At 72.4% G+C, this 456,169-nt stretch carries 406 protein-coding genes, 4 tRNA genes, 3 rRNA genes, 1 other RNA gene, 1 pseudogene and 1 riboswitch (2 of these 416 running past the window's edge); of the genes and pseudogenes, 280 read left to right on the top strand and 135 right to left on the bottom strand.

Annotated elements, in window-relative coordinates:
- Positions 1–1,317: the 3' portion of an MFS transporter gene (locus OG871_RS16875; RefSeq protein WP_371497613.1), read on the top strand. Its footprint begins 156 nt before the window's first position; the window shows 1,317 of its 1,473 coding nt (coding positions 157–1,473); its start codon lies off the left edge, out of view; the stop codon is at positions 1,315–1,317.
- 70 nt (positions 1,318–1,387) lie between these two features.
- Here OG871_RS16875 and OG871_RS16870 read toward each other — a convergent pair whose 3' ends face one another.
- The gene (locus OG871_RS16870) at positions 1,388–2,029 is read right to left on the bottom strand and encodes a MerR family transcriptional regulator (RefSeq protein WP_371497612.1); all 642 of its coding nucleotides are present in this window, start codon (positions 2,027–2,029) and stop codon (positions 1,388–1,390) included.
- 136 nt (positions 2,030–2,165) lie between these two features.
- Here OG871_RS16870 and OG871_RS16865 point away from each other — a divergent pair, with 136 nt between their 5' ends.
- Positions 2,166–3,206, top strand: coding sequence for a UDP-N-acetylmuramate dehydrogenase (locus OG871_RS16865; protein ID WP_371497611.1), 1,041 nt, complete (start codon positions 2,166–2,168; stop codon positions 3,204–3,206).
- Positions 3,207–3,224: 18 nt separating this feature from the next.
- Here OG871_RS16865 and OG871_RS16860 read toward each other — a convergent pair whose 3' ends face one another.
- Positions 3,225–4,244, bottom strand: a complete 1,020-nt coding sequence (locus tag OG871_RS16860; RefSeq protein ID WP_371497610.1) for an adenosine deaminase — start codon at positions 4,242–4,244, stop codon at positions 3,225–3,227.
- Positions 4,245–4,336: 92 nt separating this feature from the next.
- On the bottom strand, positions 4,337–5,572 hold the full coding sequence (locus tag OG871_RS16855) for a pyridoxal phosphate-dependent aminotransferase (protein ID WP_371497609.1): 1,236 nt from the start codon (positions 5,570–5,572) through the stop codon (positions 4,337–4,339).
- Positions 5,573–5,816: 244 nt separating this feature from the next.
- Between OG871_RS16855 and OG871_RS16850 the strand changes: the two genes are divergently transcribed.
- The 16 genes from OG871_RS16850 (at position 5,817) to OG871_RS16775 (ending at position 25,304) form a co-directional block, all read left to right on the top strand.
- Positions 5,817–5,889 (top strand) — tRNA-Trp (locus tag OG871_RS16850).
- A 148-nt stretch (positions 5,890–6,037) separates the two neighbouring features.
- The gene (gene secE / locus OG871_RS16845; protein ID WP_371497607.1) at positions 6,038–6,397 is read left to right on the top strand and encodes a preprotein translocase subunit SecE; all 360 of its coding nucleotides are present in this window, start codon (positions 6,038–6,040) and stop codon (positions 6,395–6,397) included.
- A gap of 212 nt (positions 6,398–6,609) precedes the next feature.
- A complete protein-coding gene (gene nusG, locus OG871_RS16840) occupies positions 6,610–7,506 on the top strand; it encodes a transcription termination/antitermination protein NusG (protein ID WP_371497606.1) in 897 nt (298 codons plus the stop codon).
- A gap of 162 nt (positions 7,507–7,668) precedes the next feature.
- Positions 7,669–8,103, top strand: coding sequence for a 50S ribosomal protein L11 (gene rplK, locus OG871_RS16835; protein WP_350638176.1), 435 nt, complete (start codon positions 7,669–7,671; stop codon positions 8,101–8,103).
- Between the two features lie 110 nt (positions 8,104–8,213).
- The gene (gene rplA / locus OG871_RS16830) at positions 8,214–8,936 is read left to right on the top strand and encodes a 50S ribosomal protein L1 (protein ID WP_371497605.1); all 723 of its coding nucleotides are present in this window, start codon (positions 8,214–8,216) and stop codon (positions 8,934–8,936) included.
- A 162-nt stretch (positions 8,937–9,098) separates the two neighbouring features.
- Entirely contained in the window at positions 9,099–9,959 is an 861-nt protein-coding gene (locus OG871_RS16825; protein WP_371497604.1) for a hypothetical protein, read from the top strand.
- A gap of 76 nt (positions 9,960–10,035) precedes the next feature.
- Positions 10,036–10,914: a hypothetical protein gene (locus OG871_RS16820; RefSeq protein ID WP_371497603.1), complete on the top strand. Its 879-nt coding sequence runs from the start codon at positions 10,036–10,038 to the stop codon at positions 10,912–10,914.
- A 63-nt stretch (positions 10,915–10,977) separates the two neighbouring features.
- A complete protein-coding gene (locus OG871_RS16815; RefSeq protein WP_371497602.1) occupies positions 10,978–11,916 on the top strand; it encodes a hypothetical protein in 939 nt (312 codons plus the stop codon).
- A 52-nt stretch (positions 11,917–11,968) separates the two neighbouring features.
- Positions 11,969–12,805, top strand: a complete 837-nt coding sequence (locus OG871_RS16810) for a hypothetical protein (protein ID WP_371497601.1) — start codon at positions 11,969–11,971, stop codon at positions 12,803–12,805.
- Positions 12,806–13,181: 376 nt separating this feature from the next.
- Positions 13,182–13,745, top strand: coding sequence for a 50S ribosomal protein L10 (gene rplJ / locus OG871_RS16805; RefSeq protein ID WP_350638180.1), 564 nt, complete (start codon positions 13,182–13,184; stop codon positions 13,743–13,745).
- A gap of 90 nt (positions 13,746–13,835) precedes the next feature.
- The gene (gene rplL, locus OG871_RS16800) at positions 13,836–14,219 is read left to right on the top strand and encodes a 50S ribosomal protein L7/L12 (RefSeq protein ID WP_371497600.1); all 384 of its coding nucleotides are present in this window, start codon (positions 13,836–13,838) and stop codon (positions 14,217–14,219) included.
- A gap of 757 nt (positions 14,220–14,976) precedes the next feature.
- Positions 14,977–18,453 (top strand): DNA-directed RNA polymerase subunit beta, encoded by a 3,477-nt coding sequence (rpoB, locus tag OG871_RS16795; RefSeq protein WP_371497599.1) that lies wholly within the window; start codon positions 14,977–14,979, stop codon positions 18,451–18,453.
- A gap of 103 nt (positions 18,454–18,556) precedes the next feature.
- A complete protein-coding gene (locus OG871_RS16790; protein WP_371497598.1) occupies positions 18,557–22,450 on the top strand; it encodes a DNA-directed RNA polymerase subunit beta' in 3,894 nt (1,297 codons plus the stop codon).
- A 196-nt stretch (positions 22,451–22,646) separates the two neighbouring features.
- Complete coding sequence (locus tag OG871_RS16785; protein WP_371497597.1) at positions 22,647–23,324, top strand: DUF4097 family beta strand repeat-containing protein; 678 nt, start codon at positions 22,647–22,649, stop codon at positions 23,322–23,324.
- 64 nt (positions 23,325–23,388) lie between these two features.
- Positions 23,389–24,612, top strand: coding sequence for a sensor histidine kinase (locus OG871_RS16780; RefSeq protein ID WP_371497596.1), 1,224 nt, complete (start codon positions 23,389–23,391; stop codon positions 24,610–24,612).
- Positions 24,613–24,620: 8 nt separating this feature from the next.
- Positions 24,621–25,304, top strand: a complete 684-nt coding sequence (locus OG871_RS16775; RefSeq protein WP_371497595.1) for a response regulator — start codon at positions 24,621–24,623, stop codon at positions 25,302–25,304.
- Positions 25,305–25,423: 119 nt separating this feature from the next.
- On the opposite strand, the gene OG871_RS16770 is transcribed toward OG871_RS16775, so the two are convergent.
- The 3 genes from OG871_RS16770 to OG871_RS16760 all read right to left on the bottom strand — a co-directional run bounded on the left by OG871_RS16770 (position 25,424) and on the right by OG871_RS16760 (position 30,811).
- Positions 25,424–27,244 (bottom strand): hypothetical protein, encoded by a 1,821-nt coding sequence (locus OG871_RS16770; RefSeq protein ID WP_371497593.1) that lies wholly within the window; start codon positions 27,242–27,244, stop codon positions 25,424–25,426.
- Entirely contained in the window at positions 27,241–28,305 is a 1,065-nt protein-coding gene (locus OG871_RS16765) for an ATP-binding protein (RefSeq protein WP_371497592.1), read from the bottom strand. Before OG871_RS16765 ends, OG871_RS16770 begins: the two co-directional genes overlap by 4 nt.
- Positions 28,306–28,420: 115 nt before the next feature.
- Entirely contained in the window at positions 28,421–30,811 is a 2,391-nt protein-coding gene (locus OG871_RS16760) for a helicase-associated domain-containing protein (RefSeq protein ID WP_371497591.1), read from the bottom strand.
- Between the two features lie 97 nt (positions 30,812–30,908).
- On the opposite strand from OG871_RS16760, the gene OG871_RS16755 reads away from it, so the two are divergent.
- Entirely contained in the window at positions 30,909–31,646 is a 738-nt protein-coding gene (locus tag OG871_RS16755) for an NAD-dependent deacetylase (RefSeq protein ID WP_371497590.1), read from the top strand.
- A 42-nt stretch (positions 31,647–31,688) separates the two neighbouring features.
- Here OG871_RS16755 and OG871_RS16750 read toward each other — a convergent pair whose 3' ends face one another.
- On the bottom strand, positions 31,689–32,810 hold the full coding sequence (locus tag OG871_RS16750; protein WP_371497589.1) for a hypothetical protein: 1,122 nt from the start codon (positions 32,808–32,810) through the stop codon (positions 31,689–31,691).
- 112 nt (positions 32,811–32,922) lie between these two features.
- Here OG871_RS16750 and OG871_RS16745 point away from each other — a divergent pair, with 112 nt between their 5' ends.
- A complete protein-coding gene (locus OG871_RS16745) occupies positions 32,923–34,134 on the top strand; it encodes a cytochrome P450 (RefSeq protein ID WP_371497588.1) in 1,212 nt (403 codons plus the stop codon).
- 9 nt (positions 34,135–34,143) lie between these two features.
- Positions 34,144–35,142 carry an ADP-ribosylglycohydrolase family protein gene (locus OG871_RS16740; RefSeq protein ID WP_371497587.1) on the top strand — a complete coding sequence of 333 codons (999 nt, stop codon included), beginning with the start codon at positions 34,144–34,146 and terminating at the stop codon, positions 35,140–35,142.
- Here the strand turns inward: OG871_RS16740 and OG871_RS16735 are convergent.
- The 7 genes from OG871_RS16735 to OG871_RS16705 form a co-directional block, all read right to left on the bottom strand.
- The gene (locus OG871_RS16735) at positions 35,113–35,646 is read right to left on the bottom strand and encodes a YcxB family protein (RefSeq protein WP_371497586.1); all 534 of its coding nucleotides are present in this window, start codon (positions 35,644–35,646) and stop codon (positions 35,113–35,115) included. The genes OG871_RS16740 and OG871_RS16735 overlap by 30 nt on opposite strands.
- 32 nt (positions 35,647–35,678) lie before the next feature.
- The gene (locus tag OG871_RS16730) at positions 35,679–36,101 is read right to left on the bottom strand and encodes a DUF1801 domain-containing protein (RefSeq protein WP_371497585.1); all 423 of its coding nucleotides are present in this window, start codon (positions 36,099–36,101) and stop codon (positions 35,679–35,681) included.
- A gap of 24 nt (positions 36,102–36,125) precedes the next feature.
- Complete coding sequence (locus OG871_RS16725; protein WP_371497584.1) at positions 36,126–36,845, bottom strand: VWA domain-containing protein; 720 nt, start codon at positions 36,843–36,845, stop codon at positions 36,126–36,128.
- The gene (locus tag OG871_RS16720; protein WP_371497582.1) at positions 36,836–37,861 is read right to left on the bottom strand and encodes an ADP-ribosylglycohydrolase family protein; all 1,026 of its coding nucleotides are present in this window, start codon (positions 37,859–37,861) and stop codon (positions 36,836–36,838) included. The genes OG871_RS16725 and OG871_RS16720 overlap by 10 nt, the downstream gene beginning before the upstream one ends.
- 56 nt (positions 37,862–37,917) lie before the next feature.
- Positions 37,918–39,204 (bottom strand): DUF2786 domain-containing protein, encoded by a 1,287-nt coding sequence (locus tag OG871_RS16715; protein WP_371497581.1) that lies wholly within the window; start codon positions 39,202–39,204, stop codon positions 37,918–37,920.
- Between the two features lie 214 nt (positions 39,205–39,418).
- Positions 39,419–41,026 (bottom strand): transporter, encoded by a 1,608-nt coding sequence (locus tag OG871_RS16710; protein ID WP_371497580.1) that lies wholly within the window; start codon positions 41,024–41,026, stop codon positions 39,419–39,421.
- Positions 41,023–41,802, bottom strand: a complete 780-nt coding sequence (locus OG871_RS16705) for an ABC transporter ATP-binding protein (protein WP_371497579.1) — start codon at positions 41,800–41,802, stop codon at positions 41,023–41,025. Before OG871_RS16705 ends, OG871_RS16710 begins: the two co-directional genes overlap by 4 nt.
- A 235-nt stretch (positions 41,803–42,037) precedes the next feature.
- Between OG871_RS16705 and OG871_RS16700 the strand changes: the two genes are divergently transcribed.
- The 6 genes from OG871_RS16700 (at position 42,038) to OG871_RS16675 (ending at position 49,789) form a co-directional block, all read left to right on the top strand.
- On the top strand, positions 42,038–42,679 hold the full coding sequence (locus tag OG871_RS16700) for a DUF1707 and DUF4190 domain-containing protein (protein ID WP_371497578.1): 642 nt from the start codon (positions 42,038–42,040) through the stop codon (positions 42,677–42,679).
- Positions 42,680–43,069: 390 nt separating this feature from the next.
- The gene (gene rpsL, locus OG871_RS16695; RefSeq protein ID WP_014144289.1) at positions 43,070–43,441 is read left to right on the top strand and encodes a 30S ribosomal protein S12; all 372 of its coding nucleotides are present in this window, start codon (positions 43,070–43,072) and stop codon (positions 43,439–43,441) included.
- A 2-nt stretch (positions 43,442–43,443) separates the two neighbouring features.
- On the top strand, positions 43,444–43,914 hold the full coding sequence (rpsG, locus tag OG871_RS16690) for a 30S ribosomal protein S7 (protein WP_033822197.1): 471 nt from the start codon (positions 43,444–43,446) through the stop codon (positions 43,912–43,914).
- A gap of 39 nt (positions 43,915–43,953) precedes the next feature.
- The gene (gene fusA / locus OG871_RS16685; RefSeq protein WP_371497577.1) at positions 43,954–46,059 is read left to right on the top strand and encodes an elongation factor G; all 2,106 of its coding nucleotides are present in this window, start codon (positions 43,954–43,956) and stop codon (positions 46,057–46,059) included.
- A 231-nt stretch (positions 46,060–46,290) separates the two neighbouring features.
- Complete coding sequence (gene tuf / locus OG871_RS16680; RefSeq protein ID WP_371497576.1) at positions 46,291–47,484, top strand: elongation factor Tu; 1,194 nt, start codon at positions 46,291–46,293, stop codon at positions 47,482–47,484.
- Between the two features lie 373 nt (positions 47,485–47,857).
- On the top strand, positions 47,858–49,789 hold the full coding sequence (locus tag OG871_RS16675) for a hypothetical protein (RefSeq protein ID WP_371497575.1): 1,932 nt from the start codon (positions 47,858–47,860) through the stop codon (positions 49,787–49,789).
- Positions 49,790–49,867: 78 nt separating this feature from the next.
- Here the strand turns inward: OG871_RS16675 and OG871_RS16670 are convergent, their stop codons facing one another.
- The 5 genes from OG871_RS16670 to rfbA form a co-directional block, all read right to left on the bottom strand.
- Positions 49,868–51,145, bottom strand: coding sequence for an acyltransferase family protein (locus OG871_RS16670; protein WP_371497574.1), 1,278 nt, complete (start codon positions 51,143–51,145; stop codon positions 49,868–49,870).
- A 104-nt stretch (positions 51,146–51,249) separates the two neighbouring features.
- Positions 51,250–52,209, bottom strand: coding sequence for an NAD-dependent epimerase/dehydratase family protein (locus OG871_RS16665; protein WP_371497573.1), 960 nt, complete (start codon positions 52,207–52,209; stop codon positions 51,250–51,252).
- A 28-nt stretch (positions 52,210–52,237) separates the two neighbouring features.
- Entirely contained in the window at positions 52,238–53,140 is a 903-nt protein-coding gene (locus OG871_RS16660) for a glycosyltransferase family 2 protein (protein WP_371497572.1), read from the bottom strand.
- Positions 53,141–53,299: 159 nt separating this feature from the next.
- The gene (locus OG871_RS16655; RefSeq protein ID WP_371497571.1) at positions 53,300–53,899 is read right to left on the bottom strand and encodes a dTDP-4-dehydrorhamnose 3,5-epimerase family protein; all 600 of its coding nucleotides are present in this window, start codon (positions 53,897–53,899) and stop codon (positions 53,300–53,302) included.
- Positions 53,896–54,771 (bottom strand): glucose-1-phosphate thymidylyltransferase RfbA, encoded by an 876-nt coding sequence (gene rfbA, locus OG871_RS16650; protein WP_371497570.1) that lies wholly within the window; start codon positions 54,769–54,771, stop codon positions 53,896–53,898. The genes OG871_RS16655 and rfbA overlap by 4 nt, the downstream gene beginning before the upstream one ends.
- Positions 54,772–54,853: 82 nt before the next feature.
- On the opposite strand from rfbA, the gene rfbB reads away from it, so the two are divergent.
- The 37 genes from rfbB (at position 54,854) to truA (ending at position 78,722) form a co-directional block, all read left to right on the top strand.
- Positions 54,854–55,831: a dTDP-glucose 4,6-dehydratase gene (rfbB, locus tag OG871_RS16645; protein ID WP_371497569.1), complete on the top strand. Its 978-nt coding sequence runs from the start codon at positions 54,854–54,856 to the stop codon at positions 55,829–55,831.
- A gap of 16 nt (positions 55,832–55,847) precedes the next feature.
- Positions 55,848–57,176: a hypothetical protein gene (locus OG871_RS16640; protein ID WP_371497568.1), complete on the top strand. Its 1,329-nt coding sequence runs from the start codon at positions 55,848–55,850 to the stop codon at positions 57,174–57,176.
- A gap of 98 nt (positions 57,177–57,274) precedes the next feature.
- Complete coding sequence (locus tag OG871_RS16635) at positions 57,275–57,676, top strand: DUF2304 family protein (RefSeq protein WP_371497567.1); 402 nt, start codon at positions 57,275–57,277, stop codon at positions 57,674–57,676.
- Positions 57,673–58,449 (top strand): glycosyltransferase family 2 protein, encoded by a 777-nt coding sequence (locus OG871_RS16630; protein WP_371497566.1) that lies wholly within the window; start codon positions 57,673–57,675, stop codon positions 58,447–58,449. The genes OG871_RS16635 and OG871_RS16630 overlap by 4 nt, the downstream gene beginning before the upstream one ends.
- Positions 58,450–58,542: 93 nt before the next feature.
- Positions 58,543–60,330 (top strand): hypothetical protein, encoded by a 1,788-nt coding sequence (locus tag OG871_RS16625; protein ID WP_371497564.1) that lies wholly within the window; start codon positions 58,543–58,545, stop codon positions 60,328–60,330.
- A 491-nt stretch (positions 60,331–60,821) separates the two neighbouring features.
- Positions 60,822–61,130 (top strand): 30S ribosomal protein S10, encoded by a 309-nt coding sequence (gene rpsJ, locus OG871_RS16620; RefSeq protein WP_012785157.1) that lies wholly within the window; start codon positions 60,822–60,824, stop codon positions 61,128–61,130.
- A gap of 14 nt (positions 61,131–61,144) precedes the next feature.
- A complete protein-coding gene (gene rplC, locus OG871_RS16615) occupies positions 61,145–61,792 on the top strand; it encodes a 50S ribosomal protein L3 (protein WP_033824234.1) in 648 nt (215 codons plus the stop codon).
- A 4-nt stretch (positions 61,793–61,796) separates the two neighbouring features.
- The gene (rplD, locus tag OG871_RS16610) at positions 61,797–62,474 is read left to right on the top strand and encodes a 50S ribosomal protein L4 (RefSeq protein WP_371497563.1); all 678 of its coding nucleotides are present in this window, start codon (positions 61,797–61,799) and stop codon (positions 62,472–62,474) included.
- Positions 62,474–62,797: a 50S ribosomal protein L23 gene (gene rplW / locus OG871_RS16605; RefSeq protein WP_033824232.1), complete on the top strand. Its 324-nt coding sequence runs from the start codon at positions 62,474–62,476 to the stop codon at positions 62,795–62,797. The genes rplD and rplW overlap by 1 nt, the downstream gene beginning before the upstream one ends.
- Before the next feature lie 35 nt (positions 62,798–62,832).
- Complete coding sequence (rplB, locus tag OG871_RS16600) at positions 62,833–63,669, top strand: 50S ribosomal protein L2 (protein WP_350638220.1); 837 nt, start codon at positions 62,833–62,835, stop codon at positions 63,667–63,669.
- Between the two features lie 11 nt (positions 63,670–63,680).
- A complete protein-coding gene (gene rpsS / locus OG871_RS16595; RefSeq protein ID WP_033824230.1) occupies positions 63,681–63,962 on the top strand; it encodes a 30S ribosomal protein S19 in 282 nt (93 codons plus the stop codon).
- An 85-nt stretch (positions 63,963–64,047) separates the two neighbouring features.
- Positions 64,048–64,395, top strand: coding sequence for a 50S ribosomal protein L22 (gene rplV / locus OG871_RS16590; protein ID WP_033824229.1), 348 nt, complete (start codon positions 64,048–64,050; stop codon positions 64,393–64,395).
- Positions 64,395–65,219 carry a 30S ribosomal protein S3 gene (gene rpsC / locus OG871_RS16585; protein WP_033824228.1) on the top strand — a complete coding sequence of 275 codons (825 nt, stop codon included), beginning with the start codon at positions 64,395–64,397 and terminating at the stop codon, positions 65,217–65,219. Before rplV ends, rpsC begins: the two co-directional genes overlap by 1 nt.
- 4 nt (positions 65,220–65,223) lie before the next feature.
- Positions 65,224–65,643, top strand: coding sequence for a 50S ribosomal protein L16 (gene rplP / locus OG871_RS16580; protein ID WP_033824227.1), 420 nt, complete (start codon positions 65,224–65,226; stop codon positions 65,641–65,643).
- On the top strand, positions 65,643–65,867 hold the full coding sequence (gene rpmC / locus OG871_RS16575; protein WP_030055825.1) for a 50S ribosomal protein L29: 225 nt from the start codon (positions 65,643–65,645) through the stop codon (positions 65,865–65,867). The genes rplP and rpmC overlap by 1 nt, the downstream gene beginning before the upstream one ends.
- Positions 65,867–66,139 carry a 30S ribosomal protein S17 gene (gene rpsQ, locus OG871_RS16570; RefSeq protein ID WP_033824226.1) on the top strand — a complete coding sequence of 91 codons (273 nt, stop codon included), beginning with the start codon at positions 65,867–65,869 and terminating at the stop codon, positions 66,137–66,139. The genes rpmC and rpsQ overlap by 1 nt, the downstream gene beginning before the upstream one ends.
- A 99-nt stretch (positions 66,140–66,238) precedes the next feature.
- The gene (gene rplN / locus OG871_RS16565) at positions 66,239–66,610 is read left to right on the top strand and encodes a 50S ribosomal protein L14 (protein WP_030263487.1); all 372 of its coding nucleotides are present in this window, start codon (positions 66,239–66,241) and stop codon (positions 66,608–66,610) included.
- Between the two features lie 15 nt (positions 66,611–66,625).
- On the top strand, positions 66,626–66,937 hold the full coding sequence (rplX, locus tag OG871_RS16560) for a 50S ribosomal protein L24 (RefSeq protein WP_371503333.1): 312 nt from the start codon (positions 66,626–66,628) through the stop codon (positions 66,935–66,937).
- On the top strand, positions 66,937–67,506 hold the full coding sequence (gene rplE / locus OG871_RS16555; protein ID WP_371497561.1) for a 50S ribosomal protein L5: 570 nt from the start codon (positions 66,937–66,939) through the stop codon (positions 67,504–67,506). Before rplX ends, rplE begins: the two co-directional genes overlap by 1 nt.
- A 2-nt stretch (positions 67,507–67,508) precedes the next feature.
- A complete protein-coding gene (locus OG871_RS16550; RefSeq protein WP_030263476.1) occupies positions 67,509–67,694 on the top strand; it encodes a type Z 30S ribosomal protein S14 in 186 nt (61 codons plus the stop codon).
- Positions 67,695–67,959: 265 nt separating this feature from the next.
- Entirely contained in the window at positions 67,960–68,367 is a 408-nt protein-coding gene (rpsH, locus tag OG871_RS16545) for a 30S ribosomal protein S8 (protein WP_371497560.1), read from the top strand.
- Positions 68,368–68,389: 22 nt separating this feature from the next.
- Complete coding sequence (rplF, locus tag OG871_RS16540) at positions 68,390–68,929, top strand: 50S ribosomal protein L6 (RefSeq protein WP_371497559.1); 540 nt, start codon at positions 68,390–68,392, stop codon at positions 68,927–68,929.
- Positions 68,930–68,932: 3 nt separating this feature from the next.
- Positions 68,933–69,316 (top strand): 50S ribosomal protein L18, encoded by a 384-nt coding sequence (gene rplR, locus OG871_RS16535; protein ID WP_350638229.1) that lies wholly within the window; start codon positions 68,933–68,935, stop codon positions 69,314–69,316.
- A gap of 48 nt (positions 69,317–69,364) precedes the next feature.
- Entirely contained in the window at positions 69,365–69,988 is a 624-nt protein-coding gene (gene rpsE / locus OG871_RS16530) for a 30S ribosomal protein S5 (RefSeq protein WP_033824222.1), read from the top strand.
- On the top strand, positions 69,988–70,170 hold the full coding sequence (gene rpmD, locus OG871_RS16525; RefSeq protein ID WP_073924296.1) for a 50S ribosomal protein L30: 183 nt from the start codon (positions 69,988–69,990) through the stop codon (positions 70,168–70,170). The genes rpsE and rpmD overlap by 1 nt, the downstream gene beginning before the upstream one ends.
- Before the next feature lies 1 nt (position 70,171).
- Entirely contained in the window at positions 70,172–70,624 is a 453-nt protein-coding gene (gene rplO, locus OG871_RS16520) for a 50S ribosomal protein L15 (protein ID WP_371497558.1), read from the top strand.
- A gap of 281 nt (positions 70,625–70,905) precedes the next feature.
- Complete coding sequence (gene secY, locus OG871_RS16515) at positions 70,906–72,213, top strand: preprotein translocase subunit SecY (RefSeq protein WP_371497557.1); 1,308 nt, start codon at positions 70,906–70,908, stop codon at positions 72,211–72,213.
- The gene (locus OG871_RS16510; protein WP_371497556.1) at positions 72,213–72,872 is read left to right on the top strand and encodes an adenylate kinase; all 660 of its coding nucleotides are present in this window, start codon (positions 72,213–72,215) and stop codon (positions 72,870–72,872) included. Before secY ends, OG871_RS16510 begins: the two co-directional genes overlap by 1 nt.
- Before the next feature lie 138 nt (positions 72,873–73,010).
- A complete protein-coding gene (gene map / locus OG871_RS16505) occupies positions 73,011–73,847 on the top strand; it encodes a type I methionyl aminopeptidase (RefSeq protein ID WP_371497555.1) in 837 nt (278 codons plus the stop codon).
- A 121-nt stretch (positions 73,848–73,968) separates the two neighbouring features.
- Positions 73,969–74,394 (top strand): large conductance mechanosensitive channel protein MscL, encoded by a 426-nt coding sequence (mscL, locus tag OG871_RS16500; protein ID WP_371497554.1) that lies wholly within the window; start codon positions 73,969–73,971, stop codon positions 74,392–74,394.
- Between the two features lie 177 nt (positions 74,395–74,571).
- A complete protein-coding gene (gene infA / locus OG871_RS16495) occupies positions 74,572–74,793 on the top strand; it encodes a translation initiation factor IF-1 (protein ID WP_003956442.1) in 222 nt (73 codons plus the stop codon).
- A gap of 35 nt (positions 74,794–74,828) precedes the next feature.
- Entirely contained in the window at positions 74,829–74,942 is a 114-nt protein-coding gene (rpmJ, locus tag OG871_RS16490; protein WP_003956441.1) for a 50S ribosomal protein L36, read from the top strand.
- Between the two features lie 179 nt (positions 74,943–75,121).
- Positions 75,122–75,502: a 30S ribosomal protein S13 gene (gene rpsM, locus OG871_RS16485; RefSeq protein ID WP_073924290.1), complete on the top strand. Its 381-nt coding sequence runs from the start codon at positions 75,122–75,124 to the stop codon at positions 75,500–75,502.
- Between the two features lie 73 nt (positions 75,503–75,575).
- Positions 75,576–75,983 (top strand): 30S ribosomal protein S11, encoded by a 408-nt coding sequence (gene rpsK, locus OG871_RS16480; protein WP_014136257.1) that lies wholly within the window; start codon positions 75,576–75,578, stop codon positions 75,981–75,983.
- 128 nt (positions 75,984–76,111) lie between these two features.
- Positions 76,112–77,134: a DNA-directed RNA polymerase subunit alpha gene (locus OG871_RS16475; protein ID WP_363635520.1), complete on the top strand. Its 1,023-nt coding sequence runs from the start codon at positions 76,112–76,114 to the stop codon at positions 77,132–77,134.
- Between the two features lie 130 nt (positions 77,135–77,264).
- Positions 77,265–77,738 (top strand): 50S ribosomal protein L17, encoded by a 474-nt coding sequence (gene rplQ / locus OG871_RS16470; protein ID WP_371497553.1) that lies wholly within the window; start codon positions 77,265–77,267, stop codon positions 77,736–77,738.
- Between the two features lie 81 nt (positions 77,739–77,819).
- Positions 77,820–78,722, top strand: a complete 903-nt coding sequence (gene truA, locus OG871_RS16465; protein WP_371497552.1) for a tRNA pseudouridine(38-40) synthase TruA — start codon at positions 77,820–77,822, stop codon at positions 78,720–78,722.
- 22 nt (positions 78,723–78,744) lie between these two features.
- Here the strand turns inward: truA and OG871_RS16460 are convergent, their stop codons facing one another.
- Entirely contained in the window at positions 78,745–79,569 is an 825-nt protein-coding gene (locus OG871_RS16460; protein ID WP_371497551.1) for a hypothetical protein, read from the bottom strand.
- Positions 79,570–79,676: 107 nt separating this feature from the next.
- Here OG871_RS16460 and OG871_RS16455 point away from each other — a divergent pair, with 107 nt between their 5' ends.
- The 4 genes from OG871_RS16455 (at position 79,677) to glmM (ending at position 84,096) form a co-directional block, all read left to right on the top strand.
- Complete coding sequence (locus OG871_RS16455; protein ID WP_371497550.1) at positions 79,677–81,341, top strand: ABC-F family ATP-binding cassette domain-containing protein; 1,665 nt, start codon at positions 79,677–79,679, stop codon at positions 81,339–81,341.
- Positions 81,342–81,567: 226 nt separating this feature from the next.
- Positions 81,568–82,011: a 50S ribosomal protein L13 gene (gene rplM / locus OG871_RS16450; RefSeq protein ID WP_033824211.1), complete on the top strand. Its 444-nt coding sequence runs from the start codon at positions 81,568–81,570 to the stop codon at positions 82,009–82,011.
- Between the two features lie 48 nt (positions 82,012–82,059).
- Positions 82,060–82,563 carry a 30S ribosomal protein S9 gene (rpsI, locus tag OG871_RS16445; RefSeq protein ID WP_035981606.1) on the top strand — a complete coding sequence of 168 codons (504 nt, stop codon included), beginning with the start codon at positions 82,060–82,062 and terminating at the stop codon, positions 82,561–82,563.
- Between the two features lie 165 nt (positions 82,564–82,728).
- On the top strand, positions 82,729–84,096 hold the full coding sequence (gene glmM, locus OG871_RS16440; protein ID WP_371497549.1) for a phosphoglucosamine mutase: 1,368 nt from the start codon (positions 82,729–82,731) through the stop codon (positions 84,094–84,096).
- Between the two features lie 81 nt (positions 84,097–84,177).
- On the opposite strand, the gene coaA is transcribed toward glmM, so the two are convergent.
- Positions 84,178–85,170, bottom strand: coding sequence for a type I pantothenate kinase (gene coaA / locus OG871_RS16435; RefSeq protein ID WP_371497548.1), 993 nt, complete (start codon positions 85,168–85,170; stop codon positions 84,178–84,180).
- 100 nt (positions 85,171–85,270) lie between these two features.
- Between coaA and glmS the strand changes: the two genes are divergently transcribed.
- Positions 85,271–87,127, top strand: coding sequence for a glutamine--fructose-6-phosphate transaminase (isomerizing) (gene glmS, locus OG871_RS16430; RefSeq protein WP_371497547.1), 1,857 nt, complete (start codon positions 85,271–85,273; stop codon positions 87,125–87,127).
- A gap of 71 nt (positions 87,128–87,198) precedes the next feature.
- On the opposite strand, the gene OG871_RS16425 is transcribed toward glmS, so the two are convergent.
- Positions 87,199–92,061: a LamG-like jellyroll fold domain-containing protein gene (locus OG871_RS16425; RefSeq protein WP_371497546.1), complete on the bottom strand. Its 4,863-nt coding sequence runs from the start codon at positions 92,059–92,061 to the stop codon at positions 87,199–87,201.
- 362 nt (positions 92,062–92,423) lie between these two features.
- Here OG871_RS16425 and OG871_RS16420 point away from each other — a divergent pair, with 362 nt between their 5' ends.
- Positions 92,424–99,614, top strand: a complete 7,191-nt coding sequence (locus OG871_RS16420) for a putative adhesin (RefSeq protein WP_371497545.1) — start codon at positions 92,424–92,426, stop codon at positions 99,612–99,614.
- Between the two features lie 265 nt (positions 99,615–99,879).
- On the top strand, positions 99,880–100,302 hold the full coding sequence (locus tag OG871_RS16415; protein ID WP_371497544.1) for a hypothetical protein: 423 nt from the start codon (positions 99,880–99,882) through the stop codon (positions 100,300–100,302).
- A gap of 112 nt (positions 100,303–100,414) precedes the next feature.
- Here OG871_RS16415 and OG871_RS16410 read toward each other — a convergent pair whose 3' ends face one another.
- Positions 100,415–100,963 carry a Uma2 family endonuclease gene (locus OG871_RS16410; RefSeq protein ID WP_371503332.1) on the bottom strand — a complete coding sequence of 183 codons (549 nt, stop codon included), beginning with the start codon at positions 100,961–100,963 and terminating at the stop codon, positions 100,415–100,417.
- 149 nt (positions 100,964–101,112) lie between these two features.
- On the opposite strand from OG871_RS16410, the gene OG871_RS16405 reads away from it, so the two are divergent.
- From OG871_RS16405 to OG871_RS16380, 6 genes are all read left to right on the top strand, one after another.
- Entirely contained in the window at positions 101,113–101,481 is a 369-nt protein-coding gene (locus OG871_RS16405) for a holo-ACP synthase (RefSeq protein WP_371497543.1), read from the top strand.
- 21 nt (positions 101,482–101,502) lie between these two features.
- A complete protein-coding gene (locus OG871_RS16400; RefSeq protein ID WP_371497542.1) occupies positions 101,503–102,957 on the top strand; it encodes an NAD(P)H-hydrate dehydratase in 1,455 nt (484 codons plus the stop codon).
- Between the two features lie 111 nt (positions 102,958–103,068).
- Positions 103,069–104,253, top strand: a complete 1,185-nt coding sequence (gene alr / locus OG871_RS16395; protein WP_371497541.1) for an alanine racemase — start codon at positions 103,069–103,071, stop codon at positions 104,251–104,253.
- On the top strand, positions 104,250–105,605 hold the full coding sequence (locus tag OG871_RS16390) for an alpha/beta fold hydrolase (protein WP_371497540.1): 1,356 nt from the start codon (positions 104,250–104,252) through the stop codon (positions 105,603–105,605). Before alr ends, OG871_RS16390 begins: the two co-directional genes overlap by 4 nt.
- 93 nt (positions 105,606–105,698) lie before the next feature.
- Entirely contained in the window at positions 105,699–106,199 is a 501-nt protein-coding gene (gene tsaE, locus OG871_RS16385) for a tRNA (adenosine(37)-N6)-threonylcarbamoyltransferase complex ATPase subunit type 1 TsaE (RefSeq protein ID WP_371497539.1), read from the top strand.
- Positions 106,200–106,304: 105 nt separating this feature from the next.
- On the top strand, positions 106,305–106,493 hold the full coding sequence (locus OG871_RS16380; protein ID WP_371497538.1) for a hypothetical protein: 189 nt from the start codon (positions 106,305–106,307) through the stop codon (positions 106,491–106,493).
- A 31-nt stretch (positions 106,494–106,524) separates the two neighbouring features.
- On the opposite strand, the gene OG871_RS16375 is transcribed toward OG871_RS16380, so the two are convergent.
- Entirely contained in the window at positions 106,525–107,160 is a 636-nt protein-coding gene (locus tag OG871_RS16375) for a hypothetical protein (RefSeq protein WP_371497537.1), read from the bottom strand.
- A 150-nt stretch (positions 107,161–107,310) separates the two neighbouring features.
- On the opposite strand from OG871_RS16375, the gene tsaB reads away from it, so the two are divergent.
- The 5 genes from tsaB to OG871_RS16350 are packed head-to-tail and all read left to right on the top strand — an operon-like array spanning position 107,311 to position 110,717.
- Positions 107,311–107,964 carry a tRNA (adenosine(37)-N6)-threonylcarbamoyltransferase complex dimerization subunit type 1 TsaB gene (gene tsaB, locus OG871_RS16370; RefSeq protein WP_371497536.1) on the top strand — a complete coding sequence of 218 codons (654 nt, stop codon included), beginning with the start codon at positions 107,311–107,313 and terminating at the stop codon, positions 107,962–107,964.
- A 23-nt stretch (positions 107,965–107,987) separates the two neighbouring features.
- Positions 107,988–108,482, top strand: a complete 495-nt coding sequence (gene rimI, locus OG871_RS16365) for a ribosomal protein S18-alanine N-acetyltransferase (protein ID WP_371503331.1) — start codon at positions 107,988–107,990, stop codon at positions 108,480–108,482.
- Complete coding sequence (gene tsaD, locus OG871_RS16360; protein WP_371497535.1) at positions 108,475–109,557, top strand: tRNA (adenosine(37)-N6)-threonylcarbamoyltransferase complex transferase subunit TsaD; 1,083 nt, start codon at positions 108,475–108,477, stop codon at positions 109,555–109,557. The genes rimI and tsaD overlap by 8 nt, the downstream gene beginning before the upstream one ends.
- A complete protein-coding gene (locus tag OG871_RS16355) occupies positions 109,554–109,814 on the top strand; it encodes a hypothetical protein (RefSeq protein WP_371497534.1) in 261 nt (86 codons plus the stop codon). Before tsaD ends, OG871_RS16355 begins: the two co-directional genes overlap by 4 nt.
- Positions 109,815–109,850: 36 nt before the next feature.
- Positions 109,851–110,717, top strand: coding sequence for a polysaccharide deacetylase family protein (locus tag OG871_RS16350; RefSeq protein ID WP_371497533.1), 867 nt, complete (start codon positions 109,851–109,853; stop codon positions 110,715–110,717).
- Here the strand turns inward: OG871_RS16350 and OG871_RS16345 are convergent.
- Positions 110,699–111,904, bottom strand: coding sequence for a methyltransferase domain-containing protein (locus tag OG871_RS16345; protein ID WP_371497532.1), 1,206 nt, complete (start codon positions 111,902–111,904; stop codon positions 110,699–110,701). The two genes, OG871_RS16350 and OG871_RS16345, sit on opposite strands and share 19 nt — an antisense overlap.
- A 17-nt stretch (positions 111,905–111,921) precedes the next feature.
- Positions 111,922–112,317 (bottom strand): hypothetical protein, encoded by a 396-nt coding sequence (locus OG871_RS16340; RefSeq protein WP_371497531.1) that lies wholly within the window; start codon positions 112,315–112,317, stop codon positions 111,922–111,924.
- A 248-nt stretch (positions 112,318–112,565) separates the two neighbouring features.
- Between OG871_RS16340 and groES the strand changes: the two genes are divergently transcribed.
- The 3 genes from groES (at position 112,566) to OG871_RS16325 (ending at position 115,759) form a co-directional block, all read left to right on the top strand.
- Entirely contained in the window at positions 112,566–112,871 is a 306-nt protein-coding gene (gene groES, locus OG871_RS16335) for a co-chaperone GroES (protein ID WP_014136232.1), read from the top strand.
- Between the two features lie 100 nt (positions 112,872–112,971).
- Positions 112,972–114,603 carry a chaperonin GroEL gene (gene groL, locus OG871_RS16330; protein ID WP_371497530.1) on the top strand — a complete coding sequence of 544 codons (1,632 nt, stop codon included), beginning with the start codon at positions 112,972–112,974 and terminating at the stop codon, positions 114,601–114,603.
- A 160-nt stretch (positions 114,604–114,763) separates the two neighbouring features.
- Positions 114,764–115,759: a LysR family transcriptional regulator gene (locus OG871_RS16325; protein WP_371497529.1), complete on the top strand. Its 996-nt coding sequence runs from the start codon at positions 114,764–114,766 to the stop codon at positions 115,757–115,759.
- Between the two features lie 88 nt (positions 115,760–115,847).
- Here OG871_RS16325 and OG871_RS16320 read toward each other — a convergent pair whose 3' ends face one another.
- Positions 115,848–116,174 carry a WhiB family transcriptional regulator gene (locus OG871_RS16320; RefSeq protein WP_033817678.1) on the bottom strand — a complete coding sequence of 109 codons (327 nt, stop codon included), beginning with the start codon at positions 116,172–116,174 and terminating at the stop codon, positions 115,848–115,850.
- Positions 116,175–116,700: 526 nt separating this feature from the next.
- On the opposite strand from OG871_RS16320, the gene OG871_RS16315 reads away from it, so the two are divergent.
- The 5 genes from OG871_RS16315 to OG871_RS16295 all read left to right on the top strand — a co-directional run bounded on the left by OG871_RS16315 (position 116,701) and on the right by OG871_RS16295 (position 123,871).
- Positions 116,701–117,312, top strand: coding sequence for a response regulator transcription factor (locus tag OG871_RS16315; protein ID WP_014136228.1), 612 nt, complete (start codon positions 116,701–116,703; stop codon positions 117,310–117,312).
- 252 nt (positions 117,313–117,564) lie between these two features.
- Positions 117,565–118,275 carry an RNA polymerase sigma factor ShbA gene (gene shbA, locus OG871_RS16310; RefSeq protein ID WP_371497528.1) on the top strand — a complete coding sequence of 237 codons (711 nt, stop codon included), beginning with the start codon at positions 117,565–117,567 and terminating at the stop codon, positions 118,273–118,275.
- 281 nt (positions 118,276–118,556) lie between these two features.
- Positions 118,557–120,059, top strand: a complete 1,503-nt coding sequence (gene guaB / locus OG871_RS16305; protein WP_371497527.1) for an IMP dehydrogenase — start codon at positions 118,557–118,559, stop codon at positions 120,057–120,059.
- Positions 120,060–120,279: 220 nt separating this feature from the next.
- A complete protein-coding gene (locus OG871_RS16300; protein ID WP_371497525.1) occupies positions 120,280–121,407 on the top strand; it encodes a GuaB3 family IMP dehydrogenase-related protein in 1,128 nt (375 codons plus the stop codon).
- 361 nt (positions 121,408–121,768) lie between these two features.
- Positions 121,769–123,871 carry a serine/threonine-protein kinase gene (locus tag OG871_RS16295; RefSeq protein ID WP_371497524.1) on the top strand — a complete coding sequence of 701 codons (2,103 nt, stop codon included), beginning with the start codon at positions 121,769–121,771 and terminating at the stop codon, positions 123,869–123,871.
- 18 nt (positions 123,872–123,889) lie between these two features.
- Here OG871_RS16295 and OG871_RS16290 read toward each other — a convergent pair whose 3' ends face one another.
- Positions 123,890–124,408: an SHOCT domain-containing protein gene (locus OG871_RS16290; RefSeq protein WP_371497523.1), complete on the bottom strand. Its 519-nt coding sequence runs from the start codon at positions 124,406–124,408 to the stop codon at positions 123,890–123,892.
- 75 nt (positions 124,409–124,483) lie between these two features.
- On the opposite strand from OG871_RS16290, the gene OG871_RS16285 reads away from it, so the two are divergent.
- From OG871_RS16285 to OG871_RS16255, 7 genes are all read left to right on the top strand, one after another.
- Positions 124,484–125,596: a protein kinase gene (locus tag OG871_RS16285; RefSeq protein ID WP_371497522.1), complete on the top strand. Its 1,113-nt coding sequence runs from the start codon at positions 124,484–124,486 to the stop codon at positions 125,594–125,596.
- Positions 125,597–125,755: 159 nt separating this feature from the next.
- Complete coding sequence (locus OG871_RS16280; RefSeq protein WP_371497521.1) at positions 125,756–127,375, top strand: serine/threonine-protein kinase; 1,620 nt, start codon at positions 125,756–125,758, stop codon at positions 127,373–127,375.
- Positions 127,376–127,472: 97 nt separating this feature from the next.
- Positions 127,473–129,107 (top strand): succinic semialdehyde dehydrogenase, encoded by a 1,635-nt coding sequence (locus OG871_RS16275; protein WP_371497520.1) that lies wholly within the window; start codon positions 127,473–127,475, stop codon positions 129,105–129,107.
- A gap of 49 nt (positions 129,108–129,156) precedes the next feature.
- A complete protein-coding gene (locus tag OG871_RS16270; protein ID WP_371497519.1) occupies positions 129,157–130,959 on the top strand; it encodes a GMC family oxidoreductase N-terminal domain-containing protein in 1,803 nt (600 codons plus the stop codon).
- A 169-nt stretch (positions 130,960–131,128) separates the two neighbouring features.
- Positions 131,129–132,718, top strand: coding sequence for a hypothetical protein (locus tag OG871_RS16265; protein WP_371497518.1), 1,590 nt, complete (start codon positions 131,129–131,131; stop codon positions 132,716–132,718).
- 941 nt (positions 132,719–133,659) lie between these two features.
- Positions 133,660–135,255, top strand: coding sequence for a glutamine-hydrolyzing GMP synthase (guaA, locus tag OG871_RS16260; RefSeq protein ID WP_371497517.1), 1,596 nt, complete (start codon positions 133,660–133,662; stop codon positions 135,253–135,255).
- 207 nt (positions 135,256–135,462) lie between these two features.
- Positions 135,463–136,422 carry a Rieske 2Fe-2S domain-containing protein gene (locus OG871_RS16255; RefSeq protein ID WP_371497516.1) on the top strand — a complete coding sequence of 320 codons (960 nt, stop codon included), beginning with the start codon at positions 135,463–135,465 and terminating at the stop codon, positions 136,420–136,422.
- Between the two features lie 9 nt (positions 136,423–136,431).
- Here OG871_RS16255 and OG871_RS16250 read toward each other — a convergent pair whose 3' ends face one another.
- Both OG871_RS16250 and OG871_RS16245 read right to left on the bottom strand, forming a co-directional pair.
- Positions 136,432–136,668 carry a hypothetical protein gene (locus tag OG871_RS16250; RefSeq protein WP_371497515.1) on the bottom strand — a complete coding sequence of 79 codons (237 nt, stop codon included), beginning with the start codon at positions 136,666–136,668 and terminating at the stop codon, positions 136,432–136,434.
- The gene (locus tag OG871_RS16245) at positions 136,665–138,122 is read right to left on the bottom strand and encodes a PspC domain-containing protein (protein WP_371497514.1); all 1,458 of its coding nucleotides are present in this window, start codon (positions 138,120–138,122) and stop codon (positions 136,665–136,667) included. The genes OG871_RS16250 and OG871_RS16245 overlap by 4 nt, the downstream gene beginning before the upstream one ends.
- Before the next feature lie 135 nt (positions 138,123–138,257).
- On the opposite strand from OG871_RS16245, the gene OG871_RS16240 reads away from it, so the two are divergent.
- From OG871_RS16240 to pcrA, 3 genes are all read left to right on the top strand, one after another.
- A complete protein-coding gene (locus OG871_RS16240) occupies positions 138,258–139,724 on the top strand; it encodes a PspC domain-containing protein (RefSeq protein WP_371497513.1) in 1,467 nt (488 codons plus the stop codon).
- Positions 139,717–140,403, top strand: coding sequence for a LuxR C-terminal-related transcriptional regulator (locus tag OG871_RS16235; RefSeq protein ID WP_371497512.1), 687 nt, complete (start codon positions 139,717–139,719; stop codon positions 140,401–140,403). The genes OG871_RS16240 and OG871_RS16235 overlap by 8 nt, the downstream gene beginning before the upstream one ends.
- 129 nt (positions 140,404–140,532) lie before the next feature.
- Entirely contained in the window at positions 140,533–143,142 is a 2,610-nt protein-coding gene (pcrA, locus tag OG871_RS16230; protein ID WP_371497510.1) for a DNA helicase PcrA, read from the top strand.
- Positions 143,143–143,192: 50 nt separating this feature from the next.
- Here the strand turns inward: pcrA and OG871_RS16225 are convergent, their stop codons facing one another.
- The 4 genes from OG871_RS16225 to OG871_RS16210 form a co-directional block, all read right to left on the bottom strand.
- The gene (locus OG871_RS16225) at positions 143,193–144,029 is read right to left on the bottom strand and encodes a hypothetical protein (protein ID WP_371497509.1); all 837 of its coding nucleotides are present in this window, start codon (positions 144,027–144,029) and stop codon (positions 143,193–143,195) included.
- Positions 144,026–144,580 carry a SigE family RNA polymerase sigma factor gene (locus tag OG871_RS16220; RefSeq protein ID WP_371497508.1) on the bottom strand — a complete coding sequence of 185 codons (555 nt, stop codon included), beginning with the start codon at positions 144,578–144,580 and terminating at the stop codon, positions 144,026–144,028. Before OG871_RS16220 ends, OG871_RS16225 begins: the two co-directional genes overlap by 4 nt.
- Positions 144,581–144,703: 123 nt before the next feature.
- Positions 144,704–145,414, bottom strand: coding sequence for a M23 family metallopeptidase (locus OG871_RS16215; RefSeq protein ID WP_371497507.1), 711 nt, complete (start codon positions 145,412–145,414; stop codon positions 144,704–144,706).
- Between the two features lie 77 nt (positions 145,415–145,491).
- Positions 145,492–146,397 (bottom strand): esterase/lipase family protein, encoded by a 906-nt coding sequence (locus OG871_RS16210; protein WP_371497506.1) that lies wholly within the window; start codon positions 146,395–146,397, stop codon positions 145,492–145,494.
- 220 nt (positions 146,398–146,617) lie between these two features.
- On the opposite strand from OG871_RS16210, the gene OG871_RS16205 reads away from it, so the two are divergent.
- Positions 146,618–147,025: a cobalamin B12-binding domain-containing protein gene (locus OG871_RS16205; protein WP_371503330.1), complete on the top strand. Its 408-nt coding sequence runs from the start codon at positions 146,618–146,620 to the stop codon at positions 147,023–147,025.
- Positions 147,026–147,032: 7 nt separating this feature from the next.
- On the opposite strand, the gene OG871_RS16200 is transcribed toward OG871_RS16205, so the two are convergent.
- Positions 147,033–148,607, bottom strand: a complete 1,575-nt coding sequence (locus OG871_RS16200) for a DUF5691 domain-containing protein (RefSeq protein ID WP_371497505.1) — start codon at positions 148,605–148,607, stop codon at positions 147,033–147,035.
- Positions 148,608–148,701: 94 nt separating this feature from the next.
- Positions 148,702–150,018, bottom strand: coding sequence for an SWIM zinc finger domain-containing protein (locus OG871_RS16195; protein WP_371497504.1), 1,317 nt, complete (start codon positions 150,016–150,018; stop codon positions 148,702–148,704).
- A 225-nt stretch (positions 150,019–150,243) separates the two neighbouring features.
- On the opposite strand from OG871_RS16195, the gene OG871_RS16190 reads away from it, so the two are divergent.
- The 5 genes from OG871_RS16190 to sucD all read left to right on the top strand — a co-directional run bounded on the left by OG871_RS16190 (position 150,244) and on the right by sucD (position 157,391).
- Positions 150,244–151,368: an AAA family ATPase gene (locus OG871_RS16190; RefSeq protein ID WP_371497503.1), complete on the top strand. Its 1,125-nt coding sequence runs from the start codon at positions 150,244–150,246 to the stop codon at positions 151,366–151,368.
- Between the two features lie 29 nt (positions 151,369–151,397).
- Positions 151,398–153,710, top strand: coding sequence for a DUF5682 family protein (locus OG871_RS16185; RefSeq protein ID WP_371497502.1), 2,313 nt, complete (start codon positions 151,398–151,400; stop codon positions 153,708–153,710).
- Between the two features lie 88 nt (positions 153,711–153,798).
- On the top strand, positions 153,799–154,995 hold the full coding sequence (locus tag OG871_RS16180; protein ID WP_371497500.1) for a VWA domain-containing protein: 1,197 nt from the start codon (positions 153,799–153,801) through the stop codon (positions 154,993–154,995).
- A 325-nt stretch (positions 154,996–155,320) separates the two neighbouring features.
- The gene (gene sucC / locus OG871_RS16175; protein WP_371497499.1) at positions 155,321–156,493 is read left to right on the top strand and encodes an ADP-forming succinate--CoA ligase subunit beta; all 1,173 of its coding nucleotides are present in this window, start codon (positions 155,321–155,323) and stop codon (positions 156,491–156,493) included.
- A gap of 16 nt (positions 156,494–156,509) precedes the next feature.
- Positions 156,510–157,391, top strand: coding sequence for a succinate--CoA ligase subunit alpha (gene sucD, locus OG871_RS16170; RefSeq protein ID WP_371497498.1), 882 nt, complete (start codon positions 156,510–156,512; stop codon positions 157,389–157,391).
- 104 nt (positions 157,392–157,495) lie between these two features.
- Here the strand turns inward: sucD and OG871_RS16165 are convergent, their stop codons facing one another.
- Complete coding sequence (locus tag OG871_RS16165; protein WP_371497497.1) at positions 157,496–158,941, bottom strand: LuxR C-terminal-related transcriptional regulator; 1,446 nt, start codon at positions 158,939–158,941, stop codon at positions 157,496–157,498.
- Positions 158,942–159,058: 117 nt separating this feature from the next.
- Here OG871_RS16165 and OG871_RS16160 point away from each other — a divergent pair, with 117 nt between their 5' ends.
- The gene (locus OG871_RS16160; RefSeq protein ID WP_371497496.1) at positions 159,059–160,444 is read left to right on the top strand and encodes a DUF6350 family protein; all 1,386 of its coding nucleotides are present in this window, start codon (positions 159,059–159,061) and stop codon (positions 160,442–160,444) included.
- 109 nt (positions 160,445–160,553) lie between these two features.
- Here the strand turns inward: OG871_RS16160 and OG871_RS16155 are convergent, their stop codons facing one another.
- Positions 160,554–161,171 (bottom strand): hypothetical protein, encoded by a 618-nt coding sequence (locus tag OG871_RS16155; protein WP_371497495.1) that lies wholly within the window; start codon positions 161,169–161,171, stop codon positions 160,554–160,556.
- Positions 161,172–161,545: 374 nt separating this feature from the next.
- Between OG871_RS16155 and purN the strand changes: the two genes are divergently transcribed.
- The gene (gene purN, locus OG871_RS16150) at positions 161,546–162,205 is read left to right on the top strand and encodes a phosphoribosylglycinamide formyltransferase (protein ID WP_371497494.1); all 660 of its coding nucleotides are present in this window, start codon (positions 161,546–161,548) and stop codon (positions 162,203–162,205) included.
- On the top strand, positions 162,202–163,779 hold the full coding sequence (gene purH, locus OG871_RS16145) for a bifunctional phosphoribosylaminoimidazolecarboxamide formyltransferase/IMP cyclohydrolase (protein WP_371497493.1): 1,578 nt from the start codon (positions 162,202–162,204) through the stop codon (positions 163,777–163,779). The genes purN and purH overlap by 4 nt, the downstream gene beginning before the upstream one ends.
- 64 nt (positions 163,780–163,843) lie before the next feature.
- Here purH and OG871_RS16140 read toward each other — a convergent pair whose 3' ends face one another.
- From OG871_RS16140 to OG871_RS16130, 3 genes are all read right to left on the bottom strand, one after another.
- On the bottom strand, positions 163,844–164,500 hold the full coding sequence (locus OG871_RS16140; protein ID WP_371497492.1) for an RDD family protein: 657 nt from the start codon (positions 164,498–164,500) through the stop codon (positions 163,844–163,846).
- Between the two features lie 141 nt (positions 164,501–164,641).
- Positions 164,642–165,064 (bottom strand): DUF2752 domain-containing protein, encoded by a 423-nt coding sequence (locus OG871_RS16135; RefSeq protein WP_371497491.1) that lies wholly within the window; start codon positions 165,062–165,064, stop codon positions 164,642–164,644.
- The gene (locus OG871_RS16130; protein ID WP_371497490.1) at positions 165,064–165,489 is read right to left on the bottom strand and encodes a DUF4190 domain-containing protein; all 426 of its coding nucleotides are present in this window, start codon (positions 165,487–165,489) and stop codon (positions 165,064–165,066) included. Before OG871_RS16130 ends, OG871_RS16135 begins: the two co-directional genes overlap by 1 nt.
- Before the next feature lie 234 nt (positions 165,490–165,723).
- Here OG871_RS16130 and OG871_RS16125 point away from each other — a divergent pair, with 234 nt between their 5' ends.
- The 4 genes from OG871_RS16125 to OG871_RS16110 all read left to right on the top strand — a co-directional run bounded on the left by OG871_RS16125 (position 165,724) and on the right by OG871_RS16110 (position 170,656).
- Positions 165,724–166,581 carry a bifunctional methylenetetrahydrofolate dehydrogenase/methenyltetrahydrofolate cyclohydrolase gene (locus tag OG871_RS16125; RefSeq protein ID WP_371497489.1) on the top strand — a complete coding sequence of 286 codons (858 nt, stop codon included), beginning with the start codon at positions 165,724–165,726 and terminating at the stop codon, positions 166,579–166,581.
- 48 nt (positions 166,582–166,629) lie between these two features.
- On the top strand, positions 166,630–167,004 hold the full coding sequence (locus tag OG871_RS16120) for a DUF3017 domain-containing protein (protein WP_371497488.1): 375 nt from the start codon (positions 166,630–166,632) through the stop codon (positions 167,002–167,004).
- A 204-nt stretch (positions 167,005–167,208) separates the two neighbouring features.
- Positions 167,209–169,443, top strand: coding sequence for a hypothetical protein (locus OG871_RS16115; RefSeq protein ID WP_371497487.1), 2,235 nt, complete (start codon positions 167,209–167,211; stop codon positions 169,441–169,443).
- Between the two features lie 220 nt (positions 169,444–169,663).
- On the top strand, positions 169,664–170,656 hold the full coding sequence (locus OG871_RS16110) for a malate dehydrogenase (protein ID WP_371497486.1): 993 nt from the start codon (positions 169,664–169,666) through the stop codon (positions 170,654–170,656).
- 57 nt (positions 170,657–170,713) lie between these two features.
- Here OG871_RS16110 and OG871_RS16105 read toward each other — a convergent pair whose 3' ends face one another.
- Positions 170,714–172,102, bottom strand: coding sequence for a glycosyltransferase family 39 protein (locus tag OG871_RS16105; protein ID WP_371497485.1), 1,389 nt, complete (start codon positions 172,100–172,102; stop codon positions 170,714–170,716).
- A gap of 276 nt (positions 172,103–172,378) precedes the next feature.
- On the opposite strand from OG871_RS16105, the gene OG871_RS16100 reads away from it, so the two are divergent.
- Genes OG871_RS16100 through OG871_RS16090 form a run of 3 tightly spaced genes read left to right on the top strand, consistent with a single transcriptional unit; the run spans position 172,379 to position 175,317 of the window.
- The gene (locus OG871_RS16100; RefSeq protein WP_371497484.1) at positions 172,379–173,692 is read left to right on the top strand and encodes a hemolysin family protein; all 1,314 of its coding nucleotides are present in this window, start codon (positions 172,379–172,381) and stop codon (positions 173,690–173,692) included.
- Positions 173,693–173,722: 30 nt separating this feature from the next.
- A complete protein-coding gene (trpS, locus tag OG871_RS16095) occupies positions 173,723–174,760 on the top strand; it encodes a tryptophan--tRNA ligase (protein WP_371497482.1) in 1,038 nt (345 codons plus the stop codon).
- A 5-nt stretch (positions 174,761–174,765) separates the two neighbouring features.
- A complete protein-coding gene (locus OG871_RS16090; protein WP_371497481.1) occupies positions 174,766–175,317 on the top strand; it encodes a 2'-5' RNA ligase family protein in 552 nt (183 codons plus the stop codon).
- A gap of 78 nt (positions 175,318–175,395) precedes the next feature.
- On the opposite strand, the gene OG871_RS16085 is transcribed toward OG871_RS16090, so the two are convergent.
- Positions 175,396–178,947: a CDP-glycerol glycerophosphotransferase family protein gene (locus OG871_RS16085; protein WP_371497480.1), complete on the bottom strand. Its 3,552-nt coding sequence runs from the start codon at positions 178,945–178,947 to the stop codon at positions 175,396–175,398.
- A gap of 223 nt (positions 178,948–179,170) precedes the next feature.
- On the opposite strand from OG871_RS16085, the gene OG871_RS16080 reads away from it, so the two are divergent.
- The 3 genes from OG871_RS16080 to OG871_RS16070 all read left to right on the top strand — a co-directional run bounded on the left by OG871_RS16080 (position 179,171) and on the right by OG871_RS16070 (position 182,273).
- Positions 179,171–180,178 carry a glycosyltransferase family 2 protein gene (locus OG871_RS16080; protein WP_371497478.1) on the top strand — a complete coding sequence of 336 codons (1,008 nt, stop codon included), beginning with the start codon at positions 179,171–179,173 and terminating at the stop codon, positions 180,176–180,178.
- 105 nt (positions 180,179–180,283) lie between these two features.
- Positions 180,284–181,261: a YihY/virulence factor BrkB family protein gene (locus OG871_RS16075; RefSeq protein WP_371497477.1), complete on the top strand. Its 978-nt coding sequence runs from the start codon at positions 180,284–180,286 to the stop codon at positions 181,259–181,261.
- A 118-nt stretch (positions 181,262–181,379) separates the two neighbouring features.
- Positions 181,380–182,273: a class I SAM-dependent methyltransferase gene (locus tag OG871_RS16070; protein WP_371497476.1), complete on the top strand. Its 894-nt coding sequence runs from the start codon at positions 181,380–181,382 to the stop codon at positions 182,271–182,273.
- A gap of 18 nt (positions 182,274–182,291) precedes the next feature.
- Here OG871_RS16070 and OG871_RS16065 read toward each other — a convergent pair whose 3' ends face one another.
- Complete coding sequence (locus OG871_RS16065) at positions 182,292–183,575, bottom strand: D-alanyl-D-alanine carboxypeptidase family protein (protein ID WP_371497475.1); 1,284 nt, start codon at positions 183,573–183,575, stop codon at positions 182,292–182,294.
- Positions 183,576–183,712: 137 nt separating this feature from the next.
- Here OG871_RS16065 and OG871_RS16060 point away from each other — a divergent pair, with 137 nt between their 5' ends.
- Both OG871_RS16060 and OG871_RS16055 read left to right on the top strand, forming a co-directional pair.
- The gene (locus OG871_RS16060; protein ID WP_371497474.1) at positions 183,713–183,973 is read left to right on the top strand and encodes an SCO4848 family membrane protein; all 261 of its coding nucleotides are present in this window, start codon (positions 183,713–183,715) and stop codon (positions 183,971–183,973) included.
- An 80-nt stretch (positions 183,974–184,053) separates the two neighbouring features.
- Positions 184,054–185,571 (top strand): hypothetical protein, encoded by a 1,518-nt coding sequence (locus OG871_RS16055; protein ID WP_371497473.1) that lies wholly within the window; start codon positions 184,054–184,056, stop codon positions 185,569–185,571.
- Positions 185,572–185,637: 66 nt separating this feature from the next.
- Here OG871_RS16055 and OG871_RS16050 read toward each other — a convergent pair whose 3' ends face one another.
- From OG871_RS16050 to sdhC, 4 genes are read right to left on the bottom strand one after another with little or no spacing between them, the layout of a single operon-like run.
- A complete protein-coding gene (locus OG871_RS16050) occupies positions 185,638–186,411 on the bottom strand; it encodes a succinate dehydrogenase iron-sulfur subunit (RefSeq protein WP_371497472.1) in 774 nt (257 codons plus the stop codon).
- Positions 186,411–188,153 (bottom strand): succinate dehydrogenase flavoprotein subunit, encoded by a 1,743-nt coding sequence (gene sdhA, locus OG871_RS16045; RefSeq protein WP_371497471.1) that lies wholly within the window; start codon positions 188,151–188,153, stop codon positions 186,411–186,413. Before sdhA ends, OG871_RS16050 begins: the two co-directional genes overlap by 1 nt.
- A 57-nt stretch (positions 188,154–188,210) precedes the next feature.
- A complete protein-coding gene (gene sdhD, locus OG871_RS16040) occupies positions 188,211–188,702 on the bottom strand; it encodes a succinate dehydrogenase, hydrophobic membrane anchor protein (protein WP_371497470.1) in 492 nt (163 codons plus the stop codon).
- A 6-nt stretch (positions 188,703–188,708) separates the two neighbouring features.
- Positions 188,709–189,089, bottom strand: a complete 381-nt coding sequence (gene sdhC / locus OG871_RS16035) for a succinate dehydrogenase, cytochrome b556 subunit (RefSeq protein WP_371497469.1) — start codon at positions 189,087–189,089, stop codon at positions 188,709–188,711.
- A 246-nt stretch (positions 189,090–189,335) separates the two neighbouring features.
- Between sdhC and OG871_RS16030 the strand changes: the two genes are divergently transcribed.
- Positions 189,336–190,052: a hypothetical protein gene (locus OG871_RS16030; protein WP_371497468.1), complete on the top strand. Its 717-nt coding sequence runs from the start codon at positions 189,336–189,338 to the stop codon at positions 190,050–190,052.
- 51 nt (positions 190,053–190,103) lie between these two features.
- Here the strand turns inward: OG871_RS16030 and OG871_RS16025 are convergent, their stop codons facing one another.
- From OG871_RS16025 to OG871_RS16015, 3 genes are all read right to left on the bottom strand, one after another.
- Positions 190,104–190,637, bottom strand: a complete 534-nt coding sequence (locus OG871_RS16025) for a 2-oxo-4-hydroxy-4-carboxy-5-ureidoimidazoline decarboxylase (RefSeq protein WP_371503329.1) — start codon at positions 190,635–190,637, stop codon at positions 190,104–190,106.
- Between the two features lie 351 nt (positions 190,638–190,988).
- The gene (locus tag OG871_RS16020; protein ID WP_371497466.1) at positions 190,989–191,747 is read right to left on the bottom strand and encodes an SDR family oxidoreductase; all 759 of its coding nucleotides are present in this window, start codon (positions 191,745–191,747) and stop codon (positions 190,989–190,991) included.
- Positions 191,748–191,868: 121 nt separating this feature from the next.
- Positions 191,869–193,947, bottom strand: coding sequence for a protease pro-enzyme activation domain-containing protein (locus OG871_RS16015; RefSeq protein ID WP_371497465.1), 2,079 nt, complete (start codon positions 193,945–193,947; stop codon positions 191,869–191,871).
- Positions 193,948–194,430: 483 nt separating this feature from the next.
- Here OG871_RS16015 and OG871_RS16010 point away from each other — a divergent pair, with 483 nt between their 5' ends.
- The 7 genes from OG871_RS16010 to OG871_RS15980 all read left to right on the top strand — a co-directional run bounded on the left by OG871_RS16010 (position 194,431) and on the right by OG871_RS15980 (position 203,180).
- Positions 194,431–195,699 (top strand): amidohydrolase, encoded by a 1,269-nt coding sequence (locus OG871_RS16010; protein ID WP_371497464.1) that lies wholly within the window; start codon positions 194,431–194,433, stop codon positions 195,697–195,699.
- Positions 195,700–195,990: 291 nt separating this feature from the next.
- Positions 195,991–197,055, top strand: coding sequence for a BMP family protein (locus OG871_RS16005; protein WP_371497463.1), 1,065 nt, complete (start codon positions 195,991–195,993; stop codon positions 197,053–197,055).
- Between the two features lie 341 nt (positions 197,056–197,396).
- Positions 197,397–198,965 carry an ABC transporter ATP-binding protein gene (locus OG871_RS16000; protein ID WP_371503328.1) on the top strand — a complete coding sequence of 523 codons (1,569 nt, stop codon included), beginning with the start codon at positions 197,397–197,399 and terminating at the stop codon, positions 198,963–198,965.
- Between the two features lie 5 nt (positions 198,966–198,970).
- Positions 198,971–200,122 (top strand): ABC transporter permease, encoded by a 1,152-nt coding sequence (locus tag OG871_RS15995; protein ID WP_371497462.1) that lies wholly within the window; start codon positions 198,971–198,973, stop codon positions 200,120–200,122.
- On the top strand, positions 200,119–201,387 hold the full coding sequence (locus OG871_RS15990; protein ID WP_371497461.1) for an ABC transporter permease: 1,269 nt from the start codon (positions 200,119–200,121) through the stop codon (positions 201,385–201,387). Before OG871_RS15995 ends, OG871_RS15990 begins: the two co-directional genes overlap by 4 nt.
- Positions 201,384–201,779, top strand: coding sequence for a cytidine deaminase (locus OG871_RS15985; RefSeq protein ID WP_371497459.1), 396 nt, complete (start codon positions 201,384–201,386; stop codon positions 201,777–201,779). The genes OG871_RS15990 and OG871_RS15985 overlap by 4 nt, the downstream gene beginning before the upstream one ends.
- A gap of 123 nt (positions 201,780–201,902) precedes the next feature.
- Positions 201,903–203,180, top strand: coding sequence for a thymidine phosphorylase (locus OG871_RS15980; protein WP_371497458.1), 1,278 nt, complete (start codon positions 201,903–201,905; stop codon positions 203,178–203,180).
- On the opposite strand, the gene OG871_RS15975 is transcribed toward OG871_RS15980, so the two are convergent.
- Positions 203,087–203,449, bottom strand: coding sequence for a DUF397 domain-containing protein (locus OG871_RS15975; RefSeq protein ID WP_371497457.1), 363 nt, complete (start codon positions 203,447–203,449; stop codon positions 203,087–203,089). The two genes, OG871_RS15980 and OG871_RS15975, sit on opposite strands and share 94 nt — an antisense overlap.
- A complete protein-coding gene (locus tag OG871_RS15970) occupies positions 203,446–204,276 on the bottom strand; it encodes a helix-turn-helix domain-containing protein (protein ID WP_371497456.1) in 831 nt (276 codons plus the stop codon). The genes OG871_RS15975 and OG871_RS15970 overlap by 4 nt, the downstream gene beginning before the upstream one ends.
- A 115-nt stretch (positions 204,277–204,391) precedes the next feature.
- Here OG871_RS15970 and OG871_RS15965 point away from each other — a divergent pair, with 115 nt between their 5' ends.
- Together OG871_RS15965 and OG871_RS15960 are read left to right on the top strand one after the other, a co-directional pair.
- A complete protein-coding gene (locus tag OG871_RS15965; protein WP_371497455.1) occupies positions 204,392–204,568 on the top strand; it encodes a hypothetical protein in 177 nt (58 codons plus the stop codon).
- A complete protein-coding gene (locus OG871_RS15960; RefSeq protein ID WP_371497454.1) occupies positions 204,565–204,798 on the top strand; it encodes a hypothetical protein in 234 nt (77 codons plus the stop codon). Before OG871_RS15965 ends, OG871_RS15960 begins: the two co-directional genes overlap by 4 nt.
- On the opposite strand, the gene OG871_RS15955 is transcribed toward OG871_RS15960, so the two are convergent.
- From OG871_RS15955 to OG871_RS15945, 3 genes are all read right to left on the bottom strand, one after another.
- On the bottom strand, positions 204,789–205,343 hold the full coding sequence (locus OG871_RS15955) for a Uma2 family endonuclease (RefSeq protein WP_371497453.1): 555 nt from the start codon (positions 205,341–205,343) through the stop codon (positions 204,789–204,791). The two genes, OG871_RS15960 and OG871_RS15955, sit on opposite strands and share 10 nt — an antisense overlap.
- A 214-nt stretch (positions 205,344–205,557) precedes the next feature.
- Complete coding sequence (locus OG871_RS15950) at positions 205,558–205,848, bottom strand: hypothetical protein (RefSeq protein ID WP_371497452.1); 291 nt, start codon at positions 205,846–205,848, stop codon at positions 205,558–205,560.
- Complete coding sequence (locus OG871_RS15945; protein WP_371497450.1) at positions 205,835–207,184, bottom strand: MFS transporter; 1,350 nt, start codon at positions 207,182–207,184, stop codon at positions 205,835–205,837. Before OG871_RS15945 ends, OG871_RS15950 begins: the two co-directional genes overlap by 14 nt.
- A 63-nt stretch (positions 207,185–207,247) precedes the next feature.
- Here OG871_RS15945 and OG871_RS15940 point away from each other — a divergent pair, with 63 nt between their 5' ends.
- The 3 genes from OG871_RS15940 (at position 207,248) to OG871_RS15930 (ending at position 210,040) form a co-directional block, all read left to right on the top strand.
- Positions 207,248–208,204, top strand: a complete 957-nt coding sequence (locus OG871_RS15940; RefSeq protein WP_371497449.1) for a LysR family transcriptional regulator — start codon at positions 207,248–207,250, stop codon at positions 208,202–208,204.
- A 73-nt stretch (positions 208,205–208,277) separates the two neighbouring features.
- Positions 208,278–209,426: an adenosine deaminase gene (locus OG871_RS15935; RefSeq protein WP_371497448.1), complete on the top strand. Its 1,149-nt coding sequence runs from the start codon at positions 208,278–208,280 to the stop codon at positions 209,424–209,426.
- A 194-nt stretch (positions 209,427–209,620) separates the two neighbouring features.
- Entirely contained in the window at positions 209,621–210,040 is a 420-nt protein-coding gene (locus OG871_RS15930; protein WP_371497446.1) for a hypothetical protein, read from the top strand.
- 74 nt (positions 210,041–210,114) lie between these two features.
- Here OG871_RS15930 and OG871_RS15925 read toward each other — a convergent pair whose 3' ends face one another.
- A complete protein-coding gene (locus tag OG871_RS15925) occupies positions 210,115–210,300 on the bottom strand; it encodes a PspC domain-containing protein (RefSeq protein ID WP_371497444.1) in 186 nt (61 codons plus the stop codon).
- Positions 210,301–210,634: 334 nt separating this feature from the next.
- On the opposite strand from OG871_RS15925, the gene OG871_RS15920 reads away from it, so the two are divergent.
- Both OG871_RS15920 and OG871_RS15915 read left to right on the top strand, forming a co-directional pair.
- Positions 210,635–210,892 carry a hypothetical protein gene (locus OG871_RS15920; protein ID WP_371497443.1) on the top strand — a complete coding sequence of 86 codons (258 nt, stop codon included), beginning with the start codon at positions 210,635–210,637 and terminating at the stop codon, positions 210,890–210,892.
- A 178-nt stretch (positions 210,893–211,070) separates the two neighbouring features.
- Complete coding sequence (locus OG871_RS15915) at positions 211,071–211,847, top strand: hypothetical protein (RefSeq protein ID WP_371497442.1); 777 nt, start codon at positions 211,071–211,073, stop codon at positions 211,845–211,847.
- On the opposite strand, the gene OG871_RS15910 is transcribed toward OG871_RS15915, so the two are convergent.
- From OG871_RS15910 to OG871_RS15895, 4 genes are all read right to left on the bottom strand, one after another.
- The gene (locus tag OG871_RS15910; RefSeq protein WP_371497441.1) at positions 211,816–212,493 is read right to left on the bottom strand and encodes a VanZ family protein; all 678 of its coding nucleotides are present in this window, start codon (positions 212,491–212,493) and stop codon (positions 211,816–211,818) included. The two genes, OG871_RS15915 and OG871_RS15910, sit on opposite strands and share 32 nt — an antisense overlap.
- 37 nt (positions 212,494–212,530) lie before the next feature.
- The gene (locus tag OG871_RS15905) at positions 212,531–212,833 is read right to left on the bottom strand and encodes a hypothetical protein (protein WP_371497440.1); all 303 of its coding nucleotides are present in this window, start codon (positions 212,831–212,833) and stop codon (positions 212,531–212,533) included.
- The gene (locus OG871_RS15900) at positions 212,830–214,284 is read right to left on the bottom strand and encodes an ATP-binding protein (protein WP_371503327.1); all 1,455 of its coding nucleotides are present in this window, start codon (positions 214,282–214,284) and stop codon (positions 212,830–212,832) included. The genes OG871_RS15905 and OG871_RS15900 overlap by 4 nt, the downstream gene beginning before the upstream one ends.
- 97 nt (positions 214,285–214,381) lie before the next feature.
- Complete coding sequence (locus OG871_RS15895) at positions 214,382–215,059, bottom strand: response regulator (RefSeq protein WP_371497439.1); 678 nt, start codon at positions 215,057–215,059, stop codon at positions 214,382–214,384.
- 273 nt (positions 215,060–215,332) lie between these two features.
- On the opposite strand from OG871_RS15895, the gene OG871_RS15890 reads away from it, so the two are divergent.
- Together OG871_RS15890 and OG871_RS15885 are read left to right on the top strand one after the other, a co-directional pair.
- Positions 215,333–216,247, top strand: a complete 915-nt coding sequence (locus tag OG871_RS15890) for a SigE family RNA polymerase sigma factor (RefSeq protein WP_371497437.1) — start codon at positions 215,333–215,335, stop codon at positions 216,245–216,247.
- 640 nt (positions 216,248–216,887) lie between these two features.
- Positions 216,888–216,992 (top strand): alpha/beta fold hydrolase, encoded by a 105-nt coding sequence (locus OG871_RS15885; RefSeq protein ID WP_371497435.1) that lies wholly within the window; start codon positions 216,888–216,890, stop codon positions 216,990–216,992.
- Between the two features lie 48 nt (positions 216,993–217,040).
- Here the strand turns inward: OG871_RS15885 and OG871_RS15880 are convergent, their stop codons facing one another.
- From OG871_RS15880 to deoC, 5 genes are all read right to left on the bottom strand, one after another.
- Entirely contained in the window at positions 217,041–217,682 is a 642-nt protein-coding gene (locus tag OG871_RS15880) for an ATP-binding protein (RefSeq protein ID WP_371497433.1), read from the bottom strand.
- 58 nt (positions 217,683–217,740) lie between these two features.
- Positions 217,741–218,133, bottom strand: coding sequence for a hypothetical protein (locus tag OG871_RS15875; protein ID WP_371497432.1), 393 nt, complete (start codon positions 218,131–218,133; stop codon positions 217,741–217,743).
- Positions 218,134–218,394: 261 nt separating this feature from the next.
- The gene (locus tag OG871_RS15870) at positions 218,395–219,297 is read right to left on the bottom strand and encodes an aldehyde dehydrogenase family protein (protein WP_371497431.1); all 903 of its coding nucleotides are present in this window, start codon (positions 219,295–219,297) and stop codon (positions 218,395–218,397) included.
- The gene (locus tag OG871_RS15865) at positions 219,290–220,783 is read right to left on the bottom strand and encodes an aldehyde dehydrogenase family protein (RefSeq protein ID WP_371497430.1); all 1,494 of its coding nucleotides are present in this window, start codon (positions 220,781–220,783) and stop codon (positions 219,290–219,292) included. The genes OG871_RS15870 and OG871_RS15865 overlap by 8 nt, the downstream gene beginning before the upstream one ends.
- Positions 220,784–220,788: 5 nt before the next feature.
- A complete protein-coding gene (gene deoC, locus OG871_RS15860; RefSeq protein WP_371497429.1) occupies positions 220,789–221,805 on the bottom strand; it encodes a deoxyribose-phosphate aldolase in 1,017 nt (338 codons plus the stop codon).
- Between the two features lie 400 nt (positions 221,806–222,205).
- Here deoC and OG871_RS15855 point away from each other — a divergent pair.
- From OG871_RS15855 to OG871_RS15835, 5 genes are all read left to right on the top strand, one after another.
- Positions 222,206–222,300: transfer RNA gene (locus tag OG871_RS15855), tRNA-Arg, on the top strand.
- Positions 222,301–222,377: 77 nt separating this feature from the next.
- Positions 222,378–222,995, top strand: a complete 618-nt coding sequence (locus OG871_RS15850) for a TetR family transcriptional regulator (RefSeq protein WP_371497428.1) — start codon at positions 222,378–222,380, stop codon at positions 222,993–222,995.
- Between the two features lie 49 nt (positions 222,996–223,044).
- Positions 223,045–223,818, top strand: coding sequence for an ABC transporter ATP-binding protein (locus OG871_RS15845; RefSeq protein WP_371497427.1), 774 nt, complete (start codon positions 223,045–223,047; stop codon positions 223,816–223,818).
- Complete coding sequence (locus OG871_RS15840; protein ID WP_371497426.1) at positions 223,815–224,552, top strand: ABC transporter permease; 738 nt, start codon at positions 223,815–223,817, stop codon at positions 224,550–224,552. Before OG871_RS15845 ends, OG871_RS15840 begins: the two co-directional genes overlap by 4 nt.
- A 97-nt stretch (positions 224,553–224,649) precedes the next feature.
- Positions 224,650–225,354 carry a PH domain-containing protein gene (locus OG871_RS15835; RefSeq protein WP_371497425.1) on the top strand — a complete coding sequence of 235 codons (705 nt, stop codon included), beginning with the start codon at positions 224,650–224,652 and terminating at the stop codon, positions 225,352–225,354.
- A 254-nt stretch (positions 225,355–225,608) separates the two neighbouring features.
- On the opposite strand, the gene OG871_RS15830 is transcribed toward OG871_RS15835, so the two are convergent.
- From OG871_RS15830 to OG871_RS15820, 3 genes are all read right to left on the bottom strand, one after another.
- Entirely contained in the window at positions 225,609–227,303 is a 1,695-nt protein-coding gene (locus OG871_RS15830; protein WP_371497424.1) for a phospho-sugar mutase, read from the bottom strand.
- 131 nt (positions 227,304–227,434) lie between these two features.
- Positions 227,435–228,274 carry a purine-nucleoside phosphorylase gene (locus OG871_RS15825; protein ID WP_371497423.1) on the bottom strand — a complete coding sequence of 280 codons (840 nt, stop codon included), beginning with the start codon at positions 228,272–228,274 and terminating at the stop codon, positions 227,435–227,437.
- A gap of 410 nt (positions 228,275–228,684) precedes the next feature.
- The gene (locus OG871_RS15820; RefSeq protein ID WP_371497422.1) at positions 228,685–229,122 is read right to left on the bottom strand and encodes a gamma-glutamylcyclotransferase; all 438 of its coding nucleotides are present in this window, start codon (positions 229,120–229,122) and stop codon (positions 228,685–228,687) included.
- Positions 229,123–229,243: 121 nt separating this feature from the next.
- Here OG871_RS15820 and OG871_RS15815 point away from each other — a divergent pair, with 121 nt between their 5' ends.
- Both OG871_RS15815 and OG871_RS15810 read left to right on the top strand, forming a co-directional pair.
- A complete protein-coding gene (locus OG871_RS15815) occupies positions 229,244–230,698 on the top strand; it encodes an NAD(P)H-quinone dehydrogenase (RefSeq protein ID WP_371497421.1) in 1,455 nt (484 codons plus the stop codon).
- 234 nt (positions 230,699–230,932) lie between these two features.
- Positions 230,933–231,874 (top strand): DeoR/GlpR family DNA-binding transcription regulator, encoded by a 942-nt coding sequence (locus OG871_RS15810; RefSeq protein WP_371503326.1) that lies wholly within the window; start codon positions 230,933–230,935, stop codon positions 231,872–231,874.
- A 57-nt stretch (positions 231,875–231,931) separates the two neighbouring features.
- On the opposite strand, the gene OG871_RS15805 is transcribed toward OG871_RS15810, so the two are convergent.
- From OG871_RS15805 to OG871_RS15795, 3 genes are all read right to left on the bottom strand, one after another.
- The gene (locus tag OG871_RS15805) at positions 231,932–233,374 is read right to left on the bottom strand and encodes an amino acid permease (protein ID WP_371497420.1); all 1,443 of its coding nucleotides are present in this window, start codon (positions 233,372–233,374) and stop codon (positions 231,932–231,934) included.
- Positions 233,375–233,716: 342 nt separating this feature from the next.
- Positions 233,717–235,489, bottom strand: coding sequence for a biotin carboxylase N-terminal domain-containing protein (locus OG871_RS15800; RefSeq protein ID WP_371497418.1), 1,773 nt, complete (start codon positions 235,487–235,489; stop codon positions 233,717–233,719).
- A 228-nt stretch (positions 235,490–235,717) separates the two neighbouring features.
- On the bottom strand, positions 235,718–236,470 hold the full coding sequence (locus OG871_RS15795; RefSeq protein WP_371497417.1) for a hypothetical protein: 753 nt from the start codon (positions 236,468–236,470) through the stop codon (positions 235,718–235,720).
- A 248-nt stretch (positions 236,471–236,718) separates the two neighbouring features.
- Between OG871_RS15795 and OG871_RS15790 the strand changes: the two genes are divergently transcribed.
- Positions 236,719–237,480: an alpha/beta hydrolase family protein gene (locus OG871_RS15790; RefSeq protein WP_371497416.1), complete on the top strand. Its 762-nt coding sequence runs from the start codon at positions 236,719–236,721 to the stop codon at positions 237,478–237,480.
- A 43-nt stretch (positions 237,481–237,523) separates the two neighbouring features.
- On the opposite strand, the gene OG871_RS15785 is transcribed toward OG871_RS15790, so the two are convergent.
- Complete coding sequence (locus OG871_RS15785; RefSeq protein ID WP_371497415.1) at positions 237,524–238,123, bottom strand: nucleoside triphosphate pyrophosphatase; 600 nt, start codon at positions 238,121–238,123, stop codon at positions 237,524–237,526.
- Between the two features lie 44 nt (positions 238,124–238,167).
- Complete coding sequence (gene mmpB, locus OG871_RS15780) at positions 238,168–238,293, bottom strand: morphogenic membrane protein MmpB (RefSeq protein WP_371497414.1); 126 nt, start codon at positions 238,291–238,293, stop codon at positions 238,168–238,170.
- A 232-nt stretch (positions 238,294–238,525) separates the two neighbouring features.
- Between mmpB and OG871_RS15775 the strand changes: the two genes are divergently transcribed.
- On the top strand, positions 238,526–238,996 hold the full coding sequence (locus tag OG871_RS15775; RefSeq protein WP_371497413.1) for a DoxX family protein: 471 nt from the start codon (positions 238,526–238,528) through the stop codon (positions 238,994–238,996).
- A gap of 68 nt (positions 238,997–239,064) precedes the next feature.
- Here OG871_RS15775 and OG871_RS15770 read toward each other — a convergent pair whose 3' ends face one another.
- Positions 239,065–239,283 (bottom strand): acyl-CoA carboxylase epsilon subunit, encoded by a 219-nt coding sequence (locus tag OG871_RS15770; RefSeq protein WP_371497411.1) that lies wholly within the window; start codon positions 239,281–239,283, stop codon positions 239,065–239,067.
- A gap of 24 nt (positions 239,284–239,307) precedes the next feature.
- On the bottom strand, positions 239,308–240,888 hold the full coding sequence (locus tag OG871_RS15765; RefSeq protein ID WP_371497409.1) for an acyl-CoA carboxylase subunit beta: 1,581 nt from the start codon (positions 240,886–240,888) through the stop codon (positions 239,308–239,310).
- Between the two features lie 298 nt (positions 240,889–241,186).
- Between OG871_RS15765 and OG871_RS15760 the strand changes: the two genes are divergently transcribed.
- The 6 genes from OG871_RS15760 to OG871_RS15735 all read left to right on the top strand — a co-directional run bounded on the left by OG871_RS15760 (position 241,187) and on the right by OG871_RS15735 (position 246,819).
- Positions 241,187–242,080 carry a biotin--[acetyl-CoA-carboxylase] ligase gene (locus OG871_RS15760; RefSeq protein WP_371497408.1) on the top strand — a complete coding sequence of 298 codons (894 nt, stop codon included), beginning with the start codon at positions 241,187–241,189 and terminating at the stop codon, positions 242,078–242,080.
- A 163-nt stretch (positions 242,081–242,243) separates the two neighbouring features.
- Entirely contained in the window at positions 242,244–243,359 is a 1,116-nt protein-coding gene (locus OG871_RS15755; RefSeq protein WP_371497407.1) for an adenylate/guanylate cyclase domain-containing protein, read from the top strand.
- Positions 243,360–243,487: 128 nt separating this feature from the next.
- Entirely contained in the window at positions 243,488–245,311 is a 1,824-nt protein-coding gene (locus OG871_RS15750; protein ID WP_371497406.1) for a GGDEF domain-containing protein, read from the top strand.
- A 98-nt stretch (positions 245,312–245,409) separates the two neighbouring features.
- The gene (locus OG871_RS15745) at positions 245,410–245,913 is read left to right on the top strand and encodes a MarR family winged helix-turn-helix transcriptional regulator (RefSeq protein ID WP_371497405.1); all 504 of its coding nucleotides are present in this window, start codon (positions 245,410–245,412) and stop codon (positions 245,911–245,913) included.
- A 2-nt stretch (positions 245,914–245,915) separates the two neighbouring features.
- Positions 245,916–246,356: a hypothetical protein gene (locus OG871_RS15740; protein ID WP_371497404.1), complete on the top strand. Its 441-nt coding sequence runs from the start codon at positions 245,916–245,918 to the stop codon at positions 246,354–246,356.
- A gap of 127 nt (positions 246,357–246,483) precedes the next feature.
- Positions 246,484–246,819 carry a hypothetical protein gene (locus OG871_RS15735; RefSeq protein WP_371497403.1) on the top strand — a complete coding sequence of 112 codons (336 nt, stop codon included), beginning with the start codon at positions 246,484–246,486 and terminating at the stop codon, positions 246,817–246,819.
- A gap of 92 nt (positions 246,820–246,911) precedes the next feature.
- Here the strand turns inward: OG871_RS15735 and fdhD are convergent, their stop codons facing one another.
- Entirely contained in the window at positions 246,912–247,727 is an 816-nt protein-coding gene (gene fdhD, locus OG871_RS15730; protein WP_371497402.1) for a formate dehydrogenase accessory sulfurtransferase FdhD, read from the bottom strand.
- Between the two features lie 141 nt (positions 247,728–247,868).
- Between fdhD and hutH the strand changes: the two genes are divergently transcribed.
- On the top strand, positions 247,869–249,443 hold the full coding sequence (hutH, locus tag OG871_RS15725) for a histidine ammonia-lyase (protein WP_371497401.1): 1,575 nt from the start codon (positions 247,869–247,871) through the stop codon (positions 249,441–249,443).
- 28 nt (positions 249,444–249,471) lie between these two features.
- On the opposite strand, the gene OG871_RS15720 is transcribed toward hutH, so the two are convergent.
- Positions 249,472–249,867 carry a hypothetical protein gene (locus tag OG871_RS15720; RefSeq protein WP_371497400.1) on the bottom strand — a complete coding sequence of 132 codons (396 nt, stop codon included), beginning with the start codon at positions 249,865–249,867 and terminating at the stop codon, positions 249,472–249,474.
- A 207-nt stretch (positions 249,868–250,074) separates the two neighbouring features.
- Here OG871_RS15720 and OG871_RS15715 point away from each other — a divergent pair, with 207 nt between their 5' ends.
- The 6 genes from OG871_RS15715 to hutI all read left to right on the top strand — a co-directional run bounded on the left by OG871_RS15715 (position 250,075) and on the right by hutI (position 257,249).
- Positions 250,075–250,944 carry a MurR/RpiR family transcriptional regulator gene (locus tag OG871_RS15715; protein WP_371497399.1) on the top strand — a complete coding sequence of 290 codons (870 nt, stop codon included), beginning with the start codon at positions 250,075–250,077 and terminating at the stop codon, positions 250,942–250,944.
- Between the two features lie 173 nt (positions 250,945–251,117).
- The gene (locus OG871_RS15710; protein ID WP_371497398.1) at positions 251,118–251,465 is read left to right on the top strand and encodes a hypothetical protein; all 348 of its coding nucleotides are present in this window, start codon (positions 251,118–251,120) and stop codon (positions 251,463–251,465) included.
- A 319-nt stretch (positions 251,466–251,784) separates the two neighbouring features.
- A complete protein-coding gene (hutU, locus tag OG871_RS15705) occupies positions 251,785–253,458 on the top strand; it encodes a urocanate hydratase (protein WP_371497397.1) in 1,674 nt (557 codons plus the stop codon).
- Positions 253,459–253,478: 20 nt separating this feature from the next.
- A complete protein-coding gene (locus tag OG871_RS15700; protein ID WP_371503325.1) occupies positions 253,479–254,669 on the top strand; it encodes an allantoate amidohydrolase in 1,191 nt (396 codons plus the stop codon).
- Complete coding sequence (locus OG871_RS15695; RefSeq protein ID WP_371497396.1) at positions 254,654–256,009, top strand: formimidoylglutamate deiminase; 1,356 nt, start codon at positions 254,654–254,656, stop codon at positions 256,007–256,009. Before OG871_RS15700 ends, OG871_RS15695 begins: the two co-directional genes overlap by 16 nt.
- A 73-nt stretch (positions 256,010–256,082) precedes the next feature.
- Entirely contained in the window at positions 256,083–257,249 is a 1,167-nt protein-coding gene (hutI, locus tag OG871_RS15690) for an imidazolonepropionase (protein WP_371497395.1), read from the top strand.
- Between the two features lie 67 nt (positions 257,250–257,316).
- Here the strand turns inward: hutI and OG871_RS15685 are convergent, their stop codons facing one another.
- Positions 257,317–258,822 carry a peptide MFS transporter gene (locus OG871_RS15685; RefSeq protein WP_371497394.1) on the bottom strand — a complete coding sequence of 502 codons (1,506 nt, stop codon included), beginning with the start codon at positions 258,820–258,822 and terminating at the stop codon, positions 257,317–257,319.
- 397 nt (positions 258,823–259,219) lie between these two features.
- Between OG871_RS15685 and OG871_RS15680 the strand changes: the two genes are divergently transcribed.
- The gene (locus OG871_RS15680) at positions 259,220–259,894 is read left to right on the top strand and encodes a response regulator transcription factor (RefSeq protein WP_033818466.1); all 675 of its coding nucleotides are present in this window, start codon (positions 259,220–259,222) and stop codon (positions 259,892–259,894) included.
- Positions 259,895–259,909: 15 nt separating this feature from the next.
- Positions 259,910–261,154, top strand: coding sequence for an ATP-binding protein (locus OG871_RS15675; RefSeq protein ID WP_371497393.1), 1,245 nt, complete (start codon positions 259,910–259,912; stop codon positions 261,152–261,154).
- Between the two features lie 146 nt (positions 261,155–261,300).
- On the opposite strand, the gene OG871_RS15670 is transcribed toward OG871_RS15675, so the two are convergent.
- Positions 261,301–261,834 (bottom strand): GtrA family protein, encoded by a 534-nt coding sequence (locus OG871_RS15670; protein WP_371497392.1) that lies wholly within the window; start codon positions 261,832–261,834, stop codon positions 261,301–261,303.
- A gap of 237 nt (positions 261,835–262,071) precedes the next feature.
- Here OG871_RS15670 and OG871_RS15665 point away from each other — a divergent pair, with 237 nt between their 5' ends.
- From OG871_RS15665 to OG871_RS15650, 4 genes are read left to right on the top strand one after another with little or no spacing between them, the layout of a single operon-like run.
- Entirely contained in the window at positions 262,072–263,211 is a 1,140-nt protein-coding gene (locus OG871_RS15665; RefSeq protein WP_371497391.1) for a 5-(carboxyamino)imidazole ribonucleotide synthase, read from the top strand.
- Positions 263,208–263,741: a 5-(carboxyamino)imidazole ribonucleotide mutase gene (purE, locus tag OG871_RS15660; RefSeq protein ID WP_371497390.1), complete on the top strand. Its 534-nt coding sequence runs from the start codon at positions 263,208–263,210 to the stop codon at positions 263,739–263,741. The genes OG871_RS15665 and purE overlap by 4 nt, the downstream gene beginning before the upstream one ends.
- A 35-nt stretch (positions 263,742–263,776) precedes the next feature.
- Entirely contained in the window at positions 263,777–264,976 is a 1,200-nt protein-coding gene (locus tag OG871_RS15655; protein ID WP_371497389.1) for a dipeptidase, read from the top strand.
- Positions 264,977–265,010: 34 nt separating this feature from the next.
- Complete coding sequence (locus OG871_RS15650) at positions 265,011–265,865, top strand: MerR family transcriptional regulator (protein ID WP_371497388.1); 855 nt, start codon at positions 265,011–265,013, stop codon at positions 265,863–265,865.
- Here the strand turns inward: OG871_RS15650 and OG871_RS15645 are convergent.
- Both OG871_RS15645 and OG871_RS15640 read right to left on the bottom strand, forming a co-directional pair.
- Entirely contained in the window at positions 265,862–266,269 is a 408-nt protein-coding gene (locus OG871_RS15645) for a CoA-binding protein (RefSeq protein WP_371497387.1), read from the bottom strand. The genes OG871_RS15650 and OG871_RS15645 overlap by 4 nt on opposite strands.
- Before the next feature lie 94 nt (positions 266,270–266,363).
- Positions 266,364–267,707 carry a UDP-glucose/GDP-mannose dehydrogenase family protein gene (locus tag OG871_RS15640; protein ID WP_371497386.1) on the bottom strand — a complete coding sequence of 448 codons (1,344 nt, stop codon included), beginning with the start codon at positions 267,705–267,707 and terminating at the stop codon, positions 266,364–266,366.
- Between the two features lie 214 nt (positions 267,708–267,921).
- On the opposite strand from OG871_RS15640, the gene OG871_RS15635 reads away from it, so the two are divergent.
- Entirely contained in the window at positions 267,922–269,079 is a 1,158-nt protein-coding gene (locus OG871_RS15635) for an LCP family protein (RefSeq protein ID WP_371497385.1), read from the top strand.
- A gap of 109 nt (positions 269,080–269,188) precedes the next feature.
- On the top strand, positions 269,189–270,346 hold the full coding sequence (locus OG871_RS15630) for an acyl-CoA dehydrogenase family protein (protein ID WP_371497384.1): 1,158 nt from the start codon (positions 269,189–269,191) through the stop codon (positions 270,344–270,346).
- 94 nt (positions 270,347–270,440) lie between these two features.
- Here the strand turns inward: OG871_RS15630 and OG871_RS15625 are convergent, their stop codons facing one another.
- Together OG871_RS15625 and OG871_RS15620 are read right to left on the bottom strand one after the other, a co-directional pair.
- Positions 270,441–270,932, bottom strand: coding sequence for a hypothetical protein (locus tag OG871_RS15625; protein ID WP_371497383.1), 492 nt, complete (start codon positions 270,930–270,932; stop codon positions 270,441–270,443).
- Positions 270,933–271,011: 79 nt separating this feature from the next.
- A complete protein-coding gene (locus OG871_RS15620; RefSeq protein WP_371497382.1) occupies positions 271,012–272,427 on the bottom strand; it encodes an LCP family protein in 1,416 nt (471 codons plus the stop codon).
- 152 nt (positions 272,428–272,579) lie between these two features.
- On the opposite strand from OG871_RS15620, the gene OG871_RS15615 reads away from it, so the two are divergent.
- From OG871_RS15615 to OG871_RS15600, 4 genes are all read left to right on the top strand, one after another.
- Entirely contained in the window at positions 272,580–272,666 is an 87-nt protein-coding gene (locus OG871_RS15615) for a putative leader peptide (protein WP_371503324.1), read from the top strand.
- A gap of 220 nt (positions 272,667–272,886) precedes the next feature.
- Positions 272,887–273,441 (top strand): NADPH-dependent FMN reductase, encoded by a 555-nt coding sequence (gene ssuE / locus OG871_RS15610; protein WP_371497381.1) that lies wholly within the window; start codon positions 272,887–272,889, stop codon positions 273,439–273,441.
- A gap of 330 nt (positions 273,442–273,771) precedes the next feature.
- Positions 273,772–274,560, top strand: coding sequence for an ABC transporter ATP-binding protein (locus tag OG871_RS15605; protein ID WP_371497380.1), 789 nt, complete (start codon positions 273,772–273,774; stop codon positions 274,558–274,560).
- 69 nt (positions 274,561–274,629) lie between these two features.
- Positions 274,630–277,146 carry an ABC transporter permease gene (locus OG871_RS15600; protein ID WP_371497378.1) on the top strand — a complete coding sequence of 839 codons (2,517 nt, stop codon included), beginning with the start codon at positions 274,630–274,632 and terminating at the stop codon, positions 277,144–277,146.
- 63 nt (positions 277,147–277,209) lie between these two features.
- Here the strand turns inward: OG871_RS15600 and OG871_RS15595 are convergent, their stop codons facing one another.
- Complete coding sequence (locus tag OG871_RS15595; protein WP_371497377.1) at positions 277,210–278,676, bottom strand: LCP family protein; 1,467 nt, start codon at positions 278,674–278,676, stop codon at positions 277,210–277,212.
- 141 nt (positions 278,677–278,817) lie between these two features.
- On the opposite strand from OG871_RS15595, the gene OG871_RS15590 reads away from it, so the two are divergent.
- On the top strand, positions 278,818–279,858 hold the full coding sequence (locus OG871_RS15590) for a glycosyltransferase family 2 protein (RefSeq protein ID WP_371497376.1): 1,041 nt from the start codon (positions 278,818–278,820) through the stop codon (positions 279,856–279,858).
- 65 nt (positions 279,859–279,923) lie between these two features.
- Positions 279,924–280,547: a DapH/DapD/GlmU-related protein gene (locus OG871_RS15585; protein ID WP_371497374.1), complete on the top strand. Its 624-nt coding sequence runs from the start codon at positions 279,924–279,926 to the stop codon at positions 280,545–280,547.
- Positions 280,548–280,554: 7 nt separating this feature from the next.
- Here the strand turns inward: OG871_RS15585 and OG871_RS15580 are convergent, their stop codons facing one another.
- From OG871_RS15580 to OG871_RS15565, 4 genes are all read right to left on the bottom strand, one after another.
- On the bottom strand, positions 280,555–282,141 hold the full coding sequence (locus OG871_RS15580) for an LCP family protein (RefSeq protein WP_371497373.1): 1,587 nt from the start codon (positions 282,139–282,141) through the stop codon (positions 280,555–280,557).
- Positions 282,142–282,232: 91 nt separating this feature from the next.
- The gene (locus OG871_RS15575; RefSeq protein ID WP_371497372.1) at positions 282,233–283,951 is read right to left on the bottom strand and encodes an LCP family protein; all 1,719 of its coding nucleotides are present in this window, start codon (positions 283,949–283,951) and stop codon (positions 282,233–282,235) included.
- 130 nt (positions 283,952–284,081) lie between these two features.
- Positions 284,082–285,380: an LCP family protein gene (locus OG871_RS15570; RefSeq protein WP_371497371.1), complete on the bottom strand. Its 1,299-nt coding sequence runs from the start codon at positions 285,378–285,380 to the stop codon at positions 284,082–284,084.
- A gap of 34 nt (positions 285,381–285,414) precedes the next feature.
- Positions 285,415–286,206, bottom strand: coding sequence for a TIGR03089 family protein (locus tag OG871_RS15565; protein WP_371497370.1), 792 nt, complete (start codon positions 286,204–286,206; stop codon positions 285,415–285,417).
- Positions 286,207–286,307: 101 nt separating this feature from the next.
- On the opposite strand from OG871_RS15565, the gene OG871_RS15560 reads away from it, so the two are divergent.
- Together OG871_RS15560 and OG871_RS15555 are read left to right on the top strand one after the other, a co-directional pair.
- Positions 286,308–287,459 (top strand): peptidoglycan recognition protein, encoded by a 1,152-nt coding sequence (locus OG871_RS15560; RefSeq protein WP_371497369.1) that lies wholly within the window; start codon positions 286,308–286,310, stop codon positions 287,457–287,459.
- Between the two features lie 67 nt (positions 287,460–287,526).
- Complete coding sequence (locus OG871_RS15555; RefSeq protein WP_371497368.1) at positions 287,527–288,435, top strand: DNA-3-methyladenine glycosylase; 909 nt, start codon at positions 287,527–287,529, stop codon at positions 288,433–288,435.
- 30 nt (positions 288,436–288,465) lie between these two features.
- On the opposite strand, the gene OG871_RS15550 is transcribed toward OG871_RS15555, so the two are convergent.
- The 3 genes from OG871_RS15550 to OG871_RS15540 are packed head-to-tail and all read right to left on the bottom strand — an operon-like array spanning position 288,466 to position 291,382.
- Positions 288,466–289,755, bottom strand: coding sequence for a coenzyme F420-0:L-glutamate ligase (locus OG871_RS15550; protein ID WP_371497367.1), 1,290 nt, complete (start codon positions 289,753–289,755; stop codon positions 288,466–288,468).
- Positions 289,752–290,711 (bottom strand): 2-phospho-L-lactate transferase, encoded by a 960-nt coding sequence (gene cofD, locus OG871_RS15545; protein ID WP_371497366.1) that lies wholly within the window; start codon positions 290,709–290,711, stop codon positions 289,752–289,754. The genes OG871_RS15550 and cofD overlap by 4 nt, the downstream gene beginning before the upstream one ends.
- 35 nt (positions 290,712–290,746) lie before the next feature.
- On the bottom strand, positions 290,747–291,382 hold the full coding sequence (locus tag OG871_RS15540; RefSeq protein WP_371497365.1) for a cysteine dioxygenase family protein: 636 nt from the start codon (positions 291,380–291,382) through the stop codon (positions 290,747–290,749).
- Between the two features lie 670 nt (positions 291,383–292,052).
- Here OG871_RS15540 and OG871_RS15535 point away from each other — a divergent pair.
- The 3 genes from OG871_RS15535 to OG871_RS15525 all read left to right on the top strand — a co-directional run bounded on the left by OG871_RS15535 (position 292,053) and on the right by OG871_RS15525 (position 298,106).
- Positions 292,053–292,325 (top strand): WhiB family transcriptional regulator, encoded by a 273-nt coding sequence (locus OG871_RS15535; protein ID WP_145790473.1) that lies wholly within the window; start codon positions 292,053–292,055, stop codon positions 292,323–292,325.
- A gap of 276 nt (positions 292,326–292,601) precedes the next feature.
- Entirely contained in the window at positions 292,602–296,471 is a 3,870-nt protein-coding gene (locus OG871_RS15530) for a glycosyltransferase (RefSeq protein WP_371497364.1), read from the top strand.
- Positions 296,472–296,477: 6 nt separating this feature from the next.
- On the top strand, positions 296,478–298,106 hold the full coding sequence (locus tag OG871_RS15525) for a DUF5719 family protein (protein ID WP_371497363.1): 1,629 nt from the start codon (positions 296,478–296,480) through the stop codon (positions 298,104–298,106).
- 79 nt (positions 298,107–298,185) lie between these two features.
- Here OG871_RS15525 and OG871_RS15520 read toward each other — a convergent pair whose 3' ends face one another.
- A complete protein-coding gene (locus OG871_RS15520; RefSeq protein WP_371497362.1) occupies positions 298,186–298,644 on the bottom strand; it encodes a metallopeptidase family protein in 459 nt (152 codons plus the stop codon).
- A gap of 131 nt (positions 298,645–298,775) precedes the next feature.
- Between OG871_RS15520 and OG871_RS15515 the strand changes: the two genes are divergently transcribed.
- From OG871_RS15515 to OG871_RS15500, 4 genes are all read left to right on the top strand, one after another.
- Positions 298,776–299,159 (top strand): DUF3499 domain-containing protein, encoded by a 384-nt coding sequence (locus OG871_RS15515; protein WP_371497361.1) that lies wholly within the window; start codon positions 298,776–298,778, stop codon positions 299,157–299,159.
- A 91-nt stretch (positions 299,160–299,250) separates the two neighbouring features.
- Positions 299,251–300,636, top strand: coding sequence for a phosphomannomutase/phosphoglucomutase (locus OG871_RS15510; protein WP_371497360.1), 1,386 nt, complete (start codon positions 299,251–299,253; stop codon positions 300,634–300,636).
- A 120-nt stretch (positions 300,637–300,756) separates the two neighbouring features.
- Positions 300,757–300,939, top strand: coding sequence for a Trm112 family protein (locus OG871_RS15505; protein ID WP_371497359.1), 183 nt, complete (start codon positions 300,757–300,759; stop codon positions 300,937–300,939).
- 34 nt (positions 300,940–300,973) lie between these two features.
- Positions 300,974–302,140, top strand: coding sequence for an SIS domain-containing protein (locus OG871_RS15500; RefSeq protein WP_371497358.1), 1,167 nt, complete (start codon positions 300,974–300,976; stop codon positions 302,138–302,140).
- A gap of 18 nt (positions 302,141–302,158) precedes the next feature.
- Here the strand turns inward: OG871_RS15500 and OG871_RS15495 are convergent, their stop codons facing one another.
- Entirely contained in the window at positions 302,159–303,619 is a 1,461-nt protein-coding gene (locus OG871_RS15495; protein WP_371503323.1) for an ATP-binding protein, read from the bottom strand.
- Positions 303,620–303,624: 5 nt separating this feature from the next.
- Positions 303,625–305,301 (bottom strand): FAD-dependent oxidoreductase, encoded by a 1,677-nt coding sequence (locus tag OG871_RS15490; protein ID WP_371497357.1) that lies wholly within the window; start codon positions 305,299–305,301, stop codon positions 303,625–303,627.
- A 212-nt stretch (positions 305,302–305,513) separates the two neighbouring features.
- On the opposite strand from OG871_RS15490, the gene OG871_RS15485 reads away from it, so the two are divergent.
- Positions 305,514–306,488 (top strand): cation diffusion facilitator family transporter, encoded by a 975-nt coding sequence (locus tag OG871_RS15485; RefSeq protein WP_371497356.1) that lies wholly within the window; start codon positions 305,514–305,516, stop codon positions 306,486–306,488.
- A 240-nt stretch (positions 306,489–306,728) separates the two neighbouring features.
- Entirely contained in the window at positions 306,729–308,177 is a 1,449-nt protein-coding gene (gene ahcY / locus OG871_RS15480; RefSeq protein WP_371497355.1) for an adenosylhomocysteinase, read from the top strand.
- 74 nt (positions 308,178–308,251) lie between these two features.
- On the opposite strand, the gene OG871_RS15475 is transcribed toward ahcY, so the two are convergent.
- Both OG871_RS15475 and OG871_RS15470 read right to left on the bottom strand, forming a co-directional pair.
- Positions 308,252–309,367 carry a hypothetical protein gene (locus tag OG871_RS15475; protein ID WP_371497354.1) on the bottom strand — a complete coding sequence of 372 codons (1,116 nt, stop codon included), beginning with the start codon at positions 309,365–309,367 and terminating at the stop codon, positions 308,252–308,254.
- Complete coding sequence (locus OG871_RS15470; RefSeq protein ID WP_371497353.1) at positions 309,364–309,888, bottom strand: SigE family RNA polymerase sigma factor; 525 nt, start codon at positions 309,886–309,888, stop codon at positions 309,364–309,366. Before OG871_RS15470 ends, OG871_RS15475 begins: the two co-directional genes overlap by 4 nt.
- A gap of 133 nt (positions 309,889–310,021) precedes the next feature.
- Between OG871_RS15470 and OG871_RS15465 the strand changes: the two genes are divergently transcribed.
- Positions 310,022–310,657 carry a hypothetical protein gene (locus tag OG871_RS15465; protein WP_371497352.1) on the top strand — a complete coding sequence of 212 codons (636 nt, stop codon included), beginning with the start codon at positions 310,022–310,024 and terminating at the stop codon, positions 310,655–310,657.
- 7 nt (positions 310,658–310,664) lie between these two features.
- Here the strand turns inward: OG871_RS15465 and OG871_RS15460 are convergent, their stop codons facing one another.
- Positions 310,665–311,591, bottom strand: a complete 927-nt coding sequence (locus tag OG871_RS15460; protein WP_371497350.1) for an RDD family protein — start codon at positions 311,589–311,591, stop codon at positions 310,665–310,667.
- Between the two features lie 273 nt (positions 311,592–311,864).
- Between OG871_RS15460 and OG871_RS15455 the strand changes: the two genes are divergently transcribed.
- The 4 genes from OG871_RS15455 to rrf all read left to right on the top strand — a co-directional run bounded on the left by OG871_RS15455 (position 311,865) and on the right by rrf (position 318,547).
- Complete coding sequence (locus OG871_RS15455) at positions 311,865–312,869, top strand: stage II sporulation protein M (RefSeq protein ID WP_371497349.1); 1,005 nt, start codon at positions 311,865–311,867, stop codon at positions 312,867–312,869.
- Between the two features lie 547 nt (positions 312,870–313,416).
- Positions 313,417–314,939 (top strand): 16S ribosomal RNA (locus tag OG871_RS15450).
- A 281-nt stretch (positions 314,940–315,220) separates the two neighbouring features.
- Positions 315,221–318,342: ribosomal RNA gene (locus tag OG871_RS15445) — 23S ribosomal RNA — on the top strand.
- A gap of 88 nt (positions 318,343–318,430) precedes the next feature.
- Positions 318,431–318,547: ribosomal RNA gene (gene rrf / locus OG871_RS15440) — 5S ribosomal RNA — on the top strand.
- The 16S, 23S and 5S rRNA genes sit together here, the layout of an rRNA operon.
- Before the next feature lie 752 nt (positions 318,548–319,299).
- On the opposite strand, the gene OG871_RS15435 is transcribed toward rrf, so the two are convergent.
- From OG871_RS15435 to OG871_RS15415, 5 genes are read right to left on the bottom strand one after another with little or no spacing between them, the layout of a single operon-like run.
- The gene (locus OG871_RS15435; RefSeq protein WP_371497348.1) at positions 319,300–320,610 is read right to left on the bottom strand and encodes a DUF58 domain-containing protein; all 1,311 of its coding nucleotides are present in this window, start codon (positions 320,608–320,610) and stop codon (positions 319,300–319,302) included.
- A gap of 39 nt (positions 320,611–320,649) precedes the next feature.
- Positions 320,650–321,642 (bottom strand): AAA family ATPase, encoded by a 993-nt coding sequence (locus tag OG871_RS15430; RefSeq protein WP_371503322.1) that lies wholly within the window; start codon positions 321,640–321,642, stop codon positions 320,650–320,652.
- A 41-nt stretch (positions 321,643–321,683) separates the two neighbouring features.
- Complete coding sequence (locus tag OG871_RS15425) at positions 321,684–322,952, bottom strand: DUF4350 domain-containing protein (RefSeq protein ID WP_371497347.1); 1,269 nt, start codon at positions 322,950–322,952, stop codon at positions 321,684–321,686.
- Positions 322,949–323,617 carry a DUF4129 domain-containing protein gene (locus OG871_RS15420; RefSeq protein ID WP_371497346.1) on the bottom strand — a complete coding sequence of 223 codons (669 nt, stop codon included), beginning with the start codon at positions 323,615–323,617 and terminating at the stop codon, positions 322,949–322,951. The genes OG871_RS15425 and OG871_RS15420 overlap by 4 nt, the downstream gene beginning before the upstream one ends.
- Positions 323,618–323,622: 5 nt before the next feature.
- Positions 323,623–324,906 carry a hypothetical protein gene (locus OG871_RS15415; protein ID WP_371497345.1) on the bottom strand — a complete coding sequence of 428 codons (1,284 nt, stop codon included), beginning with the start codon at positions 324,904–324,906 and terminating at the stop codon, positions 323,623–323,625.
- Positions 324,907–325,168: 262 nt separating this feature from the next.
- Here OG871_RS15415 and mtrA point away from each other — a divergent pair, with 262 nt between their 5' ends.
- From mtrA to OG871_RS15400, 3 genes are all read left to right on the top strand, one after another.
- Positions 325,169–325,846: an MtrAB system response regulator MtrA gene (gene mtrA / locus OG871_RS15410; RefSeq protein ID WP_030459579.1), complete on the top strand. Its 678-nt coding sequence runs from the start codon at positions 325,169–325,171 to the stop codon at positions 325,844–325,846.
- A gap of 62 nt (positions 325,847–325,908) precedes the next feature.
- Entirely contained in the window at positions 325,909–327,996 is a 2,088-nt protein-coding gene (mtrB, locus tag OG871_RS15405) for an MtrAB system histidine kinase MtrB (protein WP_371497344.1), read from the top strand.
- Positions 327,968–329,848: an LpqB family beta-propeller domain-containing protein gene (locus OG871_RS15400; RefSeq protein ID WP_371497343.1), complete on the top strand. Its 1,881-nt coding sequence runs from the start codon at positions 327,968–327,970 to the stop codon at positions 329,846–329,848. The genes mtrB and OG871_RS15400 overlap by 29 nt, the downstream gene beginning before the upstream one ends.
- On the opposite strand, the gene OG871_RS15395 is transcribed toward OG871_RS15400, so the two are convergent.
- Positions 329,836–330,639, bottom strand: a complete 804-nt coding sequence (locus tag OG871_RS15395; RefSeq protein WP_371497342.1) for a ComF family protein — start codon at positions 330,637–330,639, stop codon at positions 329,836–329,838. The genes OG871_RS15400 and OG871_RS15395 overlap by 13 nt on opposite strands.
- 364 nt (positions 330,640–331,003) lie before the next feature.
- Between OG871_RS15395 and hpf the strand changes: the two genes are divergently transcribed.
- Together hpf and OG871_RS15385 are read left to right on the top strand one after the other, a co-directional pair.
- Positions 331,004–331,696, top strand: a complete 693-nt coding sequence (hpf, locus tag OG871_RS15390) for a ribosome hibernation-promoting factor, HPF/YfiA family (protein WP_371497341.1) — start codon at positions 331,004–331,006, stop codon at positions 331,694–331,696.
- 205 nt (positions 331,697–331,901) lie between these two features.
- On the top strand, positions 331,902–332,654 hold the full coding sequence (locus OG871_RS15385) for a response regulator (protein WP_371497340.1): 753 nt from the start codon (positions 331,902–331,904) through the stop codon (positions 332,652–332,654).
- A 13-nt stretch (positions 332,655–332,667) separates the two neighbouring features.
- Here the strand turns inward: OG871_RS15385 and OG871_RS15380 are convergent, their stop codons facing one another.
- Entirely contained in the window at positions 332,668–333,822 is a 1,155-nt protein-coding gene (locus OG871_RS15380) for a winged helix-turn-helix domain-containing protein (RefSeq protein WP_371497339.1), read from the bottom strand.
- A gap of 282 nt (positions 333,823–334,104) precedes the next feature.
- Here OG871_RS15380 and secA point away from each other — a divergent pair, with 282 nt between their 5' ends.
- A complete protein-coding gene (gene secA, locus OG871_RS15375) occupies positions 334,105–336,855 on the top strand; it encodes a preprotein translocase subunit SecA (protein WP_371497338.1) in 2,751 nt (916 codons plus the stop codon).
- Between the two features lie 116 nt (positions 336,856–336,971).
- Here secA and OG871_RS15370 read toward each other — a convergent pair whose 3' ends face one another.
- A complete protein-coding gene (locus OG871_RS15370) occupies positions 336,972–337,565 on the bottom strand; it encodes an Rv3235 family protein (protein WP_371497337.1) in 594 nt (197 codons plus the stop codon).
- A 300-nt stretch (positions 337,566–337,865) separates the two neighbouring features.
- Between OG871_RS15370 and OG871_RS15365 the strand changes: the two genes are divergently transcribed.
- The 7 genes from OG871_RS15365 to OG871_RS15335 all read left to right on the top strand — a co-directional run bounded on the left by OG871_RS15365 (position 337,866) and on the right by OG871_RS15335 (position 349,130).
- Positions 337,866–338,966, top strand: a complete 1,101-nt coding sequence (locus tag OG871_RS15365) for a patatin-like phospholipase family protein (RefSeq protein ID WP_371497336.1) — start codon at positions 337,866–337,868, stop codon at positions 338,964–338,966.
- Positions 338,967–339,072: 106 nt separating this feature from the next.
- Entirely contained in the window at positions 339,073–339,582 is a 510-nt protein-coding gene (locus tag OG871_RS15360) for a hypothetical protein (RefSeq protein ID WP_371497335.1), read from the top strand.
- A gap of 50 nt (positions 339,583–339,632) precedes the next feature.
- A complete protein-coding gene (locus tag OG871_RS15355; protein ID WP_371497334.1) occupies positions 339,633–340,289 on the top strand; it encodes an HAD family hydrolase in 657 nt (218 codons plus the stop codon).
- A gap of 136 nt (positions 340,290–340,425) precedes the next feature.
- A complete protein-coding gene (pruA, locus tag OG871_RS15350; protein WP_371503321.1) occupies positions 340,426–342,051 on the top strand; it encodes an L-glutamate gamma-semialdehyde dehydrogenase in 1,626 nt (541 codons plus the stop codon).
- A gap of 456 nt (positions 342,052–342,507) precedes the next feature.
- Entirely contained in the window at positions 342,508–347,448 is a 4,941-nt protein-coding gene (locus OG871_RS15345; RefSeq protein WP_371497332.1) for an NAD-glutamate dehydrogenase, read from the top strand.
- A 105-nt stretch (positions 347,449–347,553) separates the two neighbouring features.
- Positions 347,554–348,183, top strand: coding sequence for an RNA polymerase sigma factor (locus tag OG871_RS15340; protein ID WP_371497331.1), 630 nt, complete (start codon positions 347,554–347,556; stop codon positions 348,181–348,183).
- Positions 348,180–349,130, top strand: coding sequence for a CU044_5270 family protein (locus OG871_RS15335; RefSeq protein WP_371497330.1), 951 nt, complete (start codon positions 348,180–348,182; stop codon positions 349,128–349,130). Before OG871_RS15340 ends, OG871_RS15335 begins: the two co-directional genes overlap by 4 nt.
- Positions 349,131–349,181: 51 nt before the next feature.
- Here the strand turns inward: OG871_RS15335 and OG871_RS15330 are convergent, their stop codons facing one another.
- A complete protein-coding gene (locus tag OG871_RS15330) occupies positions 349,182–351,947 on the bottom strand; it encodes an FtsK/SpoIIIE domain-containing protein (RefSeq protein ID WP_371497329.1) in 2,766 nt (921 codons plus the stop codon).
- Between the two features lie 343 nt (positions 351,948–352,290).
- Here OG871_RS15330 and OG871_RS15325 point away from each other — a divergent pair.
- The 3 genes and pseudogenes from OG871_RS15325 to prfB all read left to right on the top strand — a co-directional run bounded on the left by OG871_RS15325 (position 352,291) and on the right by prfB (position 356,674).
- Positions 352,291–354,086 (top strand): annotated as a pseudogene (locus OG871_RS15325) (protein kinase).
- Between the two features lie 153 nt (positions 354,087–354,239).
- Positions 354,240–355,526: a protein kinase gene (locus tag OG871_RS15320; RefSeq protein WP_371497328.1), complete on the top strand. Its 1,287-nt coding sequence runs from the start codon at positions 354,240–354,242 to the stop codon at positions 355,524–355,526.
- A 35-nt stretch (positions 355,527–355,561) separates the two neighbouring features.
- The gene (prfB, locus tag OG871_RS15315; RefSeq protein WP_371497327.1) at positions 355,562–356,674 is read left to right on the top strand and encodes a peptide chain release factor 2; all 1,113 of its coding nucleotides are present in this window, start codon (positions 355,562–355,564) and stop codon (positions 356,672–356,674) included.
- 171 nt (positions 356,675–356,845) lie between these two features.
- Here the strand turns inward: prfB and OG871_RS15310 are convergent, their stop codons facing one another.
- Complete coding sequence (locus OG871_RS15310; protein ID WP_371497326.1) at positions 356,846–357,040, bottom strand: hypothetical protein; 195 nt, start codon at positions 357,038–357,040, stop codon at positions 356,846–356,848.
- 384 nt (positions 357,041–357,424) lie between these two features.
- On the opposite strand from OG871_RS15310, the gene ftsE reads away from it, so the two are divergent.
- The 10 genes from ftsE (at position 357,425) to OG871_RS15260 (ending at position 369,365) form a co-directional block, all read left to right on the top strand.
- Complete coding sequence (gene ftsE / locus OG871_RS15305; protein WP_100889970.1) at positions 357,425–358,114, top strand: cell division ATP-binding protein FtsE; 690 nt, start codon at positions 357,425–357,427, stop codon at positions 358,112–358,114.
- 71 nt (positions 358,115–358,185) lie between these two features.
- Complete coding sequence (ftsX, locus tag OG871_RS15300; protein WP_371497324.1) at positions 358,186–359,094, top strand: permease-like cell division protein FtsX; 909 nt, start codon at positions 358,186–358,188, stop codon at positions 359,092–359,094.
- A gap of 120 nt (positions 359,095–359,214) precedes the next feature.
- On the top strand, positions 359,215–360,306 hold the full coding sequence (locus OG871_RS15295; protein WP_371497323.1) for a S41 family peptidase: 1,092 nt from the start codon (positions 359,215–359,217) through the stop codon (positions 360,304–360,306).
- A gap of 45 nt (positions 360,307–360,351) precedes the next feature.
- Positions 360,352–360,828 (top strand): SsrA-binding protein SmpB, encoded by a 477-nt coding sequence (gene smpB / locus OG871_RS15290; protein WP_371497322.1) that lies wholly within the window; start codon positions 360,352–360,354, stop codon positions 360,826–360,828.
- 89 nt (positions 360,829–360,917) lie between these two features.
- Positions 360,918–361,296, top strand: a transfer-messenger RNA (tmRNA) gene (ssrA, locus tag OG871_RS15285).
- Between the two features lie 185 nt (positions 361,297–361,481).
- The gene (locus OG871_RS15280; protein WP_371497321.1) at positions 361,482–362,855 is read left to right on the top strand and encodes a nitrate/nitrite transporter; all 1,374 of its coding nucleotides are present in this window, start codon (positions 361,482–361,484) and stop codon (positions 362,853–362,855) included.
- A gap of 198 nt (positions 362,856–363,053) precedes the next feature.
- The gene (locus tag OG871_RS15275) at positions 363,054–364,232 is read left to right on the top strand and encodes a uroporphyrinogen-III synthase (protein WP_371497319.1); all 1,179 of its coding nucleotides are present in this window, start codon (positions 363,054–363,056) and stop codon (positions 364,230–364,232) included.
- Between the two features lie 180 nt (positions 364,233–364,412).
- Positions 364,413–366,734, top strand: a complete 2,322-nt coding sequence (locus OG871_RS15270; RefSeq protein WP_371497318.1) for a UvrD-helicase domain-containing protein — start codon at positions 364,413–364,415, stop codon at positions 366,732–366,734.
- A gap of 394 nt (positions 366,735–367,128) precedes the next feature.
- Entirely contained in the window at positions 367,129–368,604 is a 1,476-nt protein-coding gene (locus OG871_RS15265; RefSeq protein WP_371497317.1) for an NAD-dependent malic enzyme, read from the top strand.
- 479 nt (positions 368,605–369,083) lie between these two features.
- Positions 369,084–369,365, top strand: a complete 282-nt coding sequence (locus OG871_RS15260) for an HU family DNA-binding protein (RefSeq protein WP_033823863.1) — start codon at positions 369,084–369,086, stop codon at positions 369,363–369,365.
- A 141-nt stretch (positions 369,366–369,506) separates the two neighbouring features.
- Here the strand turns inward: OG871_RS15260 and murA are convergent, their stop codons facing one another.
- Positions 369,507–370,850, bottom strand: a complete 1,344-nt coding sequence (gene murA, locus OG871_RS15255; protein ID WP_371497316.1) for a UDP-N-acetylglucosamine 1-carboxyvinyltransferase — start codon at positions 370,848–370,850, stop codon at positions 369,507–369,509.
- A 256-nt stretch (positions 370,851–371,106) separates the two neighbouring features.
- Between murA and OG871_RS15250 the strand changes: the two genes are divergently transcribed.
- From OG871_RS15250 to OG871_RS15205, 10 genes are all read left to right on the top strand, one after another.
- Positions 371,107–371,685, top strand: a complete 579-nt coding sequence (locus tag OG871_RS15250; RefSeq protein ID WP_371497315.1) for a YqgE/AlgH family protein — start codon at positions 371,107–371,109, stop codon at positions 371,683–371,685.
- Between the two features lie 69 nt (positions 371,686–371,754).
- The gene (locus OG871_RS15245) at positions 371,755–372,033 is read left to right on the top strand and encodes a DUF3039 domain-containing protein (RefSeq protein WP_371497313.1); all 279 of its coding nucleotides are present in this window, start codon (positions 371,755–371,757) and stop codon (positions 372,031–372,033) included.
- A gap of 51 nt (positions 372,034–372,084) precedes the next feature.
- Complete coding sequence (locus OG871_RS15240; protein WP_371497312.1) at positions 372,085–373,731, top strand: beta-N-acetylhexosaminidase; 1,647 nt, start codon at positions 372,085–372,087, stop codon at positions 373,729–373,731.
- Positions 373,732–374,221: 490 nt separating this feature from the next.
- The gene (locus OG871_RS15235) at positions 374,222–375,088 is read left to right on the top strand and encodes a xanthine dehydrogenase family protein subunit M (RefSeq protein WP_371503320.1); all 867 of its coding nucleotides are present in this window, start codon (positions 374,222–374,224) and stop codon (positions 375,086–375,088) included.
- Positions 375,085–376,281 (top strand): (2Fe-2S)-binding protein, encoded by a 1,197-nt coding sequence (locus OG871_RS15230; RefSeq protein ID WP_371497311.1) that lies wholly within the window; start codon positions 375,085–375,087, stop codon positions 376,279–376,281. The genes OG871_RS15235 and OG871_RS15230 overlap by 4 nt, the downstream gene beginning before the upstream one ends.
- The gene (locus OG871_RS15225) at positions 376,278–378,614 is read left to right on the top strand and encodes a xanthine dehydrogenase family protein molybdopterin-binding subunit (RefSeq protein ID WP_371497310.1); all 2,337 of its coding nucleotides are present in this window, start codon (positions 376,278–376,280) and stop codon (positions 378,612–378,614) included. The genes OG871_RS15230 and OG871_RS15225 overlap by 4 nt, the downstream gene beginning before the upstream one ends.
- 79 nt (positions 378,615–378,693) lie before the next feature.
- Positions 378,694–379,908, top strand: a complete 1,215-nt coding sequence (locus OG871_RS15220) for a S8 family serine peptidase (protein WP_371497309.1) — start codon at positions 378,694–378,696, stop codon at positions 379,906–379,908.
- A gap of 142 nt (positions 379,909–380,050) precedes the next feature.
- A complete protein-coding gene (locus OG871_RS15215) occupies positions 380,051–381,415 on the top strand; it encodes a S8 family serine peptidase (RefSeq protein WP_371497308.1) in 1,365 nt (454 codons plus the stop codon).
- Positions 381,416–381,531: 116 nt separating this feature from the next.
- Complete coding sequence (locus OG871_RS15210; RefSeq protein ID WP_371497307.1) at positions 381,532–381,861, top strand: hypothetical protein; 330 nt, start codon at positions 381,532–381,534, stop codon at positions 381,859–381,861.
- Position 381,862: 1 nt separating this feature from the next.
- Positions 381,863–383,356 (top strand): WXG100 family type VII secretion target, encoded by a 1,494-nt coding sequence (locus OG871_RS15205; protein WP_371497306.1) that lies wholly within the window; start codon positions 381,863–381,865, stop codon positions 383,354–383,356.
- A 148-nt stretch (positions 383,357–383,504) separates the two neighbouring features.
- Here the strand turns inward: OG871_RS15205 and OG871_RS15200 are convergent.
- Positions 383,505–383,579, bottom strand: a tRNA-Cys gene (locus OG871_RS15200).
- Positions 383,580–383,847: 268 nt separating this feature from the next.
- Positions 383,848–383,912: riboswitch (guanidine-III (ykkC-III) riboswitch) on the top strand.
- A gap of 54 nt (positions 383,913–383,966) precedes the next feature.
- Here OG871_RS15200 and OG871_RS15195 point away from each other — a divergent pair.
- Complete coding sequence (locus tag OG871_RS15195) at positions 383,967–384,281, top strand: multidrug efflux SMR transporter (RefSeq protein WP_371503319.1); 315 nt, start codon at positions 383,967–383,969, stop codon at positions 384,279–384,281.
- A gap of 89 nt (positions 384,282–384,370) precedes the next feature.
- Positions 384,371–385,840: an MFS transporter gene (locus OG871_RS15190; protein ID WP_371497305.1), complete on the top strand. Its 1,470-nt coding sequence runs from the start codon at positions 384,371–384,373 to the stop codon at positions 385,838–385,840.
- On the opposite strand, the gene OG871_RS15185 is transcribed toward OG871_RS15190, so the two are convergent.
- Complete coding sequence (locus tag OG871_RS15185) at positions 385,811–387,103, bottom strand: hypothetical protein (protein ID WP_371497304.1); 1,293 nt, start codon at positions 387,101–387,103, stop codon at positions 385,811–385,813. The two genes, OG871_RS15190 and OG871_RS15185, sit on opposite strands and share 30 nt — an antisense overlap.
- A gap of 287 nt (positions 387,104–387,390) precedes the next feature.
- On the opposite strand from OG871_RS15185, the gene OG871_RS15180 reads away from it, so the two are divergent.
- From OG871_RS15180 to OG871_RS15165, 4 genes are all read left to right on the top strand, one after another.
- Positions 387,391–389,925: a phosphatidylglycerol lysyltransferase domain-containing protein gene (locus OG871_RS15180; protein WP_371497303.1), complete on the top strand. Its 2,535-nt coding sequence runs from the start codon at positions 387,391–387,393 to the stop codon at positions 389,923–389,925.
- A gap of 105 nt (positions 389,926–390,030) precedes the next feature.
- Positions 390,031–390,663 carry a class F sortase gene (locus tag OG871_RS15175; protein WP_371497302.1) on the top strand — a complete coding sequence of 211 codons (633 nt, stop codon included), beginning with the start codon at positions 390,031–390,033 and terminating at the stop codon, positions 390,661–390,663.
- A 25-nt stretch (positions 390,664–390,688) separates the two neighbouring features.
- Positions 390,689–391,996 (top strand): alpha/beta hydrolase, encoded by a 1,308-nt coding sequence (locus OG871_RS15170; RefSeq protein WP_371497301.1) that lies wholly within the window; start codon positions 390,689–390,691, stop codon positions 391,994–391,996.
- A complete protein-coding gene (locus tag OG871_RS15165) occupies positions 391,993–394,512 on the top strand; it encodes a bifunctional lysylphosphatidylglycerol flippase/synthetase MprF (RefSeq protein WP_371497300.1) in 2,520 nt (839 codons plus the stop codon). Before OG871_RS15170 ends, OG871_RS15165 begins: the two co-directional genes overlap by 4 nt.
- Before the next feature lie 36 nt (positions 394,513–394,548).
- On the opposite strand, the gene OG871_RS15160 is transcribed toward OG871_RS15165, so the two are convergent.
- Positions 394,549–395,028, bottom strand: coding sequence for an SsgA family sporulation/cell division regulator (locus OG871_RS15160; protein WP_371497299.1), 480 nt, complete (start codon positions 395,026–395,028; stop codon positions 394,549–394,551).
- Positions 395,029–395,288: 260 nt separating this feature from the next.
- On the opposite strand from OG871_RS15160, the gene OG871_RS15155 reads away from it, so the two are divergent.
- From OG871_RS15155 to OG871_RS15135, 5 genes are all read left to right on the top strand, one after another.
- Positions 395,289–395,423: a hypothetical protein gene (locus OG871_RS15155; RefSeq protein WP_371497298.1), complete on the top strand. Its 135-nt coding sequence runs from the start codon at positions 395,289–395,291 to the stop codon at positions 395,421–395,423.
- Positions 395,420–395,812: a type II toxin-antitoxin system death-on-curing family toxin gene (locus OG871_RS15150; RefSeq protein ID WP_371497297.1), complete on the top strand. Its 393-nt coding sequence runs from the start codon at positions 395,420–395,422 to the stop codon at positions 395,810–395,812. Before OG871_RS15155 ends, OG871_RS15150 begins: the two co-directional genes overlap by 4 nt.
- Before the next feature lie 123 nt (positions 395,813–395,935).
- On the top strand, positions 395,936–397,765 hold the full coding sequence (locus tag OG871_RS15145) for a DEAD/DEAH box helicase (RefSeq protein WP_371503318.1): 1,830 nt from the start codon (positions 395,936–395,938) through the stop codon (positions 397,763–397,765).
- Between the two features lie 479 nt (positions 397,766–398,244).
- Positions 398,245–398,895: an IclR family transcriptional regulator gene (locus OG871_RS15140; RefSeq protein ID WP_371497296.1), complete on the top strand. Its 651-nt coding sequence runs from the start codon at positions 398,245–398,247 to the stop codon at positions 398,893–398,895.
- A 70-nt stretch (positions 398,896–398,965) separates the two neighbouring features.
- Complete coding sequence (locus OG871_RS15135) at positions 398,966–399,757, top strand: S16 family serine protease (protein WP_371503317.1); 792 nt, start codon at positions 398,966–398,968, stop codon at positions 399,755–399,757.
- 25 nt (positions 399,758–399,782) lie between these two features.
- Here the strand turns inward: OG871_RS15135 and OG871_RS15130 are convergent, their stop codons facing one another.
- Entirely contained in the window at positions 399,783–400,265 is a 483-nt protein-coding gene (locus OG871_RS15130) for an Lrp/AsnC family transcriptional regulator (RefSeq protein WP_371497295.1), read from the bottom strand.
- A gap of 177 nt (positions 400,266–400,442) precedes the next feature.
- Between OG871_RS15130 and OG871_RS15125 the strand changes: the two genes are divergently transcribed.
- On the top strand, positions 400,443–400,994 hold the full coding sequence (locus tag OG871_RS15125) for a VOC family protein (RefSeq protein ID WP_371497293.1): 552 nt from the start codon (positions 400,443–400,445) through the stop codon (positions 400,992–400,994).
- 11 nt (positions 400,995–401,005) lie between these two features.
- On the opposite strand, the gene OG871_RS15120 is transcribed toward OG871_RS15125, so the two are convergent.
- Positions 401,006–401,539, bottom strand: a complete 534-nt coding sequence (locus OG871_RS15120) for a hypothetical protein (RefSeq protein WP_371497292.1) — start codon at positions 401,537–401,539, stop codon at positions 401,006–401,008.
- Positions 401,540–401,684: 145 nt separating this feature from the next.
- Here OG871_RS15120 and OG871_RS15115 point away from each other — a divergent pair, with 145 nt between their 5' ends.
- From OG871_RS15115 to OG871_RS15100, 4 genes are all read left to right on the top strand, one after another.
- A complete protein-coding gene (locus tag OG871_RS15115; protein WP_371497291.1) occupies positions 401,685–402,389 on the top strand; it encodes a response regulator transcription factor in 705 nt (234 codons plus the stop codon).
- Between the two features lie 17 nt (positions 402,390–402,406).
- Positions 402,407–403,789 (top strand): sensor histidine kinase, encoded by a 1,383-nt coding sequence (locus OG871_RS15110; RefSeq protein ID WP_371503316.1) that lies wholly within the window; start codon positions 402,407–402,409, stop codon positions 403,787–403,789.
- Between the two features lie 198 nt (positions 403,790–403,987).
- The gene (locus OG871_RS15105; RefSeq protein ID WP_371497290.1) at positions 403,988–405,535 is read left to right on the top strand and encodes a cellulose binding domain-containing protein; all 1,548 of its coding nucleotides are present in this window, start codon (positions 403,988–403,990) and stop codon (positions 405,533–405,535) included.
- A 170-nt stretch (positions 405,536–405,705) separates the two neighbouring features.
- Positions 405,706–407,109: a glycosyltransferase 87 family protein gene (locus OG871_RS15100; protein WP_371497289.1), complete on the top strand. Its 1,404-nt coding sequence runs from the start codon at positions 405,706–405,708 to the stop codon at positions 407,107–407,109.
- Between the two features lie 58 nt (positions 407,110–407,167).
- Here the strand turns inward: OG871_RS15100 and OG871_RS15095 are convergent, their stop codons facing one another.
- The gene (locus tag OG871_RS15095) at positions 407,168–407,584 is read right to left on the bottom strand and encodes an SsgA family sporulation/cell division regulator (RefSeq protein ID WP_371497288.1); all 417 of its coding nucleotides are present in this window, start codon (positions 407,582–407,584) and stop codon (positions 407,168–407,170) included.
- Between the two features lie 213 nt (positions 407,585–407,797).
- Here OG871_RS15095 and OG871_RS15090 point away from each other — a divergent pair, with 213 nt between their 5' ends.
- Complete coding sequence (locus OG871_RS15090) at positions 407,798–409,273, top strand: RDD family protein (RefSeq protein ID WP_371497287.1); 1,476 nt, start codon at positions 407,798–407,800, stop codon at positions 409,271–409,273.
- 90 nt (positions 409,274–409,363) lie between these two features.
- Entirely contained in the window at positions 409,364–410,077 is a 714-nt protein-coding gene (locus OG871_RS15085) for an RDD family protein (protein WP_371497286.1), read from the top strand.
- A 27-nt stretch (positions 410,078–410,104) separates the two neighbouring features.
- Here the strand turns inward: OG871_RS15085 and OG871_RS15080 are convergent, their stop codons facing one another.
- A complete protein-coding gene (locus tag OG871_RS15080; RefSeq protein ID WP_371497285.1) occupies positions 410,105–410,356 on the bottom strand; it encodes a hypothetical protein in 252 nt (83 codons plus the stop codon).
- A 243-nt stretch (positions 410,357–410,599) separates the two neighbouring features.
- Between OG871_RS15080 and OG871_RS15075 the strand changes: the two genes are divergently transcribed.
- From OG871_RS15075 to OG871_RS15055, 5 genes are all read left to right on the top strand, one after another.
- Complete coding sequence (locus tag OG871_RS15075; RefSeq protein WP_371497284.1) at positions 410,600–411,316, top strand: endonuclease V; 717 nt, start codon at positions 410,600–410,602, stop codon at positions 411,314–411,316.
- Positions 411,317–411,490: 174 nt separating this feature from the next.
- Positions 411,491–411,997: a hypothetical protein gene (locus OG871_RS15070; RefSeq protein ID WP_371497283.1), complete on the top strand. Its 507-nt coding sequence runs from the start codon at positions 411,491–411,493 to the stop codon at positions 411,995–411,997.
- A 69-nt stretch (positions 411,998–412,066) separates the two neighbouring features.
- Positions 412,067–413,485, top strand: a complete 1,419-nt coding sequence (locus OG871_RS15065; RefSeq protein ID WP_371497282.1) for a hypothetical protein — start codon at positions 412,067–412,069, stop codon at positions 413,483–413,485.
- An 88-nt stretch (positions 413,486–413,573) separates the two neighbouring features.
- Positions 413,574–414,971, top strand: a complete 1,398-nt coding sequence (mycP, locus tag OG871_RS15060) for a type VII secretion-associated serine protease mycosin (RefSeq protein ID WP_371497281.1) — start codon at positions 413,574–413,576, stop codon at positions 414,969–414,971.
- Between the two features lie 91 nt (positions 414,972–415,062).
- Positions 415,063–415,254, top strand: a complete 192-nt coding sequence (locus tag OG871_RS15055) for a hypothetical protein (RefSeq protein WP_371497280.1) — start codon at positions 415,063–415,065, stop codon at positions 415,252–415,254.
- Between the two features lie 64 nt (positions 415,255–415,318).
- On the opposite strand, the gene OG871_RS15050 is transcribed toward OG871_RS15055, so the two are convergent.
- Both OG871_RS15050 and OG871_RS15045 read right to left on the bottom strand, forming a co-directional pair.
- Complete coding sequence (locus tag OG871_RS15050; RefSeq protein WP_371497279.1) at positions 415,319–416,272, bottom strand: transglycosylase SLT domain-containing protein; 954 nt, start codon at positions 416,270–416,272, stop codon at positions 415,319–415,321.
- A gap of 96 nt (positions 416,273–416,368) precedes the next feature.
- Positions 416,369–416,890, bottom strand: coding sequence for a GNAT family N-acetyltransferase (locus OG871_RS15045; protein WP_371497278.1), 522 nt, complete (start codon positions 416,888–416,890; stop codon positions 416,369–416,371).
- 129 nt (positions 416,891–417,019) lie between these two features.
- Between OG871_RS15045 and OG871_RS15040 the strand changes: the two genes are divergently transcribed.
- Positions 417,020–417,550, top strand: a complete 531-nt coding sequence (locus OG871_RS15040; protein WP_371497277.1) for a DinB family protein — start codon at positions 417,020–417,022, stop codon at positions 417,548–417,550.
- Positions 417,551–417,562: 12 nt separating this feature from the next.
- On the opposite strand, the gene OG871_RS15035 is transcribed toward OG871_RS15040, so the two are convergent.
- Together OG871_RS15035 and OG871_RS15030 are read right to left on the bottom strand one after the other, a co-directional pair.
- Positions 417,563–418,696, bottom strand: coding sequence for a DUF2332 domain-containing protein (locus OG871_RS15035; RefSeq protein WP_371497276.1), 1,134 nt, complete (start codon positions 418,694–418,696; stop codon positions 417,563–417,565).
- A gap of 108 nt (positions 418,697–418,804) precedes the next feature.
- Complete coding sequence (locus OG871_RS15030; protein WP_371497275.1) at positions 418,805–419,257, bottom strand: hypothetical protein; 453 nt, start codon at positions 419,255–419,257, stop codon at positions 418,805–418,807.
- A 236-nt stretch (positions 419,258–419,493) separates the two neighbouring features.
- Between OG871_RS15030 and OG871_RS15025 the strand changes: the two genes are divergently transcribed.
- Together OG871_RS15025 and OG871_RS15020 are read left to right on the top strand one after the other, a co-directional pair.
- On the top strand, positions 419,494–420,150 hold the full coding sequence (locus OG871_RS15025; protein WP_371497274.1) for a hypothetical protein: 657 nt from the start codon (positions 419,494–419,496) through the stop codon (positions 420,148–420,150).
- A 15-nt stretch (positions 420,151–420,165) separates the two neighbouring features.
- Entirely contained in the window at positions 420,166–420,432 is a 267-nt protein-coding gene (locus OG871_RS15020; protein WP_371497273.1) for a hypothetical protein, read from the top strand.
- On the opposite strand, the gene OG871_RS15015 is transcribed toward OG871_RS15020, so the two are convergent.
- Positions 420,407–420,931: a hypothetical protein gene (locus tag OG871_RS15015; protein WP_371497272.1), complete on the bottom strand. Its 525-nt coding sequence runs from the start codon at positions 420,929–420,931 to the stop codon at positions 420,407–420,409. The genes OG871_RS15020 and OG871_RS15015 overlap by 26 nt on opposite strands.
- A 313-nt stretch (positions 420,932–421,244) precedes the next feature.
- Here OG871_RS15015 and OG871_RS15010 point away from each other — a divergent pair, with 313 nt between their 5' ends.
- Positions 421,245–422,273: a hypothetical protein gene (locus OG871_RS15010; RefSeq protein ID WP_371497271.1), complete on the top strand. Its 1,029-nt coding sequence runs from the start codon at positions 421,245–421,247 to the stop codon at positions 422,271–422,273.
- Between the two features lie 18 nt (positions 422,274–422,291).
- Here the strand turns inward: OG871_RS15010 and OG871_RS15005 are convergent, their stop codons facing one another.
- Both OG871_RS15005 and OG871_RS15000 read right to left on the bottom strand, forming a co-directional pair.
- Complete coding sequence (locus tag OG871_RS15005) at positions 422,292–422,882, bottom strand: isochorismatase family protein (RefSeq protein ID WP_371497270.1); 591 nt, start codon at positions 422,880–422,882, stop codon at positions 422,292–422,294.
- A 103-nt stretch (positions 422,883–422,985) separates the two neighbouring features.
- Positions 422,986–424,326, bottom strand: a complete 1,341-nt coding sequence (locus OG871_RS15000) for a nicotinate phosphoribosyltransferase (protein ID WP_371497269.1) — start codon at positions 424,324–424,326, stop codon at positions 422,986–422,988.
- A gap of 134 nt (positions 424,327–424,460) precedes the next feature.
- Here OG871_RS15000 and clpS point away from each other — a divergent pair, with 134 nt between their 5' ends.
- From clpS to OG871_RS14955, 9 genes are all read left to right on the top strand, one after another.
- Positions 424,461–424,754 carry an ATP-dependent Clp protease adapter ClpS gene (gene clpS / locus OG871_RS14995; RefSeq protein WP_371497268.1) on the top strand — a complete coding sequence of 98 codons (294 nt, stop codon included), beginning with the start codon at positions 424,461–424,463 and terminating at the stop codon, positions 424,752–424,754.
- A 52-nt stretch (positions 424,755–424,806) separates the two neighbouring features.
- Complete coding sequence (locus OG871_RS14990; RefSeq protein ID WP_371497267.1) at positions 424,807–425,382, top strand: DUF2017 domain-containing protein; 576 nt, start codon at positions 424,807–424,809, stop codon at positions 425,380–425,382.
- 206 nt (positions 425,383–425,588) lie between these two features.
- Positions 425,589–425,837, top strand: a complete 249-nt coding sequence (locus OG871_RS14985; RefSeq protein WP_371497266.1) for a hypothetical protein — start codon at positions 425,589–425,591, stop codon at positions 425,835–425,837.
- Between the two features lie 150 nt (positions 425,838–425,987).
- The gene (locus OG871_RS14980; protein ID WP_371497265.1) at positions 425,988–426,419 is read left to right on the top strand and encodes a Mov34/MPN/PAD-1 family protein; all 432 of its coding nucleotides are present in this window, start codon (positions 425,988–425,990) and stop codon (positions 426,417–426,419) included.
- A 162-nt stretch (positions 426,420–426,581) separates the two neighbouring features.
- Entirely contained in the window at positions 426,582–426,698 is a 117-nt protein-coding gene (locus OG871_RS14975) for a putative leader peptide (protein ID WP_354640698.1), read from the top strand.
- Between the two features lie 90 nt (positions 426,699–426,788).
- Positions 426,789–427,067, top strand: a complete 279-nt coding sequence (locus OG871_RS14970) for a MoaD/ThiS family protein (RefSeq protein ID WP_371497263.1) — start codon at positions 426,789–426,791, stop codon at positions 427,065–427,067.
- 11 nt (positions 427,068–427,078) lie between these two features.
- On the top strand, positions 427,079–428,047 hold the full coding sequence (locus tag OG871_RS14965; RefSeq protein WP_371497262.1) for a PLP-dependent cysteine synthase family protein: 969 nt from the start codon (positions 427,079–427,081) through the stop codon (positions 428,045–428,047).
- A gap of 226 nt (positions 428,048–428,273) precedes the next feature.
- Positions 428,274–428,468: a MerR family transcriptional regulator gene (locus OG871_RS14960; protein ID WP_371497261.1), complete on the top strand. Its 195-nt coding sequence runs from the start codon at positions 428,274–428,276 to the stop codon at positions 428,466–428,468.
- A gap of 176 nt (positions 428,469–428,644) precedes the next feature.
- On the top strand, positions 428,645–429,391 hold the full coding sequence (locus OG871_RS14955) for an MBL fold metallo-hydrolase (protein ID WP_371503315.1): 747 nt from the start codon (positions 428,645–428,647) through the stop codon (positions 429,389–429,391).
- Between the two features lie 80 nt (positions 429,392–429,471).
- Here the strand turns inward: OG871_RS14955 and OG871_RS14950 are convergent, their stop codons facing one another.
- The 5 genes from OG871_RS14950 to OG871_RS14930 form a co-directional block, all read right to left on the bottom strand.
- The gene (locus OG871_RS14950; RefSeq protein WP_371497260.1) at positions 429,472–429,738 is read right to left on the bottom strand and encodes a hypothetical protein; all 267 of its coding nucleotides are present in this window, start codon (positions 429,736–429,738) and stop codon (positions 429,472–429,474) included.
- A gap of 41 nt (positions 429,739–429,779) precedes the next feature.
- Complete coding sequence (locus OG871_RS14945) at positions 429,780–431,141, bottom strand: S8 family serine peptidase (protein WP_371497259.1); 1,362 nt, start codon at positions 431,139–431,141, stop codon at positions 429,780–429,782.
- Positions 431,142–431,484: 343 nt separating this feature from the next.
- The gene (locus OG871_RS14940; protein ID WP_371497258.1) at positions 431,485–431,790 is read right to left on the bottom strand and encodes a cupin domain-containing protein; all 306 of its coding nucleotides are present in this window, start codon (positions 431,788–431,790) and stop codon (positions 431,485–431,487) included.
- 160 nt (positions 431,791–431,950) lie between these two features.
- The gene (locus OG871_RS14935; protein ID WP_371497257.1) at positions 431,951–433,210 is read right to left on the bottom strand and encodes a PTS transporter subunit EIIC; all 1,260 of its coding nucleotides are present in this window, start codon (positions 433,208–433,210) and stop codon (positions 431,951–431,953) included.
- A gap of 296 nt (positions 433,211–433,506) precedes the next feature.
- Positions 433,507–434,796, bottom strand: coding sequence for a PTS transporter subunit EIIC (locus OG871_RS14930; RefSeq protein WP_371497256.1), 1,290 nt, complete (start codon positions 434,794–434,796; stop codon positions 433,507–433,509).
- 376 nt (positions 434,797–435,172) lie between these two features.
- On the opposite strand from OG871_RS14930, the gene OG871_RS14925 reads away from it, so the two are divergent.
- From OG871_RS14925 to rdgB, 4 genes are all read left to right on the top strand, one after another.
- Complete coding sequence (locus OG871_RS14925; protein WP_018517946.1) at positions 435,173–435,406, top strand: glucose PTS transporter subunit EIIB; 234 nt, start codon at positions 435,173–435,175, stop codon at positions 435,404–435,406.
- 90 nt (positions 435,407–435,496) lie between these two features.
- Positions 435,497–436,222 carry a ribonuclease PH gene (rph, locus tag OG871_RS14920; protein ID WP_371497255.1) on the top strand — a complete coding sequence of 242 codons (726 nt, stop codon included), beginning with the start codon at positions 435,497–435,499 and terminating at the stop codon, positions 436,220–436,222.
- Positions 436,223–436,414: 192 nt separating this feature from the next.
- On the top strand, positions 436,415–436,810 hold the full coding sequence (locus OG871_RS14915; protein WP_371497254.1) for a hypothetical protein: 396 nt from the start codon (positions 436,415–436,417) through the stop codon (positions 436,808–436,810).
- Between the two features lie 28 nt (positions 436,811–436,838).
- A complete protein-coding gene (gene rdgB, locus OG871_RS14910; protein ID WP_371497252.1) occupies positions 436,839–437,447 on the top strand; it encodes an RdgB/HAM1 family non-canonical purine NTP pyrophosphatase in 609 nt (202 codons plus the stop codon).
- A 71-nt stretch (positions 437,448–437,518) separates the two neighbouring features.
- On the opposite strand, the gene OG871_RS14905 is transcribed toward rdgB, so the two are convergent.
- Positions 437,519–437,596: transfer RNA gene (locus OG871_RS14905), tRNA-Leu, on the bottom strand.
- A 532-nt stretch (positions 437,597–438,128) separates the two neighbouring features.
- Between OG871_RS14905 and OG871_RS14900 the strand changes: the two genes are divergently transcribed.
- Positions 438,129–440,513: a chitinase C-terminal domain-containing protein gene (locus OG871_RS14900; protein WP_371503314.1), complete on the top strand. Its 2,385-nt coding sequence runs from the start codon at positions 438,129–438,131 to the stop codon at positions 440,511–440,513.
- Positions 440,514–440,695: 182 nt separating this feature from the next.
- Positions 440,696–441,298: a DUF4291 domain-containing protein gene (locus OG871_RS14895; protein ID WP_371497251.1), complete on the top strand. Its 603-nt coding sequence runs from the start codon at positions 440,696–440,698 to the stop codon at positions 441,296–441,298.
- A 25-nt stretch (positions 441,299–441,323) separates the two neighbouring features.
- On the opposite strand, the gene OG871_RS14890 is transcribed toward OG871_RS14895, so the two are convergent.
- On the bottom strand, positions 441,324–442,040 hold the full coding sequence (locus OG871_RS14890) for a hypothetical protein (protein ID WP_371497250.1): 717 nt from the start codon (positions 442,038–442,040) through the stop codon (positions 441,324–441,326).
- Positions 442,041–442,223: 183 nt separating this feature from the next.
- Positions 442,224–442,700, bottom strand: coding sequence for a thioredoxin-dependent thiol peroxidase (bcp, locus tag OG871_RS14885; RefSeq protein ID WP_371497249.1), 477 nt, complete (start codon positions 442,698–442,700; stop codon positions 442,224–442,226).
- A gap of 138 nt (positions 442,701–442,838) precedes the next feature.
- Here bcp and OG871_RS14880 point away from each other — a divergent pair, with 138 nt between their 5' ends.
- From OG871_RS14880 to OG871_RS14835, 10 genes are all read left to right on the top strand, one after another.
- Positions 442,839–443,189: a DUF3618 domain-containing protein gene (locus OG871_RS14880; protein WP_371497248.1), complete on the top strand. Its 351-nt coding sequence runs from the start codon at positions 442,839–442,841 to the stop codon at positions 443,187–443,189.
- Positions 443,190–443,368: 179 nt separating this feature from the next.
- Entirely contained in the window at positions 443,369–443,671 is a 303-nt protein-coding gene (locus OG871_RS14875) for a co-chaperone GroES (protein ID WP_371503313.1), read from the top strand.
- Positions 443,672–444,073: 402 nt separating this feature from the next.
- Positions 444,074–444,769 carry a DUF1062 domain-containing protein gene (locus OG871_RS14870; protein ID WP_371497247.1) on the top strand — a complete coding sequence of 232 codons (696 nt, stop codon included), beginning with the start codon at positions 444,074–444,076 and terminating at the stop codon, positions 444,767–444,769.
- A 395-nt stretch (positions 444,770–445,164) separates the two neighbouring features.
- Entirely contained in the window at positions 445,165–446,007 is an 843-nt protein-coding gene (locus OG871_RS14865) for an ABC transporter permease (RefSeq protein WP_371497246.1), read from the top strand.
- Positions 446,000–446,827: an ABC transporter permease gene (locus OG871_RS14860; protein WP_371497245.1), complete on the top strand. Its 828-nt coding sequence runs from the start codon at positions 446,000–446,002 to the stop codon at positions 446,825–446,827. Before OG871_RS14865 ends, OG871_RS14860 begins: the two co-directional genes overlap by 8 nt.
- A 23-nt stretch (positions 446,828–446,850) precedes the next feature.
- Entirely contained in the window at positions 446,851–447,810 is a 960-nt protein-coding gene (locus OG871_RS14855; protein WP_371497244.1) for an ATP-binding cassette domain-containing protein, read from the top strand.
- Positions 447,811–447,929: 119 nt separating this feature from the next.
- A complete protein-coding gene (locus tag OG871_RS14850; RefSeq protein WP_371497243.1) occupies positions 447,930–449,162 on the top strand; it encodes a glycosyltransferase family 2 protein in 1,233 nt (410 codons plus the stop codon).
- A gap of 2 nt (positions 449,163–449,164) precedes the next feature.
- On the top strand, positions 449,165–450,460 hold the full coding sequence (locus OG871_RS14845; protein WP_371497242.1) for a nucleotide sugar dehydrogenase: 1,296 nt from the start codon (positions 449,165–449,167) through the stop codon (positions 450,458–450,460).
- Between the two features lie 36 nt (positions 450,461–450,496).
- Entirely contained in the window at positions 450,497–451,810 is a 1,314-nt protein-coding gene (locus OG871_RS14840) for a DUF445 domain-containing protein (RefSeq protein WP_371497241.1), read from the top strand.
- 48 nt (positions 451,811–451,858) lie between these two features.
- The gene (locus OG871_RS14835; RefSeq protein ID WP_371503312.1) at positions 451,859–452,914 is read left to right on the top strand and encodes an adenosine deaminase; all 1,056 of its coding nucleotides are present in this window, start codon (positions 451,859–451,861) and stop codon (positions 452,912–452,914) included.
- A 66-nt stretch (positions 452,915–452,980) separates the two neighbouring features.
- Here the strand turns inward: OG871_RS14835 and OG871_RS14830 are convergent, their stop codons facing one another.
- Positions 452,981–453,676, bottom strand: coding sequence for a YidC/Oxa1 family membrane protein insertase (locus OG871_RS14830; protein WP_371497240.1), 696 nt, complete (start codon positions 453,674–453,676; stop codon positions 452,981–452,983).
- Positions 453,677–453,770: 94 nt separating this feature from the next.
- Positions 453,771–454,064, bottom strand: a complete 294-nt coding sequence (locus OG871_RS14825; protein ID WP_371497238.1) for a DUF6412 domain-containing protein — start codon at positions 454,062–454,064, stop codon at positions 453,771–453,773.
- Between the two features lie 121 nt (positions 454,065–454,185).
- On the opposite strand from OG871_RS14825, the gene OG871_RS14820 reads away from it, so the two are divergent.
- Positions 454,186–454,461: a type II toxin-antitoxin system Phd/YefM family antitoxin gene (locus tag OG871_RS14820; RefSeq protein ID WP_371497237.1), complete on the top strand. Its 276-nt coding sequence runs from the start codon at positions 454,186–454,188 to the stop codon at positions 454,459–454,461.
- The gene (locus OG871_RS14815; RefSeq protein WP_371497235.1) at positions 454,433–454,858 is read left to right on the top strand and encodes a type II toxin-antitoxin system VapC family toxin; all 426 of its coding nucleotides are present in this window, start codon (positions 454,433–454,435) and stop codon (positions 454,856–454,858) included. Before OG871_RS14820 ends, OG871_RS14815 begins: the two co-directional genes overlap by 29 nt.
- A gap of 9 nt (positions 454,859–454,867) precedes the next feature.
- Here OG871_RS14815 and OG871_RS14810 read toward each other — a convergent pair whose 3' ends face one another.
- Both OG871_RS14810 and OG871_RS14805 read right to left on the bottom strand, forming a co-directional pair.
- Positions 454,868–455,938, bottom strand: coding sequence for a Gfo/Idh/MocA family oxidoreductase (locus OG871_RS14810; RefSeq protein ID WP_371497234.1), 1,071 nt, complete (start codon positions 455,936–455,938; stop codon positions 454,868–454,870).
- A 36-nt stretch (positions 455,939–455,974) separates the two neighbouring features.
- On the bottom strand, positions 455,975–456,169 hold the 3' end of the coding sequence (locus OG871_RS14805) for a lytic polysaccharide monooxygenase (protein WP_371497233.1). Its footprint extends 765 nt past the window's final position; the window shows 195 of its 960 coding nt (coding positions 766–960); its start codon lies off the right edge, out of view; the stop codon is at positions 455,975–455,977.

Below are 456,169 nucleotides of genomic sequence, written 5' to 3'. Positions count from 1 at the left end.
GTCGACCTCAAGGCCGACACCAAGGACCTTCAGTGGTTCGTCAACGCCTACGTGCTGAGCTTCTCCTGCCTGCTGCTGATCGGCGCCGCCCTCGGTGACCGGTTCGGCCGCCGGAAGGTCTTCGCCATCGGCATCGCGATCTTCACCCTCTCCTCGATCGCCTGTGGCCTGGCCGGCACCAGCGGTGAGCTGATCACCGCCCGTACGGTCCAGGGCTTCGGCGCCGCCGCCGTCATGCCGCTCTCGCTGACCCTGCTCTCGCAGGCCGTCCCCGAGAAGATGCGCAGCCTGGCGCTCGGCCTGTGGGGCGCGGTCAGCGGCCTGGCGATCGCACTCGGCCCGGTGGTCGGCGGCGCGGTCGTGGACGGCCTGGCCTGGGAGTGGATCTTCTGGATCAACGTGCCGGTCGGCGTGGTCGCGATCCCGCTGGTCTTCAAGGTGCTCCGGGAGAGCAAGGGCGAGAAGGCCGGGCTCGACCTGATCGGCATGCTGCTGGCCGCGGCCGGTCTGCTCGCCGTGGTCTGGGGCATCGTCAACGGCAGCACCGACGGCTGGACCTCGACCAGGATCGTCGCCGCCTTCGTGGCCGGCGGTGTCCTGCTGGTCGCGTTCGTGCTCTGGGAGCGCCGCCAGACGCACCCGCTGCTCCCGCTCTCCTTCTACCGGATCCGGGCCTTCACGCTGACCAACATCGTCTCGGCGACGATGTACTTCGGCGTCTTCGGCTCGATCTTCTTCCTCTCCCAGTACCTCCAGATCGCCCCGTACCGGACTCCGCTGCACGCCGGTGTGCTCACCCTCGCCTGGACGCTGATGCCGATGTTCATCGCCCCGGTCGCGGGGGCGCTCACCGACCGGGTGGGCGGCGGGCGGCTGATGGCCCTCGGGCTCTTCCTGCAGGCCGGCGGCCTGGCCTGGATCAACCTGGCGGCCACCGCCGACACCCCGTACTCGCACCTGGTCGGCGCGATGCTGGTGGCTGGCGCGGGTATGGGCTTCGCCATCGCGCCCACCGCCGCCGTGGTGCTCGGCGCGGTCGGCCCGGAGCACCGCGGCAAGGCCTCCGGCGCCAACACCACCGTCCGGGAGATCGGCGGCGCCTTCGGCATCGCGGTGCTGAGCAGCGTCTTCCTGGCGCACGGCAGTGAGGCGAGCCCGGCCGAGTTCGTGGACGGCCTGCACCCGGCGGTCTGGGTGGGTGTCGCCGTGGTCCTCTTCGGCGGGGTCTGCGCGCTGTTCATCCCGCGCCCGCCGCGGCCGGCCGAGCAGTCGGAGCCCCGTCGGCCGGCCGACGAGCCGGCCCCGGCCGGCGTCTGACCGGGTCCGGCCGGAGTCCGGCCCAGCCCGAGCGGCCCGCGACCCTCCACCGGGAGGGCCGCGGGCCGCTTCAGCGCGGGACGGGGGCCGTCTCGAAGGCCCGGTGCGAGGCGTCGGCCTGGGCGAGCCGGCGCATCGCGCCGATCAGGGCGTCGCCGAGGACGGTGCCCAGCACCGCCCCTTCGACCTTGCTGTCGACACCCTCGCGGTGCCCGATCGCGGCCAGCTCGGCCGCCGCCAGCCGCTCGGCGACGCTCGCGTAGTCGTCCAGGATGCCCAGCAGGTCGTCCTGCCCCAGGTCGCGGAAGGTCATCACCAGCTGGGCGAGCGCCTGCCGGGCCGGGTTGGTCTCCTTCACCGCCCAGCCGCGCCGAGCCACCAGGTCCGCCACCACCTGCTCGGCGAGGGCCCAGGCGACCGGGTCGGTGACGGTGACCTGCGGGGTGACGGCGGCCTGGGCGATGCCGAGCACCTCGTGCAGGCTGCTGTCGGGTGCGTCGATCGCGCCGAGCACCTCCCGGGTCGCCGCCACCGAGAGCTTGCCGACCTCGACCATCGCGCGGACCAGCTTCAGCCGGTGGACGTGCCGCTCGCCGTACTGGGCCTGGTTCGGCCCGGTGCGCTCCCCGCCCGGGATCAGACCCTCCCGCACGTAGTACTTGATGGTCGGCACCGGCACCCCGGCCCGCCTGCTCAACTCCCCGATGCGCATCGCGTCCCCGCTCCCGAAGCCGTAGGGCCCGTGCGAGGGCGGCGAGCCCGGCCGGACCAATATGGATAGCTTATCTCTCCAAATTGTTCCGGGCGCCGGAACGGACCGGCCTTCCGGCCCGTATACCGTGGTGGGCGTGCAGGTACTCGAAAACGCGCCGCTCGCCCCGCTGACCACCCTCCGGCTCGGTGGCCCCGCCCGCCGGCTGGTCACCGCCCGGACCGACGACGAGGTGATCGCCGCCGTCCGCGCCGCCGACGCCGCGGGCGAGCCGCTGCTGGTGCTCGGCGGCGGCTCCAACCTGGTGATCGGGGACGCCGGCTTCGACGGCACCGTGCTGCGGATCGCCACCGAGGGCTTCGACCTCGACGGCACCCGGCTGGAGCTGGCCGCCGGCGAGGTCTGGGCCGACGCGGTCGCCCGGACGGTCGACCACGGCCTGGCCGGCATCGAGTTCCTGGCCGGTATCCCCGGCTCCGCGGGCGCCACCCCGGTGCAGAACGTCGGCGCGTACGGCCAGGAGGTGGCCGACACCGTCACCGAGGTCGTCGCCTACGACCGCGCGGCCGCCGAGCGGGTCACCCTCACCGCCGCCGAGTGCGAGTTCTCCTACCGGCACAGCCGCTTCAAGGCCGACCCCGAGCGGTACGTCGTGCTCCGGGTGGTGTTCGCCCTGGACGACGCGGCCGGTCTGTCCGCCCCGGTCAGGTACGCCGAGGTGGCCAGGACCCTCGGTGCCGAGGCCGGGCAGCGGGTCGACCTGCGGACCGCCCACGACACCGTGCTGAAGCTGCGCGCGGGCAAGGGCATGGTGCTCGACGCGACGGACCACGACACCTGGTCGGCGGGCTCCTTCTTCACCAACCCGATCCTGACGGCCGACCAGTACGCCGCCTTCACGGCCAGGCTCGGCGACTGCACCGCCCCCGCGTTCCCGGCACCCGACGGCTGCACCAAGACCTCCGCGGCCTGGCTGATCGACCACGCCGGCTTCCGCAAGGGCCACGGCGCCGGCCCGGCCACCCTCTCCACCAAGCACACCCTGGCCCTCACCAACCGGGGCACCGCCACCACCGAGGACCTGCTCGCGCTGGCCCGCGAGGTCCGCGACGGCGTCCGGGCCGCCTTCGGCGTCGAGCTGGTCAACGAGCCCGTCATGGTCGGCGTCGAGCTGTAGCCGCGGCGGCGGGGGCCGCTACTCGGTCAGCCAGACGTCGATGTCCGCGAGCAGTTCCTTCTGCACGGCCTCCGGCGCCCGCGAGCCCCGGACCGACTGCCGGGCCAGCTCGGCCAGCTCGGCGTCACCGAAGCCGTGCACCTCGCGGACCAGCCGGTACTGCTCGGCCAGCCGGGAGCCGAACAGCAGCGGGTCGTCCGCGCCGAGCGCCATCGGCACCCCGGCGTCGAACAGCGTCCGCATCGGCACCAGCTCGGCCCGCTCGTAGACCCCGAGCGAGACGTTGGAGGACGGGCAGACCTCGCAGGTGATCTGCCGGTCCGCCAGCCGCTGCATCAGCCGGGGGTCCTCCGCCGCCCGGACGCCGTGGCCGATCCGGCCGGCCCCGAGGTCGTCCAGGCAGTCCCGGACGGACTCCGGCCCCGCCAGTTCGCCGCCGTGCGGGGCGGCCAGCAGCCCGCCGTCCCGGGCGATCCGGAAGGCCCGGTCGAAGTCCCGGGCCATGCCGCGCCGCTCGTCGTTGGACAGTCCGAACCCCACCACCCCGTGGTCGGCGTACCGGACGGCGAGCCGGGCCAGTGTCCGGGCGTCCATCGGGGACTTCATCCGGTTGGCCGCGACCAGCACCCGGATCCCCACCCCCGTGCTCTCGGAGGCCTCCCGGACGGCGTCCAGGATCAGTTCCAGCGCCGGGGTGAGCCCACCCAGCCGGGGCGCGTACGAGGTCGGGTCGACCTGGATCTCCAGCCAGCGCGAGCCGTCCCGCCGCTCGTCCTCGGCGGTCTCCTGCACCAGCCGCCGGATGTCCTGCTCGTCCCGCAGCACCGAGCGTGCGGTGTCGTAGAGCCGCTGGAACCGGAACCAGCCGCGCTCGTCGGTGGCCCGCAGCTGCGGCGGCTCGGCGGAGCTGAGCGCCTCGGGCAGCCGGACCCCGTGCTTGTCGGCCAGCTCCAGCAGCGTGGCGGGCCGCATCGAACCGGTGAAATGCAGGTGCAGATGGGCCTTCGGGAGGCCTCGGACATCACGCTGGCGATCCATTTACCGATCCTGCCGTATCCCGGCCCCAAACGGGAACCGCCCCCTGTACATCCCCCGAAGGGGTGACAGAGGGCGGTCCGGGAGAACGGCGGTCAGTCGCGCGCCTCGGCCAGCAGCTTCTGCACCCGGCCGATGCCCTCGACCAGGTCGGTGTCGCCCAGCGCGTACGAGAGCCGCAGGTAGCCCGGGGTGCCGAAGGCCTCGCCGGGGACGACCGCGACCTCGGCCTCGTCCAGGATCAGCGTGGCCAGCTCTGCGGAGGTGGCCGGGCGGCGGCCGCGGATCTCCTTGCCCAGCAGCGGCTTCACCGACGGGTAGACGTAGAACGCGCCCTCGGGCTCGGGGCAGAGCACGCCCTCGATCTCGTTCAGCATCCGCACGATGGTGCGGCGGCGGCGGTCGAACGCGGCCTTCATCTCGTCGACGGCCGACAGGTCGCCGGAGACGGCGGCCAGCGCGGCGACCTGGGCCACGTTGGAGACGTTCGAGGTGGCGTGCGACTGCAGGTTGGTGGCGGCGCTCACCACGTCCTTGGGGCCGATCAGCCAGCCCACCCGCCAGCCGGTCATCGCGTAGGTCTTGGCCACGCCGTTGACCACGATGCACTTGTCGGCCAGCTCGGGCAGCAGCGCCGGCAGCGAGGTGAAGGTGGCGTCGCCGTAGACCAGGTGCTCGTAGATCTCGTCGGTGAGCACCCACAGGCCGTGCTCCAGCGCCCAGCGGCCGATCGCCTCGGCCTCCGCCTCGGTGTACACCGCGCCGGTCGGGTTGGACGGCGAGACGAACAGGACGACCTTGGTCTTCTCGGTGCGGGCCGCCTCCAGCTGCTCGACCGAGACCTTGTAGCCGGTGGTCTCGTCGGCCACGACCTCGACCGGGACACCGCCGCCCAGCTTCACGGCCTCCGGGTAGGTGGTCCAGTACGGCGCCGGGATGATGACCTCGTCGCCCGGGTCGAGGATCGCGGCGAAGGCCTCGTAGATCGCCTGCTTGCCGCCGTTGGTGACGAGCACCTGGGAGGCGTCCACCCGGTAGCCGGAGTCGCGCAGCGTCTTGGCGGCGATCGCGGCCTTCAGCTCGGGCAGCCCGCCGGCCGGCGTGTAGCGGTGGTTCTTCGGGTCGCGGCAGGCCTCGACGGCGGCGTCGACGATGTAGCCCGGGGTCGGGAAGTCCGGCTCACCGGCACCGAAGCCGATCACGGGACGGCCGGCCGCCTTGAGGGCCTTGGCCTTGGCGTCCACGGCGAGGGTGGCGGACTCGGCGATGGCGCCGACCCGGGCGGAGACCCGGCGGTCGGCAGGACGGTTGGCGGGGGTGGAAGCGCTCATGTCTGCATCGTCCCAGAGTCGGCGCCCCGCGGGCACGACGGTTTCAGTATGCGTACCGGACCGTCCACGATGTGTCCCGCCGGTACGGGGGGTGGGGCTGCGGTGAATGAGGTTCGACCAAACGCTCAAGAACACGTACACTCACTGCTCGATGGCTCCCGAGGTGCGGATCCGCCGCCGCGTACACCACGCAGCGGCTCGGATGCGGTAGGTTTGGGCGCAGTCCGGTGCCGCGAGGCGCCGAAGGGCACTAGCTCAATTGGTAGAGCACCGGTCTCCAAAACCGGCGGTTGGGGGTTCGAGTCCCTCGTGCCCTGCAGCTTGATCCGTAACGAGCCCGTTCGCTCCACAGAGCGAGCGGGCTTGATGCGGAGAGGGCCCCACCAAGCACTGCTTTCGCCGGATCGCTCGTGCGGCACTCGCACGCAGTCGCGCTCGGCAGGACCCGGATTCAGGTGAGGACGAGTGACGGAGACCACGGGCTCCACCGCAACGCCTGAGAGCGGCAACCCCGAGGGTGCCGACGGCGCGGCCGAGACCACGCCTGCCGACGGGCTTTCCCGGCGCGAGCGCCGGCGGGCCAACAGGGCCGCAGGCGGTGACGGCGCCAAGAAGCCCGGAAAGCGGGCCAAGAAGGGCCTCTTCGCCCGGGCGGCGATCTTCTACCGCCAGATCATCGCCGAGCTGCGCAAGGTCGTCTGGCCGTCGCGCAACGAGCTGATCCAGTACACCACCGTCGTGGTGACCTTCGTCATCGTGATGATGATGGTGGTCTACGGCGTGGACTACGGCTTCTCCAAGCTCAGCTTGTGGATCTTCGGCTGACCAGCTCGGCAGCCAGCAACACCCGACCCGGGTCGGCACCCTTCCGCACGGACGGGGGCGGCCCGGGTCGAGCTGTCTGCGCCGACCGGACGAGCCCGCTACCGTTGACTCGGTACTGTTGAGGTATCCGAGACTTTCCCGCCCGTACCCCTCAGGGCAGTCGGGTGGCCCGGAGCCGTTCCATCTCCACAACCAGGAAAGAAGCAGCGACCGTGTCTGAGTCCCCCCTGTACGACGCCGACGAGACCGTCCGCGAGGCGGATGTCGCGGCCGAGCTCGACGCGGCCGAGGCTGCTGACGCCGAGGCGGCCGAGGACATCCTGGACGCCGCCGACGCCGACGAGGACGAGGTCGAGGCTGCCGACGAGGCCGAGGCGGGCGTGCCGGCCGAGGAGGCCGCACTGCACGAGGTGGCCGAGGACGCCGCCGAGGCGCCCGTCGCCGACGAGGCCGACGAGGCCGTCGAGACCGACGAAGCCGTCGCCGAGGAGGCCGAGGGCGAGAGCGACCCGGTCGCCGAGTTCCGCGAGAAGCTCCGCCTCGCGCCGGGCGAGTGGTACGTCATCCACACCTACGCCGGCTACGAGAACCGCGTGAAGCAGAACCTCGAGCAGCGCTCGGTCTCGCTGAACGTCGAGGACCGCATCTTCGAGTCGGCCGTGCCGCAGGAAGAGGTCGTCCAGATCAAGAACGGCGACCGCAAGACCATCCGGCAGAACAAGCTCCCCGGCTACGTCCTGGTCCGGATGGAGCTGGACGCCGAGTCCTGGAACGTGGTCCGCAACACCCCGGGTGTCACCGGCTTCGTCGGCAACGCCTACGACCCGTACCCGCTGACCCTGGACGAGGTCGTCAAGATGCTCGCCCCGGACGTCGAGCGCCAGGCGGCCAAGGACGCGGGCAAGGCCTCGCCGGTCCGCCCGGTCGAGGTCCAGGTGCTCGACTTCGAGGTCGGCGACTCGGTCACCGTCACCGACGGTCCGTTCGCCACCCTGCAGGCGACCATCAACGAGATCAACCCGGACTCGAAGAAGGTCAAGGGCCTGGTCGAGATCTTCGGCCGGGAGACCCCGGTCGAGCTGTCCTTCGACCAGATCCAGAAGAACTAGTACCGGTCTTCGGGTCGAGGGCGGAGCGGCTGCTCCGCCCTCAACCCGTTTTGGTCCAGCGGCGCATCCGCGTTAGCCTGGTCCGATGTGTGTCCGCCCGGCCGGGTGTCGCGCCTGCCGCGGACGCACCAGCAATCACCTCTCGGAAGGACCCGGAGAGAAATGCCTCCCAAGAAGAAGAAGATCACGGGGCTCATCAAGCTCCAGATCAACGCCGGTGCCGCGAACCCGGCCCCGCCGGTCGGCCCCGCGCTGGGCCAGCACGGCGTCAACATCATGGAGTTCTGCAAGGCCTACAACGCTGCGACCGAGTCGCAGCGCGGCATGATCGTGCCGGTGGAGATCACGGTCTACGACGACCGCTCCTTCACCTTCATCACGAAGACGCCGCCGGCCGCGCGCCTCATCCTGAAGGCCGCGGGCGTGGACAAGGGTTCGGCCGAGCCGCACAAGACCAAGGTCGCCAAGCTCACCAGCGCCCAGGTCCGCGAGATCGCCACGGTCAAGCTCCCCGACCTGAACGCCAACGACCTGGACGCCGCGGCGAAGATCATCGCCGGCACCGCCCGGTCGATGGGCATCACCGTCGAGGGCTGATCAGCCCCTCAGTCCACCGTGGTAGGGCCCGCGCGGCCCGAATACACCACGACTCCTCCGCCCTCCTTGCCCGCCAACGGCCGGGAGGGGCCCAATCTTCAGGAGAAGCAGTGAAGCGCAGCAAGGCTCTCAAGGCCGCGGACGCCAAGGTCGACCGCAGCCGGCTCTACGCTCCCCTCGAGGCCATCCGCCTCGCGAAGGAGACCTCCACCACCAAGTTCGACGGCACCGTCGAGGTCGCCATGCGTCTGGGCGTCGACCCGCGCAAGGCCGACCAGATGGTCCGCAGCACCGTGATCCTCCCGCACGGCACCGGTAAGACCGCCCGGGTCCTGGTCTTCGCGACCGGCGACCGTGCCGAGGCCGCGCGTGCTGCGGGCGCCGACATCGTGGGCTCCGACGAGCTCATCGACGAGGTCGCCAAGGGTCGTCTGGACTTCGACGCCGTCGTCGCCACCCCGGACCTCATGGGCAAGGTCGGCCGCCTCGGCCGCGTGCTCGGTCCCCGTGGCCTGATGCCGAACCCGAAGACCGGCACCGTCACCCCCGATGTCACCAAGGCTGTCAACGACATCAAGGGCGGCAAGATCGAGTTCCGCGTCGACAAGCACTCGAACCTGCACTTCATCATCGGTAAGGTCTCCTTCACCGACGAGCAGCTGGTCGAGAACTACGGCGCCGCGCTCGAGGAGGTCCTCCGGGCCAAGCCGGCCGCCGCCAAGGGCCGCTACATCAAGAAGACCGCGGTCTCCACCACGGTGGGCCCCGGCATCCAGGTGGACCCGAACCGCACCCGCAACCTCCTGGTCGAGGAGGACCCGGCCGCTGTCTGAGCCCCCGTGCTCTGACCGGCCGCGTCCTGGGCGCGACTGATTTCCGCTTCGACGGGCCCGCATCCCCTTGCAGAGGGGGTGCGGGCCCGTCGGCGTACCCGGGCGGTTAGGCTCTGCGGACCCCCATCCCACCCGCCAGCCCACCCCCAGCGGAGTGCACTCGTGCGTATCGACAGGATCGCCGCCGTGGCCGGAGCAGCGCTGCTGCTCGGCTGCTCGGCAGGCTGCAGCGGCGGCGCCGCCGCGGACCCCGCCCCCACCGCGTCGCCCTCGGGGCAGTCCGCGACGGCGAGTGCCCGGCCCAGCACGCCCAAGGGGGTGGTGGAGGCGGCCGCCGACGCGCTGGACGCGGCCGGCAGCGCCCGCCTGCGGGTGGAGGAGGACAACCACCAGTACGGCCGCAGCACCGTGGAGGGCCTGGTCTCCTGGAAGTCCGGGGACGCCGACCTGGCGATCACCGAGAGCCGTGGCAAGGGCCGGCTCCGGCTGATCGGCGGGGTGCACTACGCCTCGTACCCGTGGCTGGCGACCGAGCTCAAGGGCCGGCACTGGGCGCAGGCCCCGCGGGAGGTGGCCGAGCAGCTGGACTCCGGCGGCACCCCGGCCGGGGTCTCGAAGAGCTTCACCGGGATCTGGCTGACCGGGATCACCGCCGGGCCGGCCGCGCCGCTGCGGCTGATGGCGGCGGCGGGGCAGCTCACCGAGGTCGGCGGGGAGGACCTGGGCGGGGTGCCGGTGACGCACTACCGCGGCAGCGCGCCGGTGGCCGCGTACCACGCCGCCGACGAGGGGCTCTCGGAGTCGGAGCGGGCGGCCACCCTGGCCTACTACCAGCGCCAGGGGGTGGTGTCGGTCGAGCACGACTACTGGCTGGACCAGAACGGCCGGCTGCTGAAGGCCCAGGAGAGCACCAAGGGAACGGGTGGTTCGGACACCATCGTCGAGGTGGTCACGGACCCCGGGACGCAGGTGGCGGTCACGGCTCCGGAACCGGCCGACACCCTGGTGCTGAACGGTTCATAACCCGTTGCAGGTCTGTCGCAGGGATCGACTAGAGTCCGGCACGCAAATGTATGAGAGAAACATAAGAGGGGGATCTGTGCGTACCCTGCGCATCGCTTCTGCGGTGGTCGTGTCCACCGTGCTCGTCGGCGCCCTGTCGGCCTGCAACAGCAAGTCCGGTGGCGACTCCGCCGGTGCGGCCTCGGGCGCCGCCTCGACCGCGGCCTCGGCGCCGGCGGCCAAGAAGGACCTGGACCCGAAGGAGGCCCTGACGGCCTCCGCCGCGGTGATGGAGAAGGCGGGCAACGCCAAGCTGACCATCACCGGCGACGACGGCGGCACCGGTGTCTTCTCGTGGAAGGCGCCGCAGGCGCTCGAGCTCTCGGTCAAGGACGAGGGCAAGGACATGAAGATGCTCTTCGTCAACGACGTGATGTACGTCGCTGCCGATGCGGAGATGGCCGCGATGTTCTCCGGCAAGAAGTGGATGAAGCTGGACCCGAAGGCCGGTGCCGTCCCCGGTGCGGAGGACCTGAACGCCTTCAGCAGCATGCTCCAGCTGCTCAACCCGGCTGTCGAGCTCGCCGCGAACGCCCAGGCGGGCAAGCTCAGCAAGGTCGGCCCGGAGAAGGTCGACGGCGCCGACACGGTGCACTACAAGAGCACCATCGCCGCGAAGGACCTGGTCGGCGCGATGGCCGGGCTGAGCCCCGAGCTCAAGGCGAGCATCCTCAAGGAGATCTCGAAGGACAGCGCCGAGTCCACCATGGACTTCTGGATCAACGAGAAGGGCGAGCTCGTCCAGATGGGCGGCACCGACCTGAACCCGGGCAAGGGTGCGGCCGCGGCCGCCTCCACCGCCGGCACCACCACCTTCAAGTACACCGAGCTGGGCAAGGCCACCGCCCCGACCGCCCCGCCGGCGGCCGAGGTGGCCGACATGTCCGAGCTGCTGAAGAGCCTCGGCACCAGCTGAGGTCCTAGCGATCCCCGGGCGCGGCCCTGCCGCGCCCGGGTCCGTCCCAGGGGGAGATGGCTCATGTTGAAGACCGGACGTACGTATCTCGCCGCCACCGCCGTCGTGCTGGCGCTCGCCGCCACCGGCTGCGGTACGAAGAACGGCACCGGCACGGGTGACCCGACCGCCGTGCCCACCGGCGCCACGAGCGCCGCGCCCACCGCGCAGGCCGTCGAGGTGGCGCCCGCCGCACTGCTCAAGCTGGTGGGGGAGAAGACCAGCGCGGCCAAGTCCGCGAAGGTGGAGGGCGTCACCGAGCTCCCCACCGGCAAGACCGCCATGCGCGGCTCGATCTCCTGGGACAACGGTCTCCAGGGCGAGCTGACCGGCAACGCCGGCGGCCCGATGGCCGACGCCCTCGCCAAGGCGGGCGGCGACGGCACCTTCACCGCCCGGTACCTCAGCGACGCGATGTACATCAACATGGGTGACGGGATGGCCTCCCAGCTGGGCGGCGCGCACTGGATCCGGTACGGCTACGCGGACCTCGCGAAGCTCATGGGCCCGGCGGGCGACAGCCTCAAGCAGCAGCTGCAGAACGCCGACCCGGTCAACTCGGTCCGCGCGCTGATCGCCTCCGGCCAGGTGACCAAGGCGGGCACCGAGGACGTGAACGGCACGAAGGCCACCCGCTACACCGGTGACCTCTCGGCCGCGGAGATCACGCAGGCCGCCGCCACGGGCCTGACCCAGGAGCAGATCGACGGACTGCAGAAGCAGTTCAAGGCCGCCGGAATCTCCACCGAGCACATCGAGGTCTGGGTCAGCTCGGACAACCTGCTGGTGAAGAAGGTCGAGCAGATCCAGACCACGGCCGGCACGGTCACCTCGACCGCGCAGTACTCCGACTACGGCACCTCGGCCGCGGTCAAGGCCCCGGGCCGGACGGACACCGTGGACTTCGCCGAGCTGATGAAGGGCGCGCAGGGCGCGGCCGGCGGATCCGCCCCGACCTCCTGAACCGAGGCGTGACAAGGTGGGGGAGCGAGCAACCGAAGCAGGGAGGGTCCGCATGCCGGTCCGGCACAAGGCCGCCGCCGCGGCGCTGGCCGTCCTGCTGGCCGGCGCCGCCGGGTGCAGCGGTGCGGCGAAGGCCGGTACCGGCCCGGCCACCGGCAGCCCGGCCGCCAGCTCGGCGCTCGCCACCCCCACCGACCACTCGCCGCACGGCATGCTCCTGACCGCCCAGCTGGCCATGCGCGACGCCCGGCGGGCGAAGTTCCGGCTGCCGCAGGAGGGTGCCACCGGGATGATCTTCTGGGCGCCCAAGACCGGCCTGCGGCTGGACCGCCCGGGCAGCGCCGAGCAGCTGATCGTCCTGGACACCACCGCCTACCTGGGCGGCGACCCGGACACCGCGGCCCGGCTGGGCGGCCGGCACTGGGAGAAGTACGGCGGGGCGTCCGCCGGCGGGTCCGGCGGCACCAAGGAGATCCCGTACTCCGGGCTGATCGACCAGCTCAACCCGATGGTGGCGCTGACCGCCGCGTGCGCGGCCGACCGGCCCGAGCTGGTCGGCGAGGAGCAGCTCCAGGACTCCACCGTCACCCACTACCGGGTGAGCACCACGGTCGAGGCCTACACCGCCGCGCAGACCCAGCTGCCCCCGGAGCGCCGGCGGGCGCTGCGCGAGGCGCTCGGGTCCGACAGCGGGCGGGTGCTCACCCTGGACCTCTGGCTCAACGACAAGGACCAGCTGGTCCAGCTCCGCCGGACCGGCCAGGCGCCGGGCCCGGCGGCGACCGTCGGGTACGGCGAGATCGCCGGCCCGCTCTCGCTCCAGGCCCCCGCCGAGGCCGACATCGTGGACCGGGGCGGTGCCGCCCTGCCGCCGGTGCCGGGCCTGTAGCCGCCCGAGGGGCCTGCGAGTCGCAGGCGGGCGGACCGGATTTGCCCGGTTCGGCAGGCGTCGAGTACGGTAGGGCTTGCCAAAGACCGCTGGTTGTTGTTCCGCGCCTTCACGGGTGTGGGCGACCGAAGGATCTGCGCTTCTGCGCAGACGGCCCGCGCAGGAGTGTTTGGAGCTTTGACTTCCGGTCCGTACGGTTCGCCGTGCGACTGTCGAGGTCGTCATGAGCCCCGTGCGACTGCGCACTGGGGCTCGATTTGTTTTTGCGGAGCATTCCGCAGGGTCTCTTCCTTCCGGCCGGTGTGTCCCAGGTGTTCGATGGTCGACTCCTCAAAGGTCGGCCCGACTTCGACATCACGGAAGGAGGCGTAAGCCTATGGCAAGGCCTGACAAGGCTGCTGACGTCGCCGAGATCACGGACAAGTTCCGTGCCTCGAACGCGGCCGTGCTGACCGAGTACCGCGGTCTGACGGTGAAGCAGATGAAGAATCTGCGTCGCTCGCTGGGGGACAACGCCCAGTACGCCGTGGTGAAGAACACGCTGACCAAGATCGCGGCGAACGAGGCCGGGATCTCTGCGCTGGACGACCTGTTCGCCGGTCCGACGGCTGTCGCCTTCGTCACCGGTGACCCGGTGGAGTCGGCGAAGGCTCTGCGTGACTTCGCCAAGGACAACCCCGCTCTCATCATCAAGGGCGGTGTCCTTGACGGTAAGGCGCTGTCCGCCGATGAGATCAAGAAGCTCGCGGACCTCGAGTCCCGCGAGGTGCTGCTCGCCAAGCTGGCCGGCGGCCTGAAGGCGTCCATGGCCAAGGCCGCGGCGACCTTCCAGGCTCCGCTGGTCGAGTTCGCTCGCACCGCCGAGGCGCTGCGCGCGAAGGTCGAGCAGGGCGGTGCCGGTACGCCGGCTCCCGCCGCCGAGGACGAGGCCGCGGAGTAGTTCCGCAGGCTCACGCCTCGCTGCGGGCCCGTACGCCCGCCATCCCGTACATCCGGCACCAACCTGCCGATTAAGTGGAAGGACGCCACCATGGCGAAGCTGTCCCAGGACGAGCTGCTCGCGCAGTTCGAGACCCTGACCCTGATCGAGCTCTCGGAGTTCGTCAAGGCGTTCGAGGAGAAGTTCGACGTCAAGGCTGCCGCCCCGGTCGCCGTTGCCGCCGCCGGTGGCGCCGTTGCCGCCCCCGAGGCCATCGAGGAGCAGGACGAGTTCGACGTCATCCTCGAGTCCGCCGGTGACAAGAAGATCCAGGTCATCAAGGAGGTGCGCGCCCTGACCTCCCTCGGCCTGAAGGAGGCCAAGGACCTCGTTGACGGCACCCCGAAGCCGGTCCTGGAGAAGGTTGCCAAGGACGCTGCCGAGAAGGCGAAGGCCCAGCTCGAGGCCGCTGGCGCCAAGGTCACCGTCAAGTGACTTCTCGCCCTCTCTGAGAGGGCGCGGGAGGCCGGGCCGATCACCCCTGTGGGTGGTCGGCCCGGCCTCTTTTCGTAGGCGGCGCACGGGGCGCGTGATCTTGCGTCGCCGGTCCGGCCCAGCGCGGGCTGGGCCGCTGTCGGTGCGCCCCGGTAAGGTGATCGCAGTCGTGGCCACCGGTCCCGGCCTCGGGCGTTGTGTAACGCGCGGGGGGCCGTGAGCGATGGTCCGTGCGAGGTCCGCACTGTGGTGGGGGCCTTGACGAACGGCACCCGGCGCGCGATTCTCGAGGCGCGCGCTGAGCGTGAAAGTCGGTTCCGCCGTCAGCCGGAGAGCCCCGGGTGGTTATACAAGGGCCCCGCTGGGAACTGACTACATGTGAGGTGCGACGGCCCGGGAGTCCCGGGTCGTCCGGCTGTACGAGAGCAGGGGCAACCCCTGCGGCGGTGCCCCTTGACAGGGGCGGCCGGCGCTCGGGTCGCGACCGGAGGGAGCGTCCGATTCGGTCTCCGAATCAGGGCTTGTCAGCAGTGTGCCTTTTGGCTACACTGTCCCTTTGCGCTGCCTGTTAGCTGCTCCGTGACTCGTCGCCCGGAGTCGGCGTTGCCCTGAAGGGGCCTGGCACCGCCTCCGTACAGCGGTTCTGACCTGGGGATTCACCCCCGGCGGAGTCGGCGGCCGGAGGTGGATCCTGGCTCGTCTAAGGTCCGGCCGGTATGCGCGTAGTGAGCTCCGAGCCCTCGGAAGGACCCCCCTCTTGGCCGCGCCGCGCAACGCCTCGAACAATTCCGCCGCATCCACCGCCCCGCTCCGCGTCTCGTTCGCGAAGATCAAGGAGCCTCTTGAGGTTCCGAACCTCCTGGCCCTGCAGACCGAGAGCTTTGACTGGCTGCTCGGTAATGCGGCCTGGAAGTCCCGGGTCGAGGCGGCTCTGGACAGTGGTCAGGACGTCCCGACCAAGTCCGGTCTGGAGGAGATCTTCGAGGAGATCTCCCCGATCGAGGACTTTTCCGGTTCGATGTCGCTGACCTTCCGCGACCACCGTTTCGAGCCGCCGAAGAACTCCATCGACGAGTGCAAGGACCGCGACTTCACCTTCGCGGCCCCGCTCTTCGTCACCGCCGAGTTCACCAACAACGAGACCGGTGAGATCAAGTCCCAGACGGTCTTCATGGGCGACTTCCCGCTCATGACCAACAAGGGCACGTTCATCATCAACGGCACCGAGCGTGTCGTCGTGTCCCAGCTGGTGCGCTCTCCCGGCGTCTACTTCGACTCCAGCCTGGACAAGGTGTCCGACAAGGACATCTTCTCCTGCAAGGTCATCCCCTCGCGTGGTGCCTGGCTGGAGATGGAGATCGACAAGCGCGACATGGTCGGTGTCCGCATCGACCGCAAGCGCAAGCAGTCGGTCACCGTTCTGCTCAAGGCCCTCGGCTGGACCAACGAGATGATTCTCGAGGAGTTCGGCGAGTACGAGTCGATGCGCGCCACCCTGGAGAAGGACCACACCCAGGGCCAGGACGACGCGCTGCTGGACATCTACCGCAAGCTGCGTCCGGGCGAGCCGCCCACGCGTGAGGCCGCCCAGACCCTTCTGGAGAACCTCTACTTCAACCCCAAGCGCTACGACCTCGCGAAGGTCGGCCGCTACAAGGTCAACCGCAAGCTCGGCAACGCGGAGTCGCTCGACTCCGGCGTGCTCACCGAGCCCGACATCATCGGTGCGATCAAGTACCTGGTGAAGCTGCACGCGGGTGAGGTCGAGTGGCGTGACGAGGACGGTCGCGACATCGTCATCGAGGTCGATGACATCGACCACTTCGGCAACCGTCGTCTGCGCAACGTCGGCGAGCTGATCCAGAACCAGGTCCGCACGGGTCTCGCCCGTATGGAGCGCGTCGTGCGCGAGCGCATGACGACCCAGGACGTCGAGGCGATCACGCCGCAGACCCTGATCAACATCCGGCCGGTCGTCGCCTCCATCAAGGAGTTCTTCGGCACCAGCCAGCTGTCCCAGTTCATGGACCAGACGAACCCGCTGTCGGGCCTGACCCACAAGCGCCGTCTGTCCGCCCTCGGCCCCGGTGGTCTGTCCCGCGAGCGGGCCGGCTTCGAGGTCCGAGACGTGCACCCGTCGCACTACGGCCGCATGTGTCCGATCGAGACCCCCGAAGGCCCGAACATCGGTCTGATCGGCTCGCTCGCCTCCTACGGCCGGGTCAACGCGTTCGGCTTCATCGAGACCCCGTACCGCAAGGTCATCGACGGTGTCGTGACCGAGCAGGTCGACTACCTCACCGCCGACGAGGAGGACCGCTTCGTCATCGCGCAGGCCAACGCCCCGCTGACGGACGACCTCCACTTCGCCGAGCCCCGCGTACTCGTCCGCCGCCGTGGCGGCGAGATCGACTACATCCCGGGCACCGAGATCGACTACATGGACGTCTCGCCGCGCCAGATGGTGTCGGTCGCGACCGCCATGATCCCGTTCCTCGAGCACGACGACGCCAACCGCGCGCTCATGGGCTCGAACATGATGCGTCAGGCGGTGCCGCTGCTGAAGAGCGAGGCCCCGCTGGTCGGTACCGGCATGGAGTACCGCTGCGCGGTCGACGCCGCCGACGTGATCACCGCCGAGAAGTCGGGCGTGGTCCAGGAGGTCTCGGCCGACTACGTCACCGTGGCCAACGACGACGGCACCTACACCACGTACCGGGCCGCCAAGTTCACCCGCTCCAACCAGGGCACCGCCTTCAACCAGAAGGTGCTCGTGGACGAGGGCTCCCGGGTCGAGGTCAACCAGGTGCTGGCCGACGGCCCCTGCACCGACGAGGGCGAGATGGCCCTCGGCAAGAACCTGCTCGTGGCGTTCATGTCCTGGGAGGGTCACAACTACGAGGACGCGATCATCCTGTCGCAGCGCCTCGTGCAGGACGACGTCCTCTCCTCGATCCACATCGAGGAGCACGAGGTCGACGCCCGTGACACCAAGCTGGGCCCCGAGGAGATCACCCGGGACATCCCGAACGTCTCCGAGGAGGTCCTCGCCGACCTCGACGAGCGCGGCATCATCCGCATCGGCGCCGATGTCGTCACCGGCGACATCCTGGTCGGCAAGGTCACGCCCAAGGGTGAGACCGAGCTGACCCCGGAGGAGCGCCTGCTGCGCGCGATCTTCGGTGAGAAGGCCCGTGAGGTCCGCGACACCTCGCTCAAGGTGCCGCACGGTGAGTCCGGCAAGGTCATCGGCGTCCGCGTCTTCGACCGCGAAGAGGGCGACGAGCTGCCCCCGGGCGTCAACCAGCTGGTCCGCGTCTACGTGGCCCAGAAGCGCAAGATCACCAACGGTGACAAGCTCGCCGGCCGTCACGGCAACAAGGGCGTCATCTCCAAGATCCTGCCGGTCGAGGACATGCCGTTCCTGGAGGACGGCACCCCGGTCGACATCATCCTGAACCCGCTGGGTGTCCCGTCCCGAATGAACCCGGGACAGGTCCTGGAGATCCACCTCGGCTGGCTCGCCAAGCAGGGCTGGGACGTCTCCGGCCTCGCGGAGGAGTGGGCCCAGCGTCTCCAGGCGATCGGCGCCGACCAGGTCCAGGGCGGCACCAACCTCGCCACCCCGGTCTTCGACGGTGCCCGCGAGGACGAGATCACCGGCATGCTGGACCACACCACGCTCACCCGCGACGGTGACCGCCTGGTGAACTCCACCGGCAAGGCCCGGCTCTTCGACGGCCGCTCCGGCGAGCCGTTCCCGATGCCGGTCTCGGTCGGCTACATGTACATCCTCAAGCTGCACCACCTGGTCGACGACAAGCTGCACGCCCGTTCGACCGGTCCGTACTCGATGATCACCCAGCAGCCGCTCGGTGGTAAGGCGCAGTTCGGTGGTCAGCGATTCGGTGAGATGGAGGTGTGGGCCCTCGAGGCGTACGGCGCCGCCTACGCCCTGCAGGAGCTGCTCACCATCAAGTCCGACGACGTCCTCGGCCGCGTGAAGGTCTACGAGGCCATCGTCAAGGGCGAGAACATCCCCGAGCCCGGCATTCCCGAGTCCTTCAAGGTCCTCATCAAGGAAATGCAGTCGCTCTGCCTCAACGTGGAGGTGCTGTCCTCGGACGGCCAGTCCATCGAGATGCGGGACTCCGACGAGGACGTGTTCCGCGCGGCCGAGGAGCTCGGCATTGACCTGTCCCGGCGCGAGCCGAGCAGCGTCGAAGAGGTCTGACGGAGGCCGGGCCGGCTGCCCCTCCTAGGCAGCCGGCCCGCCCCCAGGCCCCCCTCAGACCACAGATAAGACTCTCGAATTACGAAAGAGGGCTTGACGACCAGTGCTTGACGTCAACTTCTTCGACGAGCTCCGCATCGGCCTGGCCACCGCCGACGACATCCGCCAGTGGTCCCACGGCGAGGTCAAGAAGCCGGAGACCATCAACTACCGCACGCTGAAGCCGGAAAAGGATGGCCTTTTCTGCGAGAAGATCTTCGGTCCCACCCGGGACTGGGAGTGCTACTGCGGCAAGTACAAGCGTGTCCGCTTCAAGGGCATCATCTGCGAGCGCTGCGGCGTCGAGGTCACTCGCGCCAAGGTGCGCCGTGAGCGGATGGGCCACATCGAGCTGGCCGCCCCGGTCACCCACATCTGGTACTTCAAGGGTGTCCCGTCCCGCCTGGGCTACCTGCTGGACCTGGCGCCGAAGGACCTCGAGAAGGTCATCTACTTCGCCGCCTACATGATCACCTGGGTGGACGACGAGCGCCGCCAGCGTGACCTGCCGTCCCTCGAGGCGCACATCTCGGTCGAGCGTCAGCAGATCGAGAACCGCCGCGACGCCGACCTGGAAGGCCGGGCCAAGAAGGCCGAGACCGACCTGGCCGAGCTCGAGGCCGAGGGCGCCAAGGCCGACGTCCGCCGCAAGGTGCGCGAGGGCGCCGAGCGCGAGATGAAGCAGCTGCGCGACCGCGCCCAGCGTGAGCTGGACCGCCTCGATGAGGTGTGGGCCCGCTTCAAGAACCTCAAGGTCCAGGACCTCGAGGGCGACGAGCTGCTCTACCGCGAGCTGCGCGACCGCTTCGGCACCTACTTCTCCGGCTCGATGGGCGCCGCGGCGCTCAAGGACCGCCTGGAGAGCTTCGACCTCGCCGAGGAGGCCGAGCGCCTCCGCGAGATCATCCGCACCGGCAAGGGCCAGAAGAAGACCCGTGCGCTCAAGCGCCTCAAGGTCGTCTCCGCGTTCCTGCAGACCAGCAACAAGCCCAAGGGCATGGTGCTCGACTGCGTCCCGGTCATCCCGCCGGACCTGCGTCCGATGGTGCAGCTGGACGGTGGCCGCTTCGCGACCTCCGACCTGAACGACCTGTACCGCCGCGTGATCAACCGCAACAACCGCCTGAAGCGGCTTCTCGACCTCGGCGCGCCCGAGATCATCGTGAACAACGAGAAGCGCATGCTGCAGGAGGCCGTCGACGCGCTCTTCGACAACGGCCGTCGTGGTCGCCCGGTCACGGGCCCCGGCAACCGTCCGCTGAAGTCGCTGTCCGACATGCTCAAGGGCAAGCAGGGTCGTTTCCGTCAGAACCTGCTCGGCAAGCGCGTCGACTACTCGGCCCGTTCGGTCATCGTCGTCGGCCCGCAGCTCAAGCTGCACCAGTGCGGTCTGCCGAAGGCCATGGCGCTGGAGCTCTTCAAGCCGTTCGTGATGAAGCGCCTGGTCGACCTGAACCACGCGCAGAACATCAAGTCGGCCAAGCGCATGGTCGAGCGCGCCCGCCCGGTCGTGTGGGACGTCCTCGAAGAGGTCATCGCCGAGCACCCGGTGCTGCTGAACCGTGCGCCCACCCTGCACCGCCTCGGCATCCAGGCCTTCGAGCCCCAGCTGGTCGAGGGCAAGGCCATCCAGATCCACCCGCTCGTCTGCACCGCGTTCAACGCGGACTTCGACGGTGACCAGATGGCCGTCCACCTGCCGCTCTCCGCGGAGGCGCAGGCCGAGGCCCGCATCCTGATGCTGTCCTCGAACAACATCCTGAAGCCGGCCGACGGTCGCCCCGTCACCATGCCGACCCAGGACATGGTGCTCGGTCTGTTCTTCCTCACCTCGGACCGCGAGGAGGTGAAGGGCGGTGGCCGCTCCTTCTCCTCCACCGCCGAGGCGATCATGGCCTTCGACGCCCGGGAGCTGGACGTCCAGGCCCCGATCGAGCTGCGCCTGCCCGCCGGCACCGTGCCGCCGCGCGGCTGGACCGTGCCGGTGGACGAGGACGGCCAGCCGACCTGGTTCGAGGGCGAGTCGTTCCGGCTCAGCACCACCCTCGGCCGGGCGCTCTTCAACGAGCTGCTGCCGGAGAACTACCCGTTCGTCGACTACGAGGTGGGCAAGAAGCAGCTCTCCGCGATCGTCAACGACCTGGCCGAGCGCTACCCCAAGGTCGTCGTCGCCGCGACGCTGGACAACCTGAAGGCGGCCGGCTTCCACTGGTCGACCCGCTCGGGTGTCACCGTCTCGATCTCGGACGTCATCGTCCCGCCGAGCAAGCCCCAGATCCTCGAGGGCTACGAGGCGCAGGCCGAGAAGGTCCAGAAGCAGTACGAGCGCGGTCTGATCACCAACGACGAGCGCAAGAGCGAGCTCATCGGCATCTGGACCCGCGCGACCAACGAGGTCGCCGAGGCCATGTCCGCGAACTTCCCGAAGACCAACCCCATCTTCATGATGGTGGACTCGGGTGCCCGTGGAAACATGATGCAGATGCGTCAGATCGCCGGTATGCGTGGTCTGGTGTCGAACGCCAAGAACGAGACCATCCCGCGTCCCATCAAGGCCTCGTTCCGTGAGGGCCTGTCCGTGCTGGAGTACTTCATCTCCACCCACGGTGCCCGTAAGGGTCTGGCCGACACCGCCCTGCGTACCGCCGACTCCGGCTACCTCACCCGTCGTCTGGTCGACGTCTCCCAGGACGTCATCATTCGCGAGGAGGACTGCGGCACCGAGCGCGGCCTCAAGCTGCCGATCGGTTCCGTGGGTGCGGACGGCGTCCTGCGCAAGGCCGACGACGTCGAGACCAGCGTCTACGCCCGCATGCTCGCCGAGGACATCACGGTGGACGGCAAGCTCCTTGCCACCGCCAACACCGACCTCGGTGACGTGCTGATCGACGAGCTGATCCGGCACAACATCGCCGAGGTCAAGACCCGCTCGATCCTCACCTGTGAGTCCGCCGTCGGCACCTGTGCCATGTGCTACGGCCGCTCGCTGGCCACCGGCAAGCTGGTCGACATCGGTGAGGCGGTCGGCATCATCGCCGCCCAGTCCATCGGTGAGCCCGGTACCCAGCTGACCATGCGTACCTTCCACACCGGTGGTGTGGCGGGTGACGACATCACCCAGGGTCTGCCGCGTGTCGTCGAGCTCTTCGAGGCGCGTACCCCGAAGGGTGTCGCCCCGGTCTCCGAGGCCGACGGCCGGGTCCGCATCGAGGACACCGAGAAGACCCGCAAGATCGTCGTCACCCCCGACGACGGCACCGACGAGATCGCCTACCCGATCTCGAAGCGCATCAAGCTGCTGGTCAGCGAGGGCGAGGCGGTCTCCGTCGGCCAGAAGCTGACGGCCGGCACGATGAACCCGCACGACGTCCTGCGCATCATGGGCCAGCGTGCCGTCCAGATCCACCTGGTGGCCGAGGTCCAGAAGGTCTACAACTCGCAGGGTGTGTCGATCCACGACAAGCACATCGAGATCATCATCCGGCAGATGCTCCGCCGCGTGACGATCATCGAGTCGGGCGACGCCGAGCTGCTCCCGGGCGAGCTCGTCGAGCGCGGGCGCTTCGAGACCGAGAACCGTCGCGTGGTCTCCGAGGGCGGTCACCCCGCCTCCGGCCGTCCGCAGCTGATGGGTATCACCAAGGCCTCGCTGGCCACCGAGTCCTGGCTGTCGGCCGCCTCCTTCCAGGAGACGACCCGGGTGCTCACCGACGCGGCGATCCACGCCAAGTCGGACCCGCTGCTGGGCCTCAAGGAGAACGTCATCCTCGGCAAGCTCATCCCGGCCGGTACGGGTCTGCCCCGCTACCGCAACATCCGGGTCGAGCCGACCGAGGAGGCCAAGGCCGCGATGTACTCGGCCGTCGGCTACGACGACTACGACCTGTCGCCCTTCGGCGCCGGCTCCGGCCAGGCCGTCCCGCTGGACGACTACGACTACGGCCCGTACACCGGCTGAGGTCGAGGTTCCTGAACGCCGCAGGGCGGTCACCCCACTCGGGGTGGCCGCCCTGCGGCGTTTGGTCGATCCCCGACCCATCCCTGCGGGGGAGGCCGGAAGATCGCCCGGGCGGGCGATCCGGTCCGAGGGGCCCGGCGGGCAGGCTGGGGGCGTCGGGTCGGGGTGGCCGAGCCGGGGAGCGGGGGAGTTCGTGATGAGGCGTGCGCTGGCGTACGGGGTCGTGACGGCCGTGGTGGTCGGGGGGATGTCCGGGTGCTTCCTGTCGGACGAGGAGCGCCGGGACGTCGAGTACCCGGTGGAGGGGCAGGTCCGGCTGCTGGTGATCGAGGGATCCACCGGGGACATCAAGGTGACCGGAGGCGGCGACGCGGTACGGGTGACCGAGCAGCAGATGTACACCAAGCGAGCCCCGGAGACGATGCACGCGCTGGCCGACGGCACCCTGACGCTGCGATACCGCTGCCCGGACGGGAAGTGCGGGGTCGGCTACGAGGTGCAGGTGCCGGCCGGGACGGAGGTCCGGGTGCGCAGCTCGACCGGCGGGGTCCGGCTGGCGGGGCTGACCGCCGGGGTGGACGCCGAGTCCGGGACGGGGTCGATCAGCGCCGAGCGGCTCGGCTCCGCCACCGCCCGGCTGGTCACCGAGACGGGTGACGTGGGCGCGACGTTCACCACCTCGCCGAGCAACGTCCAGGCGCGCACGGACACCGGCAGCGTCAGCGTGCACGTCCCCCGGGGCGAGGAGTACGCGGTGACCGCCGCCACCGACACCGGATCGGTGAGCGTCTCGCTGCCCCGCCGGGACAGCGCGTCCCGCAGCATCGCCGCGAAGACCGGGACCGGTGACGTCACGCTCGTCGCCGATGCCTGAGCCCCACCCGGTACGGCATGATCACTCCTGGGCGGGTGACGCGGGGGACGCGGGAGGGACCGAGATGGGCGGGGACATCTGGGAGCGGGCGGCACGGCTGAACACGCGGGCCGCCGCGGCCGCCGGACGGCTCGGGGCCGGCGTCGGGGGCGCCCGCCCGTACGTGCTGGACACCGCGCTCGCCGCGGTGTCGGCGGCGCTCTCGGTCTGGGGTGTGGTCTTCGACCTCCTGAGCTGGCCGTGGTGGGTGTACCTGCTGGTGCTGGCGGCCACCGTGCCGCTGCCCTGGCGGCGGCGCGCGCCGTTCACGGTCTGGCTGCTGGTCGGGGCGCTGTCGCTGGTGCAGACGGTCGTGGCGCACTCGGTCGCGCCGCAGATCCCGCTCCACGAGGTGCTGGTGACGTACACCGTCGCCGACCGCGGCCGTGACTGGCAGCGCTGGCTGATTCTGGCGATCCTGGTGCCGGCCAACATCCTCGGCACCCACTCGCCGAACGGCATGCTGTTCAGCCTGCTGATGTCCGTCGGCTCGTTCATCATCGGCTCGCTGGTGCGCGAGCTGCGCAGGAGGGCCCGGGTGGCCGCGGAGCGGGCCCACCAGACCGGCATGCGGGCGGCCGCCGACGCGGCCCGCGCCGTCGCGGAGGAGCGCTCCCGGATCGCCCGCGAGATGCACGACATCCTGGCGCACGCCGTCTCGCTCATGGTGATCCAGGCCGAGGCGGGCCCGCTGGTGGTGCGCAGCGACCCGGACCGGGCGATCCGCACCTTCGACACCATCGCGGACTCCGGCCGGGACGCCATGGTGCAGCTGCGCCGGGTGCTCGGCGTCCTCAAGGAGGAGGGCGCGGGCCGGGAGCTGGCCCCGCAGCCGACCCTCGCCGAGCTGCCGGCCCTCGCCGAGCGGGTCCGCGCGTCGGGCCTGCGGGTCGAGCTGGCCGCGGTCCCCGGGGCCGGCGGCCGCGCCGTGCCGGCGGACGTGCAGGCGGCCGCGTACCGGATCGTGCAGGAGGCGCTGACCAACGTGGTGAAACACTCGGCGGGCGGCGCGGCCGTGGTCCGGGTCGACCGGGCGGGGGCGGTGCTGGAGGTGGTGGTGTCGGACGACGGCCGGGGGGTGCCGGTGGCCGCCGGCGCGGTGGTGAGCGGCTGGTCGGGCGGGCGCGGTCTGGTGGGCATCCGGGAACGGGCCGCGGCCTGCGGCGGCCGGGCCGAGGCCGGGCCGGGGCCGGACGGCCGGGGGTTCGTGGTGCGTGCCCGGTTCCCGCTGGGCGCGGAGCAGCTGTGAGGGAGAGCATGGGTTCGATACGGGTGGTGGTGGCGGACGACCAGGAGCTGGTGCGCGCCGGGTTCGGGATGATCCTGGACGCGCAGCCGGACATCGAGGTGGTCGGTGAGGCGGCCGACGGCGCGGAGGCGGTCGAGGCCGTCCGCGAGCACCGCCCCGACGTCCTGCTGCTGGACGTGCGGATGCCGGTGATGGACGGGCTGGAGGCGGCCCGGCGGGTCTGCGCCGAGTTCCCGGACTGCAAGGTGATCATGCTGACCACCTTCGACATCGACGACTACGTCTACGACGCGCTGTACGCGGGGGCGAGCGGCTTCCTGCTCAAGGACGTCCGCCGGGACGACCTGGCGCACGGCGTACGGATGGTCGCCTCCGGTGAGGCGCTGCTGGCGCCGTCCGTGACCAGACGGTTGATCGGCGAGTTCGCCGCCCGCCGGCCGGGCGCCCAGGGCGGCGGCCCGCCGCGACCGCAGTCCAGGCTGCTGGAACAGCTGACGGCGCGCGAGCAGGAGACGCTTCGGCTGCTGGCGCGGGGGATGTCCAACGCCGAGATCGCCGCCGAGCTGGTGGTCAGCGAACACACCGTCAAGACGCATGTCAGCAACGTGCTGAGCAAGCTGCGGCTGCGCGACCGGGTGCACGCGGTGGTCTTCGCGTACGAGTCCGGCGCGGTGGTGGCGGGGGACGGCTGACGGGCGACGGCTGGACGGGGTGCTCCGAGAGCGGCGCCGCAGGCCGGGTGGTGCGCTGCGACGCTGCTGCGGCAACACGGCAGGGGCGCGGTGGGGGTGCGTTCGGTGCGCCGGGGGTGTCAGCGGACGCGGAAGACCGGGCCGCGAGGGGTGAAGGGGAGTCCGGCGCCCTGGGGGACGAGGTAGGCGTGTTCGCGCCGTACCCGCAGGACGTCGCACTCGCCGTCGGTGATCACCAGTACCGGGGCGCCCGGCGGGAAGTCCGCGGCGCGCTCCAGCAGGTCGATGCCGGGCTGCAGGACGGTGCCGCCCCGGCCGCGGACCCGGACCCGCCCCGCGATGTCCTCGGGCGGCAGGTAGCCGGCGTCGTACGGCGCGGCGTCGCAGAACACCACCCGGGCGGCCGGGACTTCGCGGGCGGCGGCGTAGGAGGCGATCGCACCCAGCGCCTTGCCGAGCAGCCGCCGGTCCATCGAGCCGGAGGTGTCCAGGACGACGCCGAAGGTGCAGCGGGCCACCTCCTCGGGCGGGAAGTACCGTCCGGCGCGCGGGATGTCCGGGGTGGAGGCCTGGCGGCGGGAGGGGCGGGCGTAGCTGCGCTGCGCGACCGGGGACGGGACGAACTCGTCGAACCAGCGGGCCAGTTGCGCGTCCCAGGGCAGGGGCGGGTGGGCGAGTGCGCGGATCTCCTCGACCAGCCCGGCCGGGAGGTGGCCGCGTTCGCGCTCGTGCAGGTCGAAGCCCTGTTGCAGGCCGCGGCGGTAGAAGTCGTCCAGGTCGACGTAGTCGCGCGGGGGGCCGAGTGGTTCGCCGAGCACGTCCGGCTGTCCCTTGCCGGCGAGGGTGGCCAGGCGTCGGATGCGGCGCTGGTCGCGGACGATCCGGTCGTAGACCTCCTCGGCCGAGAGCCCCTTCAGCTCGGGGTCGTGCAGCAGGCCGTCGGGCATCTCGCCGACGCCCATCTCCAGCAGCCAGCCGTTGATCACGTAGTCGGCGGCGACGTTGAACAGGTACGGGTCGCGGGCCCCGCAGCGGTCGCCGTGCCGCAGCGCGGCGTGCAGCATCTCGTGGGCCAGGATGAACCGCCACTCCTGGTCGCTGTAGTGGCGCAGCGGGTTGAGGTAGATCTCGCCGGCCGCGGCGCTGACGGCGGCGATCGCGATGCCGCGGGCACGGGCGAGTTCGGCGTCGGCGACCAGGGTGATGCCGGCGGCCAGGCCGCCGAGCAGCGGGTACGAGGAGATGAACCAGTTGAGTGCCTTGGTCCACGGGCGTTCGGGGGTGCGTTCGCCGGTCAGTTCGTCGCGGCGGCCGCCGGCCACGTCCATCGCGGCGGACATGGTGCGGGTGAGCGCGGCGGCGAAGGCCACGGTCCAGTCCTCGGGCCTGCCGTGGTGCTCGGACCAGGGCAGGAGCAGTTGGTCGGGACCGGTGCCGCCGACGTCCGGGAGCGCCGGCAGGCCGTCGCGGCGCCAGCGGGCGGCGAGTACCTCCTCGTCCCCGGCCGGGAGGACGGGCAGGTCGAACGGGGGACGGCCGGCGGTGAAGGTGGCCTGGAAGCGGATGACCACCGCGCAGCGGGCGGCCAGTTCGTGGTCGTCGGGTGCGGTGCGGCGGCCCTCGGCGGCCGGTACGTGGCCGAAGCCCAGGTGGAGCAGGCAGTGCGCGAGTACCCAGGCCCACTCGGCGGGCTCGGCGCGGCGACGCGGGTCGGCGTGGACGGTGCCGTTGGAGTCGGCGACCGCCCAGCCGTTGGTGGGGCACAGCTCACAGTCGGGTGACCGGCAGATCCGGGCGCCCACCGAGGCGAGCGCGTGGTTGGTGTGCAGCAGGCGGACGCCTGCGGCGAAGGCCTCGGCGTTCGGGTCGGGGACCGGCTCCTTGGCGCCCTTGCCTGACGTGGCTGACGTGCCGGACCTGGTGGTCCGCGCGGGCGTCACCGGCGGGCCTCGACCAGGCGGGGCATGTCCCGGGCGGCCTCGATCAGGAACCAGGCGGGCAGCACGGGGTTGCCGTCCGGCCCGTCCGCGATCACGGTCTGGGCCACCTCGACCGAGATCTCGGCCAGCTGGACCAGCAGGGACTTGGCCCGGTAGGCGGTCTGCCGCAGCGCGTTGGAGACGTGCTCCTTGCGTGCGGGCAGCTCCTTGACCAGGCGGGTGCGGAAGGAGTCGGCCAGGTAGTAGAGCAGGTCGCGGTCCTCGGGCCGGTGCGGCCAGCGGGCGTCGCCCTTGAGGATCGCGTCCAGGCCGTAGGAGTTGCGGACGATCTTGGCGTAGCCGCAGAAGCTCACCGCGTGCTGCGGCGTGAGCAGTCCGTGCGCGAGCACCTTGAGGGTCGGCTCCTCCAGGGTCGGGCCGAAGGAGTGCAGCGCGTCGGAGAGCATGTGCCAGGCGCGCGGGGTGGAGAACGGCTCCTCGGTCTTCGGCGGCGCGGACCACAGGTGGTCGGGGCGGTCGGTCAGGTAGTCCGTCACCCAGGGATGGATGCCGTTGCCGGCGGCCCAGCCGAGCCAGTCGGTGGCGCTGGCCCGCAGGTGCACGTGGACCAGCCGGTTGACCAGGGCGGACGCCATCGGACGGGCCAGCGCGCCGTCGGTGGCCCGGTTGCCGGCACCGATCACGATCGAGCCGGGCGGCAGCTCGTAGGAGCCGATCCGGCGGTCCAGGATGAGCGAGTAGAAGGCCTTCTGGACGTCCGGGGTGGCGGCGTTGAGCTCGTCCAGGAACAGGCAGTACGGCTCCTCGCGGGCGATCGACTCCGGCGGGCAGAACCGCGACCGGCCGTCCGCCGTGATCTGCGGGACGCCGACCAGGTCCTCCGGCGCCAGCTGGGTACCGATCAGACTCACACACTCCAACCCCAGCGAGTCCGCGAACTCCCGTACCAGCGAGGACTTGCCGATCCCGGGCGCGCCCCACAGGAACACCGGCCGGACGGTGGCCAGGCCGAGCAGCAGCTCGGGGACCTCGGACGGTGAGACGGCGACGGCACCCTGCACGGGACTCCTTCGGTACGTGGATTCCCGTGCAGTCTGGGCCCGCCGGGCCCGGGCCGCACCCGGTTTTCGCGCAGCCCGGCAGCCCGGCAGCCCGGCAGCCCGGCGGCGCCGCCGCTCAGCCCAGCAGCGCGGCCGCGAGCGCGGCCGCCGATCCCGGCCCGCGGCCGTGGTGCTGGCGTGCGGCGGCGAGTTCGGGCATCTCGACGGCAGCGCGCTCCTCGGGGGCCCGCTCGATCACGGTGGTGCCGGTCTCCGCCTCCAGGACCGGGGCGTAGCCCGCCAGGCGCAGTGCGGCCAGGGTGTCGGTGGGGGAGGCGGTGCTGATCAGGACGGTGGGGGCGATCCGGCGCAGGCCGAGCCTGGTGAGCGCGCGGGCCTTGGAGAGCTCCAGGACGAGGGCCTCGTCGTCGGAGCGCAGGCAGCAGGACGAGCGCACCACCCGGACCCGGCCGTGGGTGCGGGCGGTGTCCTTGACCAGGTACTCCAGGGTCTGTGGCAGCGGGAGCGCGCCCTCGGAGACCTCGGTGAGGCGGGCCAGCAGGTCGTCGGCGTCCGCGCCCGCGTCCAGCGCACGCCGGACCGAGGCCGGGCCGATCCGCCAGACCACGGCGTGGCCGTCGGACTCGCGATCGGCCACCGAGCCCAGCAGGTCGGCCAGGTCGGGTGCCGGGGCGCCGGCCACCACGACGGTGAGGTCGGCCTGGAACCGGGCCGTGGTGAGCGGCGTCGGCACCAGTTCGGCGAGTGCGGTCCGCAGTTCCTCGACGGCCCGGGCCAGTTCCGGGTGTCCGGTTAGGGACGGTCCCGCGCCGGGGACGGCGGGGAACCAGCGGTCCGCGCCGGCGCGCAGCAGCGCCAGCACGGCGTGCCCGACGGGGGTGAGCGCGCCGTGGGCGACCACTCCGAGCAGTTCGGCCTCGGTCAGGGTGGCCCGGGCCAGGACGGACTGTTCGTCCGCGTCGCCGACGGCCACGGGCAGGTGCCAACGGGCGGCGTCGGTCAGCTCGCCGAGGGCCCCGGCGTCCAGCCCGGCCACGGCACCCAGGCCCTGCCCCGCGGGCAGCAGGGCCAGCGCCTCCAGCAGGGCGTGGCGCAGCGGTACGGCGTCCGGATCCTGCGGGGTGACCAGGGCGACCGGGGTGTCGCCCTCGTCCGGCCAGTGGCTGAACACCTCGGGGGTGACGGCCCAGGTGGCGATCAGCGGTACCAGGCGGTCGGCGGGCGGGGCCGCCAGCCAGCCGTCGTACCGGTCGGTGGGCAGCATCCGGGCCGGCGGCGGCGGGGCCGGCTTGCGGCCGCGGGTCGGCGGCGGGGTGTCGCGGTGCGGTGAGATCAGGCCCGCGTTGGCGGTGAGGTCGAGCCAGAACCGGGTGTGCTGCTCGCTCGCGCCGACGGCCTTGGCGAGCCGGCGGGTGTCCCGGACGGCGATGCCGCCGGTCCGGCGGACGGCGAGCGGAGCCGCGGCGGTCGCCCTGAGCAGCAGCTCCACCTGTGAGACGGCCGCGGTGACGGCGGCCTGCGCCTCGCCCGCGGACCGCTGCGGCAGCGGCCGGGCGCCGTGGACGGCGGGCGGTTCGGGGGTGAAGGGCAGGGCCTCGTCGGGGTCGCGCAGGGCCGTGCCGACCTCGTACGGCAGCTCGACGAGGTCGACCCCGACCGGGACCAGCAGGCCGCGCGCGGCCAGCCAGTCCGTCCCCGGGTCACCCGAACCGCCCGGGCGGAAGTGGAACCTGCTCGCCGCACCGTAGTAGCCGCCGGCGTCCGGGACGAAGCAGCGGGTGTGCAGCAGCGGGCCCTCGGAGAGGAGGGAGGCGAGCAGTCGTACGGCCTCGACGGGGGCGCCCGCGGCCAGCCGGCACACGGCCGCGGTGTCCTGCAGCCAGTCGACGATCTGCCGCTGCGCCGCGTCCCGGTTCTGGGCCGGGGTCAGGCCGAGGGTGTCCTCGATCAGGCGGATCTCGGCGGCCTTGTAGGCCTCGGAGAGCAGGACGGCGGCCGGGCGGCCCAGCCCGCGCAGCTCGGCGGAGCGCTGGTGCAGGACGGCCGGCACGGTGAGCCGGGGGCCGTGCGGCGGCAGGAGCAGGGCGCGTTCGGCCAGGCCGTCCAGGAACGGTGCGGCGCGCTCGCCCAGCTCGTCGAGCAACAGGGCCCGCGGGACGGTGCGTTCGGCCGGGTCGGGCGGCCGGACGGCGAACCCGCCGGGCCGGTAGGACGGCCGGCCGCCGGTGAAGCCCGCCGGGCCGGCGCCGGCCGCCGCGACCGGCAGCGGGCCGTGCAGGCGCTCGGCGAGCGCCGAGACCGCGGTCAGGACCTGGAGTTCGGCCAGGTTGAGCGCGTTCATCCCGATCAGGGTGGAGGTCGCGGTCAGCAGGTGGTCCGCGAGCTGAAGCGGGTCGTCCAGGCCGGGGCCTGCCGAGTACGGCAGCAGCCGCTGCTCCAGCAGTTCGGTCAGCTGGGCGGGGGTGCGGGTGGTCAGCCAGGTCTGGAGGGCTTCGGCGCTGGTCACCCGGCCACGGTAACGGAACGCGGGCGCCCGGCGGAGGCGTTCGGGGTGCACGCAAACCGTTCGCGTGACGGCCGCCGGGCCCGTAGCGTCGCGGGGTGTGAACGCGAAGCGCCCCCTGATCGCCGTCCTGACCGGCGCGGGCATCTCCACCGACTCCGGCATCCCCGACTACCGTGGCCCGAACGGCCTTTGGCAGCGCGACCCGAAGGCCCAGGAGCTGGTCACCATCGGCCCGTACCTCGCCGACCCGGACGTGCGCCGCCGCTCCTGGCTGATGCGCGCCGAGGCGGGCGCGCTCGCGGCCGAGCCGAACCCGGGCCACCGGGCCCTGGTCGAGCTGGAGCGCAGCGGGCTGCCGGTGCGGGTGCTCACCCAGAACGTCGACGGGCTGCACCGGCGCTCCGGTCTGCCTGCCCGCAAGGTGCTCGAACTGCACGGCACCGCGCACCAGGTGCAGTGCGTCCGCTGCCGGGTGCGCAGCGCGATGGCGGACGCGCTGGCGCGGGTCGCGGCCGGCGAGCCGGACCCGGCCTGTACGGCCTGCGGGGGCGTGCTCAAGCCCTGCACCGTGATGTTCGGCGAGACACTCGACCCGGTGGTGCTCGACCAGGCGGACGCCATCGCCAAGGCCTGTGACCTGTTCGTCGCCGTCGGCACCACCCTGCAGGTCCATCCGGTGGCCGCGCTGCCGCAGATCGCGCTGGAGCACGGGGCCCGGCTGGTCATCGTGAACGGCGAGCCCACCCCGTACGACCCGGTGGCCGACGAGGTGATCCGGGAGCCGATCTCCACCGCGCTGCCGGAGCTGGTGCGCCGGCTGGTCGCGGGGGAGTGACTGCGGGGCGACAGCGGGGGACGACTGCGGGGGCGACTGCGCCTACTGCCAGGCGACCAGGTGCGGGAGGCCCGCGCTCTGCTCCTCGGCCGTCGAGGTGGCGACCGGGCCCAGCCGCACCGGCTGCGCGCCGGGGGTCAGGTCGATCCGGTAGAGGAAGGTCGTCCCGCCGTAGCCGTCCAGGTAGGCCAGCGACCTGCCGTCCGGGGAGAGCACCGCGCCGTCGACGAACCGCCGCTCCGGTGGCAGCAGCGAGGTGAAGCCCTCCAGCCGGCTGTGGTCGGCCGCGAAGGTCAGCAGCAGCAGTTGCTCGTTGTTCACGCACAGCAGCGTCCGCGGGTCGGTCCACAGCCGCGGGGCGCAGCCGGGCACCGTCTCGCTGCCGGGCAGCGTGGTGCGGCCGTTGCCGGACGGGCCCAGCGCCGCGGGCTCGACGTACTGCGGGTCGTAGCTCGCCGCGGGGTCGGTCCGGCGCCAGAGGCCGCTGCCGGCCGCGACCTCGCCGCCGGGGGCCGCCGCCACCTGGTCGGCCTTGGTGTCCACCGGCCGGGTCAGCCACGGCCTGCCGTCGACCAGGGCGAAGTCCTGGCCGGGTGCGGTGCCGTGGTCCTGCGGCCCGGCGCCGGCGGCGGCCAGGTCGCGGCTGACCACCTTGTGGTCGGCGCCCTCGTACCAGAGGACGGAGGTGCCTGCCTGGAAGGCAGGCCCGCGGCCCTCGGCCGGCTCGGCCACGGCGGCCCTGCCGCCCGGCAGGGTGAACGCGGTCGCCACCGGGGCGGACCCGTTCGGGCCCGGTACCGTCCCGGCGACCAGCCCGAACCCGGGGTCGAACAGCTGCCGGTCCGCGGCGGCCGTCGACCGCCGGGGCTGCCCGCACAGCGGCTCGACCGCCGCGCCGTCCGGGAGCGCCGCTGACCGCTCGGCGAGCCGGGTGCCGTCCGCCGAGGAGTGGGCGACCACGGTGACCACGTGGACCTTGGTGTCCGGCGCGGTGGTGGACTGCGCCGCGAACCGGTCGCACCAGGCGACCACGATGCTGTCGCGGCCCGCGAGCGGGGCGCCGGCGGCGACGGGCTCCGCGGCCTTCGGCCCGCCGCTCCCGCAGGCCGAGACCGCGAGGACGGCGGCGGCCAGGACGAGATGGGTTCTGGTGGTCTTGCGCATGTCGAACTCCCCCGGGGATCTTGCCGATCGGCACCGAGAAGTTAGCAGTCTGATGATCACTTCGGAAGTCGCGGTCATTACGATGACAGCCCCCGACGAGCAGGAGTGATCAATGACGATCGGCACCTTCGACCCGTGGTCGGCCGCGTTCGTGGCGCACCCCTACGACGCGTACGCGCAGCTGCGCGAGCACGCCCCCGTCAGCCACTACGGGCCCACCGACCAGTGGCTGGTCTCCCGCCACGCCGACGTCAGCGCGCTGCTGCGGGACCGGCGGCTCGGCCGCACCTACACCCACCGCTACACCCACGAGGAGTTCGGCCGCCCGGCCCCCGACCCCGCGCACGAGCCGTTCCACACCCTCAACGACCACGGCCTGCTCGACCTCGAGGCCCCCGACCACACCCGGATCCGGCGGCTGGTCTCCAAGGCGTTCACCCCGCGGATGGTGGAGTCGCTGCGTCCCACCGTGGCCCGGCTCGCCGACGAACTGGTCACCGGCCTGATCGAGGACGGCGGCGGCGACCTGATCGCCGCCGTCGCCGAGCCGCTGCCGGTCGCGGTGATCGCCGAGATGCTGGGCGTCCCGGAGTCCGACCGGCACCTGCTGCGGCCCTGGTCCGCCGACATCACCGGGATGTTCGAACTCAACCCCGCACCCGAGACCGCCGAGCGGGCCGTACGCGCGAGCATCGAGTTCTCGGACTACCTGCGCGCCCTGATCCGCGAACGCCGCGCCACTCCCGGCCCGGACCTGATCAGCGCACTCATCCAGGCCCAGGAGGGCTCCGACGCACTCAGCGAGCAGGAGATGGTCTCCACCTGCGTCCTGCTGCTCAACGCCGGCCACGAGGCGACCGTCAACACCACCGGCAACGGCTGGTGGGCGCTGTTCCGCAACCCCGGTGAACTCGCCAGGCTGCGCGGGTCGGTGGACGAACTGCTGCCCACCGCCGTCGAGGAACTGATGCGCTGGGACACCCCGCTGCAGATGTTCGAACGGTGGGTCCTGGAGGACATCGAGGTCGCCGGCACGACGATCCCGCGCGGCTCCGAGGTGGCGCTCCTCTTCGGCTCCGCCAACCGCGACCCGGCCCGCTTCACCGACCCCGACCGTCTGGACCTCGGCCGCGCCGACAACCCGCACGTCACCTTCGGTGCCGGAATTCACTTCTGTCTCGGTGCCCCGCTCGCCAGACTGGAGCTCAACGAGTCGTACGGGGCACTGCTGCGCCGGGCGCCGGGCCTGCGGCTGGTCCGCGAGCCCGAGTGGCGGCCGGGGTACGTGATCCGGGGGCTGTCGGAGCTGCTGGTCGAGATCTGAGGAGATGTGATGGGGCGGGCGACGGGCACCCTGCTGGGCCTGGCGATCGGGGACGCGCTGGGGCATCCGACCGAGTTCCGGAGCTACGACGAGATCGCCGCGTCCTGCCCGGACTGGCGGCTGCTCCCGTTGCCGAAGAAGGCCCGGGTCACCGACGACACCCAGATGACGCTGGCCCTCGCGCGGGGTCTGCGCACCGCCGCGGCGCGCGGCCCGCTGACCCCGCTGCGGGTCGAGCGCCCGGTCCGCGAGGAGTTCGTCGACTGGTGGCGCTCCCCGGAGAACAACCGCGCCCCCGGGATGACCTGCCTGCGCGCCTGCCTGCGGCTCAGCCGGCCCGAGCGCCGCTGGCAGGAGGCGAGCGACCTCGGCTCCAAGGGCTGCGGCGCCAACATGCGGGTCGCCCCGGTCGGTCTGCTGCCGGGCCTCACCGACCGTCAGTTCTCCGGCGTGGCCCGGCTCCAGTCCGCGCTGACGCACGGCCACCCGACCGCGCTCGCCGCGAGCGAGCTCACCGCGCTCACCGTACGGCTGCTGGTCGCCGGCGCCGAGCCGGGCGAGCTGCCCGGCCTGCTGCGGTCGCACGCGCGGGCCAGCCGCACCCGCTACGACGAGTTCTGGCTGGGTGACCTGGCCGCGCACGCGCACGACCACTCGCCCGAGGAGTTCACGGCCCGCGGCTGGGACGAGTGCCTGGTCGAGCTCGACCGGCTGGACGCCGCGCTCGCCCGGCCCTCGCTGGACGCCGACCCGTGCGAGATCACCGGCGCGGGCTGGGTCGCCGAGGAGGCCTTCGGTACGGCGCTGCTGTGCTTCCTGCTGCTGCCGCAGGACCCGGTGGCGGCGGTGCGCCGCGCGGCGTACTCCTCCGGCGACTCCGACTCGCTGGCCTGCCTGGCCGGCGCCTTCGCGGGCGCCCGGCACGGCGAGGCGGCCTGGCCGGCCGAGTGGGTGGAGCGGATCGAGTACCGGGACGAGCTACTGGATCTTGGTGCGCACTGGGACTGACGCCCGGGAGGGCGCGACCCGGGGCGGAGGCGGCGGCGTGGTGCCGTTGAGGTCCGCGACGAAGGCGGCGAGCTCGGTGGTCTGCGCGGCGTCGAGGCCGCGCTTCGGCACCGCGGTGAAGGCGAACGGGGTGGTGTAGAGCAGGAGGAACTCCGGGGTGTCCACCACCCTGTGGTACTGCCGCCAGGCGATCTCGGTGTGCAGGCCGGGCCGGCGGATCCGGACGCTCTCCTCGGTGAGGTCCACCTCCACGGCGCCGGTGATCTTCGCCAGGGCCCTCCGGGTGCCCCGGCGGGTCCCCGCGGTCAGCTGGTACAGCAGGAACGCGCCACCGGTCACCGCCGCGACCGCGAAGGTGAGGTTGTCGAGCGCGAACAGCAGCGCGCCGTCGGCGGTCAGCACGACGGCGCACACCCACAGGAGCCGTCGGCGGCGGCGCAGGCCGAGCCGCGACGCGCGGTGCAGCTCCTCGAAGGAGACGCGGTACGACGTAGTGATGTTCAAGGCTTCCCCCGGGTCCGTGCCGAGGCAGGACTCTAGGGGGTGATCGTCCTGCCGTTCAAGCGTTCGAAGGCGCCGGTGACCAGCTCGCGCAGCGCGTCCTGGTCGACCGCCGCCAGCCGCTTGACGTACAGACAGCCCTTGCCGGTGGTCACCGGGCCGAGCCGGGCGAGCAGCTCCGCGTGCGACTCGAAGCCCTCGGCGATGTACAGCGTCAGCGCCTGCTTGCGCGGTGAGAGGCCGACCGGCGGCCAGTCGCCCTCGCGCCCGCTCACGGACCGGTAGTGGTACGTGCCGAAGCCCACGATCGAGGCGCCCCACATCACCGGCGGTGCCCCGGTCGCCTCGGCGATCAGCGCGCAGAGCGCCTGGGCGTCCGCCCGGCGGCGGTCGTCCGCGACCGCGGCGAGGAACTCGGCGGCGCTCGCCCCGGTCGGCTGGGTCTTCGGTTCGGCCATCCGTCCAGGCTAGGCCGTGATGTGTCAGGCCGTCAGGATCCCGGCCTCGCGCGCCGCGTCGAGCCACCGCGGGAAGCCGTCCAGCAGCCGGTCGTACAGCTCGCCGTCGGCGAGCAGGCGCGGGTCGCGGCCGGCCGGGAAGAACCCGGCGTTGTCGACCGGCCGCCGCTTCGGTACGGGGAGCTCGTCCATCCGGCGCAGGAACGCGAACTCCTGGTCGTCCGGGTCGCCGAAGCCGACGAACTGCCAGTACAGCGGCAGCTCCGCGGCCAGGCAGAGCATCTCCCGCGCCGCGCCGCGCGAGGTCGGCCCGCCGTCCGTCTGGAAGACCACCAGGCCGGGACCGACCGCCCCCGACCGCTGGTGGTGCGCGATGACGGCCTTCATCGCCAGGTGGTAGTTGGTCCGGCCCAGGTGCCCGTACGCCTCGTGCAGCTCGGCGATCCGCCCCCGGTGGTCGGTCAGGGAGAGCTCCGCGACGCCGTCCACCCCGGTGGAGAAGAACACCACCGGCACCACGCAGTCGTCGTCCAGCCGGGCGGAGAGCGCCAGCACCTGTTCGGCGAAGTGCTGCACGGTGCCGTCGCGGTAGAACGGCCGCATCGAGCCGGAGCGGTCCAGCACCAGGTAGACGGCGGCCCGGGTGCCGTCCAGCCCGGCCTTGTCCAGGCTGACCCGCGCCGACTTGTACAGGCTGACCAGGCCGGGCGCGGCCGCCGACACCTTCTCCAGGCTCAGGCCCACGCGGGATACCGCCCGCCGAGGGTCGCCGGGTCGGCGCCCGCCGCCACCGCCGCCAGGTCGTCCGCGACCTGCAGGACCGTCTCCCGGCCCTCCACCGCACCGGTCCACTCGGCGGGCAGCGCCGCCGCGCCGTACACCGCGCCGACCAGGTTGCCGCAGACCGAACCGGTGGAGTCGCTGTCGCCGGAGTGGTTCACCGACAGCAGCAGCGCCGCACGGGCGTCGGCGCCGGCCAGCGCCGCGTACACCGCGATCGCCAGGCACTCCTCGACGATCCAGCCCAGCCCGACCCGTTCCACCGCCTCGGCCGAGGCCGCGCCCTCGTCCGCGATCCGTACCGCCCGCTCCAGCGCCGCGACCGTCTCCTCGCCGCGCCGGTACCCGGCGGTCTGCTCGACGGTCTGCGCGACGGCCGCGCGCAGCTCCGTGCCGGCCGCGATCCGGTCCAGCAGCGCGGCGAAGGCGCCCGCCGCGAGGTAGCCGGTCGGGTGGCCGTGGGTCAGCTGGGCACACTCGGCGGCCAGCTCGAAGGCGCGCCGCGGGCCGAGCCGCAGCAGTCCGAACGGCGCCGAGCGCATCACCGTGCCGCAGCCCTTGGAGTGCGGGTTGATCGGGCCCTCCTGCCCGAGCGGCGCGGCCGGCTCGTACCGCGGCCAGCCGGTCAGGCCGCTCAGGCAGGCGTTCCCCGGGGCCCGCGAGGCGTACAGGAACGGCAGGCCCAGCAGCCAGCCGTCCGGCGCCCGCTCCGGACCGGCCAGCCGCTGGGTCAGCAGCCAGCGCTGGTAGGCCTGCTTCAGCGCGGCCGGCGTGCCGCCGCGCAGCAGGCCCTCGGCGGTGAAGAGCGTCATCTGGGTGTCGTCGGTGACCTCGGACCCGTTCGGACCGGTCACCCCCGAAGGACCGAACCGCTCCCTGATCACGTCCAGCCGCTGGAACTCCACCGGCCAGCCGAGCGCGTCACCGACCGCGCCGCCCAGCAGTGACCCGCGCACCCGCTCCGCGTGACCCGTCGTCATGCCCCACCCCTCTGTTCCCGGCACGTCCCGGCAGGTTCCGGCACGTCCGTGCGCTCCTAGCGCGTGATCGAACCGGCCCGCCCGTGCAGCGCCGCCCGGTCCGCGGCGGCCCGGCCGGCCGCCCAGCCCTCACCGTCACTCACCCGCACCCGCTGCGAGGTGAGTTTCGGGAACATCTTCCCCACCGTGTCGTCGACGGCCTCCGCGCGGGCCGCCAGCGCGGGCAGCAGCCGCTCGTCCGGTACCAGCTGCTCCGAGCTGCCGTCCTCCCGCAGATGCCGTCCGGCGGCCGCCTCCTCGACGGTCCGCTCGGTGGCGGCCGTCAGCCGCTCCCGGATCCGCGCCGCGTACGCCACCAGGAAGGACTGCCGGAACGCCTTGGTGCGCGGCGCGCCGTCCTGGTGCTTGCGGCTGCCGGCCCGGTGCATGGTCGCCGTGGCCTGCACCAGCAGCGAGGTGTAGAGCAGCTCCACCGCGTCCAGGTCGGCGTCGAAGCCGATGATCGTGCAGAAGCCGAACTCCTTGGCCCACACCACCCGCGCCCGGTTGGCGGCCGCGACCGCGTCCAGCAGCATCGCCTTCGGGCTCTCGTACGGGTTGTCCACGCCGATCCGCAGCGCCGCCGGGGCGTCCTTGTGCGGCGCGCCCGCCGCCAGCAGCGCCTCGTCGATCGAGTGCTGCGCCATCAGCTGCTGGGCCTTGGCGGTCAGCGCCTCGGCCTCCTCCGGGTACTCCGTCGACTCGGCCTTCGCCAGCAGCGCCCGGATCCGCCCGAGCATCCGCGGCTCGCCCGCCACCGGGCCGCTCGCCCGCACCGGGGACTGCCCCGGCACCGGGCCGACCGGCGCGATCGGCGGCAGGTGGGCCCAGGCCCGCAGCAGCTCCAGCGCCACCGTCGCCAGCGCGAACCGGTCCTGCCGGTGCAGCTCGGCGAACGCGCCCAGGTACTCCTCGTCGCCCGGCCACCACACCTCGACGGCCAGTTCGCGCAGCTGCTCCTGCCAGCGCCGGTCCAGCGTCGCCGACGGATGCCGCCGGCCCTCGGCGGCGATCAGGTCCACCGCCAGCGCCAGGTGCACCGGGCCGAGTGCCCGCCGCACCACCCGGACCAGGTCGGCCGGCCGCCAGCCGCCCCGCCAGCAGCGCCCGACGGCCTGCTCGGCGTGGCCCAGCAGGGCCCGGCTGACCTGCGGCCACTGCTCGATGGAGGCCGCCAGCAGGGAGGCCCCGCCGTCCAGCGCGTGGTCCAGCCGGTCGGCCGGCGCCGCCACCACCTGCTGCACCGCCTGCGCGAGCAGTCCGTCGACGGCCGTTCCCTGGTCGTCCCTGCTGCGCTTGCCCACGGTGATTCGCCTCTGCTCGCCTCGGCACCCGGACCCGGGCACCCCAGCCATGATGCCGCAGCGCGCCGCCGAACCCTCAGCCGCTCGGACCGGCGGTCAGCTCCGCAGCGTCCGCCGGCCCAGCACGATCTCCGAGCTGATCGAGCCGCCCGGGGAACCCGGCCGCAGCAGGACGTTGGCGGCGCCGGACGCCCCCGGCCGGATCTCTCCGGGTTCAACGCTCGATCGTGGTCGCCAGGATCTCCGGCAGCCGCTCCAGCAGCCGGCCGGCGGCGAACCGCAGCCCGAGCGCCGCCACCAGCGCCCCGTACAGCGGCCCGGCCGCCAGCACCGTCCAGGCCGGGCCGTCGACGGCGAGCAGCCACAGCAGCAGCGCGCCGACCGGCAGCGTCAGCACCGTGCCCCCGAGCATCGAACCGAAGCTGTTCATCAGCACCAGCCCGGTCTGGCCCGGCGCGGCCGTGCGCATCGGACTCCCGTCGGCCGGCATCGCGTACGGAGCCAGCACGCTCAGCAGCCCGCCCAGCCCGATCCCCGCCCCCAGCGCGGCCAGGGTCAGCCCCAGCGCCGGCGCCAGCGCCCCCCACTGCCCGGTGGCGGCGGCCAGCCCGAACCCCAGCACCAGCAGCACCGGCACCGCGTACGCGAGCACCGCGTACGCCCGGCCGCGCAGCTCGTCCCGGGCCTGCGCCCGGGTGCCCAGGGTGGCCGCGACCATCCAGAACGCGGAGCCGTCCATCCCGAACAGGTTCAGCATCTGCAGGCCCAGCACCAGCCCGCCGGCCGCCACCACGTACACCGAGGCCCAGCCCTGGATCACCGACAGCGCGCCGAACACCAGCGTCATCCCGATGCTGGTGAAGACCGCCGCCTTCGCCCGTGGCTCCCGCCAGGCGTACCGCAGGTGCCGCTGCATCACCGCGCCCACCCGACCGTCCGGCAGCAGTCCCCACGCCCGCGACCCGCGCACCCCGCGGGTGCGCACCAGTGTCGAGGCGTCCGCCGTCACCATCAGGTGCCGCAGACTGACGTGCCACCAGCGCAGCAGCAGGGCCAGCAGACCGGCCGTCAGCGCCAGCTGCGCCACCGCGACGGCGTACGAGCCGGTGCCCGTGCTGCGTACCGCGTCCACCGCTCCGATCGGCGGGACCCAGCGCAGTGCCGCGGCCCACGGCTCGATCGGGGCGAGGTCGAGCGTGGCGCCGGGCCGGCCGAAGGCACTCTGGAAGGCCAGGTTGCCTACCTGGATCAGCACCGCGAACAGCAGCCCGCCGAAGATCGCGAAGTCCTTGCCGCGCCGGCTGGACAGCATCCGGGCGTTCCCGGCGGCGACCGCCCGGGACAGCACCACCAGCGTGACCACCGCCAGCGGCACGCCCACCACCGCGAACGGCGCGGAGCCGGCGCCGCCGGCCGCCGCGACCGCCGCACCGGTGAGCAGCAGCAGCGACAGCACCGGGCCGGGCCCGACCAGGGCCGCCAGCACCGAGCCGCGCAGCAGCGGCCCGGGCCGCAGCGGCAGCATGGTCAGCCGGGTCGGGTCGGCGCTCTCGTCCCCGCTGAACAGGAAGAGCGGCAGGGCCGCCCAGCCGAGGGTCAGCGCGGCGGCCAGCAGGACGGCGGCGTCCGCCGCCCCGGCGTGCCCGTGCAGGAAGGCCACGGCGGTCGCGGCCGCCGCGGTGAACAGCAGGCCCAGGACGGAGCCGATCAGATAGACCGCCCGCCGGCCGGGGCTGCGCCGCAGGCCGTTGGCGAGCAGACGCAGTTTCAGCGAGACCAGGGTGCGGACCACCGACCGGTCCGCGGGGAGGGACGTGGTCACCGGGCACCGCCGAGCCAGTCGAGGGAGCGGCCGTCGTCCTCGCGGACCCCGATCAGTTCCAGGAAGGCGGCGTGCAGCGAGCGTCCGCCGCGCACGGTGTCCAGCGGCCCCTGGGCGATCACCTGCCCGGCGCTGATCACCGCCACCCAGTCGCAGAGCTGCTCGACCAGCTCCATCACATGGCTGGAGAAGACCACGGTGGAGCCGGAGGCCGCGTACCGGCCGAGCACGCCGCGGATGGTCTGCGCGGAGACCGGGTCGACGCCCTCGAAGGGCTCGTCGAGGAAGAGCACGTCCGGGTTGTGCAGCAGGGCGGCGGCCAGTCCGATCTTCTTGCGCATGCCGGTGGAGTAGTCGGCGACCAGCTTGTCGCCGGCCTCCAGCAGGTCGAGGACGGCCAGCAGTTCCTCGGCCCGGCGGTCCACCTCGGCGCCGGGCAGGCCGCGCAGCCGCCCGTTGTACTGCAGCAGTTCACGGCCGCTCAGCCGTTCGAACATCCGCAGCCCCTCGGGCAGGATCCCGATCCGCGCCTTCGCCGCCACCGGGTCCTGCCAGACGTCCACGCCGTGGATGAGCACGCTGCCCCGGTCGGGCCGCAGCAGCCCGGTGGCCATCGACAGGGTGGTCGTCTTGCCGGCCCCGTTCGGTCCGACCAGGCCGACGAAGGAGCCGGCCGGCAGGTCGAGGGTGAGACCGGCCACCGCGGTCTGCGGGCCGAACCGCTTCCACAGGTCGTGGAGGACGACGGCGGCGGGTGGCGGGGCGGACGCCTGCATGGTGGGGTCTCCTCCTGCGCTGGGCCCGTGCGGGACGGGCGGATCCGGTGGCCTCAGCCTCTCACCGAGCGTCAGCGGGCGGCAGTCCCCCGGCATCCGGCACCGACCGGACCCGAATGGCCGATTGCGCGGCGAACTAGTTGGGCCACCCGTTCGTCCTGCATCCTGAGGGAGCGCGATTGCCGCGCGACGGGAGGGGCGTCACGACGCGCCCGGGCTTCGGGAGGTGGCCGGTATGACCGGACAGCCGTGGGGGCAGCAGCCGAAGCAGGGCCGGCCCCAGTCCTACGGGCAGCCGCTGCCCGCGCCCGGGTACGGGCCGCCGCAGTATCCGGCGCCCTACCAGCCGGTCGCGAGCCCCGCGCCGTCGCAGGCGTCGGTGCAGGCGTCGATGCAGGCCGCGATGCGGGCCTCGCACGCGGACCGCGAGCGCACGGTCGACGTCCTCAAGGCCGCCTACGCGGAGGGCCGGCTCTCCGCCGAGGAGTACTCGCAGCGCTTCGACGCGGTGCACCAGGCGCAGACGTACGGGCAGCTCAGCCATCTGGTGGCGGATCTGCCCGCCGGGCCGATGCCGGGGCCGTTCGTGGCCGCACCGGTCGTCCAGCTGGTGCCGCAGACCTTCCTGCCGCCGCCCGTGATGATGCCCAGGCGGACCAACGGGCTGGCGGTCGCCTCGCTGGTGCTCGGGCTCGCCTGCCTGGTCACGGCCGGCCTGAGCGGCATCCCGGCGGTGGTCACCGGTCACATCGCGAAGAACCAGCTGCGCACCTCCGGCGAGGAGGGCGACGGCATGGCGACGGCCGGCCTGGTGATCGGCTGGCTCTGCACGGGTGGCTGGGCGCTCATCTTCCTGCTCGCGCTGCTGTCGGTCTGAGGCCCGGGGGCCGTTTCGGCGGGCCCGTCCGGCGTGGCTCGGCGTGCGGCCCGCACCGTTCTGTGGTAGGCCTGGCAAAGGCGTCCTCGGTCGCCCCGCTGAAGGCTCCCACCTGCGGTGACGCATTTGTTTTGACCCTCGCCGATGCGCTAGGTAGGCTCTGACCTTGTGCCTGGGGTGTCCCCGGGTCCTTGTGCGTGCCAGCACACCGGCTGCTGCAGCGGAGTGGTTCATCCCGCTTCGCCCGCGCCGTCGCTGCACATCAGCTCATGGGATTCCGCGATTCTTCCCCCGAAGAGGCCCAACACACCCGACCGCGTGGGTCGGTGAGTGGAGGGAACACCGCAGGTTAGTTACACCCAGCCTTGGCACACAGAAAACGGAGAAACGGTGCCTACGATCCAGCAGCTGGTCCGAAAGGGCCGGCAGGACAAGGTCGAGAAGAACAAGACTCCCGCGCTGAAGGGTTCCCCGCAGCGCCGTGGGGTCTGCACGCGTGTGTACACGACCACCCCGAAGAAGCCGAACTCGGCGCTTCGCAAGGTCGCCCGTGTGCGCCTCACCAGCGGGATCGAGGTCACCGCTTACATCCCGGGCGAGGGCCACAACCTGCAGGAGCACTCCATCGTGCTGGTGCGCGGTGGTCGTGTGAAGGACCTTCCTGGTGTCCGCTACAAGATCATCCGCGGTTCGCTTGACACCCAGGGTGTCAAGAACCGCAAGCAGGCTCGCAGCCGCTACGGCGCCAAGAAGGAGAAGTAAGAATGCCTCGTAAGGGCCCCGCCCCGAAGCGCCCGGTCATCATCGACCCGGTTTACGGCTCCCCGCTGGTGACCTCGCTGGTCAACAAGATCCTGCTGCACGGCAAGCGCTCCACCGCCGAGCGGATCGTCTACGGCGCCCTCGAGGGCGTCCGTGAGAAGACCGGCGCCGACCCGGTGATCGCGCTCAAGCGCGCGCTGGAGAACGTCAAGCCGACCCTCGAGGTCAAGTCCCGCCGTGTTGGTGGCGCCACCTACCAGGTGCCGGTCGAGGTCCGTCCGGGCCGCGCCAACACCCTGGCACTGCGCTGGCTGGTCGGTTACTCCCGCGCCCGTCGCGAGAAGACCATGACCGAGCGTCTGCTCAACGAGATCCTCGACGCCAGCAACGGCCTGGGCGCTTCCGTGAAGCGTCGCGAGGACACCCACAAGATGGCCGAGTCCAACAAGGCCTTCGCGCACTACCGCTGGTAGTCCCAACCCCGTCACTAGACAGAGAGAGAACGAGCCACCATGGCTGCAACCTCCCTTGACCTCGCCAAGGTCCGCAACATCGGGATCATGGCGCACATCGACGCGGGCAAGACCACCACGACCGAGCGGATCCTGTTCTACACCGGTGTCTCGTACAAGATCGGTGAGGTCCACGATGGCGCTGCCACCATGGACTGGATGGAGCAGGAGCAGGAGCGCGGCATCACGATCACGTCGGCCGCGACGACCTGTCACTGGACGCTCGACGACGTTGACAACACGATCAACATCATCGACACCCCGGGCCACGTCGACTTCACCGTCGAGGTGGAGCGTTCGCTGCGCGTGCTCGACGGTGGCGTGACCGTGTTCGACGGTGTCGCCGGTGTCGAGCCCCAGTCCGAGACCGTGTGGCGTCAGGCCGACCGCTACGGCGTCCCGCGCATCTGCTTCATCAACAAGCTGGACCGCACGGGCGCGGACTTCTACTTCTGCGTCCAGACCATCGTGGACCGCCTCGGCGCCACCCCGCTGGTCATGCAGCTCCCGATCGGTGCCGAGGCCGACTTCGTCGGCGTCGTCGACCTGGTCAAGATGAAGGCGCTGGTCTGGTCCCCCGAGGCCACCAAGGGCGAGATGTACGACACCGTCGACATCCCGGCCGAGCTCGCCGACAAGGCCGCCGAGTACCGCGAGGCGCTGCTGGACACCGTGTCGAACGTCAGCGACGAGGTGATGGAGCTCGCCCTGGAGGGCGAGGACATCCCCGAGGAGCTGCTGATCGCCGCGATCCGCAAGGGCACCCTGGACTCGTCCTTCACGCCGATCTTCTGCGGCTCCGCGTTCAAGAACAAGGGCGTTCAGCCCCTGCTCGACGCGGTCGTGAAGTACCTGCCGTCGCCGCTCGACATCGAGGGCATCGAGGGTACGAAGCCGGGCAACGACGAGGAGAAGATCGTCCGTCAGGCTTCTGACGACGAGCCCCTCGCCGCTCTGGCGTTCAAGATCATGTCCGACCCGCACCTGGGCAAGCTCACCTTCGTCCGGGTCTACTCCGGGCGCCTTGAGGCCGGCACCGCCGTCCTCAACTCGGTGAAGGGCCGCAAGGAGCGCATCGGCAAGATCTACCGCATGCACGCGAACAAGCGTGAGGAGATCGACTCGGTGGGCGCCGGCGACATCGTCGCCGTCATGGGTCTCAAGCAGACCACCACCGGCGAGACCCTGAGCGACGAGAAGCAGCCGGTCATCCTGGAGTCCATGGACTTCCCGGCCCCGGTCATCCGCGTCGCGATCGAGCCGAAGTCGAAGGGTGACCAGGAGCGTCTGGGCACCGCGATCCAGCGGCTGGCCGAGGAGGACCCGTCCTTCCAGGTCAACACCGACGAGGAGACCGGCCAGACCATCATCGCGGGTATGGGCGAGCTGCACCTCGAGGTGCTGGTCGACCGTATGAAGCGTGAGTTCAAGGTCGAGGCCAACGTCGGCAAGCCGCAGGTCGCGTACCGCGAGACGATCCGCAAGGCCGTCGAGCGCATCGACTACACGCACAAGAAGCAGACCGGTGGTTCCGGCCAGTTCGCGAAGATCCAGATCGCGATCGAGCCGCTCGAGTCCGGCGAGGGCTACGAGTTCGTGAACAAGGTCACCGGTGGCCGCGTGCCGAAGGAGTACATCCCTTCGGTCGACGCCGGCTGCCAGGAGGCCATGGAGTTCGGTGTTCTCGCGGGTTACGCCCTGCAGGGTGTCCGCGTGACGCTGCTCGACGGTGCCTCGCACGACGTCGACTCCTCCGAGCTCGCGTTCAAGATCGCCGGCTCGATGGCCTTCAAGGAGGGCGCTCGCAAGGCGTCCCCCGCTCTGCTCGAGCCGATGATGGCCGTCGAGGTCACCACGCCCGAGGACTACATGGGCGATGTGATCGGCGACATCAACTCCCGCCGTGGCCAGATCCGGGCCATGGAGGAGCGTCACGGTGCTCGCGTCGTCAAGGCGCTTGTGCCGCTCTCCGAGATGTTCGGCTACGTCGGTGACCTGCGCAGCAAGACCTCTGGTCGCGCAAGCTACTCGATGCAGTTCGACTCGTACGCCGAGGTTCCGCGGAACGTGGCGGACGACATCATCGCCAAGGCCAAGGGCGAGTAAGGACCGGCTCACGCCGGTTCCCTGCCCGGGCCGGAGCCTCCCGCAATCGGGACGTTTCGGGACCCCTTAGGCTATTAGGAGGTGAACCGGGGGGATCTACCCAGATCCCCCCGGGGCCCTCCGCCCCCACCCGCGGGACGGCATGGGGCGCAACCCAGCGCCCCGTACCCAACCCGATCAAAGACCAACTGACGTCGTACGGCGTACAGAACTGTCCTCAGGAGGACTGCAGTGGCGAAGGCGAAGTTCGAGCGGACGAAGCCCCACGTCAACATCGGCACCATCGGTCACATCGACCACGGTAAGACGACCCTTACCGCGGCCATCACCAAGGTGCTGCACGACGCGTACCCGGAGATCAACCCCTTCACGCCGTTCGACCAGATCGACAAGGCCCCGGAGGAGCGTCAGCGCGGTATCACCATCTCGATCGCGCACGTCGAGTACCAGACCGAGGCGCGTCACTACGCCCACGTCGACTGCCCGGGTCACGCTGACTACATCAAGAACATGATCACCGGTGCCGCCCAGATGGACGGCGCCATCCTGGTGGTCGCCGCCACCGACGGCCCGATGCCGCAGACCAAGGAGCACGTGCTCCTGGCCCGCCAGGTCGGCGTTCCGTACATCGTTGTCGCGCTGAACAAGTCCGACATGGTGGACGACGAGGAGATCCTGGAGCTCGTCGAGCTCGAGGTCCGTGAGCTCCTCTCCGAGTACGAGTTCCCGGGCGACGACCTGCCGGTCGTCCGCGTCTCGGCGCTGAAGGCGCTCGAGGGCGACGCCGAGTGGGGCCAGAAGCTCCTCGGCCTGATGGAGGCCGTGGACGAGGCCATCCCGACCCCGGCTCGCGAGGTCGACCTCCCGTTCCTGATGCCGATCGAGGACGTCTTCACGATCACCGGTCGTGGCACCGTCGTCACCGGCCGCATCGAGCGTGGTGTCCTCAAGGTCAACGAGACTGTCGACATCATCGGCATCAAGGAGACCAAGACCACCACCACGGTCACCGGCATCGAGATGTTCCGCAAGCTGCTCGACGAGGGCCAGGCGGGCGAGAACGTCGGTCTGCTCCTCCGTGGCATCAAGCGCGAGGACGTCGAGCGCGGCCAGGTCATCATCAAGCCGGGTTCGGTCACGCCGCACACCGACTTCGAGGCCCAGGCCTACATCCTGTCGAAGGACGAGGGTGGCCGTCACACCCCGTTCTTCAACAACTACCGCCCGCAGTTCTACTTCCGTACCACGGACGTGACCGGCGTCGTGACCCTCCCCGAGGGCACCGAGATGGTCATGCCGGGCGACAACACCGGCATGACGGTCGCGCTGATCCAGCCGATCGCCATGGAGGAGGGCCTCAAGTTCGCCATCCGTGAGGGTGGCCGGACCGTCGGCGCCGGCCAGGTCACCAAGATCATCAAGTAATTGATGCTCTGACCTGCCTGTGACGAACAGGTGATCCGAGGGCCTCGCAGTGCCGTATGGCGCTGCGGGGCCCTCGGCTTTCACGGCCGTTCGCGGGCGGTCCACCGAGGACCCCTGCCGACACGGCGGCCAGGGGTGCTGGACTACCATGACCGGCGACAGCGAGGGTGTTTCTTGGTCCCCTCTTTGTCCGGGGCGGGGCGGTAGCGCCGGATGTGATCATTGCACGGGGGGTTCTCTCCTCCGAGTGTCGGTATGTTGAGGAGACGGTGGGAATATGACGGCCCAGCTACCGGGGACGGCGGCACGTCCAAGTGCCCCCCCGCTGATCAGGCCGGCGGAGGATTCGCCGAAGCGAGGGCGCCGGTGGGGGATGCTGGCGGGAGCCCTGGCGGCCTCCTGGATTCTTCCGGCCGCGCTCGACGCCCTGAAGCTGGACATCGTCCTGATCCCGGTGTTCGTCCTGGCCATCGCGTCGGTGCTGCGGGTGGGCGGGGGCCTCCTGGACCGCCTCGTCGTCGCGACGCTGGTCCTCTGCGGCGCGGTGCTCGGACTCGGCCTGGTGCTGTCCGTCGGATCCTGGGCCCTGATACCGGTCCCGACCGCCGGCCTCATCCTGTCCGCGGTGTCGGTCTCGGCCTGGGTGACCGGCCGGACGCCACGACTGCCGCTGCGGCTCCGCTCCTCGGACCTGGTGATCCTCGGTACCGGCGCAGTGGTCTGGCACTACATCCACCGGCCGGTGGCCGGGCGCTCCACCACCGAGCAGCTGCCCTACATCCTCTCGGTCGAGGACCGCTTCATCCACTTCTCGATCTTCGACGCGGTGCACAAGCTCGGCGCGTTCCCGTTCATGGACCAGGAGGCGGGCAAGCTCCTGGTGAAGACGCCGACCGAGGCCGTGTACCCGCAGGGCTCGCACTTCCTGCTGGCCTGGTTCGACACCTTCGTCCGCTCGACCGCGGACCTGGGCGACCCGGTGGGCGCCTACACCCGCTACTACACCTACGTGCTCGTCGCCTTCGCGGCGCTGTGCGCCCTGATCGTGTGGGCCGCCCGCTGGGTCGGCGGACCGCGGCTGACCGGCTGGCGCACCGCCGCGGTCTGCACCGTGGTCGCCGCCGTCGTCATCGCCAGCCCGCTGGCCGGCATGGTCCGGGTCGGCTTCGACTCGCAGATCATCGGCCTGGTCTTCATGACCGTCTCCATCGCGCTGATCGTCCGTCCCGCGATGGGCTGGGGCAGCTACGCCCTGGTGTCGGCGGCCGCTCTGATCACGGTCGGCTACGCGTACAACATCCTGGCCGCGTTCCCGGCCATGGCGCTGGTGGTCGCGGCGATCGTCTACCGCAAGCGCCAGCGCCGCCACCGCTGGCGGCTGTACGCCGTGCAGGCCGCTGGCGCCGCGATCGCGCTGGTGCCGAGCGTGCTGTCGCTGACCGCCAAGTTCGACGTCGCGGCGCAGACCCAGGCACCGGGGATGTACCTCTCGTTCGACCGCTCGCTGCTGGTCGGCCTGGTGCTGCTGGTGGTCGTGGTGTGCCTGCTCCCCGGCAACCAGAGGTCGGGGGTCTCCCGGACCCTGCTCCTCACGATCGGAAGCGCGACGCTGGTCACGGCCGCGTTCGGGGTGTGGCAGCTGAGCACCATCGACGCGCTGTCGTATTACTTTGAGAAGCTCGCGATCGGCGTTCTGGTGATCAGCCTGATCGGACTCGGCGCGGCCGGCGCTCTGCTGCGGCCGTTCCGCCCGTGGGCGAGGGCACTCAGCCGACCGTGGTGGACCGAGGGCGTGGCCGCGGTGGCCGTGTCGGCCACGGCGCTGAGCCTGTTCGGCGGTTTCCAGTGGGGCGTGCCGTCGGTGGACCGGGCGCCGACCAGCTTCCAGCACAGTGAGCTGGTGCTCTGGAGCAAGATCAAGCCCGGCGATCTGGGCCCCCCGGCCCGGACGATGATCCATCGCGACCTCAAGCGGGTGGATCCGAACGTGCCGGTGATCGCGCTGTACTCCAGCAACGGCTACATGAACTGGCGGGTGAGCTTCTTCGCCACCACGCTGATGGGTGACAGCGGCGTCGCCGCGGCCTACGACGAGCTGCTGGTCGTCTGGCTCGGCGGCGACCAGGTCGGCGAGGAGCAGTACCGGAGCTCGTTCGCCCCGCTGACCCGGGTCATCGGCCGGATCCCCGGCCCGAAGGTGACCCTGCTGGTCGGCGACCCGACGATCGCCGAGCGCCTGCGCCGGGAGCTGCCCCGGGCCACCGGCAAGCAGATCACCATCCTGGACGCTCCGCTCGCGGGCTGAGACCACGGGGAAGGGCCGTGGGTCCGGGCAGCTGCCCGGACCCACGGCCCTTCCCCGTTCTCGGTGTACTCCCCGCCGTCAGGCTCTGACGCGGGTGGCCGCGGACCCCGACTGCCGGGGGTCGGCGCCGGCCGTGGCGCTCTGCTCGGCCGCCGAACCCCCGCCGCCGCCGGAACCGCCGCGGCGGGCCTTGAACCGGGTGATCGGGCCCGGCGTCCAGTCCTTCAGACGCATCGCCGGGGCCTCGATGGCGTACCAGGAGAAGGCGGCCAGCACCACGGTGCAGGCCAGGGCGCAGGCGAGGAAGCCGAGCTTGCCGTACTTCACGAAGCCGAGCATCGCCAGCGCCTGCTCCACGGTGAAACCGTAGATGTAGATGCCGTAGGAGAAGTCGCGCTTGCGCCCGATCGCCTGGAACGGCCGGGGCAGCCTGATGGCCAGCCAGAACAGCAGGTACGCGAAGGCCGGGTAGCCGATCACGAACAGGCCGCCCCAGCGCATGGTCACCGCGAGGGTGAGCAGCGCGACGAGGGCGAGGCCGTCGTGGACCGGGATGCGCTCCCGGTACAGCTGCACGGTGGCGCCGAGCAGGAACGCGAAGCCCAGGTGGATCAGGAAGTGCGTGGACATGCCCCCGAGGAACGGGAAGTCCACGTAGGTGTTCATGTCGCCGGGGATGCCGCGCCAACCGGTCGCGTTGATCCAGTCGTTGAGGATCAGGATCCACAGCGCCGCCACGGCCAGCGGGACGAACCGGCGGGCGCGCAGCAGCACGCCGCCGGCCGCGAGCAGGCCGACCACGACGTAGCAGAGCAGCTCGTACTTCAGGGACCACAGGGCGCCGTTGACGCTCTGGTCGAAGTTGGTCCCGCGCTTGACGCCCTCCGCGATCGTCCCGGAGACGTCCCAGCCACCGCTCAGCGAGGTGTTCCAGGTCCCGACCAGGTAGGCGCGCGGGCCGTTGGGGTGGTCCCAGAAACCGGCCGTCGTGCCGTGCTGCCAGTGGTAGAGCAGCGGCATGATCACGAGCACCGAGATCAGCAGTGAGCCCCACAGCCCGGGCATGATGCGCAGCGCGCGGTGCCAGCCGAAGCGGCCGATGGTGGTCCGGCGCCCGCTGCCGGTGATCATGAACCCGGACAGCACGAAGAAGCCCACGACGGCCATCTTGCCGAGATCGGTCTGCTGGCCGCTGCGCAGCCAGAGCGGGTCGAGGTGGCCGTACCCCAGGGGGTACACGTGTGAGACCACCACGGAGGTGGCCAGCAGCAGCCGCAGCAGCCCGAAGCTGTTCGCACGGCCCGAGAAGAGCTCTGCCAGCGTGCCTCGGGAGTGGAGCAGACCGGTCGGTCTCATGGATTCCTCAAGTCTCGGTCGGGACGGGCCGACGGCCGGATGACGCTTCGATGGAGGCCGGGGCGGCGGGCCGCCCCGGAGGTGGGGCCGCCCGCCGTGCGGTGCTACTGCGCGACCGCCGAGCCGACCTGTGCCTGCCAGAGTGCCGCAACCGCCTGTCGCAGCGTACGGCGGGGGGCCCAGCCGAGCTGCTCGGCGGCCAGCGCGATGTCGAGCTGCTGCCAGTCGGTCTCCGGGCCGGTGCCCTCGGGCGCCGGTACCTCGGTGATCTCGGCGGGTACGCCGCTCTCCTCGATCAGCAGCTCGACCAGCAGCCGGGCCGCGCTGGCCGAGCCGGTGCCGACGTTGATCACGGCGGCGGCGGTCGGCGTGGCGACCGCGGCCAGCACGGCGTCCACGGTGTCGGTGAGGTCGACGAAGTCGCGCTGCGCGGTGAGCGGGGCGAGCGACAGCTGGGCGCTCTCGCCCGCCAGCCGGGCCGCGTCCAGCTTGGCGGCCATCACACCGAGCAGGCTGTGCCCGGGCTGCCCGGCGCCGACCACGTTGCCGAGCCGCAGCACCACACCGTCGACCCGGCCGGCGGCGACCGCGCGGACCACGGACTCGGTGGCGGCGAGCTTGAGCTTGCCGTACTCCATGACTGGGGCCGGCGCGTCGTCCTCGCGCTGGCTCACGCCGATCGGCGCCATGCCGTACTCGTGCACGGTGCCGAGGTGGACCAGCCGGGCCGGGGCGGTCATCGCGGCGACGGCCTCGACCAGCCGGTCCACCAGCACGACGTTGGCCTCGTACATCTGCTCGTCGTTCAGGCCCCACATGCCGCCGGCCGCGTTGACCACGGCGTCGATCCGCTCGCGGTCCAGCAGCGCGGCGAGCTCGGCCGGGGCCGTCGAGCTCAGGTCCACCCGGGCGAACCGGCCCGGGACGGGGACGGCGGGTTCCTTGCGGGCCAGCGAGAGGACCTCGTGGCCCTGCTCCACCAGGCGGTCGGCGAGCACCCGTCCGATGAAGCCGGTACCACCCAGGACGGCGACGCGGGCCGGTGCCGCGTGAGGTGCGGACATTGCGGGGTTGCTCCTAGAACGGGAGGGCTCAGCGGGGCTGGGCGGCGGTGGAGGTGGCGTTGCGGACCAGGGCCTTGGCCCCGGTCCACTGCTTCGCGCGGAGCGCGCCGGGCACCAGGGTGAGGGCGTGGATCCGGGCCGCGAGATGCAGCCGGGAGGCCTTCGCCGCCCGGTGCCAGCCCTGCTGGTCCAGCCGGTCCGCCACGTCCAGGAAGTAGCGGCGGGCCTCGGCGAACCGGGCGCCGGAGAAGGCCGAGGTGGCGGAGACGCTGACGTTGTGCCGGCGGTACTGGAAGCAGCGGGTGTCGTCGATCACGACCTGCTCGCCGGCCTGCAGCAGGTCGATCACCAGGGCCAGGTCCTGGATGATCTCCACGTCGTCGCGGAAGCCCATGGCGCGGACGGCCTCGGTGCGCCAGCACAGCGAGGGGAAGTACAGCCAGTTGCCCTTGAGCAGGCTGGTCGCCAGCTCCTCGCCGCCCATCACCGTCCGGCCGCGCAGCCGGGGCGCGTACAGCCGCCGCTTGGCCTCGTCCGCCAGGGTGGTGCTGGGCTTGCCGGTGCTGTCGATCACCTCGACGCCGGGCTGGACGATCGCGGTGCCGGGGTGGTCGGCCAGGCAGGCCCGGACCGTGGCGACGTAGTTGGGCAGCATGATGTCGTCGGTGCCCATGAAGACCATGTGCTCGTACTCGGCGAGCCCCAGGCACTTGCGGTAGTTGCCGGTGACGCCGAGGTTCTGCTCGTTGCGGAAGTACCGGACGCGGGGGTCGCCCAGCTCCGCGAACCACTCCGGGACACCGGGCTCCTTGCCGTCGTCCACGACGGTCAGGCGCCAGTCCTCGTCGGTCTGCGCGAGCACGCTGCGGACCGCCGCCTTCATCAGCGCGACGTCGCCGTAGTACGGGAGCAGCACATCCAGTGTGGTCATGGTCTCAGGCACATCCGCTGGTAGAGGGGCAGCCGCAGGAGGTCCTCCGGCGGGGTCATCATACTGACCGGCGCGTGACCGGCCTCCGCGCGAACGTCCCAAACGGGACACCCCGCGACCGGTGCGGTCGCGGGGTGTCCGCCGGGCGGGGGCGTCGGCTCAGCCGGTCTTCAGGGTGCGGTAGAAGTCCTGGCAGGCCTGGTAGTCCGGGAGCAGACCGGAGGCCAGCGCGTCGGCCAGCGAGGGCGCCGCGTCGTCCCGGGCGGAGAGCTGCGGGGCGTCGACCGGCCAGCTGATGCCCAGGTCCGGGTCGAGCGGGTGCACGGCGTGCTCGCCCGTCGGGTTGTAGGTCTCGGAGCAGACGTAGGAGAGCGTCGCGTCGTCGGTCAGGGCGCAGAAGCCGTGGCCGACACCCTCGGGGATGTACACCGAGCGGCGGTCCTCGTCGTCCAGCCGGACGAACTCCCAGGTGCCGAAGGTGGGGGAGCCGACCCGCAGGTCGACCACCACGTCCAGGACCGCGCCGCGCACGCAGCTGACGTACTTGGCCTGGCCGGGCGGCACGTCGGCGAAGTGGATGCCGCGCACGACGTCCTTGGCGGAGACCGAGAGGTTGCCCTGGGCCATCCGCAGCGGGTGGCCGACCACCTCGGCGAGGTGGTCGAAGCGGTACCACTCCATGAACAGGCCGCGCGGGTCGCCGTGCTGCTGCGGGGTGACCTCGAAGGCGCCGCCGATGGAGAGCTCGCGGAACTTCATCGGGCGTTCTCCTCGTCGAGCAGGGCCAGCAGGTACTCGCCGTACCCGCTCTTGCAGAGCGGCTCGGCGAGCTCGCGCAGCTGGTCCGAGCTGATCAGGCCGGCCCGCCAGGCGGTCTCCTCCAGGCAGCCGATCTTGAAGCCCTGGCGCTCCTCGATGACCCGGACGAACTCCGAGGCCTGGACCATCGACACGAACGTGCCGGTGTCCAGCCAGGCGGTGCCGCGGTCGAGGATGGTCACGTGCAGCTGGCCGGCCTCGAGGTAGGCCTCGTTGACGGCGGTGATCTCCAGCTCGCCGCGGGCGCTGGGCTTCAGGCCGGCGGCGATCTTCACCACCTGGTTGTCGTAGAAGTACAGCCCGGGCACCGCGTAGCGGGACTTCGGGGCGGTCGGCTTCTCCTCGATCGAGAGCACCCGGCCGTCCTCCGCGAACTCCACCACGCCGTACGCCGTCGGGTCCGCCACCGGGTAGGCGAACACCCGGCCGCCGACCGGCTCGGTGTGCTGCGCGAGCCGGGTGCCCAGGCCGCTGCCGTGGAAGATGTTGTCGCCGAGGATCAGCGCGACCGGCTCGTCCCCGATGAAGTCCGCTCCCAGCACGAACGCCTGGGCGATGCCCTCGGGGCGCTCCTGGACGGCGTACTCCAGCTTGAGGCCGAACTGCGAGCCGTCGCCGAGCAGGCGCGTGAACTGCTCCTGGTCCTGCGGGGTGGTGATGATCAGGATCTCGCGGATGCCCGCCATCACCAGGGTCGAGAGCGGGTAGTAGATCATGGGCTTGTCGAAGACCGGGAGCAGCTGCTTCGAGACGGCTCGGGTCAGCGGCCACAGTCGCGAGCCGGTGCCGCCCGCCAGGAGGATTCCACGCATGTCGGCAGCTTATGTGAGGCCGTGGGCCTCCCGCTGACCCGGGGTCGGCCGCGAACGGCCGCCGGGTAGACTGCGCCCTACTATGCGCATCCTCGTGACCGGCGGCGCCGGATTCATCGGTTCAGAATTTGTCCGTCAGCTGCTGGGCGCGGACGAGTCCGCCCAGATCACCGTCTTCGACAAGCTGACCTACTCGGGCGTCGAGGCGAACCTCGCACCGGTCGCCGACCACCCGGGCTACTCCTTCGTCCGCGGCGACATCTGCGACGTCGACGCGGTGGACCAGGCGATGGCCGGCCACGACGTGGTCGTGCACTTCGCCGCCGAGTCCCACGTCGACCGCTCCATCGAGGGCGCGGGCCCGTTCGTCCTGACCAACGTGGTCGGCACCCAGGTGCTGCTGGACGCCGCCCGCAAGCACGGGGTGGGCCGCTTCGTCCACGTCTCCACCGACGAGGTGTACGGCTCGATCTCCGAGGGCTCGTGGACCGAGACCTGGCCGCTCGCGCCCAACTCGCCCTACTCGGCCTCCAAGGCCGGCTCGGACCTGCTGGCGCTGGCCTACCACCGCACCCACGGCATGGACGTCGTGGTCACCCGCTGCTCCAACAACTACGGGCACTACCAGTTCCCGGAGAAGGTCATCCCGCTGTTCACCACCAACCTGCTGGACGGCAGGAAGGTGCCGCTGTACGGCAACGGCGGCAACATCCGTGACTGGCTGCACGTGTCGGACCACTGCCGCGGCATCGAGCTGGCCATGCGCAAGGGCCGGGCCGGCGAGGTCTACAACATCGGCGGTGGCACGGAGATCACCAACAAGGAGCTCACCGGCCTGCTGCTGGACGCGGCCGGGGCGGGCTGGGACATGGTCGAGCCGGTCGCCGACCGCAAGGGCCACGACCTGCGCTACTCGCTGGACATCACCAAGATCGGCGAGGAGCTCGGCTACGCGCCGCAGGTCCGCTTCGAGGACGGCCTCGCGGCGACCATCGCCTGGTACCGCGACAACCGCGACTGGTGGGAGCCGCTCAAGGCCCGCACCGCCCTGCACGGCTGATCCCGGGGACAGGACCGTGGGCAGCCCGATTGCAAAGGTGTTCGGCGCGCTCCCGCCCGGCGTCCGGCTGGTGGCCGGTGGCACCGTGGTGCTGGGAGCGTCCTCCTACATCTATCTCGCCCTGGCGGGCTACAGCCTGACCGCGGCCCAGGTGGCCGGCGTCTCCGTGCTGTGGACCGTGGTGATGTCCGTCGGGTACGGGCTGTTCTCCCCGGTCGAGCTGGAGCTGACCCGGCTGGTGTCCGCCCGGGACGTCGCGGGCCAGGGCCCCCTCCCGGCGGTCCGCCGGGTGCTGCTGCTGGCCGGCGGCGTGCTGGCGGCCGTCCTGGCGGCGGTGGCGTTCGCCGCGCGACCGCTGGCCGACCGGCTGTTCGGCGGTGACATCGCTCTGGTGGCCGGCCTCGGCGGCGCGATGGTCGGACTGGCGGTCAGCTCGGTGGTCCGCGGCGCCCTCGCGGGCCTCGGCAACTTCCGCTCGTACGGCGCCCAGCTGGCGGTGGACGGCGGCCTGCGGATCGGCCTGGCGGCGCTGCTGCCGGTGTTCGGCCTGCACTCGGCGCTGGCCTTCAGCCTGATCCTGGTCGTGGCACCGCTGGCCGCCTCGATGATCGGCCTCCGCTCGGTGCTGGCCGACCGGCGCGGCGGCGGGGCTCCGGTCTGGCCGGGGCTGGTCCGCGGGATCGGCCTGCTGACCGCCTCGACCCTGCTCGCCCAGCTGATGGTCAACGCGGCCGTGGTCAGTGTGAAGCTGCTCTCGCCGGAGGACGTGGTCCTGGTCGGTGCGCTGCTCAACGCGGTGGTGCTGGCCCGGGTGCCGCTGTTCGCCTACGCGGCGATCCAGGCCTCGCTGGTCTCGGCGCTCTCCGGGGCGGCCGCGGCCGGCGACCACCAGGAGTTCCGCAAGGTGCTGTCCCGGACGGCGGCGATCGTGGCGGCGATGTGCACCGTGGCGGGTCTGCCCACCATCGTGCTCGGCCCCTGGCTGATCCAGCTGCTGTTCAACGCCCAGCCGGTCCTGGGGTCGGCCGACTTCCTCTGGCTGGTGCTGGGCACGCTCTTCTTCATGCTCGCGACGGTCTTCGGCCAGGCGCTGATGTCCCTGGGCCGCCACCGTCACCAGCTGTTGTCCTGGGTGGCGGGCACGGTTGTCCTGGTGGTCGTGACCCTGTTGCCGGGCGCCGTCGGAACCCGTGCGGAACTGGGCTACCTGGCTGGTGCTGCGGTGAGCGCGGCTGGCATGCTGTGGTCGCTGTTCCGCTCGTTGCCCCGAGTGCGGCAGGCGGTCGTCGCCGACCATGCCATCGCCGATGGGCAGAACCCCGCCTCCCTGATACCCGGCCCCTGAGACAGTCATGCGCAGTGCGTGTGAGGAATATGCGTTCGACACCTCTATGATGTGTCAGTGATCGCCACGCCCACTGCCGCTGAAAGGCGAAATCCGTCGTGCGACTAACGATCATCACCTCGATCACCGGCGTGCTGGTGGTCGCCTACATCCTCGAACTGCTGCGGCGCCAGCAGCTGCGGGAGAAGTACGCGGCCATCTGGCTCCTGATCGGCCTGGCTGTCGCCCCGCTGGGCTTCTTCCCCACCGTCCTGGACTCCACCGCCCGTCGGCTGGGTATCGCCTCCGGCGTGAGCCTGGTGCTGTTCGCGGGCTTCGTCCTGGTCCTCCTGGTCTGCCTCCACCTCAGCTGGGAAGCGAGCCAGCTGGAGGCCGAGACCCGGAGCCTGTCCGAGGAGGTGGCGCTGCTGAGGTCCCACCTCGTCGAGCACCACGGCTACCCGGTCCGGAAGCAGGACACGACCCCGGCGCTCGCCGACGACTCCGAGGTGCACTCATGATCGACGGACTGCGGGTCCTCATCATCCTGCCCGCCCTGAACGAGGCCGAGGGCCTGCCGGGTGTGCTGAAGGAGATCAAGACCCAGCTGCCCGGCGTCGACACCCTGGTGGTGGACGACGGATCGACCGACGGCACCGCCGCCGTGGCGACGGCCTGCGGCTCCCCGGTCGTCCAGCTGCCGTACAACCTCGGCGTGGGCGGGGCGATGCGCCTCGGCTACCGGTACGCGTACCTGCACGGCTACGACGTCGCCATCCAGGTGGACTCGGACGGCCAGCACGACCCGGTCTACGTGCCGCTGCTGCTGGAGAAGCTCAAGGAGGCCGATCTGGCGATCGGCGCCCGCTTCGACGGCGAGGGCGACTACAAGGTCCGCGGGCCCCGGAAGTGGGCCATGGGGCTGCTGTCCTTCGTCCTCTCGCGGATAACCCGCACCAGGCTCACCGACACCACCTCCGGCTTCCGGGCCTGCAACCGGCAGCTGATCGAGTTCTTCGCCCAGTGGTACCCGGTGGAGTACCTCGGCGACACCATCGAGAGCATGGTCGGCGCGGCCCGCTGCGGCTTCGTGGTCCGCCAGGTCCCGGTGGCCATGCGTGAGCGCACCACCGGAACGCCCAGCGCCTCGCCGTTCAAGGCGACCGTCTATCTCGCGCGCGCGGGCCTCGTCCTGCTGCTCGCGATGATCCGCCGGATGCCCAAGCACCTGAAGGGCATCGCCGCGGCCGACCGCTCGTCGGTGGTCCAGCGCGAGCTCGTCGCCAGGAGCTGAGCGGGCTCCGCAGCCCGGGGCGGTGTCACGCCCCGGGCTGGACCAGGCGGCATCCACGGGGGAGTCGCCCGACCCGCGGCAGGACGCCGCCTCATGAAAGCGATCGATATGACGGACCTGGTCGACGACTCGGTGAGCGGTGCCAGATCGGACCGGAGCACGACGTCCGCCGCCACCGCGGAGCAGGACAGCAGCCGGGCGTCCCGGTTCAAGCCGTGGCAGCTCCGGCTTGCCGAGGGCGCGGTCAGCGTTCTCGTCTCGCTGCTCTTCCTGCGGCTGTGCATGCACATCAGCGTCAACCCGCTGCAGCGGGTCGGGCAGGTCAGCGGGCTGGCCAAGGTGCAGCAGTACGGCGCCATCGTGGGTCTGCCGCTGCTCGCCCTGCTGCTCTACGCCGCCTACCGCGGCAGCCTGCAGCGGTACCAGATCGCCCAGCGGCTGGTCTGCGCGGCCCTGGCGGGCCTCGCGACGGGTGCGGTGGCCGGTGGAATAGCGGTCGCCCTGCACGGCACGCCGTTCGGCCTGGGCGGTCAGGAGGGCGACCCCGGCAACGTCATGGGCATGGCCAATGACATGATCCGCGGCAACGGGCTGCCCGGCGTCTACCCGCCGCTCTTCCCGGCGGCCCTGGCCCTGGTGGCGGACACCTTCCACAACGGCGTCGCCGGCGTCGGCTACGCGATGAAGGACCTCCAGCTGATCTGCACCGCGCTGGCGGGGCCGATGGCCTACCTCGCGTGGCGGCTGCTGCTGCGACCGGTCTGGGCCGTGCTGATCGCGGTCCCGTCCGCGATCGTCTTCATGGACCCGATCCGCCCCTACAGCCACGCCACCATGATCGTGATGGTCCCGATGCTGGCGGGCTGCCTGCGCGAGCTCCGCCGGGCGCACGAGCTGTCCAGGCGCACCACGGTGCTGCGGGCGGCAGGCTTCGGCGCCGCGTTCGGTCTGCTCTTCCTCTGGTACTCGGGCTGGTTCGTCTGGACGGCGCCCGGTGTGCTGGTGCTCGCGCTCTTCCTCGTCCCGTGGCGCCAGGGCGCCGCGCGGCTGCGGCGGGCGCTGCTCTTCCTCGGCGTGACCCTGCTCAGTGCCGCCGTGGTGGGGGCACCGCTGCTCATCCAGATGGTCCGGCTCGGTGCGGCCACCAAGGACCGCTACGCCTACGTGATGACGTACATCGACCCGGCCTACGTGATGGGGTGGATCTCCGACCGCGAGGGCCGCGCCAACTACCACACCTTCCCGGACGCGGGTGAGCTGGCCGGACAGAACGCCTTCACCCTGCTGCTGCTCGGCGCGGTGGCGCTCGGGATCGGCTTCGGCCTGCGCAACGTCGTGGTGCGGACCGCGGCGGCGGGCCTGATCAGCGCCTGGCTGCTGCGGTTCTGGTTCGCCTCGCACATGCAGCACGACCAGGCCGTCCAGCTCTACCCGCGGACCACCTGGATCATCATGTACAGCCTGATGATCCTGGCCGTGCTGGGCCTGATGTTCACCACCCAGCGGGTGGTGGGCTGGCTCCGGGCCGTGGGCGGCGACGCGCCGGCCACCCGGATCACGCCGATCGCGGTCGGACGGCTGGCGGCCGGCGTGCTGTGCGGGCTGGCCCTGTTCGCCACCGTCGGTGCCTCCTGGTCGGCCAACCGCTACATGCCGACCACCGACATCGGCGTCGAGGACATGGGGCTGGACGCGTACCGCGCGCACTTCATCCAGCAGCAGGACGGGAAGTGCCCCAAGTACGCGGGCAGCAAGGGCTGTTCACCGATCAACAAGGAGCTGGCCGAGTACACCTTCGGCCCGGACGACTTCAAGCTGTTCTGCGGCAACGCGGAGCAGCCCGAGTGGCAGGTCCTGTGCGGACGGCAGCGGCCCTGGTAGGGCGGATCCGGCTCGCTCGGGCCCGGCGCGGTGCACACCGCGTCGGGCCCGATTGGCTTTCCGGGTGACGGCTGTGGCAGTATGTCCAAGTTGCTCGGTTGAGTGCCGATGCTGCGCGCCTCCCGTCGGGAGGACCGGAAGCGAGTCCCATGTACTCGTCGTTCCCGTGATGGCCGTTCATGTGTTCACGTGCTTTGTGTGAATGCAGTGGTGTGTAGTCGACACCGCGGCAGCTGCGGGGCGGACGTACGGGAATCTTCCGGGAAGCGTGTGCGGGGCCTCGATCCGGCGCCTGGCGGGTGCAAGACCTGCCGAACCAAGCAGGAATCTGATACCGGAGTGACTCCGGGTCGGATTTTTTGCAAGCGGGAGTGCGACACGCCCGACCGCGTGGGTCGGACGGCAACCACCCGAAGGCGCCACCGGACCAGTCCACCCGGACGAATCCGGCAGCAGTAGCAGCAGACGAGACAAAGGACTACTGAGTAGCCATGGCGGGACAGAAGATCCGCATCCGGCTCAAGGCCTACGACCACGAGGTGATTGACTCCTCGGCGAAGAAGATCGTCGAGACCGTCATTCGCACTGGTGCTCAGGTCGCAGGCCCGGTGCCGCTGCCCACTGAGAAGAACGTGTACTGCGTCATCCGCTCGCCGCACAAGTACAAGGACTCGCGCGAGCACTTCGAGATGCGCACTCACAAGCGTCTGATCGACATCCTCGACCCGACCCCGAAGACCGTTGACTCGCTGATGCGCCTCGACCTTCCGGCCGGCGTCGACATCGAGATCAAGCTCTGAGAGGCGCGACGAAGATGGCAAAGCAGATTAAGGGCATCCTGGGCGAGAAGCTCGGCATGACCCAGGTCTGGGACGAGAACAACCGGATCGTTCCGGTGACCGTCGTCAAGGCCGGGCCCAATGTCGTGACCCAGGTCCACACCGCCGACAGCGCGAGCGGCTACGACGCCGTGCAGATCGGCTTCGGCGAGATCGACCCCCGCAAGGTGAACAAGCCCCTCGCGGGCCACTTCGCCAAGGCCGGTGTCACCCCGCGCCGCCACCTGGTCGAGCTGCGTACCTCGGACGCGTCCGAGTACACCCTCGGCCAGGAGATCACCGCTGAGCTGTTCGAGGCGGGTGTCAAGGTCGACGTGACCGGCACCTCCAAGGGCAAGGGCTTCGCCGGTGTCATGAAGCGTCACAACTTCAAGGGCCTCGGCGCCGGTCACGGCACCCAGCGTAAGCACCGTTCGCCCGGCTCCATCGGTGGCTGTGCCACCCCGGGCCGCGTGTTCAAGGGCATGCGTATGGCGGGTCGGATGGGCCACGAGCGTGTGACCACCCAGAACCTGACCGTGCACGCCGTTGACGCGGAGAAGGGCCTGCTCCTGATCAAGGGCGCAATCCCGGGCCCGAACGGCGGCCTCGTCCTCGTCCGCACCGCGGCGAAGGGGCTGTGAGGATATGAGCACCATTGACATCCTGTCGCCGGCCGGCGACAAGGCCGGCAGCCTCGAGCTGCCCGCCGAGATCTTCGACGCCAAGGTCAGCGTTCCGCTGATGCACCAGGTCGTCGTGGCGCAGCTCGCTGCGGCCCGTCAGGGCACTCACAAGACCAAGACCCGTGGCGAGGTCCGCGGCGGCGGCAGGAAGCCGTACCGCCAGAAGGGCACCGGCCGTGCCCGTCAGGGCTCGACCCGCGCTCCGCAGTTCGCCGGCGGTGGCGTCGTGCACGGTCCCGTGCCGCGTGACTACTCGCAGCGGACCCCGAAGAAGATGATCGCTGCCGCTCTCCGCGGTGCGCTCACCGACCGGGCCCGCCACAACCGCATCCACGTCATCACCGACGTGGTCGCGACCGAGGCGCCGTCGACCAAGGCCGCCAAGGGTCTGTTCGGCAAGATCACCGACCGCAAGAACGTCCTCCTGGTCGTCGAGCGTGCGGACGAGCTGGGCCTCAAGTCCGCTCGTAACCTGCCGAACGTGCACATCCTGGACGCCGGCCAGCTGAACACCTACGACGTGCTCGTCTCCGACGATGTGGTCTTCACCCAGGCTGCCTTCGAGCGTTTCGTGGCCGGTCCGGCCGCGTCCGCCAAGGCTGTTGCCGCTGAGGGCGAGCTCGAAGGGAGCGCCGCCTGATGGCTGCAGAGATCACGAGCAAGACGTACACGGACCCGCGTGACGTCCTGGTGAAGCCGGTCATCTCCGAGAAGAGCTACTCGCTCCTCGACGAGAACAAGTACACGTTCATCGTGTCGCCGGGTGCCAACAAGACCCAGATCAAGCAGGCCGTCGAGGCGGTCTTCTCGGTCAAGGTCGAGGCCGTCAACACGCTCAACCGTCAGGGCAAGCGCAAGCGCTCCAAGACGGGCTTTGGCAAGCGCAAGGACACCAAGCGCGCCATCGTGACGCTGGCCGAGGGCAACCGCATCGACATCTTCGGTGGTCCGGCCTCCGCCTGACGGGGTCGTGATCGTCGATAAGGACGAGGACGAAAATGGGTATCCGCAAGTACAAGCCGACTACGCCGGGCCGTCGTGGCTCCAGCGTGGCCGACTTCGTCGAAATCACGCGGTCCACGCCGGAGAAGTCGCTGGTTCGCCCCCTGCACAGCAAGGGCGGCCGTAACAACGCCGGTCGTATCACCGCTCGCCACCAGGGTGGCGGACACAAGCGCGCCTACCGCGTGATCGACTTCCGTCGTCACGACAAGGACGGCGTGCCGGCCAAGGTCGCTCACATCGAGTACGACCCCAACCGCACCGCGCGCATCGCGCTCCTGCACTACGCGGACGGCGAGAAGCGCTACATCATCGCCCCCCGCGGCGTTGCTCAGGGTGACCGGATCGAGAACGGCGCTGGCGCCGACATCAAGCCGGGCAACAACCTGCCGCTGCGCAACATCCCGGTTGGTACCACCATCCACGCGGTGGAGCTGCGTCCCGGTGGCGGTGCCAAGATGGCCCGCTCCGCCGGTGCCGGCATCCAGCTGCTCGCCCGTGAGGGTCGCATGGCGCACCTGCGCATGCCCTCCGGTGAGATCCGCCTGGTCGACGCCCGCTGCCGCGCCACCATCGGCGAGGTCGGCAACGCCGAGCAGTCGAACATCAACTGGGGCAAGGCCGGCCGTATGCGCTGGAAGGGCGTTCGCCCGACCGTGCGTGGTGTCGCCATGAACCCGATCGACCACCCGCACGGTGGTGGTGAGGGTAAGACCTCCGGTGGTCGTCACCCGGTCTCGCCGTGGGGCAAGCCCGAGGGCCGCACCCGTCGCCCGAACAAGGCGTCGGACAAGCTCATCGTGCGCCGCCGCAAGACCAACAAGAAGCGCTAGGAGCAGGTCAGATGCCGCGCAGTCTCAAGAAGGGCCCCTTCATCGACGGCCACCTTCTCAAGAAGGTGGACGCGCAGAACGAGGCGGGCACCCAGAACGTCATCAAGACCTGGTCCCGTCGTTCCGTGATCTTCCCGGCCATGCTCGGCCACACGATCGCGGTTCACGATGGCCGCAAGCACGTCCCGGTGTTCGTCACCGAGTCGATGGTCGGCCACAAGCTCGGCGAGTTCGCCCCCACGCGCACCTTCAAGGGGCACGTGAAGGAAGACCGCAAGTCGAAGCGTCGCTAAGCGTCACCTCGCAGCTTCGCAGCGGGTGCTCGCGAGCTTGAGCGCCAGCAAGACTCACATGACTTACACCAGCAAGGGGACAACCATGGAAGCCAGGGCCCAGGCGCGGTACATCCGCGTCACGCCCATGAAGGCCCGCCGCGTGGTGGACCTCATCCGTGGCCTGAACGCCACGGAGGCCCAGGCGGTCCTGCGTTTCGCTCCGCAGGCCGCGACCGTGCCGGTCGGCAAGGTGCTCGACAGCGCCATCGCCAACGCCGTGCACAACTACAACCACAACAACGTGGACGACCTCGTGATCTCCGAGGCGTACGTTGACGAGGGCCCGACCCTGAAGCGGTTCCGGCCGCGCGCCCAGGGCCGTGCCTACCGGATCCGCAAGCGGACCAGCCACATCACCGTGGTCGTCAGCAGCAAGGAAGGGACCCGGTAATGGGCCAGAAGGTTAACCCGCACGGGTTCCGCCTCGGCATCAGCACGGACTTCAAGTCCCGCTGGTACGCCGACAAGCTGTACAAGGACTACGTCAAGGAAGACGTTGCCATTCGTCGCATGATGACGAAGGGCATGGAGCGCGCCGGCATCTCGAAGGTTGAGATCGAGCGCACCCGCGACCGCGTCCGCGTCGACATCCACACCGCTCGTCCGGGCATCGTCATCGGTCGCCGCGGCGCGGAGGCCGACAAGATCCGGGGCAACCTGGAGAAGCTGACCGGCAAGCAGGTCCAGCTGAACATCCTCGAGGTCAAGAACCCCGAGCTGGACGCCCAGCTCGTGGCTCAGGGCGTCGCGGAGCAGCTGTCCTCCCGCGTCTCCTTCCGTCGTGCGATGCGCAAGTCGATGCAGAGCACCATGAAGGCCGGCGCCAAGGGCATCAAGGTCCAGTGCTCCGGTCGTCTCGGCGGCGCCGAGATGAGCCGTTCGGAGTTCTACCGCGAGGGTCGTGTGCCGCTGCACACCCTTCGTGCGAACGTCGACTACGGCTTCTTCGAGGCCAAGACGACCTTCGGCCGTATCGGCGTGAAGGTCTGGATCTACAAGGGCGACGTCAAGAACATCGCCGAGGTCCGCGCTGAGAACGCTGCTGCCCGCTCGGGCAACCGCCCGGCCCGCAACGACGCCCGCCCCGCGCGCGGCGAGCGTGGCGGCGCCCGTGGTGGCGAGCGTGGTGGCCGCGGCCGTCGCCCCCAGGGCACCGAGGCCTCGGCCCCGGTGACCGAGGCTCCGGCTGCAGAGAACACCGGAACGGAGGCCTGACCCCATGCTGATCCCTCGTAGGGTCAAGCACCGCAAGCAGCACCACCCGAAGCGCCGCGGTGCGGCCAAGGGTGGCACCGAGCTCGCATTCGGCGAGTACGGCATCCAGGCCGTTACCCCGGCCTACGTGACGAACCGTCAGATCGAGTCCGCTCGTATCGCGATCACCCGTCACATCCGCCGTGGTGGCAAGGTCTGGATCAACATTTACCCGGACCGCCCGCTCACCAAGAAGCCGGCCGAGACCCGCATGGGTTCCGGTAAGGGTTCGCCCGAGTGGTGGATCGCGAACGTGCACCCGGGTCGGGTCATGTTCGAGCTGTCGTACCCCAACGAGAAGGTGGCTCGTGAGGCGCTGACCCGCGCAGCTCACAAGCTCCCGATGAAGTGCCGGATTGTCCGGCGCGAGGCAGGTGAGAGCTGATGTCGGCCGGCACCAAGGCTGCTGAGCTGCGCGAGCTGGACAACGAGGGTCTCGTTGCCAAGCTCCGCGAGGCCAAGGAGGAGCTGTTCAACCTCCGCTTCCAGGCGGCGACCGGGCAGCTCGACAACCACGGACGGCTCAAGCTCGTCCGGAAGGACATCGCGCGGATCTACACCCTGATGCGCGAGCGCGAGCTGGGCATCGAGACGGTGGAGAACGCCTGATGACTGAGAACACCAACGAGACGCGCGGTTTCCGCAAGACCCGTGAGGGTCTCGTCGTCAGCGACAAGATGGACAAGACCGTCGTCGTCGCCGTCGAGGACCGCGTCAAGCACGCTCTGTACGGCAAGGTCATCCGCCGTACGAACAAGCTGAAGGCGCACGACGAGCAGAACGCTTGCGGCATCGGCGACCGGGTCCTCCTGATGGAGACCCGCCCGCTGTCCGCGACGAAGCGCTGGCGCGTCGTCGAGATCCTCGAGAAGGCCAAGTAACGAAGCCGATGTGGTACGGCCGTATGTGCTCGATGCAGCGATGCGATCGAGTGAGCAGCGGCCGGCCCGTCGACTCTCGTTGACGATCAGGAGAAAGCTGTGATCCAGCAGGAGTCGCGACTGCGCGTCGCCGACAACACTGGTGCCAAGGAGATCCTTTGCATCCGTGTTCTCGGTGGCTCCGGTCGCCGCTACGCCGGTATCGGGGACGTCATCGTCGCCACCGTCAAGGACGCGATCCCCGGTGGTTCGGTGAAGAAGGGTGACGTCGTCAAGTGCGTCATCGTTCGCACCGTCAAGGAGCGTCGTCGTCCGGATGGCTCGTACATCCGCTTCGACGAGAACGCTGCGGTTGTTCTCAAGAACACCGATGGTGACCCCCGTGGCACCCGCATCTTCGGCCCGGTGGGCCGCGAGCTGCGTGACAAGAAGTTCATGAAGATCATCTCGCTGGCGCCGGAGGTGCTCTAACCCATGGCGAACAGCATGAAGATCAAGAAGGGTGACCTGGTTCAGGTCATCACCGGCAAGGACCGCGGCAAGCAGGGCAAGGTCATCCAGGCCATCCCCGCCGAGAACAAGGTCCTCGTCGAGGGTGTGAACCGGGTCAAGAAGCACACCAAGCCGGGCCCGGGCACTCAGGGTGGCATTGTCACCGTCGAGGCCCCGGTGCACGTCTCCAACGTCCAGCTGGTCGTTGAGAAGGACGGCAAGAAGGTCGTCACCCGCGTTGGTTACCGCTTCGACGACGAGGGCAACAAGATCCGCGTTGCCAAGCGGACCGGTGAGGACATCTGATGTCTGAGACGACTGTTGAGAAGGTGGCCCCCCGCCTCAAGGAGCGTTACAACTCCGAGATCAAGGGCCAGCTGCGCGAGGAGTTCTCGTACGAGAACGTCATGCTGATCCCCGGCCTGGTCAAGGTCGTGGTCAACATGGGTGTCGGTGAGGCAGCCCGTGACAGCAAGCTGATCGAGGGCGCGATCAAGGACCTGACCGCGATCACCGGCCAGAAGCCGGCCGTGACCAAGGCCCGCAAGTCCATCGCGCAGTTCAAGCTCCGCGAGGGGCAGCCGATCGGCGCCCACGTCACCCTCCGTGGTGACCGCATGTGGGAGTTCGTGGACCGTCTGGTGTCGCTGGCTCTGCCGCGTATCCGTGACTTCCGCGGCCTCTCGCCCAAGCAGTTCGACGGCCGTGGCAACTACACGTTCGGTCTGACCGAGCAGGTTATGTTCCACGAGATCGACCAGGACAAGGTCGACCGTCAGCGCGGTATGGACATCACCGTCGTGACCACCGCTCAGACCGACGATGAAGGCCGGGCGCTGCTTCGCGCTCTGGGCTTCCCGTTCAAGGAGGCGTGAGCATGGCGAAGAAGGCCCTGATCGCAAAGGCCGAGCGCAAGCCGAAGTTTGGCGTTCGGGCTTACACCCGTTGCCAGCGCTGCGGCCGCCCGCACTCGGTGTACCGCAAGTTCGGCCTGTGCCGTGTGTGCCTCCGTGAGATGGCGCACCGCGGCGAGCTGCCGGGCGTGACCAAGAGCTCCTGGTAACCCCGGAGCGCCAGGCACACCAACGCGATGCAGTGGTGCCCGACCCCCGTCTTTTGGGTCTCCGTACGGAATCCCGTAAGGTAGTGGGGTCGGGCCCCCTGCCGCAGCATCTCCTATAGGTGCTCGCGGCTCTCTTCTGAGGGCTCGCACCCAGTCTTACTACGCCGCAGGTCCCCTGCGCTTGTGCCCCTTTCGCACTCTTTAGCGAGTGCGCGGAGGGGGACCTGGCGCGGAGAAACCACGGCGAGAGAGGCCTGAGGCCATCATGACCATGACCGACCCCATCGCAGACATGCTCACGCGTCTGCGTAACGCGAACTCGGCGTACCACGACACCGTGGCGATGCCGGCCAGCAAGATCAAGGCGCATGTCGCCGAGATCCTGCAGCAGGAGGGGTACATCTCCTCCTACAAGGTTGAGGAGCCGGCCGAGGGCGAGGTCGGCAAGAAGCTGACCATCGAGCTCAAGTTCGGTCCCAACCGTGAGCGCTCCATTGCCGGCATCAAGCGCATCAGCAAGCCGGGTCTGCGCGTTTACGCAAAGTCCACCAACCTGCCGAAGGTGCTCGGCGGCCTGGGCGTGGCGATCATCTCCACGTCCTCGGGTCTCCTCACCGACAAGCAGGCCGCCAAGAAGGGCGTAGGCGGAGAAGTTCTCGCCTACGTCTGGTAATTCGGGAAACGGAGGTACAGCAATGTCTCGCATTGGACGGCTGCCCATCCCGGTTCCCGCCGGCGTGGACGTCACCATCGATGGCCGCGAGGTGTCGGTGAAGGGCCCCAAGGGCTCCCTCACCCACGTCGTCGCCGCGCCGATCGAGATCGGCAAGGGCGAGGACGGCACCCTGCTCGTCACCCGCCCGAACGACGAGCGTCAGTCGAAGGCCCTTCACGGCCTGTCGCGGACGCTGGTGGCGAACATGATCACCGGCGTGACCGCGGGCTACCGCAAGTCGCTGGAGATCAGCGGTGTTGGTTACCGAGTCGCAGCGAAGGGCTCCGACATGGAGTTCCAGCTCGGCTACAGCCACCCGATCCTGATCGAGGCCCCGGAGGGCATCTCCTTCGTGGTCGAGTCGCCCACCAAGTTCCACGTGGACGGGATCGACAAGCAGCTCGTGGGTGAGGTTTCGGCCAAGATCCGCAAGCTGCGCAAGCCTGACCCGTACAAGGCCAAGGGCGTCAAGTACGCGGGCGAGGTCATCCGCCGCAAGGTCGGAAAGAGTGGTAAGTAAGCGATGAGCGTCTCTGTCAAGATCGGCAAGGGCAACGCCTACAAGAACGCCGCCCGCAAGCGCCGCGCCATCCGCGTTCGCAAGCGCGTCACCGGCACCGAGCTGCGTCCGCGGCTCGTGGTGACCCGCTCGAACCGTCACATGGTCGCCCAGGTCATCGACGACGCCAAGGGTCACACCCTGGCGTCGGCGTCCACCCTCGATGTTTCCATCCGTGGCAACGAGGGCGACAAGACCGAGCTGGCCAAGAAGGTCGGAGCCCTGGTCGCCGAGCGCGCCAAGGCCGCCGGCATCGAGTCGGTCGTCTTCGACCGCGCGGGCAACCGGTACGCCGGCCGCATCGCCGCCCTGGCGGACGCGGCTCGTGAGGCCGGGCTCGACTTCTAAGCCGCTCGTCGGCTCAGTCGACGGACGTAATCGAGAGAGGTAATTCCAATGGCTGGACCCCAGCGCCGCGGTAGCGGCGCCGGCGGCGGCACCGGCGGTGGCGAGCGGCGTGACCGTAAGCGTGACGACCGGGGCAACGCTCCCGCCGTCGAGAAGACTGCTTACGTTGAGCGCGTCGTAGCGATCAACCGAGTCGCCAAGGTTGTCAAGGGTGGTCGTCGTTTCAGCTTCACCGCGCTGGTCGTGGTGGGCGACGGTGACGGCACCGTGGGTGTCGGATACGGCAAGGCGAAGGAGGTTCCGGCCGCCATCGCCAAGGGCGTTGAGGAGGCCAAGAAGAACTTCTTCAAGGTCCCCCGTATCCAGGGCACCATCCCGCACCCGATCCAGGGCGAGAAGGCCGCTGGCGTCGTGCTCCTGAAGCCGGCTTCCCCCGGTACCGGCGTTATCGCCGGTGGCCCGGTGCGTGCCGTCCTGGAGTGCGCCGGCGTCCACGACATCCTGTCGAAGTCGCTCGGCTCGGACAACGCGATCAACATCGTGCACGCCACGGTGGCTGCTCTGAAGGGCCTCGTGCGCCCCGAGGAGATCGCTGCCCGCCGTGGCCTGCCGCTGGAGGACGTGGCTCCCGCCGCTCTGCTGCGGGCGCGTGCTGCAGGGGTGAGCGCCTGATGGCTCGCCTCAAGATCACGCAGACCAAGTCCTACATCGGTAGCAAGCAGAACCACCGTGACACCCTTCGTTCGCTTGGTCTCAAGCGGATGAACGACGTGGTCGTGAAGGAGGACCGTCCCGAGATCCGCGGGATGGCCCAGACTGTCCGTCACCTCGTCACGGTCGAGGAGGTTGACTGACATGGCGGACTCTCCGCTGAAGGTCCACAACCTGAAGCCTGCCCCGGGTGCCAAGACCGCCAAGATCCGTGTGGGTCGTGGTGAAGGTTCCAAGGGTAAGACCGCAGGTCGTGGTACCAAGGGCACCAAGGCCCGCTACCAGGTTCCGCAGCGCTTCGAGGGTGGCCAGATGCCCCTCCACATGCGCCTGCCGAAGCTGAAGGGCTTCAAGAACCCGGCCCACAAGCAGTTCCAGGTCGTGAACCTGGACAAGCTGGCCGAGCTCTACCCGCAGGGTGGCGAGGTCACCGTGGCCGACCTGATCGAGAAGGGCGCCGTTCGCAAGAACGAGCTCGTCAAGGTCCTCGGCCAGGGCGACATCGCGGTGGCGCTGCAGGTGACGGTCGACGCCGTCTCCGGCTCCGCGGCCGAGAAGATCACCGCCGCCGGCGGCACCGTCACCGAGCTCCTCTGAGCCTGTTGACCCCAGGGCCCCGCACTTCCCGAAAGGGAGGTGCGGGGCCTGCTGCATTTGTGGGCGAATTGTGTGTCAAAACCGGGCAAGCCGTACCCCGTCAGTGGGGGAGGAACGGCTCAAGCTTCTGCCCGATGGCCGCGCACTGTTAGAGTCCGTGGAGTTCCCTTGTACGCTGGCGCCAGGCTTGCCTGTGCCCAGCCCGTACGGGGGCGCGCAATCCACTCCCCATTCAGGACCGACCCTCCCGCCGACGATGTGCGGGAGGCGCAGGAGGCACCGTGCTCAGTGCGTTCGCGCGGGCGTTCCAGACGCCCGACCTGCGCAAGAAGCTGCTGTTCACGCTGGGCATCATGGTGCTGTTCAGGGCGGGCGCGCACATTCCCGTACCGGGCGTCAACTTTGTTGCCGTCAACCAGTGTCTGTCGGACAAGCCAGGTGGCCTGTTCGCCCTGGTGAACCTCTTCAGCGGAAATGCGCTGCTGCAGCTGACGATCTTCGCGCTCGGCATCATGCCGTACATCACGGCCAGCATCATCCTCCAGCTCCTCACCGTGGTCATTCCCCGGCTCGAGGCGCTGAAGAAGGAGGGCCAGGCCGGTACGGCGAAGATCACCCAGTACACCCGCTACCTGACCATCGCGCTCGCCGTGCTCCAGGGCACCGGCATCGTCGCGACGGCCTCCAGCGGCGCCCTGTTCAGCGGTTGCGCCTACGCCGACCAGGTCGTGCCGGACCAGTCCGTCTTCCGGATCGCCACCATGGTCATCACGATGACCGCGGGCACCACGGTGATCATGTGGCTGGGTGAGCTGATCACCGACCGCGGTATCGGCAACGGCATGTCCATCCTGATCTTCACCTCCATCGCGGCCGGCTTCCCCGGCTCGATGTGGCAGATCAAGCAGTCCGGCACCATCGGCGGCGGCTGGGTCGAGTTCTTCAGCGTCATCGCGGTCGGCATCGTCGTGGTCGGCCTGGTCATCTTCGTGGAGCAGGCACAGCGCCGGATTCCGGTGCAGTACGCGAAGCGCATGATCGGGCGGAAGGCGTTCGGCGGCACCTCGACCTACATCCCGCTGAAGGTGAACCAGGCGGGTGTGATCCCGGTCATCTTCGCCTCCTCGCTCCTCTACATTCCGGCCCTGGTGGTTCAGCTCACCAACAGCCAGGCCGGCTGGGCGACCTGGATCCGGACAAACTTCGTCAAGGGCGACCACCCGGTCTACATGATCACGTACTTCGTGCTGATCGTGTTCTTCGCCTTCTTCTACGTGGCCATCTCCTTCAACCCCGAAGAAGTTGCCGACAATATGAAGAAGTATGGTGGGTTCATCCCGGGTATCCGGGCCGGCCGACCGACGGCCGAGTACCTGAACTACGTGCTCACCCGTATCACGTGGCCGGGTTCGCTCTACCTGGGTCTGATCGCGTTGATCCCGATGATCGCCCTGGTCGCCTTCGGACAGCAGACCAACTTCCCGTTCGGCGGCACCAGCGTCCTCATCGTCGTCGGCGTGGGCCTCGAAACTGTCAAGCAGATCGAGAGCCAACTCCAGCAGCGTAACTACGAAGGGTTCCTCCGCTGATGCGAATCGTCCTCGTCGGGCCTCCCGGGGCCGGGAAGGGTACTCAGGCGCATGTCCTGGCCAAGACCCTGTCCATCCCGCACATCTCCACCGGAGACCTGTTCCGCGCCAACATCAGCCAGGGCACCCCGCTGGGGCTCGAGGCCAAGGCGTACATGAACGAGGGTCGTCTGGTGCCGGACGAGGTCACCATCGGGATGGCCAAGGACCGCATGCTCCAGCCGGACGCCGCCAACGGCTTCCTGCTCGACGGCTTCCCGCGGAACATCGGCCAGGCCAAGGCCCTGGACGAGTTCCTGGCCGAGCAGGCCATCTCCCTGGACGGTGTGCTCGACCTGGAGGTCCCCGAGGACGAGGTCGTCAACCGGATCGCCGGCCGCCGGCTCTGCCGCAACGACGGGGGCCACGTGTACCACGTGGTCTACAACCCGTCGAAGGAGGAGGGCCGCTGCGACGAGTGCGGTGGTGAGCTGTACCAGCGTCCGGACGACACCGAGGACAAGGTGCGGACCCGGCTTGAGGTCTACCACACGGAGACCGAGCCGATCATCGACTACTACGCGCAGCAGGGCCTGCTGGTGACCATCCCGGCCCTCGGCAAGGTGGACGAGGTCACCGCGCGGGCGATCGCCGCGCTGGAGAAGAACAAGGACGCCTGAGCGTCCTCGCAGTGCCAGTGAAACGGCCGGGGTGCCCCGCACGGGGCACCCCGGCCGTTTCCGGCGTCGTACGGTGGTAGGCAGCACGGCCGCCCGGCAAGGACCGGGTGCGCGACGAACAGTGGAAGGCGTGACCGGATGGTGGAGATCAAGACCCCCGAGCAGATCGCGAAGATGCGAGTGGCCGGGCTGGTCGTCGCCGAAGCGCTCAAGGCCTGCCGGGAGGCGGTCGCCCCGGGTGTGACCACCCAGGAGCTCAACGACATCGCGGCGAAGGTGATCGCCGACCACGGCGCCACCTCGAACTTCCGCGCGCACCACGGCGGACTGTGGTTCCCCGGGGTGATCTGCGCCTCGGTCAACAACGAGGTGGTGCACGGCATCCCCGGCGAGCGGGTGCTCCGCGAGGGCGACCTGATCTCGATCGACTGCGGTGCGATCGTGGACGGTTGGCACGGCGACGCGGCCATCACCGTCCCGGTCGGCGAGGTGGCCCCCGAGCACGCGCTGCTGAGCCGGGTGACCGAGGGCTCGATGTGGGCCGGCATCGCCCAGATGAAGAAGGGCAACCGGCTGGTCGACGTCTCCCGGGCGATCGAGGGCTACATCCGCCGCCAGCCGCTGCCGCCCAAGGGCAAGTGGGGCATCACCGAGGGGTACGGCGGCCACGGCATCGGCACCGCGATGCACATGGAGCCGCACGTGCTGAACTACGTCGCCGGCCGCGGCAAGGGCCCCAAGCTGATCCCCGGCACGGTGCTGGCGATCGAGCCGATGGTCGGCCTCGGCACCCCGCACACCACCACGCTGGAGGACGACTGGACGGTCGTCACCGACGACGGCACCTGGGCCTCGCACTGGGAGCACTCGGTGGCCGTCACCGAGCAGGGTCCGCTGGTGCTGACCGCCTTCGACGGCGGCCGGGCCGAGCTCGCCAAGCTGGGTATCACCGCAGCTCCGGACCCGTTGGCCTGATCGAAACGGTCTCAGGGCCTGGGGGCTTTCGGCCCCCAGGCCCTTTGTCCTATTTTGATACCGGGGAGAGTTTTCGCTAGGATCCCGCCTTTGACGACCACGACGACACAAGGGGCGAGCAGTGCTCAAGGGCTTCCGGGACTTCATGATGCGCGGCAACGTCATCGACATGGCGGTCGGTGTCGTGATCGGTGCCGCCTTCACCGGCGTGGTGACCGGCTTCGTGTCGGCCTTCCTCACCCCGCTGGTCGGCGTGGTGGTCGGCGCGGCCGGCGACTTCAGCAGCTACAAGTTCACCGTGGCCGGGGTCACCTTCCCGTACGGCCAGTTCCTCAATGTGCTGATCGCGTTCCTGATGACCGCCGCGGTGCTCTACTTCTGCGTGGTGCTGCCGGTCACCAAGGCGACCGCCCGCTACCTGCCGAAGAAGCCGAAGACCCCGAAGCGCCCCTGCCCGGAGTGCCTGACCGAGATCCCGCAGGCGGCCCGCCGTTGCGCGTCCTGCACCGCGGTGGTCGAGCCCGTGTCGGTCGGCGCCACGTACTGAGCGTGACCGGTCGGCATCGTTTTGGCGTCGGGTTGCTGCCTGACGTAGACTGATGCGTCGGCTCACTCGTAGCGTGCTTCGGCACGCCCTCTTCCCGTGAGGGTTGGGGTGGACCCAGGCTCGCACACGAGCGTGCCGCATGCGGTAGCCGGCCCCGGAAGGTGGATCTCGCAGTTCATGGCAAAGAAGCAAGGCGCCATTGAGATCGAGGGCACCGTGATCGAGTCTCTTCCGAACGCCATGTTCAAGGTCGAGCTGCAGAACGGTCACAAGGTCCTCGCGCACATCAGCGGCAAGATGCGGATGCACTACATCCGTATCCTCCCGGACGACCGGGTTGTCGTGGAGCTCAGCCCTTACGACCTGACTCGCGGCCGGATCGTCTACCGGTACAAGTAAGAACCTGTCAGATCTAGACCCGGAGAACCTGAACCATGAAGGTCAAGCCGAGCGTCAAGAAGATCTGCGACAAGTGCAAGGTGATCCGCCGTCACGGCCGGGTCATGGTGATCTGCGACAACCTGCGCCACAAGCAGCGCCAGGGCTGATCTCTCTCCCCGCATTTCTCGTAGTACTTCGCGCGACGCGCACAACGTCATAACGCGGGCTGCCCGATCCGTCCCTCGCGGGACGGACTGCCACCCCCGGTCAGAGGCCGGGGCTCCCTCGCCGAGAGGTGTTGGAGTAGGTACCCCGTAAGACCTCTGAAGAACCACAGGAGCCATGAATGGCACGCCTCGCCGGCGTTGATCTCCCCCGTGAGAAGCGGATCGAGATCGCCCTCACGTACGTCTACGGCATCGGCCGTACCCGCGCCCAGCAGTCGCTGGCCGAGACGGGCGTGAACCCCGACATCCGGGTCCGCGACATTTCCGAGGAAGACCTCGTGAAGCTCGCGCAGTGGATCGACGCCAACTACACGGTCGAGGGTGACCTCCGCCGTTCGGTCGCCGCCGACATCCGCCGCAAGGTCGAGATCGGCTGCTACGAGGGTCTGCGTCACCGCCGCGGCCTGCCCGTCCGCGGTCAGCGCACCCACACCAACGCGCGTACCCGCAAGGGCCCGCGTCGCGCGATTGCCGGTAAGAAGAAGCCGGGCAAGAAGTAGTCCGTCCCGTAACCGGACATCCCTCCGGCCCGCGGGATAGCGGACCGACCACCTCAGTAGGAGATACAGACTTATGCCCCCCAAGGGTCGTCAGGCTGCCGGCGCGAAGAAGATCCGCCGCAAGGAGAAGAAGAACGTCGCTCACGGGCACGCCCACATCAAGAGCACGTTCAACAACACCATCGTTTCGATCACCGACCCCTCGGGCAACGTGATCTCCTGGGCCTCTGCCGGTCACGTCGGCTTCAAGGGCTCGCGCAAGTCCACCCCGTTCGCCGCGCAGATGGCCGCCGAGGCCGCTGCCCGTCGCGCGCAGGAGCACGGCATGCGCAAGGTCGACGTCTTCGTGAAGGGTCCGGGCTCCGGCCGCGAGACCGCGATCCGCTCGCTCCAGGCCACCGGCCTGGAGGTGGGCTCGATCCAGGACGTCACCCCCACCCCGCACAACGGCTGCCGTCCGCCGAAGCGCCGCCGCGTCTGACGCAGCGCCCTTCGGGCACGCAGGTTGCTTTACACCACGTACGGGGTCCTGTTCGCGCAGGACCCCGTACGCTGGTTCTGTTCGGCATCAAATAGTGGGTGCCGAAGACAACTGGAGGATCTGAAAACATGCTGATCGCTCAGCGTCCCTCGCTGACCGAAGAGGTCGTCGACGAATTCCGCTCGCGGTTCGTGATCGAGCCGCTGGAGCCGGGCTTCGGCTACACCCTCGGCAACTCGCTCCGCCGTACGCTCCTCTCCTCGATCCCCGGCGCTGCTGTCACCAGCATCCGGGTCGACGGTGTCCTGCACGAGTTCACCACCGTGCCGGGCGTCAAGGAGGACGTCACCGACCTCATCCTCAACATCAAGCAGCTGGTCGTCTCCTCGGAGCACGACGAGCCGGTCGTGATGTACCTGCGCAAGCAGGGCCCGGGTGTGGTCACCGCCGCCGACATCGCGCCCCCGGCCGGTGTCGAGGTGCACAACCCCGAGCTGGTCCTCGCCACGCTGAACGGCAAGGGCAAGCTGGAGATGGAGCTGACCGTCGAGCGCGGTCGCGGCTACGTCTCCGCCGTGCAGAACAAGGCTTCCGGCCAGGAGATCGGCCGTATCCCGGTCGACTCGATCTACAGCCCCGTGCTGAAGGTCACCTACAAGGTCGAGGCCACCCGTGTCGAGCAGCGGACCGACTTCGACAAGCTGATCGTCGACGTCGAGACCAAGCCCGCCATGCGCCCGCGTGACGCCATGGCGTCGGCCGGTAAGACCCTCGTCGAGCTGTTCGGCCTCGCCCGCGAGCTGAACGTCGACGCCGAGGGCATCGACATGGGCCCGTCCCCGACGGACGCCGCCCTGGCCGCCGACCTGGCGCTGCCGATCGAGGAGCTCGAGCTCACCGTTCGGTCGTACAACTGCCTCAAGCGCGAGGGCATCCACACCGTGGGTGAGCTCGTCGCCCGCTCCGAGGCCGACCTGCTCGACATCCGCAACTTCGGTGCGAAGTCGATCGACGAGGTCAAGGCGAAGCTGGCCGGCATGGGCCTGGCCCTCAAGGACAGCCCGCCCGGATTCGACCCGACCGCCGCCGCCGACGCCTTCGGCGCCGACGACCTGGACGACGCGGGTTACGCGGAGACCGAGCAGTACTAGGAGTTTGGTTCGGGGGCGACTCCCTGCGGGTCGCCCCCGCATCGATGCAAGAAAGTCGTCCGGGCAACAGTGCCCGGCCGCCCGCTGCGGTACCTGGTACGGCCGCAGTCGGAGATTCAAGGAGTCATCCATGCCGCGTCCCACCAAGGGTGCCCGCCTCGGCGGCGGCCCGCACCACGAGCCGCTGCTGCTCGCCGGTCTGTGCCGGGAGCTGTTCCAGTACGGCCGCATCACCACGACCGAGGCCAAGGCCCGTCGGATGCGCCCGCTGGCGGAGAAGCTGATCACCAAGGCGAAGAAGGGCGACATCCACAACCGTCGCCTGGTTCGCAAGACGATCACCGACATCTCGGTGCTGCACACTCTCTTCACCGAGATCGCGCCGCGCTACGAGAACCGCCCGGGTGGTTACACCCGTATCACCAAGATCGGTCCCCGTCGTGGCGACAACGCCCCGATGGCCGTGATCGAGCTGGTCGAGGGCCTGACCGTCGCGCAGACCGCCGTCGGCGAGGCCGAGGGCGCCACCAAGCGTGCCGTCAAGGAGGCCGAGCAGGCCGCCGAGACCAAGGCCGACGAGACCACCGAGGTCGAGTCCGCCTGACACCGTCAGGTGCAGCTCGGGCCCGCTCTCCCAGCGATGGGGGAGCGGGCCCGTTCCTTTATCCCCGGGGAGTTTTCAGCAGTGCTCAAGGATTGCGAGCAGACGCCGCCGCAGCAGGACGGGCCCGCCGACGGGTACGTCCGGATCCGGCTGGACCTGGCCTACCACGGCGCGGAGTTCTCCGGCTGGGCGCGGCAGCCCGGACGGCGCACGGTGCAGGGCGAGATCGAGGACGCCCTGCGGGTCGTCACCCGCAGCTCGGAGACGTACGACCTCACGGTCGCCGGTCGCACCGACGCCGGCGTGCACGCCCGCGGTCAGGTCGCGCACGTCGACCTGCCGCAGGAGCTGTGGGCCGGCCACGGCGAGAAGCTGCTCCGGCGCCTGGCCGGGCGGCTGCCCGCGGACATCCGGATCTTCCGGGTGGGCGAGGCCCCGAGCGGCTTCGACGCCCGTTTCGCCGCCATCTGGCGCCGGTACGCGTACCGGGTCGCCGACCACCCCGGCGGGGTCGACCCGCTGCTGCGCGGGCATGTGCTCTGGCACGACCGGCCGGTGGACATCGACCTGATGAACGAGGCGGCCCGGCTGCTGGTCGGCGAGCACGACTTCGCCGCGTACTGCAAGAAGCGCGAGGGCGCGACCACCATCCGCACCCTGCTGGAACTGCACTGGGAGCGGGTGCCGGTGGACGGGTACGCGACCCAGGAGGGCAGCCTGGCGGTGGCCACCGTCCGGGCCGACGCGTTCTGCCACAACATGGTGCGGGCGCTGGTCGGCGCGATGCTGCTGGTCGGCGACGGGCACCGGCCGGTGGAGTTCCCCGGCCAGGTGCTGGCCGGCCGGGTGCGCAACTCCGCGGTCAACGTGATCCGGCCGTACGGGCTGACGCTGGAGGAGGTCGGCTACCCGGCCGACGACCAGCTCGCCGCGCGCAACCGGGCGGCCCGCCGGATGCGGACCCTGCCGGGCACCGAGGGCTGACGCCGGGGCCGCCCCGCCGGGCTCAGCCCGGCAGGTCGGCCAGACCGGCGCGGCCACGCTCCAGCAGGGTGTCGTAGACCGAGGCGGCGATGTCCTTGACCGCCTGCGGCGCGGCCGTGTCCGCGTCGGCGACCACCTTGCCGGTGGTCGGCCCGGCGACGGTGAAGTACGCGTACCGGCCGAGCGAGTTCCTGGCGGTGGCGCACGTCACGCCCGGGCAGAACGGCGTGGCCTTGTCCTTCACCAGCGGTAGGGCGTTGCCCTTGCCGTCGTTCTTGGCCTTGGCCGCCCGGGAGTCGCTCGCGAAGGTGGCGACGGCGACGGTGACCTGCAGCCCGGCGCCGTTGCCGTAGGTGGCGCGGTAGACGTTGTAGCAGCCGTTGCCGGTCAGCGCCTCGGTCAGGCCGCCCGCGGCGGAGCCCGTGCAGTCCTTGTCGAGGTCGGTGGCGAGCCGGGTGTAGGTGCGGCCCTGGACGGTCAGGGTCGCGGCGGGGAAGAGCGTGCCGACGCTGACGCTCGCCTTGTCCCACTTGGTGGAGCTGATCACCCCGAGCGGGGTGGTCGGCGGGGCGGCGCTCGCCGAGGCGGACGGGGACGCGTCGGCCGTGGCGGCGCCGGTCGGCGACGGGGCAGCGGAGGCCGGGGGCCGGGCGTCCGGGCCGGTGAGGGCGAGGGCCGCGGCCACGCCGCCGGCGGCCAGCGCCGTGCCGAGCACGCCGCCGCCGATCACGAACAGCCGCTTTCGTCGGCGGGCCTCGGCCTCGTTGCGGTCGGCGAGGGCGTACCAGTCGGGCTCCTCCGGAGGGCCCGGCCGTCCGCCGTACCCGCCCTGGGCTGGTGTGTTCATGATCGCGGATCCTATGGCACAGCCCGTTCCCGGGCCGCCGGGGTCACCGGACCGCCACACAAAAAAGCGGTTTGGAGTCCACCGCCGCCCCAGGCACAATCGCGGCCATGGGACACGTCGAGATTTCACACCTGGAGTACTACCTGCCGGACGGGCGGGTGCTGTTCGACGACGCGTCCTTCCGGGTGGGCGAGGGCGCCGCCGTCGCCCTGGTCGGTGCCAACGGCGCCGGCAAGACCACCCTGCTCCGCATGATCGCCGGTGACGTGCAGCCGCACGGCGGCACCGTCACCGTCAGCGGCGGGCTCGGCGTGATGCGCCAGTTCGTCGGCACCACCGGCCGCGAGGACCTGCGGGAGACCCCCGGCGCGCTGCCGCCGGACGCCTCCGTCCGGGACCTGCTGGTCTCCGTCGCGCCGCCGCGGATCGCCGTCGCCGCCAAGGCGGTGGACGCCGCCGAGCTGGCGATGATGGCGCAGGACGACGAGAAGACGCAGATGGCGTACGCGCAGGCGCTCTCCGACTGGGCGGACGTCGGCGGATACGACTACGAGACCGACTGGGACGTCTGCACCACCGCCGCGCTCGGGATGCCGTTCGACCGGGCGCAGTTCCGCGGTCTGAACACGCTGTCCGGCGGTGAGCAGAAGCGGCTGGTGCTGGAGTGCCTGCTGCGCGGCCCGGACGAGGTGCTGCTGCTCGACGAGCCGGACAACTACCTGGACGTGCCCGGCAAGCGCTGGCTGGAGGAGGCCGTCAAGGCCAGCTCCAAGACCGTGCTGTTCATCTCGCACGACCGCGAACTGCTCTCCCGGACCGCCGACAAGATCATCAGCGTCGAGTCGGGCTTCGGCGGGGGCGGCAGCAGCGTCTGGGTGCACGGTGGCGGCTTCGAGTCCTTCCACGAGGCCCGCAAGGAGCGGTTCGCCCGCTTCGAGGAGCTCGGCCGCCGCTGGGACGAGGAGCACGCCAAGCTCAAGAAGCTGGTGGTCAACCTGCGCCAGGCGGCCTCGGTCAGCCACGCCCTGGCCACCCGCTACGCCGCCGCGCAGACCCGGCTGAAGAAGTTCGAGGAGGCCGGCCGCCCGGAGGAGCCGCCGCGCGAGCAGAACATCACCATGCGGCTGAAGGGCGGCCGGACGGGCGTGCGGGCGCTCACCCTGGAGGGCCTGGAGCTCACCGGCCTGATGAAGCCGTTCGACCTGGAGGTCTACTACGGCGAGCGGGTCGCGGTGCTCGGCTCCAACGGCTCCGGCAAGTCGCACTTCCTGCGGCTGCTCGCCGGGGACGAGTCGGTCCGGCACGGCGGCACCTGGCGGCTCGGCGCGCGGGTGGTCCCCGGTCACTTCCGGCAGACCCACGCCCACCCGGAGCTGTTCGGCCGGACGGTGCGCTCGATCGTCGAGGAGGAGCACGCGCTCAGCCGCGGCGCCGCGATGGGCGCGCTGCGCCGGTACGAGCTGGACCGGCAGGAGGAGCAGCGGTTCGAGTCGCTCTCCGGCGGTCAGCAGGCCCGGTTGATGATCCTCAAGCTGGAGCTCTCCGGGGTCACCGCGCTGCTGCTCGACGAGCCGACCGACAACCTGGACCTGGAGAGCGCGGAGGCCCTGCAGGAGGGCCTGGAGGCCTTCGACGGCACGGTGCTGTGCGTCACCCACGACCGCTGGTTCACCCGGAGCTTCGACCGTTTCCTGGTGTTCGGGTCGGACGGGCGGGTGTACGAGGCGCCGGAACCGGTCTGGGACGAGACCCGGGTGGTGCGTGATCGTTGAGCCCGGCGGCTGAGCGTTTTTGACCGGTGCGGTGCGGGCCGGTAGTCTGGGCCCTTGTTGTGCGTATTGGCTCGCTCCATCTCACGTGAGAGGTCGGTACGCCGGAGACACCAGGCCGATGTTCAGCGGCCCTTCTCTGAATTGCGTCCAGAGCGGGCAAGGCTGATCAACTCGTCCAGCGTGCTCCTGTCAAGGACACACTCACTGAAAAGCGAAGGCTACGACCGTGCGTACGTACAGCCCCAAGCCCGGCGACGTCCAGCGTCAGTGGCACGTCATCGACGCGAACGACGTCGTGCTCGGCCGCCTGGCCTCCCAGGCCGCCTCCATCCTGCGGGGCAAGCACAAGGCGATCTACGCGCCGCACGTTGACACCGGTGACTTCGTCATCATCATCAACGCTGACAAGGTGCACCTGTCGGGCAACAAGAAGACCCAGAAGCTGGCGTACCGTCACAGCGGTTTCCCGGGCGGTCTCCGCTCGGTCCGCTACGACGAGCTGCTCGACAAGAACCCCGAGAAGGCCGTCGAGAAGGCCATCAAGGGCATGCTTCCCAAGAACAGCCTGGGCCGCCAGATGCTCTCCAAGCTGAAGGTCTACTCGGGCGACCAGCACCCGCACGCTGCGCAGCAGCCGGTGCCGTTCGAGATCACCCAGGTCGCGCAGTAATTCCGGCCACCAAACCCCATCACTGAAAAGCAGGAGCTGAGGAACACCGTGGCCGAGACTGCCATCGAGAACACCCTCGAGGTCGAGTTCGACGAGAACGTCGACGAGTACACCTCCGAGACCGAGTACAGCACTGAGTCGCTGGCCGGCCGCTTCGGCGAGGCCACCCCGGGCGCCGGCCTCGGCCGCCGCAAGGAGGCGATCGCCCGCGTGCGCATCGTCCCCGGCACCGGCAAGTGGAAGATCAACGGCCGCACCCTGGAGAACTACTTCCCCAACAAGGTGCACCAGCAGACCGTCAACGAGCCGTTCAAGCTCCTTGAGCTCGACGGCCGTTACGACGTCGTGGCCCGCATCGCGGGTGGCGGCGTCTCCGGTCAGGCCTACGCGCTGCGCCTCGGCGTGGCCCGCGCCCTGAACGAGGCCGACGTGGACAACAACCGCGCCGCCCTCAAGAAGGCCGGTTTCCTGATGCGTGACGCGCGTGCCGTCGAGCGCAAGAAGGCCGGTCTCAAGAAGGCCCGCAAGGCGCCGCAGTACAGCAAGCGCTAATTGCGCCCCGGGGGGTGCGTGCCGCCCAGGTGGTGCGCACCCCCGGGTGCACCTCGTACGCCCCGGAGTACCTCAGGTACTCCGGGGCGTCGTGCTCCCCAGGCCTGGTGCGAAGGCGGGAGCGGTCGGATGATTTTGCCAGCAGGGGCGACAAAGGACGGAAGCATGGGACGACTCTTCGGTACGGACGGGGTACGCGGTGTGGCCAACGAGGGCCTGACCGCCGAACTGGCCCTGGGCCTGTCGGTCGCGGCGGCCCATGTGCTCGGTGACGCGGGAGCCTTCGACGGCCACCGTCCGGTCGCCGTGGTCGGCCGCGACCCGCGTGCCTCCGGGGAGTTCCTGGAGGCCGCCGTGATCGCCGGCCTCGCCAGCGCCGGGGTGGACGTGCTCCGGGTCGGTGTCCTGCCCACCCCCGCCGTGGCGTACCTCACCGGCTCGCTCGGCGCGGACTTCGGCGTGATGCTCTCCGCCAGCCACAACGCCATGCCGGACAACGGCATCAAGTTCCTCGCCCGCGGCGGCCACAAGCTGGACGACGCCATCGAGGACGCCATCGAGGAGCACTACCACCGCTACGGCGTCGGCACCGACGAGGACTGGAAGCGCCCGACCGGCGCGGCCGTCGGCCGGGTCCGGCAGTACACCGAGGGCTTCGACCGCTACGTCGCCCACCTGGTCGCCGTCCTGCCGAACCGCCTGGACGGCGTCAAGGTCGTCATCGACGGCGCGCACGGCGCGGCGGCCCGGGTCGCCCCCGAGGCCTTCGCCCGGGCCGGCGCCGAGGTGGTCTACACGCTGGGCGCCGAGCCCAACGGCCTCAACATCAACGACGGTGTCGGCTCCACCCACCTCGACAAGCTCCGCGTCGCCATGCACGAGCACAAGGCCGACCTCGGCATCGCCCTGGACGGCGACGCCGACCGCTGCCTGGCCGCCGACGCGGACGGCAACGAGGTCGACGGCGACCAGATCATCGCGATCCTGGCGGTCGCCATGCGCGAGGCCGGCACCCTGCGCGGCAACACCGCCGTCGCCACCGTGATGTCGAACCTGGGCTTCAAGCTGGCCATGGAGCGCGAGGGCATCGACCTCGTCCAGACCGCCGTCGGCGACCGCTACGTGCTGGAGGAGATGAAGCAGCACGGCTTCGCCCTCGGCGGCGAGCAGTCCGGCCACGTCATCCTGCTGGACCACGCCACCACCGGCGACGGCACCCTCACCGGCCTGATGCTGGGCGCCCGCCTGGCCGCGACCAAGCAGTCGCTGGCCGAGCTGGCCGACGTGATGACCCGGCTGCCGCAGGTCCTGATCAACGTCAAGGGCGTCGACCGGAGCCGGGTGGCGAGCTCGCTGGAGCTGACCGCCGCCGTCTCCGAGGCCGAGGCGGAGCTGGGCGCCACCGGCCGGGTGCTGCTGCGCCCCTCGGGGACCGAGCCGCTGGTGCGGGTGATGGTCGAGGCCGCCGACGAGGTGCAGGCCAAGGCCGTCGCCGGGCGCCTCGCCGAGGCGGTCCGCATCCACCTGGGCTGACACCCGCCCTGAAAACTCGTCAGCGCGCCTCCCCGGGGAGGCGCGCTGACGAGTTCTCAGGCCCGGCCGGGCGGCCTGCCCTCAGAGCTTGCGCAGCAGCGCGCGCCGCACCTTGTGGTCGGCGCCCTTCTGGAGCACCAGGGTGGCGCGGCCGCGGGTGGGCAGCACGTTCTCCAGCAGGTTGGGCTTGTTGATGGTGCGCCAGACCTGGCGGCCGTACTCCATCGCCTCCTCCTCCGGGACTTCGGTGAACCGGCGGAAGTAGGAGTTCGGGTTCTGGAAGGCGGTGTCGCGCAGCTTCTTGAAGCGCGACAGGTACCAGCTCTCGATGTCGTCGGTCCGGGCGTCGACGTAGATCGAGAAGTCGAAGTAGTCGGCGACCGCCAGGCGGGTGCGGCCGTCGGTGCCGGGCAGGGCCGGCTGGAGGACGTTCAGGCCCTCGACGATCAGGATGTCCGGGCGCTCCACGGTGAGGCGACGGTCCGGCACGATGTCGTACACCAGGTGCGAGTACACCGGGGCGGACACCTGCTCCTTGCCGGCCTTCACGTCCGCCACGAAGCGCATCAGCGCCCGGCGGTCGTACGACTCCGGGAAGCCCTTGCGGGCCATCAGGCCGCGGCGGCGCAGCTCGGCGTTGGGCAGCAGGAATCCGTCGGTGGTGACCAGCTCGACCCGCGGGTGCTCGGGCCAGCGCGCCAGCAGCGCCTTGAGCAGGCGGGCGGTGGTGGACTTGCCGACCGCCACCGAGCCGGCCACGCCGATCACGAATGGGGTCCGGACCCGCTCGGTGTCGGCGACGTCCAGGAAGGTGCCGACGGCGCCGCGCAGCTCGTGGGTGGCGTGGATGTAGAGGTTGAGCAGCCGGGACAGCGGCAGGTAGACGTCCCGGACCTCGTCGAGGTCCAGGGCCGTGCCGAGGCCGCGGAGCCGCTCGACCTCCTCGGCGGTCAGCGGCAGCGGGGTCCGTTCGCGCAGGGCGCTCCACTCCGCCCGGTCCAGGTCCACGTACGGGGAGGGCGTGGGGGTGGCGGGAGCGCCCCGGCTACAGAGTTCGGTCAGCACGAGCTCCATTGTGGGCCGTACGGAGCCGGGCCGGTGCTGTGGTGTCGGTCACCCGTCGGGGCACCGGCCGCGGGAGAAGCCGAACGCGCGCCCGCATATGCTGGCGCACATGTGCGGAATTGTTGGATATGTGGGCCCCCAGCAGGCCCTGGACGTAGTGATCGCAGGTCTGCAGCGGCTGGAGTACCGCGGGTACGACTCGGCCGGTGTGGCCGTGCAGACGCAGGGCTCCGACGGGCAGTGGAGCCTCGCCACGGACAAGCGGGCAGGCAAGCTCGTCAATCTTCAGAAGTCGCTGGCCGAGACCCCTCTCGCGGCCGGCACCACGGGCATCGGCCACACCCGCTGGGCCACCCACGGCGGCCCGACGGACGCCAATGCCCACCCCCACCTGGACGACGCCGAGCGGGTGGCGGTCGTCCACAACGGCATCATCGAGAACTTCGCGCAGCTGCGCGCCGCGATCGCCGAGCGCGGCCACACCCTGCGCTCGGAGACCGACACCGAGGTCGTCGCCCACCTGCTCGCCGAGGCTTACGACGGCGACCTGGCGGAGGCCATGCGGGCGGTCTGCCGCCAGCTCGACGGTGCCTTCACGCTGGTCGCGGTGCACGCGGACGCCCCGGACGTGGTGGTCGGCGCCCGCCGCAACTCGCCGCTGGTGGTCGGGCGCGGCGAGGGCGAGAACTTCCTCGCCTCGGACGTGGCCGCGTTCATCGCGCACACCCGCGAGGCGATCGAGCTGGGCCAGGACCAGGTCGTCGAGCTGCGCCACGGCGCGGTGACCGTCACCAACTTCGACGGAACCCCCGCCGAGGTGCGCGAGTACCACGTCGACTGGGACGCCTCCGCCGCCGAGAAGGGCGGCTACGACTACTTCATGCTCAAGGAGATCGCCGAGCAGCCGAAGGCCGTCGCGGACACCCTGCTCGGCCGGATCGGCACCGACGGGCGGCTGACCCTCGACGAGCTGCGCATCCCGGACCAGGTGCTTCGCGAGGTCGACAAGGTCGTCATCGTGGCCTGCGGCACCGCCTTCCACGCGGGCATGATCGCCAAGTACGCGATCGAGCACTGGACCCGGGTCCCCTGCGAGGTCGAGGTCGCCTCGGAGTTCCGCTACCGGGACCCGATCCTGGACAACCGCACGCTGGTCATCGCCATCTCCCAGTCCGGCGAGACCATGGACACCCTGATGGCCCTGCGGCACGCCCGTGAGCAGGGCGCCAAGGTGCTGGCGATCTGCAACACCAACGGCTCGACCATCCCCCGCGAGTCGGACGCGGTGCTGTACACCCACGCCGGGCCGGAGGTCGCGGTCGCCTCGACCAAGGCGTTCCTGACCCAGCTGGTGGCCTGCTACCTGGTGGCGCTGTACCTGGGCCAGGTGCGCGGCACCAAGTGGGGCGACGAGATCCAGGCCGTCATCAAGGAGCTCGGCGACGCGCCGAAGCAGGTCGAGCAGGTCCTGGAGACCATGGAGCCGGTGCGCGAGCTGGCCCGCTCGCTGGCCGACGCCAAGTCGGTGCTGTTCCTCGGCCGCCACGTGGGCTTCCCGGTCGCCCTGGAGGGCGCGCTGAAGCTCAAGGAGCTCGCGTACATGCACGCCGAGGGCTTCGCGGCGGGCGAGCTCAAGCACGGGCCGATCGCGCTGATCGAGGAGGGGCTGCCGGTCGTCGTGGTCGTGCCCTCGCCGCGCGGGCGGTCGATCCTGCACGACAAGATCGTCTCCAACATCCAGGAGATCCGGGCCCGCGGCGCCCGCACCATCGTGATCGCGGAGGAGGGGGACGAGGCGGTCGTCCCGTACGCCGACCACCTGATCCGCATCCCGGTCACCCCGGTGCTGCTCCAGCCGCTGGTGTCGACCGTGCCGCTGCAGGTGTTCGCCTGCGAGCTGGCCACCGCCAAGGGCCACGAGGTGGACCAGCCGCGCAACCTGGCGAAGTCCGTCACCGTCGAGTAGGGCGGAACCGAACGGGGAGGGGCCCGCCGCGAGTGATCGCGGCGGGCCCCTCCGGTGTTGTCCGGCTCAGGTCAGCTGACCTGGACCGGGACGGGCTGGTCGCTGCCGTCGAGCAGGGCGACGGCGGCGGGGCTGAGTGCGGTGGTCCAGGTCTGGACGTCGCTGATCCGGCCGGGGAAGGGGTTGTCGTTCTTGGCGTTGCCGATGGTGAGCTGGCCGGCCGAGGCCCAGGCGGACGGGTTGTCGGACGAGCTCACGAGCTTGCCGTCGACGTAGAGACTCATGGACTTGTCGGCCGCGTTGTAGACGGCGACCAGGTGGGTCCACTTGTTCAGGACGGGCGGGGTGCTCGCGAACGCGGCGGGGTAGCTGCCGGGGCTGGCCGAGTCGATGGCCGGGCTGACGAAGGCCCAGGCGTTGAACGCCTTCGAGTACTGCAGGTAGAAGGCGCTCGTGGTCGCACCGGACTGGCCGACCACGGTGGCGTAGCCGTTGGTGTTGGTCAGGTAGGCCCAGGCCGAGACGGTGTAGCTCCTGGAGGTGTCCACCACCGGGCCGGCCGTGGTGGCCGAGGATCCGCTGGTGCCCGGCAGGCCGAGGACGGTGCCGCGGGCCGGGTCGCTGACGAGGGCGGCCGAACCGTTCAGGGTCAGTGCGTTGGCCGGCCGGACCGAGTCGGCGGTGTTGGCGAGCGTCCAGCGGTCGGTGGGCTGGTTGAGGTAGCCCAGGGACTGCACGGCCGAGAACTGCGCCACGCCGGAGTAGACGGCGCGGACCGCGCCCGGGGCGAGTGCGGTGGTCCAGGTCTGGACGTCGCTGATCCGGCCGGGGAAGGGGTTGCCGTTCTTGGCGTTGCCGATGGTGAGCTGGCCGGCCGAGGCCCAGGCCGACGGGTTGGTGCTGGTGCCGACCAGGTTGCCGTCGACGTACAGGCTCATGGCCTTGGTGGCGGCGTCGTAGCTGCCGACCAGGTGGGTCCACCGGTTGAGGACGGGCGGGGTGCTCGCGAACACGGCGGGGTAGCTGCCGGGGGTGGCCGAGTCGATGGCCGGGCTGACGAAGGCCCAGGCGTTGAAGGCCTTCGAGTACTGCAGGTAGAAGGCGCTCACGTTGGTGCCGGACTGGCCGACCACGTTGGCGTAGCCGTTGGTGTTGGTCAGGTAGGCCCAGGCCGAGACGGTGTAGCTCTTGGAGGTGTCCACCACCGGGTTGGCCGTGGTGGCCGAGGAGTCGGTGGAGCCGGCGAGGCTGAGGACCTTGCCGTGGGCCCGGTCGGTGATGAAGGAGGCCGAGCCGTTGAGGGTCAGCGCGTTGGCGGGGTTGACCGCGTCGGAGGTGTCGGTGAGCTTCCAGCGGTCGGTCGGACCGGCCGGCGGCTTGACGCCCGCCCGGACGCTGATCCGCCCGTTGCCCGCGATGGTGTACAGGTCCGGGTAGCCGTCGCCGTTGACGTCACCGGGGGAGCCGATGCCGGGGTACGCGGCGCTGGAGGCGCCCGGCGCGAGCGCCGCCTGGGTGGCGGGCAGCACGTCGCCCGTGGCGGCGGCCCAGTTCTGCTCCGGGTGGTCGGTGAGGCAGTCCCAGAGGATGAGCTGGGTGCCGGGGGTGTTGAACGCCGCGGGGTCGGCCAGGCAGAGGCCGGACTGGGGGTTCTTCAGGGAGCCGCCCGGGCCCGAGACCCACTGCTGGGCGCCGGTGTTGTTGCAGTCGTACAGCTGGATGAGCGTGCCGTTGACCTTCCCGCTGCCGGCCGCGTCCACGCACTTGCCGAGGACGTGGATCGAGTTGTCCGCGCCCAGGACGAACTTCTGCGGGTTGGTGGTGTTGCAGTTCCAGAGCTGGACCGGGGTGCCGTTGTCGGTCCGGCCGTTGCTGATGTCGGCGCACATGTTCTTGCCCGCGGCGTCCTTGACGCCGGAGACCAGGGCGGAACCGGTGGGGGCGGTGATGCTGGTGGTGGGGGCGCCGTTGACGTCGAAGGTCAGCGGGTAGCTGGTGATCGCGCCGGTGGTGTTCTCGCGGGCCCACAGGGCGGGGACGCCGTCGACGGTGCCGGGGGCGATCAGGGTGGTGTTGGACCAGTCGCCGGTGCCGATCTTCACGCCCTGGGCGAGGTTGCACCCCGCCTGGTAGGTGCCCGGGTAGTACCAGAGTTCCCTGTTGTCGACCGTGATCAGGTCGGGCACGTCGGCCATCTGGGAGAGCTTGCCCGGGGCGAGGATCTGGGTGACCTTGTTCCAGGTGCCGTCGGAGCCCTTGGCGGGGCACGAGGGGGCGTTGTTGACGTTGACGATGTTCTGGGTCAGCGTGAAGTGGCCCGAGGTGCCGCCGGGAGTGGTGGCGTCGTTGGCGTACAGGTACAGGTTGTGGGTGTTCCGGTTGAACGCGAACAGGTCGTCGACCATGGACGCGGTCAGGGTGCCGCGGTGGGCGATCAGGTAGTTGTTCCAGCCGCTGCCGTCGGGGCTCTTGGCCGGGGTGGAGATGGTCTCGGTGCTGTCGGCGGTGCCGCCGCCGGGGATCAGCACCAGGTTGCCGTCGGTGGTGGTGGCGGCCAGGTCGGGCACACCGTCGGCGTTGAGGTCACCGGGGGAGACCTTGGCGTTCGGGTTCCACGGGGCGAAGAAGGAGTACTGGCCCACGGTGCCCTGGGTGTTGCCGGCCTTGTCGACGGCGCGGACGAACAGGGTGTGGGTGCCCCACTGCGAGCTGCTGACGCTGATCGGGATGTCGGCGCTCGCGTTGCCGCCGCCGGCCTGGACGGCGTCGACCTTGGTCGCGCCGCTGCCGGGGAGGTTGGTGTCGAGGGAGTACTCGAAGCGGTCGATGCCGCTGCTGATGCAGGCGTCGCGGTTGCAGCCGCCGGGGGTGGGGTCGTTGGCGGTGACCTTGACCTTGACGCCGGTGTCGCCGGCGTGGCCGGTGGGCGCCTTGTCGCCGCCGAGCGGCGGGAAGGCGGCGTTGTCGGTGAAGGCCGGGACGCTCGGGGCGCTCAGGTCGACCTTGAAGTAGCAGTACGGCGAGGAGGGGCCGGTGAGGGTGCCGTCGGTGGCGACCATGTTCCAGCCGTACTGGTGGCCGTCCTCGGCGGTGAAACCGAGGTTGTCGTAGACCGTGCCGCCGCTGCTCACCCAGGAGGTCCAGGGCCATGACCTGGTGGCGGCGTTGCCGCTGCCGTCGTTGGTCATGTTGTCCCAGACATGGGCCATCGCCCGCAGGTTGACGCCGCTCATCTTGGTGGACAGGCGCGCGTTCAGGGTGATGTTGGAGGCGCCGCCGGTGGTGCCGCTGTTGCCGATCCAGCCCGGGTTGCCGTCGCAGCCGTTGCTGTCGGGGTTGTGCGGCTGCGGGCTGACGCCGATGGTGTCCGGGGCGTTCGGGGCGATGTCGAACACCGTGACCACGTACGGGTTGGTGTTGAACCGCATGAAGTCGTTGTTGCCGGACGACTTGGTCTCGTTGCCGAAGATGCCCACGGTCCAGTTGCTGTTGTGCCCCGGGAGTTTCTGCATCTGACCGGTCACGTCGAAGACGGCCTCGTGGTTGCCGCACTTGTTGGAGATGTTGGAGCTCTTCGGGTACTGGGTGCCGCCGAGCCAGCCGTCACCCGCGACCCAGGGCTGGTTGTGGTTCCAGGTGACGTCGGAGTAGAGCTCGCTGACGGTCGCCAGCGAGACCGGAGCCTGGTGGTTGCAGTCGAAGCTGGCGCCGTAGGTCTCGGTGAGGTGGAACTCCGACCGGGAGACCACCATGTCGGCCGTCAGGTTGCTGGTGTCGATCTGGTAGAAGGACCGGTAGAGGCCCTGGCAGTCGTTCCAGTGCTGGTAGCCGGCGCCCTCGCCGTTGTCCTGGGCGACGTCGTAGGCACCCTGGCCCGGGCAGCCCTCCCTGACGGTGGCGTAGTGGCTGGTGCCGTTGGTGACCGGGCTGACCGAGGGGTCGATGTACAGCGGCCAGACGGTGTCCGGCCCGGTCAGCAGGCCGGCGTCGGGGGTCAGCGTCAGCGCGCCGGGCTCGGCCTTGACGGCGATGGGCTTGACCTTGGAGCCGGTCCCGGGCTCGCGCTCGGTGGAGCGGGTGGGCTGCGCGGGGGCGGCGGGTGCGCCCTCGTCGGCGCCGGCGGTGCCGCGGGCGGCCGACTTGGCCTTCGGGGCCGGTGCGGCGGCGGGGGTCTGGGTGGCGGAGTCCCACATGACGGGGGTGGGGGCGGCGAAGGCGGTGGTGCCGTCGGCGGTCCTCGCGGTGACGGTGCCGTTCTGGTCGGCCGCCAGGGCGAGTCCGTTGCTGGTGGTTGTGGCCAGCTTGAGGGACTGCAGTGCCGGGTTGGCGGCGGCCTTGGCGTCGTGGACGACCAGGACCTCGCGCAGGCCGCCCTGGTCGGTGGCGATGACCTTGAGGTCGACGCCGGGCAGGACGCCGCTGTAGAGCGCGCTGTCACCGGTGACGGTGGGGGCGGGCAGGGTGACCGGGAAGGTCAGGGCGAGCCTGCGGCCCTTGCTGTCGGTGAGGGTGGCGAGGGGGCCGGTGCCGCCGCCGGACAGGGTCAGGTTCGAGGGGGTGGCCTTCGGCGAGAGGGTGCCGTCGCCGTTCTTGGCCAGGGCCGGGTCGACGCCGGTCCAGGTGCCGTTCTTCCGCACCCGGGTGGGCTGGATGTGGGTGGTGAGGCTGAAGGTGCCGTCGGTGTTGGCGACGGTCTGGGAGGTCTCGGTCGTCAGCTCCTCGACCGCGACGGGCTTGCCGTCCTTCTTCGCCCGGTCCGAGGCCGCTTTCAGCGGTGTACTGGGTGCGCTGTCCGCCTTCGCCGGCGGCTGGGCGTCCGCTGCCAGGGCCGGGCCGGCGGCGCCGAGCACGAGACCGGTCAGCGCAGCGGTGAGCGCAAGACGGCGTGCCAGTGGTCGCGTCCCTCTGAGAGGGACGCGGGTGTTTTCCCCCACGACGTGATCCTTCGGTTCTGGTAGATCGGGTAGAGATGTCTGCCTGTCAGGTGGGCGTCGCACCCCGCAACTTGCCTGAGAAGTGCGGGATTTGTGCACGCTCTGTTCACCGCCGGTTCGGCTGCGGAGATAACTGCGGCGACTGGCAGGGAGCGTGAACGATGTGACTGCGGGGGAAGGGTATTGCGGGTCGAACGTGCGTGGCAATACGGTTCCCGCTGGTCAGACGTGCCGTCAGGTGACGCACATTCAGGTCTTGACCGGTCGAAATCGTTCATTGGGGGATGATTCGCATGCGCGCGAGAGTGCGGAAACGTCAGGGTGCCCGGGGGAGGGGATGGGCGAGACGGGGGACGGTCGCGGTGGCGACGGTCGCCGCGTTCTCGCTGGCGGCGCCGATGGCGATCGCCGCGGACGTCATCGTCGGCCCGTACCGCTACACCGGCAAGGTCTGGGCGGCCGATCCGCTCCAGCAGCAGCCCAAGGTGCCGGGCCACCCGGCGGACAGCCCCGGCGCCACGCCGAAGCCGGGGATACCGAAGGGGGCGCGCGAACTGAAGCCGCACACCCCGGTCACGGCGAAGTGGCCCGGCGCGACGACGGCCACCGTCGACCTGGCCGGCAGCTCGGCGGCCAAGAGCCTGAAGGCGGGGGCGTCACCGGTCTCGGTGGCGTCCGTTCCCGTCTCGGAGCTCGGCCTCCGGGCGGGCGGCCTCGTCGCCCCGCTGGCCCCGGTGACGCCGGCCTCGGCGGTCAAGGTGCAGCTCGCCGACTGGCCGCAGGCCAAGGCCGCCGGCGTCGACGGCCTGCTCGTCGGCCTCGCCCGCACCGACGGCAGGGCCGGCGCGGGCAGCGCCGCGGTCTCCCTCGACTACAGCTCCATCGAGCAGGCCTACGGCGGCGGTTGGGCCTCCCGGCTGCGCCTGGTGGCGCTGCCGGGCTGCGCACTGACCACACCTCAACTGGCGTCCTGCCGCAGGCAGACACCGATCGAGTTCACCAACGACCCGCAGGAGCGCAGGCTCTCGGGCACGGTCCCGCTGCCGAACGCCGCGAAGCCGAAGGCGCTGAGCGCCTTCGCCTCGCCGTCGGCAGTGGCCGCCGCCGGCGGCTCCTCCTCGATGGCGGTCGCGGCCGTCGCCGGTTCGGGCGGCTCGCAGGGCGACTACGGGGCGACCTCGCTGTCCGCCTCGGGCTCCTGGACGGCCTCGGCCTCCGGCGCCTTCACGTACTCCTACCCGATCACCGTGCCGCCGTCGCTGGGCGGCGCCGCACCGTCCGTCGGGCTGTCCTACGACTCCCAGTCGGTCGACGGCGAGACCTCGGCCCGCAACTCGCAGTCCTCGTGGATCGGCGACGGCTGGGGCTACAGCCCGGGCTTCGTCGAACGCTCCTACAAGGCCTGCAAGGACCAGGGCATCGAGGATTCCGGCGACGAGTGCTGGGCAGGCTGGAACGCCACGATCTCGCTCGGCTCGCACACCGGTGAGCTGGTGCGGGACTCCGCCGGTGCCTACCACCTCCAGAACGACGACGGCACCAAGGTCGAGCGGCTGACCGGCGCTTCGAACGGGCTGTGGGAGGGCGAGTACTTCAAGGTCACCACGACCGACGGCACCGCCTACTACCTCGGCCTCAACCACGCGCCCGGCACCACCTCGGACGGCGCCACCAACAGCGCCTGGGGCGTGCCGATCTACCACCCCAAGTCGGGCGACCCCTGCTACGACTCCGGCAAGGGCAACGACTCGCAGTGCGACAAGCAGCCCGGGTACCGGTTCAACCTGGACTTCGCGGTCGACCCGCACGGCAACGTCCAGCGCTACGACTACGCCACCGAGTCCAACTACTACAACATGGGCTACGGCCAGGTCGCCAAGGACGACAAGGGCGGCACGCTCACGGCGTACACCCGGGGCGGCCGCCTCACCCAGATCTCGTACGGGTACCAGCTTCCCGACGTGCTGGCGGGCCGTGAACCCGCGGCGAAGGTCGTGTTCAACGCCGCGCAGCGCTGCACCACGTCGGACAGCGTCTGCCAGGAGTCGAACCTCTCCAAGGACACGGCCACCAACTGGCCGGACACCCCGTACGACCTGACCTGCCTCTCCACGGACAAGAACAAGGTCGAGGGCGACGACACCGACGGCGTCTGCCTCACCGGCGGGCCGACGTTCTGGCAGACCACCCGGCTGAAGTCGATCGACACCAAGGTCCGCACCGCCTCCGGGTGGCAGGACGTCGACACCTACGACCTGGGCCAGGTGTTCTCGGACGCGGGCGGCACCTACGACCCGGTCACCGGCAAGACCCAGGACCCGAAGAACGCGGGCGCCCTGCAGTCGGTGATGTGGCTCTCCGAGATCAAGCACACCGGCAAGGACACCTCCGCCGGCGGCACCGGCACCCTGACCCTCGACCCGGTCACCTTCACCGGCCTCGAGATGGACAACCGCGTCGACGGGCTCTCCCCGGCGGCCCCGCCGCTCTACCACCCGCGGATCTCCAGCATCCAGACCGACACCGGTGAGTCGGTGGCCGTCACCTACCGGGCGCCCGAGTGCTCGCGGGTCAACAACACCATGCCGGCCTCGGCGGACTCGAACACCATGGCCTGCTACCCGGTGTTCTGGAACACCCCGGGCGGCAAGGACCCGATCGAGGACTGGTTCCACAAGACCCTGGTCGCCCAGGTCACCGACAGCGACCGGACGAAGGCCGGGTCCCCGGCCAGTGTCACCAACTACACCTACAGCGGTGGCGCGGCCTGGCACCGGGACGACTCCGAGCTGACGGATGACCAGCACCGCACCTGGGGCGCGTTCCGCGGTTACCGGACCGTCACCAGCACCACCGGAGCGGCACCGGACCCGATCACCCAGACGGTGGTCTCGTACCTGCAAGGGATGGACGGCGACTACAAGGCCGACGGCACCCGTCGCAGCGTCAAGCTCGCCAACTCGCTGGGCGAGCAGGCCAGCGACAGTCCCTGGCTGTCCGGCACGCCGCAGGAGACGGCCACTTACACCCAGGCCGGCGGCAGTGTGGTCAAGAAGTCGCTGACCGACGAGCCCTCCACGGAGGTCACCGTCACGGCGGTCCGGTCTGCCTGGACCTCGCAGGACCCGGCTCCGGCCAAGCTGTCCGTCCTGCCGGATCTGACGGCGCGCCGGGTTGTCTCGACCTCTACCCGTGCCATGGGGCTGATGTCGGACAACACCACGTGGCGGACCACCCAGTCGAAGAGCACGTTCGACAGCCTGGGGCGGATCTCCCAGGTCAACGACAAGGGCGATCTCGCTGTACCGTCCCAGGAGACCTGCGTCACGACGACGTACGCGTCGGCGCCGGCCGCCAACCCGATGATGCTGATGAATCCGAAGGAGACGATCGGCGTCGTCGGGCCGTGCGGGACGCCGGTGACGAAGACGACGCTCCTCTCGCAGAAGCGGATGTTCTACGACGGCGACGGCAGCGTCACCACACCGGGAGCGTTCGGCTCTCTGGGGCAGAACGGCACGTCCCTCGGTCTCCTCACCGCCACCCAGTCCGTGAAGTCGTTCGACGCTGCGGGCAAGCCGGAGTTCCAGACGGTGGGTGGCCTGTCGTATGACAAGTACGGGCGGGTCACCAGAAGCGTGGACGGCGTGGGGGCGGTGACGACGACGACCTATGGCCCCGACAGCTCGATCCTCCCGACCTCGCTGTCCACCAGGAGCCCGCTGGGGTGGGAGGCCAGCAGCACCATCTCGCCCGCTCGGAGTGCCGTGACGCACTCGGTGGACGCGAACAACCGGGTCAGCGATGTGAAGTTCGACGCTCTGGGGCGCCGCACCCATGTCTGGAAGCCCGGACGCAGGCAGGCAGACCAGACTCCTGATCTGGTCTTCACCTATGCGGTCCACGGCGCCGGTGACAATCCGGATCCGTCCACTGTCACGACGCAGACGCTGCGGGAGGACGGCTCCTACGCGACCGGTGTGACGATCTACGACGGGCTGCTCCGTCCCCGTCAGACCCAGTCGAGCACTGCGGACAACTCGGCGGGACGGCTTGTGTCGTCCACGTTCTACGATTCGCACGGGTGGGCCGTTTCCACCATTGCTCCCTACGCCGACGTCGCTCACAGCGCCGGCACGACCCTGTGGGCCGAGACGAACAACACAGGACCCTCAGTCACGCGCAGCGTGTTCGACGGCCTGGGGCGTTCGGTCGCCACTCAGCAGGTGTCCTTCGCGAGCACGCTGTGGCAGTCCACGAAGACCTACCAGGGTGTGGACCGCGTCGACAGCACGCTGCCGGAGGGAGGCCCGAGCAGCACGACCTACGTCGACGCGCTGGGCCGCAGCACCTCGACGATTTCCCGGGACACGACCGCTGATCGAAGTCTGACCAGCAACTCGACCATCGCATCGGGCAGTTCTGTCGTTTCCAAGAGCGTCCGACTAGCTATGCAGGCGGACGGCAACCTAGTGCTGACAGCCCTGGCCGAAGGCACCACTCTGTGGTCCTCGGGCACGGCGGGTCACCCCGGTGCGTACGCGGTGATGCAGAGCGACGGCAACTTCGTCGTCTGGGACTCGGCCGGTACCGCCAAGCTCTGGTCGACCAACACGGCGGGGCGTGCGGGCGCCTTCCTCAAGGTGCAGGGCGATGACTCCGTCACCCTGTATGACTCCGCCAACTCCCCGCTGTGGTCGACCGGAACGTCGAACAAGGCCTCGACCGCCGACATCACCACGAGTTACACGTACACGCCGAGCGGTCAGCTCGGCTCGGTCAAGGACACCGTCGGCAACGTCTGGTCCTACACGTACGACCTTCACGGGCAGCCGATCTCCCAGACGGATCCCAATACAGGTACCTCCAGGACGTCCTACGACGAGCTCGGGCGGGTCGCCACGACCACCGACGGTCGGGGACAGGTGCTCTCGTTCACCTACGACTCGCTCGGGCGCAGGACCGGCGAGTACGAGGGCGCCAGTACGTCAGACCCGTCCAAGCTCCTGGCCGAGTGGACCTACGACAGCCTCGGCAAGGGTCTCCCGGTCGCCTCCACTCGCTATGTCGGCGGCCGGAACGGCAGTGCGTACGTCACCAAGGTCACCGGGTACAACGCAGCCGGACAGGCGACCGGGACCAGCGTGGTCATCCCGGCTTCGGAAGGGAAGCTCGCAGGCACCTACGGTGTCACGCCCTCGTACACCACGAACGTCGGCCTGTTGGCCTCCACCACGTACGGAACCGAGGGCGGCCTTCCGGCCGAGACCGTGGGCTACGGCTACAACCTGCAGGGCGGGTTGTACAGCATGGGTACGCCCACGACGCCGTACGTCACCTCGACCAACTACAGCCCGCTCGGCCAGGTTCTGCAGACCACGCTCGGGCCGGCGGCCAAGCAACTGCGCACCGGACAGACCTACGACCAGGCAACGGGTCGGCTGGCCACCAACCGCGTCACCCTGCAGACCAACACCGCCAATCCGATCTCGGACACCGGCTACGGGTACGACAAGTCCGGCAACGTCACCACGGTCTCCGAAACCGTGTCGTCCGGCGGCACCGATCGCGCGACGGACACCCAGTGCTTCACCTACGACGCGCAGGACCGGCTGGTCACCGCGTGGACCGATACCAAGGGCACGACGCCTGCGACGGCGGGTCAACTCGCACGTTGCAGGACGACCACGCCCGGCGCGGCGACGATCGGTGGTTCGGCACCGTACTGGCTCGACTGGCAGTACAACCAACTGGGTGACCGCACACAGCAGGTCCAGCACGATGTGACCGGCAACGCGGCAAAGAACACGACCCAGACCAGCAGCTACCCAGGTGCCGGAACGTTGGCGGCGGCGAAGCCCAACACCGTCAGCTCGGTGAGCACCACCAACCCGACCACGGGCGTCAGCACGCTCGCTCCACTCTACGACGCGGCCGGAAACACCAAGAGCCGCAGCGTCACCGGCAACAAGACGTCCGACCAGAGCATCTCCTACGACAAGGAAGGCCGAACCGAGTCCGTCGTCACCGACGGAAAGCAGGCCAGCTACGTCTATGACGCCAGCGGTGGCCTCCTGATCCAGCGCACCCCGACCACCACCAAGCTCTACCTGTTCTCCGGTGCCGAGCAGCTCACCCTCGACAACACCACCAAGGCCGTCGCCGGCCAGCGCTACTACCGGGCGCCCGACGGGACGGTGATCGTCCGGTCCAGCGGCGGGGCCGTCTGCTACCAGCCGAGGAACGTTCAGGGCACGGCCCAGCTCCAGATCGACGCCAAGACCCTGGCGATCACCAGGCGGGCCTTCGACCCCTTCGGGAATCCCCGTGGCACGGCACCTTCCGGATGGGCCGACAACAACGGCTTCCTGGGCCAGCCCACCGAGGCTCTCAGCGGCCTGGACCTGCTGGGCGCCCGCAACTACGACCCCGTGGTCGGCCGGTTCCTGACCGCCGACCCGGTGTTCCAGATCGGGGACCCGAACCAGATGGGCGGCTACACGTATGCCGCCAACAACCCCACGACCGGCAGCGACGCCAATGGCCTCAACTGGCTGAAGGACTGGGCCAACGACGCGGGCAGCTTCCTCGGTGGCGTCGGTGACTGCATCATCGGCGATCCCTATCAGTGGACCGTCAATGCCGGTTCCGACTTCCTGAACGCCTGCTCCGACGGCTGGAACTACTACTGGGAGGACAAGGACGACTTCGGCCTGATACCGGAGTTCGGGCACACGGGCTACGTCGACGACACACCGTTGGCGGACCTCTTCAACATCGACACCAACTCCGACGCGTACGTCGCCGGTCAGTGGACCGGAACGATCGGGTCGCTCGTCATCGACGGTGTCGGGCTGGTCAAGGGCGCCATAGCCGGCGTCAAGGCCTTCAAGGCCGTGCGGCTGGCCATGAAGGAGGGCGACAGCTTCGTCGGCGCCGTCAGGAGGCTTCTCGGCGACGACCTTCCCACCACGGCACCGGCCGATCCCGCCCCGACGACGCCGAAGACCGATACTCCGAGCACCGCCAAGTCGGGTACCACCAAGGGCGGGGACGAGCCCACCACGCCCGCTGCCAGCAGCGACGCGACGCTCAGCGGAGGGGGCGAGAGCCCGGGCGGCGGGAAGCCGCCGCACAAGAACGCGAACGTCGCCCAGCCGACCGACGGCCTGCGGTCCGACGGGGACACGGTCATCCACGGGCACGGAGGTTACTTCGGACACGGAACGACGCGGGTTCCGGACGGGACCATCGTCTGCATGTACGTCGACGACGGGCGCAAGCTGGACGCCTCGAAGGGGCTGGCCATCGCAGGTCCCGGTGGCCCGAACTACAACCCTCCGCATATCTACGGACCGGGGGACGAGATCCCCAACTACACTCTCAGTCCGCTCGGCTACAGGTCCGACAACGGCCTGCCGCACAGGTACCGGCTGGGCTCGATCATCGTCAATGACGACACATTGCTGAGTGACATCCTGGAGCCCAACATGGGTGTGTGTCACTGGGTCGCGTGCCGCTACCCGGGTTACAAGAACGGCGCAAATGGCTGAGTATCCAGACCTTTCTCCCTTCGTCTACGACGAAGCCCCGTTGGCCATGACGTCCATCGGGTGGCTCGGGGGCGATTCCGAGTTCCCGGGTGGGAGCTCCGTCACCGAGAGGCAGTTCGAGCGGATCCAACAGGAGGCCAAGCGGTCGCGGAGCCTGGCCCTGGGGCTCCACGACTGCGAGCTGTGTCCTGCCGGAGAGCCTGCCAGGGGCACCGGTGAGATCCACATCTTCGGGGTCGAGGGGACGACGTACTGTGCCCCCGCGATGATTGCCCACTACGTCCGGGATCACGGGTACACACCGCCCGCCGAATTCCTCGCCGCCCTGACCCGGACCGGGAGTCTGGACTGGGACGACCGCGCCGAGGTGCTGGTGTCCCTTCTGGTCTCCGACCGGGCGGAACCGGGATGGCGGGATGCAGCCGCGATCGACATCGCGAACTGGCACGACGGACGGGCCCTCGAAGCTCTGCTCGTCGCGGGCCTGGACGATCACATCGTGGACTACTCGGGGCGCTCGATCGGGGTGTCGATCGCCGAGTTCTGGGGTCGGGCGGGTGCGGTCGACGACGACTCGTACCTGGCACTGCTCCCTCAGGTGCAGTGGGGGGTGCTGACCGGGCTCGGAGAGGGTGATCCCGAGCTGGCGGAAGGCCTGTTCGTGCCACCCGAGAAGTTCAACTACTGAACAGGAGATCAACAGGCCGTGCCCGGCAGTTCGCTGCCGGGCACGGCCTGTTGCCGTGCCGGACGTCGGGCCGACTCGTGATCCGGGCGGCCGAGTCGAGTTCTGGGGCCGGCTATCGCAGGGACGTCGTGTCCAGAGCGAACGAGAACGGCTCCGGCAGCTCGAGAGGCTTGCCGAAGGCAGCCTGGGTGTGGACGGTGTAATCCCCGTCCATCGGGTCGGTGAAGAGCGTGGCACGGCCCTCGTCGCGGTCGATCAGCAGATAACAGGGGATGCCTGCGGCCGCGTAGCCGAGGCGTTTGGCCTCGCGGTCCTTGGCGGGGTTGGTGGACGTGACCTCCAGGACGAGGGCCAGCCCGGTGGGGTCCGCCCAGGGCCCCTGATCCCTGAAGTGGCCCACGGGCGCGACCGCGGCGTCCGGGACGAAGCGACCGCGCGGCGTGGTGATGCCCTTCCCTCCGCTGACGTACAGCTCCTGCGCGGCCAGCCGGGCGACGGCTCGGGTGAACCGTGCGATGGCGTCCTCGTGGTCGCCGTCGGGCGGTGGGGTCACGACGATCTCCCCTTCGATCAGCTCGGCCTTGAAGCCCGGCGGGGTGTCCAGCTCCAGGAACGCCCGGAGGAGGTCGTCCCCCGGCAGCGGGTGCTCGACTGCTGGCATGGCGGCCACGGCCCTTCTCCCTCCTGCTGGGGTTCGGCGCGCACCACGGTAGGTGGACGGCCCCGGACAGTCGGGCGGTCGAAGAGGTACTCACCCGAAAGTGTGCCGTAAGGTCCGGGCGACGGGCGGCTGCGACGGAGGAGTTCAGGGTGATCATCGGCGTCGGGATCGACGTGGCGGCCATCGACCGGTTCGAGGCGTTCCTGGAGCGCACGCCCCAGCTGGCGGACCGGCTCTTCACCGAGGCGGAGTTGCTGCTGCCCTCGGGGCAGCGGCGCGGGATCGCCTCGCTCGCGGCGCGGTTCGCCGCGAAGGAGGCGCTGGCCAAGGCGCTCGGCGCGCCGCCCGGCCTGCACTGGACGGACGCCGAGGTGTGCGTCGAGCCCTCGGGGCGGCCGGTGCTGAAAGTGACCGGGACGGTGGCGGCGCGGGCGGCCGAACTGGGCGTCCGGTCGTGGCATGTGTCGCTCAGTCACGACGCGGGCGTAGCGTCGGCGGTGGTGATCGCCGAAGGCTGAGCAGCCCCTGGAGGCCGAAGAATGCGCCACGCACACACCGTCGAGCAGGTCCGTGCCGCGGAGGCCGATCTGATGGCCCGGCTGCCGGAGGGCACGCTGATGCAGCGGGCCGCCGCCGGTCTCGCCACGACCTGCGCGCAGTTGCTGCCGCGGGTGTACGGCAGCCGGGTGCTGGTGCTGGCCGGCAGCGGGGACAACGGCGGCGACGCGCTGTACGCGGGCGCCCGGCTGGCCCGGCGCGGGGCGCGGGTGCGGGCCGTCCTGCTGTCGCCGGAGCGGGTGCACGCGGGCGCGCTGGCCGCGCTGCGGGCCGCCGGCGGGCGGGTGACGGAGGACCGGACCGAGTTCGAGCGGGCCGACCTGGTGCTGGACGGCATCGTCGGGATCGGCGGCCGGGGCGGGCTGCGGCCCGAGGCGCAGCCGTACGCGCAGGCGGAGCGGCGCGGCCCGGTGGTGGCGGTGGACGTGCCGAGCGGGGTGGACGCCGACACCGGGGAGGTCGCCGGGGTCGCGCTGCGGGCGGACGTCACGGTCTGCTTCGGCACCCACAAGCCCGGTCTGCTGATCGACCCCGGCGCCTCGTACGCGGGGGTGGTGCACCTGGTGGACATCGGGCTGGTGCTGCCCGGGGCGCCGGTGACGGCGCTCCAGCACGCGGACCTTGCCGCGCTGCTGCCCCGGCCGACGGCGGAGAGCGACAAGTACCGGCGCGGGGTGCTCGGCATCGCGGCCGGCTCGGCCCGCTACCCCGGGGCGGCGGTGCTGTCGGTGGCGGGTGCGCTGCGCGGCGGGGCCGGCGCCGTGCGGTACGCGGGGACGGCGGCCGAGGAGGTGGTGCGGCGGTTCCCGGAGGCGCTGGTGACGGCGGGCGGCCCGGCCGGGGCCGGGCGGGTGCAGGCCTGGGTCGCCGGGCCGGGCGGCGGGGACGGGGTCGGGCCGGTGCTGACCGAGGTGCTGGCGGCCGACGTCCCGGTGCTGGTGGACGCGGACGGGCTGACCGAGCTCGCCCGGCGCGGCCCGGCCGCGCTGGCCGGGCGGACGGCGCCGGTGCTGCTCACCCCGCACACCGGGGAGGCCGCGCGGCTGCTCGCGGGGGTGGACGGCGGCGCCCTGCCGCCGGCGGCGGAGCTCGCGGCGGCCCGGCTGGCGACCGCCCGGCGGCTGGCGGCGGCCTACGGGGCGACGGTGCTGCTCAAGGGCTCGACCACGGTGGTGGCCGACCGGTCGGGGGCGGCCCGGGTCAATGCGACCGGGACGCCCTGGCTGGGCACGGCCGGCAGCGGGGACGTGCTCTCCGGGCTGGCCGGGTCGCTGCTGGCGGCGGGCCTCGGGGCGTTCGACGCGGCCTCGGCGGCGGCGTACCTGCACGGGCTGGCGGGGCGGCGGGCGGCCCGTGGCGACGCCCCGGTGACGGCGATGGAGGTGGCGGCCTCGCTGCGGTGGGCCTGGCGGGCGGTCCTGGGGCAGCCCGGCTGATCCTCCCGCACGGGAACCCGGGCGCCCGCGCCGCGCGTCCTCGCAGGTCCACGGCCGTGCCCCGCGGGCCGTTCACGGGGCAGCGGCGGCCGTCTGGGAGACTGATACGCGATGACAACTGCGAACACCACCGGTACGGCCGTCCTCGCGCAGGGGGCGCGAGCCGAGGCGACCATCGATCTGGGCGCCCTGCGGGGCAACCTGGACGCGCTGCGCGCCCGTACCGACGGCCCTGCGCTGATGGCCGTGGTCAAGGCGGACGCCTACGGCCACGGTGCGGTGCGGTGTGCCCGGGAGGCGGTCGCGGCCGGCGTCGGCTGGCTCGGGACGGCGATGCCGGAGGAGGCGCTGGCCCTGCGCGCGGCCGGGATCGGCCCGGAGCAGGCCCGCGTCCTGTGCTGGCTGTGGACACCGGGCGGCCCCTGGCAGCAGGCGCTGCGCGCGCAGATCGACGTCTCGGTCAGCGGGCGGTGGGCGCTGGACGAGCTGCTGGCCGCCGTCCGTGCGTGCGGTGTGCCGGGCCGGGTGCATCTGAAGGCCGACACCGGCCTGGGCCGCAACGGCTGCCAGCCGCACGACTGGCCCGACCTGGTGGCCGCCGCGTTGCGGGCGCAGGCCGAGGGCCTGATCGAGGTGGTGGGCCTGTGGTCGCACCTCGCGGCCGCCGACGAGCCCGGCCACCCCTCGATCCAGGCCCAGCTGGACTCCTTCGAGGCCGCGCTGGCCCACGCCGAGCGGGCGGGCGTGCGCCCCGAGGTGCGGCACCTCGCCAACTCGCCGGCCACCCTGCTGCTGCCGCAGTCGCACTACGACCTGGTCCGCACGGGCCTGGCGATGTACGGGCTGTCGCCGGTGCCCGAGGTGGGCAACCCCGCCGACTTCGGGCTGCGTCCGGTGATGTCGCTGACCGCCAGGCTGGCGCTGGTGAAGACCGTCCCCGGCGGGCACGGGGTCAGCTACGGCCACCACTACACGACGCCCGGCCCGACCACCCTGGGCCTGGTGCCGGTCGGCTACGCGGACGGGATCCCGCGCCACGCCAGCGGCACCGGGCCGATGCTGATCGGCGGCAAGTGGCGGACGGTCGCGGGCCGGGTCGCGATGGACCAGTTCGTCGTCGACCTCGGCGGCGACACCCCGCCGGTCGGCGAGGAGGTGCTGCTGTTCGGCACCGGGGAGCACGGTGAGCCGACCGCCGAGGACTGGGGCCGGGCGTGCGGCACCCTCTCGTACGAGATCATCACCCGGATCGGCGCCCGGGTACCGCGCCGCTACGTGGGTAGCACCACGACATGACCGAGTCCGGCGTGAGCAGCAACCCGGTGGCCGCGGTGGCGAAGGCCGCCGGTTCGGCGTCGGCCGGGGTCAGCCGGGCCGGCCTGATCGGCATCTCGCTGGGCGTGGTGGCGGCCGGCGCCGCCGCCGGCGTGGCGATAGAACGGCTGACCGTCGGCCGGTCGATGCGCCGCCGGGCCCGCGAGGAGCTGGACGCCGCGGCGCCGTTCGGCTCGCTGCGCGGACGGCCCCGCACCGTCCCCGCGCCGGACGGCACCGAGCTGTACGTGGAGCTGGACGGCACCGGCTGGCCCGAGCCGGTGCAGGTGCACCCCGAGGAGGGGCATGCGCCGCGCAAGGGCTGGTTCACCCGCCGACGCGGTGAGGTACCGGTGGACCGGACCGGGCTGCCGGGCCTGCTGGCCGGCTCCGGCGCGCTGACCCGGGCCGGCAGCCGCAAGAGTTTCGGGACCGCCCCCGCGCCGGCCGCCCCGCCGCTCACCGTGGTCTTCTGCCACGGCTACTGCCTCAGCCAGGACAGCTGGCACTTCCAGCGGGCGCTGCTCCGCGAGGACATGCGGCTGGTCTTCTGGGACCAGCGCAGCCACGGCCGCTCCGAGCGCTCCCGCTCGTACCTGGCCGGTGAGCCCGCCTCGATCGACCAGCTGGGCGCCGACCTCGGCGCGGTGCTGGACGCGGTCGTGCCGCAGGGCCCGATCGTGCTGGTCGGCCACTCGATGGGCGGGATGACCGTGATGGCCCTCGCCGAGCAGCGCCCGGAGCTGTTCCGGGAGCGCGTCGCCGGAGTGGCCCTGGTCGGCACGCTGGCCGACGACTGGGACTCGGTGACCCTCGGGCTGCCCGCCGTCGGCGCCAGGCTGCTGCGCCGGGTCGCGCCCGGGGTGGTCAGGGCGCTGGGCCGGCAGGTGGAGCTGGTGGAGGCCACCCGGCGCTTCGGTGCCGACGTGACCGGCGTGTTCTACCGCCGGTTCTCGTTCGGCGGCAAGGACGTCGACCCGTCGGTGGCGCGGTTCGCCGAGCAGCTGCTGGACGCCACCCCGATCGACGTGGTCGCCGAGTTCTACCCCGCGTTCTCGGCGCACGACAAGCGGGCCGCGCTCGCCGCGCTGGACGGCGTACCCACCCTCGTCCTGGCCGGGACCAAGGACCTGCTCACCCCGCCCGAGCACAGCGAGGCGATCGCCGCCGCGCTGCCCGGCGCCGACCTGGTGCTCGTCCCGGACGCCGGCCACCTGGTGATGCTGGAGCGCCCCGAGATCGTCGACCGGCAGCTGGCCGCGGTGCTGCGCCGGGCCGTGGACTTCGCGCACGCGGCCCCGCTGCCGCAGGCCGTCCGGGAGCTGCTGGACTGAGCGGTGCGCCGCAGCGGCCCGCGGTGTGGCACCGTAGCGGGAGCCGCCGTCGAGGGACGGCGGCGCACCCGGACGAAGGGCATCGCACGCGCCATGGGCACCCAGACCACCGTCACCGTCGCCACCCCCGAGCGGATGAACCGGCTCGGACGGGAGCTGGCGGGCCTGCTCAGGCCCGGCGACCTGGTCCTGCTCTCCGGTGAGCTGGGCGCCGGCAAGACGACCCTGACCCGCGGCCTCGGCGTGGGCCTGGGCGTGCGGGGGGCGGTCACCTCGCCGACCTTCGTGATCGCCCGGGTGCACCCGTCGCTGGTCGGCGGCCCGGCGCTGGTGCACGTGGACGCGTACCGGCTGGGCGGCGGCCTGGACGAGATGGAGGACCTCGACCTGGACGTCTCGCTGCCGGAGTCGGTGGTGGTGGTCGAGTGGGGCGAGGGCAAGGTCGAGGACCTCTCGGACGACCGGCTGGAGCTGCGGATCGAGCGGGCCATCGGCGGCAGCGCCACCGAGGACGGCGACCCGCGCACCGTCACCCTGACCGGGCTGGGCACGCGCTGGGACGGGGTCGACCTCGCCCGGCTGGGTGAGGAGTGACGACGGTTTCCCGACAGGCTGTCGGGAAGGTGTTGCGGGCGGACGTCCGGGCGTGATGGGATGGATGCGCTGTGGTTAGGTGTGCCTAACTAGGGAGCATCCTCCATGACGAGCACCACCCCCGCCGCGGAGACCGCGCCGCCGGCCGTGTCCATGAGCACCCTGCTGGCCGCCTGCGCCGCCGCCGCCGCGGTCTCCACCCCGCCCGAGCGGCGGCCGGCCGCCGAGCGGGACGCCCGGGACGACCGGGCCGACGAGCCGGCCGACGAGCGGCAGCACTCCCGCGCGGCCTGAGCCGCCGGCCGCCGCCCGGCCGTCCCGGGTGTCAGGGGACCACGACCACCGTGGTGCCCAGCGGCGCGAAGTCCCAGAGCAGCTGACCCTCCTCGCGGCCGGAGCGGATGCCGCCGGTCTTGGCCTTCCCGTTGGGAGCGGCGGACGGTGACGGGGCCGGCGCCCCGTCCGGCGACGGGTCGGGGGACGCGTCGGGCGAGGCCGACGGGGCGGCCGGGGCCGCGGAGGCCCCGTCGACCACGGCGCTGAAGCCGAAGACCGCGCCTTCCTGGGAGAACCGCACCACGTGCTCGATCTTCCGGCCGTCCGTGCCGGTGCCGGCCGCGGTGCGGCTGTACACCGGGTAGCTGCCGACCGCCGGCGACACCGAGCCGGGAACCACCGCGAACGAGGACAGCACCTGCGGCGTCTTGCGCGGGTCGACCAGCCAGACCTGGCGGGCGCCGAGCGAGTACACCACCCGCAGCCCGGTACCGGAGTTGGCGGGCAGCGGGGGAGCGGGGGCGACGGTCGGGTGGGCCGAGGTCAGCGGTGCGACCGGGGGCACGTACCCGGCCGCCACCGCCCGCTCCTGGGCGCCGCTCGCCTGGAAGGCCAGCAGGCCGACCGCGGCCATCGCCCCCAGGGTGAGAGCGGTGACCGCCAATCCAGCACCCAGCTTCGCCACGTCTGCTCCCACCGCTCGCCCGGGACCCGTTCCTGGGGCCCATCGTGCCAGGTCCCCTCGGGCTTTTCGGACCGATCCGATCGCGTGTTCACCGGCTCCGGCGGAGCTCTACCGGACGGCGGGCCCGGCCGACCCTCTAACCTTGGACCCGTGCTGCTGCTTGCGTTCGACACCGCCACCCCCGCCGTCACGGCCGCCGTCCACGACGGCGACACCGTCCTCGCCGAGTCGTACCAGGTGGACGCCCGGCGCCACGGCGAGCTGCTCCTGCCGACCATCGAGGAGGTGCTGCGCAAGGCCGGCGTGGACAAGAGCCGGCTGACCGACCTCGCGGTCGGCGTCGGCCCGGGCCCGTACACCGGCCTGCGGGTCGGCCTGGTCACCGCCGCCGCGCTCGGTCACGCGCTCGGCCTGCCGGTGCACGGCGTCTGCACCCTGGACGCGATCGCCCACCAGGCCCGCACCGAGGGCCTGGCCGGAGCGTTCACGGTGGCGACCGACGCCCGGCGCAAGGAGGTCTACTGGGCCTCGTACGACGCCGAAGGCACCCGGGTGACCGGCCCGTCCGTGGACCGCCCGGCCGAGCTGGCCCCCGAGCCGCAGGCCGTCGGGGCCGGTGCGCTGCTCTATCCGGACGCCTTCCCCGGCGCCCGCGGGCCCGAGCACGTCTCGGCCGGCGCGCTGGCCGACTTCGCCGTCACCGAGCTGGCCGCGGGCCGCGAGCTGCTGCCGAACCTCCCGCTCTACCTGCGCCGCCCGGACGCCCAGGTGCCGGCCGGCTACAAGGCGGTGCTCCCGGCGTGAGCCCCGCTGTCATCCTGCGGCCGATGCGCTGGTGGGACATCGAGCCGGTGATGGCGCTCGAACTGCGGCTGTTCCCCGAGGACGCCTGGTCGCACGCCATGTACTGGTCCGAGCTCGCCGAGGCGCACCCCGGCGGCACCCGGCACTACACCGTCGCCACCAGCGGCGACGGCGCGGTCGTCGGCTACGCCGGGCTGATGGCGATCGGCGCGGAGGGCGACGTGCAGACCATCGCCGTCGCCCCCGGCCACCAGGGCACGGGCCTCGGCGCCGCGCTGCTCACCGACCTGGTCGAGGAGTCCGCCCGGCGCGGCTGCACCGAGCTGCTGCTGGAGGTGCGGGTGGACAACGTGCGCGCCCAGCAGCTGTACGAGCGGTTCGGCTTCCAGCCGGTCGGCGTCCGCCGCGGCTACTACCAGCCCGCCAACGTCGACGCGCTGGTGATGCGCCTCGACCACCCCTCGAACCAACCGACGTACGACTCGACGCACGACTCGAAGGACCCTGACCATGGCTGACGAACCGCTCGTCCTCGGCATCGAGACCTCCTGCGACGAGACCGGCGTCGGCATCGTCCGCGGCACCACCCTGCTCGCCGACGCGGTGGCCTCCAGCGTCAACGACCACGCCCGCTTCGGCGGCGTCGTTCCCGAGATCGCCAGCCGGGCGCACCTGGAGGCGATGGTCCCCACCATCCAGCGGGCCCTGGACACCGCCGGGGTGAAGGCCACCGACCTGGACGGCATCGCCGTCACCGCCGGCCCCGGCCTGGCCGGCGCGCTGCTGGTCGGGGTGAGCGCCGCCAAGGCGTACGCCTGGGCCCTGGACAAGCCGCTGTACGGGGTCAACCACCTCGCCTCGCACATCTGCGTGGACCAGCTGGAGCACGGCCGGCTGCCCGAGCCGACGATGGCCCTGCTGGTCTCCGGCGGCCACTCCTCGCTGCTGCTCAGCTCGGACATCACCACCGACGTCCGGCCGCTCGGCGCGACCATCGACGACGCGGCCGGCGAGGCCTTCGACAAGGTCGCCCGGGTGCTCGGCCTGGGCTTCCCCGGCGGCCCGGTGGTGGACCGCACCGCCCGTGCGGGCGACCCGAAGGCGATCGCCTTCCCCCGGGGCCTGAGCAGCGCCAACGACCCCGCCTACGACTTCTCCTTCTCCGGTCTGAAGACCGCCGTGGCCCGCTGGGTGGAGGCGAGGCGCCGGGCCGGCGAGGAGGTGCCGATCGCCGACGTCGCCGCGTCCTTCCAGGAGGCCGTCACCGACGTGCTCACCCGCAAGGCGGTGCGGGCGTGCCGGGACAACGGTGTCGACCACCTGATGATCGGCGGCGGCGTGGCCGCCAACTCCCGGCTGCGCGAGATGGCCCAGCAGCGCTGCGACAAGGCTGGCATCGTGCTCCGGGTGCCGCGGCCGGGCCTGTGCACCGACAACGGCGCGATGGTGGCGGCGCTCGGCTCCGAGATGGTCTGGCGCGACCGCGCGCCGTCGTCCTTCGACCTGTCGGCGGACTCCTCGCTGCCGGTCACCGAGGTCTCCGTCCCGCACGCCGACCTCCACGCGCACGCCCACCGGGCCCTGCGGCCGTGACCACCGCGCTGATGTGGGAGGCCCGGGCCGCCGAGGGCCGGGCCGCCGAGCTGGAGGCCTGGGTCCGCACCGTGGCGCTGCCGGCGCTGCGCGGTCCGGCCGGGCCGGAACGGGCCGAGCTGTTCACCGCGCCGGGGGAGCGGGTGCTGCTGATCACCTGGTGGAGCGGGGAGCCGCAGCCGGTCGCCGAACCGCCGGCCGCGCTGCTCGGGCGACCCGTCCACCGGTGGTCCTTCACCCGTCAACACGTCGAGTAGCGTGCATTCCTGAGAGTTCGCTGAACGACGGGGGGCATGGTGAGGAAGACGTACGGCCTGGTGGCGCTGGCCATACTGGCGGCCGTGACGGGGTGCGGCGGCGGGGGTGGGCCGGGAGCGTCGGCGCCGTCCTCCGCGGCCGCCTCCGCCCCGGCCGGGACGCCGTCGCCCGCCCCGTCGGGCCAAGCCGCCGCCCCGGGCGTCGCGGGGTGGGCGAAGTGGGGCCTGACCCCGCTGCCGGCCGCGCCCGCCGCGCCGGCCGACAAGCCGATCAAGCTGACGAGGACCGGCCCGGTGCCGGTGTTCAGCGAGGTGCCGACACACGACAAGGTCGTCTTCGTCACCATCGACGACGGGGCGGAGAAGGACCCGAGGTTCGTCGAGATGCTGACCGACCTCAAGGTGCCGGTCTCGATGTTCCTGACCCGCGACATCGTCAAGGACGACTACGGCTACTTCAAGCCGCTCCAGGCCCTCGGCAACCACATCCACAACCACACCGCCGACCACCCGGTGATGAGCAAGCTCTCCCCCGACCGGCAGAAGAGCGAGGTCTGCGACACCCAGGCCGCACTCACCCAGCAGTACGGCACCGCCCCGCTGCTGTTCCGCCCGCCCTACGGCGACGGGGCCAACACGCCCGCGGTCAACTCCGCCGTGCAGCAGTGCGGTCCGCGCGCGATCGTGCTCTGGCGCGAGTCGATGCAGATCCACGACATGCAGTACCAGGCGACCGACAAGAAGCTGAAGCCCGGCGACATCATCCTGGCCCACTTCCGCGGCCCCAAGGACCTCAAGGGCGAGACGATGACCGCCATGTTCGGCGAGCTGCTGAGCCGGATCCAGGAGCAGGGCTTCTCGGTCGCCCGGCTGGAGGACTACATTCAGCCGCCCACCGGCTGACCGAGCATCATCAGCGGGCCGTCGTCCGTCCGGCAGAGGATCACCGTCACCGCGTTCGGCCCGGAGGGCTTGAGCTGGCGCCGCAGCTCCTCCGGGAGCACCGACACCCCGCGCTTCTTGATCACCACGGTGCCGACCCCGCGCTCGCGCAGCAGCGCCTTCAGCGTCTTCAGCTTGTACGGGAGCACGTCGGTCAGCTCGTACGCCTGTGCGTACGGGGTCGGGACCAGCCGGTCGGCGGTCAGGTAGGCGATCATCGGATCGACCGGCCGGCCGCCGATCTGCCGGGCCACGTCCGCGATCAGGTGCGCCCGGATCACCGCGCCGTCCGGCTCGTACAGGTAGCGGCCGACCCGCCCGGTCCCGGCCGCCCCGCCCTCGTCGTCCCCGGCCGCGGCGGGGGCCGCCGGCCGGCCGCCGGCCAGGGTGTGGCCACCCGGCAGCAGGGTGGCCCGGTGCGGCTCGGCGGCGCCGGTGCCGAACCACAGCACCGCCTCCTTCACCTCCCCGTGGTCCGAGACCCACTCCGCCTCGGCCCCCTCCGGCACGAGCTCGTGCGGGATGCCCGGGGCCACCTTGAGCGCCCCGTACGGGGTGCGACGGGCCGCCCCGACCGCCCAGGACAGCGGTGGCGAGTACGCCTCGGGGTCGAAGACCCGCCCGCGCGCGGTGCGCCGGGCCGGGTCGGTGAAGACCGCGTCGAAGCCGGTCACGTCGATCTCCGCGACGTCCGCGCAGCGCACCTCGATCAGCCCGGCCAGGCCCAGCGCCGCCGCGTTCGCCTCGGCCACGGCGCAGGTCAGCGGTGAGCGGTCGACGGCCAGCACCGCGACCCCGGCCCGGGCCAGCGCGATCGCGTCGCCGCCGATCCCGCAGCACAGGTCGGCCAGCCGCTTCACGCCGAGGGCGGCGAACCGTGCGGCCCGCCACTCGGCCACGCTGCGGCGGGTGGCCTGCTCGACGCCGTCCGGGGTGAAGAACATCGCGTCGGCGTCCGGGCCGAACTTCGCCCGGGCCCGCTGGCGCAGCCCGGCCTGCTCGAAGGCCGCCCGGACCAGCTCGGCGGGGTACTCCCGGCGCAGCCGGGTGGCCAGCGCCAGCTCCTGGTCGGGGGTGAACTCGCGCAGTTCGGCGAGCAGGGCCCGGCCCCGGTCGGTCAGCAGGGCTCGGAACGATTCGGTCTCCACGGCCCCATTGTCGGCGATCAGCGGGCCATCAGGGTCACCGCCAGCACCCCGGCCAGCAGGACGAGCTGGACGGCGGCCGCGCCGCGGTGCCGTCGAAGGGCGAGCAGCAGGGCGCTCAGGGCCAGGATCGCGCCGGTGCCCGCGGCCACCAGGGCGGGTGTGTGGCCGGTGTGCGGGCGGTCCGCGAGCGGCGCGCCCGAGGGCGGGTACTCGATCCAGGGGAACGGGTGTCCGGCGCCCGAGAGCAGCAGGAGGAGCACCGCGAGCCCGGCCAGCCAGACGTCCAGGGCGAGCACCAGCAGGCCGAGCGCCAGCCCGCCGTCCGGACCGGCGCAGACCGGGTCGCGCCGGATCGACGCGGTGTCAGGTCCGGTGCCGTGGGGGTGCGGTGGCGTCGGAGGGGAGGCGGACATCTCCGCAGTCTGCCCGCTCCCGGGCCGGTCGTACATGAGTACCGCTACTCAGTCCGATTCGAACGGCAGGCCGCGCCATTGGCACTCTGGTTGACTGAGTGCTAACCGCCGCCTATGGTCATTCCTGGCACTCTCCCCAGGGTGAGTGCTAACGCGATGGAGCATGTCTGACCCCCGCGACGGCAGGCCTGCGGACATCGCCACCTACCTGTTAGACAACCCCGTAATCTCCGAAGGGGAGCTCGGACGTGACCACCAGCAGCAAGGTTGCCATCAAGCCGCTCGAGGACCGCATTGTGGTCCAGCCGCTCGACGCCGAGACCACCACGGCCTCCGGCCTGGTTATCCCGGACACCGCCAAGGAGAAGCCCCAGGAGGGCGTCGTCCTGGCCGTCGGCCCGGGCCGCTTCGAGGACGGTCAGCGCCTTCCGCTCGACGTTGCCGTCGGCGACATCGTTCTCTACTCGAAGTACGGCGGCACCGAGGTGAAGTACCAGGGCGAGGAGTACCTGGTCCTCTCGGCTCGCGACGTTCTCGCCATCATCGAGAAGTAAGACGTTCCAGCCCGCCCCGGATCCGTGTCCTCAAGTGACAGGGGCCCGGGGCGTGGTTGTTGGCTCACGTAAACCAGGCACTTTCTGAGGAATCGGGATCATGGCGAAGACCCTGCAGTTCGACGAGGACGCCCGCCGCTCGCTGGAGCGCGGCGTGAACAAGCTGGCCGACACGGTCAAGGTGACCATCGGCCCCAAGGGCCGCAACGTCGTCATCGACAAGAAGTTCGGCGCCCCCACCATCACCAACGACGGTGTGACCATCGCGCGCGAGGTCGAGCTCGACGACCCGTACGAGAACCTCGGCGCGCAGCTGGTCAAGGAGGTCGCCACCAAGACCAACGACGTCGCGGGTGACGGCACCACCACCGCCACCGTGCTGGCCCAGGCCCTGGTCAACGAGGGCCTGCGCAACGTCGCCGCGGGCGCCGGCCCGGCCGCCCTGAAGAAGGGCATCGACAAGGCCGTCGCCGCCGTCTCCGAGCACCTGCTGTCCATCGCCCGCGAGGTCGAGGGCAAGGACGACATCGCCGCCGTCGCCGGCCTCTCGGCCCAGGACACCCAGGTCGGCGAGCTCATCGCCGAGGCGATCGACAAGGTCGGCAAGGACGGTGTCATCACCGTCGAGGAGTCCAACACCTTCGGTGTCGAGCTCGAGTTCACCGAGGGCATGCAGTTCGACAAGGGCTACCTGTCGCCGTACTTCGTCACCGACGCCGAGCGTCAGGAGGCGATCCTCGAGGACCCGTACATCCTGATCAACCAGGGCAAGATCTCCTCGATCCAGGAGCTGCTCCCGCTGCTCGAGAAGATCCTCCAGGGCGGCACCTCCAAGCCGCTGCTGATCATCGCCGAGGACGTCGACGGCGAGGCGCTGTCCACCCTGGTGGTCAACAAGATCCGTGGCACCTTCAACGCCGTCGCCGTGAAGGCCCCCGGCTTCGGTGACCGCCGCAAGGCGATCCTCGGCGACATCGCCGTCCTCACCGGCGGCACCGTCATCTCCGAGGAGGTCGGCCTCAAGCTCGACCAGGTCGGCCTGGAGGTGCTGGGCACCGCCCGCCGCGTCACCGTCACCAAGGACGAGACCATCCTGGTCGACGGCGCCGGTGACCACGACGCCGTGACCGGCCGGGTCGGCCAGATCAAGGCCGAGATCGCCGCCAGCGACTCCGACTGGGACCGCGAGAAGCTGCAGGAGCGCCTGGCCAAGCTGGCCGGCGGCGTCTGCGTCATCAAGGTCGGCGCCGCCACCGAGGTGGAGCTCAAGGAGCGCAAGCACCGCCTGGAGGACGCCATCTCGGCGACCCGCGCGGCCGTCGAGGAGGGCATCGTCGCCGGCGGTGGCGCCTCCCTGGTGCACGCCGCCAAGGTGCTGGAGGACGGCCTCGGCCTGTCCGGCGACGAGGCGACCGGTGTCGCGGTCGTCCGCAAGGCGCTCGCCGAGCCGCTGCGCTGGATCGCCCAGAACGCCGGCCTGGAGGGCTACGTCATCACCTCCAAGGTCGCCGACCTGGAGGCCGGCTTCGGCTACAACGCCGCCACCGGCGAGTACGGCGACCTGGTGAAGGCCGGCGTCATCGACCCGGTCAAGGTCACCCGCTCGGCCCTGGAGAACGCCGCCTCCATCGCCTCCCTGCTGCTCACCACCGAGACCCTCGTGGTGGAGAAGAAGGAAGAGGAGGAGGCCGGTCACGGTCACTCCCACGGTGGCCACGGCCACGCCCACTGACCTCGGTCGGTAGTCTCGGAGGCCCGGCGGCGCCCTGCGGCGCGGCCGGGCCTCCGGCGTGTCCGCGGAGCAGGGACAGGGCGCCGCGGACACGCCGGGGCCCGGAGCCTTGCTATCAGTAGAATTTTGTGAAGCGCAAAGCCTGCCTTATAACTGAGGCATGATCGAGGCCCGCCACCTCCGTGTCCTGCGCGCCGTCGCCCGGACCGGTTCGTTCTCCGCCGCCGCGCGCGAGCTGGGCTGCACCCAGCCCGCCGTGAGCCAGCAGATGAAGGCGCTGGAGAAGGCGGTGGCCACCCCGCTGGTGGTGCGCTCGGGCCGGGGGATGCAGCTGAGCGAGGCCGGCCGGGTGCTGGTGAAGCACGCCACCGGAATCCTCGCCGGGCTGTCCGCCGCCGAGGACGAGGTCGCGGCGATCGCCGGACTGCGGGCCGGACGGGTGCGGTTGGTGTCGTTCCCCACCGCGAGTTCCACTCTGGTGCCGCCCTCGGTCGCCCAGTTGCGTGCCGCCCATCCGGGGGTCCGCGTGTCGCTGGTGGAGGCCGAGCCGCCGGAGTCCCTGGCGATGCTGCGCGCCGGGGAGTGCGAGGTGGCGCTGGCCTTCCGCTACCCGGACTCGCAGGGCGGCGCGCCGCAGGCGTCCCCGCACGCCACCGCCCGCGAGGCGCGCGCCGAGGCGACCCTGGAGGCCGCGGCCTCCGCGGCGGCGACGGACTGGTCCGACCTGGTGGTCCGCCCGCTGCTGGACGACCCGCTGGTGGGCGTGGTGCCCGCCGCGCATCCGCTGGCCGGGGCGGGGCGCCCGGTGGATCTGGCGGAGCTGTCCGGGGAGCAGTGGATCGCCGGCTGCCCGCAGTGCCGGGGGCACCTGGTGGAGCTGTGCGAGGGGGCCGGCTTCGAGCCGCGGATCGACTTCGCGACCGACGACTACCCCGCGGTGGTCGGCCTGGTCGCGGCCGGTCTCGGGGTGGCGGTCCTGCCGGGGCTGGCGCTGGACTCGGTGCGCCATGCGGGAGTGGCGACGGTGCCGGTGCGGGCCGCCTCCGGCGGTCCGGCGGTGCGGCAGGTGGTGGCGCTGACCCTGCCGGACCTGGCCGAGGTGCCGGCGGTGGCGCTGATGCTGGACCGGCTCATGGGGGTGGCCGCCGCGCGTTGAGTGCGCAGGCGGCCCCGCGGGCGTCGGGGAAACTCCAGCAGGTCCAACGGACTTCAGAAGAAACGTTTCTCTATACAGTGACGCGATGTCAGTGCCGCAGGCCGGCCGGCCTGGTCAGCTGAACCTCGGCCAGGCGGTGCCGTGCGCGGCCGAGCAGCTCTTCGCGCTCGTCCTCGGTCAGACCGCCCCAGACCCCGTACGGCTCGCGCACGGCCAGGGCGTGCGCCGCGCACTGCGCTCGTACCGGGCAGCGCATGCAGACCTCTTTGGCGCTGGCCTCGCGCGAGCTGCGGGCCGCCCCGCGCTCGCCTTCGGGGTGGAAGAAGAGCGAGCTGTCGACGCCGCGGCAGGCGGCGGAGAGCTGCCAGTCCCAGAGGTCTGCGTTGGGGCCGGGGAGGCGGGAGAAATCTGCCATGGCTCATTCCCTTCAAGGACTCGGACCCGTCGGTTCGGCGAGGCGGCGATGGACCAGTACGGACACCTGGAAATATGACTTACGGCTCCTTCTGGAACAAGTCATCCACAGTCCGGCACAACAGTCAATGACCATAGATAAGCTATAAAAACGGGCAAAAGGGGCAGGACGTTTGAGTGGTCGTGATCTGGCAACCGGGTGGCCCCGGGTGCGCCGTCCTCCGCTCCGTGGCGCGCGTGGCGCGCACACCGCGCACGACCAGCACAAAAGTGCGGCGTGTGCACCGCGAGGTGGGTGATCGGTAACGGTCCGGCCACGTACAGTGGTGGAGATGGCCCTGAAGGCCGTAACTCATTCGAGTGACGGTCGTTGGATGTGCGGAGGCGGTTAGCGGGCGCTGGACGTCGGGAACGATCGCGGGGACACCGGCGATCCGTACGAGGTCCGTCGCCAATCGGCCGTGTCGGAGAGTGTTCGTACCAGCCAGGAGGCTCAACGTGACGCGGATCTGCTGCGGAGGACGGTCATGACATCCGTACTCGTCTGCGACGATTCCCCGCTCGCCCGGGAGGCGCTTCGCCGGGCGGTCGCGACCGTGCCCGGTGTCGACCGGGTGACCACTGCGACGAACGGTGAGGAGGTCCTCCGCCGCTGGGTGGCCGACCGTTCCGACCTCGTCCTGATGGACGTCCGGATGCCCGGCCTCGGCGGGGTGGAGACGGTCCGGCGGCTGCTGTCCGCCGACCCGGGCGCACGCATCATCATGCTCACCGTCGCGGAGGACCTGGACGGTGTCGCCCTCGCGGTGGCCGCCGGTGCCCGCGGCTACCTGCACAAGGACGCCTCGCGCGCCGAGCTGCGGGCCACCGTCACCCAGGCGCTCGCCGACCCGACCTGGCGGCTCGCCCCCAGGCGGCTGCGCAGCCCCGACATGGGGGCGGCCCCGACCCTGACGGCACGTGAGATCCAGGTGCTGGAGGGAATGAGCCACGGCCGCAGCAACGCCGAGATCGGCCGCGAGCTGTTCCTCTCCGAGGACACCGTGAAGACGCACGCGCGGCGTCTGTTCAAGAAGCTCGGCGCCTCGGACCGTGCCCACGCGGTGGCGCTCGGTTTCCGCTGGGGCCTGGTCCGCTGAGGCCCGTCCGGTTGGGTATCCGACACGGTAACCGCACGGGCGTGTGACGTTGTCGTCCCGAGGCTGCACCATGGAGATGTGGAGCACCTCGGGGACCAGCGGACAGGTGCTGCGGAGACAGGAGTTGCCGCAGCAGGCGGCAGCCCGTGGGGCGGGAGGCGGCACGTGCGCACAGTGGCGACGCATAACGTTCCGATGCACAAGTCCGGACGCGGTGCCGCGTTTTCCGCTTCGACCAGGCACCATGGACCGATGCGTGACGACGAGGCCACCGCTTCGGGCGAGGCTCAGCCCGAGCCGGCCCAGGCCGACGAGGCCGTCCCAGACGGCCAGGGTCTCGACCCGTCGTACGCGGAAACGGCCGAGGTCAGACCGCCGGTGCTCGGCAGCGGCACCTCCCCGTTGGTCGCCTCGCTGGTCGCGGCGGCCGTCCGTGGCGAGGGTCCGGCGATCGACGCGCTCCTCGCCTACGTCCACCCGCTCGCCCTGCGCTACTGCCGGGGCCGGCTGGTCCGGCTCCCCGGCGGCGCGCGGCACCACGTGGACGACGTGGTGCAGGAGGTGTGCGTGGCGGTGCTCTGCGCACTGCCGCGCTACCGCGACACCGGGCGGCCGTTCGAGGCCTTCGTGTACGGCATCGCCGCGCACAAGATCGCCGATCTGCAGCGGGCGGCGATGCGTGGGCCCGGCTCCACCGTCATCCCGCAGGACGACCTGCCCGAGACCCCGGACGAGTCGCTCGGCCCGGAGGAGCGGGCGCTGCTCAGCAGCGACGCGGCCTGGATCCGCGAACTGCTCTCCAACCTGCCCGCCCGCCAGCGCGAGCTGGTGCTGCTCCGGGTGGCCGCCGGGCTCTCCGCGGAGGAGACCGGGGAGGTGCTGGGTATGTCGCCGGGCGCCGTCCGGGTCGCCCAGCACCGGGCGCTGAGCCGGCTGCGGGCGCTCGCGGAAGAGTCCTCCTGACTTCTGCGTTGTCAAGGGGGCGCGAGTCGATACTCCGCGACACCAGTACCATGGGGTATCGGCACCTGGTCAGGTTGCCAAAGTTCCGTGGGCGCGTGCGGGGTTCCGTTGGAGGTTCCTCCGGTCGCCCGGCGTCTTGGTGGCCAAGCCCTGTGCCGGTGCGCGCGGGTGGGACGAGGCTGTACCGCGGCCGTCCGCCCGGCTGAGAGAGCTACGCGGCCCGGTAAACCCCCGCCGGCCGTGCCAGAGATCGACGGCCAAGCCACGGAAGGTCCCTTCAGATGTCTTACAACGCCGCAGGCGTACCCGAGAAGTTCGCGATGCTCGGGCTCACGTACGACGACGTCCTGCTGCTGCCCGGGGCCTCCGAGGTGCTGCCCAACCAGGTCGACACCTCCTCGCGGGTCTCCCGCAACGTCCGGGTGAACATCCCGCTGCTCTCGGCCGCGATGGACAAGGTCACCGAGTCGCGGATGGCCATCGCGATGGCCCGCCAGGGCGGCGTCGGCGTGCTGCACCGCAACCTCTCGATCGAGGACCAGGTCAACCAGGTCGACCTGGTCAAGCGCTCCGAGTCCGGCATGGTGACCGACCCGATCACGGTCGGCCCGGAGACCACGCTGGCCGAGGCCGACGCGCTGTGCGCGAAGTTCCGGATCAGCGGTGTGCCGATCGCGGACCCGGACGGCAAGCTGCTGGGCATCGTCACCAACCGCGACATGGCCTTCGAGTCGGACCGCCACCGCAAGGTCCGCGAGATCATGACCCCGATGCCGCTGATCACCGGCAAGGTCGGCATCTCCGGCGAGGACGCCATGGCGCTGCTCCGCCGCCACAAGATCGAGAAGCTGCCGCTGGTCGACGACGAGGGCCGGATCAAGGGCCTGATCACGGTCAAGGACTTCGTCAAGGCGGAGAAGTACCCGAACGCGGCCAAGGACGCCGAGGGCCGGCTGCTGGTCGGTGCGGCCGTCGGTGCCAGCGCCGAGGCCTTCGACCGCGCCCAGGCGCTGGTCGGCGCGGGCGTCGACTTCCTGGTCGTGGACACCTCGCACGGCCACAGCCACAACGCTCTGGCCTGGATCGAGAAGATCAAGTCCGCCGTCGCGGTCGACGTGGTCGGCGGCAACGTGGCCACCCGGGACGGCGCCCAGGCGCTGATCGACGCCGGCGTGGACGGCGTCAAGGTCGGCGTCGGCCCCGGCTCCATCTGCACCACCCGCGTGGTCGCCGGGATCGGCGTCCCGCAGGTCACCGCGATCTACGAGGCCGCGCTCGCCTGCCGGGCGGCCGGCGTGCCGGTGATCGGTGACGGCGGCCTCCAGTACTCCGGCGACATCGGCAAGGCGCTCGCCGCCGGTGCCGACACCGTGATGCTGGGCTCGCTGCTGGCGGGCTGCGAGGAGTCCCCGGGCGAGCTGATGTTCATCAACGGCAAGCAGTTCAAGTCCTACCGCGGCATGGGCTCGCTGGGCGCCATGCAGTCGCGCGGCCAGGGGCGCTCGTACTCGAAGGACCGTTACTTCCAGGCCGAGGTGTCCTCGGACGACAAGCTCGTCCCCGAGGGCATCGAGGGCCAGGTGCCCTACCGCGGCCCGCTGTCCGCCGTGCTGCACCAGCTGGTCGGCGGCCTGCGCCAGACCATGGGCTACGTCGGCGCCGCGTCCGTCGCCGAGATGGAGAGCAAGGGCCGGTTCGTCCGGATCACCTCGGCGGGTCTCAAGGAGAGCCACCCGCACGACATCCAGATGACCGTCGAGGCCCCGAACTACACCAGCCGCTGACCCGTACGGCCCAGGGCCCGCCACCGCTCCCGCGGCGGCGGGCCCTTCGCCGTGCGCTCGGCCGGCCGGGGCGGGGCGCAGGTCCGGCAGAAGGACCTCTCGAAGGCCGGCCGGCCGTCCGCCCCTCGGCCGGGTGCCGCGCGGGGGTGGGCCGGTACGGGATACTGGGGGGCGGCCGGGGTGACCCGGCAGGCAGATGCAAGCAGCAGAAGGGCTCGAAGTGACTGAGATCGAGATCGGGCGTGGCAAGCGCGGCCGCCGGGCGTACGCCTTCGACGACATCGCCGTCGTCCCCAGCCGCCGTACTCGTGACCCGAAGGAGGTCTCGATCGCCTGGCAGATCGACGCCTACCGCTTCGAGCTGCCCTTCCTGGCGGCCCCGATGGACAGCGTGGTCTCGCCCGCGCAGGCGATCGCCATCGGCAACCTCGGCGGCCTCGGGGTGCTGAACCTCGAAGGCCTGTGGACCCGGTACGAGGACCCGCAGCCGCTGCTGGACGAGATCGCCACCATCACCGACGAGGCCGCCGCCACCCGGCGCCTCCAGGAGATCTACGCCGCGCCGATCAAGGCCGAGCTGATCGGTCAGCGGATCAAGGAGGTCCGCGACTCCGGTGTCGTGACCGCCGCCGCGCTCTCCCCGCAGCGCACCGCCGAGTTCTCCAAGGCCGTCGTCGACGCGGGCGTGGACGTCTTCGTGATCCGCGGCACCACGGTCTCCGCCGAGCACGTCTCCGGTGCGGCCGAGCCGCTGAACCTCAAGCAGTTCATCTACGAGCTGGACGTCCCGGTGATCGTCGGCGGCTGCGCCACCTACACCGCGGCCCTGCACCTGATGCGCAGCGGCGCGGCCGGCGTCCTGGTCGGCTTCGGCGGCGGCGCCGCCCACACCACCCGCACCGTGCTCGGCATCCAGGTGCCGATGGCGACCGCCGTCGCCGACGTGGCCGCGGCCCGCCGCGACTACATGGACGAGTCCGGCGGCCGGTACGTGCACGTGATCGCGGACGGCGGCGTCGGCTACAGCGGCGACCTGGCCAAGGCCGTCGCCTGCGGCGCGGACGCGGTGATGATCGGTGCCGCGCTGGCCCGGGCCACCGACGCGCCCGGCAAGGGCTTCCACTGGGGCATGGAGGCCGTGCACGAGGAGCTGCCGCGCGGCAAGGTGGTCGACCTCGGCACCGTGGGCACCACCGAGGAGATCCTCACCGGTCCCTCGCACACCCCGGACGGCACCATGAACCTGTTCGGCGCGCTGCGCCGGGCCATGGCCACCACGGGCTACTCGGAGCTCAAGGAGTTCCAGCGCGTCGAGGTCACCGTCAACCCGGCGCTCCACCACCGCTGACGGTACGTCGTCCCGGGCCGGGCCCCCGCCGTGAGGCGGGGGCCCGGCCGCGTTCCACGGGGCGTCAGGTGTGGTCATGGTGCGCTCCTCGGGGAGAGTCTGTGCGCACCGCCGGGCCTTGGTGGCTGTTTCCGGTCACGGGTCGGGTACGGAATGCCCGGTTCCGGTACGGAACTTCGTCGTCAACCCCCGGGGCGGGTGGTCGGGGACCGAAGGAACAGGAGATGATGGAGACTTGGCGTCTTGGAGCCGGGCGCCGGGTGCGCGGGTGATGTCCCCGGGTTGTACCCGCGCCGGCCGATGCGCCGTCACTTCGACCGCCAGCAGCACGCGGGCCAGCAACACTTGGGGGAGCGCACCGATGACTCAGGCGCAGGAGTCCACGGGCCGACTGCTGGCCGGGCGTTACCGGCTCAAGGCCGTGCTCGGCAGCGGCGGCATGGGTACCGTCTGGCGGGCCGAGGACGAGATGCTCGGCCGGATCGTCGCGGTCAAGGAACTGCGCATGCACGGCGGGGTGGACGAGGACGAGAAGCACCGCCTGATCGTCCGCACCCTGCGCGAGGCCAAGGCGACCGCCCGGATCCGGCACACCGCCGCCGTCACCGTCTTCGACGTGGTCGAGGAGGACGAGCGGCCCTGGATCGTGATGGAGCTGGTCGAGTCGCGCTCGCTGGCCGAGGTGATCAAGGACGACGGTCCGGTCACCCCGGTCCGCGCCGCCGAGATCGCGCTCGACCTGCTCGGCGTGCTCGGCGCCGCGCACAGCCACGGGATCCTGCACCGGGACGTCAAGCCGTCCAACGTGCTGATCGGCGAGGACGGCCGGGTGGTGCTCACCGACTTCGGCATCGCCAGCGTCGAGGGCGACACCTCGATCACCTCCACCGGCATGCTGGTCGGCGCCCCCTCGTACATCTCGCCCGAGCGCGCCAAGGGCCACAAGCCCGGCCCGCCGGCCGACCTGTGGTCGCTGGGCGGCACCCTGTACGCGATGGTCGAGGGCAAGCCGCCGTACGACCGGGGGTCGGCGCTGGCCACCCTCACCGCCGTGATGACCGAGGACCTGCCCGCCTCCGAGAAGGCCGGGCCGCTCTGGCCGGTGATCGAGGGGCTGCTGGAGAAGGACCCGGCGCTGCGGCTGGACGCCTCCGAGACCCGGTCGATGCTCAAGCGGATCGTCGCGGCGGGCGTGACCCGGGCCGAGGCCACCACCCAGCAGTCGGTGCCGCTGAAGGCCGGTGGCAAGCCGGCCGCCGAACCGGTCGACAAGCCTGCCGCCGTGGCCGCGGCGCAGGCCAAGGCCCAGCCCAAGACGCAGCCCAGGACGGAGCCCGAGCCCAAGGCCGAGCCGGCGGCGCCGAAGCCCGCGGCGAAGCCGGTGGACCGCAAGCCCGAGCCCCGGCCTGCGTCGGTGGCCAAGCCCAGGACCGAGCCCGCGCCGCCCGCGCCGCCGGTGTCCGCGTCCGCGTCCGGGGACGAGCGCGGCGGAGCGATGGGTCTGCTCGGTACCGTCCGGGTGGGAAGCCGGGCGGCCGCGCCGCCCGCGCCGATCCCCGCGCCGCCGCTGACCGTGCCGACGGCCGCGGCCGCGCCGGCGGCCCCGGCCACCGAGGCGCTGCCCGTCGTCCCCGCGAGGCCACGGGACCGCCGCAGGCTCGGCATGGTGGTCGGCGCGCTGGTGTTCGTGCTGGCGCTGATCGCCGTGGTGGCGCTCGCCATGCGCGGCGGCGGCAAGGGCGCCGAGGGCGCCACCGCGCAGAGCGGCCCCGGCACGGCGGCGGGCGCCGCCCCGGCCGCCTCGGCCGACCCGCAGAGCCCCGCCGCGCAGAGCCCGGCGGCAGCCGGCGGCCAGACCGCGGCCACCCCGTCGCCCGCCACCTCCCCGGCCGGCGGCACGGGGTCGCCCGCCGCCACCCCCGTACCGAACACCGCGGGGACCGGAACGGGTACCGGCACCGGAACCGGCACCGGAACGGGCACCGGCTCCGGCAGCGGTACCGGCGCCGTCCCGCCCGCCCCCGCGGGCTACCACACCTACCGCGACCCGTCCGGCTTCAGCATCAACCTGCCGGACTGGCTGGCCGACCAGGGGCCCGACTACGACGCGACCAGCCGCCAGTTCAAGGGCAACGGCGTCAAGCTGATGGTCGACTGGACCATGCCGGCCCACGGCAGCGCGTACGACGACTGGGTGAGCAGCGAGAAGGACGGCAACGGCGGCAGCAACTACCAGCGGGTGGAGCTGAAGGCGCTCACCTACCGGCAGTGGACCAACGCGGCCGACTGGGAGTGGACCTTCGGCAGTAAGACCCGGATGCACTCGCTGAACCGCGGCTTCGTCACCGGCGAGGGCAAGTACGGCTACGCGCTCTACTGGACGACGCCGGACGCCGACTGGAGCTCGCCCGCCAACGCGGACGCCCGCCGGGTCGGCTTCGAGAGCTTCCAGCCGGCGCCCTGACGGCGCGCGGGCGGCGCCTCAGCCGATCAAGCGCTGCTTGGCCCGGCTGAACTCCTCCGCGGTCAGCGCGCCGCCGGCGTGCAGGGCGGCCAGACGCTCCAACTGGTCGAGCAGGTCGACGGCGGGTGCGGGGGCGGCGGGTTCGGCGGCGGCGCGGCGGGCGTCGGCCGCGGCCCGGCGGAGCTGCTCCGCGAAGACCTCCGCCTTGGCGACCTCCTCGAAGCGGTGGGCGCCGGTGAGGGCCACCACCCGCAGGATCTCGCCGTTGAGACGGGACTTGGTCACCGTCACATCGGTGACCGCGGCCAGCGCAACCGGCAGCGGCGGCTTGCCGTCCTTCAGGAAGAGCAGCCGGTGCGTCGTGAGCACCAGGACGCCCTTGCGGAAGTGGTCGGGGTGGCGCCCCGCCGTGGCCGCGACCGGTTGCTCGCCGGGCTCCACGGCGGCCTCCACGCTGCGCACCGCCGCCGCCCTGGCGTCGTTGCTGCCGTTGCCCAGGATGTCGAAGCCCGCCTCGATCAGATCCGTCCAGTCCATGGATCGACCCTACCCGCGGCGGGCCACGTACTCTGGCCGGTACGAGCAGCCCGAACCCCTGTCAGAGGAACATGCATGCGAGCGGCACCGGGGCAGATGGTGGCCGGGCGGTACCGGGTGACGGACCGTCCGGGGATCGGTGTGGCCGCGCAGGACCTGCGGACCGGGGGCCAGGTGCTGCTGCACGCGCTGGAGCTGCCGGAGCTGCTGATCCCCGGTCAGCCGATGGCCGAGCCGGACCCGGAGTACGGGCCGCGAATAGCGCTTCGGGTGGCACAGGAGGTGGCGGCGGCGCCGCGCCATCCCCGCCTGCTGGTCGGCGTCGACGTGGTGGCCGAACGCGACTCGCTCTGGGTGGCCGAGGAGCGGCTGCCGGGCGCCCGGCTGTCCGAGCTCGCGGTGGAGGGGCCGGTTCCCCCGTACCGGGTGGCGGAGCTCGGGGCGGACCTGGCGGGCGCCCTGCGGGCGCTGCACGAGGCCGGCCTGCCGCACGGCAACGTCACCGCGGAGTCCGTCCTGGTCTGCGAGGACGGCGCCGCGCTGCTCGGCGGGCTGCTGCTCGGGGTGGCCGAGGAGACGCTGTGCTCGGCGCTCGGCGGCCCGGTGCCGCGCCGGGTGTACGAGGCGCGGGCGGTGCTGCTCGGGCCGCGGGCCGAGCGCTGGCCGCCGGACGCGGGCCCGGCGGCGGACTGCTGGGCGCTCGGGGTTCTGCTGTACCGGCTGCTGACCGGGTACGGGCCGTACCCGGAGGACGACCTGCCGACCCTGCTCGCGGCGGTACGGGACGGCCGGACGCACCCGGCGGACGGCTGCGGCCCGCTGCGGCCCCTGGTGGAGCGACTGCTGACGGTCGACCCCGCCGGCCGGCCCGACGCCGTGCAGATCCAGCGGGAGCTGCGCGAGCTGCTGGTCGGGGCGCCGGAGCCGTTCGGCCCGGAGCCGGCCGCGCCGCCGCTGCTCCCGGTCCGCCGCCCGGACGGCCCGGTGGTCCCGTACCGGCGCTCGGCGGCCGGTCGGACGCTGGGCCGGACGGCGGGTCCTGGAGCCGGTGCGGAGCCGTCCGCGGAGTTGACCCACCGTCACCGCGCCTCCCGGGTACCGCCGGCGCTGCTCGGCCCGCTGCTGGTGGGCGGTGTGCTGGTGGCGCTGCTGGCGGCGCTGGCCGCGGTGGTGATGGTGTCCGGCTGAGCGGCCGGTGGCCGCGAATCCGCCGGTCGGCCGGGTCGGGGATTCCGGCCCCGAGACAGTACGCCTAGGCTTGGGCCGGAAGATGTCCGGACGGTGAGTCTGAGGTGCACCGAAACCTCCGTCAGGGTGACGGTGGACTGATGAGGGGGAACGGTCGCCATGGGCGGACAGGATCAGGCGGCAGGGGTGGGGACGGGTCGGCTGCTGGCCGGTCGGTACGCGCTGGGGGAGCGCCTGGGCCGGGGTGGGATGGGCACCGTCTGGCGGGCCCGGGACGAGATGCTGGACCGCGACGTCGCGGTCAAGGAGCTGACCGTCAGCCACCTGTCCGAGGAGGATCTGGAGATCCTGCAGACCCGGATGAAGCGGGAGGCGCGGGCCGCCGCCCGGATCAAGCACCCGGGCGTGATCACCATCCACGACGTGCTGGAGCAGGACGGCCGGCCGTGGATCGTGATGGAGCTGGTCGACGGCCGCTCGCTGGCCGACGTGATCTCGCAGGACGGCAAGCTGCGGCCGCAGGAGGCCGCCGAGGTCGGCCTGCAGGTGCTGGCCGCGTTGCACCGCGGCCACCAGCTCGGGGTGCTGCACCGGGACGTCAAGCCGGCCAACGTGCTGCTGGAGCACACCAGCGGACGGGTCGTGCTGCTGGACTTCGGGATCGCCAAGTTCGAGGGTGCCGGGGCGGTGGAGCTGACCCGCCCGGGCGACCTGGTGGGATCCCCCGACTACCTGGCGCCGGAGCGGGCCCAGGGTGAGCGCCCGGGACCGGCCTCGGACCTGTGGGCGCTGGGCGCGACGCTCTGGGCGGCGGTCGAGGGCACCTCGCCGTTCCGCCGGGACAGCCCGCTGAGCACGCTGACCGCCGTGGTCGAGGAGCCGCTGCCGGAGTCGGCCCGGGCCGGGGCGCTCGGCCCGGTGCTGGCGGCGCTGATGGCCAAGGACCCGGCCCGGCGGCCGGGCGCGGACGAGGCGATGCGGATGCTGCAGGAGGTGGTCGCCGGCCACACCGTGGGCATCACGCCGCGGGTGCCCGAGCAGACCCCCACCGGTCACGTCCCGGTCGTGGACCGGGTCGTACCCGTCGCCGTGCCCGGCTCCGAGGCGCCGACCCCCGTCCAGGCCGCGGCCTCGCCGGTGCCGGCCACCGCGCCCGTCCCGGTCGTGGCGCGCCCCCGGCGCCGGGCCCTGCGGCTGGCCCTGATCGGGCTGGTGGTGGCCGCCCTGGTCGGCGGCGGCGCGTACGTGGCACGGGACCGGCTGGGCGGCGGCACGACGCCCTCCGGCCCCGGCGTGAGACCGACCGGGCTGGCCGCGCCGGACCCGGCGCCGGACGGCTACCAGTGGGTGGACGACCCGGCGGGCTTCCGGTTCCTGCTGCCCACGACCGGTACCTGGGTGCGCAGCACGGAGAACAGCGAGATCTACTACAGCCCCGACAGCAAGGTGCACTACCTGCAGTTCGCGGTGACCGTCGGTCAGGCCCTGAGCCCGGCCGAGCACCTGCAGGAGATGGAGCAGAGCGTCACCAAGAACCGCCAGGGCTACAAGCGGGAGCAGCTGGCGGACATCAAGGTGAACGGCTACCAGGGCGCGGTCTGGGAGTTCAGCTACACCACGGCGGACAACTCGGGCACCCGGCGGCACCTGAAGGAGGCCGAGTTCCGGGACGAGAGCGGGACGTCGTACGACATCCTGGTGGCCGGGCCGGACAAGGACCGTACCGACGCCCAGAAGCGCTTCACCATCGTGCTGAACCACTTCACGGTGCTCCGCTGAAGGTCGAGCGGCCCTTCTGATCATCAAACCTCTGTCGCAGATATTTTCCTGTTACTGGCGGGTACCGAACTGGCCGTCCAGGGCCTAGGCTGCGCTCATGACGGACATCACGGCAGACGGACAGGCCGGCTCCCGCACCGGGGCCGGGCGCAATCCCGCCGCCCCGGGCGGCGCCCGCACAGTCGCCTCGGCGGTCACGCCGGCCGTGGTGGCCCGGCTCGCCAAGGGCATCACCGCGGCCGGGGAGCCGGAGCCGGTGCACACCACCGCGCCGCTCACCGGGGACCGGCTGGCAAGCCTCCCGCAGTCCACCCCGGCCGACGTCGAGGCGGCCTACCGGCTCGCCCGACGGGCGCAGAAGGCCTGGGCCGCGCTGCCGGTCCGCCGCCGCGCCGCCGTCCTGCTGCGCTTCCACGACCTGCTGCTGCGCCGCCAGGACGAGGTCCTCGACCTGATCCAGGCCGAGACCGGCAAGGCCAGGCTGCACGCCTTCGAAGAGGTGATGGCCGCCGCGATGGCGGCCCGCCACTACGGCCGCAAGGCGCCCTCGTACCTGCGCGACCGCCGCCGCGGCGGCGCCCTGCCGGTGCTCACCCGGACGCTGGAGGCCCGTCGGCCCAAGGGCGTGATCGGCCAGATATCGCCGTGGAACTACCCGCTGGAGCTCTCAGTCGGGGATGCCCTGCCCGCCTTCGTGGCCGGCAACGCGGTGGTCAACAAGCCCGACACCCAGACCGCGCTGACCGCGCTGTGGGCCCGCGAGCTGCTGGTCGAGGCCGGGCTGCCGGCCGACTGCTGGCAGATCGTGATCGGCGACGGCCCGGTGATCGGCCCCGCCGTGGTGGAGCACGCCGACTACGTCTCCTTCACCGGCTCCACCCGGACCGGCCGCCAGGTCGCCCAGCAGGCCGCGGGCCGCCTGGTCGGCGCCTCGCTGGAGCTCGGCGGGAAGAACGCCATGCTGGTGCTGGCCGACGCGGACGTCGAGAAGGCCGCCGAGGGCGCCGTCCGGGCCTGCTTCTCCTCGGCCGGACAGCTCTGCATATCGATCGAGCGGCTCTTCGTGCACCGCTCGATCGCGGACCGCTTCCTGGCCCGGTTCGCCGAGCGGACCTCCGCGCTGCGGCTCGGCGGTGCGCTGGCGTACGGGGCGGACATGGGCTCGCTGGTGTCCGACCGGCAGCTGGAGACCGTCACCCGGCACATCGAGGAGGCGGTCAAGGCCGGCGCCACGGTGGTGGCCGGCGGCCGGGCCCGCCCGGACCTCGGCCCGCTCTTCCACGAGCCGACCATCCTGGACGGCGTCACCGAGGCGATGGCCGTCTGCGCCGAGGAGACCTTCGGCCCGGTCGTGTCGATCTACCGCTTCGACACCGAGGACGAGGCCGTCGAGGCCGCCAACGCCACCTCGTACGGGCTCAACTCCAGCGTCTGGACCAAGGACCTGCGGCGCGGCCGGGCGGTCGCCGCCCGGCTGCACACCGGCACCGTCAACGTCAACGAGGCCTACGCCGCGGCGTACGGCTCGGTGGCCTCGCCGATGGGCGGCATGGGGGACTCCGGCCTCGGCCGCCGGCACGGCGCGGAGGGCATCCTGCGCTACACCGAGGCGCAGACCATCGCGACCCAGACGGTGCTGCCGATCGGACCGTCGCTCGGCATGGACGACGCGAGGTTCGCCGCGCTCTTCACCGCCGGCCTGAAGACGATGAAGGCCCTGGGCCTGAAGTAGGCGGCCCGCTCGAAGCACCCCCCCACGATCTTCGAAGGAGCAACGGCAGATGGCGGACACCGACGGTCTCGACTACGACGTGGTCGTGGTGGGCTCGGGCTTCGGCGGCTCGGTCGCCGCACTCCGGCTGACCGAGAAGGGCTACCGGGTCGCCGTCCTGGAGGCCGGCCGCCGGTTCGGCCGCGACGAGCTGCCGAAGAACTCCTGGGACACCAGGAACTACCTCTGGGCCCCCGCCCTCGGCCTGTACGGGATCCAGCGGATCCACCTGCTGGCCAACGTGCTGGTGCTCGGCGGCGCGGGCGTCGGCGGCGGTTCGCTGAACTACGCCAACACCCTGTACGTACCGCCGAAGGCCTTCTTCGAGGACCGGCAGTGGAAGCACATCACCGACTGGCAGCAGGAGCTCACGCCGTACTACGACCAGGCGCAGCGGATGCTCGGGGTGCGCACCAACCCGACCGTGACGCCGTCCGACGTCCACCTGAAGGCCGCCGCCGAGAAGATGGGGGTCGGTGACACCTTCCACCTCGCCCCGGTCGGGGTCTTCTTCGGTGACGGCGAGGACGGCGACGGCTCCGCCAAGACCGCGCCGGGCGGCGAGGTGCCCGACCCGTACTTCGGCGGGGCCGGGCCGAGCCGCCGGGCCTGCACCGAGTGCGGCGAATGCATGACCGGCTGCCGGCACGGCGCCAAGAACACCCTGGTGGAGAACTACCTCCACCTCGCCGAGCGCAACGGTGCCGAGATCCACCCGCTGACCACCGTCGCCCGGATCCGTCCGGTCGGCGAGGGCTTCGCCGTGGACGTGCGCCGCACCGACTCCCGTTCCAAGGACCCGGTCAAGGCCGGCGCCCGGACGATCACCGCCGCCCGGGTGGTGGTCGCGGCCGGCACCTACGGCACCCAGACGCTGCTGCACCGGATGCGGGACGGCGGACACCTGCCCGGGATCTCGCCGCGGCTCGGCGAGCTCACCCGGACCAACTCCGAGGCGCTGGTGGGTGCTTCGACCACGGACCGGCGGTACGGCGAGCGGGTGGACTTCACCAGGGGCGTCGCCATCACCTCCTCGATCCACCCGGACGAGAACACCCACATCGAGCCGGTCCGCTACGGCAAGGGCTCCAACGCGATGGGCGCGCTCAGCATCCAGCAGGTGCCCGGCGCCGGCCGTGGCCCGCGCTGGCTGCGGTACCTCGTCACGGCGGCGCGGCACCCGGTGATCTTCGCCCAGTCGATGAACCAGCACCGCTGGTCGGAGAAGACCATCATCGGCCTGGTGATGCAGTCGCTGGACAACTCGCTGACCGTCTCGCTGAAGAAGTCCGGGCCCGGCAAGGGGAAGCTGACCTCCCGCCAGGGCCACGGCGCGCCCAACCCGACCTGGATCCCGGCCGCCGAGGAGGCCGCCAAGGCCCTGGCCGAGTCGATCAACGGCTACGCCGGCAGCTCCGCCGGCGAGATCTTCGACATCCCGCTGACGGCCCACTTCATCGGCGGCTGCGCGATCGCCGACAGTGCCGAGACCGGCGTGGTCGACCCCTACCACCGACTCTTCGGCCACCCGGGGATCAGCGTGGTGGACGGCTCCACGATCTCCGCCAACCTGGGCGTCAACCCCTCCCTGACCATCACCGCCCAGGCCGAGCGGGCTCTGTCGATGTGGCCCAACAAGGGCGAGCCGGATCAGCGGCCCACCCAGCAGGAGCCCTACCGGCAGGTCCCGGCGGTCGCCCCGCACCACCCCGCCGTCCCCGCCGAGGCCTTCGGCGCGCTGCTGCTGCCGGTTCCCGAGGTACCCGCCCGGCGCGCCGCGCAGGCCGGGCCGACCGCTCAGGAGCAGGCCTGACGGCGCCCGGGAAGCCGGTTGACACCGTTCGACGGCCGGTGGGATAAACGGGCTTCGGGCGAAATACCAGGGGGAACGCGTGGCGATCTGCACGTCCTGTGGAGCGGGGTCCGCGGACGGGGCGCAGCGCTGCGCCGCCTGCGGCCGACCCTTCGGGGAGCCGGCGGCCGTGTCCGTGATCAGCGAGGTGGTCGAGGTCGGCGGCTCCGGTGCGTACGCCGGCCTGGCCGCCGCACCCGAGTTCAACGCCGGACCGGCGCCGACCGGGCCGCCGCCGCTCGGCAGCTGGGGCCGCGGTGTCCCGTACGACCCCTCGGCGGGCCGGCCCGAACTGCTGCGCAGGCTGCTGAGCCCCGACTGGGTGCCCGCCCTGCGGGCGCTGGTGCCGCCCACCGCCGTCCTGCTGCTCGTCCCGCTGCTGCTGGCGGTGCCCGAGGACGTGATCGGCGGCGGGTACCCGTTCAGCAACCGGTTCGGGGCCGCGCTGGCCTTGGCCGTGGCCGCCTTCGGCGCGCCGCTGCACAGCGCGTCGCGGGGGTCCTCCGTGGTCAGCTACGAGACGGACATGCGGCTGCTGCCGCTGACCGTGCTGGTGCTGTGGCTGGCGGCCCTCTGGCTGGGGCTGCGGCCCGCGCTGCGGAGCTGGCGGGCGCGCTCCGGCGGCGAACTGACGGCGCGGCGGGCACTGCTGGAGACGGCCCGGGTGGCGGGCCTGGCCGGCCTGGTGGCCCTGCTGCTCGGCGCTGCGGCCGGCACCACGACCGGTGAGCGGTCCTCCCGCTACCTGGACGACCTCGGCGCGGACGACTCCGGGCGGTTCGGCCTGTCGCTGGGGGCGAGGGAGGCGCTGGACGCCGGCTGGGCCCAGTCGGCGGCCTGGACGGTGCTCCTGGCGGGCCTGGTCGCCTTCCTGGTGTACGGCACGGACGTGCTGCGCCGGGCGGCCTGGGAGCGGCCCGGGGTGCGCGGCTGGCTGGTCGGCGCGCTCGTCTCGGGCCGGGTGGCGGCGGCCTCGGTCGGGGCGGCCTCGCTGGTGGCGACCGTGGTGGTGCTGGCCCAGGACGGCCTGCCGGCGGACCCGCTGTGGCTGCTGCTGATTCCCAACGGCGGGCTGCTGCTGCTCGGCTTCGGCTCCGGGGCGAGCCTGCAGGGTGTGGCGCACTCCTCACACCCCGACGACGGGCTGAGCCAGTTCAAGGCCTCGCTGTTCGACCTGCAGGAGTACAGCGGGCACTGGCGCTGGGCGGTGCTGCTCGCGGTCGGCTCGGCCTGCCTGCTCGGCTGGTCGGCGTACCGGCGCCGGCTCGACACGGTGGACCGGATCAGGCTGGCCGTGGTGCACACCGTGGTGGTCGGTGTGCCGATGCTGGTGGCCGGTCTGGGCACGGACTTCCGGATGAGGCCCGTGGACAGCCTTCTGAGCGGCTCGAGGCTGCCCGCGGACAGGGTGGACCTGCGCTCCGACACGCACACCACGCTCGGTCTGGCCCTGCTCAGCGTGCTGGTGGCCAACCTGCTGTGGACGGCGCTCGGCGCGTTGGCGCTGCCGCCGCTGCTGTCCGCGATCCGCCGTCGGCCCGCGGGCCCGGATGCGCCGGCGCCGCCGCCGTTCCCGCCGCCTCCGCCGGTCGCGCCGGCGGCGTCGGTCGTGGTGGAGGCGCCCACCGCGCCACCTGCCGCACCGCCCGCCGTCCCGGCGCAGTACGTCCCCGAGGTGCTCGACTCGCACGAGGAGTTCAGGCGGCCCGCCGGTTCGTAGCCGGAGCGGAGTCGGGTGCCGGAGCCGGACGAGGCAAAGGGCCCCGCGGGGGAACGGGGCCCTTTGTCGTTCAGCACGCGGCGTCAGGGCGGCACCGGTGCTGGGGTGACGGCGCCGGGGGAAGAGCGCCGTCGGGTCGGGCGGTTCAGGGTGGGCGACGGCACCTGCTCGGGTGGGCAGGTGTGCGACGCACGGATGCGGGGTACGGCCCGTCCTCACGGAGCGTGATCCGCGGGACGGTGTCGTCGCACGCCGGACGACGGCTGCGGACCGCTGGCCCGACACCGTCGGAAACGGTGCTCAGGCCAACCCCCACAACCAGCATCGTGCTGGACGGAGGCCTTACTGTGCAACCGATTCGACACAGTTCGGCACAGTCCAATTTCGTGCGGCTCCGCGCACGGGGGCTGCCGGGGGACGGTTCGGGACGCTCGGCAGGGCGGTTCGTCGACCCCGAGGTCGACTACTCTGCGTAGTAGCTGCAAGCAGGGGCGCACGGGGGAGTGCACCGGGGCGGACCGGTCCGCCGAGAGAGCGGCGGGCGGCGCCGGGCGTCCCCGGGTACCGCTCCGCCGCCCCCTTGCCGGTCAGTCGTGGCCGGTTCGCTGTCCCCTGCTGTCCGGCCACAGCACCGGGGCGCGGTCCCACGGCGGGCCTGGCCCGCCACGCGCGCCGGTGGACTGGGGATGACTTCCACGCGTGGTCCTGCCGACCGCGCGGTCGCCGCCGCACCTGGTGGGTGCGGCGGGGCCGGACGGTCGTCTGGAGCAACGATCCGACGCCGGGCCCGGTCACGGCCCGGGCGGGTGGCAAGCGGGTGAACCGGGAGCCTTCCGCGTGCCCGGTAGACTCGGAGTCATACCCCCGCCCGTCGCCCGTCGCCCCCTGTCAAGGGCGTGTGGCGCGCGACACCTTCTGATACCCATGCCGGAAGGCCGTCCGTGTCCTCTGCTCTTCCCGACCAGTCCGTAGCCGAGAACGACACCGTCCTGGTGGTCGACTTCGGCGCCCAGTACGCCCAGCTCATCGCCCGTCGGGTGCGTGAGGCCCGGGTCTACAGCGAGATCGTGCCGAGCACCATGCCGGTCGCCGAGATGCTCGCCAAGAACCCGAAGGCGATCATCCTCTCCGGTGGCCCCTCGTCGGTCTACGAGGAGGGTGCCCCGCGGCTCGACCGCGCGATCTTCGAGGCCGGGGTCCCGGTCTTCGGTATGTGCTACGGCTTCCAGCTGATGGCGATCACGCTCGGCGGCACCGTCGACAACAGCGGCGCCCGCGAGTACGGCCGCACCCCGCTGCACGTCAGCCGGACGGGCTCGACGCTCTTCGAGGGCACCCCGGCCGAGCAGTCGGTGTGGATGTCGCACGGCGACGCCTGCTCGGCCGCGCCCGAGGGCTTCACCGTGACCGCCTCCACCGACGTGGTGCCGGTCGCCGCCTTCGAGAACGACGAGCGGCGCCTGTACGGCGTGCAGTACCACCCCGAGGTGCTGCACTCCACGCACGGCCAGCAGATCCTGGAGCACTTCCTCTACCGCGGCGCCGGCATCGCACCGAGCTGGACCACCGTGAACGTGGTGGACGAGCAGGTCGCGCTGATCCGCGAGCAGGTCGGCGACAAGCGCGCCATCTGCGGTCTGTCCGGCGGCGTGGACTCCGCGGTCGCGGCGGCCCTGGTGCAGCGTGCCATCGGCGACCGGCTGACCTGCGTGTACGTCGACCACGGCCTGATGCGCAAGGGCGAGACCGAGCAGGTCGAGAAGGACTTCGTGGCCGCGACCGGCGTGAAGCTCAAGGTCGTGGACGCCGAGGAGCGCTTCCTGGACGCGCTGAAGGGCGTCAGCGACCCGGAGGAGAAGCGCAAGATCATCGGCCGGGAGTTCATCCGGGTCTTCGAGCAGGCGCAGGCCGAGATCGTGGCCGAGGCCGGCGCGAGCGGCGAGTCGGTCGACTTCCTGGTCCAGGGCACCCTGTACCCGGACGTGGTGGAGTCCGGCGGCGGTACCGGCACCGCGAACATCAAGTCCCACCACAACGTGGGCGGCCTGCCCGAGGACCTCCAGTTCCAGCTGGTCGAGCCGCTGCGCAAGCTGTTCAAGGACGAGGTCCGGATGGTCGGCCAGGAGCTCGGCCTGCCGGAGGAGATCGTCCAGCGCCAGCCGTTCCCCGGCCCGGGCCTGGGTATCCGGATCGTCGGCGAGGTCACCAAGGACCGGCTCGACCTGCTCCGCGAGGCCGACGCGATCGCCCGCGAGGAGCTGACCGCGGCCGGTCTGGACCGCGAGATCTGGCAGTGCCCGGTCGTCCTGCTCGCGGACGTCCGCAGCGTCGGCGTCCAGGGCGACGGCCGCACCTACGGCCACCCGATCGTGCTGCGCCCGGTCTCCTCCGAGGACGCCATGACCGCGGACTGGTCGCGCCTGCCCTACGAGGTGCTGGCGAAGATCTCGACCCGGATCACCAACGAGGTCAAGGACGTCAACCGGGTGGTCCTGGACTGCACCAGCAAGCCGCCGGGCACCATCGAGTGGGAGTAGTTCCCGCCGAGCTGAACGGCCGCGCCGTCACTTCCGTACCAATGGGAGTGGCGGCGCGGCCGTCTGTTGTGGGGCCTACGGCGGAACACGTACAACAACGGGCAGAATCGGACCGGACCTGTCAGTAGTTGACGGGAGACGAGCGGGAGGAACGGCATGACGGCGGGGCATGGCGGACAGGAGCGGTCGGGCGGCAGATCGGAACGAGTGGCCCGGTGGAAGGAGACCGCGACGCGCTGCGCGATGCTGCCGCTGCGGCTCTTCCTCGGCGTGACCTTCGTCTACGCGGCCTTCGACAAGCTCTCCGACTCGCACTACCTGGCGGGCGCCGGCGACCCGGCCTCCTTCCTGGCCCAGACCCAGGCGGTCAAGGACGGCAGCCCGATCGGCTGGGCCCTCGGCCCGGCCCTGCACTCGCCCACCCTGTTCGCGCTGCTGATCGCCTTCGGCGAGCTGGCCGTCGGCCTCGGCACGCTGTGCGGGCTCTGGGGGCGGCTCGCCGCCGCCGGCGGCGCCGCGATCAGCCTGACGCTCTGGCTGACCGTCAGCTGGAACGTCTCCCCGTACTACCTCGGCAACGACCTCGCCTACCTGATGGCCTGGACCCCGCTGCTGCTGGCCGGCACCCCGCTGCTGTCCGTCGACGGCTACCTGGCCTCGCGCGCCCGGCGCGACCGCGCCCGGGGCCTCGGCGAGGACGCCGTCCGCCGCCGGGCACTGATCGACGGCGGCATCGCGGCCGTCGCCATCGGCGGCGCCGGCCTCCTCTCCGGCTCGCTCACCGCCACCTTCGGCCGCGACCGCAAGGCCGTCCCCTCCGCCACGCCCACCCCCGAGCCGAGCCAGGTCGCCGGGGCCGGGGCCACAGTCGCGGTCTCGGCCGTCCCGGTCGGCGGCTCGGCCCAGGTCAAGGACCCCGCCAGCGGCGACGCGGTCTACATCGTGCAGCCCACCGCCGGGCAGTACTGCGGCCTCTCCTCGGTCTGCACCCACTCCGGCTGCGCGGTCGACGCCCCGAAGAACGGGCAGCTGTACTGCCCCTGCCACGGCTCCCGCTTCAACGCCACCACCGGGGCGGTGGTCAACGGGCCCGCCACCAAGCCGCTGCCCAAGTACACCGTCACCAAGAACGGCGACCAGCTGGAGCTCGGCCCCCTCCAGAGCTGAGCCGGACGCCTACCGCTCGTCCCCGGGCTCGGCGGGTGCCTCGACCGGCACCGGCCGGGCCCGGCGGGACACCGCCGCCACCGCGCCGACCAGGCCCGCCACCCCCAGCACGATGAAGGTCACCGGGATGACGATCCGCCCGTCGACCGAGTCGTTGTCGAGCGAGGCCACCAGGTAGAGCACCGCGATCACGGTGAACATCGCACCCGAGATCAGCGAGAACAGATCGAGCCGGTGCTTCCTCATCCCCGAACCACCTTCATGTCACCCAGACCGACCGTCAGTTTCAGTTCCAGCGTGCCCTTGGACGCCTGACCGCCGACGGGGTGCAGCTCGACCTCCCGGCGGTTGTCCGCCCCCGACAGCCGCTCGCCGTCCGGCAGCCGGACATCGCCGAGCAGACTGTGCACCTGAAGCCGTACGTCGACGTCGGCCGGCACCGTCACCCGCAGGTCGCCCGCGCCGAGCCGCACCGAGGTCGCCACGGTGGCGCCCGCCGGATCGATCGCGCGCAGGTCGAGCGAGGCGTCGCCGGCGGCCAGGTTGTACTCCTTCTGCAGCTCGGCCACCCCGGCCGGCGCCCAGTCGCGGTCCCCGACGGCCGTGCGCACCCGCGCGTCCGCCGAGCCGACCCCGGCCAGGGCCACCGTCAGCAGCAGCGCCGGCACCACCAGGCCCTTGCCCCGGCCGAACTTCGCCGAGACGACCATGGCGAGGCCGATCGCCAGCAGCGCCGAGGCCAACACGGCGGTGATCCTGGCCCCGCCGGTCTCGTTCGCCCCGGTCGCCCACGCCGCGGCGCCCGCCCCGACCGCCGCCACCAGGGCGAGCCCGCCGAGGAAGGACCGCGGCCGGCGGGCCGGCACCGCGGCCCGCACCGGCGCGGGGGGAGCCTGCGGCGCCTTGCGCAGCGGATCGCCCTGCGGCAGGTCCGCCCGCTGCCACCACGGCTGTGCGGCGGCACCCGGCGCCGGGGTGTGTGCGTAGGGATTGCGGTCCGGGTGGCGCGGGTCCCACAGGTAGCCGCTCGGTCCGGGCGGCGGGACGTCGGCGGGCACCGTGCCCGCCTCCCGCGCCCGGGCGTGCTCCTCGTGCACCGCCCTGAGCTGCTCCTGGACCGCCTCCTTGCGCTGCTCCCAGCCGGCCTTCAGGTCCTCGCCGAACTGCTGCTGCCAGCCACGCCAGTCCAGTTGCTCACCCGGCTCCTCCAGCCGGTCGTACGGGCCGCCGCCGCCCCTCGGGCGACCCAGCCCCCTGGCCCGCCGGCGGCGCTCCGGGTCGTAGCGCACCGCGAGGAACACCAGCCCGCCGAGCAGCATCAGCGGGAACAGCTGGTCGCCGTCGCCCATCGAGGAGAAGAACACCCCGGTGCCGATCACCGTCAGCAGCACCGCGCCGATCGACTGCCCGTCGACCCGGCCGGTCAGCACCCGCTGGAGCTCGGTGCGGCCGGGCCGGTCACCCACCGGCTCGCGCGGCACGATCAGCCAGGCCAGCCCGTACAGGAACAGCCCGAGGCCGCCGGTCAGACAGAGCACCGCGATCACCACCCGGAAGACCACCGGGTCGATGTCCAGATGGCGGCCGAGCCCGCCGCACACCCCGGCGACCACGCGGTGCCGCTCGCTGCGGGTCAACGGCGGGCGCTGCGCCCCCTCCGGCGGGGCGTCGGCCACCCCGGTGCTCTGCTCGTCCGTCATGCCACCATCCTGAGGGCTGCGGTGGGTCGCGCCCAACCGGTCCAGGCCCGGGGCCGACCCTGAACTGTCCCTGAGACGGCCCTCAGGGCCCTACCCTGATGCGCCCGGGCCCGCGTGCGTGTGACCATTCGTGGCGTGGCAGCACCCGGCACCGAATCCCAGCCCCCCGCCCCCGACGTCCCGTCGGCCGCGGGCACCGAACCGACCCCCGCCGGCGAGGCCCGGCCGCCCTACCGGCGGCTCTACCGCAGCCCGCACGGCCGGATGCTCGGCGGCGTCGCCCACGGCCTCGCCGTCCACCTCGGCCTGCCGGTCACCTGGGTCCGGGTCGCCTTCATCCTGCTGTTCTTCGCGCAGGGCGTCGGGGTGCTGCTGTACGCCGCCTTCTGGTTCGTGGTGCCGATCGGCATCGGCGAACCGGCCCCCGGCGCCGCGGCCCGCTGGATCTACCAGGACGGCGGCTTCGTCCGGGTCCCCGCGGGCCAGACCGGCGTCGGCGAGCTGAGCAAGGGCCGCCGGGCCGGCCTCGGACGGCTGCGCGACCTGCTCCAGCGCACCTTCCACGGCGAGCCCTCGCCCGCCGGCCCCGGCGAGGTGGGCGTCCCCGGCGCCCAGCCCGAGAAGGCCGGCCGGGGCGGCGTCGGGCAGCTCTTCGCGCTGCTGCTGCTGGTGGTCGGCATCATGGCGCTGCTCAGCGCCCTGCACATCCAGACCGCCAAGCCGTACGTCTGGCCGCTGCTGATCGTCGGCGTCGGCGTCGCCCTCGTCTGGCGGCAGGCCGACGACTCCCGCTGGCAGCGCTGGTTCGGCCTGGAGGAGGCCACCCGGCGGCGCGGCGCCTACACCCGGGTCGTCGGCGGTGTGCTGCTGGTGGTCGCCGGCATCATCGCGTTCCTGGTGCTCCAGGGCAGCGGCTCCACCCTCGGCTCGGTGATCGAGGCCTCGATCGCCGTGCTCGCCGGTGTGCTGGTGCTGGTCGGCCCGTACGCGCTGCGCCTGTGGCAGGACCTCGGCGCCGAGCGCACCGCCCGGATCCGGGCCCAGGAACGGGCCGAGATCGCCGCCCACGTGCACGACTCGGTGCTGCACACCCTGACGCTGATCCAGCGCAACGCCGACGACGCCAAGGAGGTGCTCCGGCTGGCCCGGGCCCAGGAACGCGAACTGCGGCTGTGGCTCTACCGCCCGGAGGCCGCCGCCGAGGCCGCCCCGGACACCCTGGCCGAGCGGATCCGCCAGGTCGTCGCCGAGGTCGAGGACCGGCACGGGGTGCCGGTCGAGCTGGTCTGCGTCGGCGACTGTCCGATGGACGAGAAGATCTCCGCACAGATCCGGGCCGCGAGGGAGGCGATGGTCAACGCGGCCAAGTACGGTGGCGGGGGACCGGTCCAGGTGTACGCAGAGGTGGAGGGGCGGACGGTGTCCGTGTTCGTCCGCGACCACGGCCCCGGCTTCGACCCCGACACGGTGCCCGAGGACCGGATGGGCGTACGGGAGTCGATCATCGGCCGGATGCGGCGCAACGGGGGCACCGCGAGGGTGCGCCCCGCGCCGGACGGCGGTACCGAGGTCGAGCTGGAGATGGAGAGAGCTGATGTCTGAGGCCGTGGCAGCAGGACCGGAGCGCACCGCGCGGGTGGTCCTGGTCGACGACCACCGGATGTTCCGTACCGGGGTCCGGGCCGAGATCGGACGGACCGAGGTCACCGGGATCGACGTGGTCGGCGAGGCCGACGACGTGGAGTCGGCCGTCCAGGTCGTCGCCGAGACCAGGCCCGACGTGGTGCTGCTCGACGTGCACCTGCCGGGCGGCGGCGGCGTCGAGGTGCTCCGCCGTTCCGCCCCGCTGATGTCCGACCCGACCGGGGTGCGCTTCCTGGCCCTGTCCGTCTCCGACGCCGCCGAGGACGTGATCGGCGTGATCCGCGGCGGTGCCCGCGGCTACGTCACCAAGACGATCACCGGGACCGACCTGGTCAACGCGATCTTCCGGATCTCCGACGGCGACGCCGTGTTCTCACCCCGGCTGGCCGGCTTCGTCCTCGACGCCTTCGCCGCCACCGACACCCCGCCGGTCGACGAGGACCTGGACCGGCTCACCCAGCGCGAGCGGGAGGTCCTGCGGCTGATCGCCCGCGGCTACGCGTACAAGGAGATCGCCAAGCAGCTCTTCATCTCGGTGAAGACGGTGGAGAGCCACGTCTCGGCGGTGCTGCGCAAGCTGCAGCTGAGCAACCGGCACGAGCTCACCCGGTGGGCGACGGCGCGCCGGCTGGTCTGAGGGCCGGGCGGCGCGGCCCGGCGCACGCACACCCCAGGGCGCCGCCGTGCGGGCCCCGGGGTGTCGCGGTGTCCGGGCTCCGGCCGAACGGCACGGGCTGTCGGTGCCGGGTCATAGACTCGGAGGGCCATGAGTAGCCTCTTTGACGACCTCCCGCTCCCCGGCTTCGAGGACCCAGCCGTCGGGTCGAGCCGCCCCGCCGCCGACGAGCCCCCGCCGTACGAGGAGCCCCCGTACGAGGAGGCTCCCCATGACTACGCCCCGTACGAGGAGGCGATCCCGGACGGGCTGTTCCGGACCGACCACGCCGCCGACGCCGAGCGCGACGCGTACTACCGCAACGGCGCCGCCCGCACCGTGATCGACCCCGCGCAGCTGCTGGAGGGGATGAACGACCCGCAGCGCGAGGCGGTCCTGCACCACGGATCGCCGCTGCTGATCGTGGCCGGCGCCGGCTCCGGCAAGACCCGGGTGCTGACCCACCGGATCGCCCACCTGCTGGGCGCCCGGGGCGTGCAGCCCGGGGAGATCCTGGCGATCACCTTCACCAACAAGGCCGCCGGCGAGATGCGCGAGCGGGTCGAGCAGCTGGTCGGGCCGCGGGCCCGGGCGATGTGGGTGTCCACCTTCCACAGCGCGTGCGTGCGGATCCTGCGCCGCGAGTCCAAGCTGCTGGGCTTCACCTCCAGCTTCTCGATCTACGACTCGGCCGACTCGCAGCGCCTGATGGGCCTGGTCTGCCGCGATCTCGACCTGGACCCGAAGCAGTTCCCGCCGAAGTCCTTCACCGCGAAGATCAGCAACCTGAAGAACGAGCTGATCGACGAGGAGACCTACGCCGACCAGGCCGCCAACCCGATGGAGAAGAAGCTCGCCGAGGCGTACTTCCTCTACCAGCGGCGGCTGCGCGAGGCCAACGCGCTGGACTTCGACGACATCATCATGACCACGGTCAACCTGCTGCAGGCCTTCCCGGACGTGGCCGAGCACTACCGCCGCCGGTTCCGGCACATCCTGGTCGACGAGTACCAGGACACCAACCACGCCCAGTACACCCTGGTCCGCGAGCTGAGCGGCGGCGCCGCCGCGCACGCGCCGAGGCTCACCGTGGACGGCGACTTCGTCAACCCGGCCGAGGCCCGGCTGGCCCAGATCTCCCCGGCCGAGCTGTGCGTGGTGGGTGACGCGGACCAGTCGATCTACGCCTTCCGCGGCGCGACCATCCGCAACATCCTCCAGTTCGAGGAGGACTACCCGAACGCGACGACGATCCTGCTGGAGCAGAACTACCGCTCCACCCAGACCATCCTCACCGCCGCCAACTCGGTCATCGAGCGCAACACCAACCGCCGCAAGAAGAACCTGTGGACGGCCGGCGACCAGGGCGAGAAGGTGGTCGGCTACGTCGCCGACGACGAGCACGGCGAGGCCCAGTTCATCGCCGACGAGATCGACCGGCTCACCGACCAGGGCGCGGCCCGTCCCGGCGAGGTGGCGATCTTCTACCGGACGAACGCGCAGTCCCGGGTGTTCGAGGAGGTGTTCATCCGGGTCGGCCTGCCGTACAAGGTGGTCGGCGGGGTGCGCTTCTACGAGCGCAAGGAGGTCCGGGACGTCCTGGCCTACCTGCGGGTGCTCTCCAACCCCGAGGACACCGTGCCGCTGCGCCGGATCCTCAACGTCCCCAAGCGCGGCATCGGCGACCGGGCCGAGGCGATGATCGACGCGCTGGCCGCCCGCGAGCGGATCAGCTTCGCCCAGGCGCTGGTGCGGGTCGACGAGGCGTACGGCATGGCCGCACGCTCGGCCAACGCGGTGCGGAAGTTCAACGAGCTGCTGGCCGGCCTGCGTCAGGTGGTCGAGTCGGGCGCGGGCCCGGCCGCCGTGCTGGAGGCGGTGCTGGAGGAGACCGGCTACCTGGCCGAGCTGCAGGCCTCCACCGACCCGCAGGACGAGACCCGGGTGGAGAACCTCCAGGAGCTCGCCGCGGTCGCGCTGGAGTACGAGAAGGACCCCGGCGAGCGTCCGGAGGCGGAGGAGGGCGACGGCACCCCGCCGGTCGGCTCGCTGGCCGACTTCCTGGAGCGGGTCGCGCTGGTCGCCGACTCCGACCAGATCCCGGACGACGAGGAGGGCGGCGGCGTCATCACCATGATGACCCTGCACACCGCCAAGGGCCTGGAGTTCCCGGTGGTCTTCCTGACCGGCATGGAGGACGGGATCTTCCCGCACATGCGGGCGCTCAACCAGGTCAAGGAACTGGAGGAGGAACGCCGGCTCGCCTACGTCGGCCTCACCCGGGCCCGGCAGCGGCTGTACCTGACCCGTTCGGTGCTGCGCAGCGCCTGGGGCCAGCCCTCGTACAACCCGGCCTCGCGGTTCCTGGAGGAGATCCCGGAGCCGCTGGTGGAGTGGAAGCGCACCGGCGCCGCCGCCGTCCCGGCCTCCCGCTCGGCGGGGTCCTCGGGCTCGTACGGCTCCTCCCGGCTGTCCTCCGGCGGCGGCGCCGGGGCGGGGGCCGCGCCGAAGGCGGGCTGGGGCAAGTCGGCCCGCACCATGGCGGACCGCGACGTGCCCTCGCTGGCGGTCGGCGACCGGGTCACCCACGACACCTTCGGCCTGGGCACGGTGGTGGCCACCATGGGGGTCGGCGACAAGGCGCAGGCCACGGTCGACTTCGGCGCGGGCACCGGGCGCAAGCAGCTGCTGCTGCGGTACGCGCCGGTGGAGAAGCTCTGACGGTACGGCAGGAACGGCCCGGGCCCGAGGATGCGGGCCCGGGCCGTCCGTCATGAGGGCGGCGGGACCGGCCGCTCGACCGTCACCGGGGCACCGGCGTCGGTGAAGGTGATGACCAGTCGGCGGGTGACCGGGTCCCGGTCGGCGGTCGCCGGGTCCGGGCCGGTGAGCGTGGTCTGCAGGGTGATGCCGCGGTAGCGGCCGCCGGCGAGCTCGATGCTGCCGGTCACGGTGTTGGGCCGGTTGCCGGTCAGCTCGGCGGGCTCGCCGGTGTAGGGCGAGGTCGTGGACACGTAGGAGAAGGTGTACGCCTCGCCGCCTCCGCCGGCCGGAACGGGGGTGACGGTGCCGCGGGCCCGCAGCCGGGCGAGCAGGTCCCGCGGGTCGTCGGTGAGCAGCTGCCCGACCGGCAGGGTGCCGCGCGGGGCGGAGACCATGCCGCCCGGGCGCCAGCCGCCCCGGTCGACGTACTCCTCGCCGTCGGTGAACCGGAGGGACATCGGGCCGTCCAGCCGGGCCCGGTGGGCGCCGGGGTCGACGGTGCCGGTGTACCGGTCGGCGTGGCCGGCGAGCCGGCGGTTGTCCTGCTCGACGGTGTAGGTCAGCGTCACCCGGTAGCCCTCGCGCGGATGCGGGGCGGGCGGGCCGGTCACGGGCGCGGTGGCCGGGCCGGCCGGGCCGGCGGGCGCCGCGGGCAGGGCCGCGACGCCCGCCGCGACCGCCAGGGTGAGCGCGCCCGTCGCGGTGCCGACCCGCACCGCGGTGCGCAGCCGCCGGGCCCGCCGGCCGCGCCGCAGCAGGTCCGCCACCGGGACGGGCCCGGGGGCCGCCTTGTGGTCCGCCAGGTCCATCAGGGCGCGGGACAGCCCTGCGTCGTCCTCGCTCACAGCGTGGCCTCCTCGTTCTCGCGCGGCGCGGTCTCCTGCGGCGCGGTCTGCCGCAGGGCGGTGTCCCGCAGCTCGGTGCGCAGCCGGGCCATCGCCCTGGCGTTCTGGCTCTTGACGGTGCCGACCGAGCAGCCCAGCGCGGCGGCGGTCTCCTTCTCGGACATGTCCTCGATGTGGCGCAGCACGACCACGGCGCGTTGGCGGGCGGGCAGTGCCCGCAGGGCGCGGCGGAGTTCGTCCCGCCGGTCGGGCGGATCGGCGGACGGGCCTGCGCGCCGGTCGACGGCCTCGGGGGCGTCGTCGGTCAGCAGTTCGCGGCGCCTTCGGCGCCACCAGCTCACGTTGCCGTTGGCCAGCATCCGGCGCAGATAGGCGTGCGGATCGCCGCTGTCCACCCGCTGCCAGCGCACGTAGAGCTTGACCAGGCAGTCCTGGAGCAGCTCCTCGGCACGGTGGCGGTCGCCGGTGAGCAGTGTCGCGGTGCGCAGGTGCCGGTGCCAGGCGGCTTCGACGAAGGCTGCGTACGCGGCGTCCTCGGTTGATTGACTCACGGCCGACAGACGCGCGGGCCCGGGTGAAAGGTTGTCAGCGGGCCCGAACGTCCCGGCGGCCGGTCGGCCGGTCGGCTGGTAGGTAGGTCGGTCGGCTGGTAGGTCGGCCGGTCGGCCGGTCGGTCAGCGCGGGTCGAGGCCGTGGGCGAGCAGCCAGGGCAGCGGGTCGACCGGTGCCCCGCCGTCGGGGCGGACCTCGAAGTGCAGGTGCGGGCCGGTGCTGTTGCCGGTGCTGCCGGAGTACGCGATCACCTCGCCGGCCCGGACCGGTCCCTTGCGGATGCGGTACGAGCGCAGGTGGCCGTACCAGGTGGTGGTGCCGTCCCGGCCGGTGACGGTGGCCAGGTAGCCGTAGGCGCGGCTCCACCGGGTGCTGACGGTGCCGTCGGTGGCGGCCCGGACGGGGGTGCCGGAGGGCACCGGGAAGTCGATGCCGGTGTGCCGGACCGCCCAGTGGGTGCCGGCCTGGCCGAAGCCGGCGCTCAGGCCGGGCTGGGCGACCGGCAGGGCGTAGTGGGAGGGCTCCGGGGGCTCCGGCGGGGCCGGCAGCTCGGGCCTGGTCCCGATCCGGTCGGCCCGCTCGGGCTCCGCCGGGGCGGGCGCGGCGTCGCGCGGGGTGTCGGGCGGGGTGGCCCCGGCGGTGGCCGGAGCGCCGTCGACGGAGCTCGGCGCGGGCAGGCGGGTGCTGTCGTACTCGACGGCCGCGCCGGCGGCGGTGAACACCCCGAGCGTGGCGGCCGAGGGCAGTGCCACCGTGAGGACGGCGGTGCGGGTGCCGCGCCGGGTGGCTTCACGGTGTCGGGCGCGGGTGCCTTGACGGGAGTTGATGGTCACGCTGCCGCCTTGGTGGAAGGAGGAGAAACCAGGCGAGACTGTAGCCCCTTCCCCCGATTCCGGACAAAGTGCGCATCTCAGGAGGCCTGTCGCTCCGTCACTCCCGCGCCGTCCTGGGCTTCCAGCGCCCGTCGAACGGCCTCGACGGCCAGCGGGTGGGCGGGCAGGCCGATATGTCCGGCACCGGGAATCAGCAGATTGTCGGCCCGCAGGTCCGGGTGGTCCAGCCAGGCGCTGCGGCCCGGCAGGACCACCTCGTCCAGCTCGCCGCGCAGCACCGTGAACCGGGCCCGGCAGCGCGGCGCGGGCAGTCGGAGCTCGGTCAGCAGTTCGCTGCCCGGCCGGAGCTGACGGATGATCGGGAACGGAGTGGGCAGCAGGGCGGCGGTGGTCCCCGCGTGCGGCGTGCCGAGCGTGACGACCGTGCGGACCGGGCCGTCGCCGCCGAGGCGCTGTACGTAGTAGCGGCAGATCAGCCCGCCCAGGCTGTGGCCGACCAGGGTGACCGGCCCTCCCGGGTGGGCCTCGGCGGCCCAGGCGACGTGCCGGGCCAGCAGCGCGGCGGCGGCCCGGACGTCCCGGATCAGCGGCGAGTAGTTGAGGGCGTGCAGGTGGGTCCAGCCGTGCCGGTGCAGCTCGCGCCGGAGTGGGCGGAACACCGCGCGGTTGTCCGCCAGACCGTGCAGCAGCAGCACCGGGCCGCGGGCCGGCCGGTCGGCTCCGAGGTCGGGCGGGCAGGGCCGCGGCCGGGGCTCCGGCGGGATGCCGGTCGGGTAGCGGACCAGGTGGTGGGCGAGCGCGGCGGCCTCGGCGCCGGCGCCCCGGACGGTGGCGGCGGCCCGGCGCAGCGGCAGGCCTGCGGTGACGGTCCCGTCGGTGGTCCCGCCGGTGGTCTCTGCGGTGGTCTCGGCGGCGGTCGCGGGAGTGGCGGAGGCGGTGTCGAGGTCGGTCAGGGGGCCTTCGGGCAGCGGGCAACGGTGCATGCGGCTCTCCCCGGGCAGGGTGGCGCGGGGGCCCCCGCGGCGGACGGCGCGGGGGTGACGGGTGTGCGGTGCTGTGATTTTCCCCTCCTCTCGACGGGCGAAACGGACGCCGGGCGTGGTTGGCGCTACCCTCCCCTCAGGTCTGTTAAGAGTGGTTAACACCAAGCCCGTGCCCGACCAGGCCGGCCGGGTGGTGGACGATGAGGTCCAGGAGGCAGTCATGGGCGTGTCAGGCCCGATCCGTGTGGTGGTCGCCAAGCCGGGGCTGGACGGTCACGACCGCGGCGCCAAGGTGATCGCCCGGGCGCTGCGGGACGCCGGCATGGAGGTCATCTACACCGGCCTGCACCAGACTCCGGAGCAGATCGTCGACACCGCGATCCAGGAGGACGCCGACGGCATCGGCCTGTCGATCCTCTCCGGCGCACACATGACCCTCTGCGCCAAGGTGCTGGAGCTGCTGCGCGAGCGCGACGCCGAGGACATCAAGGTGTTCTGCGGCGGGATCGTGCCGCCCGAGGACATCGTCGAGCTCAAGGCACTCGGCGTCGCCGACATCTTCACCCCGGGCACCCCGACCCAGGACGTGGTGTCCTGGGTCGAGGCCAACCTCCGCAGCGCCGGCTGACCTCTCGTCACCCGTCCAGCTCGGCCAGCATCGCGGCGCGGAAGCGCAGCGTCCCGGCCAGCCTGGTGAAGGTCTCCGCCCAGGCGGTATCGGGTGCGGCGTCCGCGGCCAGCGCCTCCACCGCCGGGGCGGCCTCGGGTGCCAGCGCGCGCTCCGTCATGCCCAGCACCCCGCTGTGGCTCCACGGGTACGCGCCGGACCCGGCGGCCCGCTCCAACGCGGCCACCACGGCGGTGGACAGCGGTGGCGTCCACGGTGTGCCGCAGGCGCCGAGCAGTTGGAACGCGTCGCCGAGGCCGTGGGCGCGGACGAACGCGGCCGCCCAGGCGGCCCGCTCGGCGACGGGCAGTACGGAGAGCAGCCGGGCGGGCGAGCCCGCCGTCCGGCCGGGGTGCCCGGGACGCGGCACCGGGCCGAGCAGGGCCCGGGCCCAGTCGGCGTCCTGCTGGCGGACGGCCGCCCTGGCCCAGGCCTCCCGCAGGTCGTCCGTCCAGTCGCTCTCGCCGTCGCCGACCGGCAGCCGCAGCAGTTGCTCGGGGCCGAGCCCGGTGTCGGCGGGCCAGAGCGACAGCGGTGCGGCCGCGACGATCTCGCCGAACCACCACGCACGCTCACCCCGGCCCGTCGGCGACTTGGGCGGTATGCCGTCGCGCTGCATCCCGGCATCGCACTCGACGGGCGGACTGACCGTCAGCCGGCGCCCCTCCAGGCGTACCGCGGTACGGGCGCGCTCCGCCATCCGGGTGGCGAGTGCGGAGCCGGGGAGGGTGGAGAGCAGCTCGGCGGCGGTCGCCCGGACGTTCTTGCTGCGATCGGTCAGCGCCGCCTCCAGGAACGGCTCGTCGGCCGCGCCGAGGCCGTCCTGCAGGGCGTCCAGGAACAGCACCCGGTCCTCGGCGCGCTCGGTCGCCCAGGTCGACCCCAGCAGCTGCAGCGCCTCCTCGGGGCGTTCGCGGCGGAGCCTGGCCAGATACGTCACCCGCTCCGCGAACAGGCCCTCCTGCCAGATCTGCGGACCGGCCGGGCCCGGTACCGACTCGGCGGCCGTCCGGTGGACGAAACGCCAGTCCGGATTGCGCTCCGCCAGCCAGCGGCCCAGCGGCCCGGCCAGCGCCACCACGTCGCCGCGCAGCTCGCTGCGGGCCCGCGCCGCGTCCAGCAGCGCCGGGACGAGCGCGGGCGGCAGCCGGTAGCCGCGCTCCAGGGCCGCGCCGAGCCACTGCGGCAGCAGCTCGGCCAGGTTGGCCGGCGCGGCGCCGGCCGTCCGCCCGCCGACCAGCACCGCCAGGCGGTGGGCCGCCGCCCGGGGCAGCTCGCGGCGGTCGTCCGGGGGCGCGGCCGCCGGCAGCTCGGGGGCCGGCAGCGCCTGCCCGCCCGCCCGGCGGCGGACGGCGGCGAGCGCGGCCAGGTCCAGCAGGGCGACCGCCGGGTCGGTGCGGTCGACGGCGCCGGCCGCCGCCAGCAGCGCGGGCGGCCCGGCCGGATCCGGCAGCGGCCGACGGTCGGTGCCCAGCAGGGCGGCGGTCTCCAGCTCGGCCCAGCCGTCCGCGGCGGGCCCGAGGGTTGCGGTGGGGGTGGTCATGGCCGGCCTCCGGTCGGATCCGAGTACAGGGACGGGGTTTCGGGGCGGTCCACCGGTGGGTCGCTCGCCGACGGGTGGTTCACCGGCGGGCGCCTCACTGGCCCACCCCGACCGGCCGACCGTGCTCCGCCCAGGCCGTCACCGGGGCGAACCCGGCGTGCCCGCACTCGCCGAACAGCGTGACCGGATGCCCGGCCGAGACCGCCGCCAGCCGCCACAGCGCCTGCTCGGGCACCGAGCCGCGGCGCACCGGGACGGCGCTGCGGCCGTCCGTCAGCTGCCAGCCCTCGGGGCCCAGGACGGGCACCACGTCGCTCAGCACCACCGGCCAGGACTCCAGCCACGGGTCCGCCGCCACCGCCGTGCCGTAGGCGGCCATCGCCTCGGCGGGGGAGAACCCGGCGGGCGGCTCCGCGGGCCCGGCCTCGGGCGCGCCGTACCGCGGGCCGAGCACGGCGCGCAGCGGCCGGGCGCCCGGGTGGAAGGCCAGCTCGGCCTCCAGCACCTGCCCGGTGGGGAGGGCGAGTTCGGGGGCCTGGCCCGGCCGGCCGAAGGCCAGCAGCAGGGCGGGGCGGCCGGTCTTGGCGCCGCGCAGCCACAGCCGGCGGGTGGTCAGCCGCTCGTCCGCGGTGTCCCGGCTGCCGAGCACCTGCCACCGGTCCCGGACGGTCGGGCCGGCCAGCAGGTCGGCGGTGTCGGCCGTGAAACCGACCCTGGTGCGGACCGTCGCGGCCAGCTCCTCGGGCAGTTCGTCGACCCGGGCGTAGGCGCCCGCCAGCAGGTGCAGCAGGGCGTAGCCGGCCAGCAGGCCGGACTGCGGCGTATGGGTCAGCTTTCGGACCCGGGTGGCCAGACCGGGAGCCTGGGCGTCCACCATCCGGGCCGCCACCTGCTCCCAGTCGGCCGCCGAGGCGCCGTGGTCGGCCAGGCCGCGGCGGACGCCGTCGGCGAGCCGCAGCCGCAGCTCCCCCGCGCCCGCCGCGACCCGGGCCGAGCGCCGCTCGGCCCGCCGCCGGGCGGCTGCCGGATCGGCCTCCGTCCGGGCCTGCTGCCGGGCGGCCTTCTGCTCGACCGCGGCCTGCCGGCCCGTCATCCACTCGGCCACCCAGTCGGGTTGCCCGGCGTCCTCGGTGGCCTCGACCGTGCCGGCGCTCCAGAGCAGGAGCAGGCCCAGGACGTGCTTGCACGGGAACTTCCGGCTCGGGCAGCTGCACTTGTAGGCGGGCGTGGCCAGCTCCACGGCGGCCCGGTACGGCGTGCTCCCGCTGCCCTTGCACAGCCCCCACAGCACGCCCTGCTCCCAGCCGGTACCGGACCAGGGAGCCGGCCCGGACAGCTTGCCGGCGGCCTTCAGCGAGGCCTGGTCGGGTGCGAGGGAAAGGACGTGTTCGGTGCTCCAGCGTTCCTCCATGCCCACGACGCTAGGCGCCGCCACTGACAACGCCCGGCACCCGCCGACGGTCCGTCAGAGGTCCGCCGCGGTGGTGCGGGCGGCGTTGTCAGTGGGCCGGTGCATGGTTGTTCCCACAGGCCGCGAACGCCTGTACGACCTCCGCGCCGATGGTCCCCACCTACCCCCTGAGCCGCCCGTGCCCTGCCACAGCCGTGCCCGGCGGCCCGCATCCAGGAGCCGATGATGACCACCGAAACCCCTGCCACCGAACCCACCGCCGCCGCGCCGGGCGAGGTCCTCAGGCAGCACGCCGAGGACGCCTTCGGCGCCGAGCTGGCCGCGCTCGCCGCCCGGGACGACCGTCCGCGCCCCGAGCGCTGGCGGCTGTCGCCCTGGGCGGTCGCCACCTACCTGCTCGGCGGCGAGCTCCCCGACGGCACCGTGATCACCCCCAAGTACGTCGGCCCGCGCCGGATCGTCGAGGTCGCCGTCACCACCCTGGCCACCGACCGGGCGCTGCTGCTGCTCGGCGTGCCCGGCACCGCCAAGACCTGGGTCTCCGAGCACCTGGCCGCCGCGATCAGCGGCGACTCCACGCTCCTCGTCCAGGGCACCGCCGGCACACCCGAGGAGGCCGTCCGCTACGGCTGGAACTACGCCCAGCTGCTCGCCCACGGCCCGAGCCGCGACGCCCTGGTGCCGTCCCCGCTGATGCGGGCGATGGCGGACGGCAAGATCGCCCGGGTCGAGGAGCTCACCCGCATCCCCGCCGACGTCCAGGACAGCCTGATCACCATCCTGTCCGAGAAGACCCTGCCGATCCCCGAGCTGGGCGCCGAGACCCAGGCCGTCCGCGGTTTCAACCTGATCGCCACCGCCAACGACCGCGACCGGGGCGTCAACGAGCTGTCCAGCGCCCTGCGCCGGCGCTTCAACACCGTCATCCTGCCGCTGCCCGCCACCCTGGACGAGGAGGTCGACATCGTCACCCGCCGGGTCGGCCAGCTCGGCCGCTCGCTCGACCTGCCGGAGCTGCCCGGGGGCGCCGAGGAGATCCGCCGGGTCGTCACGGTCTTCCGCGAGCTGCGCGCCGGCGTCACCGCCGACGGCCGCACGAAGGTCAAGACCCCGAGCGGCACCCTGTCCACCGCCGAGGCGATCTCGGTGGTCACCAACGGCCTCGCCCTGGCCACCCACTTCGGCGACGGCGTGCTGCGCGCGGGCGACGTGGCCGGCGGCATCCTCGGCGCGGTGGTCCGCGACCCGGTCGCCGACCGGGCCGTGTGGCGCGAGTACGTCGAGGGCGTGGTCCGCGAGCGGGACGGCTGGAAGGACTTCTACCGCGCCGCCCGCGAGCACTCCAACTGACCCCAGCACTCCGGAGGAGGTGGACCGACATGACCAACGGACCGACGCTGCTCGGCATCCGGCACCACGGCCCCGGTTCGGCCCGTGCCGTGGCCGCCGCGCTGGAGCAGCTGCGCCCCGACGCGGTGCTGATCGAGGGCCCGCCGGAGGCCGACGGCCTCACCGCGCTGGCCGCCGAGAAGGACCTCGTACCGCCGGTCGCCCTGCTCGCGCACGTGGTCGACGACCCGGCCCGGGCCGCGTTCTGGCCGTTCGCGGTCTTCTCCCCGGAGTGGGTGGCACTGCGGTACGCGGTCGAGCACCAGGTCCCGGTCCGCTTCATCGACCTGCCGGCCGCCCACAGCCTTGCCGCCGACGCTCCCGTCCCGGGCGGGCCGGGGGGCACGTCCGGGGAGCAGGACGGCCCCGCCACGGACCCGATCGCCGCCCTCGCCGAGGCCGCCGGCCACGACGACCCCGAGCGCTGGTGGGAGGACGTGGTCGAGCACCGCGCCCCCGGCGCCGACGCACTCGCCCCGTTCGAGGCCGTGGCGGAGGCGATGACCGCGCTGCGCGACGGCGTCCCGGCCGGCCGCCGGGACGAGCTGCGGGAGGCGTACATGCGCCAGCAGCTGCGGGCCGCCCGCCGCGCCGGGCACACCCGGGTCGCGGTGGTCTGCGGGGCCTGGCACGTCCCGGCCCTGCGGGACATGCCGACGGCGGCGCACGACAAGGCCCTGCTGGCCGCCCTGCCGAAGAAGGTGAAGGCCGAGATCACCTGGGTGCCCTGGACGCACCGCAGGCTCTCCCAGCACACCGGGTACGGCGCCGGCATCGACTCGCCCGGCTGGTACCACCACCTGTTCGCCACCGAGCGGGACACCGTCGCCCGCTGGATGACCCGGGTCGCCGAGCTGCTGCGGGCCGAGGACCACCCGGTCTCCTCCGCCCACGTCATCGAGGCCGTCCGGTTGGCCGACACGCTCGCCGCGATGCGCGGACGCCCGCTGGCCGGGCTCACCGAGACACTGGACGCCGTCCGGTCCGTCATGTGCGACGGCTCCGACGTCGCCCTCGCCCTGGTGCACGACCGGCTGGTGGTCGGCGACGCCCTCGGCGAGGTGCCGGACGCGGCCCCCGCCGTCCCGCTCCAGCGCGACCTCGCCCGGCTCCAGCGCAGCCTGCGGCTCAAGCCCGAGCCGACCGACCGCGAGCTCGTCCTCGACCTGCGCAGGGAGCTGGACGCCGAGCGCTCGACCCTGCTGCACCGGCTGCGCCTGCTCGGCATCGACTGGGGCACCCCGAGCCGATCGGCCGTCAACTCCACCGGCACCTTCCGGGAGACCTGGCGGCTGCGCTGGGAGCCCGAGTTCGCCGTCCGGGTGGTCGAGGCCGCTCACTGGGGCACCACGGTGGAGGACGCGGCCACCGGCAAGGCCGTCGGCCAGGCCGCCGCGGCCACCGAGCTGGCCGCCCTCACGGCGCTCGCCGAACGCTGCCTGCTCGCCGCGCTCCCCGCCGCGCTGCCCGCCGTGATGCGCCTGCTGGCGGACCGCGCCGCGCTGGACACCGACGTCGCCCACCTCGCGGCCGCGCTGCCGGCGCTGGTGAGGGCGCTGCGCTACGGCGATGTGCGCGGCACCGACAGTGCGGCCCTGGCCAAGGTCGCCCGCGGCCTCGCCGAACGGGTCTGCGTCGGCCTTCCGGCCGCCTGCACCGGCCTGGACGCGGACGGTGCCAACGCAATGCGCTCGCACCTGGACGCGGTGCACGCGGCCGTCGGCCTGCTGGCCGCGGAGGACGACCCGGACGACCCGATCGCCGACCGCTGGGCCGGCGCCCTGCACTCCCTGGCCGCCCGGGAGCCGTCCGCCGGCCCGGCCACGGGTGCCCCGGGCCTGCTGCGCGGGCGCTCGGTACGGCTGCTGCTGGACGACACCCGGCTGGACACCGAGGAGGCCGGCCGCCGGCTCGGCCTGGTGCTCTCGCCGGGCGGCACACCGGCCGACGCGGCCGGCTGGGTCGAGGGGTTCCTGGCCGGCGGCGGTGCGCTGCTGCTGCACGACACCCGGCTGCTGGCCCTGCTCGACGACTGGCTGGCCGGGGTGCGCCCGGAGACCTTCACCGATCTGCTGCCGGTGCTGCGCCGGACGTTCTCCGCCCTGGAGGCGGGCGTCCGGCGCACCGTCGGCGAGCGGGTCGCGGCCGGCCCGCTGGGCCGCCCCGCCGCGCCGGCCACGGCGGCCACCGCCGACCTCGACCAGACCCGGGCCGACGCCGCGCTGCCCACCCTCGCCCTGCTGCTGGGCCTGCCGGCCGCGCCGGTCCGGATCCCGAGGCAGGCCGACCGCCGGGCCGGCTGAACCGCGCCGCCGGGCCGGGTGGTGGAGGGGACCACCCGGCCCGGCGCCCGCACCGACCGCCGACCCGTCAGCACCGAAGGAGTGTCAGATGACCAGCACGCAGCCGAACCCCGTCCAGGCCCCGGCCGACCCCGCCGCCGAGCGGCTGCGCCGGTGGCGGCTCGTCCTCGGCGGGGAGGCCGACGGGACGGGCTGCACCCTCGGCGGGCGGGACGCGGCGATGGACGGCGCCCTGGCCGCGCTCTACCGGGGCACCGAGCCGGGCCAGGGCCAGGGCCAGGGCCGGTCCGGGGGCCGCAGCGCCGGCCTGGGCGGCTCGGCCCCGCAGGTGGCGCGCTGGCTCGGCGACATCCGCGAGTACTTCCCGACCTCGGTGGTCCAGCTGATGCAGCAGGACGCCATCACCCGCCTCGGCCTGGACCGGCTGCTGCTGGAGCCCGAGATGCTGGAGGCGGTCGAACCGGACGTGCACCTGGTCGGCACCCTGCTGTCGCTCAAGCACGCCCTGCCCGAGACCACCCGGGAGACCGCCCGTGCGGTGGTCGGCAAGGTGGTGGCCGAGCTGGAGCGCCGGCTGGCCGACCGCACCCGCTCGACCCTGGGCGGTGCCCTGGACCGCAGTGCCAAGGTCAACCGCCCCCGGCACAGCGACATCGACTGGGGCCGCACGATCCGGGCCAACCTGAAGAACTACCTGCCCGAGCACCGCACGGTCGTCCCCGAGCGGCTGGTCGGCTACGCACGCGCCCAGCGGGCGGTCAAGAAGGACGTGATCCTCTGCATCGACCAGTCCGGTTCGATGGCCGCCTCGGTGGTGCACTCGGCGGTCTTCGGCGCGGTGCTCGCCTCGATGCACAGCCTGGACACCCGGCTGGTGGTCTTCGACACCTCGGTGGTCGACCTGACCGAGCAGCTGACCGACCCGGTGGACGTGCTGTTCGCGACCCAGCTCGGCGGCGGCACCGACATCAACCGCGCGCTGGCCTACTGCCAGTCGAAGATCACCAGGCCGTCCGAGACGATCGTGGTGCTGATCAGTGACCTCTACGAGGGCGGCATCCGCAACGAGATGCTCAAGCGGGTCGCCGCGATGAAGGCCTCGGGCGTCCAGTTCATCGCCCTGCTCGCGCTCTCCGACGAGGGGGCCCCGGCGTACGACCACGCGCACGCCGCCGCGCTCGCCGCGCTCGGGGCCCCGGCCTTCGCCTGCACCCCGGACGCCTTCCCGGACATCATGGCCGCCGCGATCGAGAAGCGGCCGCTCCCGGTGCCGGCCGGCCACTGAGCCGATTCACCCGAAGGTGTGGGCCCCCTCCGGTGCTCACACCCATGGCGCGGCGCCTGTGAAAGCGGTATGGAACAGGCGCGATCCGGCCGGTTGTGACGGTTCTCACCAAACCCGAGCCGGTCCCGGGCGAAACACGCCCGTCGTCCGGGGATAACCTGCCACACGGACGTGACGCGCGTGTTGATTGACGGTGCGCCCGGCGCTGTGTAGGCCGCAAGGCCGCAAATCTGCGTACCTGTGCAGCCCCGACGACCCGCAGCGAAGATCCTGCCGTGGCACGCTCGTAGAGACACAATCCGCGACCACGAACAAGGACAAACACGTGGACCTGTTCGAGTACCAGGCGAGGGACCTCTTCGCCAAGCACGGTGTACCCGTGCTTGACGGCGATGTCATCGAGACCGCCGCAGACGCTGCCGCCATCGCGGAGCGCTTCGGCGGCCGCGCCGTCGTCAAGGCTCAGGTGAAGGTCGGTGGCCGAGGCAAGGCAGGTGGCGTCAAGCTCGCCGCCGACCCGGCCGACGCCGTCGCCAAGGCCGAGGCGATCCTCGGGATGGACATCAAGGGCCACACCGTTCACAAGGTGATGCTGGCCCAGACCGCGGACATCAAGGACGAGTACTACGTCTCGTTCCTGCTGGACCGCACCAACCGCACCTTCCTGGCCATGGCCAGCGTCGAGGGCGGCGTGGAGATCGAGGTCGTCGCCGAGGAGAACCCGGACGCCCTGGCCAAGATCCCGGTCGACGCCAACGAGGGCTGCACCCCGGAGAAGGCCGCCGAGATCGTCGCCGCCGCGAAGTTCCCCGCGGACGTGGCCGACCAGGTCGCCGACGTCCTGCAGCAGCTGTGGAAGGTCTTCATCGCCGAGGACGCGCTCCTCGTCGAGGTCAACCCGCTGATCAAGTCCGGCGACGGCAAGATCATCGCGCTCGACGGCAAGGTCTCGCTGGACGAGAACGCCGAGTTCCGCCAGCCGGGCCACGAGGCGCTCGAGGACAAGGCCGCCGCGAACCCGCTGGAGGCCGCGGCCAAGGCCAAGGGCCTCAACTACGTCAAGCTCGACGGCGAGGTCGGCATCATCGGCAACGGCGCGGGTCTCGTCATGAGCACCCTCGACGTGGTCGCCTACGCCGGTGAGAACCACGGCGGCGTCAAGCCCGCCAACTTCCTCGACATCGGCGGCGGCGCGTCCGCCGAGGTGATGGCGAACGGCCTGGAGATCATCCTGGGCGACACCGACGTCAAGTCGGTCTTCGTCAACGTCTTCGGCGGCATCACCGCGTGCGACGCGGTCGCCAACGGCATCGTGCAGGCGCTGGCCCTCCTCGAGGAGAAGGGCGAGGCCGTCACCAAGCCGCTCGTCGTCCGCCTGGACGGCAACAACGCCGAGCTGGGTCGCAAGATCCTGACCGACGCCAACCACCCGCTGGTGCAGCAGGTGGACACCATGGACGGTGCGGCCGACCGCGCCGCCGAGCTGGCCAACAAGTAAGGGAGAGGACTGAATCATGGCTATCTTCCTTACCAAGGACAGCAAGGTCATCGTCCAGGGCATGACCGGCTCCGAGGGCATGAAGCACACCCGCCGCATGCTCGCCTCCGGCACCCAGATCGTCGGCGGTGTGAACCCGCGCAAGGCCGGCACCACCGTTGACGTCGACGGCACCGAGGTGCCCGTCTTCGGCTCCGTCGCCGAGGCCATCGAGAAGACCGGTGCCGACGTCACCGTCATCTTCGTGCCGCCGAAGTTCACCAAGGACGCCGTCGTCGAGGCGATCGACGCGGAGATCGGCCTCGCGGTCGTCATCACCGAGGGTGTCCCGGTCCACGACTCGGCCGCCTTCTGGGCGTACGCCGGCTCGAAGGGCAGCAAGACCCGGATCATCGGCCCGAACTGCCCCGGCCTGATCTCGCCGGAGCAGTCGAACGCCGGCATCATCCCGGCCGACATCACCAAGTCCGGCCCGATCGGCCTGGTCTCGAAGTCCGGCACGCTGACCTACCAGCTCATGTACGAGCTGCGTGACCTCGGCTTCTCCTCGGCCGTGGGCATCGGCGGCGACCCGGTCATCGGCACCACCCACATCGACGCCCTCGCGGCGTTCGAGGCGGACCCGGAGACCAAGATCATCGTCATGATCGGCGAGATCGGCGGCGACGCCGAGGAGCGTGCGGCGGACTACATCGCCAAGCACGTCACCAAGCCGGTCGTCGGCTACGTCGCGGGCTTCACCGCCCCCGAGGGCAAGACCATGGGCCACGCCGGCGCCATCGTCTCCGGCTCCTCGGGCACCGCGCAGGCGAAGAAGGAGGCCCTGGAGGCCGCCGGTGTCAAGGTCGGCAAGACGCCGTCCGAGACCGCTCGCCTGGCCCGTCAGCTGATCGGCTGACCAGCCCGGTAACCACCCGAGGGCGCCGCGGACGGATCCTCCCGTCCGCGGCGCCCTCGGCGTTTCGGCACGGCCGGCCGGGCGCTGCAGGTCAGCGCTCCAGGTCAGCGCAGCAGGTCGGCCAGCCGCGGCACCCCGGACGGCGTCCCGGCCGGGCACGGCCGCAGCGGCGGGCAGCCCACGCCCACCGGCATCGCCTCGACGACGGCGGCCGTGGTCGCGGAGACCGCCGGCGGCGGCGCGATGGCCGCCTGCACCGACCGCGTCCCGGGCACCTCGCACCACGGGCTGCGGATCCCCGCCTGCGCGCCCGGCAGGACCGGACCGGCGCTGCCGCTGTCCGTCGCGGAGCACATCCGCGGCAGCGGATCCGGCGGGGCCGGGCGGAACACCTCGGACGGTCCGCTCCCGAGCACGGTGGCCGCCATCGTCGCGACGGTCGCCACGCAGAGCAGCGCGGCGCCGGCCGTGAGCGAGCCGGAGCGCAGCCGGCTCTCCACGGCCAGCAGCCCGGGGGACGGCAGCCGCGGCGCCGGGCAGCCGCGCACCGCGGCCTGGTGCAGCAGCTCGCCGACCCGGTCGCCGAACTCGGGTGCGGACGGGTCCGGGCCCACCAGGTCGGGCACCTCCCTGGCCAGCGCCGCCCGCGCGGCCCGCACCCGGCCGGCCGCGGCCGCGGTGCTCGACTCGACCTCGGTGGCCACGACCGGGGTCGGCAGGCCCAGCCCGTCGTGCAGCACCAGCGCCCGCCGGCGCGGGCGGGAGAGCCGCCGGAGCGCCTTCAGCAGGGCCTTGTCCCGCGGGGAGAGCCGGTCCTCCCGCTCGTTGCCGGCGGCGCCGACCCGGATCCGGCGGTGCGGCAGGGTGAACAGGTGCGTCCGCCTGGGCCCGCCCCGGTGCCAGGGGGAGAGCGCGGCGTCGAAGGCCAGTGCCCGGACCCAGCCCTCCGGATCGGGCAGTGCGCCGACCTCGTCCCACCGCCGGGAGGCCGCGCCCAGGGCCAGGTGCGCACTGTGCACGGCCCGGTGCCGACAGGCCGTCAGCAGGAAGGTCTGCTGCACCAGCCGGGTGTGCACGGCTCGGCAGAACTCCGTGAAGCCGGGCAGGTCCCCGGGCTCGGCGGCGTCCGCAGGCTCCCCGGCCTCGGCCGGATCGGCGGGCCGGGCCGCGGTCGGCGGTTGCGGGCGGGCGGGCGGCCCGGGCAGTTCGCGCGGCCCGTGCGCCCCCGCCTCGACCGGGCGGGCGCGGGCGGGCACGGCGCCCGGGTCGCCGAGGAGCGCGGCGGCCTCCGCCGCGGTCCGCACCCCCAGCTTGCGCACCGCCCGGTGCAGCCGGGTGCGCGCTGCCGCGGGGGACAGACCCAGATCCGCGGCGACGCCGGCGAGGTCCTCGCCGGCCGCCAACCGGGTGAGCAGCCGGGCCTCACGGGCGGTCAGCAGCCGCAGCAGCCGTGCGGCGTCCGGGCGGGCGGGCCCCGGGGCCTTCTGGACGGCGGATGCCGCGGCGGCGGGCTTCCCGGCCCGTTTCCCGGTGGTCGAGGGCGCGGTCACCGTGGTCCCTCGCCCCGACTGCTGAGCGAAATTAGGCACATGTACCGATAATCCGGGACACGGCGAAGGTGCGCGCGTTGACGGGGCACAACGGGTGATCTTGGGAGCATGAGGCCCATGACGCAGCTGATGGGCCGTCCGATCCTGGGCCTGCCGAGCGACCTGGGCACCCGCTCGGCCCTCGCCGACGTGCTCATGGGCGTGCGGACGGCGCTGCTCACGCTCGCCCTGGTCGCCGTACCGGTGCTCGGGCTGTGGGTGCTCGCCCCGTACTCGGACGACACCGCCGCCGGCGCCGTCCGACTGGCCGGCTCGCTCTGGCTGCTCGGCCACGCCGCCCCGCTGGTCCGCGGCGACGAGGCGGGCCCGGTGACCGTCACCCCGCTGCTGCTGACCGCGCTCACCCTCGTGGTGGTCCACCGCGCCGGGGCCCGGATCGGGCGGCGCGGACGGCCCAACTGGCGCGCCCCGCTCGCCCTGGCCGCCGGCTACCTGGGAGTGGCCGCCGCGGTGGTCGCCCAGTGCGCGGACCCGGAGGCGGTACTGCGCTCCCGCCCGGTGGCGGATCTGGCGGCCGTCGCCGTGGTGCTGGCCGGCGGGCTCGGTCACGGTCTGTGGACCGGCGCCGGCGGGAGCCTGCCGCCGCTCCCGGCGGCGACCGCCCGCCGCCTGGCCGCCCTCCGGCCGCCGGTGCCCGGCGGCCCGCCCGGTGCGGCGGCCGCGGTGCGGCGGGCTGTGGCCGCCTGGCTGCTGGCCCTGGTGGCCGCGGGCGGGCTGCTGCTGACCGCGGCCGTCGTGCCGGGCGGCGCCGGGCGGTCGGTGCACGTCCTGGGCGGCGGGGCGGCCGGCTTCCTCGGCCTGCTGCTCGCCTGCGCCGCGCTGATGCCCAACGCCGTGCTCTGGGCCGCCTCCTACGCGCTGGGGACGGGCTTCGCAGTCGGGACCGGGACGGCCGTGGCGCCCGCCGGGACCACGGTGGGGCCGCTGCCGGAGTTCCCGCTGCTGGCGCTGGTGCCCGCGTCCGGCGGGGCGGGCTGGGGGCTGCCGGCCCTGGCGCTGCCGGTGCTGGCCGCCGTCTGGCCGGCGCTCCTGCTCGGCAGGTCCGCGGCGGGCGGGCAGCCGGCGCGCGGGCGGGCCGGCGAGGACGGCGGACCCTGGTCCGTCCGGGACACCGTGCTGGCCGCGCTCGCCGCCGCGGTGCTGGGCGGCGGGTCGGCGGCAGCCGCGGCCTGGGTGGCGGGCGGCGGGCTCGCGCCGGGCCGGATGTCCGAACTCGGCCCGGCGGCCTGGCAGGCCGGCCTGGCGTCCGCGGCCTGGCTCGCCGCCACCGCGCTGCCCGGCGCCCTGCTGGTCCGCCGGTGGCACACCCGCAACGGCGTGTCCGGCTGGTGGCCGGCCCTCGACCGCTTCGCCGTCCGCCGTACGGTCCGCCTCCGGGCGGCCCTGCACCGGGTGCTCACCCGGGTCTCCGACCTGCGGCTGCCGTTCTCCGGACATTCCTAGTCAGGTCCGGTCGGGCGCGGGGATCCTCCGGCCCGGGGCCGGGCCCGGGTCAGCGGTCCCGGGTCAGCGGGCCCCGGGGCGGAGGCATTCCGGGGAGTGGGAGTCCGGGTCAGAGGGATTCCGGGTCGACCACCGCGACCAGCAGCCTCGGCACCGGGTTGCTGGTCTTGCAGCTGTGCCGGGCCTCGGCCGTCGGGGCGTCCTTCACGCAGACCACGTAGTCGTTGTAGTACAGCTGGGCGCCGAGCCAGCCGAGGGTGAAGAGCACCACCACGGCGCCGGTGAACAGCCCGCCGATCGCGGCCGGGGTCTGCGGCTGCGCCGCCGGGGCGCCGACGGGCGCGGCCCGGCCGTCGGTGCGGCCGCCGCGCAGGGCGCTGACCGCCCAGTAGACGGCGAGTGCGCCGAGCAGCAGGGCGACGTAGTAGATGCCGACGATCGTGCAGAACAGGCCGCCCATGCCCGCGATGAGCGCGTGCCGGGCCCGGCGCTGCGCGGGGTCGTTCGGGTCGAACTTGGGCGCGGGCTGGGGCGGGTTCCAGCCGCCGCCGCGGTGGCCGGGGCTCCAGGGGTGCGGCGGCGGTACCTGTGGGCGCTCGTCGTCGCCGTCCTCGTGCCCCGAACCGGGCGGGGCAGCCGGGGGGATGCGTGGCTGCCAGGGCTGATCGGGGGCGTCCGCAGGCGGCGGCGCGAACGGGTTGCGCTCGCCGGTGCTGTCTCCGCTCATGGTGTCAGCCATTCCTTCTCGTCGGTGCGGCGGGTGGCCGCCAGCGGCCCGCCCGTCCGGGGGCCTGCCGTTCAATGATCCCGCAGGCCGGCGGCGGCCGTGCGGCACCCCACCCGGTTCGGTCGGTGGCGTCCGGCGGACGGCGGGCGAGATCCCCGTCTCAACTACGCGCGTAGCGTTGCCGGGCGGTTACGGGGGCCCTCTCACCAGCCGTTATCGTGGTGACGGTCAGCAGCTCAGAACGGTTCCCGAGGCCTGCGCGCAGCGCGGTCACCCCGCGAACCCGGCACTCGGCTCGACCTGGCGCCGCCCGTAGTGGCCCCACCGACGGTGGATGTACCAGCGGGCGCCAACGACGTACGGAGAATCGCGCAGTGGCCGCTGCTTCCGCCCAAGTCTTCCCGCCCCGCACGCCGGGCCCGGCCCGGCTGGTGGTCCTGGTCTCCGGCTCCGGCACCAACCTGCAGGCGCTGATCGACGCCGCGGCCGACCCGGCGTACGGGGCCGAGATCCTCGCCGTGGGCGCCGACCGGGACGGCATCGCCGGCCTGGAACGGGCCGGGCGCGCGGGCATCCCGGTCTTCGTCGAGCGGATCAAGGACCACGCCGACCGGGCCGGCTGGGACCGCGCGCTGACCGGCGCCGTCGCCGCCCACGACCCCGACCTCGTGGTCACCGCCGGCTTCATGAAGATCCTCGGCCCGGAGTTCGTCGCGGCCTTCGCCGGACGGATCGTCAACACCCACCCCGCCCTGCTGCCCTCCTTCCCCGGCGCCCACGGCGTCCCGGACGCCCTCGCGTACGGGGTGAAGGTCACCGGCTGCACCGTCCACCTGGTCGACGCGGGGGTGGACACCGGACCGATCATCGCGCAGGGCGTGGTGGAGGTCCTCGACGCCGACCACCAGGACGGCGGCGAAGCGCTGCACGAGCGCATCAAGACTGTCGAGCGCCATCTGCTCGTCGACGTCGTGGGCCGACTGGCCCGCGAAGGTCACCGCATCGAAGACCGAAAGGTATGGATTCCGGCATGAGCGCCGCCTCCAGCACTACTCCCGTCTCCGAGAACGTACGCCCGATCCGGCGTGCCCTGATCAGCGTGTACGACAAGACCGGGTTGGAGGAGCTGGCCCAGGGCCTGCACGCCGCCGGGGTCACCATCGTGTCCACCGGCTCGACGGCCGGCCGGATCGCCGCCGCCGGCGTCCCGGTCACCGAGGTCTCCGAGCTGACCGGCTTCCCGGAGTGCCTGGACGGGCGCGTGAAGACGCTGCACCCCCGCGTGCACGCCGGCGTCCTCGCCGACCTGCGGCTGGAGTCGCACCGTGCGCAGCTGGCCGAGCTCGACATCGAGCCCTTCGACCTGGTCGTGGTGAACCTCTACCCGTTCAAGGCCACCGTCGCCTCCGGCGCCACCCCGGACGAGTGCGTCGAGCAGATCGACATCGGCGGTCCGTCGATGGTCCGCGCGGCCGCCAAGAACCACCCCTCGGTCGCCGTCGTGGTCGACCCGGCCCGCTACGCCGACGTGCTGGACGCGGTCAAGGACGGCGGCTTCGACCTGGCCACCCGCAAGCGCCTGGCCGGTGCCGCCTTCGCGCACACCGCCGCCTACGACGTCGCCGTCGCCTCCTGGTTCGAGGCCGGCTACGCGCCGAGCGACGAGCGCTTCCCCGAGTTCCTCGGCGCCACCTGGGAGCGCCAGAACGTGCTCCGCTACGGCGAGAACCCGCACCAGGGCGCGGCGCTGTACAGCGACGGCACCGGCGGCCTGGCCGGCGCCGAGCAGCTGCACGGCAAGGAGATGTCCTACAACAACTACGTGGACACCGACGCCGCCCGGCGCGCGGCCTACGACCACGCCGAGCCGGCCGTCGCGATCATCAAGCACGCCAACCCGTGCGGCATCGCCACCGGCGCGGACGTCGCCGAGGCGCACCGCAAGGCGCACGCCTGCGACCCGCTGTCCGCCTTCGGCGGTGTGATCGCGGTCAACCGCCCGGTCACCGTCGAGCTGGCCGAGCAGATCGCCGAGATCTTCACCGAGGTCGTCGTCGCCCCGGCGTACGAGGACGGCGCCGTCGAGGTGCTGGCCCGCAAGAAGAACATCCGGGTGCTGAGCGCCCCCGAGGCCCCGACCGGCCGCCTGGAGGTCCGCCCGGTCTCCGGCGGTGTGCTGCTCCAGGAGACCGACCGGATCCACGCCGAGGGCGACGACCCGTCGACCTGGACGCTGGCCACCGGTGACGCGCTGCCCGAGGCGGAGCTGGCCGAGCTGGCCTTCGCCTGGCGGGCCTGCCGGGCCGTCAAGTCCAACGCGATCCTGCTGGCGAAGGACGGCGCCTCGGTCGGCGTCGGCATGGGCCAGGTCAACCGGGTCGACTCGGCGAAGCTCGCGGTCGCCCGGGCCGGCGAGCGCGCGCAGGGCTCCTTCGCCGCGTCCGACGCGTTCTTCCCGTTCCCCGACGGTCTGCAGGTGCTGCTCGACGGCGGCGTCAGGGCCGTGGTGCAGCCGGGCGGGTCGGTCCGTGACGAGGAGGTCGTCGCGGCCGCCGCGGCGGCCGGGGTGACGATGTACCTGACCGGTACCCGGCACTTCTTCCACTGATCACCGGCGCAACGCCGAAGGCCCCGTACTCCGCGAGCGGAGTACGGGGCCTTCGGGCTGTCGGCTAGTTGGCCTTGACGACCACGGTGCCCATGATCTTGTCCGCGAAGGTCTGCTTCTTCGCGTCCCACAGCGGCCACAGGAAGCCGATGCAGCAGACGTTGTCGAGGATGTGCAGCGCCTCACGGCCGAACGCCGCGCCGAAGCTCAGCTTCTGGCCGTCGGACTCGCGCACCATCCGGATGCTGACGGCCTTCTGACCGATCGACTGGCCGCTCGCCTTCATCGCGGCGACACCGGCCCACACCAGCACGTTCACCAGCAGCATGGCGGCGTAGTAGCCGCCGGCGCCGCTGGTCTCGCTGTGCGGGTAGCCGCTCGCCGAGTAGGTGGTGGTGACCGACGGCCTGAGGGCCGCGAACACCACGATCCACGGGATCAGGCCGATCAGCAGGTGGTCGATGAGGTAGGCCACCACGCGGCTGCCCCAGCCCGCGTAGAAGTTCTGCACCATGCCGGCGTTGGGGTAACCGCCACCCGGCTGCTGCGGGTAGCCGTAGGCCTGCTGCGGCGGGATCCCGTAGCCGGGGGCCGGCGGCGGAGCCTGCTGCGGGTAGCCGTAGCCGGGGGCCGGCGGCGGGGCCTGCTGCGGGTAGCCGTAGCCGGGCGGCGGCGGGGGCTGCTGGCCGTACGGGTTGTTCGGGTCGGGCGGGTAGCTCATCTCTGCCTCCGGGCAGGAAGGGGACAGCGGGACGGGACAGGAAGATCCTGTGACGGACAGGCAGTTGAGTTGCCGACCGGGTGGGACATTAGCGGAAGATACTGACAACGTGTGGGTCAACAGGTGTCAGAACTGCGGTCCTCAGGGGCGGGAGATACCCAGCCGGTGCAGTTGCCAGGCCCAGGAGAGCGTGGCGGCGGCGGCGATCAGGGCGTTCCGGCGGCCGTTCGGCAGCTCCCACCACCAGCGGCCGCCGCCGAGCGGGGCGACCAGCAGACCCAGACCCACCAGGACCGTCACCGGGTTCGCCGCCAGCGACGCGACCAGGTCACCGTGGCCGGCCTCGATGAAGACGGTGGTGCTGCCGCAGCCGGGGCAGGGGATCCCGGTGAACCTGCGCAACGGGCAGAGCACACCGGGGTCGTGGGCGTCGTGCAGCTGTGCCACCGCCACGGCGGCGACCAGCGCGCCGGCGCCGCGCGCGACCACGCGCAGCCAGGCTCCCCTGAGAGTTCCGGCGGTGCTCGCCCAGCGGGCGGCCAGGCCGGTTGCGGCGGCGGGCATCACGTCAGGCTTTTGGTGAGGGTGTCGTAGAAGACCAGCCCGGCGATGCCGATCAGGATCGCCAGCGTGCTGAGCGCGATCCCGCCGATCGCCGGGGTGCGGCCGACACCGGTGCGCTGCGCCCGGTTGAGCCCGGCGATCCCGAGGCCGAGGCCGATCGGACCGAGCATCGCCCCGTAGAAGCAGATCACGATGCCGATGAAGCCCAGCGCCAGCGAGGCCGTCGCCAGGCTGTTGGGCTCGGCCACCGGCTGCGGGGCGTAGGGCTGCGGCGGGTACGGCTGCTGCTGCGGGTAGCCGTAGCCGTGCTGCGGGACGGGCTGCTGGTAGGGCGGGGGCGGCGGCGTGCCGTACGGCTGCTGCTGCGGCTGTTGCGGCGGCCCGTAGCCGCCGTAAGGGTCCGGCGCCTGGTACGGATTGCTCACTGTCGTCTTCCCCCGAGATCGTCCCCCGCTCAGGCCCGGACGGCCTGTCACCAGGCCGCGGGCGGCAGAGATTGCCCGGCCTATCGTCTGGTGAAGCACCCCGCGATGTCCAGCCGCCTCCGTCGACCGAACACAACTGTGGCGCAACCGCAACCCGGACCCCACGTTCCGTATCCGGCGGGACGCGGCCTCCCCGCAGTACGGGCACGGGTGCCGATCCAGGAGAATGGGTGCATGACTGCCCAGATTCTCGACGGCAAGGCCACCGCTGCCGCGATCAAGTCCGAACTCGCCGTCCGCGTGGCGGCCCTCAAGGAACGGGGCATCGTCCCCGGCCTCGGCACCGTCCTGGTCGGCGACGACCCGGGCAGCCGCTGGTACGTCAACGGCAAGCACAAGGACTGCGCCGAGGTGGGCATCGCCTCCATCCAGCGCGAACTGCCCGCCACCGCCACCCAGCAGGAGGTGGAGGACGTGGTCCGCGAGCTCAACGCCGACCCGACCTGCACCGGCTACATCGTCCAGCTCCCGCTGCCCAAGGGCCTGGACCCGAACCCGGTCCTGGAGCTGATGGACCCGGACAAGGACGCCGACGGCCTGCACCCCACCTCGCTCGGCCGCCTCGCGCTCGGCATCGACGGCCCGCTGCCCTGCACCCCGTTCGGCATCGTCGAGCTGCTGCGCCGGCACAAGGTCGAGCTCAACGGCGCCGACGTCGTGGTGCTCGGCCGCGGTGTCACGGTCGGCCGCTCGATCGGCCTGCTGCTCACCCGCAAGAGCGAGAACGCCACCGTCACCCTGTGTCACACCGGCACCCGGGACCTCGCCGAGCACCTGCGCCGCGCCGACATCATCGTGGCCGCCGCGGGCGTCGGGCACCTGGTGAAGGCGCAGGACGTGAAGCCGGGCGCGGCCGTGCTGGACGTCGGCGTCAGCCGCGACGGCGAGGGCAAGATCGTGGGCGACGTCGAGCCGGGCGTCGCCGAGGTGGCCGGCTGGATCTCGCCGAACCCGGGCGGCGTCGGCCCGATGACCCGCGCGATGCTGCTCAACAACATCGTCGAGGCGGCCGAGCGCCGCGCCGGCCGCTGATCCGCCATGGCGGGTGAAGGCACGACGCGCCGCTCCCGGCGCCGGCCGGTGAAGACCACCGGGACGCTGCCGCCGGAGGGCTCGGCGGCGGCGCTGGACGGCGGTCACGCCCTGCCGGTCCGGCAGTGGCCGATAACGCTGGTCCTGGCCGTCGCCGTGTTCGGCCTCGCGATCACCTTCGCGGGTGGTTTCAAGGTCGGGCTGCTGACGGTCGGCGCCTCGCTGCTGCTGGGGGCGGTGCTGCGGCTGGTGCTGCCCGAGGTCGGGATGCTCGCGGTCCGCAGCCGCTTCACCGACGTCACGGTGCTGAGCGTGCTCGGCGCGGTGATCGTGCTGCTCACCCTGGTGGCCCAGCCCGACCCGTGGCTCCAGCTCCCGCTGCTCGACAACATCGGCCAGCTGATCGGCCGCCAACGGCACTGACCTGCGCAGACGAGAGCCCCACCCGGCGCACGCCGGGTGGGGCTCCCGCACATGCGCAGGCACCTGCGGACATGCGGTGGGAAAACGGTGTGCATGCGGTGAGAGGCCGTCAGTATGCTGCCGGGGCTCGTGAGGGCTCGGCGGGGGCGCCTTCCTGATGGTTCACGCCTGCTCTCGTTCCGTGGACACCGGAGGGGGAACCGCATGACACCTGTGACCGAAGACCGCAGCAGGCTCGGACGCGCGCTCACCGTGGCGGCCGTGGCCCTGGCCACCGGGGCCGGCTCGCTGGCGGTCGCGCCGGCCGCCGCGGCCGCCGAAGCCGCGCCGACGGCCGCCGCGCCGACCCAGCTCGTCCTGCCGGCCGCCCCGCGCGGCATCCCCGGCCGCGACCAGCTGTACGTGGCCGGGGACACCGGCCTGCTGCACGCCCGTGAGGGCAGCGACCACCTGCTGTGGACCCGCTACGACAACGGGGCCACGACCGACACCGGGCTCCGCCTGCCGGCGCCGCTCGGCTCCAACCTGGAGGACGGCGTGCCGTCCCGGCGGTACGCGGGCCGGCCGGACAACCGGTACGGCTCCTCCTCCGACACCGTCGCGATGCCCGCCCCGCCGGTCGCGGACGGCTCCGTCCGGGTCGAGCTCTACGACCTGGCGTCGCGCAAGCCGGTCTCCGTCGGCGCCGTCGACGTCCCGGCCGGCCAGAACTACTACGCCACCTTCGGACGCACGGTGGTCAGCTACACCGGAAACGACTGGGCGGCCACCGGCTGGTACCTGAACACCCTGCAGGGCACCACCGTGGTCCGGACCCAGGTGTCCGGGATCCCCGCCGGCGCGCCGTCCGCCTGGGTCGACGGGGACCGGAGCGCCGCGATCCTCAGCTACCGGCTCGACGACGGCAACCACTGGCTGCTGCTGGACCTCGCCACCGGCACGACCGCGGCGCTCCCCGACGACAACGAGCGCTACAGCGGAGGCTTCCGGCTCGCCAAGGACGCCGTCCTGCGCCTCGACGGCAACAGCACCGTGGACGTACTGGACCGGACCGCCCCGTGGACGGTCCGCAGCAGCGGCTACGTGAACTCCCTGCCGCCCGGCGGGTACGACGCCGAGTACCGCAGGCTGGGCGACTGGGTGCTCACCACCCTGTCCGCCGTCAACACCTCCGGCGACAACCGGGGCCGGCCGGTCTCCGCGGTGCCGCTGGCCGGCACCGGTAGCCAGCACTCCGTGCTGGACAGCGCCGACACCCAGCTGCTGCCCGCCCCGGACGGCTCGCTCATCGCGGTCGGCAGCGAGCACCCCCCGGCGTACGGGGACCGCGACACCTTCGTCTACCGGATCTCACCGAACGGGGCCGGCGAGCCGACGGTCCGCAGGCTGACCCGGGTCCCGACCGGCCCGGCGACCGTCTTCGGCCTCGCCATGGGCGGCGGCACCCTCTCCGTCGCCTCCGACACGGTCTCCTTCAGCCCCGCCGACTCCACCGGGTCCTACCGCAGCTACCGGATCTCGGACGGCACGCCGCCGGTGAAGCTCTCCGAGACCCTCGACTCCGCCTACCCGGCCGACGACTGCTACAGCGGCCGGGCCGCCTGCACGGCCCTGTGGGCCACCGGTGACGGGCGCTACCTCCCGGACCACCCGTCGGCCAACGGCCGGACGGTGGTGATGAAGGCCGGCAGCCAGGAGTGGGGCGCCACCTTCACCACCGGGCTGGAGTCGCAGGGCTCCGTCGACACCGTGGACGCCGACGGCCGGTACGCGGTCTTCGGCGGCTACCGGCCCGGCTGGACCTACGCCCGCCCGACGGCGGTGGTCGACCTCGACACCGGGACGGCGACGCTCAGCGCGTCGCTGGCCGCCGCCGCCGTCCAGGGCACGACGCTGTGGAGCGCGAAGCAGGACAGCACGACCGTCACCGCCACCGACACGGCCGGGGCGACGGTCCGGGACTCCTTCACCACGCCCTGCGCGCCGACCCTCCTGCAGGCCGTCTCCCGCTGGGTGTACTGGGGCTGCCAGAACTCCTGGGACGGCGCACTCAACGCCAGCGGCGTCTTCGACACGGTCACGCGCAAGACGCTGACGGTCCCGGTGCAGTCGAGCCTGAACACCGGCGGCCCCAACCAGGCCCTGCTGGGTGACGGCTACCTGGTCCGGCAGGACCTGGCCGGCGGCCGGCTGCTGCTGGTGGACTTCCACGACGGCATCGCGGCCTCCGGCGCCGAGAGCGCCGCACAGGTCCGCCGGCTCGCCTCCGGCACCTACTGGAAGACCCCCCACCAGCCGCGCAGGGCCTGGGCGGTGGACCGTACCGGTACCGACGTGGTCTGGGTGGACGCCGACCAGCACCGCATCCACGTGGTGCCCTCCGGCGTCCCGCGGACCGGCGCCGCGGCCGCCGCCGCGCCGGTCGGCCCGACCGGCTGACCCGGTGCCGGGCGGCGCCGGACCGGGGGAAACCGCCCCGGTCCCGGCGGCGCCCGGCACCGTCCGTGCGCGCGTGTGACGCATCAGCCACGCCCGTGCGCGCCCACGGCGGGCCCGTTGCGATAGCCTGAGCCGGTTCTCTCGATGTCGAGAGATCATCCTCGGCTCCAGCGCGCCGACGTGCCTGGGGCACGTCGGCGATTTGCTGGAGTAGGCAGAAATGACTCGCACCCCCGTCAATGTCACCGTCACCGGAGCGGCCGGCCAGATCGGCTACGCGCTGCTCTTCCGCATCGCCTCGGGCCACCTGCTCGGCGCCGACGTGCCGGTGAACCTCCGTCTCCTGGAGATCCCGCAGGGTCTGAAGGCCGCCGAGGGCGTCGCCATGGAGCTGGACGACTGCGCCTTCCCGCTGCTGCGCAACATCACCATCACCGACAGCGCCGCCGAGGCGTTCAACGGCGCCAACGTGGGCCTGCTGGTCGGCGCCCGCCCGCGCACCGCCGGCATGGAGCGCGGTGACCTGCTCTCCGCCAACGGCGGCATCTTCGGCCCGCAGGGCAAGGCCATCAACGACAACGCCGCGGACGACATCAAGGTCCTGGTGGTCGGCAACCCGGCCAACACCAACGCCCTGATCGCCCAGCGCAACGCCCCCGACGTGCCGGCCGAGCGCTTCACCGCGATGACCCGCCTGGACCACAACCGCGCGGTCGCCCAGCTCGCCAAGAAGGCCGGCGTCACCGTCGAGGACGTCAAGAAGGTCACCATCTGGGGCAACCACTCCGCCACCCAGTACCCAGACCTCTTCCAGGCCGAGATCGCCGGCAAGAGCGGCTTCGAGGCCACCGGCTCCGACCTGGCCTGGGTCGAGAACGACTTCATCCCGACCGTCGCCAAGCGCGGTGCGGCGATCATCGAGGTCCGCGGCGCCTCCTCGGCCGCCTCGGCCGCGAACGCCGCCATCGACCACGTGTACACCTGGGTCAACGGCACCCCGGCGGGCGACTGGACCTCGATGGGCATCGTCTCCGACGGCTCGTACGGCGTGCCGCAGGGCCTGATCTCGTCCTTCCCGGTCACCACCAAGGACGGCAAGTTCGAGATCGTCCAGGGTCTGGAGATCTCCGACTTCTCCCGCGCCCGGATCGACGCCTCGGTCCAGGAGCTGGCCGAGGAGCGCGACGCGGTCGCCGAGCTCGGCCTGATCTGAGTCCGCCGACTCTCACGTGAACGGCCGGGCGGCCCTGGGCCGCCCGGCCGTTCGGCGTCAGAGCCGGACGAGCAGAGCCACCGTGATCCCGGAGACCTCGTCGACCCTCACCATCCGGTAGTTCGCCCGCAGCGCCTGCGACGCGGCGGGGTAGACCGAGTCGAACGGGTCGGGGTGGCCGGCGCGCGAGACCAGCCAGATGCGCGGCGCGTCCCGCAGGGCGGCGGCAGGGTCGTCGGTGAGCTTCGACCACAGGTCGTCGCGCTGCTCGCCGGTCTGGCCGAGCAGCACGTCGCGGGGCTTGACGTTGTCCGGGAGGTAGTACTCCACACCGCTGTCCACGCCCCACCACACCTGGAACCAGTCCTGGCCGTAGGCGGCGGCGTCGCCCGGCCGGTAACCCTGGGCGACGATCCGGGCCGCGGCCCGGTAGTCCAGCGGCGCGAACCAGGTCACCGGCTTCGGGTACGTGTACGCCGCGTGCGAGAGGTCCCGGTGGACGGCGATCTGGTCGGGCGCGACGGCGACGGCCAGCACCGCCAGGGCGGCCACGACGAACCTGACCCGCAGCAGGGCTATCCCGACGCCGGCCAGCAGCGCCCACGCGGGCAGCACGAAGAACAGGTACTTCGGCATGAAGTACGAGACGGCGCCGCGCTGGGAGAGCGCCCAGATCGCGAGCACGGGCAGGACGGCCGACGCGGTCGCGACGGCCAGCGCCGCCTTCCGCCGGTCCCGCCAGGCGAAGGCCGCCAGCAGGAACATCGTGACGGCCAGGGCGGTGCTGCAGAACAGCTGCGGCCAGATGGTCACCAGGTCGTGGACGGTCGGGACGGCGACCCAGCTGATCTGCCGCTTCGCCTGCGCGGGAGCCAGCCGCAGCAACGGGTAGAGCGAGGCGAGGCCGAGGCCGACCGCCGCGGCGAAGCCGAGCGGGATCCGCAGGTTGCGCCGCTCGCGCCACCAGGCGACCGCGACCGCGAGCAGATGCGCGGCCAGGAACCCCAGCGAGATCAGGTGGAGGTATCCGGCCACCGCCACCGTGGGCGCGTAGCCGAGCCACCGTACCGCCGTCGGCCGCTCCAGCGCGCGCAGGAGCAGCAGCAGGGCGAGTGACGCGGTCAGCACCACCAGGCCGTACGAGCGGACCTCCTGGGCGTACCGCGCCACCGCCGGTATCAGCGCGAAGACGAGGCCTGCCGTCAGGCCGGCCCGGCGGTCGAACATCCGCTGCCCGCTCAGCGCGACACACGCGGCGGCACCGGCCATCGCCAGCACGCTCGGCAGCCGCAGCGCGGCGGGGGAGTCCCCGGCGAGCGCCGTCCAGTAGTGCATCAGCAGGTAGTAGGCGCCGTGTACGGCGTCCACGTGGTGCAGCATGGCGAGGATCGCGCCGGTCGGCCGTCTGATCACGGTCAGCGTCGCGAGCTCGTCGTGCCAGAGCACCGGGCCGTCGATTCGGTAGAGCCCGACGGCCAGCGTCGCGAGGAAGGGGAAAAGCCAGGTCCCACCGGTCGGCGCACGTCCGGCGACGGCCCGGTGGGCGCGCTGGGCGGCGTTTTGGAAGCGTCCCGGTCCTGCAGGGCGATCGGCTTCGGTGGGAGGAACGGGGACCGCAGCGTCCATCGATGTCCTCGAGCGGTTTGCACGGATCTGTCTCGCGACATTGTGGCGGAGTGAAGCGCTCCGGGCGAAGTGCCGACGGTCCTAGGATGACCTGCTGTGAGTGAAACCCTGCAGGACGCGGCACTCGTCCTGGTCTTCATCATGCTGGGCGGCCTCTTCAACGTCGCCGAGATCTCGCTGATCTCGCTGCGCGAGGGCCAGATCCGGGCCCTGGAGTCGCTCGGCAGCCGACGGGCCGCCCGCGCCGCGCACCTGGCCGCCGACCCGAACCGCTTCCTGGCCGCCGTCCAGGTCGGTGTCACCTGCATGGGCTTTCTGTCCGCCGCCTTCGGGGCGGACACCCTGGCGGGCAAACTGGCCCCGGTCTTCGTGGACCTCGGCCTGTCCGAGGGCCTGGCCGACACCATCGCGCTGGTCGGGCTCACCCTGGTGATCTCGTACGCCTCGCTGGTGCTCGGGGAGCTGACCCCCAAGCGGATCGGTCTGCAGCGGGCCGACTCGATCGCGGTGCTGGCCGCGCCGGTGGTCGACGTGATGTCGGTGGTGCTGCGGCCGGCCATCTGGCTGCTGGGGCACTCCACCAACCTGATGGTCCGGCTGTTCGGCGGGGACCCGTCGGCCGGCCGCGGCTCGATGAGCTCGGAGGAGCTGCGCGGCCTGGTGGCCGCCAACACCGAGCTGGGCAGCGACGAACGGGCGCTGATCGCGGACGTCTTCGCGGCCGGCGAGCGCCAGCTGCGCGAGGTGATGGTGCCGCGCACCGAGGTCACCTTCCTGGACGCCGAGCGGCTGGTCGCCGAGGTCCGCCCGGAGACCGACTCCGCGCCCCACTCCCGCTACCCGGTGGTCGAGGGCTCGTACGACGCCGTGACCGGCTTCGTGCACATCCGCGACCTGTACGGCGCGCCCGGCGAACGGGCCGTACGGGTCCGCGACCTGGCCCGCCCGGTGAAGCTGCTGCCGGCCACCAAGCGGGTGCTGGAGGCGATGAGCGAGATGCGCAGGGAGGGCCACCACCTGGCGATCGTGGTGGACGAGTACGGCGGCACCGCCGGCATCGTCACCCTGGAGGACCTGGTCGAGGAGCTGATCGGCGACATCCGCGACGAGTACGACGCCCAGGACACCACCGCCACCCGGCGGCTCGCGGGCGGCGGCGTGGAGCTGGACGGCCTGCTCAACCTCTCCGACTTCACCGAGGAGACCGGCGTCACCCTGCCGGAGGGCCCGTACGAGACGGTGGCCGGTTTCGTGGTGCGGGAGCTGGGCCGGCTGCCCGAGGCGGGGGACCAGGTGACCATCGAGGGCGGCGCGCTGCTGACGGTGGCCAAGCTGGACGGCCGCCGGATCGAACGCATCAGGGTGAGTGCCGTCACACTGTCGATTCCTCCAGGGGCGGAAGTTTCCTGAGCGGTCGGTGAAGCTGGAACAATGGCGCCCATGGTCAACGCAGCGGTCACCGGTCCGGTGAAGGACCGTCCTCGGGTCCTCTCCGGTATCCAGCCCACCTCCGGCTCCTTCCACCTCGGCAACTACCTCGGCGCGGTGCGCCAGTGGGTGGACCTGCAGGAGGAGAACGACGCCTTCTACATGGTGGTCGACCTGCACGCGATCACCGTCGAGCAGGATCCGACCACCCTCCGGGAGAACACCCGGATCTCGGCGGCGCAGCTGCTCGGCGCGGGTCTGGACCCCGAGCGCTGCACCCTGTTCGTCCAGTCCCACGTGCCCGAGCACGCGCAGCTCGCCTGGGTGATGAACTGCCTCACCGGCTTCGGCGAGGCCGCCCGGATGACGCAGTTCAAGGACAAGTCGGCCAAGCAGGGCAGCGACCGCACCTCGGTCGGCCTGTTCACCTACCCGATCCTGCAGATCGCCGACATCCTGCTCTACCAGGCGGACGCGGTGCCGGTCGGCGAGGACCAGCGCCAGCACCTGGAGCTCACCCGCGACCTCGCGGAGCGCTTCAACAGCCGCTACGCGCCCACCTTCACGCTGCCGAAGCCGTACATCCTCAAGGAGACGGCGAAGATCCTGGACCTGCAGGACCCGACGGCCAAGATGAGCAAGTCGGCCTCCTCCGCCAAGGGCCTGGTCAACCTGCTGGACGAGGCCAAGGTCAGCGCCAAGAAGTTCAAGAGCGCGGTGACCGACACCGGCACGGTGGTCTCCTACGACGAGGAGGACAAGGCCGGCGTCTCCAACCTGCTGCGGATCCACTCCGCGCTCAGCGGGCAGTCCGTCGACCAGCTGGTCGCGCACTTCGAGGGCAGGATGTACGGCGCCCTCAAGACCGAGCTGGCCGAGCTGTTCGCCGAGTGGGTGACGCCCTTCCAGGCCCGTACCCAGGGCTACCTGGACGATCCGGCGGAGCTGGACCGGGTGCTCGGCCTCGGTGCGGAGAAGGCGCGGACGGTGGCGTCCGAGACCCTGGCCACGGTCTACAACCGCATCGGCTTCCTCGCGCCGAAGCGCTGATGCCGATGGACTCCGTTCCCGACGGTGGCGACCTCCCCGAGGCCGTCACCATCGGGGTGTCCATAACCGTTCCGGAGCCGTTCGGCACACGCATCCAGGACGCCAGGGCCGGGCACGGCGATCCGCTGGCCCGTTCCATACCGACCCATGTCACCCTGCTGCCGCCGACCGAGGTGCCGACCACCGCACTACCGGGCATCGAGGCCCACCTGCGGGCGGTCGCGGCCGGCCACCGGCCGTTCCGGATGCTGCTGCGGGGGAGCGGGAGCTTCCGCCCGGTCTCCCCGGTGGTGTTCGTCCGGGTCGAGGAGGGCGCGCAGGAGTGCCGGGCGCTGGAGGCGGACGTCCGCTCCGGCCCGCTGGCCCGGGAGCTGGCCTTCCCGTACCACCCGCACGTCACGGTGGCGCACGGGCTGCCGGAACCGGTGCTGGACGAGGCCTTCGAGCAGGCGCGCGGATTCCGGGCGGCCTTCGAGGTCGCCGGATTCAGCCTCTCCCGCTTCGGGCCGGACGAGGTCTGGCGGCCCTGGCACGGCTACCGCTTCGGGCCGGCCTGAGCATCCGCAGCACCGCTGGAACGGAGATCCCCCCGCAGGCCGTCCGACGGCCTGCGGGGGGATCTCCGTCTCCGGCTGTCAGTGCCCCAGGAGTGCGTCCGCCACCCGCACCGAGGCCTGGCCGTCGTCGAGGTCGCAGTAGGCCTCGCGGAACGCGTCGTACTTGTCCCGGTAGCCGGCCGTCGCCTCGTCCACCCGCCCGAGCGCCGCGACCAGCTCCGCGGAGGTCGCCAGCAGCGGGCCGGGCGCCTGCGCCTCGAAGTCGAAGCTGAAGCCGCGCAGGTTGTCCCGGTAGTGCTCCAGGTCGTACGTGAAGAACAGCATCGGCCGACCGGTGTTCGCGAAGTCGAACATCGCCGAGGAGTAGTCGGTGACCAGGACGTCCGCGATCAGCAGCAGCTCGGCCGTGTCGGGGTAGCTGCCGACGTCCCAGACGTAGCCGTCACCGGCGCCCGGCACCTGGCCGTACGTCGACTCGTGGCCGCGGACCAGCAGCACCTGGTCGTCGGCGAGCGCCTCGCGGGCCGCGGCCAGGTCGAGCCGCAGGTCGAACTGGTAGCCGTCCTGCGGGCGGCGGCGGTCCTCGCGGAAGGTCGGCGCGTACAGCACCACCTTCTTGCCCTCGGGGAGGCCGAGGCGCTCGCGGACCCGCTCGGCGGTCTTCTCCCGGTCCGAGGCGAACAGCAGGTCGTTGCGGGGGTAACCGGTCTCCAGGACCTCGCCCTCGAACCGGAAGGCCCGCTTCAGCACCGGCGTGGACCACCGGTTGGCCGACACCAGCATGCTCCACTGCGGCACCTCGGCCGTCAGGTGCTCCAGGTACTCGGAGTCGGTGAACCAGACCTTCTCGAAGTCGTGCCCGATCCGCTTGAGCGGGGTCCCGTGCCAGGTCTGCAGGACCACCTGGCCGGGCCGCCGGGTGAAGAACGGCGGCAGATGGGTGCTGGTCACCACGTACTTGGCGGTGGCCATCGCCTCGTACCACTCGGCGGACAGCCGACGCAGCGGCTCGGCGCTCTGCGGGGCGTCGGTCTGCAGGTCGTCCGAGGTCCACAGGTGCCGCAGCGGCGCGCCGCGGCGGACCAGCTCCTCGTGCACGGACCGCGGCGAGCCGGCGTACCGGCTGCCCAGCGCCGTGTGGTAGACGACCGTGTCGGTCAGCGGGCGCTGCTGCAGGGAGGCGAACGAGGACCGCAGCTGCCGCTGCCGGAATCCGCTGCGCTCCTCGGGAGCCAGTATGTCGTGCGACTCCAGGGACAGGCCGTCGTACAGCCGGCGCTCCAGGGTGATCTGCTTGCCCCGCGCCTCGACGCTCAGCGGCAGCTCCCCGTGGCAGGACGGGGCGAGCAGCGCGGTGGGCCACAGCTGGTCGGCGGGCGCGCCGAAGGGCCGGAAGAAGACCTCCCAGGTGCCCTTGCGGAGCGGCACCCGGCCCGCGAAGCTCGCGGTCGGCACGGCCGGCAGCGCGGTCCTGAACCGGCCGTCCGCGATCTCGACCGGGTAGCTGTGCTCCTCCTCGCGCCAGCGGTGCCGGACCACCAGCTCGTACCGGTGCGTACCGGGCAGCGGGAAGCTGCCGGCGAGCAGGAAGCCCTCACCGCTGTCGGCCGCGGTGACCTCCTCCACCACCGGCTGCAGGACCTGGTCCGCGAACTGCAGGTAGCCGCTGGGGGAGGGCTTGGAGTACAGGGCCCGGGAGGTGTCGCCGATCGGCAGGTCCAGGTGCTGCGGGTCGGCGCGCTCGTCGACCACCACCGGCAGCGAGCTGCCGTCGGTCAGCAGCAGTGCCACGTCCCAGCGGTCCCGCAGACGCTCGTCGGAGGCCGGGTCGAGCAGGTCCCAGGCCTCGCGCACCTCGGTCAGCGCGTCCACCGGGAAGCTGGAGCTGAACGGCACCTGCCGGCCGGCCGGCACCCCCAGTTCGAGCGGGAAGACCAGCGGACGGTCCGACTCGACGTGCTGCAGCCGCAGCCGCGCACCCGCGAGGTCGGCACCCGAGCCGACCAGACCGGCCAGGGTCACGGTGCCGCGCTCGCCGGTCACCCTGACCACCCGGGCCCGGACCCGCTCGACCCGCAGGTTGACGTAGCCGTCCTTGAGCCACGGGACGATCCGCACGTCCTGCTCGACCCAGTGCACCGGCGGGTACTCGGCGGTGTCGCTCCAGCCGCCGGACACCCGGCCCTTGTACACGCCGCCCTTGCCGACACCGGCCACCAGCAGCCGCCAGGAGCCGTCCTTCCACTGCCCGCGGTGCTTCATCCGGGTCGGGTCGATGGACGCGGTGAAACCGGCCCAGTCGCAGCTGTACAGCGAGTGCGGCGAACTGGCCGTCGCCTCCGGGCTGTACATCGCCCTGGTCGGCACCGCCACCACCCGGCGGCCGGAACTCTCCCGCAGCACCAGGCCCTTGACCATGTCGTGCTTGTTGCTCGCCCCCAGGTGCTCGGGGAAGGCGTGGCCGGTCAGCTGCAGCCGGCCGTCCGTCCACTGCGCGTCGTACAGCCGGCTGCGCATTACCAGCGCGTTGTCCAGCCGCAGCACCTCCGGCGGCACGCTCTTGCGGCCGCCCCGCAGGAACGGGTAGTCGGCGTACGGGCGGAGCAGGCCGCGGGCGGGCGCCGCGCCGTTGCTGTCCTTCTCGAACCGCAGCTGCTCGACCAGCTCGGCCATCCGGTTCTGCACCGTCAGGTAGTACTTCAGCCGCAGCGGGGCCCGCAGCTTGCGGACCTGCTCCGGGCCGATCGCGCGCAGCAGCCGGCTCACCGACTCCTGGTAGGCGTCCCGGTACGCCTGGTCGCCCTCCAGCACGGACCAGAAGAACATCGGGATCTCCTCGACGAGGTTGTTCTCGTCGTAGGAGCGCAGGTAGCGGCGGTACTTCGGGTCCTGCTGCTCCTGCAGCCAGGCCCGGACCAGCTCCATCGACTTGACCCGGTCGACGACGCCCTTGGGGTTGAACTTCATCTGTGTGATCGACATCTCGCCGACCTCGCGCTCCCGCCAGTGGTAGATCGGCTCGGAGAGCACGTCCACGCTCTTGGCGAGGTAGTGGTGCGGCACGCTGACCGGGGCGTCCTCGTACAGGATGCCCTCGGGGTACAGCACGCCGGCCGCGTCGAAGAAGGACCGCCGGTACACCTTGTTCCACGCCGTGCGGTCGGTGACCAGGGTGGGGATGTCGGTGATGTGGGTGGTGAGCCTGGTCTCCTTGAACGGCTTGCGGTGACCACCCGACGGGTAGAAGCCGATCGCCCGGAAACGCAGCACGTTGCCGGTGGCGAAGTCCGAACCGGTCTGCTGCAGCGTGCCGATCATCAGCTCGTACGCGCTGGGTGGGAGGGTGTCGTCGCTGTCCACGAAGGCCAGGAACTCGGTGCCGTCGGCGATGTGCCGGTACCCCGTGTTCCGGGCCGCGCCCAGGCCCTTGTTCTCCTGCCGGACCAGCCGGAAACGGGAGTCCTTGGCCGCGTAGGCAGCGGCGATGGAGGCACTGGAGTCCTTGGAACCGTCGTCGACCATGACGCACTCGAAGTCGTCGAAGGTCTGGGCGGCGATCGAGTCCAGGCACTCTTCCAGATAGCGCTCGACGTTGTAGATCGGGACGACGACGGAGAGGCGGGGTGCCATCGGCTGCGCAGAGCCTTTCATCAGGTGGTGCGACCGCTCTGCCCGATTTCGGGAGAACCGGGCACTTACCGGCAGCGATCCTACCTTCCGGAGGCTACGGGGAATCGTCGCGCCCGGCCGGGACGTGCATCGCCGGTGCCGTCCGGGCTAGGGTGCGGCTGGCCCGCCCCCGGCGCCGACGCCAGTGCCCAGGCTCCGCCGCCGTCCCGGAATGAGTGATCCCATGCCCCGCTTCAGCGTGATCGTCCCGGTCTTCCAGGTGGAGGACTACCTGGAGGAGTGCCTCGACTCGGTGCTGGAGCAGTCCTGCGCGGACTTCGAGCTGATCGCCGTCGACGACCGCTCGCCGGACGGCTGCCCGGCGATGCTGGACCGGGCGGCGGAGCGGGACACCCGGGTCACCGTCCTCCACCTGCCCGAGAACGTCGGCCTCGGCCGGGCCCGGAACGCCGGCCTGGAGATCGCCACCGGCGACTACGTGATCTTCCTGGACAGCGACGACACCCTCACCCCGGGCCTGCTGGCGCACATCGACGACCGGCTCAGGGCCGGCGCCGACCCGGACATCCTGGTCTACGACTACGCCCGCACCTACTGGGACGGCCGCGTCGTCCGCAGCAGCTCCGCCGCCGTCTTCACCCGCCCGGGCGCGGACGTGTTCGCCCTGGACGACCGGCCCGACCTGCTCGACCTGCTCATGGTGGTCTGGAACAAGGCCTACCGCCGCGACTTCGTCGCCAAGCAGGGCCTGACCTTCCCGGCCGGCTACTACGAGGACACCCCCTGGACCTTCCCGGCGCTGCTGGCCGCCGAGCGGATCACCCTGCTCGACGAGGTCGGCCTGCACTACCGCCAGCGCCGTGAGGGCGGCAACATCCTGGCCACCGCCGGCCGCAAGCACTTCGACATCTTCGACCAGTACCGCCTGGTCTTCGGCTTCCTCGACCGCCGCCCCGACCTCAACCACTGGCGGCCGGTGATCTACCGGCGGATGCTCGACCACCTGGTCACCATCGTCAGCAAGCCCGGCCGGATCCGGCCCGGCGACCGGCGCGAGTTCTTCCGCCGCGCCGCCGAGCACTGCGCGCCGCTGCGGCCGGCGGGCTACCGGCCGCCCGCCGGCGCCGAAGGGGTCCGCACCGAGTTGCTCAGCCACGGCCGCTACCTGGCCTTCCAGGGCTTCCGCGGCCTGGCCAGGGCCCGCCGCGTGGTCGCCCGGCGCTCCCGCTGAGCGGGTGACGCCCCGGCCCGGGCCGGGGTGTCACCCGCAGCCCAGGCCCCCGGCCCCGGTAGACAGGACCGTCCGTGACAGTCCTGGCCGGGCGGGGAGCAGACCGTGGAATTCCTGACCAAGCTGCCGGTGATCGGCCCGGTCGCGGCCCGACTGCTGCGCACCCGCGCCTACCGCGTCTTCGCGCACGTCACCGAGCTGAAGGGCAACCGGCTCGCCGGCGCGGTCACCTACTTCGGCTTCCTGGCCCTCTTCCCGCTGCTCACGGTCGCCCTGGCGATCGCCGTGGCGGTGCTCTCCGACTCCCGGGTCCAGGAGCTCCAGGACGACATCGCCAAGCAGGTGCCGGGCCTGTCCGACTCGCTCGACCTGCCCGGACTGGTCGCCAACGCGGCCACCGTCGGACTGATCAGCGGCGTGGTGCTGCTCTACTCGGGCCTCGGCTGGGTCGACACCATGCGCGGCTCGATCCGGGACATCTGGCGACTGGCCGACGAGAAGGGCAATGCCGTCCTCCTCAAGGCCAAGGACTGCCTGGTCCTGCTCGGCCTCGGGGTGGTGTGCCTGTTCTCGCTCGGCGCCTCGGCCGCCGCCACCTCGCTGGCCCGCTGGCTGGCCGACCAGATCGGCCTGGAGGGCACCGCCGGGCGCACCGTCCTCACCGCGGTGGGCCTGCTGATCGCGGTCGGGGCGGACCTGCTGCTCTTCGCGTACCTGCTCTCCCTGTTCCCGCGCATCACGGACCAGGGCCGGAAGGACCTGCTGCAGGGCTCCCTGATCGGCGCGGTCGGCTTCGAACTGCTCAAGCTGCTGCTCTCGTCCTACCTGGGCTCGGTGGCCGGCAAGAGCCTGTACGGCGCTTTCGGTGTGCCGGTCGCGCTGCTGCTGTGGATCAACTTCGTGACCCGGCTGCTGCTGTTCTGCGCGGGCTGGACGGCGCTGGCCGACCCGGAGGCGGCCCGCCGGCGGGCCGAGGAGCAGGCGACCACGGCCCTGGCGGCGGCCCGCCCGAGCACCGGCAGCGGGCCGGACGGCGGGCCGGACGGCGGTGGGGACGACCCGGCCGGAGCCCGGAACCATTGATCCGTACCCACTGCGCCTCGGCGCCCCAGTGGTTATGATCCCGGTCACAGTCGAGCGGCTCTCCCCGCCACATCCCGGTCGAGGGGAGCACACTCCCGTAGCACGCCTGGAGACACCTGTGACCAGTGCCGAGAACACCTTCGCCGCCCCGGTCCCCCGCACCCTGGAGGACGTCCCGGGCTGGTTCTTCAAGACAGACCAGGAAGTCTTCGGCTGGCTGCTCACCCGGCAGGCCGAACGCGGCATCACCGGCGACCTGCTGGAACTCGGGGCATACCTCGGACGCAGTGCCATCACCCTCGGCAGCCACCTGCAGGAGGGGGAGACCTTCACCGTCTGCGACCTCTTCGACTCCGACGCCCCCGACGAGCACAACTCGGCCGAGATGGCCATGTCCTACCGGAAGACCCTGACCCGGCAGGCCTTCGAGGCCAACTACCTGGCCTTCCACGACAGCCTGCCCACCGTCATACAGGCTCCGACCTCCGTCCTGGCGGAGGGCCGGATCCCGGACGGCAGCTGCCGCTTCATCCACATCGACGCCTCCCACCTGTACGAGCACGTCGCCGGGGACGTCCAGGTGGCCCGGGCGGCGCTCGCCAAGGACGGCGTGGTGGTGTTCGACGACTACCGCGCCGAGCACACCCCCGGGGTCTCGGCGGCCGTCTGGGAGGCGGTGTTCGCCTTCGGCCTGCGCCCGCTGCTGCTCACCCCGGAGAAGTTCTACGGCACCTGGGGCGACCCGCAGGACACCGAGCGGGACCTGCTCGACCGGGACTGGCGCGCCGAGGGCTTCCGGATGGACCAGGACATCATCGCGGGCACCCGCATCCACCGGCTCGCCTACGACCAGCCCCCGGCGCCCCCGGCACCGCCCGCGCCCGCCCGTCCGGCCCCGCCCCGGCGCTCGGCCACCCGCCGGCTGGCCCTCGACGTCCTGCCGCCGTTCGCCACCCGGGCCGCCCGGCGCGCGCTGCGCGCCGCCCGCGCCCGTGGGCCCAAGGCCGGCTGACCGGGCCGGGCGCGACGGTCAGCGGCTGCTCACGGCCGTCGCGCCCGCAGGCCAGGTCCGGACCCCGTCGCCGAGCGGCTGCGCGGCCAGCGCGGCCAGCGCCGCGGCCCGCCGCCGCCGGGTGGCCCGGGACCTGAGCGCGGCCACCGCGCCGATCGCCGCACACAGCGCGCCCGCCAGCATGCTGAGCAGCCCGGGCCCGCTGTTCGCCGACCCCGCCGGGGTGGCCTTCGGCGCCTGCTCCGGCTGCGCGACCTGAAGCGGCTGCCGAGCCGTCTCCTCCGCCGGCCCGGCCTGCGCGGGGGCGGTCGGCTCCGGGGAGGGCGCCGGGTCCACCAGCCGGCCGACCGGCGTGACCTTGCCGAGCGCCGCGAAGCCCCAGTCGAGCAGCAACGCCGTCTCGTCGTACACCCGCGAGCTGTTGTTCGGGCGCATCACCGTGACCAGCAGCGTCTTGCCGCCACGCTCCGCGGCGCCGGTGAAGGTCGCGCCGGCGTTGGTGGTGTAGCCGTTCTTGACCCCGATCAGCCCCTCGTAGCGGCCGAGCAGCCGGTCGGTGTTGGCGATCCCGAAGGTGCCGCGCTGCCCGCTCACCTTGTCGAAGGCGCCGGGGAACTGGGCCCACCGGGTGGCGCAGTACGACCGGAAGTCCGGGTTGCGCAGCCCCTCCCGGGCGAACAGCGTCAGGTCGTACGCCGAGGAGACCTGGCCGTCCATGTCGTAGCCCTCGGGGGTGATCACCCGGGTGTCGCGGGCTCCGATCCGGTCGGCCAGCTGCTGCATCTGGGTCACGGTCTGCTGGACCCCGCCGTTCATCATGGCCAGCACGCGGACGGCGTCGGCGCCCGAGCTCAGGAAGACCCCCCGCCACAGGTCGTCGACCCGGTAGTCCAGATCCTCCTTGATGCCCACCAGGCTGCTGCCCACCCCCATCCCCTGGAGTTCCTCCGGGCCGACCCGGTGAACCGCCGTCTTGTCCAGCTTGGGCAGCACCGTGTCGGCGAAGAGCATCTTCAGCGTGCTGGCCGGCGGCAGCTGCTGGTGCGCGTTGTTCGCGGCCAGCACGTCGCCGGTGGCCGCGTCGGCGACCACCCAGGACTGGCCGGTGACGTCGGCCGGCAGCGCGGGGGCGCCGGCGTTCGGCGCGACCTGCACGCCGGCCCGGCCCAGGAGCTCACCGCCGACCGGAGACCGGTCCGGCGGCGGCGCGTCCTGCGGGGCGGCCACGGCGACGGGAGCGAGGCACAGCAGGCCCAGGGCCACGGCTGTGCTGCGGTACGCGATGTGACGGGCGCTCTGCATTGCGTGACCGTACCCACGGGCGGCCGCCGCGGCCCGCCGCGCCGCCACGGTCCTCCGATCGAGTGCCGGTGGCTGATCCGTCCGGACGACTGCGCATACTGGGGAGCCGGACCGACTGCCCCACCCGAAGGACCGTCATGAAGCTCAGCCGCCCCGTCTCCTGGTTCCTCGCCGCCTTCGGCGTCTGGTCCCTGATCATCTGGACCACCTTCATCAAGAACCTCTGGAAGGACTCGGGCGGCCAGGCCTTCCTCGACGGCGACCACTCCCGGCCCACCGCCTTCTTCTGGGTCCACCTGGCCCTCGCGGTGACCTCGCTGGTGCTCGGCGCCGCGGTCGGCACCGTCGGCGTCCGCGGCCTGCGCGCCGCCTCCCGCAGCAGCGCGCCGACCGCCTGAGGCCGGCCCCGGGACTGCTGCTACCCTGCGCGGAACACCCGGGCACCGCCGCCCGGTGCGGCGCAGAAGGGGGCCTCGCGATGACCGGCGACACCGTGCTCGGACGTCCGGCCGGAACCGACCGTCCCGGTCTTCGCGAACGGGCGGTGGCCCAGCACCGCCGGGTCCGCCCGAGCCGGCGGATGCCGCTGGCCGTCGCCGCCGTCTGTCAGGCCGTCTGGCTGGTCTGGTGGCTGGCCGCGTATCCGGCGTTCGTGAGCTACGACTCCGTGATGTACGTCTGGCAGGTCACCGACCCCGGCTACTGGACGGCCGACCACTCCGCCTTCTACGACGCCGTCATCCTGTGGTCGCTCAAGCTGACCGACAGCGTGGCACCGGTGGTCCTGCTGCAGACCGTCGGGATGTCGCTCGGCCTCGGCTACGCGGTCTCCGCGCTGTCCAAGCTGGGGGCCCGCGCCCGCTGGAGCGCGCCGGTGGCGGTGGCGCTGGCGGTCCTGCCCCCGACCGGCACCTTCGTCGTCTTCCTCTGGAAGGACGTCCCGTTCACCGTCTGCGCGGTGTTCCTGTTCGCCGCCGGGCTGCGGCTGCTGGCCCGCAGACTGGACGGCACCCTCGGGCAGGGCGGGCGGGCGCTGCGGTTCGACCTCGCGGTCTTCTTCCTCTCGATGCTCGGCCTCGGGCTGTTCCGGAACAACAGCTACGGCCTGATGCTGGTGGTGGCGGTCCTCCTGCTGGTCCTGATACCCGTGGTCCGCCGCTGGATCGCGCTGCTGACGGCCGTCTCGCTGGCCGTCCCGCTCTTCCTCAACCTGTGGGCGTACTCGGCGGTGTGGGGGATCCACCGGCCGCCGGCGCACATGCTCTACTCCCTCAACTACGCCGACCTCGCGGTGGCCTACCACCGGGACCCGGCCGCCTTCGGCGCCGCCGACAAGGCCCTGCTCGCCGCCGTCGCACCCCTGACCACCTGGGACACCGCGGGCGACCAGTGCTTCTCCTCGGATCCGCTGACCAACTGGGGCGAGGGCTGGGACCGCCGCCAGGCCGCCGTCCACAGCGACGAGCTGGTCTCGCTCTGGGTCAAGGTCGCCGCCCACCACCCCGACTACGTGATCGGCGCGCGGCTGTGCCGCAGCCACATCGCCTGGGCGGTCTGGGCGGGCCCGGCGGCCAGGTCCGGGGAGACCGTCGTCCAGAGTCCCAAGGCCTCGCCGGACCTCTTCGGCTTCACCGCGCCCGGCGGCGACCTGGAGCACAGCCCGTATGCGGACACCCTGCGCCCCCACCCGGCGGCGCAGCCGTTGCTGAAGGCGGCGGTGTGGCTGCACGACGCCTTCCGCGCCCCGCAGCTCGACTGGCTGTTCTGGCGGGGCGCCGTCTGGTGCTACCTCGGGTACGCGGCCCTCGCGGTGTACGCGCGGCGCCGCCGGGCGACGTTGGCGGTGGTCCCGGTGGGCGGAGCCGTGCTGATCGGGCTGCAGCTCAACCTGATGGTCGCCAATGCCGCGCCGCACTTCCGCTACATGGCGGTGGCGCTGTTCGTCGGGCCCCTGCTGCTGCCCCTGCTCGGCGCCCGCAGCCCGGGCGACGACTGACGGTCAAACGGCCGAGGGCCCGTCCGGTTCGACCGGACGGGCCCTCGGCGCGAGCTGCGGGGGCTGCTAGAAGCGACGCGTGACGAGCGCGCGCTTCACCTCCTGGATCGCCTTGGTGACCTCGATGCCACGCGGGCAGGCCTCCGAGCAGTTGAAGGTGGTCCGGCAGCGCCAGACGCCCTCGCGGTCGTTGAGGATCTCCAGGCGCTGCTCGCCGCCCTCGTCGCGCGAGTCGAAGATGAAGCGGTGCGCGTTGACGATCGCGGCCGGGCCGAAGTACTGGCCGTCGTTCCAGAAGACCGGGCAGGACGACGTGCACGCGGCGCACAGGATGCACTTGGTGGTGTCGTCGAAGCGCTCGCGCTCCTCGGCGGACTGCAGGCGCTCGCGGGTCGGCTCGTTCCCCTTGGTGATGAGGAACGGCATGACGTCCTTGTACGCCTGGAAGAACGGGTCCATGTCGACGATCAGGTCCTTGAGGACCGTGAGGCCCTTGATGGCCTCGACCGTGATCGGCTTCTCCGGGTTGACGTCCTTGATCAGGGTCTTGCACGCCAGCCGGTTGCGGCCGTTGATCCGCATGGCGTCCGAGCCGCAGATGCCGTGCGCACAGGAACGGCGGTAGGTCAGGGTGCCGTCCTGCTCCCACTTGACCTTGTTGAGCGCGTCCAGGACGCGCTCCTTCGGGTCCATCTCCAGCTGGTAGTCGACCCACACCGGGTCCGGGTGCTCCTCCGGGTTGAACCGGCGGATCCGGAGGGTCACGGTGATCAGCTGGACACCGCCCGCCTCAGCCGCGTCCAGAGCGGCCGAGTGCTTCTCCACAGTCGGAGTGCTCATCAGTACTTACGCTCCATCGGCTGGTAGCGGGTCGTGACGACCGGCTTGTAGTCGAGGCGGATCGAGGTGCTGCCGTCCTCGGCAACCTCCTGGTACGCCATGGTGTGCTGCATGAACTTCACGTCGTCACGGGTCGGGAAGTCCTCGCGGTAGTGACCGCCGCGGGACTCCTCACGGGCCAGCGCGGAGATGGCCAGCACCTCGGCCAGGTCGAGCAGGTTGCCCAGCTCCACGGCCTCCAGGAGGTCCGTGTTGTAGCGCATGCCCTTGTCCTGGATCGCGACGTTCTTGTAGCGCTCCTTGAGCGCGGCGATGTCCGAGACCGCCTGCTTCAGGGTGTCGCCGGTCCGGTACACCGAGGCGTTGGCGTCCATGGACTCCTGCAGCTCCTTGCGGATCTGCGCGACGGACTCGGTGCCGGTGGACTCGCGGAGGCCGTCGATCATGGCCTCGACCTTCTCGGCCGGGTTCAGCGGCAGCTCGACGTAGTCGGCCTTGTCCGCGTAGGCGGCGGCGGCGAGGCCCGCGCGGCGGCCGAACACGTTGATGTCCAGCAGCGAGTTGGTGCCCAGGCGGTTGGCGCCGTGCACCGACACGCAGGCGACCTCGCCGGCCGCGTACAGGCCGGGGATGATGTCGGTGTTGTTGGCCAGCACCTCACCCTCGACGTTGGTCGGGATGCCGCCCATGGCGTAGTGCGCGGTGGGCTGGATCGGGATCGGGTCCGTGTAGGGCTCGATGCCGAGGTAGGTGCGCGCGAACTCGGTGATGTCCGGCAGCTTGGCGTCCAGCTGCTCCGGCGGCAGGTGCGTCAGGTCCAGGTAGACGTGGTCGCCGTCGGGGCCGCAGCCGCGGCCGGCCCGGATCTCCGAGTAGATCGCGCGGGAGCAGACGTCACGGGACGCGAGGTCCTTCATGACCGGGGCGTAGCGCTCCATGAAGCGCTCGCCGTCCTTGTTGCGCAGGATGCCGCCCTCGCCGCGGGCGCCCTCGGTGAGCAGGATGCCCATCCGCCAGATGCCCGTCGGGTGGAACTGGAAGAACTCCATGTCCTCCAGCGGCAGGCCGCGGCGCAGCGCCACCGCCTGGCCGTCACCGGTCAGGGTGTGGGCGTTCGAGGTGACCTTGAACATCTTGCCGGTGCCGCCGGAGGCGAAGACGACCGCCTTGGCCTGGAAGACGTGGATCTCGCCGGTGGCCAGCTCGTAGGCGACGACGCCCGCGGTCTTGCCGTCGTTGATCAGCAGGTCGAGGACGTAGAACTCGTTGAAGAACTCGACCCCGTGCTTGACGCAGTTCTGGAACAGCGTCTGGAGGATCATGTGACCGGTGCGGTCGGCCGCGTAGCAGGAGCGGCGGACGGGCGCCTCACCGTGGTTGCGGGAGTGGCCGCCGAAGCGCCGCTGGTCGATCCGGCCCTGCTCGGTCCGGGAGAAGGGCAGGCCCATCTTCTCCAGGTCGAGGACGGCGTCGATGGCCTCCTTGCACATGATCTCGGCGGCGTCCTGGTCGACCAGGTAGTCACCACCCTTGACCGTGTCGAAGGTGTGCCACTCCCAGTTGTCCTCCTCGACGTTGGCGAGGGCGGCGCACATGCCGCCCTGGGCCGCGCCGGTGTGGGAGCGGGTCGGGTAGAGCTTGGTCAGCACGGCGGTACGGCTGCGCTGGGTCGACTCGATGGCCGCGCGCATGCCGGCGCCGCCCGCGCCGACGATGACGGTGTCGTACTGGTGAATCTGCATGGGGTCTTAAGCCTCGTCCGGTCTCGATACCGACTAGATGCCGCTAGGAGCCGCGTTCTAGATGTTGGGGTCGAAGGTGAAGATCACCAGGGTGCCGAGCAGGACCGTGAAGACGGTCGTGACACCCAGCAGGGTCTTCAGCCACAGACGAGTGGAGTCCTTCTCCGCGTAGTCGTTGATGACCGTGCGCATGCCGTTGGAGCCGTGCAGCATGGCCAGCCACAGCATCAGCAGGTCCCAGAACTGCCAGAACGGCGAGGCCCACTTGCCGGCCACGAACGCGAAGCTGATCTTCGAGACGCCGCCGTCGAGGACGATGTTGATCAGCAGGTGGCCGAGCACCAGCACGACCAGCACGACACCCGACAGGCGCATGAACAGCCAGGCGAGCATCTCGAAGTTGGTGCGGGTGCGGCGCGGGGTCTTCCTGGTGCGGGCCCGCGGGGGCTCGACCACGAAGGCGTCGGCGGGGTTGCCGGTGCCCAGGCCCTTGCCGGTGTGGGCATGGACGGAGGGGACCACCAGGTCCTCGGTGATGTCGTTCGCCATCGCGGATCAGCCCCCGAACCAGGTACGAAGGGTGTGCTGCAGGATCGGGTAGAAGGCACCCGCCATCAGGACGACCCAGATGCCCACGACGGTCCACAGCATCTGCCGCTGGTACTTCGGGCCCTTGGACCAGAAGTCGACAGCGACGACCCGCAGGCCGTTCAGCGCGTGGAACAGGATGGCGGCGGTGAGGCCGTACTCCATCAGGTTCACGAGCGGCGTCTTGTACGTCGAGATGACGGTGTCGTACGCCTGGGGCGACACCCGCACCAGTGCGGTGTCGAGGACGTGGGCGAACAGGAAGAAGAAGATGAGGACGCCGGTGACTCGATGAGCCACCCAACTCCACATGCCTTCCCGGCCGCGGTACAGCGTTCCAGCCGGCACGGAAAACCCTCCGGAAGCGGATTGGGGGCTCGGCCGGCTTCGGTGTCGGTCAGCCCGGCCGGGTACGGTCCACCGGCCGCCAGCATCCTATCGACGCCGTGTCGGCAACCGCCTCCGGGGGCCTCAGGTGTGATCAAACAGGCACTCACGGGCTAACGAATCGCCGATTTGTCACTCCGGGTGTCCGAATGGCTGCGCTACGGTGCGTCGGTTCGCCGCCGCCCCGCCCCTCCCGGAGGACCAGCCGTGCCCGACCGCATCCCACGCCTGCTCTGCTCCGCCCTGCTGGCGCTCGCCGCCGGCTGCACCACGGTCGGCCCCGCCGCCGACGGGCCGGCCGTCGGGCGGGAGCTGGACGCGGGCGGGCTGCGGGCCGCCGCGCTCGCGGACGCCGACCTCGGCGCGGGGTACACCGTCGTGCTGATGAGCCCGGGCCAGGACACCGCCCCCGACCAGGAGCGGGAGACCGCCGACGTGCCCGCCTGTCAGCCGGTGCTGGACGCCGTGGCGCCCCGGAAGGCGGCCTCGGGGCCGTCCGCGGAGGCGGACCTGAGCGTGACCAGGGCGGGCGATCCGGACGGTGCGGTCTACGCCGGGCTGCTGGCCTTCGGGCCCGGGCGGGCCGAGCGGCTGCAGGACGAGCTGGAGCAGGTGCTGGCGCACTGCTCCGGCTTCACCTCCGCGGCCGGCGGCGGCGCCGCGCCCGGCCGGGCCGTGACCACCCGGCACCGGCTGACCCGGGCCGACACGCCCACCCCGGAGGGAGCCGACGCGGTCACCGCGTTCACCCTGACGAATGAATCGGGGGCGGTCACCCTCTCCCAGCGGGCCCTGCTGGCCCGGGTCGGTACGGCGCTGGCGGTCTTCTCCACGGTCGGCACCGGTCGGGAGCCGGCCGCCGAGCCCGACCCCGAGGTCGTCCGGGCCCAGCTGGCCAAGCTCCGCGCCGCCCAGCGCGGGTGAGCCCGGCGGCCGGCGTCCGGCAGCCGTGGGCCCGGCGGCGGTGGGCGGGGTTCAGCGGGCCGCCGGGGCGGAGTGGGTGGCGACCAGGTGTTCCAGTCGGGTCAGGGCGATCCGGCGCAGTTCGTCGGCGGCGATCAGGCGCTCCTCGTCGGGGTCGTTGGCCAGCCGGGTACGGATCGAGGTGAGCACGGTGTCCAGCATCTCCTCCGGCACCACACCCTCCAGGCAGACCACGAAGACGTGCCCGAATCTGGCCTCGTACGCGGCGTGCGCGGCCCGCAGCGCGGTGTGCGCGGCCTGGCTGCCGGGCGCGCGCATGCCGAGCAGCGGCTGCGGCATCCAGCTCTCGTCCGCCAGCGCCTCGGCCAGGTCGGCCGGGCGAAGGTCGTAGGAGGCCTCGCTGGCTGCGGCGAGCAGGGACTCCAGGTCGGGGTACGGGCGGTGGGCGGTGAGCCGGAGCGCCCAGCGGTGGCTGCCGCAGCAGGCCAGCAGGGCCTCCTCCGCAGCACCGGCGTCGGCCTCGTTGAAGCGGTGAAGCCCGAGCAGGGACGGTGCCGTCCGCGCGTCGAGACGCTGCGGCGGGATGTCGCTGGCCAGCGGGTCCTCCTCGTGAGGGCGGGAAGGGGGTGTCGGGGCCGGGGGCGAGCGGATGGCACGCCCAGGGCACCGGTGAACCGTGATGGCAGTGACGAAAGATAGGTGCTGAGGGTGGTGGGACTGACCGAGGCAGAAGGGGCCGGGCCGACCGGAACAGGGCCGGGCCGGGCAGCGGCACCACGGTAGTTGAGGGCTCATCAGTTGGGCAGAGGGCGCGCAGAATTCACCCGAACGAGCTATCAAGTTGTGACGTTGACACTTGCCTGTCAGCCGACCCGACGACCCGACGGCGCGCGCGCGTGGTCGCGCGCCCGTCGCCGAGCCGTCCGGCCGGTGCGGTCACAGCTCGCGGTGCACCTTGTGGTTGGCCGCCTGGGCGCGCGGACGGACCACCAGCAGGTCGATGTTGACGTGCGCGGGCCTGGTCACCGCCCAGGAGACGGTGTCCGCCACGTCGTCGGAGCTCAGCGGGTCGGCCACGCCCGCGTACACGGCGGCGGCCTTGGCCTCGTCGCCGCGGAACCGGGTCACCGCGAAGCCCTCGGACTTCACCATGCCCGGGGCGATCTCGATCACCCGGATCGGCTCGCCGACCAGTTCCAGCCGCAGCGTCGCGGCGATGGTGTGCGCGGCGTGCTTGGCCGCCACGTAGCCGCCGCCGCCCTCGTACGCGGCCATCGCGGCCGTGGAGCTGAGCACCAGCACGGTGCCGTCCCCGGTGGCGCGCAGCGTGGGCAGCAGCGCCTGGGTCACGTTCAGCACGCCGATCACGTTGACCTCGTACATCGCCCGCCAGTCGGCCGGGTCGCCGGCCTCGACGCTCTCCGCGCCGACCGCCCCGCCGGCGTTGTTCACCAGCACGTGCACCGGGCCGACCTCGGCGGCGAAGGCGTCCACCGCGGCCCGGTCGGTCACGTCCAGCGGGTACGCCCGGACGGCGCCGCCGTCCTCGGCGATCTCCTTGGCCAGCGCCTCGATCCGGTCGGTCCGGCGGGCGGTGACGACCACCTCGAACCCGTCCCGGGCCAGCCGCCGGGCGGTAGCCGCCCCGATCCCGCTGCTGGCACCGGTGATCACGGCCACCTTGCGCTCGGTCATTGCCACTCCTTCGGATGTCCGGATGCCCGGACCCGATCATCTCAAGGCGGTCCACCCGGGCACACGACGGCCCCGGGGGCGGTGGTCCGCCCCCGGGGCCGTCGGTGTGCCGCGGGGTGGGTCAGTGGCGGGGCAGCCGGAAGGAGGAGAAGAAGTCCCGCCCGGGGGTGCCGACGCCGGTCGCGGTGTCGTAGCCGCAGGTGGCCTTGAGACCGTAGTCGGCGGCCAGCTTGTAGAGGCGCACCCGCAGGGTGCCGCCGACCACGCCGAGGTCGACCACGTTGCCGAACTTGGTGTGCACGGCGGAGTCGTTCACGTCGCGGAAGGCGCCGCTGCCGGCCCGGTCGTAGATCGCCGGGTTGGCGAAGCCGATCGCCCGGCCGCCGCGCACCTCGATGGCGTCCGCGATCATGGCCGCGTACTCGGGGGAGGAGACCGAGGTGCCGCCGTAGCCGCCCTCGCTGTAGGTGCCGTCGGCGGTGTAGCCGACCAGGGTGGCGGCCACCAGGTCACCGCTCATCGCGACGTCCGGGGTGGCCCGCAGCGGGGTGGCGGAGGTGGTGCCGTCGGCGGCCGTGCGCGCGATCGAGTCCGGCACCACGCCGTGCTGGTACCAGGGCTGCGGGAAGTCCTTGGAGACGCCGCCGCCACCGCCGAAGTAGAAGAAGCCGGGGTACGGGTCCCAGGACTTCTGGTCGGCCGAGAGCACCGAGCGCTGGTCGCCCATCGACACCTCGTGGCCGTAGTGGCCAGCCTTGTCGCCCAGTTCGAGGGCGGTGCCGCCGACCGAGGTCACCCAGGGCGAGGCGGACGGCCAGTCGGCCTGCGCCTGGCTGGTGTCGGACTGGCAGTTCACACCGGTCGCGGCCGCGCCCGGGGAGCTGTCGCCGCAGTCGCCGCTGGAGAAGGTGAAGCCGATGCCCTGGACGGCGCCGAGCTGGAAGATCTGGTTGTCCGCGGCCACCACCGCGGGGTCGATGTCCCCGCTCTTGCCGTGCATGATCTCGCCCCAGGAGTTGGAGACCACGTCGGCCAGGTGCTCGTCGACCACCTTCGCCATGGCGGCGTTGAGGTCCTCGTCGTAGCAGGAGTTGGCACCGACGTAGACGACCTGGGCGCCGGGCGCGAGGCCGTGCGCCATCTCGACGTCGAGGGCCTGCTCGCCGGACCAGTCACCGCACTCGTCCTGGTGGACGAACTTGTCCGGGGTGACGAACTCGCGGTACTGACCGGGGGTGAACGGCTGGTCGCCGTGCGCGGTGGAGAAGTGGTCGGCGTCCTGCTCCATGGTCGCCAGGCCGTACGCGTCGATGATCGCGATCCGGGCGCCCTTGCCGGTCACCTTCGCGTCGCTCACCCCGTAGGCCTTGCGCAGCTGGCTCGGGGTGTACGAGCAGGGGGCGAACGGTTCGTTCTTCTCGTAGCCCTCGGGCGCGCCCTTGGCGGTCTTCGAGCCGTAGCCGTCCTCGGAGCAGGTCGGCACGGTCGGCAGGGTGGCGGCGGGCTTCGCGGCCGGTGCGGCGAGGCCCGGTGCGGCGAGGCTCTGGGCGGCGGCCTTCGCGTCGGCCCTCGCCTCGGCCTCGCGGACCGAGACGGCGTGCGAGACGTCCTTGTGGGCGGCGCCGCTGATCCCGCCGACCGCGAGCACCGAGCCGGCCACCCCGGCGGGCAGCGTGACCTCGTCCGCCGGGGCCTGCCGGGTGCCGCCGTCCGGCGAGCGGTAGCTGTGGAAGGAGGTGCCCAGCGCCTTGGCCAGCGCCGCGGTGCTCCCGGAGACCTGGAGGTAGTGCGGGGTGCTCTCGCCGACGGTCAGGCCGGCCGAGGTGAGCCAGGCGGTGACGGCCCGGACCTGCTCCGGGGTGGCGCCGAAGCGCTGCGCGGCCTGATCGGCGCTCAGGAACTGCCCGTACCCGGGGGCGGACGGGTCCGAGACGGCACGGGCCAGGGCTTCGAGCCCGCTGGCGTCGCGGCCGGCCAGGTAGATCCGGGCCGTCGCGGGGGCGGAGTCGGCCACCGCGCCCTGGTCGGCCTGGGCGGTGGCCCAGGCGGGGTGCGTCCCGGCGAGCCGGCGGGCGGTGTTCGGCGCGTCGGCCGGGGTGGCGGCGGTGGCCGGGGTGGCCACCGCGAGGGTTCCCAGGATCAGCGCGGCGGCGGGTGCCGCGGCGAGGGTCCGGGAGAGCCGGTTGCGTGCTGCTGGCACGTCGGTCCCCACTTTTCGGATTGATGGTCCGTCGGCCGCCCTTCGTGAGGGCATGACGGACCGGCCCGGCGGCGGATCATCCGTCGCCGGTGCGGCAGTTGACTGTGCGCTAGCTGTCTATTGGCACTGATGTACACAGCTCAAGAGCGCGTCCGAAAGCTTTGCCGGGCTATGACCGCGGGGTGGGGAACCCGTGGGGAAGCCGTTGCCCGGAGCGCGGTGCCCGCAGGCCGCCCGGTCGCCGGGTCGCAGGGTCGCCGAGTCGCCCGGCCGGGTCACCGGGGCCGCTCGGTCGGCCGCCGGACGGACCGCCCGACCGCCGTGTCCGTCCGGCCGGGCGTTCGTTGCACAGGGCGGAGATCATCCGGGGAAGGCGGCTGAAACGAGATGTCATACCCAGTAGTGCGTTCGGTATGCACCCATCCGGGGACGACTTCGGAAGAAGTCGGGCCAAAAACCCTCCACCGGCCTACTCTTGTTGAGGTGAACGATCCTCAGCCCGCCGGTCGGGCCGCCCTCGCCACCGCCGACAACCGTGCTCCGGCCGGTCCGGGCTCGGACCTCCGCGCACGGGTACGGGCCTACGAGGCCGAGCTGATCGCGTTTCGTCGGGACCTGCACCGCCACCCCGAGCTGGGCCGCCAGGAGTTCCGGACCACCAGACTCCTGCGCGAACGGCTGGTGACGGCCGGGCTGCAGCCCCGGGTGCTGCCCGGGGGCACCGGGATGGTGGTGGACATCGTTCCGGCCGGGACACCGTCGGGCGCCCCGTTCCTGGCCTTCCGGGCGGACATCGACGCCCTGCCGATCGATGACGCCAAGATCGACACCCCGTACCGCTCCACCCTTCCGGGCCGGGCCCACGCCTGCGGCCACGACGTGCACACCTCCGTCGTGCTCGGCGCCGGGCTGGTGCTGGCGGACGCGGCCCGGTGGGGGGAGCTGAAGCAGCCGGTCCGGTTGATCTTCCAGCCGGCCGAGGAGGTCATGCCGGGCGGTGCGCTGGACGTGATCAAGGCGGCCGGGATGGCCGGGGTGGGCCGGATCTTCGCCGTGCACTGCGACCCGAAGGTCCAGGTCGGCCGGGTCGGGCTGCGGGTCGGCGCGATCACCTCGGCCTGCGACCGGCTGCTGCTCGGACTGGACGGCCCCGGCGGCCACACGGCGCGGCCGCACCTCACCACCGACCTGGTCACGGCGGTGGCCCGGATGGCCGCGGAGCTGCCCGCCGCGCTGGCCCGCCGGATGGACCCGCGCTGGGGCGTCAGCCTGGTGTTCGGCCGGATCGCCGCCGGCTCCGCGCCCAACGTGATCCCGCAGCACGCCGAGCTGGAGGGCACCGTCCGCTGCCTGGACCTGGCCGGCTGGCGCGAGGCGCCCGAGGTGCTGGACGAGCTGGTCGGCCGGATCGCCGAGACGCACCGGGCCAAGTGGGCGCTGGACTACCACCGGGGCGTGCCGCCGGTGGTCAACGAGCAGGAGTCGATCGCGCAGCTGGAGGCCGCGATGACGGCCCGCTTCGCCGCCGGCGGCGGCCCGGTGGTGGAGGACACCGAGCAGAGCCTCGGCGGCGAGGACTTCTCCTGGTACCTGGAGCACGCCCCGGGCGCGCTGGCCAGGCTCGGGGTGCGCGGGCCGCGGGAGAAGGGTGTGCGGGACCTGCACCAGGGCGACTTCGACGTCGACGAGCGGGCGATCGCGGTCGGCGTGGAGCTGTTCTCGTCGCTCGCGCTGGAGCACGGCCGGATCTGACCTGCGGTATCGGCTGTCCGAGTGAGAGGGGCCCGCGCTCGCGGGCCCCTCTCCTTGTGCGGCGCGGCTTGTGACTGGTGAGGTGGCTTGGGCGTAGGGTGGTTGTCCGGTATCACTCGGTAGTGACATTCGGTTGAGCAACTGTGGCGCTATGTCCGGATTCATCCGGAAGTCGGACCACATTTTGATAACAACCCGAATGCCCTGGCAGGCCGTAACCCAACCGTGTTCTACGCGCGTTACGGTGGCGCTCGACCACGCCAAACGGGTGTGTGAGAAGGAGATACTCCCTTGCGCCGTTCACTCAAGCTCGCCGCGGTGATGCTCTCGGGTTCCCTGGGCATCGCTTCGCTCGCCGCCTGCGGCGCAAAGAGCACCGACAGCACTTCCGCTTCCGCCGGCGCCTCCGGCTCGTCCGGCATCAAGGTCGGCATGGCCTACGACATCGGCGGCCGTGGCGACCAGTCGTTCAACGACTCCGCCGCCCGTGGTCTCGACAAGGCCAAGGCCGACCTCGGCGTCCAGGTCAACGAGGCCGAGGCCAAGACCGGCGAGGCCGAGGCCGACAAGGAGGCTCGCCTCAAGAGCCTGGTGACCGCGGGTTACAACCCGGTCATCGCGGTCGGCTTCGTCTACCAGGACGCGGTCAACAAGGTCGCCAAGGACAACCCGAACGTCAAGTTCGCGATCATCGACTCCGCGTCGGCCGACCAGCCCGCGAACGTCACCTCGCTGACCTTCTCGGAGCAGGAGGGCTCGTACCTCGCCGGTGTCGCCGCCGCTTCGAAGAGCAAGACCCACCACATCGGCTTCATCGGTGGCGTCCAGTCCGAGCTGATCAAGAAGTTCGAGGCCGGTTACACCGCGGGCGCCAAGTTCGTCGACCCGAACATCGTGGTCGAGGTCACCTACCTCACCACCCCGCCGGACTTCAGCGGCTTCAACGACCCGGGCAAGGGCAAGGAAGCCGCCCAGGGCCAGCTCGACAAGGGCGCGGACGTCATCTACGCCGCCGCCGGCTCCTCCGGCTCGGGTGCCATCGAGGCCGTCTCCACCGCCGGCAAGTGGGCCATCGGTGTCGACTCCGACCAGGCCGCCCAGCCCGCGCTGGCGAAGTACAAGGACCACATCCTCACCTCGATGGTGAAGAACGTGGACACCGCCGTGTACGCGTACATCAAGTCGGTCAAGGACGGCAACGCCATCACCGGCGTGAAGAACTTCGACCTGGCTGCCCAGGGTGTCTCGCTGGCCACCACCGGCAACCACATCGACGACATCAAGGCCAAGCTCGCGGACGCCGAGAAGGCGATCACCTCCGGCGCCACCAAGGTTCCGACCGCCCCGCAGAGCTGATCCGGGTTCCGTCCCCCGCCACCGCCTGCCCGGCGGCGGGGTGACGGCCGTCCGAATCCCAGGGGGAGGGGCCCGGCAGGTACGCGCATCGCGTACCCACCGGGCCCCTCCCGTCCCCGCCCCTGATCTCTCCAGATCTCTCCAGCGCAACGAAGCGCCCGACGACCACCCAGGAGATCGCCATCAGCGCTCCCGACCCCACCCCCAGCACGGGCGGCAGCCCCAGCGCGGGGACGGCGACACCTGCCGTCGAACTGCGCGGCATCACCAAGCGCTTCCCCGGTGTCGTGGCCAACCACGACATCGACATCACCGTCCAGCGCGGCACCGTGCACGCGCTGATGGGTGAGAACGGCGCCGGCAAGTCCACCCTGATGAAGATCCTCTACGGCATGCAGAAGCCGGACGAGGGCACCATCCGGATCGACGGCGAGCTCGTCGAGTTCAACACCCCCGGCGACGCGATCGGCCGCGGCATCGGCATGGTGCACCAGCACTTCATGCTGGCCGACTACCTGACGGTCTGGGAGAACGTGGTCCTGGGCGGCGAGAAGCTGCACGGGATAGGAGCCAAGGCCAAGGCGAAGATCAAGGAGATCTCCGACCAGTACGGACTGGGCGTGCGCCCGGACGCGCTGGTCGAGGACCTCGGTGTCGCCGACCGGCAGCGCGTGGAGATCCTCAAGGTCCTCTACCGCGGCGCCCGGATCCTGATCCTGGACGAGCCCACCGCCGTGCTGGTGCCCCAGGAGGTGGAGGCCCTCTTCGCCAACCTGCGGGAGCTGAAGGCCGAGGGCGTCACCGTCATCTTCATCTCGCACAAGCTGCACGAGGTGCTCTCGGTCGCCGACGCGATCAGCGTCATCCGCCGCGGCACCACGGTCGGCGACGCCGACCCGCAGACCGTCACCGCCCGCCAGCTCGCCGAGCTGATGGTCGGCGCCGAGCTGCCCTCCCCGGAGAGCCGCGAGTCCACCGTCACCGACGTCGAGATGCTCCGCGTCGAGGGCCTGCGGATCGCCAAGGCGGACGCCGAGGGCATCGAGCGCGTCGTCCTGGACGACATCTCGCTGCGGATCCGCAAGGGCGAGGTGCTCGGCATCGCCGGCGTCGAGGGCAACGGCCAGGCCGAACTGGTCGAGGCCATCATGGGCATGATCGCTCCGGACGCGGGCACCGTGACCCTGGACGGCACGGACCTGACCCGCCTGCTGACCCGGGCCCGTCGTGAGGCCGGGATCGGCTACATCCCCGAGGACCGCCACAAGCACGGCCTGCTGCTGGAGGCCCCGCTCTGGGAGAACCGGATCCTCGGCCACGTCACCGAGACCCCGAACTCCAAGGGCGTGCTGCTCGACTCGGCCGGCGCCCGCAGGGACACCCAGCGGATCGTCGAGGAGTACGACGTCCGCACCCCCGGCATCGAGGTCACCGCGGCCTCCCTCTCCGGCGGCAACCAGCAGAAGCTGATCGTCGGCCGCGAGATGAGCCACGACCCCAAGCTGCTGATCGCCGCCCACCCCACCCGCGGTGTGGACGTCGGCGCGCAGGCCCAGATCTGGGGCCAGATCCGCGCCGCCCAGCACGAGGGCCTGGCGGTCCTGCTGATCTCCGCCGACCTGGACGAGCTGATCGGCCTCTCCGACAACATCCGGGTGATCTACCGCGGCCGCCTGGTCGCCGACGCCGACCCGGCCACCGTCACCGCCGAGGACCTGGGCACCGCGATGACCGGTGCGGCCAAGGGCCACATCGAGTCGGACGCCGAGGCGCTGGCCGAGGCCCACGCCGTGGCCGCCGCCGGCACCGAGGACGAGACCACCGCGGACGAGGCCGCCGAGGGCGACACCGCCGCGGACACCCCGGCCGAGCCCACCGACACCGCCGACGACCCGCAGGCGGGGGAGTAACCCACATGACCAGTCCCAACCCCGCCAAGCGCAAGCTTGCCCAGCGGTTCGACCTGGAGCGGATCGCGCTCGGTCTGGCCGCGCCGGTGCTCGCCGTGCTGCTCTCCCTGGCGATCTGCTCGGTGCTGCTGCTGAGCTCGGGCCGTGACCCGTTCAAGGCGTTCGACGTGATGCTCACGTACGGAACCGCCTCCGACGGCCAGGTCCAGATCATCAACAAGGGCATCACGTACTACCTGGCCGCCGTCGCCGCCGCCTTCGGCTTCCGGATGAACCTGTTCAACATCGGTGTCGAGGGCCAGTACCGGATCGCCGCGCTGTTCACGGCCTACATCGGCAGCCAGATCGCGCTGCCGGCGTTCATCCAGATCCCGCTGCTGCTGGTCACCGCCATGCTGGCCGGTGGCCTCTGGGCCTCGATCGCCGGTGTGCTGAAGGTCTACCGCGGTGTCAGCGAGGTCATCTCGACCATCATGCTGAACGCGATCTCGCTCGCCGTGGTCGGCCTGCTGCTCGTGCCCGGCATCTTCGCGCCGAAGGTGGCCACCAGCAGCAACAGCATCCAGACCAAGCCGATCTCGGAGTCCAGCCACTTCTTCTCGATCGAGACGGCGGGCGGCACCCTCTGGGGCTTCCTGATCATCGCGGTGATCGTCGGTGTGGGCTTCCAGGTCACCCTGAACCGCACCCGGTTCGGCTTCGACCTGCGGGCGACCGGCCGCTCGGAGAGCGCCGCCAAGGCCTCCGGCGTCAACGTCAAGCGCATGGTGCTCACCAGCATGGCCGTCTCCGGCGCGCTGGCCGGCCTGATCGGCATGCCGACCCTGCTGCAGAGCTCGTTCACCTACGGCACCAGCTTCCAGCAGAATCTCGGCTTCACCGGCATCGCGATCGCCCTGCTCGGTCGCAACAGCCCGATCGGCATCGTCTTCTCGGCGCTGCTCTTCTCCTTCATGGACGTCACCGCCGTGCAGCTCCCGCTGCAGGGTGACTTCCCGCAGGAGATCGTCGCCGTCATGCAGGGAACCATCGTCATCTGCGTCGTCGTCGCCTACGAGCTGGTGCGTCGCTACGGCCTCAAGCGCCAGCAGCAGAAGGTCGGCGCCGAACTCGCCGCGCAGGCCGCTGCGGCCGCCAACAAGGAGGTGGCCGCATGAGCACCGCAACCTCGACCCGGCCGAAGTCGCCGGGCAGCGCGCCTGCCAAGAAGCACAAGATCTCCGTCCCGGTACTGCTGCTGCTGATCGCCGGGGCCCTGGTCCTGGTGTCGGCGGTGGCCGCCGTCACCGGCAACTACGGTCTGACCGCCTCCGGCCAGATCTCCGCTGCCCTCGGCGCGGCCGTCCCGATCGCGATGGCCGGTCTGGGCGGTCTGTGGGCCGAGCGGTCCGGTGTGGTCAACATCGGCCTCGAAGGCATGATGGTCGCCGGCACCTTCTGCGGTGCCTGGGCTGGCTACCTGGTCAACCCCTGGGTGGGCCTGCTGGCCGGTATGGCCGGCGGCGCGCTCGGCGGTCTGCTGCACGCGGTCGTCACGGTGACCTTCGGCGTCGACCACATCGTCTCGGGCGTCGGTATCAACCTGCTGATCCCGGGCATCTGCGCCTACATCAACAAGATCTACTACAAGGACTACGTGGCCTTCGGCGCCGGTGCGAACCAGTCGCCGCCGGCCGAGTCCCTGCCCGCGCTGACCATCCCCGGGCTGTCCGAGTGGCTGGACAAGATCGAGGCGCACCACTGGTTCCTGGTCTCCGACGTCGCCGGCATCCTCGGCGGTCTGGTCACCAACCTGTCGGTGGTCACCATCATCGCCGCGGTCTTCATCGTGGTCAGCTACTTCGTGCTCTGGCGCACGGTCTTCGGCCTGCGGCTGCGCTCCTGCGGTGAGAACCCCACCGCCGCCGAGTCGCTGGGCGTCAACGTCTACAAGTACAAGTACCTCGCGGTCATCGCCTCGGGCGCGTTCGCCGGTCTCGGCGGTGCGTACCTCTCGCTGGTCGCCTCGCACTTCTACAAGGACGGCCAGACCCAGGGCCGAGGCTTCATCGGTCTCGCCGCGATGATCTTCGGCAACTGGATGCCCGGCGGTCTCGCCATGGGCGCCGGCCTGTTCGGCTTCACCGACAGCCTCCAGCTGCGCGACGCCGACAACGTGCACGTCCTGCTGATCACCGTCTCCATCGCGATGCTGCTGCTCGCCCTCTGGCAGCTGTACCGCCGCAAGTACACCCCGGCGATCATCAGCTTCGTCGTGGCCGGCGGCCTGGCGGTCTGGTACGCCACCACCGACTCCGTGCAGCGCCCGCTGATCGTGGCCACGCCGTACGTGATCACCCTGGTGGTCCTCGCGGCAGCCTCGCAGCGCCTGCGGCCGCCGAAGGCCGACGGCCAGATCTACCGCAAGGGCCAGGGCAAGTGACGACCGCACCCGCACCCGACTGGAACGCGCTGCGCGGCGCGGCCCGCGACGCGATGTCGCGCGCCTACGCGCCGTACAGCAAGTTCCCGGTCGGTGCGGCGGCCCTGGTGGACGACGGCCGCACGGTCACCGGCTGCAACGTGGAGAACGCCTCCTACGGGCTCGGCCTGTGCGCCGAGTGCGGGCTGGTCTCCGCACTGCACGCCAGTGGCGGCGGCCGGCTGGTGGCCTTCACCTGCGTCGACGGCGCGGGCGAGCTGCTGATGCCGTGCGGGCGCTGCCGCCAGCTGCTGTACGAGCACGGCGGCCCCGAGATGCTGCTCGACTTCCCCTCCGGGGTGAGGACGATGGCCGAGATCCTGCCCGACGCGTTCGGGCCGGAGCGGCTCTAGCAACCCCTTCAGTTACGCGCGTAGAGTGTCGCGGGAGGGCCCTGACCGGGCCTCTCCCGCGACACTCTTCGCTTTCTCGCTTTCTCCCGCACCTGAGTACGTGCCCCACCTCTTGGAGAACCCATGGACGCCCCCTCCGTCATCAGGACCAAGCGCGACCGCGGCGAGCTGACCGACGCCCAGATCGACTGGGTCATCGACGCCTACACCCGCGGCGAGGTCGCCGACGAGCAGATGTCCGCGCTGGCGATGGCGATCCTGCTGAACGGCATGAACCTCCGCGAGATCAGCCGCTGGACCGACGCGATGATCCGCTCGGGCGTCCGGATGGACTTCTCCGCCCTCGGCGTGCCCACCTCCGACAAGCACTCCACCGGCGGCGTCGGCGACAAGATCACCCTCCCGCTGGCCCCGCTGGTCGCCGCCTGCGGCGCGGCCGTCCCGCAGCTCTCCGGCCGCGGCCTCGGCCACACCGGCGGCACCCTCGACAAGCTGGAGTCCATCCCCGGCTGGCGGGCGCTGCTCTCCAACGACGAGATGATGAACGTGCTGCACGGCGCGGGCGCCGTGATCTGCGCGGCCGGCGACGGCCTCGCCCCCGCCGACAAGAAGCTGTACGCGCTGCGCGACGTCACCGGCACCGTCGAGGCGATCCCGCTGATCGCCAGCTCGATCATGTCCAAGAAGATCGCCGAAGGCACCGGCGCCCTGGTCCTGGACGTCAAGGTCGGCTCCGGCGCCTTCATGAAGAACCTGCCCGACGCCCAGGAGCTGGCCCGCACCATGGTCGGCCTCGGCAAGGCCGCCGGCGTCAACACCGTCGCCCTGCTCACCGACATGTCGACCCCGCTCGGCCTCACCGCCGGCAACGCGCTGGAGGTCCGCGAGTCGGTCGAGGTGCTGGCCGGCGGCGGCCCCGCCGACGTGGTCGAGCTGACCCTCGCGCTGGCCCGCGAGATGCTCGCCGCCGCGGGCGTCCACGGCAAGGACCCGGCCGACGCGCTGCGCGACGGCTCCGCGATGGACCACTGGCGCCGCATGATCAGCGCCCAGGGCGGCGACGTCGACGCCCCCCTCCCGGTCGCCCGCGAGCAGCACGTCGTCACCGCCTCCGCCTCCGGCCTGCTCACCGGCCTGGACGCGTACGCCGTCGGCGTCTGCGCCTGGCGCCTCGGCGCCGGCCGCGCCCGCAAGGAGGACCCGGTGCAGGCCGGCGCCGGTGTCGAGATCCACGCCAAGCCGGGCGAGGCCGTCAAGGCCGGCCAGCCGCTGCTGACCCTGCACACCGACACCCCCGAGCGCTACGACTACGCCATGGAGGCGCTGGCCGGCGGCATCACCATCTCGCCGGAGGGCACCGTCTTCACGCCCAAGCCGATCGTGCTGGACCGCATCGCCTGATGCACCGAGCACACCGTGCCCGGGCCGCCCTCGCCGTGCGGCCCGGGCACGGTGCTGTCCGGGGGCGGGAAGTCGAACTCTCCGGTGGCCGCGGCGGTGACGAAGGCGGACCAGGCGGCGGGGTGGACGGTGAGGTGGGTGTCGGGGGTCTTGGTGTCGCCGATCAGGACGGTGTGGTCGGTGGCGAGGTGGGTGAAGGAGACGCGGACGCAGTCGCCGTTGCCCGCGTTGTCGCCGTAGCTGCTCTTGAACCACTGAGTGCTGCTCATCGCGGAAGGTCCTCCAGTGCGTGCCGGAGCCACGCTGTCGACCCGTCGGGCGACAGGGCCGCCGCCTGGACGAGATCGTAGGTCAGGGCTGATTCGAGGACGGCGTCCGGTGCTTCGAGAAGGTGGCCGGAGATGCTGCCCTCGACGTAGGCGACGCGCGGGGAGTCGAGAAAGTCGAGCAGCGTGATCGAGCCGCCCATCGCACCGTGACCGCCGGCCGAGAACGGCAGGACCTGCACGACGCTGTGCGGCCCTTCGGCCAGGGTGAGGACATGGTCGAGCTGGCGACGCATCACTTCGGGGCCGCCGACCGACCTACGGATGACGCTCTCGTCCAGCACGACCCAGACGAGCGGCGGTGAGTCGTCTTTCAGACGTTCCTGCCACGCGGCTCGCGCGGCCCACACCTGCTCGATCTCGTCCCGGTCGGCTCGTGGCCTGCCGAGGCGGATGGCGGCGCGCCCGTAGTCCGGCGTCTGCCACAGGCCGGGGAATGCCCCGGCCGCGTACTTCCGCATACCGACCGCCAGGGCCTCCAGCTCCATGAACCGCCGCGACCAGTCGGGGAACGCCTCCCGCAGGACCAGCGGGTAGAGCCAGTTGAAGATGCCGTCGGTGGCGAGGAGTTCGTCGAGCTTCCTCGGCAGGTCGGGCGGGATCGCGCGGCTCGCGGTCTCCACGGTGCCGAGATGGGTCTTGCTGTAGGCCACGAGCTTCGAAAGCTCCGCCAGCGAGAGGCCGTTGCGCTTGCGGAGGTCCCTGAGCTGGAAACCGAAGAGATCCCGGACCGACCGCTCGGGGGTCAACTCGCGTTCCTGGGCTGCCATCTGCGTGCCCCCATGTCCTCAGCACCGGTGCGGACGTGCCGCGCCTTCACAGGGTAGCGCCATGGCGTGACCATGGGTGCACGGAAAGTAGTTGACCTTCGTGAAGGAGCAGTTCATGGCGAGTGCGCAGCCCGTTCCCCGGCTCGGTGAGCGGGTGGTCGAGGAGGAGACCGGCAGGGTCGGGGAGTTCCGGGGTGCCGACTACGGCAGATGGTGGCTCCGGCCGCCCGGCGGCGGCATCGAGTGGGACGTGGAGCCCGGTGCCGCGCGGGCGCAGGCGGTGGGGGAGTGAACCCGTTGGCCCGGGCGTACTTCATCGCGGGGATGCTGGCGCTGCTGGCCGACGCGGACGTTCAGTTGCTACGACTGCCCGGCTGCTTCCGGGTGTCGACGGGCCGGCCTCGCGATGCCGAGGTGCAGGCGTCACTGCTTCCCGTCGTCGAGTGGGCGGACCGGCCGGGGTGCTCGTCGGCCGGGATGCTCCGGTGCGAGGTGGCGGCGGTACGCCCCGCTCAGCCGTAGGTTCGCAGCCCGGTGGTGTCGACCCGCCACGGCCCCACGGTGACGGTGTCGCCGAACACGAACTTCTCCCGTGATGCGAAGCCGGGCTGCGAGTGGACGATGCCGGTGCCGTCCCGCGGGTCGACCAGGAGGTAGAGCGGGATACCCATGGCGGCGTAGTCGCGGACCTTGTTCTCGTAGTCGTTCTCGGGGTTCGACCGGGACACGACTTCCATCACCAGGACGACCTCATGGGGCTGCAGAGCCCGACCCGCCGTCTCCATGGCAGCCTCAGGGAACACCATGAGGTCGGGATTGCGGAGCCGCCCCAGCCCGGCATCCTCAAGGTCGGCCCCGCCGTGTGCGATGTGACCGGGGTGCGTCCGGGGGAGCTGCTCATTGAGCTGCCGTGCGATGCGGATGACCGCGAGTTCGTGCTGCTTCACGGGCGACATCATCATGACGATCTCGCCGTCGGCGATCTCTATCTTGCTGATCCCCGGTACCTGGGGGAGCTCATCTGCGATCTCGCGCAACCGGGCGTACGCAGCCGGATCGATGCTCATGCTCGGAGTGTATCCAGGGCAGGCGCGCGCCGGGCCGGGATCGTCAGGCGGGTGGCGTAGAAGAAGCCGGCGGTGATCAGGACCAGGCCGAGCAGGGCGCACAGCAGGGTCGGAGAGTTCCGGGGGGCCGACTACGGCAGATGATGGCTCCGGCCGCCCGGCGGGGGAATGCGAGGTGGCCGTCGCTGCTTCGGGGCGGCCGTAAGTCCGCGTCTCAGGGGCGATTGAAGATGTCGGTGCCGATTCGACGCCACACGATACGCGGCTGACCGGCTTGGACCGGCTCGCCGTAGCTGAAGGTGGCCCGTCCATCGGGTGCCCAACTGAGCTCCCATACGTCCGGGTGGCCCTGCATCTTCTTCACCCGCAGGCCGCGTCGGAAGCCTTGACCGGCCTGCAGGTCCGCTACGAACTGCGCCACCGCGACCAGGAACGCGGCTTTCTGAGCGGCATCGAGATGTTTCCAGTCTCGAAGGAAATGGGCGAGAGACTCATACGTCGGCACGACGCTTGATCTCCTTCACGTCTCTACTCGGCGGAAAGTCTGCCCGGAAGACTTTCCGCCTGGCCCGGATCGCCTGGCGGGTCGCGTAGAGGGTGACGCCGGCCGCCAGGGTCATCGCGGCCAGGCCGACGGCGGCCGCGCCGGACCAGCCGGCCGCGTGGTAGGCGTCGGCGCCGATGGTGCCGCCGAGGCTGTTGCCCAGGTAGTAGGCGATCAGGTAGAGCGCGGACGCCTGGGCGCGGCCGTGGCCGGCGGTGCGGCCGACCGAGGAGGAGGCGGTGGCGTGGCCGATGAAGAAGCCTGCGGTGATCAGGGCCAGGCCGAGCAGCGCGCACAGCAGGGAGCCGCCGAGCGAGAGCAGCAGGCCGGTGGCGGTGGTGCCGATGGCGACGTACAGGGTGCCGCGCCGGCCGAGGCGGCCGGTGAGGCGGCCCGCGTTGGCGGAGGCGACGGTGCCGACCAGGTAGACCACGAAGATCGAGGCGGCGACCGACTGCGGGAGGCCGAACGGCGCCGAGGTGAGCCGGTAGCCGACGGTGTTGTAGACCGCTCCGAAGACGGCCATGAACAGGGCGCCCAGCGCGTACAGCCGCAGCAGCAGCGGGTCGCGCAGGTGGGCGCAGACCGTGCGGCCGAGGGCCCGGGCGTCGACGGGGGTGCGGCGGAACTGGCGGGCGGCGGGGATCAGCAGCCGGAAGGCGAGGGCGGCGAGCAGGGCGACGGCCGCCGACGCGGCCAGGCCCCAGCGCCAGCCCCAGGCGGCCCCGGCCCAGCCGGAGACCAGCCGGCCGCCCATGCCGCCGATCGAGTTGCCCGCCACGTACAGGCCCATCGCAGAGGCCAGTGCGCTCGGGTGGATCTCCTCGGCGAGGTACGCCATCGCGGTGGCCGGGAGCCCGGCGAGGGCCGCGCCCTGGACGGCCCGCAGCACGGTCAGGGTGGTCAGGTCGGGGGCCAGGGGCAGCAGCAGGGCCACGGCGGTGGCGGCGAGCACGGAGGCGGTCATCACCGCGGTGCGCCCGTACCGGTCGGAGAGTGCGCTGGCCGGCAGGAGCGCCACGGCGAGGCCGAGGGTGGCGGCGGAGGCCGTCCAACTCGCCTGGCCGGGAGTCAGGTTGAGGTCGTCCGAGAGGAGCGGCAGCAGGCCCTGGGTGGCGTACAGCAGGACGAAGGTGGCGATCCCGGCGGCGAACAGCGCGAGGTTGGCGCGCCGGAAGGAGCGGTCGCCGGGACGCAGACGGGTGTCGGCGACGGATTCGGCGGAGGCGGCTGGGGACGACTGGGGAAGGGCACCCGGCAGTGTGGCTGCGGATGCCCCGGTACTGGCAGGCGGCATGTCCTGACGGTAGGACCGGCGCGCCTGATGCGTCCAATGCATGAACAAGCCAGAATTCATGCCATGACGCATGAGGACAGCTCACCGCCGGTGCGCCCCGCCGAGCTCGACCCGGATTCGGCGGTGGTCCGACTGGCCCCGCAGCTGGCCCAGTTCGCGGCGGTGGCGAGACTGGAACATGTCACCCGGGCCGCGCAGCTGCTGGACATGCCGCAGCCGACGCTGTCCCGCGCGGTGGCCCGGCTGGAGTCGGAATTGGGGGTGGACCTGCTGGCCCGGCAGGGCCGGGCGGTGCGGTTGACCAGGGCCGGGCGGCTGCTGCTCGGCTCGGTGGAGCGGGCGCTGGCGGAGTTGGAGCGTGGGGCGGAGGCGGCCCGGGCGGAGGACGACCCGACGGCCGGGCGGGTGGCCTTCGGGTTCCTGCACACGATGGGGACGGACGCGGTGCCCGCCCTGCTGCGGGACTTCCGGGCCGGCCACCCGCGGGTGCGGTTCCAGCTGGCGCAGGACTACGTGGCCGCGATGCTGGACCGGATGCGCGAGGGCGAGCTGGACCTCTGCCTGGTCTCGCCGCTGCCCGACTCGCCGGACCTGGTGGCCCGGCCGCTGGACGAGCAGCGGCTGCACCTGGCGGTGCCCGCCGACCACCGGCTGGCCGGGCGGCGGCGGATCCGGCTGGCGGAGGTGGCGCAGGAGCCGTTCGTGGCGGTGGAGGAGGGTTACGGCCTGCGCATGATCACCGACGGCTTCTGTGCGGAGGCCGGTTTCGCTCCGCGGATCGCCTTCGAGGGGGAGGAGGCGGAGACGCTGCGCGGGCTGGTGGCGGCCGGCCTCGGTGTGGCGCTGCTGCCGCCCGCGCTGGTGGCCAGGCCCGGGGTGGTGGAGCTGGAGGTGACCGCGCCGCGGACCCGCCGGGCGATCGGGCTGGCCTGGGTCGCCGGTCGGCCGCTCACCCCGCCGGTGGCGGCGTTCCGCGATTTCGTGCTGTCCCGGAAGGGGCGGCTGCTGGAGCACGATTGAACGGGTGGGGCCAATGGTGGGCGTGCGGCGCGGCGAGGTAGAAATCTACGCGCGTAGGAGCTACCATCTCGCAATGGAGACCCACACCCCTGCCGCCGCGGGCACCACCGGCCCCCGCATTCCCACGCCCGACCAGATCGCCCGCGCCCCGAAGGTGCTCCTGCACGACCACCTGGACGGCGGGCTCCGCCCCGAGACCGTCGTCGAGCTGGCCGCCGCCTGCGGCTATCAGGGCCTGCCGACCACCGACCCGGTCAAGCTCGGTGTCTGGTTCCGTGAGGCCGCCGACTCCGGCTCGCTGGTCCGCTACCTGGAGACCTTCGCCCACACCTGCGCCGTGATGCAGACCCGTGAGGCGCTGATCAAGGTCGCCGCGGACTGCGCCGAGGACCTGGCCGCCGACGGCGTCGTGTACGCCGAGGTCCGCTACGCCCCCGAGCAGCACCTGGAGGCCGGCCTCACCCTCGACCAGGTCGTCGAGGCCGTGAACGAGGGCTTCCGTCTCGGCGAGGCCAACGCCCGCGCGGCCGGCCACCGGATCCGGGTCGGCACCCTGATCACCGCGATGCGGCACGCCGCCCGCTCGCAGGAGATCGCCGAGCTGGCCAACCGCCACCGCGACCAGGGCGTGGTCGGCTTCGACATCGCCGGCGCCGAGGCCGGTCACCCGCCCACCCGCCACCAGGCCGCCTTCGACTACCTCAAGGGCGAGAACAACCACTTCACCATCCACGCCGGCGAGGCGTTCGGCCTGCCGTCGATCTGGGAGGCCCTGCAGTGCTGCGGCGCCGACCGCCTCGGCCACGGCGTGCGGATCGTCGACGACATCACCGTGCACGAGGACGGCCGGGTCGAGCTCGGCCGGCTGGCCGCGTACGTGCGCGACAAGCGCGTCCCGCTGGAGATGTGCCCCACCTCCAACCTGCAGACCGCGGCCGCGGCCTCGTACGCCGAGCACCCGATCGGACTGCTCAGCCGGCTGAAGTTCCGGGTCACCGTCAACACCGACAACCGGCTGATGAGCGGCACCAGCATGAGCCAGGAGTTCGGCCACCTGGTGGAGGCTTTCAACTACACCCTGGGCGACATGGAGTGGTTCACCGTCAACGCGATGAAGTCGGCCTTCCTGCCCTTCGACGAGCGGCTGGCGATGATCAACGACGTGATCAAGCCCGGCTACGCCGAGCTGAAGGCGGAGTGGCTGTTCCAGGCCCGCGCCTGACGGGTGCTCGAACGGGTGCCGACCGCCTCGCCGTCCGGCACCCGTTCGAGCGGTAACCCGGGAGGGTGACCTGTCTTTGGTCTGCGAAGGGCCTTGTCACTACGGTGTGTCAGTCACTTCTGACACGGCGTGATGCCGGCGGCCCCCGGGCCGTCCCGTGCACGCGCCGGCCCGACGAGGACGAGGATCACCACATGAAGCAGGCCACTCTCAAGGCTGCCGGTACGGCTGTGCTCGGCGTCGCGATCGCCGCCGTCGCCGCAGGTACCGCCTCTGCCGCCGGCGCCGGCGGCCTCGGACTCCCGACCACGCTGGCCAACCCCGAGGTCGCGGGTACGGCGGCCACCGCCGCGACCGGTGCCGTCAACAAGGTCCCCGGTGGCGGCGAGGTGACCGAGGCCGTCGGCACCCTGGGGGTGGCGAGCCCGCTGACCCCCGCCCCGGCCGCCGAGGCCCCGGTCGCCGACGGCATGCGCGCCGCGGGTGCGAACCGCGTGGGCGGCCTGGAGTCCGTCCCCGGCGGGCAGGGTCTGTCGAAGACCCCGGTCGGCGGTGTCATCGGCACGATCAGCAGCCTCGGTGGCGCGCCCGGCGCGGTCCCCGGCATCGGCTAGTCCTCGCGTTCGACGGCCGAGGGCCGCTTCCCCGTTTCGCGGGGGAGCGGCCCTCGGCCGTTCGCCGGCCGTGCTCACGCCTCCTGGGGGAGCACCAGCCACAGAGCCAGGTAGATCAGGAACTGCGGGCCGGGCAGCAGGCAGGAGAGCAGGGCGATCGTCCGGACGGTCCACGGGGCGAGGCCGAACCGCTCGGCGATCCCGGCGCAGACGCCGGCGATGACGCGGTTGTGGCGGGGGCGGGCAAGGCGGCGGCTCATCGAGGTCTCCGAGGTGATGTGGCCCGGTGCCGGTCTCTCCGGTGGGCATGACTCCATCCTGCGTCCCCGCAGGCGGTCTCACGTCAGCCCCGGTGGTGATCCCGGCCCCTCAACTCTTCCCGGGTCGCGGGGCCCCGGACTCAGGGGAGTCTCAGGGCCGGTCCCCGACCCCGGGCCGGAACCGCGCGGCGGCCTCCCCCTCCCGGTGCCGTCGGCGGCCGGCGGGAGGAGTGCAGCCCCGTCAGCGGCGCGCCCATTCCGGGAGTCCGCCCTGCGAGGGCATCGCGACCTGCCTGAGGATCAAGTCGACAGGGTCATCAACCTGTCGCGGGAGATGGCGGTCCACCTCGACTCGTTCATGGACGGCTCACTCGTCCGAGTCGGCGGTTCCGGGCTTCGCGAGCGCTACCTTGGCGGCATCAGTGAAAGCCTTCGGGCCTACGGGCCGGGCTATTTCGGCACCAGAAACATCGAGATCGAATATGCCTGCCACGAGGTCGTCCCAGCGGTTCTGGTGGGCTGTCGGGCGTATGTCGGAGGTGCTGACGGCGAATTCGGCGAATGGTGCTGGAAAGTCGAAGTTCTGTTTTGAATCAGCGAAACCCATGGTGAGGTAAAGCGTGAGACCCCTCTCCTGCCCGCGAATGGAGGGGTGAGATGCTTGGGCGCCACCGCGCAGTCCGAGCCGGGGTCGCGCGTGGGGGTGTCGTGCGGCGGCCGGCCGCGCGGGTTGGGTAACCCAATCGGTCTCTGCAAGGAACACACCACACATGCGCAACTCACGGCTGCTTGCCGCCACCCTGCTCTGCTCCCTCGGCCTCGTCGGCGTGACCGCCTGCGGGCCGGCGGAGGAGAAGAAGACGAGCACCGACGCGAAGGCGGTCCCCGCCTCGCCGTCCGCCGCCGGGCTGGAGAGCCTGTCCGCGGCGGAGATCATCAAGAAGACCCAGGAGGCCGGCGCCAAGGCGACCTCGGTCAAGCTGACGTTCGACATCACGTCCGAGGGGCAGAAGATAGCCGGCTCGGTGGCGGAGGACAGCTCCGGCAACTGCGTCGGTCAGGTCAGCCTCGGCGACAAGGGCAGCTTCGACCTGCTGCGGACCTCGGGCTCGGTGTGGCTGAAGCCGGACGCCGCGTTCTGGGAGAAGTCGGTCGCGGCGGGCACCTCGAAGACCCTGGCGGGCAAGTACCTGATGGGCGGCGCGGAGGCGGCCGGGGTCAAGGAGCTGGCGAGCTTCTGTGACATGGGCATCGAGACGCTGAAGTCGATCGGCAAGACCGAGAGCGGCGCCGACGACACCGCGGGCGCGACCAAGGGCGGCACCAAGCAGGTCGGTGCGGACCTCGCCGTGGTCATCAAGGACGGCGACGCGACGACCAAGGCGGAGATGGCGGTGGCCGCGAAGGGCGAGCCGTACCTGCTGCAGTTGGCCACCACCGGTGCGGACACCGGCACCATGACCTTCAGCGACTACGGCAAGCCGGTCACCGTGACGGCGCCGCCGGCCGCGCAGGTCATCGACGCGTCGAAGTACCTGAAGGGCTGAGCCCTCCGAACCCCGCGACCGGGACCGTCCGCTCGTACGCCTGCGCGTACCGGTGGCGGTCCCGTTCCGTTTCCGGCGGGCCCGCCGGGGCCTGCCGCTCCCGCAGCAGCAGCGCCCGCAGGGCCGGCACCACGGCCAGGTGGCAGACGGCCGCGCCAGCCGTCCCGAGCAGGATGTCGTCCACGTTCAGCACGTGTCCCGGGGCCCAACCCTCCATGATCTCCAGGGCGGTGGCCAGCAGCGCCGCGCCGCCGACGGTCCGGAACAGCGAGGGCAGCCACGCGGCCCGCAGCCGTCCGCCGGCCAGCGGCAGCAGGACCCCGAACGGTGCGAGCGGCAGCAGTCCGCCGGCCAGTTGCCGGGCACCGGCCCAGCCGCCGAGCGAGAGCGACTGCTGGACGGTCGCGAACGGGGTGAGGTTGGCCGGGTAGGTCCAGCTGACCGGCAGCGGACGCAGCGTCAGCCAGCCGAGGACGACCAGGTGGACCGCGAGGAGGATCCGCACCACCGTCCGGAGCGGACGCGACACCCCCGGCCGGGCGGCCGGATCGGTGGGCTCGTCCTCGGGTGTTGCGCCGCAGTCCTCGGCGCGGGTGGTGGTGCCATGTCGGTGCACGGTCCCAAGGACGCCGGGTGGGTCGCGCACGGTTCCAGGCGATCCGCGACGGCGCGGGGCGGAGGGTTCAGGGGCAGGGGGAGCCGCTCGCCGTGGGCGTGGGCGACGCCGGTGCGCTGAACAGCCCGGCCGAGGGGGACGCGGAGGCGGAGGCCGTCACGGTGGGCCGGGCGGTCCTGGCCGCGCTCGGCGCGGGCGTCGCCGAGGGCGTCGGCGAGGTGGGCGCGCTGGGCACCTGCGGGACGGCGGGGCAGGCCGTCCGGCTGGCGGGCGCACCCGCGAACACCGGGACGGCGGTCGGCCGGATGCCGCAGCCGGCCAGGGCGAGCAGCAGCAAGAGCGTGGCGGGCAGGGTTCTGCGGGCGTTCACCGGCTCCCCTCCTGGTCGTCCTGGTCGTCCGGGGCGGGCGGCGTCAGGGGCAGGCTGAGGGTGAAGACCGCGCCCGTCTCGCCGTTGGCGGCGGTGATGGTGCCGCCGTGTATCTGGGCGTTGGCCATCGCGATGGACAGCCCCAGCCCGCTCCCCTCCGACCTGGCCCGGCCCTTGTCGGCCTTGTAGAACCGGTCGAACACGTGCGGCAGCACGTCCTCGGGGATGCCGGGCCCGCTGTCGGAGACCTGCACGACGACCTGGCCGTCCCGCTCGCGCACCCGCACCCGCACCGGCGAGCCGCCGTGCTTGAGCGCGTTGCCGATCAGGTTGGCCAGCACCACGTCGAGGCGGCGGGGGTCGACCATGGCCCGGATGCCGCGCGGGGCGTCCACGTCCACGGCGTCGTACCAGGCCCGGCCGTCGATGCAGGACATCAGCAGGTCGGCGATGTCCACCTCGTCGGCGACCAGCTTGGCGGTGCCGGCGTCGAACCGGGTCACCTCCATCAGGTTCTCGACCAGGTCGGAGAGCCGGCGGGTCTCGCTGACCACGAGCCGGACGGCCGGCTCGATCATCGGGTCCAGCGCGTCGGCCTCGTCCTCCAGGATGTCGGTGACGGCGGTCATCGCGGTCAGCGGGGTGCGCAGTTCGTGGGACATGTCGGCGACGAACCGGCGGCTCTGCGCCTCGCGCGCGCTCAACTCCGCGACCTGGTCGGACAGCGACTCGGCGGTCCGGTTGAACGTCCTGGCCAGATCGGCGAGTTCGTCACCGCCCTCGACCTCCAGCCGGGTGTCGAGCTTGCCCTCGCCGAGCCGCCGGGCGGCCTCGCCGAGCCGCTTCACCGGGCGCAGGACGGTCGCCGAGGCGGCCTGGGCGAGCAGCGCCGAGCCGATCAGGGCGAGCAGGGTGGCGATCGCCAGCGACCAGCCGAGGGTGTTGAGATCGGCCCGTTCGGTGTCCAGCGACTTGAACATGTAGGCGGTCAGCGGCGTCTCGACCACCTTGGTCCCGCCGATCAGGTACGGCGCGTCCAGGTTCACCCGCTGCCAGTACAGGTGGTAGCCGCCGGGGCCGCCCTGGCCCGCCTCGCGCGGCACGCCGACGGTGGCCTGCAGGGTCTCGGGCACCCTGGCCAGGGTGAACCGGGCCGGGTCGGAGGAGGCCAGGCAGTCCGGCCGGCTCTCGTCGACCACCAGAACGTCGTAGTTGAGGCCGGAGCCGGCCACCTGGTTGGCCAGGTCGACCAGTTCGGGGCAGCTCGCGTTCAGCGGCAGCGCGGAGACGTTGCGGGTCACCGAGACCCGGAAGTCGTTCAGCGCGGTGTCCTGGGCACGCTTGAGCACCGCGTCGCGGTTCAGCCAGTAGGCGATGCCGGACGCGGAGACCGCGGTGATCAGCGCGACCGCGGCGAACACCGCGATCAGCCGCACCCGCAGCGAACGCAGGCGGCGCCACGGGCCCGAGCGGAAGCGCGCGCGGGGGCGGGGCCGCTGGGTCTGAGGGTCAGTCAACAGTTCTCACAGACGGGTCGGATCGGGCGGGCTACGCCGGCGGGTCGAGCCGGTAGCCCACGCCGCGCACGGTGCGGATCAGCGTCGGAGCCGAAGGCACATCCTCCACCTTCGCCCTCAGCCGCTGCACGCAGGCGTCCACCAACCGGGAATCTCCCAGGTAGTCGTGTTCCCAGACCAGCCGCAGCAGCTGCTGGCGGGAGAGCGCCTGACCGGGCCGGCGGCTCAGTTCGAGCAGCAGCCGCAGCTCGGTCGGGGTGAGCTGGAGGTCCTCCCCGTCCTTGGTGACCGTCATCGCGGAACGGTCGATCACCAGACCGCCGTAGCTGGCGGAGTCGGAGTTCTCCCGCTCGCCGCGGCGCAGCACGGCCCGGATCCGGGCGTCCAGCACCCGGGGCTGGACCGGTTTGACCACGTAGTCGTCGGCGCCCGACTCCAGGCCGACCACCACGTCGATGTCGTCGGAACGGGCGGTGAGCAGGATGATCGGCAGCTGGTCGGTGCGCCGGATCCGGCGGCAGACCTCGAAGCCGTCGATGCCCGGCAGCATCACATCCAGCACGATGAGGTCCGGCCGCTGCTCCTTGAAGAGCTTCAGGCCGTCCTCGCCCGAGGCAGCGGCGGCCACACGGTGGCCCTGGCGGGTGAGGGCGAGTTCGAGGCCGGTCCGGATGGCGTCGTCGTCCTCGATCAGAAGCAGGAAAGGCACGGCCTCATTCTGGCCCACCCGGCCCGGCGAATCACCCACCAGGTACCGGTCGATGCGCGGTGGAACCGGAATCGTTGCTTCGGGCGTCCCCGGCGGTGTGGCGGTGGACCGGACGAAAGTCCCTTTCGCTGTGACAGCCCTGTGACAGTCGGCGGACACCGCGATGACGAGCGGTTGGCAGGATTTTCCTTGTCGCCGAAGAACGCACCAGGTCACCGACCGGGGCGGACGGCGGTGGCAAGGACCCGCACGTACCGACCATGGGGGCGCACGATGACCGCAACGCTGAAGACCCGCACCACCGGGGCCGTCCGCACCGCGCACTCATCCGCCGCGACCACGCGGACCCGGTACGAGGTGAGGACCGACGAGACATCCGGTGCCGTGATCGTACGGGGGTGCGCACACAGCGCCGGAGCCCGCCGCCCGGTGGGCGCGGGCAGGGGGGAGCTGCACGGGATCGGTCGCATGGGGAGTGCGACCGACTCCGGTGCCACCCTGACGCTCCGGGGAATCCTCCCGGTGCGCCCGGGTGGCAGCGGGTCCGCGGTCGGGGGGACCGGCTCGGGGGAGCCGGACGACCGCAGGACCCCTGGCACCACGCTGCTGCATCTGGCGCCGGCGGCTGCGGAGTCCGCCGCGCCGGAGCAGCAGCCGGCCGGAGACCGCACCGCCGAGTTCACCGCCTACGTGCAGGAGCGCCGCGCGTCCCTGTACGCCACGGCCTACCACCTGACCGGCGACCGCTTCGAGGCCGAGGACCTGCTGCAGAGCGCGCTCTTCAGCACCTACCGCGCCTGGGACCGGATCACCGACAAGGCCGCGCTCGGGGGCTACCTCCGGCGCACCATGACCAACCTGCACATCTCCGCCTGGCGCCGCCGCAAGGTCAACGAGTACCCGACCGAGGAGCTGCCGGAGACGGTCGGCGACACCGACGCGATGGGCGGCACCGAGCTGCGCACCGTGCTCTGGCAGGCGCTGGCCAAGCTGCCGGAGAACCAGCGCACGATGCTGGTGCTGCGCTACTACGAGGGCCGGACCGACCCGGAGATCGCCGACATCCTCGGCATCAGCGTCGGCACGGTGAAGAGCAGCATCTGGCGCGCACTGCGCCGGCTGCGCGACGACGACCAGCTCAACCGCAGCGGTGACGCCTGCCTCGCCTTCGGCGAGCTGGTGGCCTGACCGCGGCGACACGAACACCCGTCGGGGGACGGGGCAGGACCGCGGAGCCGCGGTGGCCGACTCGGGGGAGCGGCCGCCGGCGGGGGACCCGCAGGTCCGAACACGGACGGGCCCGGTGCCGGGGAGAGGCACCGGGCCCGTCCGTGCTGATGCCTGACACTGTGTAAGTCGGTTGAGGCGTGCGCCTCCCGACCGCTCGGATGGGCGGCACGCACACCCGTGCCGTACCCACCGACCCGTCGGGAGCACGATCATGTCCAGCAGCACGGCCCACGAGAGCCTGGCCGAGGTCCCCGGCGGGCAGGTCTTCCGCACCACCGCGGGGACCGGCCGCGACCTGGTCCTGCTCAACGCACGGCCGCGCTCGCCCCGCGCGCGGAGGCCGTGGCCCGTGGCGACCCGGCCGCCGCCATCGAGGCCGACCTCGCGGTCTGGGCCTCCCGGACCCCGCCGGCCGGACGCGCATTCCTGGCCGGGATCTGCGCCGACTCCCCCGCCTTCCACCTCGGCCACGAGACGGAGGCGCTGGATCCGGCGCGGCCCGGCATCGAGCACCTGGGGGAGATCGGGGTGCCCACCCTGGTGGTGGTCGGGGGGCACGACACCGGGCTGAGCCACTACCCGCCGGATCGCGCGGGGCGTGCCCGGCGCCGAGATGGTGACGGTGCCGGGGGCCGACCACTTCGTCAACCTGTCGGCCCCGGAGCGTTTCGTGGAGCTCGTCGACCGGGCCATGGGAGGCTGAGCCGCTGCCGCTGCCGCTGCCGCTGCCGCTGTGCCGCCGTCGGGCCGGTCAGGCGACGGCGGCGACCGGCTGCCGCTCGGCGACCGCGCGGACCCGGCGGGAGGCTTCCGGGCCGGCGCACGCGGCCGCCCCGAGCTCGACCTGGCGGGCCACGATGCCGCGCTCGGCCCGCATCAGCCGCCAGCCGCGGCGCAGCAGGTACGGGACGGACTTGCGGCCTTCGCGGACGTCCCGGCGAAACCGCCGCCAGGCGGTGGTCAGGGGGCGGTTGCGCAGGCACAGGGCGTCGCCCAGCAGGCCCTCCGCGGCGCACTGCTCCGCCAGTTCGGCGGCGAAGATGCCCTCGGCGATGAAGGCGGGCGCGCCGCCCAGGTCCAGGGTGCGGCTGCCGGCCCGGCCGTTGGCGGGGATCGAGTAGACCGGAACCTCGGCGCGGCCTGCGGCGACCAGCTGCCGGATCGCCGCCAGGGCCTGCTCGCGGTGCCAGGAGAGCGGGGAGTCCCAGTCCGTCCCGCCGTCCGGGAAGAGCGGCAGGGTGGGGTCGTCCCCGTCCTTGTAGAAGTCGTCGAGCTGGAGCACCGGCAGGCCGCTGCGCTCGGCGAGCGAGGACTTCCCCGATCCGGAGGGGCCCGACAGCAGGATCACGCGGGCGCCGGGCGTCGGCTGGGCATTCAGCAGGGAGTCACTCACGAGACACCAGTCTGACGCATCGGGGCACCCGACCGTAACCCGTCGGCAGCGGCCTCGGTCACACCCGCCGCAGGGCGAGCTCCAGGGTGATCAGGTACCGGCTGTGCACCTGCAGGTACAGCACCGGGCCGTCGTCGGGCTCCCGGTAGCCGAGCGCGGCCCAGTCCTGGTCGTGCCAGGCGTCCGGCTCGGGCGCGTGGTGGCTGCCGCCGACCGGGAACTCCAGGTACGGGAACGCCCGGGAGCCGAATGCGGCGGTCGCCCGGCCGGGGGTGAACAGCAGGCTGCCGCTGACGTACTCGGCGGGCCAGCCGGGCTTCTCGGAGCGGGCCGAGCACGGGATCCGCACCGGCAGGCCGGCGAGCAGCCTGCGGTGGGCCCGGCGGGCCCGGAGCGCGCGTACCGGGCCGTCGCCGCACAGCACGGCCAGCTCGCCCAGAATCTCCCACACCACGGCCTCCCCAAGATCGAATGTACTGGGGAGGACTCGCCGGGCAGGGGGCCGGTTGCCCGACCTTCGGCGCGTGTTCGATCGACGAAAGTGGACCGGGTGGGGCGCGGGCCGGGCCGGTAGAACGGCCGCAGACGTGGACGGACCCGCACTAGGGGGGAGAAGTGCGGGTCCGTCATCGGCACGTCCGGGCCCCCGGGGGGGGGTAGGGGCACTGGGGACGGCCGGTCTGTGGAGTTGTTCTCCGGGGGCTGCGGAGGGTCAGATACCCATCGGGTGCCAGACCGTCTTCGTCTCGAGGAACGAGAGCAGCCGCTCGGTGCCGGGCGCCTGGGTCCAGTCCTGGGTGGACGGGTCGAGCGCCGGGCGGATCACTCGCTTCAGAGTATCCGCGGCACCGGCCTCCAGCGCCGCCGCCGCGCCGGGACCTTCGGCGGCGATCGCGCCGGCCAGGTCCAGCCCGTTGACGTCCTGGTGGGTGGCCAGGGTCGGCGCGATGTCCGCGGTCTTCCCCGAGATGATGTTGACGACGCCACCGGGCAGGTCCGAGGTGGCCAGCACCTCGCCGAGCGAGAGCGCCGGCATCGGGGCGTCCGCGGCGGCCGCGACCACCACGGTGTTGCCCGCGGCGATCGCCGGGGCGATCACCTCGACCAGGCCGAGCAGCGAGTGCCCGTACCCGGTCTGCGGGGCCACGACGCCGATCACGCCGCTCGGCTCCGGGGTGGAGAGGTTGAAGAACGGCCCGGCGACCGGGTTGGCGCCGCCCGCGATCTGGGCGATCTTGTCCGTCCAGCCCGCGTACCAGACCCAGCGGTCGATCGCGGTGTCTACCAGCGCGGCGGCCTTCTTGGCACCGACGCCCTCGGCGGCGGCCACCTCGGCGGCGAACTGCTCGCGGCGGCCCTGGAGCATCTCGGCGACCCGGTACAGCACCTGGCCGCGGTTGTACGCGGTGGCGCCGGACCAGCCCTTGACGGCGGCCCGGGCCGCCAGCACGGCGTCCCGGGTGTCCTTGCGGGTGCCCAGCGGGGCGTTGCCGAGCCACTGGCCCTTGCTGTCGGTCACCTCGTACACCCGCCCGCTCTCGGAGCGCGGGAACTTCCCGCCGACGTACAGCTTGTAGGTCTTGAGGACGTCAAGACGCAGGGAGATGTCAGACATCGAGGTAGGCCTCCAGACCGTGCCGGCCACCCTCGCGGCCGTAGCCCGACTCCTTGTAGCCGCCGAACGGCGAGGTCGGGTCGAACTTGTTGAAGGTGTTGGCCCACACCACGCCGGCCCGCAGGCGGGACGCGGTCCACAGGATCCGCGAGCCCTTCTCGGTCCAGATGCCGGCCGACAGGCCGTACGGGGTGTTGTTGGCCTTCTCGACCGCCTCGGCGGGGGTACGGAAGGTCAGCACCGACAGCACCGGGCCGAAGATCTCCTCGCGGGCGATCCGGTGGGCCTGGGAGACGCCGGTGAACAGGGTCGGGCGGAACCAGAAACCGGTGCCGGGCAGGTCGCAGGAGGGCGACCAGCGCTCGGCGCCCTCGGCCTCGCCGGCGGCGGTCAGCTCGGTGATCCGGGCCAGCTGGGCGGCCGAGTTGATGGCGCCGATGTCGGTGTTCTTGTCCAGCGGGTCGCCGACCCGCAGGGTGTCCATCCGGCGCTTGAGGGCGTCCAGCAGCTCGTCCTGGATCGACTCCTGGACCAGCAGGCGCGAACCCGCGCAGCAGACGTGGCCCTGGTTGAAGAAGATGCCGTTGACGATGCCCTCGACCGCCTGGTCGATCGGCGCGTCGTCGAAGACGATGTTGGCGGCCTTGCCGCCGAGCTCCAGCGACAGCTTCTTGCGGCTGCCCGCCAGCTGCTTGGCGATCGCCCGGCCGACCGGGGTGGAGCCGGTGAAGGCCACCTTGCTGACGTCCGGGTGGGCGGTCAGCGCGGCGCCGGTGCGGCCGTCACCGGTGACGATGTTGACGACGCCCTTGGGCAGACCGGCCTGGCGGCAGATCTCGGCGAAGCGCAGCGCGGTCAGCGGGGTGGTCTCGGCCGGCTTGAGGACGACCGTGTTGCCGGTGGCCAGCGCCGGGGCGATCTTCCACGCCAGCATCAGCAGCGGGAAGTTCCACGGGATGACCTGGCCGGCCACGCCCAGCGGGCGCGGGTTGGCGCCGTAGCCGGCGAAGTCCAGCTTGTCGGCCCAGCCCGCGTAGTAGAAGAAGTGCGCGGCGACCAGCGGCAGGTCGACGTCGCGGGTCTCGCGGATCGGCTTGCCGTTGTCGATCGACTCCAGCACGGCCAGCTCGCGCGAGCGCTCCTGGATGATCCGGGCGATCCGGAACAGGTACTTGGCGCGCTCGCTGCCCGGCAGCGCCGACCAGTCCGTGAACGCCTTGCGGGCGGCGGCGACGGCGCGGTCCACGTCCTCGTCGGTGCCGTGCGCGAACTCGGCCAGCACCTGCTCGGTGGCCGGGTTGACGGTCTTCAGGGCCTCGCTGCCGCTGGAGTCGACGAACTCGCCGCCGATGAAGTGGCCGTAGGAGGTGGCGATGTCGCCGGCGGCGGCCGGGGACTCCGGCGCCGGGGCGTACTCGAACAGGCCGGCCTTGGCGGTGGCGACAGCCTGGGCCTGGGGCTCTTCGGTCTTCTTGTTCTTGGCCATGAGGGTCAGTCCACCGTCACGTAGTCGGGACCGGAGTACCGGCCGGTGGTCAGCTTCTGACGCTGCATCAGCAGGTCGTTGAGCAGGCTGGAGGCGCCGAAGCGGAACCAGTGCGGGGACAGCCAGTCGTCGCCGAGGGTCTCGTTGACCATGACGAGGTACTTCATGGCGTCCTTGGTGGTCTTGATGCCGCCGGCCGGCTTCACGCCGATCTGGACGCCGGTCGCCGCGCGGAAGTCGCGGACCGCCTCCAGCATCAGCAGGGTCACCGGGGGAGTCGCGTTGACGGCGACCTTGCCGGTGGAGGTCTTGATGAAGTCGGCGCCGGCCAGCATCGCGAGCCAGGAGGTGCGGCGCACGTTGTCGTACGTCTGGAGCTCGCCGGTCTCGAAGATCACCTTGAGGTGGGCGGCGGTGCCGTCGGGGCGCCTGCACGCCTCCTTGACGGCGGTGATCTCCTCGAACACCGACAGGTAGCGGCCGGAGAGGAAGGCTCCCCGGTCGATCACCATGTCGATCTCGTCGGCGCCGGCGGCGACCGCGTCGGCGGTGTCGGCCAGCTTCACCGGCAGTGCGGCGCGGCCCGCCGGGAAGGCGGTGGCGACCGAGGCGACCTGGATCGGCGTGCCGGCCAGGGTGGCCTTCGCGGTGGCGACCATGTCCGGGTAGACGCAGATCGCGGCCACCTGCGGGGTGCTCGGATCGGTGGGGTCGGGATTGCGGCCCTTGATGCAGAGTGAGCGCACCTTGCCGACCGTGTCCGCGCCTTCCAGCGTGGTCAGGTCGATCATCGAGATGGCCAGATCGATGGCGCGGGCCTTGGCCGTGGTCTTGATCGAACGGGTGCCGAGGGACGCGGCGCGGGCTTCCAGGCCGACCTGGTCGACGCCGGGCAGGCCGTGCAGGAAGCGGCGGAGCGATGCCTCGGACGCGGCGACGTCTGCGAGACCGCTGCCCGCAGCGCCTGGGGGTACCTCCCGGCCGTCAGGCCGGGGGAGGGCATTGGCTGCAAGAGTGGACATAGTCACCAGACCAGCATATCTACGCGCGTAGTCATGCGCTAGGGGCGGTGCCTTTCGATGCGGGACCGAGATCTGTCCCGAAGACCGAGCGGCGGGCGGCGCGGCGCCGGGAACATCGTGGCTGCGCCGAGCCGCGTCCGGGCACATCGGGGGGTGGGGATCCGTGAAGACCGCAGGGGTGCGGGAGCCGTGGAGAAGGGGCTCGCGCTCGTCCGGCGCCGGGCCGCCGGGTCGCCGGGCCGGGGCCGGTCGTGCTGCTAGGCGTCGCCGTGTACGTCGGCCGGCCGGCCGGCCCGGTCCGCGCACCTCGGGAACGGCGTCAGTGGCCGATCAGCACGCCGTCAGGCCGGGCCGGCAGTGTTGTCCTCGTGAACGGCACGGGAGACCGGGCCGGAAACAGGGAGAGGTGCCCGGAGTGGTTGATCGGGGGCCGGGGCTTCGGTCCCGGTCGGGTGGTTCTGCCCGCCTTCGCAGGTTCGAATCCTGCCCTCTCCGCCCTGCGTGCCGTGGCGACGGCGGCGTCGTGGCGAATGCGACCGGGCGCCGAGGTGCCGTCCGGTGACAATGATCGGGTGACCTCCGCAGAGCAGCCGCAGACCCCCGCGCCCCGCAAGAAGACCGGGCGCCGGCCCGGTGGCGCCGACACCCGCCGGACGGTGCTGGAGGCGGCCCGGGTCGAGTTCGCCGCGCGCGGGTACGAGAAGGCGAGCATGCGGGCGATCGCCCGGGCCGCCGGCGTGGACGCCGCGCTGCTGCACCACTACTTCGGGAGCAAGGACCGGCTCTTCCTGGCCGCGCTGGAGGTGCCGATCGACCCTCGCGTGGTGGTCGGGCAGGTGCTGGCGGGTGACCGGGCCACGGTCGGCGAACGGGTGGCGGGCTTCGTCCTGCAGCTCTGGGAGCAGCCCGAGACCCGGGACCGGATGCTCGCACTGCTGCGGACCGCCGCCACCAACGAGCAGGTGGCCCAGCTGATGCGGGGCTTCATGGCCACCGAGGTGGTCGCCCCGGCCGCCGTCGAACTGGACATCCCGCAGGCGGAGTTGCGGATCGAGCTGATGATGTCCCAGATCGTCGGGCTGGCCATGGCGCGGTATGTGATCGGTGTGGAGCCGCTGGCCTCGGCCGCGCCCGCCGAGCTGGCCCCGCTGCTGGCCCGCACCGTGCAGGGGTACCTCTCCGGCGGCTGAGCGCGCCGCGCCCCTTGACGGCCGCCTTCCGCCACGCAAAACTCATCACATGATGAATTCCATGGCGGCCGCGAGCCCAGCGGACCCCGCCGGCCCCGCGGACCCCGCGATCCGGATCACCGGCCTCACCGTCCGGCGGGGCGGCCGCCCCGTCCTGCACGGCCTCGACGTCGACGTCCCGCGCGGCTCGATCACCGGGCTGCTCGGCCCGAGCGGCTGCGGCAAGACCACCCTGCTGCGCTCGGTCGTCGGCGTGCAGCGCATCAGCGGCGGCGAGGTGCGGGTGCTCGGCGTCCCGGCCGGCAGTGCCGCGCTGCGCCACCGGGTCGGGTACGTCACCCAGGCGCCCTCCGTCTACAGCGACCTCACCGTCGCCGAGAACCTCCGCTACTTCGCCGCCGTGCTCGGCGCCCCCGCCGACGACCCGGCCCGGGTGATCGCACAGGTCGGTCTCGTCGGCCACGAGCACGACCTGGCCGCGCAGCTCTCCGGCGGCCAGAAGGCCCGGATCTCGCTCGCCGCCGCCCTGCTCGGCACCCCGGAACTGCTCATCCTGGACGAGCCCACGGTCGGCCTCGACCCCGTGCTGCGGCAGGACCTCTGGCAGCTCTTCCGTACCCTCGCCGACCTCGGGGCCACCCTGCTGGTCTCCAGCCACGTCATGGACGAGGCAACCCGATGCGACCGCCTGCTGCTGATGCGCGACGGCAGGCTCCTCGCCCACGACACCCCCGCCGAGCTGCTCCGGGCCACCGGCGCGGCCGACATCGACGCCGCCTTCCTCCGACTCGTCCAGGCCGCACCCGTGGAGATCCCCCGATGAACCTCCGGCGCACCCTCGCCACCGCCCGCCGGGTCCTCGGGCAGTTGCGCCACGACCCCCGCACCATCGCGATGCTGCTGGTCGTCCCCTGCGTGCTGCTGACCCTGCTGAAGTACATGTACGAGGGTCAGCCGGGTGCCTTCGACCGGATCGGCCCCGCACTGCTCGGGATCTTCCCGTTGCTGGTGATGTTCCTGGTCACCTCGGTCGCCATGCTCCGCGAGCGCACCACCGGCACGCTGGAACGCCTGCTCACCATGCCGATGGGCAGGCTCGACCTGCTGCTGGGCTACGGCCTGGCGTTCGGCGCCGTCGCCCTCGTCCAGGCCGCGCTGGCCTCCGCGCTCGCCCTCGGCCCGCTCGGGGTGGAGGTGGCCGGCCCGACCTGGCTGATCTTCGCGGTCGCGGTCGGCGACGGGCTGCTCGGGATGGCCCTCGGGCTGCTGGTCTCCGCCTTCGCCGCCACCGAGTTCCAGGCCGTGCAGTTCCTGCCCGCCGTGCTGCTGCCGCAGCTCCTGCTCTGCGGCCTGTTCGCGCCCCGCGACTCGATGGCCACCGCGCTGCGCTGGGCCTCCGACGCGCTGCCGCTCTCGTACGCCGTGGACGCGATGAACCGGCTCACCGGCACCCCCGGGGTCGGCGGTGCCGTGCTGGTGGACCTCGTCGTCATCGCCGGCGCGACCCTGCTCGCCCTCGGGCTCGGCGCGGCCACCCTCAGGCGCCGGACCGCCTGAGGCCGGCCGCGCCCGCCGCGGCACCGCACGGGAATCCGCAGATCCAGGCGGTTGCGACCCTAGGGATTCGAGGCACCCATGGTGCACAATCGCCCCCATGACCGAATCCGACGGCACGCCCCACCCGGGCTCCGCCGCCCCCGAGCCGCAGTACGCCGACCGGACCTACCGCTCCGTTCCCGGCATCATCTCCGGCGTCATGCTGCTCGCCGTGGCCGCCTGGCTGATCGGCGACGCAGTGCTCAACGGCACCGGCAAGACCCCGTGGGTCGCGCTCGCCGCCGCCCCGGTCTTCGCCTTCCCGGTGATCGCGTACACCCTGCGGCCCGTGGTCTACGCGAACGAGCGCCGGCTGCTGGTCCGCAACCCGCTGCGCACCGTCGAGGCGCCCTGGGCGGCCGTCGAGGGGCTGCGCGCCGGCTACTCGGTCGAACTTTTCGCCGGCGGCAAGAAGTACCAGGTCTGGGCCGTGCCGGTGTCGCTGCGCCAGCGCAAGCGGGCCAACCGGCAGGCGGCCCGGGCCGCCGCGGCGGGTGACCCGGTGATCTCCGGTGGCCACCCGCGGACGACCGGCGGCCGCAACACCAATCCGCTGGCCGGCCGGGCCGCCCGGACGGGGGCCGAGTCGGACCCGACCCGCGCCTGGTCGGACCAGGTGGTCGACTCGCTCCAGGAGCTGGCCGAGCGCAACGCGGGCCGCCCGGACGCGGCCGGCCCGGTCGACGTCCGCTGGTGCTGGTGGATCATCGCGCCGACCCTGGCCGGGCTGGTCGCCCTGGTGACGCTGATCGCCGTCGGCTGACCTGCACCGGCCGACCTGCCGCTCGGCCCGTTCCGGTCGCCCGGACAACGCCGTACCGGGGCTCGCCGATCTGCGGCGGTCGACGCTGCGTGGCCATGGCCGGTGGCCGGTGGCCCGTGGCCCATGGTCGGCGGTCGGCGGTCCGTGGTCCGTGGTCCGTGGTCCGGCCGGGTGGCGGGCGCGGGGCGGCCGGGAAAGGCGAGAGGGCGTTCCCCCGGTGGCAGCCGGGAGAACGCCCTCCGGGCGCAGCGGTGTCAGATGCCGGCCGCGGCCGCCAGGTCGCGCTTGACCGCGTCGAGCAGGGCGGCGGCCCGCTCGCGGGTGTCGGCGAGCGCGGCGGCGTCGGCCACCGTCAGGACGACCTCCAGATAGCACTTGATCTTGGGCTCGGTGCCGGAGGGGCGGACCACGATCCGGGCGGAGCGCACGCCCTCGCCCTCCAGGTAGTAGCGCAGGCCGTCGGTGGGCGGCAGATCGGCGGACCCGGCGGACAGGTCGTCGGCGCGGGTGACCCGCAGGCCGGCCAGCACGGTCGGCGGCTGCTCGCGCAGGCGCTGCATCGCGGCGGCGATCAGCGACAGGTCGTCGACGCGGGCGGAGAGCTGGTCGGTGGCGTGCAGGCCGTGCTCCAGCGCCAGGTCGTCCAGCAGGTCGGTGAGGGTGCGACCGCTCTGCTTGAGGGTCGCGGCCAGCTCGGCGACCAGCAGGGCGGCGGTGATGCCGTCCTTGTCGCGGACGCCGCTCGGGTCGACGCAGTAGCCGAGCGCCTCCTCGTAGCCGTAGCGCAGGCCGTCGGCCCGGGCGATCCACTTGAAGCCGGTCAGCGTCTCGGTGTAGTCGAGCCCGGCCGCGGCGGCGATCCGGCCGAGCAGGGTGGAGGAGACGATGGTGGTGGCGAAGGTGCCGGCGGCGTGCTTGGCGACCAGCGCGGAGCCGAGCAGGGCGCCCACGTCGTCGCCGCGGAGCATCCGCCAGCCGCCGTTGCCCTGGTCGGGCACGGCCACCGCGCAGCGGTCCGCGTCGGGGTCGTTGGCGATCACGATGTCGGGGCGGGCCGCGGCGGCGGTGCGGAACGCGAGGTCCATCGCGCCCGGCTCCTCCGGGTTGGGGAAGGCCACGGTGGGGAAGTCCGGGTCCGGCTCGGCCTGTTCGGCGACCACGGTCGGGGCCGGGAAGCCCGCCAGCTTGAACGCGGACACCAGGACGTCCCGGCCGACGCCGTGCAGCGGGGTGTAGACCACGTCCAGGTCGCGCGGGCTGCTCGGGTCGACGGTGGAGACGGCCCGGGCCAGGTACGCCTCGATCACGTCCTCGCCGAGCACCTCCCAGCCGGACTCGGCGCGCGGGACCTCGTCGAGCGAGCCGATGGCGTCGATCTCGGCGGCGATGCCGAGGTCGGCGGGCGGCACGATCTGCGAACCGTCGCCGAGGTAGACCTTGTAGCCGTTGTCCTGCGGCGGGTTGTGGCTCGCGGTGACGGTGACACCGGCGGCGGCGCCCAGGTGCTGGATGGCGAAGGCCAGGACGGGGGTCGGCAGCGCGCGCGGCAGCAGGGCGGCGCGCAGGCCCGCGCCGACCATCACGGCGGCGGTGTCCAGGGCGAAGTCGTACGACTTGTGGCGGGCGTCGTAGCCGATGACCACCAGGTCGCCGAGCTGCTCCTTGCGGACGTAGGCGGCGAGGCCGGCGGCGGCCCGGATCACCACGGCGCGGTTCATCCGCATCGGGCCGGCACCGAGCTCCCCGCGCAGGCCGGCGGTGCCGAACTGCAGGCGGTCGGCGAACCGCTCGCTGAGCTGGGACCACGCGATCCGTTCGCCGGACTCGGCGTCGGGGCCCTCGGCGGCGGCCAGCAGCGCGGAGAGTTCCTCGCGGGTCTGCGGGTCCGGGTCCTCGGCGAGCCAGGCCCGGACTCGGGCCATGAGGTCGGTGGTGGGGGCCTGAGGCATGGGGTGCCAGCTCCTCTGGAGGTTGATGTGAATGGGGGGCCGCCGGGCCGATGACGGATGACAGATATCAAAATCTGTCATCCGTCATCGGCTCGACGGCCCCTGCCTACTGATTCTGCGTCAGCGGACGCTCAGATCCGCTCAAGGACCTTCCCCAGCAGCGCGCCCATCCGCTCGGCCGAGGCCTTGCCGGCCTCCAGGACCTCTGCGTGGTTCAGCGGCTCACCGGTCATGCCCGCGGCCAGGTTGGTGACCAGCGAGATGCCCAGCACCTCGGCGCCGGCCTCGCGGGCGGCGATGGCCTCCAGGGTGGTGGACATGCCGACCAGCTCGCCGCCGATCACCCGGGCCATGTGGACCTCGGCCGGGGTCTCGTAGTGCGGGCCGCGGAACTGCACGTACACGGCCTCGTCCAGGCTCGGGTCGACCTCGCGGCACAGCTCGCGCAGCCGCTTGGAGTAGAGGTCGGTGAGGTCCACGAAGTTGGCGCCGACGATCGGCGAGTCCGCGGTGAGGTTGATGTGGTCGCTGATCAGCACCGGTTGGCCGGGGATCCAGCCCTGGCGGAGACCGCCACAGCCGTTGGTCAGCACCACGGTCTTGCAGCCGGCGGCGGCGGCGGTGCGGACGCCGTGCACCACGGTGGCCACGCCGTAGCCCTCGTAGTAGTGGTTGCGGCCCAGGAAGATCAGGGCGCGCTTCTCGGCCGAGCCCTCGCTGCCCGGGATCCGGACGGACCGGATCTTGCCGGCGTGGCCGGCGACCGAGGGGGCGGGGAAGCCGGGGAGGTCGGTGACCGGGAACTCGGCCACGGTCTCACCCAGTGCGTCGGCGGCCGGCACCCAGCCGGAGCCCATCACCAGGGCGACGTCGTGGCGCTCGGCACCGGTCAGCTCGCGCAGGCGCTCGGCGGCGTCCTGGGCGGCGGCGTAGGGGTCGGCAGAGACGACCGACTGAGGAGATACGTTCACAGCACCGAGAATAGACGCGAATCGCCTACGCGCGTAGACAAACGCGCCAAGGCTTGCCGGATCGTTACCCGGATGACCCAAAACGACAGGTCGGGGCCGGATCGCGCCCCCTCCGGCTGGAGCAACCTCCGACCCGCGCCCCGGTGAGTCCCGCTCGGCGGGCCCGCACCCTCGTACGCGTCACTCGGCGGCGCTCCGCGTGGTGCGCGAGGTCCGGGAGGTCCGGGAGCCGGGTCGGGCACACCGGTGTCGGCGTCCGTGGACGGCGCACCGCGGATCCGGTCGGCGCCCTGGCGGCGTACCGGCCTGCGCCGACCTCGGCGGGCCGCGACCGGGGCCCCGGGCTCCTGGCGTCCCGGCGCCGGCCTGCTGATGCTCCGCTGCCGGCCCGCTGCCGGCTCCTTCCGGGCCTAGCAGGGCCGCCGGCGGAGGTCCGACACGTAGTCGTCCGGCGCTCCGGCGCTCTCCGCGGCGTCCGCGATCAGGCCGAGGTAGCGCGCGGCGGGCAGGCCGCCCTCGTAGTCGTTGAGCACGTACGTCCAGACCGGCACCTCGCCGTCCAGGCTCTGCGCCCGGAGCCGGATCTTGCGGTAGATGCCCAGCTGGACGCCCTCCCAGCGGTCCAGCCCTTCCTCGTCCATCGGCGCCACGTCGTAGAGCGAGACGAAGACCTGGTCCTTCTCGTCCTCGACGACGGTGGCCAGCGAGCCCTCCCAGCCGAGGTGCTCGCCGCCGAAGGTCAGCCGCCAGCCGGTCAGCCAGCCGGTGCCGCGCAGCGGGGAGTGCGGGGCGCGCCGGCTCATCTGCCGGGCGTCGAGGTTCGTGGCGTACGCGGCGTAGAGCGACATGGTCGTCAGCCTACGGGAGATCACCCCTGGGTCACGGCCCGGGAGTGGCCACCGTCACATCCGGCGCGCGCCGGGCGGATTCAACGCCCCCGGCGTGGCGCCGGTTCCGGCATGCGGGAGAATGGGTCACGTGACTCGGATCGTGATCATCGGTGGCGGACCCGGCGGATACGAGGCGGCCCTGGTGGCCGCCCAGCTCGGCGCGGAGGTGACCGTTGTCGACCGCGACGGTCTGGGTGGATCGGCGGTACTCACGGACTGCGTGCCGTCCAAGACCCTGATCGCCACGGCCGAGGTGATGACCACCTTCGACAGCTCCTACGAGGAGCTCGGCATCATCGTCGCCGACGACACCCCGCCGCTGGAGCGCGCGGCCCGGGTGGTCGGCGTGGACCTCGGCAAGGTCAACCGACGGGTGAAGCGGCTGGCTATCGCCCAGTCGCACGACATCACCCAGGCCGTGACCCGGGCCGGTGTCACCGTGCTGCGCGGCCGGGGCCGGCTGGGCGCCGGCGGCCAGGGCGCGGACGGCTCCCGCGAGGTCCTGGTCGACCGCGAGGACGGCAGCACCGAGTCCGTGCGCGCCGACGCCGTGCTGATCGCCACCGGGGTGCGCCCGCGCGAGCTGCCCGAGGCCCAGCCGGACGGCGAGCGGATCCTCAGCTGGACGCAGGTCTACGACCTGGAGGAGCTGCCGCAGGAGCTGATCGTGGTCGGTTCCGGTGTCACGGGCGCCGAGTTCGCCGGTGCCTACCAGGCGCTCGGCTCCCGGGTCACCCTGGTCTCCTCCCGCGACCGGGTGCTGCCCGGCGAGGACCCGGACGCCGCCGAGGTGCTGGAGGAGGTCTTCCGCCGCCGCGGCATGAACGTGATGAGCCGCTCCCGCGCGGAGACCGCCAAGCGCGTCGGCGACCAGGTCGAGGTGACACTGGCGGACGGCCGGGTGATCAACGGTACGCACTGTCTGATGGCGGTCGGCTCGATCCCCAACACCTCCGGCATGGGCCTGGAGGAGGCGGGGGTCAAGCTCAACGACTGGGGCCAGATCAAGGTCGACCGGGTCTCCCGGACGTCCGCGCCGGGTGTGTACGCGGCCGGTGACTGCACCGGTGTCTTCATGCTCGCCTCGGTCGCCGCCATGCAGGGCCGGATCGCGATGTACCACGCGCTCGGCGACGCGGTGCAGCCGCTGAACCTGAAGACGGTGGCCTCCAACGTCTTCACCGACCCGGAGATCGCGACCGTCGGCTACACCGCCGCCGACGTCTCCTGCGGGAAGATGGACGCCGTCGAGGTCAAGCTGCCGCTGCGGGGCAACCCGCGGGCCAAGATGCAGGGCATCCGGGACGGCTTCGTGAAGCTGTTCTGCCGCCCCGGCACCGGCATCGTGGTGGGCGGTGTGGTGGTGTCGCCGCGCGCCAGCGAACTCATTCACTCGATCTCGCTCGCGGTGGACAACAACTTGACGGTCGAACAGGTGGCCAGCGCGTTCACCGTCTACCCGTCGCTCTCCGGATCCACCGCCGAGGCCGCCCGGCAGCTGCACATCCGCAAGCGCGAGGACCCGGACTCCTGACCCGCGCAGTCCAGTTGAGGCGGCCGCCGGTGGTGGCCGCCTCGGCCGTTCCCGGCTGATCCCACCCGCGCGGCGGAGCGCGTGCGCCGGTGGACAGCGGCGCACATTGTACGGTCGTGCGCTGGGCCGACGTGAGCAATTCCCGTTACCAGCTGCAAACGCCTGAAAGCAGACGGTCATTCAGTTACCGTCGGTTCTGTGTTTGCAGCAGAACGTCGCCAGTTGATCCTTGAGATGGTGCGCGCCAACGGAGCGGTCTCGCTCCGCGAACTGGCCCGCGTCGTCCAGACCTCCGAAGTCACCGTCCGCCGGGACGTCCGGGCGCTGGAGGCCGAAGGGCTGCTCGACCGCCGGCACGGCGGCGCGGTGCTCCCCGGCGGCTTCAGCCGGGAGCCCGGCTATCCGCAGAAGACCCATCTCGCCGCCGCCGAGAAGAGCGCCATCGCCGACCTGGCCGCAGGCCTGGTCGAGGAGGGCGACGCGGTGGTGGTCGGCGCGGGCACCACCACGCAGGAACTGGCCCGCCGGCTGGCCCGGGTGCCGGGCCTGACGGTGGTCACCAACTCCCTGCTGGTCGCCCAGGCGCTCGCGCACGCCAACCGGGTGGAGGTGGTGATGACCGGTGGCACCCTGCGGGGCTCCAACTACGCCCTCGTGGGCAGTGGGGCCGAGCAGTCCCTGCACGGGCTGCGGGTCTCCAAGGCCTTCATCTCCGGCAGCGGCCTGACCGCCGAGCGCGGCCTGTCCACCACCAACATGCTCTCCGCCAGCGTGGACCGCGCCCTGGTCCAGGCCGCCGCCGAGGTGATCGTGCTGGCGGACCACACCAAGCTCGGGTCGGACACCATGTTCCAGACGGTGCCGACCGAGGCGATCACGCACCTGGTGACGGACGAGCAGTCCGCCGCCGAGGACGCGACCGCCTGCGAGCTGAGCGCGCTGGCCGACTGCGGGGTGCGGATCTCGGTCGCCCCGACCGGGCTCCCGGCCGAGCCGCCGGTGCACGGCGGTCAGGACCGGCACCAGCAGCTGTCCGGCCCCGCCGTCCCGCGCCGGGTCGCCCCGCCGCCCGGCGGAGCCCCCCTGCCGGGCCAGCGGCGGCCCGGGGCGCACAGCGGCCCGCCGGGCCAGCTGCCCACCCGGCTCGCCGAGTTGGGCGGGCCCAGGGTCCGCTGAGTGCCGCTGCGGACCCTGGGCGCCGGCGCCGGTCCGGTACGGGCGCCGGCCGGTGGCTCAGGAGCCGCTCGCGGCCTCCGCCGCCAGCTCGCGGCCGGCCCGCCGGCGCTGCACGATCGGCGCGGCGGCCAGCACGATCGCCGCCGCGACCAGGGAGAGGTACATCTGCTTGCGGCCGTCCTCGGTGGTGAACATGTACGCCATCACGAAGCCGATCAGGCCGATGGTGGCCCAGGTCAGGTACGGGTAGAGCCACATCCGCACGGTCAGCCGCTCCGGCGACTCACGCTCGATGATCTTCCGCATCCGCAGCTGGGACAGGCAGATCACGACCCAGACGAACAGCGCGACCGCGCCCGAGGAGTTCAGCAGGAACTGGAACACGGTGTTCGGCGAGGTGTAGTTGAAGAACACCGCGACGAAGCCGAAGACCACCGAGGCCAGGATCGCCGTGGTCGGCACGCCGCGGCTGCTGACCTTGGCGAAGGCGGCGGGCGCGTCGCCCCGGCGGCCGAGCGAGAAGGCCATCCGGGAGGCCGTGTACAGGCCGGAGTTGAGGCAGGACAGCACGGCGGTCAGCACGATGACGTCCATCACGCGGCCCGCGCCGGGGATGCCGACGTGCTCCAGTACCGCCACGTACGGGCTGCCCTTGACGGCGGCGGAGTCCCAGGGCAGCAGGGTGACCACGATGGCGATCGAGCCCAGGTAGAAGATCCCGATCCGCCAGATCACGCTGTTGGTGGCCTTGCTGACGGCCTTCTCGGGGTCGGCGGACTCGCCGGCGGCCAGGGTGACGATCTCGCTGCCCATGAAGGCGAAGACCACGGTCAGCATGCCGGTGAAGACCGCGCCCACGCCGTGCGGCAGGAAGCCGCCGTTGTGGCCGACCAGGTTGGTGGTGCCGACCGCGTGCGTGCCGGGCAGCAGGCCGAACACGGCCAGGGTGCCGATCACGATGAAGGCCGCGATGGCCACCACCTTGATGCCGGCGAACCAGAACTCGAACTCGCCGTACGAGGCGACCGAGAAGAGGTTGGTCGCGGTGAGCACGGCCATCACCAGCAGGGCGAAGGCCCACTGCGGTACGCCGGGCATCCAGCCGTTGAGGATCTTGGCGCCGGCGGTGGCCTCCACGGCCAGCACGACGACCCAGAAGAACCAGTACAGCCAGCCGATCGAGAAACCGGCCCAGCGGCCCAGCGCCCGGTCCGCGTACGCGGAGAAGGAGCCGCTCTGCGGGTCCGCGGCGGCCATCTCGCCGAGCATCCGCATCACCATGACGACCAGCACGCCGGCCAGGGCGTAGGAGAGCAGGATGCCCGGGCCGGTCGAGGCGATGCCGGCGCCGGAGCCGACGAACAGGCCGGCGCCGATCACGCCGCCGATGGCGATCATCGACAGGTGGCGGTTCTTGAGTCCGGCCTGGAGGTTGCCGTCGGAGTTGCCGTCGGCGGCCTCGGGGCCGGTCCTGGTGCGCTGGGTGGTGTCCGCGCTCATAGGAGGTAGTGCCTTCCCCGCGTGAGGCCGGACCCTCGGCCACTGCTGCCGGAGGGATGTGGGGACGGAATCACGCGATTCGGGCAAACTAGCGGCTACGTCCGGGTATCGGAATCCCCATCACCGAAAACCGACGAGTACCACGCACTCGTCACACCGTCGAGTCACTGTCGTGACCTCGTCATCGACTGTCAGAAACCGTGCCGAGGGGGCCGGGCGGGAACGGCGGGAACGGGCGGGAACGGGCGGGAACGGCCCGGAAGGTGCGCCGGCCTGGAACGCGAACCGGCCCGCGGGCCCCCGGGAGGGGCGCACGGGCCGGTCCACGGCACTGACCGGAGGTCAGTCCTTGATCTCGCAGAGCGCGGCGCCGCTGCTGACGCTGGCGCCCACCTCGGCCTTGAGGCCGACGACGGTGCCGGCCTTGTGCGCGTTGAGCGGCTGCTCCATCTTCATCGCCTCCAGGACGACGATCAGCTCGCCCTCGGCGACCGTCTGGCCCTCCGTCACGGCGACCTTGACGATGGTGCCCTGCATGGGCGAGGCCAGCGTGTCGCCGCTGACCGCCGAGCCGGCCTTCTTGGCACCGGCGCGGCGCTTGGTCTTGGCCGCGGCACCGCCCGCCGCCGGGGCGGCGGAGACGCCCAGCGAGGAGGGCAGCGAGACCTCGATCCGCTTGCCGCCGACCTCGACCACCACGGTCTCCCGCTGGTCCGCCTCCTCGGCGTCCCCGCCCGCGCCGGTGAAGGCCGGGATGGTGTTGTCGAACTCGGTCTCGATCCAGCGGGTGAAGACCTTGAACGCCTCGTCGCTGCCGTGCACCTCCGGCGCGAACGCCGGGTCGGTGACGACCGCCTGGTGGAACGGGATGGCGGTGGCCATGCCCTCGACCTTGAACTCGGCCAGGGCCCGGGCGGAGCGCTGCAGCGCCTGCTTGCGGGTGGCGCCGGTGACGATCAGCTTGGCCAGCAGGGAGTCCCAGGCCGGGCCGATGACCGAGCCGGTCTCCACGCCCGCGTCCAGCCGCACGCCCGGGCCGGACGGCGGGGCGAACAGCGTCACGGTGCCGGGGGCCGGCAGGAAGTTGCGGCCCGGGTCCTCGCCGTTGATCCGGAACTCGATCGAGTGACCGCGGATCTCCGGGTCGTCGTAGCCGAGCTCCTCGCCGTCCGCGATCCGGAACATCTCGCGGACCAGGTCGATGCCGGTGACCTCCTCGGAGACCGGGTGCTCGACCTGCAGACGGGTGTTGACCTCCAGGAAGGAGATCAGCCCGTCCTGGGAGACCAGGAACTCGCAGGTGCCGGCGCCGACATAGCCCGCCTCGCGCAGGATCGCCTTGGACGCGCGGTACAGCTCGGCGTTCTGCTCGGCGGTGAGGAACGGCGCGGGGGCCTCCTCGACCAGCTTCTGGTGGCGCCGCTGGAGCGAGCAGTCACGGGTCGAGACGACCACCACGTTGCCGTGCTGGTCGGCCAGGCACTGGGTCTCCACGTGCCGCGGGTTGTCCAGGTACTGCTCGACGAAGCACTCGCCGCGGCCGAAGGCGGCGACCGCCTCGCGGACCGCCGACTCGAACAGCTCCGGGATCTCCTCCAGGGTGCGGGCGACCTTGAGGCCGCGGCCGCCACCGCCGAAGGCCGCCTTGATGGCGACCGGCAGGCCGTGCTCCCGGGCGAACGCGACGACCTCGTCGGCGCCGCCGACCGGCTCCGGCGTGCCCGCGACCAGCGGCGCCCCCGCCCGCTGGGCGACGTGCCGGGCGGTGACCTTGTCACCGAGGTCGCGGATGGCCTGCGGCGGCGGGCCGATCCAGGTCAGACCCGCGTCCAGGACGGCCTGGGCGAACTCGGCGTTCTCGGACAGGAAGCCGTAGCCCGGGTGGACGGCGTCCGCGCCCGAGTCTGCGGCGGCCTTGAGGACCTTGGCGATGTCCAGGTAGCTGGTGGCCGGGGTGTCGCCGCCGAGCGCGTAGGCCTCGTCGGCCGCGCGGACGTGCAGCGCGTCCCGGTCCGGCTCGGCGTACACGGCGACGCTGGCGATACCGGAGTCCCGGCAGGCCCGGGCGACCCGGACGGCGATTTCTCCGCGGTTGGCGATGAGCACCTTGCGCACTGTGGCTCCCTTCTTGAACCTCGTTGAGTCTAGGGATTGCATGGTCGTACCGGCGAGTAGCCCCAGGTGGTGAGCTAGCCCACGCGGAGCGTGACGCGATTCCGTGATCATCTGCTCACGGAGCGGGACACCTCGCTGGTGGCGACGTTACGCGGGCCCGTAGAGCGGAGCCCGCGGGCGGCTCGAGCCGCGCGGCGGCAGGTGTGGTCTTGGCCACATGAGGGCGGGTCAGGCGGCCACCGGGGCGGTCCGGGTGGTCGCGGCCGCGGTGACGTCCGCGGCGAGCTCGACCACGTCCGGGCCGTACGCCCGGGCGTTGACCACGCGCAGGACGAGCGCGAACGTGCCGTCCTTGCCGTGGCGGCGGGCCAGGGCGCGGTGGTTGGCCACCAGGTGGCGCACCGCCGCGTGGTTGGAGGTGGCGGTCTGGCCGGCTATCAGGAACACCGGACGGCTGCCGGGCTGCGGGTGCAGCCGTGCCAGCAGGACGTACGTCTGCCCGCCGGGCGACGCGTCCGGGTGCACGTAGGCGAACTCGCGCTCTCCCACCGTGATGGTGGTGTCGCCGAACGGGCCGTCCGGGTTCTGCACCGCGAAGTCGACCCCGGGCAGCCAGGAGGCCAGGTGGGCCGCGGTGCGGGTGTTGCTGGCCGGGCCGCCGAGACAGAACTCCGACTTGCCGCCGAGCCCCTGCCGGACCTGGTCGTGCGCCACGATCTCGGCGTGCGCGCCGCACTCCTTGACCAGCGCGGACAGCTCCATCAGCGCGTACACGTCGTTGCGCGACACGCTCTTGGAGCTGTGCGAGGCGGCGTGGTGGTTGACCACCAGCAGGCACTCGGTGCCGTCGGGCATCCCGAAGAACTCCCGGACCCGGCCGAGCCGGCGCCGGCGCCGCACGCTCTGCGCGAGCCAGCCGAGACCGGCACTGATGGCGCTGGCGACCAGGCCGAGCACCACGTTCAGCACGCTGTCTGTCATCCCTGCGCCTCCTTCCGGTCCACGGCTGCGCCAGCCTAGCGGCGCGGGCGGCCCCGGGTCGGTGGGTCACTGCGACAGATGTACGGGGCCGGTTCTGTCCGTATCCGCAACGGGAAACCGGAGGCATGTGCTCCGGAAGGGCCGTGCCTCAACCGTAATGGTCCAGACCATTGACGCTTCGTCGCCCCGCTCCCTAGCGTGCACGGCACGGCCCGCGGGGGGCCGGACGGCGGATTCACGGGGGAATCATGAAGCGCGTCACCATGTCCGCGGCGGGGCTGGCGGCGGCCGGGCTGCTGCTCGCCGGCTGCGGCGGCCCGGGCGGCTCCGGCGGTCCGGCCGGCCCGGCGGGCGCGCCGTCGGCGAGCGCCTCGGCGGTCACCTACGGGTGCCTGACCAAGGAGCAGGGCGCCAGGGGCGCGGTGAGCATTCCGAGCGACGTCAGCAGCGTGGACGCCTACTACCGGGACTCGGACGCCGGTGGCGCCAGGGTCGCGATCGTCCTCTCGCACCAGAACGGCGGCAGCCTCTGCGACTGGGTGCCCTACCTGGACGGCTTCACCGCGGCGGGCTACGCCGTCCTGCCCTTCACGGCCAACGGGGACGTCGCGACCGGCATCGAGTCCGTCGCCGGCTACCTGAAGTCCAAGGGGATCGCCAGGCTGGTCCTGATCGGCGCGTCCAAGGGCGGCACCGGTTCGCTGGTGGCCGCGGCGCTGCCCTCTCCGCTGCCGGTGGCCGCGGTGGTCTCGCTGAGCGGCCCGGAGTCCTTCGGGGCCGACAACGCGGCCACCGCCGTGAAGCGGTTGAAGGTGCCCGTCCTGTTCGCCGCCGAGGAGCACGACAGCACGTTCCCCGCCGACGCGAGGAGCCTGCACGCGGCGGCGGCCTCGGCCGACAAGCAGCTCAGGATCTACCCCGGCGGGAACCACGGCGCACAGGTGCTCGGCGACGGCGCGCTGCCCGATGTGCAGAGCTTCCTGGCGACCTACGCGCCCCCCGCGGGCTGACCGGGCCGCAGGTCCCGGCGCCGGGTCGGCCCGGGCGGTCCGGTCAGACCCAGAGGTCGGTGATCCGGACGTCCAGCTCCGCGAGCAGCCGCCGCAGCAACGGCAGCGACAGGCCGATCACGTTGCCGGGGTCGCCGTCGATGCCCTCGACGAACGGTGCGGAGCGGCCGTCCAGCGTGAACGCCCCGGCCACGTGCAGCGGTTCGCCGCTGGCGATGTAGGCGGCGATCTCCGCGTCGTCGGGGCTGCCGAAGCGCACGGTGGTCGAGGCGGTGGCCGACGCCTGCCGGCCGGTGGCGGTGTCGATCACGCAGTGTCCGGTCTGCAGTACGCCGGAGCGGCCGCGCATCGACTGCCAGCGCAGCAGCGCCTCCGCGGCGTCGGCGGGCTTGCCGAGGGCCTGTCCGTCCAGTTCCAGCACCGAGTCGCAGCCGATCACCAGCTCACCGCCGGTCAGGCCGCAGGCCACTGCCTTGGCCTTGGCCTCGGCCAGGACCAGGGCGAGTTCGGCCGGAGTCGGTGCACTGAGGGCGTCCTCGTCGACACCGCTCACCACGACCCGCGGGTCGAGGCCCGCCTGGCGCAGCAGCCCGAGGCGGGCGGGGGAGGCGGAAGCGAGTACCAGGGTGCGGCGATCGGTCATGCGGCCAAGCCTAGGGGGTCGGGACACCGCCGGTGGCGGCCCGGCTAGAGCATCAGCAGCAGGGCCGCCAGGACGGTGACGACGGCGAGCAGCAGGCCGGCCCGGTGCAGCATCCGCTGCACTCGGCGGGCTTCGGGCGAGGGCTCGTCGCCGGGATCTGACCAGAGCACATCATCAGCTTGCGCCGCGGGTCGGCCGCCCGCCTGAGTACGGGTACTCAGTTCGGTGGGGCGTTCCGGGCAGGCCGGAGAGTGCGTCGGGGCGGTGTGCCTCACCCGGTGTGCCGCCGGTGTGACGATTTGTCACGGGCGTGTGAATTCCTCGACCGCGGGATTGCGGGCGGCCATTAGCTTAGGCAACCCTAAGTTCACCCCGATTCACCCCCGAGCGAGGAGTCCCCCCATGCCCTTCGTCCCGCGCGAGGCCGTCGAGACCGCCCGACCGCACGTCCTCGGCCTGTTCAGAATCGTGGTCGGCCTGCTCTTCGTCTGCCACGGCGCGGCCAAGCTGTTCGGTGTGCTCGGCGGTGTCGGCGGCGGTGCCACGGTCGGCACCTGGGCCTGGCCCGGCTTCTACGCCGGGCTGATCGAGCTGGGCGCGGGCAGCCTGGTGCTGGTCGGCCTCCGCACCCGGACGGCCGCCCTGCTGTGCTCCGGCTCGATGGCGTTCGCGTACTTCGACGTCCACCAGGAGCGGGCGCTGTGGCCGATCGAGAACGGCGGCGAGACCGCCGCGCTGTACTCGTGGGTCTTCCTGCTGATCGCCTTCGCCGGCCCGGGCAGCTTCGCGCTGGGCTCCGTGCTGGGGCCCGTGCTGAAGCGCCGGGGCGCCCCGGCGACCGCGGCCGAGGAGCCGGCCCCGGCGGCCGTCTGACCCCGGACGGCCGAAGGGCCCCCGGTCGGGGGCCCTTCGGTGCGACCGGTCGGTGCGGGGCCGGCCGGTCAGCGCGCCCAGCCGGAGGTGCGCCAGGCGTGCGCGCCCGGCCGCAGCACGGGGCGCAGGCGCCGGGCGTTGTCGTTCCACGGGGAGGCCGGGCCGCCCGTCGTGCGGGCCGCCTCGGCGGCGGCCTGCGCGGCGGCGGCCCGGGCTGAGACCACCGCCAGGACGGTGGCCAGCTCCTCGGGGGTCGGCTGCCCGTGCAGCACATGGATCGGGGGCATGGGTCCATCCTCTCCCTTCGGGGCCTACAGCGGAATGTTGCCGTGCTTCTTGGGGGGCAGCGTCTCGCGCTTGCCGCGCAGGGCGCGCAGCCCGCGCACGATGTGCCGCCGGGTCTCGCTGGGGGCGATCACCGCGTCCACGTAGCCGCGCTCGGCGGCCAGGTACGGGTTGAGCAGGGTGTCCTCGTACGAGGCGAGCAGCTCGGCCCGCTTGGCCTCGACGTCCTCCGCGGCGGCGATCTCGCGCCGGTGCAGGATGTTGACGGCGCCCTGGGCGCCCATCACGGCGATCTGCGCCGTCGGCCAGGCCAGGTTGAGGTCGGCGCCCAGGTGCTTAGAGCCCATCACGTCGTAGGCGCCGCCGAACGCCTTGCGGGTGATCACGGTGATCAGCGGCACGGTGGCCTCGGCGTAGGCGTAGATCAGCTTGGCGCCGCGCCGGATGATGCCGTCCCACTCCTGGCCGGTGCCGGGCAGGAAGCCGGGCACGTCGACGAAGGTCAGCACCGGGATGTTGAAGGCGTCGCAGGTGCGCACGAAGCGGGCGGCCTTCTCGCTGGCGGCGATGTCCAGGCAGCCGGCCAGGTTCATCGGCTGGTTGCCGACGATGCCGACGGGGTGGCCCTCGACCCGGGCGAAGCCGGTCAGGATGTTGCCCGCGTACAGCCCCTGGACCTCCAGGAACTCGCCGTCGTCGACGATGTGCTCGATCACGGTGTGCATGTCGTACGGCTGGTTGGCCGAGTCGGGCACCAGGGTGTCGAGCGCCAGGTCCTCGTCGCTGAGCGAGAGGTCGGCCTGCTCGGGGACGACCGGCGGGTCGGAGAGGTTGTTGGAGGGCAGGTACGACAGCAGGTTCTTGACGTACTCGATGGCCTCCTTCTCGTCGGCGGCCAGGTAGTGCGCGTTGCCGGACTTGGTGTTGTGGGTGCGGGCGCCGCCCAGCTCCTCCATGCCGACGTCCTCGCCGGTGACCGTCTTGATCACGTCGGGGCCGGTGATGAACATGTGCGAGGTCTGGTCCGCCATCACCACGAAGTCGGTGACGGCGGGGGAGTAGACCGCGCCGCCCGCGCAGGGGCCCATGATCAGCGAGATCTGCGGGATCACCCCGGAGGCGTGCACGTTGCGACGGAAGATCTCGCCGTACAGGCCGAGCGAGACCACGCCCTCCTGGATCCGGGCGCCGCCGGAGTCGTTGATGCCGATCATCGGGCAGCCGGTCTTCAGCGCGAAGTCCATCACCTTGACGATCTTCTCGCCGAAGACCTCGCCCAGCGAGCCGCCGAAGACCGTGAAGTCCTGGGCGAAGACCGCCACCGGGCGGCCGTCCACGGTGCCGTAGCCGGTCACCACGCCGTCGCCGTACGGCCGGTTCTTCTCCTGCCCGAAGTTGGTCGAGCGGTGCCGGGCGAACTCGTCGAACTCCACGAAGGAGTCCTCGTCCAGCAGCTCGACGATCCGCTCACGGGCCGTCAGCTTGCCCTTGGCGTGCTGCTTCTCGACGGCCGCGGCGGAGCCTGAGTGCACCGCCTCGTCCAGCTTGCGCCGCAGGTCCGCCAGCTTTCCGGCGGTGGTGTGCGGGTCGTACGGGGCCTCGGTCATCCGGTGGCTCTCCCTGGTCCATGGGCCGCGGCCTGACGCAGGGGTGGGATTCCGGGCAGGGCGGCGCTGCGAACTACCGTTGAGTAGCGTAGCCAGCGCCGGGCCGTTCCGGTTATGGCAGGCGACACAGTGTGTCCGGTGGCGTTCTGCGCGATGATGGGGCGGCTTACGGCCGGAGGCCGGTCGGTGGACGGCCGGCGACGGCCGCGGACGGGCCGCGGACGGCGGCGGCCCGGTCCGACGCGCGGCCCCCCGCGTCCTCAGCGACCGGCTGACGCTCCGTCGGTACGCTGGCCCGGTGACCGAGCCCACTCCTCCCCGCCGCAGCGGACTGCGTGGCTTCGGCCACGACGGACCCTCCCCCTGGACCGACCTCGACCGCCCCCCGCTGGACGCCGCCGTGCTGCGCCGCGACCTGGTCCTGCCGGGCGGGCTGTGGACCGCCCTCGACGTGGTGACCGACACCGGGTCCACCAACTCCGACCTGGCCGCCCGGGCAAAGGAGGGAGCCCCCGAGGGCACGGTGCTGATCGCCGAGGAGCAGACCGCCGGGCGCGGCCGGCTGGACCGGCAGTGGACGGCGCCGGCCCGCTCCGGCCTGTTCCTGTCCGTCCTGCTCAGGCCCACCGGGGTGCCGGTCGAGCGCTACGGCTGGCTGCCCATCCTCACCGGGGTCGCCGCCGCCTCCGTCCTCGCCCGGGTGGGCGAGGTCGAGACCGGCCTGAAGTGGCCGAACGACCTGCTGGTCACCGTCGACGGCGTCGAGCGCAAGGTCGGCGGCATCCTCACCGAGCTCGCCGACGGCGCGGTGGTGGTCGGCCTCGGCGTCAACGTCTCGCTGCGCGACTCCGAGCTCCCCGTGCCCGCGGCCACCTCGCTGGCGCTGGCCGGCGCCGCCGTCACCGACCGGCAGACCCTGCTGCGGGCCCTGCTGCGCGAACTCGCCGAGCTGTACGGCACCTGGGTGACCGCGGCCGGAGACCCGCACGCCAGCGGCCTGCTGCCCGCCTACACCGCCCGCTGCACCACCCTGGGCCGGCCGGTCCTGGTGCAGCTGCCGGGCGATCGCGAGCTGCACGGCGAGGCCGTGGCCGTGGACGGCGACGGCCGGCTGGTGGTGCGCACCCCCGACGGCGAGCGCCACTCCGTCGCGGCGGGTGACGTGGTGCACGTGCGCCCCGAGCCGTCCTGACCGGCTGACCAGAGGCGATGCGGGCCCCGGCCCGCCTCGCGGCCGGACCGTCGGCACAGCTCAGGAGACATGTCCTGCATTTCCGTGCGAACATTCCACCTGGCAGCGGTGTGAGGCGCGCCACTACCCGCGCGGTGGTCGTGCGCCCTTGGACAGGCAGGACATGAGGCAAGTGCGGCGACCGCACGGGGACGGATCGGTGGCAGACGGAAGCGGCGGCGGTGGCGGCCAGCAGGACGATGACCAGACGGTCGCACTCGACCTGGAGCGGCTGATCCTGGACGCGCCCCGCCGTTACACCCCGTACCAGGCGGCCCGCGCCGCCGATGTGCCGATGGAGCTGGCCACCCGCTTCTGGCGGGCGATGGGCTTTCCGGACATCGGGCAGTCCCGGGCCCTCACCGACAACGACGTGATCGCGCTGCGCCGACTGGCCGGCCTGGTCGAGTCCGGGCTGCTCAGCGAGCCGATGGCGATCCAGGTCGCCCGGTCGACCGGGCAGACCACGGCCCGGCTGGCCGGCTGGCAGATGGACACCTTCCTGGAGAACCTCACCCAGGCCGTCGAGCCCGGGATGACCCGGGCCGACGTCGCGTACCCCCTGGTCGAGCTGCTGCTGCCGGAGCTGGAGCAGTTCCTGGTGTACGTCTGGCGCCGTCAGCTCGCGGCCGTCACCGGCCGGGTGGTGCAGGCCGCCGAGGACACCGAGATCACCAGCGGCCGCCTCGCCGTGGGCTTCGCCGACCTGGTGGGCTTCACCCGCCTCTCGCGCCGGCTGGAGGAGGAGGAGCTGGGCGAGCTGGTGGAGACCTTCGAGAACACCTGCTCCGACCTGATCGCCGGTCAGGGCGGCCGGGTGATCAAGACCCTGGGCGACGAGATCCTCTACGTCTCCGAGGACCCGGCCACCGCCGCCGAGATCGCGCTCAGCCTGGTCGAGACGCTGGCCAAGGAGGACACCATGCCCGCCCTGCGGGTGGGGATGGCCTTCGGCACCGTCACCTCCCGGATGGGGGACGTCTTCGGCACCACCGTCAACCTGGCGAGCCGGCTCACCTCGATCGCGCCCCGGGACGCGGTACTGGTCGACGGCGAGCTGGCCGCCGCACTGGAGCTGCTCGGCGCGGTCTCCACCCCGGCCCCCGACGGCGGCCCGGACGAGGGCCCGCAGGACGACGGGGACCACCGCTTCCACCTGCAGCCGATGTGGCGCCGCCCGGTTCGCGGGCTGGGCCTGGTCGAGCCCTGGCTGCTCTCCCGCCCCGGCCGCCTCGGCTAGCCGGTCCGACCACCCCGGCCCCGTCCGGCCGATCTTGCCGGGTTGACCTTGACAAATCGGGCATAGCGCTCTCAAACCGCCATAGGCTTGGTCCAGGAATGGATCCGCGGCGAGGGATGAGGCGATCCGTGAGTGGCGAGGCGACGATGAGCGACGACGGTTCCGCTGCGGCGTCCACCCCGGATCTCCGGCTCCAGGCGGTGGTCGGACTGGCGCAGGACATGTCCGGTGCGCTCACCCCGCTGGAAGCCGTCCGGGCCGCCGCCGTGCGGGCCACCGACGCGCTCGCCGCCACCATGGCCGCCGTCTCGGTCTGGGACCGCGAGTCCGGCCGGCTGCGGGTGCTGGTCAACCACGGCGACCTGGCGGCCGGGGAGGAGGAACTCCCCGAGGACGAGTCCTACCCGGTGCACGACTTCCCGGAGATCGTCACGTATCTGGAGGAGCAGTGGTCCGGCGGCCGGCTGCCCCGGGCCTGGGTGCAGACCGCCGAGGACCACCCCCCGCACAGCGCGTACGCCCACCCCGGGGCCGGCGCCTTCTGTCAGGAGCGGGCCGCCGGGCTGCGCCGTCGGGGCCGGGCGTGCTGCCTGGTCGCCCCGATCGTGCTGCACGGCCAGGCCTGGGGTGAGCTGTACCTGGCGCGGGCGGTCGGCCTGCCGGTCTTCACCGACGCCGACACCGACTACGCCACCCTGCTGGCCGCCCAGATCTCGGCCGGCCTGGCCCAGACCGAGCGGGTCGCGGACCTGCGCCGACTGGCCTTCACCGACGCGCTCACCGGCCTGGCCAACCGGCGCGCGGTCGATGCCCGGCTGGAGAGCGCGCTGAAGGCCCACATCCGGGACAACACCGTGGTCAGCCTGGTGGTCTGCGACGTCAACGGCCTCAAGCGGGTGAACGACCAGCTCGGGCACGAGATGGGCGACCGGCTGCTGGAACGGTTCGCCCAGCAGCTCTCGCTCTCCGCCGCCCGGCTCCCCGGCAGTCTGGCCGCCCGGCTCGGCGGTGACGAGTTCTGCCTGCTCGCCGAGGGCCAGAAGGCCGACGAGGTGGTGGCCGTCGCCGAGGACCTGTGCACCAAGGCGCTGGAACTGACCGAGGGCGAGGGGGTGGCCTGCGGGGTCGCCTCCACCGGCGACTCGATCGGCCCGGTCAGCACGCCGGACCGGCTGTTCCGGCTCGCCGACGCCGCCCAGTACCGGGCCAAGGCCGCCCGCGCCGCCCACCCGGTGGTGGCCGGCCGCAGCCACGGCCCGGGTCTCGCCCCCGACCCGGTGGTGCTGCTGGCCGACGCCGCCGACCCGCACCACCGCGCCGACGGCCGCAAGGCCGGCCCCGGCGCCGGCCGGATGGGCAACCACGACCGCCGTCGCTTCCGCGGCGCCGCGCACAGCGCCGACCCCGGGCAGCTGCTCGCGGCCGTCCTCGCCGCCCTGGACCAGAGCACCACCCGCCGCAGCAGTCACCCCGCCGACACCCTGGCCCGGCTGACCACCGTCGCCGAGACCTCCGCCCGGCTGCTGAACGCCGTCGGCTGGTGGGTCTCGTACGTCCCGCCGGGCTCCCAGCTGATGCGCACCGCGCAGCACGCCGTGTACCGGATGACCAGCGGGCCCAGCGGCAACAAGGCGCAGACCCAGCGGGCCCAGATCGAGGCCCCGGACGCCGTCTTCGACCTCGGCCACTACCCGACCACCCGGCGCGCGGTGCGCGGTGGCGCGTTCTCGTTGCGGGCCGGAGCGCCCGGTAACGACCCGGCGGAGGAGGCCATGATGGTGGTCAGCGGTTACAAGGGGATGGTCGCGGCCGGCGGTGGCAACCCGGCGGGCGGCTGGCTGGTCGAGCTGTTCGCGGACGAGTCCACCCTGCCGCTCGGCCAGATCGCCGCCGCGCTGCGCGCCCTGGTCGCCGTCGCGCTGTCCGGCCCGGCCTCGCCGCCGCCCGGCTGACTCCCGCCTGCCCGGCTCCCGCCCGTCCGGCTCCCGCCCGTCCGAACTGTCGGGGCAAACAGTAGCCATGTACTTAGTAGCCATGTACTGTATTTGGCATGAGTGAAACCCCCGCCGGTCCGACGCCCGGCTTCCTGGTCTGGCGCCTGTCGACCAAGTGGCGCGTGGCGGTCGACCGGGCCCTCGCACCCCTGGGGCTGACCCACGCGCAGTACTCGCTGCTGGCCTCCCTCCACGGAATGGGGCGCTCCGGCGCCCGCCCCAGCCAGCGCCGGCTGGCCGACCACACCGGCCTCGAACCGCTGTACGTCTCCAAGCTGGCCCGCGCCCTGGAGGCGGCCGGTCTGGTGGAGCGCACCCCGGACCCGGCCGACACCCGCGCCGTCCAGCTGGCGCTGACCGCCGAGGGGCGGGAGGTCACCGGCCGCGCGATCGCGGTCGTCCACCAGCTGCTCGACCGGCTGCTGGCGCCGCTCGGCGGGCGGGACGGCGCGCGCACCCGGGCGCTGGTCGACGAGCTGACGGCCCTGCTCGACGTGCCGCTCGACGCACCACTCGACAGTCCGGCCGGCGTTTCGGCCGACGTCTCGACCGAGGAGTAGCCATGTCCACCGTTCCGACCCTCAACGGCCAGGTCATCGGCCAGGCCCACCACGCCACCCGCGCCCTGCTGGAGACGCGGCTGGCCGACAGCGGCACCACCTTCCACCAGTCGCTGGCGCTCAACGCCACGGCGGACCGCGGCGGCGCCGCCGAACGCGACGCGCTCGTCGCCCGGATGACCTCCACGCTGAAGATCGACGCGGCGGCCGCGCTCGCCGTCCTCGCCGAGCTGACGGCCGCCGGGCTGCTGGCGGAGCTGCCCGGCGACGGCGGCCGGCTCGGGCTCACCGACAGCGGCCGGGCGCGGCAGGACGGCATCAGGGCCGCCGTGGGCGAGCTCACCGCGCGGCTCTACGGCGACCTGCCCGCCGAGGACCTGGCGGCGGCCGCCCGGGTGCTGACCGTCGTCACCGCCCGGGCCGACGCCGAACTCGCCGGGTAGCGCGGCGCCGTTACAGCGTCACAGCTGGGGAACGGGCGGCACCGCACCCCTGTCGCCCGGTGGGCCCGCATGCCACAGTGAGGCGGTCGCAGGGCCATGGGGGCCGGGCGGGAACGAGGTGGGACAGATGAGAACACGTCTGGCGGGGGCACTGCTCGCCCTGGCACTCGCGGCCGGCGGCGCCACGCTGGCGGCCGGTACGGCCTCGGCCGCACCGCGTACGGCCGCCGTCTCGGCCGTTCAGCAGGCACCCGCGGCGGCGGGGAGCACCGGCGCGCAGTCGCAGGCCCAGGCGCCGGTCGCGCAGAAGGCCGCGGCCACGACCGAGCTGGCCAAGAGCAAGAGCAAGAGCAAGAAGAAGTCCAAGGGCGGGCTGATCGGGTTCGTCGTCGTGGCGATCCTGGTGATCCTCGCGGTCGTCCTGGTGGTCTGGCTGGTCCGCCGCAGCAGCCGCCGCTCCTGAGCCGCCGCTCCTGACCGCCGGCCCGGTCCGGCGCGGGCCGGGACGTCTGCGAACCCGCCTCCCGGGGAAGCCGGGCCGGGCCTGACCGGGCTTCAGCCGATCCGGTCGGCACGGGTGTAGACGTTCGCGCCCTGCCCGCGCAGGAAGCCGATCAGGGTCAGGCCGAGCTCCTCGGCCAGGTCCACCGCGAGCGAGGACGGCGCCGAGACGGCGGCCAGCAGCGGGATGCCCGCCAGCGCGGCCTTCTGGGTCAGCTCGAACGAGGCGCGGCCGCTGACCAGCAGCAGATGGCCCGTCAGGGGAAGCCGCCCCTCCCGCAGCGCCCAGCCGATCACCTTGTCGACGGCGTTGTGCCGGCCGACGTCCTCGCGGGCGCAGAGCAGCTCGCCGGCCGCGTCGAACAGCCCGGCCGCGTGCAGGCCGCCGGTGGACTCGAAGGTGCGCTGGGCGGCGCGCAGGGTGTCCGGCAGCCCGTACAGGATCTCCTGGCGCACCGTCAGGGGGTCCTGTTCGACCGGCCAGTGGCTGTGGGTGCGGACGGCCTCCACGGTGTCCCGGCCGCACAGTCCGCAGGCGCTGGTGGTGAGCAGGTTGCGGTGGGCGGACAGCGGGACGGCGGCGCCGCGGACGGTCGCGTCCACCACGTTGTACGTGTTGGCGCCGTCGGCGTCCGTCCCGGCGCAGTAGCGCAGGGCGGCCAGCTGCTCGCCGCGGTGCACCAGGCCCTCGCCGACCAGGAAGCCGGCCACCAGGTCGAAGTCGTGCCCCGGGGTGCGCATCGTCACCGTGAGCGGGTCGCCGCCGAGCCTGATCTCCAACGGCTCCTCGGCCGCCAGGGCATCCGGCCGTACGGACTGCTCCGCACCCCGCAGCCGCACCACTCGCCGCCGCACCGTCGCCCGCGCCATCGCCCGACACCTCCGCTCGTCGTCCCGGCCCCAGCTTGCGCCACGGCCCGCCCGCGCCGGAAATCCGCAGGCCGGATCGAACAGCTGCCGGGTCGCCGGTTGTCATATCCTCATTCACCTGATGTCATTGTGCATATGGATATGCACAGTGCTGTGGCTGCCGATGCGCCCGTGATCCAGGTCGGCAAGGCCGACGTCAGTGCCGAGGACGTGCTCGCCGTCGCGCGCGGCAACGCCCGGGTCGAGATCGGACCCGACGCGCAGGCCGAAATGGCCGCCGCCCGCGCCACGATCGAGGCCCTGGCCGCCGAACCGCGCCCGGTCTACGGCGTGTCGACCGGGTTCGGCGCGCTCGCCGTCCGGCACATCAGCCCCGAACTCCGCGCCCAGCTGCAGCGCTCGCTGGTCCGCTCGCACGCCGCCGGCATGGGCCCGGCGGTCGAGCGCGAGGTGGTCCGCGCGCTGATGTTCCTGCGGATGAAGACCCTGGCCTCCGGCCGTACCGGCGTGCGCCCGCTGGTCGCCGAGACGATGGCCGCCATCCTCAACGCCGGCATCACCCCGGTCGTCCGCGAGTTCGGCTCGCTCGGCTGCTCCGGCGACCTCGCGCCGCTCTCGCACTGCGCGCTGGTGCTGATGGGCGAGGGCGTCGCGTACGGCCCGGACGGCGCCGAGCACCCGGCCGGCGAGCTGCTCGCCGCCGCCGGCATCGAGCCGGTGGAGCTGCTGGAGAAGGAGGGCCTGGCCCTCATCAACGGCACCGACGGCATGCTCGGCATGCTGGTGATGGCCATCGCCGACCTCTCCCGCCTGTTCACCACCGCCGACATCACCGCCGCGATGAGCCTGGAGGCGCTGCTCGGCACCGACCGGGTGCTCGCCCCCGAGCTGCACTCGGCGATCCGCCCGCACCCGGGCCAGGCGCTCAGCGCCGCCAACATGCTCGCCGTGCTCAAGGGCTCCGGCCTCACCGGCCACCACCAGGACGACGCCCCGCGCGTCCAGGACGCCTACTCGATCCGCTGCGCCCCGCAGGTGGCCGGCGCCGGCCGCGACACCCTCGCGCACGCCCAGCTGGTCGCCTCCCGCGAGCTCGCCGCCTCGGTCGACAACCCGGTCGTGCTGCCCGACGGCCGGGTCGAGTCCAACGGCAACTTCCACGGTGCCCCGGTCGCGTACGTGCTGGACTTCCTCGCCATCGCCACCGCCGACCTGGCCTCGGTCTCCGAGCGCCGCACCGACCGGCTGCTCGACAAGGCCCGCTCGCACGGTCTGCCGGCCTTCCTGGCCGACGACCCGGGCGTGGACTCCGGCCTGATGATCGCCCAGTACACCCAGGCCGCCCTGGTCAGCGAGAACAAGCGGCTCGCCGTCCCGGCCTCGGTCGACTCGATCCCGTCCTCCGCGATGCAGGAGGACCACGTGTCGATGGGCTGGTCGGCGGCCCGCAAGCTGCGCCTGGCCGTGGACAACCTCGCCCGGGTGCTGGCCGTCGAGCTGCTGGCCTCGGCCCGCGCGCTGGAGATCCGTGCGGACGGAGGGAGCGGCCCGCTGGCCCCCGCCACCGCCGCCGCGATCGCCGCCGCCCGCGAGGCCGGTGTGCAGGGCCCCGGCCGGGACCGCTTCCTGTCGCCCGACCTGGAGGCCGCGCACGTCCTGGTCGCCTCCGGCGACCTGGTCGCCGCGGTCGAGAAGGTCACCGGCCCGCTGGCCTGATGACCGCCGGGCCCGGAGCGGGTGGCCGTCAGGTCCACTCGCTCCGGGCGCCGCGGGACGGCTCCCGCTCCCGGCGGCGGTCACCCAGGGCCGAGGCGAGGTTGACCCCGACGATCCCGATCCAGCAGACGACCAGGCCGGTGGCCCCGGCGCTCTCGGACGCGATGGCGGTCAGCGGGATGCCCATCACCAGCGAGACGATGCTCAGCCCCATCCGGGAGCCGCGCCCCCGGGCCCCGCTCGGGCCCCCGCCCGAGCGGTCGAGCCGTTCGGCGACCCGCTGTTCGACCCGGGCGTCCAGCCGGGAGTCGATCCGGGCCAGGAAGGAGTCGACGATCTCCGACTCGTACTCCCGGCCCAGCTCCTTGCGGGTCTGCACGGCGGCGTCGAGATCCCGGCGCAGCTCGTCCTGGGAAATGTCCATGGGCTCCATGGTCGAGGCCCGGGTAGCCGCGGGACCACCCGAGGAGCGGGATTTCGGGGGCGGTTCAGGGACAAATCAGGGTCACCCCGAGAACCCGACCGTCCCGAACTCCGAAACGCCATTGCCCACCTGCCGGGACTGCGCCACAGTCGTCCCAGCCGCCGCCGCCAGCGGTGGACGCCAAACCCGAGCTCGGAGGTACCGCTGATGACCGCCCCGGAGGAGAACGGCGCCGTGGGGCCGTCCGCCCGCCTGTTGCAGCTCTTCGAGGGCCACCGGCTGACGCCGACGCAGCGCCGGATCGCCCACTCCCTGGTCCGGCACGCCAACGAGGCGCCGTTCCTGTCGAGCGTCGAGGTCGCCGAGCTGGCCGGCGTCAGCCAGCCCTCCGTCACCCGCTTCGCGGTCGCCCTCGGCTACGACGGCTACCCGGCCCTGCGCAAGCAGCTGCGCGAACTCGGCGCGGGCGAACCCGCCGCCCCCGAGACCCCGGCCGACGCCGTCCGCAACGAGCACCAGCAGGCCGTCCTGGCCGAGATCGAGCACCTGCGGCACCTGGCCGCGCTGCTCGCGGACCCCGAGCCGATCGTCCGCGCGGCCCGCCTGCTGGCGGCCTCCCGGCCGCTGCCGGTGCTCGGCCTGCGGGCGGCCTCCGCGCAGGCCCGCGGCTTCGCCTACTTCGCCGCCAAGGTGCACCCCGACATCCGGCTGCTCGACGAGGGCGGCTCGATGCTCGCGGACCGGATCGAGCAGGCCGCCTTCGCCGGGGCCTCCGCCCTGCTGTGCTTCGCGCTGCCCCGCTACCCGCGCGAGCTGATGGACGCCCTGGTGGTCGCGCGGGACTGCGGGCTGACCGTGCTCACCGTCGCCGACAGTGCCTTCGCGCCGGTCGCCAAGCTCTCCGACCTGCTGCTGCCGGTCGCGGTCGGTACCAACCTGGTCTTCGACACCGCCTGCGGGCCGATGATGCTCGGCCGGGTCCTGCTGCAGACCATGTGCGACGAACTCCCGGGCGCGGAGGCCCGGCTGGAGGCGATCGAGCAGTCCGCGGCGGCGCGCGGGCTGTTCTTGGAGTAGGCACGGCCTGGAGCAGGCGCGGCCGGGAGCGGACACCGCCCGGAGCCGCGGCCGTCCCCGATGGGCACAGCTTGGCGTCGACGGGTTGCCCGGCGCCCTCGAACGGGCATCCCTCCAGCAGGCCCTGGCGCCAGGGCCGGACGGGGGTGTCAGTCATGGGCCCGATCCACCAGATGAGACTGACCGGCCGACTCGCCTCGGGGGCGGACGAGTGGTCCTGCCCGAGCTGCGGCCGCCGCATCTCGCTCAAACAGCCGCCCGAGCCCGACCTGATCGTGCTGGAGGCGGGGGACGAGACCGCGGTGCACGTCGGGGTGATCGACCCCGAGGCCGCGGCCGGCGCCGCCGAGAGGTACGGGCTCGGCCCGATCCGAGAGATCCCCCGCGCGCCCCGTCCGGCCGACCCGCCGGCCCCGCCGGCCCCGCCGGCCCCGGCGGCCCGCGCCGAGGCGGTCGGTGCGGACGACCGCCGCTGGCTGGCCGAGATCGGCATCGACTGGGACGGCGACGCGGCCGCCTGAGCCTTCGGACGCCCCGGGCTGCGGTGTGTCGGCCCGGGCCGCGGGCGTGAGGGCGGTCAGGTGTGCGACCGGACACCCTCCGAGGCCCCGGGCGCGCGTGGTTGCCGCGTCGTCGGCCGGAGGGTGAAACGCCTGGTCGGAGTGGTGTTCCTGGGTGCCGTGAGGATCCGGACGGGCACCGGTGGGACCCCTGCGACGGCGACGGCCGGCGCGACCTCGGTGGTGATCGTTCGCATGCGGGTCTGGTGGGCGGGCCGTTGATTGGATATATTCAGAGCAACACACATTGAATGAATCCATCCGCAGGGAGGCCGGCAGCATGGTGCAGCAGCAGACGGGCAGTGGTCCGCGCGAGGTCCGCGCGGCGCGCGGGACGAACCTGACCACGCAGGGGTGGCAGCAGGAGGCGGCCCTGCGGATGCTCATGAACAACCTCGACCCCGAGGTGGCCGAGCACCCGTCCAAGCTGGTCGTCTACGGCGGCACCGGCAAGGCGGCCCGCGACTGGCGCTCGTACGACGCGATGGTCCGCACCCTGCAGACCCTGAAGCAGGACGAGACCATGCTGGTCCAGTCCGGCCGCCCGGTCGGCGTCATGCAGACCCACGAGTGGGCGCCGCGCGTACTGATCGCCAACTCCAACCTGGTCGGCGACTGGGCCAACTGGGAGGAGTTCCGCCGGCTGGAGAGCCTCGGGCTCACCATGTACGGCCAGATGACCGCCGGTTCCTGGATCTACATCGGCACCCAGGGCATCCTGCAGGGCACCTACGAGACCTTCGGCGCCGTCGCGGCCAAGAAGTTCGACAACACCCTCGAAGGCACCATCACCCTGACCGCCGGCCTCGGCGGCATGGGCGGCGCCCAGCCGCTGGCCGTCACCATGAACGGCGGCGTGGCGATCTGTGTCGACTGCGACCCGTCCCGGATCGCCCGCCGGATCGAGCACCGCTACCTGGACGTCGAGGCCAAGAACCTCGACCACGCGCTGGAGCTCGCCACCGCAGCCCGCGACAAGAAGCAGCCGCTCTCCATCGGCCTGCTCGGCAACGCCGCGGAGATCTTCCCGCAGCTGCTCGCGATGGACGCCCCGATCGACATCGTCACCGACCAGACCAGCGCCCACGACCCGCTGAGCTACCTGCCGATCGGCGTCGACTTCGACGACATGGCCGACTACGCGGCGGCCAAGCCGGCCGAGTTCACGCAGCGCTCGCGCGAGTCGATGGCCAAGCACGTCGAGGCGATGGTCGGCTTCCTGGACAAGGGCGCCGAGGTCTTCGACTACGGGAACTCGATCCGCGGCGAGGCCCAGCTCGCGGGCTACGACCGCGCGTTCGCCTTCCCCGGCTTCGTCCCGGCGTACATCCGCCCGCTGTTCTGCGAGGGCAAGGGCCCGTTCCGCTGGGCCGCCCTGTCCGGCGACCCGCAGGACATCTACAAGACCGACAAGGCCGTGCTCGACCTCTTCCCGGAGAACGAGTCGCTGCACCGCTGGATCAAGATGGCCCAGGAGAAGGTGCACTTCCAGGGCCTCCCGGCGCGGATCTGCTGGCTCGGCTACGGCGAGCGCGACAAGGCCGGCGTGCGCTTCAACGACATGGTCGCGAGCGGTGAGCTCTCCGCCCCGCTGGTGATCGGCCGTGACCACCTGGACTGCGGCTCGGTCGCCTCCCCGTACCGCGAGACCGAGGCCATGCTGGACGGCTCGGACGCGATCGCCGACTGGCCGCTGATCAACGCCATGGTCAACGTCGCCTCCGGCGCGTCCTGGGTCTCCATCCACCACGGCGGCGGCGTCGGCATCGGCCGCTCGATCCACGCCGGCCAGGTCACGGTCGCCGACGGCACCGCGCTCGCGGGCGAGAAGATCCGCCGGGTGCTCACCAACGACCCGGGCATGGGTGTCATCCGGCACGTCGACGCCGGCTACGACCGCGCGGTCGAGGTCGCGGACGAGCGCGGGGTGCGCGTCCCCATGAACGAGCTGTGACCGAGGACTCCTTCCGTCGGATGTGGGCGGAGCTGCTCCCCGTGGGCCGCTCCGCCTCCTCCGGCGGGTACCGCCGCTTCGCCTGGAACACCGCCGACGCCGAGTGCCGGGCCTGGTTCGAGGAGCAGGCCCGCTCGCGCGGCCTGGCCTACGAGCTGGACCGCAACGGCAACCAGTGGGCGTGGCTCGGCGACCCGAACGCCGGCGGCGCGATCGTCACCGGCTCGCACCTGGACTCCGTCCCGGACGGCGGCGCCTTCGACGGCCCGCTCGGCGTGGTCTCCGCCTTCGCCGCCCTGGACGAACTCCGTGCGCGCGGAGCCGAGTTCGACAAGCCGCTGGCCATCGTCAACTTCGGCGACGAGGAGGGCGCCCGGTTCGGTGTCGCCTGCATCGGCTCCCGCCTCACCGCCGGCGTGCTCTCCCGGGAGCAGGCGTACGCGCTGCGCGACGCGGACGGCGTCCGGCTGCCCGACGCGATGGAGCGGGCCGGGTACGACCCCGCCGCGATCGGCTCGGACCACGAGCGGCTCGCCCGGGTCGGCGCCTACGTCGAGCTGCACGTCGAGCAGGGCCGCTACCTGACCGCCGAGCACCCGGTCGGCGTGGCCAGCGCGATCTGGCCGCACGGCCGCTGGCGCTTCGACTTCCACGGCGAGGCCAACCACGCGGGCACCACCCGGATCGAGGACCGCCGGGACCCGATGCTCACCTTCGCGAGCACCGTGCTCTCCGCCCGCGAGAAGGCCGAGCTGGCCGGCGCCCTGGCCACCTTCGGCAAGGTCGCCGTCGAGCCCAACGGCACCAACGCGATCGCCTCGCTGATCCGCGGCTGGCTGGACTCCCGGGCCGCCGACGAGGCGACCCTGACCGCACTGGTCGAGGAGATCCGGCAGGCCGCCGACGCGCGCGGCACGCACGACGGCGTCCGGGTCGAGCTGACCCGGGAGTCGTACACGCCGGTGGTCGACTTCGACGGCCCGCTGCGCGACCGGCTCGCCAAGGGCCTCGGCGGGGTACCCGTCCTGCCGACCGGCGCGGGACACGACGCCGGAATCCTGGCATCGGCGATTCCGACCGCCATGCTGTTCGTACGGAACCCGAGCGGCGTCTCGCACTCCCCGGCCGAGCACGCCGAGGAGCGCGACTGCCTCGCCGGCGTGGCCGCTCTCGCCGACGTACTGGAGGACCTCGCATGTCAGCAGCGGTGACGTACTGGGCGGAGTACGCCTGGCTGCCGCACGCCAACGGACCGGTCGTCGAGCAGCAGGTGCTGATCGCCGTCGGCCCGGGCGGCCGGATCGCCAAGGTCACCCCGGACAGCGGGCCCTGCCCGCCCGGGGCGGTCCGGCTCGGCGGGCTGGTCCTCCCCGGCCAGGCCAACGCCCACTCGCACGCCTTCCACCGCGCGCTGCGCGGCAACGTCCAGGTGGGCTCCGGCACCTTCTGGACCTGGCGGGACACCATGTACCGGTTCGCCGGTGCGCTCGACCCGGACAGCTACCTGGCGCTGGCCACCGCGGTCTACGCCGAGATGGCGCTGGCCGGCATCACCGCCGTCGGCGAGTTCCACTACCTGCACCACGCCCCCGGCGGCGGCCGGTACGACGACCCGAACGCGATGGGTGACGCGCTCATCGAGGCGGCGCTGCGGGCCGGCATCCGGATCACCCTGCTGGACACCTGCTACGTGTCGGCCGGCTTCGGCGCCGAGCCGACCAAGCCGCAGCTGCGGTTCAGCGACGGCGACGCGGACGCCTGGGCGGCCCGCGCCGACGCGCTGAAGGCCACCGAGCACGCCCGGATCGGCGCCGCCGTCCACTCCGTGCGGGCCGTCCCGGCCGAGCAGCTGAGCACCGTCGCGCACTGGGCGGCGATGCGCAAGACGCCGCTGCACGTCCACCTCTCCGAGCAGACCGCCGAGAACGACGCCTGCCTCACCGCGCACGGCGTCACCCCGACCCGGCTGCTCGCCGACCACGGCGTGCTCGGCCCGCGCACCTCCGCCGTGCACGCCACCCATCTGAGCGACGACGACATCCGGCTGCTCGCGGGCTCGTCCACCACCATCTGCATGTGTCCCACCACCGAGCGGGACCTCGCGGACGGCATCGGCCCGGCCCGCCGGCTGGCGAGCGCGGGCTGCCCGATCAGCCTGGGCAGCGACAGCCACGCGGTCATCGACCCGTTCGAGGAGGCCCGCGCCCTGGAGCTGGACGAGCGCCTGCGCACCCGCACCCGCGGGCACTGGACGGCCAACGCGCTGCTCCGGGCGGGCAGCGAGGACGGCCACGCCTCGCTCGGCTGGCCGGAGGCCGGCCGGATCGAGGCCGGCTCCCTCGCGGACCTCACCGCGGTCGCCCTGGACAGCGTCCGGACGGCGGGCCCCAGGCCCGCGCTGGGCGCGGAGACGGCGGTCTTCGCGGCCTCCGCCGCCGACGTGCGGCACGTGGTGGTCGGCGGTCGGCACATCGTCAAGGACGGCGTGCACCAACTGGTCGCCGATGTTCCGGCCGCCCTGCGTGACGCGATCGACGCCCTGCAGTCATAGACTCCCGGGAGCGGGCCCCACCAGGGCTGATCTGGTGGGGCCCGTTCTCGGGTCCCGAAGTGAAAGGGTCCCCTTGAGCCTCCTGATCACCGACGTCGGCACCCTGGTGACGAACGACCCCGCGCTCGGACAGGGCCCGCTGGGCCTGCTCCAGGACGCCGCCGTGGTCGTCGAGGGCAGCCGGGTCGCCTGGGTCGGCCCGGCCGCCGCCGCACCCGCCGCGGACGAGCGGTTCGACGCCAGGCACCGCGCGCTGCTGCCCGGTTTCGTCGACTCCCACGCCCACCTGGTCTTCGCGGGCGACCGCACCGCCGAGTTCAACGCCCGGATGTCCGGGCAGGCCTACAGTGCGGGCGGCATCCGCACCACGGTCGCCGCCACCCGCGCGGCCACCGACGCCGAGCTGGACGCCAACCTGGTCCGCTTCCTGCGCGAGGCACTGCACCAGGGCACCACCACGGTCGAGTGCAAGTCCGGCTACGGCCTGACCGTCGCCGACGAGGCCCGGGCGCTGCGGATCGCCGCCTCGCACACCCCGGAGACCACCTACCTCGGCGCCCACGTGGTCGCGCCCGAGTTCGCCGACGACCCGGCCGGCTACGTCGACCTGGTCACCGGCGAGATGCTGGACGCCTGCGCCCCGCACGCCCGCTGGGTGGACGTCTTCTGCGAGCGGGGTGCCTTCGACGGCGACCAGGCCCGCGCCGTCCTCACCGCCGGCGCCAAGCGCGGACTCATCCCGCGGGTGCACGCCAACCAGCTCTCGTACGGGCCGGGCGTGCAGCTGGCGGTCGAGCTGGGCGCCGCATCGGCCGACCACTGCACCCACCTCACCGACGAGGACGTCGCCGCGCTGGCCGGCTCGGAGACGGTGGCCACCCTGCTGCCCGGCGCGGAGTTCTCCACCCGCGCCGCCTACCCGAACGCGCGCCGTCTGCTCGACGCGGGCGCCACCGTCGCGCTGTCCACCGACTGCAACCCGGGCTCCAGCTTCACCAGCTCGATGGCCTTCTGCATCGCGGTGGCCGTCCGCGAGATGGGGATGACCCCGGACGAGGCCGTGCACGCCGCCACCGCGGGCGGTGCCAAGGCGCTGCGCCGCGGCGACGTCGGCGCGATCACCCCGGGCGCCCGGGCCGACCTGCTGCTGCTGGAGGCGCCGTCGCACGTCCACCTCGCCTACCGGCCGGGTGTGCCGCTCACCGCCGCGGTCTGGCGCGCGGGCGCGCGGGAGTTCTGACCGGCGCACGTCGAAGGGCCGGTACCCGCCTCGGCGGGTACCGGCCCTTCGACGTGCCACGGGTCCGTCAGTGCACGTCGCCCATGAGCCTGACGACCTTCTTGCGGTACAGCGCCAGTGCGACACCGGCGATGATCGCCAGCAGACCCTGGACCGCGAAGTACCAGGTGCTGCCGGTGGCGTCGCCCAGGACCAGCTGGAAGATCGCGGCCACGCAGTCGCCCGCCGTGACGGCGAGGAACCAGACACCCATCATCTGGCTGGCGTACTTCTCCGGCGCCAGCTTGGTGGTCACCGACAGGCCGACCGGGGAGAGCGTGAGCTCACCGACGGTCTGGACGAGGTAGACCATCGCCAGCCAGAGCGGCGTGACCTTGGTGCCGCCGGTCGCCGCCGCCATCGCCAGCATCATCACCAGGAAGGACGCGCCGACCATCAGCAGGCCGATCGCGAACTTCATCGTTGTGCTGGGGTTCTTCCCCCGGCGGGCCAGGGCCACCCACAGCCAGGCGAAGACCGGGGCCAGCGCCATGATGTAGAGCGGGTTGAGCGACTGGAACCAGCTGGACGGGAAGTCGAAGCCGAACAGCGTGGAGGCGGTGCTGTCGTCCGCGAAGACGCTCAGCGTCGAGCCGGACTGGTCGTAGATCATCCAGAACACGGCGGCCGCGACGAAGAACCAGATGTAGCCGCTCATCTTGGACTGCTCGTCCGAGCTGAGGTCCTTGTCCCGCTTCACCTTGCCGAAGACGAAGACCGGGAGCGCGATGCCCGCGATCGACAGCAGCCAGATCACCCAGTCGATGGTGAAGCTGCCGGTCAGCGCCACCACGGCGTAGAACACCACGGCCAGCGCCAGCCAGAGGCCGGCCTTGCGGAACACGTCGCGCTTCTCGGCGGCCGAGATCGGCGAGGACACCACGTCGCTGCGGGCGCTCAGGTGGCGGGTGCCGAGCAGGAACTGGCCGAGGCCCAGGGCCATGCCGACGCCGGCGAGGGCGAAGCCGAGGTGCCAGTCGACGCTCTGGCCCACGGTGCCGATGACCAGCGGCGCGGCGAAGGCACCGAGGTTGATGCCCATGTAGAAGATCGTGAAGCCACCGTCGCGACGCGGGTCGTTCGGCCCGTCGTAGAGGTGGCCGACCATGGTCGAGATGTTGGCCTTCAGCAGGCCGGAACCGATGGCGATGAGGCCCAGGCCGGCGAAGAAGGACACGGTGGCCGGCACGGCCAGCATGAAGTGCCCGGCCATGATGATCGCGCCGCCGACGGCGACGGTCTTGCGGGCGCCGAGGAAGCGGTCGGCGATCCAGCCGCCGGGCAGGGCCAGCAGGTAGACCATGGCGGTGTACACGCTGTAGACCGCGGCGGCGACGGCCACCTTCATACCGAGGCCGCCGTCGGTGGTGGCGGCCGTCATGTAGAGGACCAGCAGGGCGCGCATGCCGTAGTAGCTGAAGCGCTCCCACATCTCGCTCATGAAGAGAGTGGCGAGGCCCCGGGGGTGCCCGAGGAAGGTCTTGCCGCTGGGAGGGGCCGACTGTACGCCGGCATCCAGGGTGGTAGACGCCATGTATAGGGGTTCCTTGCCTGACTTCGTCCGCCAAGGGGGGTGGAGGCGGACGGGGACCAAACCACTGTACGTGGCGGTATTCCATGACATGGCCGGACAAACCTTGCAAACCAGGTAATGCGCAAGCAAAGCGAGGGAGCCCGTGGGGTGCGAATTCAATGGCCCAAGCGCAGAATCTCCTTTGAAGCGAAGGTAGCACGTGGAAATCCTCGACAAAGGGGGGCGCTCGACCGAGCCTTTGAAACCATGGCGGGCCCGGCGTGGTGATCACGCTCTGTGAACTAGTTCACAGCGCCTGCCGACCCCCGGCCACGGTTGCCTCGCGCGCAGGTCATGCGGAGGTCAAGGGCCCGTACGCACCCTGATCAAGGCGCCTGTGGCGGTCTACCATCAGGCCATGACCTGTGTGCTGCTGGCCGAGGACGACCCGGCAATCTCCGAACCGCTGGCCCGCGCCCTGCGCCGGGAGGGCTACGAGGTGCTGGTCCGGGAGGACGGCCCCGCCGCGCTGGGCGCCGGGCTGACCGAGGAGGTCGACCTGATCGTCCTGGACCTCGGGTTGCCCGAGATGGACGGCCTGGAGGTCTGCCGCCGACTGCGTGCCGACGGCAAGAGCTTCCCGGTCCTGGTACTCACCGCGCGCGCCGACGAGGTGGACACCGTGGTCGGCCTCGACGCCGGCGCCGACGACTACGTCACCAAGCCGTTCCGGCTCGCCGAACTGCTCGCCCGGGTCCGCGCCCTGCTGCGCCGCGGCAACGTGGACCAGCTCACCACCGGTGCGCACGGCGTGAAGATCGACATCGAGTCGCACCGGGCCTGGCTCGGCGAGGAGGAGCTCACCCTCTCCGCCAAGGAGTTCGAGCTGCTCCGGGTGCTGGTCCGGGACGCCGGCCGGGTGGTCACCCGTGAGGAGATCATGCGCCAGGTCTGGGACACCACCTGGTGGACCTCGACCAAGACCCTCGACATGCACATCTCCTGGTTGCGCAAGAAGCTCGGCGACGACGCGGCCAACCCGCGCTACATCGCCACCGTCCGCGGCGTGGGCTTCCGCTTCGAGAAGAACTGACAGAGGCCGCCCGGCGTGAAGCGCAGGATGATCAATTCGCTGCTGGGCGTCGTCCTGGTGGTGGTCGCGGTGTTCTGCGTACCGCTGGCACTGATCGAGAAGCAGAGCATCGTCAGCGCGGCCAACGACCGGGTCGACGCGGAGGCCGTCCGGGTGCTCGGGCTGGTCGAGAGCAGACTGGCGGCGGGTGAGCCGGTCACCGGCGAGAAGTTCGCCGCCCAGGTCACCGAGGGCTCCTTCGTCCTCGTCGACATCCCCGGCCAGCCGCTCATCGCGGCCGGACGCCCGGTGAAGGGCCCCACCCTCAGTGCCGCCGAGGTCGGTGCCAGCGGCGAGACCGTCACCGTGATGCAGTCCCGTGAAGAGGTCGACCACGAGATCGGCAACATGCTGCTGCTGCTCGGCGTGGTCGCCCTGCTCGCGGTCCAGGCCGCCGTCGCGCTCGCCGTCTGGCAGGCCAAACGGCTGGCCCGTCCGCTCACCGACCTCGCCGAGACCGCCGAACGGCTCGGCTCCGGCGACCCGCGCCCCCGCGACCGCCGTTACGGCGTCCCCGAACTCGACCGGATTGCCGAGGTGCTCGACGCCAGCGCCGAACGCATCGCCCGCATGCTCACCGCCGAGCGCCGGCTCGCCGCCGACGCCTCGCACCAGCTGCGCACCCCGCTCACCGCGCTGTCCATGCGCCTGGAGGAGATCACCGCCCTCGCCGAGGAACCCGCCACCGTACGGGAGGAGGCGGCCATCGGCCTGCAGCAGGTCGAACGGCTCACCGACGTGGTGCAGCGCCTGCTCACCAACCAGCGCGACCGCAGCAGCCCGACGGCGGTCAGCTTCCCGCTCGACGAGGTCGTCAAGCAGCAGGTGGAGGAGTGGGGGCCGCCCCTGCGGGACAGCGGCCGACGCCTGGTGATCGAGGGCATCCGCGGCGCGCACGTCACCGGCACCCCCGGCACCGTCGCCCAGGTGCTGGCCACCCTGATCGAGAACTCCCTGATGCACGGCGCCGGTACCATCACCCTGCGGGTCCGCCGGTCCGGCAGCTCGATCGTCGCCGAGGTCCAGGACGAGGGCCCGGGCGTCCCGGCCGAACTCGGCAACCGGGTCTTCGAACGGGCGGTCAGCGGCCGCAACTCCACCGGCATCGGCCTCGCCGTCGCCCGCGACCTCGCCGAGGCGGACGGCGGCCGGCTGGAACTGCTGTCCCTCCAGCCGCCGGTGTTCGCGCTGTTCGTAGGGCGGAGCCGTACGACCGGCTAGCGCAGTGTAGGGCGGAGCCGTACGACCGGCTGGCGCAGTGTGGGGCGGAGCCGTGCGACGGACTGGCGCCGTGCGGGGCGGAGCCGTACGACCGACGGGCGGAGCCGAACGGGTGGGTGACGTGCGGGCTCGGGGTTGACCGGCTGTCAGGAGTTCTGCTCGACGTACGCCGGCTGCTCGGCGCTGAGCAGCCGCTCGGCCTCGGTGACCACGGCCGGTTCGGGCTCGGTGAGCTCAGGGAGGGCCTTGAAGACCCAGGTGCGGTACGAGAAGAAGCGGAAGACCGTGCCGGCGCCGAGGCCGACGACCTTCGCGGCGAGCTGCTCCAGGTGCGTGGTGAGGCCGAGGGCGTAGACGGAGAAGCCGAGGATCCCGGTCTCGATCAGCATGCCGGCGCCGCTGAACAGCAGGAAGAGCGTGATCTCGCGCTTGCGCGAGGCCGCGTCGCGGTCGCGGTAGAGCCAGTAGCGGTAGCCGAGGTAGTTGGTCGCGATGGCGACCAGGGTGGCGGCGATGTTGGAGCGCAGCGAGGCCAGGCCGAGGCCGTTGATGCAGATCCAGAAGACGGCGAAGTTGACGGCGACGCCGCTCAGGCCGACGACGCCGAACTTGATCATCTCGCCCGAGATCCCGTGCAGGCGCTGCACCAGGGATGGCTTGGGCGCGGTGGTGATCGTCATACCCGGCTGTCTCCATGTGCTCGCGTGCGAGGGGTGCCGTGCTCACGCCGGTTCGGCGCGAGCGGTCCCCTCGTATACACACATGATCGGATTGTGCTTCTCGGGGTCCGGCCATCCAGGCTACTCGCTCCACACGGGGCCGTCCCCACCCCGGTGGCCCCCGCCCGGCCGACGCCCGGCTGTGCACCCGCCCCGACCGGCCCGGATATCCTGGGCGGCGTGACTCTCGCGGGCAATGTGAATTTTCCAGTGGTCGGCATGATCGGCGGCGGCCAGCTGGCCCGGATGGCGCACCAGGCGGGTATCCCGCTCGGCGTCCGGTTCAAGCTCCTCGCCGACACCCCCCAGGACTCCGCCGCACAGGTGGTCTCCGACGTGGTGCTCGGTGACTACCGCGACCTCGACACGCTGCGCCGGTTCGCGGCGGGCTGCGACGTGATCACCTTCGACCACGAGCACGTGCCCACCGAGCACCTGCGGGCCCTCCAGGCGGACGGCATCGCCGTCCGCCCCGGCCCCGAGGCGCTGGTGAACGCCCAGGACAAGGGCGTGATGCGGGCGAAGCTGGACTCCATCGGGGTGCCCTGCCCGCGCCACCGGCTGGTCGCCGACCCGGCCGACGTCACCGCCTTCGCCCAGGAGGGCGCCGGCTACCCGGTGGTCCTGAAGACCGTCCGCGGCGGCTACGACGGCAAGGGCGTCTGGGTCGTCGACGACGAGTCCGAGGCCGCCGCGCCGTTCCTCGCCGGGGTGCCCGTGCTGGCCGAGGAGAAGGTCGACTTCCTGCGTGAACTGGCCGCCAACGTGGTCCGCTCGCCCAGTGGCCAGGCCGTGGCCTACCCCGTGGTGGAGAGCGTCCAGGAGAACGGCGTCTGCGCCGAGGTCACCGCCCCGGCCCCCGACCTGGACCCGGCCCTGGCCGGCGAGGCCCAGGCCCTGGCCCTGCGGATCGCGGGCGACCTGGACATCACCGGCCACCTCGCGGTCGAGCTCTTCCAGACCCGCGACGGCCGGATCCTGGTCAACGAGCTGGCCATGCGCCCGCACAACTCGGGCCACTGGACCCAGGACGGCGCCGTCACCTCGCAGTTCGAGAACCACCTGCGGGCCGTGCTCGACCTGCCGCTGGGCGACCCGCGCCCGCGCGCCCGGTGGACGGTCATGGTCAACGTCCTCGGCGGGGACTACCCCGACATGTACCGCGCCTTCCTGCACTGCATGGCCCGCGACCCGGGCCTGAAGATCCACATGTACGGGAAGGACGTCAAGCCCGGCCGCAAGGTCGGCCACGTCAACGTCTTCGGGGACGACCTCGACGACATCCGCGAGCGCGCCCGCCATGCGGCCGCCTACCTGCGAGGAACGATCACCGAATGACCAACCCCACTGGTCCCGTCGTCGGCATCGTCATGGGCTCGGACTCCGACTGGCCCGTGATGGAGGCCGCGGCCCAGGCACTCGACGAGTTCGAGGTCCCGTACGAGGTCGATGTGGTCTCGGCGCACCGGATGCCGCGCGAGATGGTGGCCTACGGCGAGCAGGCGCACGGGCGAGGCCTGAAGGCGATCATCGCGGGCGCCGGCGGCGCCGCCCACCTGCCGGGCATGCTGGCCTCCGTCACCCCGCTGCCGGTGATCGGCGTGCCGGTGCCGCTGCGCTACCTGGACGGCATGGACAGCCTGCTGTCGATCGTCCAGATGCCGGCCGGCGTGCCGGTGGCCACCGTCTCGGTCGCCGGCGCGCGCAACGCCGGCCTGCTGGCGGTCCGGATGCTCGCCGCGTTCGACCCCGAACTGGCCGAGAAGATGGTCGAGTTCCAGAGCGAGCTGAACAACCAGGCCACCGAGAAGGGCAAGAAACTGCGCGCCAAGGTCGCCGGCTCCTCGTCCTTCGGCTTCGGCAAGTAGATCTCGCGGCGGATCGCACGCGGTAGAACAGGGGGATGACTCCTGAACTGCTCGATCGCGCCCGTGCCGTCCTCCGCGACACCCCCGTGGTGGACGGCCACAACGACCTCCCCTGGGCGATGCGCGCCCAGGCGGGTTACGACCTGGACGCCGTCGACCTGACGGCCGACCAGACCGGCCGGCTGCACACCGACTTCGCCCGGCTCCGCTCGGGCGGGGTCGGTGCGCAGTTCTGGTCGGTGTTCGTGCGCTCCGACTACGCCGGCGACCAGGCGGTCAGCGCGACCCTCGAACAGATCGACTTCGTCCGGACGATGGTCGGGCGCTACCCGGCGGCCCTTCAACTGGCCCTCACCGCCGACGACATGGAGACCGCCCGGCGCCGGGGCCGGATCGCCTCGCTGATCGGCGCCGAGGGCGGGCACTCCATCAACTGCTCGCTGGGCACCCTGCGGATGATGTACGAGCTGGGCGTGCGGTACATGACGCTCACCCACAACGACAACGTGCCGTGGGCGGACTCCGCCACCGACGTCCCGGCCGCGGGCGGGCTGACCGCCTTCGGCGAGGAGGTCGTCCGGGAGATGAACCGGCTCGGCATGCTGGTCGACCTCTCGCACGTCTCGGCCGACACCATGCGGGCCGCACTCCGGGTCTCCGAGGCGCCGGTGATCTTCTCGCACTCCTCCTCGCGCGCCGTCTGCGACCACCCGCGCAACATCCCGGACGACGTCCTGGCCCAGCTGCCCGCCAACGGCGGCCTGGCGATGGCCACCTTCGTGCCGAAGTTCGTCCTGCCCGCCGCCATCGAGTGGACCGCCGCCGCGGACGACAACATGCGCGCGCACGGCCTGCACCCGCTGGAGACCACGCCGGAGGCGATGGAGGTCCAGCGCGCGTACGAGGCCGCCCACCCGCAGCCGGTCGCCACCGTCGCCGTCGTGGCCGACCACCTGGACCACATGCGGGAGGTGGCCGGGATCGACCACCTCGGGATCGGCGGCGACTTCGACGGCACCGCCTTCCTGCCGGAGGGGCTGGAGGACGTCGCGGGCTACCCCAACCTGATCGCCGAGCTGCTCGGTCGCGGCTGGTCCGAGACCGACCTGTCCAAGCTCACCTGGCACAACGCCGTCCGGGTGCTGCGCCGGGCCGAGGACGTGGCCACCGACCTCCGGGGCACCTCCCGCGGCCCCTCCCGGGCCACCCTCGAACAGCTCGACGGCCGCGGTTGACCTTCCCCCTGGGGCAGACAGGACGGTGGAGGACATGGAGGAGGACGCACTGCTCGGCATCGGCGCCTTCGCGCGCCGGTCCCGGCTGTCGCAGAAGGCCCTGCGGCTGTACGACGGCCAGGGCGTGCTGCGGCCCGACCGGGTGGACCCGGACACCGGCTACCGCTACTACCGCGAGAGCCGGCTGGTCGACGCCCGCCGGATCAGGCTGATGCGCGGGCTGGACATGCCGCTGGCCGTGGTCGCCGAGGTACTGGCCGCACCGGGCGCGGAAGGCGCCCGGCTGGTGGCCGAGTACTGGGCCGCGGTCGAACACCGGATCGCCGCCCAGCGCGAGCTGGCGGCCTACCTCCGCATCCAACTGTCAGGTGGCGAAGGGAGTCTGGACATGTTCGACATTCAGCAGCGCGAGGTGCCGGAGCAGCTGGTGCTCACCGAGCAGCGGCACGCCGGGCCGGAGGACCTGCCGACCTGGATCCCGGCGGCGTGCGACCGCCTGTTCGGGGCCGCCGAGGCCTACGGCGGGGTGTTCGGCGCCCCCTTCGTCGTCTACCACGGCGAGGTCAACGAGGACAGCGACGGGCCGGTGGAGCTCTGCGTCCCGGTCGACCGGGACCGGTCCGCCGAGATCACCCACCCGTGCCGGGTCGAGCCCGCCCACCACGAGGCCTACGCCACCATCACCAAGGCGCAGGTGGTCTATCCGCAGATCCTCGCGGCCTACGACGCCGTCTTCCAGTGGGCCAGGCGGCAGGGCCGCGAGGTGGCCGGTGAGCCCCGCGAGGTCTACTTCGCGGACTGGGCCGGGGCCGGCGGGGGCGACCCGGTCTGCGACATCGCCGTCCCGCTCGCCGTCCCGCCCGCCCCGGAGGCCTCGCGCGGTGCCTAGAGCAGTGGCAGCTCGATCGCCGGGCAGCGGTCCATGACCATGTCCAGCCCGGCGCCGGTGGTGCGCTCGTAGGCGGCCTGGTCGACCACGTCCAGCTGGAACCAGACCGCCTTGGCGCCCGCCGCCACCGCCTGGTCGGCGACCTCGCCGGCCAGGTGACTGTTCACGAACACGTCCACCACGTCGACGTCGAAGGGGATGTCGGCGAGGGTGGCGTACCCCTGCTCGCCCAGCACCGTCTCGGCCTTGGGGTGCACCGGCACCACCCGCTTGCCGGCACGCTGCAGCACCTGCGCCACGCCGTACGCGGCCCGGCGGGTGTTGGTGGACAGGCCGACCACCGCCCAGGTGTCGCCCGCGTCCAGAAGGATCCTGCGAACCGTCTCCCGGTCTCCGTAGCTCATGACGCACTCCAACGGTCTGCGACGGCCGGGCATTCCGCTGCCGGGCGCGCCGTACGGGGACCCGGGCGCCTACCGCGGCGCCGACCCCGGGCGCCTACTCCGCGCCGGGGCGGCCCATCGCCCGGTAGGTCCACCCGGCGGCCCGCCAGCGCGGCACGTCCAGGATGTTGCGGCCGTCCAGTATCCGGCGCTCGGCGACCACCTTGCCGAGCACCTCCGGGTCCAGCTCGCGGAACTCCTGCCACTCGGTCAGGTGCAGCACCACGTGCGCCCCCTCCGCGGCCTCCAGCGGCGTCGCCGCGTACGCCAGGCTGGGGAACATCTTGCGGGCGTTGTCCATCGCCTTCGGGTCGTAGACCGTGACCTGGGCGCCCTGCAACTGGATCTGGCCGGCCACGTTGAGCGCGGGGGAGTCCCGGATGTCGTCCGAGTTCGGCTTGAAGGCCGCGCCCAGGACCGCCACCCGGCGGCCCAGGAAGCCGCCGCCGCACTGCTCGCGGGCCAGCTCCACCATCCGGGAGCGGCGCCGCATGTTGATCGAGTCGACCTCGCGCAGGAAGGTCAGCGCCTGGTCGGCGCCCAGCTCTCCGGCGCGGGCCATGAAGGCCCGGATGTCCTTGGGCAGGCAGCCGCCGCCGAAGCCCAGGCCGGCGTTGAGGAACTTGCCGCCGATCCGCTCGTCGTGCGCCAGCGCCTGGCTGAGCTGGACCACGTCCGCGCCGGCGCTCTCGCAGACCTCGGCCATCGCGTTGATGAAAGAGATCTTGGTGGCCAGGAACGAGTTCGCGGCCGCCTTGACCAGCTCGGCGGTCGGGAAGTCGGTCACCACGAAGGGCACGCCCTCGGCGATCGGCGTCGCGTACACCTCGCGCAGCAGCTGCTCGGCCCGCTCGCTGCGGACCCCGACCACCAGCCGGTCCGGGTGCAGGGTGTCGCCGACGGCGTAGCCCTCGCGCAGGAACTCCGGGTTCCACGCCAGCTCGGCGGCCTCACCGGCCGGGGCCAGCGCGGCCAGCCGCTCGGCCAGCCGGTTGGCGCTGCCGACCGGCACGGTGGACTTGCCGACCACCAGGGTCGGCCGGGTCAGGTACGGGGCGATCGAGTCCAGCGCCGAGTCGACGTACGACATGTCGGCCGCGAACTCGCCCTTCTTCTGCGGGGTGTTGACGCAGATGAAGTGCACGTCGCCGAACTCGGCGACCTCCCGGGGCGAGTCGGTGAACCGCAGGCGTCCGGTCGATCCCTCGTGCCCGGGCACGTGCTTCACCAGCAGCTCGGCCAGCCCGGGTTCGTACATCGGCACCCGGCCGGCCTTGAGGGCCGCCACCTTCTCCGGGTCGATGTCCAGCCCGAGCACCTCGAAGCCCAGCTCGGCCATGCAGGCGGCGTGCGTTGCACCGAGGTAGCCGGTACCGATCACCGTGAGACGGAGGGCCACGTGCTTCCCCTTTGTGGTCGGGACTCTGGCCGTGCCGGGTCGGGTGCCCGGGGCCGCAGGCACCGATGGTATCCGCCGGACGCCGGGCCGTGGGCCGGTCCCCCGAAGCGGTTGCGACAGCGGTGGGTAACGGAGTGAACACCGGTGCGTATCGGTCGCCGTGGGAACTTCCGTTTCAATCCCGCACGTCCGGCCGGAGCGACAGAATGCGCGCATGAACGCGCGGGAGTACGAGGACGGGGCGGGCGGGCGACCCGACTCGCTCAGTCTGTTCGACGAGCGGGACGAGGCCGACGGCCTGCCCGAGGGCGGGACCGAGGAGGCCGCGGCGGGCCGTGGCAGGCGCCGCCGCCGGACCAGGCGGGTGCTGATCTGGACCCTGGCCACCCTGCTGGTGCTGATCGGCGGCGGCATCGGCGGCATCTACTGGACGGCCGAGCACTACGCGTCCTCCGTGGAACGGATCCCCGGCGCCTTCCCGAGCGTCCCGGAGTCCGCCCAGCCCAAGCCCGTGCCGGGCGCTGGCCTGACCTTCCTGCTGGTCGGCCTGGACGCCCGCTCCGACGTGGCCACCACCGGCGGCCAGGCCAAGGCGCCGGCCTGGAAGGAGGGCGCGAGCCGCAGCGACACGATGATGCTGATGCACCTGTCGGCGGACCGCAGGAGCGTCTCGCTGGTCTCGATCGCCCGGGACACCTGGGTGCCGGTGCCCGGCCACGGCATGGCGAAGATCAACGCGGCGTACTCCTGGGGCGGCCCGCCGCTGATGGTCGACACGGTGCAGAAGCTCACCGGCATCCGGATCGACCATGTCGCGGTGATCGACTGGAACGGCTTCAAGAAGCTCACCGACGCCGTCGGCGGCGTCGACATCACCATCCCGCAGACCATCGAGGCCAAGGGCGACGCCCGCGAGTGGCTCAAGGGCACCCACCACATGAGCGGCGACGAGGCCCTGCTGTACGTCCGCGAGCGGCACGGCCTGCCCAACGGCGACCTCGACCGCACCAAGCGCCAGCAGAACTTCCTGCGCGCCCTCATGATCCAGACCATGAACGCCGGCACCCTGGGCAACCCCGGCCGCCTCACCGGTCTGCTCCAGGCCGTCGGCGACGTGGTGAGCGTCGACGACCGGCTCAGCAACACCGACCTCTACGACCTCGGCTGGAGCCTGCGCGGCGTGCGGCCGGACGACGTCCGCTTCATGAACGCGCCCTTCGGCGGCTTCGACAGCATCGGCGGCCAGGACGTCGTCAAGCTCGACACGGCCGCCTCCGCGACCCTCTGGGAGGCCGTCCGCAACGACCGGATGGACGAATACTTCGCGCAGCACCGGACGACCAGCGACACCCTGGGCGAGAGCGTCCGCTGAGCCGTCCGCCGGGCGCCGGCCCGTGTCGTGCATGTCACCTGCCGGTGCGCGGGGGGCGAGCCTAGGATGGCCCTACTGAACGGTAGTTAACGCGCGAAGGGTGTGGCACATGGCGGGCAGCTCGGACTTCGACCTCTTCCGGCTCAGCGAGGAGCACGAGATGCTCCGTGAGGCGGTGCGTTCGCTGGCGGAGGCGAAGATCGCTCCGTTCGCGGCGGAGGTGGACGAGCAGGGGCGGTTCCCGCAGGAGGCGCTGGACGCGTTGCAGGGCAGCGACCTGCATGCGGTGCATGTGCCGGAGGAGTACGGCGGTGCGGGGGCGGACGCGCTGGCGACGGTGCTGGTGATCGAGGAGGTGGCGCGGGTGTGTGCCTCGTCGTCGCTGATTCCGGCGGTCAACAAGCTGGGTTCGCTGCCGGTGCAGCTGTCGGGCTCGGAGGAGCTGAAGGCGAAGTACCTGGGGGCGTTGGCGCGTGGTGAGGGGATGTTCTCGTACTGCCTGTCGGAGCCGGAGGCGGGTTCGGACGCGGCGGGGATGAGGACCCGGGCGGTGCGGGACGGTGACTTCTGGGTGCTGAACGGTGTGAAGCGGTGGATCACCAATGCCGGGGTGTCGGAGTTCTACACGGTGATGGCGGTGACGGATCCGTCGTTGCGGTCGAAGGGGATTTCGGCGTTCGTGGTGGAGAAGGGCGATGCGGGGGTGTCGTTCGGGGCGCCGGAGAAGAAGTTGGGGATCAAGGGGTCGCCGACGCGTGAGGTGTACTTCGACAATGTGCGGATTCCGGCGGACCGGATGATCGGTGCGGAGGGTACGGGTTTCGCGACGGCGATGAAGACGCTGGACCACACCCGGGTGACGATCGCGGCGCAGGCGATCGGTATCGCGCAGGGTGCGTTGGACTACGCGAAGGGGTACGTGAAGGAGCGCAAGCAGTTCGGGAAGGCGATCGCGGAGTTCCAGGGTGTGCAGTTCATGCTGGCGGACATGGCGATGAAGCTGGAGGCGGCGCGGCAGCTGACGTATGCGGCGGCGGCGAAGTCGCAGCGTACGGACGGTGATCTGACGTTCTTCGGGGCGGCGGCGAAGTGTTTCGCGTCGGATGTGGCGATGGAGGTGACCACGGACGCGGTGCAGTTGCTGGGTGGTTACGGCTACACCCGGGACTACCCGGTGGAGCGGATGATGCGGGACGCGAAGATCACCCAGATCTACGAGGGCACCAACCAGGTCCAGCGCATCGTGATGGCCCGCAACCTCCCGTAGGCCCGGCGCAGGTGGAGCAGGGAGCCCCTCGGCCGGCATCGGCCGAGGGGCTCCGGCGCACCCGGAAAGGCCCTTCACGCGTCGGAAGGGCCCTTCAGGAGGTCGCCGATCGGCTGTCCGCGGCGCCCGGGACCCGCGGGGGCCGATCGGCCGACCGCCGGATTCCGAGGCACCGGGCCGGGGCGCCCGCCCAGATCTCGTTCGGGCCGGTGGAGCGGGTGAGGACGGCGTTGGCGCCGACGATCGTCCCGGCGCCGACGGTGAGGACGCCCTCCTTGCAGATGATCTTCGCGCCGGCGCAGACCACCACCCCGTCCTCCAGCACCACCCGCCGCATCGGGCTCTGCTCCTGCGGCACCCACGGGTCGGCCCGGCCGATGGTGACGCCGTTGTAGAGCGTCACGTCGGCGCCCAGCGTGGTGTACGGGTGCAGGACGGTGCCGAAGCCCCGGTGGAAGACGGTCAGTCCGGGACCGATCTCGACGGCGGCCGGGACCTCCATCCCGTACAGCGCGAGCAGTTCCTGGACCGGCCGCCCGAGCAGGCGGTGGCGGCGGCGGGAGATGAGTGCGGTCACCAGCGACATGGGCCACATTGTGATCGCCCCGCCGGGGGCCCGTGGCGCGCGACGCGCCGACGGGCCGTCAACCGCCCGCAGCCGGTGGCTACTTCACGTCGGGCATCGGGCTGTCGTTCTTCATCGCGTCGAAGACCTGCTTGGACTTGGCCGGGTCCCACTTGACCGCGGACTCGCCGGTCGGGGTGCGGAAGTCCGGGTTGCCGATCGGCACCGTGATGCTCTTGCCCTCGCCGCCGGAGACCCCCTTCATCGCCAGGAAGAGCGAGCCGAGGTCGGTCAGCCCGGCGTCCTCGTCCACGATCAGCGTGCCGAGGCCCGAACTGACCATCGGGTAGAAGGTGAACGGGTTGAGCAGGGTGGCGGGGGAGGCCGCCTGCTTGGCCAGCGCGCCGAGGAACTTCTGCTGGTTGCGCATCCGGCCGAGGTCCTGGTCGGCCATCTGGTGCCGCTGCCGGACGAAGGCCAGCGACTGGGAGCCGCTGAGGGTCTGGCAGCCGGCCTTCAGGTTCAGGCCCGAGTCCTTGTCGGAGACGTCCTGCTCGATGCACATGTCCACGCCGCCGACCGAGTCGACGATGCCGACGAACCCGGCGAAGCCGATCTCCGCGTAGTGGTCGATGTGGATGCCGGTGTTGGACTCGACGGTCTGCACCAGCAGCCGGCCGCCGCCCCGGGCGAAGGCCGCGTTGATCTTGGACGTGGCCGCCGGGACGGTCTTGCCGCTGCCGCCGGTGTCCGCGTGCGCCGGGATCTGCACCCAGGAGTCGCGCGGGATGGACATCAGGGTGTTCCCGTTGTCCCCGATGTGCAGGATCATCATCGAGTCGCTGCGCTTGCCCTCGGCGGAGCCGGTGTGCAGCGAGTCCTCGTCCGCATCGGAGAGCCCGGCCCGGCTGTCGGAGCCGACGATCAGCCAGTTGGTGCCCTTGCCCTCGGCGGGCCTGCCGGCGTACCCGGCGAGCACGTTCTCGTGGTTGAGCTGCGAGTCGGCCCAGAAGTACGTGCCGATGCCGGTCACCAGCAGGGTGGTGACGACGGCCAGCGCGGTCACCTTGATCTTCCGGCGGCGCGGCCAGCGCGAGCGGCCCGCGGCCGGCGGCGCCACCGGCGCACCGGGGCCGCCCGGCCCGCCCGGTCCGTTCGGGCCACCAGGGCCGCCGGGACCACCGGGACCACCGGGACCACTCGGCCCGCCGGGAGCCGGCCGGCCGGGGTGCTGGCGCGGCACGGACCTGCCGGGCACCGCCGACGGCGCCGCAGGCGCGGCCGGCGCCGGGACGCCCGCCCCACGGGGGTTGAGCTCGGGCGGCAGCGGAGGCTCCGCGGCCGCGCCGTACCCCTGGCCGGCGGAGCCGCCCGGGCCGCCGTAGCCGTCGTGGCCCTGACCGCCCTGCGGGCCGCCGTACCCCGGGGCCTGGCCCGCCGGACGCCGACCGCCCTGGCCCTGACCGTACGACCCGTATCCGCCGCCGCCCGGGCGGTCCTCCTGCCACGTGTTCATGTGGGGAAGGATGCCCGAAACCCGAGGTCCTCAGTGCTCCGGGGTGGGCTGTGGGGCCGCTTGTAGCAGAGCTGATGCAGGGCCCGGATCGTTCCGGCGGAATGTTCAGCTGATGGAACCAGCCTTGACCGTCCCAAAACGCGCGTGCTTGCATGGCAGGCATGGAACAGCGACGGATCCTCACGCGTCGGCGGCACGTCGACCTGGTGCGTGTGTCCGGTGCGCTGTGTTGTGGCTGAACCCGCGTTGTGGCTGAGTCCGCGCCACCGTTCCCTCCCCGCTCGCTGAGCCCCACCGGCCGGGCCTGCCCGCCCGTCCCCGCCTGCTGAGCCCCGTCCTGCGCCCGCGGCGCCGCCGGCCTTGCGCCCGGCGGTCGCCGGACCCCGTCCGCGCCGGCCGACCCCGCTTCCCGCCACGGTGCCCGCCGACCCGGCACCGCCCTGTCCCGAGGTGAACTCCATGGCCACCGTCCTGTCCGTCTCCGGTTCCCCGTCCGCGACCTCCCGCACCACCCGGCTGCTGCGCCACGTCGACGCCCGGCTCGCCGCGCAGGGACACCGCGTGGTCCCGTTCGAGGTGCGCAGCCTGCCCGCCGACGCCCTGCTGGCCGGTGACGTCTCCCATCCCGAACTGGCCCGCGCGACGGCGCTGTTCGCCGAGGCCGACGCCGTGGTGATCGGCACCCCCGTCTACAAGGCGGCCTACTCCGGCCTGCTGAAGGCCCTGCTGGACGTGCTGCCGCAGTACGCGCTGCGCGGCAAGACCGTGCTGCCGCTGGCCACCGGCGGCTCCACCGCGCACGTGCTCGCGGTGGACTACGCGCTGCGCCCGGTGCTCAGCGCGATGGGCGCCGGGCACATCACCCAGGGCTGGTTCGTGCTGGACCGGCACATCACGGTCCGCGAGGACGGTTCGACCGAGATCGAGCGGGAGACGGACGTGCTGCTCACGCCGGTGGTGCAGGCCTTCGCGGGTGCGCTGGAGCGGCAGGCCGAGCCGGCCCTGGCGGGCTGAGGACGCGGCAGTCGGAGCCGGCCCCGGGGGTCGGTCCGGGCGGGTGGGGCCGAGCGCCGGCCCCCGTGTCCGGACCGACCCTCACCCGGTTCCCCCGGTCCCCTAGGGGGAGAGGGCGCGCACCCCGTACATCTCCCGGTCGACCGGCTTCCTCCCGGCGGAGGAGGTTCCGTCCCCTCGGTTCTCCTAACGTGGTCTTTATCCCCCGCGCCACTCGATGGTGGTGCCGGCCGCAGGCCGAGGACGGGTGCCAGCACCATGTCGGTGCACCGGTCACGGCCGCGAGGCTTGGGGGGCAACGGGTGGAACCAGAACAACGAGGAGACTCCAGTGACGACGGCAGCGAAGGCCGTGCACGGCAATCGGCTTCCCGGCGGGCAGGTGGCCACGGCGGCCAGTGCACGCCAGGTGACCAAGGCGTACGGCGCCGGGGAGACCCGGGTGACGGCGCTCGACGCTGTCGACGTGGACATCGAGCAGGGCCGGTTCACCGCGATCATGGGGCCGTCCGGCTCGGGCAAGTCGACCCTGATGCACTGCCTGGCCGGCCTCGACACCGTGTCCGAGGGCCGGATCTGGATCGGTGAGACGGAGATCACCGGACTGAAGGACAAGCAGCTCACCAGACTCCGCCGGGACAAGATCGGCTTCATCTTCCAGGCCTTCAACCTGCTCCCCACGCTCAACGCGCTGGAGAACATCACGCTGCCGATGGACATCGCCGGCCGCAAGCCCGACGCCGCCTGGCTGGACCAGGTGATCGACACCGTCGGCCTGGCCGGCCGGCTGAAGCACCGTCCGACCCAGCTCTCCGGCGGACAGCAGCAGCGCGTCGCGGTGGCCCGGGCCCTGGCCGCCCGCCCGGAGATCATCTTCGGTGACGAGCCGACCGGAAACCTTGACTCGCGCTCCGGCGCCGAGGTGCTCACCTTCCTGCGCCGCTCGGTCGACGAGCTGGGCCAGACCATCGTCATGGTCACCCACGACCCGGTCGCCGCCGGCTACGCGGACCGGGTGCTCTTCCTCGCCGACGGCGCGCTGGTCGACGAGATGCACGCCCCGACCGCGGACTCCGTCCTTGAACGCATGCGCCGTTTCGACGGCAAGCGCACGAGCTGATTCGAAGGTCGGACTACTCCCATGCTGCTCAAGACCTCACTCCGGAGTTTCTTCGCCCACAAGGGGCGCATGATCCTCTCGCTGATCGCCGTGGTGCTGTCGGTCGCGTTCGTCTCCGGCACCCTGGTGTTCGCCAACACCGCCACCAGCACCTTCGACAAGCTGTTCGCCTCCACCGCCTCGGACCTCTCGGTCCAGCGGCCGACGGACGAGGACGCCGGCGGCCCGCCGAGCGGGGCCAAGGCCCGGACCGTCCCGGTGGCCACGGTGTCGCAGCTGGCCGGCCTGCCCGGCGTGAAGAGCGCCCTCGGCCAGGTCCTCACCCAGACGTCCGCCCTGATCGACCCGGTCGCCAACAAGGAGATCGGGCCCACCCAGGGCGCGCCCACCATCACCGCCAACTGGACCGACTCGCCGCGCAACTCCGTCGACATCACCTCCGGCCACGTCCCCCAGGGCGCGGGCGACCTGGTGCTGGACGCGGACACCGCCAAGAAGGCACACCTCGGGCTGGGCAGCCCGATCCGGATCATCAACGACACCGGCAGCCACGACTTCACGATCACCGGCATCGCCACCTTCCGGACCACCAACCCCGGCGCGGCGCTCGCCTTCCTGGACACCGCCACCGCCCAGAGCACCCTGCTCGGCCAGAGCGCCTACACCTCGGTCGAGCTGTTCGGCGACGGCAGCCGCACCGACGAGCAGCTCAAGTCGGCCGCGCTGGCCGCGCTCGGCAACGACTTCCAGGCCAAGACCGCCGCCGAGCAGAAGGCCGACGGCGCCAAGGGCGTCGGCTCCTTCCTCGACTTCATGAAGTACGTGATGCTCGGCTTCGCCGGTATATCGCTGCTGGTCGGCGGCTTCCTGATCATCAACACCTTCTCCATGCTGGTCGCCCAGCGCACCCGGGAGATCGGCCTGCTGCGCGCCCTCGGCGGCAGCCGCAAGCAGGTCAACCGCTCGGTCCTGATCGAGGCGCTGATCCTCGGCCTGCTCGGCTCCACCCTCGGCCTGGCCGCCGGCCTCGGCCTCGCGGTGCTGCTCATCCAGCTGATGAAGCTGGCCGGGATGAACCTGGACGCCTCCTCGCTGGAGATCACCTGGAGTGTGCCGGTCGCCTCGTACCTGGTCGGCATCCTGATCACCGTGCTGGCGGCCTGGATCCCGGCCCGCCGGGCCAGCCGGATCTCGCCGATGGCCGCGCTGCGCGACCACGGCACCCCGGCGGAGGCCTCGGCCAACCGGATCCGCAGCATCGTCGGCCTGGTCCTCACCGGTCTCGGCGTGGTCGGCCTGGTCGTCGCGGGCCTGGCGGACAAGGCCGCCGACGGCGGGCTGCCGCTGGCCGCCGGGGTCGTGCTCACGCTGGTGGGCTTCGTGGTGCTCGGTCCGCTGCTGTCGACCGGTGTGGTCCGGGTGCTCGGCGCCGCACTGCCGGCCCTGTTCGGCCCGGCCGGCAAGCTGGCCCAGCGCAACGCGATGCGCAACCCGCGCCGCACCGGCGCGACCGCGGCGGCGCTGATGATCGGCCTGGCCGTGGTCACCGGTGCCTCGGTGGTCACCAACTCGATGGTGACCTCGGTCAACGCCCAGATCGACAGGTCGGTCGGCGCGGACTACATCGTCACGGCGCACGGCATCCTCACCCCCGCGATGGCCGACGCGGCCCGCGGCACCTCGGGGCTGAAGGCCCTGGTCGAGGAGCGGGCGCTGCCGGTCACCTTCACCACCCCGGACGGCAAGCACACCGAGACGCAACTGCTCGCCGTCACACCGAACTTCGCCGAGGCCTTCCGGATGCCGGTCGCCTCCGGCCAGGCGGAGAACGTCTTCACCGGCGGGGTCTCGGTCGACGAGAACTTCGCCAAGGACCACAACCTCAAGGCCGGCGACCCGGTGACGGTGGACTACGGCCAGGGCCGTACCCAGAGCCTGCCGGTCGCGGCGGTCACCCAGCTCGGCAACTCCTTCTTCGACAAGCAGTTCTACACCTCCGTCGACACCGTCACCAAGGTGGTGCCCGCCGCCGAACTGCCGTCCGACCAGGTCATGTTCGGCACCGCCGCGGCGGGCGCCGACAAGGCGCAGACCCTCGCCGCCCTGCAGAAGTCCCTGGAGGCCTACCCGCAGGTCAAGGTGCAGGACCAGGCCGGGCTCAAGGATCTGGTGCAGAGCCAGGTCAACCAGCTGCTCTACATGGTGTACGGCCTGCTGGGTCTGGCCATCGCGGTCGCCGTGCTCGGCGTGATCAACACCCTCGCCCTGTCGGTGGTCGAGCGGACCAGGGAGATCGGCCTGCTGCGGGCCATCGGCCTGTCCCGCCGCCAGCTGCGCCGGATGATCCGGCTGGAGTCCGTGGTGATCGCGGTCTTCGGCGCCCTGCTCGGCTGTGGTCTCGGCCTCGGCTGGGGCGTCACCGCCCGCAAGGTGCTGGCGGACCAGGGCCTGGACGTGCTGACCGTTCCGACCGGGACGATCGTCTTCATCCTGGTGGCCTCGGCGGTGATCGGTCTGCTCGCGGCGCTCGTCCCGGCCTTCCGGGCCGGCCGGATGAACGTCCTGGCGGCCATCGCCACCGACTGACCTCCCGCACCACCGAGGGGCCGGGCGCCGAGCCCGGCCCCTCGGCCGTGCCCCGGACGGCACTCAGGGGCAGCTGATCTGCGAGCCGGTCTCGGCGGCCACCGCGGGCTCGGCCGGGGCCGACGACGCAGGGGTGGCCGGCGGCGCCGAGGGCGGCGGGCCGGTCACCGGTACCCCGGCGACCCCGTGGTAGTCGCCGCCGACCACCACCTGGACGGTCGCCCCCAGGTCCGCCACCGGGACGAGTTCGGAGCCCGGCAGCGTCGCCGCCACCGTCCTCGCCGACTCCTCCCAGTGCGGGTCGTAGCGCACCGTCGTCCTGGCCGCGGCTTCGGGCGCGTTCGACGGCGCGCCGGTGGTCACGAAGCCCGCCGCGCGCAGGTCGGTGTCGACCCGGGCGCCGAGGCCCTGGACCCCGGTCCCGTTGAGCACCTGGACGCGGATCAGCTCGGGCGGCACGGTGCCCGCGGGGACGGGGGCGGCGGCGGGTGCACGGCTCGGCTTGGCGGTCAGCGGCCGTCCGTGCCGTACCGCGTCGAACAGCACCTTGGCGGCGGGACGGTCCCAGAGCACGGTCGAGCCCCACCCGGCGACCTGGTGGTCGACCGCGGCCAGCGGCACCGTGGTGAAGTCCGCGTCGGCGGCGGACAGGTCCTTGAGCCGGCCGACCAGCCGGATCAGGTCGTCGCTGCCCAGGTCCTCGTCGGCCTTGACCGACCGCAGGACGGTGTCGGTGACCCGGGCCAGCCTGGCCGGGTCGAGCAGGGTGTCGCCGGTGGTGGCCTGCCGCAGCAGCTGGGCGAGGAACTTCTGCTGGCGGTGCATCCGGCCCAGGTCGGCGCTGCCGTCGACGTAGCGCGCCCGGACGTACTTCAGGGCGCCGGCCCCGTCCAGCCGGCTGTTGCCGGCGGGCAGGTCCAGGCCCGAGTACTCGTCCTTGAGCGGCTTGGCGCTGCACACCTCCACCCCGCCGACCGCGTCCACGGTGGTGACGAAGGTGAGGAAGTCGACCTGGAGGTAGTGGTCGATCCGCAGACCGGTGTTCTGCTCCACGGTCTGCACGGTGAGGGCCGCGCCGCCCATCCCGAAGGCCGCGTTGATCTTCCCCTTGCCGGCCGGCACCTGCTTGCGGGTGGCCAGGTCCTGATGGGCGGGGATGTCCACGTACGAGTCGCGCGGAATGCTGATCACGGTGGCCGAGCCGCCGTTCCCGGCGAGCTGGACGAGCATCATGGTGTCGGTGCAGTGGCAGGACTCGCCGCCCGCGTGCAGCACGTCCTTCAGGGTGGCCGCGGGGATGCCGTCGCGCTCGTCGGTCCCCACCACCAGGAAGGTGGTGGCCCCGTCCTGCGCGGGGCGCTCGTGGTCGCCGCTGAAGGCGTCCACCCTCCCGATCGACGCGCTGACGCCGTGCAGTATCGCCCAGCCCCCGCCGGAGGCCGTCAGGACCGCCAGCGAGACGGCGCCCGCGGCCCACTGGCCCCACCGGCGGCGGGGCGGGCGGCTTCGGCGCACAGGCGAAGAAGGCATCCTCAGGATGGTAGGGGCGGCCCGACGCGCAGCGGCCCAGGGCGCGCCGCGCGTCAGGGCGAAGCCGGATCGTTCCGGCGGGGCGATCCGTGCCAACCCCCATCTGACAAGGGCGGCCCCGCGCCGGTACGGTGGGGCGCGATGAACACCAAGGCTGCTGAGGAGCTGCCGGCGGTCTCCGTGATCATGCCGGTGCTCAACGAGGAACGTCACCTCCGTACCGCCGTCCGCCGGATCCTGGAACAGGACTACGCGGGTGAGCTGGAGGTGGTGATCGCGCTCGGTCCGTCCACCGACCGGACCGACGAGATCGCCGCCGAGCTGGTCGCCGCCGACCCCCGGGTGCGCACCGTGCCGAACCCCACCGGCCGTACACCGGCCGGGCTGAACGCCGCGATCCGCGGCTCCAGCCATCCGGTGGTGGTGCGGGTGGACGGCCACGGGCTGCTCACCCCGGGCTACATCGGCACCGCCGTCCGGCTGCTCGACGAGATGGACGCGGCCAACGTCGGCGGCGTCATGCACGCCGAGGGCGAGACCGAGTGGGAGAAGGCGGTCGCCGCCGCCATGACCTCGAAGATCGGTGTCGGCAACGCGGCCTTCCACACTGGCGGCCTGGCCGGCCCGGCGGAGACCGTCTACCTGGGCGTCTTCCGCCGCGAGGTGCTGGAGAAGGCCGGCGGCTACAACGAGGAGTTCATCCGCGCCCAGGACTGGGAGCTGAACTACCGGATCCGCCAGGACGGCGGCCTGATCTGGTTCAGCCCGCAGCTGCGGGTCACCTACCGGCCGCGCCCGAGCGTGCGGGCGCTGGCCAAGCAGTACAAGGACTACGGCCGCTGGCGCCGGGTGGTGACCCGCTACCACCGCGGTTCGGTCAACCTGCGCTACCTCGCCCCGCCGGCCGCGCTGGCCGCGGTGGTCGCGGGCCTGGCGCTCGGCGCGGCCGTGCACCCCGCCTTCCTGGCCGTTCCGCTCGGCTACCTGAGCGCCATCCTCGGCGGCTCGGCGCTGCAGGCCCGCGGGATGTCCGCCAAGGCCCGGATGCAGCTGCCGGTGGCGCTCGTCACCATGCACATGAGCTGGGGCTTCGGCTTCCTCACCTCGCCGCGTTCGCTGGCCCGCCGGGTGATCGGGAGCACCGCCCCGGCTCCGATGACGCCGGCGGCGGACAACAGCTGAGCCCCGCCCGGCCGACTCACGGATAACGCCCCGGGCCCGGTGCCCGGGGCGCTATCGTCCCCGCCATGGGGATTGCTGAGGGGGCGTCGGCCCGGACGGACGTCCGGATCGAGTCGAGTGCGGACGTGGACGAGCGGGCGGTGATCGGCCCGGGAAGTACGGTCTGGCACCTGGCGCAGGTGCGCGAGGACGCCGAGATCGGGGCCGACTGCATCATCGGCCGGGGTGCCTACGTCGGCCCCGGCGTGCGGATCGGCGACCGGGTCAAGCTGCAGAACCACGCCCTGGTGTACGAGCCCGCGGTGGTCGAGGACGGGGTGTTCATCGGCCCGGCGGCGGTGCTCACCAACGACCTCTACCCGCGCTCGGTGGACGTGGACGGCAAGCTCAAGCGCGGCGACGACTGGCACGCCCGCGGGGTGACGCTCCGCAGCGGCTGCTCGATCGGCGGCCGGGCGGTGCTGGTCGCGGGGGTGACGGTGGGCCGCTGGGCCCTGGTCGCGGCCGGCGCGGTGGTGCACCGGGACGTCCCCGACTTCGCCCTGGTCGCCGGCGTGCCCGCGCGGCGGATCAAGTGGGTCGGCCGGGCCGGCGAACCGCTGGAGGACGCCGGCGGCGGGCGGTGGCGCTGCCCGCGCACCGGCGAGGAGTACGTGGAGAGCGACGGGCTGCTCGCGCAGGCGTCCTGACCGGCGGTCAGTGCGTCCCCGTCCAGCCCTGGACGCACTTGGCCTCGTCACCCTGGTGGACCGTGACGTCGGAGGGCACCGCGCTGGGCACCGGCGCCGCCGGGGTACCGCCGCTGCCGCTGCCGCTGCCGCCCGGCCGGTAGTCCGCGCCGAGCGTGACCACCACGGCCCGGCCGGTGCCGCCCGCCGTCACGGCCTCCGCCGGCAGGCCGAGCGCCGCGGCGACGGCGAGCGCGCCCGCCTTCTGGTCGGCCCGGGGGTAGCGGACGCTGCTCGTCCGCACGTTCTTGCCGGCGCCGGTGCCGGGCGAGGAGTGGTAGCCCAGCGCGCCGAGCCTGCTGCTGGTACCGGCGGCCAGCCCGCTCTGCGGGGTGCCGTTGAGTACCGTCACCGTGACCGAGGCCGGATCCACCGCCGGGGCGGCCGGAACCTCGGGGGACGGCGTGGGGGAGGGCGGGGCGGCGGCCGGGTCCGGGCCGCCGGTGTGGTCCTCGGTGCCGTTCAGCGTCCGGTCGGCGAGGATCAGCTTGAACAGATCGTCGGCGCCGGGCTGGACGAACCTGGCCTTCTGCTGGAGTTCCCGGTCCGGGTCGTCCGGGGTGAAGGCCATCGGCGGCTGGACGAAGCTGACCTCGGCCGGCTTGATGTTGCGCAGGCTGTTGGCCAGGCCGACCAGTTTGGTGGTGCCGGCTATCGGGTCGTCCACGGTGATCGCCCTGGTGGCGGCGTCGATCATCGGGAAGGCCTTGGTCGGGTCCAGCAGGGTGCCCTGGTCGGTGACCTTCTTCAGCAGGGCGGAGAGGAAGGCCCGCTGCATGGCGAACCGGCCCAGCGAGGAGCCGTCCTGGACGGCGTGGCGGGTCCGCACGAACTGCAGGCCCTGCTCGCCGCTGAGCTTGTTGGGGCCGGCCGGCAGGTCGAGCTCCGAGTCCCTGTCCTTGATCGGCTGGCAGAGGTTCACCTCCACGCCGCCGACGGCGTCGGTGATGTCCTTGACGCCCTGGAAGTTGACCAGCAGATAGTGGTCGATCTTCAGCTTGGTGATGGACTGGACGGTGTCCTGGACGCAGCCCGGTCCGCCGCGGCCGAGCGCCTCGTTCAGCGGTCGGTGGGTCTTCGCCGAGTAGGCGGTGCCGTCCGGGGCCTTGCACACGGGCAGGTCGATCAGGGTGTCCCGGGGCAGGTCGAGGGCGACGGCGGCGCGCTTGTCCGGGTAGACGTGCAGCACGATGTTCACGTCGTTGTGGCCGGCGCCGGTGTTCTCCCGGTCGCCGTACCCGCCGCCGAGGCCCTTGCGGCTGTCGGTCCCGATGATCAGGATGTTCATCGCGACCCGGCCCTCGGCGTCGGCCTGGCCGGCCGGCGGCGGCGGGTTGCCCGCACCGAGCGGCGCGTGCTGGATGTTCGAGTCCAGGTGTCTGAGGTAGAGGTAGCCGGCGCCGCAGCTCACCACCACGAAGGCCCCGGTGCTCAGCGCCACCGGTCTGAGCCACCGGCGGAACCCGGTCCGCCGGGCCCGTTTCCGGCGTCGGCCGCCGCTCCCGGCCGCCCGGCGGGCGGCGGCGCGGCCGCCGGGCGTCGTGACCTCGTCCATGCCTGGTCCCCCGTCGTCCGAGCGAGCCCCGGGCGGGGCCCCACTCGTATACACGCGCGAGAGGTGGGGAAGGTGTGCACTCCGGCCGGATTTATTTAGCGCAGACGTTCGTGTCGTCCGCCTGGACCCGCTGAAGATCCTTGGGGGCCTCGGTCGGAACGGCGGCCGCGGCGCCCGCCGTGCCGCCCGTGTAGTCCTGGCCGAGCACCACCACCAGGGCGTCCTTGGCCCCGAGCTTGGCGCTCTGCTGGACGGCGCTCGCCGGCAGACCGAGGGCGGCGGCCAGTGCGGCGGCCTGGTCGGCCTTGCCCGCGGGGAACGAGACCGTGCTGGCGGCCGTCGCCTCGGCGTTGCCGCCGGTCGCGGCCCGGGTGAAGCCCTTGCCCTGGAGGAGGGTCACGGCCTTCGCCGCCTGCTGCGCCTGGCCGGTGCCGTTGCGCACGCTGGCCCGGACCGCGGCCGCGTCGACGGGCGGCCCGCTCGGTGCGGCGGGCGCGGCCGGGGCGGCCGCCTCGCTCGGGGCGGCGGCGGCATCGGCCGCCTGCTGCACCTCGGTCAGCGAGCGGTCGTTGGCGATCATCGAGAACAGCTGGCCGGCCTCGGGCTGCTTGAGGATCAGCCGGCCCTGGTCCTTGGGATCGTCCAGCACCGGCACGGTGGTGAAGGTGATGTTCTTGGTGTCGACCTTGCTCAGCTCCAGCGCCAGGTCCTTCAGCTTGTCCACACTGCCGATGCCGGAGTCGACGGTGAGTGCCTTGGTGGCCGCGTCGGCCAGGCTCCACAGCTTGGTCGGGCTGGTCAGGGTGTCGCTGCTCTTGATCTTCCGGATCATCGAGCTGATGAACTGCTGCTGCAGCGGGATCCGGGTCAGGTCACCGCCGAAGCCCACGGCGTGTCGGGTGCGGACGAACGCGAGGGCGTCCTCGCCCTGCACCACGTGCTTGCCCTTGGTCATCGTCAGGTGCGAGTCGGGGTCGTTGATGTCCTTGGCGGCGCAGACCTCCACCCCGCCGACGGCGGTGGACAGGCTCTTCACCGCGTCGAAGTTGACCATCATGAAGTGGTCGATCCGGATCTTCGCGGTCTGCTCGACCGTCATCCAGGTGCAGCCCGGGTCCCGGCCGTCCTGCCCGAGGCTGGTGTTGAACATCGCCCGGGCGCTGCCCGGGATCTTCTTGGTGCCGGACTTGCACTCCGGGATCGGCAGCATCAGGTCGCGCGGGATGCTCATCACCGTCGCGTTGCTGCGGTCCTTGGCGACATGGAACAGCAGGGTGGTGTCCGCGTGCCCGGCGCTGCCCTCGTCCCCGTAGTCACGGCCCAGGCCCACCCGGCTGTCGGTACCGATGACCAGGATGTTCAGGGCGTCCCCGACGGCCGGCGGCCGCTCGGCCTCGCTGCCCACCTGCACCTCGACGGAGCTGATGTTCCCGTTGAAGTGCTGGTAGGCGTAGTACGCGCCGCCGCAGCCGGCCACCAGGACGAGTGCGGCCACACCGGCGGTCCACTTGAGGGCGCGTCGGCCGCGCGGTTTGGAGCGGCTGCTCCTGCGCCGGGCGGCCCGGCCTCCGCCCTCGGGGCCGGAGCCGGGCGGCGGCCCGGGGACCGGGCGGGTGCGCCGCTCGGCGGTCCGGGCCCTGGCGGCGGCCCGCCCAGGTCCGGCCTGGGCCGGGACGCCGGCCAGCGCAGGGCCGTCCAGGTTCAGGCGGAACTCGCCGGTCTGCGGGTCGAGCACCCACTGATCGGCCGGGTCGACCTCCTGGGGGAACGGGTCCGCGAGGTGGTTCGGATGCCGGTGTCCGCTGTTCACCCCGGACACCCTAGACGAGCAGGAACGCTGGTTTGGTCACGGTGTGACAGCTGCCACACGCCCGTTCCGTGGCGAACCGGGCCAAATCACCTGAGCCTTCTTCACATAACGTTCCCAAGCGCGCGGCGGCTCAGCCCGCCGCGCAGTCGTCCGGCTGGCCGGCGGTCCGGCCCACCAGCGGTGGGGTCGTCCCGGGGGGCCCGGTGGCGGAGGGGGAGGCCGGGGCGGTGCCCGGATCGTCGTCGGCGGTGGGTGCCGGGGTCGGGCGGGGGGTCGGGCCGGAGCCGGACCCGGAGCTGGCGCTCGCGTCCGGTGCGGGGCGTGCGCCGGGGTCGCCGCTCTGCTCGGCGCCCGGGTCGGCGCCCGGGTCGGCGCTCGGCCGGACCGTCACCGCGCGGTCCTCCCGCAGCGCCGCGAACAGCTGGTCGGTCTGCGGCTGGACGAACTCGTCCCGGTTGGCGTTGTAGCGGTACGGCCGCCGCGGAGTGGTGAGGAAGACGATGTCCACGGGGGCCATCGAGCGCAGCCGCTGCGCCAGGTCGTACAGCGCGCCGAGGCGGCTCAGCCCGGGGTCGGCCGTGATCGAGGAGGTCGCCGCGTCCAGCAGCGGCCAGAGCCTGGTCGGGTTGAGCAGGACGCCCTGCGACTGCACCTTGCGGATCAGTGCCGCCAGGAACTGCTGCTGACGGCCCATCCGGTCGGTGTCGCTGCCGTTGCCCAGGCTCTCGCGGACCCGTACCCAGCCCAGCGCCTGCTCCCCGTGCAGCAGCTGCCGCCCGGCGGGCAGGTCCAGATGGGCGTCGCGGTCGTGGACCTCCGCCGGTACGCACACCTCGACTCCGCCGACCGCGTCCACCATCCGCTTGAACCCGGTGAAGTCGACGATCATGTGGTGGTCGATACGGATCCCGCTGAGCCGTTCGACGGTCCGGATGGTGCAGGCCGGGCCGCCGGTGTCGAAGGCCGCGTTGAACTGTGCGAGGCCGCCCCGGGAGCGGGTGCCGTCCGGCAGCTCGCACGGCGGCACGGTCACCATCACGTCCCGCGGGACGGAGACGGCGGTGGCCCGCCGCCCGTCCGCCGCGAGGTGCAGCAGGATCACGGTGTCCGACCGCTGCCCGGCCGTGGACCCGTACGCGCCGTTGGCGCCGCTGCGGTCGTCGCTGCCGATGAGCAGGATGTTCTCGGCGGGTCCCGAGACCCGGGTCGGACGGTCCGACTCCGGCCCGAGCAGGGTGGCCGTGGCGGTATCGGTCTCGATGTTGCCGTTCAGCTTGCGGTACGCGAGCCAGGCCAGCGTGCCGCCGACGAGCAGCAGCAGGGACAGCAGTCCGGCGACCAGGGCCAGCCAGTGACCCCGCAGGAACCGGCGGCGCCCCTCTCCCTCGGGGGTCGGGGGGCGCTCGCCGTCCTCCTGCTCCACTGCCATCGCCGGGATTCGTACCCCGGTGAGGCGGTCCGGATCAGCTCAGCCGCAGAGTCACCCGTTCGGATTCGATCCGCTTCTCCCACTGGTCGGACGTCAGCCGGTCCGAGTTGCGGCACAGCACCACCGAGGCGCCGACCGCCAGCGGTGCCAGCAGGCCCGCCTCCAGGCCGGTCCAGTCGTCGTACGAGAGGGTGCTGAGCACCCGGTCGCCGGGGCCGAGGCCCAGCCGGGCGGCGCCGGCCCGGGCCAGCTCGACGGTCTGCTCGCCGGACAGCTTGAGCGGCAGCCCCTCGGTGCTGGTCTCCAGGGCCGGGGCCTGCGGGTCGACCGGGGAGTAGGGCGCGAAGCGGTCGCCCTGGCCCGGCACCTCGGCGGCGTAGTCGAGGAAGCCGTCCGGGCGCTGCGGGAAGCGGCCGCCGAGCGGGCGCAGCGCGAGGGCCACCCGTTCGCCGGTACAGGCCTCGGCGGCTGCCAGGCCGTCAGGGCCGCTGACCACCAGGTCGGCGTCGGCGGGCTCGCCGCCGGGGATCACGGCGACCCCGACGGACCAGCAGGCCAGCAGCCAGACGGCGGTCTGCCAGTGGGCGGGCAGCAGGAGCGCGGCCCGGTCCTCGGGGCCCGCGTTCAGTTCGTCCTGGAGCAGGTTCGCGGTCTTGGCCACCCAGTTGTCGAAGGTTCTCGCGGACAGCTCGACGCGTTCACCGGTCGAGTCGTCGTAGAAGGTGACCAGGGGGCGGGAGGAGTCGGCATCGGTGGCCCCGGGGCGCAGATAGGCGTTCAGCAGCTCGGCGGGGGTACGGGCGTCGGCAGCGAAAGGCGCAGTCATGGTGCGGTCCAGCCTACGGCCTCGGAGTGGTCCGCCGGGAGGGTGATCACCGGCGTTGCTCGACATGGCGGGATGACTGATTTGCCCTCAATATCCGATTCATGAGGTTTACTCAGTTCGCCGCGCTCGCTGCCGGCTCCTCCGTCCTGTTGCTCCTTCCTTCCGTGGCCGCCGGTGCGGACGCGATCCCGGGGGAGAGCCGGGCGGCGCCGGGCGGGGTGACGGCCCTTCCCCTGACCGAGAGTCGACGCAGCGGCGGCCCCGCGGACGGCGCCGATCGCACCCTCGACTCGCAGTCCACCAAGTCCTTCGCCCTGCTCGGCGTCAGCTGGGACGATCCGACCGCCCAGCTGGACGGCACCGTCCAGGTCCGCACCCGAAGCGCCGCCACCGGGCGGTGGAGCGGTTGGCACGACCTCGACGTCGAGGCCGACGACCGCCCCGACGAGCCGACCGGCCGCGGTTCGACCGCACCCCTGTGGGTCGGCGCCAGCAACGGCGTCTCCGTGCGGGTGCACAGCGCCGGCCGTCCGCTGCCGGCCGGCCTGCGGGCCGAGCTGGTCGACCCGGGCAGTGGCCCCGCCGTGACCGCGGGCAGCGAATCGTCCGCCGCCGCCTCCGAGCGCGTTCTCCCCTCGGTCGACCACCCCGGGCCGCGGCCCGGCATCGTCACCCGTTCGGGCTGGGGTGCGGACGAGTCCGTCCGTGAGCCCGGCTTCGTCTACACCGACCCCGTGAAAGCCGTCTTCGTCCATCACACCGACACCGCGAACAACTACTCCTGCTCCGACAGCGCGGCGATCATCCGCTCCATCTACCTCTACCACGTGCAGTCCAACGGCTGGCGGGACATCGGCTACAACTTCCTGGTCGACCGCTGCGGCACCATCTTCGAGGGCCGGGCCGGCGGGGTGATCGAGCCGGTGCTCGGTGCCCACACGCTGGGCTTCAACACGGCCAGCTCCGGGGTCGCCGCGATCGGCAGCTTCGGTACCGCCAGCGCCCCGCAGGCCCAGCAGGACGGCATCGTCAAGATCGCCGCCTGGAAGCTCGGCCTGACCGACCAGGACGCCGCCGGCTCGACCACCCTGGTCTCCGCCTCCGACGGCAGCAGGTACAAGAAGGGCACGTCGGTCAGCTTCAAGACGATCTCCGGTCACCGGGACGCCTTCGCCACCGAGTGCCCGGGCGGCACCCTGTACAGCCGCCTCGGCGACATCCGCACCAGGGCCGCCAAACTCCAGGGCCGCTGAGCCGGACCGGGCCGCAGGCGTATCGTTCCGGTGGCCCGACTCCGGGCGGCGGAAGAGGTGACGGGCGATGCCGGGCACGGTGCGGCGATGGCGGCCGGGCTTCCCGCTCGACCTGCCCAGGATCCTGTTCCCGCTGCGGCGGGGGCCCGCCGACCCCGCCTACCGGACCACCGGTGACGGCGCGGTCTGGCGGGCCTCCCGCACGCCCGCCGGGCCAGGTACCGTTCGGATCGCGCCGTCCGGCGGCGAGGTGGAGGCGCAGGCCTGGGGCCCCGGCGCCGACTGGCTGCTGGCGCAGCTGCCCGCACTGCTGGGCGCGGCCGACGACCCGTCGGGGCTGGTGCTGCCGCCGGGGCCGCTGCGGGAGGCCCAGCGCACCCATCCGGGGCTGCGGATCGGCCGGACCGGGCTGGTGATGGAGTCGCTGATCCCGGCGGTGCTGGAGCAGAAGGTCACCACCGACGAGGCGTACCGCGCCTGGCGCACCCTGCTGCGCGACTTCGGCACCCCGGCGCCGGGCCCGCTGGAGGGGATGCGGGTCGCGCCGTCCGCCCGCGAGTGGGCGCTGATCCCGAGCTGGGAGTGGCACCGGGCGGGGGTGGACCCGAAGCGTTCCGCCACCGTGGTCCGCGCGGCCCGGTTGGCGGCCCGGCTGGAGGAGGCCTCCGGCTTCGCGGCGGAGGCGGCCTTCGCCCGGTTGACCGCCGTCCCCGGCATCGGGGTCTGGACGGCGGCCGAGACCCTGCAGCGCAGCAACGGTGATCCGGACGCGGTCTCGGTCGGCGACTTCCACCTGCCCAACCTGGTCGGCTGGGCGCTGGCCGGCCGCCCCCGCAGTGACGACGACCGGATGCTCGCCCTGCTGGAGCCCTACCGCCCGCACCGCTACCGGGTCTGCCGGCTGATCATGCTCACCGGCGCCCGGGCCCCCCGCTACGGCCCCCGCCTCACCCCGAACGACCACCGGAGCCGGTGACGGTCCACCGGCGGCTCGGACCGCGGGGGATCAGCGGACCGTGACGAACTCCTCGGCGCCGCGCGGCTGCCGGTGCCGGGGGGCCTCGGCCGGGCGGCCGACGGCGACGGCGCCCATCGGGTCCCAGCCGGCGGGCAGGTCGAGTACCTCGCGCACGGTGTCGCGGCAGAACATGGTGGACGAGACCCAGGCCGAGCCGTACCCCTCGCCGGCCAGGGTGACCAGCAGGTTCTGCACGGCCGCGCCGATCGCCACGGTGAACATCTCCCGCTCGGCGGCGGCCCGGCGCGGGTCCGGGTAGGCGTGCGAGCCGTCCATCACCAGGCAGGGCACCACCAGGTAGGGGGCGTCGCGCAGGACGTTGCCGCGGGCGGTGCGGCGGGCGACCTTCTCCTCGTCCCAGCCGTCGAGCTCGCGCAGGTCGCGCTGCCAGGCGGCGAGCATGGCGTCCAGCAGCGCGGTGCGGACCCCGGCGCTCTCCAGCAGCACGAAGCGCCAGGGCGTGGTGTGGTGCGGCGCGGGCGCGGTGACGGCGGCGGCGACCGCGCGGCGGACGGCGTCCGGGTCGACCGGTTCGGCGGTGAAGGAGCGGATGGTCCGGCGCAGGGTCACGGCCTCGCGGACGGCTTCGGAGGTGCCGAGCCGGAACATGTCCTCGGCGGGGGAGCGGACCATCGCCCGGGCGCCCTCGCCGTCCTCGACGGTGACCAGGTCGGCCAGACCGCGCACCACGGCGACCGGGGTGCCGGTGGCCTTGCCCTTCACCAGGTCGGCGGCGGCGGCGAGTTCGTCGGCGGTGGCGGTGACGGTCATCGCCAGCAGGTTGCCGTGGCTGTCGGTGCGGCCGCGGTGGTCCTCCAGGACGGGCAGGCCGGCCGCGCCGATGGCGACGTCGGTGAGGCCGTTGCGCCAGGGGCGGCCGAAGGTGTCGGTGATCACCACGGCGAGCCGGCGGCCGGTCAGTTGCTGGAGCCGGGTGCGCAGGGCGCGGGCGGAGGCGTCCGGGTCCTCGGGCAGCAGCAGCACCGTGCCCGGGGCGGTGTTGGAGGCGTCGACGCCGGCCGCGGCCATCACCAGCCCGTTGCGGTTCTCGACGATCCGGGTGGGACCGCGCCGGGCGACCACCCGGACGGTCTCGGCGTCGATCGCGGCCTCCCGGTCGTCGGCCCGCAGGATGCGGCCCTCGGCCTTGCTGACGATCTTCGAGGTGACCAGCAGGATGTCGCCGTCCTCGAACTCCCCGGCCTTGGCGATCAGCTCGGCGAGGTCGGCGCCGGTGCCGATCTCGGGCAGCCCGTGGACCGGGTGCAGGACGATCACGCCCGGACCTCCTCGGCCAGCGCCAGCGCGGCCCGGGCCATCTCGGCGGTCGCCGCGACGTCGGTCATCAGCAGCGGGACGGCCCGGCAGGGGATGCCCGCCTCCTCGACCCCGGTGACCGCGGCACGGTCGGCGGTGTCCACCAGCCAGCCGTCCAGCAGGCCCGGGCCGTAGTGCCGGGCGACCGCCTCGGCGGTGGACTCCACGCCGACCGCCGCGAGCACCTTGTCGGCCATGCCCCGCACGGGCGCGCCGCCGATGATCGGGGAGAGCCCGACCACCGGCGCGGCCGCCGCGGCGACGGCCTGCCGGATGCCGGGCACGGCCAGGATGGTGCCGATGCTGACCACCGGGTTGGACGGCGGGAGGAGGATGACGTCCGCCGCGGCGATCGCCTCCAGCACTCCGGGGGCCGGCTTCGCGGTGTCCGCGCCGACCGGCACGATCGCCTCGGCGGCCACGGCGGCGTGCAGCCGGACCCAGTACTCCTGGAAGTGCACGGCCCGGCTGCCGGCCTCGTCGGTGATCCGGACGTGGGTCTCGACCCGGTCGTCGCTCATCGGGATCAGCCGCACGCCCGGCTGCCAGCGGTCGCACAGAGCCTCGGTGACGGCGCTCAGCGGGTAGCCGGCGGCCAGCATCTGGGTGCGGACGATGTGGGTGGCGAAGTCCCGGTCGCCGAGGCCGAACCAGTCGGGGCCGACGCCGTAGGCCTTCAGCTCCTCCTTGACGGACCAGGTCTCGTCGGCCCGTCCCCAGCCCTGTTCCTCGTGGATGCCGCCGCCGAGGGTGTACATCACGGTGTCCAGGTCCGGGCAGACCTTCAGCCCGAACAGATGGATGTCGTCACCGGTGTTGCCGATGACCGTGATCTCGTCCCCCGGGGCGACGGCCTCCTTCAGCCCGCGCAGGAAGCGCGCCCCACCAATTCCGCCTGCCAGTGCCACGATGCGCATGCGCTCATCCTGCCAGGCGGTCCGGTGGCGGCCCGTCAGGCCTGGTGCTGGCGTCGGTCCTCGTGCCGGGCCTGCCGGCCGGGGGCGGCGGTGCCGTACTGGTTCATCTCCACCAGGCCCGGCGTGTAGAGGTGGATGGAGACGGCGGGCTCCAGCGCGCCGTTCACCACCTCGTGCAGGTAGCCGGCGGAGAACACGCGCTGACGGCCGGGGGCGAGCACCCGGGTGCCCTCGCCGGCGTCGGTGAGCGAGCGCTCGACCAGTTCGCCCTCGACCACGGTCATCACGCCCGCGGACTGGCCGTGGTCGTGGAAGCCGCTGCTCTGGCCGGGCAGCCAGCTGAGCAGCCAGACCTCGTAGCCCGGGCCGGTCTCCAGCCGGGCGTACCAGCGGGTGAGGGCGTCGTAGCGGACCAGTGGGGCCCAGCGGTCGCGGTCGGCGGCGATCTCCCGGACCAGCTGCGCGTAGCCCGCCACCGTGGTGGGGTGCTGCGGCAGGTCGGTGCGGGCGAGGTGCGGGAAGGCCAGTGGGTCGCCGGCGATGGAGACGTCGCTCAGGCCGTCGGCCCAGCGGGCGGCGGTGGACCGGGGGGTGGCGGTGGGCCGGGTGGCTGCCGGGCTCAGAAGCTTGGCGCGGTCCCGGTTGCGCTTGCGGATACGGGGCATTCGCACGGTCGATAGTCCTTGGATCGGCTGGTTCGGTGGGTCAGCCGGGTCCGCGGAGCTTACGAGGGGGACTGTCGCGCGGGCGGCCTCTGGCTTACCTGGGCGGCGCGCGGTGGGACGCGAGCGCCTAGATACAGCAGGAACAGAGGCGACAGCAGAGCGAGTTCGCGGCACGACGGATGGCGGCCTGGCGGCGGCTCCGGTGGGCGGCGAACTCTGACATGTGAGCAAGGAGACCGCAAGAGGGGTGACAGTGTCAACCCGAGCTGGCGGACATTCAGGTCACATCTCCACCGAACCACCGGATGGGGTGATAAATCACCCTCTATGTTTCGATGCGAAGATCGCCGGGAAGGCAGCCCGGTGACCAGGCAACCGCGCTCGGGCCGCAGGCGTCTCCTCCTCCGGGAGGGGGCCGGGCCGGTCGGTATTGGCGGTGCGTCGGCCCGCAAGCGGTTCTGGGGCGATATGCCATCCGTCGCTACGAATGTCCGGGTTGTCCAGATATGTACACTATTCGTAACGGCTTGGTTCCGGGGAGTGAATCCTTGGCCCAATACCAGAGCTCGGCTTGACTGGGCCAGAGTGACGCAACTGTAATTTCACTCGTGTCGTTCCGCCGCTCCGGGCAACGGCAACCACGGGGACGCCAAGAGGGGCAGAGGAGGCGCGCCAGATGAGCGAGCTCTTTGAGCTTTTGATCGGTGAGGGCATCGAAGAGGACGAAGAGGAACTCGGCTGGCAGGAGCGCGCGCTGTGCGCCCAGACCGACCCGGAGTCCTTCTTCCCCGAGAAGGGCGGCTCCACCCGCGAGGCCAAGAAGGTCTGCCTCGCCTGCGAGGTGCGGTCCGAGTGCCTGGAATACGCGCTCGCCAATGACGAGCGGTTCGGGATCTGGGGCGGGCTCTCCGAGCGCGAGCGCCGCCGGCTCAAGAAGAGCGCGGTCTGACCCGGGCCGGACCTCCCGGGCGGTGGCCCCCGGCCCCGCACCCGTGGCAGCGCCTCACCCCAGCGGTGGGGCGCTTTCGCATACCCGTACGCCTTTCGCAGCCACATCTTCACCAGGACCGGGAGCACCGCGGCCACCCTGAGCCGTTAGTGTGGTGCGCCATCCGGATGCCCGGCATCCGGCATGCGCTGCGCCACCCGTGCCCGGACCAACGGCCCGCCCGGGTGGCACCGCACACCAACCGCCCTCCCACCGGAACCGGGGCCCGCGCACTCGATGACCGTCTACAGCCACCAGAGCGGCTTCGCCGCCGCCAGGCCGCCCGCGTACCCGCGCCACCTCGTCACCGCCGTGATCGTCTCCCACGACGGTGCCCGCTGGCTCCCGCAGGCGCTGGCCGGGCTGCTCGGCCAGGACCGCCAGGTGCAGCGCATCCTCGCCGTCGACACCGGATCCACCGACACCTCCCCGCAGCTGCTGCAGGACACCCTGGGCGACTGGCTCCCGGAGAGCGGCCCGCTGGTGCTAGGCCGCCGGGCCGGCTTCGGCACCGCCGTCGGCCAGGCGGTCTTCAACAGCCCGCCGCTGCGCGCCGAGGACCTCCCGTACAGCCTCGACCCCTCCGGCTACGACCCGGTCACCGGCGGCTGGGACGACTACGGCGACCCGCTCGGCCACGAGGACGACCTGGGCCGGGGCGGCCCGCGCGAGACCCGGCCGGTCGAGTGGCTGTGGCTGCTGCACGACGACTGCGAGCCGCAGACGGACGCGCTGCGCCGGCTGCTCCAGGTCGCGGACTCCACCCCGACCGCCGCCGTGATCGGCCCCAAGCTGCGCAGCTGGTACGACCGCCGGCAGCTGCTGGAGGTCGGCGTCACGATCGCCCGCTCCGGCCGCCGCTGGACCGGCCTCGACCGCCGCGAGCAGGACCAGGGCCAGCACGACCAGGTCCGCCCGGTGCTCGCCGTCTCCACCGCCGGCATGCTGGTGCGCCGGGACGTCTTCGAGGAGCTCGGCGGCTTCGACAAGGCACTGCCGCTGATGCGCGACGACACCGACTTCTGCTGGCGGGTCAACGCCGCCGGCCACCGGGTCGTGGTCGCCCCCGACGCCGTGCTCCGGCACGCCGAGGCCGCCAGCCGCGAGCGCCGCGCCATCGACTGCGGTCCCGACCACCCGCACCGGGTGGACAAGGCCGGCGCCGTCTACACCCTGCTCGCCAACACCCGCGGCGTGCTGCTTCCGTACCTCCTGCTGCGGCTGGTGCTGGGCACCCTGCTGCGGGTGATCACCAACCTGGTCGGCAAGGACCCCAAGCAGGCCTTCGACGAGATCGCCGGCCTCGGCCACGAACTGATCCGGCTGCCGCGGGTGCTGCTCGCCCGCAAACGCCGCAAGCGCACCCGCGCAGCCGACCCCGGTGACGACCGCTCGCTCTTCCCGGCCCCCGGCGCCACCGCCCGCCTCGCCGTCGAACAGGTCATCAGCTCGCTCGGCATCGGCGGCAGCGAGGACCCGGGCGCGGGCCGGCACGGCTCCGTCGAGTCCGGCCCCGGCGACGACGACGCCGACGACCTGGTGGTCGAGCAGTTCACGCTGGTCAAGAAGCTGGCCAAGCGGCCGGCACCCCTGCTCTTCACCGCGCTGCTGCTGTTCGCGCTGGTCGCCTGCCGCAGCCTGATCGGCTCCGGGCTGCTCCAGGGCGGTGCCCTGCTGCCCGCCTCCGACGGCGCCGCCGGCCTGTGGCGGATGTACGCGGACTCCTGGCACCCCGTCGGCAACGGCTCCACCGCTGCCTCCCCGCCCTACCTGGCCGCGCTCTCCGCCCTCTCCTGGCTGCTGTTCGGCAACGCGAACCTGGCGCTGACCCTGCTGGTCGTGCTCGCCATCCCGCTCGCGGCGGTCAGCGCCTACCTGGTGTCCCGCCCGCTGATCGAGTCCAAGCTGGTCCGCGCCTGGGCCAGCGCCAGCTACGCCCTGCTGCCCGCCGCCACCGGCGCGCTCGCCCAGGGCCGGATCGGCACCGCGGTCCTCGCCGTGCTGCTCCCGCCGCTGGCCCGGGCCGCCGCGATCAGCGCCGGCCTCGGCATCCGCAAGGAGACGGCGGCGAAGGGCGCCCGCCCCGGCTGGCGGTCCACCTGGATGACGGTGCTGATGCTCACCCTGAGCACCGCCTTCGTCCCGCTCGCCTGGGCGATCGCCGTGCCGCTCTGCCTGGCCGCCCTGGCCTTCGCGGTGCTGCGCGGCGGCGCGTACGGCTCCGGCGGTGAGGCGCTGCGCCTGCTCGGCCTGCGGGTCCTGGTGATCCTCGGCGTGCCGGTGCTGGTGCTCGCCCCGTGGTCGCTGCACGTCCTCGCGCACCCCTCCCGGCTGCTGCTGGAGGCGGGGGTGGCCGGCTTCAACGGCCCGTCCGCCTCACCGCTCGGCCTGGTCCTGGTCAACCCCGGCGGGGCCGGCGTCCCGCCGGTGTGGCTCTCGGTCGGCGTGGCGGTCGCGGCCCTCGCCGCACTGCTGCGCGCCGACCGCCGCCGGGCGGTGCTCGCGGCCTGGGCCGCGGCCGGCGCCGGCCTGGTGTTCACCGTCGCGGTGGCCGGCACGGCCGTCACCCCGGCCTCCGGCGGCCCTGCCGCGGCCGCCTGGGCGGGCCCCGCCACCCTGCTCACCGGCGTCGCCCTGCTCGCCGCCGCGGCGATCGGCGCCGACGGCGCCAACGCCCGCGTCTCGGGCATCGCCTTCGGCTGGCGCCAGCCGGTCGCCGCCGTGGTGGTCGCCGTCGCCGCCCTGGCCCCGTTCGGCACCGCCCTCTGGTGGGCCGTGGCCGGCGCCGACGGCCCGCTGACCCGCAGCGCGCTGCCGCAGGTCCCCGCGTTCATCGCGGAGGAGGCCGGCAGCAGCGACCGCGCCCGCACCCTGGTGCTGGCCGGGCCTGCCGACGGGTCCACCGTCTCGTACGCTCTGGTCCGCGGCGCGGGCCTGACCCTCGGTCAGGCCGAGGGCACCGTCGAGGCCGCCGCGGGCGGCGACCTCACCAGGCTGACCAGCCAGCTGCTGGCCGGCTCCGGCGGCGACCAGGCGGCCGCCCTGGCCGGCTACGGCGTCGAGTACATCGAGGTCAAGGACCCGATGATCGCCAAGGTCCGGGACGTGCTGGACACCACCCCCGGCCTGACCCGGCTCAACCAGGGCAACGGCGTCGCGCTCTGGCAGGTCACCGGCGCGCCCGGCGCCCGGGCCGTGATCGTCACCCCGAAGGGCGTCCCGGTGGCGCTGCCCGCCGGCGAGCACGACATCTGGACCGAGCTCCCCGCGGGCCCGGCCGACCGTCAGCTGCGCCTGGCCGAGCAGGCCGACCCCGCGTGGCAGGCCACCCTCGACGGCAAGCCGCTGGAGCCGGTCACCCTGGACGGCTGGGCCCAGGGCTTCAAGCTGCCCGCCGAGGGCGGCCGGCTCGACGTCACCCGCGAGTCGAGCCTGCTGCACACCGGCTGGATCGCGCTGCAGCTGCTGCTCGGCGTCACCGTCCTGGTGCTCGCCCTGCCCGGCCGCCGCAACCACAACGACGACGACCTCCCCGAGGAGGTCGCCGCCGCCCAGGCACTGGCCGCCGCCGTCCAGGCGCAGGCCCCCGCCCCCGGCAGCCGCCGGGCCCGCCGGATGGCCGAACGCGGGGAGGGCGAGGGCGAGGCCGAGACGGGGATCTACGCCACCGTCCCGCAGCAGGCGGGCGGCGAGCCGGAGCCCGTCGAGGCGTTCACGCCCGAGACCGAGCAGTACGCGGACCCGTACCAGGCCGATCCCTACCAGGCCGTGCCGTACCCGTCCGACCCCTACCAGGGCGGCGACCCGTACCGCAACGACCCGTACCAGCCCGCCACGGACCCGTACGGCTACCAGGCCTACCCCGAGCAGCAGCCGGTCGGTGGCCCGTACGCCCAGGGCGGGCAGCCCGGCGCCGACGGCCAGTACCCCGAGGGGCAGTACCCCGACCAGTACGGCCAGTACGGCCAGTACGGCTACGACCAGTACCCGGGCTACCCGGCCGAGCCGGGGCAGCAGCCGCAGCCCGGCTACCCGCAGGCGTACCCCGAGGGCACCGACCCCTACGGCAACGGCGGTCACCCGCACCACCACGGATCGGGGAGCTGACCCGCGATGAAGAAGCCCAGCCTCAAGGCGCCCAAGCTCACGGCCCCGGCGCTCAAGAAGCCCGAGTTCGCCGTCGGCGCGCTGTCCGGCGGCAGCCGCACCGGCCGGTCGCTGCTGGCCGGCGCCGCCGTCCTCGGCGTGGTCCTCGGCATCGCCGAGCTGCGTCCCCCGGTCGCCCCGGCCGCGGCCGGCACGGCGGGCGGCGCCGTCACCGCCCAGGTCGAGCGGACGTCCCTGGTCTGCCCGCAGCCCCTCCACGGCGTGACCGGCACCACCTCGTACACCGCGTACACGCCGCTCGGCGCCTCGGCCACCGGGGGCGGCGGGGCGCTCAACGACGTCACCCCGCAGGCCGCCGGGGCCGCCGCCGCGCCCGCACCGGCGCCCGCCGCCTCGGGCGCCCCGGCCGACGCTCCGGCGACGGGCGCCGAGGCCCGGCTGCCACTGGGCAAGGCCGGCGTCCCCGTCACCGGTCCGGCCCAGAACGGCGACCTCGCCCCCGGCACCGCCGCCGTGGCCGCCGGCGCGCTCGCACCGGGCTTCGCGGTCACCCAGACCACGACCGTCACCGACCCGCAGTCCCTCGGCCTGTCCGGCGTCACCTGCGCGGCCTCCGGCACCAGCTTCTGGTTCTCCGGCGCCAGCACCACGCCCGGCCGGGTCGACTACGTCAGCCTGGTCAACGCGGAGGCCGGCCCGGCCGTGGTCGACCTGCGGCTCTACGGCCCCAAGGGCGTGATCGAGAACGACGCCGCGAACGGCATCGCCATCGCCCCCCACACCTCCGACGCCCTGCGGCTCAGCTCGGTGGCGCCGGGCGTGGACGACCTCGTGGTGCAGGTACGGGTGCGCAGCGGCCGGGTCGGTGCCGGCCTGCACGCCGTCGACAGCGGCAAGGCCGCGGACTGGCTGCAGCCCTCCGTGCCGCCGGCCCCCGAGGCCGTGATCCCCGGGCTGCCCGCCGACGCGTCCGGCGCCCGGCTGGTGGTCGGCGCGCCCGGCGAGGACGACGCCGACCTGAAGGTCCAGATCTCCGGCAAGAACGGCTGGTTCACCCCGGCCGGTCACGAGACCGTGCACGTCAAGGCGGGCATGGTGGAGGCCGTCGACCTGGGCCAGGTCACCCGCGGCGAGGTCGGTGCGATCCGGCTGACCCCGAGCGACCCGGCGCACCCCACCCCGGTGGTCGCCGGGGTCCGGGTCGACCGCGCCAAGAACGGCAAGTCGGATGCCGCCTGGCTGTCCGGAGCGGCCCCGGTCGGCGCCCGGGCGAGCCTCGCGGACAACCGCGGCGGCGGCCAGAGCCAGCTGCTGCTCACCTCGACGGGTGAGCAGGAGGCCAAGGTGCGGGTCACCTCCTCCGCGGGCAGCGGCGGCGGCACCCCGGCGACCAAGGAGCTGTCCGTCCCGGCCGGCGCCACCGTCGCCCTGGACGTCCCCGATCCGGCCGGCCTGAACGGCGTCTTCAGCCTGACCCTGGAGACGCTCTCGGGCGGCCCCGTGGTGGCGGCCCGGATCCTCACGATCCCGGCCAAGGACGTGCCGATGTTCACCATCCAGGAGTTCGCGGACGACCACAGCACGGTGCGGCTGCCGTACACCCAGGGCGACCCGGGCGTGCTGCTGCGCCGCTGACGCGGCCACTCCGAGCCGGCCGACGGCCCGCCGCCCGACCCCGGCGGCGGGCCGTCGGCCGGCTCGTCGGTGCTCGGCGTCAGTCCTCGCCGTACCGCGGGTCGATCGCGTCCGGGGACAGCCCGAGCAGCTCGGCCACCTGCTCGATCAGCACCTCGTGCACCAGCGCGGCCCGGTCCTCGCGCGACTTCGCGCGGATCTCCACCGGCCGGCGGAAGAGCACGATCCGGCTGCGGCGGCCCTTCGCCGCCGGAATCACCCGCCCGAGGGGTACGCCGTCGGGCTCCGGCTCACCCTCGGCGGGTACCGGGACCTCCAGGACGGCGAACTCGACCTCCTCCAGCTGCGGCCAGCGCCGCTCCAGCCGCTCGACCGACTCGCGGACGTAGTCGTCGAAGACCTCGGAACGGGTCAGGGAGATCGGCACCTGCGGCGGCGCCAACGGCCCGCGCAGGCCGCGGCCGTGCCGATCACGGTGCCGCGAGCGGCGCGGCGGTCCGGCCGGGGACGCCGGGGGCTGGGGTGCGGAGCTGTCCATATCAGAGTCGAGCGTAGCCCTTGGCCGCCCGGAAGTGGACCATTCCGACACCCCGTGTGACGACGACACACCGCGTGTACCGGGGGGCGGGTCGTCGCGGCCTGGACGGGAGTGCGGTACCGTCCACCCTCGTGAGCTCTGTACGTCGTTGTTCGCGGACCGCGTGCGGCCGACCGGCCGTCGCGACGCTGACGTACGTCTACGCGGACTCCACCGCCGTGCTGGGGCCGCTCGCCACCTACGCCGAGCCGCACTGCTACGACCTGTGTGCCGAGCACGCCGAGCGGCTCACCGCGCCCCGCGGCTGGGAGGTCGTCCGGCTCGCCGCCGACGTCGGCCCGCTGCGCCGCAGCAGTGACGACCTGGAGGCGCTGGCCAACGCGGTCCGCGAGGCCGCCCGTCCGCAGGAACGTTCCCCGGACCGCACGCCCCGTCAGGGCCGCCCCGGCGCGGGCGACCAGGGGGAGTCTGGGCGCCGCGGCCACCTTCGGGTGCTGCGCTCGCCCGACAACTGACCGCCCTCCGGCACCACTCGGCACGATCGGCCCCTCCCACTGCGGGTACGCTGCCCTTTCGTCCGAGCAGACACACATCAGGAGCAGTCAGGTGCGGGACCTCAAGCAGCTTGTGAAGGCCTACGACGTCCGGGGTGTGGTGCCGGACCAGTGGGACGAGGCCTTGGCCCGCGCGTTCGGCGCGGCGTTCGTCCGGGTGGTGGGTGCGTCGGCGATCGTGGTCGGCCACGACATGCGGCCCTCCTCGCCGGGTCTGACCCGGGCGTTCGCCGAGGGCGCCGCCGCCCACGGCGCGGACGTGGTGGAGATCGGCCTCTGCTCGACCGACCAGCTGTACTACGCCAGCGGCAGCCTCGACCTGCCCGGCGCGATGTTCACGGCCAGCCACAACCCGGCCCAGTACAACGGCATCAAGCTCTGCCGCGCGGGCGCCGCCCCGGTCGGCCAGGACACCGGCCTGGACGAGATCCGCGAGCTGGTCGAGTCCTGGCTGGACGCCGACGGCGCCGTCACCGTCCCGGGCTCCGACGCCACCCCCGGCAAGCTCAGCTCCCAGGACAGCCTGGCCGGGTACTCCGCGCACCTGCGCTCCCTGGTCGACCTGACCGCGATCCGCCCGCTCAAGGTGGTCGTGGACGCGGGCAACGGCATGGGCGGCCACACCGTGCCGACCGTCTTCGCCGGCCTGCCGCTCGACCTGGTGCCGATGTACTTCGAGCTGGACGGCACCTTCCCCAACCACGAGGCCAACCCGCTCGACCCGAAGAACCTGGTCGACCTGCAGGCCGAGGTGGTCAGGGTCGGCGCCGACCTCGGCCTGGCCTTCGACGGTGACGCCGACCGCTGCTTCGTGGTGGACGAGCGCGGCGAGCCCGTCTCGCCGTCCGCGATCACCGCGCTGGTCGCCGCCCGCGAGATCGCCCGCGCCCGCGCGGCCGGCGAGGACCGCCCGACCGTCATCCACAACCTGATCACCTCCTGGACCGTCGCCGAGGTGGTCGAGGAGCTCGGCGCCGAGCCGGTCCGCACCCGGGTCGGCCACTCCTTCATCAAGCAGGAGATGGCCCGCACCGACGCGATCTTCGGCGGTGAGCACTCCGCGCACTACTACTTCCGGGACTTCTGGCGGGCCGACACCGGCATGCTGGCGGCCCTGCACGTGCTCGCCGCCCTCGGCGGCCAGGACGGCACGCTCTCCGAGCTGACCGCCCGCTACGACCGCTACGCAGCCTCCGGTGAGATCAACTCCACCGTCGCCGACCAGCGGGCCCGGACCGAGGCCGTCCGCGCCGTCTGGGGCGACCAGCCGGGTGTCACCGTCGACGAGCTCGACGGCCTCACCGTCGCGGGCGGGGACTGGTGGTTCAACCTGCGCGCCTCCAACACCGAGCCGCTGCTGCGCCTCAACGTCGAGGCCAAGGACCCGGCCCGGATGGCCGAGGTGCGCGACGCCGTCCTGGCCCTGGTCCGGGCCTGACGGACCCGGCGGAAAGATCGCCGAGGCGCTGACTGCGCGGGTGCCCCGGCCGGTAGTGTGGCTATCGGTCGGGGCACCGCCGTACCCGCCCCCCTCCGCACGAACCTGGAGCCCAACGCCATGAGCCTGCCGTCCTCCCTGCTGGAGATCCTGGTCTGCCCGCAGTGCCACGCCCCGCTGACCGAGAGCGGCCAGGGCGAGGAGCACGAGCTGCGGTGCACCGGCGAGAGCTGTGGCCTGGTGTACCCGGTCCGCGACGGCATTCCGGTGCTCCTCCTGGACGAGGCCCGCCGCCCCTCCTGACATTCCGTCCGGTCACCCGCTGGAGGCCAGCCGCATGCTCGACGAATCCCTGCTCGACGACCCGGCCGCCCTGCTGCGTGGCGACCGGCAGCACGCACTCCTCTCGCTGGCCGCGGTCGGCGCCCGGATCCGGATCGCGGCCCGGCTCGCCGATGCGGCCGGCCTGGCGGGCCTGCGCCCCGAGGGGCGGCCCCGGACGGTCGTGGTGGCGGGCAGCGGAAGCGTCCTGACCGCGGGGGCGGTGCTCACCGCCCTGGCGGTGCCCAACTGCCAGGTCCTGCCGCTGCCGCCAGCCGAGTCCCGGCCGGCCGGCCCGGTCTTCACGGCCGGCCTCGGCTGGCAGCTGCCCGGCTGGGTCGGCCCGCTCGACCTGGTGGTACTGGCCTCCTCCCAGGGCATCGAGGGCGGTCTGATCTCGCTGGCCGAGCAGGCGTACACCCGCGGCTGCGCGATCGCGGTGATCTCGCCCGAGAACAGCCCGCTGGCCGAGGCCGCCCTGCAGGTCCGCGGCCTGCCCCTGCCGTACGCGCCGAGCACCGTCGAGGACGGCGGCCAGCCGCGCGCCGACGAGCCGGACCTGCCGACCGAGGACCCGGCCGCGCTCTGGGCCTTCCTGACCCCGCTGCTCGCGCTGGCCGAGCGGACCGGCGTCACCCAGCTCCCGCCGGGCTCGCTGGAGGCCGCCGCCGACCGGCTGGACGAGGTCGCCGTCCGCTGCCGCCCGGACGCCCAGGCGTACACCAACCCCGCGAAGGCGCTGGCCGCCCAGCTCGCCGGCACCGTCCCGCTGGTGTGGGGAGCCGGTCCGGTGACCGGCGCCGCCGCCGAGCGCTTCGCGACGGTGCTCGCGGACCGAGCGGGGCTGCCCGCCCTGCCCGGCCTGCTGCCCCAAATGCTGGTCGCGCACCGCGGGATGTTCGTCGGCCGCCTCGGCGGCGGCTCCGACCGGGAGGACTTCTTCCGCGACCGGGTGGACGAGCCCGAGGCACTCCAGCTCCAGGTGGTGCTGCTGCGGCACACCCCCGGGGTGGAGGAGCTGACCGAGGCCGGCCACAGTGTGACCCGCGCCCGCCGGCTCGCCGACGCCCACGAGGTCCGGCTGACGGAGTTCACGTCCAGCCTGGAGGACCCGCTGCAGGCACTGGCCGAGCTGGTCGGGCTGACCGACTTCGCCGCGGTCTACCTGGGCCTGGCCGGCTAGGCCACGGCCCGGGCCCGGCTACGGCGCGTCCGCCGGGGTCGCGCCGTCGGCCGGCTCGGCGGCGAGCGGGAGCAGCACCCGGAAACGGGTGTCGCCCGGCTCGGAGCGGACCCGGATGTCCCCGTGGTGCTTGTTGACCACGATGCGCCAGGAGATGTCGAGCCCGAGCCCGGTGCCCTCGCCGACCGGCTTGGTGGTGAAGAACGGCTCGAAGATCCGGTTCCGGATCTCGTCCGGCACCCCGGGCCCGGTGTCGCCGAACTCGACCAGCACCTGGTCGTGGTCGCGCGCGGTCCGGACGGTGAGGGTGCCGGATCCGGCCATCGCGGCGAGCGCGTTGTCGATCAGGTTCGTCCAGACCTGGTTGAGCTCCCCGGGGTAGGCGGGGATCTTCGGCAGCGCCAGGTCGTAGTCGCGGACCACCGCCACCCCGGACGGGATCTTGCCGGCGAGCATCAGCAGCGTGCTGTCGAGCAGCTCGTGGACGTCGACCACCCGGTGCGGGGCCCGGTCCAGCTGCGAGTACTGCTTGGCGGCGCCGACCAGCACCGAGATCCTGGTGGTGGAGTCCTCGATCTCGTTCATCAGCAGCTCGGTCTCGACCGTGTAGTGGAGCCACCGCAGGGCGCCCTCCAGCCGGTCGGCGCCGACCGTGGTCTCGACCCGGCCGAGCCAGTCGGTGTCCAGGCCCGCCTGGACGAAGGCCGGGCCGAGCTGCCACCCGTCGGCGATGCCCCGCTCGTCCAGCCAGTCGTCGACGGCGTCCTCGCGGTCGGCGGCCTCCAACGGGCCGAGCGTGACGGACTTCGCCGCGGCGACCTGGTCGACGGCGTCCTCCTGGAGCGTGATCAGGGCTTCCATGCCCTCCTGCGGGTACGCGCCGGTGGCGAGCGCGCCCAGCTTGTGGCGCATCCCGGCGACCCGCTCGCGCAGTGCGGCGGTGGCCCGCAGCGCGGCGGCCGCCGGGTTGTTCAGCTCGTGGGTGAGACCGGCCGACAGCGAGCCGAGCGCCAGCAGCCGCTCCCGGCGGCCGACCGCCTCCTGGGTGACCCGCGCGCCGAGGAAGAGCCCTTCGAGCAGGTGGACCGCCATCGGGAACCACTCGCTCATCAGCCGCGCGAACGACTCGGCCGACAGCACGAAGAACCGCGCCGGCGCCACCGCCCGCAGGGAGCTGGTGTAGAGCTGCGGCACCCGGTCGCCGAGGTACGCCTGGAAGGCCCCCGCGTACACCCCGCGCTGGGAGGTCCGGGTCACCTCGATGTCGTCCACGCCGACCCGTCTCGACAGCACGATCGTGCCGTCGAGCAGGACGTAGAAGCAGGTCGCGGGGTCGCCCTCGGCGTACACCGGGCCCGGCCCGGTCTGCTCCACCCGGCCCTCGCGGCACAGCCAGTCCAGCTGGTCGGCGGTGAGGTGCTCGAACAGGAAGAGGGTGCGGAGCTCCTCGGCGGAGCAGCCGGCCGGCGGCGGGGTCACGGTGGTCACAGCCTCTCCAGGTACCGGTGCACCAGCATCACGGCCATGGCGCCCTCGCCGACCGCCGAGGCGACCCGCTTGGCGGACTCCGACCGGGCGTCGCCCGCCACGAAGACACCGGGGACGCTGGTCTCCAGGTGGTACGGCGCACGGTCCAGCGGCCAGGACCCGGGCGGGCGCCCGCCGGGCGACAGGTCCGGCCCGGCGACCACGAAGCCGCGGCCGTCGCGGATCACCACCCCTTCGAGCCAGTCCGTCAGCGGTGCGGCGCCGATGAACACGAACAGCCACTGCGCGTCGACCTGCTCGGTGCGGCCGGTCGCGGTGTCCCGCAGGGTGATCCGCTCCAGGTGGTCGGCGCCGTGGGCCTCGACGACCTCGGTGGCGGTCCGCACGCTGATCGAGGGCACCTCCGCGATCTGCTGGACGAGGTAGTGCGACATCGACCGGGTCAGCGAGTCCGCGCGCACCAGGACGGTCACCGAGCGGGCGCCCCTGGCCAGGTACACGGCGGCCTGGCCGGCCGAGTTCGCGCCGCCGACGATGTACACGTCGTTGCCCGCGCAGCCGGCCGCCTCGGTGAGCGCGGAGCCGTAGTAGACCCCGCGGCCGGTGAGCGCGGCCACGCCGGGGGCGTCCAGCTGCCGGTAGGAGACGCCGGTCGCCAGGATCACGGTGTGCGCGGCGATCGCGGAGCCGTCCGAGAAGCGCACGGTCCGCGACGCGCCGGTGACCTCCAGCCCGGTGACCTCGCGTGCGGTCAGCATCTCGGCGCCGAACCTGGCGGCCTGGCGCCGGGCGCGTTCCGTCAGCTGCGCGCCGGACACCCCGTCGGGGAAGCCGAGGTAGTTCTCGATCCGCGAGCTCTGGCCGGCCTGGCCGCCGGTCGCGGTGCGCTCGACCAGGACGGTCCGCAGGCCCTCGGAGGCGCCGTAGACGGCCGCCCCGAGGCCGGCCGGGCCGCCGCCGATGACGACGAGGTCGTAGAACTCCGCCGACGGGGTCGTCGCCAGGCCGACCCGGCGCGCGAGCTCCGTCCCGTCCGGCTCGACCAGGCACTCGCCGTCCGGGGTGACCACCAGCGGCAGGCGCAGGCCGTCCTCGCCGGCGGCCGCGAGCAGGCGCTGCCCCTCCGGTTCGTCCGAGGCGTACCAGCGGTAGGGCACCTGGTTGCGGGCCAGGAACTCCCGGACCTCCGAGGAGTGCGCCGACCACCGGTGGCCGACGACCTTGGTCTCCGGCACCGGGCGGTGGTCGGAGGCCAGCCAGGTCTCCAGCAGGTCGTCCACCACCGGGTAGAGCTTCTCCTCCGGCGGGTCCCAGGGTTTCAGCAGGTAGTGGTCGAGATCGACCACGTTGATCGCGTCGATCGCGGCGTCGGTGTCCGCGTAGGCGGTCAGCAGCACCCGCCGCGCCCCCGGGTAGACGTCCATCGCCTGTTCGAGGAACTCGATGCCGTTCATCTGCGGCATCCGGTAGTCGGCGAGGATCACCGCGACCAGGTCACCGCGCAGCTTCATCTCGTGCAGCGCGTCGAGCGCCGACGCCGCGGTCTCCGCACGCACCACCCGGTGCCTGCCGCCGTAGCGGCGCCGCAGGTCGCGGGCGACCGCGCGGGACACCCCGGGGTCGTCGTCGACGGTGAGGATCACCGCCCTCGGTGCCTCGCCGGTCTCAGCCATGGCCGTCCCTGCTCTCGCGTCGTCCGCCCGCTCCGGCCCCCGTACCCGGCCGGCCGGCCCCGCCGCCCCGAACCGATTCTCTGCCCGGGCGACCCGTCGCTGCCTCTCGGAGCGGCGGCCGGACGAAAGCCCGGCGCCGCCACCGGGATAATGTGCGCTCGACAAGCCACGGCCGGACTGCCCCGGCCCCGTCGGAGGGACCCGACCACAGCATGAGTACCGAAGGCGGCACCAAGGCACTGGTCGCGGCGCTGTCCGCGAACCTGGCGATCGCGGCCAGCAAGTTCGTGGCCTTCGCCTTCTCCGGCTCCTCCTCGATGCTCGCGGAGGGCGTCCACTCGGTCGCCGACTCGGGCAACCAGGTGCTGCTCCTGGTCGGCGGCAAGCGGGCGGCCCGCGACGCCGACGCCCAGCACCCGTTCGGCTACGGGCGTGAGCGTTATGTCTACGCCTTCCTGGTGGCCGTGGTCCTGTTCAGCGTCGGTGGTCTGTTCGCCTGCTTCGAGGGCTACGAGAAGATCCACGACCCGCACGAGCTGGACAACTGGTACTGGCCGGTGGGCGTGCTGGTCTTCGCCATCCTGATGGAGGGCTGGTCGTTCCTGACGGCCTACCGGGAGGCGGTCAAGGACAAGGGCACCCACGACTGGACCTCGTACATCCGCCGGGCCAAGGCCCCGGAGCTCCCCGTCGTCCTGCTGGAGGACACCGGCGCGCTGATCGGCCTGGTGCTGGCGCTGCTCGGGGTCGGCATGACGGTGATCACCGGCAACGGGATCTGGGACGGCATCGGCACCCTGGCGATCGGCATCCTGCTGGTGGTCATCGCGGTGGTGCTCGCGGTGGAGACCAAGTCCCTGCTGGTCGGCGAGTCCGCCAACCAGGACGTGGTCGCGCAGATCCGCGACGCCCTGGTCGACCACGACTCGGTCACCGACGTGATCCACATGCGTACCCTGCACGTCGGCCCGGAGGAGCTCCTGGTGGCCGCCAAGATCGGTGTGCACGCCGAGGACACCGCCGCCCGGATCGCCGAGGCCATCGACCTGGCCGAGGCCCGGATCCGGCGGGCCGTCCCGATCGCCCGGGCGATCTACCTGGAGCCCGACATCTACAGCGCCGAGAAGGCCGCCGCGGGCCCCGACCCGGAGGCCACCCCCGGCGGCCCCGGCCCCTCGGCGCACTGATCCGGCCACCGCCGCGACCGTGACCGGAACCGGGTGTGTGCGCCCCGGCGCACCGCCCGGTCGGTGTAGATTCGTCAGCAGAGCCAAACGTCGCTGCTGATGGCGGTCGGGCCGCGCCGTGGCGTGGGTCGAGGGAGAGAGGTCCTCCGACGGATTGTGCCGCAGCAGAGGGCCCTACCCGTGGCCGCTCTGCCGCTCAGCACACCCGTTCCCAGGCCCACCGCAGCGAGGAGCCCCCGCATGTCGTCGAACCCCACCGGTGACTTCAAGGTCGCCGACCTCTCCCTGGCCCCGTTCGGCCGCAAGGAGATCCAGCTCGCCGAGCACGAGATGCCCGGCCTGATGTCGATCCGCAAGGAGTACGCGGCCTCCCAGCCGCTGGCCGGCGCCCGCATCACCGGCTCGCTGCACATGACCGTGCAGACCGCCGTCCTGATCGAGACGCTGACCGCGCTCGGCGCCGAGGTCCGCTGGTGCTCCTGCAACATCTTCTCCACCCAGGACCACGCCGCCGCCGCCATCGCGGTCGGCCCCGAGGGCACCGTCGAGAACCCGGCCGGCGTCCCGGTCTTCGCCTGGAAGGGCGAGACCCTGGAGGAGTACTGGTGGTGCACCGAGCAGGCGCTCACCTGGCCTGACGGCCAGACCCCGAACATGATCCTGGACGACGGCGGTGACGCCACCCTCCTGATCCACAAGGGCGTCGAGTTCGAGAAGGCCGGCGAGGCCCCGGACCCGTCCACCGCGGACAACGAGGAGTACCGCCTCATCCTGGAGGTGCTCAACCGCACCCTGGCGGACTCGCCCGCCAAGTGGACCGAGATCGCCGCGACGATCAAGGGCGTGACGGAGGAGACCACCACCGGTGTCCACCGCCTGTACGAGATGCACCGCGACGGCAAGCTGCTGTTCCCGGCCATCAACGTCAACGACTCGGTCACCAAGTCGAAGTTCGACAACAAGTACGGCTGCCGCCACTCCCTGATCGACGGCATCAACCGTGCCACCGACGTCCTGATCGGCGGCAAGGTCGCCGTCGTCTGCGGCTACGGCGACGTGGGCAAGGGCAGCGCCGAGTCGCTGCGCGGCCAGGGAGCCCGGGTCATCGTCACCGAGATCGACCCGATCTGCGCCCTGCAGGCCGCGATGGACGGCTACCAGGTCACCACCCTGGACGAGGTCGTCGAGATCGCCGACATCTTCATCACGACCACGGGCAACAAGGACATCATCATGGCCTCGCACATGGCCCGGATGAAGCACCAGGCCATCGTCGGCAACATCGGCCACTTCGACAACGAGATCGACATGGCCGGCCTCGCCCAGCTCCCCGGTGTGGTGAAGACCGAGGTCAAGCCGCAGGTCCACGAGTGGCGCAAGGAGGACGGCCGCACCATCATCGTCCTCTCCGAGGGCCGCCTGCTGAACCTCGGCAACGCGACCGGCCACCCGTCGTTCGTGATGTCCAACTCCTTCGCGAACCAGACCATCGCGCAGATCGAGCTGTTCACCAAGACCGAGCAGTACCCGGTCGGCGTGTACGTGCTGCCGAAGCACCTGGACGAGAAGGTCGCCCGGCTCCACCTGGACGCGCTCGGCGTGAAGCTGACGACGCTCTCCCAGGAGCAGGCCGACTACATCGGCGTCCCGCTCGAGGGCCCGTACAAGTCGGACCTGTACCGCTACTGATCCGGTGACGGCCGCGCCCGGTACCCCTCCCCTCGTGGGGGTACCGGGCGCAGCCCGTTTGCGAGGGCGGACGGTCAGCCGAGCACGTCGGTGGTCCACCTGCTCTCGTCCGTGCCGAGCAGGGTGACCCGGTCGAGCCAGCCCTCCATGCCGCCCACCGGATCGAGCATCTCCACCTCCTGCAGCGGGGCCACGCAGATGTTGAGGCCGTTGCCGGTCCGGCAGGCGTGGGGTCCGACTCGCCCGGTCGGAAAGCCGGGCGGCACGCTCGGGGTGGCGGTGGGCCCGTCCGGAGTGATGTCGGTGACGAAGTACCGGCCGGGCCCGACGGAGAAGCCCATCGAGATGGACCACGGGGGTGCCCCCTGCCCGTCCACCCGCCGGTCGAAGCTGATCGACGAGAGCACCCAGCCGGGCGGTGTCGGGGCCACCTTGAACGGAAGCGGCACGGACAGCCTGCCGATGGTCGCGCCTTCGGCGATCCGGAGCATCACCTGCTCCTTGTCGGCGTGCACGTAGCTGCCCCGGAGCTGGGCCCACCGTTCTTCGGCCGTCTTCCAGCGCAGGACACCGGAGACCGCCTCCACCTCGGCGTTGGGCGAGACCACCCAGTACGCCTCCCGGCCCTGGACCGGCGGCGCCGGCTTCCGGGTCTGCGGGGAGCCGACCGGGTTCTCCCCGAGCGGCGGGTTCACCCCTTCCGGGTAGACGGACAGGTCGTAGAAGGCCCGAACTCCCGAACCGCTGCCCAGCGCCGACTCCTCCGCTCTGACCTGTGGGCCCTGCGGGCTGCCGGTCTGGTAGTGGAGTGAGCGGATCGACTCCGGCAGCCAGCCGAACATGGCGTCGACGGTGATCGGATCCCTGGTGCTGAACACCGCGGCGGTCTGGGACGCGACCGGGGCGGCAGGCCCGGACGCGGCTCCCGAACCGGACGGGAACGGGCCCGGCGGCGTCGGACTCACCGACACCTCGGCGGGCCCGACCGCGCTCGGCCCGCCCGGGGTCAGCGAGGCGAGCGCCACAGCGGTCACCACCACCGCCGCGACCGCGCCCACGACCGTGAGGCGACGGCGCCGGAGCATGGACCGCCCGCGCTGCCGGGCCCGGTCCACATCGACCCGGCTGGGCGGTGCGGGAGCCTCCGCGAGTTCGGTGAGCTCGGCGCTCAGCCGACTGATCCCGTTCATGCCCGGTTCCTCTCCGCGGCGGCGCGGGGGGTCAGCGACTGGCGCAGTGCGTCCAGCCCGCGCGAGGTCTGACTCTTCACCGTTCCGGTGGAGCACCCCAGCTCCTCCGCCGCCTGCTCGACCGTCAGGTCGCAGTAGTACCGCAGCACCACCGCCGCCCGCTGCCGTGGCGGCAGCCCGGTCAGCGCGCGCCGGACATCCAGCGACGCGTCCAGATCGGCCGCCGGCAGGACCACCTCCCGGCCGTCCGCGCCGACACTGGTCCGCCGCCACCAGGCCGTGCGCTGTTCGGCCAGGAACGTGTTGACGAGCACCCGGCGGGCATAGCCGTCCCGGTTCTCCACCCGGCCGGCCCGCGACCAGTGCGCGTACAGCTTGGTGATGCTCTCCTGCACCAGGTCATCGGCCCGGTGCCAGTCCGCGCAGAGCAGATAGGCCACCTTGCGCAGCCACCCGCCCCTGGAGGCCACGTACTCGGTGAACTCGGCGTCGCGGTCGCTCCCGCTCCGTCGCGCTGTCAAGGGCCCCCTCCTCCCTCGCCCGGCGGCGCTCGGATACGCCGTCCGCCTCCCTAATGCGGTCCGGGCCCGAGAAGGTTGCACGCGGACGGGCACGGATCCGGCCGGATCGATCGGTCCGCGTAGGCTTCGGGGCATGCCCAACGGCCGCTACTCGCTCCACGACACCCACGACCACGTCCTGCTGGGCGAGGAACGGTTCAGCTGCGCCCCCGGCCCGGCCGGCTGGCGCTACGTCTCCAAGACCTACGGCCCGGACGGCGGCACGATCGGCACCACCGACCTCACCCTCGACTCCCGCAGCCGCCCGCTCCGGCTCGAACTGCGGGCCGGCGGCTGGCAGGTGCGCGGCGGAGCGGTGGACGGTGTCGCCTGGGTCCGTACCGATGCCGCCGACCCGTCCGGCGAACACGCCGCCGAGGGGTACGACCGGGCGCACGCCTTCAGCGGCAGCTCGCCGGCCTTCCTGATCGCCACCGCGGGCCTGCTGCGCCTCCAGCCCGGCGGCAGCGCCAGGATCCGGCTGGTCGCGTTCACCGAGCCCGTGCTCGCACCTCGGACCTTCGACCAGGGCTGGCAGCTGGAGGCCGTCGAGACGCACGACACCGACAGCGGCCCGCTGCGGGTCGAGCGCTACCAGGTCGCCGACCTGGCCACCGGGGAGCAGCAGCTGGTGCACCTGGCCGGTGATGTGGTCCTCTCGGCACCCGGCATCGAGCTGGAGGAGCTGGCGTCCCCGCCCAACCGGTGGCCCGCCGAGTACGGCGGCTGATCGTCCGTCAGGCGGGCGGTGCGAAGCCACCCGCGGCGGGGGCCGGCCCGGGCTCCCGAGGCAGGGGCTGCGGGCCGGGCGCGGGGGTGGGAGTGGGTGCGGGAGCGGTCACCGGCTGGGGCTGCTGGTACTGGGCCGGTTGGTACGGCTGGTGAGGCTGGTACGGCTGGGGGTACGCCGCGGCCCGGGCCCACTCCCGGCGCTGGCGCTCGGTGAGCACCGCACCGAGGTACATGGCCGGCGAGACCCCGTACGGTATTGCGCGGCCGATGTGCGCCGTCAGGTCCGAGGCCAGCCGCTGCGCCATCCCGAAGGCCACCGCGGGGTCGAGCTGCTCGATCCGGCCGAGGTACTGGCGGATCGCCAGCCACAGCGGGTCCGGCACGGCGGAAAGGTCCATCGCCACCAGGTCGGCGCCCATCGCGTGCAGCAGCTGCGGCGGTACCTGCGGCAGCGCGCTGTGGGCACGGGCCGCGGCGGGCACCCGCTCGCGGATCACCAGGGTCCCGGCGAAGATGTCGCCCAGCCGCTTGCCCTCCGAGGAGATCAGCGAGGTGACCACGGCGGGAACGCCGGACAGCCCGAAGTCGACGACCCCGACCAGCCCGCGCACCAGCGCGTGGCGGAACCGCACCGGCCCGCCGTCCGTCCGCACCACGCGCAGCCCCAGGGCCAGCTTGCCGAGCGAGCGCCCCTTGGACAGCGTCTCCACCACGACCGGCAGGACCACCGCGTAGAACACGAATATCGAGAGCATGATCGCCGCGATCGCGGCCTCGTCGGCGTTGCCCGCCACCGCGATCGCGATCATCACGGTGATGATCCACGCGATCACCTGGACCACCGCGTCGATCAGCCGGGCCAGTGCCCGGCTGGGCAGCTTCGCCGACCTCAGCCCGAGGACGACCGCCTCACCTGTCACCAGGTCGCTCACAACACCCACCCGATCCGTTCTCGGCAGCCGGCCGGCCCAGCCCCCTGTGCACCCAGCGGCAAACAGTACGGGCACGCTCTCCGCCCCGGAAGACTGGTCCCGGTCCCGGCGGGCACGCGTGACGCGCAGCCGCGACGATCACCCGCGACGATCACCCCGGGATCGCCCGCCGGCGGTGCGCCCGCCTCTGGCAAGCTAGGCGGACCCGGACCGGGGCGCCCGCCCCACCCGGAACCTCACCCGCCGTCACCCCGCAGCCCTGGAGCGAGCCGCATGGACCTGGACGTCTTCGTCGCCACTCACCAGGCGGAGTGGCAGCGTCTGGAGACCCTGAGCAGGCGGCGGCGCCTCAGCGGCGAGGAGGCCGACGAGCTGATCGGCCTCTACCAGCGGGCCACCAGCCATCTCGCGCAGGTTCAGGCAACCGTCCCGGATCCGATCCTGGAAGGCCGGCTCACCACCCTGGTCGCCCGCGGCCGCGGTGCGGTCACCGGCGCCCGCACCTCCTCCTGGCGCGACATCGGCCGGTTCTTCGCGGTGAGCTTCCCCGCTGCCCTGTACCGGTCGCGGCACTGGTGGATTCCGATCGCGCTGCTCTCGCTCGCGCTGACCGTGGTGATCGCGTGGTGGGTCGGTACCCACCCCGACGTCCGCGAGAGCATCGCCACCCCCGAGGCGTTCCAGGAGCTCACCAAGCCCGGCGGCCAGGCGGAGGCGTACTACTCGGAGCACCCCGCGAGCGCCTTCGCGGCGCAGGTGTGGACCAACAACGCCTGGATCGCCGCCCAGTGCCTGGTCTACGGAGTCCTGCTCGGCATACCGGTCATCCCCGTCCTGGTGAGCAACGTGGTCAACCTGGGCGTGGGCATCGGCATGATGGCCGCGGCCGGCCGCCTCGACCTCTTCCTCGGCCTGCTCGTTCCGCACGGCCTGCTCGAACTCACCGCGATCTTCGTCGCCGCCGGAATGGGCCTGCGACTCGGCTGGACGATCATCAGCCCGGGACCGCGCACCCGGCGCACGGCCATGGCGGAGGAAGGGCGCGCGACGATCGGTATGGCGATCGGCCTGACGGCCGTCCTGCTGGTCTCCGGCATCCTGGAAGCCTTCGTCACCCCGTCCGGCCTACCCACCTGGGCCAGGATCGCCATCGGCGTGACCGCCGAGATCCTCTTCCTCGTCTACGCCCTCGTCCTGGGCCGGCGCACCGCCTCCCGAGGCGAGTTCGGCGATGTGGAGGAGTCCGACCGGGCGGACCTGCAGCCGGTCGCAGCCTGAGCGTCGTAGCTGGTAGGGTCATGATCATCCCTCCAGATCCATTGACGTGGTCCTGGTCGGCTAGTAGGTTTGAACGGTTGGGACTGACTGGACAACGGTCGGTGCCGGGCGTAGTGTCTACGACACCGCCAAGCCTGGGCATCACATCCACTCGGATGTTGGCCGGCAAAGCGAAAAACCCCCTGGGACTGAGCACTCAGAAGCTTTGATAAGCTTCACCGCGAAGTCGAAGGAAATCCCTTCAGCGGGAATTCGGAGAAACGAAAGCCGGTAAAACGGCCGGAAAACATCTGATAAGCTGAGAACACGAACGAAGCGCCCGGAGGGCCCGCTGGAAGGCGGTCCGAAGGAAGTGTCCGTTCCTTGAGAACTCAACAGCGTGCCAAAAGTCAACGCCAGATATGTTGACATCCCCGGCCGGTCCTTCGGATCGGTTGGAGATTCCTTTAGTAACAAAACACTAGCGAGGACGCAGTGCGCGGGGCCGCCCTATTCCGGTGGTTGCCGTGCCGCTCAACGCGAGTGGTTACCGGATGACCGGTAGACATTCACGGAGAGTTTGATCCTGGCTCAGGACGAACGCTGGCGGCGTGCTTAACACATGCAAGTCGAACGGTGAAGCCCTTCGGGGTGGATCAGTGGCGAACGGGTGAGTAACACGTGGGAAATCTGCCCTGCACTCTGGGACAAGCCTTGGAAACGAGGTCTAATACCGGATATGACCTGTCCTCGCATGGGGGTGGGTGTAAAGCTCCGGCGGTGCAGGATGATCCCGCGGCCTATCAGCTTGTTGGTGGGGTAATGGCCTACCAAGGCGACGACGGGTAGCCGGCCTGAGAGGGCGACCGGCCACACTGGGACTGAGACACGGCCCAGACTCCTACGGGAGGCAGCAGTGGGGAATATTGCACAATGGGCGAAAGCCTGATGCAGCGACGCCGCGTGAGGGATGACGGCCTTCGGGTTGTAAACCTCTTTCAGCAGGGAAGAAGCGCAAGTGACGGTACCTGCAGAAGAAGCACCGGCTAACTACGTGCCAGCAGCCGCGGTAATACGTAGGGTGCGAGCGTTGTCCGGAATTATTGGGCGTAAAGAGCTCGTAGGCGGCCTGTCGCGTCGGATGTGAAAGCCCGGGGCTTAACCCCGGGTCTGCATTCGATACGGGCAGGCTAGAGTGTGGTAGGGGAGATCGGAATTCCTGGTGTAGCGGTGAAATGCGCAGATATCAGGAGGAACACCGGTGGCGAAGGCGGATCTCTGGGCCATTACTGACGCTGAGGAGCGAAAGCGTGGGGAGCGAACAGGATTAGATACCCTGGTAGTCCACGCCGTAAACGTTGGGAACTAGGTGTTGGCGACATTCCACGTCGTCGGTGCCGCAGCTAACGCATTAAGTTCCCCGCCTGGGGAGTACGGCCGCAAGGCTAAAACTCAAAGGAATTGACGGGGGCCCGCACAAGCAGCGGAGCATGTGGCTTAATTCGACGCAACGCGAAGAACCTTACCAAGGCTTGACATATACCGGAAAGCTGCAGAGATGTAGCCCCCTTGTGGTCGGTATACAGGTGGTGCATGGTTGTCGTCAGCTCGTGTCGTGAGATGTTGGGTTAAGTCCCGCAACGAGCGCAACCCTTGTTCTGTGTTGCCAGCATGCCTTTCGGGGTGATGGGGACTCACAGGAGACTGCCGGGGTCAACTCGGAGGAAGGTGGGGACGACGTCAAATCATCATGCCCCTTATGTCTTGGGCTGCACACGTGCTACAATGGTCGGTACAAAGGGCTGCGATGCCGCGAGGCGGAGCGAATCCCAAAAAGCCGGCCTCAGTTCGGATTGGGGTCTGCAACTCGACCCCATGAAGTTGGAGTTGCTAGTAATCGCAGATCAGCATGCTGCGGTGAATACGTTCCCGGGCCTTGTACACACCGCCCGTCACGTCACGAAAGTCGGTAACACCCGAAGCCGGTGGCCTAACCCGTAAGGGGAGGAGCCGTCGAAGGTGGGACCAGCGATTGGGACGAAGTCGTAACAAGGTAGCCGTACCGGAAGGTGCGGCTGGATCACCTCCTTTCTAAGGAGCACATAGCAGCTTCGGACGAATGTTCCGGAGTGCTCGCTCATGGGTGGAACGTTGACTATTCGGCACACACGGTTGAAGCCGTCAGTACTGTCCTTCGGGGCGTGGAACGCGAGTGGATGGCGGGTGTGTCGGGCACGTTGTTGGGTCCTGAGGGAACGGCCGGTTGGTCGTTGCTTCAGTGAGCCGGTCCTACTTGATGTCCGCCTGTTGGTGGGTTGATGGTGGGTGTCTGGTCGTTGTTTGAGAACTGCACAGTGGACGCGAGCATCTGTGGCCAAGTTTTTAAGGGCGCACGGTGGATGCCTTGGCACTAGGAACCGATGAAGGACGTGGGAGGCCACGATAGTCCCCGGGGAGCCGTCAACCAGGCTTTGATCCGGGGGTTTCCGAATGGGGAAACCCGGCAGTCGTCATGGGCTGTCACCCATACCTGAACACATAGGGTATGTGGAGGGAACGCGGGGAAGTGAAACATCTCAGTACCCGCAGGAAGAGAAAACAACCGTGATTCCGGGAGTAGTGGCGAGCGAAACCGGATGAGGCTAAACCGGAGTGGTGTGAGACCCGGCAGGGGTTGCCACTTCGGGGTCGTGGGAAAGTTCTTCAGTCGTCTGCCGGCGGCTGGGTGAGTCAGAAACCGTATGGGTAGTCGAAGGACATGCGAAAGGTCCGGCGTAGAGGGTAAGACCCCCGTAGACGAAACTTGTACGGCTCACTTGAGCTTCTCCCAAGTAGCACGGAGCCCGAGAAATTCCGTGTGAATCTGGCGGGACCACCCGCTAAGCCTAAATATTCCCTAGTGACCGATAGCGGATAGTACCGTGAGGGAATGGTGAAAAGTACCGCGGGAGCGGAGTGAAATAGTACCTGAAACCGTGTGCCTACAAGCCGTGGGAGCGTCGGATGCGCAGCTTGCTGTGTGTCTCGTGACTGCGTGCCTTTTGAAGAATGAGCCTGCGAGTTTGCGGTGTGTAGCGAGGTTAACCCGTGTGGGGTAGCCGTAGCGAAAGCGAGTCCGAATAGGGCGGTTGAGTTGCATGCCCAAGACCCGAAGCGGAGTGATCTAGCCATGGGCAGGTTGAAGCGCGGGTAAGACCGTGTGGAGGACCGAACCCACCAGGGTTGAAAACCTGGGGGATGACCTGTGGTTAGGGGTGAAAGGCCAATCAAACTCCGTGATAGCTGGTTCTCCCCGAAATGCATTTAGGTGCAGCGTCGTGTGTTTCTTGCCGGAGGTAGAGCACTGGATAGGCGATGGGCCTCACCGGGTTACTGACCTTAGCCAAACTCCGAATGCCGGTAAGTGAGAGCACGGCAGTGAGACTGTGGGGGATAAGCTCCATGGTCGAGAGGGAAACAGCCCAGAACACCGACTAAGGTCCCTAAGCGTGTGCTAAGTGGGAAAGGATGTGGAGTCGCAGAGACAACCAGGAGGTTGGCTTAGAAGCAGCCACCCTTGAAAGAGTGCGTAATAGCTCACTGGTCAAGTGATTCCGCGCCGACAATGTAGCGGGGCTCAAGTACACCACCGAAGTCGTGTCATTCACATATATAGGCCCAACGGCTGTGTGGATGGGTAGGGGAGCGTCGTGTGCCGGGTGAAGCAGCGGAGGAATCCAGTTGTGGACGGTACACGAGTGAGAATGCAGGCATGAGTAGCGATACAAGAGTGAGAAACTCTTGCGCCGATTGACCAAGGGTTCCTGGGTCAAGCTGATCTGCCCAGGGTAAGTCGGGACCTAAGGCGAGGCCGACAGGCGTAGTCGATGGACAACGGGTTGATATTCCCGTACCCGCTTTGAAGCGCCAACGTCGAACCTCTTGATGCTAAGCCCGTGAAGCCGGCCCGGAGTCTTCGGACAAAGGGACGTGGTGGAGCCGGTGACCCAACAGGGTAGTAGGTGAGCGATGGGGTGACGCAGGAAGGTAGTCCAGCCCGGGCGGTGGTTGTCCCGGGGTAAGGGTGTAGGCCGAGTGATAGGCAAATCCGTCACTCATTAAGGCTGAGACCTGATGCCGAGCCGATTGTGGTGAAGTGGATGATCCTATGCTGTCGAGAAAAGCCTCTAGCGAGTTTCATGGCGGCCCGTACCCCAAACCGACTCAGGTGGTCAGGTAGAGAATACCGAGGCGTTCGGGTGAACTATGGTTAAGGAACTCGGCAAAATGCCCCCGTAACTTCGGGAGAAGGGGGCCATTCCTGGTGACGAGTCTTGCACTCCGGGCTGGGGGTGGCCGCAGAGACCAGCGAGAAGCGACTGTTTACTAAAAACACAGGTCCGTGCGAAGCCGTAAGGCGATGTATACGGACTGACGCCTGCCCGGTGCTGGAACGTTAAGGGGACCGGTTAGTCACATTTCGGTGTGGCGAAGCTGAGAACTTAAGCGCCAGTAAACGGCGGTGGTAACTATAACCATCCTAAGGTAGCGAAATTCCTTGTCGGGTAAGTTCCGACCTGCACGAATGGCGTAACGACTTCTCGACTGTCTCAACCATAGGCCCGGTGAAATTGCATTACGAGTAAAGATGCTCGTTTCGCGCAGCAGGACGGAAAGACCCCGGGACCTTTACTATAGCTTGATATTGGTGTTCGGTTCGGCTTGTGTAGGATAGGTGGGAGACTTTGAAACCCAAACGCCAGTTTGGGTGGAGTCGTCGTTGAAATACCACTCTGGTCGTGCTGGATGTCTAACCTGGGTCCGTGATCCGGATCAGGGACAGTGTCTGGTGGGTAGTTTAACTGGGGCGGTTGCCTCCTAAAGAGTAACGGAGGCGCCCAAAGGTTCCCTCAGCCTGGTTGGCAATCAGGTGTTGAGTGTAAGTGCACAAGGGAGCTTGACTGTGAGACTGACGGGTCGAGCAGGGACGAAAGTCGGGACTAGTGATCCGGCGGTGGCTTGTGGAAGCGCCGTCGCTCAACGGATAAAAGGTACCCCGGGGATAACAGGCTGATCTTCCCCAAGAGTCCATATCGACGGGATGGTTTGGCACCTCGATGTCGGCTCGTCGCATCCTGGGGCTGGAGTAGGTCCCAAGGGTTGGGCTGTTCGCCCATTAAAGCGGTACGCGAGCTGGGTTTAGAACGTCGTGAGACAGTTCGGTCCCTATCCGCTGTGCGCGTAGGAGTGTTGAGAAGGGCTGTCCCTAGTACGAGAGGACCGGGACGGACGAACCTCTGGTGTGCCAGTTGTCCTGCCAAGGGCATGGCTGGTTGGCTACGTTCGGGAGGGATAACCGCTGAAAGCATCTAAGCGGGAAGCCTGCTTCGAGATGAGCACTCCCACCTCCTTGAGAGGGTAAGGCTCCCAGTAGACGACTGGGTTGATAGGCCGGATATGGAAGCCCTGTGAGGGGTGGAGTTGACCGGTACTAATAGGCCGAGGGCTTGTCCTCAGTTGCTCGCGTCCACTGTGTTGTTCTGAAACAACGACCCCAGCCAGGTTTGGTCACATGGCTGGTGCGGTTGACAGTTTCATAGTGTTTCGGTGGTCATAGCGTGAGGGAAACGCCCGGTTACATTCCGAACCCGGAAGCTAAGCCTCAAAGCGCCGATGGTACTGCAGGGGGGACCCTGTGGGAGAGTAGGACGCCGCCGAACAATCTTTCAGAGAAGCCCCTCCCGGGTCACCCGGGAGGGGCTTCTCGCATTTCCGGACCGGACCTGGGAAGCGGGCTGTTGCCGACTGCTGTGGAGGTGCTGGCGCGTTCCGCTGATGCGGAGACGGGTCGATCTGCGGGTCTGGCCGGTCCCGGGTGTTCTGGCGATCTTCCGTCCGATGTCTGAGGAGGCTGCACGGGCAGACGGGCACGGATGTGCTGTGTGGATTCCTGTGCCCGGCCGGCCGTGGGCTGGGCAAGGCCGCGGTCATGACCGGCCGAAGGGGACCGGGGTGATCCGGTGCTCGGGTTCGAGCCTGCGGCCGACCGTGTGGTGGCCTGGGCGGATCCGCGGTGCGGCTGACTGCGGCGGCGGAGGGCCGTGGCAAGGCCCCCCGAGCAGCGGCGAATTCGAGGGGTCGTTGCAACACGTGGTGAGTTGGTCAAGCCGCGAGCAGTGTACGCAGGCGCTCGGCTGGGGTTTCCCAGCCGAGCGTTTTGCGTGGGCGGCTGTGGAGCTGGTCGGCGACGGCGTGCCGCGGGCTCGGTCGGTCCGACGGGAGGTGGCACCACCTCATAGAAGGGTGGGGCCGCCTTGTCCCGGCCCGATGCGGTGCGGCCGTTGCGCCATCTCTTGCCGGTGCGGACGTTGATACCGACTACCGCGCAGGCTTCGGCCAACCCCATTCCTTGAGCCACAAGCCGGAATCCCGGTGCGGGGGCCTTTGGTGTGGAGTCCGGTGCGGGTGGCGGTCAGAGGCGGCCGGCCGCCTTGAGGGCGAGGTAGGTGTCGGCCAGGGCGGGGGGCAGTGCGGCCGGCGGGGCGTCGAGGACGGTGACGCCGAGCCGGGTGAGGCGTTCGGCGGTGCGGCGGCGGTCGGCGCGGGTCTGTTCGGCTGCGGCGGCGCCGTAGACGTCCTGCACGGTGCCTCTGGCGGTGGCCAGTTCGTCCAGCCGGGGATCGGCGACGGAGGCGAGGACGACTTCGTGGCGCTTGGTCAGCAGCGGCAGCACCGGGAGCAGGCCCTCCTCGACGGGACGGGCGTCGAGGCCGGTGAACAGCACGATCAGGGACCGGTGCGGGGCCAGGCGCAGCGAGTTCGACACCAGGGCGCGCATGTCGGTCTCCAGCAGGGCCGGCTCCAGGGTGGCCATGGCGTTGGTGAACGAGGGCAGCACGTCGGACGGGGAGCGGCCGAGGACGCTGCCGCGCTTGCGCAGGTCGTGGGCGAGCAGGTCGACCCGGTCGCCGGCCTTGGTGGCCAGGGCGGTGAGCAGCAGGGCGGCGTCGAGGGCCGCGTCGAGGCGGGGGGCGTCGCCGACCCGGCCGGCGGAGGTGCGACCGGTGTCGAGGACGAGCAGGACGTGCCGGTCGCGTTCGGGGCGCCAGGTGCGGACGGCGACGGTGTTGCGCCGGGCGCTCGCGCGCCAGTCGATCGAGCGGACGTCGTCGCCCGGGAGGTACTCGCGCAGGGAGTCGAACTCGGTGCCCTGACCGCGGATCAGGACGGCGGTTCGGCCGTCGAGTTCGCGCAGGCGGGCGAGGCGGGACGGCAGGTGCTTGCGGCTCGCGAACGGGGGGAGGGCGCGCAGCGTCCACGGGACCTGGTGGGATCCCTGACGGGCCGCCAGGCCGAGCGGTCCGAGGGAACGGACCGTCACCCGGTGGGCGTGGTGGTCGCCGCGCCTGGTCGGGGCCAGCCGGGTGGTGAGGCGGCGCCGCTCGCCGGGCGGCACGGTGAGGCTGTGCCGGGAGCCGGCGACGGCGGTGCCGGGGCGCCAGGCGGACGGCGCCCAGGCGTCGCGTACCAGAGCGCGCAGCGGGCGTCCGGACGGGTTGGTGAGGGTGAGTTCGACGTCGGCGTTCTCGCCGAGCCGGACGGTGGTGTCGCCGCTCCGGTCGAACCGGAGGGTGCGGACCGGAGCGGCGAGGACCAGGTCGACGAGGACCGCGAGGAGCACGGGCAGGGTGACCGCGCCGATGCCGGCCCAGGAGGGCAGGACAAGGCCCACGACGAGCGCGCCGAGCGCGGCCAGCAGGGCGGTTCGGCCGGTCAGGGCCATGGACGGGACTCCTTCGGTGGATCCTGGGTACGGCTGGGGTCAGCGCGGGGCGGGGGTCTGGGCGAGCACGGCCTGGACCACCGAGTCGGCGGTGACGCCCTCCATCTCGGCCTCGGCACGCAGTTGGACGCGGTGCCGCAGGGCGGGCAGTGCCAGGGCCTTGACGTCGTCGGGAGTGACGTAGTCGCGGCCGGCCAGCCAGGCCCAGGCCCGGGAGGCACCGAGCAGGGCGGTGGCGCCACGGGGCGAGACGCCGACGGACAGCGACGGGGACTGCCTGGTGGCGCGGCAGAGGTCGACGATGTAGGCGAGGACCTCGGGGGAGACGGTGAGCTTGGCTATCTCCGCGCGGGCGGCGGCCAGGTCGGCGGGGCCGGCGACCGGGCGGACCCCGGCGGCGGCCAGGTCGCGCGGGTCGAAGCCGTTGGCGTGCCGGGACAGGACCTGGAACTCCTGGTCGCGGGTGGGCAGCGGCAGGATCAGCTTCAGCAGGAAGCGGTCGAGCTGGGCCTCGGGCAGCGGGTAGGTGCCCTCGTACTCGACCGGGTTCTGGGTGGCGGCGACCAGGAAGGGATCGGGGAGCATGCGGGGTTCGCCGTCGACGGTGACCTGGCGCTCCTCCATGGCTTCCAGCAGCGAGGCCTGGGTCTTCGGAGGGGTGCGGTTGATCTCGTCCGCGAGCAGCAGGTTGGTGAAGACCGGGCCGGGCTGGAAGGAGAACTCCGCGGTGCGGGCGTCGTAGACCAGCGAGCCGGTGACGTCGCCCGGCATCAGGTCGGGGGTGAACTGGATCCGCTTGGTCTCCAGGCTCAGCGCGGTGGACAGGGCGCGGACCAGGAGGGTCTTGGCGACGCCGGGGACGCCTTCGAGCAGGACGTGGCCGCCGCAGAGCAGCGCGACCACCAGGCCGGTGACGGCGGCGTCCTGGCCGACGACGGCCTTGCCGATCTCGGTGCGCAGGGCGGTGAGGGCGGCGCGGGGGTCCGCCGGCGGCGCGGCGGGGGTCTCGGGGGAGTCTGCCGGACCGGGGATGTCGGCCTTGCTGAGGGACGTGCTGGCAGCGGGCTGCTCGGTCACGGCTGTCGTACCTGCCTTTCCAGGGCGTCGAGGTCGTCGGTGAGCCGCAGCAGTGCGGCGTCGTCGGTGGGCGGTCCGCCGTACAGCAGTGACTGGACGTCGGCGGCGGGGCGGCCGAGGCGCTCGGCGACGGCCGCGCCGAGGGCCGTGGGGTCGGGGTCGCCGGCGGTCACGGGGACGCCGAGCACGGGGGCGATCCGGTGGACGGCGGCCCGGCGCAGTGCGTCGGCGGCCCGGCCGCGGGCCTTGGCGCGGTGGTAGAGCCGGGCCCGGCCCTCGGTCGTCTCGGTGGCCCGCACCACGATCGGCAGTCGTTCACCGACCACCGGCCCGAGCCGGCGGCCGCGCCAGAAGGCCGCCAGGACGGCCGCGACGATCAGTTGGAGCGCGGCCCAGTTCCAGCCGGCCGGGATGAAGTCCTCGAACTGCTTGCGGTGGACCGAGGGCGGTACGGGGGCGCTGTAGTCGGGCAGGTACCAGGCCAGACGCTGGTGCGCGCCGAGCAGGCCGAGGGCGAGTGCGGCGTTGCCGTTCTCGTCCAGCCGGTCGTTGGTGAGCGCCTGGGCGGTGCCCAGGACGACCGTCTCGCGGTCGCCGCTCCCGGCGTGCCGGACGAGGCTCTGGTGGCCGTGCCGCGGGTAGCAGCCGAGGTCCTCGGAGCCCGCGTCGTACAGCAGGCCGCCCAGCTCGGCGTTGCCCGCGCGGACGGCTTCGGGGAGCCGGCAGCCGGGTGCGGTGCTGATCGTCGCCGCGACGCCGGGGACCCCGTCCGGGTCGGTCACCACGGTGATGCCGGGGGCGAGTGCGTCGAGTGCGTCCTGCCGCGGGGAGATGAGGACCAGCCGGCCGGCGCTGCCGGGGGGGACGGCGCCGAGGCGGGCGAGCTGGGCCCGGCTGAGCAGGTCGGGCCGGGGGAGGACGACGGTGGTGCCGGGCTCGCGCAGTGCGGCGGCGAGGGCGGACTCGCCCTCGACGGTCCGGACGTCCACACCCTCGCGTCCGAGCAGGACGACGGCGGCCCGGGCGCCCTCGGGGTCGGGCGAGCGGGGGTCCAGCGGTGCCCAGGCGCTGTCGTTGCCGAGACCGCCGAGCAGCACGCCGACGGACAGCAGGAAGGCGAGGGCGAGCAGGTACCAGCGGGAGCGCCGCCAGAGCCGGCGGCCGCCGGGGGCCAGGCTGGTCGGCGCGGCGGCCGGGGTCGCCGGGGCCGTTTCGGGCGCGGCGGGTATCGCGGGTGCGGGGGCGGGTGGGGGTGCGGTGGTCATGCGGCGCCTCCGACGGCCGGGGCGAGGGTCGGGCGGGTCGCTTCCAGGGCCCGGTCCAGCTCGGCCAGGGACTGGTAGTCGGCCGCCTCGGCGGTCCGGTCGCCGTACGCGATGTCGTCGAAGCTCCGGGCGGCGGCGGCCAGCGCCGCGGCGTGCGCGGGCATGGCCCGGCCGGCCTCGGCGGCCGCCTCGTCGGCGGTCCGGCCCGGACGGACGTCCAGCAGGGTGCGCTCCTCCAGGGCGCGCACGACGGCGCGCATCTGCTCGCGCACCGCTTCGGACCAGTCACCGGCGTCGGCGTGGGCGCGGGCCGCCGACCGGTGCTGGGCGGCGCTGAGCGGTCCGTCGGCCTCGAAGAGCCGGGCGGTGCCGCGGGCGCGGCGGCGGGGAGCGCCGAGCCGCCACCAGAGCGCGGCCACCGCCACGGCGGCCATCAGCAGCAGCAGGACCACACCGGTGGTGCTGTCGGTGGCGGAGCCCACCCCGGAGAGCAGGTCGTCGAGGCGGTCCGAGAGCCAGGTCTGGATCCGCTCGATCAGGCCGGGGTCGTTTCGGTGGTAGATCGGGTTGAGCAGTTCGTCGCGTGCGGCGTCCCGGGCCTGGTCGCGCGGGACGGTGACGGGTGTGCCGCTCGCGAGCAGCACGCCCTCCCCCCAGTTCGGCATCGGTGTCAGGCTCCCGGTGGGGTGCTCTGGCCGGGAACGGTCGGGCCCGCCCAGCCGGCTGCCGGGGGCGCCGTCGCCTCGGCGGCGCGGGCGAGCTCGATGTCGAGCGCCTCGCGGCGGATCCGGCGGTCGATGTAGAGCAGCACGTTCATGGCGGCGTTGATCGGGATGGTGATGGTGGCGACCACGGTGCCGCCGACCGCCATGACGATCATGGCGGGCAGGGTGAGGTTGCGGGCGCTCTCACCGGAGAACTGGGCGAACGCGTCGGGGCTGCCGAAGGCGGACGCGAGGAAGACGAACGGCAGGACGGCGACGCTGGCGATGAGGCCGACGATGAGGCTGGTCAGCAGGTTGATGCCGAACAGGCGCCACCACGATCCCCTGACCAGCCGACGGGAGCGGCTGAGCGAGGTCAGCACGCCCTGGCGCTCCAGCATCAGGGCGGGGGCGGCCAGGCTGAGCAGGATCCAGAGCCAGATCATCACCAGGACGGCGGCGATCATCATCACCGCGGTCAGGACGCCCAGGCCCTCACTGGGGCCGGAGACGATCAGCACCAGCACGGGCGGTACGGCGGCGACCACCATCACGCCGACGAAGACCAGGAACGTCACGAAGGTGAGGCCGGCGAGCCGGCCGAGCTGGGGGCGGGCCCCCTGCCAGGCCTCGCGCAGCGTCACGGGGGCGCCGAGCACGCCCTTGCTGACCACGATCGTCAGCAGGCCGCCGACGACGATGCCGAGCAGCAGGTCCAGCACGGCCGGTACCAGTGCGGCGGTGATCTCGGGCCCGTCGCTGCCGGACTGCCGGGCCCACCAGTCCAGCGAGGTCTGGACGGTCTGGCTGAACGCGGCGAAGCCGAGTGACAGGGGGAGCGTGGTGCGCCAGTACTTGCGCACGGTGGTGAAGGCGCCGTCCAGGAGCTCGCCGACGCCGAGCGGGCGCAGCGGGATGACGCCGGGCTTCGGGCTCGGCGGCGGGCCCCAGCCCGGGAAGCCCCCGTAAGGCGGCTGGGAGGCGCCCCAGGCGGGACCGGCGCCGTACCCGGGGGCTCCGTAGCCGCCCTGGCCCGGAGCGCCCGGAGCGCCCCACTGGGTGGGCGGCGGGGTGTCGTGGGGGGTGCCCGGTGCGGGAGTCTCCTGTGCGGGGGGCTCCTGCGGGGCGTCGCCCGGCAGGGCGGTGGTCGCCGACGGACCCGGTGCTGCGGCCGGTCGGGCCGCCTGCGGCGGGGCCCCGTCGGCCGGCTCGGTCGAGCCGGGCGAGGTCCAGCCCGGGTTGTCGGTCATCACTGCTCCTTGGAGGGCGTCTGGTCGCTGGGACGGGCAGGAGAACGATCGGCGACCGGCCGGAAACTGTTCCTGCGCCGCCCATCGTGCCATGGTGGGCGTGGTCACCCCAGAGGTATCCCGTTGCTGATCGACAACGGCTCGGTCGACGCCTGTGAGCTGCGAGATTTGAGGTGTTATGCCCGGTCCGCCGATGGGCCGGGGACCATTGACCGGCACGGCTGTGCGTCAGGTCACAATCCGGTAATGAGAAGATGGAGACATGAAGGGACGCGTCCTCGTCGTTGATGACGACACCGCACTTGCCGAGATGCTCGGCATCGTGCTGCGTGGTGAGGGTTTTGAGCCGTTTTTCGTCGCGGATGGGGACAAGGCGCTGGCCGCCTTCCGGGAGACCAAGCCGGATCTCGTCCTCCTCGACCTGATGCTGCCCGGCAGGGACGGCATCGACGTCTGCCGCCAGATCCGGGCGGAGTCGGGCATTCCGATTGTGATGCTCACCGCGAAGACCGACACGGTCGACATCGTGGTGGGCCTGGAGTCCGGGGCCGACGACTACGTCACCAAGCCGTTCAAGCCCAAGGAGCTGGTGGCCCGGGTCCGGGCCCGCCTGCGCCGGGCGGAGGAGCCCACGCCGGAGCAGCTGACCATAGGTGACCTGGTCATCGACGTGGCCGGCCACTCGGTCAAGCGGGAAGGCCGGGGTATCCCGCTCACCCCGCTGGAGTTCGACCTGCTGGTCGCGCTGGCCCGCAAGCCCTGGCAGGTGTTCACCCGCGAGGTGCTGCTGGAGCAGGTCTGGGGCTACCGCCACGCGGCGGACACCCGGCTGGTCAACGTCCATGTGCAGCGCCTCCGGTCCAAGATCGAGAAGGACCCGGAGCGCCCCGAGATCGTGGTGACGGTCCGCGGCGTCGGCTACAAGGCGGGGCCCAGCTGACGATGCGGGACCGGGAGACTGACGAGTCCCCGTCGGGTATGGACCCCGACGGGGATGCTGCTGTGCGCGGCGCCGTGCTGAGCTCGACCACCCAGGGCCACCGCCCGCGGCGTGGCCCGGCGGCGCTGCTCGCGCTGGTGGCCCGTCAGTTCCGTCGCCCGTTCAACCGGCTGATAGCCGTCTACCGGCGGTCGATCCAGGTGCGGGTGGTCGCCACCACGCTGCTGCTGTCGGTCGCCGTGGTGCTGGTGCTCGGCGTGGTCGTGGTGGCCCAGGTCCGCAACGGCCTGCTGGAGACCAAGCGCCACGCCGCGCAGGGCCAGGCCATCGGTGGCTTCCAGATCGAGCAGGACAAGATCAACGAGGCGAAGAAGCTCCAGGCCAAGGCCGGGGCCAACGCCGATCCCGCCCGGGAGGAGATCGGGACCTGGCTGATCAAGCAGGTCACCGACCTCTCCAGCGGTGGTGCCGGCGTCTACTCGGTGATCGCCATCCTGCCCTCGGCCGGGCAGGAGGCGAGCAGCTCCGAGGCGGACTTCCGCGGCGCCTGGTACTCCGGCGACATCCTGCCGATCAGCATCTCCAAGCAGCTGCAGGAGGACGTCGCCCGGCAGCCGGACGTCCCGCACGAGCAGACCACGATCATCCACCGCGGCGACGGGAAGGGGCCCTCCGACGAGAGCGGCCTGGTGATCGGCAAGCAGTTCGTCGGCCCCGACCCGGCCAACACCGAGTACCAGCTGTACTACGTCTTCTCGCTCGACCAGGAGACCAAGACCCTCGGGCTGGTGGTCACCACCCTGGCCACCGCCGGCGTCTTCCTGGTGATGCTGCTCGGCGGCATCGCCTGGCTGGTGGTCCGGCAGGTGGTGACCCCGGTGCGGATGGCGGCCGGGATCTCCGAGCGGCTGGCCGCGGGCCACCTCGAGGAGCGGATGAAGGTCACCGGCACCGACGACATCGCCAGGCTCGGCGACTCGTTCAACCGGATGGCCAACGGACTGCAGGCCCAGATCCGGCAGCTGGAGGAGCTCTCCCGGGTGCAGCGGCGGTTCGTCTCGGACGTCTCGCACGAGCTGCGTACCCCGCTCACCACCGTCCGGATGGCCGCCGACCTCATCTACGACAGCCGGGACGACCTGGACCCGATGGCGGCCCGCTCGGCGGAGCTGCTCCAGGAGCAGCTGGACCGTTTCGAGTCGCTGCTCGCCGACCTGCTGGAGATCAGCCGCTTCGACGCCGGCGCCGCGATCCTGGACGCCGAGCCCGTCGACCTGCGGGACATCGTGACCCGGGTGGTGGAGGCGGCCGACCCGCTGGCACAGGCCAAGGGCAGCGCAGTGATCATCCGCGGCGCCGAGAACCCGGTGGTCACCGAGGTCGACTCGCGGCGGATCGAGCGCATTCTGCGCAACCTGGTGGTCAACGCTCTGGAGCACGGCGAGGGACGTGACGTGGTCATCCGGCTCGGTGCCGGGGACGGCGCGGTCGCGGTCGGCGTCCGCGACTACGGCATCGGCCTCAAGCCGGGCGAGGCGTCCCGGGTCTTCCACCGCTTCTGGCGGGCCGACCCGTCCCGGGTCCGGACCACCGGTGGGACCGGCCTCGGCCTGTCGATCGCGGTCGAGGACGCCCATCTGCACGGCGGCTGGCTCCAGGCCTGGGGCGAGCCCGGCGGCGGTTCGCACTTCCGGCTCACCCTGCCGCGCACCCGCGGCGGAGAGCTGGTCCGGGCGCCGTTCCGGCTGGAGCCCGAGGACTCCCGGCACAACCGCGGCCTGGCCTCCACCGGTGCGCCCTACCGGCGCTCGCAGCGCCCGTCGGGTGCCACCGCGCTGACCTCCTCCGGCGAGCTGGCCGCGCTCCAGTCGGACACCCCGGAGACCCCCGAGGGCGGCCCGAGCGGGTTCGGCAGCGGCCTGGGCGGGGTGCTCAGCATCGGCCCCGGCCTCGGCCGGGCCCCGGTGGCGCCGGTGGCCGACCCGTCGGACGTCCGGTCGGCAGCCGGAGGGTACGGTGCGACGGGCGCCCAGGTGGTGGTCGACCGGCCGGCCGGCCGGCCGGCGGCACAGCAGGCCGCGGGCGCACGGCCCCAGGCCGGCGAGCAGGAGGGGACTGAGGGTGCGAAGGACACGCAGCCGGAGGACTGACCCGCGTCGGGCCGCCGCGCTCGTCTGGGGGACCCTCCTCGCCTTCCTGGCCACCGGCTGCATCGGTATGCCCGAGGGCGGTCCGCCCTCGCGGGTGGAGATACCCCAGGGCGCCGGTGCCGAGAACCTGCAGGTCCGGGTCTACCCGGTGGCGCCGTACAAGGGCGAGGCCCCGGTGGACCTGCTGACCGGCTTCCTGGACGCCGCCAACGCGGACGAGGCCAACTACGGCACCGCGAAGAAGTACCTCACCGCGGCCGCCGGGACCAGGTGGGACCCGGAGGCCGGCGTCTCGGTGCTGGACAACCTCGACAAGGCCGGCTCCCCGCTGCCCGAGGGCTCCACCGCCACCCAGGTCTCGGTCACCGGTGACCTGGTCGGCGGGCTGGACGCCAAGCACTCGTACCGGGCGGCGGCCGACGGGGCGCGATTCCAGGAGAACTTCACCTTCGTCAAGGAGACCGAGGGCGCGAACAAGGGCGAGTGGCGGATCGACAAGCTCCCCGACGGGCTGATCACCAACCAGACGACCTTCAAGAACGGCTACCGGGCCGTCCACCGCTACTTCTTCGGTCTCACCGACCCGTCGGCGGAGCGCGCCCGGACGGCCTCGGTGCTGGTGCCCGACCCGATCTACCTGCGCCGGCGGATCGACCCGCTGACGGCGGCGGCCAAGGCGCTGGCCGCCGGGCCCTCCACCTGGCTCGCGCCAGCCGTCTACTCGGCCTTCGACGGGGTCCGGATCGTGGGCCCGGTGACCGTCAGCGACAGCAAGACCGCCACCGTCAAGGTGGACGTGCCCGACTTCGCCGGCCGCAGCGACCTGTGCCAGCAGATGGCCGGGCAGCTCTACCACACCCTGGCCGACCAGCAGGGGAAGGCGCCGATCCAGCGGCTGGACCTGAGCGGCGTCAAGGGCGGCTGCACCATCGGCGCCGACGCGGCGGCCCGGGTCGCACCCGGCAGCCTGGCCGGCAGCTTCGGCGCGTACCAGTACTACCAGCTGGAGACCGGTCAGATGATGGTGTCGCCCGGCGACGACCAGGGCCACCCGCTGTCCGGTCCGCTGGGCCAGCCGACGCCGGCCGGGCAGTCCGGCGAGCCCAGGCCCGGCACCTTCGCGGTCCGCCGGGACGCGGGCGCGGTGGCGGTGATCGGCGCCGACGGGCGCACCCTCCAGGTGGTCGGTACGGGCGACAACGACAAGATCGGCGCGCCGGTGCTGACCAGCCGGGCGCCGCAGCCCGACCAGGGCCTGACCTCGCCCAGCTGGGACGGCCGGGGGGACCTGTGGCTGGTCGACCGCGACCCCGCGAACCGGCGGGTGGTGATGGTCCGGGGCGCCGCCGCCTACACCGTCGACGTGCACGGGCTGAACGGGCGCACGGTGCAGTCCCTCAAGGTCTCCTCGGACGGCACCCGGGTCGCCCTGGTGCTCAGCAACCCCAAGGACAACGCCCGCACCGTGGAGCTCGGTCTGCTGACCCACCGGGGCACCGCGAGCGCGCCGCTGGCGGAGATCTCCGGCCTGCGGCCGATCGCTCCGCTGCTGACCGAGGTCACCGCGGTGTCCTGGGCGGACACCGACCAGCTGCTGGTGCTCGGCCGGGAGAAGGAGAAGCTGCAGCAGCTGCACTACCTGGGCACCGACGGCTCGCAGAGCAGCGACTCACCGCTGCAGGGCGGTGAGTCGATGACCTCGGTCTCGGCCACCGAGAGCCGGGTGGGTGACACCGTGCCACCGGTGCTGGCCGTCTCGGACCACCACATCTACCGGCTGCAGGGCACCCAGTGGCGTGAGGTGTCCGTCCCCCAGCAGCACCCGGCGCTCTCGTTCTCCTACCCGGGCTGACCCCGGGCTCCCCGCCCGGGCCCACGCTGCTCCGGTCGGCCCTCCTGCGGCCGGGCCCGCCGCGGGCCGGCCCCGGGCGCGGCGGGCCGTCTGGCGACCGCGGCGACGGTGGCGGCCGCGTACGGCGCGAGGCCCGCGGCGGCCAGCGCCCGGGCGGCCTCGGCCAGGCTCGCGCCGGTGGTGACCAGGTCGTCCACCAGGACCAGGCGGTGGCGCTGTCCGGCCCCGCCGAGCCGCGCCGCAGACCGGGCCGGTACCGCCAGGGCGCCGGCGAGATTGCGCCGCCTCCCGTCCGCGTCCAGCCCCGCCTGGTCCGCCACCCGGCGGGTCTGGCGCAGCACCGGGGCGACCCGGGCGTAGCGGCCGGACCGGCGCAGGGCCCGGGCGGCCGACCGGGCCAGCCGGAGCATCGGATCGTGGCCCCGGGCGCGGACCGACCGACGGGTGGAGGGCACCGGGACGAGCAGGACCGGCCCGGTGTCGCCGGCGGCCGACCGGACCGCACCGGCCAGTAGTGCGCCGAGCGGCCCGGCGAGCCGCAGCGCGCCGCGCTCCTTGTGGGCGATCAGCAGGCTCCGGAGCGGCTCCGCGTACGGCCCGGCGGCGTGCAGCGGGGGCAGGCCGGGCGGTGCGGGGCGTGGGCCGGCGGGGCCCGGCCGGGCGGCGGCCAGCAGCCTGCGGCACTCCGGGCAGAGCTGACCGGGCCCGCCCCGGCAGCCGACGCAGACGGCCGGGAGCAGGAGGTCGAGGAGCCCGAGGCGATGGGTGGCCGGAATGGACAGAGCGGTCATATCGGCGCCTCCGAAGGGGTAGCGCAGATGCGATGTGCGCCATACGGTTGACCACCCTGGCGGTGTTGTCCAGGTGTTTACCCGTCTTTCACCCGTAGGAGGGTAAACAGATGGGACAGCCGTACTGCCAGCTCTGCCTCGTTACGTTGTTCGACTGGGGAGGCGAAATCCCCTGGTGAGGTGTCTCATAAGGCCAGAGGGGGTTTCAAGCGCTCCTGGTGGGGAGGAAGTGAGGTGAGGGCCAGTCGCGCTCGCCGTTCCCGGCGACGCCGGGGCCGGTGACTGATTGGCTGGTCCGGCTGGGACTCAGTCCGATCCGGTATGCACTCCGGGTCGGCGACAGCACAAGGGATCGGAGTTCTGCGTGGACATCGTCGTCAAGGGCCGCAAGACCGAGGTGCCGAAGAGGTTCCGCGAGCACGTGGCCGAGAAGCTGGAGAAGGTCCAGAAGTTTGACGGCAAGGTGATCAGCCTCGACGTCGAGGTGTCCAAGGAACACAACCCGCGCCAGGCCGACCGCTCCGAGCGGGTCGAGATCACCCTCCGTACCCGTGGCCCGGTGATCCGGGCCGAGGCCGCCGCGGCCGACCCCTACGCGGCCCTCGACCTGGCCTCGGCGAAGCTGGACGCGCAGCTGCGCAAGTCCGCCGACCGCCGTCGTGTGCACAAGGGCGGCAACGGCCGCACCCCGATCAGCGTCGCGGAGGCGACGGCGGCACTGGCTGCCCTCCCCGAGACGACGCGGCCCGAGACCGGCACCAACGGGGCGGTTCGCAAGACCATGATGGGATCGCTGGAGGTGGAGGGCGACGGCCCCCTCGTCGTCCGGGAGAAGACCCACCCCGCCGGTCCGATGTCGCTGGACCAGGCGCTGTACGAGATGGAGCTCGTCGGCCACGACTTCTACCTGTTCGTGGAGAAGGACAGCGGCCTGCCGAGCGTGGTCTACCGCCGGCACGGCTACCACTACGGCGTGATCCACCTCAAGGAGGACCACAACGCCCAGGGTGAGGCCGGTGGCGCAGGCGGCGCGATCGGTGGACCGGACGAGGACTGACGGGCCGTCGACCGGCCCGGTGGACCCGGGGCCACCACCCTGAGGCACCCGGGACAACTCGCCAGACAGATCTGACCGGTGACCCCGGCGGCCCTAGCCGCCGGGGTCACCCAGCTGGGCCGTGCGACGGCGGAGGGTGATCGATCGGTTCACCGCCGTGGAATGATTGAGCACGACATCGACCGGCGGCCAGGGGGAGGAGCGGATGGGCGAGCCATTCAGCCAGGGTTTGGGAGGCGGCCGGGGGGTCGGACGCGGCGAGGGTGACGAACCCGAGTACGCGCTGCGCCGTACCGAGCCGATCCGGGTCCTGGTGGTGGACGACCACGCACTGTTCCGCCGAGGCCTGGAGATCGTGCTGGCCGAGGAGGAGGACATCACGGTCATCGGTGAGGCCGGCGACGGCGCCGAGGCCGTGCTCAAGGCGGCGGACCTGCTGCCGGACATCATCCTGATGGACGTCAGAATGCCGCGCCGGAGCGGGATCGAGGCCTGCACCGCGATCAAGGACGTGGTCCCCAGCGCCAAGATCATCATGCTGACGATAAGCGACGAGGAGGCCGACCTCTACGAGGCGATCAAGGCGGGTGCCACCGGGTACCTGCTCAAGGAGATCTCCACCGACGAGGTCGCGACCGCGATCCGGGCCGTGGCGGACGGACAGTCCCAGATCAGCCCCTCGATGGCCTCCAAGCTGCTCACCGAGTTCAAGTCGATGATCCAGCGCCGTTCCGACGACCGGGAGCTGGTCCCGGCGCCCCGGCTGACCGACCGGGAGCTGGAGGTGCTCAAGCTGGTGGCCACCGGGATGAACAACCGGGAGATCGCCAAGGAGTTGTTCATCAGCGAGAACACCGTCAAGAACCACGTCCGGAACATCCTGGAGAAGCTGCAGCTGCACTCCAGGATGGAGGCCGTGGTCTACGCGATGCGGGAGAAGATCCTCGAAATAGGCTGATCCCGGCGGCCCTTCAGCCGTCCAGCAGGGCCTGGAGGGCCGGCCTCAGCCGTTCGTCGCCCAGCGCCTCCACGCGGACGCCGTCGCAGCCGACCCACTCGGCGGCCTCGCGCAGCGCGGCGGCCAGCGCGTCGAGGTGCTTCGGCGCGGCCAGCGAGACCTGACGGGCCACCAGGGTCCGTCCCTCGCGCGCCGGATCGACCCGGCCGACCAGCCGGCCCCGGGCCAGCAGCGGCATCGCGAAGTACCCGTGCACCCGCTTGTGCTTGGGGGTGTAGGCCTCCAGACGGTGGGTCATGCCGAAGATCCGCTCGGTGCGGGCGCGGTCCCAGACCAGGGAGTCGAACGGTGACAGCAGGGTGGTGCGGTGCCGGCCGCGCGGGGCGGACTCCAGCGCCGCCGGGTCGGCCCAGGCGGGCGCGGACCAGCCGGCCACCTCGACCGGGACCAGGCCGGACTCGTCCACGGCTCGGTCGAACTGCGCGGCCTTGAGCCGGTGGTAGTCCATCAGATCGGCCCGGGTGGCCACCCCGAGGGCGGCGCCGGCCTGGGCGACCAGCTGTCGCAGGCACTCCGCGTCGCTGGGCTCCCGCCCGTACAGCGCGTCCGGAACGGCCTGCTCGGCCAGCCGGTAGACCCGCTTCCAGCCGCGGCGCTCGGTGCAGACCACGTCGCCGAAGGAGAGCGCGCGCTCGACCGCGATCTTGGTGTCGGACCAGTCCCACCACTCGGCGGTCTTCTTGGCGCCGCCCAGCTCCGTCGAGGTGAGCGGACCCTCGGCACGCAGCTGGTCGAGCACCTGCCGGTACGTGTCGGGGGAGACCTGATGGCCCCAGAGGTTCCCCCGGGCACGGTACGCGCGGCGGCGGAACGCGAACAGCGGCCACTCCTCCACCGGCAGGATGCAGGCCGCGTGCGACCAGTACTCGAACGTGGCCGCCGCGCCCCAGTACGCGCTCTCCACGGCCGGGCGGCCGACCGCGCCCAGCCGCGCGTACGGGACCAGCTCGTGCGAGCGGGCCAGGACCGAGATGGTGTCCAGCTGGACGGCGCCGAGGTGGCGCAGCACACCCCGGACGCCGGCACGGCGGTCCGGGGCGCCCAGCAGTCCCTGGGCGCGGAGGGCGATCAGGCGGGCCTGGTCGGCGGAGAGGCTCATGGCGGTCATGCCGGGCAGGGTAGGGGCAGGCACTGACAGCCGGTGGTGGAGGCAAGAAGGAGGGGAACCCTTCGGCCCCGTCGGCGGTTGAGCAGGGCACGGAGAACGCTGCGGCTGACCGTTTTGCCCCGGCGGTGACGGCAATAGGTGCTTTGCCCTCGTGGGTGACACGTGAATACCGTGCTGACGCACCTCCCGACGGCTTGTCGTCCTCGCATACGATGACCGTACGGTGGGGTAGGTCTCGCCGTGCTGTAGTCCAGAGCCGATCCAGGCAAGGAGCCCGCCCAAGTGTCCGTCTTCGACAAGATCCTGCGCGCCGGCGAGGGTAAGACCCTTCGCAAGCTGCAGCGGATTGCTGCCCAGGTCAATTCGATCGAAGAGGACTTCGTCAACCTCACCGACGACGAACTGCGGGCGCTGACCGACGAGTACAAGACCCGGCTGGCCGACGGCGAGACGCTGGACGACCTCCTCCCCGAGGCATTCGCCACCGTCCGCGAGGCGTCCAAGCGCGTGCTCGGGCAGCGTCACTACGACGTCCAGCTGATGGGTGGCGCGGCCCTGCACTTCGGCCACGTCGCCGAGATGCGCACCGGTGAGGGCAAGACCCTGGTGGGCACGCTGCCGGCGTACCTCAACGCGCTGACCGGCGAGGGTGTGCACCTGATCACGGTCAACGACTACCTCGCCGAGCGTGACTCGGAGTGGATGGGCCGGGTGCACCGCTTCCTCGGCCTCGAGGTCGGCGTGATCCTCGCCAACATGTCGCCGGCCGAGCGCAAGCGCCAGTACGGCATGGACATCACGTACGGCACCAACAACGAGTTCGGTTTCGACTACCTGCGCGACAACATGGCGTGGTCGCAGGACGAACTGGTGCAGCGCGGCCACAATTTCGCGATCGTCGACGAGGTCGACTCGATCCTGATCGACGAGGCCCGTACCCCGCTGATCATCTCCGGTCCGGCCGACCAGGCCACCAAGTGGTACAGCGACTTCGCCAAGCTGGTGCAGCGCCTCAAGCGCGACCGCGACTACGAGGTGGACGAGAAGAAGCGCACCGTCGGCGTGCTGGAGGAGGGTGTCACCCGGGTCGAGGACTACCTGGGCATCGACAACCTCTACGAGTCGGTGAACACCCCGCTGGTCGGGTTCCTGAACAACGCCATCAAGGCCAAGGAGCTCTACAAGAACGACAAGGACTACGTCGTCATGAACGGCGAAGTCATGATCGTTGACGAGCACACCGGCCGCATGCTCGCGGGCCGCCGCTACAACGAGGGCATGCACCAGGCGATCGAGGCCAAGGAGGGGGTGGAGGTCCAGAACGAGAACCAGACGCTGGCCACCATCACCCTGCAGAACTTCTTCCGCCTGTACGACAAGCTGTCGGGCATGACCGGTACCGGCACCACCGAGGCCGCCGAGTTCCACCAGATCTACAAGCTCGGCGTGGTGCCGATCCCGACCAACAAGACCCCGCTGCGGATCGACCAGCCCGACCTGATCTACAAGTCGGAGCCGGCCAAGTTCGCCGCCGTGGTCGAGGACATCGCGGAGCGGCACGAGAAGGGCCAGCCGGTGCTGGTCGGCACCGTGTCGGTCGAGAAGTCCGAGTACCTGTCCCAGGAGCTGCGCAAGCGCGGCGTCCCGCACGAGGTGCTGAACGCCAAGCACCACGAGCGCGAGGCGCAGATCGTCGCGCAGGCCGGCCGCAAGGGCGCGGTCACCGTGGCCACCAACATGGCCGGCCGTGGTACCGACATCAAGCTCGGCGGCAACCCCGAGTACCTGGCCGCCGCGGACCTGGCCCAGCGCGGGCTCAACCCGGAGGACACCCCGGAGGACTACGAGGCCGCGTACCCGAGCGCGCTGGAGAAGGCCAAGGAGGCCGTCAAGGTCGAGGAGGCCGAGGTCCAGGAGGCCGGCGGCCTGTACGTCCTCGGCACCGAGCGCCACGAGTCCCGCCGGATCGACAACCAGCTGCGCGGCCGCTCCGGCCGTCAGGGCGACCCGGGCGAGTCCCGCTTCTACCTGTCGCTCGGCGACGACCTGATGCGGCTGTTCAAGGCCGGCATGGTCGAGCGCGTGCTGTCGATGGCGAACGTCCCCGAGGACGTGCCGATCGAGTCGAAGATGGTCACCCGGGCGATCGCCTCCGCGCAGACCCAGGTCGAGCAGCAGAACTTCGAGATCCGCAAGAACGTCCTCAAGTACGACGAGGTGCTCAACCGCCAGCGCGAGGTCATCTACACCGAGCGCCGGCGCGTCCTGGAGGGCGAGGACCTGCAGGAGCAGATCGGCCACTTCATGGACGACACCGTCGCGGCCTACGTCGCCGCCGCGACCGGCGAGGGCTTCGAGGACGACTGGGACCTCGACAAGCTCTGGACCGCCCTCAAGCAGCTCTACCCGGTCACCCTCGACCTGGAGGAGCTGGAGGAGGAGGCCGGCGGCCCGGCCGCGCTCACCCCGGACTACCTGACCAAGGTGCTCCAGGAGGACGTCCAGTCCCAGTACGGCGCCCGCGAGGACCAGCTCGGCGAGCAGATCATGCGGGAGCTGGAGCGCCGCGTGGTGCTGTCGGTGCTGGACCGCCGCTGGCGCGAGCACCTCTACGAGATGGACTACCTCCAGGAGGGCATCGCGCTGCGGGCCTACGCCCAGCGCGACCCGCTGGTCGAGTACCAGCGCGAGGGCTTCGACCTGTTCTCCGCCATGATGGAGGGCATCAAGGAGGAGTCGATCGGCTACCTGTTCAACCTGGAGGTCCAGGTCGACCAGCAGGTCGAGGAGGTACCGGTCTCCGACTCGGACGTGTCCCTGGAGAAGGAGGTCCGGCCGGAGATCAAGGCCAAGGGCCTGGAGGCGCCGCAGCGCAAGAAGCTGCACTACGTCGCCCCCTCCGACTCGATCGGCGGCGGTGTCGTCGAGGGCGACTTCGACGACCTCGCGCCGGAGGACGGCGACGGGCTGACCCGCGCCGAGCGCCGCAAGGCGGCCAAGTCGGCCAAGGGCGGCCGGCGCCGCAAGGCCTGACCCCACCCCGCAGAGGTGTCACCAGGGCGCCGCTCCCACCGTCGTGGGGGTGGCGCCCTGGCGCTTGTCCGGGCCGCCCGCCGCCCACCGGCCGCCCGCGCCGCTCCGGCCGGCCGTCAGCGGGCCTCCACGGCGGCGCACTGCCACTGCCGGGTCTGGCGGTGCTGCTCCAGCCGGAACGCGACCATGTGGTGACGCGGCCCGAACTCCACCCGTACGCAGACCTCCAGGGCGCCGCTGCCGGGCGCGGAGTCGTACACCCGGCCGAGCCTCGCCTGCGGGGCCCGGCCGCGCGGGCGCAGCGGGCCGCTGCGGACCAGGGCGACGAGCTGCTGGTAGCCCTTGAGCGTGGTGTGCCGCTGCAGCTGGCCGACCGGGCGGATCCCGGTCAGCACCTCGACCAGGCGGTGCGCGAAGCGGCTCGCCAGTTCGCCCTGGCCCGCCCCGCGCGCGGGGGCGCACGCCGTGCGGGGGTGGCGCGGGGCGCGGACTCCCTCCGGTTCGGCGCCCGGTGCGCCCGGTGCGGTCACCGGATGCGGGTGGCGCACGGGACGGCGCGGGCGGTGGCGGCCGGTCGCGTGCACCAGCGGGCGGATGCTGGGCGCGGGCTGCGAACGCTGCACCGCGCGTACGGGCTCGGACTGCGACGCGGTGGCGTCCGGTGTGGTGACGTCCGGTGCGGCGGTGGTGACGGCGGTGGCTTCGAGCACTGCGGACCTCCCGTGGGTGTGGCGGCTGGGACTCTTGGTATCCGGGCCGAGGAGAGCGCGGCAAACCGTGCGCGCCCCGCCTCGGAGGGGTTCGCCGGTGTCACCTATCCGGGTGACGGAAGCGGGCGTCCCGGCCCGGACCGCTCGTCCCGGACGGGTGCCGGTTGACGTCCGGGCCCGGTGGACATGGCCCGAAGGGGGACGGGCGAAGGGTGCGAACGGGGCGTTGCGCCGCCCGACCTACCGACAGGTAGGGCGCAGTATCGGGGGAACGGATTCCGAGGATGCGGAGGGCACGGCGTGACCCAGGTGTCGACGGGAGACGGCCGGCCGGCCCGTGGCGGGCCGGCCGTGGAACGCGCGTCCGGCGTGCGGGCCGGGGCCGGGGACGGGGTGCGGCGCGGACTGGTGCTGGGCGGCGGCGGGATGCTCGGCGCGGCCTGGACGGTCGGAGCGCTGTGCGCGGTCGAGGAGGCCACCGGCTGGCGGCCCGGCAGCGCCGACGTGCTGCTGGGTACCTCGGCCGGTGCCATCCTGGGCGCCCTGCTGGCCGCAGGTGTCGAGCCCGGCCAGCTGCGCGACCACCAGATGGGCCGGCCGATCACCGAGGGCCCGCTGGCCGCCGTCGACTTCGACTACGACACCGCCGTCGGCGGGGCGCTGCCGCCGCGCCCCCGGCCCGGCATCGGCTCGCCGGGGCTGCTGCGGGACGTCGTCCGGCACCCGCGGGACTACCCGTTCCTGACCATGGTCTCGGCCGCCGTACCGACCGGCCGGGGCTCGGTGGCGCCGATTGGGGACCTGGTCCGCGGACTGCTGGGGGAGGGCGGCTGGCCGGCCGGCACCGGCCTGCGGGTGGCGGCGGTGGACTACCGCTCCGGCCGCCGGGTGACCTTCGGCGACCCGGACGCACCGGCGGCGGAGGTGGCCGAGGCGGTGATGGCCTCCTGCGCGATCCCGGGGTGGTTCGCGCCGGTGGAGGTGGCCGGCGGCCGGTACGTGGACGGCGGCTGCTGGTCGGCCACCAACGCCGACCTGATGGCGGGCCGGGGACTGGACGAGGTCTACGTGCTGGCACCGATGGGCGTGCGGCTGCACCCGGCGGGGCGGGCCGAGCCGACCAGGGGCACCGTCGCGGCACTGCGCGAGTGGCGCGAGCGGGACCGGCCCCGGGGCGTGCTGGCCCAGTTGCTCAGCCGCTACCGGCGGGCGGTCACCCGGCAGCTGCTGCGCGAGGTGCGGGAGCTGCGGGCCGTGGGCACCCGGGTACAGCTGCTCGCGCCGACCCAGGCGGACCTGGCGGTGATGGGCCCGAACATGATGGACCCGGCACGGCGCGGCCCGGTGCTGGAGTCGGCGCTGCGCACCAGCCGGGCCGCCCTGGGCGCCGTCGCGGGCTGACGGCTGCGGGCGCGGCCGGGGCCGATCGGCGCCGGGGTGATCACGCGGGCCGTATTCTTGGGGGCGCGGTGAGCAGGCCGCGGACCGATCGAGGAAGGTGCTCCCGATGCGCGTGTACGTGCCCACCACGTTGAAGGGTCTGGCAGCGGCGCATCCGGGGGGCGCGCTGGACGAGGCGGTCGCGTACGCGGTGACTCCCGCGCTGCGCGAGTGGTACGTCAGCGACGATCTGGAGGAGCTGGAGTACGCGGCGCTCAACCGGGCCGCCGAGGCCTCGCTGCGGCTGCTGGCCGAGGACACCGCCGTGCCGCGCCGCCGGGTGGTGGTGGCCGTGGAGGTCGCCGACTCGGCCGTGTCGCCGTACCCGGGGGACGAGTACCAGGACCAGTCCTCGCTGGGCCGGGTGGTGCTGAAGGGCCCGATCCCGCTGGCGAAGGCGGCGGCGGTGCACGCCGACGTGGCCGACGAGGACGTGGCCGTGGACGTGGCGGCCGCCGCGCTGGCGATCGCCGCGGCGGACAAGGGCGACGCGGACGCCCAGTTCACGGTGGGCGGCGCCGAGGACCACGAGCTGCTGTGGTTCGCGACCCAGGAGATCTCCGGCCTGCTGGCCTGAGCGGCTCTCCTGCCCGCCGGGGTGTCGGCGGCGGCCGGTACCGTTCCAGGGTGCGCACTCATATCGTCTGGGACTGGAACGGCACCCTCTTTCACGACATGGAAGCGGTGCTCGGCGCGAGCAACGCGGCCTTCGCGACCCTCGGCGTCGCGCCGCTGACCCTTGAGCGGTACCGGGAGATGTACGAGATCCCGATCCCGCGCTTCTACCGGCGTCTCCTCGGCCGGGACCCGAGCCAGGTCGAGTGGGAGGCGCTGGACGACGTCTTCCACCACCGCTACGCCGAGCTCAGCACCGCCTGCGGGCTGACCGACGGGGTGCCCGCGCTGCTCAGCGACTGGCGGGCGGCGGGCCGCAGCCAGTCGCTGCTGTCGATGTACGAGCACGAGCGCCTGGTGCCGGTGGTGGAGGGGTTCGGCCTGCTCGGCGAGTTCCTGCGGGTGGACGGCCGCACCGGCGCCTCCGGCGGCCGCAAGGCCGGCCACCTGGCCCGGCATCTGGCGGCGCTCGGACCGGAGGTGGCCCCGCAGCACACGGTGCTGATCGGTGACGCGGTGGACGACGCGCAGGCCGCGCTGGAGTGGGGGCTGCACGCGGTGCTGTACAGCGGGGGGTCGCACACCAGGGCGAAGCTGGAGGTGGCCGGGGTCCCGGTGGTGGACAGCCTGGCGGAGGCGGTCGAGCTGGCGGCGGAGCTCGCCGCCTGATCGGCCGGGTCGCGCAGGGGCCTCCGGGCGGATCGCCCGGGTGAGCGTGTCGCCCCGGACGGAAGGGCGGTGGGTGGTCAGTCTGGACGATGCCAGCCATCGCCAGCCGTCCGGATCCCGTGGAGCGACCGTGCCGATCGACGCAGTGACCCAGGTCCCGATCCCCGTCAACGAGCCCGTGCACGGCTACGCACCCGGCAGTCCCGAGCGCGAGCGGCTGGAACGGAAGCTGGACGAGCTGGCCGCCGAGCAGATCCCGCTGCCGATGACCATCGCCGGCGAGCAGCGGTTCGGCGGCGGGGACCGGATCGAGGTCGTCCAGCCGCACCACCGTGCGGCCAAGCTCGGGGTGCTCGGCAACGCCACCCACCAGGACGCCCAGCTGGCCGTGGACGCCGCGCTCGCCGCCGGCGCCCGGTGGCGCTCGCTCTCCTTCGACGACCGGGCCGCCGTCTTCCTGCGCGCCGCGGACCTGCTGGCCGGCCCCTGGCGGGAGACGGTCGCCGCGGCGACCATGCTCGGCCAGTCCAAGACCGTCCAGCAGGCCGAGATCGACGCGCCGTGCGAGCTGGTCGACTTCTGGCGCTTCAACGTGCACTTCGCCCGGCAGCTGCTGGCCGACCAGCCGCAGTCCTCGCCAGGGGTGTGGAACCGCACCGACCACCGGCCGCTGGAGGGCTTCGTCTACGCGATCACCCCGTTCAACTTCACCGCCATCGCGGGCAACCTGCCCACCGCGCCCGCGCTGATGGGCAACACCGTGGTGTGGAAGCCCGCGCCCACCCAGACGCTCTCCGCCCACTACCTGATGCGGCTGCTGGAGGCGGCCGGCCTGCCGCCCGGGGTGATCAACCTGGTGACCGGCGACGGCCACGCGCTGTCCCAGGTCGCCCTGGCCAGTCCGGCGCTGGCGGGCCTGCACTTCACCGGCTCGACGTCGACCTTCCAGTCGCTGTGGAAGACCGTCGGCGCCGCGATCGGCTCCTATCGCAGCTACCCGCGGATCGTCGGCGAGACCGGCGGCAAGGACTTCCTGGTCGCGCACCCCTCGGCCGATCCCGGGATCCTGCGCACGGCCCTGATCCGGGGCGCGTTCGAGTACCAGGGACAGAAGTGCTCGGCGCTCTCCCGGGCGTACCTGCCGCGCAGCCTGTGGCAGCGGATCAAGGACGAGTTCCTGGCCGAGGTCGACGCGCTGACCGTCGGCGACGTCAACGACCTGAGCAACTTCATGGGCGCGTTGATCGACGCCAGGGCGTACGAGAAGAACCGGACCGCGATCGAGCGGGCCCGGCGGGACCCGGGGGTCGAGCTGGTCGCGGGCGGCCAGTACGACGACGCCATCGGCTGGTTCGTCCGGCCGACCGTGCTGCTCTCCGCCGACCAGCGCAACGAGATCTTCCGGACCGAGTACTTCGGCCCGATCCTGTCCGTGCAGCTCTACGAGGACGCCCGGTGGCCGGACGTGCTGGACCGGGTGGACGCCGGGGCGCCGTACGGGCTGACCGGCGCGGTCGTCGCGCAGGACCGCTATGCGATCGCCCAGGCGGTGGAGCGGTTGCGGTTCACCGCGGGCAACTTCTACATCAACGACAAGCCCACCGGCGCGGTGGTCGGCCAGCAGCCGTTCGGCGGCGGCCGGGCCTCCGGCACCAACGACAAGGCGGGCGCGGCGCAGAACCTGCTGCGCTGGACCTCGGCCCGGTCGATCAAGGAGACCTTCGTCCCGCCGACCGACCACCGCTACCCGCACATGGGCTGACGGCCGACCCGACCGCCCCCGCCCCGCCCCGCTCGGCGCCCGGCGGTCCGTCCACGGGCTCGCCTCCGCCACGAATTCCGCACCACTCGGCCACGTCACCTGGAAGAACCGGCGGCGGCCCGTGGAACACCCGACCCGCAGGTGGGGGAGCAATCCGGCAGTCGCTGACAGTCGGATCGCGCCGATTGGACATGGTGTCCAGGAAGGATCGATCTCCCTGCAGGATTGCTCCTCCGTGTCCCCTGACACCTTCGTTTCATCAGGTTAGGCTGGCTGGCGTCGCCGGGTCCTGAACGATGCAGGCCAAACGTGCTTTCGTACCCAGATGAACTCCCTTCCATGCGTGGCATGCGGGGATTTCATCCGGATCGTGCGGGAGGATTGCGGACAGACCCGGCGGTGTACACCCAGCCACCACCGAGTCACGCAACGGCGCGCGACAGGAGCCAAACAGTCATGCAGACCAAGCTGGACGCAGCCAAGGCCGAACTGCTCACCAAGGCAGCAGCAGCCGCTGAGAACAGCCAGGTGGGGGGAGCGGCGCCAGGGGAGGGTCTGAGCAACGGCGCTCTGGCCGCATACCTGCACCACTACTACCTCCACACCGCGCCCGAGGACCTGGTCGACCGCGACCCGGTCGACGTGTACGGCGCGGCGGCCTCCCACTACCGCCTGGGGCTCAAGCGCCCGCAGGGCACCGCGGAGGTCCGGGTCTACACCCCGACCGTCGAGGAGAACGGCTGGTCCTGCGGCCACACCGTGGTCGAGGTGGTCACCGACGACATGTCCTTCCTGGTCGACTCGGTCACCAACGAGCTCACCCGCGAGGACCGCGGCATCCACGTCGTCATCCACCCCCAGCTGGCCGTCCGCCGTGACATCACCGGCAAGCTGCTGGAGATCCTGGACATCGACGCCTGCTCGCGCAGCAAGGCCGCCGGTACCGAGTGGCCCGCCGACGCGGTGGTCGAGTCCTGGATGCACATCGAGATCGACCGCGAGACCGACCGCGACGACCTCCGCGCCATCGAGACCAACCTGCGCCGGATCCTGGGCGACGTCCGCGAGGTCGTCGAGGACTGGACCAAGATGCGCGACTCCGCGCTCCGGCTGGCCGACGAGCTGGCCGAGGAGCCCCCGGCCCACCTGCCCGAGCAGGAGGTCGGCGAGGCCTGGGAGCTGATGCGCTGGCTGGCCGACGACCACTTCACCTTCCTCGGCTACCGCGAGTACGACCTGGCCGAGCACCGCGGCGAGGAGGTCCTGCGGGCCGTCCCCGGCACCGGCCTCGGCGTGCTGCGCTCCGACCCGGTCAGCCACGACACCGACCACCACCCGGTCGCCGAGGCCTTCGGCCGCCTCAGCGCCCCGGTCCGCGCCAAGGCCCACGAGAAGAAGCTGCTGGTCCTCACCAAGGCCAACAGCCGCGCCACCGTGCACCGCCCCGCCTACCTCGACTACGTCGGCGTCAAGAAGTTCGACGCCAACGGTGAGGTCGTCGGCGAGCGCCGCTTCCTCGGCCTGTTCTCCTCCGCCGCGTACACCGAGTCCGTCACCCGGATCCCGGTGGTCCGCCGCAAGGTCCAGGAGGTGCTGTCCGACTCCGGGTTCTCCGGCGACAGCCACGACGGCCGCGACCTGCTGCAGATCATGGAGACCTTCCCCCGGGACGAGATCTTCCAGACCGCCGCCGACGAGCTGCTCTCCATCGCCACCAGCGTGCTCTACCTGCAGGAGCGCCGCCGGCTGCGGCTGTTCCTGCGCCACGACGACTACGGCCGCTACTTCTCCGCCTTCGTCTACCTGCCGCGCGACCGCTACACCACGCGGATCCGGCTGCGCCTGATGGAGATCCTCAAGGAGGAGCTCAACGGCGAGACCATCGACTACACGGTGTACGCCACCGAGTCGGTGCTGACCCGCCTGCACTTCGTGGTCCGGGTCGCCGCCGGCACCGAGCTGCCGCAGCTCGGCGACGCCGAGATCGAGCGGATCGAGGCCAAGCTGGCCGAGGCCGCGCGGTTCTGGATGGACAGCTTCCACGACCAGCTGCACACCGAGCTGGGCGAGGAGCGCGCCGCCGAGCTCGGCCACCGCTACGCCAACGCCTTCCCCGACGGCTACCGCGCCGACTTCACCGCCCGCACCGCCGTCGCCGACCTCAAGCAGATCGAGGCCCTGCACGGCGAGGGCGACTTCCGGCTGAACCTCTACCAGCCGGTCGGCGCGGGCGACGAGGAGCGCCGCTTCAAGATCTACCGGGTCGGCGGCCCGATCTCGCTCACCGAGGTCCTGCCCGTCCTCCAGCGCCTGGGCGTCGAGGTGCTGGACGAGCACCCGTACGCGCTGCGCCGCTCCGACTCCACCACCGCGTGGGTCTACGACTTCGGCCTGAGGCTCCGTGAGGCCACCGAGCTCACCGACGAGGCGCGCGAGCGCTTCCAGGAGGCCTTCTCCGCCACCTGGACGGGCAAGGCCGAGAACGACGGCTTCAACGAGCTGGTCCTGACCGCCGGGCTGACCTGGCGCCAGGCCGTCGTGCTGCGCGCCTACGCCAAGTACCTCCGCCAGGCCGGGAGCACCTTCTCCCAGGACTACATGGAGGACGCGCTCCGCAACAACACCCACACCACCCGGCTGCTGGTCAACCTCTTCGAGGCCCGCCTGAGCCCCAGTCACCGACTGGGTGCCGACGAGCTGACCGACGCCATCGTCGAGGAGCTCAACGGCGCCCTGGACGAGGTCGTGTCGCTGGACGAGGACCGCATCCTGCGTTCCTTCCTGCACCTGATCAACGCCACCCTGCGGACCAACTTCTTCCAGCACGCGGCCGACGGCCAGTGGCACGGCTACGTGTCGATGAAGTTCGACCCCCAGGCCATCCCCGACCTGCCGGCCCCCCGCCCGGCCTTCGAGATCTGGGTCTACTCGCCCCGGGTCGAGGGCGTCCACCTGCGCTTCGGCAAGGTCGCCCGCGGCGGTCTGCGCTGGTCCGACCGGCGCGAGGACTTCCGGACCGAGATCCTCGGCCTGGTCAAGGCCCAGATGGTCAAGAACACCGTGATCGTCCCGGTCGGCGCCAAGGGCGGCTTCGTCGCCAAGCAGCTGCCCGACCCGTCGGCCGACCGCGACGCCTGGCTGGCCGAGGGCATCGCCTCGTACAAGACCTTCATCTCGGCGCTGCTCGACATCACCGACAACCTGAAGGCCGGCGAGGTCGTCCACCCGGCCGACGTGGTCCGCCACGACGAGGACGACACCTACCTGGTGGTCGCCGCCGACAAGGGCACCGCGACCTTCTCGGACATCGCCAACGGCGTCGCCGAGGCCTACGGCTTCTGGCTGGGCGACGCGTTCGCCTCCGGCGGTTCGGCCGGCTACGACCACAAGGGCATGGGCATCACCGCCCGCGGCGCCTGGGAGTCGGTCAAGCGCAACTTCCGCGAGCTGGGCCACGACACCCAGACCGAGGACTTCACCGTCGTCGGCATCGGCGACATGTCCGGTGACGTGTTCGGCAACGGCATGCTGCTCAGCGAGCACATCCGCCTGGTCGCGGCCTTCGACCACCGGCACATCTTCCTCGACCCCAACCCGGACGCCGCCGTCTCCTTCGCCGAGCGCCGCCGGCTGTTCGACCTGCCGCGCAGCTCCTGGGACGACTACGACAAGTCGCTGATCTCGGCCGGCGGCGGCGTCTTCCCGCGCTCCGCCAAGGCCATCCAGCTCTCGCCGCAGGTCCGCGAGGCGCTCGGCCTGGAGGTCGGCAAGCTCACCCCGGCCGAGCTGATGAAGGCCATCCTGCAGGCGCCCGTCGACCTGTTCTGGAACGGCGGTATCGGCACCTACATCAAGGCCTCCACCGAGACCAACGCCGAGGTCGGCGACAAGGCCAACGACGCCATCCGGGTGAGCGGCAACCAGGTCCGGGCCCGGGTGGTCGGCGAGGGCGGCAACCTCGGCTGCACCCAGCTCGGCCGGATCGAGTACGCCGCGGTCGGCGGCCCCGAGTCGACCGGCGGCTGGATCAACACCGACGCGATCGACAACTCCGCCGGTGTGGACACCTCGGACCACGAGGTCAACATCAAGATCCTGCTCAACCAGGTGGTCGCCGACGGCGACATGACGGTCAAGCAGCGCAACTCGCTGCTCGCCGAGATGACCGACGAGGTCGGCCACCTGGTGCTGCGCAACAACTACGCGCAGAACGTCGTGCTGGCCAACGCCGTCGCCCAGGCCGTCTCGATGGTCAACGTGCACGCCCGCATGATCAACCGCCTGGAGTCCGGCGGACAGCTCGACCGGGCACTGGAGTTCCTGCCCGCCGAGAAGCAGATCCGGGACCGCCAGCAGGCCGGCCGCGGACTCTCCCAGCCCGAGCTGTCCGTGCTGCTCGCCTACACGAAGATCACGCTGGCCGACGAGCTGCTCGCCACCGAGCTGCCCGACGACCCGTACTTCCGCACCGTGCTGCACGAGTACTTCCCGAGCGCGCTGCGGGCCCGGTTCGCCGAGGCGATCGACAACCACCCGCTGCGCCGCGAGATCATCACCACCCTGATCGTCAACGACACGATCAACCGCGGTGGCTGCACCTTCGCCTTCCGCCTCCGCGAGGAGACCGGCGCGACGATGGAGGAGGTCGCCCGCACCCACGCGGCGGCCCGCGCGGTCTTCGGCCTGGAGCAGATCTGGGACGAGATCGAGGCCCTGGACAACCAGGTCCCGGCCGAGATGCTGACCAAGATGCGGCTGCACTCCCGCCGCCTGGTCGAGCGCGCCACCCGGTGGATGCTCAACAACCGCCGCCAGCCGTTGGACATCGCCGGCACCATCGAGTTCTTCCACGACCGGGTCAACCAGGTCTGGGACAGCCTGCCCAAGCCGCTGCGCGGCGAGGACGCGACCTGGTTCGAGAAGATCTACCAGGAGCTGTCCGAGGCCGGCGTGCCCGAGTCGCTGGCCACCCGGGTGGCCGGGCTCTCCTCGGCCTTCCCGACCCTGGACATCGTCGGTGTGGCGGACCGCTCGGACGCGGACGTGATGGAGGTGGCCGAGCTCTACTACGACCTGGCCGACCGCCTGCAGATCACCCACCTGCTGGACCGGATCATCGAGCTCCCGCGGACCGACCGCTGGTCCTCGATGGCCCGCGCGGCCATCCGCGAGGACCTGTTCGCCGCGCACGCCGCCCTCAGCGCGGACATCCTGGCCTGCGGACCGGAGGGCTCCTCCCCGGAGGAGCGCTACAGCGCCTGGGCCGAGCTCAACAGCACGCTGATGACGCGGGCCAAGACCACCCTCGACGACATAAGGGGTTCCGACAACTACGAGCTGTCCAGCCTGTCCGTCGCGATGCGGGTGATCCGGACCCTGCTGCGCACCGGCCGCTGAGCCGCCGACCCGGAGGGCGGGACCGTGATCCACGGTCCCGCCCTCCGGGCTTTCCCGTGACGGACGTCACAGGGAACCGTCCGGCGGCTGCGGACAGGGTGGGGTGTGGAACAGTCACCGAGATCCCGGCTGCGCGCCGGGGACCAGAGCGCGTTCGGGGAGCTCTTCGACGAGCACGCGCAGGCCGTCTACGGCTACGCGCTGCGCACCCTCGGCGAGTGGGCCACCGCCGAGGACGTGGTGTCCCTGACCTTCCTCGAGGCCTGGCGGCTGCGCGGCACCCTGCGCGAGGAGGGCGGGTCCGTCCGGCCCTGGCTCTTCGGCATCGCCACCAACGTGCTCCGCAACACCACCCGCGCCGCCCGCAGGCACCGCGCCGCGATGTCCCGGCTGCCCGGGCGGGAGGCCGCCCCCGACTTCGCCGAGGAACTGGTCGCCCGGCTCGACGACGGCGACCGCCTGGCGGCCGTCCAGCGGGCCCTGGGCGGTCTGCGGCGCGGCGAGCGGGAGGTCTTCCGGCTCTGCGTCTGGGGCGGCCTGGACTACGCCGCCGCCGCCGAGGCGCTCGGCGTCCCGGTCGGCACCGTGCGCTCCCGCCTGTCCCGGGCCAGGACGCGGCTGGCGGCCCTGGCCGAACGTGAACTGACCTCTCGTCGGGAACTCCCGACCGCCGTCGGACAGGTGGGGGAGGGCGGCCACCCGGCGGCCCGGTCGATGAAGGAGGGCCTCCGATGAACGACGCACCCGAGATGCTCGCCGCCGACCGTCACCGGTTGTTGAGGGAGCATCTGATGGACGAGATCAGCAGGGACCAGGCGGCCGCGGCGCCGCGCGCGCGGCGGTGGCCGGTCTGGCTCGCGCCGCCGCTGGTCGTCGCGGCGGCGATGGCCGGGGTCCTGGCCACCGCGTCGCACCACGACTCCGCACCGCCCCCGCCCCCGCCCGCGGCCACCTCCAGCGCCCCGGCCACCGCCGCCGAGCTGCTGGAGCGCGCCGCTCGCGAGGCCGCCGCCCGGCCGGCGGTCCCGGCGACCCGGAGCCAGTTCCTCTACACCAGGACGGTCAGCAGCGGCGCCTACCACCCCGAGCCGTACAGCCGGCAGATGTGGAAGGCGCTGGACGGGCGGACCCAGGGGCTGATCATCGATCCGACCTTCGGGACCGCGAAGAACCCCGAGGGTCGGGCCGCCCTTGTCCCCAACGTCCAGGGCGAACCCGCGAGCATCGTCTTCCCGGACCACGACTACCTGGCCGCACTGCCCACCGACCCGGCGCAACTGCTCGCCAGGGTCCGCGCCGAGGGCAGCGGCAAGAGCGGGCAGCCCGACGCGGAGGCCTTCCGCGCGATCGGGGAGCTGATCCACGGCGAGCTGCTCACCCCGGGCGTACGAGCCGCGTTCTACCGGGCCGCGGCCCTGATCCCCGGCGTCACGCTGGTGCCGGACGTGGTCGACGCGACCGGACGGCCGGGGATCGCGGTCGCGCTGGTGAGCCCCGAGGGGACGGGCGACGGCGCCGCCCGGAGCGAGTGGATCTTCGATCCGACCGGCCGGACCTACCTCGGCAGGCGCGAGGTCCAGGTCACGGACGGCCGGGAGGCGAAGGCCGGAACGGTGCTCTTCACGAACGTCACGGTGGAGACCGCCGTGGTGGACCGGGCGGAGCAGCAGCCCGTCCGGTGATCCGGGGGCGGGCGCGACCCTACGGGGGTGGGGCGCGCCCGCCGTCCGCCGTTACGAGGCGGCGGCCCGCTGCAGGGCGCTGGCCAGCAGCGCCAGGTCCGTCGGCCCGTTGCCGAGCTCGCGGACCGGCCGCCGGGTGGGCGGGGCGCCCAGGTGGGCCGGGTCGATCGCCACCACGGTCGGCCGCAGGGTGGCTGTCCGGGGGATCCGGCCGCTCACCCGCGCGGTCTGGAAGGCCGTCACCCCGCCGTCCGGCCGGCGCAGGTAGCCCCGGCCCGGGGTGTCCTCCGGCAGCGCCGCCGCGTCCGGCAGGTGGATCAGCAGGTCGGACTCGGCGGGCTGGTCGGTGCGCAGGGCGATCCGCAGCAGCGCCGCCTCGTCCACCTCCGTCCCCGCCGTCAGCTCGGGTGCGCCGGTGGCCGCCACCAGGTGCACCCCGAGCCGGCCGCCGCGCCGGGCCACCTCCGCCAGCGCCCTGGCCAGCGGGCGGCCGGCGGGGGAGGTCGGGGCAAGCAGCGCCTCGTAGTCGTCGACCACCACGACCAGCCGGGCGGGCGTCGGCTCGGCCTCGGCCGCCGGGGTGCTGCCCGGTGCGCGGCGCGGCTCGATCACCCGTGCGCCGCCGGCCGGGGCCGCGCCGCCGCTGGTGACCAGGGCCGGCGTCCGGGCGAACGGCCGCGCGGCGTGCCAGGCGGCGAAACCCAGCTCGCCGAGCAGCTCCGCGCGGTGCGCCAGCTCGTCCAGCAGGGACTCCGCCGTCAGCAGCGCCCGGCGCGGGTCGGCGGCGGCGTTCACATGGCCGACCACGTGCGGCAGGTCGGTGCAGCCGTCCAGCCCGGAGCCCTCGCCCGAGTCCGCCGGAGCCCGGCCCTCGATGACCGTCAGACGCAGCCGCTCCGGCCGCTCCGCCACGGACAGCGAGGCGATCAGGGCGCGCAGCAGCTCGGTCTTGCCGGCGCCCGGGCCGCCGCCGACCAGCAGGTGCGGCCCGCCGGACGGGGCGGCGGCCAGCTCCGGATCGGCCAGGTCGACGGTGCAGGGCTCGCCGCCGCGCGCGGTACCGAGCAGGGCGCCGGCCGCCCCGGCCGACAGCGGCAGCTCGGACCAGCGGGCGGAGACCTTGGCGGGGGTGACGCTGTCCAGCCCGAGCAGGTCGAGCAGGCGCAGCGAGGCGGGCAGCGGGCCGCGGACGACCGGGGCGGCCTCCCGGAGCGGGGCGAGCACCCTGGCCAGCCGGTCCGCCCAGGCGGCCGAGACGGCGTCCAGGGCGACGTCCTCGACCAGTTCGCGGCCCTCGGCGGCGGGCCGGTCGACGGTGAGCAGGGTGCCGACCTCACCGGTGACCACCGCGGTGGCGCCGATCCCGGCGGGCAGCTGCTCGGCCCGCTCGGCCAGGCAGAGCGGGAAGACGCCGACGGCGGGGCCCTGGCGCAGCAGCAGCTCCAGCGAGGCCCGGCCGGCCGCGGTACCCGGGTCGCCGTCCACCAGGACGACGGTGGCGGGCGGGCCGGCGGTGGCCGCGGCCAGCTCGGCGAGACGGGCCTCGGTCTGCTCGGGGCCGACGCCGACCAGCAGCCGGCAGGCCTGACCGTGGCCCGGCCGCAGGTGCGGCAGCCACTGGGCCCAGGACCACTCGGCGGCGGCCTCCTCGTCGGCGGCGACCAGCACCAGGTTGAGCCCGGTCGGCGGGTGCAGGGCCGCCAGCTGGGCCAGCAGGGCGCGGGCCAGACCGGCCAGCCGGGCCCGGGGGCCGGCGAGCCCGAGGCTGCCGGCGGTCTGCAGGTCGACGGTGACCGGGACGGCGGGCAGCAGTCCGCCGGGGTCGGTGCTGGTGCCCGCGGCCGGGGGCTGGGGGAGGTCGGCGGTGCCGAGCCGGAGGGTGAGTGCGTCGGGGTGGCCGGGGGCGCGCTCCCAGAGCCGGGGGCCGGGGCCCAGGGCGGTGAGCAGCAGGGCGGCCGGGTCGGGCCAGCGCTCGCGCTGGGCGGCGGCCTGCCGGCTGCGGGCGTCGGCTTGCTGCTGGGCGGCGTCGGCCCGGTCGGGTTCGGCGCCGGCGCGGCCCAGCCGGCGGGCGAGCAGGGCGCGGGCCCGCCCGCCCGGGCTCGGGGCCTCGGCGGCGGGCGGTGGGACGGGGGTGCCGGTGCCGGGCCGGACGGGGGACCGGGGCGCCAGCCCGAGGTGGCCCTCGCCGTCCGGTACCAGCGGCCGGGGTGGCTCGGCCTGCTCCGGCCGGCCCGCGCGGGCCAGCTGGACGGTCGACTCGCCGAGCCGGACGAGGCCGCCGTCGGTCAGTTCGGCGGCCTCGCCGCGCAGGAACCGGCCGTCCAGCCGGGTGCCGTTGGTGGAGCCGAGGTCGCGGACGGTGGCGCGGCCGTCGGCGGCCAGGTGCAGGGAGAGGTGCAGCCGGGAGACGTCCGGGTCGTCCAGCGGTACGTCGGCCTCGCTGGAGCGGCCGAGCCGGATCTCCTCGCCGTGCAGCCGGTGCACGCCGCCGGCGTCCGGGCCGCCGACCACGCGCAGCTCGGCGGCGGGGGGCGAGGTGCCGTCCTCGGCGTCCGGGTCGGGCTCGCCCAGCGAGAGCACGGTGCCGTCGACCAGGGGCGGGTGGCCGAGCAGGGCCTGTTCCTCGATCCGGCGTGCGCCGGCGTACAGGTGCACATGGGTCGCGGAGCGCGGCCCTCTGACACCCACCGCGCCCGCCAGGGCGCCCGCCAGGGCACCCAGTGTGGTCCCGGCCGGGGCCGTGACCAGCACATCGGTGGCAGCTCCGGCGCCTGCCGGGCCGCTGCGCGGTCGTAGGACGGTCAGCCGGATCTGCATCTCGCCCGTAGTCCCTTCTGCTCGTGCTGACGCGGTGAGTGGGCGCGGTGGTGGGGCGTGCCGGTCGGATGGACAGTGCATTGGGCCACAAGTGTGGTGCTGTCATCCTGCCACCCGGGACTGAGAGTCCGCGCACGGTACCGGATTTGACGATCTTGCGATGATCGCCATGGTGGGCTCGACGGTGCGTCAGGTCAAACCCGCCCCCGATGGCCGCCCGGCGACTCCGATCAGGACACCCGCCACCCACTCGGAAACCCGCACGGACACCGTTAGAGTTGCCGAAACCAGGGTCAGGCAACCCGTCGCGAGCCCGGGGCGAGTGACGACAACGGGAGCACAGGTGCGGCCAGTCGGCAGCAAGTATCTGCTTGAGGACAGCCTCGGACGCGGGGCCACCGGTACCGTGTGGCGCGGCCGGGTCCGGGAGGACGTCGCCGTCCCCGGGCTGCAGCCGGGCCAGGCCGTCGCGGTCAAGGTGCTCCGCGAGGAGCTGGCCGCCGACCCGGACATCGTGATGCGCTTCCTGCGCGAACGCTCCGCCCTGCTCCGGCTCAGCCACCCCAACATCGTGCAGGTCCGCGACCTCGTCGTCGAGGGCGAGCTGCTGGCGCTGGTGATGGACCTGGTCGACGGCCCCGACCTGTTCCACTACCTGCGCGGCAACGGCCCGCTCAGTCCGATCGCCGGCTCCCTGCTGATGGCGCAGGTCGCCGACGCCCTGGCGGTGAGCCACGCGGACGGCATCGTGCACCGCGACCTCAAGCCCGCCAACGTGCTGCTCGCCACGGTCCGCGTCGACGGTGTCGAGCAGATGCACCCGCTGCTCACCGACTTCGGCATCGCCCGGCTCGCGGACTCCCCGGGCATCACCCGCACCCACGAGTTCGTCGGCACGCCCGCGTACGTCGCCCCGGAGTCCGCCGAGGGCCGGCCGCAGACCTCGGCCGTGGACGTCTACGGCGCCGGCATCATGCTCTACGAGCTGGTCACCGGCCGCCCGCCGTTCCAGGGCGACGGCCCGCTGGCGGTGCTGCAGGCGCACCTCGCCCAGGAGCCCGAGCGGCCGCGCTCGGTGCCCGAGCCGCTCTGGACGGTGATCGAGCGCTGCCTGCGCAAGAGCCCCGCCGAGCGCCCGACCGCCACCTCGCTCGCGCACGCCCTGCGGGTGGTCGCCGCCGGGGTCGGCGTGCACGCCTCGCCGGCCGCCGTGGACGCCGCGCTCGCGGTCGGCGGCCTGCTGGTGACCGACCCGCAGTTCGCGGTGGAGCACGCTCCGGCCGCGCCGCCCGCCCCCGCGCCGTTCGGCTCGTCCGAGCCGACCCAGGTGCTGCCCTCCCGCGGCTTCGACCAGGCCGCCGCCACCCAGGTGATGGGCCAGCCGCCGGCCGCGGCCGCGGACCGCACCCGGGTGATGCCGCCGGTCCCGCAGACCGGCCCGGGTGCGCCCGTCGCCGCCCCCGAGGCCCCGCACCCGTGGCAGACCCAGCTGCGTGCGGCCCGTGACCGCAACCAGCAGACCGAGGTCGGCTACCTCGACCCGGAGGAGCTCGGCCGCCCGCAGGTCGCGCCCCGGCCGTACCAGGCGGGGCCGAACCAGCCCGCGCCCGGCGGGTACGGCGGCCAGGCCCCGCAGCAGCCCCAGGGCCCGCGTCCGGGCCAGTACCAGCAGCCGCAGGGCGGCTACGCGCAGCGCCCGCCGGTGGCCCCGCCGCCGTACCAGGCAGGCCGCCCGCCGCAGCCCCAGCCGTCGCAGCAGCCCCAGGGCTACCAGGGCTACCCGCACCAGGGGCAGCCCCAGGGCTACCCGCCGCCGGCCCCGCCGGCCGCCCCCAGCGCCGCCAGGAGCCGCCGGCCCCCCAGCGCCGCGAGCCGCAGCCGCCGCAGCACCGGGAGCCGCAGCGGCCCCCGCAGCGCGAGCCCGAGCCGCCGCGCGAGCGCGAGCCGCGCCGCCGCAGTCGCAACAAGATGTACATCCCCGGCCTGGGCTGCCTGAAGGGCTGCCTGATGGTGCTGCTGATCCTCGCGCTGGCCGCCGTCGCGCTGTGGAACTTCACGCCGCTGCCGGAGTACTGGCACAACGTCCAGGACTGGTTCGCCAGTGTCCAGGACTGGTTCGGCAGGTTCGGGAAGAACTGACGCCCTGCCGGGGGCGACATTGACGCTATATCGACAATTCACAATAATTCCCGCCCGCCAGTGCGCGGCAGCGGGGCTTCGGCGGCCCCCCGAGGGCTCCGGGGCGCGTAGGTTGTTCGCTGAGCACCGACCTACCGAGCCCACGGAGCAGCATTGGCACGCAAGATCGGCAGCCGGTACACCGTCCACCAGGTGATCGGCCGGGGCTCCGCCGGGACCGTGTGGCTCGGCGAAGGCCCGGACGGACCGGTGGCAGTCAAGCTGCTGCGGGAGGATCTGGCATCCGACCAGGTACTGGTCGGCCGCTTCGTCCAGGAGCGGTCCGCCCTGACCGGCCTCGACCACCCCCGGGTGGTCGGCGTCCACGACATGGTGGTGGACGGCGACGACCTCGCCCTGGTGATGGAGCTGGTCCAGGGCACCGACCTGCGGACCAGACTGGAGCGCGAAGGGGTCCTCACCCCGGCCGCCGCCGCCTCGGTCATCGCCGACGTGGCCGACGGCCTGGCCGCCGCCCACGCGGCCGGCATCGTGCACCGCGACGTCAAGCCGGAGAACGTCCTGCTCGACCTGGCGGCCCCGGCCGGGCCGGGCGGAGCGCCCCGCGCCAAGCTCACCGACTTCGGCATCGCCCGCCTGGTCGACGCCCCGCGCCGGACCAGGGCCACCCGGATCATCGGCACCCCCGACTACCTCGCCCCCGAGATCATCGAGGGCCTGGAGCCCCGGGCCGCGGTCGACATCTACGCCCTGGCCACGGTCTTCTACGAGCTGCTGGCCGGCACCACCCCCTTCGGCGGCGGTCACACCGGCGCGGTACTGCGCCGCCACGTCACCGAGAACGTGCCGCCGGTGCCCGGGATGCCGGACGGCCTGTGGCGGATCATCTCCGAGTGCCTGGCCAAGGCCCCCGCCTCCCGGCTGCGCGCCGCCGAGCTGGCGGCGCGGCTGCGCGAGCAGCTGCCCGCGCTCGCCGGCCTGCCGCCGCTGGCCGTCCCGGCGCAGGGCCGGCCCCCGGCCGAGGAGGTGCCGACCCCGGGCGAGGCCGTGTACGCCGAGGCCGACACCGGCTCCGGCACCCACCGCCGCCGGCGCGGCCCGGCCGTCCCGCTGGTCCCCGCCCCGTCGCCCGACTCCACCCGGGACACCCACACCAGCCTGCGCCGCCCCAGCCCCCAGGAGCTGGCCTCGTACGCGGCCGAGTCCCGCGCGCAGCGCGGCGCCGCCCCGGCGGCCGGCCACCGCAAGGGTCGCCAGGCGCTGCTCCGGCGCCGCCGGATGCTGGCCGTGGTGGTGGCGGTCCTGCTGCTGCTGGCCGGCGCCGCGGCCGCGTACTCGGCCTTCGCCGCCGAGCCCGCGCACCCCCCGGCGCACGCCGCCACAGAGGGCGTACGGACCCCGCCGACGGTGCCTGCCGGGGGTTGGCACCCCCCGGTGTAGTTGAGCGCCCCGCGCCAACCATTACGCTTGAGAGCGTGGCAGCCGTCGATCCTTCCGAAGAGCTCAAGAACCTCGAATCGACCATGGGGTCGATCGAGGCCGTCCTCGACCTGGACAAGATCCGGGCCGACATCGCGACCCTGGAGGAGGAGGCAGCCGCCCCGAACCTGTGGGACGACCTGGCGAACGCCCAGAAGGTGACCAGCCGGCTCTCCTTCCTGCAGGGCGAACTCCGCAAGGTCCAGCACCTGCGCGGCCGGGTCGACGACCTCGCCGTCCTGTTCGAGCTGGCCGCCGACGAGAACGACGCGGACACTCTCGCCGAGGCCCTCACCGAGCTCACCTCGGTGCAGAAGGCCGTCGAGGAGCTGGAGGTGCGCACCCTCCTGTCCGGCGAGTACGACGCCCGTGAGGCCCTGGTCAACATCCGCGCCGAGGCCGGTGGCGTGGACGCCGCCGACTTCGCCGAGCAGCTGATGCGCATGTACCTGCGCTGGGCCGAGCGGCACGGCTACCCGACCGAGGTCTACGACACCTCGTACGCGGAGGAGGCCGGTATCAAGTCCGCGACCTTCACCGTGAAGTCCCCGTACGCCTACGGCACCCTCTCCGTGGAGCAGGGCACCCACCGTCTGGTCCGCATCTCCCCGTTCGACAACCAGGGCCGTCGCCAGACCTCGTTCGCGGGCGTCGAGGTGCTCCCGGTCGTGGAGCAGAGCGACCACGTCGACATCGACGAGTCCGAGCTGCGGATCGACGTCTACCGCGCCTCCGGCCCCGGCGGCCAGGGCGTCAACACCACCGACTCCGCGGTCCGGATCACCCACCTGCCCACCGGCGTGGTGGTCTCCTGCCAGAACGAGCGCTCGCAGATCCAGAACAAGGCCTCCGCGATGAACGTCCTCCAGGCCAAGCTCCTGGAGCGCCGTCGCCAGGAGGAGCGGGCCCTGATGGACTCGCTCAAGGGCGAGGGCAGCTCCTGGGGCAACCAGATGCGCTCGTACGTGCTGCACCCGTACCAGATGGTCAAGGACCTGCGGACGGAGTTCGAGGTCGGCAACCCGCAGTCGGTGCTGGACGGCGACATCGACGGCTTCATCGAGGCCGGCATCCGCTGGCGCAAGCAGCGCGAGACCTCGAACGACTAAGGCGAGGAGGCCGGCCGCGATGATGATCGAGCACAGCATCGAGGCCGGCATCCGCTGGCGCAAGCAGCGTGAGACCTCGAACGACTAACGGGACCTCGAACGACTAGAGGTGCCGAGCAGCCGAAGGGCCCCGGAGCGAGTGCTCCGGGGCCCTTCGGGTTGTCATGGGTGTCAGGCCAGCGCCTGTCGGGCGATGAAGGCCACCGCCAGCAGGGTCACCAGCAGCGCGAGCAGCGCCGCCGGGGACAGCGCGGCGAACGGGCCCTGCTGGTCCTGCAGCCGGGCGCGGTTGGCACGGCACACCGGGCAGCGGCCGTCACTCACGCGGCCGTTGCAGTTGGCGCACACCAGATGGTCGCAAGTCATGCGATCTCCTCCTTGCTGCTACTGCCAACGCACCGGACGGGGCTCTGGTTCCTCTGTTGCCCTGTGCGGGGTAGCGGCCAACCGGACCGCTCCCTCTCCACTGTGCCAGGTTCCCCTGCTTCCGGCCCCTGCTGTCCTGGGTGGGGAGTGCTGTGACATCCCTCGCAGTTTTCCGGTCAAAGGACACCAGAGGTGGACAATTCGCTGCCCTTTCGGGAGTCCGGGCCTGCGGATGTCCGGCCGGGTCGCGTATGGTCCCAAGCCAGTACTGACCGAGGAACGGCGCTGCGGGTCGAGCCTTCGGGCCTGACGTAACGATCGGGTCACGGGGGCCCCGGCCGGGCCGGTTGCCCTTCCACCTAGGATGGCCCCCGTGATGCAGCCGTGATCAGATTCGACAACGTCTCCAAGACCTATCCCAAGCAGAACCGTCCGGCCCTGGACAACGTCTCGCTGGAGATCGAGAAGGGCGAGTTCGTCTTCCTGGTCGGCTCGTCCGGCTCGGGCAAGTCCACCTTCCTGCGCCTGTGCCTGCGCGAGGAGCGGCCCAGCGTCGGCGCGGTGCACGTGCTCGGCAAGGACCTGGGCAAGCTGTCCAACTGGAAGGTGCCGCACATGCGCCGCCAGCTGGGCACCGTCTTCCAGGACTTCCGCCTGCTCCCCAACAAGACGGTGGCGCAGAACGTGGCCTTCGCCCTCGAGGTGATCGGCAAGCCCAAGAGCGCCATCGCCAAGGTGGTGCCCGAGGTGCTCGACCTGGTCGGCCTCGGCGGCAAGGAGGACCGGATGCCCGGCGAGCTCTCCGGTGGTGAGCAGCAGCGCGTGGCGATCGCCCGGGCCTTCGTGAACCGCCCGATGCTGCTGATCGCGGACGAGCCGACCGGAAACCTCGACCCGCAGAACTCGGTCGGCATCATGAAGCTGCTCGACCGGATCAACCGCACCGGCACCACGGTGCTGATGGCCACCCACGACCAGGCCATCGTCGACCAGATGCGCAAGCGCGTGATCGAGCTCGACAAGGGGCTGCTGGTCCGCGACCAGGCCCGCGGCGTCTACGGCTACCAGTCCTGAACCCCGGGACCGGCCCGACGCACACTCCGCCTGATTCGCCATACCTGCATTGACCGTGGATTGAGAGAAGCATGCGCGCCCAGTTCGTCCTGTCGGAGATCGGTGTCGGTCTCCGCCGCAACCTGACGATGACCATCGCCGTCGTCGTCAGTGTCGCGCTCTCGCTCGCCCTCGCCGGTGCCTCGCTCCTGGTCCGTGACCAGGTCAACTCGATGAAGGGCTACTGGTACGACAAGGTCGAGGTCAGCGTCTACTTCTGTACGAAGTCCGACGCCACCTCCTCCGCCCAGTGCTCGGCCGGCGCCGCCACCCAGCAGCAGATCGACGACGTCCAGGCCAGCCTGTCGAAGATGCCGCTGGTGCAGAGCTCGACCTTCGAGAGCTCGCCCGAGGCCTACAAGCGCTGGAAGGAGACCAACCCGGACAACCCGCTGCTCGCCGCCGTGGGGGCGGAGGCGATGCCGCAGTCCTGGCGGATCAAGCTGGTCGACCCGACCAAGTACGACGTGATCCAGAGCGCCTTCGCCGGCAAGCCCGGCGTGAAGTCGGTCGAGGACCAGCGGAAGATCCTGGAGAACCTGTTCGGCCTGCTGAACGGTCTGCAGACCGCCGCGTTCGTGATCATGGTGCTGATGCTCTTCGTCGCCCTGCTGCTGATCGTCAACACCGTCCGGGTGTCGGCGTTCAGCAGGCGGCGCGAGACCGGCATCATGCGCCTGGTGGGTGCCTCGAACTTCTATGTCCAGATGCCGTTCATCGCCGAGGCCGCGTTCGCCGCGCTGCTCGGTGCCGCGATGGCGTCCGGACTGCTGCTCGCCGGCCACTTCTTCGTCCAGCACTGGCTGGCCCAGCGGGTGCTGTTCATCCACTTCATCGGCCTGTCCTCGGTGTTGACGGTGATCCCGCTGCTGGTCGTGGTGGGTATGGGGATGGCCGGCATCGCCGCGTTCTTCACCCTCCGCAAGTACCTCAAGGTCTGACCGGAGGTCAGTTCCACCGCCCGCGGCCCCGGCCGGCCTGTGCGCCGTCCGGGGCTGCTGCGTACCCGACCCGTCGACTTTCGGCCACCCGGGTCCGCCGGGCGGCCTAGACTCCGGTGCATGGCACTGGCACAGCGGGTACGGCAGGGGGCCACGCTCAGCGCGGTCTTCGGTGTGGTCCTGCTGGTCGGGGCCGCTGCCGGGGCCTGGGGCGAGCCGCCGGCGGTGCCGCCGCGCACGGCCCTGTGGACGGGCGCCGAGGACCTCGCGGGAGCCGACCTCTCCCCGCTCCAGGCCGAGCAGCTGGTCGGCGCCAGCGGCGACCGCTGGGCGGCGCATCTCAGCCCGGAGGAGTACGCCGCCTTCACCGGTGGCCGCTATCGCGGTGTGGGCCTGTCGGTCGGCCGCGCCGGGGACGGCGGCACGGCCGTCTCCGAGGTGCTGCCCGGCGGCCCGGCCGCCGCGGCCGGGATCGCGGTGGGCGACCGGCTGCTGCGGATCGACGGCGCCGCGACCGACCAACTGCCCGTCACCGAGGTGGTCGCCCGGCTGCGCGGCCGGCAGGCCGGCTCCACGGTGGCGCTGGCCGTCCAGCGGGCCGACGGCCCGGTCCGGGACCTGGTGCTCGGCCGGATCGAGCTGGCCACCCGCGAGGTGGCCGTCGACCACCCGACCCCCGGTGTGGTCAGAATCGCGGTCCGGGCCTTCACCAGCGGGGTCTCCGGCCAGGTGCGGGAGGCGGCGCGCGGCGCCCACACCGTGGTGCTGGATCTGCGGGGGAACTCCGGCGGCCTGGTCGAGGAGGCGGTGGCCACCGCCTCGCTGTTCCTGGACGGCGGGCCGGTGGTCGCCTACCAGGAGCGGGGCGAGCGGCGCGAGCTCTCCGCGTCGCCGGGCGGTGACACCGCGACCCCCCTGGTGGTGCTGGTCGACGGCGGCACCATGAGCGCCGCCGAGCTGCTGGCCGGCGCCCTGCAGGACCGCTGCCGGGCCGTGCTGGTGGGCTCCCGCACCTTCGGCAAGGGCACCGTGCAGCAGCCCAGCCGGCTCGCGGACGGCTCGGTCCTGGAACTGACCGTCGGCCGCTACACCACCCCGTCCGGCCGCTCGCCCGACGGGGTCGGCCTGGTGCCGGACGTCCAGGCACAGCCGGCCGACGACCCGGGGGAGCTGGCCCTGCGGGTGCTGGCCGGTGTCGGGGCGCGCGGCTAAAGGGGCTGCCGACCGCGCCGTCGGGATGCGAGAATGATCGGCGCTATGGCAAAAGAAAAGGGACACAAGCTGGTCGCGCAGAACAAGAAGGCGCGACACGAGTACACCATCCTCGACACCTTCGAGTGCGGCATGGTGCTGACCGGTACCGAGGTGAAGTCGCTCCGCGAGGGGCGGGCCAACCTGGTGGACGGGTACGCCTACATCCAGGGCGGGGAGGCGTGGGTCGACAACCTCTTCATCCCGGAGTACACCCAGGGCACCTGGACCAACCACTCGGCACGGCGCAAGCGCAAGCTGCTGCTGCACAAGCTGGAGATCCGCAAGATCGAGTCCAAGGTCAAGGAGACCGGTCACACCCTGGTACCGCTCTCGCTCTACTTCAAGGACGGCCGGGCGAAGCTGGAGATCGCCCTGGCGGTCGGCAAGAAGCTGTACGACAAGCGGCAGACCCTGCGTGAGCAGCAGGACCGTCGTGAGTCCGACCGTGCGGTGGCCGCCGCGCGGCGGCGTCAGCGTTAATCTGCTGGACCCTCGCCGGTCACAGCGCGTACTATGGGCCCAGCATCACCGGAGGGTCCGCCCGCCGGAGCTGTTTTTCAAATCAACATGGGGATGATCGGTTTCGACAGTGTAGGTCGAAACAGGAGAAGCGAGCCGAGGAACGCGGCAATGATCTCGTAAACCATCTGTCGCAAACAAATAATCGCCAACTCTAAGCGCGATTCCCAGCAGTTCGCTCTCGCAGCCTAGTCTGCCAGAGTGAATGGGTGTCAGCCCGGGGCGTTCCCGACCCGGATCCTGGCATAATCTAGGGAACTCAACCGTCCACCCGGGCTGCGAGGGTGGATGGGAAATCAAACAGCAGCTGGGCCTGTTGGCGGCTTGTCCGCGTGACTGCCAGGGCCGAGAAAATCACAGCGGACTGCGCTCGGAGAAGTCCTGAATCTGTCGCACTGGACCCGGGTTCGATTCCCGGCATCTCCACCGCCCCATGTGCATGTGAGCCGTCCTCCACTCCGGAGGGCGGCTTTCGTGCTTCCCAGGCTCCTCACACGGGCCCGGATCGCCGGGTGAGTTGACGGTTCCTTGTCCTTCACAGTGCACAACGAGGCCGAAACCATGTCTACCTAGTGTCGATGGCAGGAAGCCACCTGCAGGCGGAGGGACACAGGATGACCACGGAAACGGCACGGCAGGGCAGATCGGGCGGACGCTGGATCCAGCAGTGGGACCCGGAGGACGGCGAATTCTGGGAGCGCACCGGTAAGCGCGTCGCGAACCGGAATCTGATCTTCTCCGTCCTCTCCGAGCACATCGGCTTCTCGATCTGGAGCCTGTGGTCGGTGATGGTGCTGTTCATGGGCAAGGCGTACCACGTCGACCCGGCGGGCAAGTTCTTCCTGGTCGCGATGCCGACACTGGTCGGCGCCTTCGTCCGGATCCCGTACACCGTCGCGGTGGCCCGGTTCGGCGGGCGGAACTGGACGGTGGCCTCGGCCCTCCTGCTGCTGCTGCCCACCCTGGCCGCGGCGTACGTGATGCACCCCGGCACCTCCTACACCACCTTCATGCTGGTGGCCGCGCTCACCGGTCTCGGCGGCGGCAACTTCGCCTCCTCGATGACCAACATCAACGCCTTCTTCCCGATGCGCCGCAAGGGCTGGGCGCTCGGCCTGAACGCCGGCGGCGGCAACATCGGCGTCCCGGTGATCCAGCTGGTCGCGCTGGCCGTCATCACCTGGGCCGGGGCCGGCCACCCCCGGCTGGTCCTGGGCATCTACCTGCCGCTGGTGATCATCGCGGCCACCTGCGCCGCACTGTTCATGGACAACCTGGCGCCGATGAAGAACGACACCGGCGCGCTGGCCGGAGTCCTGCGCGAGAAGCACACCTGGCTGATGTCGGTGCTCTACATCGGCACCTTCGGCTCCTTCATCGGCTTCTCCTTCGCCTTCGGCCTCGTCCTGCAGAACCAGTTCGGCCGCACCCCGCTGCAGGCCGCCCAGCTCACCTTCATCGGCCCGCTGCTCGGCTCGCTGATCCGCCCGCTCGGCGGCCTGCTGGCCGACCGCTGGGGAGGCGCCCGGATCACCTTCTGGAACTTCGTCGCGATGGCCGCCGCCACCGGCCTGGTCACCTACGCCTCGGCGGAGCGCTCGCTGGCGCTCTTCCTGCCCGGCTTCATCGGCCTCTTCGTCTTCGCCGGGATCGGCAACGGCTCCACCTACAAGATGATCCCGGGCATCTTCGAGGCCAAGGCCCAGGACCGGATCGCCGGCGGCGCGACCGCCGAGCAGGCGGCCGCCTGGTCGCGCCGGATGTCCGGCGCCGCGATCGGCGTGATCGGAGCGGTCGGCGCGCTCGGCGGGCTCTTCATCAACCTCGCCTTCCGGCAGTCCTTCCTGACCGCGAAGACCGGCACCCCCGCGTTCGCCTCGTTCCTGGGCGCGTACGCGGTCTGCTTCGCCCTCACCTGGGCGATCTACCTGCGCCGCCCGACCGGCAGCACGGTGACCGCGGGGACCCCGGCCCTGGCCCAGGTCTGACCCCGCCCGCGACGGCGGGCCCGCCCCTGGCCGGCGGGTCCGCCGTGGCGCCGCCCACACCCGTTCCGAGCTGCGAAACAGCGCGGAAATAAGACCGACCCCGGGGCGTGACGGCGGCACGCGACGATGTCCGTCCACCCACCCCACCCTGCGGCCCGCCCACGGGCCGCCGGGCGCACCACCAGAGGACCGTACGCCATGGCCGACCTGACCGACCGTCAGACCGCCGAGCCGGTACCCCCGCTGGCCGGCTTCACCATCGGCATCACCGCGGCCCGCCGCGCCGACGAACTCACCGCCCTGCTCCAGCGCCGCGGCGCCGCCGTCCTGCGCGGTCCGGCCCTGCGGATCGTCCCGCTCTCGGACGACACCGAACTGCTGACCGCCACCCGCACCCTGGTCGACGATCCGCCGGACATCGCGGTCGCCACCACCGGCATCGGCTTCCGCGGCTGGATCGAGGCCGCCGAGGGCTGGGGCCTGGGCGACGAGCTGAGCGACCGGCTCGGCAAGGCCGTCGTGCTGGCCCGCGGCCCCAAGGCCAAGGGCGCGATCCGCGCGGCCGGGCTGCGCGAGGCGTGGTCGCCCGAGTCGGAGTCCTCCGTCGAGGTGCTGGAGTACCTGCTGGAGCAGGGCGTGGACGGCCGCCGGATCGCCGTCCAGCTGCACGGCGCCCCGCTGCGCGGCTTCATCGACTCGCTGACCGCGGCCGGCGCCGAGGTGGTCGAGGTGCCGGTCTACCGCTGGCTGCCGCCGGTCGACCAGGGGCCGCTCGACCGGCTGCTGGACGCCTGCTGCAGCGGCTCCCTGGACGCCGTCACCTTCACCAGCGCCCCCGCCGCGATCAGCCTGCTCAACCGCGCCGCCGAACGCGGCCGCACCGAGGAACTGCTGCACGCCCTGCGCCGCGACGTACTGCCGGTCTGTGTCGGCCCGGTCACCGCGGCGCCGCTGGAGGAGCAGGACGTCCCCACCGTGTGGCCCGAGCGGATGCGGCTCGGCGCCATGGTGCAGACCCTGACCGCCGAGCTGCCCCGCCGTGCCCGCCGCCTCGCCGTCGTCGGGCACCACCTGGAGCTGCGCGGCCAGGCCGCGCTGGTCGACGGTGAGCTACGGCCCGTCCCGCCGGCCGGGATGGCCCTGCTCCGGGCGCTGGCCCGCCGCCCGGGCTGGGTGGTGCCCCGCGCCGAGCTGCTGCGGGCCCTGCCGGGCAGCGGCGGCGACGAGCACGCCGTGGAGAGCGCGATGGCCCGGCTGAGGACGGCCCTCGGCACCCCGCGGCTGATCGCCACCGTCGTCAAACGCGGCTACCGGCTGGCGGTCGACCCGGTCGCCGACCCGGGCGGCAAGTACGGCGACGAGCTGTCGGTCCACTAGGGCAGGCCCCGGTCGGGCCCCGGTCGGGCCCCGGTGCGGGCTCCGGCCGGGCGGGCAGCGGCGCGCGGGCCCGGCCCTGGGTGCCCGGGGCCGGGTGGTGGAGGCGTAGGATCATCCGTCCGCCTTTTTCCTGGAGGGCGGTCACCCTCTCCACCCGCAGGACGTACCTCAGGGGGCTCCTTGGGCGCGCACGGCTCAGCCCAGCACGACACCACCACCACCACCACCACCACCGAACCCGACACGGTCCGCGACCGTGAGATCGCGGAGGAGCAGCGGCACCTCGACACCGTCTACCACCGCCTGGAGGAGAAGCTCGCCGAGGCCGAGTACATCCTCGAGGACGCCGCCAAGCGCGTGCAGGTCGGCACCCCGGGCGCGCTCGCCGAGCGCGACGCGCAGGTCTACCGGGCCGGCGCGCACCTGCACCGGCTCAACAGCGAGTTCGAGGACTTCCTGTTCGGCCGGATCGACCTGCAGCAGGCGGACGCCCCGGAGGAGCACGGCATCCCCTCGCAGACCCCGATGGACCCGGCCGACCCGGCCGTCGCGGAGACCCTGCACATCGGCCGGCTCGGCGTGCTCGACGCCGAGTTCGGCCCGCTGGTGATCGACTGGCGGGCGCCGGCCGCCGCGCCGTTCTACCGGGCCACCCCGCTGGAGCCGGGCCGGGTGGTCCGCCGCCGGGTCATCCGCTCCAAGGGCCGCAAGGTGATCGGGGTCGAGGACGACCTGCTGCGCCCCGACCTGACACCGACCCTGAACGGCAGCGAGCTGGCGGTGGTCGGCGACGGCGCGCTGATGGCCTCGCTCGGTCGGGCCCGCAGCCACTCGATGCGGGACATCGTCTCCTCCATCCAGAAGGAGCAGGACGAGGTCATCCGGGCCCCCGCGGCCGGTGCCACCCTGGTCACCGGCGGCCCCGGCACCGGCAAGACGGCCGTCGCGCTGCACCGGGCCGCGTTCCTGCTCTACCAGGACCGCCGCCGGTACGCCGGGGGCATCCTGGTGGTCAGCCCGACCGCGCTGCTGGTCTCGTACACCGAGGGCGTGCTGCCCTCGCTGGGCGAGGAGGGCCAGGTCGCGATCCGGGCGGTCGGCAGCCTGGTCGACGGGATCGAGGCGGAGCGCTACGACACTCCCGAGGCGGCCCGGGTCAAGGGGTCGTCCAGGATGGTCCAGCTGCTGCGCCGGGCGGCCCGGGCGGCCCTGGAGCTGAACGAGCCGACCGAGCTGCGGGTCTTCGCCCGCGGCCAGGCCCTGCGGCTGGACGCGGGCCGACTGCGGGCCGTGCGCGGCAACGTGCTCGGCAGCGGCGGCACGCCGTTGAACCTGCTGCGCCCGCGGGCCCGCCGGCTGCTGCTCGACGCGCTCTGGTCGGTCGCCGTCCGGCACCTGCCGAAGCCGGTCAGCCACGCCGAGCGCGAGCAGCGCCAGGAGGAGCGGGAGTCCTTCGACGAGTACGTCTCGGACGAGGTGCCGTTCCTGGCCTTCCTGGACGCCTGGTGGCCGGCCGTCACCCCGCGCCGGGTGCTGGCCTCGATGCGGCAGACCCGGCACGTGAACCGGATCGCCCGCCGGGCGGTCACCCCGGAGGAGGCCCGGCTGCTGACGGCCTCCTGGCGTCACCTGGACGACCAGGGCCGTGGCCCGCTGTCGGCGCACGACGTGGCGCTGGTGGATGAGCTCCAGCTGCTGCTCGGCGAGGCGGCCCGTCCTAGGGCCCGCGAGGTCGACGCGGTCGACCTGCTGAGCGGTCTGGACGAGGTCACCACCTATGCCGACCGGGTGTCGCGGCAGCGGGCCGCGGTGCCGGTGGAGCGTCGTGAGTACGCGCACATCATCGTGGACGAGGCCCAGGACCTCACCCCGATGCAGTGGCGGATGATCGGCCGCCGGGCCCGGATGGCGACCTGGACCATCGTCGGCGACCCGGCGCAGAGCTCCTGGCCGCACCCGCAGGAGGCCCAGGCAGCGCTGGACGAGGTGCTGTCCGGTAAGCCGCGCCGTCGGCACACCCTGACGGTGAACTACCGCAACCCGGCCGAGATCGCCGAGGTCGCGGCCAAGGTGCTGGCGCTCGCGGCGCCCGGTACGCCGTCCCCGAGCGCGGTGCGGTCGACCGGGGTCGAGCCGCGGTTCGCCGCGGTCACCGACCCGGCGCCGGAGGCCTTCGCGGCCGCGGCCCGGGCCGAGCTGGTCCGGCTGCTGGACGAGGTGGACGGCACGGTGGCGGTGGTGGTCCCGATGGACCGCCGGGAGGAGGCGGCCGGCTGGGCCGAGGGGCTGGGCGGCCGGGTGGTGGCGCTGGGCAGCCTGGAGGCCAAGGGCCTGGAGTACGACGCGACGGTGGTCGCCGACCCGACCGGCATCGCCGGCGAGTCGGAGGCGGGCCTGCGGGTGCTGTACGTGGCGCTGACCCGCGCCACCCAGCGGCTGACCGTGCTCTCCGGCCCGGACGACCTGCCGGACGCGGCGGGGGTTCCGGCGCTCCTGCACTGAGGCTGCCGGACCCGGGCCGCCGGAGACGACGAAGGCCCCCACCGCGGTGGGGGCCTTCGTCCGACGTTGATGACACCGACCCGCCATGCTCGCCTCGCGGCAAGTGGTCGCTCGAAGCGACGAAGGTTGGGCCCGGGGGCTTGGATCGAGCCGGTGTCCTGACCAATGTAACGCATCGGCTCCTGGAACCAAGGTGCCCGCCGGCAGTTTTTCGGACGTGTGCCCAGGGCGGCGGGAGGCCCTTTTGTGGACTGTGCACAGAGCCGGAACCTTATTTCTGGGTACCCGCTGGTAGGTGCGACGATCGAGGTCTAGCATGCGCAGGGCGCGCCATTCAACAGACTGTTGAAGGCGCAGCCCGACACCCCTGAACACGGACGGAAGAAGGACGTCGATGGCGACGGTGCCAAGTGTCTCGAACTCGATCACGGTCCGGCTGGAGGTTCCGGCCACGGGCAACGCGGTGAGCTCGATCACCACCGCCGTCGAGTCCTCCGGCGGCTCGGTCACCGGCCTCGACGTGACCGCCTCCGGCCTGGAGGCGCTGCGGATCGACGTCACGGTGGCGGCCTCCTCGGTCGCGCACGGCGAGGAGATCGTCGAGAAGCTGCGGGCGATCGACGGGGTGACCATCGGGAAGGTCTCGGACCGCACCTTCCTGATGCACCTCGGCGGCAAGATCGAGATGTCGTCGAAGCTGCCGATCCGCAACCGTGACGACCTGAGCATGATCTACACCCCCGGCGTGGCCCGGGTCTGCATGGCGATCGCCGAGAACCCCGAGGACGCCCGCCGCCTCACCATCAAGCGCAACAGCGTCGCCGTGGTCACCGACGGCTCCGCGGTGCTGGGCCTGGGCAACATCGGTCCCAAGGCCGCGCTGCCGGTGATGGAGGGCAAGGCGGCCCTGTTCAAGCGCTTCGCGGGCATCGACGCGTGGCCGATCTGCCTGGACACCCAGGACGCGGACGAGATCGTGGCCATCGTCAAGGCCATCGCGCCGGGCTTCGCCGGCATCAACCTGGAGGACATCTCGGCGCCGCGCTGCTTCGAGATCGAGGCCCGGCTGCGCGAGGCCCTGGACATCCCGGTCTTCCACGACGACCAGCACGGCACCGCGATCGTGGTGCTGGCGGCGCTGACCAACGCGCTCAAGGTGGTCGGCAAGGAGATCTCCGAGATCCGCGTGGTGATGTCCGGCGCCGGGGCCGCCGGTACCGCCATCCTCAAGCTGCTGCTGGCCGCCGGCGTCGAGCACGCCACCGTGGCCGACGTGCGCGGGGTGGTCCACCAGGGCCGTGACGACCTCAACGACAGCCTGCGCTGGATCGCCGAGCACACCAACCGCTCCGGCCGCACCGGCAGCCTCAAGGAGGCCGTGGCGGGCGCCGACGTGTTCATCGGCGTCTCGGCCCCGAACCTGCTGGACGGCGACGACCTGGCCACCATGGCGGACCGCGCGATCGTCTTCGCGCTGGCCAACCCGGACCCCGAGGTCGACCCGGCCGTCGCCCGGCAGACCGCCGCCGTGGTGGCCACCGGCCGCAGCGACTTCCCGAACCAGATCAACAACGTGCTGGTCTTCCCGGGCGTGTTCCGCGGCCTGCTGGACGCCCAGAGCCACACGGTGAACACCGAGATGATGCTGGCCGCGGCCTTCGCGCTGGCCACCACCGTCGCGGACGACCAGCTGAACCCGAACTACATCATCCCCAGCGTCTTCCACCCGGACGTTGCCAAGACCGTCGCCGCGGCCGTCCGGGACGCCGCGCTGGCCGCCCGGGGCGGCGAGGAGCCGACCCCGTCGAGGCCCACGCCCGGCATCGTCGGCACCCTCGACACGGCCACTTTCCCGACCGTCGGACTCTGACCCGGGCCGGGGCTGCCGATCGGTCAAATGTCCGATTGGTGGCCCTGTCCGCCGCCGCACGCCCCGAGCCCTTGCGACACAAGGGCAGGGGCGTGTTTGGGCTTGTCGGTGCCAGGGCGTACGGTAGCCCTGCATGGGGCGGCGTGTCCGACAAGTACGGAACGTCCCCTCAGGCGTCTCGGCGAGTCGTCCCGACCGCCGCCCGCACCGGGTCACCCGGAGCCGACGGAGCGTCACAACTCCGTGGGGCGGGCGCTGTTCGGGTCAACCCCGCCGGTGCCCGATTGGCTTTCTCAGTGCCGGTCGGGGCAGGATTCGTACCAAGGCGGGCAGTTTGCGGCGCTTTGGGGTGCGAGCCCGGCCCCTGACCACCTTTCGCCTGAATGAGCACAGTGTGCGGACCAACGGCCCTCCGGGTGCCCCAGCCGGGCACCGGTGGGCCCTTGCACGCAGCAGAGCAACAGACCACAGGAGTACACATGAACCGCAGTGAGCTGGTGGCCGCGCTGGCCGAGCGCGCCGAGGTGACCCGCAAGGACGCCGACGCCGTGCTGGCCGCCTTCGCCGAGATCACGGGCGAGGTCGTCGCCAAGGGCGACGAGAAGGTCACCATCCCCGGTTTCCTGACCTTCGAGCGCACCCTCCGCGCTGCCCGCACCGCCCGTAACCCGCAGACCGGCGACCCGATCCAGATCCCGGCCGGTTACAGCGTCAAGGTCAGCGCCGGCTCGAAGCTCAAGGAAGCCGCCAAGGGCAAGTGACGCCAGGCTCCTCGGAGCCGCGCCGAACGCCACAGTGGCCGGTCCCCCTCGGGGACCGGCCACTGTGCTGTTCCAGGGCCCCTTGCGGGGCCTTCCGCCGCCGGGCGCGGGCCCGGCGGCGGACCGACGACGTACGGCCGGTCAGGCCGTGGTCACGAGCTCCTCGCTGGGCAGCTCGACGTGGGCGCCGAGGTCCCGCAGCTTCGACATGAAGTTCTCGTAGCCGCGGTTGATCAGGTCGATCCCGTGCACGGTGGAGGTGCCCTCGGCGGCCAGCGCCGCGATCAGGTACGAGAAACCGCCGCGCAGGTCGGGGATGACCAGCTCGCCGCCGAGCAGCTTGGACGGGCCGGAGACGACCGCCGAGTGCTTGAAGTTGCGGGCGCCGAAGCGGCAGGGGGTGCTGCCCAGGCACTCGCGGTAGAGCTGGATGTGCGCGCCCATCTGGTTCAGCGCGCCGGTGAAGCCGAGCCGCGACTCGTACACCGTCTCGTGGACGATGGACAGGCCGTTGGCCTGGGTCAGCGCGACCACCAGCGGCTGCTGCCAGTCGGTCTGGAAGCCGGGGTGCACGTCGGTCTCCAGGGCGATCGCCTTGAGCTCGCCGCCCGGGTGCCAGAACCGGATGCCCTCGTCGTCGACCTCGAAGGCGCCGCCGACCTTCCGGAAGGTGTTGAGGAAGGTCATCATCTCCAGCTGGCGGGCGCCGCGGACGTAGATGTCGCCCCGGGTCGCCAGCGCGGCGCACGCCCAGGAGGCGGCCTCCAGACGGTCCGGCAGGGCGCGGTGGTTGTAGCCGCCGAGCTCGTCCACACCGGTGATCAGGATGGTGCGGTCGGTGCCCATCGAGATGATCGCGCCCATCTTCTGCAGCACGCAGATCAGGTCGACGATCTCCGGCTCGATGGCCGCGTTGCGCAGCTCGGTGACGCCCTCCGCGAGCACCGCGGTGAGCAGGACCTGCTCGGTCGCGCCGACCGAGGGGAAGGGCAGCTCGATCTTGGTGCCGCGCAGCCGCTGCGGGGCGACCAGGTAGGTGCCCTGCGGGTGCTTCTCGATCGAGGCGCCGAACTGGCGCAGCACCTCGAAGTGGAAGTCGACCGGCCGGCCGCCGATGTCGCAGCCGCCCAGGCCCGGGATGAAGGCGTGGCCGAGGCGGTGCAGCAGCGGGCCGCAGAACAGGATCGGGATGCGGGAGGAGCCGGCGTGCGCGTCGATGTCGGCGACGTTGGCGCTCTCCACGTGCGAGGGGTCGAGGATGAGCTCGCCGTCCTCGTCGCCGGTCCGCACGGTCACCCCGTGCAGCTGGAGCAGGCCGCGCACCACCTTGACGTCACGGATGTCCGGGACGTTGCGCAGCCTGCTGGGGCCCTGGCCGAGCAGCGCGGCGACCATGGCCTTGGGGACCAGGTTCTTCGCACCACGGATCTGGATCTCGCCTTCGAGCGGATTACCGCCGTGGACCAGCAGGACGTCGTCGATCATCGTTCTCGCAATCCGGGTGCCGGGGGGAGGACAGGGCAGAGGCGGCGGTGGACGGACAGCTGTGGGACGGAATCCACCGCGCAAGGCGCACCACCAAACGTAGATGGTAGTAGGCGGTCGATTGGTTCCCGTGTGTCCTATAAGTGATCATGCTCCGCCGGGGTGGTCCGGGCCGTCCGATTGGGCCGTACGAGTGGGGGGTGCGGCTCGCGGAGGTTTCGTGTTGGGCGCCCCTCGCCGCCCCCGCTGCGGGATCATGTTGGGCATGACCCCGGCCCTCTCGCACACCGGCCGACTGCTCGTCGCGACGCCCGTGCTGACCGACCCCAACTTCGCGCGGGCGGTGGTACTGCTGCTCGACCACGACACGCAGGGCGCTCTCGGCGTGGTGCTGAACCGCCCCACGCCGGTCGAGGTGGCCAGCGTGCTCGACGCCTGGGCGGACCTCACCGGGCAGCCGCCGGTGATCTTCCAGGGCGGCCCGGTGGCCCTCGACTCGGCGCTCGCCATCGCGGTGGTCCCGGGTGAGGAGGGTCACGCCGAGCCGCTGGGCTGGCGGCGGGTGCACGGCGCGATCGGGCTGGTCGACCTGGAGGCCCCGCCGGAGGTCCTGGTGGGTGAGCTGGGCGCGCTGCGGGTCTTCGCCGGGTACGCGGGCTGGTCGCCCGGACAGCTGGAGACCGAGATCGCGGAGGGGGCCTGGTACCTGGCCGACTGCGAGCCGGGCGACGTCTCGTGCCCGGACCCGGACCGGCTGTGGCGCTCGGTGCTGCGCCGCCAGCGCGGGCCGCTCGCCATGCTGGCCACCTACCCGGACGATCCGACCCTCAACTGAGACCGGCCGGTCCGGGTCGCCGGGGCGCTACTGGCCCGGTTCCCGGCGGCGACCTTAGACTTGGCACTCATGAGCACTCTTGAGCCCGAGCGCGGCCTCGGCACCGGCACCCTGGTCGAGCCCGTCCCGCAGGTGTCGCACGGCGACGGCGACCACGAGCGCTTCGCGCACTACGTCCAGAAGGACAAGATCATGGAGAGCGCGCTCTCCGGCAGCCCGGTGGTCGCGCTCTGCGGCAAGGTCTGGGTCCCGGGCCGCGACCCCAAGAAGTACCCGGTGTGTCCGATGTGCAAGGAGATCTTCGAGGGTCTCGGCTCGGACAAGGGCGGCGACGACCAGCAGGGCTGAGTCGCGCATTGGTCTATGCCACTTGGGTGGCCGCGGGGCAGGATGAGGCGCATGGACCTCATTCCTGCCCCGACCCGCCTGCACGAGTGGGACCGCCACGAGTGGACGTTCGAGCTCACCGCGACCAGCCGGATCGGCGCCGACCACGGCGCCGAGGGCGTGGCCCGCTGGCTGCGCTCCGAACTCTCGGCGGCCACCGGCTTCACCTTCGACGCCTGCGCGGCGCAGCAGGCCACCCAGTCCGCGAACTCGATCACCCTCTCGTTCGACGAGCGGCTGCGCGCCGAGCGCGGGCGTGAGGCCTACACGATCACCGTCGACGTCTACGGTGCCCGGCTGGCGGGCGGCGGACGCCCGGGGCTGTTCTACGCCGCGCAGACCCTGCGCCAGCTGCTCGGGCCCAGGGCCTTCCGCAGGGCCCCGATCCCGGGCGAGCCGTGGAAGATCCAGAGCGTCACGATCGAGGACGCGCCCCGGTTCGGCTGGCGCGGTGTGCTGCTGGACGTCTCCCGGCACTTCCTGCCCAAGGCGGACGTGCTGCGCTTCGTCGACCAGCTGGCCGCGCACAAGCTCAACGTGCTGCACCTGCACCTGACCGACGACCAGGGCTGGCGGATCGAGATCGAGCGCTACCCGAGGCTCACCGAGGTCGGCGCCTGGCGGGAGCGCTCGATGGTCGGCTTCCGGGCCGGCGAGCGCCGCGACGACCGCCCGCACGGCGGCTACTACACCAAGGACGACCTGCGCGAGATCGTCGCGTACGCGGCCAAGCGGCACATCACCGTCGTCCCCGAGATCGACCTGCCCGGCCACTCGCAGGCCGCCATCGCCGCCTACCCCGAGCTGGGCAACACCGACGTGGTGGACACCGCCGCGCTCGGGGTGTGGACGGACTGGGGGGTGAACCCCAATGTGCTGAACGTCTCCGAACGGACCCTGCGCTTCTTCGAGGGGGTCCTGGAGGAGGTGCTGGAGGTCTTCCCGTCCGAGTTCGTCCACCTCGGCGGTGACGAGTGCCCCAAGGACCAGTGGCGGGCCAGCGCGGCCGCCCAGGCCCGGATCAAGGAGCTCGGGCTCGCCGACGAGGACGGGCTGCAGAGCTGGTTCATCCGGCACTTCGACCGCTGGCTGGCCGAGCGCGGGCGCCGGCTGATCGGCTGGGACGAGATCCTCGAGGGCGGGCTCGCCCCCGGCGCCGCGGTCTCCTCCTGGCGCGGGTACGCGGGCGGGGTCGCCGCGGCCGAGGCCGGGCACGACGTGGTGATGTGCCCCGAGCAGTACGTCTACCTGGACCACCGCCAGGCGGCCGGCGAGGACGAGCCGATCCCGGTCGGCTACGTGCGCTCGCTGGAGGACGTCTACCGGTTCGAGCCGGTGCCGGCCGGGCTCGGGGCCGAGGCGGCTGCCCACGTGCTGGGCGCGCAGGCCAACCTGTGGACCGAGTTCATGGACGACGCCCGGGACGTCGACTACCGGGCCTTCCCCCGGCTGGCGGCCTTCGCCGAGGTCGTCTGGTCGGCGCTGCCGGCCGATCCGGCGGACCGGGACTTCGCGGACTTCGAACGCCGGATGGCCGCCCACTACCCGCGGTTGGACGCGCTCGGGGTGGAGTACCGGCGGCCCGAGGGGCCGCGTCCGTGGCAGCGCAGGCCCGGGGTCCTCGGCCGCCCGGTCGACGGTCGGCCGCCGGCGCTCTGAGCCCCGCCCCCGGCGGACGGACGTGCGGCTGCCGGACCTCCGTGTGACCGGTCGGCGGGAGCTGCCGGCCGGTCACCCCCGGGTCCGGGGAGGGATGGTTGATCGTATCCACACCAAATCGTTGCGAGACCTTGAGGATGGCCCGGCCGGGCGGTGCCGGACGGGGTGGCGGGCCCGATGAACAAGGGCCGGCGGGGGTGGAGCGGGAACTCCGCGGCGATCGTCAGCGTCAAGATCAGGTGAACAGTCGAACGAGTGCGGGCGGGATCGGATCGACTTATGCCCGGACTTGTCCGAGATTTCGGCCGATGCCTCGCGACCCGGGAAATGATCACCAAACTTTGTGTGCCAGAGTTGCCCAACCCGGCCCGATCGCCCGTACCCTACGGGCCAGGTCGCACCGCCCGCAGGCACCCCGGCCGAACACCGGGGGAGCTGGGCAGTTGATGAGCAAGTGGAGCACGGTGGAATCCTGGTGAACCGGACGATCATGCTGCCGGCCTCGGTCGACGAGGCTGTCGAGGCGCTGGCCGCCACCCCGGGCGCGGTGCCGGTGGCCGGTGCCACCGACCTGATGGAGGCCGTCAACGCCGGACGGCTCCGCCCCGCCGCCCTGATCGGCCTCGGCCGGATCACCGAACTGCGCGGCTGGCGCTACGAGGACGGCGGCACCGCCGTACTCGGCGCCGGGCTGACCCACGCCCGGATGGACCGCCCCGACTTCGCCGCGCTCATCCCCGCGCTCGCCGACGCCGCCCGCACCGCGGGCCCCCCGCAGGTCCGCAACGTCGGCACCCTCGGCGGCAACCTGGCCACCGCCGCCGCCACCGGCGACACCCTCCCGGTGCTCGCCGCCCTGGAGGCCACCGCCACCCTCGCCCGGGCCGGCGGCACCCGCGAAGTACCCGTCAGCCACCTGCTCACCGGCCTCGACCCGATCCGCCCGGGCGAACTGCTCACCTGGGTCCGGGTCCCGCTGCTGCACGCCCCGCAGGTCTTCCTCAAGTCCACCGGCCGCAGCGGCCCGGCCCGCGCCACCGCCTCCGTCGCCCTGGTCCTCGACCCCGCCCGCCGCGCGGTCCGCTGCGCCGTCGGCGCCGTCGCCCCGGTACCGCTGCGCCCGCTGGAGGCCGAGGCCTGGGTGGCCGGCTGCATCGACTGGGACGCCCGCAACGAGGAGGGCGCCACCACCATCGACCCCGCCGCCCTGGCGGCCTTCGGCGAGTACGTCGCCGGGGCCTGCATCCCCGACGGCGCCCTGGAGGGCGTGGGCGAGGGGCCGAGCGCCGCCGCCGTCCGGCTGCGGCGTACCGTGGCGGTACTGGCCCGCCGGGCACTTGGAAGGGCGCTGAAGTGACGGACCACCCGACGACCGAGCAGCCGACCGGGCAGCCGACCGTACTCGGCGGCGACGTGCGCCCCTGCGCCTCCTACACACTCCGGGTCAACGGCTTCGAACGGCCCGTCACCGACGCCTGGATCGGCGAGAGCCTGCTCTACGTGCTGCGCGAGCGGCTCGGCCTGGCCGGCGCCAAGGGCGGCTGCGAACAGGGCGAGTGCGGCGCCTGCTCGGTCCAGGTGGACGGCCAGCTGGTGGCCGGCTGCCTGGTACCCGCGGCACTCGCCGCCGACAGCGAGATCGCCACCGTCGAAGGCCTCTCCGAGGCCGGCGGCCCCAGCGACGTCCAGCGGGCGCTGGCCGAGTCCGGTGCCGTCCAGTGCGGCTACTGCACCCCGGGCCTCGCGATGGCCGTGCACGACCTGCTCCAGCGCAACCACCGGCCCAGCGACGTCGAGGCCCGCCAGGCGCTCTGCGGCAACCTCTGCCGCTGCACCGGCTACCGGGGCGTGCTGGCCGCCGTCCAGACCGTCGCCGACCAGCGCGAGGCGGAACTCGAGGCCGAGGCCGAGTCCGCCGCCCAGGCCGGCTCCGAGCCGCAGACCCCGGCCCAGCAGCCGCCGCCGGCCGCCACGCAGTCCGCCGCCGACCTCCCGCTGGCCGGCGAACTCCCGCTGTACGCCGACTCCGAGCTGTGGGTGGAGGCCGAGCAGTTCCAGCCCGACCGGCCCACCGCCGTCGGCACCGGCGTGTACAGCACCACCCACCACAACGGCGGCTACGAGACCGGCGGGCACCCGCAGGCCCCGGACCCGGCCGACTACGAGACCGGCAGCTACCCCGTCGTACCGCCGCAGCCCACCGGGTACGACACCGGCTACCACCCGGCCCCCGGTCACGAGCCCACCCCGGCGCACGGCACCGCGCACGACGGCCCCGGCCACGACACCACCCCCGCCCACGGCACCCCGTACCTGCCCACCCCCCCGCACGGCACCGGGCACCCCGCACCCGGCTACCGGCCCGCCGGCTACCCGGACTACCCGGACTACCCGGCACCCGGCTTCGAGCCCGGCGCGTACGACCCGGGCGCCTTCGAGGCCGGCGGCTACGAGGGCACGGTCTACGAGAACCCGGCCTACGACGGCTCCGGCTACGACGGCACCACCCCCGCCCACGGGATCCTCCTCCCTGAGGACAGGAACGCATGAGCTCGCCCACCGACCTCGCGCCGGCCCCCGCCCCCGCGCCCGCACCCGCCGAGGACGGCCCGGCCCCCGAACCCTTCGGCCTGGGCAGCTCGCCCCTGCGCACCGACGCCCTCCCCAAGGCGCTCGGCATCTACCCGTACGCCGCCGACCTCTGGGCCGAGGGACTGCTCTGGGGGGCCGTGCTGCGCTCCCCGTACCCGCACGCCCGGATCGTCGCCGTCGACACCTCGGCCGCGCTGGCCGTCCCCGGCGTCCACGCCGTGGTCACCGCCGCCGACCTGCCGGCCGGACCCGACGGCAGCGCCGACGGCGCCCCGCACGGCCCGATCGTCGCCGACCGGCCGATCCTCGCCGCCGGCGTCGTCCGCCACCACGGCGAACCGGTCGCCGCAGTCGCCGCCGACCACCCCGACACCGCCCGGCTGGCCGCCTCGCTCGTCCTGGTGGAGTACGAGCCGCTGGAGGCCGTCACCGACCCCGAGGCCGCGTTCAACGCCCCCCCGCTGCACCCCGACGGCAACCTCTTCCGCCACCTGCCGCTGCGCACCGGCGACCCGGAGGCCGTCGGCGAGGTCGTGGTCGAGGGGCTCTACCAGGTCGGCCGTCAGGACCCGGCGCCGATCGGCGCCGAGGCCGGCCTCGCGGTGCCCCGCCCCGACGGCGGTGTCGAACTGCACCTGTCCACCACCGACCCGCACGGCGACCGCGACCGCACCGCCGCCTGCCTCGGCCTCGAACCGGACCGGGTCCGGCTGGTCGTCACCGGCGTGCCCGGCGCCACCGCCGACCGCGAGGACCTCTCCTTCCAGGTCACCCTCGCCCTGCTCGCGCTGCGCACCGGCCGCCCGGTGAAGATGACCCTCACCCGCGAGGAGTCCTTCCAGACCCACACCACCCGCCACCCGGCACTGCTGCGCTACCGCCACCACGCCGACGCCGAGGGCCGGCTGGTCAAGGTCGAGGCGCAGATCCTGCTCGACGGCGGCGCCTACGCCGACGTCTCCTCGGAGGCGCTGGCCGCCGCCACCGCCTTCTCGGTCGGGCCGTACGTCTGCCCCAACGTCTTCGTCGACGCCTGGGCCGTGCGCACCAACAACCCGCCGGCCGGCCGGATGCGCGGCGAGGGCGCCCTGCAGGCCTGCTTCGCCTACGAGTCCCAGCTCGACCAGCTGGCCGCCCGGACCGGCATCGACCCGCTGGAGATCCGCCGCCGCAACGCGATGACCACCGGCGACCCGCTGCCCACCGGACAGTCCGTCACCTGCCCCGCCCCGGTCACCGCCCTGCTGGAGGCCATCGCCGAGCAGCCGCTGCCGGCCCTCCCGGTCGACGACCCGGAGGCCGACTGGCTGCTGCCCGGCGGCCCCGGCGGCGCGGGCGACCCCGGAGCCGTCCGGCGCGGCATCGGCTACGCGGTCGGCCTGGTGCACATGCTCGGCGCCGAGGGCGAGGACGAGGTCTCCACCGCGACCGTCCGGGTCAGCGGCGACCACGCCACGGTGATCTGCGCCGCCGTCGACTCGGGTCAGGGCTTCGCCACCCTCGCCCGGCAGATCGTGCAGTCCGTGCTCGGTGTCAGCGAGGTCTACATCGCGCCCGTCGACAGCGACCAGTCCGGCGCCGGGCCCTCCGCCCGCGGCCGGCACACCTGGGTCTCCGGCGGCGCCGTCGAGCGCGCCGCGCTGATGGTCCGGCACCAGATGCTGCAGCCGATCGCCGCGAACTTCGGCATGTCGGTGGAGCTGCTCACCATCTCCGACGGCAAGATCACCTCCTACGACGGCGTACTCGGCATGCCGGTCGGGGAGGCGCTGGAGGGCCGCGAGCTGTGGGCCACCGCCCAGTGCCGCCCGCACCCGACCGAACCGCTCGACGAGGCCGGCCAGGGCGACGCCTTCGTCTCGATCGCGTTCTGCGCGATGCGCGCCGTGGTCGACGTCGACATCGAGCTCGGCGCCGTCCGGGTGGTCGACGTGACGGTGGCCCAGGACGTCGGCCGGGCGCTCAACCCGCGCCAGATCGAGGACCGGATCGAGGCCGGGGTCGCCCAGGGCGTCGGCCTGGCCTTGCTGGAGGACCTGCGGACCGAGGGCGGCCGGCTGGTCAACCCCTCGCTCACCGGCTACCGGCTGCCCACCGCCCTCGACACCCCGGACATCCGGATCGCCGCCCTGCTGGAGGAGCGCGACGTGGTCGCCACCTTCGGCGCCAAGGCCGTCAGCGCCGCGCCCGCCGTGGTCGCCCCGGCCGCCGTCGCCGCCGCCGTACGGGCCGCCACCGGCCTGCCGGTCGGCCGCCTGCCGATCCTGCCCGAGGACGCCATCGTCGGCTGACGACGCGGCCGGGGCCCGCTCCGCCCCGGCCGGTACCATCGCCCTTCCGGGCGTGGGGCGGGCGAGGGGGGACGGGACGATGGGGTTGTTCGGCAGGGCTCGGCGGTCGGCCGGTGCCGTACTGCTGGCCGGGACGGCGCTGGTCGCCGGTGCGCCGGTGGCCACCGCCGACGACCTGCGTGACGAGCAGTGGGCCAACGAGTACTTCAAGGTCGACCAGGTCTGGCAGGTGACCAGGGGCGAGGGCGTCACCGTCGCGGTCATCGACAGCGGCGTCGACGCGGGCCACCCGGACCTCACCGGCCAGGTCCTCCCCGGCTACGACCCCGGCGGCAAGGGCCTCAACACCAAGCCGGCCGACCCGCACGGCACCAGCATGGCCAGCCTGATCGCCGGACACGGCCACGGCGCCGGCGGTGGGGCGGGCGTGGTCGGCCTCGCCCCGGGGGCGAGGATCCTCCCGATCTACAAGGACGACGCCCGCGGCTACGACGCCGTACCCGACGGCATCCGCTGGGCCGTCGACCACGGCGCCAAGGTGATCAACATCTCGCTGGGCGGCAAGGACGGCGCCAGCCGCGCCCTCAGCCAGGCCGTCGCGTACGCGGTGAGGAAGGACGTCCTGATCGTCGCCGCCGCGGGCAACGAGGGGGAGGCCCGCGTCATGAGCCCCGCCGACAGCCCCGGCGTGCTCGCGGTGTCGGCCGTCGACCGGCGGCTCGACGTGTGGGCCGAGTCCAGCTTCGGCCCGCAGATCATGCTGGCCGCCCCCGGCGTCGGCATCGTGGCCGCCGGCTCCTGCGACGAGCAGCAGTACTGCGTCGGCGAAGGCACCTCCGACGCCACCGCCTACGTCTCCGGCGCGGCAGCCCTGGTCCGCGCCAAGTACCCCGACCTGACCGCCGGCCAGGTCGCCGCCCGCCTGGTCGCATCCGCCCTCGTCACCCCCGGCCTCCAGGGTGCCCACCTGCCCGACCAGCGCTACGGCTACGGCATCCTGCGCCCCTACGAGGCCCTCACCCAGACGATCCCGCCCGGCCCCGCCGAAGGCCCGCTCGCCCGCCCGGTCGCCGCCGACACCACCGCCGCACCCGGCGCCACCACCGGCCGCCACCACGCGGCGCCGGTCGGCGGGGCGTCAGCCTCCGGCGGAGGACTGTCACTCGGACTGCTGTATCTCGCGATACCCGCCGCGATCGTCGCCGTCCCCGCCCTCCTGCGCCGACTGCGGGCCCGTACGCCCACCCCGGAGCCCTTCGCCCCACCCCGGGACACCGGCCCGCACCACCCCTGAGCCCGCGTCAGCGGCCCTCCTCCCGCCACCGATCGCCGGGGGTGCTGCACACGTCACGTGGTCGGGCGATACGATCGAACGGCCCGGCCTGATGGGGGCCATTGCGAGACACGGGTAGCGGTAGCCGACTGACGGGGTGCTGATGACGCTGACCAGAGCCATGCGAGTACTGGGCGCCACGGCGCTCACCGGTGCACTAGTCCTGTCCGCCGCACCGACCGCATCGGCGGACCAGGTGCGGGACGCCCAGTGGGCCGCCAAGTACCTTCAGATCGAGAAGGCCTGGACGGTCAGCAAGGGCGACGGGGTGATCGTCGCGGTCATCGACAGCGGTGTGGACGCCTCGCACGCCGACCTGACGGGGCAGGTGCTTCCCGGCTTCGACCCGGGCGGCAAGGGGCGTGACCAGCACCCGACGGATCCGCACGGCACGGGCATGGCTGGCACCATCGCCGGTCACGGGCACGGGAACGGTGCCGGCGTGATCGGCCTCGCCCCGGGCGCGAAGATCTTGCCGATCTACCTGAACAACGCGGACGACAGCGACGCGCTCCCGCAGGGCATTCGCTGGGCGGTCGAGCACGGCGCGAAGGTCATCAACGTCTCGGCGGGCAGCTCTGCCAAGGCAGGCGGAAACGCGGCGCTTACCGACGCCATCGCGTTCGCGGCCAAGAGTGACGTCCTGATCGTGGCCTCGGCGGGCAACACCGGCCTGAGCGGGGTTCACAACCCGGGCAACGAACCGGGTGTCATCGCCGTGGGCGCGGTGGACAAGACCGGCACGGTCTGGCGCAAGTCGAACTTCGGTCCCGAGGTTCTGCTGTCCGCCCCGGGCGTGGAGATGGTCAGCCCGGGCGCGTGCGAGGGCAGCCAGTACTGCCTCGCGGACGGCACGTCCGACGCGGCCGCCTCGGTCTCCGGCGCCGCCGCGCTCGTCCGGGCCAAGTTCCCGCAGTTGACGGCGGGCCAGGTTGCGAACCGGCTGGTGAAGTCGGCCCAGGCTCCGGCAGCCGCGGGAGGCAAGCTGCCCGACGCGCACTACGGCTACGGAATTCTGAGGCCCTACGAGGCCCTGACACAGGACATCGCGGCCGGCCCCGAGCAGGGGCCGCTGGCCAAGGCCGGTGGTAGCGCGGCCACGGGTGCGGCCACGGGCGCCCCGTCCTCCGCGGGGAAGCCGGCAGCCGGATCCCCGCTGCCGGAACTGCCGGGGGCGCTGCCGGCGAAGAAGTCCGGGTCCGGTATCCCGGTGCTCGCCCTGGTGGGCGGAGCGGCTGCCCTGGTCGTGGTTATTGTGGTGATCGTGGTGCTGACGAGGCGTGGCCGCCGTGCTCCGGCCGTCGGCGTCCCGCCGCAGGCCGCAGGCCCGTACGGCGGTGCCCCCGGGTGGGCGCCGCCCCAGCAGCCGTATGCGAACCAGGCTCCGCCGCCGGGCTTTCCGCCTCACCAGCCTCCTCAGCAACCGCAGTACAACCCGTACAACCAGGACGGCGGACAACAGCGCTGAGGATGTATCAGTCAGCACCGCTCAGGCGATACGATCGAACGCTCTAACGAGCAATGCTGCCCGTTGCACGGGCAGCTCCACGGGGAAGTTTCAACACTCCAGGGGGAGAGGGCCGCGTGGCCGACGGATTCCGCGTCAACACGGACGAGCTGGAAGCGGTCGTCAGACGACTGCGGACGATCCAGCAGAACATGAGCCAGACCAGCGAGAAGAGCAGGTACGGAACGGCCGTTGCCCGCGAGGACTTCGGTGTCAACTTCAGCCATGCGACCGCACTGTACGACGCCCATGACAACATGCACCGCTTCCTGAACGAGACGATCGCGGGGCTGGACTCCCTGATCAACGAGTTCGGGAACAAGACGCACACGGTCACGGAGAACTACAAGGCGCGCGACGCGGAGTACAGGACGGTCATGACCAAGTACCAGCAGGAGTTGGACTGACATGGCAGACACCAATTTCGAGGGCCAGGACCTCATCCCGCTCAAGGGCATGGTCGAGAACTCCAAGCCCGAGAACCTCAAGACCGCTGCCGAGCACTGGGACCAGATCCACCAGCAGCTGCTGGCGGCGGCCGAGGACCTCAAGGCCGCGGTTCAGCATGCCCAGGAGAACTGGGAGGGCACCGCGGCGGGCGGCTTCGCCTCCAAGGCGGGTGAGATCCAGACCAGCCTGACCAACACGGCCGAGTACGCGACCAAGACCTCCTCCGCGATGCACTTGGCCTCCAGGGCGCTGGAGATGACCAAGAAGCACATGAGCGACATCGACGTGCCCAGCGGTGCGGAGAGTGGCTGGAAGTACGTGACGGACCTCGGCGACCGGTCGGACGCACAGTTCAAGGCCGACCTCGCGAGCGGGATGGACCGCTTCGCTGCGGTCAACAAGAACTACGACGAGCTGTCGGCCACCGAGATCTCGCACCAGTACGCGATCGGCACCATGGAGTACCTGGCGCCGTACTACCAGGACGCGGCCACGCAGATCCCGAAGCCGCCGGAGAAGCCGCGCAACTGGGAGCACGACGGCGGGACCGGCTTCCCGCCGGCTCCCTCCACTCCGCCGGACGGGACCGGCGGCGGCCACGTCTCCCCGCCGCCGAGCATGGGGCGTCCCGATGCGCCTACCGGCGGCACGCCCGGGCTGGTGCCCGGGTCGATGCCCGGTTCGATCGACCCGCACAGTCCGACCCTCCCGACCCTGCCGGCGCAGACGCTGCCGGGTTCGATCGGGCCGCATCCGGGCGGCGTCGTGCAGCCCCCCTCGACCGGGATCGACACCTGGACCCCGCCGACGGGCGGCGGTCAGCCGGGTGGCGGTGTCGGTATCGGTGGCGGCGGTATTGGTGGCGGTGGCGGTATCGGCGGCGGTGGTGGCGTCGGTGGCGGCGGTATCGGTGGCGGCGGTGGGTTCATCCCCGGCGGCCTCGGTGGCGGCGGCCTCGGCGGTGGCCGGGCCGGCGGTGGTCTCGCCGGCGGGGCCGGCGGCATCAAGAGCGGCGGCGGTACGGCCGGCGGCGCTTCGCGTCCGGGTGCGGCCGGCGGCGCCGGTGGCGCGGCCGGTGGTGCGGCCCAGGGCAAGCCCGGTGGCGCCGGTGCCGGTGGCATGGGCGGCGGTATGGGTGGCGGCGCTGGTGCCGGCGGGGCCAAGGGTGGCGCCGGCGGCAAGAGCAGCGGCCTGGTGCGCAAGGCCGGCGGCACGGTCGGCGGTGCGAAGCCGGGCGGTGCGAGCGGCCGGGCCTTCACCGAGGGCGGTTCCGGGCTCGGCAAGGGCCGTGGTGCGCAGAACGGCGCGGCGGGCGCGGGCGGCATGCACGGTGCCGGCGCCGGCGGGGCCGGCAAGGGCAAGAAGAAGGACGGTGGCAACCGCCCGGACTACCTCGTCGAGGACGAGGACACCTGGCGCGGTGGCACGGCCCTGCCGCCGGTGATCGAGTAACGGTCACGGCGGCGGGCCGGCCGCGGGGGCGTTCCCGGAGACGGGGGCGCCCCCGTGGCGTTTCTTCGTTTTCTCGCCCGGTGTGGAATGAATTGCGGGCATGTCGAATTCCCGGATCGCGGTTTTCGCGGTCCGGGAATTCGGTGAGTGGAGGCCGTGGCGGGAATCGAACCCACGTAAACCGCTTTGCAGGCGGTTCCCTAAACCACTCGGGCACACGGCCGGGAGGGTGACGGGCGCTCGGGCCGCGTCGATCAGGGGAGAGGCGCGCTCAGGCGCGACAGCTGGGGCGGCAACAGGAGGCGCAGGGGCGGACGGCCGCGTTGCGGGCCTCCGGGCTCCTGTTCATCGCCGACTCCTGTCGTTGGTACCGCGGGGGCGGCCGGGTTTTCCCGTTCCGCCGTGCTGATGAATTCATCTTATGCGGGGCGACCCGGTGGGCGTCAATATCCGATTATGAATTCTGTGTGTCGTGATGTGCTACGGTCGATCGGAGGCGGTGAAGTGATCGCCCCGGACGAGGTGCGTCGTACCCGGCAGGCCAAGACGACGCAGTACAGCAGTGGCAGCACATGGCTGTCGCTCACTGACTGCGGAGGAGTCTGTCGTGATCGCCTGGGTGGTTCTGGTCGTCGCCGGTGTGCTGGAGACGGTCTGGGCGGTGGCCCTGGACGGTTCCAAGGGGTTCTCCAGGCTGGTGCCGAGCCTGGTGTTCGTGGTCGCGCTGGTGCTCTCGATGGGCGGGCTGGCGTACGCGATGCGCGGCATTCCGCTGGGGACGGGCTACGCGGTCTGGGTCGGCATCGGTGCGATCGGTACGGCGCTGTACGGGATGGTGGCGCTGGGGGACGCGGTGACGGCGGCCCGGGTGACCTGTCTGCTGCTGATCCTCTCGGGTGTGGTGGGTCTCAAGGTGCTGCACTGACCGGGCGGTCGGTCGTAGGTCCCGGGGCGGAGTCGGAATCCGTCTCCCGTCAGGAGTCATCCGGAGCCACGGGTCTTACGATGGCTGGCATGACCACAGCCTCCACCACCTCGGTCGACAGCGGCCGGACCCCGCAGCCGCCCCCGTCCGAGGACGGGGTGCTGAGCGGTCCCTACCGGGCGCTGACCCTGGGCATCGTGTCGGTCGTCCTGCTGCTCGCCTTCGAGGCGACGGCCGTCAACACGGCCATGCCGGTGGCGGCCCGCCAGTTGGACGGCCTGGGCCTGTACGCGTTCGCGTTCTCCGGCTACTTCACCACCACGCTGTTCGCCCTGGTGGTGTCCGGGCAGTGGTGCGACCGGCGCGGCCCGCTGGCCCCGCTGTTCACCGGCATCGCCGTCTTCGGGGCGGGGCTGGTGATGGCCGGGACGGCGGCGGGCATGTGGCTGTTCGTGGCGGGCCGGGCGGTGCAGGGGCTCGGCGGCGGTCTGGTGATCGTGGCGCTGTACGTGGTGGTCGGCCGGGCGTTCCCGGAGCGGCTGCGGCCGGCGGTGTTCGCGGCCTTCTCGGCGGCCTGGGTGCTGCCCTCGATCGTCGGGCCGCTGGTGTCGGGGGCGGTGACCCAGCACCTGGGCTGGCGCTGGGTGTTCCTGGCCGTGCCGGTGCTGATCCTGCTGCCGCTCGCGGTGATGGGCCCGGCCCTGCGCCGGGCCGAGCGGGCCCAGCCGTCGTCGGTGGCGGCGCCGTACGACCGGCGGCGCACCGTGCTGGCGGCGATGGCGGCGCTCGGTGCGGGGCTGCTGCAGTACGCGGGGCAGCGGCTCGACCCGGTCGGTCTGCTGCCGGCGGTGGCGGGGGTGGCGCTGCTGCTGCCCGCGGTGGTGCGGCTGCTGCCGCCCGGCACGCTGCTGGCGGCCCGCGGCCTGCCGACGGTGATCCTGCTGCGCGGGGTGGCGGCCGGGGCGTTCTTCGCCGCGGAGGCGTTCATCCCGCTGATGATGGTGACCCAGCGCGGCCTGTCGCCGACGCTGGCCGGTCTGACGCTGACCAGTGGCGGGCTGTCCTGGGCGCTGGGTTCGTTCCTGCAGGGCCAGGCGTGGGCGGAGCGGCACCGGGAGGCGCTGATCCGGCTGGGCTTCGTGCTGACGGCGGTGGCGATCGCCGGGGCCGCCCTGGTGCTGGTCCCGGCGGTGCCGACCGTGGTGGCGGCCGTGGCCTGGGCGGTCGGCGGGGTCGGGATGGGGCTGGCGGTGGCCAGCATCAGTGTGCTGATGATGAAGCTCTCGGCGGCCGAGGAGACCGGCGCCAACTCGGCGGCGCTGCAGCTGAGCGACGCACTGGGCAACGTGCTGCTGATCGGTCTGGCCGGGGTGCTCTTCGCGGCGCTCGGCGGCGGCGCGGTGGCCTCCGCCGGGGACGGGCCGACACCGGCCGGCCCGTTCGCGGCGATCTTCCTGGTGATGACCGGGGTCGCGCTGGTGGGCGCGCTGGTCGCCGGGCGGGCCGGGGCCGCCGGGCGGACCGGTGCCTCAGGAGGACTGGGGAACGATCTGGGCTGAGGCCGGCGGGTTCGAGGGCGCGGGGCCCGGCCCGCCGAGGTACTCGGCCCAGCCACCGGTCGGCGCCTGGCCCATCGGCAGGGCCTGCAGCTTGCGCAGCACCGCCGGGTCCTGCACCTCCAGCCACTCGATCAGCTGACGGAACGACACCAGCCGGACCTCCGGCCGCGCGGCGATGGTCTTCAGGACCTCCTCGACGGCGTTCATGTAGATCCCGCCGTTCCACTCCTCGAAGTGGTTGCCGATGATCAGCGGCGCCCGGTTGGAGTTGTACGCGCGCTCGAAGCCGGCCAGGTAGGAGTCGCGGGCCTGGGTCTGCCAGGCGGCGTGGCGGGCGGGGTCGCCCTTGGTGTTGGAACCGGACTGGTTGTACATGATGTTGTAGTCCATCGAGAGCACCTGGAAGGTGTGCCCGGGGAACGGGATGGACTGCAGCGGCATGTCCCACAGTGCGCCGCCCTGGATCTTCTGCGGCCAGACCTGGAGCCCGCCCACGCCGCTGCTGTCGTACTTCCAGTTGCGCTTAACGGCGGTCGGCAGCAGGCCGCGCTGGCCCTCCAGGCAGGGGGTGCGGGAGCCGATCAGCTCCTTGCGGTAGTCGAAGGGCAGCGCGGGCAGGTCGAAGCCGGTGTTGGTCTTCCAGTTCATGACGAAGGACATCGCCTGCTCGATCTCGCTGTCCCAGTCCTCGGGGGACCATGCGCCGCCGCCGGTGGGGCCGCAGAAGTGCCCGTTGAAGTGGGTGCCGATCTCGTGGCCCTCCAGCCAGGCGGCGCCGAGCTGGGTGAGGGTCTCGTGGATGTGCTCGTCGGTGAGGTAGCCGATGTCGGAGGCGCCGATCGGGTGCTGCGGCGGCCGGTAGAGCGTCTTCTTGGACTCCGGGACGGCGTAGACCCCGCTGAAGAAGAAGGTCATCCCGGCCTTGTGCTCCTTGGCCAGCGCGCGGAACCGGCTGAACAGCTTGTTGTCGAGCTCGCCCGCGCCGTCCCAGGAGAAGACCACGAACTGCGGCGGGCGTTCGCCCAGCTTCATCGGTTCGGGGGTGGGCTGGTTGGGCTGGGCACCGGTGTCCGAGGTGGAGCCGTCGCCGATCAGGGTGACGACGGGGAGAGGCTGCGGGCTCTGGCCGGAGGCGCCCGTGGCGGTGTCGGGTGCGGCGGTCTGTTCGCCTCCACCGCCGTCCTGGGCTGAGCAGCCGGCCACCAGGGTGGCGGCGGTGACGGCACCGGCGGCGAGCAGGGTTCGGCGGGGGAGGGCTTCCATGGTCACATCCGTTCGCGGGGGTGGGGTGTCCTGGTAGCGGTGCTAGCGGTTCGTACTGACGGACAGTCCGATAAGTCCAGTAATGGGACCGGGGCGGACCGGGCCACAGCATGGCATGGCGGCGCACGAGTCCCCGGTAGGCGTGGCGAGTGGCGCGGGCGATCGCCCGCGCGCCGATCGCGCGCTCATTCGTTCGGCCGAGTCCCCGCGCCGCCGGGTGGCAGGGAGCTGCTGAACCGTCGTCAGATGGAGCCACGTCATGCGGCCCGCCGGAGGTGCGTCCAGCGATGTGGGAGTGGGTGACCGACGCCTACCGAGAGCGGATCGTGGACTCCGGCCGCGAGCCGCTCTTCCTGCTGCTGGTCGGGCTGATCCTGTCCTTCCTGTTCATCCGGTTCAGCGTGCGGATGATCCGCCGCGGCGCCAGGTGGTGGCCCGGCAACGTCACCCCCGGCGGCATGCACATCCACCACGTGGTCTTCGGCCAGGCGCTGATGCTGGTCTGCGGCGTCTCGGCCTTCGCCATCCGCGGTGACGGCGGCCAGGCCTGGAACTGGCTCGGCTTCGGCTTCGGCATCGGCGCCGGGCTGGTCCTCGACGAGTTCGCGCTGGTGCTGCACCTGGAGGACGTCTACTGGAGCGAGCAGGGGCGCAAGTCGGTGGACGCGGTGATCATGGCCGTGGCCGTGATCGGCCTGCTGCTCCTCGGCGAGCTGCCGTTCGGCGGCTTCACCCGCCAGCTGAACGTCGGCCAGGTGATCGGGGCCGTCGTCCTGCTGGGGCTGGTCGTCGTCAGCCTGTTCAAGGGAAAGCTGTGGACGGGCCTGCTGGGGGTGATGCTCTGGCCGATCGCCCTGGTCGGCGCCGTCCGACTGGCCCGCCCGCAGAGCCCCTGGGCCCGCTGGCGCTACCTCGCCCGCCCCAAACGGCTGGCCCGGGCCGAACGGCGGGAGGCCAGGATCCACGGCCGGATCGGCACCTGGCGCAACGCCGTCTACAACTTCGTGGCGGGCGCACCGGACCCGTCCGCCGAGCCCGTCGCCGTCCCCGTGATCCCGCCGCCCGAGTCCGAGTTCTGGGAACCGGAGCCGGTCGCCCCCTGGCGCGCCCGCTGCGCGAGCGCCGCCGAGTGGTACGTCCGGATCGCCGCCCTGCTCTCCCTGCTGGCCGGCCTGATCGCGCCCTTCCGCGACCAGGTCAAGCGGGCCAACACCGGCCAGTTCTTCACCCCCGTCCTGATGACGGCCGGCTTCACCTCGGCCCTGTTCGCGGGCCTGCTCGCGGTCATGCTGCGCCGCCGCAAGCGGGCCGCCTGGCTGGTCACCACCACCGTGGTGGCGCTCTACGCCGCGGTCTTCCTGCTGGCGATGGCCTACCACGAGTACCGCCAGCACCCCTTCAACTGGGTGTCGGCCGTGCTCACCTACGGCCTGCTGGCCGTCCTGCTGCTCTCCCGGCCCGCCTTCCAGGCCCGGGGCGATCGCCGCAACATCGCCCTCGCGCTGGCCGTCCTGGTGGTCGGCGGCGCGGTGCTGTCGGTGCTCGGCGCCGCCGTGGTCCGGCTCACCTACGAGGGCACCCCGCCCGCCTGGGGCGACAGCATCCTCTACGTGCTGCTGCGCCTGATCACCCTCTCCGGCGTCGTCGAGTACGCGGACGTCGAGCTGCCCGGCTGGGTCGACCTGGGCATCAACCTGTTCGGCGCCGCGCTGCTGCTGCTCGCGCTCCGGGCGCTCTTCCGCTCGCCGCGCGGCCGGCGGCACCTGGAGCCCGAGGACGAGCAGCGGCTGCGCGCGCTGCTGGACCGGCACGGCGGCCGCGACTCGCTCGGCTACTTCGCGCTGCGCCGCGACAAGTCGGTCTGCTGGTCGCCCTCCGGCAAGGCCGCCGTGCTCTACCGGGTGGTGAACGGCGTCGCGCTGGCCTCCGGCGACCCCATCGGGGACCCGGAGGCCTGGCCGCAGGCGATCGAGAGGTGGTGGGAGGAGGTGCGCCGGCACGCCTGGGTCCCGGCCGTCACCGGCGCCGGCGAGCGGGCCGGCACCGCGTACGGGCGGGTGGCCGGGCTGCGGGCCCTGGAGTTCGGCGACGAGGCGGTGGTCGAGACGGCCGGCTTCAGCCTGGAGGGGCGCTCGATGCGGACCCTGCGCCAGACGTACAACCGGGTCCGCAAGGCCGGGTACCGGGTGGTGCTGCGCCGGCACCGGGAGATCCCCGAGGCGGAGCTGACCGAGCTGGTACGGCTCGCGGACGCCTGGCGGCACGGGCGCACCGAGCGCGGCTTCTCGATGGCGCTCGGCCGGCTCGGCGACCCGGCCGACGGCGACTGCCTGATGGCCGAGTGCCGGGACGAGAACGACCGCACCTGCGCGCTGCTCAGCTTCGTCCCCTGGGGCGCGCACGGCCTGTCCCTCGACCTGATGCGCCGTGACCGGGAGTCGGACAACGGCCTGGTCGAGTACCTGATCACCGAGCTGCTGCGGCGCTCCGCCGAGGGCGAGCCGCGGGTCGCCCGGGTCTCGCTGAACTTCGCGATGTTCCGGGCCGTCTTCGAGGAGGGCGGAAAGCTGGGCGCCGGCCCGGTGCTCCGGCTGTGGCGCGGCGTCCTGCGCTTCCTCTCCCGCTGGTGGCAGCTGGAGTCGCTGTACCGGGCCAACGCCAAGTACCAGCCCGACTGGGAACCCCGGTACCTGCTGTACGAGAAGTCCTCCGAGCTGCCGGCCATCGCGATCGCCAACGCCACCGCCGAGGGCTTCCTGAGCCGGCCCCGGCTGCCCAGCGTCGGCTCGCTGCGGCGCAGCCGGGTGGAGCCCGCGCCGTGAGGGGCCGTCAGGCCCCCACGCCCGTTCGGTGCGCTGCGGATGCCGCCGGACCGGGCACCGGGTTTGACTGGGCTGGTCGGAGCGGGTCGGCAGCGGGGAGCACAGGTGGGCGGACAGCAGACCAGGAGCCCCTGGCCGGGGACACTGGCGGCCGGCACGGCGCTGGTCCTCGGTGCCTGGCTGGTCCAGCACGGTGGCACCGGCCTGCCGCCCGGACCCGGCGCCGACCAGGCCTTCGACGGCCGTGCCGCGGCCGGCCCGATGGTGCCGCCACTGCCGCACTCGGTGCCCACCCGGCTGCGGATCCCGGTGATCGGCGTCGACGCCCCCTTCACCCCGCTGGTGCTGGACGGCGACGGCCGGCTCCAGGCGCCGCCGGAGGCCGACCGGAACCTGGCCGGCTGGTACCGGGACGGCTCCGCGCCGGGCCAGCAGGGCGCCGCGATCGTGGCCGGTCACGTCGACAACCGGCAGGGCCCCGCCGTCTTCTACCGGCTCGGCAGCCTGCGCAAGGGCGACCAGCTGGAGGTCCTGCGAGCCGACCGGGCCACCGCCTTCTTCGCCGTGGACGCGGTCGAGGTCTACCCGAAGGCGGAATTCCCCGACGCCAAGGTCTACGCCCCCACCAGGGACGCCCAGCTGCGCCTGATCACCTGCGGCGGCGGTTTCAGCCGGCAGGACGGCTACGACGGCAACGTGGTCGTCTTCGCCCACCTGGTCCGTACCCTGCGGGCCTGACCCGCCCGAGCACCGAGGAGATCCCTTGGCCCGGCCGTTCGCGGCGTGGAACCCGCTCGACTGGTCGCTGGTGCACGGCCCGGTGCCGTACGTGCTGCTGGTGCTCGGGTTCGGCGCGCTGCTGGGCCTCGCCGTCTCCACCGGCCCGCGCTGGTGGACCCGGCGGCTGCCGTGTGCCGTCCTGGTGGCCGCGGCGGCGTCGGCGCTGGTGGTCCACACGGTCGACGCCTGGTGGCGGCCGTTCCCGGACGATCTGCCCCGCGAGGTCGCGGTCTGGATCGGCGTCGCGCTGCTCGGCCTCGCGCTGGCGGCCTTCCGGCTGCCGCCCCTGCGGTGGCCCGGCCGGATCGGGGCCGTGGCGGCCGCGCTGCTGGTCGTCCTGATGGCGGCCAACCAGGTCAACCGGTACTACGTCCAGTACCCGACGGCCCGCGCGATGCTGGCCCCCGAGACCGAGCCGCTGACCACCGGCCGGGACGAGCGGACCGTCACCGCCCCGCCCGGCCGGACCCTCTCCGAGGTCTGGCAGGCACCGGCCCAGATGCCCGCCACCGGCACCCTGTCCGCCGTCCCGATCCCCGGCCGCGCGTCCGGCTTCGAGGCCCGGGACGCGTACGTCTACCTCCCGCCGGCCTACCTCACCTCGCCGCGTCCGCTGCTGCCCGTCACCGTGCTGATCGCGGGCCAGCCCGGCGGGCCGGCGGACTGGGTGAACTCCGGGGGCCTGAAACAGGTGCTGGACGACTTCGCCGCGGCCCACCAGGGGCTGGCGCCGGTGGTGGTGGTCGATCCGATCGGCTCCACGCTCGGCAACACCCTCTGCATGGACTCCCGGATCGCCCGGGCCCAGACCTACCTGGCGGTGGACGTACCCGGCTGGATCCACAGCCACCTGCAGACCGCGACCGGCCGCACCCGTCAGTCCGTCGGCGGTATCTCCTTCGGTGGCACCTGCGCGCTCCAACTCGCCGTCAACGCACCGGAGGTGTACGGCTCGTTCATGGACATGTCCGGCCAGCTGGAACCCACCCTCGGCACCCACGCCGAGACCGTCGACCAGGCCTTCGGCGGCGACGAGGCGGCCTTCGACGCCGTCGACCCCGTCCATGTGACGGCCCGTCGGAGCTTCCCGGACACCGCGGCGCTGTTCCTGGTCGGCGCCTCGGACGCCGAGTTCGGGCCGCAGGTGCGCACGGTCCACGCCGCGGCCGTCAGGGCCGGGATGCGGACCACCTTCGAGACCGTCCCCGGCGGCCACAACTGGGCCGCCTTCCACCTCGGCCTGACCCGGTACATCCCGTGGCTGGCCCAGCAGACCGGACTGACCCGATGACCGACGCCGCCACCCCCGTCACCCCCGTCACCCCGCGCCCCGAACGCGGCCCGCAGCGACTGCTGCGGGTGCTGCGTCCGCACGCCGCGCACCTGCGCTCCGCCCCGCTCACCGTGGCGCTGCTGGTCGCCCTGTGGGTCGTCGGCGCCGCCACCGGCAGCCTCGGGGTCGGCCCCGACCGAAACCTGCTGGAGCACGTCGGGGTGGGCATCCCGACCCTGGAGGCCGGGCGGTGGTGGACCCCGCTCAGCTCGCTCCTCTGGTGCTCCGGCATCGGCGCGTACGTGGTGATCAGCCTGCTGATCGCGGTGCTCGGCCCGATCGCCGAGCGCCGCCTGGGCTCCCCGCGGGCGGCCGTCGTCCTGGTCGTCGGGCAGGTGCTCGGCACCCTCCTGGGAACGGCGGCCGTCCGGCTCGGGGTCGCCGCCGACCTGGGCTGGACGAAGGCGATCGAGGACCAGATCGCGGTCAGCCCCGGCGCCGGGCTGGTCGCCCTGGCCGCCGTGCTCAGCTACCGCCTCAGCCTGCTCTGGCGACGCCGGCTGCGGCTGCTGGCCGTGCTCGTCCCGCTGGTGCTGATGCTCTACGTCGGCCATCTGCAAGGTGTCCAGCGGGTGGCCGGTGTGCTGGTCGGCCTGATCGGCGGCGCGCTGCTGTACCGGCGCCGGCCGGGCCGGCCGCACCGTGCCTCGTACACCGAGACCCGGGTGCTGGTCGCGCTCTGCCTGGCCGCCGCCGCGATCGGACCGCTGGTCGCCTCCCTCTACCAGGACGCGATCGGCCCGTTCAACACCGTCGGCGACCTCTACTTCTCGCACGTGCCCTCCTCGGCGGAGGTCGCCGACGCCTGTGCCCGGTCCGTCCGGGAGTGCGCCCGGGCGCACTCGGTGGAGCGCTTCTTCGACTCGCCCGGCCGCCTGATGGCCGCCCTGGTGCCGGTGCTGCTCCTGGTGCTGGCCGAGGGGCTGCGCCGCGGGCTGCGGCTGGCCTGGTGGATCAGCGTGCTCACCGAACTGGCCTGGGTCGGCGTGCTGGCCTGGCTGCTGGCCGACAACTACGACGCGTACGCCGAGGACGGCGGTGTCCCGCTGCTGTTCGAGCTGGTGGGCGAGGCGCTGCTGCTGCCGGTCGCCCTGCTGGTGCTCCAGTGGGTCACCCGGCGCAGCTTCGGCCAGCGGCTGCCGCGCCGGGACGTGACGAGGCTGGCCGCCGTGGTCGGCGGTGCGCTGGTGCTCTGCTGCGGCGCCTACGTGGGCATCGGCCTGCTGGTCCGGGACCAGTACGAGCCGGACGCGACGCCGAGCGGCCTGTTCGCCGGGCTGCCCTCGGAGCTGCTGCCGCCTTCGTACAACGACCTGCTGCCCGGCTATCCGGTCGCGGTCGGCGGTACCGCGCAGGCCCTGGAGATCTACTGCGGCGTGGTGTTCTGGGTGATCACGTTGATCGCGCTGCTGCTCGCCTTCCGCCGGCCGGCGGTGCACACCGACGCCGAGGACGCCGCGCGGGCCCGGACGCTGCTGACCACCCACGGCGGGTCGACGCTCTCCTTCATCTCCACCTGGGACGGCAACCACTACTGGTTCGACGAGGACGGCCTGGCGGCCGTGCCGTACCGGGTGATCGCCACCGTGGCCCTGACCACGGGCGACCCGTTCGGCGAGCCGGCGGCCCGGCGGCGGGCGGTGGCCGGGTTCGCCCGCTACTGCGACGCGCGGGGCTGGACGCCCTGCTTCTACAGCGTCACCACCGAGACGCTGGAGCAGGCCGAGGAGCTCGGCTGGCGCTCGCTGCAGGTCGCCGAGGACACCGTGGTGGCCCTGCCCGAGCTGGCCTTCACCGGCAAGAAGTGGCAGGACATCCGCACCTCGCTGAACAAGGCGGGCAAGCAGGGCTTCACGGCCGAGTGGTGGACGTACCACGAGGCCCCGATCGCCGTCCGGGACCAGATCCAGGCCATCTCGGAGGAGTGGGTCTCGGACAAGGGCCTGCCGGAGATGGGCTTCACCCTGGGCGGCCTGCCCGAGCTGGCCGACCCCGCGGTGCGGATGCTGGTGGCGGTGGACGCGGACCGGACGGTGCACGGTCTCACCAGCTGGATGCCGGTCTACCGGGACGGCGAACCGGTCGGCTGGACGCTGGACTTCATGCGGCGCCGGTCCGAGGGGTTCCGCGGGGTGATGGAGTTCCTGATCGCGTCCGCGGCGCTGGGCTTCAAGGAGGAGGGGGCGGAGTTCCTCAGCCTCTCCGGTGCTCCGCTGGCCCGCTCCGACCGGGGCGAGCCGCCGACCGCGCTGCAGCGGATGCTGGACTGGATGGGCAAGGTGCTGGAGCCGGTGTACGGCTTCCGCTCGCTGCTGGCGTTCAAGGCCAAGTTCCAGCCCGAGTACCGGCCGATGTACATGGTCTACCCGGACCCGGCCGCGCTGGGCAGCATCACCCGGGCGATCGGCAAGGCCTACCTGCCGCACCTGACGCCGGCCCAGGGCGTCCGGCTGATGCGCAGGCTCTCGGCCTGAGCCGCTCCGGTGGCGGCCCAGGCCCGCGACGGCCGCTCAGCCCAGCAGTTCGGCCAGCTCGCGGTCCGGGTCCAGGTTCAGGGTCTCCTCGCCCTCGGGGACGGCCAGGTGGCTGCGCCACAGGAAGCGCCGGAGGTCCGGGGTGGTGAAGTGGAGCAGGGCGACGCCTTCCGGGGCCCGCAGCTCCACCGCGGTCCGGCGGTCGGCGGCAGGCCGGACGTGGACGTCGCCGGGGCCGGCCGGCTCGTCGAGCCCGGCCGCCAGCAGCCGGCGGGCGAAGACCCACTCGACACCGGGCCCGGCGTCGGGGTCCGGCTCGGCGGCGCCGCCGGTGCTGCCGGGTTCGCCGGGGCGGTGCGGCTCGCCGGCGTCGTCCAGCGAGTACTCGGCGGGGAAGACCATCCGGACGGCGAGCGGGTCGTCCGCGTGGTACCGCAGGGTGACCGGCAGCAGGGCGGAGCGCCGGGTGCTGATGATCAGGCGGGCCTGGACGACCTGTTCCACGGTTGCCGTCATACCGGACATGTTTCTTCCTCCCGATGAAGCGTCTGTGCGAGCCGCGTGGCGTATGTGGCCGATGTGGCTCCGGATCAGTGGGAGTCCGGAGGGCGGTCGGTGTTACGCGGCTTTTCGCCCTTTCTGGAGTGATCCAGGTCACATCAAACCGGATGTCGGGGGAATTGCGGTCGGATGGTCCGAACTTCACCCGGGCGGCCGGGGGTGGCGTGCCCGAAACGCGCTGTCGCGGCGGTCGTCCGGGCCCCTACCATCGCGGGATGGACACGCAGTCTCAGCCCCTGCCCGCGCCGGTCCCCGAGGAGGACGCGCGGCGCCACCGCGAGGAGGTGCGCCGCCTCGGCGCCAAGTACGCGGCCTGCCACGCCGAGCTGCTGCGGAGGCTGGGCGAATGAGGTACCTGGACGTACCGGACGTGCTGGAGCTGTCCGCCCACGCCTGCCAGGGGCGCGAGATGGGCGTCCGCGAGCCCGGCCTGCTGGCCTCGGCCACGCACCGGCCGCGCTCCGAGATGTTCGGCGTGGAGGCGTACGAGGGCCGGTTCGAGAAGGCCGCGGCCCTGCTGCACGGCCTCGCCGCCAACCATCCGTTCGTCGACGGCAACAAGCGGACGGCCTGGATGGGCACGGTCGTCTTCCTGGACCTGCACGGCGCCGACATGGCCGCGGTGGACCAGGCCGAGGCGTACCGGCTGGTGGTCGAGGTGGCGGCGGGGGAGCTCGCCGATGTGACCGGGATCGCCCACCGGTTGAGGGAGTTGTACGAGCGCGGCGAGGCCGGGTGAGGTCGGCGGGCCGGTAGGCTGGGCGGGTTGTACGACCGCCGACCGCCAGTGGGCCGGGGGCTGAAAAACGCCCTGACCTGCGACGAACCCCTTCCGGAGACCGTGAGTACTGCCGCCTCCCCGATGGCCCCCCTGTTCTCGCACACCGATTCGAACGCACCCAGCCGCCCGGCCGGAACCACGGCCGCGTCGCACCTGTCCCCGGCCTTCCCCGGCCGTGCCCCCTGGGGCACGGCCGGCAAGCTGCGGGCCTGGCAGCAGGGTGCTCTGGACCGGTACATCGAGAAGCAGCCGCGCGACTACCTCGCGGTCGCGACCCCGGGCGCGGGAAAGACCACCTTCGCCCTGACCCTCGCCTCGTACCTGCTGCACAACCACCTGGTGCAGCAGATCACCGTCGTCGCCCCGACCGAGCACCTGAAGAAGCAGTGGGCCGAGGCCGCCGCCCGGATAGGCGTCAAGCTGGACCCGGCGTACTCCTCGGGCCCGCTCTCCCGGGAGTACCACGGCATCGTGGTCACCTACGCGGGTGTGGGCGTCAACCCGATGCTGCACCGCAACCGCACCGAGGCCCGCAAGACCCTCGTGATCATGGACGAGATCCACCACGCCGGTGACTCCAAGTCCTGGGGCGAGGCCTGTGCCGAGGCCTTCGAGCCCGCCACCCGGCGGCTCGCGCTCACCGGCACGCCGTTCCGCTCGGACACCAACCCGATCCCGTTCGTGCAGTACGAGGCGGGCAGCGACGGCATCCGCAAGTCCGTCGCCGACTACACGTACGGCTACGGGCACGCGCTGGCCGACCATGTCGTGCGCCCGGTGATCTTCCTCTCCTACAGCGGCAACATGCGCTGGCGCACCAAGGCCGGTGACGAGCTGGAGGCCCGGCTCGGCGAGCCGATGACCAAGGACCTGATCGCCCAGGCCTGGCGCACCGCGCTGGCCCCGCAGGGCGAGTGGATCCCGAACGTGCTGAGCGCCGCGGACCGGCGGCTCACCGAGGTCCGCAAGGCCATCCCGGACGCCGGCGGCCTGGTGATCGCCACCGACCAGAACGTGGCCCGCGCCTACGCCAAGATCCTGCGCGAGCTCACCGGCGAGAAGCCCACCCTGGTCCTCTCCGACGAGGCCGAGGCCTCGAAGCGGATCTCCGACTACGCGGCCGGCGACTCCCGCTGGATGGTCGCCGTCCGGATGGTGTCCGAGGGCGTCGACGTGCCCCGGCTGGCCGTCGGCGTGTACGCCACCTCGATCTCCACCCCGCTGTTCTTCGCGCAGGCCGTCGGCCGCTTCGTGCGGGCCCGCAAGCGCGGCGAGACCGCCTCCGTCTTCCTGCCCACCATCCCGATGCTGCTCGGCTTCGCCAACGAGATGGAGGTCCAGCGCGACCACGTGCTGGACCGCCCGAAGAAGGAGGGCGAGGGCCTCTTCGACGAGGAGGACCGCCTGCTCGCCGAGGCCGAGAAGGCCAACGACGGCCCCGACACGGCCGGCGGCGAGGAGTTCTCGTACGAGGCGCTGGGCTCCGACGCGGTCTTCGACCGGGTGCTGTACAACGCCATGGAGTTCGGCATGCAGGCGCACCCGGGCAGCGAGGAGGAGGAGGACTACCTCGGCATCCCGGGCCTGCTGGAGCCGGACCAGGTCCAGATGCTGCTGCAGAAGCGCCAGCACCGGCAGATCCAGCGCAGCAAGGCGAAGCCCGCCGAGGAGGCCGACCTGATCGAGCTCCCGGCCGAGCAGCGTCCGGTGGTCACCCACCAGGAGCTGCGCGAGCTGCGCAAGGAGCTCAACGCGCTGGTGGCCGCCTGGCACCACCGGACCAGCCAGCCGCACGGCACCGTCCACAACGAGCTGCGCCGCCAGTGCGGCGGACCGCTCACCGCCCAGGCGACGGCGAATCAGCTGAAGGCCCGGATCGCCAAGATCAGGGAGTGGGCCACCGCCTCCTGAGTCGTATCCGCCCTCCGGGGGGGGGAATTCCCGAGTGCCGCAGTCGGCACGACGGCGGGTGAAACGCCCGGCGGCCATCGGCCGCCGGGCGTTCTCCGTTCCAGGCTGGGAGCCGGCTGGGAGTCGGCTGGGAGCGGGTGCTGGCACTCCGTACTGTCCGGACTCCGAACTTGCTCGAACTGACGAGCGGAAATTGCCAGATGTTATGGGGGATTTTGGCCGGAATTTGATCTCGGTAGCGCGACGATCCGGATCGGATTTTGGACAAGGCCTTCCGCAGCGAGCCTCCCGTTCACTACTTTTCCTCCACGCTCTCTCGAACCGACCACCCCGACCCGGGAGAGCACCGCAGAGCTATCCGCCCGGCAATGGCGCCGGGACGTGGCTTCCAGCGCGGACACCCACTCGCGCGCGACACCTCCGTCCCGGTACCGGCACCTCGTCGGACCGGCGACCGCCGCGGAAAGGACATGCGCGTCGTGACTGCTGAGACTTCCCAGACCCTGGACAGAGGTGTCCGGGTACTGAAACTGCTCGCGGACTCCGAGCGGGGACTGACCGTGACCGAACTGGCCGCCCGCCTGGCGGTCAACCGCACCGTGGTCTACCGGCTGCTGGCCACCCTGGAGCAGCACGGGCTGGTCCGCCGGGACATCGGCGGCCGGGCCCGGGTCGGCCTCGGGGTGCTGCGCCTGGCACACCGCGTGCACCCGCTGCTGCGCGAGGCGGCGCTGCCCGCGCTGCGCAGCCTCGCCGAGGACCTCGGCGCCACCGCGCACCTCACCCTGGTGGACGGCAGCGAGGCACTGGCGGTGGCGGTGGTCGAGCCGACCTGGACGGACTTCCACGTCGCGTACCGGACCGGCCTGCGCCACCCGCTGAGCGAGAGCGCGGCCGGCCGGGCGATCCTGGAGGCCCGATCCTTCCCCAGCCAGCGCCGGCCCGAGCAGGGCTTCGTCGTCACCCACGCGGAGGAGCAGTCGGGTGCCAGCGGCGCCGCGGCGGCGCTGCTCGGACTGAGCGGCATCGAGGGCAGTGTCGGCGTGGTGATGCTCAACGGACTGGTGCCCGAGCGGGTCGGCCCGCGGGTCGTGGAGGCCGCGACCGAGGTCGCCGACGCCCTGAGGTAGTGCCCACCGGACGGGCCGGGTGTGTTTTGATGCGGGATGTGTCTCCTGTGAAGGTGTGTCCCCTGTGAAGCTGCCCCCGGCCCTCACCGCTCCCAAGACCCGCGCCCTGGGCCTGTGCGGCGCACTGGTCGTCGCGCTGTTCGCGGTCGCCGCGTTCGCGCCGCTGCCGTTCACACTGACCCAGCCCGGGGTGACGGCCGACACTCTCGGTACCTACCAGGGCCGGCCGGTGCTCACCATCACCGGTGCGCCCGTCCGGGTGACCGACGGCCAGCTCCGCGCGACCACCATCTCGGCGACCAACGCGGGCGAGCGGATCAGCCTGCGCCGGGCGCTCGACGGCTGGCTGAACGAGGACGAGGCGGTGGTGCCCACCGACCTCGTCTACCCCGAGCCCGACCCGGCCGACGCCGAGCAGGAGACCGCCCGGCAGATGACCGAGTCCCAGGACTCGGCGACCGCGGCCGCGCTGAACTACCTCCACCTCTCCCCGGAGCAGGTCAAGGTCAAGGTCGACCTGGGCGACATCGGCGGCCCGAGCGCCGGTCAGATGCTCACCCTCGGGATCATCGACAAGCTCTCCGGGAACGGCCGCGGCGGGGACCTCACCGCGGGGCACACCGTGGCCGGCACCGGCACCGTCGACGCGGACGGGAAGATCGGCGCGGTCGGCGGGGTGCCGCTGAAGACCCAGGCCGCGGCCCGGGACGGCGCCACGGTCTTCCTGGTGCCCGCCCAGGAGTGCTCGGACGCCAAGGTGAACCTCCCGGAGGGCCTGCGGCTGGTGCCGGTCACCACCGTCGGGGAGTCGGTCGCGGCCCTGAACGCGCTGGCCGAGGGCGGTACCGTCCCGACCTGCTGAGCCGGTGGGGGAGCCGCCCCGCCGTTCACTCCCGGGCGGCCTGTTCCACCAGCGGCAGCACCCGGTAGGGCACCGGGTTCTCCAGGGCGATCGCGGTCGAGGCCCGGACGATCCCGTCGAAGCCCACCACCCGGTCGATCACCCGCTGCAGGTCCGCGTTGGACCGGGCGACGATCCGGACCAGCATGTCGCCCTGCCCGGTGATGGTGTGCAGCTCCAGCACCTCCGGCACGGCGATCAGGTGGGCCCGGACGTCCACCCCCTGACCCTGCGAGATCTCCAGGGTGGCGAAGGCGGTCACCGGGTACCCCAGCGCCGCCGGGTCCACCTGCGGGCCGAACCCGCCGATCACCCCCCGGGCCTGCAGCCGGTCCAGCCGGGCCTGCACCGTCCCGCGGGCCACCTGGAGCCTGCGGGAGCACTCGAGCACGCCGATCCGTGGCTCCTCGCTGAGAAGCCTGATCAGCTTTCCGTCGAGCGCGTCGATCGCGTCATTGGGGGAGTGCACGGCGGCTCCGTCCGGTGGGCAAACTGTCCAGCTGCTGCGGCCATTTTCGGGCGGCGACGGGCACCTTGCCCAGGAGGAATCGGAACAGTTGCGCATCGATCCGCCGAGGGCCAGTCTCCCTCCACACCCCGTGGCCCGACCCCCACGCCGAGCCGCGGGCGACCGGGGAGGAGCGCCTTGACCGAGATCTTCGCCGCACCACTCGCCCAGGAACCCGCCGACGACTTCCGTCCGATCACCGGCCCGGACGCCGTCGTGCTCGCCGTGCACGACGCACGGAAGGCCGCGCACTACTACTCCGCCACCCTCGCCATGCGATGTACCGCCTACTCGGGGCCCGAGAACGGCAACCCGGAGACCCGAGCCTACGTCTTCGAGACCGGCCCCGCCCGCTACGTGCTGACCTCGGTGGTCCAAGTCCTCACCGGGCACGGCCGCCTGATCGCCGATCACCTCGCCCGCCACGGCGAGGGCATCGTCGACCTCTCGCTGCGCGTCCCGGACGCCTACGCCGCCTTCGACTACGCGGTCGACCGCGGCGCCACCGCCCTCACCGAGCCGTACGAGCTCACCGACCCGAACGGCACCGTGGTACTCGCCGTCATCGCCACCGCGGGGGCCGCCCGCCACACCCTGGTCGACCGGACCGGGTACGGCGGCCCGTACCTGCCGGGCTTCACCCGGGTGCCGGACCGCGTACGGCCGCCGACCACCTCGCTGCACCCGTGACGCCGGGTCACTCACCCGGCGGCGGGGACGGTCTGCACCATCGGCGGATGGCCGTTCCAGGTGACGAACACCGAACTGGTGCCGTCCGGATGGGAGAAGTCGATCCGCATCCAGTGGTCGCCGTTCCAGACCTGCATCTGCCAACCCGACTCCGGGGTCGCCGAGACCAGCTCCGCCCGGTCCTCGCGGATGTCCAGCGCCACCCGCCCGCCGGGCACCAGGTAGCTGCGCACGGACGAGCTCGGGCTCGGCGTCCGGCTCGGCGTCCGACCGGGCGAGGCGGCGGCGGCCGGGGAACTCGGCGCCGCGCTCGCGCCCGCCGCGGGCGAGGCCGTACCGGCGGCCGCGGGCCCGGTGGTCGGCCCGGTCGTCGGCTCGGAGTCGGCGGGTCCGGTCGGCGCGGGCGCCGACGCGGGCAGCGGTACGGCCGTCGGCTGCTCGAACACCGTGTCCGCCAGGACGGCGTGCACGCCGAGCCAGGACAGCACCACCGCTGCCCCGGTGGCGGCCGTCCAGGCGCCGAGTTGTACCAGTTGGCTCCGCATCGCCCGCTCATCCTGCCGTATCCGGGCGGGCGGCAGGTCAGTGGCCCTGACAATCGGAAGGAACCTTGCAGAAACCGCCGGTCGGCCGGTTTTCGGCACCCCGAGGTACAGACCATTGGAGGCCGATGCCGTACCGTGCAGGGCCATGGCAACAGTGCTCGTGGTCGAGGACGACCCCTTTGTCCGATCCGCCCTCATCCGACACCTTTCCGAGTCGGGCCACGCGGTACGCAGCGTGGGGACAGCCCTCGAAGCGCTGCGCGAGGTGGCCCAGGTCGGCTGCGACCTGGTGATCCTCGACCTCGGCCTGCCCGACCTGGACGGCGGCGAGGCGCTCAAGATGATCCGCGGCATCACCAACGTCCCGGTGATCATCTCCACCGCCCGGGACGACGAGGCCGAGATCGTCCGGCTGCTCAACGACGGGGCCGACGACTACCTGGTGAAGCCGTTCTCCGGCGAGCATCTGACGGCCCGGATGGCCGCCGTGCTGCGCCGGCTCGGCGCCGGCGGGCCGGCCACCCCGCAGGTTCTGCGCGTCGGCGGCCTCGCCATCGACCCCCAGCGGCGCGAGGCCGTCCTGGACGGGCGGACGCTCGACCTGACCCGGCGTGAGTTCGACCTGCTGGCCTTCCTCGCCGCCCGGCCCGGCGTGGTCGTGCCGCGCAAGGAGATCCTCGCCGAGGTCTGGCGGCAGACCTACGGCGGCGACCAGACCATCGACGTGCACCTGTCCTGGCTGCGCCGCAAACTCGGTGAGACCGCCTCCAGCCCGCGCTACCTGCACACCGTCCGCGGCGTCGGCGTCCGGCTGGAGGCACCGGCCGCACCCGTGGAGCACGCGCCGTGAGGCGGTTCGCCCGCTCGCTGCGCTGGGCCATGATCAAGGCAGCGGTGGCCGGCACCACCATGGTCGCGCTCGCCTTCCTCATCCCGCTCGGCCTGATGGTCCAGCAGACCGCCCGCGACCGGGCCTTCACCGCCGCCGAACGCCAGGCCGCCGCCCTCGGCCCGGCCCTCGCCATCACCACCGACCAGGACGCCATCACCCGGGCGATCGCCTCCACCGACGCGGGCGCCCGGGACCGCCTCGCCGTCCACCTCCCGGACGGCACCGCGGTCGGCACGGCCCGGGCCAACCCCGACGACCTCGGCACGGTCGAGCGGCAGGGCCGGTCCTTCACGGTCGCCGTGCCCGGCGGGTTCGACCTGCTCCAGCCCGTCGCCGTGGACAACGGCCGGATCGCGGTGGTCGAGGTGCACGTCGCCGACGGCGACCTCAGCCACGGCGTCACCACCGCCTGGCTGGTGCTCTCGCTGGTCGCGCTCGCGCTGGTCGCCATCTCCGTCCTGGTCGCCGACCGGATGGGCGCCCGGATCGTCTCCTCCGCCCGCCGGCTGGCCGCCGCCGCCCGCTCGCTCGGCGCCGGCAACCTCGCCGTCCGGGTGCCCGTCGAGGGCGGGCCGGGAGCCGACGCGCCCGAGGAACTCCGCGACGCGGGCAAGGCCTTCAATGCCATGGCCGACCGGGTGGTCCACCTGCTCGCCGCCGAACGGGAACTCGCCGCCGACCTCTCCCACCGGCTGCGCACCCCGCTCACCGTGCTGCGCCTCAACGCCGCCTCGCTCGGCGACGGCGACGCCGCCGACGCCACCCGGCACGCCGTCTCCCAGCTAGAGCGCGAGGTCGACCAGATCATCCGCTCGGCCCGCCGCGCCCCCGACGACGCCCCCGCGGTCACGCTCGGCTGCGACGCGGTCGAGGTGATCCGCGAGCGGGTCGGCTTCTGGTCCGCGCTCGCCGAGGACGAGGGCCGGCCCTGGCAGCTGGCGGGGGCGGAGGGCGCCGTCCTGGTCCCGGTCCAGCGCGTCGACCTGGCCGCCGCCGTGGACGCGCTGCTCGGCAACGTGTTCCGGCACACGGCGATCGGCACGGCCTTCTCGGTCGACCTGATGGCCACCCCCGACTCGGTGATCGTCCTGGTCGGCGACGCCGGACCGGGGTTCGTCGACCCCGACACCGCGATCGAGCGCGGCACCGGCCACGGCGGCGACGGCTCCACCGGACTCGGTCTCGACATCGCCCGCAAGCTCGCCGAGACCACCGGCGGCGACGTCGCGCTCGGACGCTCGGCCGGGCTCGGCGGGGCCGAGATCCGGCTGCGCATCCAGACCCGCCCGGAGTCCGCCCTGCCGCGTCGGACCCGCCGCCGCGGCGCCCGGTTCGCCGGCGCCTCCCGCCGGGGCTGAACGGCACGGCTCGCCCCGCCGAGTGCCGTCCCGGGGTGCCCGCGGCGGGTACGCGGGGCGAGTTCCTTAACCGGACCCTAAGCCAGCGCTACCCCTGCCTCAGCTGTCCGATTCGTCCCTTCCACGCTCGCTAGCGTCTGCGGCGCCGGGGTCGCTGACCCCGGGTACGACGGTCGATTCCCCGGAGGTACGCCGACCATGACGACGAGCCAGCCCACCCGCCCCGGACACCGCCGCCGCAACCGCAAGGGCACGCTGATCGGCGCCTCGGCCGTCGCCGCCGCGGTCGCCGCCGGTGGCCTGGTCGCCCTCGCCTCGTCGGCGAGCGCCGCCTCGGTCGGCGCCGCGTACAGCCGCACCAGCACCTGGGACAGCGGTTACACCGGCCAGTACGTGATCACCAACCCCGGCACCGCCGCGATCGACGGCTGGACCCTCAGCTTCGACCTGCCCGCCGGAGCCACCGTCTCCTCGCTCTGGAACGCCGGCTTCACCGTCTCCGGCCGGCACGTCACGGTGAAGCCCGAGGACTGGAACAAGCGGATCGAGCCGGGCCGCACGGTCGACGTCGGCTTCGTGGTCCAGGGCTTCGGCGCGGCCCAGGCCGAACCCGGCAACTGCCTGATCAACAACGTCTCCTGCACCGCGGGCAACGGACCGGCACCCACCCCCTCCGGACGGCCCACCACCGCGCCCACCACCCCCGCACCGAGCCCGTCCCCGAGCTCCTCCACCGCCTCGCCCAAGCCCACCGCCACGGCCTCGCCCAAGCCGACCCCCACGCCCACCCCCACCCCGACCGCGACCGGCACGCCCACGCCGGTCACCGGCGCCCGCTTCGCCCCGTACGTCGACACCTCGCTCTACCCGCCGTACGACCTGGTCGCCACCGCCAAGGCGAGCGGGGTGAAGAACTTCAACCTCGCCTTCGTCGTCTCCGGTGGCGGCTGCACCCCCAAGTGGGGCGGCGTCTCCGACCTCGCCGCGGACGCGGTCGCCTCCCAGATCGGCGCCCTGCGGGCGATCGGCGGCGACGTCCGGGCCTCCTTCGGCGGCGCCAACGGCAGCGAGCTCGCCCTGGCCTGCTCCTCCACCGCCGAGCTGACCGCCGCCTACCAGAAGGCCGTCGACGCCTACGGGCTCGACCGGCTGGACTTCGACATCGAGGGCGGCGCGATCGCCGACGCCGCCGCCAACGGCCGCCGCGCCCAGGCCATCGTCCAGCTCCAGAAGAACGCCGCCGCCAAGGGCAAGGCGCTGGACGTCTCCTTCACCCTGCCGGCCCTGCCCACCGGCCTCACCCAGGACGGCATCAACCTGGTCGCCGGCGCGAAGAGCGCGGGGGTCGAGATCGGCGCCGTGAACATCATGGCGATGGACTTCGGCGACGGCGTCGCGCCCAACCCGCAGGGCCGGATGGGCAAGTACGCGATCGACGCCGCCACGGCCACCCAGGCGCAGGTCAAGAGCGTGCTCGGGGTCAGCGACAGCGCCGCCTGGGGCAAGGTCGCGGTCACCCCGATGATCGGTGTCAACGACGTCGCCACCGAGGTCTTCACCGTCGCCGACGCGACCCAGCTGGCCGACTTCGCCAAGACCAAGCACCTCGCCTGGCTCTCGATGTGGTCCGGCACCCGCGACAAGGCCTGCCCCGGCGGCGCCAAGGGCTTCGCCGACGCGACCTGCAGCAGCATCGCCCAGCAGCCGCTCGACTTCACCCGGGCGCTCGGCTCGTACAACGGCTGACCACCCGCCGCACCGCTGCCCCCGGGACACCGCCACCGTCCCGGGGGCAGCGCCGTGGAGCGGGCCGGCGCACCGCCCGCGGCCGGTCCGCGCCGCCCGCACGGCAGGTGGCCCGCGGGGCCCGTTCCGGTAAGGTCGCAGGCTGGCCCCACCAGCGGACGGAGCACGACGTGAGCACGGTGCAAGAGGAACGCAGGACGCCCCCGCGGCGCCCCGAGCAGCCCCCTGCCCCGGCAGCCTGGCGCCGCCCGTTCACGGCGCCGCTGGCCGCCCTGCGCCAGGCCCCGCGCCGCCCGCTCGCCCTCGCCACCGCGCTGGCCCTGTTCTCACTGCTCGGCTACGCCACCGTGCGGCACTTCGTCGGCACCTCGATGGTCGACATGATCGTCTACCGGGCCGAGGGCGCCGCCGTCGCGGACGGCCGCGACCTGTACGCGCTGCGCGTCACCGAGTGGAACCTGCCCGCCACCTACCCGCCGTTCGCCGCGATGCTCTTCGTGCCGACCACCTGGTTCGGCGTCGGGTTCCTGCGGGTCGCCATCACCGCCGGGAACGTCGTCCTGATCGGGCTGCTCGCCCACCTGTCGTTCAAGCTGGTCGGCTGGCCGCGCCGGGAGCTGCGTCCGATCGGCGTGGTGCTGGTCGCCGGCCTCGGCGTCTGGCTGGAGCCGGTCTTCACCACGCTGCGCTACGGGCAGATCAACCTCGTCCTCGCCTGCCTGATCCTCTGGGACCTCACCCGCCCCGACGGCAGGCGCAGCAAGGGCGTCGCCATCGGCATCGCCGCCGGGATCAAGCTCACCCCCGGCCTGTTCGCCGTCTACCTGCTGATCACCGGCCGGGTCCGGGCCGCCTTCGTGGCCGGCTTCACCTTCCTCGCCACCTTCGCCCTCGGCGCGGCCGTCCTGCCCGACGCCACCTGGGGCTTCTGGACCAAGTACCTCTACGACTCCACCCGGGTCGGCAAGACCGAGATCGTCGACAACCAGTCCGTCCGCGGCGCCGTCGCCCGCCTGCTGCACAGCGCCGACCCCGGCACCCTGGCCACCCTGGCCAGTGCCACCGTCGCGCTGGCCGGCCTGGCCGTCGCCGGCTGGGCCCACCGCAGCGGCCGCTGGACGCCGCGCGCCGAGGCCTGGGGCGTCTGCTGCGCCGCCGTCACGGCCGTGCTGATCTCCCCGATCAGCTGGACCCACCACTGGGTGTGGTGCGTGCCGATGCTCGTCCTGCTCGCCGCCGAGGCCGCGCACGAGCACTCCCGCCCCACCGCCGTCCGGCGGCTGCGCTGGCGGCCGATCTTCGGCGCGACCCTGCTCGCCTTCCTGTCCTTCGGCATGTGGGTCGTCCCCCACAAGGGTGACCTCGACCTGCACCTGCCGCTGCTCCACCAGCTCCCGGCGGACGTCTACCCGCTCGTCGGAATCTGCTTCCTGGCCCTCGGCGCGCTCCGGGTCACCGCCCGCCGCCGGGCGGCCGGCGCACCGCTGCTCCAGCTGCCGCAGCAGCGCCGGGACCGCGCGGCCGGCTCCGACACGCCGGCCGACGAGCAGCCGCGCGAGCCGCAGCAGGCCTGAGGGCGCGCCGCCCGCCGCGGGCCGCCGACCGGGCCCGGGTCCCGGTACCGACCCGGGCTCACGCCAGCAGGTCGGCGAGCGAGCCGTCCAGGTCCAGCGCCCCCAGCTCGGCCCCCGGCGGTACCAGCCGGTGCGCACGCTCCAGCCAGGACGCCACTATCGCCAGCGGCGCCTCCAGCAGCGCGTCCCCGGCCGGCGAGCTGAGCGCCATGCACAGCACGCTTCGTCGGCCCGAGCGGGTCGGCCAGATCCGTACGTCGCCCTGCCCGCACGGGCGGAAGGTGCCCTCCACCAGCAGCTCCCGGGCGAACACCCAGGTCACCGGCGTCCCGGTGTCGAGGTGGAAGGTGATGTGCACCGCGAACGGGTCGTGGCTCCCGTACGACAGCCGGGCCGGGACGGGCACGCTGCGCTCGGGCGACAGCACCAGGTCGAGGTCGAGCTCCTGCTCCACCACACTGACGGACCGTTCCATGACCGTGTTCCTCTCCGCTTCCGGAGCGGCTGCCGCTCAGCCCCTCCACCGGGAGAGAGGACGGTGGACAGGATCTCTTACACACATTCCCGGGGGTTCTTTTCCGTCGAACCCGGCAGAGCGCGCGGCGAAGGTACTACCCTTTGTGACTGCATGGCGACTCTCCGCCTGCGCCACTCGATCCGGCCCGGTGCGGGCGCGAAGGAAGCACGGATGACGGACCGGCCATTCGCCGCCGGCGCGGACACGGCCGCCGGCCCGACGCCGGGCTACTACCCAGACCCCTCCATCCCCGGCTTCGTCCGGTACTGGGGCGGAACCGCCTGGGTGCCCGGCACCAGCCGGCGGGCCCCCGCCGAGGGCGAGTACCTGGCACCGCCGCACTTCGCCGCCCGGCAGGCCCCGCCGGTCGCCCCGCCCCGCCACATGCCGCCGCCGGCCGTCCCGGGGCCGCCCGGGGGCGCCGGACACCCGCAACCCGAGGCGCGGCGTGCCGCCGACGAGACCGGGCCGGTCTTCCTCGACCAGACCGGGGCGGGCGCCGCGTTCACCATGGCCCCGCAGGCGGAGCTCGAACTGCGGCCACGGGCGCTGGTCGAGCCGCACCGGCCGCCGGTCGATGTGCCCGGGCAGGGCGTGGGCACCGGTCTGGAACCGGTACCGCCGGGCCCGCTCGCCGTCGCGCCCGGCGGCGGCGTCCGGGGCCCCGAGGGATTCGGCTGGCGGGCCGACCCCACGGCGCAGCGCGGGCTGCTGGAGACCGGGACGGCGCCGCGGTGGGTGTCCTGGGGAGTGCTGGGCACCGAGGGAGCGGAGACGGCGGAGGATGCTGCCACGTCGGAGGCCGGGCCCGCGGCCGTGTTACCCGGCACCGTCAGACCGCCCGTGCCGGCTTCGTCGCCCGCCCCGGCCGCCGCCCCGGCTTCGTCGCCCGCCGCGCCCGGGCCGCGGAGTGCCGGGCCCGCTGCGACGAAGGTCGAGCCGGTGGTCGCCGAGCCGGCGGCCGCGCGGCCCGCCGCTGCCGAACGCGCCACTGCCGAACGCGCTGCTCCCGGGTCCGGCGCGGCCAAGGCCGCCGTCACCGGGCCTGCCGTCGCCAAGGCCGCCACCGCGAAGCCTGTTGCTGCCAAGGCTGCCGCCGCGAAGCCCGTAGCCGCGAAGCCCGCCGTGCGCAGGCCCGTGGCGCTGCCGCCCGCCGGGCTCGGCCGGCGCCTGGTCGCCCGGGCGATCGACACGGTCGTGGTCGCCGTCGTCGGCGCCGCGGCGGCGGTCCCGCTCGCAGCGTCCACGGTCGACCACCTTCAGCTCAAGCTCGACCAGGCCCAGCTCCGCTCGTACCTCACCGGCCGGGCGGTCCAGGTGTGGATGGTCGACTCGGTGGTCGTCGGCAAGGCGGCCGCACTCCTCGGCCTGCTGGTGCTGCTGGGCGTCCTGTACGAGGTCCTGCCGACCGCCCGCACCGGCCAGACCTTCGGCAAGCGGATCGCCGGGATCAGGGTGGTCGACGCGAAGGGCCCGGCCGGCCGGACCCGCCCGAAGCCGCCGCGCCCCGCCCGTTCGCTGCTCCGCTGGATCGTCGGCCAGCTCGCCGCCGTGCTGGTCCTCGGCCTGTTCTGGCCGCTGCTCGACCGGAGGGCCCGGCGGGGCCTGCAGGACCGCGCCGGCCGGACCAGAGTGGTGCGCGCCTGACGGGCGTTGACGGATCGTCCGACCGTGAAACGCATCAAAAACGGACGAAATATCCCAACGCCGTAGTATTTCCGATGTTCTACTCGGGTCATGAGCACCTCCGACCCCTCAGGCAACGAGCAGGAGGGGGGCGACAAGCCCTCCTTCGACAAGCCCCCGCAGGCGGGTACGCCGTCAGGTGCGCCGTCCGACCCACCCGGCACGCCCCCGCCGCCCCCACCCCCGGGCGAGAGTCCCTACGGCACCCCGCCGGGCTACGGCGCCCCCTACGGAGCACCCCCCGGTGCACCGGGGACGCCCCACGGCTCCCCGTACGGCGCGGCCCCTCCGCCGCCCGCCACCGGCCCGTACGCGGAGTCGGGCACAGGCCCGGTGCCGGGCATGCCACCGCTCGCCACCTGGCCCAACCGCATCATCGCGAAGGTGCTCGACTTCGCGATGATGGAGGCCCTCGCCGTCGTGGTGTCGCTGCCCTTCTCCGACCTCGGCCGGCAGAACGGCTGGATCGGGCCGATCTGGCTCGGCTACGCCTTCTTCCTGGTCTACGAGGGCCTGATGCTCAGCCGGGACGGCCAGACCGTCGGCAAGAAGCTCTTCCACCTCAGGGTCGCCATGCTCATCGACGGCAGCACCCCCACGCCCAACGCCGGGTGGATCAGATCGGCGACGTTCGTCCTGCCCGCCGTGATCTGCTGCGGCGGACTGTGGTGGCCGGTCGACGGGTTCTTCGGCGTCTTCGACAAGCCGTACCGGCAGTGCATCCACGACAAGGCCGCCAAGACCGTCGTCATCTCGACCGCCTGACGGCCCGGCCGACCGCCGCCGGCCCGGTCAGCCCTGCCGGGCGTACTCCGGCCGCGCCACCCCGGAAGGCTCGCCGAGCCCCGACTCGGCGGCCGGCCGGCGCTGCGCGGCCACCGACATGAGCAACGCCGTGGTGAGCGTCCCGAGCGCGATGGCGAACGCCACCAGCACCGCGACCTCGAACACCCCGGACGAACCGGAGACGGCGAGCAGGGCCACCGTGGTGGCGACGACGATCAGAATGCCGGTGCTGAGCTGGGCGGTGGTGGGGCGCGGCATGGCGGTCAGTCCTTCGCGCGGGAGGGTGGGCGTCCGTACTGAGGAACTACCCATGACGGTAGGTCGGTAAGTCCAGCCTCATCAGCCTAATCGGCCGATCCGGGCATATGCAGAAGCACGAGGGGGCGCACGGGCTCATACCGGCCCGCCGAAGCGGGGGCGACGCGCTCGGGTCCGGCCCGTCGGCGCGGCTCGGTACGGTGTCCACGAAGACCGCCGAACCCGTACCACCCTGGGGGAACCATGCCCGTACCCGCCGACTGGCCGGCCGACGAGGCCGAGGCGCGCGCAGAACAGGAACGGCTGCGCCCGCTGGTCGTCCCGGTCGGGCCCGCCCCGCAGGCCGCCGACGGCGCGCTCGTCGCGGGCGTCGACGTCGCCTACGACGACGACCGGGACCTCGTCGTGGCCGCCGCGGTGCTGCTCGACCTCGCGACCCTGGAAGTCGTCGAACAGACCACCGCGACCGGGCGGATCGCCTTCCCCTACCTCCCCGGACTGCTCGCCTTCCGCGAACTCCCCGCCGTCCTCGACGCCCTGGCCGACCTGAGGGCCACCCCCGACCTCGTCGTCTGCGACGGCTACGGACTCGCCCACCCCCGCCGCCTCGGCCTCGCCAGCCACCTGGGCGTCCTCACCGGCCTGGCCACCATCGGCGTCGCCAAGACCCCCTTCACCTTCACCCACCACCAGCCCGACGCCGAGCGCGGATCCTGGTCCCCGCTGCTCGACGGCACCGAGGAGGTCGGCCGGGCCGTCCGCACCCGTCGCGGTGTGAAACCGGTCTTCGTCTCCGTCGGCCACCGCATCGGCCTCCCCGAAGCCGTCGCCACCACCCTCGCCCTCGCCCCCGCCTACCGGCTCCCCGAGACCACCCGCCACGCGGACTCCCTCTGCCGGCGCCGCCTGGCCGAGGCCCAGCAGGCATACGGCACCCCGCCGCCGGGAACCCACAGGTAGACACCCCTGACACCGGCAAACCCGCGCAGCGGACGACGGTTGGGACACGAGCCCCCGTTCTGACAGCGCGTCGCATGTGTTAGACATATGGGTTGAAGCTTGGCAACGGCGAGTGAGCGGCGGCGGACGGCACCAGACCAGCCCGCCACACCGGTACGGGGGAGGTACAACGACGTGAGCACGGGGACCGGATCAACCGGCGGCTCCGGCGCCGGCTACCGCGTGGAGGTCGACGGCCTGAGGGCGTTCGCCACGCAGGTCCGAGGACTGCTCGGCGAGTTCCAGACCGCGGCGGACGGCACACGGGTGCACGGCCAGAGCGGCGTCGGTTCGAACGCCTTCGGCAACTTCCCGGAAGCGCAGGCGCTCCACGACAGGTACGAGCAGATGCGGGACGGGCTCCGCGACGTCCTCAACGCGCTCTACGACGCGATCGACGAGGCACAGCGCAAGGCGGACCTGACGGCGGTCAACTACGAGGAGCAGGAGCACGAGACCTCGCGCACCCTCAAGGTCGGCTCCGACGGCTGGTCGGTCGGCAACCCCTCCACCACCAGCCAGGTCACGTACAACACCACCACGGCCGGCTCACACCCCCGGCCGAGCGGCACGGCATCCCCGACCTCCCCGGCGAGCACCTCGTCGCCGTCGGGCAGCGGAGAGCCGAAGCCGTCGTGGTAGCGATCACGGTCCCGGGCGGGACCGCAGGCACGAGGCCGATTTCGGGACGGGGACGGAAGGCGTCCGACAATGAGTGAGTACACAAACTTCCACGGCTACAGCCACGGCGACATGCGCAGCATGGTGCAGTCCATGGACTCCGGCGGCGTCATGGCCGCCGGAGACCCCTGGCGCAAGGCCACCGAGACCCTCAAGCAGATCCGCACCGCGCTGAACGTCGCATCCGCCGACGCCACCTCCTCCTGGGAGGGCTCGACGAGCGACGCCTTCTACTCGAAGATGACGAAGCTCGCGAACGCGGTCAACAACGCGGCCGCATACGCGAACGACGCCGCGGCGGCCATGCAGATGATGTCCGAGGCCATCGACACCGCCAAGCGGGACATGCCCGAGGAGCCCAGCTGGCTCGACAAGGCCGGCGACGCCATCAGCGACACCGCCAAGACCACCGTCGGCGTCGACGACGAGGACACCCGCACCGCCGTCACCGACGAGAAGAAGGCCCAGGCGGTAGCGGTCATGGAGACCCTCGCCAGCAAGTACCGGGCGACGACGAACTACCTGAAGCCTCCCAAGAAACTGGATGTCAGCAACGACGTCGAAGACTTGCAGCCGCCCGACTCCGGTGGCACTGGGGCCCTCGGCGCCCTGATCATGGGCGGCGGGATGGGACTTGCGGGTTCCGGCCAGCCCGGGGGAAGCGTTGCCCCGTCGCAGCGGTCCTCTGGGCCGCGCCTCACCGGATCTCCTTCGTCACCCAAGGCCGCCTCGCCGGGCCCGGCGGATCCCGGGATCAAGGGCGGCACCGCCAACCCCTCAAACAGCTCGAAATCTCCTGTGGCCACCAGCCCCGGCACCGGTATCGACGGTGTGCATGTCGGGAGTCCTGGAGGAAAGACCGGGGTGTTCACTCCGGGTGGGGCGGGCGGAGGCCTGGGACCGGGTTCGAACGGCCACGCGGGCGGCGGCATTTCCGGAGGGCTCGACCTCAAGGGTGGCAACACCACCAGTGGGAGCGGCGCCGCCAGGGGGACCGGCTCCACGGGGAGCCAGAAGGGACTAAACGGAGGGGCCGGAGGCGGCACAGGCCGAGCGGCCGGTGCGGGTGGTAGTTCCGCTCGGGGTGGCACGGCAGGCTTCGGAGCAGGTGGCATGGATGGCCACAACGGCCTTGGTCGGGCCTCCGGTGGCGGAGCGGGTTCAGATCGGCGAGCTTCATCGGGCCTTGTGCGCAAGGGAGGCGGCCTGGTGGGCGAGTCCGGAAGCGGCGGGACAGGCAAGCAGGCCTTCACCGAAGGCGGCTCGGGCCTCGGCCGGGCCCGCGGGCAAGGCGGCTCGGGGACAGCAGGGCAGTCGCACGGTATGCCTGGAGGAACGCAGGCCGGCAAGAAGGACAAGAAGCAGGGGAAGGAGCGTCCGGACTACCTCGTCGAGGACGAGGAGACCTGGGCGCCCGGACAGACCGTCAACCCCAACGTGGTGGAATAACCCAGCTGCCAACTAGTGGTCCGAGCTGACAGCCGCTCCGCGACCTCGGGGTCGCGGGCGGCTGCTTCGATGATTGGGGTGACAGGGCATGGCGAGCAAACAACCGATGCGCATTGCGGCTGTACTGGCTGCAGGTGCAATGTTGTGGGGATCAGGCGTGATGCCTGCACATGCGGATAGCGTTCGCGATGCGCAGTGGCCGCTCAGAAGCTACGGGGCGGACACCAGGGTTTGGCCTATCAGTCAGGGTGACGGAGTCATCGTCGGGTTGATCGACACCGGTGTGATGTCGAATCATGAAGACCTCAGCGGACAGGTCCTGCCAGGTGCGGATCTGTCGGGGCAACAGGGCGACGGGCGGGTTGATGTAAAAGGCCACGGCACGTCCATGGCGAGTATTATCGCGGGTCACGGCCATGCGGGACAGTCCGGGATCATGGGGCTGGCCCCGAAGGCCAAGATCCTCCCGATTAGGGTCGGTCTCAATGACGCTGGCGAGGCTGAATCGGGAGAGACGAAACTCGCCGAAGCCATTCGTTTCGCCGCGGACAATGGCGCGAAGGTGATCAACCTGTCGATTGCTGGTGGATCGGCGTCCGACCGTGAGACACGTGCTGCTGTCGAGTACGCCATTTCGAAGGACATCGTTCTGGTCGCAGGTGCGGGAAACCTTGGCAACCATGGCTCTCCCGTCTCGTACCCGGCTGCCTACCCTGGCGTTGTCGCGGTTTCGGCCATCGACGATGTCGGGACCATCTGGGAGAAGTCCAACAAGGGCCCTGAGATGACACTGGCAGCGCCGGGAGTCGGCATCGCCAGTGCAGGGATCAAGTCAACCACCGCGTACACGACTTCCAACGGGACATCCGACGCCACCGCCTATGTCTCTGCCATTGCCGCGCTTGTCCGGGCCAAGTATCCGGATCTCTCGGCCGGGCAGGTCATCAACCGGATGATCAAGTCGGCGGTCGCTCCGCCCGACAAGTCGGCGGTGCCGAACAGCAGCTATGGGTACGGCATCGCTTCGCCCGGCGCCGCGTTGGCTGCCAACCCGGCGGTTGACGGTGGGGCGAAGGAGAATCCGCTGCTGGGGCGGGTCGAGTCGCAGAAGGGTGCGTCGGCCGCGCCGTCCGGGGGTGCTGCTTCGCCGAAGCCCGTGCCGAGTGCTCCGGCCGGTGCGGGGGCCAGTGGCGGGGATGTGGCCAAGGGTGATGACGGTGGCGGCGGCTTCCCGGTGGTTGCCGTGGCGGGTGGTGTGGTCGGGCTGCTGGTGGTGGTCGGGCTGGTGGTGTTCCTGGTGCGGCGCTCTCGTGGCGGGGGCGGCGGCACCGGTGGCCCGGGTGGCCCGGGTGGCGGGCCGGTGGCGTACGGGTCTGCGCCGCCGGGCGGCCCGCAGGGGTACGGGGCTCCGCAGTCGCAGCCGTCGCCGCAGTACCCGCCGCAGCAGCCCCCCGCCCCGCCGGGCGGTAATCCGTACCAGCGGTGACACGCCCTCGAACGGCGGATGGTTGTCCCATGTGATCGGCCCTTCAGGTAAGAGATGGCTCCACGAGTCGCCGTCTACCTGAAGGGCCGTCATGTTCAAGAAGCTCGCCGTTCTCACTCTGCTCGCCTCGGCCGCCGCGTTCGGCGTCCTCGGCGGGGCCGGCCCCGCCATGGCGGACGGGCCGACGAACGAGGAGGAGGCGGCGGTCTGTTCGGCGCTGCTTCCGTTCGCCGTCTCGGGCAGTCTGGTGGACGCGATCTGCGCGGTGCGCGACGGTGGCTGAGGAAGGCCTGCCGGCTTCGGCCTTCGTGGCCGGGGCCGGCTTTGCTGTGGGCGCGGACCGCCCGTCAGCCGGCGGTGGTCCAGGGGGCCTTGGCCATGATGGCCTTGACGTTGGCGACGTACGCGGGGTTGGGGATCACCGAGGTGCCGACGGTGGTGCCGGTGGCCGGGTCGGTGGTGGTGTTGTAGTGGACGTTGCCCGCGCCGGCGTTGTAGGCGGCGACGACCAGGTCGAGCAGGGGGGTCTTGCCGGTGACGGGGTCGGGGGAGAGGTCGTAGTTGCCGCCGAAGCAGGAGTCGCCGTAGTAGGCGACCAGCCAGTCGAGCAGTTGGGCGCCGAGCTGGACGTTGCCGTTGAGCGTGTTGACGTCGCTCTTGGTGCCGAACTTGGTGTTCATCCAGCTCACCGTGGTCGGCATGATCTGCATGGTGCCGATGCCGCCGTCGCAGGCGAGGATCGTGGACTGCCAGCCGCTCTCCTGCCAGGCGATCGCCTTGACCAGGGCGGTCGGGAGCGGCGGGAGGCGGTCGGTGCCGCCGTTGCCGAGCGAGAGGGTCCTGGACTGGGCGGCTGCGGCGGCCAGGGCGTCACCGACGGCGGCGCGCGGCGCGTCCGTCCCGGTGTGGCTGGGGGTGCAGCCGCTCTGCAGCGGCGGGGTGTGCGGCGGGGCCGGAGGCGGCGGGGGCGCCACCGGGCCGGGCTTGGCGGTGGGGGGCGGGGCGGCGGCCGTGACCGGCTTGGCGGTGGTCCTGGCGGGGGTGGGCGAGGCGGAGGCGCGCGTGCTCGGGGTGGCCGAGGGGCTCGGGGAGGCGCTCGGCGAGGGGCTGCCGGTGGCCGACTCGGTGGGGCTGGGCGAGGCGGAGGGCGAGCTCTCCGGGGCGGTGGTGACGACGGCCGCGGGTGCGGGCGGGGCGTCGGCGTGGTGCTCGGTCTTCTTCGCGCAGCCGGCCAGTGGCGCGGCGGCGATGGTGACCGATATCAGGCAGAGTGCGGCTCTGCGCGGGCCGTTGGCCGTCATGTGTGGATCCCCCGAGTGATGTGGCCCGCCCCGGAACGGGCAGGGCGGGCCACATCCTACGGCTCGGTAACGCGGCGTCGCCCGGGGGACGGTGGGTCAGCCGGCGACGAGCGGCCTGGCCAGCCAGAGTTCGGCGTAGGGGTCGTCGCCGTACGGTTCGGTCGGGCGGTAGCCGAGTCTGGTGTAGAGGGCGATGGCCTCGGTGAGGTCCTTGCGGGTGTTGAGCAGCATCCGTCGCGCGCCGCGTCCGCGCGCGGTCTCCTCGGCCGCGGCGACCAGCCGGGCGCCGCCGCCGCCCTGTCGTGCCGTGGAGCGTACGTAGACGCGGGTGAGTTCGGCCGCGCCGTCCTCGAGCCAGTGGATTCCGGTGCAGCCGACGGGGGTGGTGCCGGCGCGGGCGACCAGGAGCAGGCCGCGCGGCTCGAACAGGTCCGCGATGTCGCCCGCGAAGGTGTCGATCTCGGACTCCAGAGCCGGGCGGTCGTAGTAGCGGCTGATCAGTTCGTCGGTGTACTCGCGCAGCACGGTGGTGGCGTCGGGGTGGTCGGCCGGAACGGGGGAGATGTCCCAGGCGGCCGGTCCGGGCGGCGGGGGGAGAACGGGGGAGGTACTGGTCACGGTGTTCATTCTGCGGTGGCGGGCAAGCCGTTTTCCGGTCGCTGGTGCCCCCGGGCGTTGGCGGCATCTTGCGGTCGGATGGCGGTCGGACCGCTGGTGGCGGGCCGGGTGCCGGGTCATCCTTGAGCCATGATCACTCCTGACACCAAGGACTGGACCTGGGTCCTCGAACGTGCCTGCGCCGACTGCGGGCTGGACACTCCGGCGGTGGCCCCGGAGGCCGTCGCGGACATGGTGCGGGCCAATGCGGCGGCGTGGGCCGACCTGCTCGCGGGCGACCCGGCGGAGCTTCGGCGCAGGCCGGGCCCGGAGGTCTGGTCGCCCCTGGAGTACGCATGCCACGTCCGGGACGTGTTCCGGCTGTTCGACGTCCGGCTCGGTCTGATGCTCGACCGGGACGACCCGGCCTTCCCGAACTGGGACCAGGACGAGACGGCGGTGGCCGAGCGGTACGGCGAGCAGGATCCGGCCCGGGTGGCGGTCGACCTGGCGGCGGCGGCCGAGGTGCTGGCGCGCTCCTTCGAGGGCGTGGGGGGCGCACAGTGGCACCGGACCGGCGTGCGCGGTGACGGGGCGCGGTTCACGGTGGCGTCGTTCGCCCGTTATCTGATCCACGACCCCGTCCATCACCTGCACGACGTCACCGGGGTACGCGGCTGAGCCGCGCCATGCTCAGTCGGCGCCGCGACCGTCGACGGTGCGGGCGGGCAGTCCGTGCGGGGCGGCCTCGGCGAGGACCCGTCCGGGCCCGCGGCCTGCCCGGACGGTGAGGACGAAGCTGTGCAGTTCGCCGGCCCGTCGCGGTTCGAAGGCGATGTGGGCGAACGGCGCGGCCGCCGTCGAGGCGTCGGCGAGGCGGTCCAACTCGCCTTCCACCAGGGCCCATTCCTCGGCGGACACGTACTGGCGCATCACGGAGTGCCACACCACGGTGAGCGCTCCGTCGGCGACCCGGACACCGCGCAGGAACTCCGCCGCGCCCATCGCCTCGACCCGGGTCGGGATCCGGGCCGCCAGCCGCAGGGCGCCGTCGAGCCGGGCGGCGCGGGCGGGCTGGTCGGGCCAGAGGTAGGCGCGCAGGGCGAGCGCGCCGTCGGGGGAGCGCGGGTCGATCGGGATCGGGTCGCAGCCGAGGCGCTCGGTGAAGTCGAGGGGCGCCGCCCCGGCCGACGGGGTCGGCGGCGGGCCCTGCCAGGCATCGGTGAGTACGACGGGCGAGTCGGCGGGCCCGTAGGAGAAGCCGGGGGCCTCGCAGCGGAAGTGGTCCGCGAGGAGGTTGAGGCCGGCGCTGGAGCCGAGCTCGAACAGCCGGACCGGGTGCGGGCCGGAGCCCTCGGCGGCCAGCGTGTGCAGCAGGCCGGCGATCAGCAGGTTGGCGCGGCCGACCTCGTTGGTCTGCGGTGGCCTGGTCAGCCAGTCGCGCACCCACGGCAGGTCGGCGGCGACGGCAGCCCGGAAGGCGGGCCAGGCGGCGTCCGGCCGGCCCGGGTCGAAGGTGCCGCCGGCGCTCGGGTAGTGGGCCGCGAGGCCGGGTGCGCGCCCGGTCAGGACCAGCGCGTGCACCGCGCCCAGCAGCCGCAGGGCGACCGCGGCGGGGCCCGGGTCGGCCTCGTGCCCGGCCAGGGCCGCGGCGCAGGGGCCGCCGGCGGCGAGGTCGAGGGCGACCTGGTCGAGCAGTGCCGCGTAGAGCGGGGAGCCGAGTTCGGCGCAGGCGCGGGCCTGCTGCTCGACCAGGGCGACGGCGTGCGCGCGGGGCCGGGCGCTGCCGGCACCCGGCTGGTCCGGTGCGGTCGGCACGGTGGACATCCGGTGGCTCCGTTCCGTCGGCTGGGATCATCATTCGCCGGCCGGCGGCCCGTCAGGAGGCGGCGCGCGGGTGATCCCGATCACCCGGCGGGAGCCGCACCCGTCCGCTCAGACCTCCTCCGCCGGGGCGCTGCGGCGGGCGTGGCGCAGGCGCCCGGTGATGCTGGCGGCGTCCGTACCGATCACGTCGGCGATCTCGGGTGTGGCGAGCCCGACCACGTAGTGGAGGATCGCCAGGTCCTCGTCGGCCGGTCCGGGCCGCAGACCGGACGGGACGGAGTGGGCCCGCTGCTCGGTGATGGTCGTGCGCAGGATCTCCCAGGCCGCGGCCGTGGGGTTGGGCCCGACCAGCACCTCGGACCAGACGGAGGCCAGACTGCCCAGCGCGCGCCGCACCACGGCGGCGGCCTGGTCCGGGTCGGCGAACCAGACCCGGGCGTAGCTGAGGTACCGGGGCCGGTGGAGCTCGCAGAAGGCGCCGAACTCCACCGGCATGCCGGGGAAGTCGCCGGCCCGGGTGGCAGCCGCCGGTACTTCGGCCTGGACATGACGGTCAGTCACATCTGCCTCTCGATCTGATCGGGGCGGCGGGGCGCACATTCCGCTCACTCTAGGCCCTCGCCCCGCTGCATTGGGTGACAAGTCCGTTGAGATGACCGGGAGTGGGGCTCGATCCGGCCGATAGCTGACGACCGGTCAGCTCTGCGCAGTGGGTGCGCCTGCGACCAGGTCGCAGCTGGTCAGCGGTGGTACAACGGCAGTGGCTGCAAGGGGGCCCCTGTGTCACCGTGGTCGGCATGGCAGAGCATCGGCACCACCGTCGCGGGTGGGCCGGCCTGCGGCACCGGCTCGGGCATCTGCTCAAGCCGCACACCCATGACACACCCGAACGGGTGGACGCGGCCCTGGAGGCCTCGGCGGACGGGCTGCGCACCCTGTGGGTCTCGCTGCTCGTCCTGGGCCTCACCGCGGCCGTCCAGGCCGTCGCGGTGGCGCGCTCGGGCTCGGTCGCCCTGGTCGGCGCCGCAGGCAGCGGCGCGGGTCCGCGGTACGCGGACCCGGTGGTCGGGCTGCCGATCACGGTGGCGATCCCGGCCGCGCTGCGGGGTTCGCTGCGGGAGGCCGGCCGGCGGCTGGTGGACGCGGTGGACCCGGCGCCGGTGGACGCCGCGGAGCGGGAGCTGCGCGCGGTGGCGGGGGTGCGCGGGGCGGGCGCGGTCCGGATGCGCTGGGTCGGGCACGCCCTGCGCGCGGAGGCCGAGGTGGTGGTGGATCCGGACCTGACGGCGCGTCATAGCGGCTTCGGGGCCGGTTCAGGGACGCCTGCGACGGTCGCGGGACGGCCCCCCAGGCCGCAGGCGGCCGGTTCGGGTAACTGTCCGGCCGCCCTCCCCGTTCGCCCCCCGGTCCGTCCCGCCGGGGCGGGCCCGGCCCGGTGGCGGTGCGAGGTGTAGGCCGGTCACGCGCGGTTGACGCCGGGCGGGGTCACGGGCCTGCCGCTCGCCCCGATCGCCGTCACCGTCGCCGAGAGCCCGCTGTCGCCGCAGTCCTGCGGGATCGGCGCCGGGGCGCCGATCGACGTCGGACCGAAGCGTTCCGGGCTCCCGGCCCGGGAGCCGGAGAACCCGCCGCCGGGCCGACCGCTCGACCGCCGCCCCGGCCTCCCGGCGGCCGGCGGGAACCTGCCGGGATCCGAGGCCTGCTACACGTTCAGGATGGACGACCGGCTGGGCTGACGTCGCTGCTCCGGTCCTCCGAGAGGTGTTCGGGCAGTTGCTCGGCCAGGTGTTCGGCGAGGTGCGCCTGCCGGGCCGTCGCGGCGGCGGAGGCGGCTGCCGAGACGGCTGCGGCTGCGGGGGCCGCCGACCGCCGGGTCTGCCCGGGAATGCTCAGCGGGGCGTCGGTCCGGCGGGTGCGGGCGACCTCGTCCACGGCCTCGGCCGCCTCGCGGGCGGCGAGGTAGGCCTGGACCGCCGCGATGCCGTAGACCGGCTGGATCAGCTGGTGGCCCTTGAAGAACGGCCGGGCCGGGGCGAAGCCCGCGGCGATCACCAGCTCGCGGATCTCGGCTATCTCCTCCTCCGTCCGCGCCGTGAAGCGGACCTCCCAGCCCTTCTTGTATGCGCGGCCGTCCTCGCTGTTGCGGCGGGCGAGGTCCGGTCGGCGGACGTAGCCGGGCAGGCGGCCGAGGCGCAGCTGGGCAGTGCGCCGGCCGGAGGTTTCGTCACGTGGCATGAGCTGATGGTAGGCAATCGCCGGGGAGCGTCCGACTCCGGGTTGGTGCTTCACCGTGCGACCATGGTCACTCTCCGTCATGATCACCTGGTCAAGGTGGTGGGGTGCTTCGGCCGCAGTGATGATCATTCCGTTGAATATCGGATGGTACCCGTCAAGTCCGATCTAATCCGGCAACTGAATGAACGTCCGATCCGCCAAATGGGTGAGGGTATGGGGACTTTAGTGCAGGGCAGTCCCGGTTTCGCGACGGTTGGGTAACAGGTCGTCAGGTCGTGGATGCCGTGGCAGGGCTGTTGGGGAGGGTGTCGGCATGAGCTACCAGATTCCTTCCCAGTCCGTGTCCCTCGAAGAGCTGGCCAGGCGGCAGCAGAACGTGATCACGGCCAGTCAACTGCGCGCCCGCGGAGTGCCCACCCGGGTGGTCAGCGACCACTGCAGGCGCGGCGGCCCATGGCAGCGGATGCTGCCCCGGGTCTATCTGCTGCAGGAGAGCGAGCCGACCCCCGAGCAGCGGATGTGGGCCGCGCTGCTCTACGCGGCACAGAACGGCCGGGAGGAGGGCGGCCGGGAGGGTGCCGTGATCACCGGCGCGGCGGCGCTCGCGCTGTACGGCTTCGTCTCGATGCCGCGGCTGCCCGCCGTCATCGGGGTGGAGGTGCTGGTGCCCCGTCAGCGCCGGCTGCGCGATGCCGGACAGGTCCGGATCCGGCGCACCGAAAGGGAGTTGGTGGCCCGGTCGGTGCACGGCCTGGCCTGCGCCCCGGTGGCCCGGGCGGTGTCGGACGCGGTGCGCGAGTGGACGGACTCGGGCGCCTTCGAGGCCGGCCTGATCGGCCCGGGCCTGCTGCGCTCGGTCCTCCGCGAGGCGGTCTCCCGGATCGAGTCCGGCGGCGCGCTCAGGGAGTTGTCGGCCGAGCTGGCCGAGGCCGGCCTGCTGGAGGAGCCCCGGGTGCGGGCCGCGCTGGACGAACTGCTCGCGACCGAAAGGGAGTCGGTGCTGGAGCGCCTCGGCGACCTGGTCGACGAGTGGCTGCTGCCCGCACCGCTGGCCGGCCCCGAGCTGCGGATGCGCGGCGGCACCCACATCGCGGTGCCGGACCTCTACTGGCCGCAGGCCGCCGTCGCCGTCGAGGTCGACTCGGACCTGCGCTGCGTCAGCGAGGGCGAGGCGGCCTGGGTGCGCGGCGGCCAGCACCGGATGGAGTACCTGGGGGTGCGGGTGGTGTACGTGTCCGGAGAGCGGCTCGCCGCCGAACCGGACGCGGTCGGCGGCGAGCTGCGGGAGGCGTTCAAGGCCGGCGGCGAGGACGTCGTCGAACTGCTGGTGACGGAACGCTGACCGCGCGGCCCGTGCAAGTCAGCTGCGCACCATCGGCTCGCCGATCAACTCCACTCCGGCCAGCCGGAGTTCGTCCAGGGCCGCCGCCGTCGTCGGGGCGGCCACCGCGGCGGTGAGGTCGAGCAGGACGCGAGTGGCGAACCCCTCGCGGGCGGCGTCCAGGGCGGTCGCCCGGACGCAGTGGTCGGTGGCGATGCCGACCACGTCGACCTCGGCCACCCCCCGTGAGCGCAGCCACTCGGCGAGGTTCTCCCCGATCTCGTTGCGGCCCTCGAATCCGCTGTACGCGGCCGCGTACGCACCCTTGTCGAAGACCGCCTCGATCGCGCCCGAGGTGACCGACGGGGCGAAGTTCGGATGGAACCCGACCCCCTCGGTACCCGCCACGCAGTGCACCGGCCACGAGTCGACGTAGTCCGGCTCGGCGGAGAAGTGCGCACCGGGGTCGATGTGGTGGTCGCGGGTGGCGACGATGTGGGCGTAACCGGGGGTGGACTCGGCGATCAGGTCGGTGATCGCGGCGGCGACCTCGGCACCGCCGGACACGGCCAGACTGCCGCCCTCGCAGAAGTCGTTCTGCACGTCGACGACGATCAGGGCGCGGTGCATGGCTGGCTTCTCTCGTTGTGGTCTCGGGTGCTGGGGCCGGGGCTATGAACTCTAGGGAGTGACGCGCGTAGGCGAAAGGCCCGCGGCACCCCCCGGAGCACGGTCAGACGCCGACCGGCGCGGCGACCTGCGCCGCGGCCGGCTGCTCCGTCACGATCACCGGCTCGCCCTTGGACAGCTGCGTCGCCGACAGCGGCAGCCCCGCGATCGCCCGCAGGTGGCGCTCACGTGCGGCGCTCAGCGGTTCGCGTCCGACCACCTCGCCCGCGGTGATCAGCGGGACGTGCAGCAGGTGCGGCTCCAGCTCCGCGGGGACCGGGCCGAGCCCGACCACCTCGGCCTCGGCCACGCCGTCCGCGTCGGGGCGGCGGGCGGCCCACTTGCGTCCGCCGACGCTGGTCTTCCCGCCCGCCGAGCGCTTGGCGACCGGCACCAGCTCGCCGTCCGGGCCGCTCGCCCGGGCGACCAGCTTGTAGACCATGGCGCAGGTCGGGTGCCCACTGCCGGTGACCAGGCTGGTGCCCACGCCGTAGCCGTCCACGGGGGCGGCGGCCAGGGCGGCGATGGCGTACTCGTCCAGGTCGGAGGTGACGATGATCCGGGTCTTGGTGGCGCCCAGCTCGTCCAGCTGGCGGCGGACCCGGTGGGCCAGCAGCGTGAGGTCGCCGGAGTCGATCCGGACGGCGCCCAGGCCCGGTCCGGCCACCTCGACGGCGGTGCGTACGGCCTCCGCCAGGTCGTAGGTGTCCACCAGCAGGGTGGTGCCCCGGCCCATCGAGTCGATCTGCGCGGTGAAGGCGTCCCGCTCGCTGTCGTGCAGCAGGGTGAAGGCGTGCGCGGCCGTCCCGGTGGTGGGGATGCCGTAGGTGAAGCCGGCCTCCAGGTCCGAGGTGGCGCCGAAACCGGCGACGTACGCGGCCCGGGCGGCGGCGACGGCGGCGCCTTCGTGGGCCCGGCGGGCACCCATCTCGATGCACGGGCGGTCGCCCGCGGCGGTGGTCATCCGGGAGGCCGCGGCGGCGATCGCCGAGTCGTGGTTGAGGATCGAGAGGATCAGCGTCTCCAGGATGACCGCCTCGGCGAAGCTGCCCTCGACGGTCAGCAGCGGGGAGCCGGGGAAGTAGACCTCGCCCTCCGGATAGCCGTGGATGTCACCACTGAAGCGGTAGTCGGCGAGGTAGCGCAGGGTGGGCTCGTCCACGACCCGCTGGTCGGCCAGCCAGTCCAGCTGCGGGGTGGTGAAACGGAACGCCTCCACCGCGTCCAGCACCCGGCCGGTGCCGGCCAGCACGCCGTAGCGGCGGCCGCCCGGCAGGCGGCGGGTGAAGACCTCGAAGACGGAGCGGCGGTGTGCTGCGCCGCTGCGCAGGGCGGCCTGCAGCATGGTGAGTTCGTACCGGTCGGTGAGCAGCGCGGTGGACCGGCTCGCGGTGATGGCGTCCATGGTGATGATGCTACTACCACTTAGCGTCAGTTTGACGATTTCTCTGTCGCGTGTTGACCCGGATTCGCTCGCACGTCCCCCGGATGGAAGCATGAGAGGCACAGACGGTCGTGTTCGGCGAGGGAGAAACAGTCGTGAGTGTCGCCCCGGTGGAGATCGAACGGCCCGAGGTCGAGGGCCAGCCGGTGGCGGAGCCGGACACGCCGTGGGTGACCATCGTCCACAACGACCCGGTCAACCTGATGAGTTACGTCCAGTACGTGTTCCAGGCCTACTTCGGGTACCCGAAGGACAAGGCCAGGCAGCTGATGATGGACGTGCACACCAAGGGCCGCGCCGTGGTCTCCAGCGGCACCCGCGAGGAGATGGAGCGCGACGTCCAGGCCATGCACGGCTACGGACTGTGGGCGACCCTCCAGCACGACTGATCCACACACACCCTCCCCACCACCACACGAGAAGACGGGCTGATCGGAACTCATGGCTGGGTTGTTCGAGAGCGCGGGCGGCGGCAGTGCGGCGATCGCGCTGGACGAGTTCGAGGTCTCCATCCTGCGCACGCTCGAAGTACAGATGCTGGAGCTGATCGGGCCTGGCCCGGGTGGCCAGAGCGAGGATCCGCTGGCGGCGCTGTTCGCCGAGGGGCCCACCGAGGCGCCGCAGGACCCGGCACTGGCCCGGCTCTTCCCGGACGCCTACGGCGAGCCCGGCGAGCCGGCCGACTCGGAGACCCGGGCCATGGCGGGGGAGTTCCGCCGCTACACCGAGGTGGACCTGCGGGCCCGCAAGCGCGAGGACGCGCTGGCCGTGGTGCGCGCCCTGGACGGCCTGGGCGAGGACGGCGGGGTGCTCGAGATCCAGGCCGGCGACTGCCGGCACTGGCTCGGCGCCTTCAACGACCTCAGGCTCACCCTGGGCAGCCGCCTGGAGGTCACCGAGGAGGACGAGCAGGGCCTCTACCGGCTGCCGGACACCGACGAGCGCAAACCGCTGGTGATGGCCTACGTCTGGCTCGGCGAGCTCCAGGAGACGCTGCTGGAGGCGATGTCCGGCTGAGCCCGGCCCGCGCCGCCGCTCCCGCGGGACGGCTCCGCCCCCGGCGCCCTGCGCCCGTCCCGGGCGCCGAGCCGGATACCGGGAAATTCCGGCCATAACGGGTCTTGGCGGCACCTGTCATGCTCAAATAGCGCTCAGATACCCGCCGGTATCCGGTCATGTCGTGGTACGACTTCCCCCTCGGCCGTGAGCTGAAGGAGGCGGCCATGGCCGATCAGGCCTTCGGTGAGGTGGCCGACGCGAGGCCCGGTGAAGAAGGCTGCGAGCACGGGCCGAGCAGCCGTCGGATCCGGCCGACCGCCATCGGCGGGGCGGTCGGCGCCGCGCTGACGGCCACTCTGGCGCCGTCTCCCCGGCCGGAGTTCGGCCCCGGCCACCAGGTGCTCAAGCGGGTCCGGCCCGAAGCCGTCCACCGCGCGCCCCGCTCCCACCCGCACGCCCGGTCCGGAGACTGACCGGGCGCCCGGCCCCGGTCCGACTGCTGGACCGGCCGCCCGTCCGCCGTCGAACGCACCCCGCGACGGCCCGACGGGGCCTTCGCCCGGCCCGGTCGATCCCGCCGATCCGACGGAATCGACCGGGCCGGGCCTGGCTATCCTGACCGCATGCTGACCATCACCCGAGAACTGCGCGACGCGATCGTCGCCCATGCCCGCGCCGACCACCCGGACGAGGCCTGCGGTGTGATCGCCGGTCCGGAGGGCAGTGGACGGCCCGAGCGGTTCATCCCGATGCTCAACGCGGCCCGCTCGCCCACCTTCTACGAGTTCGACTCCGGCGACCTGTTCAAGCTCTACCGCGAGATGGACGACCGCGACGAGGAGCCGGTGGTGATCTACCACTCGCACACCGCCACCGAGGGCTACCCGTCCCGCACCGACGTCTCCTACGCCTCCGAGCCGGGCGCCCACTACGTGCTGGTGTCCACCGCCGAGGGCAACGGCGAGAGTGACCCGTACCAGTTCCGCTCGTTCCGCATCGTGGACGGCGTGATCACGGAAGAAGACGTCGACGTGGTGGAGGCGTACCCCGCATGACCGGAACCGGCACCGCCGGATCTCCCCGCCGGGCCCGTCGCACCTGCGCAGCGCGCGGGCGGCGGGCCCGCGGCCTGCCCGCGTCTCAGTATCGGATACACGAACGACCGGATGGTGGGACGCGGCTGCCGGACGGGGGGCGGGAATCTATACGATGAGCCCATGCGTTCCGTCGATGTGAGCAACCAGGCCCCGGGCACCCGCCTCGTGGCGCGCCTGCACGTCGACCTGTGCCGGCTCGCCAGCGCGATCTGTCCCGGCACCGCCGACGCCCGCTGACGTCGGCACCACCCACCCCGGCAGCGCCGGGGCTCCACCCCTGCCGCGACCCGTGCGGCCCACCCGACTCACCTCCACAGGAGCGCAGCCATGGCCATCGAGGTCCGCATCCCGACCATCCTCCGTACCTACACCGACGGCGCCAAGGCCGTCGAGGGCGCCGGCGCCAACCTCGGGGAGCTCTTCACCGACCTCGACGCGCGCCACCCGGGCATCGCCGAGCGTCTGCTCGACGCCGGTGAGCTGCGCCGCTTCGTCAACGTCTACCTGAACGACGAGGACGTCCGCTTCCTGGACGGCATCGCCACCGCCGTCGCCGACGGTGACAGCGTCACCATCCTGCCGGCCGTGGCCGGCGGCGCCCGCTGAGCCGCCGCTCCATGCGCTACGACAGCCCGATCGAAGCGGTCGGCAACACCCCGCTGGTCCGGCTTCCCCGGATCTCCGCCGCCGTCCCCGGTAACACCGACGGGCTGGTCACGCTCTGGGCCAAGCTGGAGGACCGCAACCCGACCGGCTCGATCAAGGACCGCCCGGCCCTGCACATGATCGAGCGGGCGGAGGCCGACGGCCGGCTCACGCCCGGCTGCACCATCCTGGAGCCCACCAGCGGCAACACCGGCATCTCGCTGGCCATGGCCGCCAAGCTCAAGGGCTACCGGATGGTCTGCGTGATGCCGGAGAACACCAGCGAGGAGCGCCGCGAGCTGCTCCGGATGTGGGGCGCGGAGATCATCCCGTCGCCCGCCGCCGGCGGTTCCAACACCGCCGTCCGGATCGCCAAGGAGATCGCGGCCGAGCACCCCGACTGGGTCATGCTCTACCAGTACGGCAACCCGGACAACGCCGGCGCCCACTACCGGGGCACCGCCCCGGAGATCCTCGCCGACCTGCCGGAGATCACCCACTTCGTCGCCGGCCTCGGCACCACCGGCACCCTGATGGGCGTCGGCCGCTTCCTGCGCGAGAAGGTCCCCGACGTCCAGATCGTCGCCGCCGAGCCGCGCTACGACGACCTGGTCTACGGCCTGCGCAACCTGGACGAGGGCTTCGTGCCCGAGCTGTACGACGCCGAGGTGCTCACCACCCGGTTCTCGGTGGGCTCCGCCGACGCGGTGCGGCGCACCCGGGAACTGCTCCAGCAGGAGGGCATCTTCGCGGGCGTCTCCACCGGCGCCATCCTGCACGCCGCGATCGGCGTCGGCCGCAAGGCCGCCCAGGCGGGCCGGCGCGCCGACGTGGCCTTCGTGGTCGCGGACGGCGGCTGGAAGTACCTGTCCACCGGCATCTACACCGCCGAGTCCACCGAGGCGGCGGTCGAGGCACTGCAGGGCCAGCTCTGGGCCTGACCGCCGGCTGATGACAGCGCGCGACGGCGCCGCACCCCACCCGTGGGCGGCGCCGTCGCCGTGCCGGGCGGGCCGCCGTGACAACCGGTGATTTGTCCGTTCCGCGCTCCTGATTCGTCACGGAACGACCACAGCGTCCGTTCTGCCCCGAAGATCCTCGTTGGGACCGAAAAGGTGAAGTGACGGCCCGAGCCAGCCTCGGGACCTCCGCCCGAAGGTGGTCCAGATGAGTCCAAGCAGCAGCGACCTGTGGTCCTATGCCGAGATCGCCCGCCACATCAACGTCCAGTCCGAGACCGTCCGCAACTACCGTCGCCACGGCCTGCTCCCCGAGCCCGACCTGACGGACGGGAACGGCCACCCCCGCTGGTACCCCGACACCATCCGGGCCTGGGCGCGCAACCGTCCGCGGCACCGCTGACCCCCCGTCGAACGCCCGCCCCCGCCCCTTGCCCGTTCTGGTGATTCCAGCCACAGCGCGGCACGGGGACGGGGGCAAAGTGCCGTTCGGCCCTTACCCTCGACACGCAAAGACCGTACCGGTGCAGATGATGCGGACGGCTGCGGACCATGACCATCGGGGCGGAGGGGCTCGGCATGAAACTGACCGTGGTGGGGTGCTCGGGGAGTTTCCCGTCCGCCGACTCGCCGTGCTCCAGCTACCTGGTGGAGGCCGACGGCTACCGAGCCGTCCTGGACCTCGGCAACGGCGCCCTCGGCGCCCTGCAGAACTACTGCGGCCTGTACGAGGTCGACGCCGTGCTGCTCAGCCACCTGCACGCCGACCACTGCGTCGACCTGTGCGCCTACTGGGTCGCCCGAAACTACCGGGTCGAGGGCTGCCCCGATCCGGTGCCCGTGTACGGCCCCACCGGCACCCCCGAGCGGCTCGCCCGCGCCTACGACATGCCCGAGGAACCGGGCATGACCGAGGTCTTCGAGTTCCGCACCCTCAAGCCCGGCACCTTCGAGCTCGGCCCGCTGCGGATCACCGCCGTCCAGGTCAACCACCCGGTCGAGGCCTACGCCTTCAGGATCGAGCACGGCGGCCACTCGATCGTCTACTCCGGCGACACCGGTGAGAGCGCCGACCTGGTCGAGCTGGCCACCGACGCCGACCTCTTCCTCTGCGAAGCCGCCTACACCGACGGCAAGGACACCTACCAGGCCGTCCACCTCAACGGCCGCGAGGCCGGCGAGCACGCCACCGCCGCCGGCGCCCGGCGGCTGGTCCTCACCCACATCCCGCCGTGGACCGACGCCGAGCGCAACCTCCGCGACGCCCGGGCCGCCTACCGCGGGCCCGTGGAACTCGCCAGACCCGGCGCCGTCTACCGGTTCTGACCACCCCCCGACGGCGCGGCTGCCCATGGCAGCGCCCAACCCGCCGGTGGAGACGACGAGTTGGGCGCAGGTCCGGTCGACTACGCCGGGCCGGGCCCCGGTTGGGGCGGCCCGAACGGTTCGATCCTCGGGTTGGCATAGGGCCCCTTGACACCGGGCACCCCCCGGACGCGGCCGGCGGCCGCCTCCGTCACGAGCAGCGCGTAGCTGCCGTTGTGCAGGTCGACGAGGCCGTACTCGGCGTCGACCGCGTCGCGGGCGAGTCCGAGCTTGCGGACGGCGTCGTCGAGGGTGGCCCCCGGCGGGAGCGCGACGGTGATCAGTGTGCTGGGCCGGTCGGCGGCCATGGGTCTCCTCGGGTTGCCGGTGTCCTGCCGGGCCGGGCCGCCTACCTGCGGCCGCGGAAGCCGTTCTTCTTCCGGCTGCGCAGCGCGTCCATGATCGAGGGCGCGTTGACCACGCCGTAGCCGTAGTCGAAGTCGAACCCCGCGGCGCCGAGGTCGTCGGCGGTACGGCGCAGGATCGTCCGGAGCTCGCTCGGCGGGATGGTCGCGGCGGGCCACTGGGTGCGGATGGCGGCGACCACGCCGGCCGCCACCGGGCAGGCGGCGGAGGTGCCGGAGTCCGCCGAGCCCGGGCCGAAGGCCTCCGAGCCCGCGAAGTGGGTGTACGAGCAGACGTCCGGCTTGCGCCGGCTCAGGCGGCCGGGTCCCTGCGACGAGTAGCCGACCCGGCTGCCGCGGGTGTCGACCCCGCCGATGGACAGCGCGCGGGGGTGGGAGTTGGCGCCGCCGATCGGCCGCTCGGTGAACTCGCACCGGCCGTCGCGACACTCCCGGCCGCAGTTGCCCGCGGCGAACAGGACGTCCGCACCCGCGTGCTCCAGGGCGGTGACCATCAGGTTGAACGGGTGCGCGGGGTTGTCCGAGTAGTTCCCGGGGTGGCCGGGCGGGAAGTCCCACTGCGGGGAGAACGAGCCCCAGCTGTTGCTGACCACCAGGGCCCGCTGCTCCTCGGGCATCAGCTCCAGCTGACTCCACAGGTGCGAGTAGGCCGCCACCGCGTCCGAGAGCAGCCCGTCCATCACCGTCGCGCCGGGGCGCTCCGAGAGCAGCACCGCCACGTCGATCAGGGTGGCCTTGGGCGCGGCGATGAGGGCGTCGAAGGCGCACATCGTGCCGTGGTCGACCGGGAACTTGCCGGGATCGCCGACCACCCCCGGAGGGGCCCAGCTGCGGGCGGCGTCGACCGTGATCGGGCGGCCCAGCTTGTCGGAGAGGTGCTGCGTGTTGATGCCGGTGTCGGAGATCGCCAGGGCGACCCCGGAGCCGTCCAGACCGTCCCCTCCCAGCTCGACGAAGAACCGCTCGACGTCCCGCCAGTCGCCCACCGGGCCGTCGCCGCCGCAGGTCGGGGTCGTCTCGATGACCGGGTCGGACGAGACGCCCACGACATCGCCACGGGCCGACAGCATCGCGATCCGGCTCGCGGTGTCGAAGTCGTGGATCTCGCCGCGGACCAGCACGCCGGCGTGCCGCGGATCCATCGAGAAGGTCAGCGGCTGCTCCAGGGTCAGCAGCTCTCCGCCCTCGGCCGGCAGGGCCTTCGGGATCGCGACGGGTGCGAACGTCGGGTCCAGGTCGACGCCGGGCAGGCGCCCGGCGAGGTCGCGGGCCGCGACGGAGGCGGCCGGATCGAGGACGGCGGCCACGGCGTCGCGGTCGGGTCGCAGCTGGATGAGGACACGCATGTTGTCTCCTGCAGGGTGGGTGCCCGGGCGCCATCGGTCGGGTGTTGCCGGGCATGACGGGGTCGCGAGGTGTGCAGGCACCTGATGCCGCCGAAACAAGGGGAAGCCGAGCACCCCGCCGCCCGGCCGGGGCCGGGTGGGGGTGCGGGAGCTGCGGGTCAGGCGCTGCTCCATGGTGTGTCCGCCGGTCCGCCGCCGCATCCCGGTGCGGCCGGACGGCCGGTGGTACGGGCCCCGAAGGGGCGGATCGCCCGGGTGGCCCCGGTGCGCCCGCGTGCTCGGCGGCGGTGAGCGCCGGGCCGGCGGGCCCGGGCGGTCGCCGGAGCGGTTCACCCGCCGCGGGTCAGTGGTCCGGGCCGTCCACCACGACCAGCGTGCCCCGGCTGCCGGGCCGGACGGTGTGCGGGATGCCGGGCGGCACCAGGAACAGCTCGCCGGGCCCCACCGAGATTGGGCGGCCGTTGACCGTCAGCTCCAGTCGGCCGTCCAGGACCAGCAGGGCCTCGGCGCCGGTGTGCCGTTCCTCCTCCACCCCGAGTTCGTCCATCCGCAGCACCTTCACCCCGGCCGTGCCCACCCGGCCGAGCAGCCGGGAGCGCCAGGCCTGTGGCAGGCCCTCCGCCGTCTCCACCAGGTCGATGACATGCATGACAGGCCCCTCTCGGGCGTCGGGATCAAGGAATGGCCCGAACGCTACCCGGCGCGGGACGGCGGTTGGTCGACCGTTCGGCAAAATCCCGGGCCGGCCGTGACACGCCGATGCCCCGCCGCGGGGGAGCGCGGCGGGGCATCGGCTGAGCGGCCGGGTGTCAGGCCTTGGTGACGTCCTCGATCTCCTCGTCGCTCTCGCGGCCGGGGGTCTTGAGGTCGAACTTGACGATCGCGAAGCGGAAGACCGTGTAGTAGATCGCCGCGAAGACCAGGCCGATCGGGATGATCAGCCAGGGCTTGGTGGCCAGGTGCCAGTTGATCACGTAGTCGATCAGGCCGGCCGAGAAGCTGAAGCCGTCGTGGACTCCGAGGGCCCAGGTCACGGCCATCGACAGCGCGGTCAGCACGGCGTGGATGACGTAGAGGACCGGGGCGATGAACAGGAAGGTGAACTCGATCGGCTCGGTGACGCCGGTGACGATGCTGGTGAGCGCGAGCGAGGTCATCATGCCGAGGACGACCTTGCGGCGCTCCGGGCGGGCGGCGTGGGCGATGGCCAGCGCGGCGGCGGGCAGCGCGAACATCATGATCGGGAAGAAGCCGGACTGGAACTGCCCGGCGGTCGGGTCGCCGGCCAGGAAGCGGTTGATGTCGCCGGTGGCGACCTTGCCGGTCGCGTCCGTGAAGCTGCCGGTCTGGAACCACGCGTAGGTGTTGACGAACTGGTGCATGCCGATCGGGATCAGCGCACGGTTGACCAGGCCGAATATGCCCGCGCCGACGGCGCCCGCGCCGACCAGCTTGTCGTTGCCGCCGGAGATGAGGTCACCGATCGGGCCCCAGCAGAGGCCGAACAGGATGCCGAGGCCGGTACCGACGAAGGCCATGATGATCGGGACGAGCCGGCGGCCGTTGAAGAAGCCGAGCCAGTCGACCAGCTTGGTGCGGTGGTACTTCTGCCACAGGACGGCGGCGAGCAGGCCGACCACGACGCCGCCGAGCACGCCGGGGTTCTGCGGCTTGCCGGCCGGGAGCGCGGCGGTGACGGTGCCCTCGGCGGGGAACGCGGTCAGCACCTGCTTGAAGACCAGGTAGCCGACGAGCGCGGCCAGTGCCGTCGAGCCGTCAGCCTTCTTGGCGAAGCCGATCGCGACGCCGACGCAGAACAGCAGCGGCAGGTTGTCCAGGACCGCGCCACCGGCGGCGCCGAACACCTGGACCAGCTTGGCGGGGAAGTGCCAGTTGGTCTGGACGTCCGGCTGGCCCAGGCGGGCCAGGATGCCCGCGGCCGGGAGGACCGCGATCGGCAGCTGGAGGCTGCGGCCGACCTTCTGCAGGCCGGGAAGGATTCCGGAGCCGAACTTCTTTCCCGGCTTGGGCGCGGCGGCGGGCGCCGGTGCCTGCGTGGTCGTACTCATGGGGGTGGTTCCTCACGACAGGGCGGGTCGGACGTCTGGTGGAGCGTCGGGGGCCGACTCGCGAACTGGTCTACACCACTAGTGGTGTAGACCAGTTTTCTAACACGTGCCGACAAGGGGGGGAACCCCGGAAAGCCGTGCAGGTGGGAAGCGCTATGAAATCGAAACCTTGTTGAGGATTGGCGATCTTCACTACCCGCCGTAGCCGGGAATTTGGCGAGTTGCGCAACAAATGCCGCCGCCCCTGGCGCTGAGCTGCGGCGGGGTGGCGGCGAGTGCGCCCGGAGGGCGCCGGGTCAGGCCTTGGTGACGTCCTCGACGTCCTCGTCGTCCTCGCGGCCGGGTGTCTTGATGTTGAACCTCACGATCGCGAAACGGAAGACCGCGTAGTAGACCACCGCGAAGCACAGGCCGATCGGAATGATCAGCCACGGCTTGGTGGCCAGGTTCCAGTTGAGCGCGTAGTCGATCAGGCCGGCCGAGAACGCGAAGCCGTCGTGCACGCCCAGGCCCCAGGTGACGGCCATCGAGACGCCGGTGAGGAGCGCGTGCACGGCGAACAGCACGGGGGCGATGTAGGCGAACGAGTACTCGATGGGCTCGGTGATGCCGGTGATGCAGGAGGTCAGCGCGACCGAGGTCATCAGGCCGTAGATCTCCTTGCGGCGGTGCGGTTTGGCGGAGTGCGCGATGGCGAGCGCGGCGGCGGGCAGCGCGAACATCATGATCGGGAAGAAGCCGGTCATGAACTGGCCGGCGGTCGGGTCGCCGGCCAGGAATCGGGCGATGTCGCCGTGCGCCTCGGTGCCGTCCGGCTTGACGTAGGTGCCGAACTGGAACCACGGGAAGAAGTTCAGCAGCTGGTGCATGCCGATCAGCAGCAGCGCCCGGTTGGCGAGACCGAACAGCCCGGAGCCGGTCGAGCCGAGGTCGGCCAGCCACTCGGAGAAGGACTCCAGCGCGTCGCCCACCGGGGGCCAGACCCACAGGCAGAGCGCGGCGAAGATCAGGCCGACCAGGGAGGTGATCATCGGGACCAGGCGGCGTCCGTTGAAGAACCCGAGCCAGTCGACCAGCCGGGTGCGGTGGAAGCGGACCCAGAGCGAGGCGGACATCAGGCCCATCAGGATGCCGCCGAGCACGCCCGGGTTCTGGAAACCGACGTTCGAGGCGGTCCTTTTGGCGTAGTCGACGCACTGGGTGCCCGCGACGACGCCCTCGCAGGCGCTGAGGTCCGGGAAGGCCTGGAGCACCTTGTAGTAGACGAGGAAGCCGGCCACCGCGGCCAGCGCGGTCGAGCCGTCCGCCTTCTTCGCCATGCCGATCGCGACCCCCACGCAGAACAGCAGCGGCAGGCCGAGCAAGCCGTCCAGCAGGGCCGATCCGGCCGCGGCGAAGGCCTTCGCCACGTTGTCCCAGCCGAGACCGTCGGCGCCGAGCAGGTCCGGCTGCCCGAACCGGACCAGGATCCCGGCCGCGGGGAGGACCGCCACGGGGAGCTGGAGGCTGCGGCCCATCTTCTGCAGGCCGCCGTAGAACGTCTGCCACCAGGGGCTCCGTGGGGCGGTGGTGCCGGCCGAGCTCATCTTCGTCCTCCGAGTGCCGTGGCCGCCGTGGTCGGTCGGGCCCGGGACGGGGAACGCGGGCGAGGTGTCCCGCGTTGTCCGGAGTACACCTAAGATTGGTGTAGACCACTTTTCGGGCGGGGCGGGGACGGTCGCACCGGATCCTGGATCCCAGTGATCGTCATCCTGGGTTCACCGCCCCGCGCACGCGCGCCGGGGTAGCCCAAAAGTGGACTAACGTGGCATATCGTCCGGAGACGGGTGATGCTTGACGCGCTGTTTCGACGACGCGCCAGCTGATCGCACGTCATCATCATCTCCGGCAGCGCCCACCGCACACCGCAGTACGGCCACCGGCGACACCCCGCCGAGGCGCCGAGACAGAGTGGAGAAAGACATGGCCAGCAAGGCTGAGAAGATCGTCGCCGGTCTCGGCGGAATCGAGAACATCGAAGAGGTCGAGGGCTGCATCACCCGCCTGCGCACCGAGGTCATCGACCCGAGCAAGGTCGACGAGGCCGCCCTCAAGGCCGCCGGCGCCCACGGCGTCGTCAAGATGGGCACCGCGATCCAGGTCGTCATCGGCACCGACGCCGACCCGATCGCCGCCGACATCGAGGACATGATGTGAGCTGAGCCCCCGCTCGCCACCGCCACGGCCCGCCGCCCCACCGGGGCAGGCGGGCCGACGCGTCCCCGGGAACCACTACGCTCGTTACCCATGTCACGTATCGACGGCCGCACCCCCGACCAGCTCCGCCCCATCACCATCGAGCGGGGCTGGAGCAAGCACGCCGAAGGATCCGTCCTCGTCTCCTACGGCGACACCAAGGTGCTCTGCACCGCCAGCGTCACCGAAGGCGTCCCCCGCTGGCGCAAGGGCAGCGGCGAGGGCTGGGTCACCGCCGAGTACTCCATGCTCCCCCGCGCCACCAACACCCGCGGCGACCGCGAATCCGTCCGCGGCAAGATCGGCGGCCGCACCCACGAGATCAGCCGCCTCATCGGCCGCTCGCTGCGCGCCGTCATCGACCACCGCGCCCTCGCCGAGAACACCTTCGTCCTCGACTGCGACGTCCTGCAGGCCGACGGCGGCACCCGCACCGCCGCCATCACCGGCGCCTACGTCGCCCTCGTCGACGCCGTCTCCTGGGCCCGCGACAAGAAGATCCTCCGGGCCAAGGGCCAGCCCATCACCGGCGGTGTCAGCGCCGTCAGCGTCGGCATCATCGACGGCGTACCGATGCTCGACCTCCGCTACGAGGAGGACGTCCGCGCCGAGACCGACATGAACATCGTCTGTACCTCCGACGGCCGCTTCGTCGAGGTCCAGGGCACCGCCGAGGGCGCGCCCTTCGACCGCGACCTGCTCAACCAGCTGCTCGACCTCGGCACCCTCGGCTGCGCCGAGCTCGACGAGATCCAGCGCAAGGTCCTCGAGGGCTGACACCGCGGACCTGACCGGTCGTCGGACCGGCCGGCCGGGCACCCCCGGCCCGGCCGGTCCGCGCCCGGTCCGCAACCGGACCACCCGGCCCGCACGTCCTTGTGGGTGCCGTCACCGACGGATGCTGTACACGCCGCGGGCCCAGCCCGTACCGTGCCAGGCAGAAACCCCGGAGCCGACCGAAGGACCGCGATGCCGCAGCCGCCCAGCATCAACCGCCCGACCGTGTTCGCCGTGGCAGCCCTCGCCCTGATCCTCCCGCTCAGCGCGGTCAGCTGCTCCGCCGCCCAGAAGGCGATCGACTGCGGCAACACCGCGATCACCATCACCAACGACATCTCCAACGTCTCCACCGCGTTCAACAACGCCGGCAACGACCCCGCCGCGGCCGGACAGGCCATGCAGCAGCTCAAGAACGACATCGACAAGCTCGGCCGCAACTCCAGCGACACCGACGTCAGCAAGGCCCTCACCGACCTGCAGACCCAGGTCCAGAACGTCCAGCAGGCCGTCGACAACAAGCAGGTCCCCGACCTCAAGCCGCTCGGCGACGCCGCGGGCAACCTCAGCAAGGCCTGCACCGGCTGACCCGGAGCCACCCCCTAGGCTGGACGCCATGACTAGCCGACGCCTCGTCCTCGCCACCCGGAACCAGCACAAGGTCGCGGAGCTGCGCGCCATCCTCGGCGCAGCCGGACTGGACGTCGAACTGGTCGGCGCAGACGCCTACCCCGAGATTCCCGACGTCCGCGAGACCGGCGTCACCTTCGCCGAGAACGCCCTGCTCAAGGCGCACGCTCTCGCCCGGGGCACCGGGCTGCCCGCCGTCGCGGACGACTCCGGCCTGTGCGTCGACGTGCTCGGCGGCGCACCCGGCATCTTCTCCGCCCGCTGGGCCGGCAAGCACGGCGACGACCGTGCCAACCTGGACCTGCTGCTCGCCCAGCTCGGCGACGTCTCCGACCCGCACCGCGCTGCCCACTTCGCCTGCGCCGCCGCGCTCGCGCTGCCGGACGGTACCGAGCGGGTGGTGGAGGGGCGGCTGCGGGGCACCCTGCGGACCGCCCCGGCGGGTGACGGCGGCTTCGGCTACGACCCGATCCTCCAGCCGCTCGGCGAGACCCGGACCTGCGCCCAGCTCACCCCCGCCGAGAAGAACGCCATCAGCCACCGCGGCGAGGCCTTCCGGGCGCTCGTCCCGGTGGTTCGCGAGCTGCTCGGCTGACGGGCCGTCGAATCGGCAGAGAGCCCCCTTCTCCTTCGGTAGAGCGTTCGAAGGAGAAGGGGGCTCTCGTTTGGTACGCCCGGTGGGACTCGAACCCACGACACTGCGATCCTAAGTCGCAGCCCTCTAGCCAGCTGGGGTACGGGCGCACGCCATCGTCAGCGTACCCTCTGGACTTCGTGAGCAGGTAGCCGGTGAGGGCGGGCCGGCCGGGCGGTGGCGGCCCGCCGTCCGTGCCCTCCCGGGCCGGGCCGGTGGATGCGGCGGCCGGTCCGGCGGGTGGCCCGTGGCCGTACCTGACGGACATGGTGGACCCTCCCTCCCCGGGCGGGCGGCGCGGTCGCCGTCCGTTCAGGTGCGAACGGGTGCTGGGCCGTACGGGTGCAGGGTGTGCGCAGTGGGCGGGGTGGTGGGGTGCGGGCGGGGCGTGGGGGTGTCGGTTCACTACCGATTGGTACAGACCTATTGACCTATGTGGTTCAGACCACATAGCTTCGGCGCACTCCGCGGTGTGCTGGGCCGGACAGTTGACGGGCCGTCGTGCGCGGGGTGCAAACCTCCCCCACAGGCGCGTCCCCACAGCGCGTCCGACACTCTCTCCTGGAGGACCGAGTGTTGATCCGAAACACGACGGCGCAGCGTCCCACCGCTGCGGGCCGTCACAAGAGTTCCGGCGGCCGGCTGGCGTTCGCCGCCACGGCCGCCGCCTCGCTGGCCGGTCTGCTGATGGCCACGCTGGGCGCGACGCCCTCGCAGGCGGCCGTCGACAACCAGTCCTGTCGGCCCGACGGCATGTACGGCACGCCCGGCGTGGACGTGCCGTACTGCAGCGTGTACGACACCGCGGGCCGGGAGAAGATGGGCGCGGACCACCAGCGCCGCATCATCGGCTACTTCACGGGCTGGCGCACCGGTCAGGACGGCACCCCCGCCTACCTGGTGAACAACATCCCCTGGGACAAGGTCACCCACCTCAACTACGCCTTCGGCCACGTCGACGGGTCGAACAGGCTGTCGGTCGGCACCGACTCGGCGACCAACGCGGCCACCGGCATGACCTTCCCGGGCGTCCCGGGCGCGGAGATGGACCCGTCGCTGCCGTACAAGGGCCACTTCAACCTGCTGACCAAGTTCAAGAAGCAGTACCCGAACGTGAAGACCCTGATCTCGGTGGGCGGCTGGGCCGAGACCGGCGGGTACTTCGGCGACGACGGCAACCGGGTCGACTCGGGTGGCTTCTACTCGATGACGGTCAACGCGGACGGCAGCGTCAACCAGGCCGGGATCAACACCTTCGCGGACTCCGCGGTCGACTTCGTCAAGAAGTACGGCTTCAACGGCGTCGACATCGACTACGAGTACCCGACCTCGATGAAGGACGCGGGCAACCCGCTCGACACGTCGATCTCCAACGCCAAGCGCGCCTACCTCGTCAAGGGCTACGCGGCGCTGATGAAGACGCTGAGGGAGAAGCTGGACCGGGCCGGCGCCACGGACGGCAGGCACTACCTGCTGTCGGTGGCCGCGCCCTCCTCGGGCTACCTGCTGCGCGGCATGGAGACCTTCCAGATCACGCAGTACCTGGACTACGTCAACATCATGTCGTACGACCTGCACGGCGCCTGGAACAAGTACGTCGGCCCGAACGCCTCGCTCTACGACGACGGCAAGGACGGCGAGCTGGCGGCCGCCAACGTGTACGGCACCTCGCAGTACGGCGGTATCGGCTACCTGAACACGGACTGGGCGTACCACTACTTCCGCGGCGCGATGCCGGCCGGCCGGATCAACGTCGGCCTGCCGTACTACACCCGCGGGTTCAAGAACGTCACCGGTGGCACCAACGGCCTGTGGGGCACCTCGTCGACCAACACCTGCCCGGCCGGCGCGGGTCTGACGACCTGTGGCGACGGCGCGGTCGGCATCGACAACCTCTGGCACGACCTGGACACCAACGGGAAGGAGTCCCCGGCGGGCTCGAACCCGATGTGGCACGCGAAGAACCTGGAGAAGGGCGTCGTCCCGGACTACCTGTCCAAGTACGGGCTGACGGACACCGCGCTGCAGGGCACCTACAGCCGCAACTACAGCTCCTCGCTGGTGGCGCCGTGGCTGTGGAACGACAGCAAGAAGGTGTTCCTGTCCACCGAGGACGAGGAGTCGGTGGCGGCCAAGGCCGACTACGTGGTCGACCAGGGTGCCGGCGGCACGATGATCTGGGAACTGGCAGGCGACTACCGCTGGGACGCCACCGCGAACGGCGGCAAGGGCGAGTACGTGCAGGGTTCGACCCTGACCTCGCTGATGTACGACAGGTTCAAGGCGGCCTCGCCGTACGGCGCCGTCCGCTCGACGATCGCGCTACCGACGCAGACGCTGCCGATCGACGTGTCGTTCACCAACTTCGCGCTGGGTGACTCGAACTACCCGATCAACCCGAAGATCCACATCGTCAACAACTCGACCCAGACCCTGCCGGGCGGCACCGAGTTCCAGTTCGACTACTCCAACGCGGCCCCGGGCAACGCCAAGGACCAGTCCGGCTTCGGCCTGACCGTGATCCGGCAGGACCACACCGCGGCCAACAACGTGGGCGGCCTCAAGGGCACCTACAACCGCGTCTCGGTGAAGCTGCCCGGCTGGCAGGCGCTGGCGCCCGGTGCCTCGATCGACATGGACTTCGTCTACTACCTGCCGGTCTCGACCCCGGCCAACTGGACGGTCAACGTCGGCGGCACGCTGTACGGCCTGGCGGGCGACCTGACCCGCGGCACGACCGGCGGCGGCACCGCCTCGCCGAGCCCGTCGCAGTCGGCGAGCCCGAGCGCTTCGGCCAGCCCGTCCCAGTCGGCCGGCCCGTCGGCCTCGGCGAGCCCGTCGCAGTCCGCGAGCCCGACCGGTGGCACCTGCGCCGCGCCGAGCTGGAACGCCGGCACCGTGTACGCCACCACCGGCACCAAGGTGTCGTGGAAGGGCCACCAGTACAGCAACAAGTGGTGGACCACCAATGAGGACCCCTCGACCACCGGTCAGTGGGGCGTGTGGAGCGACCTCGGAGCCTGCTGACCCCGGGTCGGCGGTGCTGGTGAGGTGACAGACGGCGGTGGCGGTCGACCCGGTCGGGGGGTCGGCCGCCACCGCTGCGCGCGCCGCGGGTCCGGCCGGCGGCGGCCCCGCGAACTCGCGGATGGGTGGATGTGGTTGGGTGGGACGCCGATCCGACCGCACGACCCGCGTGGAGCACCCCGATGACCGAGCCCGAGCAGCGCCGGATCCGCGCCGCGTACGACGACGGCAGCCTGGTCGTCTACCAGGCCTACCCGGCGGCGATCGCGGAGCCCGCGTTGGCCGCCGGGACGTTCGTGGCGCCCTTCAAGCGGGAGCGGATGACCTGGATCAAACCGTCCTTCCGCTGGATGATGTACCGCTCCGGCTGGGGCGCCAAGGCGGGGCAGGAACGGGTGCTGGCCGTCCGGATCACCCGGGAGGGCTTCGAATGGGCGCTCGGGCACGCCTGCCTGAGCCACTACGACCGGGACCGGCACGCGTCCGCCGCCGAGTGGAAGGCGCAGCTGCGGGAGAGCCCGGTCCGGATCCAGTGGGATCCGGAGCGCTCGACCCGGCTCGGCCCGCTGCCGCACCGGGCGATCCAGATCGGCCTGACCGGGCCTGCCGTGCACCACTACGTCGGCGAGTGGATCACCGGCATCGAGGACGTCACGGCGCTGGCCCACGAGGCCCACGCCCTGGTGCGGGACGGCCGGCCGCAGGCGGCCGACGCGCTGATCCCCGCGGAGACCCCGTACCCGCTGCCCGCCGCGCTCGCGGCGCGGATCGACGCCACGGGCTGAGCCGGACCGGCCGCGGTGACCCGGCTCAGTGCTCCAGGTCGGCGCGCATGGCGGTGAACAGCCGGGCGGCCTCGGCGGGAGTGGTCCTCGGGAACAGGGCGACGGCGGCGGTGGAGGTGTCGGCCCAGCCGCAGATGACGTCGGTGGTGGGTGCCTCGGGCAGCGAGAGGCACTCGACCGAGCCGCCGAGCGGGCCGGACGGGTAGGGCTTGGCGGTGGTCGGGGTGCCGGTGGAGCCGTTCTGCAGGGCGTAGTCGATCAGGCCGCGCCACAGGTGTTCGCGGCGCTTGCTCGGGTCCTCGGGGACGGAGTCCACGCCGAGGACGAGGACCGGGCGGCCGGTGGCGGCGGCCCGGTAGGTGCCGGCCACCAGATGCATGCCGTCGCGCATCTCGCCGGGGTCCACGGGGACGTCGGAGAGCGCGCCCTCCCCGGTCACCGCGGGAAGGCCGCCGGCCTTGGCGGCCTGCACCAGGGTGTGCCCGGCCGCGGCGGGCGAGCCGCTCGGAGCCGCGGCGGAGGGCGGGGCGGAGAGCGCGGCGGAGGGCGGGGCGGAGGGCGGGGCGGAGGGCGGGGCGGAGAGCGGGGCGGCCGTGTCGGCCCCGGCGTCGGCGCCCTCCGGGTCGCAGGCGGTGAGCGCGAGGGCGGCGACCAGCGTTCCGGCGGCGAGCAGGACGCGGGTGGCGGGCAGGGTGCGGGCGGTGCGGGCGGTGCGGGCGGTGTGGGGTCTCGGGGTCGGCACGGCGGTCTCCCGGTGGTGTGGCGGGGTGTGGGCCGGGCTGCTGGACCCGGTGCGCAGCACGCTAGCGACACTCCGGGCCCGGCGGGTGGCCGATTCCCGTTCCCGGACGCCACCGGGACATGACGGTGACACAGCTCGGCGGCCCGCCCGGAAGGACCGGGGGGCCGCCGAGGTGGTGGAGTGTCAGGCCGCGTTGATCTTGAGGTCGCGGAGCAGCTTGGCGACATGGCCGGTGGCCTTGACGTTGTACAGCGCGCGCTCGACCTTGCCCTGCTCGTCCACGATCACGGTGGAGCGGATCACACCGACGTAGGTGCGGCCGTAGTTCTGCTTCTCGCCCCAGGCGCCGTAGGCCTCCAGGACCGCGTGGTCCGGGTCGGCGACCAGGGTGACCTTGAGGTTCTCGGTCTCGCGGAACTTGCCGAGCTTCTCCGGCTGGTCCGGGGAGACGCCGATGACGTCGTAGCCGGCGCCCGCGAAGACCTCCAGGTTGTCGGTGAAGTCGCAGGCCTGGGTGGTGCAGCCGGGGGTGAGGGCGGCCGGGTAGAAGTACACGATCACCTTGCGGCCGAGGTGGTCGGCGAGGGACACCTGGTTGCCGTCGGCGTCGGGCAGGGTGAAGGCGGGGGCGGTGTCGCCGGCCTGGAGGCGCTCGCTCACGGTGGATCTCTCCTCGTGCGTGGACTGGGTGGTCGTACCACGGCAAACCTACCTCCGTTGGTGGGTGGCACTGCGCGGCCCGGACCGGGAGCTGACAGACTGGCCCTGTCGTACCGGACAACGGCAGGAAGAAGAGGGGTGGCCCGCGTGGGCGAGGCGAGCACGAAGGACAAGGCGGCCCGGTCGACGGCGCAGATCGAGGCGGACATCACCCGGACCCGTGACCGGCTCGCGTCGACCCTGGACGAGCTGGCGATGCGGGTGCACCCGTCGACCATCGCCGCCCAGACCAAGGCGAAGGTGCTGTCCTCGGTCGAGCAGAAGGCCGGTCGGGCGTATGTCGCGGCGAGCGGCGCGCTGGACCAGGTGAAGGCGCAGTTCACCGATGAGAAGGGGCAGCCGCGCAAGGAGCGGATCGTCCCGGTCGCGCTGGTGGGCGTCGGAGTGCTGCTGCTGGTGGTGTCGGCCCGCAGGCGCCGCAAGGACTGAGTACGGTCGGGCCGGGGCCGGGCGGGTGGTGATCCGTTCGGCCCCGTGCTGTTGCCGGGGCGACGCCACCGCCGGGGGCCTGGGCGGGTACGGTCGGTGGCGTGAGCAAGAACGACGAGCTGAGTGTGCAGCACGATGAGCCCCGCCACGACCGGCTGGGGGAGAAGCTGCCGATCCGGATGCTGCACGACCGGGTGCTGGTGAAGATCGAGGGCAGCGAGGGCGAGCGCCGCTCGACCGGTGGGATCCTCATCCCGGCGACCGCGGAGCTGAGCAAGCGGTGCGCGTGGGCGGAGGCCGTGGCGGTCGGCCAGAGTGTGCGCTCCGTCGAGCCCGGTGACCGGGTGCTGTACGACCCGGAGGACAAGCTGGAGGTCGAGGTGCGCGGCACCACGTACGTGCTCCTGCGCGAGCGTGACCTTCACGCCGTGGCAGCGGGACGTTTCGGTGACACGGAGGGCTCGACCGGCCTCTACCTGTGAGGTTCCGGCTGCCTCCGCGCGGGCCCGGCCGAACCTCCTGCGACCGGATGCGTGAACGCTTCGAGCCCTCTCCCGGAAGCCGGGGGAGGGCTCGAAGCCTCCCCGTGGGTCTCCCCGATGCCGCAGCCGTCGCCGAGGCCGGAGTTCTTGCACCTGACCGGTGAAGCGTTCGAACCCCTCGGAAAATGAGTTGCCTGCGGGCCGTGGCCTCGATCACGATCGCCCGCATGGACCTGTAACGACTGCCACGTAGCAACAGCCAACCTGTCGCGCGATCGACCTCGGAGCCTGACGACTGCGCCCCGAGGCGATGACTCGCGCCCTCGTGTGCATCCGTCAGATCCCAGGAGCCGCAGCCCGGTCTGCGAGAGCTCCTGCTGAGTCCTGAAAGCAACCACATCCATGAATACCGACCGCAAGGCCCGGTGGGCCGTGCGTCAGTCCGCCCTGCCCACCGTCGTGCGACCCTGCCCGGACTGCTCCGGCACGCGTCACCGTCCCTCGGGCAAGATCCGCGTCAACGCGAGCGGCAAGCTCCTCGACGTCTGGCTTCTCCTGAGCTGTGCAGCGTGCGACCGGACCTCGAAGGTGCCCGTGCACGAACGCGTCCACGTCTCGTCGCTGGAGCCCGCTCGCCGGGTGGCGTACGAGACCAACGACCCGGCCGTGGTGCGGGAGCTGACGATGAGTGCGTCGCTCGCCGCGAAGAACGGATACCGCCTCGACTGGACCGGCACCTGGGAACTGGAGACCCGCACGCCCCTCTACGCACTCGATGACCCGACACCGCTCACGGTGCTGGTCGGCTTCGAGCTGCCCGCGCCGGTCCGCGTCGAACGGCTGCTCATGCGCGGGCTCGGGCTCAGCCGCACCGAGATTCGACGCATGGCCGGCGACGGGCGAATCCGCCTGCCGCTGGCTCTGGACGCCAAGGCGCACCAGGACTTCGAGCTCACCATCCACGGACCCGGTTCCGTCGAGGCCGCGAAGCACTCGAAGCTCCTCGGCGCTCCGACCGACCTGCGCGCTCACCTGAGCCACGTCGGATGGCACGACACGCCGCGGCAGTTGTCGCGCTCGGCGACGGCGCGAGCGTAGGAACGGGACGGCAGGGCCTCCCGGACAGCCTCCTGGCGCAGACGCCTTCGAGCTGACCGGAGGCCCTGCTCCGCGCGCACCCGCCACAGCCGCCCCGATCCGGTCGACCGGGCTCCGCTACCCGCAGGACGCGGGCCGGAAGGCGTCGGGGCCGGCCCGGTCGGCGGGTTGTCGAAATCCGGCTGCGCCGCGCGATCGGTGACGATACGGTCGAACCCCACATCTGAACAGCGCCTCGGACCAGCTCCGCACGTCGCCCCGGTACCCCCGGGGGCCCGACGGTCGGGGCCGTTCCGGCTGCCCTGGCGACCTCGCGCATTTCTGCAAGCGTCGACCCGGCGGCGCTGTCCGGGCGTGTGGACAGCTCTGCTTCGATAAGTCGACAAGGAGATAGTGTGACGTTAACAGCGCAGCTCAGGCAGGTGGAGGGCGGCTCGGCTCAGCTCTACCTCGCGGTCGCCGGGGGCGCCTTCCGCCGCTACTCGACCTACCGGGCCGCCACCCTGGCCGGCGCCTTCACCAACACCGTCTTCGGCTGCATCCTCGCCTACACCTTCCTCGCCCTGTGGCAGGCCCGGCCGGGCCTCGGCGGGTACGACGCGCAGCAGGCGGTCAGCTACATCTGGATCAGCCAGGCCCTGCTGGTCACCGTCGCGGTCTGGGGCGGCGGCTTCCAGGACGACGTGCAGGACCGGTTCCGGACCGGGGACATCGCCGTCGACCTGTACCGCCCGGTGGACTTCCAGGGCTGGTGGCTGGCCACCGACCTCGGCCGGGCGGCGTTCCACCTGATCACCCGGGGTGCGGTGCCGACCGTCTTCGGCGCCCTGGTCTTCGACACCCGGCTGCCGGCCGATCCCGCGGTCTGGGCGGCCTTCCTGCTCTCGGTGCTGCTGGCGGTGGTGGTCAGCTTCGGGCTGCGCTTCCTGGTCTCGCTGACCGGCTTCTGGCTGCACGACTCGGAGGGCGTACGGGCCGTGATGCTGGTGGTGTCGATGTTCTTCTCCGGCATGCTGCTTCCGCTCGCGCTCTTCCCCGGCTGGCTCGGCCGGATCGCCGTCGAGCTGCCCTGGGCCGCGCTGATCTCGGTGCCCACCGACGTCCTGCTGGAACGCCGGACCGGGGGCGCCCTGGTGGCCGGCCTCGCGTTCCAGGCCGGCTGGGCGGTGCTGCTGCTGGCCGCCGGCCGGGGCGTCCAGCTGCTGGCCACCCGCAAGGTGGTGGTCCAGGGTGGCTGAGACGGCACTGGAGCGGACCGGTTGGGCGCTTCGCTCGTGGTGGCTGGTGGCGGCGATGTGGACCCGCTCGATCATGGCGTACCGGGTCTCGTTCACGCTGATGCTGCTCGCCAACATCGCCACCAACTCGCTCGACTTCGTGGTGCTGGTGCTGATGTTCCGGCACACCGACACGCTCGGCGGCTGGACGCTGCCCGAACTCGCCTTCCTGTACGGCACGTCGGGCCTCGCGCTGGGGATGGCCAACCTGCTGGTGGGCAGCATCGACGCGCTGGGCCAGCGGATCCGCGCCGGCACCCTGGACATCGTGCTGATCCGGCCCGCGCCGGCGCTGGCCCAGCTGTGCGCCGAACGGTTCTCGCTGCGCCGGCTCGGCCGGCCGCTGCAGGCCGGGGCACTGCTGCTCTGGTCGCTGAGCGAGCTGTCGGTGCACTGGACGCCGGACCGCCTGGTGCTGCTGCCGATGATGCTGATCAGCGGGACGGTGATCTTCTCCTGCGTCTTCATCGGCGGCGCCAGCGTGCAGTTCTGGTGGGACGAGGCCAAGGAGCTGCAGAACTCCTTCACCTACGGCGGCGCCACCATGCTGCAGTACCCGCCCACCATCTTCGCCAAGGAACTGGTCGCGGGTACGGTCTTCGGCCTCCCGCTGGCCTTCGTCAACTGGCTTCCGGCGCTGCGGATCCTCGACAAGCCCGACCCGCTCGGCCTGCCCGCCGCCTTCCAGTTCGCCTCGCCGATCGCCGCCGCGCTCTGTGTGGCGGCCGCGGCCCTGGCCTGGCGGGCCGGCCTGCGCGCCTACCGCGGTACCGGTAACTGACCTTCAGAACAAGGGAGTCGGACATGGCACTGATCGAACTCGAGGACGTCCGGCGGACTTTCACGGTCCGGACCAGGGCGGGCCGGCTGCGCCGCGAGAAACGCGAGGTCCGGGCGGTGGACGGCCTGAGCTTCACGGTCGGCGCGGGTGAGTGCGTCGGCTACATCGGCCCGAACGGCGCCGGGAAGTCCACCACCATCAAGATGCTCACCGGCATCCTCGTCCCCACCTCGGGCCGGCTCAGGGTGGCCGGCGTCGACCCGGCCCGCGAACGCACCCGGCTGGCCCGCCGGATCGGTGTGGTCTTCGGCCAGCGCACCACCCTGTGGTGGGACCTGCCGCTGCGCGACTCCTACGAGCTGGCCCGCCGGATCTACCGCATCCCGGACGCCCGGTACCGGGCCAACCTCGCCCGCTGCGTCGAACTCCTCGACCTGGGAGACCTGTTGGACACCCCGGTGCGTCAGCTCTCGCTCGGCCAGCGGATGCGCGGCGACCTGGCGGCCGCGCTGCTGCACGACCCGCAGGTGCTCTACCTGGACGAGCCGACCATCGGCCTCGACGTGGTCAGCAAGGCCAGGGTCCGGGCGTTCCTGCGCGAGGTCAACACCGAGCAGGGCACCACGGTGCTGCTCACCACCCACGACCTCACCGACATCGAGCAGTTGTGCGGCCGGGTGATGGTGATCGACCACGGCCGGGTGGTCTACGACGGCGGCCTGGACGGTCTGCACGCCGCCGGTGAGAGCGAACGCACCCTGGTGATCGACCTGGCCGAGCCGCGGCCCGCGATCGAGGTGCCCGGCGCCCGGGTGGTCCGGGTGGAGGGCCCGCGCCAGTGGCTGGCCTTCCCCGCGCAGGAGAGCGCGGCGCCGCTGCTCGCCTCGGTCGCGGCCCGCTACCCGCTGGTCGACCTCTCGGTCCGCGAGCCGGCGATCGAGGACGTGATCGCCCGGATGTACGCGGAGGTGGCGATCGGCTGATCCGCCCCGGCCGGTCCGGGCGGCGCCGCGCCGGCGCTGATCCGTTGGGGTGAGCGCAGTAACCGGCCCACCGCCACGGCAGTTGTCACCTGGTGACTCTGCCAGCGCGGGAGGAACCGATGACCGTACCCGATGTCAGTGTCGTGATCGCCGTCCGCAACGCCCTGCCCCACCTGACGGACTGCCTGGCCTCACTGGCCGCGCAGACCATCGGGGCCGGGCGGATGGAGGTGGTGGCGGTCGACGGCGGCTCGACGGACGGCAGCGGCGCGGAGCTGGAGCGCTTCGCGTCGCTGCACCCCGGCCTGTTCCGGCCGCACCTGCCGGCCGGGCCACGGCCCGAGCCCACCGACCGGCCCGAGCCCACCGAGAGGACCGAGCCGACGGACCCGGCCGATCTCGGCACGGCTCGGGCCCACGGCCGGTACGTGCTCTACCTCGGCGCGCAGGACCGGCTCGGCCCCGAGGCCCTGGAACGGCTGGTGGCCGCCGCCGACCGCCTGCGCTCCGACGTGGTCCTGCCGCTGCAGGTCGACGGGGACGGGCGGGAACTGCGCCGGGGGGTGTTCGCGACCGGCGCCGAGCAGGTCGGCTTCACCGACTCCGCGCTGCTCTGGGCCCTCACCGACGCCAAGCTCTTCCGCCGCGAGCTGATCACCCGGTACGGCCTGCGCCGCCGGCCGGACCTGCCGGTCCACGCCGACCGGCCGTTCACCGTCGCGGCCCTGCTGCACGCCGAGCGGATCTCGGTGCTGGCCGACTACGGCTACTACCACCGGGCGCGCCGCCCCGACCCCGCCCGCCGGGCCCCGGCCCTGGACCGGCTGCGCGGCATCCGGGCCGTCCAGGAGGTGGTGGAGCAGCTGACCGGACCGGGCCCGACGCGGGACGCGATCCGCAGCCGGTACTTCGGCTGGGAGCTGCCCCAACTGCTGCAGCAGCCGTTCCTGGCCCTGGACGGGCCGGAGCAGCGGGCGGTCGTCCGGGAGATCGGGCGGCTGGTGGACCGGTACTGCTCGCCCGGCCTGTTCGTCCGGCTGCCGGTCGCCGACCGGCTGCGGCTGGCGCTCGCCCAGCGCGGCGAACTCGGCGCGCTGCGCGGCCTGATCGCCCACGAGGCGGTCCACGGCCCGCCGCCCGAGGTGCGGCGCGGCGGGCGCAGGTACGCGGGGTACCCGGTGTTCCGGCAGGTCTCACCCGCCCTGCCGGACGCACTGTTCGAACTTCCCGGAGGCCCCGCCGTGCGGCCGCCGGGGTGGCGCCGCCTGGTGCCGCGCCAGGTCGGGCGCAGGGCACGCAGGTGGCGCCGGGCCTGGCGGGACGCCCGGCCGGTGAAGGCGGCAGGGAGCTGAACATGAGGGACATCTGTGTGGTGGGCCTGGGCGCGATCGGCCTGCCGCTGGCGGTGCAGTTCGCCTCGAAGGGACATCTGGTCGCCGGTGCGGACGCACAGCCCGAGGTGGTGGCCGCCGTCGCGGCGGGCCAGCCGCCGTCCGCGCACGAGGCCGAGCTGGCGGAGCGGCTGGCGGAGGTGGTCGCGGACGGCAGGCTGCGGGCCACCACCGACACCGCCGCCGCGGCCGCCGGGGCCGAGGCGATCGTGATCGTCGTGCCGCTGGTCACCCACCCGGAGGGCGACCCGGACTTCTCGGCGCTGGACGCCGCCACCGACGCGGTGGCCGGCGGGCTGCGCCGCTCCACCCTGGTCAGCTACGAGACGCCGCTGCCGGTCGGCACGCTGCGGGGGCGGTTCGCCCGGCGGCTGGAGGCCGGTTCCGGGCTGGTCGCGGGCCGTGACTTCGGGCTGGTGTTCAGCCCCGAGCGGGTCCGTACCGGCCGGATCTTCGCGGATCTGCGGCACTACCCCAAGCTGGTCGGCGGGATCGACGAGGCCTCCACCGAGCAGGGCGCCGAGTTCTACCGGTCCGTGCTGGACTTCGATCCGCGCCCGGACCTGGAGCACCCCAACGGGGTCTGGCCGCTGGACTCGGCCGAGGCCGCCGAGTTCGCCAAGCTCGCCGAGACCACCTACCGGGACGTCAATATCGCCCTGGCGAACCAGTTCGCCCGGTACGCCGACCGGGTCGGGGTCGACCTCGGCCAGGTGATCGAGGCCTGCAACTCGCAGCCGTACAGCCATCTGCACCGGCCCGGCATCGCGGTCGGCGGCCCCTGCCTCCCGGTCCATCCGCGGCTCTACCTGTGGAACGACCCGCACGCCGGCGTGGTCCGGGCCGCGCGGGAGGCGAACGAGGCGGTGCCCGGGTACGCGGTCGGGCTGCTGGAGGGGGCGCTCGGTCCGCTGGGCGGCGTCGGGGTCGGGGTGCTCGGCGCGTCGTACCGCGGCGGGGTCCGGGAGACCACGCAGTCCGGGGTGTTCGCACTGGTGGACGCGTTGCGGGCGGCCGGGGCCGAGCCGTACGTCAGCGACCCGCTGTACCTCCCGGAGGAGCTCGCCGCGCTCGGGCTGCCCGCCGACGAGGGCAAGCCGGTGGGCGCGCTGGTGATCCAGGCCGACCACCCCGAGTACCGGGAGCTCGGTTCGGTGGACTTCCCCGGCGTCCGGGTGCTGCTGGACGGCCGGCGGATCACCGATCCGGCCCGCTGGGAGGGCGTGCGGCGGATCGTGCTGGGCGGTGGCGGGGTCTGAGGCCGCAACCGGTGGGCGGCGGGGCAGACTGTCCGGGTGACCCTTGATCAGAGAGTGAGCCAGGACGAGCCGCCCCGGCCCGCCCCCGGTGTCAGCTTCACCGCGGCGGACGAGGAGAAGCACCGGGGCGTACGGCGGATGAAGGCCTTCGCGACCGGTCTGCTGGCCTTCGCCACGCTGGTGTTCGCCCTGGCCACCTGGGCCGATGCCGCGGGCGCGGGTGCCTGGGCCGGTTATGTCGCGGCGGCCGCCGAGGCCGGCATGGTCGGCGCGCTGGCCGACTGGTTCGCGGTCACCGCGCTGTTCCGGCGGCCGTTCGGGCTGCCGATCCCGCACACCGCGATCATCCCCACCAAGAAGGACGCCTTCGGCCGCTCGCTCGGCGACTTCGTCGGTGACAACTTCCTCTCCGCACCGGTGGTCCGGGCCCGGCTCGGCGCGATCGGCGTCGCCCGGCGGCTCGGCGAGTGGCTGGCCGCTCCCGGCAGCGCCGAGCGGGTCACCAAGGAGGCGGCGGCCGCGCTGCGCGGGGTGCTCGCCGTGCTGCGGGACGAGGACATCCAGGCGGTGGTCGGCGAGGCCGTCACCCGGCGGGCCGCGGCCACCTCGGTCGCCGAGCCGGCCGGCCGGCTGCTGGCCAGGGTGGTCGGCGACGGCGGTCACCACGGCGTGGTCGACCTGATCATCGTCCGGGCGCACCACTGGCTGTCCGCGCACCACGAGGAGGTGGTGCAGCGGGTCACCGCCAAGACCCCCGGCTGGACGCCGAAGTTCGTCGACCACCAGGTCGGCGAGCGGGTCTACAAGGAGCTGCTGCGCTTCGTCACCGACGTCCGTGACAACCCGGCGCACGCCGCCCGCGGCGCCGTCGACGACTTCCTCGCCGAGTTCGCCGACGAACTCCAGCACGACCCGGACACCATCGCCCGGGTCGAGCGGGCCAAGGCCGACCTGCTGGCCCGCGACGAGGTGCAGGACCTGATCGCCTCCGCCTGGACGGCGGTGCGCACCCTGGTGCTCACCGCGGCGGAGGACGAGGACAGCGAGCTGCGGCAGCGTCTGCGGGACGCCCTGCGCCGGCTGGGGCAGCGGCTGGCCACCGACGCCCGGTTGCAGGCCAAGACCGACGGCTGGCTGCAGGACGCCGCCCAGTACGTGGTGGAGACCTACCGCGAGGAGATCACCTCGCTGATCTCCGACACGGTGGCCGGCTGGGACGCCGACGACGCCTCCCGGAAGATCGAGGCCAACGTAGGGCGCGACCTGCAGTTCATCCGGATCAACGGCACCGTGGTCGGCGCCCTGGCCGGACTGCTGATCCACACGGTGGCCAGGGCACTGGGCGGCTGAACCGGGCCCGGGCCGATGATCCGTACGATGGTGCGAGAGCTGTCCGGAATGCGACGAAGGAGCGTCAGGGTGCCTGAAGGAACGAGCGGAATCGAGGCGTTCATCGCCGGCCTGCCCAAGGCCGAGCTGCACGTCCACCACGTCGGCTCCGCCTCGCCCCGGGTGGTGGCCGAGCTGGCGGCCCGGCACGAGGGGCGGACCAAGGTGCCGGTGGACCCGGCCGCGCTCGCCGAGTACTTCACCTTCACCGACTTCGCGCACTTCATCGAGGTGTACCTGAGCGTGGTCGACCTGATCCGCGACCCCGAGGACGTCCGGGCGCTCACCTACGGTGTCGCCGAGGACATGGCCCGCCAGCAGATCCGGTACGCCGAGCTCACCATCACCCCGTACTCCTCGGTCAGCCGGGGCATCCCCGACGTGGCCTTCATGGAGGCCATCGAGGACGCCCGCCGGTCGGCCGAGAAGGACCTCGGGGTCGTCCTGCGCTGGTGCTTCGACATCCCCGGCGAGGCCGGACTGGCCGCCGCCGAGGAGACCGCCCGCCTCGCCGTCGACCTGGCCCCGGAGGGTCTGGTCAGCTTCGGCCTGGGCGGCCCGGAGATCGGGGTGCCGCGCCCGCAGTTCAAGCCGTACTTCGACCGGGCCCGGGCGGCCGGCCTGCGCAGCGTGCCGCACGCCGGGGAGACCACCGGCCCCGAGACGGTCTGGGACGCGATCCGGATGCTGGGTGCCGAGCGGATCGGCCACGGCACCCAGGCCGTCCTGGACCCGGCGCTGATCGACCACCTCGGTGAGCACCGGATCGCCCTGGAGGTCTGCCCGACCTCCAACATCGCCACCCGCGCGGTCGAGCGGATGGAGGAGCACCCGATCCGGCAGATGGTCGACGCCGGGCTGCTGGTGACGGTCAACAGCGACGACCCGCCGATGTTCGGCACCGACCTCAACACCGAGTACGCGGTCGCCGCCCGCCTGCTGGGCCTGGACGAGACCGGGGTCGCCGCGCTGGCGAAGAACGCCGTCGACGCCTCCTTCCTGGACGAGGCGGGCAAGGCCCGGCTGACCGGGGAGATCGACGGCTACCTGGCGTCCTGGCGCTGAGGCGCCGACCGGCGGCGCCCCGAGCGGGGGCGCCGCCGTCCGGGTTCCCGGGCGTTTCGGACCTTCCTAGGCGGCCTGGGCGGCCTTGGCGAGCGCGGTCCGGGCCGGAAGGTCCCGGTGCAGCCAGGCGCGCTCGGCCGCCGTCCACGCCGTGGTGGTCAGCAGGTAGAGGCCGGCCGCCAGCGGGACCAGCGCGGCGAAGAGCACGGTGAGGAACGACAGGTACGGTGCGAACGCCGCACCGGGCGCCGTCGTACCGGCCGAGAGCCGGCGCGCGCGCCGGAAGGAGGCGTAGCCGACGGCGGCCAGCCCCGCGTACAGCGCGCCGAAGACCGCCAGCTGCGCCGGACCGTGCACGGCTCCCACGTGCAGGCCGAGCGGAACCCCGAACAGGGTGTGGTCCAGCAGGTCGTTCGGGGTGGTGAAGAGCCGGTACATCACCGAGAAGAACGGAATCTGCACGAACATCGGCAGGCACCCGGCGAACGGCGAGGACTTCTCCTCCCGGTACAGCTCGGCCATCGCGGCCTGGAGCTTCTCGGGCTTCCCCTTGTGCTTGCGGTTGAGCTCGGCGACCTGCGGGGCGAGCCGCATCCGGGTCTTCTCACCGCGGGCGGCGGCCCGGGCGAGCGGATGCAGGGCCAGCCGGACGGCGACCGTGAACAGCACGATGGCGAGCGCGGTCGGCATCACCTGGGCGAGCGACGAGACGACGTCGTGGGCCAGGCGGACGGCGGGGTCGAGCACGGCGAAAAGGGACATGGTAGTGCGAGCCCTCCGGGGGTCTCGGATCTGCGAGAGGTCGGCGGAGGGCGGCCGCGCGGGCCGTACGGACCAGGTGTGACCGGACCAGGTGTTACGCGGCCGCCGGGGCCGCACCCGGCGCCCTGGGGCGGCGGCGGCCGCGGGCGTCCGGATCACGCTGGGGAAGGAAGGCGGTGCGGTAGGCGCGTCTGCGCAGCGCACCGCTGCGGACGGCGGCCGGGGCCCGCGCCCCGAGCAGCCGGGCGGCGGCCAGGGTGCCGGCGACAGCGCCCGACAACAGCACCACGGCGGCGGTGGCGGCGGCCACGGTCAGCCCGGGCGAGCCGGTCAGCAGCTCACCGGTCAGCAGCCGGAACACGCCGAGGAGCAGCGCGACGACGGACACGGTCGGCCTCCTCGGGGTAGGTGTGCGGACGGCTCCCGGCGATGGTACGCCGGTCTCCGTCGGATCGGCACCGGTCGGCACATCCGTAGCGTGCAGTGCTACGGGGGGCTACATTGGGCCCATGAGGACCATTACCCAGCGGGAGTTCCGCAACCAGTCCGCCGCCGTCATGGACGCGGTCGAGGCGGGTGAGACGTATCACATCACCCGGAACGGAACGGAGGTCGCGGAGCTGCGGCCGCTGAGCCGCCGACGCAGGCTCAGCGCCGAGGAGCTGGTGGCCAGGCACAGCCGCCTGCCGAGGGTCGACTACCGGCAGATGCGCGAAGAGGCGGACGAGTTCTTCGGGGCCGACACCGTGGGCGACGATGACCCGTTCGAGCGCAGCCGTGGCTGAGCGGCGCCCGAGCGGAGTCCTGGACACCCGTACCTACATCGACCTGGCGGAGCTCGAACCGGCGACGCTCCCGGCCACGCCCGAGCTGACCGCCGTCACTCTGGCGGAACTGCAGCAGGGCGTGGCCATGGCGAAGGACGCGCTCGGCCGCGCCGCCCGGTTGGAGATTCTCACGGCGGCCGTCGCGGAGTTCGACCCGCTGCCGTTCGACGCTGCGGCCGCCTCCCGCTACGGGACGCTGGTCGCCCTCACCGTGGCAGCGAAGCGGGACCCGCGGCCGCGTCGTCCTGGTCTCATGATCGCGGCGATCGCCTCGGCGCACGATCTCCCGCTCTATACCAGGAACACGGCCGACTTCCGCGGGCTGGAGAGCGCTGTCGAGGTCATCGGCGTCTGAGGGGGCGGCTCAGCCGAGCCGGACCACCGAGCGGGTGGCGTCGGAGGCCCGGGCGGCCTCCAGGACGGCGAGGGTGGCGACCGCGTCGCGCGGGTCGACCGGCGGCGGGGTGCCGGTGGCGAGGGAGGCGGCGATGCCGGCGTAGTAGGCGGGGTAGTCGCCCGGGTCGGTGGGGACGGGGGCGGAGTCCCCGTCGGTGCCGAGGGTGCCGAACAGGGACGGGAGGTCGGCGCCCCAGGGGATGCCGTCGCCGGGGCGGCGGCCGGCCCGCAGGTCGGCCTCCTGCGGGTCCATGCCGGACTTCGTGTACCCGGCGCGGTCGCCGAGCAGCCGCAGCCGGGGTCCGCCGAGCGGGGCGATGGCGCTGGTCCACAGGTGGGAGCGGACGCCGCCGGCGTGGGTGAGGGCGAGGAAGGCGTCGTCGTCGACGACGGCGCCGTCGCGGCGGGTGTCGACCTCGGCGTAGACCGTGTCGACCGGTCCGAACAGAGTGATCGCCTGGTCGACCAGGTGGCTGCCGAGGTCGTACAGGGTGCCGCCGACCTCGGCCGGGTCGGCGAGCTCGCGCCAGCCGGCCTTGGGCTTCGGACGGAACCGCTCGAACCGGGACTCGAACCGGTGCACCCGGCCGAGCGCGCCCTCCTCGACGAGACGACGGACGGTCAGGAAGTCACCGTCCCAGCGGCGGTTCTGGAAGACCGAGAGCAGCGTGCCGGACTGCTCGGCGAGCTCGCACAGGGCCAGTGCCTCGTCGGCGGTGGCGGCGAGCGGCTTGTCGACCACGGTGGCGAGGCCGGCCGCCAGGGCGGCCCGGCCCAGCGGGACGTGGGTGCGGTTGGGTGAGGCGATCACCACCAGGTCGAGGGTGTCGGCCTCGGCGAGCAGCTGGGCCGGGGTGTCCACGGCGCGGGCGCCGGGGTGCTCCTGGCGCAGCTGGGCGCGGCGGTCGGGGTTGGCGGTGACCACCGCGTCCAGCTGCAGTCCGGGGGTGGTGGCGATCAGCGGGGCATGGAAGGCGGAACCGGCCAGGCCGTAGCCGATCAGGCCGACGCGGAACGGAGTGCGGGGCGAGGTGGTCATGCTCCTACTCAATCACGCGTCGGCGGTGACGCCGGATCAGCGCGCGTGGGCGGCCGGCCGGCGCCGGCGGCGGTTGATCACCACGACGGCGGCGCCGGCCAGCAGGAAGGCCGCGCCGACGGAGGCGGCCAGGCCGGTGGCGCGGCCGGTGCCGGTCTGGGCGAGCTCGGCGCCGGCGCTGCGGGTGGTGTCCGTGGGGGTGGCCGGGGTGGCCGGGGCGGCGTCCAGGGC

Source organism: Kitasatospora sp. NBC_00374 (assembly GCF_041434935.1).
Classification (GTDB): domain Bacteria; phylum Actinomycetota; class Actinomycetes; order Streptomycetales; family Streptomycetaceae; genus Kitasatospora.
Note: the sequence above shows the minus strand (reverse complement) of the source record. Positions and strands in the feature narration are given on the sequence as shown.

Coding starts and splice junctions, on each gene's coding strand:
- OG871_RS16870 (WP_371497612.1), bottom strand. CDS start 2,029: ATGCGCATCGGGGAGTTGAGCAGGCGGGCCGGGGTGCCGGTGCCGACC.
- OG871_RS16860 (WP_371497610.1), bottom strand. CDS start 4,244: ATGGATCGCCAGCGTGATGTCCGAGGCCTCCCGAAGGCCCATCTGCAC.
- OG871_RS16855 (WP_371497609.1), bottom strand. CDS start 5,572: ATGAGCGCTTCCACCCCCGCCAACCGTCCTGCCGACCGCCGGGTCTCC.
- rplK (WP_350638176.1), top strand. CDS start 7,669: ATGCCTCCCAAGAAGAAGAAGATCACGGGGCTCATCAAGCTCCAGATC.
- OG871_RS16815 (WP_371497602.1), top strand. CDS start 10,978: ATGTTGAAGACCGGACGTACGTATCTCGCCGCCACCGCCGTCGTGCTG.
- OG871_RS16810 (WP_371497601.1), top strand. CDS start 11,969: ATGCCGGTCCGGCACAAGGCCGCCGCCGCGGCGCTGGCCGTCCTGCTG.
- rplJ (WP_350638180.1), top strand. CDS start 13,182: ATGGCAAGGCCTGACAAGGCTGCTGACGTCGCCGAGATCACGGACAAG.
- rplL (WP_371497600.1), top strand. CDS start 13,836: ATGGCGAAGCTGTCCCAGGACGAGCTGCTCGCGCAGTTCGAGACCCTG.
- OG871_RS16785 (WP_371497597.1), top strand. CDS start 22,647: ATGAGGCGTGCGCTGGCGTACGGGGTCGTGACGGCCGTGGTGGTCGGG.
- OG871_RS16780 (WP_371497596.1), top strand. CDS start 23,389: ATGGGCGGGGACATCTGGGAGCGGGCGGCACGGCTGAACACGCGGGCC.
- OG871_RS16775 (WP_371497595.1), top strand. CDS start 24,621: ATGGGTTCGATACGGGTGGTGGTGGCGGACGACCAGGAGCTGGTGCGC.
- OG871_RS16750 (WP_371497589.1), bottom strand. CDS start 32,810: ATGCGCAAGACCACCAGAACCCATCTCGTCCTGGCCGCCGCCGTCCTC.
- OG871_RS16745 (WP_371497588.1), top strand. CDS start 32,923: ATGACGATCGGCACCTTCGACCCGTGGTCGGCCGCGTTCGTGGCGCAC.
- OG871_RS16740 (WP_371497587.1), top strand. CDS start 34,144: ATGGGGCGGGCGACGGGCACCCTGCTGGGCCTGGCGATCGGGGACGCG.
- OG871_RS16730 (WP_371497585.1), bottom strand. CDS start 36,101: ATGGCCGAACCGAAGACCCAGCCGACCGGGGCGAGCGCCGCCGAGTTC.
- OG871_RS16720 (WP_371497582.1), bottom strand. CDS start 37,861: ATGACGACGGGTCACGCGGAGCGGGTGCGCGGGTCACTGCTGGGCGGC.
- OG871_RS16705 (WP_371497579.1), bottom strand. CDS start 41,802: ATGCAGGCGTCCGCCCCGCCACCCGCCGCCGTCGTCCTCCACGACCTG.
- OG871_RS16700 (WP_371497578.1), top strand. CDS start 42,038: ATGACCGGACAGCCGTGGGGGCAGCAGCCGAAGCAGGGCCGGCCCCAG.
- rpsG (WP_033822197.1), top strand. CDS start 43,444: ATGCCTCGTAAGGGCCCCGCCCCGAAGCGCCCGGTCATCATCGACCCG.
- fusA (WP_371497577.1), top strand. CDS start 43,954: ATGGCTGCAACCTCCCTTGACCTCGCCAAGGTCCGCAACATCGGGATC.
- OG871_RS16675 (WP_371497575.1), top strand. CDS start 47,858: ATGCTGGCGGGAGCCCTGGCGGCCTCCTGGATTCTTCCGGCCGCGCTC.
- OG871_RS16670 (WP_371497574.1), bottom strand. CDS start 51,145: ATGAGACCGACCGGTCTGCTCCACTCCCGAGGCACGCTGGCAGAGCTC.
- OG871_RS16665 (WP_371497573.1), bottom strand. CDS start 52,209: ATGTCCGCACCTCACGCGGCACCGGCCCGCGTCGCCGTCCTGGGTGGT.
- OG871_RS16660 (WP_371497572.1), bottom strand. CDS start 53,140: ATGACCACACTGGATGTGCTGCTCCCGTACTACGGCGACGTCGCGCTG.
- OG871_RS16655 (WP_371497571.1), bottom strand. CDS start 53,899: ATGAAGTTCCGCGAGCTCTCCATCGGCGGCGCCTTCGAGGTCACCCCG.
- rfbA (WP_371497570.1), bottom strand. CDS start 54,771: ATGCGTGGAATCCTCCTGGCGGGCGGCACCGGCTCGCGACTGTGGCCG.
- rfbB (WP_371497569.1), top strand. CDS start 54,854: ATGCGCATCCTCGTGACCGGCGGCGCCGGATTCATCGGTTCAGAATTT.
- OG871_RS16630 (WP_371497566.1), top strand. CDS start 57,673: ATGATCGACGGACTGCGGGTCCTCATCATCCTGCCCGCCCTGAACGAG.
- OG871_RS16625 (WP_371497564.1), top strand. CDS start 58,543: ATGAAAGCGATCGATATGACGGACCTGGTCGACGACTCGGTGAGCGGT.
- rpsJ (WP_012785157.1), top strand. CDS start 60,822: ATGGCGGGACAGAAGATCCGCATCCGGCTCAAGGCCTACGACCACGAG.
- rplC (WP_033824234.1), top strand. CDS start 61,145: ATGGCAAAGCAGATTAAGGGCATCCTGGGCGAGAAGCTCGGCATGACC.
- rplD (WP_371497563.1), top strand. CDS start 61,797: ATGAGCACCATTGACATCCTGTCGCCGGCCGGCGACAAGGCCGGCAGC.
- rplW (WP_033824232.1), top strand. CDS start 62,474: ATGGCTGCAGAGATCACGAGCAAGACGTACACGGACCCGCGTGACGTC.
- rplB (WP_350638220.1), top strand. CDS start 62,833: ATGGGTATCCGCAAGTACAAGCCGACTACGCCGGGCCGTCGTGGCTCC.
- rpsS (WP_033824230.1), top strand. CDS start 63,681: ATGCCGCGCAGTCTCAAGAAGGGCCCCTTCATCGACGGCCACCTTCTC.
- rplV (WP_033824229.1), top strand. CDS start 64,048: ATGGAAGCCAGGGCCCAGGCGCGGTACATCCGCGTCACGCCCATGAAG.
- rpsC (WP_033824228.1), top strand. CDS start 64,395: ATGGGCCAGAAGGTTAACCCGCACGGGTTCCGCCTCGGCATCAGCACG.
- rplP (WP_033824227.1), top strand. CDS start 65,224: ATGCTGATCCCTCGTAGGGTCAAGCACCGCAAGCAGCACCACCCGAAG.
- rpmC (WP_030055825.1), top strand. CDS start 65,643: ATGTCGGCCGGCACCAAGGCTGCTGAGCTGCGCGAGCTGGACAACGAG.
- rpsQ (WP_033824226.1), top strand. CDS start 65,867: ATGACTGAGAACACCAACGAGACGCGCGGTTTCCGCAAGACCCGTGAG.
- rplX (WP_371503333.1), top strand. CDS start 66,626: ATGAAGATCAAGAAGGGTGACCTGGTTCAGGTCATCACCGGCAAGGAC.
- rplE (WP_371497561.1), top strand. CDS start 66,937: ATGTCTGAGACGACTGTTGAGAAGGTGGCCCCCCGCCTCAAGGAGCGT.
- OG871_RS16550 (WP_030263476.1), top strand. CDS start 67,509: ATGGCGAAGAAGGCCCTGATCGCAAAGGCCGAGCGCAAGCCGAAGTTT.
- rpsH (WP_371497560.1), top strand. CDS start 67,960: ATGACCATGACCGACCCCATCGCAGACATGCTCACGCGTCTGCGTAAC.
- rplF (WP_371497559.1), top strand. CDS start 68,390: ATGTCTCGCATTGGACGGCTGCCCATCCCGGTTCCCGCCGGCGTGGAC.
- rplR (WP_350638229.1), top strand. CDS start 68,933: ATGAGCGTCTCTGTCAAGATCGGCAAGGGCAACGCCTACAAGAACGCC.
- rpsE (WP_033824222.1), top strand. CDS start 69,365: ATGGCTGGACCCCAGCGCCGCGGTAGCGGCGCCGGCGGCGGCACCGGC.
- rpmD (WP_073924296.1), top strand. CDS start 69,988: ATGGCTCGCCTCAAGATCACGCAGACCAAGTCCTACATCGGTAGCAAG.
- rplO (WP_371497558.1), top strand. CDS start 70,172: ATGGCGGACTCTCCGCTGAAGGTCCACAACCTGAAGCCTGCCCCGGGT.
- OG871_RS16510 (WP_371497556.1), top strand. CDS start 72,213: ATGCGAATCGTCCTCGTCGGGCCTCCCGGGGCCGGGAAGGGTACTCAG.
- map (WP_371497555.1), top strand. CDS start 73,011: ATGGTGGAGATCAAGACCCCCGAGCAGATCGCGAAGATGCGAGTGGCC.
- infA (WP_003956442.1), top strand. CDS start 74,572: ATGGCAAAGAAGCAAGGCGCCATTGAGATCGAGGGCACCGTGATCGAG.
- rpmJ (WP_003956441.1), top strand. CDS start 74,829: ATGAAGGTCAAGCCGAGCGTCAAGAAGATCTGCGACAAGTGCAAGGTG.
- rpsM (WP_073924290.1), top strand. CDS start 75,122: ATGGCACGCCTCGCCGGCGTTGATCTCCCCCGTGAGAAGCGGATCGAG.
- rpsK (WP_014136257.1), top strand. CDS start 75,576: ATGCCCCCCAAGGGTCGTCAGGCTGCCGGCGCGAAGAAGATCCGCCGC.
- OG871_RS16475 (WP_363635520.1), top strand. CDS start 76,112: ATGCTGATCGCTCAGCGTCCCTCGCTGACCGAAGAGGTCGTCGACGAA.
- rplQ (WP_371497553.1), top strand. CDS start 77,265: ATGCCGCGTCCCACCAAGGGTGCCCGCCTCGGCGGCGGCCCGCACCAC.
- OG871_RS16460 (WP_371497551.1), bottom strand. CDS start 79,569: ATGAACACACCAGCCCAGGGCGGGTACGGCGGACGGCCGGGCCCTCCG.
- OG871_RS16455 (WP_371497550.1), top strand. CDS start 79,677: ATGGGACACGTCGAGATTTCACACCTGGAGTACTACCTGCCGGACGGG.
- glmM (WP_371497549.1), top strand. CDS start 82,729: ATGGGACGACTCTTCGGTACGGACGGGGTACGCGGTGTGGCCAACGAG.
- coaA (WP_371497548.1), bottom strand. CDS start 85,170: ATGGAGCTCGTGCTGACCGAACTCTGTAGCCGGGGCGCTCCCGCCACC.
- glmS (WP_371497547.1), top strand. CDS start 85,271: ATGTGCGGAATTGTTGGATATGTGGGCCCCCAGCAGGCCCTGGACGTA.
- OG871_RS16415 (WP_371497544.1), top strand. CDS start 99,880: ATGATTGCCCACTACGTCCGGGATCACGGGTACACACCGCCCGCCGAA.
- OG871_RS16410 (WP_371503332.1), bottom strand. CDS start 100,963: ATGCCAGCAGTCGAGCACCCGCTGCCGGGGGACGACCTCCTCCGGGCG.
- OG871_RS16400 (WP_371497542.1), top strand. CDS start 101,503: ATGCGCCACGCACACACCGTCGAGCAGGTCCGTGCCGCGGAGGCCGAT.
- alr (WP_371497541.1), top strand. CDS start 103,069: ATGACAACTGCGAACACCACCGGTACGGCCGTCCTCGCGCAGGGGGCG.
- OG871_RS16390 (WP_371497540.1), top strand. CDS start 104,250: ATGACCGAGTCCGGCGTGAGCAGCAACCCGGTGGCCGCGGTGGCGAAG.
- tsaE (WP_371497539.1), top strand. CDS start 105,699: ATGGGCACCCAGACCACCGTCACCGTCGCCACCCCCGAGCGGATGAAC.
- OG871_RS16380 (WP_371497538.1), top strand. CDS start 106,305: ATGACGAGCACCACCCCCGCCGCGGAGACCGCGCCGCCGGCCGTGTCC.
- rimI (WP_371503331.1), top strand. CDS start 107,988: ATGCGCTGGTGGGACATCGAGCCGGTGATGGCGCTCGAACTGCGGCTG.
- tsaD (WP_371497535.1), top strand. CDS start 108,475: ATGGCTGACGAACCGCTCGTCCTCGGCATCGAGACCTCCTGCGACGAG.
- OG871_RS16350 (WP_371497533.1), top strand. CDS start 109,851: ATGGTGAGGAAGACGTACGGCCTGGTGGCGCTGGCCATACTGGCGGCC.
- OG871_RS16340 (WP_371497531.1), bottom strand. CDS start 112,317: ATGTCCGCCTCCCCTCCGACGCCACCGCACCCCCACGGCACCGGACCT.
- groL (WP_371497530.1), top strand. CDS start 112,972: ATGGCGAAGACCCTGCAGTTCGACGAGGACGCCCGCCGCTCGCTGGAG.
- OG871_RS16325 (WP_371497529.1), top strand. CDS start 114,764: ATGATCGAGGCCCGCCACCTCCGTGTCCTGCGCGCCGTCGCCCGGACC.
- OG871_RS16320 (WP_033817678.1), bottom strand. CDS start 116,174: ATGGCAGATTTCTCCCGCCTCCCCGGCCCCAACGCAGACCTCTGGGAC.
- OG871_RS16315 (WP_014136228.1), top strand. CDS start 116,701: ATGACATCCGTACTCGTCTGCGACGATTCCCCGCTCGCCCGGGAGGCG.
- shbA (WP_371497528.1), top strand. CDS start 117,565: ATGCGTGACGACGAGGCCACCGCTTCGGGCGAGGCTCAGCCCGAGCCG.
- guaB (WP_371497527.1), top strand. CDS start 118,557: ATGTCTTACAACGCCGCAGGCGTACCCGAGAAGTTCGCGATGCTCGGG.
- OG871_RS16295 (WP_371497524.1), top strand. CDS start 121,769: ATGACTCAGGCGCAGGAGTCCACGGGCCGACTGCTGGCCGGGCGTTAC.
- OG871_RS16290 (WP_371497523.1), bottom strand. CDS start 124,408: ATGGACTGGACGGATCTGATCGAGGCGGGCTTCGACATCCTGGGCAAC.
- OG871_RS16285 (WP_371497522.1), top strand. CDS start 124,484: ATGCGAGCGGCACCGGGGCAGATGGTGGCCGGGCGGTACCGGGTGACG.
- OG871_RS16280 (WP_371497521.1), top strand. CDS start 125,756: ATGGGCGGACAGGATCAGGCGGCAGGGGTGGGGACGGGTCGGCTGCTG.
- OG871_RS16275 (WP_371497520.1), top strand. CDS start 127,473: ATGACGGACATCACGGCAGACGGACAGGCCGGCTCCCGCACCGGGGCC.
- OG871_RS16270 (WP_371497519.1), top strand. CDS start 129,157: ATGGCGGACACCGACGGTCTCGACTACGACGTGGTCGTGGTGGGCTCG.
- OG871_RS16250 (WP_371497515.1), bottom strand. CDS start 136,668: ATGAGGAAGCACCGGCTCGATCTGTTCTCGCTGATCTCGGGTGCGATG.
- OG871_RS16245 (WP_371497514.1), bottom strand. CDS start 138,122: ATGACGGACGAGCAGAGCACCGGGGTGGCCGACGCCCCGCCGGAGGGG.
- OG871_RS16235 (WP_371497512.1), top strand. CDS start 139,717: ATGTCTGAGGCCGTGGCAGCAGGACCGGAGCGCACCGCGCGGGTGGTC.
- pcrA (WP_371497510.1), top strand. CDS start 140,533: ATGAGTAGCCTCTTTGACGACCTCCCGCTCCCCGGCTTCGAGGACCCA.
- OG871_RS16210 (WP_371497506.1), bottom strand. CDS start 146,397: ATGCACCGTTGCCCGCTGCCCGAAGGCCCCCTGACCGACCTCGACACC.
- OG871_RS16205 (WP_371503330.1), top strand. CDS start 146,618: ATGGGCGTGTCAGGCCCGATCCGTGTGGTGGTCGCCAAGCCGGGGCTG.
- OG871_RS16200 (WP_371497505.1), bottom strand. CDS start 148,607: ATGACCACCCCCACCGCAACCCTCGGGCCCGCCGCGGACGGCTGGGCC.
- OG871_RS16195 (WP_371497504.1), bottom strand. CDS start 150,018: ATGGAGGAACGCTGGAGCACCGAACACGTCCTTTCCCTCGCACCCGAC.
- OG871_RS16190 (WP_371497503.1), top strand. CDS start 150,244: ATGACCACCGAAACCCCTGCCACCGAACCCACCGCCGCCGCGCCGGGC.
- OG871_RS16185 (WP_371497502.1), top strand. CDS start 151,398: ATGACCAACGGACCGACGCTGCTCGGCATCCGGCACCACGGCCCCGGT.
- OG871_RS16180 (WP_371497500.1), top strand. CDS start 153,799: ATGACCAGCACGCAGCCGAACCCCGTCCAGGCCCCGGCCGACCCCGCC.
- sucD (WP_371497498.1), top strand. CDS start 156,510: ATGGCTATCTTCCTTACCAAGGACAGCAAGGTCATCGTCCAGGGCATG.
- OG871_RS16160 (WP_371497496.1), top strand. CDS start 159,059: ATGACGCAGCTGATGGGCCGTCCGATCCTGGGCCTGCCGAGCGACCTG.
- OG871_RS16155 (WP_371497495.1), bottom strand. CDS start 161,171: ATGAGCGGAGACAGCACCGGCGAGCGCAACCCGTTCGCGCCGCCGCCT.
- purH (WP_371497493.1), top strand. CDS start 162,202: ATGAGCGCCGCCTCCAGCACTACTCCCGTCTCCGAGAACGTACGCCCG.
- OG871_RS16140 (WP_371497492.1), bottom strand. CDS start 164,500: ATGAGCTACCCGCCCGACCCGAACAACCCGTACGGCCAGCAGCCCCCG.
- OG871_RS16135 (WP_371497491.1), bottom strand. CDS start 165,064: ATGCCCGCCGCCGCAACCGGCCTGGCCGCCCGCTGGGCGAGCACCGCC.
- OG871_RS16125 (WP_371497489.1), top strand. CDS start 165,724: ATGACTGCCCAGATTCTCGACGGCAAGGCCACCGCTGCCGCGATCAAG.
- OG871_RS16115 (WP_371497487.1), top strand. CDS start 167,209: ATGACACCTGTGACCGAAGACCGCAGCAGGCTCGGACGCGCGCTCACC.
- OG871_RS16110 (WP_371497486.1), top strand. CDS start 169,664: ATGACTCGCACCCCCGTCAATGTCACCGTCACCGGAGCGGCCGGCCAG.
- trpS (WP_371497482.1), top strand. CDS start 173,723: ATGGTCAACGCAGCGGTCACCGGTCCGGTGAAGGACCGTCCTCGGGTC.
- OG871_RS16090 (WP_371497481.1), top strand. CDS start 174,766: ATGGACTCCGTTCCCGACGGTGGCGACCTCCCCGAGGCCGTCACCATC.
- OG871_RS16085 (WP_371497480.1), bottom strand. CDS start 178,947: ATGGCACCCCGCCTCTCCGTCGTCGTCCCGATCTACAACGTCGAGCGC.
- OG871_RS16080 (WP_371497478.1), top strand. CDS start 179,171: ATGCCCCGCTTCAGCGTGATCGTCCCGGTCTTCCAGGTGGAGGACTAC.
- OG871_RS16065 (WP_371497475.1), bottom strand. CDS start 183,575: ATGCAGAGCGCCCGTCACATCGCGTACCGCAGCACAGCCGTGGCCCTG.
- OG871_RS16060 (WP_371497474.1), top strand. CDS start 183,713: ATGAAGCTCAGCCGCCCCGTCTCCTGGTTCCTCGCCGCCTTCGGCGTC.
- OG871_RS16055 (WP_371497473.1), top strand. CDS start 184,054: ATGACCGGCGACACCGTGCTCGGACGTCCGGCCGGAACCGACCGTCCC.
- OG871_RS16050 (WP_371497472.1), bottom strand. CDS start 186,411: ATGAGCACTCCGACTGTGGAGAAGCACTCGGCCGCTCTGGACGCGGCT.
- sdhA (WP_371497471.1), bottom strand. CDS start 188,153: ATGCAGATTCACCAGTACGACACCGTCATCGTCGGCGCGGGCGGCGCC.
- sdhD (WP_371497470.1), bottom strand. CDS start 188,702: ATGGCGAACGACATCACCGAGGACCTGGTGGTCCCCTCCGTCCATGCC.
- OG871_RS16020 (WP_371497466.1), bottom strand. CDS start 191,747: ATGACCGAGCGCAAGGTGGCCGTGATCACCGGTGCCAGCAGCGGGATC.
- OG871_RS16000 (WP_371503328.1), top strand. CDS start 197,397: ATGGGTGAGAACGGCGCCGGCAAGTCCACCCTGATGAAGATCCTCTAC.
- OG871_RS15995 (WP_371497462.1), top strand. CDS start 198,971: ATGACCAGTCCCAACCCCGCCAAGCGCAAGCTTGCCCAGCGGTTCGAC.
- OG871_RS15990 (WP_371497461.1), top strand. CDS start 200,119: ATGAGCACCGCAACCTCGACCCGGCCGAAGTCGCCGGGCAGCGCGCCT.
- OG871_RS15980 (WP_371497458.1), top strand. CDS start 201,903: ATGGACGCCCCCTCCGTCATCAGGACCAAGCGCGACCGCGGCGAGCTG.
- OG871_RS15975 (WP_371497457.1), bottom strand. CDS start 203,449: ATGAGCAGCACTCAGTGGTTCAAGAGCAGCTACGGCGACAACGCGGGC.
- OG871_RS15970 (WP_371497456.1), bottom strand. CDS start 204,276: ATGGCAGCCCAGGAACGCGAGTTGACCCCCGAGCGGTCGGTCCGGGAT.
- OG871_RS15965 (WP_371497455.1), top strand. CDS start 204,392: ATGGCGAGTGCGCAGCCCGTTCCCCGGCTCGGTGAGCGGGTGGTCGAG.
- OG871_RS15955 (WP_371497453.1), bottom strand. CDS start 205,343: ATGAGCATCGATCCGGCTGCGTACGCCCGGTTGCGCGAGATCGCAGAT.
- OG871_RS15945 (WP_371497450.1), bottom strand. CDS start 207,184: ATGCCGCCTGCCAGTACCGGGGCATCCGCAGCCACACTGCCGGGTGCC.
- OG871_RS15940 (WP_371497449.1), top strand. CDS start 207,248: ATGACGCATGAGGACAGCTCACCGCCGGTGCGCCCCGCCGAGCTCGAC.
- OG871_RS15935 (WP_371497448.1), top strand. CDS start 208,278: ATGGAGACCCACACCCCTGCCGCCGCGGGCACCACCGGCCCCCGCATT.
- OG871_RS15930 (WP_371497446.1), top strand. CDS start 209,621: ATGAAGCAGGCCACTCTCAAGGCTGCCGGTACGGCTGTGCTCGGCGTC.
- OG871_RS15925 (WP_371497444.1), bottom strand. CDS start 210,300: ATGAGCCGCCGCCTTGCCCGCCCCCGCCACAACCGCGTCATCGCCGGC.
- OG871_RS15920 (WP_371497443.1), top strand. CDS start 210,635: ATGGCGGTCCACCTCGACTCGTTCATGGACGGCTCACTCGTCCGAGTC.
- OG871_RS15915 (WP_371497442.1), top strand. CDS start 211,071: ATGCGCAACTCACGGCTGCTTGCCGCCACCCTGCTCTGCTCCCTCGGC.
- OG871_RS15890 (WP_371497437.1), top strand. CDS start 215,333: ATGACCGCAACGCTGAAGACCCGCACCACCGGGGCCGTCCGCACCGCG.
- OG871_RS15870 (WP_371497431.1), bottom strand. CDS start 219,297: ATGTCTGACATCTCCCTGCGTCTTGACGTCCTCAAGACCTACAAGCTG.
- OG871_RS15865 (WP_371497430.1), bottom strand. CDS start 220,783: ATGGCCAAGAACAAGAAGACCGAAGAGCCCCAGGCCCAGGCTGTCGCC.
- deoC (WP_371497429.1), bottom strand. CDS start 221,805: ATGTCCACTCTTGCAGCCAATGCCCTCCCCCGGCCTGACGGCCGGGAG.
- OG871_RS15845 (WP_371497427.1), top strand. CDS start 223,045: ATGATGAATTCCATGGCGGCCGCGAGCCCAGCGGACCCCGCCGGCCCC.
- OG871_RS15840 (WP_371497426.1), top strand. CDS start 223,815: ATGAACCTCCGGCGCACCCTCGCCACCGCCCGCCGGGTCCTCGGGCAG.
- OG871_RS15835 (WP_371497425.1), top strand. CDS start 224,650: ATGACCGAATCCGACGGCACGCCCCACCCGGGCTCCGCCGCCCCCGAG.
- OG871_RS15830 (WP_371497424.1), bottom strand. CDS start 227,303: ATGCCTCAGGCCCCCACCACCGACCTCATGGCCCGAGTCCGGGCCTGG.
- OG871_RS15820 (WP_371497422.1), bottom strand. CDS start 229,122: ATGTCGCTCTACGCCGCGTACGCCACGAACCTCGACGCCCGGCAGATG.
- OG871_RS15815 (WP_371497421.1), top strand. CDS start 229,244: ATGGGTCACGTGACTCGGATCGTGATCATCGGTGGCGGACCCGGCGGA.
- OG871_RS15810 (WP_371503326.1), top strand. CDS start 230,933: ATGGTGCGCGCCAACGGAGCGGTCTCGCTCCGCGAACTGGCCCGCGTC.
- OG871_RS15805 (WP_371497420.1), bottom strand. CDS start 233,374: ATGAGCGCGGACACCACCCAGCGCACCAGGACCGGCCCCGAGGCCGCC.
- OG871_RS15795 (WP_371497417.1), bottom strand. CDS start 236,470: ATGACAGACAGCGTGCTGAACGTGGTGCTCGGCCTGGTCGCCAGCGCC.
- OG871_RS15790 (WP_371497416.1), top strand. CDS start 236,719: ATGAAGCGCGTCACCATGTCCGCGGCGGGGCTGGCGGCGGCCGGGCTG.
- OG871_RS15785 (WP_371497415.1), bottom strand. CDS start 238,123: ATGACCGATCGCCGCACCCTGGTACTCGCTTCCGCCTCCCCCGCCCGC.
- OG871_RS15775 (WP_371497413.1), top strand. CDS start 238,526: ATGCCCTTCGTCCCGCGCGAGGCCGTCGAGACCGCCCGACCGCACGTC.
- OG871_RS15770 (WP_371497411.1), bottom strand. CDS start 239,283: ATGCCCCCGATCCATGTGCTGCACGGGCAGCCGACCCCCGAGGAGCTG.
- OG871_RS15765 (WP_371497409.1), bottom strand. CDS start 240,888: ATGACCGAGGCCCCGTACGACCCGCACACCACCGCCGGAAAGCTGGCG.
- OG871_RS15755 (WP_371497407.1), top strand. CDS start 242,244: ATGAGGCAAGTGCGGCGACCGCACGGGGACGGATCGGTGGCAGACGGA.
- OG871_RS15745 (WP_371497405.1), top strand. CDS start 245,410: ATGAGTGAAACCCCCGCCGGTCCGACGCCCGGCTTCCTGGTCTGGCGC.
- OG871_RS15740 (WP_371497404.1), top strand. CDS start 245,916: ATGTCCACCGTTCCGACCCTCAACGGCCAGGTCATCGGCCAGGCCCAC.
- OG871_RS15735 (WP_371497403.1), top strand. CDS start 246,484: ATGAGAACACGTCTGGCGGGGGCACTGCTCGCCCTGGCACTCGCGGCC.
- fdhD (WP_371497402.1), bottom strand. CDS start 247,727: ATGGCGCGGGCGACGGTGCGGCGGCGAGTGGTGCGGCTGCGGGGTGCG.
- hutH (WP_371497401.1), top strand. CDS start 247,869: ATGCACAGTGCTGTGGCTGCCGATGCGCCCGTGATCCAGGTCGGCAAG.
- OG871_RS15720 (WP_371497400.1), bottom strand. CDS start 249,867: ATGGACATTTCCCAGGACGAGCTGCGCCGGGATCTCGACGCCGCCGTG.
- OG871_RS15715 (WP_371497399.1), top strand. CDS start 250,075: ATGACCGCCCCGGAGGAGAACGGCGCCGTGGGGCCGTCCGCCCGCCTG.
- OG871_RS15710 (WP_371497398.1), top strand. CDS start 251,118: ATGAGACTGACCGGCCGACTCGCCTCGGGGGCGGACGAGTGGTCCTGC.
- hutU (WP_371497397.1), top strand. CDS start 251,785: ATGGTGCAGCAGCAGACGGGCAGTGGTCCGCGCGAGGTCCGCGCGGCG.
- OG871_RS15700 (WP_371503325.1), top strand. CDS start 253,479: ATGTGGGCGGAGCTGCTCCCCGTGGGCCGCTCCGCCTCCTCCGGCGGG.
- OG871_RS15695 (WP_371497396.1), top strand. CDS start 254,654: ATGTCAGCAGCGGTGACGTACTGGGCGGAGTACGCCTGGCTGCCGCAC.
- OG871_RS15685 (WP_371497394.1), bottom strand. CDS start 258,822: ATGGCGTCTACCACCCTGGATGCCGGCGTACAGTCGGCCCCTCCCAGC.
- OG871_RS15680 (WP_033818466.1), top strand. CDS start 259,220: ATGACCTGTGTGCTGCTGGCCGAGGACGACCCGGCAATCTCCGAACCG.
- OG871_RS15670 (WP_371497392.1), bottom strand. CDS start 261,834: ATGACGATCACCACCGCGCCCAAGCCATCCCTGGTGCAGCGCCTGCAC.
- purE (WP_371497390.1), top strand. CDS start 263,208: ATGACCAACCCCACTGGTCCCGTCGTCGGCATCGTCATGGGCTCGGAC.
- OG871_RS15655 (WP_371497389.1), top strand. CDS start 263,777: ATGACTCCTGAACTGCTCGATCGCGCCCGTGCCGTCCTCCGCGACACC.
- OG871_RS15650 (WP_371497388.1), top strand. CDS start 265,011: ATGGAGGAGGACGCACTGCTCGGCATCGGCGCCTTCGCGCGCCGGTCC.
- OG871_RS15645 (WP_371497387.1), bottom strand. CDS start 266,269: ATGAGCTACGGAGACCGGGAGACGGTTCGCAGGATCCTTCTGGACGCG.
- OG871_RS15635 (WP_371497385.1), top strand. CDS start 267,922: ATGAACGCGCGGGAGTACGAGGACGGGGCGGGCGGGCGACCCGACTCG.
- OG871_RS15630 (WP_371497384.1), top strand. CDS start 269,189: ATGGCGGGCAGCTCGGACTTCGACCTCTTCCGGCTCAGCGAGGAGCAC.
- OG871_RS15625 (WP_371497383.1), bottom strand. CDS start 270,932: ATGTCGCTGGTGACCGCACTCATCTCCCGCCGCCGCCACCGCCTGCTC.
- OG871_RS15620 (WP_371497382.1), bottom strand. CDS start 272,427: ATGAACACGTGGCAGGAGGACCGCCCGGGCGGCGGCGGATACGGGTCG.
- OG871_RS15615 (WP_371503324.1), top strand. CDS start 272,580: ATGGCAGGCATGGAACAGCGACGGATCCTCACGCGTCGGCGGCACGTC.
- ssuE (WP_371497381.1), top strand. CDS start 272,887: ATGGCCACCGTCCTGTCCGTCTCCGGTTCCCCGTCCGCGACCTCCCGC.
- OG871_RS15600 (WP_371497378.1), top strand. CDS start 274,630: ATGATCCTCTCGCTGATCGCCGTGGTGCTGTCGGTCGCGTTCGTCTCC.
- OG871_RS15595 (WP_371497377.1), bottom strand. CDS start 278,676: ATGCCTTCTTCGCCTGTGCGCCGAAGCCGCCCGCCCCGCCGCCGGTGG.
- OG871_RS15590 (WP_371497376.1), top strand. CDS start 278,818: ATGAACACCAAGGCTGCTGAGGAGCTGCCGGCGGTCTCCGTGATCATG.
- OG871_RS15585 (WP_371497374.1), top strand. CDS start 279,924: ATGGGGATTGCTGAGGGGGCGTCGGCCCGGACGGACGTCCGGATCGAG.
- OG871_RS15580 (WP_371497373.1), bottom strand. CDS start 282,141: ATGGACGAGGTCACGACGCCCGGCGGCCGCGCCGCCGCCCGCCGGGCG.
- OG871_RS15570 (WP_371497371.1), bottom strand. CDS start 285,380: ATGGCAGTGGAGCAGGAGGACGGCGAGCGCCCCCCGACCCCCGAGGGA.
- OG871_RS15565 (WP_371497370.1), bottom strand. CDS start 286,206: ATGACTGCGCCTTTCGCTGCCGACGCCCGTACCCCCGCCGAGCTGCTG.
- OG871_RS15560 (WP_371497369.1), top strand. CDS start 286,308: ATGAGGTTTACTCAGTTCGCCGCGCTCGCTGCCGGCTCCTCCGTCCTG.
- OG871_RS15555 (WP_371497368.1), top strand. CDS start 287,527: ATGCCGGGCACGGTGCGGCGATGGCGGCCGGGCTTCCCGCTCGACCTG.
- cofD (WP_371497366.1), bottom strand. CDS start 290,711: ATGCGCATCGTGGCACTGGCAGGCGGAATTGGTGGGGCGCGCTTCCTG.
- OG871_RS15535 (WP_145790473.1), top strand. CDS start 292,053: ATGAGCGAGCTCTTTGAGCTTTTGATCGGTGAGGGCATCGAAGAGGAC.
- OG871_RS15530 (WP_371497364.1), top strand. CDS start 292,602: ATGACCGTCTACAGCCACCAGAGCGGCTTCGCCGCCGCCAGGCCGCCC.
- OG871_RS15525 (WP_371497363.1), top strand. CDS start 296,478: ATGAAGAAGCCCAGCCTCAAGGCGCCCAAGCTCACGGCCCCGGCGCTC.
- OG871_RS15520 (WP_371497362.1), bottom strand. CDS start 298,644: ATGGACAGCTCCGCACCCCAGCCCCCGGCGTCCCCGGCCGGACCGCCG.
- OG871_RS15505 (WP_371497359.1), top strand. CDS start 300,757: ATGAGCCTGCCGTCCTCCCTGCTGGAGATCCTGGTCTGCCCGCAGTGC.
- OG871_RS15500 (WP_371497358.1), top strand. CDS start 300,974: ATGCTCGACGAATCCCTGCTCGACGACCCGGCCGCCCTGCTGCGTGGC.
- OG871_RS15490 (WP_371497357.1), bottom strand. CDS start 305,301: ATGGCTGAGACCGGCGAGGCACCGAGGGCGGTGATCCTCACCGTCGAC.
- OG871_RS15485 (WP_371497356.1), top strand. CDS start 305,514: ATGAGTACCGAAGGCGGCACCAAGGCACTGGTCGCGGCGCTGTCCGCG.
- ahcY (WP_371497355.1), top strand. CDS start 306,729: ATGTCGTCGAACCCCACCGGTGACTTCAAGGTCGCCGACCTCTCCCTG.
- OG871_RS15475 (WP_371497354.1), bottom strand. CDS start 309,367: ATGAACGGGATCAGTCGGCTGAGCGCCGAGCTCACCGAACTCGCGGAG.
- OG871_RS15465 (WP_371497352.1), top strand. CDS start 310,022: ATGCCCAACGGCCGCTACTCGCTCCACGACACCCACGACCACGTCCTG.
- OG871_RS15455 (WP_371497349.1), top strand. CDS start 311,865: ATGGACCTGGACGTCTTCGTCGCCACTCACCAGGCGGAGTGGCAGCGT.
- OG871_RS15435 (WP_371497348.1), bottom strand. CDS start 320,610: ATGGCCCTGACCGGCCGAACCGCCCTGCTGGCCGCGCTCGGCGCGCTC.
- OG871_RS15425 (WP_371497347.1), bottom strand. CDS start 322,952: ATGACCACCGCACCCCCACCCGCCCCCGCACCCGCGATACCCGCCGCG.
- OG871_RS15420 (WP_371497346.1), bottom strand. CDS start 323,617: ATGCCGAACTGGGGGGAGGGCGTGCTGCTCGCGAGCGGCACACCCGTC.
- OG871_RS15415 (WP_371497345.1), bottom strand. CDS start 324,906: ATGACCGACAACCCGGGCTGGACCTCGCCCGGCTCGACCGAGCCGGCC.
- mtrA (WP_030459579.1), top strand. CDS start 325,169: ATGAAGGGACGCGTCCTCGTCGTTGATGACGACACCGCACTTGCCGAG.
- OG871_RS15395 (WP_371497342.1), bottom strand. CDS start 330,639: ATGACCGCTCTGTCCATTCCGGCCACCCATCGCCTCGGGCTCCTCGAC.
- OG871_RS15385 (WP_371497340.1), top strand. CDS start 331,902: ATGGGCGAGCCATTCAGCCAGGGTTTGGGAGGCGGCCGGGGGGTCGGA.
- OG871_RS15380 (WP_371497339.1), bottom strand. CDS start 333,822: ATGACCGCCATGAGCCTCTCCGCCGACCAGGCCCGCCTGATCGCCCTC.
- OG871_RS15360 (WP_371497335.1), top strand. CDS start 339,073: ATGCGCGTGTACGTGCCCACCACGTTGAAGGGTCTGGCAGCGGCGCAT.
- OG871_RS15345 (WP_371497332.1), top strand. CDS start 342,508: ATGCAGACCAAGCTGGACGCAGCCAAGGCCGAACTGCTCACCAAGGCA.
- OG871_RS15335 (WP_371497330.1), top strand. CDS start 348,180: ATGAACGACGCACCCGAGATGCTCGCCGCCGACCGTCACCGGTTGTTG.
- OG871_RS15330 (WP_371497329.1), bottom strand. CDS start 351,947: ATGCAGATCCGGCTGACCGTCCTACGACCGCGCAGCGGCCCGGCAGGC.
- OG871_RS15310 (WP_371497326.1), bottom strand. CDS start 357,040: ATGACTTGCGACCATCTGGTGTGCGCCAACTGCAACGGCCGCGTGAGT.
- ftsX (WP_371497324.1), top strand. CDS start 358,186: ATGCGCGCCCAGTTCGTCCTGTCGGAGATCGGTGTCGGTCTCCGCCGC.
- OG871_RS15295 (WP_371497323.1), top strand. CDS start 359,215: ATGGCACTGGCACAGCGGGTACGGCAGGGGGCCACGCTCAGCGCGGTC.
- smpB (WP_371497322.1), top strand. CDS start 360,352: ATGGCAAAAGAAAAGGGACACAAGCTGGTCGCGCAGAACAAGAAGGCG.
- OG871_RS15280 (WP_371497321.1), top strand. CDS start 361,482: ATGACCACGGAAACGGCACGGCAGGGCAGATCGGGCGGACGCTGGATC.
- OG871_RS15275 (WP_371497319.1), top strand. CDS start 363,054: ATGGCCGACCTGACCGACCGTCAGACCGCCGAGCCGGTACCCCCGCTG.
- OG871_RS15265 (WP_371497317.1), top strand. CDS start 367,129: ATGGCGACGGTGCCAAGTGTCTCGAACTCGATCACGGTCCGGCTGGAG.
- OG871_RS15260 (WP_033823863.1), top strand. CDS start 369,084: ATGAACCGCAGTGAGCTGGTGGCCGCGCTGGCCGAGCGCGCCGAGGTG.
- murA (WP_371497316.1), bottom strand. CDS start 370,850: ATGATCGACGACGTCCTGCTGGTCCACGGCGGTAATCCGCTCGAAGGC.
- OG871_RS15250 (WP_371497315.1), top strand. CDS start 371,107: ATGTTGGGCATGACCCCGGCCCTCTCGCACACCGGCCGACTGCTCGTC.
- OG871_RS15245 (WP_371497313.1), top strand. CDS start 371,755: ATGAGCACTCTTGAGCCCGAGCGCGGCCTCGGCACCGGCACCCTGGTC.
- OG871_RS15240 (WP_371497312.1), top strand. CDS start 372,085: ATGGACCTCATTCCTGCCCCGACCCGCCTGCACGAGTGGGACCGCCAC.
- OG871_RS15235 (WP_371503320.1), top strand. CDS start 374,222: ATGCTGCCGGCCTCGGTCGACGAGGCTGTCGAGGCGCTGGCCGCCACC.
- OG871_RS15225 (WP_371497310.1), top strand. CDS start 376,278: ATGAGCTCGCCCACCGACCTCGCGCCGGCCCCCGCCCCCGCGCCCGCA.
- OG871_RS15220 (WP_371497309.1), top strand. CDS start 378,694: ATGGGGTTGTTCGGCAGGGCTCGGCGGTCGGCCGGTGCCGTACTGCTG.
- OG871_RS15215 (WP_371497308.1), top strand. CDS start 380,051: ATGACGCTGACCAGAGCCATGCGAGTACTGGGCGCCACGGCGCTCACC.
- OG871_RS15205 (WP_371497306.1), top strand. CDS start 381,863: ATGGCAGACACCAATTTCGAGGGCCAGGACCTCATCCCGCTCAAGGGC.
- OG871_RS15190 (WP_371497305.1), top strand. CDS start 384,371: ATGACCACAGCCTCCACCACCTCGGTCGACAGCGGCCGGACCCCGCAG.
- OG871_RS15185 (WP_371497304.1), bottom strand. CDS start 387,103: ATGGAAGCCCTCCCCCGCCGAACCCTGCTCGCCGCCGGTGCCGTCACC.
- OG871_RS15180 (WP_371497303.1), top strand. CDS start 387,391: ATGTGGGAGTGGGTGACCGACGCCTACCGAGAGCGGATCGTGGACTCC.
- OG871_RS15165 (WP_371497300.1), top strand. CDS start 391,993: ATGACCGACGCCGCCACCCCCGTCACCCCCGTCACCCCGCGCCCCGAA.
- OG871_RS15160 (WP_371497299.1), bottom strand. CDS start 395,028: ATGACGGCAACCGTGGAACAGGTCGTCCAGGCCCGCCTGATCATCAGC.
- OG871_RS15155 (WP_371497298.1), top strand. CDS start 395,289: ATGGACACGCAGTCTCAGCCCCTGCCCGCGCCGGTCCCCGAGGAGGAC.
- OG871_RS15150 (WP_371497297.1), top strand. CDS start 395,420: ATGAGGTACCTGGACGTACCGGACGTGCTGGAGCTGTCCGCCCACGCC.
- OG871_RS15145 (WP_371503318.1), top strand. CDS start 395,936: ATGGCCCCCCTGTTCTCGCACACCGATTCGAACGCACCCAGCCGCCCG.
- OG871_RS15120 (WP_371497292.1), bottom strand. CDS start 401,539: ATGCGGAGCCAACTGGTACAACTCGGCGCCTGGACGGCCGCCACCGGG.
- OG871_RS15115 (WP_371497291.1), top strand. CDS start 401,685: ATGGCAACAGTGCTCGTGGTCGAGGACGACCCCTTTGTCCGATCCGCC.
- OG871_RS15105 (WP_371497290.1), top strand. CDS start 403,988: ATGACGACGAGCCAGCCCACCCGCCCCGGACACCGCCGCCGCAACCGC.
- OG871_RS15095 (WP_371497288.1), bottom strand. CDS start 407,584: ATGGAACGGTCCGTCAGTGTGGTGGAGCAGGAGCTCGACCTCGACCTG.
- OG871_RS15090 (WP_371497287.1), top strand. CDS start 407,798: ATGACGGACCGGCCATTCGCCGCCGGCGCGGACACGGCCGCCGGCCCG.
- OG871_RS15085 (WP_371497286.1), top strand. CDS start 409,364: ATGAGCACCTCCGACCCCTCAGGCAACGAGCAGGAGGGGGGCGACAAG.
- OG871_RS15080 (WP_371497285.1), bottom strand. CDS start 410,356: ATGCCGCGCCCCACCACCGCCCAGCTCAGCACCGGCATTCTGATCGTC.
- OG871_RS15075 (WP_371497284.1), top strand. CDS start 410,600: ATGCCCGTACCCGCCGACTGGCCGGCCGACGAGGCCGAGGCGCGCGCA.
- OG871_RS15065 (WP_371497282.1), top strand. CDS start 412,067: ATGAGTGAGTACACAAACTTCCACGGCTACAGCCACGGCGACATGCGC.
- mycP (WP_371497281.1), top strand. CDS start 413,574: ATGGCGAGCAAACAACCGATGCGCATTGCGGCTGTACTGGCTGCAGGT.
- OG871_RS15055 (WP_371497280.1), top strand. CDS start 415,063: ATGTTCAAGAAGCTCGCCGTTCTCACTCTGCTCGCCTCGGCCGCCGCG.
- OG871_RS15050 (WP_371497279.1), bottom strand. CDS start 416,272: ATGACGGCCAACGGCCCGCGCAGAGCCGCACTCTGCCTGATATCGGTC.
- OG871_RS15040 (WP_371497277.1), top strand. CDS start 417,020: ATGATCACTCCTGACACCAAGGACTGGACCTGGGTCCTCGAACGTGCC.
- OG871_RS15035 (WP_371497276.1), bottom strand. CDS start 418,696: ATGTCCACCGTGCCGACCGCACCGGACCAGCCGGGTGCCGGCAGCGCC.
- OG871_RS15025 (WP_371497274.1), top strand. CDS start 419,494: ATGGCAGAGCATCGGCACCACCGTCGCGGGTGGGCCGGCCTGCGGCAC.
- OG871_RS15015 (WP_371497272.1), bottom strand. CDS start 420,931: ATGCCACGTGACGAAACCTCCGGCCGGCGCACTGCCCAGCTGCGCCTC.
- OG871_RS15010 (WP_371497271.1), top strand. CDS start 421,245: ATGAGCTACCAGATTCCTTCCCAGTCCGTGTCCCTCGAAGAGCTGGCC.
- OG871_RS15005 (WP_371497270.1), bottom strand. CDS start 422,882: ATGCACCGCGCCCTGATCGTCGTCGACGTGCAGAACGACTTCTGCGAG.
- OG871_RS15000 (WP_371497269.1), bottom strand. CDS start 424,326: ATGGACGCCATCACCGCGAGCCGGTCCACCGCGCTGCTCACCGACCGG.
- OG871_RS14990 (WP_371497267.1), top strand. CDS start 424,807: ATGGCTGGGTTGTTCGAGAGCGCGGGCGGCGGCAGTGCGGCGATCGCG.
- OG871_RS14985 (WP_371497266.1), top strand. CDS start 425,589: ATGGCCGATCAGGCCTTCGGTGAGGTGGCCGACGCGAGGCCCGGTGAA.
- OG871_RS14980 (WP_371497265.1), top strand. CDS start 425,988: ATGCTGACCATCACCCGAGAACTGCGCGACGCGATCGTCGCCCATGCC.
- OG871_RS14975 (WP_354640698.1), top strand. CDS start 426,582: ATGCGTTCCGTCGATGTGAGCAACCAGGCCCCGGGCACCCGCCTCGTG.
- OG871_RS14970 (WP_371497263.1), top strand. CDS start 426,789: ATGGCCATCGAGGTCCGCATCCCGACCATCCTCCGTACCTACACCGAC.
- OG871_RS14965 (WP_371497262.1), top strand. CDS start 427,079: ATGCGCTACGACAGCCCGATCGAAGCGGTCGGCAACACCCCGCTGGTC.
- OG871_RS14960 (WP_371497261.1), top strand. CDS start 428,274: ATGAGTCCAAGCAGCAGCGACCTGTGGTCCTATGCCGAGATCGCCCGC.
- OG871_RS14955 (WP_371503315.1), top strand. CDS start 428,645: ATGAAACTGACCGTGGTGGGGTGCTCGGGGAGTTTCCCGTCCGCCGAC.
- OG871_RS14950 (WP_371497260.1), bottom strand. CDS start 429,738: ATGGCCGCCGACCGGCCCAGCACACTGATCACCGTCGCGCTCCCGCCG.
- OG871_RS14945 (WP_371497259.1), bottom strand. CDS start 431,141: ATGCGTGTCCTCATCCAGCTGCGACCCGACCGCGACGCCGTGGCCGCC.
- OG871_RS14940 (WP_371497258.1), bottom strand. CDS start 431,790: ATGCATGTCATCGACCTGGTGGAGACGGCGGAGGGCCTGCCACAGGCC.
- OG871_RS14935 (WP_371497257.1), bottom strand. CDS start 433,210: ATGAGTACGACCACGCAGGCACCGGCGCCCGCCGCCGCGCCCAAGCCG.
- OG871_RS14930 (WP_371497256.1), bottom strand. CDS start 434,796: ATGAGCTCGGCCGGCACCACCGCCCCACGGAGCCCCTGGTGGCAGACG.
- OG871_RS14925 (WP_018517946.1), top strand. CDS start 435,173: ATGGCCAGCAAGGCTGAGAAGATCGTCGCCGGTCTCGGCGGAATCGAG.
- rph (WP_371497255.1), top strand. CDS start 435,497: ATGTCACGTATCGACGGCCGCACCCCCGACCAGCTCCGCCCCATCACC.
- OG871_RS14915 (WP_371497254.1), top strand. CDS start 436,415: ATGCCGCAGCCGCCCAGCATCAACCGCCCGACCGTGTTCGCCGTGGCA.
- rdgB (WP_371497252.1), top strand. CDS start 436,839: ATGACTAGCCGACGCCTCGTCCTCGCCACCCGGAACCAGCACAAGGTC.
- OG871_RS14895 (WP_371497251.1), top strand. CDS start 440,696: ATGACCGAGCCCGAGCAGCGCCGGATCCGCGCCGCGTACGACGACGGC.
- OG871_RS14875 (WP_371503313.1), top strand. CDS start 443,369: ATGCTGCACGACCGGGTGCTGGTGAAGATCGAGGGCAGCGAGGGCGAG.
- OG871_RS14870 (WP_371497247.1), top strand. CDS start 444,074: ATGAATACCGACCGCAAGGCCCGGTGGGCCGTGCGTCAGTCCGCCCTG.
- OG871_RS14855 (WP_371497244.1), top strand. CDS start 446,851: ATGGCACTGATCGAACTCGAGGACGTCCGGCGGACTTTCACGGTCCGG.
- OG871_RS14850 (WP_371497243.1), top strand. CDS start 447,930: ATGACCGTACCCGATGTCAGTGTCGTGATCGCCGTCCGCAACGCCCTG.
- OG871_RS14845 (WP_371497242.1), top strand. CDS start 449,165: ATGAGGGACATCTGTGTGGTGGGCCTGGGCGCGATCGGCCTGCCGCTG.
- OG871_RS14835 (WP_371503312.1), top strand. CDS start 451,859: ATGCGACGAAGGAGCGTCAGGGTGCCTGAAGGAACGAGCGGAATCGAG.
- OG871_RS14830 (WP_371497240.1), bottom strand. CDS start 453,676: ATGTCCCTTTTCGCCGTGCTCGACCCCGCCGTCCGCCTGGCCCACGAC.
- OG871_RS14820 (WP_371497237.1), top strand. CDS start 454,186: ATGAGGACCATTACCCAGCGGGAGTTCCGCAACCAGTCCGCCGCCGTC.
- OG871_RS14815 (WP_371497235.1), top strand. CDS start 454,433: ATGACCCGTTCGAGCGCAGCCGTGGCTGAGCGGCGCCCGAGCGGAGTC.
- OG871_RS14810 (WP_371497234.1), bottom strand. CDS start 455,938: ATGACCACCTCGCCCCGCACTCCGTTCCGCGTCGGCCTGATCGGCTAC.